We start from the raw sequence: 459,792 nt of genomic DNA, 5'->3' as shown, positions 1-459,792 counted from the left end.
GGACTCGTGCATGCCAATGGACTCGGCAACGTCTGCCAGCACCATGGGGCGCATGGCTTCTGGCCCCTCCTCAAAAAAGCCTTGCTGCTTTTCGACAATACAGTTGGCGACTTTCAGCAGGGTTTCGTGGCGACTCTGCAGGCTCTTCATAAACCAGCGAGCTTCTTGCAGATGGTCCCGCAAAAAGTTGTTATCTCTCGAGTTGTCCGCACGCTTAACCATTGAGGCATAGTGATTATTGATTCGAATCTTGGGAGTGATCTCTCCATTCAATTCTACTTGCCAGCGCAGGGCCTTGCGGGAAACGATGATATCCGGGATCACATAGTCCGGCTCCTGCCCGCCAAAGCTCTCTCCCGGATTCGGGTTTAGCGTCTGGATGAGGCGAATGGCCTCGCCGAGCTGGGCCTCGTTAAGGCGTGTGCGCCGACTCAGCTGGCGAAAATCTCTTTTGCCGAGCAGGTCTAAGTGTTTCTCAATGATGCTTTGCGCTTGGTCGAGCCAGGGGGTGGTTGGCGGTAACTGTTGCAGTTGCAATTGCAGGCATTCTTTTAGGTCCCGAGCCCCACAGCCGGCAGGCTCGAACTGTTGGATGGCCTTTAAGACTGCCAGTACTTCATCTTCATCTACAGCTAATGAGGAGGCAACCTCCTCTATTGAGGTGCCCAGGAGGCCGCTGGGGCTTATGCTGTCAATCAGGTTTTCACCGATCCACTTATCCTGCTCGGATAAAGGGGTCAGGTTCAGTTGCCAGCGCAGGTGGGCTTGTAAGTCGACAGAGGTGGAGTTGCGTTCGTAGCTGGAGGTATCCAGCTCTGGGTTTCCGCTGTGACTGGTGTAGATATCATCCCATCGGGAGTCGACAGGAAGCTCGTCGGGAATTGCCTGGTCCCAGTCCCCCTCAGCAAGCTCTCGTTCCTCAGTCGCTTGTGAAGTATTGTCCTGCACCCGCTCTGACTCGTGCTCAGTCAGAGATTGGCCATTCTCCACCTTTGAGGGTTGTTCCTCGCTATCCGCCTCCAGCATTGGATTGCTATCCAACGCCGCCTGAACCTCCTGCTGAAGGTCGAGGGTAGACAGTTGCAGAAGGCGGATTGCCTGTTGCAACTGGGGAGTCATAGTCAGTTGTGTGCCGAGCTTGAGCTGGAGTGACTGCTTCATAGTGGAGAGCCGCTGGCCGATAAGACAGTGTTTAGATCAATTTGTCCTAAGATGGCGCAGACTACCCCTCCCACTAATTTATTACAAGCAATAAACGTGCCGACCCGGTGATAGATGTTAGACTCGAAGCGGCTGAAGCATGAGGGATTAAGCTCAAATTGAAGAATTTAAGGATAGATATTGCCGTTTCATCTTAAATGGTAAATTCATGTCCTAAATAAACTTCCCGAACCTGCTGGTTGGCAAGAACATCTTCTGGTGTGCCTTCAGCGATGATGTGGCCCTCGCTGACAATGTAGGCGGTCTCGCAAATATCGAGGGTCTCGCGCACATTGTGGTCGGTAATGAGTACTCCGATATCTCGATCCCGCAGGTGGCGGATGATTTCTTTGATATCGTTTACCGATATGGGATCCACGCCGGCAAAAGGTTCATCTAACAGGACAAAGCTGGGGTTGGTGGCCAGGGCGCGGGCAATTTCTACTCTGCGGCGCTCGCCCCCAGAGAGTGCCATGCCCAAGCTCTGCTCAATATGGGTAATGTTAAATTCCTCAAGCAGGGCTTGAGCCTGTTGCTGTCGCTCGGCTCGTGAGAGGTCTTTGCGGGTTTCAAGGATGGCGAGAATATTGTCTTTTACGCTCAGGCGGCGAAATACCGAGGCTTCCTGGGGAAGATAGCCGATGCCTTTGCGTGCGCGCCCGTGCATGGACAGCCGGGTAATATCTTCATCGTCGATCATCACCCTACCTGCATCGGCCTGAACCAGCCCGGCAATCATATAAAAACAGGTGGTTTTACCGGCGCCATTAGGGCCTAGAAGCCCGACAACCTGCCCGCTGGAAACACTGACGGTGACATCCTGGACAACTTTTCTTTTTTTATACTGTTTCGCGAGGTGTAACGCTTTGAGCGTTGGCATAGTGTGTACCGAAATCTATCCATGCCGCGGGCAGAGTGGTGCCCGCCGGTGCAAATAATATCTGTTGCTTAGCGCTTGAGTGAAAGTTAGGGGGCTTGCTGCCCTTGGTTATCACTGGCGCCTTGCGTGTTCTCTTTTTTCTCGGGCTTCCATGTCATTTCTACGCGCCCCTTACCGGTTTGCCCCTTGGCGCTCATTTGTTCGGTAGAGAGATCGTAGTCAATTTTTTCTGCGGCCAGCGTATTGCCCTCACGGTCAACATGGGCCTTGCCTGTGAGCTGCAGTTCCTCAGAGCTCACCTGGTAAACAATACGCTGGGCTCTAGCTTTGACGGGATTTTCACCCTGAAGAATCTTTTGTTGGAAATGCGCGGGCTTGCCTACGGCTATGACGCGACTGATTTCTTTTTCTGGAGTGAAGTAAACCTCGACGCGGTCAGCCTGAATTTTCAGCGAACCCTGAGTGATAACAACATTGTTGCTATATACCACCAAGTTATTGTTGAGGCCGGCATTCATGGCATCAGAACTGATATTGATCCGCTGTTGGCGATCTTCTGGCAGTGCAACAGCCGTTGAAGCTATGAGCGCTAGTGCGGTAATAGCGGAGATTCTTAGCAAGTGGCGGTATTTAGTCAGTGTCATAGATGCTCTTTACGTCGGATAGGATTTCCATCCGGTCTTCATTCAGGTAAGCGCGCATACCCTTACCCGTTGTGCGGTTAGGGCCAGAGCTAATAGTAACAACTTTGTCTGTCTCGGCGAATTCCTTCGCGGGCAGAATTGTAATGCTCGATGTTTCCAGTTTGATACCGCCAGGGGCGGGTAGTTCATCAATTACGACATCGCCATCCAAGACTACTCGTTCACCACGATTGTAAGCGACCCCTTTGCGGGACTCGGTACGCCACTTCGGCTGGTCATCCTGGTAAAAGAGCATGCGGGGTTCCGCCAGGTCTGCCCGGTCACGACGTTTAAACTGGTAGTAGGTAATCTGATCTGCATCTACTCGGTAGGCGAGGTTTCCTTCCTCATTGAAGTGCCGTGTCTTGGCATTTCGGATGATCAGTTCTGCGGCCTTGTCATGCTGCTGGGGGGTCGGTCGTATCCCCAGCAGCTGATCGGGCGGGCTTTCCGAAAGCCACAGGCCAACACTGATTAGCGATACTACTAATAGCAGCGGCAGCCAAGTGCGCATTATTGCTCTCCAATATAGGGGGCGAGAGCCGAGTCAAAGGTTCCCTGCGCCTGCATGATTTGATCACAGGCTTCGCGCACAGCGCCTTCTCCGCCGCGAGCTCGGGTTACCCACAAAGCGCGCTCCTTGACGGGGGCTGCGGCATTGGGAGGAGCTATGGGGCAGCCGATGCGGGTCATCACCAGGAGATCCGGATAGTCATCGCCGATGTAGGCGATATCTTCTAAGCGGCAGGGTTCCCCTGCCAAAAGTTCCTGGAGCGCGGTAAATTTGTCTTCGCGCCCCTGAATCAGTTTATTGATGCCCAAGTCGTGAGCGCGGCGCTCCACCACGGAGCTGCGCCGCCCTGTAATAATGGCTACGCGAACCCCGGAGTTTTGCAGCATCTTAATGCCGTGTCCATCGAGGGTGTTAAAGGTTTTCAGCTCATTGCCATTGTTGTCAAAATAAAGTTTGCCGTCGGTGAGGACGCCATCTACATCCAAAACCAGCCAGCGTACTTTCTGCAGAGCCGCATTTAATTCTTTTTCTGAAACCACCAGAGTTTTCCTTAAAATGTAAATGGGGCACTAACGTGCCCAAAAAATTAATTTAATCTTTTAGATTACGCCGGCGCGCAGTATATCGTGCATATGTAGTACGCCTATTGGGTGGTGGGTTTCATCCTCTACGACGAGTGCGGTGATTTTATAATCTTCCATAATACGCAGTGCTTCCGCAGCCAAAGTCTCGGCGGATACCGTTTTAGGGCGGCGGCTCATCACTTGATCCATAGTGGCCTTATCCAGCTCGATCTTGTGGTCGATCACGCGGCGCAAGTCCCCGTCGGTAAAAACACCGAGTAGTTCTCCCTTTGTGTCGACAATGGTGGTCATACCAAACCCTTTGCTGGTCATCTCCAGTAAGGCTTTGGACAGCAGAGTGTCTGGCTGGACCTGGGGCAGCTCTTCCCCGGCATGCATGACATCTTCTACTTTTAGCAATAGACGTCGGCCAAGGGCTCCGCCTGGGTGGGAGAAGGCAAAGTCTTCGGCGGTGAAGCCCCTGGCTTCAAGTAGGGCTACCGCCAGTGCGTCGCCCATAACCAGAGTGACGGTGGTTGAGGAGGTTGGCGCCAAATTAAGAGGGCAGGCTTCAGTTTGCACTGAAATATCCAGATTGACTTCTGCTGCCTGTGCCAATGGGGAGTCAGTTTTACCTGTCATGCTGATCATGGGGATGCTTAGGCGCTTTAACAGTGGCAGTAAAGTCAGTACCTCTGCGGAAGAGCCCGAGTTTGAGATGGCGATCACCAGATCGTCCCGGGTGATCATTCCCAGGTCTCCATGGCTCGCTTCTCCGGGATGAACGAAAAAGCTAGGAGTACCAGTGCTGGCAAGGGTGGCGGCTATTTTGCGTCCGATGTGCCCCGATTTGCCCATACCCGTTACAATAGTGCGGCCGGGACATTGCAGGATCATCTCACAGGCGCGCTGGAAATTGCCGTTGATCCTTTGTTCTAGTTCGTCGACAGCCTCCGCTTCCATTCGAACGGTGCGCCTCCCAGCTTCCGTTATTAATTCTCGGGTCATTAAGTGCCTCTGCTTGCTCACTTCTAATTTACTAACCTTTTAGCTATTGAAAGTATCTGTGATAACTCTCTTTGCCCTGCTTTCTCTGGGCTTTCACGCATAAGTCGCAGGTGTCACGCTTTGTTATTGTCGAAGCTGACCCTGCGGTTGTCGTTCTAATCTATATTATTATGAACAGCTTAAAAGCGTGTAGGAAGGCCGGTCGATAGGGGGATGCCAAATGACACGCTCGTACACTACCACACCACCGGGCGCGGTCATGGTATAGTCTGCCGCCGCTGCTGTCAGCTATGTCACTCAGCGGATGAACGACAAATCCCCACTTCTGGGGAGAAATGCCAGCAGTCTCGTCATGGCACTTATTTACGCTGTGTGCGTCCAAGGAATGATTTGCTAATTGGAGAGTATTTGTGAATACATCATTTTGGATTGGTCGGTACGGGTTTTCCCGATGGCTAAGATTTGTACTTTGCGCAGCATTGGTGTCTGCTGTGGTCCCCGCTGCGAATGCCGATCAAAACCCTTATGTAATGATTGAGGGGGTTTCCCAAAAGCTGCTGGGTGTCATTCGCTCAAATGCCCAATATGCCAACTCTGACCCGCAGAGGTACTACAACGCCGTTGAGGGCGTGTTGACCCCGGTGGTGGACTTTGACTTTATTGCGCGCGGTGTTATGGGGCGTTACGCCAAGCAGGCTACCGCGACCCAGCGCTCCCGCTTTGCCAGCACTTTCCGTCGGGACCTGGTGGCAACATTTGCCCGCGGTGTGGCGAATTTTGGCGACCTCGATGTGAAAGTGGTAAACCCTGGGACTTTACCTAGCGGTAACCGGGTTAATGTTTTGCAGGAAGTGCGCAGCAAGGAAGGTATCACCAAAGTCTCCTACACCCTGGTGCGCAACCGTGCAGGTGAGTGGAAACTGATCAACGTTATCTTGAATGGCGTTAATTTAGGTAAAACTTTCCGCAGCCAGTTTTCCCAGTCTATGCAGTCCTACGGGGATATCGATAAGGTAATCTCCAACTGGTCCGCCGGGCAGGATGTTGCCGATAAAGTGAGCTAGTCGGCGAACTTCAGGGTGCGCAGCTGCGCACCCTCCTCGATTCAAGTACACTTGCGTGCTGTTTTTCAACTAACGCAAATCCCTCCTATGCAACCAGATGAAATCAAAGCCCTCATTGAGGGTCATATCCCCGAGAGTAATGTCGACGTCGCCTTTGAAGGTAGTCACCTGATGGTAACTGTGGTGAGTAGTGCCTTCGAAGGTCTGAGCCGCTTGAAAAAGCAGCAGCTGGTTTATGCCGCGCTAAACGACAAAATTGCTGACGGCACCTTGCATGCCGTGCAAATGCAGACCCTTACTCCAGAAGAAGCCAGTCGATAACCTGTCGCCTGTATCCAGGCGACCCCCGAAATATGAGACCGAATGGATAAGTTAATAATAGAGGGTGGTAGTCCAATTTCCGGCACCCTGCGAATCTCTGGTGCAAAGAATTCTGCACTGCCAATTTTGGCCGCAGCGCTTTTGGCTGATGGTCCGGTGCATATTCACAACCTGCCACATCTTAATGACATCACTACGATGATTACCCTGCTGCGCTGTATGGGGTGTGATATCACGGTTGATGAGAAGCTGGGTGTAGAAATAGACCCCCGTTCGGTCAACGATCTGACGGCGCCCTACGAGCTGGTAAAAACCATGCGCGCCTCGATTTTGGTGTTGGGCCCGTTGCTGGCCCGCCACGGTGTAGCCAATGTCTCTTTCCCCGGTGGCTGCGCTATCGGCAGTCGCCCGGTGGATATCCACCTGAAAGGGTTAGAGGCGATGGGTGCCGAAATAACCATTGATGGTGGCTTTATCCGGGCCCGCTCTAACGGCCGTCTAAAAGGCGCCAATATCGTTATGGAGAAGGTCACTGTAGGCGGTACGGAAAACCTACTGATGGCCGCGGTCTTAGCCGAAGGCACCACGGTATTACACAACGCAGCGCGCGAACCCGAGATCGTCGATCTGGCGGAATTTCTGATTGCCATGGGTGCTCAGATAGAAGGTGTTGGCACTGACACCATGCGTATTCACGGTGTTCCCAAGCTGGCTCCATGCACCTTCAGTGTTATGCCGGATCGTATCGAAACCGGTACCTTCCTCGCAGCGGCGGCTGCAGCGCGCGGCAAGGTTCGCCTTCTACATACGCGCGCGGATATCCTCGATGCAGTACTGTTAAAGTTTGAAGAGGCGGGAGCGCATCTCAGCTGCGGTGACGATTGGATTGAGTTGGATATGAAGGGCAATCGTCCTAAGGCGGTTAGCTTCCGTACCGCACCTTACCCGGCGTTTCCCACTGATATGCAGTCGCAGTTTACCGCTATGAATGCCGTCGCCGAGGGCAAGGCCGCCGTGGTGGAGACCATTTTTGAGAATCGCCTGATACAAGTACACGAGTTGAATCGTATGGGCGCGGATATCACCCTTGAGGGCAATACGGCGTTTGTCACCGGCGTCGAAAAGCTTAAAGGGGCACCCGTGATGGCTTCGGATTTACGCGCTTCGGCAAGTTTGGTGATTGCGGGAATGGTGGCTGAAGGTACTACCACGGTCGATCGTATTTACCATATCGACCGGGGTTATGAGTGCATCGAGGAAAAATTACAGCAACTGGGGGCGAATATTCGCCGAGTGCCTGGTTAGCAAATTGAGGCGGCCGCCTTTTGCCAAGGGCGGCTCTCGAAAATAAGCCGGCTTTAATAATGACTATGCAAATCACTATCGCCCTGACCAAGGGGCGCATCCTGCAAGAAACCTTACCTTTACTCGCAGCGGCGGGCCTGGAACCACTCGAAGATCTGGGGAAAAGCCGTAAGTTGATTTTCCCTACCAACTGCGAGGGGGTGCGCCTGCTCCTCCTGCGCGGTGTTGATGTTCCCACTTATGTGCAGCATGGCGCCGCGGATATGGGCGTTGCCGGCAAAGATACTCTGCTGGAGCATCGCGCCGATGGCATCTATGAGCCCCTGGATTTGGGTATCGCGCGCTGTCGCTTGATGACTGCGGGAGTGAAGGGGGCTGCTCTGCCAACAGGGCGGATCAAAGTGGCGACGAAATTTGTCGAGAGTGCCAAGCGCCATTATGCAGCTCAAGGAAGGCAGGCAGACATTATTAAGTTGTATGGCGCCATGGAGCTAGCCCCACTGATGGATCTGGCCGATGAGATTGTGGATATTGTCGATAGCGGTAATACCTTAAAGGCCAATGGCCTTGAGGCCCGCGAAATGATCGCACATATCAGTAGTCGCTTGATCGTCAATAAGGCTGCAATGAAGATGAAGTATCAGCCCATTAGTGAGCTGATCGAAAAATTGTCGGCGGCTGTCGCGCAAAACTAGAAGATTTTGAAGTTATGACTCGCAAGGTTATTCGCCGGCTGAATGCCACTGACACAAATTTTGATGTGCAACTAAAGCAACTGCTCGCCTGGGAGGCAGTCGCCAATGAGCAGGTTGAGGCAACGGTTGCTGAGATCCTGCAGCAGGTGCGCACTCGCGGTGATGCTGCGGTTATCGAATACACCAATCGCTTTGACCGTCGTCATCTTACTCAGGCAGAAGACTTTTTGTTAACGTCGCAGGTACTGGGTGAGGCCCTTAGGCGTATCGACTCAGAGGAGCGCGAAGCCCTGGAAATATCCGCCCGGCGCGTGCGCGAGTACCACGAGCATCAGAAGCAGGAGTCCTGGCGTTATACCGAGGCAGATGGCACGGTACTCGGCCAACAGATTACCCCGATGGAACGCGTTGGCATTTACGTACCTGGTGGCAAAGCCAGTTATCCGTCTTCTGTGTTAATGAATGCTATACCGGCCAAGGTAGCTGGTGTGGATTCAGTGACCATGGTGGTTCCAGCTCCTGAGGGTGAGATCAGTGATTTGGTATTGGCCGCAGCGGCTATTGCCGGGGTGGATCGAGTGCTCACCATCGGCGGCGCACAAGCCGTGGCTGCGCTGGCCTATGGTACCGAGACAATTGCCCCGGTAGATAAGATAGTGGGTCCCGGCAATATTTATGTGGCTAGCGCTAAGCGCTCAGTCTTTGGTCATGTGGCAATTGACATGATCGCTGGACCTTCGGAAATTTTGGTCATTTGTGATGGCGCTACCGATCCAGACTGGATCGCAATGGATTTGTTGTCCCAGGCCGAACACGACGAACAGGCACAATCCATCTTGTTGTGCCCCGATGCTGAATTTCTCGATGCGGTGGAGTCATCGCTGCAGCGCCAGCTGGCAGAGCTGCCTCGCGCATCAATAGCGGCCAAGTCTCTTCTCGATCGCGGTGCTCTGATCATGGTGGATTCCCTTGAGCAGGCAATGAAAATCTCCAACCGCATTGCTCCCGAGCATTTGGAAGTTTCTGTAGCCGATCCAGAATCTCTACTACCGAAAATTCGCCATGCCGGTGCGATTTTCCTGGGCCGCTATACTGCAGAAGCTCTGGGGGACTATTGTGCTGGTCCCAACCATGTATTGCCTACCAGTGGTACAGCGCGATTCTCTTCGCCCTTGGGTGTTTACGATTTTCAGAAGCGCAGTTCGATTATTTTTTGTTCCCCGCAAGGTGCCGATCAGCTCGGTCGTGTGGCTGCCACTCTCGCACGGGGTGAGGGGTTGGAAGCCCATGCTCGATCTGCTGCCTTTCGGATCAAGAAGTAAGCGTTCACCTTGTTGCGGTATCTGGCACCAGTAAGGTACACCATGCGTAAACTATTTCTGTGTTTGGCTACCCTGTCATTGTTTGGTTGTGTGACAACTGATGAAAATAACGTGGCAGAGTATGCTAAGACTGAGCAAACTCTTCCCTCTTTATCTCTCTTTGCCAAGATGCCTGAAGAGGATTTTGAACGGCGCTGCAATGACTATTCTGAAAGCTCTTTACTCAAACACTGCCAATACGATGTAGTGGATTACACGGAATTGTTTAGCGAGTTGGAGGCCTCCACCGTCTTCAATTCTGTGCATTTCGGCAATGACGATGTTCCCTATCAGTTATTGGTAAGCTCAGCTGGATATTCCGAAGAGGGTATAGAGGATATCGGTGAGGCGGTGATTGCAGGGGCCACCATGATGCTGGCTCCTGTGCGAACTACCCGGGATATCCATGTAGATGCAATCCTGACTTGGCATGGCCTGCCCTTAAAGCGCTACCAACTGGAATTTCCATTCACAACAACAATCAGTCTGTTGAGCTCTCCTGTCAATGCAGAGCGAGATTTAGCTAAGGTGGTGGCAGCCCAGCTGATTTCGCAGTTGCAGGGCGACAGGGCGATGGAGCCGGAATATCTCTATCAGTCAATTGGGGCGAGTGATTACCACACGACTCTTAATTTGCCTGAGTCGGTCGGCGAGTATGTGAGCAATCCCCTGGTGCTTGCCAGCCATCCTTTATTTGGTGCCCAGACGCGTTACGTGCATCGTCAGTTTCAGTTCGACTCGGTCGATGTGTTTGTCTATCCAATCCCAAATTGGGAATGGGGGGATCTTCAGCTGGCGCAGGTGCGGGAGTTGGATAGGGTTCGCCAGGAGCTGCACTTAGTGGAGAAAGAGGCGCAGTGGCAGGCGCTGGATCTTAACGAGGAAGCCTCTGAAACCTGGCATGTCCAGGGGCAGGATCTGCCTGTAACCAGGCTTTCAGGTTATTTTCTTGCCGCAGATGGGGAGCGCTTTGATACCCACACCTATCTATTTGTGCGTCAGGATAAGTTTATTAAGGTGCGAGCCTCTTTTTCCGGTGAGGGGAGAGGTAGGGAAGAAGTTGAGGCTTTTGCACGGGGATTAATTGCCAAGGCGAGTGTTCCCAGTGAGTCCCGCTTTATGGCCAATGTTCGTGAGAGCTGGCGCGAGAGGCAGGCCGGGAACTAGCCCGGCCTTCGCAGTCCATTAATTTATTGGCTTGCTCCCTTCCTTGGGAATTTGGGTTGCCTGCCAGGCGAGCACATACCAATCTCCTTGGCGCTTCACAAAGGTGCCCGTGTTGAAGTAATAATTTTTCTCCCCTTTATCGCTATCATTGGCTATCAATTTGAATGCCACTACTGCTGTATCTCCCAGCAGGCGGATATCGATATCTTCCGCAGCGTAACTCACCGTCATCGGCTCATCTGTGGCCTTTTCCATGCCCTGCATGATTTGCTCTTTACCAAATCGCTTGCCTGCGGAGCTGGTGTAGATAAGGTCCTCGGCCCAAAAGCGTTGATGGGCTTCAGCGCTGCTAGCGGCATTGTCGATAAAGTGGTGCAGCAGTTTCTGGAGATCCTCTTTGTCATCGGCTCTAGACTGACCCGCTGCGATAATCAGGAGAAGGGATAGCGTGATTGAGCGCATAACTTGGCTTCCTTGCTTCTTAAAGGATTACTCTGCGGGGGTTGTCGTATCTGGTTTGACTGACACTGTCGCCTCCACGGTATGGGATGCCCCCTCACGAGTGAAAGTGATGGAGATGGTGTCTCCAGGTCGCAGGGTGGCCATAGTGGCTTCGCCCTGTTTTCCATCGCCAATTGGCAGTCCATCGATATGGGTGATTACGTCCCCGGGCTTGAGCCCTGCATTGTGGGCAGGGCTTTCGTTGTAGATAGCGGTGATCATGACCCCCCCGGTGGAGGCGAGGTTGAACTCCTTGGCCATCTGCGGACTGATCGCGCTGGCTTCAATGCCTAACCAGCCGGGCACAACCCGGCCGTAGGCGATGATGTCCTGCATCACTTTGAAGGCGATATTGGCGGGAATAGCGAAGCTGATTCCGCCGGAATATCCAGACTGGTTCAGGATTGAGGTGTTGATACCGAGCAGGCGCCCACGAGAATCCACCAGTGCCCCGCCAGAATTGCCGGGATTCACTGCTGCGTCAGTTTGCAGGAAGTTTTGCAGGTGACTGCCGGTACCGGAGTTTTCCAGATGGCGCCCTTTGGCGCTGATTATACCTTGGGTCACAGTTTGACCGACTCCAAAAGGGTTGCCGATTGCCAGTACCACATCACCTACCTGGGCAGCCTCGGGCTCGCCCACCGAGATAGAAGTGAGGCCGTCCAGTTCAATTTTCAAAACCGCAAGGTCAAAGTCAGCATCACTGCCGACCATGCGCGCCTGCGCCTCGCGACCATCGGCCAGCAGAATAACGATCGCGTCTGCCTGGTCGACCACATGGTGGTTGGTGAGAATATAGCCATTGTCACTGACGATAACCCCGGAGCCCAGGTTTGACTGCATGCGCTCTCTTTGTGGGACGTTCATGTTATCGAACAAACGGCGAAAAAGGGGGTCATTAAATAACGGGTGTTGCCGCTGTGGCAGGGCCATGCGGGTATAGATGTTGACTACGGCGGGCCCAGCCATATTCACAGCCTGGGCATAGGATACCGGCCCCTGCCAATCCTCCTGGGAGGGTTTGGGGTTTACGCCACGCAGTTGCGGAAATATAACCAATAGCAGGGCGGCCATTGCCAAGCCGATCAGGGCAGGCAGGGCCCAATCCTGTAAAAAGCGATTTTGGGACACTCGAGACTCCTCTTTGCGCTGATTATACACACGTCTTGTCGGGGATTCGCCGAGAAGGGAGCCTGCTGCTGTTTTGGTGGTGCTGTATAGGAACCGAGGAAGAGTTAATCGGAATGAAAAGTAGGTGCTCCGTCGAGGCTTCTATGAATGGGCCGCTGTAACGATTATTGACTGTCTATTCTTGGGCGCCCTGGTTCTTAAAAGGTGTTATTCATAGAGGGCTAGTATTCAGAGCAGCCCTATCAATATTTACCGTAAATTCTCCAAGCAATCTTACGGATATCTTTAAATCAATCCCCAATCTTTCAAAAGCCTCTTAGCTGTTCTATGGGATTGATTGGGAGCACCTGCGCAAAAGTTTAGCGTTGCTCTTTTGTGCTCCCTCCTTATTTCACGATTATTGTTATTAGCCCTCGATACTTATTGGAGGTTTGTATTTCATTGGCTCTTCTCTGTGGGGCTGAAGTTTAAGCAATGCGTCGCCTTTTGAAATTGCGCCCTTGAAGACGTAAAGGCTTGCTGGAGTATTTGTTGTTGAGGCGAGCCTTTGGTTGCTGGTATTCCCAATGTCCACGGAGTTCCAGTGACCTGGGTCTATACTGCCCTCTCTGTATCGGTTTGACATTGGTCAGTCTGTGCAGATGCGTATAATAGCCAGTCGATAATTGACTAACCGGCAAATTTTGTATTTGGAGACCAAAATGTCCTTAGTTCGCCCCCACGGCAGTGTTGAGCTGCAGCCTCGCTTCGTTTATGACAGCGAGCGGCATCACCAGTTGATGCATGAAGCGGAGTCGTTGCCCTCTATTGTGGTCAGCTCTGCCGCTGCCGCCAACGCAGTCATGCTGGGAGCGGGCTACTTCAACCCCCTGCACGGTTATATGAATCTTGCCGATGCCCTGAGTGTGGCTGCCACCCTGCGCACAGTCGATGGTTTGTTTTGGCCGGTACCAGTACTGAATGTTGTTGAAGACACCAGCGAAATTGAGGGCGCGTCTCGAATTGCCTTGCGTGACCCGAATGTTGAAGGCAATCCTGTATTGGCGGTAATGGACGTGGAAGCGATCGAAACCGTTTCCGATGAGCAGATGGACACCATGGCCGAACAGGTCTTCGGTACCCTGGATGATAAGCACCCCGGTGTAGCCACCTTTAAGTCTGCTGGTCGCAAGCTCATCTCAGGCCCGATTGAGGTGTTGAACTTTAGTTACTTTATTAGTGACTTCCCGGATACTTTCCGTACAGCAGTGGAAATTCGCAACGAATTTGCCGAGCGTGGCTGGAGCAAGGTGGTCGCCTTCCAAACCCGTAACCCTATGCACCGCGCCCACGAAGAGCTGTGCAAGATGGCTCTTGAGGCCGTCGAGGCGGACGGAGTTTTGATTCACATGTTGCTGGGGCAGTTGAAACCCGGTGATATTCCGGCACCGGTACGCGATGCTTCGATTCGCAAGATGGTGGAGCTGTACTTCCCGGCCAATACCGTGATGGTAACCGGTTATGGTTTCGATATGCTCTATGCAGGCCCTCGTGAAGCCGTGCTACATGCGTTATTCCGCCAGAACTGTGGTTGTAGCCACCTGATCGTAGGTCGCGATCACGCTGGTGTTGGAGATTACTACGGCGCTTTTGATGCCCAGACTATTTTCGATGAGAAGGTTCCTGAAGGGGCTTTGGAAATAGAAATCTTCCGTGCCGACCACACCGCTTACTCAAAGAAGCTCAATAAGGTGGTGATGATGCGTGATGTGCCGGATCACACCAAAGAAGACTTTATTCTGCTGTCTGGCACCAAGGTGCGTGAGATGCTTGGGGATGGTATTGCCCCGCCGCCGGAATTCTCCCGTCCGGAAGTGGCGCAGATCCTGATGGATTATTACCAGAGCCTGTAAATCTTCAGGTTCAATGAGAAAAGGCGGGTCACCCCGCCTTTTTCTTTGCCTCTCTCCTGATCTCAATTGAAAAAGTGAGATCAGAAATTTTGAGGATGTAGCGGTTAGCTGCCTACATGCGCCTCTTTTTCAAGGCCGTAGTCCTCGTCGAGGGTGCCTTTGGCACCGGGTTCTTTGGGCGCCCAATCTTTCGGCGGTCCCATCTCTTGGAGTTGCTTGTCATCTTCTTTCAGCTTGCCACTACCCGCTTCCAGCATTTGTCGGCCTATATCCTGATTGGATAGTCTCAAGGCGCTGTTGGACAGGTATTCGTGAACTTCTTTGTAGCTTTCGGTCAGGTTGTGAACTAACTGAGAGGTTTGGTCGAAGTGTTCATTGACCTGCAGCTGAAAATCCTCGAGTTTGTTATTGGCCTCGCGCAGGCGTTGCTCCAGCTCCTGAGTGCGATCGACACTTGTGCGTCCCCGAATCGCCAGGTAGGCCAAGAAAGCACCCAGCGTCATGCCGAGGATGCCAACTAAAATTAATACCGATGTAGAGTGCACTTCCTACCTCCCGAACTTGCTCTTATATGGCACTGGCGATCCCTGGTGCATGGTGATGGATGGTGGTTACCTGGGCAATGTTATTGCTTGGGACCCTGGGTAGCCATCTGCAAGTGGCTGTCGCCCCCTGTTAGCGGGCCCAGTATACGCGATTATTAATCCGACAATTAAGATTGTTGGTTAATTGCGACACGCCAATTTACCGCCAGTTCCGAATCGCCGGTATTGGCTGGCGAATCGGACGGGGATCAGATAATTGGTAGGGTCTAAGGGTACTACCTATATTATTGCAACTTTGCCGCCTAGGCGGCTCGGTGGTGAATTTGTTAGAGTGCGCGCCTGTTACTCGGTTGTTGAAGAAATTTTCATCTATGTTGCCCGCCAAACCTCTCTTACATTCCCCCCTTGAACGCTATGAGAGCGACCTGCAGCGCCCTGATTTTATTGAGGACCTATCCCAGCGGGCGGCGGTTCAGGAACTGCAGGATCTACACCTGCGCCTGGTGGCCAGGGCTAAGCGGGGTTTTCTCGCAAGTCTGGTTTCACGCTTGCGCGGCGCCGATGTCGGTCCTGAGCGGGGCCTCTATTTCTGGGGCGGGGTAGGGCGGGGTAAGACCTATCTGATGGATGCCTTCTATGAGTCTCTGCCGTTTGAGCAGAAGCAGCGTACCCATTTTCACAGGTTTATGCGCCAGGTGCATCAGGATCTGAAAGAGTATGCCGGGGAGAAAAACCCGCTGGAAAAGGTGGCCGACAAGATTGCGCGAAGGGTACGGGTGCTCTGCTTTGATGAGTTCTTTGTGTCCGATATTGCCGATGCCATGATCCTAGCGGGCCTTCTGGAGGCCTTGTTCCGTCGTGGGGTAACGCTGGTGGCGACCTCCAATATTGTGCCGGAGGGGCTCTATAAAGATGGCCTGCAGCGGGCCCGCTTCCTGCCGGCAATCGACCTTTTACAGCGCCACACCAAGGTGGTGAATGTGGATGGTGGCACCGATTACCGGTTGCGTACCCTGGAACTGTTGGAGCTTTATCACGCACCGCTCGACAAGGCGGCAGACGAAAACCTGTCCAACAGTTTCTCCCGGCTAATCGTGGACGGTTGTGAAGTGCGCAGTAATGTGGACTTGCAGGTTGAGGGGCGCCCCATTCGGGCTCTAAAGGTGGCGGATGATGTTGCCTGGTTCAACTTTACCGATCTGTGCGATGGTCCCCGCTCACAAAATGATTACATAGAACTGGCACGGGAATTCCAGACGGTTCTTCTCGCGGCGGTGCCGAAGTTTGACGAGCGTATGGATGCCCAGGCGCGCCGTTTTATCAATCTGGTGGATGAATTTTACGATCGTTGCGTAAAACTGGTGATCTCTGCGGAGGTGCCGGCAGAGACGCTCTATGGCGGGCAGCACCTGCGTTTTGAGTTCGAACGCACGGTCAGTCGCCTACTGGAAATGCAGTCCAGGGAGTACTTGGAAAGGGCGCACCGCCCGGAATAGCCCCATCGTATAAACCGCTTGAAAAGCGAGCACTCCTTTTGTACTATCCGCGCTCTTTTGTGGGACGGCCCCTAATACCAGGGGGTCATATTACAGGTGTTTATAACATGAAGACATACAGTGCCAAGCCAGAAGCGGTAAAACGCGACTGGTACATTGTTGACGCTGCGGACAAGACCCTCGGCCGTATTTCCGCCGAGATCGCCCACCGCCTGCGCGGCAAGCACAAGCCTGAATACACGCCCCACGTGGACACTGGCGATTACATTATTGTGATCAATGCCGAGAAGGTTCGCGTGACCGGCAACAAGGCCAAAGACAAGATCTACCACAGCCACTCCGGCTATCCCGGTGGTCTCAAGTCCATCAGCTTCGAAAAGCTGATCGAAAAAGCGCCCGAGCGCACCATTCAAAGCGCCGTTAAAGGCATGCTGCCGAAAGGTCCTCTGGGTCGCGCCATGTTCAAGAAGCTGAAAGTATACGGCGGTAGTGAACATCCTCACGCGGCGCAACAGCCGATTGAACTGGCGATCTAAACGGGAAGAAATCTGATGGCAACTACTCAATACTACGGTACCGGCCGCCGCAAGACCTCCACTGCTCGTGTATTCATCGTACCCGGTGAAGGCAAGATCAGCGTAAATGGTCGCAGCCTGGACGAATACTTTGGCCGCCAGGTGGCTCGCATGATCGTGCGTCAGCCGCTGGAAAAGGTCGACATGGTCGAGAAATTCGACATCATCGCAACTGTTAAAGGTGGTGGTTCCTTCGGTCAGGCGGGTGCAATCCGTCACGGCCTGACCCGCGCCCTGATGCAGTACGATGAGGAGCTGCGTCAACCGCTGCGCGCCGCTGGTTTTGTTACCCGCGACGCCCGTGAAGTTGAACGTAAGAAAGTGGGTCTGCGCAAAGCGCGTAAGAAGCCGCAATTCTCCAAGCGTTAAGCTTTCTTTTTGGCCCGGCAACTGCCGGGCTTTTTTCTATCCGGTAGTTGTGATTTGGAATTTCCAACCGGGAATTGTTCAATTTCTCGCAATTTCACCGCGCAATTCCAGACGTTCCCCAGGTCTTTGCCTTGTATCAAAATGGCATTTTCTTTAACATTGCGCGGATTTGTATCCGCTTGATTTGTGGGGTTTATTCGCGCGGGCAATCTGCCGGAGCGGGACTTCTTTCAAGACTTTTTGGGTTTGGGCCAGCGCATTTCCGGCTTGTCTGGGATCGCTGTGATGGGAGAACTACGTCATGAGTGATGACGGTGTAAATGTAGGACGGCGCCGTTTCTTAACCGCTGCTACCTCTGTAGTTGGTGGTGCGGGTGCGGTTGGGGTGGCCGTACCTTTCGTCGCTTCCTGGAAGCCGAGTGCCAAGGCGAAAGCTGCGGGTGCTCCGGTTAAGTACAACATTAGCAAACTTGAGCCGGGCCAGATGGTCACCGTTGAGTGGCGCGGCAAGCCGGTATATGTGGTCCGTCGTACCGACGAGATTTTACAAGACCTGGAAAAGGTGGAGCCGCTATTGCGGGACCCTAATTCCGAGGAGTCTATCCAGCCGGCTTATGTAAACCCGGAAAACCGCTCTATCAAGCCGAAGCTGTTGGTTCTGGTTGGCCTGTGTACCCACCTGGGCTGTGCGCCGATGTACCGCCCTGAAGTCGGTGCTGCCGACCTGGGTGGTGACGACTGGATGGGGGGCTTCTTCTGTCCCTGTCACGGTTCCAAGTACGATATGGCTGGCCGTGTATACGCTGGTGTTCCGGCGCCTACCAATCTGGAGGTTCCGCCTTATTCCTATGAGAGCGATGACGTAATCGTGGTTGGTGTAGACCAGGAGGGCGCTGCATGAAATGGCTAGCAAATTTCGGTGACTGGGTTGATCAGCGTCTGCCGATCTACCAGGCCTGGGATAAGCATATGGGCAAGTACTACGCGCCCAAAAACTTTAACCTCTGGTACTTCTTCGGCGTATTCTCCCTGCTGGTGCTGGTCAACCAGCTGCTGACCGGTATCTGGTTGGTAATGAGTTTTAACCCCTCTGCAGAGGGCGCTTTTGCCTCTGTCGAATACATCATGCGTGATGTGGAGTGGGGTTGGTTGATCCGGTACCTCCACTCGACAGGTGCGTCTGCCTTCTTCGTGGTGGTGTATCTACATATGTTCCGCGGTCTGATGTACGGCTCTTATAAGCCGCCCCGCGAGCTGGTGTGGATCTTCGGCATGTGCATCTACCTGGTGCTGATGGCGGAAGCCTTTATGGGCTACGTACTGCCCTGGGGCCAGATGTCCTACTGGGGAGCCCAGGTGATTATTTCCCTGTTTGGCGCTATTCCCGGTATCGGTGAGATGCTGGTTGAGTGGATTCGCGGTGATTACCTTATTTCTGGTATTACCCTGACCCGCTTCTTCTCCCTGCATGTCATTGCCCTGCCTCTGGTATTGGTATTGTTGGTGGTATTGCACATTCTTGCGCTGCACGAAGTGGGCTCCAATAACCCTGACGGTATCGAGATCAAGAAGAACAAGGACGAGAACGGCATCCCCAAAGACGGTGTGCCTTTCCATCCCTATTACTCTGTTCACGACCTGGTTGGTATTGCGGTATTCCTGTTTATCTTCGCAACCGTGGTGTTCTTCTTCCCCGAGATGGGCGGCTTCTTCCTGGAGCACGCTAACTTTGAGGAGGCGAACCCGCTGAAGACGCCGCCGCAAATTGCCCCGGTTTGGTATTTCACACCTTTCTATGCTGTGTTGCGTGCAGTAACGATGGATATTGGCCCTCTGCCGGCTAAATTCCTCGGCACTGTTGCTATGGGCGCGGCGATTGCGGTGCTGTTTGTACTGCCCTGGCTGGATAAGAGCCCGGTGCGCTCCATCCGCTACAAGGGTTGGTTGCCTAAGGCGTTGCTGTTGGTATTTGCTGCAGTATTCATCATCCTCGGTTACCTGGGGGTTAAATCTCCTACTCCGGATCGCAACTTCCTGTCTCAGGTCGCGACTCTGTTCTACTTCGCCTTCTTCCTGACCATGCCGGTCTGGACGAATCCGAAGAGCAAAAAAGGCATTGGTTCCTGGGTTGTAAGCATCGGCTTCGGTGTGCTGTTCCTGTGGATGGCCGTTGCCAATCTCTCTGTGAATACTTTCATGGCTGTGGTAACCCTTCTGCTGGCGGGCTTCTTTGCCGCTCTGCCGTGGATTACTAACCGCGATGACGTATATCCGGAGCCTGAGCGTGTAACCAGCCCGTCTGGTGCCAAGACTTTCGGTATCCTGTTTATTGGTATCGTGGTTGTCGGACTGCTGACCTTTATTCCCATTAAGGCGGTAGGTGCCGAGTCCAGCGTTGAGCTGGACCACATCAATATCGATCTGCAGGACAAGCCGTCCCTGCAGCGCGGTGCCAAGTACTTCGTCAACTACTGCATGGGCTGTCACAGTGCCAACTACTCCCGCTGGGAGCGCGTTGCCACCGATCTGGATATCCCTAATGAGCTGATGATGCAGAACCTGGTTCTGGGCAACGACAAGATCGGTAACCTGATGGAGATCTCCATGCGCCCGGATGACTCCAAAGTATGGTTCGGCGCCACGCCGCCGGACCTGACGCTGGTGGCTCGCTCCCGCTCCCCGGAATGGCTCTACACTTATCTCCGCAGTTTCTACAGGGATGACAGTCGGGCTACCGGTGTGAACAACCTGGTCTTCCCCAGTGTCGCCATGCCCCATGTTTTGATGGAGCTGCAGGGTTTGCCGGAGTGTGCTCCTGGCCCTAAGCGCGACCACGGCAAGATTGTGCGCGATGAGCTGGGCAACCCCATTATGGATGCGGATTGTGGCAGCCTGAAAGTGGGCAGCGTGAAGGGCTCCATGAATCCTGAAGAGTTCGACCAAGCTATGTATGACTTGGTTAACTTTATGGAGTACATTGCCGAGCCTATGGCTGAAGATCGCAAGCGCATTGGTTTCTACGTGCTGGCGTTTATTTTTGTATTCTTTATCTTTGCCTGGCTGTTGAACCGCGAGTACTGGAAAGACATACACCACTAAGTTTCGCCGGTTTCTCTTTGATGGGTGGTGGAGTTGCTCCGCCACCCTTTTATATTTTGAATAAAAGGTTGGCGCCTGCCGACCGACTAGTTTGAGGTAGATTGAACATGGGTGTGCCTACCAACAAGCGCTCCTCAATGACCTTCTTTTCCGATGGTCGCAGCCACTACAGCCACCGTGTGCGCATTGTGCTTGCAGAAAAGGGAGTTTCCGTCGATATCATTGATGTCGATCCCGATGATAAACCAGCCGAGCTCGCTGACCTCAACCCTTACAATTCGTTGCCGACCCTGGTAGACCGTGATTTGGTGTTGTTCGAAACCAAGGTAATGATGGAATACCTGGACGAGCGTTTCCCACACCCGCCGCTACTGCCAGTTTACCCGGTTGCCCGTGCTCAGAGTCGCCAGATCATGCACCGCATTGAGCGCGACTGGTGTCCGTTAGTGGATAAGATTCTGGCCGGTGGAAAGGATGTAGCTTCCGCCCGGAAGGAACTGCGCGATAGTTTCGTGGGCATCGCGCCGATGTTTACCGAGTTGCCGTACTTCTTTAATGAAGAGTTCTCCCTGGTAGATTGCTGCATGGCCCCCCTGTTGTGGCGTCTCGAGCAATTTGAAATCAGCCTGCCCAAAACCAAGCAGGTTAAGCCACTGCTGGATTATATGGATCGCCTGTTCGCTCGCGAGGCTTTCCAGCAGAGCCTGACCGAGTACGAACGGGAAATGCGTTGAGGATACTTCTGTGAGTAAGCCGGCTATGACATCCAATCGTCCCTATATTTTGCGGGCATTCTATGAGTGGATAACCGATAACCGGTGCACTCCCTATATCCTGGTGGACACCCACCTGTCTGGTGTCCTGGTGCCCCAGCAGCATGTCAACGATGACGGACAGATAGTGCTGAATGTCTCGGAGAGCGCTGTGGTTGGCCTGACGATGGATAACTATGCCATCAGGTTCAATGCGCGCTTTGGCGGCGTGCCTACCGATATACAGGTCCCCGTGGGGGCGGTTATTGGTATCTATGCCCGTGAAAATGGGCAGGGCATGGTATTTGAGCCTGAGGAAACCCCAGAGCCACCAGAGCCAACACCTCCCACCAGTTTGGGTAAGAAATCGGTGAAGAAACCCGCCCTGCGGGTAGTGAAGTAAGTTCGCTAAAGAAAGGAGGCATTTTGCCTCCTTTCTTTTTTGGCTTTTTATTCCCTAGCTATCTTTTTATCCATTCCAAATTTTTATCAATCCTCCCTATTGTATTTGCCTCTCTTCGCCAGATCTTTGTAAGGGGTGAGCCAAATGCTCAAGTTGTTACAGGCCTTAGAGAGATCTTTAGGTTTTCCAGCTGAATGATACTCACTGTTTTTTCGTACTTATTTTGGGCTTTATTTTTTACATAATTAGCAATTCCACCGAATCAAAAGCGAGGAATACACTGTTCCAGAGACACACTCTGAATCTTTCCTGTAAGCTCCTAGCCTCGTGCGGTAATTCTTAGATTCCACTCTTTTGATGCGTGTTTACTAAGAAAACTCCTGTGAAATCAGCTGACTCTCTGGGCCAAAATTTGACTATAAAAACACAGACAACATTTATGGGATTTAGGGACGGGAATAAAAAAGCCACGGATATTGGCGGTCCGTGGCGAAAGGGTCGAAGGATGGGCCTTCGAGGCTACCTTGGGGGAGGTAGCGGAGAGGATTAGTTCACGCGTGCAACGGTTGGGGATTCATAGGTTTCATTTTCACTCAGTAGTACGACTTCTACGCGTCGGTTGTGCTGTCGTCCTACAGCGGATTTGTTACTGGCGACTGGATTGGATTCTCCGTAGCCTTTAACCGTAATGCGTTCGTTAGTCACGCCGGCCTTGACGAGGGCCTTTTGGATTGACTGTGCACGCTTAACAGATAAGCCGACATTATATTCTTCACTACCAAGGGAGTCGGTGTACCCTTCAATCACAACTCTGGTGTTCTCGTGGGCGTTTAAGAAGTCAGCCACTTTTCTCACTGTGGGTTTGGCGCCCGGCTGCAACTTGTGGTCATCGAAGGCGAAGAGTACATCGCCAAGAGTGAGGACGTTGCCCTCAGAGTTCTGCTTACTGCCCATTTTTTCGAGCTCTTTCTTCAGCTCTTTCAGTTCCTGATTCTTTTGAGTGAGTTCAGAATTTTTACCCTGCAGCACAAGGCCGGCGCGTACCATGTCTGCGTTCTTGAATTGAGCTTCCATATCGGCAATATCGATTTCGTGCTCAACCACGCCTAGCATTCTTTCGGCAAGATAGACCTGATGCGCCATACTTTTTTCATTGCCATCCTGCCACGCTGTCTTGGCCTCACTCACGCTTTTACCCGCAGCTCTGAGCGGTGTCGCCGCATGGCGATTGGCCATTTCATTGTTACTCATGAGCTGGTATTGATGTTCAACTTCGGCCAAAGGTTTTGGAATATCTGTGCTCGCACAGCCGCTTACTACTGCAGTGGCGAGGCCAAGAGAGATTAACGACTTATTCATGATCAAATCCTATCTGTTGAATGGCAAATAGCAGTGATATTTGCATGTATGGGCTAGATCAAGATCCCTGATCTATTTCACGTTTGAGCTGCAAGAGCGTGGCATTCAGCTCACGGAGTTTCAGCTTGGTTGTCTCAGAGCGCGCTTGGGCACTGGCTAGCTTGGCATCTGCTGTAGCCTTCTCTGCGAACATGCGTGCCTGAACAAATTGATGTTTATCGGCCGCACTCTGCGCACTGCCTAAATGTTCCTTCGCGGTAGCGAGGTGTTGAGCGGCGAATTTCTCACTTTTATCGGCCTCGGCCGTGGAGATATGCACCTTCGCTTCTGCAATCTCATTGCTGGGCATGGTTCCTGTGGCGCAGCCAGAAATTACTGCGACTAATGCCAGGCTGCCGAATAGTTTTGGTGACTTCATGTCTGTCTCCTTCTGTGATGAATTAGGTATTCACTAATAGAGGCACGTCCATGTACCTCTACAGTGAAGTGGATTTCCCGTTTTAAAAGGCGAACTGCAAGGAGGCGGAAGCAATATCAATTTGAGGCTCAATGTCATCATCCAGATCAAAGCGTTCATACTCTAAGCGCAGGTCAAGATTTTCCATTACACCTACTTTTACCCCAGCTCCGTAGAACCAATCACCGCCGTCCAAGTCTTCAGAAACCCGGCCGATGACAGGTAGGTCAGATTTCACTTCAGCTTCCCAGGTAAACCAACCGCCTTTTAGATACACAGAGACACGCTCATGAAGTGGTGCAGATAAAATTCCGGCAAAGGTAAAGCCATCAATTTCTGCGTTATTGTCGAAATCGTTGGCTTCATCAAAGTTCAGGTAACCAATTTCAGCACCGAGATACTCATTGATTTTCATCCCGCCGTAAATTTTGACTACTTCAGCATCTTCATCGAAATCGGTTTCTTCGTTATCCCACTTAATGGAGTATTGGCCGTAACCACCACCTACATAAAATTCAGACTTGGTGCGGTCAAAGCTTTCTTGTGCAACAGCTTGTCCGGCAAGTCCAGTAGTCAGTGTGATTGCAGCTAATAGTTTTCCATAGTTCATAACAATAATCCTCAGATGAAAATATTTGCACTACTTGTCGGTGTGTTCCCTGTAGGGCTAAACCGAAAAAAGTATTTTTGATTCTAAGCTGTGAAGCTTGATGTGATGGTTGCAACCGGTATGCCAACTTTTGTGGAGAGGGAGGTTAATTTTTTCTTGGTTGCCCTGAAACCCGCATGCTTATTGGGTTTCAGGTAAATTCAATTTGTGAAAAGCACTCAGGAAGGTGGATCCTTAGGCTTATTAAATAATTTGAACCCCCGTGGTAGTTGATTCACCTGTGTAAGATTTTCAAAATTATTATTTTCTTGTTTGTAAAAAGTGAAAACTTTCCACGCTATAACCTGCTTTTGTTAAATGATGCGTCTCTATGGTGGTTATAGAGAGGCTATAAAGAGCTTTGGGTGACAGAAATGGAGTTGGCATGCTACCTGCAGGTTCCTCAGTGAACTTTGCAAAATAGGTGATACACATGGCTACAGCAGCTAACTCAAAAAATGCGAATAAAAGTGTAAACGGTAAAGATGTTGCACGAGATGAAGCGCTTCTATCCGAAATGGCGAGAGAACGAGCTCACTCGGCGGTGGATAGCCTCTCTGATAGAGCGGCGGTAGCGGAGGAGAAGATTCGGGAAACCGCAGCAAGCTCCTCTGATTCTCTCGCGCAAAAACGGGACCAATTAAAGGAGACGGCAAGCCAAACCCGTTCAGAAGTAGAGGGATTTGCGAAGAAAAATCCATGGGCAGCCGCAAGTATAGCGTTTGCTACTGGCGCGATTGTCAGCGCCTTAATTCGTCGTCGTTAAAATATGACGGACTTTAAAAACGCACAGCAATGCAGCTCTGGAGTAGAGGACTCTGTTGAGGTGTCTGACTGGCAGCGTCTGAGCGTAACGGCTCAGGCGCTGTTGTCAGCATTAGAGCAAGTGCTCAGAGGGCGTTTGGCGTTAATTGGGGCTCAGTGGAGATTGAGTCTGGCGGCCGTCTCCCTTTCCCTGGTGACCCTCGTAAGCCTTGGTGCTGTTATTGCGCTCAGCTGGTTTGCTCTTTCCCTTAGTGCAGCCTATGCCATATGGCAATTACTGGGTCATTGGGCCTGGGGTTTGCCAGTTATTTTTTGTATGCAATTACTGGCAATAGTACTGTTGTGGCGCCAAAGCAGGCGTCTATTACGCCTGATTACTATTGATCTCAATGTTTTTGAAAGTGAGGCCCCCGATGCTGGATCTCCTACTGAAAAATGAAAAAGCAGCTGTCGAGGCAGCGAGGCTAACTGAAAAAAATGGCTTAATTAACACTAAGAAAGCTTTGTTTGGATTAAAAACTTGTTCGGAAAAAGTTGCGGTGAAGCCAATTAGCTTAGCGGCAGTATGTACCGCAGGTTTTGCTTCGGAGCGAGCATTTACCGGGTTAGGCAAGGAAAGGTTAAAAGTCCTATTTTCTGGATTGAGCTACAGCATCCTGGTGGATTATGGCCTTCAGCTTTGGGATGAGTTTAACGAAGACAGATCAGCTGCTTCTTGAGAAAACAAGCCATAAGAAGTTTATATAGGGTGACAGTTTTGAGGGGAGATCAGTAGACCTTGGTGAGAGATTATATGTTGGGGGCCTGTATATAGGTGGTTCAATGAGGATGGATATCTGAGTGAATGAACAAGATAGTATTAATCGAGAATCTATAGGATCTCCCAATATTTGTGCTGAAACTGGAGGTGGTCGACAGTTCAAAGTTCTTACCACCTGCATCGTTATATTAACTGCTCTGGCGGTCATAGCAGCCCTTTACCTGGGGCGAACAGTCCTTTTGCCATTCACCTTAGCGTGGATGAGCTCTCTTCTGTTGTCCCCTATTGTCCGTTGGACATCGCAAAAAGGGATACCTAACCCTATCTCTGCAGGTGTTTTGGTCCTTATCGCTGTGTTTATGATATTTCTTGCAGGGCGCCTATTGGCTGAACCTGCTAGTGATTGGATAGAGCGGTGGCCACAAAAAACTGCTGAAGTTCGAGAAAAACTCAATATCGTACAAAAACCCTTGCTGGATTTACGTAAGGCAGGGGATGAAGTGGCGAAGCTGGGTAAGTCGGAAGATCAAAGCCATGTAACAGTATCGGTTGAAAAAGAAAGCTGGCTGAAAAGTGTTGTTACCGATGATATTCCAACTCTGTCCAGTCAAGCATTGATCATTATTGTTCTCACTTTTTTTCTGCTCTCCAGTCGCGGCAGTATTGCCCGGCATATTGGTCAGTTTGGTCGTGATTTTCAAGGGCGCCGGCATTTAATGAGTATTGCCACGCAGATTAGAAGACAAATATCAACCTATTTAAATACTATCGCGTTGGTCAATCTGGCGCAGGCAATTATTACATCATTCGTATTGTGGCTATTGAATTTTCCAAATCCCTTATTATGGGGTTGTCTGGCAGGACTTTTGAATTTTGCTCCCTATGTCGGTCCACTAATAACGGTTTGCCTGCTAACAATCGTTGGATTGGTGTCCTATGAAACGCTATGGGCAGGGCTCTTAGCGCCAGCAGCCTTTATGGTGATTACGACGCTTGAGGGGCATTTGATTACCCCCTCAATTGTTGGGCAAAGATTGAAACTCTCCCCAATCTCGGTCTTTATGGCCGTGGTCTTCTGGACTTGGATTTGGGGTGTTGGAGGGGCGCTTATGGCTGCCCCAATTTTGGCATGCTTAAAAATCTTTCATGAAAACTTGTTTCCTGCTCCGTTAAAAGAACAAATGGGAAAAGGATCGCAAAAAGTGTTGGCTATTATAGTTGGGCGAGCTTACTAAGGTCATAGGGCTTACTGAGAACGCCATCAAACCCGGATTCGGCGAGTTTGTCTGAACTCGGGCTTTCGCCGGTAGCGGCCAAGAGCCTACCGGTGTAGGCCATATCACGTATTTTTTTGGCCAGTGTGAAACCATCCATATCTGGTAGGTTTATGTCCATTAAAATGAGACTTGGCTGGTAAGTTTCAAAGAGCTGCAGCGCAGATTCACCATCACCACAAGCTTTCGCTTCCCAACCCAATGCCGAGAGCAGTTGCTGGGTTGCACTGCGCGCATCCTCATCGTCTTCAATAAGAATTAGCTTTTTGTCGACGATTGAATCCGGCAGGTATTTCGCAAGAAGGTCAAATAATTGGTCTGGCTGCACAGGTTTACCCAGGTGTTCACTACAGCCCGCATCCAGACAGCGCTGCCGTTCGCCAAGCATTGTTTGTGCGGTGAGCGCAATAATGGGTATTTCAAATTCCAGTTTTCGTAATTCCTGGGTAGCGGTGAGGCCGTCCATCACCGGCATCTGAACATCCATCACGACCAAATCGAATGGCTTGTTATTATCGCGAGCCATCTGTAATAGGTTTATTGCTTCACGGCCATTCGCAGCCTGTTGAACCTTACAGCCGGCGCCTTCCAATAAGTGGGTGACCAGTTCGCGAATTTCTCTCAGGTCATCGACGACTAATACCTGACCGGATAAACAGGGTGATTCAAAGTGAATGGATGCTGTTGGCTGTTGAAGATCCCAGGTTTGGTAGTGATACTCTGTGGGATGTTTGCACTCTAGTGTGAGGGTGAAACAGCTGCCGGCCCCAATTTCACTTTGCAAGGATATTTCTCCTCCCAGCAGATGGGCTAACTGTTGACTAATAGCAAGCCCCAGGCCTGAACCCAGCTCTGAACGGTAACTTTCACCTTTGGCCTGAACAAATGGGGTGAATAGTTTTTTCTGTTCGCTTGGAGATATACCAATCCCGGTATCGATTACACGAAAGCTTAAACGGCAGCTGTCCTCTAAGCGGGTGGCAAAAATATCGAGACGCACCTCTCCTTCATCTGTGAATTTTACGGCGTTACTGAGAAAATTTAATAGAATTTGCCTCAATCGCGTTGCATCGGTAATGATCTGAGAGGGGAGTTCTGTGAGGGCCTCAATGTGAAAGCGGATGCCTTTATCTTCCGCCTTGATGGTGATTAATTGATAGAGTTCTGTTAGAAAGCTGGGAAGTGCCAGTTCGCTGGATTGTATTTCCAGTCGGCCCGCTTCTATTTTTGATAAATCGAGTACATCGTTTAATAAGCTCAGCAGATGGTAGCCATTGCGCTTGATAATGCTCAGGTGATCTAGCTGTGGTTGCTCTGGTTGATTCTGTAGTAGGAGATCGGTATAGCCCAGGATCGAGGTTAAAGGTGTGCGTAATTCGTGGCTCAGATGGGCCAGGAATTCACTTTTTGACTTATTCTCTGCTTCGGCTTTTAGTCGCTCCAAGCGCTCTCGTTCCATGTCGCGACGGGCCACTGCATAGCGAATAGCCCGGCTCAATCGAGCAGCGGTGAGCTGGGACTTTACCAGATAGTCGACAGCGCCGGCTGATAACGCCTCTGCATCGAGAGCGCTATCGTCGTGGCCTGTGAGCATAATAATCGGGGCATCGAATCCCTGTCGCTGGGCCTCTGCCAGAATCTGCAGGCCGGTAAATGCCCCTAGGGAGTAGTCGAGCAGGCAAACCTCGAAGTCGCTGGAATAAAAATGCTTGTGGGCCTCTTCTGGGGAGCGGGCCCACACAACCTGGTAGCCATCGGGATTGATATCCTGAAGAAGATCCCGTGTAATGATAAAATCGTCTTCGTCATCTTCTACCAGCAGTAACCTGGTGACGCCCATCTCAACAACCTGCCTGACTGATTAATTTATTGATACCCCGCGGGGAAGGGTATTACTGGTAACTCCGTTGCTTCCCGGGAAACTCGACGAATTCGACCCAGTAACGCCCCAAAGAGCGCATCAGGTCGACCAACCCCTCGAAGGTGACCGGCTTTGATAAATAGGAAGCTGCACCAAGATCATAGGATTTGAACATATCTTCTTCGGCTTTGGAGGTTGTGAGGATCACCACCGGGATACGCCGAAAATCCGGGTCTGCTTTGATGGCCGCAAGCGCCTGGCGACCATCCATGCGCGGCATATTTAAATCCAGCAGGATAAGGTCGGGCAGAGATTCACTGGAAAGGTGTTCGTACTCGCCTTCCCGTTTCAAAAATGATAATAACTCAACGCCATCATTTACGATGGAGAGTTCGCTTTTAACGAGGCTTTCTTCGAGCGCTTCGCGAGTGAGTAGCTGATCGTCCTTGTCATCATCCGCGAGGACAATGTTGATGGATTTGGCTGCCTGCATAAATCATTCTCTTAAAGTTTAATGCTCTGATACGACTGCGAACCGGTATCGAGTAAGCGCGGTTCAGAATCATTATATTCTACTTGTACGGGGGGGGTTTCTGGTATTAATAGTTCGAAAGTTGTTCCCACTCCTGGTGTACTGCTAGCGTCAATTTCTCCGCAATGACGCTCCATGATTCTTCTGCAGATGGCGAGGCCTATGCCCGTCCCTTCGTATTCATTGCGACCATGCAGCCGTTGAAACGCTGAAAAAACTTTTTCAACGTATTGCTCATCAAAGCCAATACCATTGTCGCTTACGGTAATACGGTATCCTGGCACGGTGACATCTGCGTGAGAAATTTCCGCTTTCTCGCATTCAACCCGAATGATTGGGGTGTTATCCGGTTTTATAAATTTGAGTGCATTCCCGATTAGATTGAGAAATAGTTGAGACATCTGCATCGGGTCAGCTTGGACCACTGGCAGCGGCTGGATTTCAATCTGTGCATTGGTCTCTTCTCTCTTAATTTGCAGGTCATCGAGCACTTCTTCGACGACCAAGTTGAGGTCTACTGCTTCAAAGGGGGTCGTCCTCGTAGAGGTACGTGAAAAGGCGAGGAGGTCCTCAATTAATTTAGACATACGCTTCGCAGCACTCTGCATACGCATGACATAGTCCTTCCCTTCTCCGAGTTTTTCACTGTAACGATCGGTGAGTCGGTCGCCAAATGCTCGGATCTTGCGCAAGGGCTCCTGTAGATCGTGAGAGGCGACAAAGGCAAAATTTTGCAACTCACGGTTACTGCGGGTTAATTCCTGTGAATACAATTCCAGTTCCTGGGTACGTTCAGCCAGTTCCTGAGTTCGTTCGGCTACACGCTGCTCGAGTTGTTTAGCATATTCACTTTGCTGTCGCATGGAGCGGCTGGTCAGCATGGCGATCACCAGAATCAAACCGATACCCAGGCAATTGGCGAACAGGACCGCGCGGGTAACTTCCTGGCGTCGCAGAGCGGAATCATCCATCAGCGACTGGATATGTTTAAATTCTTCTTCTTCGATAGTGGCGATGAGCTCAGAGAGCATCTCCAGGCTATCGTGGCTGGCTTCCATTGTCTGGGCCAAGCTTCTGGCTTCACGTGTATCCTGGACGGTGTTTAGCTCTATCGTTTCTTGGTTGTCTTGAGCCTTGGAGCTATCAGCTGGGTTTGTGCTAGGGATATGCTGGGTAACCGCAGCACCAATTGCGCTGTAATGGCGGTTAAGCAGCCGCTCGAGCTCTTCAAAACGAATGGCCTGTTCTGGAATTTCGGTTTCTTTGTTGCGCAACTTGGTGACGAGTTCCGAGGCGCGAGCAACCGCGTTCTCGTACTTCTCCAGATTTGAGGGCGTTTTATTTTGCTTGAATTCCCTTAATCGCAGCTCGGCAGTATGCACGGCAAAGTAAGTATCACTCGCCAACTGTAAGATGCTTTGGGTTTGCCCCGAGCGAGCTGCATTTTCCCCGAGTTCATTGAGGTTGAGGTAAGTATGGTAGCTATTAGCAACAAATAAGAAGCAGAGCCCTAAGATAAGGGCTGTCCAGAAGTAGCGTAATTTGGAAGGCTTTTTATCCATTGTTGTGAGGCTCGCTGTCGAGTACTTCGGCGCAGCCTTTGCAACCTTCGGTAACCTTTTCGAGGCTTGCCAGAATCTTTTCAGGGGGGGCTTGCTGGCTTAACTGCAATTTTGCCAGCTCCGCATTCATAGCAATATTGTTCATCAGGTTGCGAAGCTTGTGATGAATATTATTTTCGCTCATTGTCCATCCTGCTTGTACTGGTTAAGGCGGTTGTACAGGGTTTTCAAGCTAATACCGAGTAATTCTGCAGCCTGCTTTTTATTGCCATCGACTGCCTCCAAAGTGTTTGCAATTAATTGTTTTTCCATTGCTTCGATAGTGTTTCCCGCCTCTAGCTGGACGGGAGAGTCAGAAGCCTGGTTTTCTTCAGAATTTGTTGTCGTTGTGCTTGAGCGGCCAAAAGGTGATCCGAGTTGCGGCGGTAGCGTGAGTGTATTTTGGTTGCGATCAGACAAAATAAATGCGCGGTGCAGTGCGTGGCGCAACTCGCGTACATTACCCGGCCAGTCGTAACTGAGCAGAGCATCTAAAACGTGGTTATCGAGGGTGTAGCTGGTCCCGTACTCTTCATTCATCTGGTCGATAAATGACTGTGCCAGTAGCGGGATATCTTCTTTTCTATCACGCAACGGAGGGAGTTGCAGAGGAAATACTGCCAGGCGGAAGTAGATATCCTCGCGCAGATGGCCACCATCGGCAATGTTTTCATTGCTGCGGTTGGTGGCGGAGACCACTCGGCAGGAGACTTCCAGCTCTGAGGTGCCCCCAAGCCGGGTTACCTTACCGGTTTCCAGTACCCTCAAAAGGTTCGGCTGCTGATCGATCGGCATCTCCGTCACTTCATCCAGAAAGAGGGTGCCGTCATTGGCGCGCTCGAATAGCCCGGGTTTTCGCGCTACTGCGCCGGTAAAAGCGCCTTTCTCGTGACCAAATAGTTCACTACCAATCAACTCTGCGGAAATAGCCCCACAGTTGGCGGCTACGAGTGGACCTTGGGCGGCGGAGGCATTGTGAATCGCCTGAGCGACGAGCTCCTTGCCGGTGCCGCTCTCCCCCTGGATCAACACGTTGGCTTGTGTTTGCGCAACTTTTTCGATCATGTCGTACAGTGATTGCATGGCCGGGGACTCTCCGACCAAGACCCCGAAATGCCGTTTGTAGGTGCTGGGCGCTGTCGACTTTTTCCGGAGTAGTAACTCCTGTAACTGCTTGATCTCGATCGGCTTGACCAGATAGGTCATATTGGGGCCGGCGAGGTGATCAACCATGGATCTGATGGCACTGTGACCGGTAACAAAGGCAATTTGGTCGGGTGTTCGGTCCAGGGCGAGAGAGTCCAGTACATCAAATCCGCTGCCCTCGGGCAGCATCAAATCGAGTAGTAAGGTGTGATAGCGATTGCGGGCGAGGTGGCTGCGGGCTTCACTTACGCTGTCGGCTACATCTACAGTAAATCCCATATTTTCAATTAGCGGGGAGACTGCGCTCGTAAAGTTTTCGTCGTCATCTACCAATAATACCCGTTGCAAGATCCCAGCTCCTCTCTAGTAGGGATTAAATAGACAACCTAGTTTGCGGTGATTGCGGAACTTGAAGCAACCAGTTTTCACAAAAAATTGTTATCTCAAAGGGTATTTCTTAATTGGGACGAATTTGCAAAACACAACCTTGGCGCTCAGAACTTTCTGAAAGCCTGCCTGTGGAGGGAGTTTAAATATGTGAAGTTGTGCTTTGCGATTGTTTTAAAGCGCTTGTGCAGGGTTGAATTTTACAGCGATTCAAGGAGTGGAGCGTTTCAATTTAAAGAGCCATTTGCCGAGAACGATTTGAGGGGCGCCGGCATTGGAATCAGCCGGCGAGCGCCACTCTACTTTATTGGATTAGCAATCCTTATCCTTGCTGTTTACGCCCTCTTTCACGTCTTCGCAGGCATCCTCGATACTGTTGCCGATGTCCTCTGCGGTTTGATCAACAGACTCGCCAAATTCCTCAGCGCCACCTTCATCAATGTCACATGCAGTCAGGGTAAAAGCGGTGAACATGATCGAAAAAATTAAAATCAGCTTGTTCATCTTGTAAGTCCTCTTTCTCAGTAGATGTATTGCGATTAGTACGTAGAAAATTGTTCTGTGAAGCATTGATTTTCTAAGTTTCCAATAAGAGTTATTCAAGGAGTATGCCAACTTAAAAAAATGTAGCAATGCCGAGGGATTGGGCTTAGAGAGTTGCAGTTAGTCTGTTTTACGGGAGAGTTTCTGTAAAAATTATCTAATAGGTGGGGCAAGATTTGTAATTGCTACAAAATTATTGGGAAATTTAACGATAATTTAAAGGAATTTGCTGGCACGGAGGTTGCAACCTATCAAGTGTGTTAGGAGGGACCGATTGGTTCTTCTCGCTGAAACTCAAGAAGGCTCGGTTCTCTCGGGCTTTGAGTAAGGCGCTATTCACAAAATTTCATGGTTTGATTTTGAAGAGGATAGAGGTCACCAATGCTCGTTTGGGCAAACATCTTTTTAGCGTTGTCAGTTGTCGCTGGGCTTTTCGGCCTTTCTGGCCCCACCGGTAGCGCTCTTGATCTAGCTAAGGTGCTGTTTGTGGTATTTGCGTTGCTATTTATGGTTTCGTTGGTTGCACACCTTATAACGAAGCGAGAGCCTCCCACTCAATAATCAGTTAATGAGAGATTTTCAAAGAAGGAAGCAAGTATGGATATTCAAGTAGGTGGCATATTAGGTTTTTTGATACTGGTTGCCGATATTTGGGCAATTTTAAATATCGTACAGTCTGGAAGTGGTACGGGGACAAAGTTGATCTGGATATTGCTTGTCCTGTTCTTGCCTGTAATAGGTTTGATACTGTGGTTTTTCCTCGGCCCTAAAAGCGCTACCGCTTAGTAGAGATACTATATGATCAGTTTGGCACACGCTTATCGCTGTGCCGACTGATTTTTGCCTGTATCACAAGGCAGCTGACCTAGGAAGTCAGGGAAAAGGGCACCCAGCCTCGAAAATATATGAATATACATTTTCAGCCCGATCTTTAGCGGTGGGCTACTCTTCGCATCTGACTTACTTCGTATCTGACTCAAAGGTAATGGTAGAAATTCTTAAGTGAACTTTCAGCCAGTTCTCCAAATCAATTCTGTAACGATGCTTATTTGAGGGAATATTTTCTCAACGATGCGTTATGAAGACTGTTGAACACTTCTGTCTGGAAACACTTCTGTCTGGATAAGTGTGCCTATTTGATTGGTTGCATGTTGGTTACATGATTGGTGAGTGCAATTTGACCTGGAAAGCTTGTTAAATATTTCTGAGGTCATTGGCGATTGAACTACTCCTTCTCTTCCAGTGGAGTATTGGAAAAATACTTACAGTCAGCTCTTCCGATTACACTTTTAAATCAAATCGATAAGTAGAAAGCCAGGGCCTGTCGAAACTTGATATAAGTCAACCTAATGTAATAGTGGCGCTTAATTTCTTTTTTGCATTGGTTAATTCCGCGCCAGCCCCCGATACTGCAAAGCAGGGTATTGAACGGAGAATAAGCGTGCGGTTACTCAGTCACACTATTGGTATTCTGATCAATCCAGAGAAAGAGTGGAAAGCCATACGGGCGGACCGCCATTCCTTTTTTCAAGTTTTTATGACCCATGTGCCATTTTTAGCGCTGATACCCACGGTCGCCGGTTATTTCGGTGTGACTCGGGTAGGGTTTGAGATCGGCGGGCACATGGCAAAATTGACTCCAGAGAGCGCGGCGGTTTTATCAATCGTTACCTATTTCGCTCTTCTGGTCGGTGTTTATTGTCTTGGGGAATTTATTAATTGGATGGCCAAGTCTTATGGGGTTGAAGGGGATGAACCCACGAGACACTACGAAGGTACTGCGCTTGCAGTCTTTATCACTACGCCGATATTTCTCGCCAGCATTGTCGTGCTTTTCCCACACCCATGGTTGACCATGGCCGCGGTGGGCATTGCGGGTATGTACTCTATCTACCTGGTGTTTGCTGGTATTCCGATATTGATGAATATGAATAAAGAGCGGGCCTTTCTCTATGCTTGTGCGGTTTTGACCGTGGCTCTGGTAATGATGGTCACGGTGCTGATTGCCTCCGTTATTTTGTGGAGTGTGGGCATTGGCCCAATTTATCAGCACCATATTCATTGAAGCGGGTAATTATAGAGATTTACTGGCTAGTCACCTGAGGTACTAAAGGTGGCATGGGGCAGTCCAAACTGTCTGCTACCGCTCGCAGCAATTCGATCTCTTCCGCCATGATAACGCCATTGTGGTTCAGGGTATGTACCATGGCTTTTAGCAAGGAGGGCTTCTGTAAAGGCTTCATCTGGCTGGCTATCGCGATGGCTTTATCCAGGTGCTGCAGGCCGATATCTTTGCGGCCCGGCAGTGGAGTCACTTCCAGCTGTAAAAACTTGAGCCCCTGCTCGTAGGCGCGCTTTGCCGGTAGGTATTCGCTATTACCCGCATGGGCAATGGCCGCAATTAGGAAGCGAGCGGCATCTTTACTGGCCCCTTTCTTGTTGGAAAGACGCTGCCGATCGGGTGTATCCTCCAAAGCATGCATCAATACCCGGTACAGGGCCCACTCCCAAATTTCAATCTTTCCATCACTGCGCAGCAACTTAATCAGGTTTCGCTTAAATACCTGATACTGCTGTGGGACCAGTGCTTTGAGTGCAGGCACGCAGAGATCCAATAGCGGCAGGCGCGCATTGTCGGGCAGGGCTTTTAGTTGCGGCGTCAGCTTCTGTAGTTCTCTCACTACCGCGGGGTGGGCGATTTTCTTCAGCAGCACCTCTTGGGCTTGCCGCTCGTTCTCATCCTTGTGCAACAACAGGTGGTAAACCAAAGCGCGCGCGACAAAGGGATCGTGAGCGGCTTGCTGGATGGGGGAGGGGATGGATTCTAGTAGCTGACGGCCATATTGCACTTGTTGCTCACTGGGGCAGGCAATACTGTTGTCTACCGCTTCCAGGGCCACTTGAAAGGGTGTGGGTTCTACGACACCTGCCACTGCCACCGGTGCAGGGTTCATTTTTCTCAATTGAGATTGCGCAGTGGAACTGCTGTCGCTGGGGTAGTGGCCATTCCAACTGGGCTCTAGCCGCGCTATGCGTTCGGCCAGGGGAGGGTGGCTGGCGAACAAGTTGAAAAATGAGCGTTTTAGGCCGCTGGCAAAAAACATGTGGCTGAATTCCGCCGCTCTGCCGCTGCTGAGGTTTGAGCCGGCGCTGTAGCCGCCAATTTTCTTGAGGGCGTTGGCAATGCCTGCGTTGTTGCGGGTGAACTGGACCGCAGAGGCATCTGCAAGATATTCCCGTTGGCGGCTTACAGCGGATTTGATCAGGTTGCCGAGTAATGTGCCCGCGTATCCCACCGCCATCAGAGCTAGGCCCAAAGCAAATAGGGGAATACGGCCGCGGTTATTACTACTGCTAGGGTAGACACCGCGCACCAGCCAGTGCCCCAATAGGCCAATAATTAGTATGCCATTTAACAGGCCGACGATGCGGATGTTCAGGCGGGTGTCGCCATTCAGAATATGGCTGAATTCATGGGCCACCACGCCCTGCAGCTCGTCTCGGTTGAGCTGTTCAATGCAGCCACGGGTGAGACCGATCACCGCATCGTTGGGCTTATAGCCGGCGGCGAAGGCGTTGATGGCTGGATCTTCAATCAGGTAGACATCCGGCACTGGGGTGCCGGAGGCGATGGCCATTTCTTCCACTACATTCAGGGCGCGCTGTTCGGCAGGGCCCTGAGGGGCGATATTGAGTTTGCGCCCGCCCAGCGACTCCGCTACCGCTTTGCCGCCGGCTGCCAGCTGCTGCATTTTGTATAGGCTACCCAGGGCCACGATAGCCACAATGGTGAGGGCTATATAGCCCACCGTCTGCCAGCCGAGCAGCTGCTCGATCGCCAGTGGGGAAAAAGCCTGGCCGCGGGAATACGAAACCGCAGCGGCAGCCACCAAGGTGGTCAATCCAACCAGCAGAATTAGCGCCAGCGCGAAGAGTCCGACTAACAAGCCGCTGTTGCGCCTGGCCTTATCCTGGTACTCGAAGAAGTTCATCGCTTAAAACTCGATTCGCGGTGCTACCTGGATGGCTTCGCTGTCGGCAAACTCCAGTAAGTGGCCGTCGGTGCGGTGACCAAAGAATCCTGCCAGTAGAACGGGGGGAAAGCTCTGTTTGTAGATGTTGTAATTGGTGACCGCGTCGTTAAAGGCCTGGCGGGCAAAGGCAACCTTATTTTCGGTGCTGCTCAGTTCCTCGTTGAGCTGCATCATATTCTGGTTGGCCTTGAGGTCTGGATAGGCTTCCATAACCGCATTGAAGCGGCCCAAAGCGCTGTTTAGGGCACTTTCAGCACGCCCGAGGTTGTCGATCGCGTTGGCGTTGGAAGGGCTGGCTGCCGCGGCTTTCAGGTCGCTAATGGCGGTGTTGCGTGCACTGACCACCGCTTCAAGGGTGTCCCTTTCATGCTTTAAATAGCCCTTAGCGGTTTCCACTAGATTGGGGATCAGATCGTGGCGGCGTTTAAGCTGCACCTCGATCTGGGCGAAGGCATTTTCATTGCGATTTTTTAGGGATACCAGCCGGTTGTAGATGCCGATTCCGTAGAACAATAGTGCGGCTAAAACAACCAGAACGACGATGCTTGAAATCTCCATAATTCCCTCGCCACTTTTTCTTGTGATTGGCGTCGATAGTAACATGCCCTCCGTGGCAATCGAGACGTATTGCCGTGGGGTTCTGGCGAAGCGGGGTATGGCTTCGGCTATAATGCCGCGACATTAAAAACAATTGCCGCCACGACAGGGATGGCGGCGCTGAACTGGGAGCAGACAGAATGAGCGATGTAACTTCAGATCCGGTAGTGATCGTTGGGATGGCACGCACCCCAATGGGTGCCATGCAGGGGAGCCTGTCGGCCTTGAGTGCGCCGCAGCTGGGCGCCGCGGCCATTCGTGCGGCCCTGGAAGACGCCGGTGTATCCCCTGCCGATGTCGATGAAGTACTGATGGGCTGTGTGCTTCCGGCCGGTGTCGGGCAGGCGCCTGCCCGCCAAGCCTCCCTGGCGGCGGGTATTCCTGAGGGTACGCCCACCACCACAGTCAACAAGGTCTGCGGTTCCGGTATGAAGACAGTGATGATGGCCCGCGATGCACTGCTTCTGGGTGAGGGGAAAATCATCGTTGCCGGCGGTATGGAGAGCATGAGTAATGCCCCCTACCTGCTGCCCAAGGCCCGTTCCGGCATGCGTCTGGGACACGGTGAGGTCAAGGACTCCATGTTCCTCGACGGCCTGGAGAATGCGGCAGACGGCAAGTTGATGGGCACCTTCGCCGAGAGCACGGCCGAAAAATACGGTTTTACCCGCGAGGAGCAGGATGCTTTCGCACTGGAATCCCTAGCCCGGGCCCAGGCGGCCATCGAGAGTGGCGGCTTCGCTCGCGAGATCGCCCCGGTGACCATCGCTTCCCGTAAGGGAGAAGTAAAGGTCGATACCGATGAAGCCCCCGGCAACGCCCGCCCAGATAAGATTCCCCAGTTGAAGCCGGCCTTCCGCAAGGATGGCACTGTCACCGCCGCCAACTCCAGCTCTATCTCCGACGGCGCCGCCGCCCTGGTGCTGATGCGCAAGAGCGAAGCGGAGAAGCGCGGTCTCAAAGTGTTGGCGGTGATCAAGGCTCAGGCTCAGTTTGCCCGCGAGCCCGAGTGGTTCACCATCGCTCCGGTGGGCGCCATGCACAAGCTGCTGGAAAACTCCGGTTGGTCCGTCAGCGATGTAGACCTGTTTGAAATCAATGAGGCCTTTGCTGTGGTGACCATGTCGGCTATGCGCGAGCTGGATCTGCCCTGGGAGAAGGTCAATGTGAATGGCGGCGCCTGCGCACTGGGGCATCCTTTGGGCGCGAGCGGTGCCCGCATCCTGACTACCCTGTTGGCGGCGATGGAAAAGCGCGATGTGAAAAAAGGGGTGGCGAGCCTCTGCATCGGTGGCGGTGAGGCCACAGCGGTAGCGATTGAGCGGGTATAAGTTCCGCGCGATAGTTTGAAATAAAAAACGGAGGCTTTTGCCTCCGTTTTTTTTACGCTTGTTCTTTTTGACCGATATCACCAGACTCTTATTCTGGCCTAGCTGCAGTAGCGCGCAGTGGGTGTGCTGTTAGTTGATATATTCCACCGCTTTCACCACTTTCTGTACCCCGCCAATCGAGCGGGTGAGGTCTGCCGCGCGCTCGGCTTCGGCCGGGGTGAGCAGGCCCATCAGGTAAACCACTCCATTTTCCGTCACGACTTTAATGCGTGCACCATCAATTTCTTTGTGGGCGAGTAGGTTGGTTTTGACTTTGGTGGTCAGCCAGGCATCGCTGGTAGAGGCGAGAAAGGTAACTTTGCCGCGAACCTGGGTTTCATTGTAAACCTGGCGAACATTTTGTACCTGGCTCGCCGTGCGCCCGGCGAGCAGGCGCAGTTCCTGATCGGGCACTTGGCCTGTGAGCAACACCACTCCATTGAAGGAGGTTACATCGATATTTGAAGTCTTCAGGTCCGGGTGGGCTTTATTGATATTGACCGTCACTATGGTTTCGATTCTCTCGTCATCGATATAAGTGCCCAGTGAGCGCTTGCCGGGGTCCTGTTCGATAGGGCCATCGTGGGTGGCCTCCATAACAGTGCTGCAGCCACCGAGCAGTGCGGTTGCGGCAAGGGCAGAGAGAAGGCGTTTTCCCAAGGAAAGCTGGTTATTTTTCATGGTTCAGTCCTCGTAGCCACCAAAAAGGCTGCTGTCGATAAGATCACACAGGCAGAAAATAGTCAGAAGGTGCACCTGGTGTACCTCAGCTGCGACATCAGAGGGCACGCGCAGTTCAATATCGTGTGTATCGAGCAGGGCTGCGCAATCGCCGCCGTCGCCGCCGGTCAGCGCCAGTATGCCCATATCGCGATCCCGTGCAGCGCGCATAGCTTGCACCAGATTGGAATCGCGACCATCGCTGCTGATAATCACCAAAAGGTCACCGGGTTGCCCAAGGGCGCGCACCGGGTGGGCAAAGGTATCGGCACTGCCGTGATTTTGCGCAACGGTGCCCATAGAGACACCGTCACTGTTGAGAGCCATGGCTGGCAGGCCTGGGCGTTCGCGTTGGAATCCGCCGGTAAGTTGCGAGCAGAAGCTCTGTGCCAGGGCGCCGCTGACCCCATTGCCGCAGAGCAGCACCTTGCTCTCTGCCAGCAGTGTGTGCACCACCATCTCACTGGCTTCCGCAATCAAAGGCGCCAGTATTTCACCGGCGTTCATGGTGGCTTCCAGGCTGTGGTGAAAAAGGGTTACGACTCGCTGTTCCATTGTGTCCTTAATACTGGCGAACTGGGGTTCGCCATACTTGGCAAGGTAAATCTCGGTTTTGCCTCAAGCTTCGAAGGCGTTTTTAATCCACTGAATGTTTTGCGCATCGCCCTCTATAGCAAGGACATCGAAGCGGCAGGGACAGTCCAGTTTGTGTTGTTGCAAATAGCCGTGGGCGGTGGCGAGCAGTTTCTGTTGCTTGCGAATATCCACACTGGCTCCGGCCCCGCCGAAACGGTTGTTGCGGCGAAAGCGCACCTCCACAAACACTACAGTATCGCTTTCACGGGCGATAAGGTCTATCTCTCCGTGACGACTGCGGTAATTTCGCTCGATCAGGGAGAGCCCGGCACGCTGTAAATAACGTGCCGCGGCGTCTTCCATGTGGGCGCCGATACTTCCCGCAGAGCCTTTAAAAAGTTTCACTATTTTCCGGTTGCAGGCTGGTTTGACGGGATGGCAGCTGGGGTTCCATGGTGGTAACCGGCACTGGTACGCCTTTTTCAATTTGTGCCCACATCTGCTCTCGCACTACACGGCCATCCGCGCTCAGGCTCAGGGCGCCGGTGAGACCGTACACTTTCTGCTCGGGGAATTGGCGCAACATGGGTAGGCGGGGATAGAGGCGGAAGGCATCGGCACCCAGGGCGTAAAGGCGGGCAAAAGCCGGCGGTGGGGCCGCCTGCTCTTCGATATCCCGCTTGGTCTCACTGTCTTCAAACAGCCAGGGCAGAGCAGTAAAGCGCACACCGTTGATATCGCGATCGCGATTTGGGTTGGCCTGACCGGCAAACACATGGGACGTGGCATAGACCGGCAGATCGCCGGCATAGTAGTAGGTCAACATCGGGTTGAGTTGCCGCGCCTGTTGCGGCAGGGCGGTAACGAAGACCATATCGACATCACCGCGCCTGCGCGGAGTGAACTCCAATGGGGCGGACAGACGTCCCTGCAGAGCCTTCTTCCGTGCCTTGCTGTCGGGAATCAGCAGGGCATCGCTGACCAGGTCAGCAAATTTACTGTTATTAGTGAAGGTTTTATTGATGCTTACAGAGCCGCCGAGCTGCTGCCATTCCTCCGCAAAGGTTTCGGCACCGCGCTGTCCCCAGCTGCTATCACTACTCAAGACCATTGCCTGGCGGTGTCCCTGGCGGTAGGCGTGGCGAGCGATCTGGCGGGCTTCATCCTCGACGGCGAGGCCGAATTGAACCAGATCACCTGTCAGGCGACCCTGATCGCCGTAGTTAAGGGCGAGGGTGGGAACCGGCAGTTTTTCGGTGGCCAGAAGATTGGCGACCTTGCTTTTATCGAGCGGGCCGATAATGAATTGAGCTCCCGCATCCACCGCACTTTGATAAACCTCTTCGAAAGGTTGTTCGGTGCCGGTGTCGTATACCATGACACGGGGCGTTGCCGAGCCCGCCTTCAGAGCGGTGTAGTGCGCGGCCATAAAACCGTCGCGGATCGCGCGACCGGCACTGCCGAGTGAGCCGCTGAGGGGGAGCAATAGGGCGATGCTGTCGGCGCGTTGCGCCGCCAGGCGTTCCAGTAGTTGCAGCGCCTGGGGTGGATGGGTGTTGGCGCTGTGTGCCGGCCAGCGCTCGCGCCAGCGGCTGAGTGAGGTAAGTTGAGTGCTGATGTCGGCCTGGGTGTCGCGCCCTAGTAGCGCAAGCTGGTACCAGCCGCGCATTTGAGTGTCGCTGCTGTTATTGGCACGTTGTTGCAGTTCGCTGGAGGGCAGCTGGGTGAGAAGCTGCCAAAAGCCGTTATTGTTCTCGGTGATGCTTTCATCAGATTTGGCCAGGTAGGAAATCTCGCGGCGCTCAGAAATAGCGCTATCTAAATCCCCTAAAAGTCCCCATAGGTCAGCGCGCAAGTTGCGCAGCGGCAGGATTGTGTCCTGTGGCAGTCGCGGCCAGACATCATCGAGTCGCGGTGAGGTTGCCAGATCTAAAGCTTCGAAGAAATCGTCATTATCGACTAGGAGATGGCCGTATACCTGGGCATAGCTGGCAAAGAGGGTGTTATCGAGCTGTTCGGGATTTATTTTGGTTACTGCCTCTTTGGCCGTCTCTTTGTCGCCCAGCTCGTATAGAATAGCCGCCGCCTGCAGGCGCTGTTGATCCCTGGCGGGTGTCGGCAGAGTATCTGCACGGCGCAACAAGCGCACGGCGTCGCCGCGGCTGATCTGTTGGTTCGCCGGATAAGTGGGCTGGTAGGCCCCGGGGCGTGAGGCCGGAGTCTGGCAGGCGGCCAGGGCCAATGTCAGGGCGGCGGCAGCCACGCTGGTGATCACAGTAGAGGTGCGCCGGGAAGAGGCGGACATATTCTTCTCCCGCAATATTTATATTTGGAGTGAACAGCTATGGGGCCGGATCAGGCGCTGCTATACATTGTTGCTACGCCCATCGGTAATTTGGCCGATATGGTACCGCGAGCGATTGAAGTTCTACAATGTGCCGATCTGGTTGCGGCAGAGGACACACGTCACAGCCAGAGACTCTTTTCCCATTTCAATATCGAAACGCCCCTGATGGCGTACCACGATCATTCCGATGACAAGCGCACCGGCCAGATACTACATCGCCTGGAGCAGGGGCAAACGGTAGCGCTGATCTCCGATGCCGGCACACCGCTGATATCCGACCCTGGTTACCGCCTGGTGCGCGAGGCGCGCGAGCGGGGCATTCGCGTAGTGCCGATTCCCGGTGCCTGTGCTTTTGTCGCGGCGCTGAGTGCCGCCGGCCTGCCCAGTGATAGGTTTAGCTTTGAGGGCTTCCTGCCTGCCAAAGCGGGCCCTCGTGAGCGTGCACTGCAGGAGCTGGCGGGTGATAATCGCACTCTGGTTTTCTATGAAGCGCCCCACCGGGTCGCCGATACCTTGCAGGCTATGGCGGAGATCTTCGGTGCCGAGCGCGAAGCCGTCATTGCGCGGGAAGTGAGTAAGGCCTTCGAGACGTTCCAGTTGATGCCCTTGGGGGAGTTGGTGGACTGGGTGCGTTCCGACAGCAATCAACAGCGTGGTGAAATTGTATTGCTGGTGCGCGGGGCTGAGCGTCGTCGCGACACTGAGTTGGACGGTGAGGCGCAGCGGGTGATGACTCTGCTGTTGGCAGAGTTACCGCCGAAAAAGGCCGCCGCCATTGCTGCGGAGATCACCGGTGTGAATAAAAAGACCCTGTATAACTGGAGCCTTCAGCAAAAATAAGGCGCGGTCTTTTACTGCTGAGGGAAAATGCCTGTTGCATTCCGGCTGTCGCCTCTTTACTCTTCGCCGCGAGCTGGCCGGGCAATCGCTGTCGCCTTGTGTGATGGAGGAAAGTCCGGGCTCCATAGGGTGGAACGCCAGGTAACGCCTGGGGGGCGCGAGCCTACGGAAAGTGCAGCAGAGAGTAGACCGCCGATGGCCTCCCTTGATTTCGGTCTGGGGAAGCACAGGTAAGGGTGAAAGGGTGCGGTAAGAGCGCACCGCGCGACTGGTAACAGTTCGCGGCACGGTAAACCCCGTTCGGAGCAAGACCAAATAGGCCCTCTATAGGTGTGACCCGCACTGAGGGCGGGTAGGTCGCTTGAGGTGTCTGGTGACAGGCATCCCAGATGAATGGTTGTCCTCGACAGAACCCGGCTTACAGGCCAGCTCACATAATTCTAAAGCCCGGCATCCGCCGGGCTTTTTATTTTGCTCCCTCTAACTCAGCAGAGCTTCCTTGGCGGCGAATAGAACGGATCCGGCTCCATTTTTGACCGTGGCGCGCTTACTGGTGGAATGGCGGCTAGTTTAATATGGTCGATTATTTTGTAAGTGAGCGCTCGCACTATTTTGTTGCTATGTGACAGTGATTTTTGTGCCAATACTCCCATCTGGCCTGCAGACCCCGAATTTACTGGGGTTTGTGCCGACTTTGCGGTCGATTTCCTTGACTTTGTGTCGACCAGTTTTATAGTGTCGAAAGTGGGGAAAAGTGGAAATTCGTGGAACTTTGTGGTTTATTCGTCGCCGGTAAGTGGGTATTTACACAGCGCGGCGTAAATTTGAATTTTTCCCGCTATCGGCCTGTTGGAAAAGGGCTTGTCGCGACTAGCGCACAGCAGAGCGAGTGAACTCACAAAGTGTATTTGGGCAGCCATGCAATCAATATGGACGCCAAGGGGCGTCTGGCGATACCGGCAAGGGTCCGTGACCGCTTGCTGGAAGAGTGCGCCGGTTGCCTGGTGGTCACAGCCCACACTGAAGAGCGCTGCCTGCTGGTTTACCCGGCGCCACAGTGGCAGCAAATTTTGCCAAAAGTGGAAGCGCTTCCCAGCTTCAACAAGGTGGCGCGTCGGGCGCAGCGGCTTTTGATCGGGTATGCCTGTGAGCTGCAGGTGGATGGCAACGGCCGTGTATTGATTCCCCCCACCCTGCGCGAATATGCGGGGCTGGAGAAAAAACTGATGCTCGTGGGGCAGGGCAAGAAATTAGAACTTTGGAGCGAGGAACGCTGGATGTCCTGGCTCGATGATAGTGAAGACGAGGAGGGAATGCCCGAGGAAATGGCTTCCCTCTCTTTATAAGGAGTACACCGGGTGTCTCAAGAATTGCATCGCAGTGTGTTGTTGCGCGAGGCCGTGGACGCTCTGGTAACTGACCCGGAAGGTTTCTATTTAGATGGAACCTTTGGCCGCGGCGGACACAGTGCCGCGATCCTCGAACAGTTGGGCCCCAAAGGGCAATTGTTGGCTGTGGATAAAGACCCCCAGGCGATTGACTATGCGCAGCAGCGCTTTGCCGGTGAATCGCGGTTTTCTATTTGGCACGGCTCCTTTGCCGATATGGATCTCGCCGTTGGCGAGAGGGCGGGAAGTGTCAACGGGATCCTGCTGGACTTAGGGGTTTCATCGCCCCAGTTGGACCAGGCTGAGCGCGGCTTTAGTTTTATGCAGGACGGGCCACTGGATATGCGCATGGACACCAGTCGGGGTATCAGTGCCGCACAGTGGGTGAATAGCGAAGCCGAAGACGAAATGGCTCGGGTATTCAAAGAGTATGGCGAAGAGCGTTTCGCGCGGCGAATGGCTGCTGCCATCGTTCGCCGCCGTGCCGAGAAACCTTTCGAGCGCACCTTGGATTTTGCTGAGGTGGTCAAGGCGGCCAACCCGGCTTGGGAAAAGGGTAAGCACCCGGCGACCCGGGTCTTTCAAGCGATTCGTATTCATGTGAATGGCGAGCTGGATGATCTGCAGAGTACCTTGGAAAAATCTCTACAGTTGCTGGCGCCGGGAGGGCGGCTGGTGATTATCAGCTTCCACTCCCTGGAAGATCGTATGGTCAAGCGCTTTATCCGCGACAAGGAGCGCGGGCCAAAATTGCCCCGCGGGCTTCCGGTGATGGATAGCCAGATTGCTAAGCCCTTGCGCTCACTGGGTAAAGCGATCAAGGCCAACACCGTTGAGGTGGATGAAAACCTGCGTTCGCGCAGTGCGGTAATGCGGGTTGCCGAAAAGTTGGCTGAGAGTTGATCCGGTGCCTATCAGGTCGCTTCTCGGCATAGCTGTGCTCTGGCTGGGAGCAATCGCCTCGGCTTTGGCAGTGGTGTATTCGACCCAGCGCAGCAGGGAGCTGACTGCGGAGCTGGGCCGGGCACAGAAGACACGCGATGAATTGCGCTATGAGCAGGAGCGCCTACTGCTGGAGCGGGGAGCCTGGTCCGCTTATAGCCGAGTGGAAAAAGTGGCGAGGGAAGAATTAAAAATGCATATGCCGAGCCCCTCGGAGCAGGTATTGGTTCCGGCTGAGTAGGGTTAGGGCTAGGGCAAAAGTAGCTCAGTGGCCCTTTTATTTATGCGTTTTTTGTTCGTTTTGTACGGAAACGGTGCGCGCTAAAAGTTGAGTATGGCGACACGAAATAATCATAAGAAATGGTGTGCTGGAACGCTATTGGGGGTGCTGGTCAAGCATCCCCGCTAAGAGGTTGGCCCTCAGGATGACAATATAACGCCAATTGGAAAATTATGGGCGCAGTTAAGAAAAAGCAAGTTCAACCGGGAATCGCTCGCTGGCGCTTTGTGCTGGTGGCGGCCCTGCTGTGCCTGCTCGCCCTGGTATTGGTGTCGCATTTAGCCCGATTACAGGTCGTGCCCGCGGCGGAGCGGGGTTACCGATTCCTGCAGGATCAGGGCCGCGCACGGACTATTCGCACCGAAGAAATTGCCGCGTACCGAGGTTCGATTGTTGATCGCAACGGTGAATTGCTGGCGGTTAGCACCCCGGTGCACAGTCTCTGGGCCAATCCCAAACTGCTGCGTGAAAGTAGTTCTGAACAGATAAGCCAACTCGCTAAAGCGCTGGAGATAAAAGCGGGTAAGTTGGCCGCGCGTCTGGAAAAATATCGCAATAAAGAGTTTATGTATCTGCGCCGCCACCTGACCCCAGAGCAGGCGGAACGGGTGCTGTCCCTCGATCTAGCTGGTGTCTACAGCAAAAAAGAATACCGCCGTTTTTATCCTGCTGGTGAAGTGGTCGCTCAGTTACTGGGCTTTACCAATATCGATGATCGTGGCCAGGAGGGCATTGAACTCGCCTACGACAGTTGGCTGTCCGGTGAGCCCGGAGCGCAGCAGGTGGTTAAGGACTTGAAAGGCCGCACCGTGCAGGAACTGGCTATTCAACGCGAGGCTCAGCCCGGTCAGGAGTTGCGCCTGTCGATTGATATGCGCCTGCAATATCTCGCCTACCGGGAATTAAAGCGTGCTGTAGCAGAAAACGGTGCCGCCTCCGGTTTTATGGTCATTCTGGATACCCACAGTGGGGATGTCCTCGCCATGGCCAACCAGCCTTCTTTTAACCCCAATAACCGCAAGGGGGTCAAAGCTGCGGCTATGCGCAATCGCGCTTTGATAGACCAGTTCGAGCCGGGTTCCACGGTAAAGCCCCTAACAGTATTGGCGGCTTTGGAGAGCGGTCGCTATAAGCCGAACACCCAGATAGATACCAGCCCGGGTTATATCCGTGTGCCGGGTAAAACCCTGGTCGATCCAGTCAACTACGGAAAATTAGATCTAACCAGCATCATTACCAAGTCCAGCCAGGTGGGTATTACAAAAATTGCCCTGGATTTGGAACCAAATACGCTGCGGGAACTCTTTTACCGCTTGGGCCTGGGGGAGGCAGTTGGTAGTGGTTTTCCTGGCGAGACACCGGGAATCCTGCCCAGCCGCAGTCGCTGGCACCCAATCGAGCGGGCCAATTTTGCCTTCGGCTACGGTTTAACAGTGAATGGGGTGCAGCTCGCCCAGGCCTACAGCGTGTTGGCCAATGGGGGACTCAAGCGCCCGGTTTCCTTGATTTTATCGGGTGATCAGCCCGATACGGAAACCCAGCGGGTAGTCGAGGGGCCTCTCGTTAAAGATGTGACTGCAATGCTGGAGACGGTAATTGGCAAGCGTGGTACTGGCCGTCAGGCAGCCGTTGAGGGCTATCGCGTAGCTGGCAAGACCGGCACTGTGCACAAGGTTGGTAGTGGAGGCTATGCCGATAATCGCTACCGCTCAGTATTTGCGGGTTTTATTCCCGCGGACAAGCCGCGCCTTGCTGCGGTTGTAGTAATAGACGATCCCAGTCACGCCAAGTACTACGGCGGTGAAGTGGCAGCGCCGGTGTTTGGCGCTGTGATGTCTGGGGCTATGCGCCTGCTGCAGGTACCGCCAGATCTTAAGGAGTCGGCGGAACGGCAACTGGCCGCGCAGTTAAGCGAAAGGGGTTCAAAATCGTGACTCAGCGCGAACATTCTTTTATTTCCCTGCAGGAATTGGTACCCGGATATGCGGGTATTCCCGATGTGCCTGTGAGTGGTGTGGCTTTGGATAGTCGCAAGGTGAAAGCCGGCGATGCGTTTATGGCATTGCGTGGCTCTGTCGTGGATGGGCGTGAATATATTGATGCCGCAATAGAAGCGGGTGCAGCCGTTGTATTGGCGGATGGGGACAAGCTGGAGTGCAAAACCCATAGGGATATTCTGGTGGTGACTGTGCCCGGACTTGCCAAACGTGTGGGGGAAATCGCCGCACGCTTTCACGGCAATCCCAGTGGAAAAATGCACTTGGTAGGCGTCACCGGCACCAATGGTAAAACTACTTGTGCCTATCTCACTTCGCAGTTATTGGCTCGGCACTTCGGCAGTGCCGCCCTGATTGGCACTATCGGTAATGGCATCTGGAACCAGGGAGCGATTGAGCTTCAAGAGACCGGCCTTACCACTCCCGACCCCGTCCGTTTGCAAGAAGACTTTGCCGGTTTTTGCCAGCGCGGAGTGGGTGCTGCGGCGATGGAAGTTTCTTCCCATGCCCTGTCGCAGGGACGGGTGCACGGCCTTATTTTTGATACTGCAATTTTTACCAATCTTTCCCGCGATCACCTGGATTATCACGGCAACATGGCCGCCTACGGGGCCGCCAAAGAGAAGTTATTTGGTCTGCCAAAATTAAAGCGCGGCATTATTAACCTGGATGATCCCTTCGGAGCGCAACTGGCGGAACGCTGCAGGTTACGCGGCTTGCGTGTATTGACTTATGGTTTGCAGGCGGGCGATTTGCACGTGACAGATTTGCGCCGTCACGAAAAAGGGTTTTCTGTTCAGCTCAACTCCCCATGGGGCAGCGGTGAACTCAATGCGTCCCTGATCGGCGACTTCAATATTTACAATGCCCTCGCAGTCGTGGCCGCCGCTGCTTCGGCGGGCATGCCGTTCGATGAAATCCTTGCGGCTTTTCCCTCCATTCAAGCGGTGCCCGGGCGCATGGAGCGGGTGCAGGTTGAGGATGCGGATGAGGTGGGTGTGCTGGTCGATTATGCCCACACTCCAGATGCCCTGCGCGCGGCACTCGCCGCTGCACGGCCTTATTGCCGCGGCAAATTGTGGTGTGTGTTTGGCTGTGGTGGCGATCGCGATACCGGCAAGCGCGCCTCAATGGGACGTATAGCTTCGGAAATGGCCGACCGCGCTATTGTCACTAGCGATAATCCGCGCAGTGAAGAGCCGCAAAAAATTATTGACGATATCCTCGAAGGTGCCGCCAGCAATATCGAAGTGGAAATTGATAGAGCCAAAGCTATTGGCCAGGCAGTAGCTGCCGCACAACCGGGAGACATAGTGCTGATTGCCGGTAAAGGCCATGAGGATTACCAGATTATTGGCAGTGAAAAAATTCACTTCTGCGATCGCGAGCAGGCCGCTGCTGCGCTGCTCCGGCGTATGGGCAAGTCCCTTAATGTTGAAGGAATAAAGGGGGAAGCCCAGTGATCGGAGCGCTGAGTTTAAAACAATTACAGGAACGCTTCGGTGGCGAGTTGGTCAATGGCTCGGTGGCGTTTTCCGAGGTGTGTACAGACACTCGCAAGTTAAATTCCCAAGCGTTGTTTGTTGCATTGGTGGGTGACAATTTCGATGCCCATGATTTTGTTGGCGAATTGGATGGGCAGGCTCTTGGCTTGGTTGTGGATCGGGAGGTGCCGGGCTGCAGCCTGCCTCAGTGGCGGGTAGAGGATACCACCATGGCACTCGGCCAGATTGGTCTCCTGTGCCGTGAGCAGTTCAGCGGGCCAGTAATTGCGATTACCGGTTCCTGTGGCAAAACCACAGTCAAGGAAATGCTGTCGGCGATATTTTGTCAGCGTCATACACCCTGTGTGACTAAGGGCAACCTAAATAACCAGTATGGCCTGCCGATAACACTTTTTAGTCTCGGTAAAGAACACGATGTACTGATTCTGGAAATGGGCGCTAATGGGCCGGACGATATTGCTTATCTATGCAGTATCGGCAAACCGCAAATCAGTGCCGTCAACAATGTCATGCCCGCGCACGTCGAGGGATTTGGTTCTATTGATGCCATTGCCAAGGCTAAGGGGCAAATCTATACCGGCTTGGATTTTGGCGGTACCGCAATTATCAATGCCGATGACAATTACGCAGACTATTGGCGCGGACGCATGCCCGAAGGCGTGCGCACGCTAGAGGTAGGCCTTGCCAGCCAGTGTGAGATCTATGCGGAAAATATTGCGCTGGATGAGAGTGGTTGTGCTGGATTTGATTTGGTGATCGAAGGGCTTGCCCATCCGCTGCAACTTCAACTTTTGGGTGAGCACAATGTGCACAATGCCCTGGTAGCGGCAGCCTGTGCTTTTGCTGCGGGAATATCGGCAGCAGAAATTGTTCAGGGGCTTTCCAACCTGAGAGTTGTCGACGGTCGCTTGCAGGAACAACGCGGCATTGGTGGGGCTACGATTATTGACGATAGCTACAACGCGAATCCGGGTTCTGTGGGGGCGGCTATCGAGCTATTGGCGCAGCGATCGGGTAAGCGAATCCTGGTGCTCGGGGATATGGCTGAACTGGGTCCTGATGCCGAGGATATGCACCGAGGTGTCGGGGATCTGGCACGGGAGCGCGGCCTCGATGCGCTATTTACTCTGGGCCCATTGGGCACTGCCGCCAGCTTGGCATTTAACCAGGGACATAATGCGCCCCTACAAAATTATCGGGAACGGGAGCCGTTGATTGCGGCCTTGTCCCAGGAATTAGATAACAACACCACCGTTTTGGTGAAGGGTTCTCGTAGTGCCCGTATGGAACTGGTCGCTCAGGCCCTGCTTGGCAACAGCAGAGGGGAGTCGTAATGCTGCTTTGGCTGGCGGAATTATTACAACAACATGTGAGCGCCTTCTCGGTGTTCAACTATTTAACCGTTCGCGCAATTCTTGCGGCCCTAACCGCGCTGGGGATTTCCTTGCTCGTTGGCCCGCGCATGATCAACTGGTTGAACCACTTACAGGTAGGTCAGGCGATCCGCGACGATGGTCCGGAAACCCACTTGAGTAAATCCGGTACGCCCACAATGGGCGGTACCCTGATTCTTGCTTCAATTTTTGCTTCAGCACTACTGTGGTCCGATCTTGGCAATCGCTACGTGTGGGTCACATTACTGGTGACTTTTGTCTTCGGCGCGGTAGGTTTTGTTGATGACTATAAAAAGGTTGTTCACAAAAACCCCCGCGGTCTCATTGCCCGTTGGAAATATTTTTGGCAGTCCATTGCCGGTCTGGGTGCAGCCATTTATTTATTTATGAGTGCGACCAGTCCGGCGGAAACCCAGTTCTTTGTGCCTTTCTTTAAGGATGTCGCTATTAACCTGGGGCCGGTCACTTTTATTTTGCTGACCTACTTCGTGGTGGTGGGTTCCAGTAATGCGGTAAACCTGACCGATGGCCTCGATGGCTTGGCAATTATGCCCACGGTGATGGTAGGCGGAGCATTGGGCATTATCGCTTATTTGTCCGGGCACGCGGAATTCGCCGATTACCTGCATATTCCTGCAATCGCTGGTGCCGGGGAGCTCGCCGTATTTTGTGCCGCTTTGTGTGGCGCCGGCCTTGGTTTCCTGTGGTTTAACACCTATCCGGCCCAGGTATTTATGGGAGATGTGGGTGCTCTGGCACTGGGGGCGGCACTGGGTATTATCGCGGTGATCACCCGCCACGAAATTGTGCTGTTTATTATGGGTGGCGTATTCGTGATGGAGACCGTCTCGGTAATCTTGCAGGTAGCGTCCTTCAAGTTAACTGGCAAGCGTATTTTCCGCATGGCGCCGCTACATCACCATTTTGAATTGAAAGGTTGGCCCGAGCCGCGGGTAATTGTTCGTTTTTGGATTATTACCGTAATTCTGGTTTTGGCTGGACTGGCAACCCTGAAACTCCGATAAAAAACAATGAGTCTGATCGCGACCTCATCGCAGCATAAAGTGGTAATTGGACTGGGTGCTACCGGGCAATCGGTGGTGCGCTACCTGCTGCGTCACGGTCATACCCCGGTAGTGGTGGATAGTCGTGATAACCCACCGGGGCTTGCGGATTTTCAGAGGGAATTTCCCCAGGTTGCTGTGGAAACCGGGCCCCTGCGAGCGAATACCCTGCTTGCGGCCAGTTTGATTATTGCCAGCCCAGGTGTGCCCTTGGCGGAACCGCTTCTGCAGCAGGCGATTGCTGAAGGTATTCCTGTGGTGGGGGATATCGAATTGTTTGCCCAGGCTCTACAGCGTAAACAGTCTAAAGCGAAGCTTGCGGCGATTACCGGCTCCAATGGCAAAAGTACGGTCACCACACTACTTGGCAAAATGGCTGAAGCCGCCGGTGTTTCTGTGCGGGTGGGCGGCAATATCGGCGTGCCGGTGCTCGAATTATTGGATGATCCCCTGCCAGAATTGTTTGTTTTGGAGCTTTCCAGTTTCCAGCTAGAGACGACCAACTCCCTCGCTCCGACAGTGGCCACTGTTTTGAATATGAGCGCGGACCATATGGACCGCTACCCCAGTATGCTGGAGTACCACCGAGCTAAACAGCGGATTTACCGCGGTGCGGAAGTCTTCGTGGTCAATCGTGAGGACCCTCTGAGTCAGGGGCCTTTATCAAGAGAGAGACGAGAGTGGACTTTTGGCCTGGACCGGCCCGATCTCAAGCAGTTTGGTGTGCGCACTTTTGAAGGGCGTGACTGGTTAGCCCAGGGCAATGAGAATTTATTGCCGGTCGATGAGCTGGCGATGGTTGGGAAACACAATATTGCCAACGCCCTGGCTACCTTGGCGATGGGCAGTGTAGTGGGTCTGCCAATGGACGCCATGCTCTCGGTCCTGCGTAGCTTTCCTGGATTGGCTCACCGCTGTGAGCGCGTGGCGGACTTGCACGGTGTTACCTATGTCAATGATTCCAAGGGCACCAATGTCGGCGCGACTCAGGCCGCTCTGAATGGGTTGGCTACCCCAACCCGCAAAATAGTTTTGATTGCTGGTGGGGACGGTAAAGGTGCGGACTTCTCCGCTCTGAAGAAAAGCGCAAGCGCCCTGCGCGCAATGGTTTCAATCGGTGTCGATGGAGACAAAATTGCGCGTGTGTTTGCCGAACACTGTCCAACACTCAGAGCTGATTCCATGGCGGATGCTGTCAGTAAGGCCAGCACCTTGGCTCATAGCGGGGACTATGTATTGCTGTCTCCAGCCTGTGCCAGCTTTGACATGTATCGCAATTTTGAAGCGCGCGGTGAGGACTTTCGCAAAATCGTAGCGATTTTGTGCGAGGGCTCAGGGGAGGAGCAATGAGTGAATTGCCCTCCCAAAATTCCAAACGTGATTTTCTCGATGCTCTTTTGCCATTTAGTGTATTGGCACTGGTAAGCATTGGGGTTGTGATGGTGGCTTCGGCCTCAATTGCATTCGCTACAGATATTTATGGAGATCCCTGGTATTTCCTGAAACGCCATTTGGCATTTTTGTCGATTGGCGCAATGGCGGCACTGCTGGTGAGCCAAATTCCCTTAGCTATTTGGTCGCGGTTGTCCTGGCCACTACTGCTGTTCTCCTGTCTGTTATTGGTGGTGGTGTTGGTGCCGGGTATTGGTCGAGAGGTGAATGGCAGTCGGCGCTGGTTAATGTTTGCGGGAATCACCATCCAGCCTGCAGAGGTAGCCAAGTTCTGTATGCTGGTATTTTTTGCCAGCTTTTTAACTCGGCGTAGCAAGCAGTTGCATCACTGGAGCAGCTTTATGGTGCCGGTGGTCATTCTCGCTGTGGTCGCTTTATTGCTGTTGTTGCAGCCGGATTTTGGCTCAGTGGTAGTGCTATCCGGTACGGTGCTGGCGATGGTGTTTCTAGGGGGGGCGCGTTTGCCACACACCTTTTTACTTGTGGCGGCAGCGGCCTGTGGTTTAGCACTGATGGCATTGATGAGCCCCTATCGCTTGCAACGGCTTTTGACGTTTTTAGACCCCTGGGGAGACCAGTTTGCTAGCGGCTATCAGTTGACCCAGTCACTGATCGCATTTGGTCGCGGTGAATGGTTTGGCGTAGGTCTGGGTAACAGTGTGCAAAAACTGTTTTACCTGCCCGAGGCGCATACCGACTTTATTTTTGCCATCCTCGCCGAGGAGTGGGGCATGTTTGGTGGCTTGGTTGTTGTTGGGCTGTTTGTGATGCTGACTTGCTCATTGCTGCGCTTGGTACGTGAGGCCTTGGCACAGCAGAAATTTTTTGCTGCCTTGCTGGCATTTGGCATGGCGGTGCAGATCGCCGGGCAGGCTTTTGTGAATATGGGCGTGGCTTCAGGTTTGTTGCCTACCAAAGGGTTGACCCTGCCATTTGTTAGCTCCGGCGGTAGTAGTTTAATTATTTGCTGCGCTCTGTTGGGATTGGCCCTGAGAGTCCGCACTGAGCTGCATGGCCCAATTGAAGGCAAAGAGGAAACCCCAGGCCTGTTTGCGCAGTTGCCAATATTTACCCGGCGCCGTGTCAGAGCCGGTGTCGGCGGTGGGGAGGTGCTTTGATGTCCCACAAAGAACAAATATTTGCCGGTAAGAAGTTTCTACTTATGGCCGGTGGCACCGGCGGTCATGTATTCCCGGCACTGGCCGTGGCAAAGGCTTTGCAAGAATATGGCGCTGATGTCGAGTGGCTCGGTACCCAGCGCGGTATTGAAGCGCGTTTAATTCCCGAGGCCAATATTCCTCTGCATTGTATTAGCGTGGAGGGTGTCCGCGGCAAGGGCAAATTGGCCTTGTTCAAGGCGCCTGTGCAGGTTTTACGCGCGGTGGCTCAGGCCCGTGCTGTAGTGAAGGCGGTAGCGCCGGATGCGGTGCTCGGGTTTGGTGGCTTTGCCACCGGTCCCGGTGGTGTAGCAGCGCGGCTCAGTGGAATTCCACTGATTATTCACGAACAGAATGCAGTTGCCGGCACTACTAACCGCTTGCTCGCACGTATCGCCAGTCAGGTGTTGGAAGCTTTTCCCAGTAGCTTGCCCGGCGCCAAGCAGGTTGGTAATCCCGTGCGTACCGAAATTGCGAACCTCTCGGAGCCCCAGTTGCGCATTGGTAGTGAGAAACCTCTGCGCTTGTTGGTGCTCGGCGGCAGTCTCGGCGCTGTGGCAATTAATGAACTAGTACCTAAAGCCATCGCTTTATTACCGCTATCCCTGCGACCGAAAGTGGTCCATCAGGCGGGAGAACGCCATATAGCGCTGGCTCGTGAAGCCTATCAGGCCGCTGGGGTAGAGGCCGAAGTCGTGCCTTTTATCGCAAATATGGCCGATGCTTACAGTGCTGCGGATTTGATTATTTGCCGCTCCGGTGCATTGACGGTTTCGGAAATCGCTGTCGCCGGTGTTGGCGCAATTATGGTGCCTTTTCCGTTTGCCATTGATGATCATCAAACACGCAACGGTGAGTGGCTACAGAGTGCTGGCGGTGCTGTAGTCGTTCAGCAGAGTGACATGGATGCGCAGAGCTTGTCGGAGCTACTGCATAAACTGCTCTCCGATCCGCAAGCGCTATTAAATATGGCGAAAGCTGCGCGCAGTGTGGCAAAGGTCGATGCAACCGAGCAGGTGATAGGTGCCTGCGTTGAACAGCTGGCCCTTGCCAGATAACAAATACAACACGAGTGGATCAAGGTTAGAAAGTATGGCTTCTGAGGGCACCAAGTTGGAAAAAAGTTACGCTGTACCGACGATGCGCCGCATTCGCCGCATCCACTTCATTGGTGTTGGCGGTGCGGGCATGAGTGGTATTGCCGAAGTACTGCAGAACCAGGGGTACGAGGTTTCTGGCTCCGATCTTCGCGAGTCGACCGTTACAGATCGACTGCAAAAGCTGGGAGTGAAAGTTCAAATTGGGCACAGTGCGGAAAATATTCGCGGTGTCGATGTGGTTGTGAATTCCTCCGCAGTGCATGGCGATAACCCCGAGCTGGTCGCAGCCCTTGAAAACCGTATCCCGGTTGTCCGTCGTGCAGAAATGCTTGGCGAGCTGATGCGTTACCGTTATGGCATCGCCGTTGCCGGTACACACGGTAAGACCACAACTACGAGCCTGATCGCCTCAATTTTTGCTGCGGACAAAAAAGATCCCACTTTTGTGATTGGTGGATTGGTTAACTCAGCCGGCGCCAATGCTGCACTAGGGGAGAGCCGTTATCTGATTGCCGAGGCGGATGAGAGTGATGCGTCTTTTATTCACCTTCAACCGATGGTGACGGTGATTACGAATATTGATGCTGACCATATGGAGACCTATGGTGGGGACTTCGAGAAGGTTAAACAAATCTTTATTGATTTTGTTCACAACCTGCCTTTTTATGGTCTCGCCGTGGTCTGTGGTGATGATGCGAATGTGCTGGAAGTGATACCGAAGTTTTCCCGCCCTGTGCTGACCTATGGGTTTGCCGAGGGCAATGATTTTCGCATCGTCGAGGTGAAGCAAGAGCCTTTATGCAGCCACTTCAAGGTGCAGCGCCCAGCGGGTGACCTGCTGGAGGTCTCGGTAAATACGCCAGGTATTCACAATGTGCTGAACGCTACCGCGGCCATTGCTGTCGCCACCGATGAAGGCATTGGCGATGAAGCGATTCAAAAAGGTTTACAAGGTTTTCAGGGCGTGGGTCGTCGTTTCCAAATTTATGGAGATTTCTCTATTAGTGACGACAGTAACGCAGAAAAAGTGATGTTGGTGGATGATTATGGCCACCACCCACGTGAAGTGGCGGCAACTATCAGAACTGTGCGCGATGGCTGGCCTGAGCGGCGCTTGGTGATGGTTTATCAGCCGCATCGCTATACACGAACCCGAGATTTGTTTGAGGATTTCGTTCAGGTTCTGTCCGAAGTGGACAAATTAATTTTGTTGGATGTGTACAGTGCCGGCGAGGCGCCGATAGCTGGGGCTGATGGGCGAACTTTGGCGCGCAGCTTGCGCAATAGAGGCCAAGTCGATCCGATTTTTGTCGAGACTGTTGATCAGGTTCCCCCCATTTTGGCTGATCTTTTGGAGCCAGGTGATGTGGTGCTGACTCAGGGAGCTGGCAATGTTGGTGCTCTTTCACAAAGGCTGGCAGAGTGGCGCCTGGGTGAGAAAGACCTTGAGGCTTGAGTGTAAGTGAGGTCCACACAGAAAAAACATGCGAGAGCTAAGCAGGCCCAGGTTCGTGGAGCCCGCCCCCTCGGGCAAAGGAAGGAGGGCAGAATCCACTGGCGCCCCTGGTTACTTTCAATTGTTTTTCTGATCTTGTCCTTTGGGGTCGTTACAGGTGGTTATTGGCTTTGGCAGCGCCTGCCGGCAATTCAGCTCAGTAGGGTTGATGCGCTGGAGCAGGTGGAGGTCCGCGGAACTTTTAATGCAGTTACTGAAGAGCAGATAAAAAAAATTTTACTGCCGTATTTGCAAGCGGGTTTTTTTTCTGTTGATATCCGCGCGATGCGCACCGCATTGGTGGAGCAGCCGTGGATTACCAGGGTCTCCATAAGTCGGCGCTGGCCTAAAGGTGTTGTTGTTGAAGTCACCGAGGCGCAGCCACTTGCAGTCTGGGGACATGATCGTTTGCTGGTTGCCAGCGGTGCACTGCTGCCGCGACCGGCGCAAATGCAGGTAGGTACGCTACCTGAGCTTGCTGGAGATGAAGAGTTGGTGGGGCAGATCATGTCCCAGTACCAAGCGCTTGCGGGGCTTTTGACCACGCGAGATATGGAAGTAAAACGGTTGTCATTTGATGACCTGAGTGGCTGGCATCTGGAGTTAATGTCGGGAATTGAATTAAAACTCGGTCATGAGGCACTGCTGGAGCGAGTTAACCGCTTTCTCACTTTGAGTCGTGGATTACTCGAACCTTATTTACAAAAAGTAGCCGAGGTAGATACCCGTTACGGCAACGCGGTAGCGGTTCAATGGAAGAACGAGCAAGAGCAAACAGGGAAGCGGCAATAGCCGCAGTTGAAAATAAAGTTTAAAAGCGAAGGCGGTGGTTCGGTTGATAACTAATGAAAAACCGGGACATGGCCCAGCGAGGTTGGAACAAAAATGACACAAGTATCCGATCAGCGCATGATTGTTGGGCTGGATATCGGCACCTCTAAAGTAGTTGCCATCGTGGGTGAGGTATCTGCCAATGGGGATCTCAATATTGTCGGTATTGGCTCCCATCGCTCCACCGGAATGAAAAAAGGTGTGGTGGTAAATATTGAATCCACTGTGCAATCTATTCAGCGTGCCATAGAAGAAGCTGAATTAATGGCGGGATGTGAAATTCATTCTGTCTATGCCGGTATTGCGGGCAGCCATATTCGGAGCCTCAACTCTCACGGTATTGTGGCAATTAAAGATCGCGAGGTAACTCAGCAGGATTTGGACCGGGTAATCGATGCGGCTCGAGCGGTCGCCATTCCCGCAGACCAGAAAATTTTGCATACGCTGCCGCAAGAGTACCTGATCGACAATCAGGAGGGTGTAAAAGAGCCGTTGGGAATGTCCGGCGTGCGCCTGGAAGCGAAAGTGCATTTGGTCAGTGGTGCGGTCAATGCTGCACAAAATATTGAGAAATGCATCCGCCGCTGCGGTCTTGAAGTAGAGGATGTCATTCTCGAACAGCTGGCTTCCAGCTACGCAGTGCTGACTGAAGATGAAAAAGAGCTGGGTGTTTGTATGGTGGATATCGGTGGTGGCACCACCGATATCGCGGTATTTACCGGCGGTTCAATTCGTCACACTGGGGTGATTCCCATAGCTGGGGACCAGGTGACTAACGATATTGCGATGGCTTTGCGGACCCCGACACCGCACGCCGAAGATTTAAAAATAAAATATGCCTGTGCTTTGGCAAAGCTGGCACGGGAAGGTGAAACCATTAAAGTGCCGAGTGTGGGGGATCGGGAGCCCCGGGATTTATCTCGCCAGGCTCTGGCCGAAGTGGTAGAGCCTCGTTACGACGAGCTATTTACCCTGGTACAGGCGGAACTGCGTCGCAGTGGTTTTGAGGACCTGTGCGCAGCCGGTGTGGTTTTAACTGGGGGCTCTTCAAAAATGGAGGGTGCGGTTGAGCTGGCTGAGGAAATTTTCCATATGCCGGTACGTCTCGCAGTACCTCAGGGAATTTCTGGGTTGACCGATATTGTGAGCAACCCAATTTATTCCACCGGAGTTGGATTATTGATGTACGCGATGCAACAGGAAGTGGTTACCGAAGGAAAAACCCAGCCTGCGCGCAACGATAATCAGTGGTGGGACAAAGTAAAGCACTGGTTTCGTGGAAATTTGTAATAGCATGCAACCAGAATTAGCCGTCCCATAAGGGATTTTTTTTAGGCGTGGCTGTAAAATTCGACATGAGCAAGAAAGGGGAACAGCGATGTTCGAGCTAGTTGATAGCGTACAGGATAAACCTGTCATCAAGGTAATAGGAGTCGGCGGCGGCGGTGGCAATGCTGTGAAGCATATGATTGCCAGTGACGTGGAAGGTGTGGATTTTATCTGCGCGAACACTGACGCTCAGGCGCTAAAAGATGTCGAAGCGCAAACAATCCTGCAGCTTGGCAACACCATTACCCGCGGTCTGGGTGCTGGGGCCAACCCTGATATTGGCCGTCAGTCCGCTCTGGAGGACCGCGATCGCATCGCCGAAGTCTTGAACGGTGCTGATATGGTTTTCATCACCGCTGGTATGGGCGGTGGTACTGGCACGGGTGGTGCGCCGATTGTGGCTGAAATTGCCAAAGAGCTCGGCATCCTCACCGTAGCTGTTGTTACCCGTCCATTCAAAATTGAAGGTCGCAAGCGCACTGTGGTAGCCGAAGAGGGAATTCTCGAGCTGCGCGATAAAGTCGACTCTCTGATTACTATTCCCAACGATCGCCTGTTGGAAGTGCTGGGTAGTAAGATCACCATGAAGTCCGCCTATAAAGAGGCTGACAACGTGTTGCTCGGAGCGGTACAGGGTATTGCCGATCTGATGATCCGTCCTGGCATTATGAATGTGGACTTTGCCGATGTGCGCACGGTGATGTCTGAAATGGGTATGGCGATGATGGGCTCCGGCTCTGCTGTTGGTGAGAACCGTGCCCGTGAAGCGGCGGAGAAAGCTGTACGCAGCCCATTGTTGGATAACGTTAACCTTGCCGGTGCCCGCGGCATTCTGGTCAACATTATCACCGGTAGTGAAGAGGCTGGTTGTCAGGAGCTGACCCTGGGCGAATACTCCGAAGTTGGTGAGATCGTACAGGAAATCGCCTCTGATGAAGCCACTGTGGTTATTGGAACCGCAGTGGATGACAAGCTGGGTGATGAGATGCGGGTGACTGTTGTAGCCGCTGGCCTGGGTGAGGGAACCCCTGCGGTTCGACCAGCCAAGGTTGTGGATAACACACGTCGTCCGGAGGCCCGTGAAGTGCGTGAATCCCGCGATGTTCGTGAGAGCCGCGATATGCGCGATATGCGAGAAAGTCACGGAGCTTCGGGGCTGGCTTCTCGCGAGAGTGCTGCCGACACCCGCCCGCGGGTAGATGTCGAGCGTCCCAAGCGCCCAGCTCCGTCTCTGAACCCGGCAGATGCTGATATGGAATACCTGGATATTCCGGCATTCTTACGCCGTCAGGCAGACTGAGTGTAGCCGCCGCAGAGGCAGTACACTGCTCATGTCCACCCAACTTAAGGTTGGGTGTCGCCTCTGCGGTGCGGCTTATTGCCGCATCTTGGCTGGCCTCAGTTTAGCTGGCCTTAGTTTAGCCGGCCTTAGCTTAGAGAGTTGAGCTCTGTGATATTAAAGAGTTTGCCCTAGTCATGCAGTTGTCTTCGGGCATTCGCTGAGGGCAATGAGAGTCAAGCAAAGTGACTGGTAGGTATAATTAACAATTTTTTACAGTGATCCCGGCGCACGTAGTCTTAGAATACTGTATCTGCGACTGAGATGTGGCGCTCCAATCTTTTTTTAAACTATCCTTGGAAGGACGGTGGCGGTGTGTTGAGTTGACCACGCGCCCACAATTGGTATTGGCGTCGCAATTGTGCTAATATCGGCGGCTTGCTGCGCATTATGCGTAGACCACCGACTGGGAAAAGATAGTTTCATGATCAAACAGCGCACGCTTAAAAATGCTATTCGCGCCACTGGCGTAGGTCTGCACACTGGCAAAAAGGTCGTTCTGACCCTTAAGCCGGCTCCCGTAGACACCGGCATCGTGTTCCGTAGAACGGACTTGGATCCGGTGGTCGAAATTGAAGCCCGCGCAGAGAATGTGGGGGATACACTGCTTTCCACTACTCTGGTGAAGGACGATGTCCGCATTGCTACCGTTGAGCACTTGCTTTCGGCAATGGCTGGCCTTGGTATCGACAATGCGATTGTCGAGCTGTCCGCCCAAGAAGTGCCGATCATGGACGGCAGCGCCGGTCCTTTCGTATTCCTGATCCAGTCTGCAGGCATCCAGGAGCAATCCGCGCCGAAGAAATTCCTGCGTATCAAGAAGCCGATTACGGTGGAAGAGGGCGACAAAGTTGCCAGTTTCCTGCCTTTCAATGGTTTTAAGGTCTCCTTTACCATCGACTTTGACCACCCCGTATTCCAGGGGCGCAATCTGACCTCTTCCGTAGACTTCTCCAGTACCTCTTTCGTGAAAGAGGTGAGTCGCGCGCGCACTTTCGGGTTTATGCACGAAATTGAATACCTGCGTTCTAAGGGCTTGGTTCAAGGCGGCTCCGTGGATAACGCTATCGTGATCGACCAGTATCGTATTTTGAACGAAGGTGGATTGCGTTACGAAGACGAATTTGTGAAACACAAGATTCTCGATGCCATTGGTGATCTTTACCTGCTTGGCACCAGCCTGATTGGTGAGTTTAAAGCCTTTAAATCTGGCCATTCTCTGAACAATAAGTCCCTGCGTCATCTGATGACACAGAAAGATGCCTGGGAGATGGTGACTTTCGAGGGGGAGCAAGAGGCTCCGATCTCCTACGTCAAGCCGATTTTGGCTGTTTAAATTCTGCAAGAAGCCGGCATTATACTGCCGGCTTTTTTACGTGACTGAATCACCAGAGAAGGTTGATGCAATTCTGGTAACCTTACTTTCTTCCGGATGTTTAGGTTTACCGCTCCATTAGTGTGAGGTACTGCACTGGAGTCTCGTCTCACTTATAGAGACAACAAAACTACAAAATATCGAATTTCTCCTGCTTGTTATGAAAGTAATACTGGTCAATGAGCGTGGCGCCACCCGCAGCTTCAACTTTGGTGGACTGAGCAAGGCACTACTGAGCTTGTGCCTCTTGGGTCTCCCGGTTGGTGCTTTTTTCCTGGGCGCCAATCTGCCTGTGACCAAAACCGATTTGTTCGATGCTCGCACGGCCAAGGCGTGGGAGCGCGCTCTGCGTAAGCAGCAGCAGGAAATTGATGAGGCCGATCGTGAGGCTCACGAGCAACTCGCCGCGCTTACGGTAAAGCTGGCTGAGTTGCAGGCCCGTCTAACACGTTTGGATGCCGTGGGTGAGCGTCTTACCGCAGCCGCTAACCTCGACGAGGGTGAATTTGAGTTCAGCGCTGCCCCCGCGGTGGGGGGGCCGGAAGATCCCGGTATCGCTGGGGCTTCAGAGCTGCCTTACCAGCCTCCTGAATTTCTTGAAGTGATTGGTGAATTGTCCCACAAGGTGGACGATCGCCAGATGCAGCTGAACACCCTCGAATCCCTGATGGCGAATCTGCAGCTTGAAGATGAGCAGTTTATCGCCGGGCGCCCGATCACTAAAGGCTGGATGTCCTCCCGTTACGGTTATCGCACCGATCCCTTCACCGGACGTCGCACCTGGCATAAAGGTGTCGACTTTGCTGGCAAGATGGGTTCAGACGTAGTATCCGTTGCCGCAGGGGTAGTTACCTGGGCCGATGAGCGCCACGGCTACGGACAACTGGTGGAAATTAACCATGGCAATGGTTATTCCACCCGCTACGGCCACAACAGTGAACTCAATGTTGGCCTCGGTGATGTGGTTAAAAAAGGCCAGGTAATTGCTCAGATGGGCTCCAGTGGACGCTCTACTGGCCCTCATGTGCACTTCGAAATCTTCAAGAATAATCGCACCGTCGACCCGGCCAGCTACATCCGCCGCACAGGCAGATAACAACTATTCTTCCCTTACGCGCAAATGCTGGTAGCTTGGCATAAGAGTTGCCAGCGCTTGCGCCTTCCTGTTTACTTGCACCCCTCGCATAAAGGAGTGTCGGTGCAATATCTGCCCAGCATTAGCGCCGACAGCGCACATAAGATAAGTGGTTTCTAGATAATGATTGGCAAACTGATTAAATCGGTCTTTGGTACAAAAAATGACCGCGAGCTGAAGCGCATGCGACGCATCGTGGAGAAAGTCAACGCGCTGGAAGAGGATTTCCAGAAGCTGGACGATGCAGCTCTTCGCGCCAAAACAGAAGAGTTTAAAAAGCGTATTGCAGATGGTGAGACTCTGGACCAGCTGCTGCCTGAAGCATTCGCGGCAGTGCGTGAAGCTGGTCGCCGTACACTGGGTATGCGCCACTTCGATGTACAGCTGATTGGGGGTATGACGCTGCACGAAGGTCGCATCGCTGAAATGCGTACCGGTGAAGGTAAAACCCTGGTGGCGACATTGCCGGCCTACTTGAACGCCCTGGAAGGTAAGGGTGTGCATATTGTGACGGTCAACGATTACCTGGCATCGCGGGATGCCAACTGGATGCGCCCGGTTTATGAATTCCTCGGTTTGACGGTGGGAGTAATTGTTTCCCAGCAGCATCCGGACGATAAGAAGGCCGCCTATCAGGCTGATATCACCTACGGCACCAACAATGAATTCGGTTTCGACTACCTGCGTGACAATATGGTGTTGCGCAAGGAAGATCGCACCCAGCGCCCGCAAAACTTCGCCATCGTGGATGAGGTGGACTCCATCCTGATCGATGAGGCGCGTACTCCGCTTATTATTTCCGGTGCAGCGGAAGATTCCTCTCACTTGTACCTGGCCATGAACAAGCTGATTCCGCAGCTCGAACGCGCCGAGGAAGGCGGTGAGGGACACTACACGGTTGATGAAAAGACCCGCCAAGTGGAACTGACCGAGCAGGGCCACCAGCTGGTGGAGGAGCTGTTGTCCCGCAGCGGCTTGATGAAGGAAGACCAGTCCCTGTATGCGCCCGGTAACCTGGGTCTGTTACACCATGTACACGCTGCGCTGCGTGCCCAGGTGCTATTTAACCGGGATGTGGACTATATCGTGCAAAATGGCCAGGTCGTGCTGATCGATGAGCACACCGGCCGCACCATGCCTGGCCGCCGCCTCTCAGAAGGTTTGCACCAGGCTTTGGAAGCTAAGGAAAATGTTCAGATCCAGAGTGAGAGCCAGACGCTGGCTTCCACTACTTTCCAAAACCTGTTCCGTTTCTATCCGAAGCTTTCCGGTATGACCGGTACTGCCGATACCGAGGCGTTTGAATTCCAGCAGATTTATGGTCTGGATGTGGTGGTGATCCCCACCAATAAAAATATTCAGCGGGATGACCTCAACGACCTGGTCTACCTGAGCAAAGAAGAGAAGATGGAAGCCATTATCGAGGATATTAAGTTCTGCCGTGAAAAGCAGGCGCCGATCCTCGTGGGTACCGCTTCTATCGAGACTTCCGAAGAAATGTCGCACATGCTGCAGAAGGCGGGTATCCAGCACCAGGTGCTAAACGCCAAGTACCATGAACGCGAAGCGCATATCATTGCTCAGGCTGGTCGCCCCGGTACGGTCACCATCGCAACCAATATGGCTGGTCGTGGTACCGATATTGTGCTGGGTGGTAACTGGGAAGCCGAAGCGGAAGCTCTGGCCCAGGAAAAAGGCAGCGCCTTGAGTGAGGCGGAAGTAGCCAAGGTGAAAGAGGAGTGGAAGAAGCGCCACGAGCAGGTGATCGAAGCTGGCGGCTTGCACATTATCGGCACCGAGCGCCACGAATCCCGTCGTATCGATAATCAGTTGCGTGGCCGTGCCGGGCGTCAGGGTGACCCGGGGGTAACTCGTTTCTATCTGTCTTTAGAAGATAACCTGATGCGTATCTTCGCCTCCGACCGGGTGAAGAATTTTATGCAGATGCTGGGTATGGAACGCGGTGAGGCTATTGAGCACCGCATGGTGTCCAATGCGATTGAAAAAGCCCAGCGCCGCGTGGAAGGGCGCAACTTCGATATCCGCAAACAATTGCTGGAATACGATGATGTGGCCAACGATCAGCGTCAGGTGATTTACAGTCAGCGCAATGAGCTGCTCGAAGCCGATCAGATCAGCGATACCATCAACGCGATTCGCGAAGACGTTGTGAATGAAATTATCTCGGCTTCAGTCCCGCCACAGAGTGTTGAGGAGCAGTGGGATATCCCGGCGCTGGAGCAGCAGCTGGCCGGTGAGCTCGGTATTGAGCTGCCTATCCAAAAATGGCTGGATGAAGACCGCAACCTGCACGAGGAGACACTGCGCGAGAAGGTTGTTGCCGAAGCCCAAGCCGCTTACGCCACCAAGGTGGAGCGTATCAGTGAATCCTCCGGCGACGCCAACCTGATGCCCACCGTGGAGCGTCAGATCATGTTGCAGGTGCTGGATCAGCTGTGGAAGGAGCATCTCTCCAGCATGGATCACCTGAGAGCGGGTATTGGCTTGCGCGCTTACGCCAACAAGAACCCCAAGCAGGAGTTCAAGCGCGAGTCATTCCACCTATTCCAAAGCATGTTGGAAAACCTCAAGCACGAAGTGGTGCGTATTCTCGCCCATGTGGAACCCATGACTCGCGAGCAAATGGACGAACTGGAGCAGCGCCGCTTGGAAGAGCAGCGCAAACAGCAGCTGGAGCTTCAGCACGCCGAGGCCTCGGCTCTCCCAGAGAGTGAACCTCAGCAGCAGGCGGCCCCGACTCCAGAGCGCCGCGGACCCAAGGTTGGCCGCAATGACCCATGCCCCTGTGGTTCCGGCAAGAAGTACAAGCAGTGCCACGGCAAGCTGGCCTCCTCTACCCAGAGCTGATAACTCTCTGATCGGAATTGCTCTATCAAGAAATACCCCGCTTTACGCGGGGTATTTTTTCATTCTGATGAAAAATATTATGCGGATTTGCGTGTTTGAGCTGCATTAAGTGCGGATAATTCTTGCCTCAGCGGGACCAGAATCTAATAATGACGCTTTTCTACCTAAGGCTAGCTTTTATTAAAGCAGCCGAAGCTGGTGCCTAAGTTGAACCGTTATGCCTGAATCACTACTTCCTCCTGTAAAAGGGGTTCGCCTTGCCAGTGTACCCGCCAAGATCAAAAACTGGTCCCGTGATGACCTGTTGTTAATAGAGGTCGCCGAAGGCGCATCGGTGTCGGCCACCTTTACCCAGAACAGCTTTTGCGCCGCACCGGTATTGGTAGCCAAAGAGCATATCGGGCAGGGTAATATCCGTGCCCTGCTGGTGAATGCCGGTAATGCCAACGCGGCCACTGGTGAGCGCGGTCTAAGCGACGCTAGGGCCTGCTGTGCGGCAGTGGCCGAAGCGATGAATGTTCATGCAGAGCAGGTATTGCCTTTTAGTACCGGCGTTATCGGCGAGCATCTCCCCTTGCAGCGATTACTGGATGCCATCCCCACAGCCGCGACTGATCTAATCGAAAGCGGATGGGGGCGGGCGGCAAAAACCATTATGACTACGGATACTCGTCCGAAAACTGCCAAGCGCTTCGTGAATATTGGCGGTGAAAAAATTACGGTCGTGGGGATCGCCAAGGGTTCCGGCATGATTCAGCCAAATATGGCGACCATGCTCGCCTATGTCGCCACCGATGCCAGCATCGCCCAGCCATTGCTGGATCAAATGGTAAGGGAGTCCGTTAATGCTTCCTTTAATCGTGTCAGCGTGGATGGTGATACCTCAACCAATGACGCCTGTGTTCTGATTGCCAGCGGAGTGACGGGCAAGCCTATCAATAGTCCCGCTGATGAGGGTTACAGCGAATTGATGCAAGCCATCACTCAGGTGCATATCGAGCTGGCCAAGGAGGTGGTTAGGGACGGTGAAGGGGCCACTAAATTTGTCACTGTGCAGGTGGAAGGGGCAGAGAGTCGTGATGAGGCTCTTAACGTCGCTTTTGAGGTGGGTAACTCTCCCCTGGTAAAGACTGCGCTCTACGCTTCAGACCCTAACTGGGGGCGCTTAGTGATGGCGATTGGCAATGCATTGCCGAACGGCTTGGATACCGACAAGGTCAATATTTACTTAGACACTGTACAAGTCGTGGAGGCCGGAGGCCGCTCTGCTAACTACCGGGAAGAGCAGGGCGAACAGGTGTTTTCCCAACCTGAGTTTACTATTCGTATAGAACTGGGCCGCGGTAACGCCAGCGAGCATATATGGACCTGTGACTTCTCTCATGAGTATGTCACGATTAACGCCGAATACCGCACCTGAGGAATTGTTGTGAGCCGTGTGATTCATGTTGCTGTTGGTGTTGTTCGACGCAGCGACGGCAAAATTTTAATTGCCCGACGTCCCGATCATTTGCATATGGGGGGGCGCTGGGAGTTCCCTGGTGGCAAGGTGGAGGCTGGGGAAAGCGTACAGCAGGCTCTCACCCGTGAGTTGCATGAAGAGGTTGCGATTGAAGTGCAACAGCTACAGCCTCTGCTGAAAATTCAGCATGACTATGAAGAAAAAACCGTACTTCTCGATACCTGGCAGGTAACGGCATTTACCGGTGAGGCCCAGGGACTCGAAGGGCAGGAGACTGCCTGGGTGGCGGTACAGGAGCTAAAAAATTATCAGTTCCCAGATGCCAACCAGGCGATTATTGAGGCTATCGAGGCTGCAGAAGTTTAAATCGAGCACGCCTATGTAAAGTCTTGGCAGAGTCTTGTGCATAGGCTGCAATCATAGATCTGGACCTAATGGCGCTGCTTGCTCGGGTCCAGGTCTTCACTCAAAACATCATCGTAGATAGGCTCACCCGGTATCTTGTGCCCCTCACTAGCCCATTCGCCAAGGTCGATTAGCTTACAGCGCTCACTGCAAAAAGGCTTAAAGGGAAATTTATCACTCCACTCGATAGGCTTTTTACAGGTGGGGCAATTTAAAGTCGGGGCTTCTTTTGGTTTGGACATAGTGGGTCTGGGTACAACTTTTTCGATGTAATAGTTAGTTTCTGAGCAGGCTACTTTTTAAGCATAGAGTCGCGCTATGGCTTCGCCAATTGCAAATACTTCTGATGTAAAGCTTCTATTTGGCTGCGCAATTCCACCAAGCCTGCGGTATTGTCCAGCACATCATCGGCCTTGGCCAGGCGTTCCTGCCTGCTGAGTTGTGCCGCCATGATTTTGCGGATCTGTTCCGGGTGATTGACATCCCTGGCGCTGGCCCTCTCCAACTGTAAACTTTCCGGTAAGTCCACTACACAGATTCTATCTACCAACTCATGCTGGCCGGACTCGATGAGTAGTGGTGACTCCAGTATTGCGTAGGTGCTGGTGCTTTGTTCCAGGGAGTTGATAATCTCCTCGCGAATTAGTGGGTGTAGTAGCCCCTCTAACCAGGTCCGCTCCTCAGAATTATCAAATACTAAGGCACGCAACTGCGCCCGGTCCAGCTCACCACTTTCAAGCAAAACATTCGCTCCGAAATGCTGAGCAATCTGCTCTAGCGCAGGCCTACCTGGTTGTACGACCACCCGGGCCGCCCAGTCCGCATCCACCACATGAATACCCAGTTCACGGAAGTATCCTGCGGCAGCCGACTTGCCACTGCCGATACCACCAGTTAAGCCTACTCGGAACAATGGATTGTCTCCCTTGAAAATAACTTGGGTCTAAAAACAAGAAACCCGGCTATTTAGTAGCCGGGTTAATGGTAATTCACTTGCTTTATAAAGGGTAATTGGATTGGAAAATAATCAGATAGCTCTGGCTGACTACAGACCGGAAAAGTTCAGGTACCAACCGACGATCTGCTCACCCCACAGCATGGCAATCCAGCCGGCACCTGCCAAATAAGGGCCAAAGGCAATCGGCAGATTGCGATCCCGTCCAACCGCCAGACTCCAGGCTACACCGGCAATAGCGCCCACAGCTGCAGAGAGCAGAATTACCAAAGGCAGCATCTGCCAACCAAACCAGGCACCGATAGCTGCGAGTATCTTGAAGTCTCCAGCTCCCATCCCCTCTTTACCGGTAACCAGCTTAAAGATATGAAATACTAACCAGAGGGAAAGATAACCGGCAATAGCCCCTGTAACGGCATCTTGCAGCGGGACAAAAATACCCCATAGGTTAATAAACAGCCCACCCCAAAGCAGCGGTAGCGTGATACTGTCTGGTAATAATTGCTTACCGAAGTCGATACCGGTTAGTGCCACCAAAGCCCAGGTAAAGACACAGCCCGCCAGCGCCTGCCAGGTAAAGCCTAGTTGCCAAACCACTATCGCGGTGAGAATGCCAGTAGCCAGTTCAACGAAAGGGTAACGCATGGGAATGGGCGTGCCGCAAGAACCACATTTACCACGCAAAAGTAGATAGCTAATTACAGGAATATTTTGCCAGGGTTTAATCTCGGTTTTGCATTTAGGGCAGTGTGAGTTGGGTAGTACCAGGTTAAAGGGTTTATCCAGCTCTTTCTGTTCCAAAAGGTCTGGTTTTGTATTGAAGTAGCTATAAAAATCCCGCTTGTATTCCCGCTCCATCATTACAGGCAGGCGCAGGATAACCACATTGAGGAAGCTACCTATGACTAGGCCTAAAATAAAAGCGCTGCCTATTAGCAGCGCGGGATATGAAAATAAATATTCTGGCATTATTTTTTATACGACTTGGCCCAGCTGGAAGATGGGTAGGTACATTGCAATCATCAGGCCGCCCACCAGGATGCCGAGTACAGCCATAATCATTGGTTCTAATAAGGTGGTGAGGTTGTCCACCATATTGTCTACAGCTTCTTCGTAATAGTCGGCTGCTTTGCCTAGCATCTCGTCTAGAGCGCCAGATTCCTCACCGATGGCAGTCATCTGAATAAGCATAGTGGGATACAATCCAGAGGATCTTAAAGCACTGTTTAAAGGAATACCTGTAGCTACTGAGTCTCTAATTTTGAGTGTGGCGTCTCTATACAAGCTATTACCTGTTGCGCCGGCAACAGATTTCAATGCATCGATTAAGGGAACACCTGCTGCAAAAGTTGTAGAGAGTGTTCGGGCAAAGCGTGCGGAAATGGAATTGTAAGTAATTGAGCCTAAGATAGGGAGCCTTAATATCAATCGATCAAAGAATTCGGCTACTTTTTTATTTCTCTTTTTGGCTTCGATTGTGCCGCCTACAGTAAGAATTATGCAAATGAGGGCAATCAACCAATTTGCTTGCATCCACTCTGATAACTCCACCACGAGCTGAGTAAAAGCTGGTAGGTCAGCGCCAAAGCTGGAAAAGGTTTCTGCAAACTGTGGTACTACTTTGATCAGTAAGATTGAGGTGACAACCAAAGCCACTATGACTACCGCGATTGGGTAGGTCATGGCTTTCTTGATTTTTGCTTTTAAAGATTCCGTTTTTTCTTTATAGGTTGCAATCCTGTCCAGCATCGTTTCCAGGGCGCCCGATTGTTCACCGGAAGCGACAAGGTTGCAGAAAAGTTCGTCAAAATAGAGTGGGTGCTTGCGCAGGGCATCAGCAAAGGCCGTACCAGAGGCAACGTCATCCCGAACTTTGAAGATAAGTTCTTTAACTCCCTGGTTATCCAAACCATCGGCGACGATCTCGAAACTCTGTACCAAGGGCACACCGGCTTTCATCATGGTGGCCATCTGTCGGGTAAAAAGGGCAATATCAGCAGGTTTGACTTTGCTTTTACCGCCACCAAACAGTGGTTTAGGTTTTTTTTGTACACGGTTGGCAATAATGCCCTGCTTACGCAATTGGGCTTTGACCAGTGCCGGACTGGTGCCATTGATTTCACCCTGAACCTTGGCCCCTTTGCTATCTACCCCTTTATAGATATATGCGACTGCTGCGGCATTGGCCATAAGTGCTTTACCTGCTCTATCTCTGAGGCCAGCGATTGTTGAGTGGCGTATTTCGCTGACTTATAAATTTCGTTAAAATTTTAAACTCAATATCCCCGGTAAGTTGCGGACCGTGGTCTGTGCTGGCGGAATTGAGGGAAAATAAAATCACTAATCCTTCGTTACCCTATTTGCCTCCTCAAGACTGGTGATACCCATAATCACCTTGCGGAGAGCGGATGTTCTTAAGTTGTTGAAGCCCTCCTCACGAGCCTTATCAGCAATCTGAATCGAGTTACCGCCTTCCATTATAATTCTCGAAATGCCATCAGTAATGCGAACCACTTCATACACACCTACGCGGCCCTTGTAGCCTTTGGAGCAGTGCTCACAGCCTACGGGCTGAAAGATCGTCCAGTCGCTCTTAGGAATGGTTACAGACCCAAAGCCCTCTGCCTCTAACACCTCCTCGGGCAAATTGATAGGCTTCTTACACTCATTGCATAGTCGCCTTGCCAGGCGCTGGGCAATAATCACGCTCACCGAAGTGGCGATATTAAAAGTCGGAACTCCCATATTCATCAAGCGGGTGAGAGTCTCGGGAGCCGAGTTGGTATGCAGTGTAGAGAGTACCAAGTGCCCAGTTTGGGCAGCCTTAATGGCGATCTCGGCTGTCTCCAAATCTCGTATTTCCCCTACCATTACGATATCCGGGTCTTGTCGCAGGAAGGAGCGTAACGCCTCGGCAAAGTTGAGTCCCACTTTGGTGGACACGTTGACCTGATTAATTCCCTCCAAGTTGATTTCAACCGGGTCTTCTGCGGTGGAGATATTGCGCTCTGGGGTATTGAGGATATTAAGGCCGGTGTAGAGGGAGACAGTTTTACCTGAACCAGTAGGGCCGGTCACCAGTATCATGCCCTGAGGCTGGGCCAGCGCATCCATATAGATCTTTTTTTGCTCATCTTCATAGCCCAGCGCATCAATCCCCAGTTTGGCGGAAGAGGGGTCTAGAATCCGCAATACAATTTTCTCTCCCCATAGAGTGGGAAGGCTGTTTACGCGGAAGTCTATCGCCTTGGTTTTGGATAGTTTCATCTTGATGCGACCATCCTGGGGAACCCGTCGCTCTGAGATATCCATTTTAGACATGACTTTAAGGCGTGCAGATAGTCGAGCCGCAAGCTGAATAGGGGGGCGGGCTATTTCATGCAGAACACCATCCGTCCTAAACCGAACTCGGTAGGACTTTTCATAGGGCTCAAAATGTATATCCGAGGCTCCGGTGCGGATGGCATCAAGGAGTACCTTGTTGACAAAGCGTACCACCGGGGCTTCATCACCACCGGGTTCATTATCGCTATCTGTTTCTACTTCCCCACCGGCGACTTCCAGAGCATCAAGGGCTTCATCGTCCATACCCTCAAGGCTGGTGCTCATATCGCTACTGTCTGAGAGGTAACTCTCAATTGCTTTAGCAAGTTTGTCAGCTTCAACCAATACCGCATCGGTATTAAGACCGGTATTAAAATTAAACTCGTCTAGCCCTGATAGATTGGTTGGGTCAGCTACTGCTACAAATAAGCGGTTGCCACGTTTATAGAGAGGGAGGGCAAAGTGTTTTTTTATGAGCTTTTCGTCAACGACGTTCTTGGGAATTAGCTCAAAATTATAGCTGCTCAGGTCATACAGCGGCGAGCCAAAAGCTAATGAAGCAATGTCCGCAAGTTCACGGCTTTTAACGAGTTTAGCTTCTATCGCATGTTGGGCAAATGTTTGCCCCTCGCGCTTAGCCGCTTTGCTGGCGCTGCTGGCTGTTTTTTCATCAAGTATTTGGTCAGCCACCAGGCGTTTTGCCAGGCCGCTAAGCTGGAGGTTTTCCATGGGTAGCCCATCTTGTTTGCAGCGCTCTGAACCTATGGAGCCTGCTTGTTAACGCTTTAATCTAAAACAATGCTTGCCAGTTTCGAGAAGGTGGGGGCAAATATAACCAAATGCTTCGCGGCAGCCAAATGAAAAGGCTGCGGTTTAGAATCTCCGCTAGTTGTCCATAAGTGACAACTTTTGTCATTCGTTCTAGGCTTGTGTCAATCATGGGTGGAAGAGTATGTAGAGAATACAGTCTCTTGATCCACCTCTCATTTGACATAGCACGATTCAGAAGGAGCTTGTCAAAATTGGCATAAAGCTTGTATCTTGATTGCCGACATCCTCACGGGATTCATCTATTTAAAAAGTCTGTATGGAGACGGTTACAATGAAAAAGCAACAGGGTTTTACTCTTATTGAATTAATGATCGTGGTAGCGATCGTTGGTATTTTGGCGGCAGTGGCACTGCCTGCTTACCAGGATTACACTATCCGCACCAAGATCTCTGAAGGCCTGACCTTGGCCACTTCTGCAAAAAATGCAGTTACTGAAACTTTTGCAACACGTAACACAGGTGCTATTGCACCTTATGTCGGTACAGGTGCGGCTACAGCGGGCGACTATGGTTATGAATATACCGCTGGTTCTAATGTAGCCTCTATAGCTATTGCGGGAGTTGCTAATGTTACTACACCTGCCGCTAACGAAGGTGCTATTACCATTACTTATGCTGGCCAATTAGCAGCTGCACTGGGTACGACTGTTGTTCTGGTCCCAGGTAGCGGCACTATTGTTCCTGCAACAGGCTTGCCTGCGGCCCCACTCGCCGCAGGTGCTCCGGTAGTTTGGGGTTGTCATGTAAATGCAACTGCTGCAGCTTTCAAATATGTACCGGGCAACTGTCGTTTCTAAGTAGTAGTTCTGATGTAATTGCTATAACCATCTTAGATGGAATTGGCAAGTTAAAACGCTCGGTAACGTAAGTGTCGGGCGTTTTTTATATCTTGTTTTTGGGTTGGTGGTATGCTTGAGCGTTTCAAAGCCTTTTCTCTGCACTTGCTATTGTCATCGCTAGTAGCTCTGGTGTCACTCATACTAGTTTTTTATATCTGGTATCCGGGGCCGTTATCTGTAGCGATGGGGGTTACAGAAATATTTCTCCTGATGCTTGCGGTTGATGTAGTTTTGGGGCCACTTTTGACTTTGATCGTTTACAAAGCCGGTAAGAAAACGCTTAAAATCGATTTGGCTGTTATCGGTGTTTTACAGATAGCGGCATTATTATACGGGCTCAACACCGTTGCTGAGGGGCGCCCTGTCTGGCTAGTGTTTAGTGCTGACCGCTTTGATGCCGTTCGGGAAATGGATTTGGATACGCGTTATCCAGAGAAGGTCGCAAATGAATATAGCCATATATCGTTATGGGGGCCTCGCTGGGTTGCTGTGGAGCGTCCAAAAGACCAACAGCAACTGTCAGACATTACAGTGGAGGCAGTTTTTTCCGGGTTGGACCTTCAGCATCGTCCCTATCTGTATCAGCCTTTAAACAATTCATCGAAACAGATTCAGAAGAAGGCTCACTCTCTGTTTGAGCTGAAAAAATTTAATTCTGCTGAAGAAGTGGAGTTAGCTTTAAAGCAGTGGCCGCAAGCGAATGCTTGGTTGCCACTTTGGGCGAATGTTAAGCCTGTAGTTGTTCTGGTTCATCTGTATGATTCGGGTGAGGTGAGTGTGATCGCGGTTGTCGACCTCAACCCTTGGGCGTGAAAGGTTGGTTTTTCAGAGCACATTAACTGGAAAATGAAAGGGCTTGAGATCCTAGGCGTGCTTTTAATTTATCTATAAGTTTTTGGCTGTCATTTGTTTTATGTAGGTTTCTACTTTCGAAACAATTGCAGTTTAGCATTGCTTGCGGTGCAGAATTAATTCGATGGTAAGACAGGTGTAAAACTTGAATTGGCTTCTCTAGATTAACTTGTTCAAAGTGAAGTTTGATTCTTGTAACTAAATCTCGTACTTCTATATGGGAAGAAGAGATTTCCATGGTGATGTTGGTTGCCCGCCCATCTACCCTTATTAGCTGCCATTGCAGCTCCAGAAAATAGGCCTCCTGCCATTCAAGTTGATCGCAAAGTTCCTGCAGCATGCCAGAACAAGTCAATAGTAGTTGTCTTAACGTATCCAATGGTTTTGAGAAAAATAATCCCTTTTGGAAGCGTAGCTCCGGTAGATCGCAAGGAACTGTCTCCTGCCAGTTACTGTTAAGCTGAGCTAGATAATCAATAAATGCACGGCCAAAGTGTGCTTCAAGATCCGATATAGGCGCTGCCAGTAATTGATTTATCCACTTGAAGTCGTGGGTATCAAGCTTTTCTAAGATTTTGTTATCGCACTCCAGTAGTTTGCAGGGAGTATCATTGATCCACTGTTTCCATTGCTGTGGCGTTGGTGGCGAAGAGGCGTGTTGTAGCCATTGGCGATGCATTGGTAGCTGGCTAAGTAGCAACGCTGTGCCGGGCCTATGGCCAAGCCCCAGATAGTGGCTAATACCAATTTGCGAAAGTTCCTGCCGAAGCTGATCCAGCAGAGCTCTCAGCCCGCGATGATTCTTTAAACAGTGATCCAGCTTAAGGTAAAGCCGTGGGTGGTGGTTATCATGTTCTAGTTCCGCAGCCTTTACAGAAACCATAGGTGTAAAGCTGAGTCCCCATTGGGCCAGTTCTTCTAGCTGCCGTTGCTCTCTTTCTCTATCACGGTGCAATATCTGTAAACCTGGACATAGGTTACGAGCACTGGCATTACTCAAGCCGGGGATGACTCCACACTCGAAGGCGGCTTTATTTGTCTCCACTATGATTTGCTTTTCCACTATCGCCAATGGCTGGCTTCTTTCCTCTGGCGTCTGAGCGCGGGTGAGCGCCTCCAGGTGAAGTTTGGGAAATCGTATACAGAGCCAGAGCATGGAGAGTTCCTTAGATGCCGCTTAGTGCAGGGCTAGGTGATGCTGTTTTGATGTACTGTTCTGCAGGAGATTTAGCTGAAGGTGTTGACCACTAGGGCCACCCACTTGCTTCAGTAGCCTGAGGGCAAGCTGTTCTGGCTTGCTATGCAGCTGTAGTCGTAGCGTGGCAGGCGAGGGCTGGGGGACTTCTGACTGGGGACGGAAGTGGAAGTGCAAACAGCTGCTAGCTTCGGCGGATCGCTGCAGGCGTTGTAGCTCTCTATAACTTATTGCCTGCTCGCCCTGCCAGCTCAAAACTGCGCTGCAGCCGCCGGATTGCAGGGATTGCTCTATGGCCCAGAGGCAGTCTCTCTTGTCACGGGGGTGGACTATTAAAAGGTGCCTCAGCTGGACACCATACTTGGTAAGCTCTGTGGCACAAGGGGTAAATGGGGGTTTGATTAGAATCACCATCTTCCCCTCTTGCGTCAGCTCAGCCAGTAGGGGTAGCAAGAGGCTCAGTTCATTGGCGCTTGACTGGCCGACAAGTAATTCAGTAGTAGCCCCGCGCGGCCAGCCGTGGTCTTTGAGTAGGGCGTCCAGGCTAGCAAAACCGGTGGCTGCGCCTGGGCTCTCGGGTTCATTGGCTGCCTGCGAGACTTCCCTGCCTCTAAAGTGTCGCAGTCGGATTGAGGGGCTGGTTTGGCAGTCCAAGTGATTGTTTTGTAAAGAATTTTTAGCTCTATTCACATTGCCACCCCGCATTCTTGTTTCAGTCTTCTATCGGATCTAGCTAGGCAACTGTATGTACATACAGTTGCCTGTTAATTTATACAGTAGTTGCTATCTGTCGACAAGGTCGAAAGGCGTCGATTGGCACTTTTTTGCACAGCACAAACCCGCTATGATTCCGCCTCTTTTATCGAGTACCTATCTCGAGCATCTATCTATTGTTTTCAGGGGGACGGAGTGAGTATCAAGTCCGATAAGTGGATTCGCCGCATGGCAGAGCAGCACGGCATGATTGAGCCTTTTGAGCCGGGCCAGGTGCGCCATGGCAATGATGGCGAGAGACTCATCTCCTACGGTACGTCTAGTTACGGTTACGATGTGCGCTGTGCCGGTGAGTTTAAGATCTTCACCAATGTGCACTCGGCCACGGTGGACCCCAAGACCTTCGATGAGAACAGCTTTGTCGATGTGGAAGGGGAGTACTGTATTATCCCGCCGAACTCCTTCGCCCTGGCGCGCACTGTGGAGTATTTCCGTATCCCGCGTTCGGTGCTGACCATCTGCCTGGGTAAGTCCACCTATGCACGTTGCGGCATTATCGTCAATGTAACGCCGCTGGAGCCGGAGTGGGAAGGGCATGTGACCCTTGAGTTTTCAAACACTACCAATCTGCCGGCGAAGATCTACGCCAATGAAGGTATTGCGCAGATGCTGTTCTTTGAGTCCGATGAAGTTTGCGATGTGTCCTACGCAGATCGCGGTGGTAAGTACCAAGGACAGCGTGGCGTGACCCTTCCTCGTACCTGATATCAGGGTGATTGCGCAGCCCTAACATATGAGTGATGTATCCAATAGCCAGCTGCCCGAATGTGTTGATGTATTGATCATCGGCGCCGGGGCGGCGGGTTTGATGTGCGCGGCCACAGCCGGCCAGCGCGGCCGCAGCGTGCTGGTACTGGATCATGCCAATAAGGTTGGCAAGAAGATCCTGATGTCCGGTGGTGGCCGCTGCAACTTTACCAACCTCTATACCAGTGCGGAAAATTTCTACAGCCGCAATCCCCACTTTTGTAAGTCTGCCCTGGCGCGTTATAGCCAATGGGATTTCATTGCATTGGTGGGAAAGCATGGGGTCCCCTACCACGAGAAAACCCTGGGCCAGTTGTTTTGCGATAACAAGTCCAAGGATATTCTCGATCTGTTACTGGCGGAATGCCGGGCAGCTAAAGCTCAGATCCGTACCCGCTGTGCCATCTCCGCAATAGAGTCAGGACAGGGCGGTTATCGGGTGGAAACCAGTCTGGGGGCGGTGCACTGTGAATCTTTGGTGGTAGCTACGGGTGGGCTGTCGATTCCCACCATGGGAGCCACAGGTTTTGGCTACGAAATCGCTCGTCAGTTTGGACTCAATATCATTCCCACCCGTGCGGCCCTGGTGCCCTTTACCCAGCATAAGCGCCAGTTGGAACGGCAAGATAGTTTGCCCGGTAGTGCCCTGGCCGTAACGGCATCCTGTGGTGAGGGCAGTTTTCACGAACAGATGCTGTTTACGCATCGAGGCTTGAGTGGGCCCTCGGTTTTACAAATATCCAGCCACTGGCGCGAGGGCGAAAAAGTAACTTTTGATCTGGCCCCGGATCGTGATTTGGCGGATTGGCTGCAACAGCGCCGTCGCGAGAGCCCGGAGATTCACTTGCACAGTGTATTGGCCGAGCTTTGGACTAAGAAGCTGGTGCAGTTTTTCTTACAGCGGCGGCACATCGACAGTCGGCCCCTCAAGCAGTTTACTGAAGTAGAGTTGCAGGAACTCGGCGGCAAGTTGCAGGCCTGGACACTGGTTCCTGCTGGCACCGAAGGCTATCGCACTGCGGAAGTGACTCTCGGTGGTGTAGATACAGATCAGGTTTCTTCACGCACTATGGAGTGCAAAACTCAACCGGGACTGTATTTTGTCGGCGAAGTACTCGATGTGACCGGCTGGTTGGGGGGCTTTAATTTCCAGTGGGCTTGGGCTTCTGGGCACGCGGCGGGGGAGGTCGCCTGATATGTGCCGGTACAATAAAGTTTGAACACTGTAGAAAAAGTTTGAACACTGTAGAAAAAGTTTGAACACTGAATAATAAAGTTTGAACACTGAATAATAAAGTTTGAACACTAATTATAAAGTTTGAATATTGCCACATCTGCGAGTGTACTCAGCGGGAGAGGTAGTCGTGCAGCCTATACAGCTGGAATAAATGAGGATGAATATAACAATATATCCTTCGTTACTAGTTCAAAATCGATAACAAACCAAATCTTATATATAGATATTAAGTGCAAACTGTTGACTTGAATGCCACCTTTTAAGGCCTTCCGTATTTTAAGCCAAGCTCAGAAGTTGTGTAAGGCTTTATATGGCTCACAAAATACTCATTAAATGAGTCATAAAGCCTATTTCTATGACTCACAAAATACCCATTAAATGAGTCATAGAGCCTATTTCTATGACTCATAGTAGATTTACTTTGGGTGAAAATTTTATGAGATATTTTCTTTTTATAAGAAATTATCAAGACAATCCTTAAATCATATAACATAAAAAAATCAGATTTATAATAGGTAGAAACACTCTACGGTTTAGGCATAGCGGTCCTACGAATTTGTAAGATCTGCTAAATTTCATAATGTTTGAATAAGGATGAACACAACCACTTAAATATGACCTCAGTATGTATACTATAGATATCGGATTAATAAATCTTACAGACCTAAGATGTTAATGCTTTAGTCATAAATCAGATTGGGGTGAAAAGTTTTGGCGCGACACAGAAGGTTAGAGAGGCTAACTGATTTTCAGAGAGCTCTGAAAAACAAGTATGGGCTGGGAGCTGGAGAAGAATACAAACCCTGGCTGAGAGTTCAGGATGTTAAATCTAAGGGAAATAGTGGAAAAATTCAGGGTATTAAAGTTAATAGAGAGCATCATACCCTCTCAGAAAACGAAAGCTGTCTCTTCTATCTGGTTGAAAACTGTGATTCAGTAATCGATATAAGGGAACAGTTTCCCCTTCTCCCCTTAGACTTTTCTATCAAGATTGCAAAGAATCTAGATATAAATCATCCAAAAGTGCCTGGTTCTGGATCATACAATGTCATGACTACAGACTTTGTTTTGACTTGCACAGATAAAAACGACTTTTGGTATGAGGCTATCTCTGTTAAATCAGCCCAAGAACTATCAATAAAGCGTACAGCTGAAAAATTAGAAATTGAACGTATTTGGTGGGAGCTTCTGGGGGTAAATTTCCATATATATACTATGAATGAAATATCGGTTATTCAATCTAAAAATATTCAGTGGTTTACCTCTGTATATAGACAAGGACGTAGATTTAAGGAAAATATAGAAAAGCAAGCCATAGAGACATTACATGTTGGGATCAATTTAATCGAAGATATATGCAATGGATTTTGTAAAAATTTAGATGTTGAGAACGATGAAGCTTTAGTACTTTTGAAGCATTTAATCGCCATTAAGAAAGTTGAGGTAGACTTAAGTAAACCGATAGTAGAGTCTGGAGTTATAGATATAACAAATATTCTTTCATCAATCGGTAGGTAAAAATGCGAGTTGAACGTAACAGTGTTTGGAGTGTAACTGATATTGATGGGGTTGATAGTGGTGTGTATCGTGTTCTTGAACTTTTTTATGATATAAATATTCTGGTTCTTTTTAATCTTGAAGAATCTGGAGGTTTAAGAAGGCCTATTAAGATTGATAGCTCCAGATTTTTGTGTGCGATTAAAGGAGGAGCTGTGAAAAGAAACTTTAGTCCTCTTCCCTACTATCAGCTAGCTGATGAGGGGTTGATACCTGAAGCTCATATTAAAAAACGTGATAGAAATATTGAGCTGATAAGTGAGCTAATAGAAAATCCAGATTTTCTCCTTGAGATTTCTACTGAAGAAAGAAGCAAAGTTCTGGTAAATCAGGCGAAAAGTAAAGGGGTAAGGGCTCAGAGAATATATAGGTTATTAAATCAATATTGGAGGGGTGGGCAAGAAAGAAATGCCCTCCTGCCTGCTTACAAGAATTCTGGAGGAGCTGGAAGAGTTAGGGTTTCAGGGTGTCTTAAACGTGGAGCTCCAGTAAGAATGCTTACACCGAGCATGGAAATACATCAAGGGGTTAACACTACGGAAAATGATAAGAATAATTTTATTTTCGCGATGAAGAAGTATGGCTTGAAAGGGCGTCGAGTTCCATTTAGTCAAGTTTATGAAAAAATGTTGAAGGAGCTATACTCACAAGAACTAATACTGGCAGAGAGTGAATCTAGGTCGCCGAATGTTCCATCATATCGTACTTTCATATATTGGATTAAAAAATTAATTCCAAAAAATGAAATAATCCGAAAGCAAACTACAGCGGGTGACTTTGAAAGAAACAAGCGTGGATTAAGAGGAGCTGCGACAGATCATACCGAAGTTCCTGGAAGTTGCTTTGAATTGGATTCAACGGTACTGGATGTTCATATTGTCTCTGAATTTAGGCGCTCTCATGTTCTAGGTAGGCCTACTGTTTATTGTGTAGTAGATAAAGAAAGCAGGATGATTGTTGGGCTTCACGTTTCTATGGAATATGCTTCTTGGCGTGCAGGTCGTCAAGCTCTTGTCAATAGCTTTACGGATAAGAAAAATTATTGCTCTAGGTTCGGTATCGAAATCGAAGATCATGAATGGCCTTGCCATCATATCCCCCAGCGTTTGCTTTGCGATCGAGGGGAGTTTATATGTAAGAGCGCTGAAAAATTAGCCGTTCCATTAATCGGTCACCTGAGTATAGCTCCACCTTATCGCGCCGATCTTAAAGGCATTGTGGAACGAAGATTCGAAATATTGAATAAAAATCTAGTCCATGAATTATTAGGGACAACTAGAGGACATCATTATATTCGAGGTGATCGTGATCCACGTCTCGATGCAACATATACACTAGATGAAGTAACAAAATTACTTATTGATGAAGTTATGGAGCATAATAATTCTCTATTTGACGGCTTAGCTGCACAATCCGTCTTGTTAGTGCAAAATGGATTGGCCCCTACACCGCTTAATTATTGGAATATCCATCTAAAAAAGCATCGACATGCTTTAAGTAGATCAGAGGAGTCCGAAGTAAGGGCTAAACTTCTACCTGCGGTAGAAGTATCTATGACGAGTAAAGGTATCCGCTTAAATGAGGATATGTACTATGAATGTGACCGTGAAGAATTTCAAGAATGGAAAGTGCTTGCCCGGTCTACCAAGTGCTGGAAAATGGAAGCTCGTATCGATCAAGATAACTCTTCATTCATATATGTTCGCCTTAAGGAGCGCGAAGGGTTCACTAAATGCAACTTGATGAAGTTTTCTGCAAGCCTTAGTGATAAGCATCAAGCTGATATATTGTATTTTAAAGATTGGAAAAAGAAAGAAAAAAGTAAAAATAAACCAGGTAAAAAGTCTATAGAAAGACATAATAGACGTAAATTAGTTAGCCAAGTAGCAAAAAGTGAAACAAAAAAAGATATACAAGATAAGAGTAAGACTGAGCGAATAAAGGGAATGAGAACACGAAGAAAAGAGGCGGTTCTTGATAGACGAATTGAACACGGTGAATCCATTAGAGAAGAGAAATCAGAACTATATCCCGATGATCAGAACTTAGAGTCAAAAAGGAAAAATGAAGCTGTCTCATTAATAAAAAGGAAGAGGCGGAACCAGTGAGGGGTGTAAATGATGCAGAGTATAACATTGCAATACTCCCGGAGCATCGGGGGAACCCCTTGATCGAAGCATTACCAAAAAAATTGAAAGATGAGGATTTGGTAGAAAAATTAAGTAGCTATCCTCCATTTTCTGAAAGCGAGAGGAAATTGAGTGCTTTCGAGCGTATTGAATACCTTACAAGAATCGATGAGTTAAGGCAGCCTCTTCCAGTATATCTAGAATGCTTTAGAGCAATTGAAATTGCGATTAAGAAAGGTTATTCAAGCAAGAATCCCCTGTCGCCGACAACCATGAACTATTTACACTACCCTGTAGACCAACGATCTAAAGTTGCTCCTAGAACAGGTTATTTCAAATCTAACGGGAGTGGTATAACTTTACTTGGGGAAAGCGGTGTCGGAAAAAGTTGTATGCTAGAGCAGATTTTAAATTGTTTTCCAGAAGTTATTGAGCATCGTAAATACCAAGGTGAGCCTTTATATATTAAGCAAGTAGTATGGGCTAAAGTAGATTGCCCAGAAAATTCAAGTATCAGAGCCCTTTGTCTTAAGATTTTATTGGAAATTGATAGAAAGCTTGGAGGAGAAGAGACTAAGCCAGAAAAAATGAGTGATCTACTTGTTAAGCAAATTGAAGCTAAAATAAAGTCTAGCTTTTTAGGTGTCATAATAATAGATGAAATGCAGCATTTAAATTTGGCAAAAGCTGGAGGCGAAGATAAATTTCTGGGGTTTCTTCATAATCTTATGAATGAATTGGGAGTTCCCATTCTTCTGTGTGCAAACCCTCCCTTTGACAAGTTATTAGGGAAAACTCTAAAGACAGCAAGGCGTGCAGAAAGTCAAGCTTCTTTTACTATGGACTTGATGAAGAATGATGAGGAGTGGAGCATGTTTGTTGAAGAACTTTGGGTGTTGCAATGGACAAAGGAAAAAACTCCTTTAACTAAATCTCTTAGTGACAAATTATATGATCTATCTATTGGTAATATGGATCTGGCTGTAAGAATTTATAGGGAATCTCAGCGTTTAGTAATTGGTTCAGATAACGAGTCTATAACGGAATATGTCCTGGAGTATGCAGCAAAGAAAGCTATAAATTTCTCCAAAAAATCTGTAGATGAAGCAAGGATAAATAGGCTTGAAAAATTTCGGCGTATCAGAAGGGAAAAGAGTAATAATAGGTCTAAGGTCGAAACTAGTGAAATTTCATTTAAATCTATAGATACTTCGACATCAGAAGTTATGATTATCCCTGGAGATTTAAATCGCCCCCAGCACCATGAGTTTCATCAGAAGCTATCTTACTTACAATCTATTGGTGACTTAAATGAACTTATTAAAGATCCAGACTTGATAAGGCGAGCATCTATTGCAGAGAATCCTGAAGCTGAGTTAAAAAAAATGGGAGTTTTATTTAAAAATCCGATCAAGCATCTATCCTCAAAGTAAGTTTCACCCCATATGTGGCAATATGCTCCTGCCCAAAGCTTTTCCTGATGAACTTTTCTTTAGTCGAATTATTCGCTTTGCTACTATTTCTGGATTAAAGGGTAAAGAGTTTAATAAAATATATCTTGCTGAGGAGAGGGCCTCCATACACCCCTTTTTGACATCGAATCTAAAAAAACTTTCAGCCCTGACAGATGATGAACCGTACGAAATTTTATTTGGTCAGACATTGGCTCCAATATATATATTTTATTTGCCTAAGCACTCAAATAACATAATAAAATTTATGTTGAGTAATGATAGCGCGAGATCAATAAGGGAAAGTCAGCTCCCATCATTTGGTGCAGGTTCTTCGCTATGCTTGAAATGGTGTCAAGAGTGCGCCTGTAGCGATATAAATCAATATGGAGTTGCTTATTGGCATAGATCGCATCAAATCCCTGGAGTCTCTTCTTGTGGTATACATCCAGTTCTCTTAGAGAGAATTGACTTACATAATCGTCAACGAATTAGCCTTGGGATGTTACCATCAGTAACCTGCCGTGCTAAAGAAGCATCTAGTGTTGAATATAAAGTAGGTAAGTTTGGATATGATCTTTTAAGAAAGATCAAATGGCCTATTCCGTTAATAGATATTTCTTCAAGATATCGCTATAAATTGCAAAGTATGGGCCTGGTAACGAATAGTGGCCGTATTAGGCGTCTAAAATTAATGCAAAATTTTTATGTATTTTCACAAAACTATCGACCATTTCATAATAGCTCGCTCCCCAAATCGTCTGAAGATTTCAGATATATTTCTCAACTTTTAGTCCCAGGAGAAAACCATAATCCCTTCCAGCATATTTTTTTCTCAAGCTGGCTTTTTTCTACCTTCCAGCAATTATTAGAGGATCATAATAGTGTAGAGTTTGAGTTTAAGACCCGTAAAAAGGAATTTGCCAAGAGGACGAAAAGGAGGGAGAGGAAATGTGTTGAGCTTCTACGAAGCAGGTCGCTTAACGAAACTTCTAAAATTACAGGAAGAAGTAGAACTTATCTGAAAAGACTTGCAGCGCTCCACAATATCCCCTTGAATCTTAAGCCGCGAAAAATATCTAAGGCCTGTATAGATGAAATTATTCGCCTAGGGTATACAAGGATGAACCGGCATCGAATAGCTACAATCTGCAAAATTGGTGTAGGATCAGTAGAGCAAATTATCTCAACTCACCCTGAACTAGTAACTTATCGTAAACGATGCCATATGGAGTCAATGCGACGTCGCTATAGACTAAAAATTCTTAAATATTACAAATTACACCCTAAAGCAATTCGTAAAGATATTAAGTTTCACTGTAATAAAGCCTTTTATTGGTTGTATTTATATGATCGTGAGTGGCTAGAGGTTGCTCTACCTAAACCTCTAAAGGCTAAAGGGAGGTATCCTAAAAAATAGAGGAAATATTTATTCATTGAGAGGTGCAGGGAGGCCTAAGGGATGTTTATAACCATACTTCTTGCGGAACTCATACCTTTGTATATTTAGCCAAGTAATGGTGCACCTTTTTGTAAAATCAATATAGTTATTGCTGTTAATTTCCATTCTTGAATGATCGCTTTCACGAGAACTAGCTATAACGCCTGAAATTGAACAGTCAGTGAAAGAATCTATATTCCATCGGGCACAAGATGCGCAGGTTTCTTTTTTATCTTTAAGTACAGGGAACTCCATTCCCCATTGTCTAACTTTTATAATTTCAAGATCTTCTTTTTCAAAGTTTTTAATGTTTTTGTGGTTTGATTTTAATTCTTTGCTGTACACATCATAAAAGCTTAATAGACAATACCTCTTTAATCTTGCTCTTAAGAGGTTTAGGTCGCCCGTGGGCTCTGCTGGTCTCCTATCAGAAAACCTTTCAATGTAATCTTTCTGATAGGATAAAGTCTGAACAAAATATTTTATGTAGCTTAATTTTGCACAGGGAGAAAAATAAAGTTTCCACTTCTTTATGGGGTCCAGATAATATTTATTACTGTCTACTTCTGAAGTTAAGTGTTTTATTGAGTTGGATACTTTCTCCCAGTTAGCCGATAAAACACTTAAAATCACGGTTTTAATTTTGTTTTTTACTGAAGGGGTTCTTTTGATTTGCCATAACGGAGAGTTATGCTTTTCGCAATATGATATATATAACCACTTGCTTTCGAAAAACGCATGACCCTGATTTGCAAGTTTTTCTTCAATACACTTTTTACAAAACTTAATAGGTATTCGTTTTCCAGTAAATTGCCCATGAGAGTATTTAAGAATTTGTGGGAAGCCTTTAAAATGTGTAAATCTATTTCTGCTAAAAGTGTCCTCTGTTCCGATAGAGTAAGTAGAGTCAAAAATGTCAATCAGTACTTTCTCGGGATAAAAAGTGAAATATTTTTTGGCTGTATCCGGAATTGAAGGGTACTCTCTCCATCCACCCCCGCCAGCTATTAAGCTATTTATATTCCGAAACCCAGCTTTTATAAAAACTCTTAATATAAAGGAGTGGATGGATTCACCCGGCTGTTGCAGTGCTCTAAACATAGTTATACCATATTGTAAATATAGAAATATTGTGTGGATTGTAGTTTCTCTATCTAGCTTGCTGATAAGTTTTTTCTGAGAGCTATAGAGCTTAATAAATATACACACATATATTTTGAAATGCCTATTGTTTTTTATGAATGCCTACTGATATACCAAAAAATCTAATATTTAATAATTAAAAGTACTTAAAGGACATGTTATTGTTTCCATATAGTATATCCCTTGAAAAATTTCCAATACTCTATTGAGTCACGTCAATTGATGTCGGGCTCATTCTCAATATTTCACTCTGTTAATATGTATATTATAATTTTGTATGCTAATGATTTTTTCATTTTTAAAAAATACTATAGGGTTTAGCATGGTTTTTCAGAATTGCTTCAATGGTATTAAGCGCCTGCTAATTGTAGATCTTGAGGCAACTTGTTGGAATGATCGCCCACTATCTGTTGGGGTAATGGAGGTCATTGAATTCGGACTTGTACTGACTACTTTGGATGGTGAAATCTTAGCTAGTCATAGTCAATTTGTTAGACCAGTGATTAATCCGAAACTTAGTAAGTTTTGCAGTGAACTTACAGGTATCAAAAATAGCATGGTGGCTAGTGCGCCTGATTTTAGAGAAAGCACGAGTCTCCTTAACTTATGGTTATCTCATTATGAGTATCAAGCCTGGGCTAGCTGGGGGGAATACGATTGGAAGCAGATCAAAGTAGAGCTGACACGGCACGGTTGCGCGCCAGATTTTTTTGCTAAACCGCATATCAACCTGAAAGCAGTATGGCAAGAAAAGACAGGTAAGAAGCGTCGTTCAGGACTTGGATCTGCTCTACAGTCTCTCGGTATTGTCTTTGAAGGTCAGCAGCATCGCGGTGTGGATGATGCACGTAATATTTCGAGAATACTTCCTTACTTGACTATTTAAAAAATGTATCGTTGGTTTGATTCGAATAGGTGATGTACTTATTATAAATATAATTTTGATTGTATGAGAGGCTTAACCTCTGCCTTTCATGTCATAGAAATTTGTGTCATCTATTCATAGATGGCTATTGTATTTTATGACTCTTAATCTTTTATTGCGGGAAGATCAAGAGTACTCGATTTAATACTATATAGATACTCCACTTTGATTGGTTGTTAATATGAAAGTTAAATTAGTTTATATGATTATGTAACCCTGGGTTTGTTTAAAAAGATTGTTTTATATTTTATGGGACTCATTATAGATATCGTATCTAAAGGAAATGATACCCACCATACCTCCTATAGTGGCAGTTAAGTTACATATTTAGATCTCAGACTGGAGCTAGAGTTGGTATTGGTATACTTTATCAGCTTAATTCTAAGGTATTACATTTGCCTAAGCCCTTTGCTCGAATCCGTTTAACATTGATATTTATTAAATGACGGATCACGAAGCGAAATAGTAATTTCTTAATGCCAGTTAAATTACTTCCATAGAGCAGATAAAAATCATCAGGTTGCGTATAAACTCCGAAATCGTCTGCGATACCTTCTTTCTGTATAAATGTATCTTTATCCTCCCAGTCAATGGGTGGGTTTTGTAGGCATTTTGTGGCAATACCATAGCCTTTAAACTCAGAGCATTGATTACGAAACCCTTCTTGGACTTTGTTCAGGTATGGGCGGTCGATAATATATCCTTCAAGGTTGATCCACCTATCATTTGAATATACTTCAACCCAGCTGTGGATAATTCGTTCAGGTACGATATAGAATAGATAACTAGGTATAGCACCTTTCTGAAGATCTTTAAAAATAGTAAATCCATGAATGCGTGTAGGAATGCCAACAGCGCGAAGCAAAGCCATTAGCAATGTTCCTTTAGTGTTACATTGTCCGTACCCGTCTTTCAGTACCCTGCTAGCTGGAATACGATCATCACTATTGTAACCAAATAAAATATCATCACGAACAAACTTATAGATGGCACCAATGGCGTCATACTGAGATAGCTTACGCCATTTCTTATTTTCAATTAACATCTGAATGGTTTTATTCTCAAAGTCAAGCATAGGGGTTTCTGATAAGTATTCACGAGTAAGTGTCTTCATTCATTTGTTCTCCAAGGTAAGTTATAATGTGGGCATATTTAAACTCTGCCCTCTCGTATAATTGAATAAACTTCCTAAGACTTCACGAAAGCTCTCTTATCAAAATCATTCCTATATGAATGTCGCATAGACTTTTATTTGGGTCGCTTATTCAAAGTTAACCCCCCACTTTCAGGCAAGGTTAACGGTAGCTAAAAGAAATCGAATTTATCCAATGACTTTAACATTAGTATTATGGTCTCGCATCCTGATTAATTGAAGAATATAGCCCTTCTAAAGCTCTACCTTACCAACCAAAATTCCGTAGACTATGGGGCTGATAGACCCCTTACTAGTGTAAGTGTCACTATCTGAAAGTTGAGCCTTCTAGAGGCTGACTCCTCACTTGGATAGAAGGTGTGACCAAATAGACACTTTAGGATTAATGATAACTTTAAGGCAGTGAGCTTAGTTGAGGCATTTGGATTTACTTGCTAAAATCGCAGTCAGTAGATTCTGGTCTCCCTGTAACCTTTATGAATGTAGTTCGACTATCATTTTTGTTGATTGTACTTATGGTCTTTCAGACCGCAGGTGCATTCTATGATAGCCATGAAGAAGTTCAGAAGGTAACGAATCACCTGTCTCTACATCATGATGAAGATCTGCTCGGAAATTTACCGTTTCAACCGGACAGTTCCTTTTCTGATTTAAGTTTACAGGCCCCCTCCAGTGGGGATGAGACTGACCAATCTTCACTTCTTCTGGATTTATGTAATCACTGCTGTCATTGCCATGGAAGTACGTGTACCGTTCTGGTAGGTCAATCACTACACTCTACTCTGAACGGAATCGTGAATTATCGAGAATTCGGCAATACACGTGTTCCCAGTGGTTATTTTACGCCTCTACTCCGCCCGCCTATAACCCAAGTCTGATTTCTCCAATACCGCGCGAGTAAGGAGAGCTACTAGGCCCCCTTGCGCGAATAAAAACTGACTTGGGAGATACCCATGGATTTTTACTGCACGCTCACTGAGAGTGTGATTCGTCGTCGTGCCATATTCCAGTTGATGGTGGCGATAATGTATTTAGCTGCGCAATCAGTATCCGCGCAGGAGGGGGATTTACTGACATTACCGGATGCGATTGAGCTGACGCTCGCACAGAATCCGGAGCTTGCGGTATTCCCATTACAGAGAAGAGGTCTAGATGGTGCTGAAGAGACTGCAGCACTTCGGCCTGCGTTAAGCCTAGGAGGTGAGGCTCAATACAAGAACTTTGGTGATGGTGGCTCCAATAATGCGCCAGATCCCGAGGATGATGCCGACAATGAGCTTGAATTGACGGTAACTTTATCGTCCGTAATTGAGCTAGGGGATAAACGTAGAGCTCGAATAGATGTAGTCAATGCCCAGCGTAATTTACTGATCGCGGATGAGCAAGCTAAGGCGCTAGATCTTCTGGCAGAAGTTATCCGTCGCTATGCTCAGGTTCTTGCTGCCCAGGAATTAGTCGTATTGGCTGGAGAGAAGGTATTACTCGCACGTGAAACGCTAAGCGCTGTTAGCGCCAGAGTCAGCGCTGCTGCTAGCCCGGTTTCTGAACGCCTACGAGCGGAGTCCGCCCTGGAAAAAGCAAACCTCGCTAAGCAGACGGATGAGAGTATGCTAGTGTACTACAGGCATGCCTTATCGGCTTTGTGGGGACAGCCGAGTATAGATTATCGAGTAGACTCCAGTGAGCTCTATCGTTTTGAGCCCGGAGCTAGTTTTGACGAACTTTATGCGCGTGCACAGGAAAACCCAGCTATAGCGCGCTTTGCTTCCGAAGACCGTCTCAGAGCCTCACAGCTTCGCCTCACCCAGTCCAACTCTAAGCCTGATGTCGGGTGGTTTGCAGGTCTTCTCGTGAATCGGGCTGTTGACGAAACTACTGCTTTAGCTGGTTTCGAAGTTCCACTCTTTACTGCAAAACGCAATCGTGGTGCCGAGCTAACAGCAATGACTGAGTTGGATGAGGTTATGCTCCGTCGCGAGGCGGCATTACTAAAACTTTATCCTCAGCTATTTCTTGCCGTTACCAGTCGCGAACTGGCCTTGGCTACTGTCTCCAGTTTGCAGGATTCTGTAATCCCTAAGCTTCGCGAGGCATTGGCTGAAGTAGATCGTGCCTATCGTCGTGGCCGGAGTTCTTATCTTGACTTAATTGTTGCTCGGGAAGAGTTACTTGATGCTGAACGTGCACGAATCGAAGCAGCGCGGTCTGTACTTCTTTTCGGCGCTGAGATTGAGCAGCTTACAGCAGGGCCTTTAGGTTCCGAGAGTGTAGGAAACGGAAAATAATTTTGGATTTAGATATGAGCAGATTAAGTAAAGTAATTCGCCTGGCAATATTATCCATATTCCTCATTTTCTCTGGATTTTGGATTGCAAGCCTGGGTCATGCAAATGGTGGTTATGATGAACATGTTAAGCAAGATGAGGAGCTGGGCTCCAATAATAGCCATGATGAGCATGATGAACGGGAAGAGAAGAAATTCTCTAGTCATGGACATAATGATAACCATGGCGGACATGAAGAGCATCAGGAGGAAAAGGGCCCCAATGGTGGCCGTTTACTGACTGAGGGGGATCTAACGGCTGAGTTGCTTATTTATGAAAGTGGTGTAAAGCCAGAGTTTCGAGCCTGGATTTCTCTGAATGGTAAACCTTTAGAGAATGCTCGTGTTTCCGTAGAGCTTGAAAGACTTGGCGGAAAAGTGGATCAAATACCCTTTGCCTGGGAGGATAGTGTTGGGTATTACCGCGGTGAAGGCGTAGTAAAGGAACCTCACTCCTTTGATGTTGCCGTTTCTGTTTTTTACAACGGGGAGCGCACAAGTTGGGATTATGAGTCCCATGAAGGTCGAGTGCAGATCTCTGAACAAATGGCAAAAAAGGCAGGCATTAAAACTGCAATTGCTGCTCCAGGTATAATTAAAGAAAGCGTTACCTTATATGGTAAAACTGCGATAGATCATCGTAACCTCAGTCATGTGCGTGCACGTTACCCAGGAACCGTAATCACTGTTAATAAAATGCTTGGCGATTTGGTAGCGAAAGGGGAAGAGCTTGCTACTATCGAATCCAATGACAGCTTGCAAATTTATCCACTGGTCGCTCCTATTAGCGGTCAGATAATTGATAAGCAAGCCAGCCAAGGTGAATTCAGTGGCGAACGGGTGCTGTTTACCATAGCTAACTACGACCAGCTGTGGGCTGAGTTGCAAGTATTTCCGATGCGTCGCGATCAGATCAAATTAGGCCAACAGGTTTCAATTACAGCTGGTGACCGTTCTTTTGACTCAACTATCACCAGCCTTGCTCCGAGCAGTAATGGTCAGCCCTTCGCGATTGCAAGAGCGGTGATTGAAAACCCCAATGAACTCTGGACTACCGATCTAATGGTCCAAGGCCAAGTAGTAACCAATGAAAAATCTGTGCCTTTAGTGGTTGAGAATCGTGCGCTACAACCTTTCCGCGATTGGACGGTGGTATTTATCAAAGTGGGAGAAACCTATGAAATTCGTCCACTTAAACTGGGCCGTAGCGACGGCACTGTTACCGAAGTGCTGAGTGGTCTCAATGTGGGTGATCGCTATGTCACCGAGAACAGCTACCTGATCAAAGCGGATATTGAAAAGTCCGGCGCTGAACATAGCCATTAAATGAGGCCAGAAGATGATTGAAAGTATACTGCGCTTTTCAATTGAGCGGCGCTACCTTGTACTGTCCCTGATCTTTGTATTGGTGGGCCTGGGGGTTTGGAGTTATCAGAGACTTCCAATTGATGCGGTTCCAGATATCACCAATGTTCAGGTACAGATTAATACCGAGGCTCCTGGTTATTCACCTTTAGAGGCGGAGCAGCGGATTACTTACATTGTGGAGGCGGCACTCGCCGGCTTGCCTAATTTAGAATATACCCGTTCGCTCTCTCGCTACGGTTTGTCCCAAGTCACTGTTGTTTTTAAAGAGGGTACAGATCTCTATTTTGCTCGGAACTTAATTAATAGCCGTCTCAGTAGTATTAAAAGTCATTTGCCTCCGGAGTTAGAGCCTGAAATGGGTCCTATTGCTACCGGACTCGGTGAGATTTTTATGTATACCGTGGAGGCTCTGCCTGGCGCCACCCAGCCCAATGGGCAGCCTTACGACGCTACTTCACTGAGGGAAATTCAAGATTGGATTATAAAACCGCAATTATCCTTAGTCCCCGGAGTTACTGAAGTTAATACCATCGGTGGCTATAACAAGCAGTATCACGTAACACCTGAACCTCGGCAGATGCTTAACTTTGGCGTATCCATGGAAGATATCGCCCTAGCGCTGCGTCGCAATAACGAAAGTCGCGGCGCTGGTTATTTGGAGGAGAATGGACGGCAACTTCTAGTGCGCTCACCTGGGCAGTTGCGAAATATTGCCGAAATTGAGGATGTGGTAATTACCAGTCGCGCCGGGGTGCCGGTTAAAATTTCGGATGTGGCCGAAGTGGCTATTGGAAAAGAGCTTCGCACCGGTGCAGCCACTCGCGATGGTGAAGAGACCGTATTGGGTACAGCCATGATGCTGGTCGGGGAAAACTCCCGGGAGGTAGCTCGAAGTGTGGCAGAAGCCTTAGAGCGAATAAAATCAACCGTGCCAGAAGGTATTAAGGTAGAGGCGGTTTACGATCGGACCACTCTGGTAGATAAAGCTATCGCTACAGTGCAAAAAAACCTTGTTGAGGGTGCGCTGCTGGTTATCGTGGTATTGTTCTTGTTGCTGGGAAATATTCGAGCTGCCTTTATTACTGCAGCAGTAATCCCGCTTTCCATGCTTGCGACCATTTTCGGCATGGTGCAAACGGGTGTTTCCGCCAACCTGATGAGTCTCGGAGCTCTTGACTTTGGCCTGATTGTCGATGGGGCCGTGATAATTGTGGAGAACGCGATTCGCCGACTTGCAGAAGCCCAGCATCGCAAGGGAGGCAAGCTGCCCCTACAAGAGCGTTTGGAGCTAGTATTCCAAGCTACCAACGAAGTGATTCGCCCAAGTTTGTTTGGTGTTTTGATCATTACCGTGGTGTATATCCCCCTATTTTCGCTTACAGGTGTGGAAGGGAAGATGTTCCACCCCATGGCTGCCACTGTAGTGATGGCATTACTCGCTGCATTGGTGCTTTCTTTGACCGTTGTGCCTGCAGCAGTTGCCGTTTTCCTGACAGGTAAAATCAGTGAAAAAGAAAACAAAGTTATTGTTGCGACCAAATCTTTATATAAACCATTGTTGATTGCTGCAATGAAAGTGCGGTGGTTAGTACTTTCTGGGGCTCTTGCATTAGTACTGTTCTGCAGCTGGCTTGCAACAACACTGGGCTCTGAATTTATTCCACAGCTCAATGAGGGTGATATCGCACTACACGCCCTGCGTATTCCTGGTACTGGTTTAGAGCAATCTGTAGAAATGCAAAGCTTGTTGGAGCAGCGTATTAAGGAGTTTCCCCAGGTAGATAAAGTATTCGCAAAAATTGGTACACCAGAAGTAGCAACAGACCCAATGCCGCCAAATGTAGCCGACAACTTTGTGATTCTGAAACCACGTGACCAATGGCCTGATCCGAAACTGCCCCAGGAACAATTGGTTGCTGAAATCGAAAAAGCTGTGCGTCAGTTACCGGGAAATAACTACGAGTTCACCCAACCAATCCAAATGCGTTTTAATGAACTAATTTCCGGTGTACGTGCAGACCTAGGTATTAAAGTATTCGGTGATGATCTGGATCAGCTGGTGGCTTCTTCAAATGAAATTCTCGGTGTGTTAAATGGAATTGAGGGTGTTGCTGATGCTCGTGTAGAACAAGTGGAAGGTCTACCGATTCTATCAATAGTGCCAAAGAGAGTCGCACTCGCCCGCTATGGAATAGATCTGCAAACCTTGCAAAATTTGGTTTCAACGGCTATTGGAGGGGAAGAGGCTGGATTGATTTACGAAGGCGATCGCCGTTTTCATCTGGTAGTGCGTCTGCCGGAAGGCTTGCGACGAGACTATGAGAACCTTGGGGATTTACCTGTTCCGTTACCCACTGATAGCCAATTAGGTAGCTATGTGCCCTTGTCAGAAGTTGCCAACTTGGAAATGACCCCTGCCCCCAACCAGATTAGCCGGGAAAATGGTAAGCGCCGTGTTGTGGTAACGGCCAACGTCCGTGACCGTGATTTGGGTTCCTTTGTTGAAGAGGCGAAGGGTCGTATTGATCAGCAGGTCTCTTTGCCTGCAGGTTACTGGCTAGTATACGGCGGCACTTTCGAGCAATTGGAGTCCGCCAGTACTCGCCTCTCGATAGTGGTTCCACTGACACTATTGGTAATTCTGGGGCTTCTGGTGATGGCCTTTGGTTCATTCAAGGATGCCTTAATTATTTTCAGTGGAGTACCCCTGGCGCTTACTGGAGGTGTCTTGTTCCTATGGTTGCGCGATATGCCTTTATCTATTTCTGCCGGAGTAGGATTTATTGCACTATCTGGTGTGGCGGTGTTAAACGGTTTGGTAATGCTCTCCTTCATCCGACAACTTCGTCAGCAAGGTGGTGAGTTGCTCACATCTATTATCGATGGCGCTATGATCCGCCTGCGTCCAGTATTGATGACTGCGTTGGTTGCGAGTCTCGGTTTTGTTCCTATGGCTTTGAATGTAGGCACTGGAGCAGAGGTTCAAAGACCACTAGCTACGGTGGTGATTGGAGGCATAATTTCTTCTACTCTCCTAACCTTGTTTGTACTGCCATTGCTTTATCGGATAGTGCATGGAAGAGAGGGGATATTAAAAATGAAAAAATAATTTACGATGCTCACCTTTGCTTATATTTAGGTAGGGGTGGGCAAAATTTTAATAAAAATATTTAAGTGTGCTGGTTCATTTTTGAGCATGAAAGAGATGGATGCGTTTGATATTTATATTAGATAAGTAGAAAATAATAGATGTTTCTGTTGTCTCAATAGAGTGACGGGGTTTTAGTGTGTAGGTTTAGTATGGGTTTACTGCTTGCAGATTTTTATTTTGGTTCAAAGACAACCTTTATAGGTCCTAAATTGAGTGGACAGAAGTGCTGGTGCCCTTGATTTCTGATTTTAGTGAATTGTAATTTTACTTCTCATGAAGTTGACTGATAAATATGATCTGAGTTTTTTAAAAAAGACAGAATCTAGCCTCGAGCGAGACTTTGAAGTAAGTAATTGTTGATGTTTAAAGCATAAATATCCCTAAGTGGAGTTCTGTTTAGAGAGGGCGTAAATATGTCTGAATGTGGTTGCGGTTTAGAGCAAGCAGATAAATTAGAGAGAAGCACTTTAATGGTGCTGCTAGTGATCAACGCAATTATGTTTGTGCTTGAATTAACTCTTGGATGGTTTGCTCAGTCAACAGGATTGATTGCAGACTCTCTGGATATGTTAGCTGATGCTGCTGTGTATGGGATTTCTTTATTTGTTGTAGGTAGAGGGGTTGTATTTCAAGCTAAGGCAGCTAATGTCAGTGGAATAATTCAAATTATATTGGGGTTGTGGGTGTTGTATGAGGTTTGTAGGAGATCGCTTTTTGGCAGTGAGCCAGAAAGTATACTGATGGTATCAATAGGGGCCTCTGCCTTGTTAGCAAATGTTGTTTGCCTCCTAATAATATCTAAGTATAGGGAAGGAGGGGTACATATGAGAGCTGCTTGGATTTTTTCAGCCAATGATGTTGTAGCAAATTTAGGAGTGATTATGTCAGGTCTACTAGTCGCGATAATCGATAGTCGTTTCCCTGATCTTGCTATAGGCTTAATAATTTCAGCTGTTGTTATTCGAGGTGGTTTTTTGATTCTTAAAGAGGCGAGAGAGTCCACTCGAAAAGCCAAAATATCCTAAGTGACCTTAAGGTTTTAATAGTAATGAGTGATATCAGCTTCTTAGTGGCTTGTCTAAAATAGTTTGTAGATCAATGGAAGTCTTACCTGAAGATGCTTGTCACTAATTTATGAGAGCAAAAGATGCAGTGATTCCTTAAGGCTTGAGTTGGCGAACTTATGAGTGCTTTTCTCTCATAGAGCAGTTTTGTGTATCCATTTTAGTGCGTTATGACATGACGCACTTTTTTCACTTTTACCTAGATGGTCTAGGCAGAAATTTTATTATTATATACTGCCGAATATTCCCTTACAGCCTCCAAAGGACCTAGTCAAAGTATTGTTGGGTGTTGAATATCTTTCATTTGGGTATAGAAGCCTAAGAAGTCCTCAAGTGTTTTTTCATAGCTCTAAATTTTTAGTCGACTATAACTAAAAATTGATACGTACCTTCTGTTGAAAAGAATATTGAGCCGCGGCATTAATGTCTACTAGGTGAGCTTCCTCGCAAAGTATGGTGCAATGCTTTAGATCGGTGATTTGATCTATATCTCTTCAGTCTTAAAGCAGTATGACAAATAGTTGTCGAGCAGCTGTTTCATCGAGTTAGATGTTTCAGAAAGTTCTCTGTCGCTCATATTCTATAGGTAATATTGGTAATGATAACGATTTTCAATTAAGTGTGTGGTTCTGTGCCTGTAAAAATTTATACTCTTCATAACTTTCGGCCTAGTGGATACTTTTGGTGGGAAAGTTGAGTTTAATAATTTAACCCTAAGTTAGGGCGAAGTATGGGGCTTAAATGGGGGGCTCGGAGCTGCTAGAAAGGTGCTCTGTTTCTATAGATACTAAATATCGCCATTGTTAGATGAAATAAGAGAATGTTACGTAGGTTGCGTGTGCCGTATGCTCTCTCATTTTGCAAAGTGCTCCTAAAGTTAGCTAGAAATCAGCTCTTATCCTCAGTCATATCTGCGAGATTTGGTATGCGCTTTATAAGTGAAGCCGATTTTGTAGTGCTTCTGTAAACTGGCCAGCAAAGATAATGCTTTTCAGTTCATCTACGAATGTAGATAAATCTATCCCCGGTGCTCAGCTATCAGCATTTTTAGTTTGGTGGATGCTTCTAAAGTGCCAGCTAAATAGCTATTTCCCTACGGTAATAAAATGTGTAAGCACGATTGGGTATTTCTGAGGGATGTCTAAAGCGGTATTCTGGTTTTTTGTGTGTTGAAAATGGCCATTGCTTCTGTGGTTTTAATTGTGCAATAGGGAATCTCGCAATGATAATGCGGATGATTTTTTGTTAATAGTTAAAAAATAAAGAGTAATAAATAGATTATCATGGACGAATTTCATAAATTAGACTGAGTTTTGTATTTTAGTCATGAGAATTAATGGCGTTTAGTTGGTGCAGGTAAAAGAAAAGGAGGTGGAACTACAGTTGCGCCTTACTTGGTACTATTCTCCTTAAAGTGGATTGTTGTAATAAAAAAATATCCAATAAATTACTTTGGGTTGCGGGGCGTATTGTTAATTGTGGTGTGGTTTATGTGAATGTGATGTGTCAATCTTTACTTAAAAATACGAATTTTCTGCTGAAAAATAGCAGGGAGATTGAAGATTGAGGAAAAACGACAGTGTACGCTTGAATGTTTGTGCGAATTTACGCTACCCCTAAGATGGAATTAATTCCAGTAAGCTTGTCATCAAATAGTTTATATTTGTTAATTGGCTGGTCACAATATGTTACCAAAATATAAGCTGTGATTTGCTGTAATTGGCGGCAAGGAGTTTTCTTGGGTTTCCCGTTGGGAGTCGGAGTTAGGTGTGAGTGCAAGCTTCAATAGTAAAAAAAATACGCATAAAACCTGTTCGTTTTGTTGTGAGCTCATGATCGCAGGATGATTTTTATGTGATTGGCGGACCGATTGTTCTGGCTAATTTTTAGAGGTAATTTGAAGGGGTAAGATTGTAAGCGGGTGTAAGTGAGATGGGCTGGTCATGTAGCAAAAAAAACCATACTGCGCGGCAAGAAAAATAAAAAAATAAAGAAAATTACTTTGAAGTGATTGTTAAAATTTCTAATGTGTTTAATATTTCTCTCGGAAAATAATAAATAGAATCGATGAGTAGAGGCTCTTGATGGTGGTCAAAGATTTACCCGGCAGATTTACCCGGCAGATTTACCCGGCAGGTTTACCCGGCAGGTTTACCCGGCAGATTTACCCGGCAGGTTTACCCGGCATGATTCCCGGATGGGTGGTCTTTCAGTCGAGTTCTAAATTCTCTGATGTTTAAACCATTCTTAATTCAAGCTTTGAGGTTTTTGTTAAGTTTTTTGATATATATCAGCTTGATTAAAACAGTAAAAAAATAGCCTAAATGCCTCCGCATAGACGATTGAGGCCGTGTCTTATTTGACTTTAAAAACGGAGATTGAAATGTCGATACAGTTACAAAACATACTCAAGGAAAACGGGTTAGACCCTTTAAAGGTGGCACTGTCATCTGTGGCGGAACTCTATTCGATGACAGAGGATAACTTACTGGATTTCAAGACAGGCTTGATCCATGAGGCATTCGCTTATCACTATGAGAACAATGCTTTTTTCCGCTCCGCTTGCGATAGCAAAGGAGTGACACCGGATATGATCTCAACTCCAGCTGACCTGATCAAAATACCTCTGATTCCCATTGAGCTTTTTAAATCAAACGATAGCCATAAGTTACTTTCAGTCAGCCTACGTGATGTAGAGCTAGAAATGCGAAGCACAGGTACCTCTGGTATTCCCAGCGTTTCGCGCCGCTGCGCAGACACCGTTGACAATGCGGTGCTGGGGATTTACTCGATGTATCGCGAATTCCTAAAGATCTCCAAAGGTGCCGGCCTTTATCTTTGCCCCTCAACCGAGGAAATTCCTGAAATGGGCATGATCAAGGCGCTCAATATGCTCGCAGGTCTACTGGACACTCATAGATTCATGGTTCGGCAAGAATCTTTTAAGCCCGAAGAGGCCTTAGAACAGCTTGAGGATTGGAATGATAAATTCAGTCGCCATTTGATTGGTCCTCCATTCCTGATCAATCGTTTTATCAGCTACCTCAAAGCTACCAACACCCGAATTAAACTCGATAAGAGTAGTTACATCATCACTCTTGGGGGGTGGAAGCGCTTCTCAGGCCAGATGTTGTCACGTGCAGAATTCAACAGTGAATGTATCGAGTACTTGGGCGTTGAAGAGAGCCAGATCCGTGATATCTACGCCTTGGTTGAATCCAATGTCATTGCTATTGACGATGAGTATGGAATCAAGCATGTCTCCCCCTTCGTTCATTTCTCGGTAAGAGACCCCAAACAACTAGATCGAGAGGTCGAACCGGGCCAGACCGGCCAATTGGCAATTCTTGACCCTCTCGCACGTTCGACGCCTGGTTTCATGCTTACTGAGGACTTGGTGCGACTGTTGCCTGAAGCGAGTCGTTCGGGAAGAAGTGGTCAACGCATGCAGTATGTAATGCGCCTACCTGAGTCAAAAGAATTTGGTTGCTGTGCGGTTAATTTAGATAAGCGGCTTGAAGATTTGGACGCAGAGCAGGCTGCTAGCGGCAGTTGTCCAGTCGTCGCCTAATTACAGCTGTCCAAGATGGAGCTACAACATGTACAACGACATCATCATTGACAACTTTTCCGACCCGGCTCATGTCGGTGATATCAACGAACCCAATTACGAATATGAAATTGGCAATCCAGTATGTGGAGATCGGATTCGCGTTCAGATCAACATCACCAATGGACTGATTGACAGTGCTCGCTTTAGAGCTTGGGGTTGCGCTACTTCGGTGGCGACGGCCAACATTTTCTGTGCCTCGCTTGAGGGGTTGGCACCGGAACAGCTTGCCGGGAGAACAAGTAACGAAATAGAAGGCATGCTTGGTGAACTAGAGCCATCACAACACCATTGTGTTGAGATTTTGCAGCAGCTTCATCATAGGTTGCTGAGCTTAGTTGGCAAAGATTGTCGGGAGGTGATGCCATGACAAATGCTCACTCGATTGAGGGTTACTTCGACTACAACGCCACAACCCCGGTGTCGGAGGCTGTAGCTACGGCTATGTCCTCTGCGCTTCGGCTCTTTGCTAATCCATCTGGGCGTACGCTTCCTTCGACCAGTAATCGTGAGCTAATCCAGCGAGCAAAGACCCATGTCGCTAGCCTACTGGGTACCGCGCCGGAAAAAGTTTTCTTTACCTCCGGCGGTTCTGAAGCCAATAACTGGGCTATTAAAGGAAGCCTGATGAACGACCTGGGTAGGGCCGGCCATATCCTAACCACGGCGATTGAGCACCCTTCAGTTCTAGAAACTATCCGATACTGCGCCCACCAATTCGGATTCGAAGTCACCTGCTTGAAGCCGGGACCGAGCGGCGCCGTCAGTTTTGAGGCTGTCGCTGAAGCTATCCGGCCTGACACCAGGTTGATTTCCATGATGTATGCGAACAATGAAACCGGCGTTATTCAACCTGTGGATCAGGTGGCAAGGCTGACCCGCTCCCGAGGCATTCCGTTCCATGTCGACGCAGTGCAAGCAGTAGGTAAGCGGCCTCTTGATGTCGAGGCATTAGGTGCTGATTTTGTTTCTTTTTCCGCACACAAATTCTATGGTCCCAAGGGTATTGGCGGCCTATATATCCAGAATATAGATCGCATATCTCCCTTGATTCATGGTGGTGGACAAGAGATGGCAATGCGCTCTGGTACCGAGAATTTGGTCGCTATCGCCGGACTCGGTGAGGCTGCTGACGAATGTCGCAGGGAGCTTGAGTACTGGGACCATCACTGTCTGAAGTGCAAACAGCACTTGATCGAACAGCTTGGCAAATCCTCTATCGAAACACATATCAATGGTGCTAGTCATTATGAGGGGGCGATTTCCAATACCTTAAACCTATCGATTCCAGGCATTCGGGGTGAGGCGCTTGCTCTGTTAATGGAAAAGAAAGATGGGATTGTGGTGTCGATTGGCTCTGCATGCAGTAACAACAAGACCCGTCAACTATCGCCTGTATTACAAGGAATGGGGCTAAGTGATGAAGAAATACAAAGTGCGATCAGGATTAGCTTCGGCCGCTTTACCAGCCTTGATGATATAGATCGTTTTGTTGATTCATTGCAGCGGTGCGTGGCACAGCTCAAAAGCATGAGCTTTAAAGGGTGAGGAGTTGGGCTCATGACGGATAAGATTTTTCCAGCTCAGCGCTTCATGGATCAGTTCGCCCGACACGTGGTTAATGAGCCTAGCCGTACCGCCTGCGTATTCCAGCCTCATGGGCCTGATAGTGCTCTATCGCTGAGTTACGGTGAACTGAATCAGCAGGTACTTGAACGGGCCCGACTGTTAGTCGAGCGCGGATATAGAGGCCAGCCGCTTGCTCTGCTTTTCCCTGCTGGTCTTGATTTTGTGGTCAACTTCCTCGCCTGCCTCGCGGCTGGCGTCATTGCTGTACCCCTGAACCTGAGTCGCAATGCTCAGCAATTAGAGCGCACTGTTCGTATTCTTGGTGATGCAAAGACCAAAGCCATTCTGACGACCGCTGAGACTCGTGAACAGCTATTTGAGCAATTAGCAGAATTACCGGCGATTAATTTGGGCGACCAGGCCTGGATTGATGAGCAGCAGGTTGGTGCTGCTAAAGATGTAGAGTTACCTCTTCCGGCTCCAGATGAGTTGGCGTTTGTTCAGTACACCTCAGGCTCTACTGATCTACCCAAAGGTGTAATGGTAAGTCACGCCAACATTATCGATAACCAATTGGCTATCCAGCAGGCGTGTGGCCACAGCGAAGGTGTAATTGCTGGCGGCTGGCTGCCACAGTTCCACGATATGGGACTGATAGGCCATATGCTGCAGCCATTGTTCCTTGGTGGTACCTACGTCTTCATGCCACCGATGAAGTTCGTTCAGCGTCCACGCCGGTGGTTAGAATTGATATCTCACTATCGAATTCATAGCTCTGCTGCACCTAATTTTGGCTATGAGCACTGCATCAAGTTCATAGGTGAGCGAGAGGACCTATCGGGATTAGACCTGAGTTGCTGGAAGGTGGCTTTGAATGGCTCTGAGCCTGTCAGCGCCGACACTATGAGGATATTTGCTGAACGTTTCCAGCCTTACGGTTTTTCCTCTACTGCTTTCTTTCCCTGCTACGGCATGGCTGAAACCACTTTGTTTGTCTCTGGAGGACCGAAAGGCGTAGGCATTGAAACCCTGGCTTTCGATCCCGCAGCATTTGACTCTGGTCGACTGCAATCTACTGGTGAGGGGCGTCAAGTGGTTAGCTGCGGTCGTATCACGCCAAGGATGATTTTGAAGGTTGTTGATCCGGAGAGTGGCCGGCTAGCAGATGAGGATTGTATTGGTGAGATATGGATTAGTGGTGCCTCAATAGCACAAGGTTATCTTAACAACCTTGAGATTAGTAAGCAGCAATTCGGTGCTCGTATATCGCCCTGCGACGGTCATTATTACCTCAAAACCGGGGACATGGGCTTCGTCCGTGACAATAAGTTGTATATCACCGGGCGGATCAAGGAAATGTTAATCCTGCGCGGCCGCAACCTTTATCCATACGATATTGAACGTACCTGTAGTGACCATCCTGATGCGGCAGGCAATAACGGAGCCTCGGTTTTCACTGTGGATAGCAATGGCCAAAACCGACTGGCAGCCATTGTTGAGATTCGCCGCCACGCCTTTCTTAACCGAAACCACGATGAACTCCGACAGGAGCTGCGTGAGGCAGTGATGTTGGCACATGATGTCGCCCTCGACCAGCTCTTGCTGGTCAAGCCTGGCGGTATTCCGAAAACCACCAGCGGCAAAGTTCGTAGGACTGCCTGCAGGGATCTGATTGCAGCCGAAGAGGCGCAGCTCGCATGAACCGTTGATAGGAAATATAAGATGACGAATGAATTTAGAATGAAAAACCTGGTGGAACAGATCACAGATTTTATCGCTGCTAAAACACCAGAATTTTCGATTGATAAGCACAGTGACACCTCTTTCTCAAGTCTAGGTCTAGACTCGGCAGACCATGTCCAGCTATCGACTATGGTGGAGGACCACCTCTCTGTTGACGTCGATCCGACGCTAGCCTTCGACTACCCAACGATTAACGCTCTTGTGGCACATCTCGAAAAGAATTTTTCAAGAACAGCTTTGGAGCGCAGTTGATGTCGCGACTTGATTGCATAGTTATCGGTGGAGGCCAGTTCGGTCTTCACACCGCACGAATGCTGCAGCAGGCTGATCTCAACTACCTTCTGCTTGAACGGGATAGTATTGGCGACGTTTGGCGTAACCGGCTCGAAGGTATGAAGCTATTCACTTCACGTCAATTCTGTGCCCTGCCAGGACTAGCCTTTCCGGGCGATCCTGAGGGCTTCCCGACTACAGTAGAAATAGCTGATTATTTGGTCAGCTATGCAGGCCACTTTGATCTTCAGGTTCGAGAAGGCTGTGAAGTTGTTGGTCTCGATCGCCTTTCGAACGGCAGTTTTCAGGTCGACCTTGCCGACGGCACGTCTCTGCTCGCCACCAGTATCGTCAATGCAACTGGTGCTAATCAGATACCCCAGGTGCCGGCGATAAGTTCCCAACTTGCTGGAGAGGTGCAGCAGCTAGACGGTAGTCTCGCCTCAACCGATGTCATTTCTGATGGCCACACTGTTGCCGTTATTGGGGATGGTGCTACTGGGCGTCAGATCGTGGACCGGCTAGCGGGGCGTTGCAATGTGTTTTTGGCCACGGGTTCCCCACGTGGCCTGCCTCCCAACCGTTTGTTCGGACGTGATATTTTTTGGTGGCTTGATCGCTTGCGTATCCTTTCCGCCGATAAGAACAGCCTCATCGCGAAGATATTAAAAAAGCGTAACCCTGTCCCCTGTGGTGAATACAACAATAGACGGCTGAAGGCTAAAGGCGTAAAGATTGTTGGCCGTGCTTTGGAGTGCTCTGGCCGTCAAATCCGTTTCGACTCCGTCGGTTGGCATGACATAGATACAGTGATTTGGGCAACAGGCTATTGCGACCGAACGAGCTGGCTAAAGTTGCCGCACTGTGTCGATGAGAGGGGCTTCATTGAAAACTATGGAAGGACTCCAGAGCCTGGGCTTTTCTTAGTGGGACGTAAATGGCTTAGTTGTCGAGCGTCGGAGCTGGTAATGGGGGTTGAGAAGGATGTAGAGCGAGTAATGGTGCCGCTGCGAGCATTTTTATCCGAAAGGAAAGAAATACCTTGAACAAAAATATAAAGACCGATTGGATCATTCGCTCTGGCGCCAGTAAGTGGCTATTAGCGCTGGTGCTGTTGCTCACATTGATGTCGGCTGTTGGCCTAAAACGGATGGGGCTGGCCAGTGATTATCGCGTTTTCTTCGATGATAACGATCGTGACCTACTGCGCTTGGAGCAGATGCAAGATACTTATAGCACGACTGATAACGTGTTCATCATGATTGAACCGGTGGATGACAACATCTACAACCAGCGTACTCTGAGCCTTATACATGAAATGACACGCGCGTTGTGGCGGACGGCCCATGTCTCTCGAGTAGATTCGCTAACGAACTTCCCCTATAGCTCTGCTGAAGACGATGATATTTTGATTGAGGAGTTCGTCTACGAGCTTGACGAATTGACGCCGCAAAGGATCGCCTTTATTGAAACTGCCGCTAGTAGTGAGAGGGACTTGGTTGGCAATTTGGTTAGTAAGAACGGACGATTTACCGCGATCAATGCGACCATTCGGTTGCCAGGGTTAGACCATAAGGCCGAAGTGCTAGCCGTTACCGGTGCTGTCGATGAATTGATTAAGTCATTCAAGATGGAATATCCGGATCATCGTTTTTTTGTCACCGGTGTGGTGGAGATGAACGGTGCCTTTTTCCAGGCGGCAAAAAAAGACTTCATCACGCTGATACCGTTGATGATCCTTTTTGTGCTGGTCAGCGCTGCTCTGATTCTCGGATCACCTGCTGCAGGTGGCGCTATTTTGACGGTAGTAGTGTTGGCACTGCTAGGGTCTTTGGGTCTAGCTGGTTGGCTCGGTATTCAATTGTCTGCGCCATCAGTATCGGCTCCAATCATCATGTTCACGGTGATAGTAGCGTCGGCCATCCACATCCTCAGCTATATTCAGCGCCAGATACGCAGTGGTGTTTCTCGTGAAGAAGCAGTCTTGCAATCCTACCGGCGCAATCTCAAGCCGATTGCGGTGAGCCATGTCACTACTATTATCGGTTTTCTGGCGATGAATTTCAGTGACTCACCGCCGTTTCGAGATCTTGGCAATATAGTTGCCTTAGGTGTGCTCTTCTCGCTACTTTTGTCGTTGACGGTTCTACCACAGCTTCTGTTGCGTATTCGTTTTTCAACGCGGGAAACAGGTGCCAACCGACTGATTAATCGCATGGCTTTGTTGTCAGGCTGGGTTATCGCTTACCGCCGGCGGATATTGTGGCTAATGCTACCTTTGTCCCTATGCGTCGCTGCACTCAGTCCATTGAATCAATTAAACGATGATTTAATCCGCTATTTTGATGAGTCACAGCCCTTCCGTGCTGATTCTGAACGTATCGATCGCCACTTTTCTGGTATTTATACAATCGATTACTCGCTCTCGGTACCAGAGCAGAACGGTATGTTTCAGCCAGAGTTTTTACAGTTTCTTGATACATTCGATGACTGGCTACATGAGCAGCCAGAAGTTTTTACAACTGCAAGCCCCCTGCACCGAATCAAGGATCTTAACCGTTTGATGAATGGTGGTGATGAGGACTCTTACCGGTTACCTGGCGATACAATTACCGCTGCACAGCAGTTCCTGCTATACGAGATGTCGTTGCCGTTTGGTCGTGATGTGACCCATCAGGTGAATTTGAATAAATCCTCGGTGAAACTGACTGCACGATTAAAGAATCTAAGCTCGGTGGGCTTAATTGCTTTTGAAAAACGGGTCGAAGAGTGGTTGTTGCAAAACCAACCTCGCTCCATTGATATCTATCACAGCAGTCCCGCAGTGATTTTTTCCCACATTGGCCAATCAAATATTGTAAGTCTCCTTGAAGGTGCCTCGCTAGCGTTTGTGGTGATTTCATTGACGTTGATGCTGGTATTCCGCTCACTCGATATTGGTCTATTGAGCTTGGTTCCAAACCTGCTTCCAGTCGCGGCAGCATTTGGATTTTGGTATCTCGTTAATGGTCAAATCTCAATGGGGCTGGCTGGGGTGTCGGCAATGGCGATCGGCATAATCGTCGATGATACAGTTCACTTCCTCTATCAGTATGTCAACGGTCTAAAGCGGGGGCTCAGTCCTGAAGATAGCGTAAGCGAAACCATTAGTAAGACTATGGGTGGGATCGTGATTAGCTCAATGCTGCTAGTGATAGGCTTCCTTCTATTGTCGACCTCGGCGTTCGAGAAAAATGCTCAGATGGGTATGCTCACGGGGATGTCTATTGTGTTGGCATTGGTGTTTGACTTGATATTACTACCGGCCTTGGTTCTAACCTTTATGCGCAGGACACGTACGTCGAACCTGCAATTTCGTACCGACAAGGAACTAAATAATGCGAACTGATTACCGTCTCCTCCTTCCAGTGACAATACTTTGTGGCCTAATCGGTTTGCCGGTTCAAGGCGCTGCTAGCGATGTTAGAAAGGGGCGGGAGGTCGCAGTGGCAGTGGATAACCGTGACCTTGGTTACGGCGACAGTGTTGCCGAATTGACGATGATTCTACGCAACAGGGCCGGAGATGAAACTCGACGTGAACTGCAGATCAGCTCACTTGAGAGTCACGAGGGTGGAGACAAATCGTTAATCCGCTTCAATTTTCCTGCCGATATCCGGGGCACGGCGCTTCTAACGCATCCGCAGTTAGAGGATACCGATAAGCAGTGGTTATATTTGCCTGCCTATTCCCGTATTAAGAGGATCTCATCTCGCAATAAGAGTGGTGCGTTCGTCGGTAGTGAGTTTTCGTTCGAGGACTTGTCTGATAAGGCGGTCGACGATTTCCGCTATACCTACGTGAGAGAGGAATCATGCGAAGATGGTGCCCTGGTTTGTGACGTAATTGACCGAGTGCCGGAAGACTCTCACTCTGCATATAGCCGGCAGCGGGTCTGGGTTGATCAGAGTGCTCGACGTATCTTCCGTATAGACTATTTCGACCGTAAGGAAACGCTGCTCAAGACTTTTTCCGCAAGGGATTTTCGCCTCTACGACGATCGTTATTGGAGGCCCATGGAGGTGGTTATGCATAATCAGCAGAGTGGAAACGTAACGATCTTAAGCTATAGCCGCATCGAGTTTGGTACCGGTCTCTCAGTTGCGAATTTCCATCGCAATACACTCCGGGATTAAGGGTATGGGGGTCTTGCGTTTAGCGTTTTGGGTGCAGCTGTGTCTAAGCCTTACCATTATGCCGGTCCTCGCAGAGGTCAAGGTTGACAAGTATTCTGTTGATATCGCGGCCACGGCTCGTATATTTGCAGAAGAGGAGTCGCTGGCCATTGATGATAGCTACCGCTTCGGACCGGGGCTTGAAATTGAAGCAAATGCTGAGGGGGATATTGGTGATACTGGCTATAAGTTGCGGTTGTTTGGTAGCTGGGATGAGCAGGATGGGGAGCGTCGTTATGCCGATATCCGCCAAGCCAGCCTTCACTGGCGCCGTGATCAGTTATCGCTGAATCTCGGTGTTAGTACTTTCTTTTGGGGCGTTTCTGAATCTCTGAATATAGTCAATGTACTTAATCAGGCTGACTTGCGCCAAGCTATCGACGGAAAGGAAAAGATGGGGCAGACCTTCGCATCTTTAGGTCTGCGTTTTGATAACGGCGAACTATCGATATTCTATCTGCCAACTTTTCGTGAGCGAGAATTTCCAGAGCGCCCGTCATTCGGACTACCGATTTCGGACCGGGCACTTTTTGAAAGCTCGAATAGAGGTGGAGATGTTGCTCTGCGAGGCCATTTTTACGCTGGTGATTTAGAAACAGGGATCGGTTACTTCAGAGGCACTAGGCGGGCGCCACTACTGGTAAGGCCTAGCCCTTCAGCGACGATGTTGACTCCCTTTTACATCGAAACCGAGAATTTTTTACTGGACACACTTTATCTCCTCGGCGACACGACCTTGAAGTTGGAAGCGAAAACTGGTCGCGAACTGGAGCAAGGTTTCTTTGCTGCAAACGTTGGCCTTGAGCACCCGATTTATTCGCTACCGGATAGTATGCAAGATCTGTCCTTGATCGCCGAATATCTAATCGACGATAGGGATGAGCAAGCTGAAACATTAGGTCAGAACGATCTCTTTGTCGGCCTTAGAGCTAGCTTCGGTGATACCGGTGACAGCGAATTTCGAGGAGTCATAAGTTATGACTTCGATAGTCATGGCAACTACCTCGACTTAGGCTTAGAACACCGTCTGAGTGATTATTTTAGAATCGAAACTCGGGCGTTTTTATTCCTCAATGTGGGCCGCAGTGATACTTGGCTGTATCCAGTACGGGATGAGGATTTTATCGAGTTTAAGTTGCATTATTCTTTTTGAGCGGACCCTATGAAGACCGGAGTTAACAGGGATGTAGGTCTTTGGATTGCTACCGTGAAGGAGTTTGAAACTCTAATTAAGCATGATCCGCAAACTGTCTTCACCACAGTTAGCGAGGCTGAGCAGAAAAGATATAGTGGGATTGTTAATCGAGCGGCGGGCCTACATTTTCTGCTTGGTCGTTACCTATTGCGTTATGTTTTATCCACTAAAAGTGGCGTAAGTATTTTGCCGGCAGATTGGGAAATTTTCCCTGATGAGCAAGGCAGGCCTAGAGTTTTAAACCAAAGTGTGGCCCCAATAAAATTTAGTATTTCTCATGCTAGTGGTGTGGTCGCGATTGCGCTTAGCTCTACCGTTGATCCAGGTATAGATCTGGAGCCCCTTGCTCGTGAACTAGGCTCAGGTCTAAATTTCAGGCATTTACTTAGTCCAGAGCAATATGACCAGGTAATGACTATCCCAAGCGCTGCTCATTGTGAATTGTTAACAAGGGTTTGGTGCATTAAAGAGTCTGTGTCCAAAGCGTGTGGTTTGGGGCTTCGACTGCCTTTTTCTACGATCGAGTTTGATCTTGTATCTTTGCTTAACTCGCAACCAGCCACGTGGCTTGAGTGTAAGGTAAGAGAAAGGGGGAGCTTTTGGTTTAACCTTTGCACGTTGGCGCAACGCTATTGGCTTTGTGTAGCGATGGAGTCGCCGGCGTTGTCGCCTTTGGGTCGATTGGAACCAAACCATTTTAACCTACTCAGCCGCAAGGCGTTTTAGAAACTAGACGTGGAGTTGGAAGTAGCTGCCGCACAAAATTAATTTTAGGTCCAGTTACGCTGCTTCAATGTCATTAATACAGGATGAGATGATGGACGTGCTTGAGTACATCAGGGAAAAGGAAAGGTTGCTTAGGGCTCGGATTAACAATTTGGACCTCAAAAGCACCCATGATAATCACCTGCATCAGTTGTCCTATTACATCAGTAACTTGCTTAAAAATTCCTGGACTTCGAAAGCTGGGCCGGTTGTTGATCCTGCTACCAATCGTGAATTACAAGTCATTAAGAACCCTAAGGCCATCGCTTTCTACCAAGACTGGCAAGCACGTATTGGTCAGCAGATATATATTGGGCGCTGGATTGTAGTTGACCAGTCGCGCATTGACAGTTTTGCCGAAGTAACTGGGGACCGCCAGTGGATTCATATTGATCCAGAACGAGCAAGGGCTGAATCGCCGTTTGGAGGCACAATTGCCCACGGCTTTTTGGTCCTATCGCTAATTCCCGAGCTCACCGATGCTGTCAATCCGGAAAAACCGCCTTACCCTGAAGCTAGAATGATTATAAACTGCGGCCTTGAACAGGTGCGTTTTCCTTATCCAGTTAAGACTGGCAATCGTATCCGAGCTCGTACGACTTTAAAGTCCCTGGTGCCATCGAAGCGTAGTGTGGAAATGATCAATCATATTGAGGTAGAGGTTGAAGGTTCAGGTCGCCTGGTTTGTGTTGCGGATAGTGTGCTGAAACTTTACTTCTGAATTCAAAATGCACGCGCACCCTCCCGGCACTTATAATTATCATAGGCAAACTGGGAGGAGAGTAATTCTCGATTGATCGCTCTTGCAAGAGCGCAGAATTAGCCATCTCTGGATAGAGATATGAACCTTGAGTATCTGTGATTATCGAAAGGTGTATTCCTGCTATCTGATAGGGAATTTCAGAGGCTATGGGGGCTGGGGTTTATTAATTTCCCTGGTTAAGTAGGGAAATACAGCTGGGGGCGGCGTTAGACGTGTCTTTACCACCTAGATAACTCTTCTATTTCTGACCTTTCTGACTGAGCGCTCCATTGCCGAGGATTAGTGGCTGCGTTGCTACAAATCTAGATGGATTCCATCAAAGATCGAGTGGTTCACTTGTAATGATGAGGTATGAGCGCTAGATGTGTAACCAACCAATAAGCAAATAAATAGAAAAAATTTTTTGGATAAAGATTTTTTTTGGTATGCTATATCTAATTTTTTCTTTTTTTAGGATAAAATTGTCGGTATGTATGTGTAATTTGAAGCAACTTACCTCTTCATTTATCTCACCTGTTTGATACCCCAAAGGTACAGTTAGGCTCTTGAAGTGATTAGTGTTCAAACTTTATTGTTCCAAAATAAAATTAGTGTTCAAACTTTATTGTGCGAGAACATGATATGGGAGATGTGATTCCTTTTAAAAGAAAAACTGCCTGGCAGAAGCATAAGGGGAGCACTCTTTGCCGGGAAGGTTTCCACAAGTGGAAAGTGGTCACCGAGCGTAAATTTGATGTGAAGCAGGGTAAACTCGTTACCGAATACTCTTGTGAGCGGTGTGGAAAAACCAAGACCAAGTTGCTCTAGTTTGGTTTGTCTGGAAAGGCGCTAACTCCTAGGCAGAGATATTTTGTGGTCAATTCCCAGTTCTTCATGGATATCCCGCGGTGCGGCTAGCCGCACCGCGGGATAAGCCAGGCAACTGCTCCTAGCCTATCTATTCTCCACTAAGAATTAATAACGATAGTAGCGACCGCGATAGCGATAGTAGTCTCTGCGCTTTCTGTCTCTATCATAAAGGTAGCCGGCACCCGCACCAATAACTGCACCTGCCGCGGTACCACCGGGGCGGCCACCACTGATCAGAGCGCCGGTTACGGCACCAACACCGATGCCGGTTCCTATGCGGCGGTCAGTATCACTCATATTGGCGCAGCCCTGGCCGCCAAGGCCCGCAGTCAACACTGCGGTGAGGCAGAGATATTTAATGGCTTTGATACGCATAGTCACCTCTTTCAGTGATGCTTAAGGTATAGAGATTCGGCAAAACTGACCGAATTATTTCGCAGCCAGTGTAGGGTGGGGGTGGGGCAGCAACAAATATCTAAGTTGTTAGCCGCTTATAGTACAAAATAAGGGATTTGAAGGATTTTCCGATGTTTGAAAAGCAGCAGTTGGTTGATATTGCACGAACCCCAATGCCGTTCGGTAAATATGCGGGCAGGCCGTTGATTGATCTCCCCGAGGAGTATCTGCTTTGGTTTGCCAAAGAGGGCTTTCCAGAGGGGAAATTGGGGCAGCTGATGGCCCTGACTTTGGAGATCAAGATCGAAGGCCTTGAGGGATTGATTACGCCGTTAAAATAACTCAGCTGTTCAGTTTATCTTTTCGTTGTATAAACCTCTCTCAACGTTGATTTTTTAGACTGCCAGGCATAGTGTTATGCCAAGGCGTTCACTTTGATCTTCTTTAATGTGAGCCTATTATATAAGTGCCTAGGTGAGCTTTGCGGAGCGAAGCGTTAACAAGAAGCGGTCCGTAATGGAGACTGGACTTACCCGGAAATAGGCCCACAGCGGGTGACCACTGGTTTGAAATGATTTCAGCGAGGTTAGAGCGGGAGTAGAGCCAGTCATGTTAAAGAGGGAGCGGTCGAAATGAATTCGGCCGCTAATTAATTGTGCTTTTCAAATCTTCTCTCCATATCTCCTATAATCTCCAATATTTCTCTTTGCCTTCTTATTTAAGATATTTTCCTGCTTATTTTTCACGAAATTGATATCTAGAGTATTGAAAACTCTTGAGGAGAAGAAGTTGATACTTATTGGGCTGGGAGCTTAGGAGGGCGCTAGAAAAAACCCCGACAAGTTAGTGCCGGGGTTCAGGTTATCTAAGCGATCTCAAGAGATGGATTAGAGTGGTATACGGATAACCACGCCACCCATGGTTTCGCCGAGTTCGAAATTATCGCGTGGGCTGTCGGCGTGGTCGTTGTGGCAGCTGACACAAGCTGGGGAAACGCCCACATCGGCGTAAACCGCGGTGAAGTATTCGGTATCACCCAGTGTCTCACGGCCGTAAAAATTTTCACCTGGGTTGTCGATGACATACTGCAGGCCTTGCTTTTCCATTTCGGTACGAGGCTTGTTTTGTTTGTTCACTGGCCACAGAGATAGCAGTGCATAACTGAAGCCAGAACCTTTTTCTGCAACTCGCTCAGCGCCCATGCGCATCATTTGTGCGGGCAGAGGGAGCAGTTTTTTATCCTGCCAATGCTCATCGGCATCTAAGACTTTTTCTTCATTTTGTAAACGGTTAACTACCTTGTTGGTGTAGTTTGCCCTATCTGCCTCAATAACGGCAAAGATGGCATCCGCCATTCGCTCAGGCGCTACTCCCTGGTTTTTTTCACAGCCAGTAAGTAGAGCCAGTCCGGCGATAAAACAAGCGGCAATACGCATAGTGTTCCCCTCCTATTGGGATTTGGTTTCATTTTTTTTGCTATTGGAAATTCTCGCAATGCGATCGCGAATTAAGTCAAACGTTTCGTGTTTGTCCGCGGGCTTATGCTTGAAATTCTGTGAGATCAGTTTTTTGTCTGCGAGAGCCGCCAGGGAAAACTCCGCCCCATGGCAGTTCAGGCAGACGGGTAACATTTTTTCATTGGGGCGGAGATTGTGATTCTGGTTGTGGTTAACTACGACTTGCTCACCGTGGGTTTCCCTTGGCAAGTGGCAGCTGGCGCAGCTGACGCCGTTATCTGAGTTTGCCTGCCAGGTGTCGAAGTGCGGTGACTCTTTGTAAGCCAAGCTGTGTTCATCGCTGTGACAACTGAGACAGGCTTCCACTGCGGCGAATTGTAAATCGACATCGTGCGGGCTGTGACAGCTGGTACAGCTCAACTCCCCAGAGGCGTCAGACTGCATGGGTATCCAGGCCTGGTTCGGCGTCATAGCGCCGACCTGCTGGACAAACTCTTGCGGTAGCTTGGAAGAAAGTCGCATACCGTGTTTTCCCTGCGTAAAGGATTCCCGCTGGTCGCTATGGCAGCTTGCGCACTGCTCTACCACTTCCGTACTAGTAAATTGCATCTGCCCATCGGCGTGGCAACTGCTGCAGTTCACCTCAGCCTGTGCGTGGGGGCTCTGTGCCCAGGCCGTAGCGATTTCTGCAGTTGCAGTTTCTTCATGGATATCTGCCTGCTGCAACTGTAATGGCTTGCTATTCGGGTGTTCCTGCAACCAGGACTGCATGGCGGTACGCGCTGGTAATTTTGCATCCTCAAGTAGATCCGGTTGCCCTACATGGGCGATTAGGAAATCCTCGTAGAGGGTGCCGTTATCGTGGTAGTTGTGGCAGCCGGCGCTGGCGCAGGTTTCAAATCCCATGCCTTGGTGGCTGCTGCGCTCTTCGGCAATTTCGCTGTGACAGTGAAAGCAGAAGTCTCCGGCCAGGCTGACGCCCATTTCGCGGGTAATTTGTTGCTTGTGTTCCGTATGGCAACTGATGCATTGGCGCGCATCCAGGGTTTCCAGCAATTGAGCATTGCGGGGGTCGAGGAATTTTTTGCGGGGATGGGAGTCATCGGCCAGTTCCAGTTCCTCCGCGTGGCAGTTCAGGCAAGACTGTTGAATAGATTCTTCACCGGCAAAACCATCGGTATGACAGGAGGTGCAAGCGAGCTCTATCTGGTGGTGGCCATGCGTGGGTTCACCGGTGATAAACAGGGACTTGTCATCTGCAGTCAGGTTATACGAAGCATAAGCGCCCACTACCAGGGTCAACAGCAGGCCGTAGTGCCAAAATTTAAATTGATAAGATTTCATTTAGAAGTAATAAACCGCAAGAATGTGATAGGCGAGGAGTACCGGCAGTGCCCAAAGCAAGGCGTAATGAACGTATGACCACCATTTGCGGTGTTCACGCAACCTGAGGTCGGTCCAGTGATGGTTGCGGGCCATAAAGACGCCGACAAGGGAACCGGTAGCGGTAACGCCAAGGAAGACGAGCATGAGTGCAAGATTGAGGTTTTGCCCCATGCGGAAGCCGGTGTGGACAGCAAGGGCAGCCACGGCAATCACTCCGGTGATACTGTGGGCATATCGCCAGTGATCCACATGTCCGTAGGAAAGTTTTTTCCAGCGTTTGCGCAGACTCAGCGCGGCAGTAAACAAGCACAGTGCGAGAATGGTGTAGCCGGTTACCTGTTTCCAGAAATTGTCATACCAGAGTTTTTCCCAAAACTGGCCGCTCTGCACAGAGTCGGATATCGGTGGGGGCGGCATTAGGAATGACAAAGTAATCAAGAGAAGGGAAATGATCGAAGTAATCAGTATGCCCTTGGCATGGCGCATGACCAGGTTGGGCACAGGCGCATCGAGTAGCTCGGCCATTAAGGGGCGACAGCTGCCGCAGACAGAACCTGCGGTGGTGGCCTGCTGCAGTTCGTTTAGTGTGCGTTTGCCCTCGGAAATCGCCTTGCACAACTCGCCTTTGCTGACGGAATTGCACTGGCACACCAGGTAGCTGTCGGGGAAACTCTTAATACTGTTTGAAGTCTGTTGGCCGAAAAGTCGGCCTTCGTCGGCAAACTGTTTCAGTGCTCGCGTACTGACTTTTTCCTCCTGCGCCACGGCTTGGCGCAGGCTGTTTGCCTCGTCCCAACTTCCGATATAAATAGCACCGAGAATGCGTCCATCTTTAACAAATAGTCTGCGATAGATACCCTTGAAGCGGTTGCGGAAAACATGGCTCTGCAAACCTTCCTGCTGCTGAAGGTTGTCTGAGGCAACATCTCCCATAATGGCACAGGGAATATGGGCGATCTTGAGTTGAATATCTGTATAGCTGCCGGAGTAGGGGCGCTCTAAAATCTCGCCGCCATGGTCGCGACGAATATGCGAGCAGCAACTTTCCGCCTGCTCGTAGCCGGGGCGAACCAGCTGATAAACCTTCTGGTCAAATTCGGCGCACTCCCCAATGGCGTAGACATCCGGGTCGGAAGTCTGCATCCATTCGTTGACAACTACCCCTCTGTCAATTTCGAGCCCAGCCTGTTGGGCGAGAGAGACTTCTGGCTGAATGCCAGTGCAGAGAACAATAGCATCGACACTGAGGTTCTCACTATCGGCGAACTGCAGGGTGGATTTTTCCCCTTGCCGCTCAATGGATTTCAGGTTTGAGCCAACTTTCAATTCCACACCAAGGGCGGCAAGGGAGGATTTCAAAAACTCCTCACCTTCTTCACCCAATAGGCCGCTCAGTAATTTGCCGCGAGATTGTAGCGTGACAGTATTTTTCGGTGTTTTTAGTGCGGTTGCCGCTTCCAGTCCCAGGGCGCCGGCGCCGATCACACATATATCGGCGTGTCGTTCCCGCAGGGCAATCAGGTCATTGGTGTTACGCAGGCTGCGAAACGGATAAACGCCGGGTAGATCCGCACCGGGGACTGCGGGAATCTTCGGGTTGGAACCAGTGGCCAGGATCAGCTTGGTATAGGGCTGAATATTGCCGGCAGCATCCGTTACCGTTTTTTTGACGCGATCGATAGAGAGGATTTTTCGATCGATATATTCTGCGAGCCGATGATCACTCTTGCCGAGAATGGGATTATCGAGTTCCTCACGCTCTACATGACGGGATAGGTACTGAGAAAGTTTTACCCGATTGTAGGGCGATTCTGTTTCGGCACCATAGATGACAACTTGCGCTTCGTCACAGAACTCAAGCAGTTTTTGTGCGCAGCGGACGCCGACTGGCCCAGTGCCTACAATCACATATATTGGATAGCCGCTGTCGCTGGTGCGGGCGCCATCTGGTGAACATTGACGAGCAGCTGAACTTTTTAGTTCAGTCATATTTCCCCCGAATCCCCCGGCTTTTAATACTGGCCTGTTTGTCATTCTTTTTTTTAAGCCACAAAGCTTTCAGAATTTTCTAGACCAATATTCCACCGTTGTAAGTTTTTTTAAATTCTAGTTTCCATATGTTTAAACAAAATTAAATAAACGTCTAGTCTTGAATAGAAATGGTGGTAGATAAGGGGGAGTTAAGGGAGGTCTGGCTGGAAAGTTTTGTTAAGCTGTTGTTATCGCTCGCTTTTTTTTGAGCGTTGTCGCTGCACAGTAGCGGTCGGCCCGTTTATGCGTGCTTTATTTTTTATATTGAGAAAACCTTTTTTATTAGGCAGCCTACTGTCAATACCTACTAGGTGGGTAAGTTTGATTAGCCATGGGGTGTAGGCTTCAAGGTGGCTAAAAAAATATGCGCCCCGTCCCTGTGGGTCGCAGATATTTTTACAGAGTGTTTGCCAGATAAGTTGTTACTCACTTATTGGTTTGTGCCCAATTCCTATAAAAGTCGAGTAACGAAATTGGTTCCTCTATTTAAAATAATTTCTTAGGATGGCTGGTAGAGAACGTAAAGTTCCTTTTCTTCCAGCGCGGTGCGGCGAGTCAATGCCTCACCTATTTTTTGGTAATCCATTTTGAAGTCGCGAACCATTTCTGGGGTGAAGGCTTCGTGGTTGTAGCGCTTACAGAATTGCACAACGGCATTGGCGATTTCATTCATATCTGTGCGGAAGTCTTTTACGACCTGCAGAGTGTGCGCATCACCGGCAAGAGCCTGCTCCAGGTAGACATAAAAGCGCACATTTTCCTTGATCAGGTGTGCCTGAAAGCCGGACTTGAATTGAGTCAGTAGCTGAGAGAGCTGGCGATAGTTTTGTTTTTCATAACCCTCAGACCACATGCGTTGGAAAATGCCAATCAGGGTCCGATGGTCATCTTCCAGCGCCTTGATCAGTGTTGGATCGTAAGAAATGGTTCGGCTGCCCTTGGCGCTGGCATAGTTGCTGCGAGTGTATTTTTCTTCCAGGTCGACGCTGTCGGAAGACTTGCTACCTCGGAACATACCGGAGATGAAGCTAAGCATATGCTGTGCCCTTGATAGTTTTAATTTTGTGAATTGTGCGAGTAAGGAAAACCGCGGGCAGGTGGCTGCTGTGGTATGGGAACTACAGTGCAAATTCACCCGGTCCGGGAGGCGCGGATTTTACATTGCATGACAGGGTTTTTACTGTATGGCGGGAGTTGCAACGGGATGATTATTTTAAAATTGTGATGCGTGTCACAACCGGATGCGGTGTTGATTGTTGCACTATCTTAAATTTGTTGGGTATTAACCTGGTTGTGGCTGTTTATTTCAGACAATAAAAAACCCGGCATTGCCGGGTTTTTTATTTTTGGCTCTATTAGCGCTGTTCCAGCGGAAGGTAATCGCGCTGGGTATAGCCGGTATAAAGCTGGCGTGGACGGCCAATTTTATGCGGGTTGGAAATCATCTCATTCCAATGTGCAATCCAGCCGGAGGTGCGGCCGGTGGCAAAGATCACGGTAAACATATCGGTGGGGATGCCGATCGCTTTCATGATAATGCCGGAATAGAAGTCGACGTTCGGGTAGAGTTTCTTCTCGACGAAGTAATCGTCTTCGAGCGCGATTTTTTCCAGGCGCTTGGCAATCTTCAGCAGCGGATCGTTCTCGGCACCCATAGCTCCCAGAACTTCGTCGCAAATGCCCTGCATTACGCGGGAGCGCGGGTCGAAATTCTTGTAAACGCGGTGTCCGAAACCCATCAGGCGGAAGGGGTCGTTTTTGTCTTTAGCGCGCTTCACAAACTCGTCGATGCGGCTCTCGTCGCCGATTTCCTGCAGCATGTTCAGTACCGCTTCGTTAGCACCGCCGTGTGCCGGTCCCCACAGGGCGGCAATACCGGAAGAGATGCAAGCGAAGGGGTTGGCGCCAGAGGAGCCGGCCAGACGCACGGTAGAGGTTGAAGCATTCTGCTCGTGGTCGGCGTGCAGCAGGAAGATGATATCCATTGCCTTGGCGACAATCGGATCGATCTTGCTGGGCTCGCAGGGGTTGCCGAACATCATGTGCAAGAAGTTCTCGGAGTAGCTGCGGCTATTGTCCGGATACATGAAGGGCTGGCCTTTGGAGTGCTTGTAGCACATGGCAGCCAAAGTCGGCATCTTGGCGATCAGGCGGTGTGCGGAGATCTCACGGTGCTCTGGGTTGGTGATATCCAGAGAGTCGTGGTAGAAGGAGGCGAGAGCGCCAACCACGCCGCACAGCATCGCCATCGGGTGAGCGTCGTAATGGAAACCTTTAAAGAAGTTCACCAGGGCTTCATGCACCATGGTGTGGGACATGATGGTGTCCACGTAATCTTTTTTCTGCTCGGCGTTGGGCAGTTCGCCGTTCATTAGCAGGTAGCAGGTCTCGAGATAGTCAGACTTCTCTGCCAGCTGCTCGATGGGGTAGCCGCGGTGCAGAAGTTGACCTTTGGCGCCATCGATAAAAGTGATCTTGGATTCACATGCGGCAGTGGATACGAAGCCCGGGTCGTAGGTGAATAAGCCTTTGCCGGTCAGGTTGCCGACATCGACAACATCGGGGCCGAGGGTGCCGGAGCGTACGGGCATTTCAATAGCACCGTCGATACCGTCGACCGTGAGTTGCGCTTTTTTATCGGACATTGCGGACTCCTAAAAAACTGTTCTTATGGCGGCCTTTTCCCAGTGTTTTCAGGTGCTGGCGGCCTTTTGAGCGGGGCCAAACTTAAGTGCCGCGCCGCAAATTGTCAAACCCAAAGGAGTGGACGACCAGTCTGCTAGCAACAGGATATCCGGCGACAGCGTTGACTGGTAGAGCTTTTGCCTGGTGGTGGACACAAAAATCTGTGGAAATCCCGTTGGCTCAAATCCTGTTCCTGCGAGGCCCGCTGAGCTGGCGTATTACAAGGCGTTCGTTGTGTTTTGACTATTGAATGCCTATAATCCGCGCGGCTTGCGCCATGGTACGGCTACTTTGTACAAGGCTTCATCAGGTCGAGTGCAAAGTGATCAGCAAGCAGCTCGTCCCTCCATTTGAAAAGCTAACGGGCGCCCGGTCGTTCAGGGCAACAAGGTGTTTTTCCTGTGAACAAAAACAGACCTGTCAATTTAGACATTTCCACTATAAAGCTTCCCGCTGCCGCTTTGGTTTCCATTTTGCACCGTGTATCTGGTGTAGTGCTCTTCGCCGTTGTGGCGCTGTTGCTCTGCATGCTCGATGCCAGCCTGGAATCCGAACAGGGCTTCGCCGATATGGCGGCGGCATTTAACAGTATTCCTGCCAAGCTCATTTTGTGGGCCTCCCTGGCAGCTCTTATTTACCATCTGTTGGCCGGTGTGCGTCACCTGTTTATGGATTTGGGTATGGGTGAGAGCTTCGAAGGTGGTCGCCGCAGCGCTATTGCCGTGCTGGTGGTGAGTGTAATCCTTATTCTTTTAGTGGGAGTATGGTTGTGGTAAGAACAGTAACTAGCTTCGGCCGTAGCGGTACTTTCGACTGGCTCTACCAGCGCGTCACCGCAGTGATACTGCTCGCTTACGTCCTCTTTATAGTGGGCTTTATCTTTTTCACCAAAGACTTTGGCTACCAGGCCTGGTCTGAGTTGTTCGCCCAGCGCTGGATGCGTGTATTCAGCTTGGTCGCCCTGCTGTCCACCGTGATTCACGCCTGGATTGGTCTCTGGTCCGTGGTTACCGATTACATCACCAATCGGGTGATGGGCGGTAAGGCCACTGTTCTGCGTCTGTTCGTGGAAGTGATCCTGGCTGCGATTGCCGTGCTTTACACGGTGTGGGGCATTGAAATTCTTTGGGGTGTATAAGCAATGGCGAACATGCGAACTATTTCTTTTGACGGGATTGTGATTGGCGGCGGCGGCGCGGGTATGCGCGCGGCCCTGCAGATGGCCCAGTCCGGCTACAAGACTGCGGTAATCACCAAAGTATTCCCAACCCGTTCTCACACGGTATCTGCCCAGGGTGGTATTACCTGTGCGATTGCCAGCTCCGACCCCAATGATGATTGGCGCTGGCACATGTATGACACCGTTAAAGGCTCCGACTATATCGGTGACCAGGAAGCGATCGAATACATGTGTTCCGTAGGCCCTGAGGCCGTATTTGAACTGGAGCACATGGGTCTGCCTTTCTCTCGTACTGAAGAGGGCCGTATTTACCAGCGTCCTTTCGGTGGTCAGTCCAAAGATTTTGGCCGCGGTGGCCAAGCTGCCCGTACTTGTGCTGCCGCCGACCGTACCGGCCACGCGCTGCTGCACACTCTTTACCAGAACAACGTTAAGCACCAAACCGAATTCCTAAATGAATGGTTTGCCATTGACCTGGTGAAGAACCAGGACGGTGCCGTGGTGGGTGTGATCGCCATGTGCATCGAAGATGGCGAAGTGGTCTTTATCAAGTCCAAGGCGACCGTATTCGCCACCGGTGGTGCCGGCCGTATCTTCGCCTCCACCACCAACGCACACATCAACACCGGTGACGGTGTGGGTATGGCCCTACGTGCAGGCATGCCTGTGCAGGACATTGAGATGTGGCAGTTCCACCCGACGGGTATTTATGGTGCCGGTGTACTCGTGACCGAAGGTTGTCGCGGTGAGGGTGGCTACCTGATCAATAAAGACGGCGAGCGTTTTATGGAGCGCTATGCGCCCAACGCCAAAGACCTCGCTTCCCGCGACGTTGTGGCCCGCTCTATGGTGCTCGAGCTCCTCGACGGCCGCGGTTGCGGCCCGGAAGGCGATCACGTATTCCTGAAGCTCGATCACCTGGGCGAAGAGCTGCTCAACAGCCGCCTGCCCGGTATCTGTGAACTGTCCAAGACCTTTGCACACGTCGACCCGGTTAAAGCACCGATTCCGGTTGTTCCCACCTGTCACTACATGATGGGCGGTATCCCGACCAACGTTCACGGCCAGGCCCTGACCCAGGACGCTGCCGGCAACGATCAGATCATCGACGGCTTCTACGCCTGTGGTGAGGTTGCCTGTGTATCCGTACACGGCGCCAACCGCCTGGGTGGTAATTCACTGCTGGATCTGGTGGTATTCGGCCGTGCTTCCGGTCTGTTTATCGAGAAGGCCTTGCGTGAAGGTATCGAACACCGCGAAGCTTCCGAGTCCGATCTGGAAGCGGCGATGGCGCGTCTGAACCGCCTGGAGAGCAATGAGACCGGCGAGAAGGCGGCAGATCTGCGCAAAGAACTGCAGGGCGTGATGCAGAATCACTTCGGCGTATTCCGCCGCGGCGACTACATGGCAGAAGGTGTGAAGAAGCTGGCCGACCTGCGCGAGCGTATCGAGAACGTACGCTTAGACGACAGAAGCCGCGCCTTTAACACCGCCCGTGTTGAAGCCCTGGAACTGCAAAACCTGCTGGAAGTTGCCGAGGCCACCGCGATTGCCGCGGAGACCCGCACTGAGAGCCGCGGCGCCCATGCCCGCGAAGACTTCCAGGAGCGCGATGATGAAAACTGGCTGTGTCATTCCATGTACTTCCCAGCTGAGAAGCGTGTGGGCAAGCGTGCGGTAAATTTCGCGCCGACCACCATGGAAGCCTTTGAACCGAAAGCTCGGACCTACTGATTCGGGAGCGGAATAGAGTATGTTGAAAGTAAGCATTTACCGTTACAACCCGGAAACCGACAAAGCGCCTTACATGCAGGACTACCAGCTCGACACCCAGGGCAAGGACCTGATGGTGTTGGACGTGTTGGAGTTGCTCAAGGCTCAGGATCCGACCCTGTCCTTCCGCCGCTCCTGCCGTGAAGGTGTGTGTGGTTCCGACGGTATGAACATTTCCGGCCGCAACGGTCTGGCGTGCACTACGCCACTGTCTGAAGCTGCCCCCAAGGGTAAACTGATTCTGCGTCCGCTGCCGGGCCTGCCGGTGATCCGCGACCTGGTTGTGGATATGGAACAGTTCTACGAGCAGTACAAGAAGATCGAGCCGTACCTGCAGAATGATACCCCGGCACCGGCGATTGAGCGCCTGCAATCCCCAGAGGATCGCGAGAAACTCGACGGCCTGTACGAGTGTATCCTGTGCGCCTGCTGCTCCACCGCTTGTCCCTCTTTCTGGTGGAACCCGGATAAGTTTATCGGCCCGGCCGGCCTGCTACAGGCTTACCGTTTCCTGGCGGACAGCCGCGACCTGGCCACTGATGAGCGTCTGTCCAACCTGGACGACCCCTTCAGTGTGTTCCGTTGCCATGGCATTCAAAACTGTGTCAACGTATGTCCGAAGGGTTTGAACCCGACCCGCGCTATTGGCCATATTCGCAATATGCTGCTGACACGCGCGGTATAGGGATTGTTGAAAGTCACGAGATGACTTTCATCAGGGCCCGCCTCGGGTGGGCCCGGTGCCAGGTAAGGCGCTGATCGAATGACATAAACCGGCTCCGGCCGGTATTAAATTAAAAAGGGGAGGTGGCTTTATGCGCCTCCCCTTTTGTGAGTGAAGGAAAGCGCAGTGGCCAGAGCGATGAGAGTCCACTGCAATCGAGGTAGGCATCAAAATGCACGAAAGTACCATGGAGCAGCTGTGGCGTAGCTCCCATATCTCCGGGGGCAATGCCGCCTATGTGGAGGAGCTTTACGAGACCTATCTGCACGACCCCAACGGTGTACCGGAGGAGTGGCGCAATTACTTCGACAGCCTCCCCCGCGTTGAAGGCAGCAGTGATGTCTCACACGCCGCAGTGCGCCAGCACTTCGAGCTGCTCAGCAAACACCGCGCGCGCCCGGTAGTGGCGCCGGGCTCCGGCTCCGTCAATATCGAACACGAGCGCAAGCAGATTAAAGTTCTGCAACTGATCGATTCCTATCGCCATCGCGGTCACAAAAAGGCCACCCTCGACCCGCTCGGCCTGATGGCCCGCGAACAGGTGCCCGACCTGCAGTTGAGCTACCACGGTCTGACTGAAGGCGACTTCGATACCACCTTCAATACCGGTAGCCTGTTCCTGGGCAAAGAAGAAGCCACCCTGCGCGAGATCGTAGAGGGTCTGGAGCGCACCTACTGCGGTAATCTGGGTGCGGAAATCATGCACCTCTCCAACCTGGAAGAGCAGCAGTGGTTCCAGCAGCGCCTGGAGCGCAGCCAGTCCAAGGCCAACTTCGGCACCGATATCCAGATTGAAATCCTGCAGCGCCTGTCTGCAGCAGAGGGCCTGGAGCGTCACCTGGATTCCAAATACCCGGGTACCAAGCGCTTTGGTGTCGAGGGTGGTGAGAGTCTGATCCCGATGATGGATGCTCTGATCCGCCGCTCCGGTACCTACGGGGTGAAGGAGATTGTAATCGGCATGGCCCACCGTGGCCGCCTCAATACCCTGGTGAATATTCTCGGCAAAAACCCATCGGACCTGTTTGAAGAGTTCGAGGGCAAGAAAACCCTGGATACCTCCGGTGACGTAAAATACCACCAAGGCTTCTCCTCCAACGTAATGACCCCCGGTGGTGAAGTGCACCTGGCGCTGGCCTTTAACCCGTCGCACCTGGAAATCAGTGCACCGGTAGTGGTCGGTTCCGTGCGCGCTCGCCAGGATCGCCGTAAAGATGCGACTGGTGAGAAGGTAATGCCGATCAACATCCACGGCGACGCGGCTTTTGCCGGCCAGGGTGTTGTGCAGGAAACCCTGCAGATGTCCCAGACCCGCGGTTACTACACCGGCGGTACTGTGCACATCGTACTAAACAACCAGGTGGGCTTTACCACCAGCAAGCGCGAAGACGCCCGCTCCACCGAGTACTCCACCGATCCGGCCAAAATGATCGATGCGCCGGTGCTGCACGTAAACGGCGACGACCCCGAAATGGTTGTACTGGCCGCACTGCTGGCGGTGGACTACCGCTACGAATTTAAGAAAGACATCGTTATCGACCTGGTGTGCTACCGTCGCCGTGGTCACAACGAAACCGATGACCCCTCTGGTACCCAGCCGCTGATGTACCAGACCATTCGCAAGCATAAAACCACCCGCACTCTCTACTCCGAGAAGCTGGTGAAAGATGGCATCCTCGATAAGGCTGCCGCGGACAAGCTGGCCAACGACTACCGTGACAAACTGGATGCGGGTGAAGACGTGGCTACCGGTTTGGTGAAACAGCCGGACTCCTCCATGTTTGTAGACTGGAGCCCCTACCTGGGCCACGACTGGCAGGTGTCTGCGGATACCGGCTATGCGCTGCCGAAGCTGCAGGATGTGGCTAACCGCATGACCGCTGTGCCCGATGGCGTAGTGATGCAGCGTCAGGTTTCCAAAATTTATGACGACCGCCGCAAGATGGCCGGTGGCGCCTTGCCGCTGAACTGGGGCATGGCGGAAACCCTGGCCTATGGCACCTTGCTGGAAGAGGGTTTTATGATCCGCTTCACCGGTGAGGATGTGGGTCGCGGAACCTTCTCCCACCGCCACGCGGTGATTCACAGCCAGAAAGATGGCCAGAGCTATGTGCCTTTGCAGCACATGTTCGAAGACCAGCCACCGTTCTATATCTACGACTCGCTGCTGTCTGAGGAGGCTGTACTGGCTTTCGAATACGGCTATGCGACCACCACGCCCAAGTCCCTGGTGGTTTGGGAGGCCCAGTTCGGCGACTTCGCCAACGGCGCCCAGGTGGTCATCGACCAGTTCATTACTTCCGGTGAGCACAAATGGGGTCGTATGTGTGGCCTGGTGATGCTGTTGCCGCACGGCTACGAAGGTCAGGGCCCGGAGCACTCCTCCGCGCGCCTCGAACGCTTTATGCAGCTATGTGCCGAGCACAATATCCAGGTATGTAACGCGACCACGCCGGCGCAGATTTTCCACCTGCTGCGCCGTCAGGCCATTCGCCCGATGCGCCGTCCGCTGGTTATTATGAGTCCGAAATGGATTCTGCGTCACAAGCTGGCGACTTCCAGCCTGGAAGAGCTGGCCGAAGGCCGCTTCCACAATGTGATCCAGGACCAGGGCGTGGACCCAGCCAAGGTTAAGCGCCTGATCCTGTGTTCCGGCAAGGTGTACTACCACCTGCTGGAAGCGCGTATGGAGCGCGAGCAGGAAGATGTGGCGTTCGTCCGTATCGAGCAACTGTACCCCTTCCCGGATGAGGAGTTTGTGGAAGCGGTGTCGGCATTTAAAAACATCAAGAGTGTCGCTTGGTGTCAGGAAGAGCCCATGAACCAGGGCGCCTGGTACTCCAGCCAGCATCACCTGCGTCGCCTGCTGTCGGAAACCCATCCGAAGCTGGATCTGGAATACGTGGGCCGTGCGCCATCGGCGGCACCTGCGGCGGGCTATATGTCCACGCACCTAGAAGAACAGAATAAGTTCATCAACGAGGCGCTGACCGTCAAGTAACGGGCGGCAGTAAATAAAGCAGAGTCAATCTCAGGAAACAGGAAAAATGACGATCGAGATTAAAGCGCCAACTTTCCCGGAATCCGTTCAGGACGGTACTGTCGCCACCTGGCACAAGAAACCCGGCGAAGCCGTGTCCCGCGATGAACTGATCGTGGATATCGAAACTGACAAAGTGGTACTGGAAGTGGTTGCGCCGGCAGACGGCGCTCTTTCCGAAATCATCAAGGACGAGGGCGATACCGTTCTCTCCAATGAGGTGATCGCCAAGTTTGAAGAGGGCGCCGGTGCCGCTGCCGCCCCGGCGGAAGAAAAAGCCGAAGCGCCTGCCGCTGAAGCTGCAGCGCCCGCTGCCGGTGACAAAATTGCCATGCCGTCTGCCAAGAAAATGGCGGCGGAAAAAGGCGTTGACCTAGCCGGTGTTGAAGGCACAGGCAAGGGCGGCCGCGTTCTCAAAGAAGACGTGATGAAAGCCGGTACTGCACCCGCAGCTACCGCGCCTGCCGCTGTTGCCGAAGTGGCAGTGGCTCCGGGTGAGCGCGTAGAGAAGCGTGTACCGATGACCCGCATGCGCAAGCGTATCGCTGAGCGCCTGCTGGATGCCTCCCAGTCCACCGCCATGCTCACCACCTTTAACGAGGTGAACATGAAGCCGGTGATGGACCTGCGCAAGAACTACAAAGACCTGTTCGAAAAGACCCACAACGGCACTCGCCTGGGCTTTATGGGCTTCTTTGTAAAGGCCGCGGTAGAAGCACTGAAGCGCTACCCAGCGGTGAACGCGTCTATCGATGGTAACGATATCGTTTACCACGGCTACCAGGACATCGGTGTAGCGGTTTCCTCGCCGAAAGGCCTGGTTGTGCCGATTCTGCGCAATGCCGAGAACATGGGGCTGGCGGATATGGAAAACAATATCCGGGACCTGGGCGTGCGCGCCCGCGATGGCAAGCTGTCTATCGAAGAGATGACTGGCGGTACCTTCACCATCACCAACGGTGGTGTCTTCGGTTCCCTGCTGTCCACCCCGATCCTGAACCCACCGCAAACCGCAATCCTGGGTATGCACAAGATTCAGGAGCGCCCGATGGCGGTAGATGGCAAGGTGGAAATCCTGCCGATGATGTACCTGGCGCTGTCCTATGACCACCGTCTGATCGACGGTAAAGAAGCGGTTGGCTTCCTGGTAGCGATCAAGGAAATGATCGAAGACCCAGCGCGCATCCTGCTCGAAGTTTAAGAAATAAGTCCAGGGGCCTGCGGGCCCCCTCGATCACACTGCATTAGAAATATCTGGAACTGATCATGTCGGAAAAATTTGACGTAATCGTAATTGGCTCTGGTCCTGGTGGTTATGTCGCTGCCATCCGTGCCGCTCAGCTGGGCCTGAAAACCGCTTGTATTGAAAAGTGGAAAAACAAGGAAGGCAAATACGTAAATGGCGGTACCTGCCTGAACGTAGGTTGTATTCCCTCTAAGGCTCTGCTGGACAGCTCCTGGAAGTACCACGAGGCCAAAGACGCGCTCGACGTGCACGGCATTGAAGTCGGCAAGGTCAAGATGGATGTGAGCAAGATGATCGAGCGCAAGGGCGAGATCGTCAACAAACTGACCGGCGGTGTAGCCGGCCTGTTCACCGCCAACAAGGTGACCTCCATTTTCGGTACCGGCAGACTGCTGGCCAACAAGAAAGTGGAAGTGACTGACGACGAAGGCAATAGCACCGTTTACGAAGCCGAAAACGTGATCCTGGCCTCCGGTTCCGTACCGGTAAATATTCCGCCCGCTCCAGTAGATGACAAAATTATTGTCGATTCCACCGGTGCGTTGGAATTCACCAAAGTACCCAAGCGTCTGGGCGTGATCGGTGCCGGTGTTATCGGCCTGGAGCTGGGCTCCGTGTGGAACCGCCTGGGTTCCGAGGTTGTGGTTCTTGAAGCCCTGGACAAGTTCCTGTCGGTGATGGATCAGCAGGTCGCCAAAGAATCCCAAAAAATTCTCAAGAAGCAGGGCTTGGATATCCGCCTTTCCTGCCGTGTAACCGGCTCTGAAGTGAAGGGCGACGAAGTGGTCGTCACTTACCAGGACAAAGATGGTAAGGAGCACCAGGAAACCTTCGACAAATTGATCGTCTGTGTGGGCCGTCGTCCTTACACCGAAGGTCTGCTGTCCGAAGATGCCGGTGTGAAGATGGACGAACGTGGATTTATCTACGTCAACGACCTGTGCATGACTTCCGCACCGGGTGTATGGGCGGTCGGCGACGTAGTGCGCGGCCCGATGCTCGCACACAAGGCCTCTGAAGAAGGTGTTGTGGTTGCCGAGCGCATCGCCGGCCAGAAGCCGATGATGAACTACGATGTGATCCCCAACGTGATCTACACCCATCCGGAGATCGCTGCGGTTGGCCGCACCGAAGAGCAGGTAAAAGCCGACGGCGAGCCCTACAACGTAGGCAGCTTCCCGTTTGCGATCAACGGTCGCGCCATGGCTGCCAACGATACCCAGGGCTTTGTGAAAATCATCGCTCACGCGGAAACTGACCGCGTACTGGGCGCTCACATCGTTGGCCCATCTGCGGCTGACCTGGTTCAGCAGGTGGCGATCGCGATGGAATTCGGCTCCAGCGCCGAAGATATCGGTATGACCGTATTTGCGCACCCGACTCTGTCCGAGACCGTGAAGGAAGCGGCGCTGGGTGTAAACGGCCATGCGATCCACACCGTAAATCGCAAGAAGCGTAAGTAAGAAGTTTTTTCGATGTCGGGGCACTAATTATTCATTAATTAGCTGCCCCGGTTTCATTTGCAGAATTCAAAATTTGCAACGACGGAAATTTTGAATTCTGTGTCTCAGGTGCAGAGTGATCTGCAATTAATAAACACATTTCACATGTGAATTGGTATTGACTATGAACTTGCATGAGTATCAGGGCAAACAACTGTTTGCGGCATACGGATTGCCGGTTTCCAAAGGCATTGCAGCGGAAACCCCGGCAGCGGCAGTAGCAGCGGCTGACGAAATTGGCGGTGATAAGTGGGTAGTAAAAGCCCAGGTACACGCTGGTGGCCGCGGTAAGGCTGGCGGTGTAAAGCTGGTAGATTCCAAGGCAGAAATTGAAGAGTTTGCCAAAAAGTGGCTGGGCGAGCGCCTGGTAACTTATCAAACAGACGAAAATGGTCAGCCGGTTTCCCGTATCCTGGTTGAAAGCTGCACCGATATCGATCAAGAGCTGTACCTAGGTGCCGTTGTTGACCGCTCCACCCGTCGTATCGTTTTCATGGCCTCCACCGAAGGCGGCGTTGAGATCGAGAAAGTAGCGGAAGAGACTCCGGAAAAAATCCTCAAGGCCACCATCGACCCGCTGGTAGGCGCTCAGCCTTACCAAGCGCGCGAGCTGGCTTTCAAACTGGGCCTGAACCCGACCCAGGTTAAGCAGTTCACCAAGATCTTCCTCGGCCTGGCAAAAATGTTCGAGGAAAAAGATCTGGCTCTGCTGGAAATCAACCCGCTGGTAATCACCACCGAAGGCAACCTGCACTGTCTGGATGCCAAAGTAGTTATCGACAGCAACGCCCTGTACCGCCACGCAGACCTGCGCGAAATGCACGATCCTTCTCAGGATGACGCGCGTGAAGCGCACGCTGCCAAGTTCGATCTGAACTACGTAGCATTGGATGGCAACATCGGCTGCATGGTAAACGGCGCTGGTCTGGCCATGGGCACCATGGATATCGTCAACCTGCACGGCGGTAAGCCGGCTAACTTCCTGGACGTTGGTGGCGGCGCGACCAAAGAGCGTGTTGTTGAAGCGTTCAAGATCATCCTGTCTGACGAGAATGTTAAAGCCGTATTGATCAATATCTTCGGTGGTATCGTTCGCTGTGACATGATCGCCGAAGGCGTTGTGGGCGCAGTAAAAGAAGTGGGCGTTAAAGTACCGGTTGTTGTGCGTCTGGAAGGTAACAACGCAGACCTGGGCGCTAAAGTTCTGAGCGACAGCGGCCTGAACATTATCGCGGCTACCAGCCTGACCGATGCTGCTGAGCAAGTGGTTAAAGCTGCGGAGGGTAAATAATCATGTCAGTACTGATTAACAAAGACACCAAAGTCATCTGTCAGGGCTTCACCGGCTCCCAGGGTACTTTCCACTCCGAGCAAGCGATTGCTTACGGCACCAAGATGGTTGGTGGTGTAACTCCGGGTAAAGGCGGCCAGACTCACCTGGGCCTGCCGGTATTCAACACCGTGAAAGAAGCGGTAGAAGAAACCGGTGCAGAAGCTTCCGTAATCTACGTACCTGCGCCTTTCTGTAAGGATTCCATCCTGGAAGCGGCCAACGCTGGTATCAAATTGATCGTTTGTATCACCGAAGGTATCCCGACTCTGGATATGCTCGACGCTAAAGTGAAGTGCGACGAGCTGGGCGTACGCCTGATTGGCCCGAACTGCCCGGGTGTGATCACTCCCGGTGAGTGCAAGATCGGTATTATGCCGGGTCATATCCACAAGCCGGGTAAAGTGGGCATCGTTTCCCGTTCCGGTACCCTGACCTATGAAGCGGTTAAGCAAACTACCGACCACGGCTTCGGCCAGTCCACCTGTGTGGGCATCGGTGGCGACCCCATCCCGGGCTCCAACTTCATCGATATTCTGGAAATGTTCCAGAACGACCCGCAGACCGAAGCGATCGTGATGATCGGTGAGATCGGCGGTACTGCTGAAGAAGAAGCGGCGGCTTACATCAAGGAAAATGTTACCAAGCCGGTCGTTTCCTACATCGCTGGTGTAACTGCTCCTCCCGGCAAGCGTATGGGCCACGCTGGCGCGATCATCTCTGGTGGTAAAGGCACCGCTGACGAGAAATTCGCTGCTCTGGAAGACGCTGGTGTTAAAACCGTGCGCTCCCTGGCTCAGATCGGTGATGCGTTGAAGGAAGTAACTGGCTGGTAAGTTGTCACTAGCTAGTTAATTCTAGAAAAGGCTACCCTCTGGGTGGCCTTTTTTGTTTTGAAGGCTGTTTTTTATTTTTGCCCAGCCAGAGCTTGCCTTAAGTTGCCATTTAATTGCGCTTTTTTCTGTGTAGCTTATTTTTCTTCTTTCTTCTTTCTTCTTTCTTCTTTCTTCTCTCTTCTCTCTTCTCCCTTTCCCCGCTCAAACACGTGGCTTTTATTTTTCTCTATTTTGCTGGTTTTTTTTGGGCTGTTTCACCGATTTAAGGTGTGTTGTTGTAATTCATTTTTGGAAGCTAATATCGAATGATTTCTATTGCTATTTGAGAAGCTATCTCACTGTTTGTTGGTTGTTGGGGGCTTGAAAGGGTTGTTGAAGTTTTTCCTAGGTGTTTGGGAATTGTTAAGGTATAAATTTCATGCTGAGATTGAATTTGGATGTCGATTTTTTTCTGAGCTCGGTTATAAGCTAAATAAAATATTTAATGGCCCTCAAAATAATAACCTGATAATGATGGAGGTCTGCGGCATGGGATTGTCAATAGATAAAAATATTCGAAATGTTTCTTATAAATTGGTTTTTAGTGGTTTTTCTTTAGATAGAAATGAAGATGTTGGTGGTGTCTGGCCCAACGGAATAGTGAAATATTATATGCCGCGCAATTTGGATGCGGGCTATGTGACCGCTGTTAAAAAAGCAATGTCCCGTTGGGAGCTGTGTATATATCGGGCGTTTCGATTTGCGGCAATCAAGTTTATTCAGGTGGGGGCCGCTGGGCAGGGGGTAATTACTATTAGGGACAACGATAGTAGTGCGACTGTGGGATACACCAATAAAACAGACCAGTATTGCGGTGTGAACTGGAGGGGTAATAGAGCCGCTATTGCCTCGCTGCCACATGAAATTGGTCATACCCTGGGTTTGGCCCATGAGCATATGCGCTCGGATGCGCCTCTAGCAGTACAGAACACGCTGGACTCTTTGCAAGTACAAACCCGCACCCAGACCATGGCCCGCTTTATGACACACGGCTCCACATTCGATGCTCAATCTATCATGATGTATGACAATCAGGCGCAGGCCCTGGGTGTCAGGGAAAATACCAGGACCGGTGGTTGTAAAATCACTCCCAATCAGGTGAATAACGCCAGCTGGCATCCCAGCGCGGGTGATCTGGATATGCTTTCCTATTTGTATGATGGCAGGCGCCTGACACTGCCAAGATCTTTTGCAAGGCCAATCATGTAGAACAAGTTCAACGCGGTTAAGATGCCTGAAAAAAGGGAGTCGATGACTCCCTTTTTTTGTCTGCGGCACTAATCTCTTCAATGTGGCTAGGTGCTGTACAGGCCATATTTATGGCCGTGTGCGCGGCTGCGTTGATACAAAATAAACGCCGTTAATGTGAGTAACAATAATTCTGCTATAGGTCCTGCATACCAGATACCCACCTCACCAATAGCCAGGGGCAGAATTATTATCAAAGGCAGCAGAAAAATATACGTTTTTGCCAGCCCGAGTATGGTCGCGCGCTTAGCGTCGCCAATCGCTTGAAAGAAGATATTGACCATCATCAGTGGTCCCGCCAGGAAATAAACCAGAGTCATCATCGGCAGTATACGCGCTACTTCTGCAACAATTTGTGGATCGCTGACAAATAACGCTCCCAGGGTATCCTTAAAAATAATAACGGCAAGCTGAAGCAGTAGGCAGTAGCTGAATGCCACTGTCAGGGCGATACTGATACTGCTGTCCATGCGTGACCAGATTTTCGCGCCGGCATTATTGCCAACTACCGTCTGAAAGGCTTGACTCAGGCCGAGTAGCGGGAGAAAAATAAAAGTCATGATTCGGCTGGTAATACCGTAAGCACTCAAGGTGCTGTTGTAATGTTCGCCTCCCCAGATTTGAATGCTGACAATGATAGTTATGAAAATAAGTGATAGGCCGATGTAGTTTAAACTTGACGGTAGACCCAGGGATAGAAACTCCCACCAGTATTGTTTCTGGCTGGAAAGTCGAATGAACTGGGTATTTATTACAGTTTTTCCGTAATGCCGGTAGCCGGCTACTATCGCAAGGGCGATTGACTGAGCCAATGCTGTTCCGTAAGCGGAACCCGCTATTCCCATTTGCAGGTGGGCAATAAAAATATAGTTGAAGACGATATTGAGAAGTACAGAACCTAGCGAAACTACTGTCATTAACGATAGCTTCCCTTCACAGCGCAAGGTGTCTGAGTTGACGGTGCTTATAAATAATATGGGTGAAAGAAAGAAAAGGATTGTTAAATAGGTGTAGCCCATTTCTGCCAAAGACTGAGAGCCATTGGCCACCAATAGTGCCAGTTGTTTACCACCTACGAAAAATAGCACTATTAGAAGGGAACAAAGCAAGAGCGCTAAAGTAATTGCCTGGGAAAATGCCTGTTTAGATTCATCTGTTTTTCCTGCCCCCAAGAGTCTGGCTAGGACACTTGAGTAGCCTCCTGATATTAAGGAGGAAAGAGCTACTAATAAAGTAACAACAGGAAATGTCAGGGTGACTGCAGCCAATGCGTTGGGGCCTACATACTTCCCCAAGAAGTAGGTATCAAGCAGAGTAAAAGAGCCGTTTACCAGCATTATAAAAATGATAGGTGCTGCAGTTTTAAAGAAAACTGGTAAAAGCGCACCACTGAGAAAGATATTGTCTTGCTGTTGGGTCATACAAAATCCCTTTTACTGATTACCCTTATGCATCTTTGCGATATTGTTAAATTTGGCCAAGACAAAGTGTTTGATGTCATTGGGCCAGTCGCTGACGGCTTTTTCAAAGCTCACTCTACTATTTCGATAGAGGGCGCGACTGGCATCTTCAAATCCTGGAGCATCACCAACAATCTGCAGCATAAATCTATCCAGTTGCTGTTGTTGAATTGAAATATGCTCTTCGACAGAGACTTGTTTTTGTGCCTGCTCCACCAGCTTGCGCAGGGTAACAGAGGCTCCGCCCGGCTGTTGTTTTAGCCATTCCCAATGGCGGGGGAGTAATGTGACCTCCTTGGAGATGACTCCAAGCTTGGGGCGTCCCCGCTTTGCGTTGCTGGGGGCTGTGCAGGGCTTCAACCTGGCAAGTACCGTCTCAAAATCGCCTTGCCAATCAATCTCGATTCGTTGGCAGTTGTCGGTTGAAAAGACCATGGGCTCTCTTTGAGGCTCAAGGGATTTTACCTGTTGGACAACTGCTTCCAGTGTGCCCCGTGCAATCACTCTTTGTCGGTCAATGGCTATGTATTCTGGCGCCATTAGGACCTCCTATAAATTTATCTGGGTAAAATATTATTACCCGGGTAAATATAGATTGTCGCTTGGTTTGTGTACAGAAAATACTTTTGAGGTCGGATCTTGATATGCGCGGGGGAGCTCAGTGGCTCACGATCGATAGCAATGCGCTAGGTGGTTCGGCTTTTATTTTGCCTTCTGGTTTGCTTATCAGGAGTATTTTGTCCTCAAGCTGGCGATATACACGACCTGTTCTCACTCCTATACTGCCAAAAAACTAACTATCCAGGAGAGAACATGGCTAGAGCACTGATCGGCGTAATCGGGGGCAGTGGCCTGTATGAAATGCAAGGGCTGACAGATGTGCAGGAGGTTCAGCTGGAGACCCCGTTTGGACCTACCTCAGACCCTATTGTATGCGGCAAGCTGCAGGGCATTCCGGTTGCCTTTCTCTCCCGCCACGGGCGCGGTCATAGATTGATCCCCTCCGAAGTGCCCTATAGGGCAAATATCCATGGGCTGCGCCAGCTGGGCGTGCGCTATCTCCTGTCTCTCTCTGCGGTTGGCTCTCTACAAGAGGAGGTTAGGCCGCTGGATATGTTGATTCCCGACCAGTTTATCGACATGACGCGCAAACGCGACAGCACCTTTTTTGGTCGTGGCGCGGTCGCCCATGTCTCTATGGCAGACCCAGTCTGTTCCGCAGTGGCGGATTGCCTAGCGCGAGCCTTTGAATCCACCCAGGCTGGACAAGAGGTGCAGCTACACCGGGGCGGCACTTATCTGTGCATTGAGGGCCCACAGTTCTCAACACGGGCGGAATCCCACTGGTATCGCAGTGTGGGTGCATCGGTCATCGGTATGACCAATATGCCGGAAGCCAAATTGGCGCGAGAGGCACAGATTGCCTATGCCACTCTGGCGATGGCCACTGATTACGATTGTTGGCATCCCCGCGAGGAAGCTGTGACGGCAGAAGTGGCTATCGCCAATTTGCAGCAAAATGCTGTGCGCGCCCAACAGGTGGCGGCAGAGGCAATTCGTTTACTGGGAACGGAGAAACCCGACTCCAGCGCCCATACAGCCTTGGCCAGTGGTTTAGTTACCCCCGTGGAAGCCATGTCGGAAGATCAGCTTGCTGTAATAAAACCACTGCTCGAGCCGTCTAATCCAGTGCTAGAAGAAGTGGAGCACTGAGACCTATGCATGAAACACTGCCCTTGCTGGAAATATCCGATTTCCCGGCAATACGCCGCAGCAGCATTGAAACCCTGCAACTCAATATTGGCTACCGTTGTAATCAATCCTGTGTGCACTGTCATGTCAATGCGGGTCCCAACCGTACAGAGATGATGTCGGATGAAAATCTAGCGTTGCTGCTAGAGGTGATCGAGAAGCGCAATATTCGAGTTCTGGATATCACCGGCGGTGCCCCGGAATTACATTGGGGGTTTCGAGACCTGGTTAAGGCTGCAAGAGGATTGGGAGTGCAGGTCATTGACCGCTGTAATCTCACCGTGTTGTTCGAACCCAATCAGGAGGATACAGCAGAATTTCTCGCTCGAAATCATGTGGAAGTGATCGCCTCTCTTCCCTGTTATTCCATGGATAACGTCGATAAACAGCGCGGCAAAGGCGTTTTCGACAAGAGTATTGCCGGGCTGCAAAAGCTCAATGAGCTTGGTTATGGCAGGCCAGAAAGTGGGTTGCGGTTAAATTTAGTGTACAACCCCCAGGGGGCATTCTTACCCCCAGAGCAAACTGCCCTGGAGGCAGACTATCGCCGGGAGTTGAGAAAGCAGTTTAATATCGAGTTCAATCATTTATTTGCGCTCGTCAATATGCCGATAAAACGCTTTGGTTCCATGCTGATCTCCAAGGGGCAGTTTAAAGATTATATGGCTCTGCTGCGGGATAATTATAGCGATGCAAATCTCGATGGTGTTATGTGTCGCACTATGGTGAGTGTGGACTGGCAGGGAAATTTATTTGATTGTGACTTTAATCAGCAACTCAATATTCCTATACCGGGTCGGCCACATTTGCGCGATTTACTCAACCAGGACCTGCAAGGGGGAGTGATTGCGGTAGCGGACCACTGCTATGGCTGTACGGCAGGACAGGGGAGTAGTTGCGGTGGGGCGCTCTAACGGAATCGTGAAAGTATAGGATTAGGCCGATATGAGGAAAAGAATCGCGCTGCTGTTGCTTATTGTACTTTTAATTGCCGCCTTTTATTGGTTTGACCTAAATCAATGGTTAAACCTGGAAAGACTAAAAGAAGGCGGGGATCAATTTCAGCAGTGGAAAATCACCTCGCCAATACTGGTTAGTTTTCTTTTTCTGTTTTTTTATATCCTGATAACGGGGCTTTCATTGCCTGGGGCTGCGATTCTCACATTAGCCGCCGGTGCCATTTTTGGTTTGCTATGGGGAACTCTGATCGTTTCCTTTGCTTCCAGTATTGGTGCGACATTGGCTTTTCTAATGGCTCGCTATTTATTTCGCGATTATGTGCAGGAGCGTTTTTCAACACGTTTGCAAGTGGTGAACAATGGTGTTGATCGGGAGGGGGCGTTTTACTTGTTTGCCTTACGATTAGTGCCTATTTTCCCCTTTTTTCTTATCAATCTATTGATGGGCCTGACGCACTTGCGCGTGTGGACATTTTATTGGGTCAGCCAGCTGGGTATGCTGGCAGGTACAATTGTCTATGTGAATGCGGGCACTCAGCTTGCGCGTATTGAAAATTTAGGGGACATCGCCTCCCCACAATTGTTGCTGTCTTTTGCCTTGTTGGGAATCTTCCCTCTACTTGCTAAATACTTTCTCAGTTGGCTTAAGCGACGCCGCGCGGCTCAGTGAATGACTGCAATGAGTAAACCCAAAAAATTTGACCGTAACATTATTGTGATCGGTGCCGGAGCTGCGGGGCTGGTCAGTGCATATATTTCTGCGGCGATAAAAGCCAGGGTTACCCTGGTGGAGTCGGGAAATATGGGGGGAGACTGCCTGAATACCGGCTGTGTACCCAGTAAGGCACTGATTCAATGTGCCAGGGTTGCGCACTCTGCCCGCGTGGCGAAGAGATTCGGTGTGGTTTTGCCTGAGCCCGAAATTGATTTTCCCGCAGTCATGGCGCATGTGCGCAATTCGATCCAACAGATTGAGCCTCACGACAGTGTCGAGCGCTACAACGATCTGGGTGTGGAAGTTGTTCGCGGGCGGGGGCGTCTTGTCGATCCCTGGACTGTAAATATTTCTAAAGAAAATGGTACAGAACAGACGCTTACAGCACGAGCGATCATCCTCGCTACGGGAGCTGAGCCCGCAGTACCGCAGTTTCCAGGATTGGAAGCGGTCAATTATCTGACTAGTGAAACCCTGTGGGACAGATTCGCTCAGCTAGACAAGGCGCCCTCTCGATTATTGTTACTTGGTGGCGGGGCAATTGGCTGTGAGCTGGCCCAGGCATTTACGCGGCTTGGTTCCGAGGTCACCTTGATCGAACGCGCCGAGCGTCTGTTGCCCCTAGAGGATCATGAAGTCTCCGCTGCTGTAACCCAGGCGCTGGAATCGGAGGGGGTGCGATTGCTTACCGCGCACGAAGCTACTGCATTTGCCGGAAATCAAAGCGGGCAGGGGGGCGCGGTCACCTTGCGGAATGGGCAAGGTGAAATACAGGTGACATTTGATGAGGTTATTCTGGCTCTAGGTAGACGCCCCAGAACCGAGGGGCTAGGTCTAGAAGAGTTAGGTATTGTGCAGGAGGGTAAATGCCAAGTGGATGACTACCTGCGCACCCGATACCCTCATATTCTTGCAGCGGGGGATCTCGCCGGGCCTTATCAATTTACGCATATCGCTGCCCATCAGGCCTGGTATGCCGCGGTCAATGGGCTCTTTGGGGATATAAAAAAATTCGCGGTGGATTATAGCTTGATACCCAGCGCAATTTTTATTGACCCACAAGTGGCCAGTGTTGGGCTCAGTGAACACCAGGCAATTGCGCAAGGGGTGGCTTATGAGGTAACCCGCTATGGTATTGATGACCTGGATCGCGCGATTGTCGATGGTGCCGCAACCGGGTTTGTTAAGGTATTAACGGCACCGGGTAGGGATAAAATCCTGGGGGTTTGTATCGTTGGTGAAAATGCGGCGGAGCTGATTGCTGAGTTTGTGTTTGCGATGAAACAGGGATTTGGGTTGAACAAGATTTTATCCACAATTCATATCTACCCCACTATGGCTGAAGCGAATAAATATGTGGCAGGAAATTGGAAGCGGGCCCATGCGCCCAAGAGCCTGCTGCGATGGTTGGAGAAGTTCCACCGCTGGAGGCGGGGATAAGACGAGCATGAGAAAGGGCGAGACAGAGTTGAGGCAAGACAGTGCAATACAGTGTTATTGTGCCCCTGTTAAATGAGCGGGAGCAGTTACCAAAGTTGGTAGCACAACTGAAAGAGCTGGTCGCCTATAGCAGCTGCGAAGTCATTCTGGTCGATGGCGGCAGTAGTGACGGTAGTGCAGAAATGGCCAGTGCCGCCGGATTGAAGGTCATTCATTCCCAGCGCGGACGCGCTCTCCAAATGAATGCTGGTGCTTCGGTTGCCCGCGGTAATTGGTTATTGTTTTTGCATGCGGATACACGCCTGCCCCAAGGCGCCCTGAGTGCGATTGCCTCTGCCTCGGTTCGGGAAGCGCAATGGGGCCGTTTTAATATACGTATCAGCGGCGACAGCGCCTGGTTTCCCCTGATTTCTACCATGATTAATTGGCGCTCCCGCCTGAGCGGCATCGCTACAGGCGATCAGGCAATTTTTGTCCGCCGTGACCTCTTCAATAATGTAGGGGGCTATGCTCCGCAGCCCTTGATGGAAGACATAGAGCTGAGCCGTCAGCTGCTGAAAACGGCCCGACCGCACTGCCTGCGCCAGAGAGCCACCACCTCCGGACGCCGCTGGCAAAAATTCGGTATTTGGCGCACGGTATTATTGATGTGGCGCTTGCGCTTCGATTATTGGCGTGGCGTCTCTGCGGAGTGCCTGGCAAAACGCTATGAGTAATTCTTCTTTTCCCTCTTTACGCCTGGTGGTGATGGCCAAGGCGCCTTTGCCTGGCTATGCCAAAACCCGCTTGATTCCAGCTCTGGGGGAACAAGGTGCAGCCTTTCTAGCGGAAAAGCTGTTACAGCAAACTTTGCTGGAGGCTGTAATGGCAGAGCTCGGGCCGGTAGAGTTGCATGTTGCACCAGATTGCGAGCATCCTTTTTGGCGAACATTCGCATTACCCGATGGGGTAACTCTTCATAATCAGGCGCAAGGCAACCTCGGTCAGCGTTTGTGGCAGGCTGCTAATACTCACCAGGTAGCGGGTCAGGGTCTTTTTTTGTTGGGCACAGACTGTCCAGCGTTAACTGCTTCGCGCCTCCAAGAGGCGGCTGCGGCGTTAACGAGTGCCGATGCGGTTATGTATCCGGCAAAAGATGGTGGCTACACTTTGTTAGGGCTCAAACGGTTGCACTTTAGGTTGTTTGAAGATATTCGCTGGAGTACAGAAGTGGTTGCCCGGCAAACCCTGGAGCGCTTACAGGAGTGTGGCATGTCCTGCCGGCGCCTGGAAATCTTGCATGATATTGATGAGCCTGAAGACTTGCAGTTTTTGCCCCGAGACTGGGCGCTATCTCAAGAAGAGAATTGAAGGTCTCTACTTATTAATTTTGACGGGTTGAATCAGGGGCGGGTGGCTCCAGAAAAATGATCTCCCGTATAACCTGCCAGCGCCCATCCTCATAAATTAAGTCGACCCCCAGTCTTAATTTTCTTTCCTGTCCAGATAGGTTATTCCTTCGGGAAAAAATCACCAGGGCGCTGTTATTGTTAGCGGCCACATGGTGGATTTTGGTCCAGCCATTAAGCGGTAATTCACCGGCATCCCGCTTATGCTTAAATAGATCGATAAAAGCGGTCTTGTCGGCTACCGTCAGCTGGTCGGAATCATCCAGCATATAAACCTGCATATCCCTGTGATAGACACTTTCCAGCTCATCGACTCGACAGTGGACTCCTGCTTGCACTAGGTAATCGATAAACGCCTCGATTTCTTTGGCAGTGTCTTTTTCTTCCATCTCTCAAGCGTCTCTTGATTTGGGCCAAGTTAAGATAATGGATACAAGATGTTGCTAATGAATCGGTACTGCCAGCCTAGCTTCTAGCTTCAGCTGAGACAGCCTTAGGGCCTATAAAAAACTTAGAGGGCGGGGGCGGCACTGCCCTCGGCTTCTACAGGGCTGTTCTCGACAAGGGCTCCGCCGTTTTCATCGTTGGCTGCCAGGCGCTGCTCTTCGATACGGCTGCTCCAGCTTAGCAGGGCCTGGTAGTGGCGAATATTTTGCACATAGGTGACTGGTTCCCAACCGCGCGCATAGCCGTGCTTGGTGGATTTGTAGTACTGGCGTTTGGCCAGCAGTGGCAGGTGGTCGCGCACATCGGGCCACAAATCCGGGTTGCCGCCCATGCGCTCTGTGAGTACCCGGGCGTCCTCCAGGTGGCCGTAGCCCACATTGTAGGCGGCCAGGGCCATCCAGGTTCTGTCTGGTTCGCGGATACGCTCCGGCAGCTTGTTGCGGATCTGCACAATATAGCGGGCGCCGCCCTCAATACTCTCTTCCGGATTGAGTCGGTTTACACCTAACTCCCTGGCGGTACCCAAGGTGAGCATCATCAGGCCACGCACCCCGGTGCGTGAGCGAGCGCGGGGATTCCAGTGAGACTCCTGGTAGCTGAGTGCCGCTAGCAAATGCCAATCCAGTTCGTATTGGTCGGCCACTTTTTGCATGACCCCGCGCCACTTGGGCAGTCGCTCGCGGCTGCGCTTGGCGAAAGCCTGGGCGCCCCCTGCATTCAGGTCGCTGACGTGGCCAAAGAATTCTTCTCGCAGTTGCGCAATCATGCCGTTGGTATTGGCGCGCAACATAAACAGTCGCGCGCGCTGGTAGAGGCTATCGTCGTCACTCTTGGGAAAAGCCCAGGAAACCGGTTGGAACTGGCTGAGATTAAAAGCCACTCCAGTTTTGGGGTAGAGCCCACGATGCACGGCGTAGGCGTTGGAGTCCACCACCGCATAGCTATATTGGCCCTGATGCACCATCTCCACCAATTCCATGGCGTCGACATCGGAAACTTCCTCCCAGCGCAAATTGGGATAGCGCTGGGAGAGTTTTTTAATTCTTCGGCATGGGCGCTGCCGGCGATAACTGCAATGGTTTCGCCTTCCAGGTCACTGGTTTTGCGCGGGCGTTTTTCCCCAAGGCGATAGATGATTTGTTGGCGGACTTCAAAATAGGAGGGAGAGAAACGCACCTGTTCGCGGCGTTCCGGGGTGACGGTGAGACCCGCGGCGGCGAAGTGAGCACCTTCTTCGGGGTCGCGCAGGCGCGCGAACATGTCGTCCAGGCTGTGCACATCGCGAATGACCAGTTTGACTCCCAGCTCTTCGGCAAAGGCGTGCAACATACCGTACTCAAAGCCGGTGGGATTGCCGGAGGCGTCTTCGTAATAGGTGGTGGGGCCGTTTTGTGAGAGGACAACCAGTTCGCCGGAAGCTTTAATTCGCTCCAGGGTATTCGGTGCCTTGCTGGCAACTAATAGGGAGGCACAGCAGGACAGGGCGATACCTTTGCACACGCGGCGGACATAGCGCAGCGCTCGGCTTCTCATCATCATAGGCTGTCCCCTCTAGCTCGTCCGTTGGTTTTATCGCTGTTATGCCTAAGGCCTGGTACGGGCACCTCCGCCAGGGCTTTTCTCGCCAATGCTGGCACAGTCCGCCAATTTTACATTATTTGACGACAATCTGCCCAATTTGGCTTTTGGGCACTGTGACATGGGCGCTTGAAATGCTGTTGAGACTTTTGTAGGAGATTTTTGGCGTCTAGTGAAATCAGCGAATTTACGATCAGTTTTGTTCGCCTTTTGAACATATTGATTGCTAATTAGTTCATGTGTACTCAAGTGATGGGTAGGTGTGTTGGAGTTGCGGCGCTTCGGGTACAATTGCGCCTCTCAAATTTCCGGGGCCTTGTGCGATCCTTCTTTCGCGCAATCTTTCTCATTTAGACAAGAGGCTATCTCCCGCAATGTTAGTTCTGCGTGGTGCTCCCGCACTGTCGAAATTCCGCCATAAAAAACTACTCAACCAACTGCGCGCGCTGCAACCGACTATCGACGATCTCTACGCCGAGTTCGTACATTTTGCCGACAGCGACGCATTGGATAACAAGGAGATGGCGCTGCTTGAGCGACTACTCCAGTACGGCCCCACTGAAGAGAAGCACCAGCCGAAAGGTGAGCTAATCCTGGTGGTACCGCGCCCGGGCACTATTTCTCCCTGGTCTTCCAAGGCCACCGATATTGCCCACAACGCTGGTCTCACCCAGATACATCGGCTTGAGCGTGGTGTCGCCTACTACCTGAGTGGTGTCGAGTTGAGTGAAGCCGAGCGCGAGGCATTGGCCTCCCAGCTGCACGATCGCATGGTTGAGGTAGCCTTTGCCGAACTCGAACAGGCAGAGCAGTTATTCGTTGAAGAGGAGCCTCGCCCGCTGCGTGGTGTGGATATCCTCGAGGGTGGCCGTGAGGCACTGGAAGTTGCCAATGTGACGCTGGGCCTGGCCCTGGCCGAAGATGAAATTGATTACCTGCTCACCAGCTTCCAGGAATTGGATCGCAATCCCACCGACGTAGAGCTGATGATGTTCGCCCAGGCGAACTCTGAGCACTGTCGCCACAAGATCTTTCATGCCTCCTGGACGATTGATGGCGAAGAAATGCCGCACTCCCTGTTTGGCATGATCAAGAATACCTATCGCAAGGGGGGAGACAATGTACTGTCCGCCTATGCCGACAACGCTGCAGTTGTTGTGGGCAATGTGGCTGGGCGTTTTTACCCCGATCCAGAAAGCAAGGAATATGGCTTTAGCAACGAAGCTATCCATCTGTTGATGAAGGTGGAGACCCATAACCATCCCACGGCAATCGCCCCCTTCTCTGGTGCTGGTACTGGCGCCGGTGGCGAAATTCGCGATGAAGGTGCGGTTGGCCGCGGCTCCAAGCCGAAAGTGGGCCTGACTGGTTTTACTGTCTCTAACCTGCAAATCCCCGGTTGGGAACAGCCCTGGGAATCCAACTACGGCAAGCCTGAGCGTATCGTTACCGCCCTGGATATTATGATCGAGGGGCCTATCGGTGGTGCCGCATTTAATAACGAATTTGGCCGCCCAAATATTTGCGGTTACTTCCGTACCTTTGAAGAAAACTTCGATGGTGAGCGCCGCGGCTATCACAAGCCGATTATGCTGGCCGGCGGCTACGGCAATATTCGCGAAGAGCATGTCGAGAAGCCCGAGTTTTCTCCTGGCGCCAAGCTGATAGTGCTGGGCGGCCCGGCCATGCTGATTGGTCTCGGCGGTGGCGCGGCTTCCAGTATGGCCAGTGGTTCCAGTTCCGAAGATCTGGATTTCGCTTCTGTACAGCGCCAGAACCCGGAAATCGAGCGTCGCTGTCAGGAAGTCATCGATCAGTGTTGGCAGCTGGGCGAGAAAAACCCCATCGCCTTTATCCACGATGTGGGTGCGGGCGGTCTGTCCAACGCTTTCCCCGAACTTGTTAAAGACGGCGGCACCGGCGGTAACTTTGAGTTGCGCAATGTGCCCTGCGATGAGCCGGGTATGAGCCCGCTGGAAATCTGGTGTAACGAATCCCAGGAGCGCTACGTACTGGCAGTCATGCCTGAAGACCTGCAGCGTTTCGAACATATTTGTGAACGCGAGCGTGCGCCTTTCGCCGTTGTCGGTGAGGCCACTGAAGACAAGCACCTACTTCTGAACGACACCAAGTTCGAGTCCAAGCCTGTGGACTTGCCCATGTCTGTGCTGTTCGGCAAACCGCCGCGTATGCACCGTGAGGCGGAAACTCGCCAGGTTGAAACCGAAGCATTTTCCACCGCGGATATCGACCTGAACGAAGCTGCTGAGCGCGTACTGCGACTGCCTACTGTGGCCAGCAAGAGCTTCCTGATTACCATCGGTGACCGCACTGTAACCGGCCAGGTATCTCGCGATCAGATGGTCGGCCCTTGGCAGGTGCCGGTGGCGGACTGCGCCGTGACAACAGTTGCCTATGACAGCTACGCCGGTGAGGCCATGTCCATGGGTGAACGCACTCCGGTGGCCCTGCTGGATGCGCCGGCTTCCGGCCGTTTGGCGGTGGGCGAGGCAATTACCAATATCGCCTGTACCCCGGTGAAACAACTCTCCGATATCAAGCTCTCCGCCAACTGGATGTGCGCTGCGGGCCACCCGGGTGAAGAGGAAAAACTCTATCGCACCGTAGAGGCGGTAGGTATGGAGCTGTGCCCTGAGTTGGGTCTTACCATCCCGGTGGGTAAGGACTCCATGTCTATGCGCACCGCTTGGGAAGAAGAGGGCGAGCAGAAGGCGGTTACCGCACCGCTGTCTTTGGTTATTTCCGCCTTTACTCCCGTCACCGATGTGCGCAAAACCGTTACCCCGCAATTGCGCACCGATAAAGGTGAGAGTGAGCTGCTGTTGATCGACCTGGGTGCCGGCAAAAATCGTCTCGGCGGTTCCTGTCTGGCGCAGGTCTATAACGCGCTGGGTGATAAGCCAGCCGACCTGGACGATGCCAAGAAACTGAAAGGTTTCTTCGAAGTGGTGCAGCAAGCGCTGAATGAAGACCTGATCATGGCCTACCACGACCGCGCCGATGGCGGTCTTTTCACTACCCTCGCGGAAATGGGCTTTGCCGGCCGTGTGGGTATGGATGTGGAAATCTACGAATTGGGTGATGACCCCGTTGCCGCACTGTTCAGTGAAGAGCTGGGTGCAGTACTGCAGGTTCCCGCCTGTGAAGCGGATATGTTGGTACAGCGCTTTGCCGCTGTCGGTGTGCCGGCGCATCAGATCGGCTACCTGAACAACAACGAACACCTGTGCATCACCAATAACGGTGTTGAAATTTTCAAGCGCTCCCGTGCGGAACTGCAGCAGATCTGGTCGGAAACCAGTTTCCGCATCCAGTCTTTGCGCGATAACGCCGAGTGTGCCGAGCAGGAATTTGCCTCGATTGCCCAGGAAGATCCGGGCCTATCGGTGAATCTCACCTTTGATATCAACGAAGATATCAGTGCTCCTTATATCGCCAAAGGTATTCGTCCGAAAGTGGCTGTGCTGCGCGAGCAGGGTGTCAACAGCCAGGTGGAGATGGCGCACTCCTTCCATCGCGCCGGCTTTAACGCTGTCGACGTACATATGAGCGATATCCTTTCCGGTCGTGTGGCCTTGGATGAGTTCAAAGGCCTGGTGGGCTGTGGTGGCTTCTCTTACGGTGACGTACTCGGCGCCGGTGAGGGATGGGCCAAGACCATCCTGTTCAACGAACGTGCCCGCGATCAGTTTGAAGGCTTCTTCAACCGCAAAGACACCTTCGGTCTGGGGGTGTGTAACGGTTGCCAGATGTTCTCTGTGATTAAAGAGCTGATTCCCGGTGCCGACCACTGGCCGCGCTTTGTGCGCAACCTGTCCGAGCAGTATGAAGCGCGCTTTGCCCTGGTGGGTGTCGAGGATTCCCCTTCCGTACTGTTCAAAGGTATGGCGGGCACTTATATGCCGGTTGCGGTTGCCCACGGTGAAGGTCGTGTGGAATTTGCCGACCAGCAGGCACTGGAGAAATGCGAAGCTTCCGGCACCATCGCGATGCGCTACCTGAATAACAAAGGAGAAATTACCCAAACTTATCCGGCCAACCCCAACGGTTCGGTAAATGGTATTACCTCCCTGTGTTCCGAGGATGGTCGTGTCACTATTATGATGCCGCACCCTGAACGTGTAGCCCGTGCGGTCAGCAATAGCTGGCACCCGGATGAGTGGAGTGAGGACTCCGGCTGGATGCGCCTGTTCCGCAACGCGCGAGTGTTTGTCGACTAAATTCACGCACTTCGGCACCCTGGCATTCTGTCGGGGTGCCAATTATTTTTTTGATTGGCAAGGGCTTTATGTGGCACAAAGATGCTGCCTGTCACGGTTGCTAATATCGCTTCTTAAACCGTCTTTGGTTCACCTATTTCATCGACAGGTGTTTTACAGTGGCATCTTTGCCGTTAAAAACATCTTTAAGCGTTTATTGACGCAGATATTTGACGTCTTAATCCTTCCTAGAAAGCAGTATTGATATTTCCTGCTACACTTAAACGATTATTCGAAATAACTTTTCTCGCTATGGTGCAGTTATCTGTATCGATTACCAATATGTTATTTAGCCTTCATGCAGAGAGTTTGGCATGGACTGGCACTCACAAATCCCCTTCGATTGATCTTTCGCTTGTCGCGTTTCCACTGGCGCAGATCCCAGCAGTACCTGAAATTCTTTTCCCCACCTTGCAAAAGTGATTAAGGAGATTGTCATGGCGTACAACGAAACTTTGGCAGAAAAAGTGCGCAACTTGTTACAGGGAAGTCAGGGCCTTTCTGAAAAACAGATGTTTGGCGGCCTGGCATTTATGTTAAATGGCAATATGGCTTGCGGTGTGGTTGGTGAAGAGCTAATGGTGCGGGTAGGGCCGGATAATTACCAGGATGCCCTAGCGGAGCGCTATACCCGACCCATGGATTTCACCGGGCGTCCCCTGAAAGGTATGGTCTATGTGGAGGAGGATGCAGTGGAGCAGGACCTTGATGAGTGGGTAAATCGGGGAGTGGAATTCGCCGGGTCGCTACCGCCCAAATAGCACAAAACTCAAAGACTCGAGAAAAAATAATGGCTGGGATTCACTACATTTTTAGCGAAAGTATGCTCAGCTTTTACTGCAGGGTCGGAAATAAGGAATACTTTGCTCTTGAGATGCGCTGTATATAAATCTCTGTATGCTCTTAATCGATGCCTACATCTCATCGGATTTCGGGTGCAATGTATTCTTTTCTTAAGAATTTTTTGTGATATCCAATCTGATTGAAAATATTCTTCGTGACTAAACCTGTGTCACCTACATTCAACGCCGGGTGGTACTAGAGCAGAAGCCACTGTTCATTACTGAGATTGACAGTTGCGGTATATGGCAAAGGATCGATTATGTACTTTATCGAATTAAATAATGGCGTGGAGATTCCCCAGATCGGAATGGGGATGGCTGCGATAGGAAGTTGGCAGCAGGACAATGGATATGTCACAGAAGTTCTCCTAAAAGCTATGGCCATTGGCTACAGACACTTCGACACCGCCTCTGTCTATGGCAATGAACGGGCTCTGGGTCGGGCGATCAAAGAGTCGGGTATCCCAAGGGAAGAGCTGTTTATTACCAGCAAGGTTTGGGATACCGAGCAGGGTGGCAAGAAAACTCACGATGCCTTTGCGCGAAGTTTGGAGCGTTTGAAGCTGGAGTACCTGGATCTTTATTTAATCCAGTGGCCTGTTCCCGCTTACACGAGAGAAACCTGGGAGGCGATGGAGGCGCTCCATCAACAGAAGAAAGTTCGAGCCTTAGGGGTATCTAACTTCCGCAAATCAGATATTGAGCAAATAGCGTCTTTTGCCGAAATTCGCCCGGTAATTAATCAAATAGAGTTACATCCATATTTTACCCAGCAGCCACTGGTGGACTACTGTCAATTCCATAAAATTGCAATTAGTTGCTGGTCCCCTCTGGGCACAGGGGCCTGGTCTGGGGTGCCTTTGGCTGAGAAGCCAATTGTGGACCCGGTGATTACTGAGATCGCTGAAAAGTATTCGGCTAGGCCGGCACAAGTTATCTTAAAGTGGAATGTTCAGCAGCACCGTATTGTTGTACCTAAGTCGGAGTCTTTAGAGCATATAAGAACTAACTTCTTATTAAGCGACTTTAATCTTAGTAACAAGGATATCCAGTTGATTAATAACTTAAACTGCAATAAACGGCTTGGTGGTGATCCGGATTATGCACACAAGAAAAATATCACGTTAAAAGTGCCCGATTGATTTATGTTAACTAAACTCTTTGCCTGTCTGTTTGAATAGGCTCTGCTGACGCTACAATTTATCCCGCCTGGTCTGAGCCAATTTTCTTGGTGATCTCATAAGTGGCAATGGCGCAGGCGGAGACAACATTCATTGATGAGTTAACCCCCTGCATAGCAATATGTACAGTTGCATCGGCGACCTTTAGCAGTTCCGGGGAAATTCCATCTTTCTCTGATCCCAGAACCAAGCAGACTTTATCGCCCTCAACGATCGGAGCCTGGCTTAGCTCAACGCTGTTAGATGTGATCTCCAGGCAGATTATTCGGTATCCCTTTCTCTTCAAATTCAGGACAGCTTCCAGGGCATCACCCTCGTATTGGTAGGGAACATGCTGCTCTGTTGAGCGGGACACCTTACGGATCTTGGAGTTAGGCGGTAACAGGCTCGTTCCGGCCAGGTAAATTTTCTCTATGCCTAAGGCATCGGCTATGCGAAAGAGTCCACCGATATTACTGGGGGTGCGAATATCAGTGGTTAGATAGCAAAGGGAAAAATTGTGTTTACTTGGGGAGTGATCGCTGTGTTCTTTCTGCATGGTTACCACTGCTGAAATGACGACTAATTTTTTAAGTGGTTCTTAATTATGCCCTATTGGTGATGCCTGTGAGCCTATTTTAGCTTCCTTGAGAGAAGTATTGTGCAAATTCCGCATACGCTCCACTAAAGAGGGCTCCTTGCTGGATTTTTGGCTTTGTATCTGCATGGCCTGACGGTAGACCTTGTCGGAGACAATAAATTCTTCAGCCCGCTGATTGATTTCACTGTAGCGGGTATTCAGTTCGGAGATTTTATTGGATAGGTGCTCAAGATCGAGAATGCGATCGAAGTAGAGGGCGATCAGCCGCTCACACTCCCTGGCAATGGCCAGGTATTCATTGCCTACCTGGCGGTGCCCTTCATAGTTCTTCTTGAAATTGAAGAAAGTTTGTACACCCCCCAGTAAAGCGGCCAATAGTGCGAGAGCGGCGCCGCTCCACTTGGTCCAGTCGGGGAGTTCAGCATTGATCAGGGAAAAGAACAGGGAGCCGAGAAATAGGTTCACCACTACGATTGGCACACCGCAGAGTACGTGCAGATTGCGCCCTTTCATAGAGGCACGGAAGTGGCTGTGCTTGCACAGGTGGGCATTCCAGCGCAGTTTGTCCAGTACCGCCACGGTATTCGGTATTGTACTCATGAATCCCTTCCGCCCCTTTAGTGTTATTTTTGAGGGCGCTAGTTTGCCGGATAAAAATGAGATGTACAGGGTGGAGCAGGGAAGATTGTGCTTGGGGTGATTTATTTGCAGGCGGAGGTTTCAGGGGGCCTTGTGTCGGCGGTTAGTGAGTACCCGCCGCACAAGGTTCAAGCTTAAGGGCTTTAATGAGAAGCTGGACAAGTATCCACTAGAAACTATAAGTCACGCCGACTGAAGACAGGTTGGCCTTCTCGTCTTGAATCTCGTAGATGGTGTGCTCCAGGTTGATACCCCAGTCACCGGTCGTCCAGTTTACTTCAGCACCATAGTATGGGTTGCTGCCGCTGTTCTTGTTACTGCTCCAGCTGTAAGACCTATCGAAGGACTCCGCATCCAAGAGTTCTCGATCTAGGCTATACCAGTTGCGGTTACCGGAATGCTCAGCCCGACCGCTGTCATTTGCACACCATTGGTGGACGCCAAAACGAATGCCGGCATTCAGGTTCTGTTGGATTTGCGAGGAAAGGGCTAATCCCAGGTTATAGGATTTGTATTTGGTTTCTTGCTTACTCTGGTAATCGTAGTTTTCTACAAGGATTTCATCATCGCTATAGTACCATTCGAGGCCGCGAACGCTCCGTTCATGCTCTTTGCGGATGTCACCGAGGTTCGCCATGCCACCTTCGAAGGCAATATAGTCGTTCACTCGATAACCAAAAGTAAACGCGTAGCCGGTTGAGTTGAGATCCTCTTTTACCGCAGTGGAGTCTTCGCTATCAAAGTGCATATAGCCCAGTGAGGCTTTTAGGTAAAAGGGCTTTTCTTCTGCGTAAACGTTGGTACTTACTAATGCGACTAGGGCGGTGAGAGCAATTTGCTTCAAGGGGTACCTCAATTCAATCAGGCGACATGCACTTGGGTAATACCGGGTGCTATGTGTCGTAAAGTCGGGATTGGCGCGTATTGTACATATGTGCCAATTGAGCGGGAAGAAGGTTTCTCTCTCAATGTGAGTGGATTCGCGTACCTCTACTCTATAAAAGAAGGTTTAATCTTTTGGCGACAGTCGCTACATTACTTAACGATGCTTACTAAGCCTGCTCGAGTAAAAACACCCCTTCCGCACTGACTATTTTTTTCAGGTCAAGGCTGCGAAAGCCTTCCGATTTCTTGTATTTTGTGCAGCTCCCAGATGCTGAGTGGTACCTCTGCCAATCAAATTTGCCTGGGGAATAAATCAATAAGAATGTTAACCCTTCTGGTTAGGGGGGAGATTGGGGGCTGGTATGTCGATTGCACGGCAACAATTTATCGTTTTGGGGCCATTACTGGCCGTAGCGTTTTACATTTTTCTGACCTTAACGGGAATGCAGTATCTTCCTGCAGTGACTGCAGCAATCACTCTGCTTACCGTGACCTGGTGGGTAACGGAGGCGCTCCCTATTCCCGCTACCTCCCTGGTACCAATTGTGCTTCTACCCCTATTTGGAGTTGCGGATCACAAGACCGTTGCGGCGTCCCTGGGCAGCCATGTAATTCTGCTTTTGATGGGCGCTTTTATCCTGTCGAAAGCTCTGGAAAAGAGCGGTGCCCACGAACGCCTGGCCCTGTATATGTTGCGTATATTTGGGGTATCCAGTGGTAGGCGTTTAGTGCTCGGTTTTATGCTGGCCGCTGGCTTCCTCAGCATGTGGATTTCCAATACCGCCACAACCCTGATGATGTTACCTATTGCCTTGGCAATTCTTTCTCGAATAGATAATCAGCGTCTCACCGTGGCCCTGGTGCTGGGAATTGCTTATGGCGCAAGTCTTGGAGGGGTGGGAACGCCTCTAGGGACACCGCCCAATGTCATTTTTATGGGGATATATGAAGAAGTAACCGGCCGAGAGTTTAGCTTTCTAGGCTGGATGAAGATTGGGGTACCGGTTGCCCTGGTGACATTGCCGATCATGGCCCTCTGGCTTACCCGCAATGTTCACTTGCAGAATAAGATTGAACCGCCACAAGTGGGTGATTGGCGGGCAGAGGAGAAGCGCACTTTGCTGGTGTTCGCCATTGCTATTTTCTTCTGGGTAACCCGAAACGCTCCATTTGGTGGTTGGAGCGATTGGTTTGGTATAGGAGCGGCGGGGGACAGTACGGTAGCTATTGCCGCAGTGGTGGCAATGTTTCTAGTCCCCAATGGCAAGGGGGGACGTTTGCTGGACTGGCAGACAGCGGAAACCATACCCTGGGGCATGCTGTTGTTATTTGCAGGTGGTATTGCCCTGGCCAAGGGGTTTTCCACTTCCGGCTTGAGCGATATGCTCGGGAATGGATTGTCCTTCCTTACCGCTATGCCACTCTGGTTGATGTTGGTGATTTTATGCCTGGGAGTCACCTTTCTTACAGAGATTACCAGTAATACAGCCACTGCGACTCTACTCATGCCTATCCTCGCTGTAGCGGCGACCTCTGCGGGCTTTGAGCCTATGGTGTTGATGATCCCCGCCGCCATGAGCGCCAGCTGTGCTTTTATGTTGCCTGTTGCCACGGCTCCGAATGCCATTGCTTACGGGACTGGTAAAGTCCGCATGCAGGATATGGTGCGAGAGGGGGCGGTACTCAGTGTGACGGCATCGTTGATTATTGCGGGTATGAGCTGGTTGATATTACCGGGCTAAGTTCACAGGTTTCTCTAGGGCCGGTATCCATTTCTTTAGAGTGGGTAGTAAGTGTTTTAAACTCCGCCCCTTTGAGCCTAATAAGGTTATGTACCGGTTACAGAGTGTGAATGGCGTAACCGGAATAACATGCGGTACAGGAGGTAGATGTGAAGAAAGCTGAGTATAAAATTGCCGTCGGGAAGTCTGGCTTTTCCAGTTTGGAAGGGGAAGTTACCCAGCTGCTGAATGAGGGCTGGAAGCCGATTGGCGGCTTGGCGTTTAATGCGGGTTACCCCTACCAAGCGATGGCGCGAGTGGTGAATGTTGCCAAGCCCTCTGGCCATTCAAAGAGACAGGCCCAAGCGTCATCTGAAGGTGAACCTACCAGAAGGCAATCCTACGGTGCTCAGGATGCGATGCGCTTGATTGATGAGCTCACCTGAGATTATTGATTCGTTGACTGTTATGCGCAGATATCTGGAGGCCACTTTACATCCCTGCGGTGATCAAGCCAATTGTAAGAACTCCCTTACTGATTTACGGCCTTCTAAAGAAGGGGAGAGTAGAGGCTATGATTGGCTCACCCCGATAGCTTGGACACACTGTGATTCTGTCAACTGTGCTCACTGCTAACTTCATCACTCGTACGACATGCTTTAGCTATAAAAGGATATTAAGCATAAATGCGAAATTTTCTCGATATTGAAGCCCCCGTCATTGACCGCTTCGGCGGAAAGAAAGGCCTTACTACCAGACTCACAAAGCCCAAACCCGCTAAAGAAATCTCAGCAATACCGAACAATCAATGGCTGTCAGCGGCATCTCGAGCCGTATTTCAAGCTGGATTTAGCTGGAAAGTGGTGGAGAAAAAATGGCCTGGTATTGAGCAGATTTTTTATGGTTTCGACCTGCCCTTTTGCCGATATCTCTCTGAGGAAGCTCTGGATGATTTGATGCGCCAGGAAGGCATGATTAAGCACTGGACCAAAACTCGCTCAATCCCGCGGAACGCTGACTTCTTCTGGCATTTATCCAATGAAAATGGCAGTTTGGGGGAGTATTTTGCGGGCTGGAATACGGGAAACTATGTAGAGAATCTGCAGTATTTACGTAAGGGCGGTGATAGACTTGGAGGTAAAACGGCTCAGGTTTTTCTACGTCGTATGGGTGTGGATACACTAGTTTTCGCCAGCGATACTATCCGTGCTCTAGTAAGAGAGGGGGTGGTAGATAAGTCTCCCTCTTCAAAAAAAGATTGGGCCGCACTGCAAGCCGCCATTGAAACCTGGCAAGGGCAGTCGAACCGCAGCTTAAATGAGATCAGCCAGATATTATCTTTATCTGTTGGCTAGCCGGTTAGGTCAAGTAGATGGAGCCCACTGCTTAAGCAGCCTAAAGAATGGGCTCCGAAAATGAGAAAGTAATAATACTGGAGCTAGGATTAACTATGGCTGAGGGCGAACACGAAAGTCTACTGAGAGTTCCGCCTCATAGATGACCTCATCAAATGATTTATCCTGGCCAGATTCAAAAAAATCGCTCTCAACACTGGCGCTGGAAATACGTGCAGCGGTGACAACTACTTCCTCTACCGCCATGGCGCCTTCAGTAGCTCGGTAATGGATGTTATCACCGCGAATACCAACAGGTGTCAGCTGGACACCAAGCGCCTTTTCATAATCCTCTTTCTGCCCCAGAATATCTTGCAGAGCCTTGGATTTAACCTTTTTGTTATACAAACGCTTTTCTGAATGCTCAAATGCAGTGTTTGCTATTTCAACTTCTCTGTTTTGGTCTGTGAGCTGCGCAATACTATGTAGTTGGTTTTCCTCGTTGATTGAAATAGTTATGCGGTTAACAACCTTGTAACTCTTGGGCTTCTTGCCCATCCAGCCATATTGGGGTGAGGATGAGAACTTTGAGCTTTTAATATTTGTTCCCTTGATTCCAGCCTCTGTCAGGCTCTGATGCAATTTGGAGCGGAGCCTATGGTTGGCGGAAATCGCATCAGAAAGTAGCTCTTCTTCTGTTGTTACAATCAAGCTGACAATGGCCCTATCCGAATATGCAGTTTCTTCCGCACTGCCATGGATGGTAACGATATTCTCCGCTGGGTGGAGCAGTCCTCGCAAATCCTGGGGGGTTCCCCTGATTTCAGGAGCTGCCAGACAAAGGGTAGAGAATAGTAAGGAGAAGAACAGGAAAAACCACTTCATTTTACAGTATCCTTTTATTGAGGGTTATTGGTAAAGGCACTACTTCTATGATGGATGAACTCCATATTATATATGCATATCTTGCTTTCAGGCCCTAATAGATCAAAGGGTGACAATTTTTGTTATAAGCTACGGTAATTGGTTGTTTTCTGTCTGTAAGTAATAATTTGGGTTATTAATGAGTCGATATGAAGAAATACCCTGCCTTTTATTTTTTTCATTGTTAGTACTTTGTTTAATGTCTTTTTTATAGCTTTATTTTTCATTAATTGATGTTTTACTGATATATCGTTTCATTTTTGACCGTTTTGCTTCGGATTTTTATGTTTATATTGTTTTACTCAATAAATCTTCTTGTACCTTGAATACTCCTTTCTTGATGTAGTCTACAGTTTCTGTTTCGAGTGGGTCACAGACAATCGATTGCAGAACTAATAAGGTCGCCGCTGTTCTTATCTGGGATAACTCAATTGCAGTAAATATCTCCAATTGTATTTATCTTAAAACGACTTACTGAGCGAGCAGGTTTCATGGCAATAATCTTTAATAAAAAGCTCTTGGCACTTTCACTAACAGTGATTTTGGCTTCTTGCAGTGGCGGTGGGGGTTCCTCTTCGGATGGTGAGGGATCTTCGGGGGATACTGGTAGTGGTCAAGGCAGTGGCCAGGATACAGGACAGGGAGATACTCCGATATCTGATAATGTGGGTACTTCCGTTATGGTGGGCGATGTTGAAGTGACGGAATTGGGGTTCGCCACACTGACCTCTGTGGATGTAACGTTGCCTGAGGCAATGAACAATGCCAAGGAAGTTTACCAAATGGCTCACTATATTGCTCGTACCGATGGTGAGGGTAATAAGGAAGATATTGATATTCCTATCCGCAGTTATGTTGCCACCTGTGCAACAGAGACTGAGACTCCACGAATGTTCGTCTCAACAACCCTCTCTGAAGGTGCCAGTACTGATGCCGCTACCTATGGTTCGGTGTATGAGTTGAAGTACAACCCTGAAACCTCTAGTTTCGACCAAGCTGGAAATGCTTCGATATTAAAACAGTGTTACGAATCTCATGGTATCGCTGCAAGCAAGGACTGCTCACGAGTCGCCGTACTATGCAATACGGAATATCAAGCCAATGAGCGCTATGAGGTCCAGGGAGATCTTGTCGATCAATATGGCTCTGGCTGGATGACAATGGAGAACAATATCGACAAAATTGATGCACGTATTACCAATGAAATTGGACTGATGTTGGCAACAAATCATGGTAAATACATCGATTTTTTTACCAAGCATCCAACACTCAAGTTTGATGACTTCCTAGATGGCTTAAAATCTACATTTCCAGATACCGATTTTGGTGATTCACCATCATTTACCACCATTAAAGGTTCTGCAATGCAGGAGGAAATGGAATATATTGTCAATAACCTTTCCTCGACAGATTACAACGATCTTTTACAGCATATTCGTGACAATGGTTATAGGTACAATGATCAAATTTGGTTGCTGGAATGGGACAATAAATCTCTCAATGAAAAGCCCGATGCTTTTGTTGTCAATAAAATGCATGGCGGCTCCCATGTGGGAACAGAAGAGCTGATTTATGTAGATACCGATAGTCTCGGGCGTTCTAGCTATGCATTCTCTGCTTCTGCACGAGTTTTCGATGGGGAAGGGGACTCACACTATTCTGCGGGACTAACCATCGTAAACAGAAATGATTGGTCGCTTAATATGAGTGGTTCTGATAACCGTGGCTGGTATTGGGCTTGTGGCGATGGTCATGTGGTGAATATCCGAGCATTTTATAATTCTGATAGTGAAAATTATGGGGCTCTATGTACAAGTGATTGGAATGATTGGATGGGTAAAGACCGAGGTCAATTGGGTACTATTGCTATTAAAATGGAATCTGGCAGTAATAGTTATGAAGGTTATTTTAATCACTTTGTTCCTTCCACCGCAGCGATGGTCTCTAACGGTGGTGGGCACACCGTTGTTCCATTAAATGAAGATACCAACCTGTCTGTTATTGTCTCACCTAAATATATAGAAGAGACAGAAATGGATCGCTACCTACGTGATGAAGTGGGTATCGATCCCAATACTGAAGGCCCTTTTGATGAAGATTGTGCGGATTATGAATCCACCAATTGCTTCCTCTCCTATATGGCTTATGGTGGCGATGACTACCCTATAATCGAACGTCAAGGCCTTTATTCTGGCGACGCTCTGGATTCTTCTTCCCTAACAAGAATAGGTATTGCTAAGGTAAATGGAAGCGGCAGTATCAGTGGACAAAGTTTTAAGTGGTTGGTTGAGGACCCTGATTGTCAGATCAGTGATCCGCAATTGGTTGACCTGAGAAATGGACGTTATTTATTAGGTTATGCCAAGTTCCAGTGCATTTCCGATAACCTTAGCTATCAGCGTATATACGCCAGTCGGGGCGCTATGCGTATGCTGGTCCCAAAAGCTTTCTACGTGATGGAAATTGATGCGAATCTCAACATCCTTGAAGGACCAGTTCAGCTCCCCAATCATGGCTGGGGAGGCTTGGATGAGCCAATGTATTTAGGTGATGGCAAGGTGGCCTGGAGCTATATCAAGAATCCTACTTTTGAAAACTATGGTGGGGGACAGCAGAATGTGTGGCAGGCGATGATTTATCATTCTAAGAGTGCCAACTAAGATCCTAACTAAAAAAGTGATTGCAAATAGAAAGCCCAGTATTATTGCTGGGCTTTTTATTTGTCTGTGAAGTTACAGCTTTCTATAGCATTTCTGCATAAATTACCTCATGGTTGGAGGCGGTATTTAAATAGAATAAATTTTATACTCCTTTTTCGTATTTTGGGTATCTGCTACTGGTGAATTTATCGCTAATCTGATGTAAGTAGGGCCCCTGAGAATTCCCGAGTGCATCTTGAAAGTAGAGGTATTCCTCCACTTAAGTTTGGCCAAGACTCTCCTTCGGGGAACATTTTGACATTTGGAGCCTGTGGCAAAGGGGTTGTGGGCGATAACTAGAGATTATTCATATTTGGGCTTTAGGGTATTAACTAACCTGCCTTTTAGGCTTTCCCTAAGCTACTTCTTGTACCGCTCAAAATAAGCGTCAATAACTCGTATACTATTTGATCAGTATCGATTAATAAGTCTTTAAAAGTAGCTTTATAAAGTGAATATTCTTTGTAGTGAGTTCATGAATTTGCACGCTTAAGGAAAAAATAGTTACGAATGAAACGAATAGTTTGTTTAAGATATTCAATTTGACTGATTAGTCCGCAAGCCTGTCGCCTTCGGTTCTCGTTTGGCGCCCTAAGTCCTATATCCGTTGAGCATCCCCGGATAACTTTCCCTGTCCAAAAATGACTCCGGCCAATAAAAATAATTTTTTGGGAAGTGTGATCTAGAGCCGGGAAATAAATATAAGGAAACAACAATGACTCTTTGTAAACGACTAGGTGCGAGTCTCTCACTCGCACTGGCTGGCCTATTTGCTTCCGTATCTGCTGCGGCAGATAACTGCTATATCCTGGTTCACGGACATGGTACCGAAGGGCATATAAAACAGCGCACCAACTCCCAGGGTAAGTTAGAGCAACCAGCCCTAGATTATTGGAGTGAAGCTTTCTTTGATAAATATAACGGCAGTAATTTTATTGAGCAGCTGCGAATCAATGGCGGCAACTATGGAGTTGTAGGTTATAACTCCACCGATGAAGGTGAAATGCCTTACTGGCATGATGGCACAGCTGGCGAAATTGCCAGGCAGATTATCGATATTCGCAGCGGTAAGGGAGATGGCTATCAACATGAGAATCAATGTAAAGCCGATGATACTTTTTGGGTGATTGCCCATAGCCAGGGCGCTGCACAAATGATGTACTTATCTGGTAACGCAGTGCCTGGGTCTCCTTATTACAATCGTGCTTATAATCAGTTTGATAGTAATACTATTACTGAGAGCAATAAGGTTTGTACTGGTCGCTGGTTTTGGAAGAGATGTAAAACGGAAACCAAAACCAGAAATGTTGCCGGTTTAGATGATCGCTATGCTGTAGAGGTCGACTTCGACAAAGCTATGAATGGTATTGCTGCGATCTTTACCACTGGAGGGGCTATTACAGGCACCGAGTTCGTCGATCGCCTGTGTAATGGTAGCTGGATCGAAAGCGTGGTTAACGACCTATTTATCGGTCGTGAATGCTCAGCGGTACGTTATCTGCAAACTAATGATGTTTACTCCGTGCGCAACTATGTGGGCACTAACTTGGCATCGCCCGTATATACCATTGGTGGTTATGCTGGTTTCCCTGGTGTTGCAACCGCAAGCTCTATATTGCTTGCTGGTGAGGACGATGGTTATATTAATCTCGCATCCCAGATGAACTGCTCCGGTTCTGCCAAGCGTAATCTCTATTCAGACCTGAAGGAATACAAAACCTTCCTGGGCATTGCCTATGGCAGCGCTATCTTCTCCTGTGACAACGATCACAAGGGCACAGCGCGTTCATATAACCTGGCAAGCCTCTATACTGACCACGATGCACAGCGTAATGGTGGCATTATGTCCCCAGATTATACCGGCATTCCTAATGGTCTGAACTGCGGTATTGGTAAGAACAGCGCTGGTCGTATTGCTGCCTGTACTCAGTAATTTTTAGATTTACTTTTATGCCTTTTTTGGCACATTAGGGGGCTTAATCGCTTCCTGCTTCCTCACAGGATAAAGCCCGCTTATTTATAGCGGGCTTTTTTTAGGGAAAGTTCAAGGTGGGTGGTATCAACCGCTGTTACTTACCAGTGCCATTCGGTCATCTTTTCCTTGGAAATGGTGCGTATTCCAAAACGTTAACTATCTATATTGTTTATTGTATAGGGCTTACCGGAATAGTTCGAAGAACTCATTCCTGGGAAATATATATCTGGCAGTGCCAGTCAGTAATCTCTCCAGATAGTCTCGCTCAGTGCAAATATATCCTTTAAAGAGTATCAAATAGAATAAAACTGATAAGAGTTACTTCATATATTCACCTGTATTTAATATTTGATTTTTTGTCCGATTAGTCATAACTATAGCTTCTATCATTGGAGAGTGGGCGATGTAGTCCTTCTTACAATTGGCTTCTCAAGTCAGTCGTGTTCTAAAGGATTAGTCTTGATAGAGTGTCTTTGGCAGTAGTCTTATGGAGCGGCTTTATGGGCAATTTTAAGTTGGCAGCGGGTGTTGAAATCCCTGCTATTGAAGTGGCCAAGCTGGGTGGTGGGAAAATTCAGCTGGGTAAAACGGAAGGGAGCTTCCCCTGGCAAATGGTAGTGGTTTATCGAGGTAAGCACTGTCCGCTTTGTACCAAATATTTACGGGAATTGAATGTGCTGCTGCCGAGATATCATGAAGAGGGCGTTTATGTGACAGCTGTGTCAGCGGATAGCGCCGAGAAAGCGTCTGAACAAATGAAGGAGGTCAAGCCAGATTTTCCGATAGGTTGCAATTTATCCATCCCTCAGATGCAGCAACTGGGTGTCTATATCTCCAATCCCAGGTCTCCAGAGGAAACTGATAAGCCTTTTGCCGAACCCGGGATTTTTGTTATCAATGAAGCAGGCAAGCTGCAAATTATCGATATTTCTAATGCGCCTTTCGCCAGACCAGACTTGCAGACTTTGTTGATGGGGATCGAGTTTATTCGAAATCCGGAGAATAACTATCCAATTCGGGGAACCTACTAAAGTCCCTAAGCTGGGGCCGAGTTTCCTAGAAAAACGCAATAAAAACCCCATTGGGATGTGAGATTTTTATTGCGAGTTAACGGTTAACTTTGTAGCTATTTATCAATTCTTTTTAGAGTGTCAGAGGTTTGCCATAGAACCCAGTTTGAGGCCAGTGACATTAGAAATTATTCAACTCTTCACGTAGGTCGTGTTCCAGCTCCTCAGTGCCAGTAATCCATACGCTTTTATCTGGTGCGGGGAATACACCAACTTCAATATTATCTTTTCTCAAGCCGGGGAGCCATTTCTTCAGAAACTGTGGGAGGGGAATACTTTTAGGCGTGAGTTCGGTTTCATCTTTAGCATAAGCGCTAGCAAATTCTGACGTAGGCCATACGGGTAAATATTCAAAACCTCCGTCCTCATCGGTATGTATTTTGAGGAAGCAGTTTTGGTTATCGACTAATATCCAAATTTCTCGCTCTTCACCGATTGCACTCAGGAAATATTCGTATCGGTCTTCACAACTCTGGTTAATTACTTCATTTAGATTGGGAGTACTCATATATAAATTCGCAATGGCTGATTGGTAGCAGGCTGATATTTACAGGCCTGCTCGAATAAGTGTGTAACAGTAACACAGTCAATGTGTGGCATTATGCGCGAATACAAGATACTGTCCAGGTGGTTTGATGTGTTGCCCGGTAGTAGATAGGAGCGGGAGGGATTCTATGGAATATAAGTCTATGAATAGTTTGGAGAGTAAATCGAAGTACTCTCAATAAAAATCGGCTTGAAGGCTTATTCCAACAACCCTCTTTATGAGCGACAACTTTTCTTTTTGTGGTAATTCATTGGCCCGAAACCTGTTGCGAACTCTACCATATAATACAGTATAAAACCTCAATAAAATCAAATAGTTACAGATTGGCTTTTATATTAGATAACGCTCAGATTTACTCTACCAAACGACGTTTATATTAGATAGGTACTTTATCTGGTGGCTTAGCCTGTTTTTGGTCTAGAGTCTCTAATTGCTATTAGAGAAGCTCTGTCAATATTGGAGCTTGTTTATGCAAACTTGGGGCAGTTTATCATTGTGCAATTTAAGTCATGAGTCGGTAATGCTTCAGTTTCCACTGTTACTGCTCTTGTCACAAAGCTGTGATCAAGAAAGGTATCGAAAAGGGCTTTTGCCCGTGACTCTGAAATTCGGGGCAGCCATCAGAACATCGAGACCAGTGCCGAGTATTTCCCCGGCAAAGTTCTTGTGATGGCCGGATAACCGCAAAAGCGGTTACCGAAAAGATCGCGCCTACCGGCGATCATTTGGCCATGTTATGTGGCTACTCCTGGTTTCATTAAAGACATGGCGGGCCAGTTTCGCTTGCTGGAGTTTGGCAAAGTTGAATTACTATCGAGGAATTGCAGTTCCTTTAAGCAAGCCGCTCAAACTCTTTCTTCGACATATACTTCGCAGTAGGGTAGTAGGGCCCCATGACCAGGCTGTCCATAGGCGCGGGATTTTCCTCAGTAGGTACCGGAATATTGAGGGGGGAGTTCGGCCAGTCGTAGTTGCTCAGTGACGCCTGGTAGCGTATGTAGACGCAGTTGACCCAGCTGCGAGCGCCGATATAGTGTCCCTCGCCGGCTCCGAACTCTATCCATTTAACGCCGTGCTCGCGGTCTGCATTTTTGGGCCGATCGATCGCCCGGCTCATGACGATAGTGAACTTACGATCCTCAACCAGTGGTATCTCTTCATCGAAGATTGACGACCAGCCCAGACCCGACGGCGCCGTGCCCCCAGTGGTAAGAGACCAGTAGCGTACCTGGGTTTGCTCTTCGGGCCAGTTCACCTGACCATGCTTGGTTTTAGGAAAAGTCGGCATCTTACCTTCGATCACCACGACCTCGCCAAAAGCTAGCGAGAACAGGCCAACCATGTATACAGTGTCGGGGTTGTTCAGCCATGCACCTTCATTGCTTGCAGGGCAACGGATAACCCGCTTGATCGGATCGGGGATGAAGGCGCCTTTGACACTGTAATCCATATTCCAGAATCGCTGGAACATGGGGGCGGGCATGGCAGGCGCATTGACCCGGTCCCAGGAGTCCTCGATCAATTGAAGCCATTCTTTAGTCGGGAATTCCTGCTTCTGCCCCTCCTTAGAAGCCAATAATGCACGGCACATTCTCTCGCCTGTTAGCACCACATCGTCGCTGTTATACAAACCCTCTTCGCCCTGGATCGGGGTCTCCGGAAGGTGCAGCGTGACTGTTGGTAGCCCCAGCTCAACTGGCAATCCACCCTCCTCAAGTGGCGGCATGCGCACGTTGCCTGTGCCATCATAGCCGTTGTCGGGCATATAGTTACGAAACGCGAGGTGGATGCCGGCTCGCTCAGAGTTGGTACCGGTATAAAGTGTATTGGGGCGCGGCTTGCGAGGAGCCTGCCCCGAGCGGATATATACCGTGTAGCGTCGGCGTTCTGTCGGTACATCGCGTCTATTGGGCGACATAAAAGGGTTGATTGAGCCCTCATCGGGCACGATTTGGTCGTCACGCAGGTAACTACCGTTCCCCTGTACTCCGCCCGGCAAATTGTTTGCGATGGTGAGTGAGAAATAACGCAGGTGACCGTAATGTCCCCGCAGCTTCAGGTAAGCGCCTTTTGGCAATTTGAACTGACCGACGAAATAGGTGGAATTTTGATCCGGGTAGGCATTCGCGACTTGAATATCCTGGTGTCCGCGCAATAGACCGTAATCGAGCCCCTTCGGCCCTCCCCAGAAGCAGCTTAAGCGCTGGTATCGCCAATTAGTGACCTCGACAACAGTCATGGGTACCGGCGTGAGTGCAGTCGTGTCGCCAGGCAAGGTAGTCGGCTCAACCCCTTCCGTGCGTTCAGGTGTCACTTCATCGTTCTTCATGGGGAGTCTCCAAGTGATGCTGTGCCTCGGCCAGTAGCCTAGGGCTCCTGGGCAGAGCGTTTGTGTGTGAATTTTATTCGTGTCATTTTGTTATCAGGGGGGACATCAAGTGAATTGGGCTCACTTACAGAGTGAGAACCTATAGCATAGAAATTTAGATTTATGCTTGCTTTACGCGACATTTTTCATGCGATGACATGGCAGGCTTGAGCGCACCTTTTCATCGCCATTTTATTTGCAAGAAACTATGAGATTTTGTCGAAAGCTAGCCCTCCTCTACGAGTACGCTGGATTCCAACAGGATAGAGTCGTACAAGTCATTGCTACTCCCCCAGTTCAAGTAGCTTCACGAAGAGCGCTCCCTGAGGTTTGACCACTAAAACGAAAGCGAATTTAGCTGATTTCGTACTCAGCGACATTGTTCTTTTCTCTAAGGCTGTTAAATCACGAGATAAATTATATATTTAGTAAATAAATGCAGATCTTCGATAGCTGTTTTGTCAGACTGGCCTATGGATAAAGGACGTTTAGGGGGGGGAGCGATGCTGGATAGCTCCCTTGAAATTGCAAAATTCCTTATCCCTTTGATTGGCATTGATTATGTTTAGGAATGTTTACCAAGGTCATTTCTTGCAGAAGATGATGAATATTAAAGATTGTCGTCTCGCTAGAGGTATTTTCAGTAAGTGTCAGCCTAGCAAAATTATTTGAAGAAGAATTTTACAGAGTGTTTTTCCGTTGCTGTATCATTAAGGTTGAAAATTTTTTTAGATGGTGAGTGTACGTTGTTAGATTAAGTGATCGAGGCTTTCTACCATGGTTATATTTTAGCTGTAAAGTGTGTTATGGACGAGAAAATAATCTAGGGTAAGATCTTTTCCATTTTAGCTAGAAACCTTTCATTGTGGCGTTGATAAACTTGTCAAGATATTCGGCCTCGTGAAAAAAACTTTATGCAAGTTTGGATGTATTCTTGATTGGTTGGTTATTTTGCTCAACAGAATTGGAGTTGTTTGGAAAATATTCTGATATTCCGTGTAATATTTTATATTACAAAAGCCACTTAAGCTTCGAGGTTTAAGAGTGTTTTGACAACTTTTCGGCCTGATGCAAAAAATAGGGTCTAACGTTCATTTTAATGCATCACTTCCTGTAGGTGACTTTTTTGCGCAATTCCATTTCTATCGTCTATTGGGGAGGTTCTGTTAGAGTAAACCGCGCTATTAGTAATTATATAATTTCTTTATATATTTCTTTGTGCTTAACTAAGCAAACAAGAAAGACTCTTGAGGTCACCGATGGTGTGATATGAGTCACTTAATGCTGTGACTCATATCTCTTACCACCGCAATGCACCACCGGTTTGATATTCGCTAACACGGGTTTCAAAGCAGTTTTTCTTTTTGTGCTGGTCCGTTAATCAAGGGGCTGGATTCTGTGAACTCTGGAATTGCTATTTCGGGCCCAGCTGGCCGAGGTGGTGGACCATGAGCAGAATCTGAATGAAGTTGTAGAAGGAAAGATACCTTCACCTAAATTTCCCTAAATAAAATCAAGGTGTTTTATGTCAACTCTATCCGCAAAAGCATGTTTTGGGTTGCTGTAATTTTGCCAGTTTTTCGCATCTTCAAGTAGGTTTCCAATTGTAACGCTACCTCCTTTAAGATCCTTAAATATCTTGCTCTTAAATCGTATTGACTCAGAAAGAAAAATTGCCATTTTCCCAAATGAGCTAGCAATAGTCATATGGTCGTTGTTCTTTCCGTCAATGTTTGAGTTCTTGTAAATATGTTCAACAGTGTTATATGCATAATAAATGCTAGTTTCTTCATTGGAGTTGGTTGAAAAACCCATTGACGGATAGCTGCCATCAAAAGGTAATTCCATTTTTTGGGAAGCTGTGACGACACCACTCATACTAGGTAAATGGAAGTAGTTTTTTGCTGGTGTTTCCATTGAGCCGATAGAGTAGCCGGTTAACCAAACATCACTATTTCTAATGTAAAAAGTTACTCCGAGGCCTTCTGATAGATTGATCGGTATAAAGATGCGAGCCGGATCTCCATCAGTTCGGTTGATTCTAAAGCGTTCCTTTAAGTGATTAATTGCTTCGGAATATGCGCCGAGGTGAATCTCATGAAGGTTTAATTTTATCACTTGTGCCTCACAGTAAAAAATATTTTGTGTAATTTATCATTTAGGTAAAGGCTTGTGATTACGTGATATTGCAAGTTAGTACCTTTGTGCACTAAAAAAGGAGAGGGGAAGAATAATCTTTGCTTGGGAGCATATGAGGTATGGGTGTCGATTACGAGCTTATAGGGATGTTCACAGCGTTTTTCGAGTGCAGAGTCTTCTTTTCTTCTGATCCAGTAATATGTGCTGGGTAGGTCTGTGAGTAGTATGGGGTGCCTGAATCTGGTGTCCGATGTTGAAGGTTTTAAAATTAAATATATTCTCTACTATAGTGGATAAATCAGTCGAAAGGTTGATTTAGGTTTTTCTCATGTGGTCTTAAATCTAGATCTGGCAGCAGCGAAAAATTAATTTATCAATAAATCCAATTCACAACGATCTTGGTTTTAAATGATTTGTAAATTTACATGGTCGAATAAAGGAAGCTAAGTTTTTGGGGTGTGTGGCCAAGTGAGAGGGTGATGAGCCCTCGTAGATAGTATGCTACCAAAAACATAAGCTGAAACTCAGTCCCTTTTCCTACTTGCGCGGAAAATAGGGTTAAGCAAGTTCTTAAATTAATTAATGCATAGATAAACCATCGCCTCTGGCGGTGAGGGTGCCGTTCAGGCGTCTAGGGTAGAGAATGTGGACTCTCATGAACAGGCAAGCTCTTTTAAGGAGAATATATTCGAGACGATAGTGCCAGGATTGCGTCAAGTATTATTGTGGATACTATGTAGTATTTGTGCCTAAATATCGAAAGAAGATGCTATTTTGTGTGTTACGTCGAGAAATTAGAGTGATATTCTGAAGTTGTGTATTTAAAGGAAAGTAGAGTTGGTTGAAGTGTATTCAATTGAGGGGCATATCCATATGCAATTGACACTTCTTCTAAAGCTCAGTGTGTCAAATCCGATTGGATTTGTGAAAGAAAAATCAGAAATTTAGATTTTTAGAAATTACAAGTAAGTACAGCAGGGCTTTACCGAAAGATATTTTGAGGCTTGCTGTTACTGTATGAATACGGAGGATTTTTCCTCATGCCTCCGGCTTGGTAGCTGGCTGCTGAGTAGCTCTCAATAAGAGAATAAAAAAAACGGGCTGAAAGCCCGTTTTCAATACTTCTCTTCCTGTGAGCGACTACTTTTTCCTTTTGTAGTAATTCACTGGCCGGAAGCCTCTCTTACCACTGCAGTGCGCCGCCGGTTTGATATTCGATAACGCGGGTTTCAAAGAAGTTTTTCTCTTTGCGCAGGTCCATAATCTCAGACATCCACGGGAATGGGTTCTGTGCGCCAGGGAATTGCTCTTTCAGGCCCAGCTGGCTGAGGCGGCGGTTGGCGATAAACTGGAGGTATTCCTCCATCATATTTGCATTCATGCCGAGTACGCCGCGGGGCATGGTGTCGCGGGCGTAGGCCACTTCGAGTTCCATACCTTCGAGAATCATCTGGGTCACTTCCTGCTGGAATTCCGCCGTCCACAGGTGTGGGTTTTCCAGCTTGATCTGGTTGATCACGTCGATGCCGAAGTTCAGGTGCATAGACTCGTCGCGCAGGATGTACTGGAACTGCTCGGCAACACCGGTCATTTTGTTGCGGCGGCCCATAGACAGAATCTGGCTGAAGCCACAGTAGAAGAAGATACCTTCAGTGACGGCGTAGAAGGCGATCAGGTTGCGCAGCAGTTCCTGGTCGGATTCTACGGTGCCGGTTTTGAAGTTGGGATCACCGATCGCCTGGGTGTGGGACAGGCTCCAGGCGGCCTTCTTGGCAACGGCGGGCACTTCGCGGTACATATTGAAGACTTCGCCTTCATCCATGCCCAGGGATTCTACACAGTACTGGTAGGCGTGGGTGTGGATCGCTTCTTCGAAAGACTGGCGTAGCAGGTACTGGCGGCACTCCGGGTTGGTGATATGACGGTAGATCGCCAGTACCAGGTTGTTGGCAACCAGGGAGTCTGCAGTGGAGAAATAGCCCAGGGAGTATTCCACGATGCGACGCTCGTCCTCGGTCAGACCGTTGGGGTCTTTCCACATGGACACGTCTTTGTTCATGTTGATTTCCTGGGGCATCCAGTGGTTGGCGCAGCCATCCAGGTATTTTTGCCAGGCCCAGTCGTATTTAAAGGGGACCAGCTGGTTGAGGTCTGCGCGGCAGTTGATAATACGCTTTTCATCCACCTGGATGCGGGCTGCACCCATTTCCAGTTCTTCCAGGCCGGGCGCTGGGTCCAGGCTGGCAACGGCTGCACGTGCAGCCTCAACAGCGGCGGAGCCATTTTTTGTGGTGGAGCTCGCTGGAGTTTCCGCAGAGTAAGAAGCGCTGGGCTCTTGTACGGATTTCGCCTGGGGCTCCGCTGCGGTCTGCGCCTTAACGGCTTTTTCGGGTTGTTGGGGCTTTGTCTCGAAATCGTCCCAGCTCAGCATAGTCGGCCCTTTTAATCGGTCTCGTTATCGAAAATTCGATATTAATTTCTGTGTTCTTCCTGGCGCTACATTTGCAGAGCGAGGCCAGGGGTGCTATTCCGGAATTTTCCGGCAGTGGTCAATCGCTGCAGGTATTTTTACCCCAGCGGGGCACAAAGTTTCTGTGCCAGATCAATTATCACTTTGCTTTTAGCCAAAACTTATTTTTGGGTTTTCACCGCACGGCTGTGAGGTTTGTGGCAAAGTTTTTTTCGTGGTTTTCATACGCCGCACAGTTTGTGCGGGTTACTGAAAACGCAGTTGGGAAAAAACGCAGACGATCCCCGGCCCGAAAATTCTTCCCGGTGTTTGCATACCGGGTGGGCCGGGGTCGTTGCGCATGGTCATGCCCGCACTTGCGGTTACGACGCTCTCCCCCGAGAGTGAGTACAGGCCCCAGGAGGGGCCAAATTTTTACTGACAGGCTTCGCAGTCTGGATCGTCCAGAGAGCAAGCCTGCGGCACTGCAGCCGGTGCGGGTGCAGCCTGTTCTACAGGCGCTGCTGCGGCGGCACCATTGCTGCTGCCGTGTGCGCTTACCGCGTTCAGGGTGCCGCTGTTTACCGTAGATTTCTCTGTGGTGGTGGCAGCCAGGGCACGCAGGTAGTAAGTGGTCTTCAGGCCGCGGAACCAAGCCATGCGATAGGTCAGGTCCAGCTTCTTGCCATCAGCGCCGGCAATATACAGGTTCAGGGATTGGGCCTGGTCGATCCACTTCTGGCGACGGCTGGCGGCATCCACAATCCAACGCGGTTCCACTTCAAACGCGGTGCGGTATTTTGCTTTCAGGTCTTCTGGTACGCGATCGATTTTCTGTACAGAACCCTCGTAGTATTTCAGGTCGTTAACCATGACCTGGTCCCACAGGCCGCGATCTTTCAGATCATGTACCAGGTAGGGGTTTACTACGGTGAATTCGCCGGACAGGTTCGATTTCACATACAGGTTTTGATAAGTCGGTTCGATCGACTGGGAAACCCCGGTGATATTGGCAATGGTCGCGGTAGGGGCGATCGCCATCACGTTGGAGTTACGCATACCCTGGGCTTTTACTTTTTCGCGCAGGCCGTCCCAGTCCAGAGTGGAGCTGGTGTCCTGATCGATAAATTGCTGGCCGCGCTGCTCAGCCAGGATCTGGATGGAATCCAGTGGCAGAACACCTTTGCTCCACAGGGAGCCTTCGTAGGTCTGGTACTTGCCGCGCTCGGCAGCCAGGTCGCTGGAAGCGGAGATGGCTTCGAAGCTAATCGCTTCCATGGTGTTGTCGGCGAAGGCTACGGCTTCATCGCTAGCGTAGGCAATGCCGGCCTTGTACAGGGCATCCTGGAAGCCCATCAGGCCCATGCCCACTGGGCGGTGACGCATGTTGGACTGACGTGCACTTTCAACCGCGTAGTAGTTAATGTCGATAACGTTATCGAGCATACGTACCGCAGTTTTTACGGTATTGGCCAGCTTGGTACGATCGAGTTCACCGTTGTCAGTGATGTGTTGAGCCAGGTTGACGGAGCCCAGGTTACATACGGCGATTTCGTCGTCGGCCTTGGTGTTGAGGGTGATCTCGGTGCACAGGTTGGAGCTGTGTACCACACCGGCGTGCTGTTGCGGGCTGCGCAGGTTGCAGCTGTCTTTAAAGGTGATCCAGGGGTGGCCGGTTTCGAACAGCATGCCCAGCATCTTGCGCCATAGGTCGAGCGCGCGGATCTTCTTGAACAGACGCAGCTTGCCTTCGGCAGCCAGTTGCTCGTAGTGGTTGTAGCGCTCTTCAAAGGCGGTGCCGAACAGGTCGTGCAGGTCTGGGCAATCGGCCGGGGAGAAGAGGGTCCACTCTTTGTCTTCGAACACGCGCTTCATAAACAGGTCGGGGACCCAGTTGGCGGTGTTCATATCGTGGGTACGGCGGCGGTCGTCACCGGTGTTTTTGCGCAGCTCGAGGAATTCCTCGATATCCAGGTGCCAGGTTTCCAGGTAGGCACACACAGCGCCTTTGCGCTTACCGCCCTGGTTGACCGCTACAGCGGTGTCATTGGCCACTTTCAGGAAGGGCACAACACCTTGGGACTTGCCGTTGGTGCCTTTGATATAGGAACCGAGGGAGCGTACCGGCGTCCAGTCGTTGCCGAGGCCGCCGGCCCACTTGGACAGCATGGCATTGTCACGGATGGCGCCGTAAATGCCGTGCAGGTCGTCCGGCACCGTGGTCAGGTAGCAGGAGGACAGCTGCGGGCGCAGGGTGCCGGCGTTGAACAGCGTCGGGGTGGAGCTCATGTAGTCGAAAGAGCTCAACAGGTTGTAGAACTCTACCGCGCGCTCATTTTTGTTTTCTTCGTTAATGCTGAGGCCCATGGCGACACGCATAAAGAAGATCTGCGGCAGCTCGAAGCGAATGTCATCGCTGTGCAGGAAATAGCGATCGTACAGGGTCTGCAGGCCCAGGTAGGTAAACTGGTGATCGCGTTCGCCTTTTAAAGCTTTGCCGAGTTTTTCCAGGTCGAAGGTGGCCAGGGCCGGGTCCAGCAGGTCCAGCTCAATGCCTTTTTCCACGTAAGCGGGCAGAGTGGAAGCGTAGAGTTTTTCCATCTCGTGCTGGGTGGCGCGCTCGGCGATGTCGAGGAAGCGCAGGGCTTCGGAGCGCAGCTTGTCCAGCAGTAGGCTGGCAGTGGCGAAGGTGTAGTTTGGTTCTTTCTCAACCAGGGTGCGCGCGGTGATCACCAGCGCGGTGTTGATATCGTTTTCGGAGACGCCGTCGTACAGGTTCTTCAAAGCCTCGCTGAGGATGGCTTCGGCATTGACGTCTTTCAGGCCTTCACAGGCTTCACTGACAACGGTGCGCAGGCGCTCCATATCCAGGGGAACGAGACTGTCGTCGTCGAGTTTGACACGAATGCTGGGGTGCGCATCGATAGCTTGTTCGCTTGGTTTGGCGCTTTTTTCTTTTTCGGCGCGCAGGCGGGCGTGCTCTTCGCGGTAGAGTACATAGTCGCGTGCAACTTTGTGTTCACCGGCACGCATCAGGGCCAGCTCTACCTGGTCCTGGATCTCCTCGATATGGATAGTGCCACCAGAGGGCATACGGCGCTTGAAGGTAGCGCTGATCTGGCCAACGAGCTCTTCGACTTGCTCGTGGACACGGCTGGACGCAGCGGCGGTGCCGCCTTCAACAGCGAGAAAGGCCTTGGTGACGGCAACGGAAATTTTGCCGTCATCATAGGGGACAACGGTGCCATTGCGTTTGATGACACGGATCTGGCCCGGTGCGGTGGCAGCCAGAGTGGTGCCGTCAGTAGCCTGGTCGCTGGAGGTGCCCGATTTTGCCGCAGGCACGGTTTGAGAGCGCCCTGTCTCTGTGTGCATGTAAATCTCCGAAAGGTTTGTAATGTTGTCTGTCCGCGTGTGTTCACTAGAACAGCGCCACTGGACTGCGTGGCATGTGCGGAGCGGGTCCATCGCTTGGCCAGTGATTCCTCCCTCACCGTGGAGGCACTGGAAACAGGCGGCGTGACGACCGGCTCTCAGTTAAGGTCTGCCGGCTGCTGCCTGTGGCGGATAATTCCTTTCCGCCCGCTTACCTCTGATTCTGCTTTGAAAAAAGCAGCGTCTGGCACCGACCGCCAAAAGTGTGGCGGAGTGCCGGGATTCGCCCCCGGATTTGGGGATGCTCCAGGCCCTGTACCCCAATATATAGGGGGTCTGCCTCGAGTGCGCTACAAGATAATGCGGTAGGCGGGTCAGTTCAAGGCGAATAACTTTGTGGTTGTTTGTGGATAAATTGTGGGTAGGCGCGTTGAGTCAGTAGCCACTTCTGCGGCAGGGCCCGCCGCAGCTGGGGTGTGTGGTATTCACCGCTGTGTGGGAGTGGCCAATACAAGCTCTTACAATTTTTTTTAATAGCCGGGACGCTTCAAATTAACAACGGCAATAACCATTTTCGAATGAGCGCATTTTAAGCAAGTTGGTACTAAGTTGATCAATTTTGTGGCGTGAATTTTATGCTGATGCCCGCTTGTTTATTATTTGTCCACCTGTGGGGTTCTGTTCGAATCTGTATTTAAGCGCCATATGAAGCCGAGCAATAAAACTGGATGATTAAGTTTTGTGCAGCTATCGGTAGAGAGGGGTTGGTAGGGTAGAGAAAAGGGCCGGCCGACAAGTAGTTAATGCGCCATCGACCGGCGTGTAATTGGGTTTACTGACTGTGCTCCTGCAAAAATTCCATCAGCGCCTTTTGTGCGTGCAGACGATTTTCCGCTTCATCCCAAACCTTGGAAATATGCTCGTCTTCCAATAGCTCGGCGCTGACTTCCTCGCCGCGGTGCGCTGGCAGGCAGTGCATAAAAATCGCCCCTTCATTGGCGTGACTCATCAATTCGTGATTCACCTGGTAATTATCGAAAGCCTCGCTGCGCGTCTGTTGTTCCGTTTCCTGGCCCATCGAGGCCCATACATCGGTGGTGATCCAATCGGCACCGCGCACGGCCTCCACAGGGTTATGCACAACTTTCACCCGGTCGCCGGCAGCGGCGACGATATCGGCATCGGGTGCGTAGCCCTGGGGACTGGCGATGCGCAGTTCGAAGTCGCACAACCGCGCCGCATTGATATAGGAGTGGCACATATTGTTGCCATCACCCACCCAGGCCACTACTTTGCCCGCGGGGCTGCCGCGGTGCTCGACGAAAGTCTGGATATCGGCGAGCAGCTGGCAGGGGTGGTAACTATCAGATAAAGCGTTGATTACGGGTACCCGAGAGTGAGCCGCGAAGCGTTCCAGTGTCTCGTGACCAAACGTGCGGATCATTACCATGTCGACCATCCGGGAGATGACTCGGGCACTGTCCTCGATGGGTTCGCCGCGCCCCAGCTGGGTATCCCGCGGCGATAGGAATAGGGCGCTGCCGCCCATCTGTGCCATGCCGGCTTCAAAAGAGACACGGGTGCGGGTGGAGGACTTTTCAAAAATCATCCCCAACACTTTTCCGCGAAAAAGGTCGGTGGTAATGCCTTGGTTGCGCAGGGTTTTTAATTCGATAGCGCGCTCGATAATTTGCTTTAGTTCCTCTGCGGAGAGATCCATTAGGGTGAGGAAATGCCTGATCGCCATAAATTGTTCTCCTTTGCGTGCCTCAGACTGCTTGCAGGGTAAATTGTTGAATCAGGGTGCCGATATCAGCGGCCAGCTGCTGGCACTCGCTGTCGGTGAGTGTCAGGGGCGGGAGAAGCCGCACGACATTACCGGCGGTGACATTGATCAGCAACGCCTGCTCCCGCGCCCGCTCCACCAATTCAGCGCAGGGACGGTCGAGTTCGATACCAATCATTAATCCCAGCCCACGGATATCCACTATCCCAGGGCAATCGCTCAGTCGCAGGCGCAGGGAGTGCAGTAGTTGAGCGCCCAATTTTTCCGCGCGCTCGATCAACCATTCAGCTTCCAGAGTTTCCAGTACGGCAAGGCCGGCGCGGCATGCGAGTGGATTGCCACCGAAGGTAGAGCCGTGGCTGCCTGCGGTGAATAAGCGAGCGGCTTTACCGCGGGCGAGGCAGGCGCCGATGGGGACGCCATTGCCGAGCCCCTTGGCGGTGGTGAGTACATCCGGCACTATGCCCGCGTGCTGATAGGCAAACATTTTACCGCTGCGGCCGTTACCGGTCTGAATCTCATCCAGCATCAATAGCCAGTCCTGCCGATCGCAGAGCGCACGCAATTTATGTAGATAATCCAGATCGGGTATTCGAATACCGCCTTCCCCTTGGATTGGTTCCACCAGTATGGCGACGATATTGCAGTGCTGTTGCGCTAAATTTTCAATGGCTTGTACATCATTGAAGGGCACCCGCAAAAAGCCCTCGGGTAGGGGGGCGAAGCCCTGCTGAACCTTTTCGTTGCCGGTTGCCGTGAGGGTGGCCAGGGTTCGCCCGTGGAATGCCCCCTCCATGACTACAATTTGCGGTGCTGCCAGCCCGCGTTCACTGCCCAGTTTGCGGGCTAATTTGATGGCGGCTTCATTGGCCTCGGCTCCCGAGTTGGAGAAAAATACATTGTCCATGCCCGACAGGAATACGAGCCGATCAGCCAGCTGTTGTTGGGGCGGAATGTTGTACAGGTTGGAGACATGGAGCAGGGTGTTAGCCTGCTCCTGCAAGGCTTCAGTGACCTTGGGGTGGCAGTGGCCCAGGCCGCATACGGCGATGCCGGAAATGGCATCCAGGTAGCGGTGGCCGCGATCATCCCACACGTAATTTCCCTCGCCGCGGACCAGGGTCAGGGTTCTTTCGCCATAGTTGTGCATGAGTGTGTGGGGGGACACTGAGGCGCCTCCTTTCTTCTTTAGTGTTCAGTTTGGTTATTCAATATAGGCTGATTTCCGCAGAAAATTTTGTTTGGTGTGTTTTATTCTGCAAAATATCCTGATTCATCAATGCTACCACAGGCTTTGCGTCGTGTGGCCCATCTATTTCACTTCTATGAGAGAGAGGGTATACGCGGCGGAGGTGTGGCGCTTATTTTTTGGTCGCGTTCAGCAGCGGGTACTTATTCCCCCCTGCGCTGGGGTACAATGTTCGGCCGTGCGCAATGGCTGGGTGCCGATGCGATACACGTTAATTAATTTTGCTTCCACCACCTGAGGTTTCTCACGCTTATGGATACACTGGAGAACATCAAACAGCAGATCGCTGACAACGCCATCCTGCTCTATATGAAAGGTAGCCCCAACGCCCCCCAGTGCGGCTTTTCCATGCGCGCTTCCCAGGCGATGATGGCCTGCGGCAAGCGCTTTGCCTATGTGGATATCCTGGCCAATCCAGATATTCGCGCGGAATTACCCAAGTATGCCAACTGGCCGACTTTCCCTCAGTTGTGGGTGAAGGGCGAGTTGATCGGCGGTTGCGACATCATTATGGAAATGTATGAAAATGGTGAGCTGAAAACCCTGATCGAAGAGGCATCAGCGGAGAGCGAAGGCGAAGGTTAATTTTCGTTTTTGTCCCAATGTACCTGCCCGGGGAAAGTGGCAGCGCATTGTTGAGAATAAAAAAACCGCAGTTTCAACTGCGGTTTTTTTATGCCTATTTAAGGCATTTTTAGTTACTTGCCAGAGTTGCCGGCCGCAGTTTCCATTTGGGTTTGTAGGTAGTTTTGAATGCCTACTTTGTCGATCAGTTCGAGCTGAGTCTCCAGCCAGTCGACATGTTCTTCTTCGGAGTCGAGAATTTTTTCCAGTAATTCACGGCTGCCGTAATCGCGTACAGACTCGCAGTAAGCGATGGCTTCGCGCAGATCGGGAATCGCCTTGGATTCAATCTTCAAGTCGCACTTGAGCATTTCCTCGGTATTTTCACCGATCATCAATTTGCCCAGGTGTTGCAGGTTGGGGATGCCTTCCAGGAACAGGATACGCTCGATCAGCCAATCGGCGTGTTTCATTTCATCGATGGATTCGTGGTATTCCTGTTTACCCAGCTCTTTCAGCCCCCAGTTGTCGTACATGCGCGCATGCAGAAAATACTGGTTGATCGCTACCAGCTCATTGCCCAGTACTTTATTTAAATGTTCGATAACCTTGGGATCGCCTTTCATAGCTTTTTGCTCCTGTGGCCCTGCGAGCTAGATAACACCCTCAGAGAATTCCTATTTGTTGATTACTTGAAATAAGTAGCAATAAAAAGTCACTAAATTGTGTTAGTCACTTATGTCTGCGGCTGACCGATTTCCCACAATTTATTTTAGGGTGGCAACTGCAATCCGGGCCGAGTTTGCGTTGCGATTTGCGGCAAGTCAAGGGGAAGTTGTTAGCTGCGGAATGCAGAAAAAACACGGTTTTTAACACGAATTTGGCCGAAAATAGCAACGAAAATGATTCTTGTTTAGGTTGCACCGTCAGGCAGTCAGCTTTTTTTGAATAGCCGATATTATTTCCAGAATTTGATTGGAATCAGTTTCACTCTTAATAAAAATTTCAATGTCGTTGGCCAGGCGTTGCAGATAATTAAATAACGCGACTTTGTCTTTTTGCCGTTGGCATACCTCAGCGAGATGGTCCAAAGCGTTCAGCAAGTGGCGCATAAATACTCCATTGGCTCGGCCGTGTTCGACGATTTCATCGAGGGAAGCATTGAGTAGCTGGGCAAATTCCAGTTTGCAGCTGACTAAGCGCAGAGCCCCGGCGGAACCGGTAAAACAGTTTGCCGGTTCCGGTCTTTGCAGCACCGTACCCAGCCCTTCAATAAGGCGGTCGACACAGGAGTAGGCTGTAAAGGGGTCGTTAATGCCGGGGGAAAGTGCGCGCACCGCGATTTGGGATAGTTGGCGCATGGAAAAAACAATGTCCTGTTCGGCGGTGGGCAGAGCGCCAATCTTTAGGGCGGACTGCACTTGCGGGATTATCTCTTCCGAGTCGGCGTTTTGGTAAATCCTGCCGATTTGCCCCCAGTTGTGTACGTAGGAGCCGGGGTGGCAACTGATCTGTACACAGCAATTGAATTTTTCCGCAATCGCAATAATTTTTTCCCTGTCGATAATCTGTACGTAGCCACCGCGGGGAGTCGGTACTGGGATCCAGCTCGCCCCCAGTTCCAGGCGCTCAGTATCGAAGTGTTCCCCCTTGTCGGACTCTGCAGAGCTTGGGTACTCTCGGTCGATTGCCTGGTGGAACTCCAGATTGATCTGATGGGCGATGTTATCTACCTGAATGGATTGCGCCACATTGTGGATGAAATAAACGAGGTAGCCGATGCTGATCAATGTGAGCAGCAGGGCAATTTGAATGGCGAAGCCATAAGTCGTTATGTCCCCGGTCGTTCCCTCGATACTGCGCATCGTGACCAGCGCATAGACATAGGTGGAGAGAAAAATTCCAAGCGAGCTTTGGGTGCTGCGGTCGCGAATAAAATTTCTGATCAGGTGAGGGCCGAACTGGTTAGAGGCGAGGGTTAGGGCCACCACGGTAATTGAGAACACTGTACCGGCCACTGTAATGGTCGAGCCGGCGATAACGGAGAGCAAGGCGCGTGCGCTGTTGACATCGCGCATATGCAGCCAGTCGAGGGTGGTAATTTGGCCGGTTTCAAATAGTGGCAGAGTGCTTAATAGAGCATCCAGTTGACGCATCATGTAAGCGAGCAGCAGCGCCGACAAAATCATGATGAGAGGCACACTCCAAAAACTGGAGCGAAGTTTTTCGTAGAGGTGCAGAAAATGCTTCTTCATGTTCCAAACTGAGCCATTGATGTGCCCTCAGCTTAGAGCATCACGTGTGCGCATCATAGGGCGGCAGGCAAAGTCTGCAGGGGAGGGTTTTAGGAGGGGAGGGCAGAGGGGAGGATTTGGCCGCCACTCAATTTCAATGTGTGGCGGCCGAAAAGGGGAACTTAACTGGCAGAGTAAAACAGCCCGCTGTTGGCAGCGGTGATCATTCCGGCACCCAGGGTCTCACTGATGATTTCCTTGGTCTGTTCGGCGCAGCGACCACACTGGGAAGAGACACCAAGCTGACGCCTCAGGGCCTTCACAGAGGTGGAGCCATCGTAGACAGCCTCTTTGATTTGGCGGTCGGTGATACCTTTACAGATACATACATACATCGTCGTGGGCTCTGCTCAATTTCTACTCAATACTAGACTGATGTAAATCCTATTGCAATTGAGAATGAGTGTCAATAAGATTTCCATAAGTTTAAATTTTGAACTGATGGTTTCTTTTTTGTGCGATATGGCAGTGGTTATTTCCTATTTTGAGGCTTGGTTCACGCATAGCTTTTCTGCTATCAGGCTCATTTAAAAAATTTATGGGCCTGTAATAAGTGGATGTGTATCATAGCGGCCCACTATCAATTCCTATTCAATTTATAGCTGTTGCGTATAAATTGAACACTTCACTCTCTTTATCAACAACCCATCATTGGATTGAGGAGGTTTTCATGGCAGTACTGGTAGGCAAGCCGGCTCCGGATTTCACCGCTGCAGCGGTATTGGGTAATGGCGAGATCGTCGATACCTTCAACCTGAAAGAAGCAATCAAAGGTAAGAAAGCGGTAGTTTTCTTCTACCCGCTGGACTTCACCTTCGTATGTCCTTCTGAGCTGATCGCTTTCGACCACCGTTTCGCTGAGTTCGAAAAGCGCGGTGTTGAGGTGATCGGTGTTTCCATCGATTCCCAGTTCTCTCACAACGCATGGCGTAACACCCCGGTGAACGAGGGTGGTATCGGCCCGGTTAAATACACCCTGGTTGCTGATGTTAAGCACGAAATTTGCCAAGCATACGACGTAGAAGCCGACGCTGGCGTCGCTTTCCGTGGTTCCTTCCTGATCGACGAGGAAGGCATGGTTCGCCATCAGGTTGTAAACGACCTGCCACTGGGCCGCAACGTTGACGAAATGCTGCGCATGGTTGACGCCCTGGCGTTCCACCAGGAGCACGGCGAAGTTTGTCCTGCCGGTTGGCAGGAAGGCGACAAAGGTATGAGCGCTTCTCCGGAAGGCGTAGCGGCTTACCTGAGCGAGAATGCTGAAAAGCTGTAAGCTCGAAGTCGCTGGGGCTAACCAATAGGCCCCAATGCAGAAAAAACCGCCGAAAGGCGGTTTTTTCGTTTTAATGAGTGCCAATACGCAGATCTAAGCGGGTGGCATGGGGATTCACACAGGGGCAGTGGTAAGAGACTAGAATTCACCAGTCAGTCCTGCGTGGCGCCTAAATAGAGTTTTTGCTCGCTGGCTGCTAGTCTTATCTGCATGTACCGGATTGCTTTGGCGGCTCGATTTGCGTATGAGACCTGCAATTCTTTCGAATATCGTCTACCACCTCCGTGCCGGGAAGGCGCGTGTCATTCTTTCACTACTGCTCCTATGTGCTGTGGCACTGCCTGCGCGCGCGATGGATATAGACGCCAGGGCCAAGGAGTTTGACCGATACTTCCGCAAGATGATGGCCGGTAAGTCCATTCCAGGTGGCGCCTATGTCATTGTTGATGGCAACCGGGTGGTCGCTATGGACACTTACGGTGTGCGCATACGCGGGAAGAAGGGCAAGGTGGATCTCGATACTGTATTTCGCCTGGCTTCGGTCTCAAAGACCTTTGCCGGGAGTATGGCCACCATTCTGGAGCATGAGGAGCGCTTTAACTGGGATGACAAGGTCATCAACTATGTGCCGGACCTCAGCTTCAAGACGCCGTCACTGTCGCGCCAGCTACAGGTAGAGCACCTGCTCAGCCACTCCTCCGGCCTCACGCCCAACGCCTACGACGATTACCTTGAGAGCAATAAGCCACTCAGCAAGATATTGCCAAAGTTTGCCAATATCGATCCGCGCTGCACTCCAGGAAAATGTTATGGCTATCAGAATGTGCTGTTCAGCCTGATTGAGGATGTAATCTTTCAGGCGACGGGAACCACCTTTGCCAAACAACTGAAGTCGCGAATTTTTGTGCCGCTGAAAATGCAGAATGCCTCGGTGGGTTGGGAGAGCTTTATGGCCTCAAACAATCGCGCCGCGCCCCACGTGCAAACCGGCAGCGGTTGGCGCCCGGTGAAGGTCGAGAAAGAATACTATTTCGCCGCCCCCGCTGCGGGTGTCAATGCCAGCATCTCGGATATGGCCCAGTGGCTGAAGGCGCAGATGGGCTATTACCCCAAGGTGCTCTCTCCAGCGGTGATTGAGGATATGACCACCGAGCGGGTGTCCACCCAGCGCCATATGCGCCACCGTATTTGGCGGGATTACCTGACCCACGCCGGCTACGGCCTCGGCTGGCGCCTCTACACCATCGGTGATGACCGTATTATCTATCACGGTGGTTGGGTGGCTGGTTTCCGTGCAGCAGTAGCCTATTCGGAAAAACTGAAAATCGGTATCGCTATCCTGATGAATGCCGAATCGCGGGTGATTTCTGATATGACCGCAAATTTTGTGATCGATGTGACCGGCAGCAAGGGCAAGGCCGCTACCCTCAAGGCTAAGGCCAGTCGCAAGCGTTAGCTGATCACTCAATATCAGCATTGCTATTCCCTTAAAGTCCCGATTGATGGGGCTTTAAGGGAAAATCCCACTCCTGCCAATGCCTCCTCGAAACCCGTGCCCATCCCGCAAAGCTGCACCCTAAAGGCGACTAAAAAGTAAGAGCCGATTGAGCCACAGCCGCAAGTAGAGGTTCCCTATTTCCGACTTCGCCCTTGAAACCTGTCAGCAGGTCCCAATATTTGCTCCCTGTTCCGATTGACGTGTATGGGGAGACCTACAGATGACCGTTGAGGCCCACAAAGAGAGCCACGGGTTCCAGACAGAAGCCAAGCAACTGCTGCACCTGATGATTCACTCGCTCTACTCCAACAAGGAGATTTTCCTGCGCGAGCTGGTATCCAATGCCTCCGATGCCGCCGACAAATTGCGTTTTGAAGCGCTGTCCAAACCAGAATTATTTGCCGATGATGCGGACCTGCGCATTCGTATTGAGTTCGATAAAGACGCGGGCACCCTGACCATTACCGATAACGGTATTGGTATGAGCCGCAATGAAGTGATCGAAAACCTCGGTACTATCGCCCGCTCCGGCACCTCCGCTTTCATGCAACAGCTTACCGGTGACCAGAAAAAAGACGCACACCTGATTGGTCAGTTTGGTGTTGGTTTTTATTCCGCGTTTATTGTTGCCGATAAGGTGGATGTATTTACCCGTCGCGCTGGCCTCGAAGCCGATCAGGGCGTGCACTGGGAGTGTCACGGCGAAGCCGAATACTCCGTAGAGAATGCGGAGCTGCCCCAGCGCGGTACCCGCGTAGTCCTGCACCTGAAAGAAGACGCGAAAGAATTTGCTGATGGCTGGCGACTGCGCTCCATTATCAAAAAGTACTCCGATCACATTGCCATTCCGGTGGAAATGCTGAAAGAGGAAATGCCGGCGGCAGAGGGTGAGGAAAAAGAAGAGAAGGCACCTGAATTTGAAGCGGTCAATGCCGCTCAGGCGCTGTGGACCCGCCCGCGCTCCGAAGTGAAAGCCGAGGAGTACAAGGAATTCTACAAGCACATTTCCCACGACTTCGACGATCCGCTCAGCTGGAGCCACAACCGTGTTGAGGGTAAGCAGGATTACACCAGCTTGCTGTATATCCCCGCGCGCGCACCTTTTGACCTGTACCAACGCGATGCCGCCCGCGGCCTCAAGCTGTATGTACAGCGCACTTTTATCATGGACGATGCCGAGCAGTTCCTGCCGTTGTATCTGCGTTTCGTAAAAGGGGTTCTGGATTCCAACGATCTGCCCCTGAATGTTTCCCGTGAAATCCTGCAAAAAGATCGCAATACCGATGCGATCAAGAATGCGCTGACCAAGCGCGTATTGGATATGCTGGATAAGCTGGCCAAAAAGGACGGTGACGAATACCAGAAATTCTGGGACCTGTTTGGCAATGTCCTGAAAGAGGGCCCGGCCGAGGACTTCTCCAACAAAGAGAAAGTGGCCCAGCTGCTGCGTTTCGCCACTACCCATACCGATACTGACAAGCAGGATCAATCCCTGGAAGACTATGTCAGCCGCATGAAAGATGGCCAGAAGGCGATCTACTACGTGTGCGCAGACAATTTTGCCACCGCGAAATCCAGCCCCTACCTGGAAGTATTCCGCAAGAAAGGTATCGAAGTTCTACTGCTTACCGATCAGGTAGATGAGTGGTTCGTGGGCCATATGAACGAGTTCGATGGCAAGCCGTTCCAGGACGTGGCCAAAGGCGCGTTGGATCTGGGTGAAGCCGAGAGCGAAGAAGATAAGGCCGAGCGCGAGAAGGTCGAGAAAGAATCCGGTGCGCTGGTTGAACGCGTACAGTCTGTCCTGGATAGCCGCGTTGAATCCGTGCGCGCTACGACTCGCCTGGTGGACTCGCCGGCGTGTCTGGTAGTGAGCGAGCAGGATATGGGTCCGCAAATGCGCCGTATCCTCGAGCAGGCCGGTCAAGCGGTACCTGAGGCCAAGCCGATTTTTGAAATCAACCCATCGCACCCGCTGGTACAGCGCCTGGATCAGGAGCAGGATGAGGATCGCTTTGCCGATCTCACCAATATTCTGATGGACCAGGCCAACTTGGCAGCGGGCAACCAGCTAACAGATCCAGCCGACTATGTGCGTCGCCTGAATACTCTGTTGCTGGAAATGCACGGCTAAGTTTTAGTTTGTTGCTACAGGCTTCTACTCCTAGGAGCCTGGCGCGGTGGTTTCTTCCTGAAGCTCCCGCGCCTTATTTCTACGGCCCCAGTGGAACAGCCCGGTTGTGGAACCGGCAGCTTGCCCCGCTGGGGCCGTTTTCCGTTTTTGGCGTGTTATTTTGTAACTTTACGCGCAAGATCCTGAAAGTTGAACCCTTTGGGCTGAGCGGGTCATAGCTCTATAATCCCTGCCCTCGAGAAGCTTTATCGGTATCAATATGCAAAAGGAAACTTCCAACCCTCTCTCCATCGCTGTATTGGGCGGCGGTAGTTTCGGTACGGCTATTGCCAACATTGTCGCGGGTAATGGTCACGATACCCGCCAGTGGATGCGGGATTCGAAGAGTGCGGAAGCCTGTCGGGAAACCCGTGAGAACAGCAAATATTTGCCCGGAGTGGCTCTGCATCCCGAGCTTTGCATCAGCAGTGACCTGCAAGAAGTCGTGCAGGGTTGCAACATTGTCTTTGTCGCTATCCCCAGTAAGTCTTTCCGTGAAGTGGTGCGCCGTGTAGCCCCGCTGTTGAAACCGGGCACCATGTTGATCTCCACCACCAAGGGGATTGAGCATGACAGTTTCCACTTGATGAGCGATATCCTGCGCGAAGAGACCCAGGGGATGCGCGTGGGGGTGCTGAGCGGGCCCAACTTCGCCAAGGAAATCGTCGCTGGGCACTACACCGCAACCGTGGTTGCCAGTGAAGATGAGGCCCTGTGCAAGGATATCCAGTCCGCACTGCACTCTGAAACCTTCCGTGTCTACTCCAGTAACGATGTGTTTGGCGTGGAACTGGCGGGCGCACTGAAAAATATTTATGCCATTGTCACCGGTATGGCGGCGGCCCTGGACCGCGGGCAAAATACCATCAGCCTGCTGATTACCCGTTCTCTCGCAGAGATGATGCGCTTTGCCGAGGCTATGGGGGCAGACCCTATGACGTTTATCGGCCTAGCCGGCGTTGGCGATTTAATCCTGACCTGCTCCTCCGACCTCAGCCGCAATTATCGGGTAGGCTATCTGGTGGGCAAGGGCAAGCCTTTGGATCGTGCTGTCGCGGAAATCGGTCAGGTTGCCGAAGGGGTGAATACGGTTCGTCTGATTAAAAAGAAAGCGGATGAAATGGGCGTCTATATGCCCTTGGTTTCCGCAATTCACGCCATATTATTTGAAGAGCGACCGATTCCAGAGGTAATTCGTAATTTAATGTCGGGCGCACAAACTTTCGATGTGGCCTACTCGGCCAAGCCTTGATGGAAGCCCCTTATGAAAAATGATGACTTAAAACGCAACCTGACTTCTGGCAACCAGTGGGTGCGGCTGATCTACATGGTGCTGTTCGCAATTTGCTTACAGATTGCTAGTTGGGTGCTGCTGGCGGTGGTTGTACTGCAGTTCCTGTTTTCGATTATCGGCGGCAGTGCCAACGACAATTTGCGCCGCTTTGGCGATCAACTCGCCTCCTATATTTATCAGGCGATACAGTTTCTGATTTACAACTCTGAAGAAAAGCCTTTCCCCTTTGCCGAATGGCCGGAATCCGAGGTGGATGATTTGTCCGGTTACGAGGGGGCGCAAGAGGTTAATGCTGAGGTTGTGGCTTCCGAGGATGATAAAGAGCCCGCAAAAAAAACTGAGCCCGAGCCAAAAAAGGAAGAAGAGGCCGAAGAGGCGATTATCCTCGGGAGCGATGATAATAAGCCTGAGCTGGTAGAAGAGAGCGCGGAAGAATCTACCGCACCTCTCAATGATCAGAAGGGCGAGTTTGACAAGCGCGGTGACAAACACTAAAGGGGCTAAGGCAAAATCCATGGAACTGTTTATCCTGCGCCACGGCAAGGCCGAGCCCATGTACGGTAACGATGCCGACCGCGCGCTTACTGAGCGCGGCCGAAAGCAGGTGGCGCAGGTATGCAAAGAGCGCGCTGAGGAGTTGTCTTCGGTGCGCGCCATCTGGGCGAGCCCTTTTGTGCGCACCCAGCAAACCGCCGATATTGTCGCCGCTCACCTGGGGCTACCGGTTGTCACCGAGCCTCTGCTGATTGGCGATACCGACCCACAGCAGCTGCTCGACAGGCTTCAAGAGCAGCAGGCCGATAGCTTTCCCCTTCTTCTGGTGAGTCACCAGCCGCTGGTGGGCAGCTTGCTGAATGACCTCTGTGGCAGTGGCAACCAACACCCCATGGGCACCTCCAGTCTCGCTTGCGTGAGCTCGGAAGTGTGGGCCAATGGTTGTGCCGAACTGCAGTGGTTACAGCACGCTGGCTAACTGTTTTCCGCGCCGGTTTCTCTCTTGGTCGGCCTATTGCACCCAAATCCCCACATGGCTGGCGTTAACTGTCATTGCCCGCAGGCCCCAGGGCCTGCACCATCTGTTTCTTTATTCTTAGTTTTCTCCTGGAATCAGCGCGCATGAAGCAAGCCGCCCCCCGCGAAATCAGCCTGAAATTCGACAGTAAGACCATTGCCGCGAGGCAGTGGGGGGATGGCACAGGGGAGCCGGTATTAGCCCTGCATGGCTGGCTGGATAATTGCGCCAGCTTTGACCGTTTGGCGCCGCTGCTAGAGGGTATTAATTTGGTCGCCATGGATATGGCCGGCCATGGGCGCAGCTATCATCGCTCTCCTCACGCCAATTACAATATTTGGGAGGAGGCCGAGGACATTATTGGTGTCTCCGAAGCCCTGGGCTGGCGCAATTTCTCCTTGTTGGCCCATTCCCGCGGTGCTATTGCCAGTGTGATAACGGCAGGCACTTTCCCCAAGCGCATCAAACGCCTGGCCCTGATCGATGGTCTGGTACCTCCTGCCTCGAAAGATAGCGAGGCACCGGACATTCTCGCTAAGGCCATCGCCCAGCGTGCCCGCTACAGTCAGCGCAGGGCGAAGGTCTACCCCACTTTTGAGGCGGCGGTAGAAGCGCGTATGAACGGCATGTTCCCCCTGTCCGAATGGGCGGCGCGCGCTTTGGCCGAGCGGGGAACCCTGCCGCTCGAGGGCGGCTTTACCTGGAGCAATGACCCGCGCCTGATGGCCGCATCCTCAGCCAAATTGAACGAGGCGCAGGTGCGTGCTTTTCTGTCGCGCCTTAGCATGCCGGTGCACTTGGTACTGGCGGAGGAGGGGATTGCCAATATGATTGAGCGGCTGCGCCCGGTATTGGAGAGTTATAAAAATATCGAGGCCAGGGAAATACCTGGCGGCCACCATTTGCATATGGAGGACGGCGCCGAGGCCATAGCCGAATGGTTTGGGCCTTTCCTGCGTGGTGAGGCTGACTAGTGTCAACAGCTCCTAGTCCCTAGGCCTTAGAAAGGCACACGTTTGGAGTAACAGCTGGGGTCCATTTCACGAACTTCCACCGATACAGCTGGCACTCCATCGGCAAACTGGCACAGGCAGTTAAACACCGCGGAACTCAGTGCTTCCCGCTCCCGCTTATCGCGGCCTGCCAACAGGCGAATTTCAGCGTGGATAAAACTATCGCCATGCTCACCGGCTATAAACTGGTCATAAGCCTTGGCGCGGGTCTTAATGGTGTGCGAGGCGAACAAGCCGGAGCTGTGCATCGCCTCTTGGGCCGAGCTGATCAGGGCAGCGACAGAAATCCGATCTTCCAGGTTTTTAGCGTACTCAATAACCAGGTGGGGCATGGTAATTCACTCCGTGAATACGGGCGACCCCAGTAGGGGCCGCGCTGTTCTGGCTGGCAGCCTTAGGGGCGGCTAATCAGGGAAAGAAATTCGTTGCGTGTGGCCTGGTTCTCGCGGAAGGTGCCCAGCATTGCCGAGGTCTTCATCACGGAGTTTTGCTTTTCCACACCGCGCATCATCATGCACATGTGCTTCGCTTCAATAATGACGCCGACGCCGGCAGCATTAGTGACAGTTTGCAGGGTCTTGGCAACCTGGGTAGTCAGCTGCTCTTGAATCTGCAGGCGGCGTGCGTACATATCGACAATACGCGCTACCTTGGACAGGCCCAGTACTTTGCCCTGGGGGATATAGGCCACATGAGCGCGACCGATAAACGGCAGCATATGGTGCTCACATAGGGAGTAGAGTTCGATATCCTTGACCAATACCATGTCGGTGCAGTCACTGGGGAAGAGGGCGTCGCTGACCACTTCCTTAACGGTCTGCTGATAACCGCGGGTCAAGTATTCCATGGCCTTTGCGGCGCGCTCAGGGGTATCTTTGAGCCCTGGGCGTTGCAGATCTTCGCCGATTGCTTCAATAATTCGTGCGTAGTGTTCGTTCATGCTGCTCTTTCCAACATCTCAGCCCGAGGGGCGGGTGCGCTACCCTAAGCGTTTGTAACCCGAGAGTAAAGATCCGCGCGGACCTAGGGGCTTACTGACACCAATTTGATAGCTTCTGCCAGAGGCCATTGTTAGCTCGGGAAGGCAAAAGGGGTGAAACCTAATCACTCTACATAAACGACCGATAATGCAGTTGGGCGGAAAATGGCCTAGGCCCTTCGGGTTGCAGCTATAAAAGCGCCACTCAGTGTTACTCGTCGCTTATTTGGAACAACCAAACTACACTCCTCGTGCCTTGATTGGCGCTTCTATAGCCACAACAGAGGCTACCCAATTAGTGACAATAGGCCCTGATGAGATACATAGTACTTAAGGATAGATTCAATGATAGAGAGGCGTGAATCCAGCTTGCATGAGCTGACCACGGTTTTGGACTATATCCGCTGGGGAGCCAGCCGTTTTAGCGAAGCAGGCCTCTGGTATGGTCACGGCACAGACAATGCCTGGGATGAGGCGGTATTGCTGGTAACCCACGCGCTGTACTTACCGCCCTATAGCAAGCAGGAAATCCTGCATGCGCGCTTGACCATGGAGGAGCGGCGGGACGTACTCACGCTCCTTGAGCGGCGCTTTACCGAGCGTTTGCCGGCGGCTTATTTAACCAATGAAGCGCACTTCTGCGATATGACTTTTTATGTGGATGAGCGAGTGCTGGTGCCGCGCTCTCCCATAGGCGAAATGATCCGCCACAATTTCGAGCCCTGGCTCAATGTGGAGCCGCTGGCAATCCTCGACCTCTGTTGTGGCAGTGGTTGTATCGGTATCGCCTGTGCAGAGGCTTTCCCTGAGGCCAGAGTGGACCTGAGCGATATTTCAGAAGGTGCCATTGAGGTGGCGCAGATTAATATCAACCGTCACGAACTCAACGAGCGTGTGCGGGCCGTGCAGTCGGATCTTTTCGGTGGTTTGCAGGGTATGAGTTATGAGCTGATCGTTTGCAATCCCCCCTATGTGGACGCCTGCGATTTAGCAGAGATGCCGAAAGAGTACCTGGCTGAGCCGGAAATTGCCCTGGGTTCGGGTGAAGACGGCCTCGATTTCACTCGCCGTCTGTTGTGCGAGGCCGCCAATCACCTACAGCCGGAAGGTCTGCTGGTCTGTGAGGTGGGCAACAGCTGGGAAGCTCTGGAGCAAGCCTTCCCGGAAGTGCCATTTATGTGGCCTGAGTTTGAGGACGGTGGCCACGGGGTATTTGTCATTAGTCGCGAAGAGTTGCTCGCCTACCAAAGCCACTTTGAAAAAGAGTAATTCTTTTTGTGAGCCCGGCAAATAGTATTGTCGGGCTTTCTGTGAGGGACACATACCTGCAGCAATTGTGCTTTTTGCCATGAACTCCGCGCGCGCCAACGAGATCCTTTATAATGTGCGGTTCTTCACAAAGCCAACCGCTGTTAATTCACCAACTGTTATCTGGAAAAGTCGCATATGTCGGGCAATACCTTTGGCAAGCTGTTCTGCGTCACCACCTTTGGCGAAAGCCATGGCCCAGCCTTGGGCTGTATTGTTGATGGCTGCCCTCCAGGGTTGGAAATCAGTGAGGAGGAGATCCAGTTGGAGCTGGACCGCCGAAAGCCAGGGACTTCCCGCTATACCACCCAGCGCCGTGAACCGGACCAGGTGAAAATTCTCTCTGGTGTTTTTGAAGGAAAAACCACCGGTACACCTATCGGCCTGTTGATTGAAAATACCGATCAGCGCTCCAAGGACTATGGCAATATCGCCGAGCAGGTACGCCCGGCGCACGCCGATTACACCTACTGGCAAAAATACGGTATCCGCGACTACCGCGGTGGCGGCCGCTCCTCTGCGCGGGAGACCGCCATGCGTGTTGCGGCCGGGGCTATTGCCAAAAAATGGCTAAAACAGAAATACGGTATCGAAGTGCGCGGTTACCTGTCCCAGTTGGGACCGATTAGGGTACAAAAATTAGATTGGGAGCAAGTCGAGCAGAACCCATTCTTCTGCCCCGATGCCGAAAAAGTACCCGAAATGGAAGCCTATATGCAGGCCTTGATCAAAGAGGGTGACTCCATCGGCGCGCGCATCTCAGTACATGCCAGTGGCGTCCCCGCCGGGCTGGGCGAACCGATTTTTGATCGCCTGGATGCAGACCTGGCTCACGGCCTGATGAGCATCAACGCAGTAAAAGGGGTAGAAATTGGAGCTGGCTTTGACTGTGTGGAGCAAAAGGGGACTGAACATCGCGATGAGATTACTCCTGAAGAGGGTTTTCTCTCCAATAATGCCGGCGGCATCCTCGGCGGTATTTCCAGTGGCCAGGATATCGTTGCCCATATTGCCCTGAAACCCACTTCCAGCTTGCGCATCCCCGGCCGAAGTATCGATCGCTCCGGCAATGCTATTGAGGTGGTTACCAAAGGTCGCCACGACCCCTGTGTAGGTATTCGTGCGACGCCAATTGCTGAAGCAATGATGGCTCTTGTGTTAATGGACCACACTCTACGCCACCGGGGCCAGAATGGAGATGTGACTCCCGGCTGATTTGCCACTAAACAGCAGTCTTTCTAACAAGGTACCGGCGAAAGCCGGTATCCATTATCCTCCAAATTACAGCACGGCCTGAAGACGTTGCTCTTGCAACTCAGTAATCTCAGCCACATATCCAGGGCAAGTTTCCTCAACTTTGTGAATACTACGAAGGCGATCAAAAGGGCTTAAAACCGCTTTATCACCACGATTTACTACATGGGTATAAATCTCAGTAGTGCTGATGTCAGAGTGCCCTAATAATTCCTGGATAGTACGCAGATCGTAACCTGCTTCGAGTAAATGTGTGGCAAAGCTATGCCGAAAGGCATGGCAGCGTGCTGGTTTGTTGATTCCATCCTTACCTACAGCGGTACTTACTTGACGTGTCAATGTGGACGAGTGCATATGGTGTCTTCGGTAGATACCTGATCGAGGGCACTTACTAATAGAGGTTGCAGGAAACAAGTATTGCCAAGCGAGTTGTTTGGCAGCATTAGGGTATTTTCGGTCGAGTGCATCCGGGAGGTAAACCAAACCGTAGCCGGCCAGTAAATCCTGCTGATGAAGAAGAGATACACGCCGAACTTGACGTTCTAGATCTGGGATTACTCCCTGCGGAAGAAGGGTAGTTCGATCCTTATTTCCTTTTCCGCCGCGGACAAAAATATTATTACTGCCAAAGTCCACATCTTTTATTCGTAGAGATAGTAGCTCGGCACTACGGAGCCCAGAGCCATACATCAGCTCTATCTGTAATCTGAAGACTCCCTGTAAATGACTAAGAACCGCGGCTACTTCCTCACGACTATAAACAACAGGCAGCCGTCGTTGCTTCTTGGCAAGCTTAAAATCCAAGTCTGGAATTTCCTTACCTAAAAACTGTTTGTAGAGATAGGCGATAGCGTTCAAAGCCACTCTTTGCGTATTGGATGCGCAAAGTCCCTGAACAGCAAGGTGAGTCAGAAACTCCTCAACCTCAGCCGGGCCCATACCTGCAGGGTGCTTCAATCGATTAAAGTGAATAAATCGCTTTATCCAGTGCGTGTAAGTTTGCTCCGTTCGGTACGGTAGTCCCTGCTTGCGAATGTGCTGACGTAAAATATCCATAAAACGTTCAGGTTTAGAAGGTAGCTTAGGGCGAATATCATCCATGACGCTTTCTTTGCACTGTTTTTATATACAGTATTTATTGTTTTTCTGTGCTGTCAATAACCAAGATCAAAAGCAGCTGCACATATCCACGGTAATATAAGAGTTAACTCCTTGATTTAGAACGATTTACATCTGTGATCAAAAGCAACAAAATAACAAGATATATTGCAGCTGCAATATATCCACTTGAGTATTTCTATGTCAGCGATAGCTAACTATTTGATTTGTGAATATTTTTTAGGTCTTTGGTGGTTTTTTGATCTGGGAATATGTTGCAGGGTGATATAATGCAGCTGCTTTTGAATACACTGTTAATGGTATTCGCATCGTGAAAGTATTCGGATACTCACATAAAACGAAAGATGAATTGCTTGAACTGTACGAATGTACGGTTTCAGCTGACCCTCAGCAATTACGTGAGTTGGCAAGCTTCTTTGAGTCTTGTGCAGCCGCAATCGAAAAATCAGGCAAGGACTGGAACCACGAGCACTTTCTTTCAAGCCAGGAAGGCATCAATAAAACTGGTCCTAGTATTGTGGTGTTCAATTCAGATGCTGAGTAAAACCCGTACCATTAACAAGTACCGGCAGTTCGCCCCTACGGGGCCGGACGGCCAAACCGCTACGCGGTTCGTCCGCCGCTGCGGTAGGCGTTATTGTGGCGGTCAATTTTTAGGTAGTTTGTAGTTGCTGCAAGCACCAATCTCTTCCTGAGCACATTTCCCCAGAGAGTTTTCCTGCAAGTTGGCACCGTAGTTCCGTTCAAGTGCCTTCGTTTTAAGTCAACAAGTTCTGCAAGCTAGTTGCAGCATTGTGGAGTGCCAGTCAGTTAGTTAACTGGTGGGGAAAGTATGGTATTTTTCCCAGTAAATTTTTCGGGCAGTGGCCAGCCAAAGGTGGCTGGCAGAGAGCATGTAGGTCGTTCAGTGCGCGCCAGCTATAACCAGGCCAGGCAAGATCGCCCAGCCGGTGGCTGGGCTGGACAGCCTACGCTCCGCTTCGGCTGCCCTTGCTGGCAACGTTATTGTGGCGGTCATTTTTTAGGTAGTTTGAAGTGGCTGCAAGCACCAATCTCTTCCTGAGCACATTTCTCCAGAGGGTTTCCCTGCAAACTGGCACCGCAGTTTCGTTCAAGTGCCTTCGTTTAAAGCCAACAAGTTCTGCAAGCCAGCTGCCTCATTGTGGAGTGCCAGTCAGGTAGTTAATTGGTGGGGAAAGTATGGTATTTTCTCTTGCAAATTTATCGGGCAGTGGCCAGCCAAAGGTGGCTGGCAAAGAGCAAGTAGGTTGTTCAGTGCGCGCCAGCTATAACCAGGCCAGGCAAGATCGCCCAGCCGGAGGCTGGGCTGGACAGCCTACGCCTTGCTTCGGCTGCCCTTGCTGGCAACGTTATACGCAAGGAGTACCAAATCACCATGGATGACGAGCTATTCTTTAGCAAAGAAAAGAGTGATTTAGACTTAGATTTGGTTTCGAGCTTTTTATCTAACTCATATTGGGCGCTCGGCAGAAATAGAGAAGAGGTAGTTCGCTCTATAGAAAACTCATTTTGCGTAGGATTATTTTTTAAAAAATCGCAAATAGGATTCGCCAGAGTTGTCACTGATTATCAAACATTTGCCTATATTATGGATGTTTTTATCGTTCCTGAGCACCAAGGTAAAGGATTCGGAAAGAAAATAATGCAGTTCATGTTGCAATCTCAGGAGCTTCAATATGTTTCCACGTTTCGGCTTAGGACTGAAGATGCTCATGGTTTCTATGAGGGCTTGGGTTTCAAAGTAAACCACATAGAGATTTTGGAGCTAGCGCGCAGTAACTGCGTATAACCAAGCGCTGCAGGGGACGGATAACTTTGTGCACTTTATTGCGCGGTCGCTTCACTCCCATTATTGCGCAATCAAGCGCCCAAAGTTAGCCGCCCCTGAGCGCGGCGTTAAAGGGTCTTAGCAATGTGGTTGTTCAAATCGAGAGGCAAGCGTAAGGCCATACAGGTCTTTAAAAGAGATTTGAGGCGTAAATTGTCTGATGACTGGGGTAATAAGAGGAAATATTCTGCCACCGAAATATCTAGCAGTGTGCAAAATCACTATCCCGCATTGTCCAAGCATGCAGTGTACGCAATATATATGTGGTCAGAGAAAAAGCAGTTTGATTTATATTGCTCAGAGTCTGATATAAGCCTTAGCCCAATCGAGGCTAGAAAAGAAATTGAGTCTGCTGTTTCCTCGATGAATGGCAGTGATCCTTCTGTATCAGAATCTAGTTATGATAGTAGTTTTTCTGATTCGGGTGGTTCAGATTGAACCGACCTTTAACAAGCGCAGGTTGCCGGACTGGTTTTACACTGCGCGTCAAACCAGCCGCAACTGCGGGCGTTATGCACTCTCAGGGATATAGCTCGTGAAAGTAGAATTAGGACTATTCGAAGAAGATAATCTGCTCATTCAAGGTATGATAAATATCACTGATCAGGAGCAAATCGAATCAAGTGAGGTGCTGGAGCTTAAGCACAAACTTCATGATGAGTTTGCTGAACTGGAGTTAAAAGTCCTTAATGACGGGCAGCAGCTAATTAAGTCGTCATTAACTATGCCTATTCACGAATCAGAAGACTGGGAGTCAATCGAGCTGGGTGGATTTACATTGGCATTTTGGTGTCGTCTAAATGCATAACAAAGCCAAGCACGAACGCCAGCAAAGCTGGCTGGACCTCCATTTCGCGGCTTCGCCGCTACATTGCGGCCCGTGTTGGCGGCGTTATGCATTATGAATAAGAGAGCTTTTGGTGTTAGTGAAATTGTTGTTTTGATAGCGGTGCTTGGCATGCTCGCATTAATAACAATAAGGTTTGTTAGCCCGGATATTCTTGATTTTTCATTTTTGAAGTCTAGGGGGGGAGCTTTTTTATCTGGGTGTATATTTTTCTTTTTATCTTTCAAAGAGTTTGTAATTGCAAGATCTAAAAATGAGTGGGTTCCAAATAGAATTGCGGGGATAATTCGGGTGCCTCTATATTTGGCGGCAACTATATTTTTTTTGTATCTTACAGTGACAGGGGTGGCGAATGCATAACCAGGCCAGGCAAGATCGACCAGCCGGTGGCTGGGCTGGACAGCCTACGCTCCGCTTCGGCTGCCCTTGCTGGCAACGTTAATGGTACTCGCATCGTGAAAGTATTCGGATACTCACATAAAACGAAAGATGAATTGCTTGAACTGTACGAATGTACGGTTTCAGATGACCCTCAGCAATTACGTGAGTTGGCAAGCTTCTTTGAGTCTTGTGCAACCGCAATCGAAAAATCAGGCAAGGACTGGAACCACGAGCACTTTCTTTCAAGCCAGGAAGGCATCAATAAAACTGGTCCTAGTATTGTGGTGTTCAATTCAGATGCTGAGTAAAACCCGTACCATTAACGAGTACCGGCAGTTCGCCCCTACGGGGCCGGACGGCCAAACCGCTATGCGGTTCGTCCGCCGCTGCGGTAGGCGTTAAGTGAGTAATGGAGTACACATGAAGTCATTTCTATTCAATTTGGCTGGCCTACTTGGTTCTTGGCAATTCATAGAGCTTTCTTCGGATAGTGTGTTCAACTCAGTTTTTGCACCGATAATTTTTGTAGTTTTTCTGATTTCTAGCGTTCTTTGGCTCATTGTAAAATTTGGTGTAAATCAGCGTACTGGTGGCGGCACATACTTTAGCGGGGATGGTGGTGGGTGTGGCGGCGGTGGCGGAGATGGCGGGTGCTAGTTCCCCACTTAACAATCACAGGCAGTAAAGCTACGGCCCTACGGGCCTCCGCGGGACAGCTTACCCTGCTGTGGGCGTTAGCTGTACGAGAGAGTCATGCGAAGAAAGCAATTTCTTACAGAATTCCTAGGTGCTCTCGGCGCCAAAGAAATTCAATGGCAGAAGGAGACGGATACAAGTATCTCTGGAGCAGTTATTTACGAAATTGATGACCCAGAAGAGGTTCAAGAGTTCATCTGGCACGTACAAGAGTCAGAAGCACCGCCTGAAAATGTTAGAAAGCTAGTTGAGCTTCTGAATGAGAAGAACCTGTTGAGTATTGATAAAATTAGTATTTCTAGGAAAGAACTAAGAAGTTTATATAGTAAAAAGCAGGGGCGAATTGTATCGGAAGATGAGTTCATATCTATTTTAGAAGCTCTGGTTTCAATTGAGGTTCCAATGGTAGATGAAGGAAGAGAAACAGATGTTTACTTCATCCATGAGTAACACAGCTAACAAGTGGCGGCACAATCGCCACACTTCGTGTGGCTGGACAAAGCACTGCGCGCTTTGCCTGTGCGCCAGGCGTTATGTGTAAATAGATATGGAAGATCATGTATATAGCCCGACAACTTTTTGGCAGCTATTTGGTGGCATTAACGACTTTACCGCTTGGTTTATGCCCTTCTTTCTATTTGCTGCATCATTAGTGTGGTTCTATAGAGAACGCTCCATTTTATCTGGGCTTTCACTTTCCGCAGGAGTATTAGTTGCCGCCTCAAGGGTTGCGCACATATTAATACCTAACGTACATTCAATCGCCCTTGGGCACTCCGAACCAACTATTGAGCAAAACCCAATCATCTGGTTTTTATATGTACAAGCCTTAAATATTGGCAGTTTTATTTTCGTTGTATGCGTTGGTTATCACTTCGCATTCAGCCAAACACATAACAAGCAAAGGCAGCAACGCCCTGTGGGCTGGACGCGCTAACGCGCGCCGCTGCTTTGGGCGTTATAAGGCTTGAGTATGTGGAAGCATGTAATTGCATCTAGTATCCAATCGGCTTTTGTCGGAGCTTTGCTTCTAGTAGCTGTTAGCTTACCTTCTTATGGTGGAGCGGCGACTATTTTTGGACTAATAGCTTTCCCTATAGCTTTTGTTGTTTGTCTATTATTGGCTTACCCATTAATTCGCTTGTGGAAATTCTATTCTTGGTCAAACTGGGTTAGCTTTGCTGTATATATCGTGGCAGGCTTTGTTTTTGGCTTTTTTACTCCGATAATTATTTTTGGTATGTCGGGCACAGAATTCAGCTTTAAGTCCATTGCCTTCCTTAGCATTTATGGTGGGTTAGGTCTTATTTGCTCAGTCTCAGCATGGAACTACGTGCGTAAAAATGTCGCTTTATAACAAGTTGCTCAAGTACGCTCCGGCCGCAAAAGGCGCGGCCTCCGCGGGACAGCCTACACTGCGTTTCGGCTGCCCCTTAGCAAGGCGTTAGGCATCATTAAGAAATGGGCGTTGAAAGGGCGAAGAGAGTATTAACTGAAAATTCGAAGGTGCTTTATGGTATTTTCGGTATTGTAGAGTTGTCCGGATATTTTCCGCCGCACAACTTTTTAAATCAGTTTCTAATGCAGGGAAATGACCCCTGTGATCAGGATGGTAGAATGGATAACTGGCCTCCATTCAAGCTCTCAAGTCGCGAATATAATTTAGTTAAAGACTGGTGGTGCTCTATTAATCCAGGCACTGTCGTAGACGACTTGGGAGAAGAAAGCTGGAGTGATTGGGCAGTGGAAATTATAGAGCGGGAGTAAATTCAATGCCTAACAAGTTGCGGCACAGTCGCCGCTTCGCGGCTGGACAGCCAAACCTGCGGTTCGGCTGCCTGTGCGCAAGGCGTTAAGCAAATATGAAGTCACTACTCGACAATGGACAAAGCTGGGTTCTAAATAGAATTGAATACGCTGGCGGGCTGGATATTTTCCTTCAGGAGTTGAAGCGTGGGCCTAAAGCAGATGCCAATATTGACGGCTCAACTATCGAAAATGTATACCCTCTTCTAGCAGATGAGGGCAGCTTAGTAACAAGAGTGACATTCTCAGATATTTTGGCTTGGCAGTGTCTAAATGAGTCTGCAACCACGGACTTCCCGGGAGAGGTGTACAAAAGTTCTGGATTTTTATCTGTTCTTTCTAGTTCAGCTTACTTGAACTATGTCCTTTCCAGCCATGGATGGTATGTTGAAGTGCAAGAGCGGCCTGTACAGCACTACAGAGTCTGGAGCGAGAATGAAATCCTGGACGTCGTAGCGTTCAGTCCTCCAGTAATCGAGCCCGTAAATGCTTAACAAGCAGCGGCAGGACGACAGCCAACGCTACGCACCTTTTGTGTTACTCGCTGGCGCTCAAACATTAACACAAAATGCACTCCGCGCTGGCTGCGCCTGCGCTGGGCGTTATGCATCAATGGAGATAAATTAAGAGTGACAGGGTTAGTGGCAAAGTCAGTCATAGTCGGCTTGTTGGTCGGCGCAATTTGTACTGTATTTTATGGTTTATTAACGGCGTCATCTGAGGGGCGCAATGTGCTAACTGGCGAGCCAATGCAATTAAAGGGAGTTCAGGTCGCCTATGTACACATAATCGAAAATGGCATTGCATCATATTTATATAGTCTGGTACCTGCGTACTTAATATTTTCAATCATTGTTGCAGTGGTTTGCGGTTACTACTTTGGTTGCAGGCAATAATGCATAACAATCGCAAGCAGTATGCTACGGCCCTTCAGGCCTCCGCGGGACGCCCAACGCTATGCACGCTTTGTGCTGGTCGCCATGCTCCCAGTTTCGTACAAAACGTGCATAGCATTGGTCGCCCCTATTGCGGTCGTTAAAAGTATAAAGTCATGAATATGAAAGGAATAATTTGGGGGATTATCAGCTATGTTGTCCTTTGGCTGAGCTTCTCACTGTTTATAAATGTGTATGGTATGCCCATTAACGCAATGGGGGTTCTACTAGCCCTCTGCTCAATTTTGGCAGGTGTCGTAGCTGCAAAGAATAGTAAAATTAAGCCATTTAAGAGTGCGGCTATTTCTGGTTGTGCTGTGGGTATAGCGTTTTCATTGGCTAACTTAATCTTCGGGGATGGACTAAATATCGGTGTAATTTATATCATAATAGAAATTTCGCTTTATTTTGTAGTTGGTGCTGTAGTTTGGTGGGGCGCATCATTTTTAACAAGGCAATGAACTACGCGCGCAAAAGACGCGCGCCGGACGGCCTACGCTATGCGCTTCGCGCATAAACAGCTCCGGCCTCCGGTTATTGCAACGTTAAGTGTCATTATGGACGATAGAGCATTTACAAAATTAATTGAGTATCTTGAGAAAGTTCCAGCGATACATGGTGCCATCGGAAAAGGTTCAGAAGCAGATGGTTGCTGGTGGGTGAAATTCGATATTGATATTCACCATCAATTTGCGTGGCACATCGTCCAGGAGCTTGGTCATGTTTTGAACTACATGTCAGTCAATGAGCGTCTGCCAACATCTTTTTACCCGGTGTCTCCACCACCTTATATGAATGGTGGCCCTGACGAGTTTCTATCTTGGGTAATAGAGTGCCATAACCCAGAATTTAAGCCTGGCACATGTGCTGAGTGGCTTATTGGCCGTTTGCCAAATTCAGTTGAGGACTTAGGGCAATGGGCTACGGAGTAAAACACTTAACGAGGGTAGGCAACATCGTCAGCGCAAAAAGGGCGCTGACTGGACGTCTTACGCTACGCTTCAGCCGCCGTTGCTACTGGCGTTATACGAGAAGAGTATGAACAAAGAAGAAATACAGGGAAATATCAAAGAATATGGATGGCACTTCCTGTTTGTCTTTGATCCAAATGGAGAGTATCAAGACTTTTCATACACCATAGGTTTAGAGGAAAGCTTCGGGCATCCAGAGATTATGATATTTGGCCTCAAGAAAGATTCCGCTCACGCGATTCTTGCTGATATTGTCGAAGACATTAAGTCCGGTGTCAAAATGGAGCCAAACAAAAAACTAGGTAATGTTATTGGTGGTGATTTTAAAGTTATGTTCAAGCCTATTAGTAGCAACGCGTACAAAGAGTATTTAGGTACGGCTGTTAACTACTACGGCAAGCCTTTTAGAGCACAAGTCATGTTTTGGCCAGACAAAGCTAATATTCTACCCACCGAAGAAGGGTGTGAGCTAACTATTCAAAATGAAGCGCTTGCAATCGTATAACAAGGCGATGAATTTCGTTCCGCCCCAATGGGGCTCCACCGGACTGTCACTGCTTCGCAGCGTCAGCCGATTATCGCGGCGTTAAGTGATACAGGGTTAGTCAATGAAATCATTCATCATTAATTTTGTCGGCTTAGTTGGAACTTGGTATATGATTGATCTTACTTCCGAAAACTCGCTTAATTCAGTAGTTGCTCCGTTATTATTTACAGCCTTTCTAATTTCCAGTGTGTTGTGGTTTGTTGTGAAGTTTGGGGTAACTCAGGGCTCTAGCACTGGCGGTTACTTTGGCAGTGGTGATTCTGGTAATTTTGGTGGTGGAGATGGAGGGGGTAGTGATGGTGGGTGTTAAATCACTTAACAAGCGCATGTTGTTCGCCGCTATCGCGGCCGGACGGCTTACGCTACGCTCCAGCCGCCGCAAATGCGAACGTTAAGCATCAGATGAAGCTATGAGCATCGAAAAGGAAGCGAAAGAGTTTAAAGTAAAAACAGGGATAGAACTCCCTATATCTTTAATTGAACTCTACAAAGAAAAAGGAAATGGCGGCTTTGGCCCGGATTATGGCATGCTCGGAATTGTTACCGGTCACAAAACCGACTTAGATGACTCGATCTTAAGTCTATATCAGAGTTTTCGTTCTGATGACCCAGATGATTCAAACTGGGTTTGGCCAACGGAACTAATCCCATTTATCCATGTTGGGTGTGCAATCCACTATTGTATCGACTTTGCGAGCAGAACTAATAGAGTCATTGAATTCGATCCAACAGACTATGATCCAGGGGTAGGTCCCAAAGATCATTTCAAAGAGGTTTGTCCCTCGTTTAAGGAATGGGTAGCAAGCAATGTGTAAATGCTTAACAAGTCAATCAACTTCGCGCCTACGGCGCCGGACAGCTAAAAGCGTGGCTTCGCCACAACGCTGCCGGTTATTGAGGCGTTATGAGCCATCGGTTAGATAATGAAATTCAATCTTATTCCAGCACTCATTTTTGGTTTATTTATTGCGGTACTTAGCCTATATGTTGCTTGGCAGCATAATCCGCAATGTGAGTTTCATTGTGAGGGTACAATTTATTGGGGGGCGTGGCTACAAATAGGCTTGTCTTGGTTTATTGTCGGCTCGCTTTCGGTATACGGTATTATCTGGTTAATTCGAATATTTTATAGATTGGTGCGGAGATCCGGTGACAACTCATAACAATCACAGGCACGCTGCTACGGCCCTTCGGGCCTACGCGGGACGGCCTACGCTACGCTCCAGCCGTCCGTGCTGTGGGCGTTAAAAACTGAAATGAGCTATCGAGAAAAAGCAGAGAAAAGAGGGTGTTATTGCGATGTCTGGGATAGTAAGGAGGCACCAAAATACCTAATAGAGCAAGGCCTGCCAGAAGGGTTCTGTGGAAAGTGTGAGCGATGTGGTGCTAATGGCCATATGTGCCATTATCCAGGTCCGGTCCCCTACACAGGAGCATGGTGCGACGATTGCTATCGGCTTTTAGGTAAAACATGGTTTTTTCGTTTGCCTATGTTTTGGTTGGTACTTATTGGTGTTTTAATTTATGGATTCTTTAAAATTTCAGCGCAGAGTTTTAACTAGGCCAGTCAAGTTCGCCCAGCCGGAGGCTAGGCTGGACAGCCTACGCTTCGCTTCGGTTGCCCTTGCTGGCAACGTTATACCCTCTAAGGAAAGTATGGATAAGAAAGTAAAGATATTTATAGGCGCTTTAGTCATTGGCGCAATTGGCATGTTAAGCATGGTAGCCAACTATCCAAAAATCTATTCACCATATTCATTTACCGTTGTAATACCAACACTGTTTGCCTCCTCACTTGAGTTGCCTAAAGCTGCTATCTATATAATAGGTATTCTTCCGCTGTTAGCTTTATATCTAGTTTGGTCTCTAATCTTTATAAAACCGCCTTTTTCTGTACCTAAGCCAACAATTTTTTTAGCCGGTTTATTCATCATTCTTTCAATAGCGTTCAATGTCAGCAGCTATACATATGGCATTCAATATCAGGGGCAAACTCATACGTTTTTAATGTATGCTTACAATATTATTTACATTGGGTTGTTAGCTCTTGTCCTCAAACTCAATAAAACTGATGCAAGCTTTAACAATAGCTTAGGATTCAACTTAGTATTATTTTCATGGCTAGGCTGGGTGGCTTTCCCTTGGCTAGGTGAGTTAATCTAATGGGTATAACAAGTGGCAGCAATACGCAGCCTACGGCTGCCGGACTCAGCACTACGTGCTTCGCCGTTGTGCCAGGCGTTATACAGCCTGGAAACAATAATGCTTAAACCCGTAAAGCCGTTGAATCAGCGCGAGTTAGAAGCTCTTTCTACAAAGAGGCTTCTCGCTTACCTACGTCGGTTACAGCGGTGTGAGGAATCGATAGAGCTTTCTGATTGGCAAGAAGACAAAGTCTCCCCGTTAGGCGGTATCGTTTTTAAATCTTCAGATGAGTGGAAAACGCAGTACAATCTAGTAAAAGCGGTGCTAGCAAAGAGACCAAATATTGGTTAGACCAATTCATCGGCGCAGGCCATATAACCAGGCCAGGCAAGATCGCCCAGCCGGAGGCTGGGCTGGACAGCCTACGCTCCGCTTCGGCTGCCCTTGCTGGCAACGTTAAGTGATACAGGGATAGTCAATGAAATCATTCATCATTAATTTTGTCGGCTTAGTTGGAACTTGGTATATGATTGATCTTACTTCCGAAAACTCGCTTAATTCAGTAGTTGCTCCGTTATTATTTACAGCCTTTCTAATTTCCAGTGTGTTGTGGTTTGTTGTGAAGTTTGGGGTAACTCAGGGCTCTAGCACTGGCGGTTACTTTGGCAGTGGTGATTCTGGTAATTTTGGTGGTGGAGATGGAGGGGGTAGTGATGGTGGGTGTTAAATCACTTAACAAGCGCATGTTGTTCGCCGCTATCGCGGCCGGACGGCTTACGCTACGCTCCAGCCGCCGCAAATGCGAACGTTATGGGGCTTGAGGCCTGAGATAAATAATGAAAATAATTTTTCTAACCTGTATCCTTTAATTGGTAGGCTGTGGTAAACAAGCTAAAGAACTTACTCCAGAAATGGAGAGTCAGGCTAGGGAAACAATCGAGATATATTTAAATAAGAATCAATTGCCTCTTGAGGGGTTAAAACCGTTTAATTCCTCAGCATCGTCAAAACCAGATTTTGGCTTTTTATATACAGGTGGTGGCCGTTGCATCGAGTTCGTAGTTACATGTCATGGCAGAAGCTGCACAGATTGGGCAAAGTATCCATATGACGAGCACGGTGAAAAATGCCCATAACAAAGCAAGGCAAAATCGCCCTGCGGGCTGGACGCGCTAACGCGCGCCTTTGCTTGCGGCGTTAGCAGTCTTAAGCCATGAGTAAATGTAAAGTATGTAACTGTGATCTAGCCGAAGTGCCAATGTGTTTTGGCAGCGGTTCACCGGCCGGACTTATTGTGCCTCCCGAAGAGTTTGATGGGCGTGCGGCTGAGAACGCAGACCAATGTATCGTCGACGGAGAGCACTATTTTGTGCGTGGCCATATTGAGCTTCCAGTTACTGATAGTGAAGAGGTATTTATCTGGTCGGTTTGGGTGTCCTTAAGTGAGGCAAGCTTTGCACACATGAGTGAGAACTGAGAATCCGAGGGTAGGGAAAACTGTGAGCCATATTTTGGCTGGCTATCAACATCTCTACCATGCTATCCAGATACTCTGCACCTAAAAACTAGCGTTCAGTCTCAAGCCGTTGGCCAAGTTCCGCTAATATCGCTTGAGCCCACAGAGCACCCACTATCACTAGAGCAGCAGTCAGGCATCACAATGGAGCGTGTTCATGAAATCGTTCATCAAGTTATGGCGCACTGATCAACTGCTAACAAGTAAAGGCAGCATCGCCCTTCGGGCTGGACGCGCTAACGCGCGCCGCTGCTTTGGGCGTTATGTTTTAGGAGTAATCGAAGATCATTACCAAATTTCTTAAAATCGTAAGCACTTTGGTTTTGGTTCTAGTAATAGGAGTTGTGCTCATATTTGGGTATGCGTTTAATCCATGGAAAAATGACGATCATGCTATGCGCCAGCAAGTAGAAAAGTACTGCGGTGGATTTGCCACTTACTACACGCAAGAAATGTGGGACGGTACTATCCAAGTGGTCATTCACTCAAGCAAAGTTGGGCCTGAAGCTATCGAGGCAATAAATGGAGAGCTGCCTGTTACAGTTGGCAATGTTCTGGCTTCCGACTTCAGGCAACCAAACCAAGGGTACGGTAAAGGTCTTGTATTAAACGACAACCAGCTTCAGTTCTGCAGTGCAAGCGGTTGTAAAAACATAACAAGCAAAGGCAGCGGATGCGTAAACGCACCGCTGCTTTGAGCGTTATGTATATCTAGAGAGTACCAGATGAGTATTGACTATATTTTCTTACCATCAAAGAAAGCCGCTGATGAAGTTTTAACTCTTGAAGATATAGAAGTTATTGAGGATTATGGCAAAAGTAAGCTTGAAGTATTAGCAAAAAAATTATTCCCAGATTTCAAATTCGAAAATGAACTAGGTAGGAACAGCAGTCGTGATATTTCCTGTGAACTATATGTCACAGAAGGGTCTATTCACACAGGAATGAGCGGTAAAGGGGATATTTGTAGAGAAATTGCACGCGCTGTTGAAATCGCATCTGTACACTATTTAATAGCTATCGATATCCAAACGACTGAGCTCTTAAAACCAGGGGTATCATTTGGTAGTGCGTATTCTTCCTGGTATAAAAAGGTTCTTGCAAATGAAACACGAGATACATAACAAATTTAGGCACAATCGCCTTCGGCTGGACGCGCTTACAGCGCGCCCGTGCTAAAGGCGTTATGGTGCCGGTCGGTATTTTTTTGTTTTTCGAGGTTGCTGAAAATTCAGTGCCACAAAATAGCTTCCAACATTGAGCCTATTTGGCCGGTTGCTATTCAATCAAGTTCGTTCCTAGAGCGTTCGTTCTGGTTAATTAGAAGAGGGTACTCCTGAGTAATCTTATGGAGTGCCAGTAAAATAAAAAAGAGTTGGGGAAAGCGCGGTATTCTTTCCTCGTAAATTTAGGCAGTGACCAGCCAAGCCGTGGCTGGCAAAGTGCTAGTAGTAGGTTCCGAGTGCGTCAGCCATAACCAGGCTAGGCAGGATCGCCCAAGGCCCCTGCGGGGCCCTGGGCTGGACAGCCTGCGCTCCGGTTGCCCCTGCTAGCGGCGTTATGAATCGTAAGGTTCGCGATGGAATGGCCTACAAATGAACAATGTTATGCAGCAATGAAAGAGCTCGCGGAATACTATATGGAAGGCGGGCAGCTGGAATATTGGGAGGTGTCAATAAAGCAGGGAGAGCTTGAAGGCCATTTTCCACCCGGCAAAGGTTTTTTGCATGATCTCGACCAAGCAATCCGAGTTTCATCTAAGCCTGCAATGAAAGACAAATCTGAGTTGTACCAACTAATCTGCACGGTTTGTATTTAGTGGGTCTAATTCATAACAAGGCGAGGCATTTCGTTCCGGCCCTGCGGGCCTCCACCGGACAGCTTACTTTGTGCACTTTATGCGCAGGTCGCTTCGCTCCCATTTTTGCGCATAAAGCGCCCAAAGCAAGCTGCCGCTGCTCGCGGCGTTATGCATTAGAGCCATGAATAAATTAGTTATTTTCCTTGTTTTGTCAGTGATTTCTTTTTCGGCAGTTTCATCTCCTGTTTTTGAGGCACAGTATGAAATTGGCAGGGAGCTTGAACTAGCTATTTCTCCCTCGTTTGCTGATTCAACGGTTTATACCTTGGTAACCTACGATGGTAAGAAAGTTCTCGCTAAAAGGGTTTTTGAAAGTGGCTTCCAAAAATGGAGCGGTGTAAAAAGTGAATCGCACATTGAGCTAAATGAAGAGACGTATAAAAGGTTAATGACTCTTCTAGATGATGCACTTACATTTAAGGTTAAAGATGATGTTCGGCTAGAAGACGGAATCATTTGGGAGTTAGAAACCTCAAGGTATCAATGGCTAGAAGTTCGAATTAGCTCACCCGAGTATGAAACTGAATCTAGGGGCTACAGCGGGCTTCTCGCGCTCGGTGCGTTCGTCCAAGCGCAGTTCCCTTAAAAATGCATAACAATGCAATGCAGCCGACGTCTTACTCTGTGCACTTTTTGCACGGTCGCTGCGCTCCTATTTTCGTGCAAAAAACACACAAAGTAGCCGCGCCTGATTGCGGCGTTAAGGCTCCCTATGAGATTGCGAGGAAATTGGGATATTGATCGTGTTCCAACTAAAAAGGAGCGTATATTTACGATCGTTGTTTCTCTCATTATCTGCACATTTACTGGAACAGTATCTTACTTCGGGGTGCTTATGTTCCTTAATGGAGAAGCTCCACTTTTAAGCTACTCGTTTTTCTATGTAACTTTCCTAATATCCCTTTGGGCGTTGATTCGTGCATGTGTAAGTCGCGCGTCGAAACCTAGTGGGGTTGCAATTATGGCTGTTGGCTCATTCCTATTCTTAAGTGGTGTAGCACTTCTATTTATCCCTTATGGCAATGCTTTTCAGGCATATTTTGTTTTTGTAGGGCTCTTCGGCGGTACCACCATCTTCCTTCAAGGGTTACGTAAGCTAAATGCGCCTTAACAAAGTTATCAAGCATCGCCCGCGAGCGGGCTGGACCTCCACTTCGTTGCTTCGTTTGCGGTTTAACGCTACGCTACCGCAAACAAACCAACTCTGTTCCGGCCGCTTATAACGGCGTTATTGTGGCGGTAATTTTTTAGATGTTTTGTAGTTGCTGCAAGTAACAACCTCTACCTGAACACACTTCACAAGAGAGTTCTCCTGCTAACTGGTACCGCAGTTTCGTTCAAGTACCTTCGTTTTAAGTCAACAAGTTCTGCAAGTTAGCTGCCGCATTGTAGAGTGCCTGTCAGATAGTTAATTGGTGGGGAAAGTATGGTACTTTTCCCTGTAAATTTATCGGGCAGTGGCCAGCCAAAGTTGGCTGGCAGAGAGCGAGTAGGTTGTTCAGTGCGCGCCAGCTATAACCAGGCCAGGCAAGATCGCCCAGCCGGAGACTGGGCTGGACAGCCTACGCTCTGCTTCGGCTGCCCTTGCTGGCAACGTTAGGCATCGAAATGAAGTATGAGCCAATAGATATAAAGTGCCCCGATTGTGGGGCGCTAGCGAAATTCGAAGAGCCATTCGAGTTTCTATCGAAAAATGATGTTCGCCCTGATGAAACCAAGCCGTCACATCAGTGGGGTGGCTGGACGGTGCTCGAAAGGTTTCCTTCTCAAATAAGTTGGAAGGCCCCTTCTACATCAAGTCAGTATCTCAGAGGTGGAGGTGATACGGGCAAAGGTGGTTATCCTCTACTTACAAATGGTTTAGTTCAATGTTTCCACTGCCATTCTAATAGAAAGCACAAATTAAATTGGCCAGCCGATGCTTATTGGCAGTGGGAAGTTAGGGGGCAGTTATTGTGGGCATGGGATAAAGAGCACGCCCAAATAATACTAAATTTTGTTAAAGAAACTGCTAGGCCATCGCGGCGTTCGTACAGCCTAAAGTACATACCGTCACACTTTCTTTCAGCTAAAGTTCGTGATCTAGCAGTTCAAAAAATGGAGCGGAGTGTAAATGCCTAACAAGCACATGTTGTCGGACTGGTTTTCCGCTGCGCTCCAAACCAACCGCAAATACGGGCGTTAGGCTCTAAAACATGAGAGAAATGATGAAATATTTTACAGCCCTTTTGATCGCTATTATCTCGTCCGTATCGCAAGCATCTCAAGATAGTGCTGAATCATTGGCTCTTCGCAAGTCATATCCAATTCAACTTTATATGGGTGCCTGTGTCGTTACTCGTGCTCAGCCTGCCAAAGTAGAAAGCCAAGCTAAAGAAATGAGGTTCACCGAAGCTAAAAGGGAGCTCGCTAACCAATATCTACAAGGCCACAAAGGAAAAGCTTGGGTTTCCAAAAATGAGCATGGCAATTTCGCTATTGCTGCTCAAGATAGAGGGTTGTGTTCAGTCTTTATTCATCAAGGTAGCCCAGAGAAACTTATGGCCAGCATGGAGGCATGGTTACCGCCTGAAGGGTCAGGCTTCAGCTATAAAAAAGAAATCTTTTCTAAATCTGGCCCATTGGAAACCACTTCATACAAGATATTTCGTGGAGCCAAATTAATGGAGCAATGGGTTATAACTCTTTCTACCCAACCCAACTCTAAACTTGTAGCAATAATGTCTTATGATGCATCGCAAGCCTAACAAGTCGGTCAATGAACGCCTGCGGCTGGACTTCCGCACTGCGTGCTCCGGCCCATTACCGAGGCGTTAGCCATAAGGTCGTCTTAGAATGAAGATATTCATAATATTTTTATTGCTGTTTAAAGCTCAGTTGGTGTTCGGTTGCTACTGCGTAGATGCTCCGCTTGAGGAGAGATATTTGGAGTCTGACTATGTTTATCTCGGTCAGGTTCAGTCTTCAACGCTTGGTGAAAATGGCGTAGTCACAAACGAATTAGTTGTATTAGAAAAAATTAAAGGCGTAGCAGATACCAAAACTGTCAAAAATACATTGTTTTCCGAAGATATGTGTGCGTCTTACATGGTGGTAGGATACAAGTATGTAGTTTTTGGGAAAACTGGTTCGATTCCAGAAATTAGTTCCTGTTCAAACACTCGCTCGCTCGGGGATATCGGTAAAGAGGGACTGGCGCAGCTCCAAGAAATGACTAACAATCGCAAGCAGTAAGCTACGGCCCTGCGGGCCTCGGCGGGACGCCCAACGCTATGCACATTTTGTGCGGTCGCTGCGCTCTCAGTTTCGCACAAAATATGCACAGCACCTAACGCCCCAGTTGCGGGCGTTAGGTGCAACCTTAAATCATGACTAGAAGAATATTCTTACTCTTTATAACGATTGCTCTCATGGCTTGCTCAAATACCCCGTATCATGTTGAGCTTGATTCCATTTCTAAAAAAGAGCGAACGGTTACTAAGCATGGCGAGGGAGCTTACTACTTTGTATACACCCGCCATCGATTCACATCTGCGGATGATGCTGACGGCTTTGAGAAGTACTATGCCGACATCGATAGATATATGAATACAAATATGTCACAGCATGGCGGCTGTAAGTATATTAAAGAAACTCTGTCATATTATGATGAAGGTGGAAATGTCAGTGTATTGGTCATCTGCAAAAGCACCTAACAAAACGTGGCAGCAAGGGCGCTGCGCGCCGGGGCAGCGTTATGTTTCTATGATGACCCGAATATTTTTTGTGTTTGTGACGATCAGTGTTTCAGCGTGTGCCATGCAGCACGCGCATCACAATGTCGTGATCGTAAGTGAAGCCCCGGTGGGGTGCAGAAAAGTCCACTGGTATTCGGTAAGAGCTAATTCGGAAAATTCCATATCTGAGAGAGCAAAATCAGACGCGTATAGACGTGGAGCAAATACAATTTACAGTCCGTCAGGTACTGAGGTTGCGTTGCACTCAAAATATCAAATGGAGCAGTATTTTCAGTCATATGTGTGCCCAAAAACATAACAAAGCCGGGCAGTTGGCTCTGGGCCTACGGCCCTTCGCGGGACAGCTTACCTTGTGCACTTATTGCACAGGTCGCTGTGCTCCCATTGTCGCGCAAAATGTGCACAAGGTAAGCTGCCCCTGCCGGCTGCGTTAGGGCAATTGGTGGATAAACGTACTTAAGAGGTTAGAAGAGCTCAGTAATGATGGTAGCTTCTACCTGAAGGCGCTTAATGTGAGCTTTCAACCATCTGAAGTAGAAAGTGATCTTTCTATCTTTAGCTCTCTAGCTAATGAGCTTGAAAGCGAGCATGCAGGTTATGAAAATTTACTATTTGATGTGAATTGGCGTTCGCATTTGATCGCATGTATGTGCCTTATTGTCTCGGAGAATAAGTCGCACCTGGAAGAGCTAAAGAACTGCTTCACAAATGGTAGTATGGTTAGCCCCCAAATTGCTGTTGCAATGGCTCGCCTTCATTTCAGGGAAATGATGGATTTTTTCCCAAGCTATATAAATGGCAGGCATGGGCCGGAATCTTCTGCCCAGATAGGGGCAGCACTAGTACTCTTGCAATCGATGTTCGTACGTGAAATCACGTTCTCAAAATCACAGCTGAACATCGAGCGTTTCTGCTTAGGGCTGTCGGTTGCGCAGCATCATTCTGGGTTTTGGCTTGAGCATAGAGGCAGTGCCCGGGGTTAGCCCTAACAAGTGACTATGGCCCTTTGTCAAATATTTAAACCATTTTCTCATCCCAGTAGGTGTTGTTTTTTACCATCGTATTGAGGATGGTAAGTTGCTTCCTCATACATGCGATAAGGGCTACTTTCTTTGGTTTACCAGCAGCGACCAGGCGCTCATACATTGGCTTTAATTTAGGGTGGCATTGTATTGCTGACATCATAGAAACAAACAAAACCGTGCGTACACGATGTCGCCCACCTCGAATATAACGTTTACCCTGGAAGCTACCGCTATCACGATTCATGGGGGCGATACCCACAAGTGCCGCAATCTCTTTGCGGTTCAACTTGCCCAGCTCAGGAAGTTCGCTCATTAGCTTGCAAGCCAGTACATTACCGACTCCTTTAGCACTTAATAAGAGATCGCGTTTTTGTCGCCACTCGGCAACACTGTTAACAAGTTTATCAAGTTGCTTATCGATCCCTTCTAGCTCTTTCTTGATGGCTTTTAAGATAGCCTGAATGGGCTTGTGAACAGACTTAGGCATTCTCTTGAGACGATTCTTTTGCATTGTGCTCATTTCTAAGCACTGGTTCCTGACCGTCAGCAAATCACTGATATTTCTGAGTTTTTCTGGTTTGATTGATGACAATCTTGGCTTCATTGCTTCACCAAAATGTGCGATATCAATTGCATCCAGCTTATCTGTTTTGGCGAGCCGCCCCGCTGACTTTGCAAAGTTTCTTACTTGCGAAGGATTGCAAACAACTATCGGCAGTCCCGCTTTATTAGCAGCGCAGACGAATTCTAATTCTAGTCTTCCTGTAGACTCGATTAATACTCTTTGAGGTTTAAGCGTTTGTAGTCGTTTGATGGCGTCTTTAATACCTTCTTTGTTATTGGTAACACTAAAGAACTGGCCAGTAGGTCTCACATAAATATCGAGTTGTTTACTGCTGGTATCAATACCGACATTGATCTCTTGAGGTTCCATAAGATAAGCTATCTCCGCCTTGCTATTCGGGCTCGAGGCCCACATGACTATTCGAGTTATGCCTAGTGAGCGTCTGTCACGTTCATACTTGTTATCGGTCGGCGCAGCAGTGAACTGTGACAAACAAGGCCTTCGGTGGCCGCCGAAGGTGGTTCTCAATTTACCCGTTAGCGAAAAGGATTTTCAACATCAGAATCGGACAAAAACAACCATACAAACACTGGCAGGCTGCTCCGACCCATCGGGTTTGCGCGGGACAGTCTACGCTCCGCTTCTGCCAATCCTGCTGTGTGAGTCATGTGTCAATAGCGTCCAGAACATAGAAGAGGCCTCAGAGTTGTCTGAATCCTATAAACTAAGCGAAAAGGAATTCACCGATATGCTGAAAGCTCTGAAGAAGCATGTTGAAACTGATATGGATCAGTGGGAAATATGGAAGCTCGATACCGCTCGAGGGAAAATCTTCATAAACATTTCCCTGGCTTCCGAAGGCGAAGAAGATACCTATATCGATCTAAATCGCCTTTTAAAGTAGTAAGTCATGCTGCTAACCAACAAACACATAACAAATGCAGGCGACATCGTCCCTATGGGGCAGGATCTCCATTTCACAGCTCTGCTGCTACATTGCGGCCGTTACTGCAGGCTTTATAGTTTATGTGGTTGAAAAATATATTTTATGACTACGAACCATAAATTTAAAAAATTGAGTGCTGGCAGGGATTATATTGCTGACAATTATCAAGCACCGCTCAGCTTATCTGGTATAGCAAAGTACTCTAATATGTCCCCTTATCATTTTTTGCGCGCATTCAAAGATACTTTTGGAGAAACACCTAACGAATTCTTGATTCGGCTTAGAGTCGAAAAAGCTAAGAAGATGCTTATTATGGAAAATTTGAGTGTCTCAGAAATTTGCGAGAGAGTGGGTTACATAAGCCTTGGCAGCTTTTCTTCATTGTTTTTAAAACAAACTGGCATGGCACCTACTTTATATCGTCGTAAGCTTTGGGCTTTGTCTACTGAGGCATATTGTTTTCCCTCGCAGGCTATACCGGCATGCTATGCCTATCATTTTTTAGGAAAATTGGCTAGTTGAGCAATATTGGAGAAATATCATCTTGATTGTTTTTATAAAATATAGATGAATTAATAACTGGGAATATATAGATGATTACATCCATAGCGCATGCAACAATATATGTACTTAATCAGGACGAAGCTCTTGATTTTTACAAAAACAAGCTTGGTTTCGAGGTCGGTGATGACATGAAAATGGAAGGAAGTTTCCGATGGCTGACTGTATATCCTAAATCTAATTCACAACTTCAGCTGGTATTGGCAGAGCCAAAAGAGGGGCCGATGTTCACTAAAGACTCTGCCGAAAAAATACGAAGCTTAATCAAAGAAGGTGCATTTGGAGCGGGCGTTTTCGAAACTGAAAATTGCCAAAAAACGTACGAAGAGCTTGTGGCTAAAGGAGTGGAATTTATCCAGCCACCTACAAAGCAGCTTTATGGTGTCGAAGCTATGGGTATAGACAACTCTGGGAACTGGTTTAGTTTGGTTCAACGGAAAAATAAAATATAACGTAAAGTAAGTCAGGGGCACTGCAAGCGGTGCCCTGCTTAAAAAGGGTTTACCACAAAAAGCTTACTCTAGCAATATTTTCGTACTTTTCACTATTTCGTACGCATATGCGAATGCCAATTGACTTAGAGACTATTACGTGACATCAGATAATCTTAATGTGCGCTTGGCTCTAAACAAAAAATAGAAAAGCCACAAATACAATATATAGACGTCAAAAAGTCGAAGTCTTTGAGGTCAAAGATCGCTGGTCAAGAATGTCCAGGTACTATGATGGTGGCGTTGAAGGGTTGTCGGGTGATGTGGCTCGTTGGGTATTTACTAAATATCTCTCTACCAATCGACCTGTGGAAGAAAAATTGGCTAACGTAAATTCGCTCCCTTCGGTCGCCGGATCTCACTATCGCTCGGCCGTTCATGGAGGGTGTTAAATGCCAAAAATGAAGCTTCGTATCGAATACATTACTAGCATAATTTCTATTTTTCTGATTCTTTCTTATCTACTTGGTTACTATGTTTTTTATTACACAGAAATAGGTCTAGTAGATGTTCTTATAATCCCAAGTATGTTTTGGTTCATAGGCTGCATTGCCATTGCACCTATACACTTCATAATATCGGCTTATAGATATTTTCGTAACCTTCCAAATTATAAATATCATGCTTTTTCTGGTACTTTAGTGGTAATTTCTTTTATGGTTTATTGGGGGCTTGTGCAACTTGGTTTTGTTATTACAGTCTAAGCATTTAGCTGGTCAAGGTTACACCACTTCTTTGGGTAAGTCTTACTTGGTCTTGCCCACAAAAAGAGGATGCTCTTATTGTGGGCAAGACCTTTGTCACAATGATAAAGAAACTCAAAGCGTGGCTTAAAGCTAGAGAAGAAGGTAAAAAACTCGAAAGTTGGATCTTTGTTACTTGTGGTAGCGAGTCTATTTGTAGACACATCGCTGCTCCTAGAAAAGAACAGTGGAATGACAAATTTCGATGGTCAGAAATTGAGCGTATTTGTTTTGAAGCCACGGATTACATGTTTTCGGATGATATTCACTTTTTTACCACTGAGAGCCCAGCAAGCTACGTAATACCGACTGAGGCTAAAGGTGGCCAAGCGCTTTGGAATTTGGCTATGCAAAAAGGTCTTTTTGATGCTGGGCTTGCAACTGAAGCCGCTACTTCATTGGGTGGTATGTATTGTTGGCCGGCCCCAAAAAGTTAACAAGTATAGGCACTCGACACCTACGGCGAAGGTGATAAAAGCGTTAACTACAATACTTACCCTGAGGCTCGTTTAATGAAAGTAAAGAGAATAGTTTTAAATATCGAAGCTGCAAATCCAGATAATGCCAAAATATTCTATGAATCTATCTTTGACCTTGATCTTGTTATGGACCATGGCTGGATCAAAACATATAGCTCAGGGGAAGAAATGACCACCCAAATAAGTGTGGCATCTGAAGGTGGCTCGGGGACTGCTGTTCCTGATGTGTCAATTGAGGTTGATGATCTTGATTTGGTGTTAAAGAAAGTAATGGCTGAAAATATTCAAATTGAATACGGGCCAGTATCAGAGCCGTGGGGTGTTCGAAGGTTCTATGTTCGTGACCCGTTTGGAAAGCTTGTTAATGTACTTCAACACATATAACCAATAGTTGCGCGATAACGGATGATTATGGTCTTTATTTGGTTGTCCTACTTCTTCTTTGAACTTGATTTGTCTTTTGACCGGCGCAGTGTTTAATATTGGTTATTCAGTTTCTTGATTGGTAATTAGAAGTTATGTTGCAGAAGTTAAAAGCCTCTTTGGGGATTGGCGCGGCTAAGGTCGATACTGTTCTGGATAGCACTAGCGTATTTCAGGGGGAGCTGATCAGAGGAAGTATCCACATCCGGGGAGGTGATATCGAGCAGGAAGTTGATGCAATCAATTTAAAGCTTTGTACCGAGGTAAAAGTAGAAGATGATAATGGCATTAGCTATATCCATTTTACTTTGGATGACATAAGAATTGTAGAACCATTTACAATTGATGCCGGCAAAAGTATAGAAATTCCCTTTGAGTTCAAGTTAAACGATGAGGCACCAATTACTGCACTTAGGGCCCGCAAGAATGAATGTCGTGTTTGGTTGGAAACGACACTTGATATAGATTTCGCCATTGATCCCAAGGATAGGGACTACCTGGAAGTTAAGCCCCTGCCGGTAGTCCAGTCAATTGTCGCTCTGATTGAAGGCGAGGGTTTTGATCTGGTGAAGGCAGATGTTGAAAAAGGCTATTTGAATGGCGGTTCCTTTTCTTCAAAGTCTGGCTGTTATCAGGAAATAGAATTTAAAGGTGGAGGCTTTTTCGGGGCTAAGGAAGTCGAGCTTTCATTTGTTTTAGATGGAGAAGTGATTCACTGCCTGGCCGAGATTGACCGTAGGTTTGGGGGGTGGGGCGATGAATATCTGTCTTTTTCTCTTGGTATTGATGCCAGTGATAATGAAGTTCAAACTGCGGTTGAGGCAATTCTCTCCCGATGACCTCGCTAGTTATGTCACTTTGGGCGATAGCCTCAGATGATAAATCATGAACAGAATATTGCCGGGTAATAGCCCGGCTATATTTTGGCTCGCTGCTCCTAAAAAAATATCTTACGTCAATTACCCTAAACAGGAGTGATTGTAGTGATTTTACATGTCTCTCTTGGTACGAATAACCTGGAGCAGGCTCGCAGTTTTTATGGCCAGTTAATTAGCTTGCTTGGGGTAAGGAAATTTATGCGTTTGGTAGAGTGGTCTTTGGGGAATTTCCCAACTCCTCTACTAAGTTCGCGCTAACAGTGCCGTTTAATAATGAGTCAGCCAGCTTTGGTAATGACACAATGGTTGTTCTTAAAGCCGAGAATGAAAAGGAATTTGATTTGTGGCTCTGAGCTTGGGTGCTGTGAGCGAAGGTGAGCCCGGTCATAGAGACCCTGGAGCCTTCTATGGTGCTTATTTCCGCGATCTGGATGGGAATAAGGTAGCGATTTTTGCTCAGTGATTTTCCCCGAGTCAAAATATTCTCGGGGAAAAGTACATTTGGTCAATAATTACTGTGTGGCTTCCAGTTCTGCGGCCAAGGTGGTAATTAATTCTGCTGCTGGTAGGGCCCTGCATAGGGGGGAACCCTGGCCAGCCCATTGCACCGCAAAACTATCGCTGCCAGCTGCAGCCGAGGCGTTGGCGAGAGCCTTGCCGGCACTGTAGCAAATGGGGTAATCAGGCCTTGCTGGTGCATTGCGGTTTAGATCCCGGAAAAAACGATTGGCAATACCGCGAGCGGGACGCCCGGAGATATTGGCGGTGATCGCGGTGTTATGAGCTCGCTCACTTTTAAGAGCTGCCCGGAAGTTATCGTCAGCGGCGGATTCTGGGCAAAGAATAAAGGCGGTTCCCATCTGCACAGCGCTGGCGCCGAGGGAGAGGGCTGCGTGTATACCGGCTCCATCCATAATGCCCCCGGCGGCAATAATGGGCAGATTGCTTTGGCTGCAAAGTAGACGGACTAGAGCGAGCGTTCCTATTTCCCGATCTTCTTCTGGATCAAATACCCCTCTATGGCCGCCGGCCTCTATGCCTTGAGCGATCAAGACATCCATTCCTGCGTCTTCAGCAAGCTTCGCTTCTTCGGGGGTAGTGGCAGTGGCGAGCAGGATTATTCCAGAGTCTTTGAGCGCGTTGATGGCGGCTTGCGCGGGCAATCCGAAATGAAAGCTCACCACAGCGGGCTTTTCTTGTACGAGCACTTCCAGGAGTTCGCTGTTCCCAATAAAGCTTGGGTAGGGCTCATGTAACGCTTGAGGTGGCGTTGCATCCAGCTCCGAGAAATAAGGTGCCAGGTGATTGAGCCAGGCGGCTTCACGCTGGGGATCTGCAACTGCCGGTTGATGACAGAAAACATTGACGTTGAAGGGGTGCTCAGTGAGTTCTCGAGTCTGCTGGATTTTTTCAGCGGCTTTCTGCGGGGAGTAGGGGCCGAGGCCGATGGCGCCGAGCCCGCCGGCATTGGAGACTGCGGCGGCAAGCTCTGGGGTGGAAACGCCGGCCATTGGCGCTTGAAAAATGGGGTGGGAAATTCCCAATGTTTGCAGAAAAGATTGCACTGCCCGTTCGCCTCGCTGTTCTTGCTTTAAGGAAACTCTGAAAAAGAGTTTATTGTGTTTCTGCGGCCCTCAAGAATATATTCAGTGGGATTTTAGCCGGCGGCATCTGGGGAGGTTCCCGCGCCGCCTAGTGGTTTCTCAAGGGGCAAGGTATGGGCTCACCATAGGGGAATTCCGGCGCGCTAGCTATAGCGGGCCGGAAGTAATTTTTGGATTGGTGGATATGAATTAGGCCTGAGGCTTAGCTGGGTAATTTTAGAGGTGCAGGTTTAGGCCAATATAGGGGCCTTTAATCTCAACATCGCTCTGCAAGTCATCCAATTCATCCAGGTCCAGGTTCATTACTCGATAGCCGGCCTCAATAGCCAGATCCACAGCGGGTACGAAATCCCAGCGCACTTTTGCAGTGAAATCGGTGAGGGTATCGCCGCGATAAGCGGTGCCATTGCCCTGTGCAATAACAGACCAGCCGCTAAATGGCAGGTCAAAACGCGCCATTCCATAGGCCATTGGCAGGTAGCCTGTTAGCTGGATGGTTTCTGTGCGATCTTCACTGATAGCGGTAAATTCACCGTCGTATCTGCGCGCGGTAATGCCCAGGTCCAGGTTTACCCAGTTGTCCAAAATTTCGTAGTAGAAAGTTGCGTCGGTGTGGGTGAGGTCGAGGTCGGTGTTGATGGTTGAGCCAGTCTGGAAAGTTACATCGTCGAAAGTGACGGTGCTTTGCAGTTCGGCGCTGCCATCGGTATCAATGTTGCTGTGTGCCAGCATGACATTGGGGACCAGCGGAATTGGGTGTTCCAATGCGACTTGAATAAAGGTGATGTGGTCTTCGCTGAGGGAGAGTTTGTCCAGATTATAATCGTCCTTACCAATATTACCGTCGTAATTTGGCAGCCATGCACCGAGGCTGGCATCAAGGCCGAGAATCGTATCAGCGCTGGCGGCACCGCTGCTGAGAAGGGCGCACAGGGCAATAGCAGATTTCTTCATGAGTTTCTCTCCGTGATAAATTTGCCGCGGAGTGTACAGGGTTATTTTTAATGTGTTGCTGTAAGTTGCACATTTTCACAAATTTGTCGGCCGATTAAGCAAGAGTGGCGCTTGCAGTGGAATTTTAATGTCGCAGAAAGAATGGGGCGTTGTGCTATTTAGGGCGGGCGAAGGTGGGCGGAATTTATACGAGACTATGTCTTATTTCCCGCCTCCTGGCAGTTTAGGGGTTCGCATCAAAGAGCATTCGTTGTAGTGCGTTGGCGGCATTACTCAGCGTACGGCCGCGATGGCTGATCACACCGAGGTTGCGCAAGACCTGTAATTTTCTCACCGGCAGTACTGCCAGGCTCTCATCCACCAGAGTTTGGGGCAAAACACTCCAGCCCAGTCCGACACAGGCCATCATCTTGATTGTTTCCAGAAAATTAGTGGCCAGCTTGGAGGTGAGCTTCAAGCCCTGGGCGTCGAATTCCCTTTTGATCAGGCGCCCGGTATAGGTATTGAGGTCTGGCAGTATGGCGGGGTAATTGGCTAGGTCAGCCAGTTCCAGCTCCGGGATTCTGGTGAGTGGGTGGTTCGGTGCCGCCACTACTACGCAGGGGTCCGGCCAGATCACTTGTGCGTTCAGGTGTGGGTAATCCTTGAGAGCCAGGGTGACCACCGCGAGTTCGTATTTTGCAGCCATCAGGGCTTCGTAGGCTTGCTCGGAGTCCACGAAGTCGATATCCAGGGCTACTTTCGGGTAGCGATTACTGAATTCCTTAAGTACTGGCGGGAGGTGATGTAGGCCCACATGGTGACTGGTGGCGATGCGCAGGCTACCGCTAACGGTATCGCCAAGGGCGCGCAACTCTTGTTCGGTGTCGGAGATTTCATTGAGGATATGGCGGGCGCGGGGCAGCAGGGCGCGCCCGGCATCGGTGAGCTGTAGCTTGCGGCCTATACGATCAAACAGCGGCGCCTGAAGCTGCTGCTCAAGTGCCGCGAGGCGCTTGCTGGCGGCGGGCTGGGTCAGGTGCAGTTGCTCTGCAGCCCCCGATACAGAACCCTGTTCGGCAATTGCCAGGAAAGCCTTCAACCACTGAATTTCCAATTGCTATGTCTCTCACTGATGGAACTCTGGGCACAATAGTACCTCAAATTCCTTTTTGGAATGCATTCGATAATAAATATAAATTGGTGTTATTTTTGAGTCCTGGTTAGACTCAGGCGCTTAACTATTGAGAGGAACGGCTGTGGCAGGGCAAACACTCTACGACAAACTCTGGCAGGACCACCTGATCAAGACCCGTGACGATGGGTCCGCGTTGATCTATATCGACCGCCATCTGATTCACGAGGTGACCTCCCCCCAAGCTTTTGAAGGGCTGCGCCTGGCTGGCCGGCAGCCCTGGCGTAAAGACTCCCTGGTCGCGACTCCCGATCACAATGTGCCTTCCGAAAGCGCTGAACGTGCGGCCGGTGTTAGCGGTATCCGCGACGATATTTCCCGCATACAGGTGCAGACCCTGGATGAGAACTGCCGGGATTTCGACGTGGTGCAGTTCGGTATCAACGAGCCGGGGCAGGGCATTGTGCATGTGATTGGCCCGGAAACCGGCGCCACCCTGCCGGGTATGACGGTAGTGTGTGGCGATTCTCACACCTCCACCCACGGTGCGCTGGGGGCTCTGGCCCACGGCATTGGTACCTCCGAGGTGGAGCATGTGATGGCCACCCAGTGCCTGATCCAACGCAAAATGAAGAATATGTTGGTGCGTGTGGATGGCGAGCTGCTCCCAGGTGTTACCGCCAAGGACGTGGTGCTGGCGATTATCGGCAAGATCGGCACTGCCGGTGGTACCGGCTATGCCATCGAGTTCGGTGGTGAAGTCATCCGAAAAATCTCTATGGAAGGTCGCATGACCGTGTGCAATATGGCGATCGAAGCCGGTGCTCGCGCGGGCATGGTGGCAGTGGACCAGATCACCCTCGATTATGTGAAAGATAAAGCCTACGCACCAAAAGGTGAGCATTGGGATAGAGCGGTTGAGGCCTGGAGCCACCTGCATTCCGATGACGATGCGGACTTTGATCAGGTTGTAGTACTGCAGGGTGAGGAGATTGAGCCCCAGGTGAGCTGGGGGACCTCGCCGGAAATGGTTGTTCCTATTAGTGCCAATGTACCAGACCCCGCCGCCGAAGGCGACGCGACCAAACGCACTGGTATGCAGCGTGCTCTGGAATATATGGGACTGAGCGCTGGGCAGAAGATCAGCGATATCAAACTCGATCGCGTCTTTATCGGCTCCTGCACCAACTCCCGTATTGAGGACTTGCGTGCCGCAGCCGCTGTAGCCAAGGGCCGCAGCAAGGCCGGCAGTGTTAAGCAGGTATTGATTGTTCCGGGTTCCCAGGCGGTTAAGGCCCAGGCGGAGCGCGAGGGGTTGCACGAAATTTTTGTCGAGGCAGGTTTCGAGTGGCGCGAGCCCTCCTGCTCTATGTGCCTGGCAATGAATGCGGACAAGTTAGGGGCTGGTGAGCACTGCGCCTCCACTTCCAATCGCAACTTTGAAGGGCGCCAGGGTTACGGTGGCCGCACACACCTGGTCAGCCCCGCTATGGCGGCGGCAGCGGCGATTGCCGGACACTTTGTTGATGTGCGCGAGATGGCACCAGTGCAAGCGCAAGAGGAGATGGCCTGATGAGAGCATTTACCCAGCACCAGGGCATCGTGGTGCCTATGGATCGCGCCAATGTGGATACGGATCTGATTATTCCCAAGCAGTTTTTGAAGTCCATCAAGCGCACTGGCTTCGGCCCCAATCTCTTTGATGAGCTGCGCTACCTGGATGAAGGTTTTCCCGGCCAGGATTGCTCGAACCGCCCAATCAACCCGGATTTCCCCCTGAACTTCCCCCGTTATGAGGGTGGCTCGGTGCTGCTGGCGCGGGAAAATTTTGGCTGTGGTTCCAGCCGTGAGCACGCCCCTTGGGCGCTGGAAGATCACGGTTTTCGCGCAATCATTGCGCCCAGTTTTGCCGATATCTTCTTTAATAACTGCTTTAAAAATGGGTTGCTGCCAATTGTCTTGCCCGCAGCCGTGGTACACCGCTTGTTCGAGGAAACGCACGCGCAGGAAGGTTACACGCTCACGGTCGATCTTGAGCAGCAGCGTATACATAAGCCCTGTGGCGAGACGATTGCTTTCGAGGTGGATGCCTTCCACAAGCACTGTTTAATTAACGGTCTTGATCATATTGGCCTGACCCTGGAGCACGCCGATGATATCCGTGCTTATGAAGCGGCGCGACGTGAAAAAGCGCCCTGGCTTTTCGATGCGGTTCAATAATTAAAGGAAATTCCTGTGACAAAAAAAGTAATGATTTTGCCGGGTGACGGCATTGGCCCTGAAATTGTTGAACAGGCCATGGCAGTGCTGGAGGTCGTATCCGGTAAATACCATTTGGGTCTTAGCTTTGAGCAGGGCCTGATCGGCGGTTCCTCCATCGATGCGCACGGTGAGCCCCTCACCGACGAAACGCTCAAGGCCGCAGGCGAGTGTGATGCGGTTTTACTCGGCGCTGTCGGTGGCCCCCAGTGGGATACCCTGGCACGGGAAATTCGTCCGGAAAAGGGGTTACTGAAAATTCGCAGCGGGCTAGGCCTTTATGCCAATCTGCGCCCGGCCATTCTCTATCCACAGTTGGCCGACGCCTCTTCGCTTAAGCCGGAAGTGGTTGCCGGACTGGACATTCTGATTGTGCGCGAACTTACCGGCGGGATTTATTTCGGTGAGCCCCGCGGCATTCGCACCCTGGAAAATGGCGAGCGCCAGGGCTTCAACACCTATGTGTACAGCGAATCGGAAATTGAGCGCATCGCCCGCTCGGCTTTTGAGGCGGCGCAAAAGCGCAATGGCAAGCTCTGCTCTGTAGATAAAGCGAATGTACTGGAAGTCACCGTGCTTTGGCGCGAAGTGCTGGATCGCCTGGCGCTGGAGTACCCGGATGTGGAACTGTCACACATGTATGTGGACAATGCTGCGATGCAGTTGGTGCGTGCACCCAAGCAGTTCGATGTAATGGTGACTGGCAATATGTTCGGCGACATTCTCTCCGATGCCGCCGCTATGCTCACCGGTTCCATCGGCATGCTGCCATCCGCGTCCCTAAACGAAAACGGTTTCGGTTTGTATGAGCCTTGCCACGGTTCCGCTCCGGATATCGCCGGGCAGGGCATCGCCAACCCGCTCGCCACTATCCTGTCTGCGGCGATGATGCTGCGTTACTCCCTGGATATGGGCGAAGCGGCGGATGCCATCGAGGCAGCAGTCAGTAAGGTGCTGGAGCAGGGGCTGCGCACTGCCGATATTTACACAGAGGGTTGCCGCAAAGTTTCCACGGCGGAGATGGGCGCCGCTGTCGTCGCCGCGCTTTGAGGCGCTGGTGACTGTAAAAATTTGCCCATTTCACTATCGCGCCGCTTTCTCGGTGGCGCACTCTGATCACTTCACAAACAGGACAAAGCAATGCAGAAAATAGGTTTTATCGGCTGGCGCGGTATGGTTGGCTCGGTATTACTGGAACGCATGGGCGCCGAGGATGACTTTGCGCATATCGCTGAACCGATCTTCTTCTCTACCTCCAATGCTGGCGGCAAAGCGCCGGATATCGGCCGCGAGTTGCCGCCGCTCGGCGATGCCTACGATCTCGATGCACTCGCGGCGCTGGATGCCATTGTCAGCTGCCAGGGCGGCGATTACACCAAAGAGGTTTTCCCCCGCCTGCGCGAGGCCGGCTGGCAGGGTTATTGGATCGATGCGGCATCCAGCCTGCGTATGCAGGAGGACGCGGTAATCGTACTGGACCCGGTCAACCGCGATGTGATCGACCGTGCCATCGATGCGGGGCAGAAGAATTTTATCGGCGGCAACTGCACTGTGAGCCTGATGCTGATGGCTTTGGGTGGCCTGTTTAAAGCGGATCTGGTGGAGTGGGTGAGTGCCATGACCTACCAGGCCGCCAGCGGTGCCGGCGCCAAGAATATGCGCGAGCTGATTGCGCAAATGGGCGCGATCCGAGACGGCGTGGCGCCAGAGCTGGAAAATCCCGCCAGCGCCATTTTGGATATCGATCGCAAGGTGGTTGCGGACATGCGCTCGGCAGATTTCCCCACTGCGCAGTTTGGTGCCCCTCTGGCCGGCAGCCTGCTGCCCTGGATCGACACTCAGTTGGACAGTGGCCAGAGCCGTGAAGAGTGGAAGGCCCAGGTGGAAGCCAACAAAATTCTGCAAACCCAGAGTCCAATTCCGGTGGATGGCACCTGTGTGCGTATCGGCGCAATGCGCTGCCACAGCCAGGCTTTTACCGTGAAGCTGAAAAAAGATTTGCCGCTAGCAGAAATAGAGCAGTTGCTGGACAGTGCTAATGATTGGGTCAATGTGGTACCCAATGAGCGCGAAGCCACTCTGCAGCAGCTAACGCCCACAGCGGTGACCGGCAAGCTGGATATTCCGGTGGGGCGCCTGCGCAAGTTAAGCATGGGTCCAGAGTACCTGAACGCCTTTACCGTGGGCGACCAATTACTCTGGGGGGCAGCCGAACCGTTGCGCCGTATCCTGCTGATTTTGCTGGGTAAGCTGTAACTGGTACAGCTTGGTGTAAGTGCTTCAGCAGCGCATGTTACAGCGTTTGTTAATAGAGGACATTTTGCCAAGCTGTGAACCCCATCAAGTAAAAAGCCGCTACTAGTTGTCATAGCGGCTTTTTCGATTTTCCCCCGCGGGTATAATCGCCCCCTCATTTTTTCCTTTCCAACCCAACGAAGTGAATAGCCATGTCCGAAGCCGCCCGCGAACTGGTCATCGTCGGTGTCGATAACGCCGCCTTTGCCCCTCTGCTGGAAATCCTGGAGGAGCGGGAAATTATTACCGCCGAGCAGCTGTGTTTGCTGGAGAGCGAGGAGCGCGAAGTCGACCCGCAGGTATTTGCCAATCGCAGTATCTCCGTGCAAGCCCTGGAAAAATTCGCTTTTGCTGAGGGGCAGGTGGTCATTTTACTGGACTCCAGCGAAGCCATTAATGTGGCTATAACCAGCGCCGAAAATAGCGGTGCCTGGGTAGTGGATGCGGCGAACAACACCCGCGGCGACGAGAGTGTTGCCCTGATCCATCCCGCTTTCAACGCCGCAGAGCTGGCCAGCGCAGAGCGCCGCGTGGTGGCAGTGCCCAGTGCCGGTGCCGCCATGGTGGCTGAAGCACTATTTCCCCTGGCAGAAAATCTGCAGGGTGTGCAGGTGCAACTCAATCAACCGGTATCCGCCTTAGGCAAAGCTGCCATCGATGCCACTGCGGCGCAGACAGCGCGTATGTTCAGTGGCCAGGATGCGGAAGTCGATCCCGCCATTGGACACCGCCTTGCATTTAATCAGCTCAGCGCCAGTGAAGCCCTGCTCGCCAGTGGCCATACCCTCGGCGAACTGACTTTGATTCACGACTTGCGTCGTTTGCTTGGCGATGACGTCGCTATTGATGCCAGCATTAACACCGTTTCTGTATTTCACGGCCAGCTGGCCAATTTGGGCATTGTTTTGCGCGAAGAGGCGGATCTGGAAAAAATACGCGCACTGTTAGCCAATGGTGTGCGCCTTCAGTTGGCGGAGCAACCCTCGGCGGAAAATGCCGTGGGTAGTGACGTGACAATCATCGGTCGCTTGCGCCAAAGCCTACTTGGCAAGCGGCAGATAAACCTTTGTGCGGTGTCGGATAATCTGCGCAAAGACGTTGCAATGAACTGTGCACAAATTGCCCACTTGTTGCTAAAAAACTACTGATATTTAATACTTAGCCGCCATAGTGAAGGTGTAATCTTAACTTTGGTCCGGCTGCGAATGGCGAATGATTCGCCCTGGTTGGTGGCCGCCCGTATGGCGGTCAATTAGTCGAACGATTACTGTTCAGTAATGGGGATTTTCTGAAGGCGCGCTTTTCGGAAGCCCTGGGAAGATTCTAACAATAAAGGGAATCGGATATGCGTGTGCGTAAGTTGGCACTTGCAGTTGGTCTAGTCGGTGCACTGGGAAGCAACGCGACTCTGGCGCTCGGACTGGGGGAGATCAAACTCAACTCCACCCTTAATCAACCGCTCAATGCGGAGATTGGCCTGCTGCAAACCCGCGGCCTGGATGATGCTGAGATCAAAGTGCGTCTGGCGGGGCCGGATGAATTTGACCGCGCTGGAGTAGAGCGTTCCTACCTACTCACTTCACTGCGTTTTGACGTGGATTATTCGGGCAGCAAGCCGGTGGTCCGTATTACCAGCCGCGAACCTATCCGTGAACCCTTTCTGAATTTCCTGGTTGAAACCCGCTGGCCCAGTGGGCGCCTGCTGCGGGAATACACCCTGTTGATGGATCTGCCGGCGTTTTCACCGAACAGCGCTCAGCAGCCGGTGCGCGCGGCCGAGCGCGAGCGCCAGCAGGTGCGCCGCGACACCCAAGTTCAGAGACCCGCTCCGCGTCCTGCGCAACCCGCACCGCAGCCGGTTGTCGAGCCAGAAGTGGAGCAGCCCACTGAAACACCTGCCGCACAGCAACCCGAGCCTGTGCGTCGTCAGCCGCAGCGCGCCTCTACAAATAGTGGCGATAGCAGCCAGGTTTACGGCCCGGTTTCCTCCGCCGATACCCTGTGGGAAATCGCCCTGGAAAATCGTGTTAGCCGCGAATTTTCCGTGCAGCAAACCATGTTGGCGATCCAGCGCCTGAATCCGGAAGCTTTTATCAACGGCAATATCAACCTGTTGAAAAAGGGTGCGGTGCTGCGTCTGCCCAACAACGAAGATTTGCGCAGTCTGAGCCTCACCGAGGCAATTTCCGAGGTGGCACAGCAGAATGACTCCTGGCGTCAGCGTAACCGCTCCGAGGAAGTCGCTACAGGAGCGCCGTTGGATGCGCGCCCTGTAGAGGAAGAGCGCCTCGCCAGCACCGAGATTGAAGGTCGCGTAAGCCTGACCGCCCCCGGCGACAACGAATCTGTTATCTCTGGCTCCGGTAGTGGTTCCGAGGATAGCGAGGCCCTGGAAGGCGACCTGACAGTAGCCGAAGAAGAGCTGGATAAATCCCAGCTGGAAAATACTGAGTTGCGCGAGCGTATCGCCGAACTCGATGAACAGATCGATACCATGGAGGCCTTGGTCGAGGTTTCCAATGATGAAATGCTCGCTGTTCAGGCCGCCGCCGAATTGTCTGATCCGCTTCTCGATACCAGCGAAATTGAAAGCGACGAGCTGGCCGACAATGATGAGTTGGACAGCGCGGAAGGTCAGTCGGAAGAAGCCTTTGCAGGCGAGTCCCTCGATGATTCTGTCGAGCAGAATACTGCGCAAGCGACTGCCGCCGAGCCGGAATCGCGCAATCGCGTAGTGTCCGTTCAAACCCAGCCCGAGCCCGGCCTGATGGAGAAGCTCGGCGGTAATATGCAATTGGTCGGCATCGGTGCCGCGGGTTTGCTGGCGGGCTTGTTCGGTTTCTTTACCTGGCGCCGCCGCAAGGCTGAGCAGGAGGCCGAGCAGCAACTGGAGCAACAGCTGGCTGCAGAGGAATCCTCCCTGGACTTGCCTGAAGAGGCCACCACAGCGGATGAAACCCTGGCCGCAGTGGAGAGTATGGAGGCCGACGATGCTTTCGACCTCAGCGACCTGGGTGATGTGGGTACCGATGACCCCATTTCTGAGGCGGAAATTCACCTGTCGCTGGGGCAGTACGAAGAAGCCGAGAGCAAACTGCTGCTGGGCTTGGAGAAAGACCCCCAGGTAGTGGATGCGCGCCTGATGCTGATGGAGGTTTACGCCCACAATCAGGATATTGAGAAGTTCGACGACCACTATATCCAGCTGCTCGCTATCAGCGATGGCCCTGCGGCCGACCGTGCCGCACGCCTGCGTGAAACGATTGCCGGTGCCCCTGACTTTGAAGCCCCGGCGATGGATTTCTCCAGCGAGTCGCTGGAAGCGGCACAATTGGACGATATTGGTGCCGCTCTGGACCAGGATTTCTCCGGGGCCGAGCCAGCCCATTCTAATGAGGAGGGCTTTAATGGCGATAACTCGCTGCTCGACGACCTCACCATGGATTTGTCCCTGGACCATGAGAAAGCGGATGGCGAACTATCTACAGAGGAACTGTCCCTCGACTTGGATGACACCTTTGCGGAGCCGCCCCTGGACACGGGTGACTCCCTTGATCTGGATAGCGAGTTCAACCTCGATGATTTGGATCTCGATGACGCTCTGGATACCGATCAGGCCAACTCCCAGTTGGCGTCTAATAGTGATGAAGAGTTAAACCTCGACGATCTCGATTTAGGCGACTTGGATCTCGGTGACCTGAATGCCGCAGGGTCCGATGAACTGGCGTTGCAAGATTCCCTGGCTGGTGAAGCTGCCGCAGAGAGCGAGGCAGACCTTGCCCCAATCGATTTTGATACCTCTGAATTGGATCTCGACTCCCTGGCGCTCGACACCGCCGAGAGCCCTGAGGCTGGCGTTGATGAGTTGGCTGCTGAGCTGGAAGAGGCCGGTGTAGAGACTGAAAAGACCAAGTCTGGTGGCTCCATTGGCGGTTTGGATTTTGAATTAGACCTCTCCATGATGGAAGGGGACGCTAAGGAACTGCACACCGAAGAGGTCACGGCGACAGAAGATAGTCTGGAAGCCCAGGAGTTGGAGGCTGTTGTTGATGCAGCACCAAGCGCGGGTAGCGAGGATGAGTTCTCGCTGGAGGCTTTCTCCGAGGACGACCTGGATATGATTGGCTCAGAGTTGGATGGTGAGCTGGATCTCGATAGCATTGATCTCGACGATCTTGCCGGGGATCTCGCTTCGACAGAATCTCTGGAGGTCGCAACCAGCGCCGCAGTTGCCGATAATGCCGAACCCAATGGTTTGCCGCAGGAAGAGGATCTCAACTTCGATATGGCTTCCCTAGAGGCTACCGGTGAAGAGTTGTCTATTGGCGAAGGCGCTGTTGAAGAGGAGTTCTCCCTCGAAGAAGAGCTGGCCCTGATTGACGAATCTACCGACGGGGACCTGGCTTTGGGGTTGGGCACCGAGAATGATCTCGATCTGGAGTCTGCACTAGCTCAGGAGCCACTTGGTCAGGAGCAGGCTGGCAATAAGCAGAGTAGTGAAGTGGCTGCCACACAACAGCAAGATGCCGAGTCCGAATTTGCCGGTTTGGATTTCAATTTGGAGAGCGATCTCAATTCCGAGCTCAGCCTGCTAGAAGGTGGCGACGAGATGGGTACCAAGTTGGAGTTGGCCCAGGCTTATATGGACATGGGTGACAAAGAGGGTGCCAAGGATATCCTCAAGGAAGTGGCCCAAGATGGCGGTGGCGAGCATAAGAACCGCGCAGAGGAGATGTTGGAGCGCATGGTTTAACCGCTTCACGACTCCGCCCCAAAAAAACCTCGCACAAGCTGCGAGGTTTTTTTATGTTGCCGGCGACTCCCTGGCGAATTTTTCGCGCTCTATTCTAGCTGTCGGATTTTTTTACTAAACACTGCCCTCTGCTTTGGGGGTGGCACATTTTCAGAGTAGTTTTGCCGTTATGACGCAGGCGACAAATCGCGAATACATCTACAAAGCCAATGGAGAGGTTCCCCCCGGTGAACAGCTGCCCGAAGGGCTGCGTCGAATCGCACTGGGTGTTGAGTATTGTGGCGCGCGGCTGCACGGCTTTCAAAAACAGAAGTCTGCCGCGGAAACTGTACAGGCCCATCTGGAGCGGGCCCTCTCCAATATCGCTGCGGAACCTATCACCCTGGTTTGCGCTGGGCGTACCGACGCTGGAGTGCATGCCACGAATCAGGTGATTCACTTTGATACCTGCGCTCAGCGCCCGGAGCGCGCCTGGGTTCAAGGCGTGAATACCAAACTGCCGGACTCTGTGCGAGTGCGCTGGGTTCGTGAGATGCCGGCACAATTTCATGCGCGCTTTTCTGCCCATGCGCGTAGCTATCGCTATTTAATTCACAGTGCGCCGACCCGCTCAGCACACAGTGCGGCCGAGGTGACCTGGACTCAGCACCCACTGGACATGGATGCCATGCGCGAGGGGGCGAAGCACTTGATTGGTCGCCAGGATTTCACCAGTTTCCGCGCCTCCCAGTGTCAGGCCAAGAGCCCAGTGCGGGAAATCACCCGCCTGGATATCGCTCGTGTGGGGCAGCTGATCGTGTTGGAAGTGAGCGCCAACGCCTTCTTACACCATATGGTGCGCAATATTACCGGTGTTTTGATGGCTGTGGGGCGAGGAGAGCGCAGCCCCGACTGGGTACGGGAGGTGCTGGAGAAGCGCGATCGCTCCGCCGGCGGAGTCACTGCGCCGCCATTCGGTTTATATTTGGTGGATGTGCAATACCCGCGGGAATTTCAATTGCCTGTCTGCGAGCCGGGGCCTTTGCTGGTGCCCCTGGCACTTGGTACGCTCCCGCAGCTTTAAATAATAGGCGGATTTTATCGCGTATCCCTTCAGTCGGGCTCTCAGGGTGCAGTTTCGGCGAAATAGCACGCGTTTCGCCCTCCGTGTCAATCTGCTAGTATCCTGAGTTCCCTCATTTTTGTTGGCCGCTCGGCCGGCTCCAGGTTAAGCGATGCAAGTGAAGATTTGCGGCATCACCCGTGTAGAAGATGCCCTGATGGCTGTTGACGCCGGCGCGGATGCGCTGGGATTGGTCTTCTATAAGGCCAGTCCTCGCTATATCGACCCCAAGGCTGCCGCAGTAATTGCCGCAGCAGTTCCTCCCTTCGTGACCCTGACAGGCTTATTCGTGGATGCCGCTCAGAGTGAAGTAGACCAGGCACTGGAGTTGGTTCCCCTCAACCTATTGCAATTTCACGGTGAGGAAAGGGCCCGCTACTGCGAGCAGTTTCGCCGGCCCTTTATTAAGGCTTTGCGCATGAAAGAGGGCTTGAATGTCGCCGCTGCAATGCAGGAACACCCCAAAGCGCGCGGTTTTTTACTGGATGCCTATCGCCCAGGTGTTCCCGGTGGCACAGGTGAGACCTTCGACTGGGACAGAGTGCCGCAGGAAAGTGGCCGGTCCATAGTACTTGCCGGCGGACTGACTGCGGACAATGTTTCCAAGGCGATATCAGCAGCACGCCCCCAAGGAGTGGATGTCAGCGGCGGCGTAGAACAGGAGCCGGGTATTAAAGATCGGCAAAAAGTGATTGCTTTTATTCGCGCAGCTAAGAGCAACTAGCTGGCGAGACAGAATATTTTAGCGCCACAAAAATGTGTCGCTGCCGGTAAAGCCGGTACCAACCAGAAAATACAAGCAGCTCTTTATATCTGTACCGGTATTTTCTGGTGATGTTTGAATGGTTCAGAGGGAACTATTGTTGCATAAGATGAAAGCGGCACAGGGAAGTGCCGCCGCCGGCAGTGCCGGCGCGAGCCAGAAAATACCAGCAGATCCACGCATCTGCGCCAGTATTTTCTGGCGATGCTTGAATAGTTCAGGAGGAACTATTCAAGCATTAATAAATAGGCAAACAGTTTAAAAACCACGTGACCCACGGAGTATGAGTGTGAGTAAGCCAGGTGCTATTGATTTTTCCACCTTCCCGGATGCGAGCGGACATTTTGGTCCCTACGGCGGTCGCTTTGTATCGGAGACGCTGATCAGCGCATTGGATGAGCTTCAGGCGATGTATAGCCGCCTGAAAGATGATCCGGATTTTGTCGCTGCCTTTGATCACGATCTGGCGCACTATGTAGGCAGACCATCACCGCTGTATCTCGCTGAGCGATTGACTGAGCAAGCGGGCGGTGCGCGAATCTGGCTTAAGCGGGAAGACCTCAACCATACCGGTGCGCACAAAGTAAACAATACCGTTGGCCAGGCACTGTTGGCTAAGCACAGCGGTAAGAGTCGTGTGATTGCTGAAACCGGTGCTGGCCAACACGGTGTGGCCACCGCTACTGTGGCTGCGCGTTTGGGGTTGCAGTGCACCGTTTATATGGGGGCTGAGGACGTCAAGCGCCAATCCCCCAATGTCTATCGTATGAAGCTGTTGGGTGCCGAAGTGGTGCCGGTGGAGTCTGGTTCCAAGACGCTGAAAGACGCGATGAATGAGGCCATGCGCGATTGGGTGACCAATGTCGATAACACTTTCTACATTATCGGCACCGTGGCTGGCCCCCACCCCTATCCGCAGTTGGTGCGGGACTTTAACTCTATTATTGGCCGCGAAGCGCGTCGCCAGAGTCTGGAACAGTTTGGCCAGTTGCCCGATGCCCTGGTGGCCTGTGTCGGTGGTGGCTCCAATGCGATTGGCCTGTTCCACCCCTTCCTTAATGATTCTGAAGTGAAAATGTTTGGCGTTGAGGCCGGCGGTGAAGGCCTGGCTTCCGGCAAGCATGCGGCGCCGCTCAACGATGGTATTCCCGGTGTCCTGCACGGCAACCGCACCTATTTGATGGAAGACGAAGACGGCCAGATTATTGAGACCCACTCGGTTTCTGCGGGCCTCGACTACCCAGGTGTCGGTCCCGAACACGCCTGGCTCAAAGATATCGGTCGTGTTGAGTATGTCACCGCCGATGATAAAGAGGCGCTCGACGCCTTCCGTCGTCTCACCCGCACCGAGGGTATTCTGCCGGCATTGGAGTCCAGCCATGCAGTTGCCTACGCGATGAAACTTGCGGCTGAAATGGCGCCTGAACAAAACATCGTGGTGAACCTCTCCGGTCGTGGTGACAAAGATATTTTCACCGTTGCCGCGATTGACGGTATTGAGGTTTAACGGCGTTTTGCCCACCACCTCGGGTGGGCCTATCAAAAAAATCGTGACCAAGTGAGCTGGCGCTAGGCCAGGAGTAGCTCAGGGAATACATAGTGACAGAACAAAATAGAATTGATCGCCGCTTTGCCAGACTGCGCGGCGAGGGCCGAAAGGCCCTGGTAACTTATATCGTCGCCGGTGATGGCGGCCTGGAAAATACCGTACCCTTGATGCATCAGCTGGTGGCCAGTGGTGCGGATATTATCGAGTTGGGGGTGCCTTTCTCCGATCCCATGGCCGAGGGGCCGGTAATCCAGAAGGGGCATGAGCGCGCCCTGGCCAGTGGTGCCTCTTTGCGTAAGTGCCTGGCGTTGGTGAAAGAATTCCGTCAGGTAGACGAGGAGACCCCGGTTATCTTGATGGGGTATGCCAACCCGATCCAGCGTATGGGTGAGCGAGAGTTCGCCGATGCCGCGCTCGATGCCGGAGTTGATGGTGCCCTCACGGTGGACCTGCCAGCGGAGGAAGCGGGGCCGCTCAACAAGCTCTTGGCGGAGCGCAACCTGCGCAATATTTTCCTGCTGACGCCCACCACCACCGAAGAGCGTATTCGCGAGATTACCGGCCTGGCCAGTGGTTTTGTGTACTACGTCTCGCTGAAGGGCGTTACCGGTGCCGGCCATCTCGACCTGGACTCTGTGCGCGATAATCTCGAACATATTCGCCGCTTTACCGATTTGCCCCTGTGTGTGGGTTTTGGTATCAAAGACGGTAGCTCGGCACGATCCGTCAGTGCCCATGGCGACGGTGCGGTAGTGGGTAGTGTGCTGGTCTCAGCGGTAGATAACGCTGCGGATCCGGCTGACGCCAAGACGAAGTTGGGAGACATCGTCAGCGAGATGCGCCGGGCGCTGGACCTCTAGGCTTGCCCCGGCTAAGGCAGGAAGCTGGCCAGATCACCAAAAATAGCGGCTGATCTGGCTGGGTTTGATGTTCAGCTTAGTGTTTTAATTCGTAGCCTGAAACTCACCGGTCGGTAAAATGCGCCGGCCTACAGAAAGCATCCGGATTTGGAAACGAGATGAGCTGGTTAGAAAAAATTGTTCCCGCGGTAATTCGCACCGAGCGACGTGCCGGCAGCAGCAAGGTCCCAGAGGGGGTATGGAAGAAGTGCGTCAAGTGTGACGCCATGCTTTACCGCCCGGAGCTGGAGCGCAACCTGGATGTGTGCCCCAAGTGCGATCACCATTTGCGTATCGGCGCCCGCCGCCGCTTGGATATCTTCCTCGATGAGGACGGGCGTGAAGAGCTGGCCACGGATGTGCTGCCAGTGGATCGCCTGAAATTTAAAGACGTCAAAAAATACAAAGATCGCCTGCTGCAGGCGCAAAAGTCCACAGGTGAAAAAGACGCATTGATTGCCATGCAGGGCACCTTGAATGGGGAGCCCTTGGTAGCGGTGGCCTTCGAATTTGCCTTCCACGGCGGTTCCATGGGCTATGTGGTGGGAGAGCGCTTTACCCGCGCGGCCCAGCGCGCCTTGGAACAGCGCATTCCACTGGTGTGCTTCTCAGCCACTGGCGGGGCGCGCATGCAGGAGGCTTTGATCTCCCTGATGCAGATGGCCAAGACCTCGGCGGTGCTGGAAAAAATGAAGATGGCGGGCGTGCCCTATATCTCCATTATGACCGACCCCGTGTATGGCGGCGTTTCGGCCTCCCTGGCCCTGTTGGGGGATATCAATGCGGCCGAACCGGGCGCACGTGCCGGGTTTGCCGGTCCCAATATTATTGAGCAGACCATCCGCCAGAAATTGCCCAAGGGTTTCCAGCGCAGTGAATTCCTGCTGGAGCACGGCGCTATCGATATGATTATTCCGCGCAAGGATATGCGCACCACCGTCTCGCGCCTATTGGGTAAACTGAGCGGTAATTAATGATTTCCCCATTCCCCGGAGGTGCTTAAGAGCAGCCAGGAAGAAAACCTGGCTGCTGCCTCCCACCAGCGATCTATCCGATTATGTCCTCATTACAAGATTGGCTCGCCCGCCTGGAGCGGCTGCACCCTACTGAAATCGAACTGGGGCTCGAGCGTGTCTCCTCTGTCGCCGCTACCCTGGGGGTGCAAAAACCCGCCCCCAAGGTGATTACCGTGGCGGGCACCAATGGCAAGGGCTCCTGCGTGGCGACTATGGAGGCACTCTTGTGTCATGCCGGTCACTCTGTTGGGGCTTACAGCTCCCCACACCTGCTGCGTTTTAATGAGCGGATACGTATCAATGGCGAGGAGGTATCCGATCAGCAGTTGGTGGAGTCTTTTGTCGCGGTGGAGGCCGCTCGAGGGGAAACCAGTCTGACCTATTTTGAGTTCACCACCCTGGCCGCACTCTGGTTATACCAGCGTGCGGGAGTGGAATATGCCCTGCTGGAGGTCGGCCTCGGTGGCCGATTGGATGCGGTCAACCTGGTGGATGCCGACCTGGCGATTATCACCAGTGTGGCGGTCGATCACGAGGATTGGCTGGGCAGTGATCGAGAGGTTATCGGCCGCGAGAAGGCGGGCATTTTGCGCCCCGGTGCCCCCTTCATCTGTGCAGATAGCGCACCGCCTCAATCGGTGCTGTCTGCGTCCGAAAAGCAGGCCAGTTCCAGTTATTTTATTGGCCAGGATTTCAGTATCACTTCGAGCGGGGACAGTGAGATCTACCACTTTGGTGATCTGGTACTGTCAATACCGGATATCAGCTTGCCGCGTCCCAGTATCGCTGCCGCGCTCACCGCTCTGGCAATACTGGATGCTCTACCTCAAGAGGGTAGCGAGACAGCCCTGGCCCAAATAACGCTGCCCGGGCGCTGTCAGCAAGTCTATTGGCATGAACGAAATCTGCTGTTGGATGTGGGGCACAACCCGGCTGCGGCGGAACACCTGGCAAGCTGGCTTGCCGCCAACCCGGTAGAGGGGAAGACCCATGCTTTGGTAGCAGCTATGAAAGACAAGGACCTGCCAGGCCTGTTTGCCCCTCTCCGTGAACTGGTGGATCGCTGGCACCCGGCCCTGCTGCCAGAAAATAACCGTGCTGCCGAAGGTGAGGCGCTGTGCGCGGGTCTTCAAGAAGCCGGGGTGGATGAGACGAATATGGATCGGCGCTGTCCAACTGTAGCCGAAGGGTTGCCACAACTGCTGCCGACCCTCGGTCCACAGGACAGGTTGCTTGTCTATGGATCCTTCTTTACTGTGGCGGAAGTTCTGCAGCAGATACGAGACGAGGGTAATGGAGAATTGCGAGGATAAGTCCCCCCTCAGAGGGCGGCTGAACGACGGCTTTAAACAGCGCATTGTCGGTGCGCTGGTGCTGATTGCGCTCGCGGTAATTTTCCTGCCGAGTCTTCTGGACCGGGAGTCCAAGGGGCATATCAGCGAAGCGAGCCAGATCCCGGCGGAGCCCGATATTCGCCCGGTTGAGATTGGCAAACCCGAGCCTGTTGCCGGTGTGGCACCGGCTCCTGCGGCTGGAGAGATTTTTCAACCGGAAGTGCCGGAGAAGTTTTCCAACCCTGCGGAGGGGGCGGCCAAGTTTGCCGCTTCCGACTCTAACTCCGATTCTCAGTCCGGCTCGCAGTCCAAGCAAGATGTGAGCGATTCCGTGCCGGAAGCGGAGAGCGATGCTGCCAAAACTACCAAAAAGGCCGCTTCGCCACTGGTGGACGAACAGGGGCAGCCGATGGCCTGGGTGGTACAGGTGGCCTCCTACAAGGATGACTCCCGCGCGCAGCAGCTGCGCATGCGCCTAATGGATAAGGGTTATCGCGCCTATACCCGCGCGGTGCAAACGGACAAAGGGCGCTTTGTGCGCGTCTTTGTGGGGCCCAAGGTCAATAAGGCCGATGCCGAGGGTATCAAGCGGGAGCTGGATTCCCTGTTGCAAGCACAAACCCTGGTACTCCGCTTTAAAGCCTGATGGCTATTGACCGGCAAGTAGGTAATTACAGCGATGCTAGAGGGCGAGCCTGACGAGCCGCTCTCGCTCTTGACCGTGCTCACTCTCCATTCGGTTCACTCTTACTCTAAAGAAGCGGCAATTTTTCCAGCCTGTGCCAGTATTTCGCGGGTGGCTGTGAAACTGGCTGGGCGTCATTCATTTCTTACTAGGATCGTTACCCGCTTGTGTATGGTCTTCCCCGGAGGGTGACGCGCTGAAAGCGGCTACACACCTGTACTTTTTTCGGCATAAATCCATTGCGGTAAGGCGATTCGCCCACGAAATTTTACAGTTGGGGTAGGAAATTCCAATCGATTCGTCTACGGCTTCACGCGCTTAGTCCCTTAAGTTAGAATGCGCGCTCTTCGCGGCAGCAGCCGCCACGCAGGTAGGTTTGAATGAATTGGGCTGACTGGACCATCGTGGCTATTGTGGGTGTTTCCACACTTATCGGCCTTAGTCGAGGTTTCGTGCGTGAAACCCTGTCACTGCTCACCTGGGTCGCCGCTTTTTTGGTCGCGATGATGTTTCGCGAACAGCTGGCACCACTGCTTTCAAACCTTGTCGATACCCCATCTCTCCAGGCGATCGCCGCCTTCGCCATTCTGTTCTTCGGTACGCTCCTGGCTGGGGCCCTGTTGAATATGATGCTCTCTGCTTTTGTCGAGGCCACGGGTTTGTCCGGTACCGATCGGGTGCTGGGTATGGTGTTTGGTCTGGCGCGGGGAGCCATTGTGGTGATGGCATTGCTGATTCTGGCGCCGGCATTGGCTCCGGTGGATCAGGACAGCTGGTGGAGTGAGTCGGTGTTGATTCCCCACTTCCTCGAATTCGAGGGCAGTGCACGGGAGCTGGCCAAGTCTGTGAAGGACTATTTCGTAGAGTTATTTTAATCGGGCGCTAGCGCCGCTTTTTCGATCAATAGGGTCAAATATATGTGTGGTATCGTCGGTATCGTCGGTAAGAGTGATGTCAATCTGCAGCTCTATGATGCGCTCACTCTGTTGCAACACAGGGGACAGGATGCTGCGGGCATCGTTACCTGTGACGATGATCGCCTGAACCAGCAAAAAGCCAATGGCCTGGTGCGCGATGTATTCCGCGCGCGCCACATGGAGCGCCTGAAAGGTAACTTTGGTATCGGTCATGTACGCTATCCCACCGCGGGTAGCTCCGGCCCCGCCCTGGCGCAGCCGTTCTATGTGAACTCTCCCTACGGTATCGCCATGGCACACAATGGCAATCTCACCAATGTGGGGGATGTGGTGGAGGAGATCTTCCAGCAGGATCTACGCCATATCAACACCGATTCCGATTCAGAAGTGCTGCTCAACGTATTTGCCCATGAGCTGCACAAGCTGCGCAAGCTGCACCCCAAGGCTGAGGATATCTTCACCGCTATGCGCGGTGTGCATAAACGCGTGCGCGGCGCCTACGCCTGTGTGGCCCTGATTGTGGGTTACGGCATCGTCGCCTTCCGCGACCCCAACGGTATTCGCCCGCTGGTCTACGGCAAGCGCGAGACGGAGAAAGGCACCGAGTATATGGTGGCCTCTGAGTCTGTTGCCCTGGATGTGCTGGGCTACACCCTGGTACGCGATGTGGCCCCCGGTGAAGCCCTGTATATCGAACTGGATGGCACAGTGCACTCCGAGCAGTGCGCAGAGAACCCGACCCTCACCCCCTGCATTTTCGAGCATGTGTATTTCGCCCGCCCGGACTCCATTATGGATGGCGTTTCCGTACACAAGGCGCGTCTGCGCCAGGGTGAGCACCTGGCAGACAAGATTCTGCGCTTACGCCCGGACCACGATATCGATGTGGTGATTCCCATCCCCGATTCCGCCCGCACCGCTGGCCAGACCGTGGCACACCGCCTGGGAGTGAAATTCCGTGAGGGCATGGTGAAGAACCGCTATATCGGCCGTACCTTCATCATGCCGGGGCAGAAGCAGCGCAAGAAATCTGTGCGCCAGAAGCTGAATGCCATCGAACTGGAATTCCGTGGCAAGAATGTCTTGTTAGTGGATGACTCCATTGTGCGCGGTACCACTTGTAAGCAGATCATCCAGATGGCCCGCGATGCGGGTGCTGCAAAAGTGTATTTCGCCAGCGCGGCACCAGCGGTGAAGTACCCGAACGTGTATGGCATTGATATGCCGTCTGCCAGTGAGCTAGTGGCGCACAACCGCACTACTGAAGAGATCTGTAAAGAGATCGGTGCAGACTGGTTGATCTACCAGGACCTGGAAGACTTGGTGGTGAGTTCCAGCGGCGGCAAGCAGAAAATCGATCAGTTCGACTGCTCCGTTTTCGACGGTAACTATATTACCGGCGATGTGGATGAAGATTACCTCGATAGCCTTCACGCGGCGCGCAACGACGAAGCCAAGCACAAGAAGACCGATACCAGCGCTCTGTAAGTTATCTCCGGCGGCGCTCTCTTCACGGCAGAAGAGGGCGCCACGCACGGCCGTTTCGGTTAATATGACCGCTTCCAAAAATACTGACCAGGAAGCGGTATATGTTTGAAGACGACGGTTACGCTCTGGAAACCCTGGCCGTTCGCGCCGGGCAGGTCCGCTCGGAAGAGGGCGAGCACTCCGAAGCCCTCTATCTCACCTCCAGTTACGTATTTCCCTCTGCCGCGGAAGCCGCCGCGCGCTTTACCGGCGAGAGTGCCGGCAACGTCTATTCCCGCTATACCAACCCCACCGTTCGAATGTTCGAACAGCGCATCGCCGCGCTCGAAGGTGGTGAGGCTGCGGTAGCCACGGCCAGCGGTATGGCCGCGATCCTCAGTATTTGTATGTCCTTGTTGAAAAGTGGCGACCGGGTGATCTGTTCCCGCAGCGTGTTCGGCACCACCACTGCGCTGTTCGGACGCTATATGGAAAAGTTCGGCGTGCGTGTGAGCTATGTGGATCTCACCGATATGGATGCCTGGAAGCAGGCGGTGGACGGCTCCACCAAACTGCTGTTTATGGAAACTCCCTCCAACCCTCTGTGTGAAGTGGCGGACATCCGTGCCTTGGCGGAAATTGCCCACAGTGCCGGTGCCCTGCTGGTGGTGGATAACTGTTTCTGCACTCCGGCGCTACAGCGCCCGCTGGCACTCGGCGCTGATATTGTGGTGCACTCCGCCACTAAATTTCTCGATGGCCAGGGTCGCGCCCTGGGCGGTGTCGCCGTGGGTCGCAAGGAGATCATGGATGAGCTGGTGGTATTCCTGCGTACCGCTGGCCCCAGCATGAGTCCGTTTAATGCCTGGGTATTCCTCAAGGGTTTGGAGACGCTGAAACTGCGGATGCAGGCCCACTGCACCAACGCCCTGGATCTGGCCTGGTGGCTCGATGAGCAGGAAATGGTGGAGAAGGTCAACTACACCGGCTTGCCCAAACACCCCCAGCATCGCTTGGCCCGAGAACAACAGGACGCCTTCGGGGCGGTGTTGAGTTTTACCGTGCGCGGTGGCCGCGAGGAAGCCTGGAAGGTGATCGACAACTGTAAAATTCTGTCTTGTACCGCCAACCTCGGCGATGCCAAGAGCACCATCGTGCACCCGGCCACCACCACCCATGGACGCCTCAGCGATGAGGACAAGGCCCGCGCCGGTATCACCGAAAACCTGATTCGTATTTCTGTGGGCCTGGAAAATGCCGAGGATCTGAAGCGCGATCTGATGCGGGGCCTGTCCCTGTTATAAGCGTGTCGCGGGGCCTTGATTGGGCCGGATCGGTCCCTGACTTCCTATGATTAATAGCGGGTACCAAATCCGCTTTTATCCGGACTTGGCACCATGGCGCCTGCCGCACAGCGTTGGCGGGCGCTTACACCGGGCCTCTGTTGGCCTGAGAAAAAATGAGCAGTAATGGATTTGCCGTGCAAAAAATAGTTTCCGCCATCGTTTCCGATATTGGCAGTGTTTTGCTGGGAAAAGAGCGCCAGGTGAAGCTGGCCTTGGCCTGCCTTTTGTCTAAAGGCCACCTGTTGATTGAAGACCTGCCCGGAATGGGCAAGACCACCCTGGCCCATGCTTTGGCCCAGGTGTTCGGCCTCTCCTATAAACGGGTGCAATTTACCAGCGATATGCTGCCGGCGGATATTCTCGGCGTATCGATTTTTGAGCGAGAATCCGGCCAGTTTCATTTTCATGAGGGACCGGTTTTTAGCCAGGTATTACTGGCCGATGAGATTAACCGCTCCTCCCCCAAAACTCAGAGTGCCCTGTTAGAGGCAATGGAGGAGCGCCAGGTCAGTGTGGACGGCGAAACCCGCGCGCTGCCACAGCCTTTCTTTGTGATTGCCACCCAGAACCCGTTGCAGCAGTCCGGTACTTTTGCCCTGCCAGAGTCGCAACTGGACCGATTCCTGATGCGCATCAGCCTAGGCTATCCCACTCGCGAAGCCGAGCGGGCGCTGTTTTTAGGGGCTGACCCCCGCCAACAGCTGGCCAAGCTAAAGCCGCGTATTGACCTCGCCACCCTGAAAAAAATGCAAAGCCTGGTGGGACAGGTGAAGGCCTCAGACAGCCTGCTCGATTATTTAGAGCGCCTGGTGCTGCACACCCGCCAGAGCCCGGATTGTGCCGTGGGTTTATCGCCCCGAGGGGCCCTAGCGTTACTGCGTGCCGCCAAGGCCTGGGCGCTGATTCACAATCGCGGCCATGTCCTGCCGGAGGATATCCAGGCGGTGCTGCCCTCGGTTGCTGGGCACCGCTTGCAGAGTGATGGCGGCAATGGCGATCAGTTAGTGGAGCGCCTTATGCGCCAGGTGGATATTATCGCGGCCTAAGCAGATGAGTGTGAACCGCGATTTTCCCCGGCAGGCTTCCATTACAGGATCGACATCCTCGAAAAGCTCGCGCAATTTTTTTCGCGGGCTGGGTGAGCGCTGGCTCAGCCGGCGCGCGCCCCGCTCACGGGACATCACCCTAAATCACAGCCGTTTATTTATTCTGCCCACTCACGCGGGGCTCGGTTATTTATTGGTAACCGCTTTACTGTGGTTGCTGGCTACCAATTACGAGAACAATCTGGTTTTTGCCCTGACCTTTCTGCTGATCAGTGTCTTCGTGATCTTGCCGGTGCATACCTTCGCCAACCTGAGCGGCCTGCGCCTGCAATTACTGGGCACTGAAGTGGCTTTTGCCGGCGACTTTGCCGAGGCACAAATCAATCTGAGTCGAGCGGACAAGCGCCAACGGGAGTGGATACAAATTTGTTGGCCACCGGAGGAGGGCGCCTATGTGGATCTCTGTGAGGAGTCCTCGGCGGACTTCCGCATTGCGCTGCCAGCCCTGCAGCGGGGGCGAATTCAGGCGCCGCGATTAAGAATTGAGAGCCGCTTTCCGCTGGGACTGTTTCGCTGCTGGAGCCGCATCGATCTGGATGTGGAATTTCTTGTATATCCGCGACCGCTCGCCGCCGGGCCCCTGCCGTTGGGAGAGGCCTTGGTAGAGGGTACATCCGGCCAGGTACGTCGCGGCGGGGATGATTATGCTTCTCTCAAACCCTACCAGCCCGGTGACTCTCTGCGCCATCTGGCCTGGAAACAATATGCCGCCGGGCGCGATCTCTATAGCAAGGAGTATGAGAGTCGTACGGATACTCGATTGTGGCTCGATTGGGAGTTGTTGGATGGGCGCGATGTAGAGACCCGCCTGAGCAACCTGTGTGATTGGGTCCTACAGGCGGAGAAGCAGGGCGTTGCCTATGGCCTGCGCATCCCCGGTACTACTTTGCCGCCCTCTCTCGGCACCGAGCACCAGCAGCGAGTGTTGTCGGCGCTGGCCCTCTTTCCAAAGTGGGGTGGCTGATGGCGAGCAATCGGGATCTATTGCCTCGAGAAAGCCTGTTGTGGATTTTCGCCGCACAATTTGTCGCCCTGCTGCCACAGCTGAGCCAGTTGCCACTGTGGATTGGTTTTGCCTGGGCGTTTGCAGTCTATTGGCGCTTGGAGGTCTTTCGCGGGCGCCGTGACCTTCCCGGGCGCGCCCTCAAACTTTTGGTGATCGCACTAACGGTGGCGGGTTTAGCGCAATCCTACCAGCGCTGGTTTGCGCTGGAGCCGATGGTGGCTCTATTAGCGCTGTCCTTTACCCTGAAAAACCTGGAGCTGGTGAGCCGCCGAGATGCCTTTGTCAGTTTGTTGCTGGCCTATTTTGTTGCTGCGACCTTGTTCGTGCGCGAACAATCGATTCCCTATGCTCTCTACGGTTTGATCGCTACCCTGGTGATTACCGCTGCACTGGCGGCACAGCTGGGAAGCTTTAGTGCGCGGCCGCGCCGGGCCCTGGGGCTCTCCCTGCGATTAATGGCGCAAGCCACACCGCTGATGCTGCTGCTGTTTGTGGTGATGCCGCGCCTGGGCCCTTTGTGGAATGTGCCCCAGGATATCTCCGCCGGCCGCACCGGCGTGAGTGACTCCATGGCGCCGGGCGATTTCACTCGCCTGTCCAAATCCGCCAAGCCGGCACTGCGCATTTCCTTCGATGGCCCCATACCGCCGCCAGAGCAGCGTTACTGGCGAGGGCTGGTGTACTCCGAGTTCGATGGGCGTACCTGGCGTCAGGGGTTGGGTGTGGACCCGCGCAATGGTGGCCAAGTGTACTGGAATAGTGGCGAGCGCCCGCTGCCACAAATCGGCCCACGTTACCGCTACCAGGTGATTCAGGAGGCGAGCCGCAGCCCCTGGTTATTTGCCCTGGCAAGGCCGGCTTCGGATAGTCCCGGTGTCGGGGAAACTGTGGATGATCGCCTGGTAAAGCGCACACCGGTTTACAGCCGTTTTGCCTATGAGGTGCGTTCCTGGCCTCGAGACCCCCAGGCTATTCCCTCACCGCTAGATAGCGCTGAGCGCCGCCGCAATCTGCAGCTGCCGGCCAATGGGAACCAGCGCACCCGCGAGTGGGTGGAACGCCTGCGCCGCCGGGGACTGGGGGCTGAAGAGATTTCGTCACAGCTACTGGCGTTCTACAACCGTGAATTTACCTATACCTTGCGTCCACCGGCACTGGGCAATGACAGCGTGGACGAGTTCCTATTCGACAGCCAGAAGGGTTTCTGTGAACACTTTGCCGGCAGCTATGTGTTTGCCATGCGTGCCGCCGGAGTGCCCGCGCGGGTGGTAGCGGGCTACCAGGGTGGCGAGTGGGTGAGTGGTGAGAAGTACCTGTTGGTGCGCGAGTACGATGCCCATGCCTGGGCCGAGATCTGGCTCGATGGCCGCGGCTGGCAGCGGGTGGACCCCACGGCTGCCGTCTCTCCGGAGCGGGTTCGGGATGGTCTTGAAAGTGCTGCCGGCGAGGAGTTTATGCAGGACTCGCTGTTGCCGGTGCACCGCTTTGATGTCTTGGTGAAGCTGCGCCTGCAGTGGGACATGATCAATTACCGCTGGTATCAGACGGTAGTGCGCTTTGATAGTGAAAAGCAGCGGGATACTTTGCAAAGATTGCTCGGTGATCTTTCTCCCATGCGTATGGCACTGTTTTTTGCTACTCCGGTGGCTGTCGTATTATTTGGCATTCTCCTGTGGACTCGCCTGACCGGCCGGGGGCGCAAGCGGCCTGCGGTGGAGCGCCTCTACGCAGTCTTCTGCAAACGTATGGCCAGAGCCGGTATCACTCGCCGCCCCGGTGAGGCGCCCCGGGATTTCGCCGGGCGCATCGCCGAGCAGAAACCCCAGCTGGCAGAGTTTGCCGGACAGGTGACGGACGCCTTTGAGCGCGCAGCCTATGGTGGGGATAAAGAGGCTTTAATGGAGCTGCGTCGTCTGCTGCGTTGGCGCTTGAGTCTCCCTTTAAGAGTTCCGACAAATAAAAGCCAGCAGGCTGGTCACTAACCCTTGGAAGGTCTATCGCGAAAGATGCCTCACAGGCTGCAAAAATTTCTGCTGGGCTACAGCGGCACTTCCCTGGCTACCGGGCTGCAGGTGATCCTCTTGCCCTGGATTGCGCTCACCGTGGTGGATTTGCCGGCTCTACAACTGGGCTGGGTGCAGGCTTCGGTGCTTTTGCCCAACCTGGTGTTCCTGCTGTTCGGCGGTGCCCTGGCAGATCGCCGTGATCCGGCAGCGGTCTCCGCACTGGCCTGCATTGGTCTGGCCCTTTGCCACACAAGTCTGCTGCTAGTTTACCTCCTGTCCGTGATCTCCCTGCCGGTATTGATGCTCTACGGGATTTGCCTGGGGATTTGCAGCGCTTTCCTGCAACCGGCGCGGGACAACCTGGTGCAGCGCAGTGCACGCCAAGGCGGTAGGCAAACCTCCGAGCGGCGGGTGCAGAAGACGGTGACCTGGATGATGTTGGCCCAATACGGTGGTCAGGCTGTGGGGATGTTGCTGGCGAGCCGCTTTGAACACTGGGGGCTGCAAGCCTTGCTGTTAGTACAGATAGGGGTATTGCTGTTGGCGGCTTCGGCCTTGATTAGTCTGCGCGCGGGTGGGGCCAGCCGTACGACTAAGGAAAAAATTACTCACAGCCTGATTCTCGATGGCTTATCCCAGGCCTGGCGGCACCCGGTACTGCGCGAGTTGACTGCGTTGATGGCCTTTAACGGGTTTGTGCACATCGGTGTCTTTTTGGTGGTGCTGCCGCTGCTGGCGGAGGATTACGGTCGCGGTGCCGGTTATTACGCCACGCTGCAACTGGCCTTTGTAGCTGGTACCGTCATCGCCACGGTGACTATGCTCCGCCGTGGCCAGGGTGCTGAACCTGGGCGCGGTATTCTTATGTGCCTGCTCTACAGTGCGGCGCTGTTAATTGCCATCAGTCTCGGTCCCACCAAGCTGGGCCTGATCCTGCTGTGTCTTTGCTGGGGGGCGGTGGCGGCGGCTTCCGCTGGCCTCGGTCGCGGCATAGTACAGTTGCTCGCCCCGGCGGAATACCGCAGCCGTATTATCTCCATTTACCAGTTTGCCCTGTTTGGCTCCGCTGCCCTTGGAGCACTGGCCGCTGGCGTCTTGAGTGAATACGCCGCCCCCCTGACCACCTTGCTGTGGGCGGGAATTTTAAGTCTGCTTGCCTTTGCTCTGGTGGCTTTAAGTGGTGCCCTGCGCCGGGTCAAAATCACTGACAGCGAGGTCTGAATTGCTTCGTGCGACCAACCCAGACACCGCCACCATATAGTTAGGTGGGTCAGCCAATGAGTGGAGGTGTCGGTGAGTCCCGTGAAAAAGGCCAATTGGTCGGAAGAGGTCACGCGCCACAGTCATGCCCTGGATTTGAGTGAGGGCCTCTTTAGCCTGGAGGACCCGAAAGCGATCGCACGGGGATTGAAAGCGGCTGCGGAATCCAGCCAGCGGCGCAAGTCCGATCCCTATCGCTCCGCCATGTCTATGCTGACGTTCTATATCAACCGGGCGGGACAGCGGCTGCCGGCGAAAAGGCGGCGTCTACTGGAAATGGCCAAGGAGGAGCTGCGCGGCCTTTACGGGCGTCCGCGCCGGCATTGAGCCGGCGGCGGAGTTGTGGTGAAAGCGTGAGACGTTTTAAGGCGCTTGGCAGGGCAGGCAGCGCACGTAAAGGGCGCGGGGGTCGCGATAGCTCTGCAGCTCGCCGATTGGTGCCAACACCGGCTGTACGCTGTTTAACCAGGCGCCGAGTGGCAGGTTGGCTTCAAGGCTCGCGGCAATTTTCGCGTCTACATTATCGCTCAAAGCGCGCAGGAATTTTTCGCCGGGGCTCAGTTCACGCTGGATCTCTACTACGTCGTATTCTTCGATTTCAGCAAGCTGCGCGGCGTCGGCGATGGCATCGCTGAGGTTGCCGAGATCATCCACCAGTCCCAACTTTTTAGCGGCGCGGCCGGTCCACACCTGCCCCTGGGCTATTTTGTGTATCTCTTTGGGGGTGCTGCCGCGAGCTTCGGAAACGATGCGCAGGAAGCGCGCATAAGTGTTATCCACCCCCTGCTGCAGAATACTGGCCGCAGCTGGCGGCAGGGCGCGATCGAGGCGCATACTGCCGGCCAGGTCAGAAGTGCCTACACCATCGGTGTAGATACCAATATGCTCGAGGGAATTCTCAAAGGTCGGGAAGGCACCAAAAACACCAATAGAACCGGTGAGTGTCGCCGGCGAGGCCCAGATGCGGTCACCAGCCGTGGCGATCCAGTAGCCACCGGAAGCGGCGACGCTGCCCATGGAAATCACCACCGGGATTTTTGCTTCGCGAGTGGCCAGCAGCTCCTGGCGAATAGCTTCGGAGGCAAAGGCGGAGCCGCCACCGCTGTCGATGCGCAGTACCAGGGCATCCACTTCTTTCTCGCGCGCACGCTGAATTAATTTGCCGAGACTCTCACTGCCGATACGCCCAGCGGGAGCTTCGCCGTCGACTATGGAACCACTGGCGGTGATCAGGCCGATTTTCTTGGACTCCCGGATGGGTTTGGCGGCTTCGGCGAGCTTGTGACTGCGCAGGTAGGCGAGGGCGTCGATAAATTTGTAATCGCGCTCTTTGCTGTCATCTTCACCGATGTCCTTTTTCAGCTCATTCATCGCCTCGATGCGACTGGCGAGCTGATCTACCAGCTTGTTGGCCAGGGCGGCTTCGGCCCAACTGCCCTGATGCTGTTGCAGCTTCTGTGGCAGTTCGTTGATAAACAGGTCGATACTCTCAGCGGGCAGATTGCGCAACCCGGTGACTTGCTCGCTGTATTCACCCCAGAGTTCATTCAACCAGCGCTGGTTATTTTCCCGCGAGGCGGGAGACATATCGTCACGAGTGTAGGGCTCGATAAAGTCCTTGTAATCCCCCACACGGAACACGTGGAAGTTCACCTTGAGTTTATCCAGGGCGCTCTTGTAATAGTTGCGATAAACGCCGAAGCCGGTGAGCATGACCGAGCCCATGGGATTCAGGTATACCTTGTCGGCGTGGCTGGCGAGGAAGTACTGGGGCTGGGTGAAGTTGTCGCCCACCGCGTAGATGGGTTTATCGGCGGCTTTAAAGCGCTGCAGTGCCGCACCTATTTCATCCAGCTTGCTGAGGCTGCCACCCACCATATGGTCCAGTTCCAGCACTAGCGAGGAAATGCGTTTGTCAGTGGCGGCGTTGTCGATAGCGTCAACCAGATCTTTGACGCGCACCTCTGCTGGGCCGCGGTTGCCACCCAGGAAAATCGGCAGGGTGGCGGGCTGGGTCAGCTCATCCACAAGAAAACCGCTGGGGGCTACGCGCAGCGCCGCGCCCTGGGGCACCACCAAGCGCTCGTCCTTGCTGAAAATGGCAATACCGAGAAACAGCAGGATCAGCAGGAAGATGATGTTGGTGAATACTCGCCTCAGCCAGGTGATGGAGCCGCCAATCGCAGCTAAAAAGCCTCGGGCAAATCCTTTTTTCTGGGGTGAATCAGTCAAACCTCAAAACTCCTTAGCGTGTGGAAGTCTTATATTTCCACGCTTTGTGTCGGGAACCATTGGCGGAAATTCCGCCAATGGAGTTACTGCATACGATGCCAGCGACTGCTCATCATTGCAGAAAAGAATAGGATAAGGCTCAAAACCATCATTGCGCCATCCTGCCAACCGCGTGTAGGCATCATTACATCGACAATACTGGTGGTGATGTACAGCAGCAGAATAAAACAGAGCCAAAGGTAGCTGCGATAACGCTGCTTGATCAGGCCTGGCAACACCAGCAAGAGCGGTACCGTCTGAATCAGCCAAAGCGCGAGGGAGCCGCCCTCGATAAACAGGTTTCGAACTGCAATTAGCACCAATAGGGCGATATAGCAGAACCAATTGATACGGAGCGCAATTTGTAATTTGCGCTGAATAGTGTCGTTCACGCTGAATCCTCTATTTGGCAGCTTGAGTCGCCGGGCTCAGGGTTTGGGCCAGTTGACCGATGCGAGCACCAAGCGCTCGGCACAGGGTGATCTCATCTTCACTCAAGTCGCTGGTATGCCCTTTATTCCAATGGGAGGCGCCGTAAGGAGTACCGCCGGTGCTGGTACGCATTAGGGCGGCTTCTGAGTAGGGAATACCGGCGATCAACATACCGTGGTGCAGAAGCGGCAGCATCATCGAGGTGAGCGTGGTCTCCTGGCCGCCGTGCAGGCTGCCGGTGGCGGTAAATACCGCGGCGGGTTTACCGGTGAGGCTCCCTTCCAGCCAAATATCGCTGGTTTGATCGAGAAAATAGCGCAGTGGCGATGCCATATTGCCAAAGCGGGTGGGGCTGCCCATGAGCAGTCCGGCGCACTGGCGCAGGTCTTCGAGGGTGCAATAGGGTGCGCCCTCGTTGGGCACCGGCGCCAGGCTGGCTTGGGTATCGGGTGAGACTGTGGGAACGGTGCGCAGGCGTGCGGCGATGCCGCTGGCCTCAACGCCCCGTGCGAGCTCAGCGGCCATACGCGCCGTGGCGCCGCCGCGGCTGTAATAGAGAATCAGCACATAGGCTTCGCTATCGGGTGCCATTTAAAGCAGCTCCAGCGCATTTTCCGGTGGGCGGCCAATGGTGGCTTTGTCGCCTTTTACCACGATCGGTCGCTGGATAAGGATGGGGTTTTCTACCATGGCCTCAATCAATTGCGCTTCGCTCAGCGCCTCGTCTTTTAGGTTGAGTTGCTTGTAGGGTTCCTCACCGGTGCGCAACAGGTCCCGTGCGGGCATACCGAGTTTCTGCAGGATTTGTTTGAGAGCACCAGCCGAAGGCGGGTTTTGCAGGTAGAGAATCATTTCCGGCTCCACGCCGTTGTCCTGCAAGAGTTGCAGAGTTTGGCGGGATTTTGAGCAGCGCGGGTTGTGGTAGATCGTCCACATTATGTCGGTATCCTGTTACTGTTTGGCGTATTCTAACCGAATACCGTAATGGAATTCTAAGGCGTAAGTCGAGTGTTCACCGCATTTGCTGGAGGTCGCACACAGGGAATGAAATTGAAATCAAGTGTGAAAGATAGGCTCGTTCAATGGCGGCGTTTTGCCACCTCCTTGTGGACTCTGTTTGTCGAGAAAGACTGTCAGAAAAGTGCGGCTGCGCTCACTTATATGACTCTGTTCGCCATAGTGCCATTGGTGACCGTGAGCTATGCGATGCTGTCGCTGTTCCCGGACTTCGCCGGCTTGCAGACCCGTTTGCAGGAGCAGTTGTTCTCCCACTTTGTGCCGCAGAGTGGGCGTGAAGTACAGGAATATATCAGCAGTTTTTCAGCCCAGGCGCAGCGACTCACCGGCTTGGGTATCGCCATGCTGGCGGTGACTGCGGGGCTCACACTACGCAGTATTGAAGGTACCTTTAACGCCATATGGGATGTGTCCCGTGGGCGTAGCGGAGTTTCGAGTTTTCTATTGTACTGGGCCATTTTAAGCCTCGGGCCTATCCTGCTGGGGGCCGGGCTCGCCGCCAGTACCTTCCTACTCTCGCAAAAATTATTTTTAGGTGGAGAGGAGGGCATTGGCATGATGGCGGTCGTGCTGCGAGTGCTGCCTTTTATTTTCACCAGCATCGTTTTTACCCTGCTATTTATCGCCGTGCCCAATTGCTATGTGCCCCTGCGCCATGGCATCGAAGGCGGGGTGGTGACCTCCATCGCCTTTGAAATTATGAAATACCTGTTCGGGGCCATTGTCGCGCGTAGTTCGGTACAGGCGATCTATGGTGCCTTTGCTTTTGTGCCCTTGTTTCTGTTGTGGATTTATATGATGTGGATGCTGGTGCTGGCGGGGTGTGTGCTGGTGCGCACCCTGTCGGTATATCGAGCAGCAACCCAGGGGCACAGACACTCCGATTTAGTGGCGATCCTGATTGTCCTCTGGCAAATGTTTAAAAGGGGGCGGTGTGGCAAACCCCTGCGTGAGCGGGATATCTCTTTATTGGGAATAAAATTTGGCCAGTGGCGGCGGCTGCGTGATGTCTTACAGGGGCACCGGGTGATCGCCCAGACCGACGGGAATGATTATGTCTTGCTGCGGGATCTAAACGCGGTATCACTGATGGAGCTGACCGGTTGGTTGAGCCCCCAGTGGATTCCCAGCGGTAATCCGGGCAATTTAAAGGGGTTTGAATGGTACAGCGAGGTAGAGAGTCGCTTTGCCAATACCCGTGGTTCCGCCAGAGAGCAGCTTGATATTACGATTGGATCTCTCTTTAGCGACGCTCTGGAAAAAGAGGAGGCCGAAAGTCGCGGGGCGGGGCAAGAGGCGGGAACTTCAAAAAATATGGAAAATGAAATTGTTGAAGCGGAGGGGGAAGACGATGCTGCAGTTGCTGATAAGAAAAAGAATGAAGAAGGTACTGGGGGCAATCTCTCTGTCCTTGGCAAGCGCAATCAGCGGCTGTGACAGCGATAGCCGTCTGCATACCACCGGTGGCGAACCGGTTAATACTGAGGGAAAAACAATATTGGTTAACTACTGGGCCGAGTGGTGTAAGCCCTGTCGTGAAGAAGTGCCTGTGCTCAATGAATTGGCACAGACCAACAGCGACATCGTCGTGTTGGGGGTTAACTTTGATGGTTTGCCATCCCCCGCAGCTATCGAACAGGCGCAGAAGCTGGGTATAGAATTTCCCCTGTTGACCGAAGAGCCCGAAGGACGCTGGGGCCAACCCTGGCCAGAAGTGCTGCCTACTACCTTCATAATTGGCCGGGATGGCCGCTGGCAAAAAACACTGGTGGGGCCTCAGACCGCAGAGGATCTTAGAGCGGCCCTACAGTAAGGGCGCTTTTAAATAATAATTTAAAAAAACAAATCAATATAACTATAAACAAAGTATCTATAACCAAGGTAACTATAGGGCACTAGCCTATCGCTGATAGCATGCCGCCACTTTTTAGTTTGCCCAGGGTGGGATTTTCATACCATGCATATCGGCGCTTTTGTTCTGCTTTTTGGCTTCGTGGTTCTCTTGTTCGGATTGCATCGTTGGCAACGCGGCAGGGATACCCTGGCGCCGGGCGTATTTGTCGGGTTGCTTCTAGGCGTGGTTTTTGGGGCGTTATTGCAATTAGCGCGCAGTTGGGGGAATACCACTGATGAGGTTCTGCCCTGGATCGAAATGCTGGGCGAGAGCTACGTAAATCTGCTGTATATGCTGGTGATGCCACTGGTGCTTACTTCTATTCTGGTGGCCGTGGTAAAAGTGAGTGACACCCAGGCGCTGGGTAAGATCAGTGTGTCCGTATTGGGTGTATTACTCGGGACAACGGCAATTGCCGCCCTGATCGGTGTGTTTATGGCCGATTTGTTTGGGCTCTCAGCTGCGGGGCTGGTCGAGGGCTCCCGCGAAGCAGCGCGGGTGGAAGTGCTTAATGAGCGCATCGGGCGAGTCAGTGATCTCTCAATTCCTGAAATAATTACCTCCTTTATTCCGCGCAATATTTTCCTGGATTTGACTGGAGCCCGCTCCACCTCTGTGATTTCGGTGGTTATTTTTGCGGTGTTACTGGGGCTGGCGGCCCTGGCGGTAAGGCGTGAATTTCCCGAGGAGGGTGCTGCGATTGAGCGGTTTGTACATGTCGCTCAAGTCTGGATTATGAAGCTGGTGCGCCTGGTGATGGCCTTCACGCCCTACGGTGTGATGGCACTGGTTGCGGGGTTAATTGCTAAATCCAGTTGGGCAGACATTGCTAACCTGTTCGGTTTTGTCGTGGCCTCTTTTTGTGCGATTGGCCTGATGTTTTTAGTGCATGGTCTTTTGCTGCTAGTGAATGGCGTGAATCCGCTGCATTACTTCATCAAAGTCTGGCCCGTGTTGGTATTTGCCTTTAGTTCCCGCTCCAGCGCGGCCACTATCCCCCTCAATGTGGAAACACAGGTGGATGAGCTGCGAAATTCACCAGCCATCGCCAACTTTTCCGCATCCTTCGGTGCCACCATCGGTCAAAATGGCTGCGCGGGAATCTATCCTGCAATGCTCGCCACGATGGTAGCGGTGCCTTTGGGGATCAACGTGTGGGACCCCATGTGGTTAGGCACTCTGCTGGCTGTGGTAGTCATCAGTTCTTTTGGTATTGCCGGCGTGGGTGGTGGGGCAACTTTTGCCGCACTGGTGGTGCTACCGGCAATGGGACTACCGGTTACCATTGCGGCCCTGTTAATTTCTGTAGAGCCGCTGATCGATATGGCGCGTACCGCGCTCAATGTAAACGGCGCTATGACCGCGGGAACCCTGACCCAGCGTTGGCTCGGGGATGAAGTGCCCGGTCCCGAGATCGTAGAGGGATAACCAGTAGAGGGGTTAGTAAGAGTTGTCGGCCGGTGGAAAAAATTTGAAAAAAATAAATGAATCCTGTCAACCGCTGGCCCAACAGAGCGTTTTAATCAGTGCAATTTAAATCTTATTCGATCTCCTCGAATGGAACCGGGGCGATTTATGAAGGAGCAATTTATGAAAAAGCTGATTGGACTCTCACTACTGACTATTGGCTTGGCTTTTCCTTATTCTATTTATGCACAGAGCGATGAGAGCGAGCCGCACGATCACGGTGATCATGTCGAGGATCGCTTAGATCAGAAGGGCGATCGTATAGAGGCGAGATTGGATCAAAAGGGAGACCGCATTGAGGAGCGCCTCGATAACAAGGGTGATCGTATCAATGAGCGCCTTGATCAGAGGTCTGAACAGGCGGCTGCCAATGGCAATGACAAGCTGGCCGAGCGACTGGACCGCAAAGGGGATCGTATCGATAACCGCCTCGACCAAAAAGGGGAACGTGTCAACGAAAGGCTGGATAACAAGGGTGCAAAAATTAATGATCGACTGGACAAAAAGGGAGAGCGTGTAGATCGCCGCATGGACCGGCGCGCTAAAACCCGCAAGCGTAAAGAGGGCTGACCTTGCGAACTGGTCATTCAGATAAAACCAAGAGTGCGAGTGGAGTCTTTTAGGTGGGCTCCATAAACCATAAAAAGAATCTGGAAGAGCATTCCGTGCGCAAGGACTTCAGCCGGCTTCTATGAATCAGTTCCTGGCCCAGGTGGAGAAGCGGGCCTTTACCATGGCGAATTACGCCGTAGGCAATCGGGATGATGCGCTGGATATTGTGCAGGATTCCATGTTGGCGCTGGTCAGGAAATACAGCGGTCGCGATCGCAGCGAATGGCGACCGCTGTTTTTTACCATTCTCAACAATCGAATTACCGATTGGCATAGGCGCAACAATAAGTTATCCCGCTGGCAGTTGTTACGAGAAAAACTACCTGCAAATACCGATGAAACAGACCCAGCTCCGTTGGAGTGGGTCGATAGTTACAATCCCACCCCAGATAAGGCTTTGGTTGGTGAGCGCCTGCTGGAAGCTATCGACAGCGCTGTAACCAGGTTGCCTTTGCGCCAACAGCAGGCCTTCCTACTGCGTTGTGTCGAGGAGTTCGATGTTGCCGAAACTGCCCGCGCAATGTCATGCAGCCAGGGCAGTGTCAAGACCCATTTATCAAGAGCCATGCGCAGTTTGCGTACCCATCTAGAGGCCTATGAACTAGAGGCATTCGAACTAGAGGCAATCCAATGAATCGACAGCAAGAAGATTTAGCGGCGCAGAGCGATGCATTACAGAGAGCCGCTCGGGATGCGGTTGCACGCCGGGATAGCAAAATCGATGCGGACACCCTAGTGCAGCTTGCCAGTGCCAGACAGCGCGCATTAGCACAAAAGAAAACGTATTATCGAGACTGGACTGGCTGGGTCGGATTCACTGGCACCTGTGCAACATTATTGTTATTGCTGCTCTGGCCGGCGCCCAATGAACAGGCCACCACCGAGTTACTGAGCGCTTCTGATTGGCTTTTGTATGAAGAAATGGATGTTGAGATGGTTGAGGATATGGAGTTCTACCAGTGGTTGGCGGAAGAATTGAATGGTCACTCCTCTTAATAATGATGGGAGCGGTTTTTTCCTCAAGAGAAAAGCCGGTAGGGGTCTCTGCCTCATTCTGCTCTTTTGCGGCGCCCCGCTACCGGCGGAAGAGTTGGAGCCGCTGGATGAGGACTTCCTGATGTTTGTCGGGGAATGGGCAGATGAGCAGGGAGATATACAGGCATCAGAAGCACTGGAGATGTTGTTACCCAAGCTGGAGAGTGAGGCGGTGACAGATCGGCAGGGTGCTGGAGATAGAGAAACCCGCGAGGAGCTGCGCGATGAGTGACCGAAAGCATTTGCTGTGTGGCTGGTTGGGCGCGGTGTATTTGTCCCTCTTCGCGGGCGTTTCTTTGGCTCAAGAGTGGCAAAGCCTCAGTGACAGCGAACGGCAGCTGCTGCACAACTTTGAGGATCGCTGGTCACAGCTGAGTGATGACCGCCGCGAGCAGCTGTTGCGAGGTGCCAGGCGCTGGAGCGAAATGAACCCCGAGCAGCGTCAAGAAGCGCGTCAGCAGTATCAGCGCTGGCAGGATATGCCCAGGGAGAGGCGTGCCCAATTGCGGGATTCCTATCGCCGTTTTATGGATTTGCCCGAGGAGGAGCGACAGCGTATCCGGGAGGCACGCAAGCGCTTTCGACAGATGACGCCACAGCAGCGCAGGGAGCTGCGGGAAAAGTGGAAGCTGGATAAGCGCGATAGGGCCGACAGGCGGGAGAGGCGGAGCCGCCGGGAGGGCCGGAGTCATCGGGAAGGACAGCGCAGGGAGCGAAGAGAGCATCGGCGGAGGCGTGAAAGCGAAGATCGGGCCTGATATTTTTCGCCAGCTCAGGTGTAATTCAGCGTCTATTCAGATCGATTTGACTAATCTGGCCCCCGTTGATGAATAACGGGAGATCGATTGTGCAACTCTTCAAGCAGTTTATCGCCGGCGCGGCAGTCGCCGCGCTGGTGGCCTTGAGTGCTACCGCCAAAGCGGGCCCTCGGGGCTACTCAGACCCCTATGGTGCGGACAGCTACGATTTTGCCCGTGTCACCGAGGTTACCCCCGTCTACACCGATGTCGAGGTGCGGACCCCACGTACCTACTGTCGGGATGAGCAGGTAGCTTACCGCGAGCCGGCCTCCCCGGCGGGTACCCTGGTCGGTGGGCTGATCGGCGCCGCTGTTGGCAACAGCCTGGGACGTGGTGGTCATCACGGTCGTTATCATCACCACCATGGCGGCCAGCGGGCCGGGGCCACTGTCGCGGGGGCTCTGGTAGGTGCCTTGGTTGGCAACCAGATCAGTCGTTCCAACGCTCCGACCTATTACGCCACAGAATCCCGTTGCCAGGTTGTCGACGAGTTCAGCTCACAGCGGGAATTAGTCGGATACGATGTGCGCTATCGGTATAATGGTCAGGTTTATCTGACTCGTACAGATTACCATCCGGGCGATAGAATCCGGGTTCGTGTCGCAGTCTCGCCGGCGCCATAAGTCGGCGGGAGGCGGTCGAAGATAGTTGAAGGTGGAAAACCAGGACATCCACAGGAGCCGCACCGTGAAATCGAGCCGCACTTTTAAACGGCATTTTCTTCTCCTAATCGCTCTGCTTCCGAGCCTTTGTGCCGCCTCATGGCAGGGAGGGCCGGCGCCGCAGAGGGAAAACTACCGGCATGAATTCCGCTGGGTGCAGGACTCGGGTATTTCCCGGGAGAAGGCCGCTTCGCTGGTGAAGCGGCGCTACGGCGGCAAAATATTGTCGGTCTCTGAAACCCGTAAGCAGGGCCAGGTGGTCTACCGGGTGAAGGGGCTTTCCGATAAAAGTCAGGTCTATGTAGTTTTTGTGGACAAAAAGAGCGGCAGGATCTCCCGTTAATTCCCCGCTACCACAGACACGCAGTACAAGGGAAAGAATATGCGCGCACTATTAGTCGAAGATGAAGTTTTACTGCGCCAGCAGCTGGCGGAGTCACTGCGCGGTGCAGGCTATACCGTCGATGAGGCGCCGGATGGAGAGGAAGCGCTCTATTTGGGGCGGGAATACCCTTACGATATTGCGGTTATGGATCTGGGGCTGCCAAAAATAGATGGTATCCAGGTGATTCAGACCCTGCGCGGCGAGGACAAGCACTTTCCTATTCTGATTCTCACCGCCCGCGGCCACTGGCAGGAGCGCGTGGCCGGATTGGAGGCCGGTGGAGACGACTACCTGGTAAAACCTTTTCACACTGAGGAATTGCTGGCGCGCCTGAATGCGTTGGTGCGCCGTTCCGCCGGGTTCTCCTCCCCCACGATCAAAGCGGGCCCGATACTGTTGGACACCAGTTCCCAGCGTGTCACCGTCAACGATACCGAACTGGAGCTGACTTCCTTCGAGTACAAGGTACTCGAATACCTGATGCTGCACCCGGATGAGGTGGTCTCCAAAACCACTCTAACCGAACATATCTATGAGCAGGACTGCGATCGCGACAGCAATGTAATTGAGGTATTTATTGGCCGTCTGCGCAAGAAGTTTGATGCGGCGGCTCAGCTAAAGCCCATTGAAACCTTGCGTGGCCGGGGTTATCGCTTTATTGCCCCCCGCTAATTTCGACTGTAATGCACCTGTTTTCCTTCTGGCTGAACTCCCTTAAAGGCCGCTTAGCACTGGTAACCAGTCTGGTGCTGGTAGCTTTTATGCTGATGATTTCTGGGGTGTTGGAGCACGCTTACCGCACTTCTCTAAATGAGGCCAAACAGCGCGAGCTGCAGTTGTATATCTATACCTTGTTGGCGCTGGCAGAACCGGAAGGTGGAAGCTTGGTGTTGCCGCCTGAACTGCCTGAGCAGCGCTTTAATCAGCCGGACTCGGGTCTGATTGGTGCGGTTTTGGATGGGGAGGGCCGGGTTATCTGGCGCTCTGAATCGGCCCTGGCAATGCCTGAAATGGAGTTTTCCCCTCTACCTCAAGGGCAACAGTCCTATATGCGGATCTCCCTCCCCGGTGGCGACGCCAACTACAGTAGCTTTCGCCAGGGTGTGGCCTGGGGGCTCGATAACGAGAACCCTTTTACCTTTGTAGTAATGGAAGATGCGGCACCGCTGCAGTCTCAGGTAGGACAGTTTCGCTCAACCATCTGGAATTGGCTTGGCGTAGCGGCGCTGTTACTGATTCTGGCCCAGTGGCTGGTGTTGCGCTGGGGGTTTGCGCCTCTGCGCGCACTGGCACAGGCCCTGCGGGATATGCAGCAGGGTGGCAGCGATCACTTGGAGGGGAATTTCCCGCTGGAATTGCGTCCGCTCACCGATAACCTGAACCTGCTGATCGAAAATGAGCGGCGCCAGCGCGAGAAGACCCGCCACACCTTGGCGGATCTGGCCCACAGCTTGAAAACGCCATTGGCGGTGCTCAAGGGGTTGAGCCTGGAGAAGGACCCAGGGGCTGCTGGTAAAACTCTGACCGATCAGGTCCAGCGTATGGACAGCATTATCAGCTACCAATTACAGCGCGCGGTTGCCAGTTCACCCAAGTCTATCTTGAGAGGCATACCGGTGGCGCCACTCCTTGAAAAAATCCTGGATGCCCTGGAGAAGGTCTATCGCAGCAAGCCCTGTGAAGTTCACAGAGATTGCAACGAGGATGCCCTGTTCTATGGAGATGAGGGAGATCTCATGGAGCTGCTCGGCAATCTACTCGACAATGCCTACAAATACGGTGCTGGCCAGGTGCATGTCACTATTGAGAATCCCGAGGAGGGACGCAAGCTCTCAATTCGTGTTGCCGATAATGGGCCCGGTCTAGACAGGGATAAATGGCGCGAAGTCACCCAGCGCGGTGTGCGTGCCGATCAGCAACAGCCAGGTCAGGGTATTGGCCTGGCTGTTGTGATGGATATTGTCGAGAGCTACCAGGGGCAAATCAGCGCTGAACCCCTGCCCCAGGGGGGCACGGAAATTACCGTGTTGCTGTAATTTCCATTGGCCAACCTAATTGTTACTGGTTAGAACCAGTCTTCTTGCATATCGAACGGTAGATTGTTGCCATTTTGCAGCAGGGTGATCTGCGGCTGGACATTGGGTAGCTCCCATTCGAAATAAAAGCGGGCGGTGTGTAACTTGCCACGGTAGAAGTTGGCATCTTCCGTGCTGGCAGATGCCTCCAGGGCATTCGTCGCAACAATCGCCTGGCGCAGCCAGATCCAGGCTACCAGGATACAGCCGAAAACATCCAGGTAGAGCGTGGCATTACTGAGGCCTCGATCGACGTCCTTCTGTAACTGTGCAAACAGCGCCATGCCGGTTTCGTCGAGTTTTTGCAGGGATTCCTCCAGGGCATCGGCCATGCTAACCAGACTCTCCTTGTCCTGAGCCTCCTTAACCGTATTGCGAATCTCTGTCTGCAACAGCTGGTAGGCCTGAAAATTTTTGCCGGGCACTTTGCGCGCGAGTAGGTCGAGGGCGTGGATACCCTCGGTGCCCTCGTGGATGGCATTCAGGCGGTTATCCCGGTACAGCTGCTCCAGGGGAAACTCACGAATATAACCGGCACCGCCGAGCACCTGGATAGCCAGTTCATTGGCTTTGAGGCAGTATTTTGAGGGCCAGGATTTCACTACTGGGGTGATCAGGTCCAGCAGGGTGGCTGCGAACTGCCGTTGCTCCTCTGTGTGTGCACTGTGTTGGTCTTCGTAGAGGGAAGTGGCATACATGCTTAAACCCAGGCCGCCCTCGGCATAAGCTTTTTGCATCAGTAGCATCCGGCGTATATCGGCGTGCTGGATAATGGGTATCTGCTTGGAATTGGCGTCGTGCTTGGAGGGCAGGCGTCCCTGCGGACGCTCTTTGGCGTACTGCAGAGAGTGGATATAACCCTGGTAGCCCAGCACCGAGGCGCCGGCGCCGACACTGATGCGAGCCTCATTCATCATCTGGAACATATATTTGAGCCCCTGGTGTGGCTCGCCAATCAGGTAGCCCACCGCACCCTGATTTTCACCGAAACTCAGTACCGTAGAGGTCGTGTTGCGAAACCCCATTTTATGCAGCAATCCGGCCAGCTTGACATCGTTGTGCTCGGTAACTTGGCCATTTTCGTCGAGGAGGAGTTTAGGGACTAAAAATAAGGATATTCCTTTGACTCCGGCGGGGGCGCCTTTGATTTTTGCCAATACCAGGTGAACGATATTTTCGGTCAGCGACTGGTCTCCGCCGGAGATATACATCTTCTGCCCACGAATGCGATAGCTGCCGTCATCAGCGGGTTCGGCACTGGTGCGGATATCGGCGAGGGCTGAACCCTGGTCTGGCTCGGTCAACGCCATGGTGCCGGCAAAGCGACCATCCAGCATTTGCGGTAAAAATTGTGCCTTGAGGCTGTCACTGGCAAAAGAACGCAACAGGTTGGCGGCGGCGATAGTCAAAAATGGGTAGCAGGCACTGGCAATATTGGCGGCACTCATGTAGCCGAGTGCGGTGCGCATTATGGTTTTGGGCAACTGCATGCCGCCCTCTTCAAAGTCGCAGTGACCCGCGAGAAAACCTGCCTCTGCGAAAGCATCCCAGGATTGCTTGGTTTCTGCAATCATCTGTATTTTTTCGCCATCGAAACTGGGTTCATTGGCGTCGCCTTTGGCATTGTGATTGGCGAAAAATTTTTCAGCAATAGTGCGTGCGGTTTTCAGGGTTGCATCAAAAATCTCTCGGGAGTGTTCCTTATAGCGTGGACGCTGCAGCAGTTCTTCGGTATTGAGAAATTCATAGAGATAAAATTCAGTATTGCGTTCGTTGAGCAATGGAGAAGACATGCCTACCTCGTTATTTTTATTGAGTTACAAAATTTATTATCCCGGCAAAGAAAAATCCAGACCAATCACATTGTTTTGGATGGATGATTGGTACAAGTTCTTATTAAGTAAATTTATGGGATCGTGCTCGCCACTGGATTAATCAAGTAGTAAAAGCTTAGGCGCTAAATCGGGCAATGACTTTTTGTGTGAATGCACTTGGCGATATTGTAGGAGGGGATATTGTATGGGCGCGGAGCCATTCGCTATTAATCCCGCTAAATGAGTTATAGACGATGAACTTGGCACCTAATCAGCGACACTTTGGTAAGCTGGCGTCGGTCCTTTGGTAGGGCGTGGGACTACTTTTTGCCAGAGGTCGCGGGCAAGCTCTGCGGGATCTCTTTTACAACCTTCGGCTATCCAGGCGGCCACGGCCTGCGCCACGTCCGGCCATTGGATTCGTTTCGGCACAGGCAGCTCTTTGAGCCAGGAATGAATATTTTTAGCGTTGATGGAACTGACGATCCTCGCCAGGTTTAGTTGCTCTAACGCTTTGGCATTGGCCTCTTGCTCGAACTGATAGGCTAGGGGCCGGCTCAGTATGGGCTTGCCCTGAGCTAGGGTCTCAGCCAGTAATTCAAAGCCACTATTACAGATTACCGCCTGGGCATTGACCAGGTCCCGCTGAAATCCTTCCGTTGAAGGCGCTTTTATCTGGATATTGTCTGCGGTGGGCAGATTTACCGGAACACCGTAAACAATAAATTGCCGTTGTACCTTCGACAATTCCTCCAACATAGGAATAGGGTGCTCAAACGGTAAGTAGACAAGGACATAATCATTCGCACTGTTATCTGGTTTTGGTTGTACGGGGACTATGGGCGGCAGTATGGGGTTGCCAAAGTGATGCCAGTGCAGCCCCAGGCTTTTTTCTGTGGGCGCAAATGTGCGCAGAACTGTGTGAAAAAGCCAGTTAAATCTGGGCATTGGGATCGAATATAAAAAAGCGTACTGGTGGCCAATACCCACACTGGGCTTCTTGCGGATTTTGGCCGCCCAAGCGGTGACTGGTTCGTAGTCGCTGATAATCAGGTCGAAGTCGTTAACTGGTAGTTCTCGGATATCCTGGATTAACCGACGTAATTTTACCTGCGCAATAGTGGCAAAGCTCCTGAGGCGCCCCTCGCTGTGGACAATGGTCATTCCCTCGCGCCACCAATAGTCGCCAAATAACTCCATCTCAAACAGGTTTTCCTTTGGACGTCCGGAAAACAACCATTGAATCTCAAGTTGTGGGTATTGGTTTAATGCTTTGGCCAGTGTGCGTGATCGGGCGATATGTCCATTGCCGGTTGCCTGCACACCATAAAGAATTTTCATAAAAGGGTGGCGCTCGTTGCCAGTGCCACACAAGTACCGAGCATGGCGCCTGCAAAAACATCCGAAGGGAAGTGTACTCCCAGGCTCACGCGGGCAGCGCCCACTCCAGTAGCCCAGATGTATCCAAGTCCCCATAAGGGACTCACCTGCTGGGTCATAAATGTAATAAAAAGGAAGGCTGCGGAGGTATGTCCCGAGGGTAGGCTGAAGCGGTCATGGGCGATAATAATCGGCTGCATACCGGGTATGGCTTGGGGTGGACGTCTGCGCCGCGTCGTATTTTTAATGGTCCAATAGAGAGAGCGCTCCACCGCCAATCCAGAGCAGGCGGCAATAAAAAGCTGAGTGGCTGCATTGGAAATTATGTAGCTGAAGAGTACGGCGACAGTGAGCCAGCCATCCCCGGACTTAGATAGCCACAGGTATCGTCTGCGTGAAGTGGGACGTGACGCCCGCTCCGTGAGATACAGGACCAGGGACACATCGATACTCTTCAGGTTCATGGATAAGTCTCGCATGCGGCCAACTTAAGAATTGATTATTGCACGGAGTTGACCAAATGATGTCGCAATAATGAAATCTCAAAATAGATAATAATTACGTCGTTCAGCTGCTTGTTTTTAGTTTTGGCAGAAAAATGAACTTGTTGGGGTTTGCAAGATGAGACGGGGCAGGATTGGTTGGAGTGGCAGTTGAAGAAAAAGTGTGAGATTGCGCAAGGAGCGACAGCTCTTAGCTACTTGCATCAAAGAAAGCCGCAGAAAATAGCAGCTTTCACTAATAAAATTTTTTAGAAATAGAAGGTGTCGAAATAGAAGATATCTGTGACAGAGGTTAGGCGATCTTAATTTCGATCTCCCCGGAACCAGGCAATTTTTCTATCAGCTCATGGCCACAGAGTTTTGAGGGGGTGAAATATCCACCCTCACCCCGATAGTCGAGCAGATATTGCATGATTGCCAGAGAGCCGGACACGGTGACATCGTAGCCATTGGCAGTCGTGACCCGGCCCACTTTGCGTTCTCCGCGGCGGTCATTGCGTACCTCTCCCCAGACCCAGGTCTTTTGGCCTGCCCGACGCTCTTCACTGGGCCCTTGAACAGACTTGCTAACTTTTCCTTTCAACCAGCTCTGTACCCAGTTGGTGCGCAGCAGCCAACGAAATCCATTCAGGCGTTTTAACCTTTTTGCCCTTGTGGGGCTCATGGGAATATACGCTTCGATGTTCTGGATGCCAGTTGAATGGTAGGCCGTGGAAATATCCCCCCAGGGAATCGCGACAGCAAATTTTTCGCCTCGGCCATAATCTATGTGGCGGGTTAGTTGCCCATGGCCAATAGTTTCAATATTGCCATTGCGCCGAATGGCTCCCCCCATCCCGAGGCTTTCGATAGAAGTCTTGGCAGTGCCGGGGCTCAAGCTCGATTCGGAGTCAAACCCCAGTGCTAAGTGTGTGGCCGAAGGCATGGCTTTGTGCAGTGCGGCTGCCAGACAGTCGGTGGGAATAACATCGAAGCCCGCTCCTGGGCAGAGTACTATCCCGGCGGCTTTTGCTTCTGCATCCAACTTGTAGGCGGCCTCATAGACAGAAATTTCGCCGGTGATGTCCTGATAGTGGGTGCGGCTGTTAAGGCAGGCCCTCATCATGGGGGCGGCGGTTGTGGAGAATGGGCCGGCGCAGTGAATGACCAAATAGACGTCTCGTAAGCTGCGTTCCAGCACTTCCGTATTTTCCAGATTGATGGCCATAGCCGGGAGATCCAGAGCATCTGCCAGAGGCTGTAATTTTTGCGCATTGCGGCCGGCTAGGATGGGACGAAAACCCTGTGCTACAGCCTGACGGGCAATCAATTCGCCCGTGTAGCCGTAGGCGCCATAGATCATAATATTTTTGTTGTTCACCGGTGGTCCTTGTGGGTTCTAAAGCAGATTGACCGAGAGGGCCGTGCCTGTTTATCAGGCGTCATATTGTATTAACTTGCATTTGTTTCGGTCTGGTGGGGAAAGGTTATCCCCGAGAGGTGAAATGGCGCAAGATAGGGTTTGATAATCGAAAGGGTTTGTTATTCAGGCTTCTTTTTTTGACCTATGACCTATGACCTATGACCTATGACCTATGGCGCCTTTCTAGGGCTCCTTTTTTATGTGGCTGTTATCCATCATTTCGAAGGCTTTTTCTAGCTGGAAGCGGCGAAAGGTCTTCCCATTCTCGGAGAGCGTTTCGTTGAACATGTTGTATGGTCTAGCCGAAACAATACAGTTTCCATAGAGAGCGCGATAGATCACCAAAAGCTCTTCTGTCTCGCTGTGAATAGCTGTGTACAGGACTTCGTAAAGATTCCCTTTGTAGTGGCGGTAAAGGCCGGGCTTCATCAATAAATACCAAGTTAACTCAAATGGTGAGGTGACAGCTGCAGCTGCTCGATACGACGGCCATGGAGAACTGCCACACCGGAATAGCGGTGCTCTCCAGTGGAGGTGAATTCAAATTCATAGCTGCGTTGCAGGCTGATGTGGCCCCGCCGGTCACGCTTCAAGCGAGTGCGTGCCAACACCACGGTATCGTCGAGAAGCTGTACGCCCAATTGTTTACAGTGATTGGCTGCCGCGCGTCTCACTTGCTCTTTTGCCGCCATATTGGCCCAGATATACCAAGCCACAGCAGCCAATAACAGGAACCAGAGGAGATCGTCAGGTGAGTAGTACATTGTTCTACAGTTGCTATGATCGCGAAGCGCAAGAATAACACCGAAGGAGCAGCGATGTCTGGCACCATAATGATCACCGGCTGTAATCGTGGCATTGGACTTGAACTGACCACACAGTTTGCCCGAGATGGATGGAATGTGTTGGCCTGTTGCAGGAATCTTGAGAAGGCCACCGAGCTCAAATCACTGCAAGCTAAATACCCCCAAATCCAGCCCATTGAGCTGGATGTCACCGACTACGAACAAATGATTTCTCTTGGTAAGGCCTTGGAAGGAGAGCCTATCGATATCCTGTTCAACAATGCGGGATATTACGGCCCAAAAGGTATGGCATTTGGCAAAGTGGACCGCAACGAGTGGCGCAGGGTGCTGGAGTCCAACACGATCGCGCCCTATATGATGGCGGAGACCTTTTGCGATAATGTGGCGGCCAGCGATCATAAATTGATCGTCATGATGAGCAGCAAGGTGGGCAGTATCGCCGACAATCGCTCGGGTGGTGGCTATGTCTATCGAAGTTCCAAAACAGCCCTCAATCAAGTTGTAAAAAGCCTGTCAATTGATCTTCAAGACCGGGGAATCACCGTGATTGCCCTGCATCCGGGTTGGGTTAAAACCGCAATGGGCGGTCCTGGTGCTCTGATTTCAGCGGAGCAAAGTGTCACGGCCCTGAGAGAAATCCTCCTTCATGCGGGTCAGGACAAGAGTGGCCGGTTTTATAATTACGATGGCAGTGAAATCCCCTGGTAGCCTCTCTTTACCTCAGTCAACCACTGCTGATGACACATCGATGAATAACTGCGCTCTAGGCGCAGATATCCCTGAATTCACTCGCCTGCAGCATGCTTTGCAAGATTGGGCAAGGATGCGGAAGAAGTCTTCTACCCCGTGATTTAAAAGACGCGAGAAAATGCGCCTACTGGAGGGATGACCATAGCTTCTAACCCTTTTAGTGAGCCAACTTTCGCGTGGCGCAAAAGCAATTAGGCAAGGAACTGCAGGTTCCCTTTGAGTGCAGTTAAGAGAGAATGAAATCAATGAGCAGCGTAACTGAAAGCCTCAGAAACAGTAATGGGCCATCTCAGGAGCGTCTTTTTACTGGTTTGCGTATCTTGCTGAGCGGCTCCCTAGTGATTATTGCGGCCAACCTTACTGGTGTACCCACCTGGGTGGCAGCTTTGGGTTCTGTTACCTATTTTGCCAGGGGCGGTAACCTACGCGCCGGCAGCTATAACCTGGCTTGTGCGGTTACAGGGCTGGGGCTCGGTTTGGTCGCCACTGTGGCAACGACAGGCTGGCAATTAGAGCAGTCCTGGTTGGCTCTTCCAATGGCCTTATTACTGGCGGCTATAGGAGCCTGGGCGATGGGGCTGGTCACCGGAGTTGGCAACATTATCAGCTACGCAATGGGTATCTTAATTGCCTTTACAGCTGAGCTGCCAGCTTCTCTCGATAGTTATTTCCTGCTGATTACAGCTACTGCGCTCGGTGCCATGGTAGCGGGCTTGGTCGATTATTTCTGGCCAGGTAGGCTTTTTATCTCCGGCTCGACAGCCAGTGAATAGTTGGTTATAGCTCGTGAATGTTTTAGGACTCAGACTCCATTTTAAAAGTTTGTAAAAGAGATTCCTCAGAGGTAACGGTGATGTTCAAGTGCATTCTATTTACAGGCGCTTTTGCTTTTATAACTGCACTGGCGTTTACCGGTCCTGAGGTCTCTGTAGCAGAAGTAGATTCAGAATTGGAATACCTTTTATATTAGGACTAATTGATCTCTCAATGGTTTATCTGGTTAATCGGTAATAGCCTTAAGAATGCACATGGGGGTGCAACATGGAAGCGACATATTGGCATGATAAGTGGAAGAAAAATGATATAGGCTTTCATGAAGCCTCTGGAAACTCTTTGCTGTCTGAATTTTTTTCACAGCTTTGCCTGTCCAAAGGGGATAGAGTTTTTATTCCTCTCTGTGGCAAAACCCGTGATATCGGTTGGTTACTTTCCGAGGGCTATCGTGTTGCCGGGGCTGAATTGAGTGAAATGGCGGTACAACAGCTTTTTGAGGAAATGGAACTCACCCCCGAAATCGATCAGCTTGACAGCATTAAACACTACAAGGCAAAAAATATCGACATTTTTGTCGGGGATATTTTTGATCTGAGTGAGGAAATACTGCAGGAAGTCGATGGCATTTATGATCGTGCTGCCCTGGTGGCGTTACCGCAAGATATTCGCCCTGGATATACCCAGCATCTAATGGCCATTACAAAAGTGGCCCCTCAGTTATTAATTTCCTTTGAGTATGAACAGTCTGAGTTAGCCGGTCCTCCTTTTTCTATCAGCTCCCAGGAAATTTTTGATCGCTACGATGAGGAATATCAAGTGAAGATGTTGGCCTCTAGGGATGTACCCGGTGGCTTGAAAGGCCTTGTGCCTGCAAGAGAAGTGGCTTGGCTGCTCAGTAAACGCTAGCAACCCACAGCCTGGCAAAACCTTAGTGATTGATTAGTCGAGTAATATTGGTAATTCCAGGGCCCCGGCAATGAGCGCTTCTTTTTTTTGCTTGGGCCATTTCTTGATGGCGATTTCCAATTTTAGCGCCGAGGACTTGTCTCGAGTTTTTACCTGGTATTCGAGTGTGAGAGGTCCTTTGCCGCGAAGGGCCTTGGCTGCCTTGGTACCGCCGTTACTGTGCTCGGCAAATCGCCGTTGAATATCTTTAGTGATTCCCGTGTAAAGCGTACCACTGGAAGTGCGGATTAAATAAACAAACCAGGATTCCATCAAAAATATTGCCCGCTTAGAGGGATTTCCCTCGGTTCCTCTTTAGTTAATAGGCTTTTTTGTTAAAACCACGGCCTTTTCAAAAGAGACTCTGCTGCTCACCGGCTAGAGGAGGCGGCTTAAATTGGCTGCTATCTAGTGATAGACGCCGGTGATTTAACCCCAATTTCCTGATGGCGACAATAAACCGTTGACGGAGTAACTGGGCGAAAACTCCTGTACCCGTTCGGCGCTGGGAAAAGTCACTTTGATAATCCCGCCCACCGCGGCTTTGTTGTACCAGGCTCATCACATGGTCGGCTCTTTGTGGGTAATGTAGCGCTAACCACTCGCGGAAAAGTGGTGCCACTTCATGGGGGAGTCGCAGGAGGATATAGGCTGCCCTCTCGGCACCTGAGCCCCGCCCAGCTTTTAAAATCGCTTCCAGTTCATAGTCGTTGAGTGCCGGAATCATTGGAGCGGCAAGTACGGCAGCTGGTATCCCAGCCTTGCTCAATTGTTCAATTGTGCGCAGGCGGGCAGAAGGTCCCGCGGTACGTGGCTCCAGTTTCCTTTTGAGGTCCCTATCCAAGGTAGTCACACTAATTGCCACCTGGGCGAGGTTGTCCTGTGCCATTTCCGCCAGGATGGGGAGGTCCCGTAAAATCAGCTGGCTCTTAGTGACAATGGTGACCGGTTGTCGAAACTGCTGCATAACTTCAAGCAGTGCCTGGGTTATCCCCTTTTCCTTCTCCAGTGGTTGATAGGGGTCGGTATTTGCGCCCAGGGCTATGGGGCTGCATACATAGCTGGGCTTGCGTAGTGTCTGTTCCAACAATCTGGGAGCGTTCGCCTTAAAAAAGATCTTGCTTTCGAAGTCGAGCCCAGGGGAAAGATCCATATAGGCGTGAGCTGGTCTCGCGTAGCAATAGACACAGCCATGCTCACAGCCACGGTAAGGGTTGATAGACTGGGTAAAGGGGATATCAGGCGACTGATTGGTGGCGATAATCGACTTGGCCTTCTCTTCAATGGCGGTAGTCAGCAGCCGCTCAAGGGGCTCAGCCTCTGTTTGCCAACCATCGCTCTCCCGCGAACTGGTGTACTCGGCAAAACGACCAGTGATATTACTGGCGGCTCCGCGCCCTTTATGAAAGGGCTGTGGCTTGTCTGGTTCTATTTTTTTCATTGGAACTAATGGGCTGTATGTTTGTACAGTTTACGATTGCGATTTGGTACAAAGCAATGCCCAATCATATTTTGTGATTATCTATCAGCGGCTACTCAGTCATTATTTTTAAGGAAGATATCGACGAATGGCGCAAGTCAAACCTTTCAGTATTGATATACAGGAATCGCAATTGGCAGATATGCATCGGCGGATGAGGGAAGCCCGCTGGCCTGAGGCGCAAACCGTAGATGGTTGGGGCCAAGGTGTCCCTCTGGATTACCTCAGGGATTTATGCGACTACTGGTTAAATGAGTATGACTGGTTTGCCACCCAGCAGAGGCTGAATCAATATGACCAGTTTACCACGACTATTCACGATTTAGATATTCATTTCATCCATGTAAAGAGCAGCCATAGCAGTGCCACGCCAATTGTGATCACCCATGGTTGGCCCAGCTCCTTTGTTGAATTTCTTAAAGTAATAGGGCCTCTGACGGAGCCAACCCAATTTGCTGGAAATGCCGAGGATGCCTTCCATGTGGTATGCCCATCTCTGCCCGGTTTCGCCTTCTCCGGTAAGCCCGTAAAAACGGGGTGGGGTGTGCCCAGAATTGCCACAGCCTGGGATACTTTGATGAATCGACTGGGGTATCAATCCTACTTGGCCCAGGGAGGAGATTGGGGGCGGTCGGTGACTACTGAGATTGGCATTCAGAACCGGGGCGCATGCAAAGCTATACATATCAACAATCCCAAAGAGGAGCCAACCGCTGACGCCCTGATAAAGCCCAGTGAGGAGGAGAGAGAGGCTCTGGCCGGAATACGATTTTTCAATCGGTGGGATTCAGGTTTTGCCAAGGAGCAGAGTACTCGCCCTCAAACATTGGCATATAGCCTTGCGGATTCGCCTATAGGTCAGGCTGCCTGGATATTGGAGAAATTCCATCTGTGGACCGATTGCCAGGGCACTTTGGAGAGCATTTTTACCAGAAATGAATTGTTGGACAATATCATGCTCTATTGGCTGACAAACACAGCGGCTTCTTCTTCTCGATTATACTGGGAAAGCTTCGATATCCCTTACGGTCCTGATCAGGATAAGGTAGTGCAATTGCCAACCGGGGTCAGTATTTACCCGGGAGAGATAGTGAGAATTCCCCGCTCATGGGCTGAAGGTCGTTATAACAATATTTGCTATTGGAATCACTTGAAGCAGGGAGGGCACTTTTCCGCTTTTGAACAGCCAGATCTCTACGTCGAGGAAATTAGAGCTTGGAAGAGAAGCCTATTATAGGGCTCAAAAGCCCCTTCTCACCTTCTCAAAGAACCTAATAATCCCCTAGTGAGATATTTCCTTTAAAGTCCTCATTTGCAACCTCCTTGATAATAGCTTGACCCGCAAGAGTGCTCTCTCCATTAGAGGTGAACGTTGGGTTTCCATAAAGTTCCCACCCATTGTTAAGCGCCTCGGTAACACGTAAACAGAAATTGGAATCATCTGGTCCGGTAAGCAATCGGTAAAGTTTCATAGGTAATACTCTTTAGAGAGGTTGCTTGCATCCGAAAATATTTAAACAAGCAGAGTCTTTTAGCTAGGAAATCCTTGGTTCAGACTATTGGATGGCTACTGGGTATACTTTGAGTTTTAGTTGAAGGATTGTATTTGGCGGGCATGATTAACCCTGGTCGCTCATCATCCCAGATCATATTGACTATTTTCCATCTGTGGCCATCGTTGTAGAGTTGAATGCTGTTGATCCCTCGCTTGATAAACTGAGTTTTTTTACTATCTCTCCAGGCTTCATAGGTACTGAAAGCGTGGGCAATGTTGCCAAATGACTCGATAATATTGTGAGTTTCTACCTCATAAAAAGCTGCGTTTCCAACTAACCGCTGAAAGTTTTCAGGATAATCCTGAATGCTTAAAACCAGTGCCTGGGGATTGCCTTGACTGTCTATAGAGGTACGAATCACTTTGGCGTAGGGCGCAAATAGTTCCTGCTGTCTTTTCCAGTCACGAGTAAACCCTTCGGGGCCAGAGATAACTTGGTACAGCTGTGTAAGAATTGCTTGTATTTCACTGTTTGCCATTACTTTAAACGCCTTTTAATTGGCCTGTATGGATCGGTATTACCAATTAGCCTAGGTATTAGCTTTCACTAGCAAAGCATCGTGTATTATCTTTAGGTTCTGAGGGAAGCCATGATAGGATTTTCCAGCCTTCTGAAGTGTCTGCCAATGTATAAGTGCTGCACTGGTAACCCAAAAGCAGTCCTTCTGAGGTGTAGCGTTTAAGTAATATCGTAGTAACTGACATGTTCCCACCCTGAAAATGTGCTCAAAATTAAGAATTTCTGAATTCATATAGCCTTTCTTTGCCAGGGCATCGTGTATCTCAGAGAGTACTTTCTCCACTTGCTCAGAATCTTTCGGGGTGAGGATACGAGGGCCAAAAATAAAATGGGGAGATTCTGTGAAGAATCGAGAGGCTGTTCCTTTTATGTTATTCGAAGAGAGTTCTTTAATGAATCCTGTAATATGCTCTTCTGTCGAGGTTTTCGCATAGACATGAAAGTTGGTACATATCAACAAAATTGCCAGTAAAATGAATTTTTTCAACTTGAAACCCTTGGTGTGAATTGCCCGGAGTCATCTTTAGAGCCGATAATGGCTTAAGCTGGCCGATTGTGATTTTTTGATTGACAGCCTCAATAGCGACTTACTTTGAAATAATAATTTAATTACTACTGTGGAGTAAACATGTCCTTGTTCCTGGCTATGTTTGGATTTTCATTGACCATGTCGATTACACCAGGCCCTGTCAATATGGTGATCGTTTCATCTGGAGTGCAACATGGTTTCGCTCGCACCATCCCATTTGTGTCGGGAGCAACAATCGGTTTTACACTACTACTTGCCGCAATTGGTTTTGGGTTTTACCAAATACTGGAGAGCTATCCACAGCTATTACACTACCTAGCCATAGCTGGATCGCTATACGTAATCTATATGGGGTATAAAATTGCCAGTGCCCCTGCTGAGGAAATAGCGATTGATGAAAGATCTCTGCCGCGTTTTCACGAGGGTTTTCTTCTGCAATGGTTAAATCCAAAAGCATGGATTGCTTGTGTATCCGGTGTTGCTTTGTTTTCCAGTCCTCACAGTCAGTTAAGCCTGGTTTACTTTGTGTTTGTTTACTTTTGGGTTTGTTATACGTCGCTGACTCTATGGGCTTTTGCTGGAGATAAAATTCGACATCTGCTGGGCGGAACCTCTAGAATAAAACGGTTTAATCTGGTCATGGGTGGGCTGTTAATTTTATGTGCGGTATATTTACTGTATTCACATTTCTTACCTGGCCAGCAAGCCCTCTGACTGATTCAGTCTGGATATCCCCCTTTTTTCGCGGAGCCCCTTTTGTTCGCTTAGATAGATGTGAAGGATCACGTCCCCAAATTTTTGGTGATTCCTGTCGAAAAAGAAAGGGGGGGCAACTATCAGGAGGTGCGCCGTGTATCACCGTGCTTATTTTTTGTTATTTTATTGGGCGCTTCGGTTAGAAGGTCCGTTATTTGATCGGTTGCAAGATAGGTTGTATAGGCTATTTTTTGATAATGTTTATATCTTGCTAGACAAATAAGTTTTTATAATCTACAGCTATTGTTGATCTCCTACACCGCCGTGTAAATCCTCCTCGTTTCCTATACTAATCGGGTATCTATTTGCCATTACTGATTAGGGTTGTGGGAACCAAAATATGTTCGAAATTTACTACTGGGTACGGAGAAAGGATAGCTGGCGGCAATGACTGATTGGTCGATAGGTGTCATCCAGGTAGCCAGTTATATTGGTGTCTGTGGGCTTCCATATAGTGATGCCTTTCAGCCAGTCCTCTCTTGCCAACAACTATTGCACCCCCTAGCAGATTGTGTACAAACCACCACCCTTTTTAGTGAGCGTTCTAATTGTGAAGCAGTCTCGAAGTTGGTTTCATTATTTGATCAAGTCATATTCTTTTGAGAGTTATGCTGGAAGAAAGGCTGTTGGAGTGAAAATATCTTTAACTCAATAGATTTAAATTCTTAGGCGGTAGTAATACCCGGGCGCAGGCTGGGAGTATTTGTGTGAACGAGGTAGTCACTATTGTAGGGCAGGCGCTCTTCCTGGCGGTAGTAGCTGTGGTGGGGTTGGGTTTTTCTAGAATTCTAAAAATTGACAACACTTTGGGTTGTCTCTTGGCAGGTGTTCTGGCGGCCTTTTTATTGCCGGTGATTGATTATGATACTGGGCTAAGGGCAACCAGTTTAAGGGAGCTGGTTTTCTTTGTAATTCTTCCAGTCTTAATTTTTGAATCTGCTTGGCAGTTGGACCCATGGGTCTTAAAGCGTTGGATTGGTCCGATTCTATTATTCTCAACTTTGGGTTTGATCATTTGTGCTTTCTTGATTGCTGCAATTACTTACTATGGTATTGGTCACCCAGAGGGCTTTCCCTGGATAGCAGCCCTGTTGACCGGTTCAATTCTGGCAGCGACTGACCCAATATCGGTAGTGAACAAACTTCGTCAGGAAAAAACAGGGGAAGATTTACTTGCCCTTGTTGAGGGGGAAAGCTTATTTAATGATGCGGCGGCGGTGGTGTTCTACTCTTTAGTGCTTGGCCTGGCTACCTATTCCATTGTGCAATCCACTGGTGCTGGAGCTGAAGCTCCGTCATTAAGTGTTGGTTCAGTCACCTTATATTTCTGTATGATATTCTTTGGCGGAATTATTGTGGGTTTAATTTTAGGCTTGCTAACCACCTTGGTTATTTTGTTTCTGCGAACACCGAGTGCGGCATTAATGACTCTGGTGATTGTCGCTTTTGGTAGTTTTTACCTGGCTGAGAATATTCTGCATGTATCCGGTATTATTTCTGTAATGACCTGTGCCATAGTGGCGCGAGCCTGTCTGCGAAAACAAAGAAAAACTTATTTGGTTGATGCTGAGCCAACCTGGGAGTGGCTTGGGTTGCTGTTTACCTCCATTATCTTTGTGATTATGGGGTTGGTCATCACCTTTGAAATGTTTACTCATCAGTGGTTGGCAATGCTAATCGCCACAGCTGCAGCGCTTGGTGCACGAGCTCTTTCCGTTGTCTTGGTGGCTCCTTTAACCCGCTTTGTTGGCCCCCCAATTTCTAAACCCTGGAGGTTGTTGATGAGCTGGGGAGGTTTGCGCGGAGTGATTGCTGTGGCCCTGGTGCTTTCTCTTCCCGTTGAACTACCTTATTGGTGGACGATTCAATCTATGGTGTTCGGTGTGGTGTTGTTCTCCTTGTTAGTGCAGGGAACTACCAGTGGGCGCTTGATAAGAAAGCTGGAGATATAAGCTATAACCGCTTGAACTATATTCTTGGAAATGAGGTAGAGGGTAAATTGGGGGTAAATCTCCGATTTTTTGACACCGATACCTAAATAACTATAAGGATTGTGCTTTTTCTCTATACTTGTTTGATGTCCATAATTTATCTATTTTTCCTTCATTGGCCAATTTTATGAGTGTAATTCCTGCAGGAGGGAGGATTCGAATGAGATAAATTGGTTGGCTGTCATTTTTGGAGATTCGATCATAGGTAAGTGTCCGATATTCTCCATTAATTTCAGTTTGGAGCCGGTTATTTTTCTTGATAGGTTGATACCTGCTTCCGGATGGAGGATTCTATCTTTCTCGCCCCAGGTGATTAAAGTGGGTTTGGGGAATCCTTTTAGCCGGGTGTCTAGTGGAGATGAAAATTCAATGTTTCCTGCTTTGATTTTATGAATATCTTTAAATATCTTGTGGTGTAGTGAAAAATTTTCCTTGGCCGATTTTGATAGCTCTGAAACTGCAAAGCCAGGTATAAAGGGTCTTTTGTGAAACACATGATCTAAGAGTACTTCGTAATCCTCTCGTCTTTTTGTCAGGATCACAGGCAACTCATTGCGCAAAATCTGTTCGAACATTTCACTATTGGGAGAATCTTGCACTCCAAGAGGGTTCAGAAGCCATAAGCTTATTGTTTTTTCTGGATAGGTTGCAGCATAGTTTCCTGCTATGTATCCACCCATTGAATTGCCGGCAAGGTGAAATTGTTTTAAGCCGATTGCGTTAACAAAGCTGTTCAGGCGCTGAACTTGGGACTGTACATCATAGTCCAGTCCCGGGTTCTTAAAACTCTCGCCAAATCCAGGTAAATCGAGCGCAATGATTTGAAAGTGACGAGTTAAATATCTGGCTAAACGTACCCAATTATCTTTGTCGGCCCCGAATCCATGTAAGAAAATTAGGGGGGTTCCAGATCCACCTTGCAAGTAACTAATCCTACCTTCTTCAATGTCGATTGTTCGAAAATTCAGGCCTGATATTTTTCTTTCTGCAAAAGCTCCAAGCCGAAAAAGAATAGAAGTAAAGGAAGCTGGCTTCATTGTGTTTCTTAAATTTGACGTGCTTTTATTGGGAAATCGGTGTGTGCCCCCTCAGCTATTATGCTTAGCATTGACTGCAATTAGTAGTGTGAAGTCAATAGCTGATTAGTCTGACGGCTGTAATGTTTTTCAATGTTAACAGGGATATAAATATCATCAACCAGAAATGGATGATGTTGCCCTGCTTTGGCGCGTAATTCTTCATTAAGGGCGGCAATAAATCTCTACCAGCTTGTGAATGCAGGGGCTGTAGCTTATGGAATATAACATAACCTATATCTATAAGCTTATAATGAGCTCACATGCTTCCTATATTTCAACTTTAAGGCAGTTGATTAATACTTTTCTTATTTAATCGATCATTAAGGTTGGGTTGTCTAATGCGAGCCAAATTGCCACCGAGAGCAAGCTCAAAGAAAATAGCATACCCTGTATTCTTTGGGCTCTGGCATTTGTAGCAAGTTTTGCCAGTGCATTTCCGAATACGATCCAGCATAGGTGAGTTGATAAATTGAGAATAGTCATTAATGCAATTAGCGTTAGAATGCTTTTTGTGGATTCATTTTCAAGATTGGGTGCAAAGATAGAAAACATAGTAAATGTAATGATCCAGCCTTTAACGTTCAAGGTTTGAATCAATATCCCATTCCAGATGGAAACCTCAGGCGCTTTAGTTTGACTTTTTACTGATTTAGGTTTTGCAAAATGATAGGCAAGATAGATTAGATAAGTCACTCCTCCAGCCTGAAGTAACTTCAAGGCGATTGGGTAATGTATCAACCAAGCCATTAGGCCAAAGCCGACAAGAAAGCCTTTGACAATAAAAATCAAGTCGATGCCGGCTAGTAATGGCAGTGATCTGCGTATACCCAGGCTGGCACCGGCTGCGGCGAAGGTGATATTGGCAGGGCCCGGGCTAAAGATAAGTGGAAACATAACAGCTAGCCACGCAAGAAAAAATTCCATGCTCATAAGAGGCACCTTTGTCAAACATTTAGCAGTCGCCAGCTGGGGGTTTTGTAAACTACTTTGCTGGCGGTGAGGAGCGAGTCTAAAGAATGCGGCTATTACCTTCTTGTACAAAATTGCACTAAGGAGCCTCTGAATAATTCCAAGTAGATCGGGCAGAATAGCTTATCTACCAAGTCTATCTGCAAAGAAGGTACTCTCTATGAAATAGAGCTCAAGCACAGTTTTACTGGGTTGGCACTGGTTGTAAATATCCTTGGCGAGACAGCGACTATCAAATTTTGCTACTTTCTCGAAAATAATTATCTTAACTCGAACCTCCGCAAAGCAATCAGTACCTGCCTATGAATTAAAAGCATGATGTTAATTTGAATAAACTTCACTGATACCACAATTATCTCAATACCAAGTTCAACAAAAGCGAAAGCCCGATATTCTGAAATGCATCAGATGAAAAAGTAATCAGTGGCACTTTGGAATGAAGATGTACACCGGTATCGATGACATACTAGAACTTGTCCACAACATTCATACCATAGAAATCAGAACCCATGATGTTGCAGCGATAAAAAATTTTCTGCACAGTGAAAGAAGAGTCGATTCTGATTACACAGATGTGGAGAATCGCGAACAGCCGCGAGATATTGATGTGGAATGGTAAATTACAATGAAGCCCGGCAGACAGAAAGCTCTTCCAGCGAAAGATACAATTAGAAAAGCATAAAAGATCAAGGTACAGACTCGTGAATGTGGAGACGGATTTCGCCGTATCAAGTGATTACTTGGGCAGAGCTAGATGCGTTATAAAGAGCTAGCCAATGAAAATTTGATTTGGGTCAAAATCTGCTCAATTTTTATAAATAGGATACTGAACAGCGAAAGCTAGATGTATTTTTCAAGGCTTCCCATATTTTTTTGAGGAAAACTTTAACAGGAGCGAGAGTTTCACTACAAAGTATCGGTATAAATGTGGAAGAAATGTGCACGCACTTCACGAAACAAGCATCACAAAGGGGCAGAACCAAAAAGATAAAAATAGTCACCACTATAAGCAGTAATTATTCTATTGCCGAACTCAGAAATTCAGGTATACAATGATTTTCTCTTATGGATAGATAGTCTGATAATTTCTCTCAAAAAGATATTTTTTGCAGTTTAATTTAAGCCCCACAAACGGATGATAGATTAGAGGAAGCAATGGAAACTATTGAATACGGAAAAATAACAATCTACAAGAAAGATAAATCCCCGAGCAATGAAGCGATTCTCTATGCTCACGGCTCCTTCGACCAGGGTTCTTTCGGCAAGGCAGAGCTGCCTGACAATCTGGCCATTTATTTTTACTCATTCCATGGCTCAGCCTCTTCGGACCATGCTGTGAAAAGCTTGACTAAAGATGGCACACCCGCCAAGGAAGCCAATAGCATTGCCGACTTTAGCAAAACCCTGAAATTCCTTAACATGGGTTCAGGAAAAGTGCATTCGATCGCTGGTGGCGGCGCCTCGGTATATAATTATAATCTTTCACACAATGAAAAAAGTCCCGCACATTTAGATAATATTCAAAAAGCCTGGCAAAGTGGTATTCACCATCACGACTTAATTTTGGTTAACAAAGATGCAAGTGTACACCTTGCGGATGTCCTTAAGGTCATACAAGACAATAAACTAAGCTATACCAAACTGCATTTTACTGCCTGCCGTTCCCCTAGCTCTGGTAACGATCTAAGCTCTCAAGCAAAATGGGTCGGCTAATCATTTGAGCATAAAGTAGGCATTACTCTTAATGCCTACTTAGATAGAAAAAGTGATTTGGGTGATTCAGGTTACACAGGGGCAGCCAAAAATACTCAGTATTTTTAGAGTTTCTCTAAATAGACTTGAGATAACGCCCTGGTGTAATACCAAAAGTCTTCTTGAAGTTCCTACTCATATGGCTTTGGTCAAAAAAACCACAGTCAGTTGCTACCGTGGCAGCATTCAGCCCTTGCTGAAGTAAAAGGCGAGCCTGATGGGTTTTGTAAAGAACCAAAAACTGATGGGGGGCTATACCGTAGTGCTTGCTAAAACAGCGGATTAATTGATATTGGCTCATCTCAGTGAGTTGGCAAAGTTGCTCAAGCGTTACGTTGTATTGCCAGTGATCACACAGATAGTTATAAATTTTTCTTGCGGCCGATTTATCTTTTTGACTTCGAGGGTAGATGTTCTGGTCGCCATGATTGGTGAATAGCTTGGTAAGTGCCAGGGTTAACAGGCTATCTGTGGCAAGAGATAAATAAGTACCGCTCAAACTGCAGTGAAGTTGAAAGAGTAACTGGAAAAGCTCTGGGTCATGAATAATAGGCCCCTTAAGAAAAGGCATGGGGGTTTTGCCAAAGCTGCTATGTTGTCGCAACACTTGTTCAATCAGTTTTGTATCAAAATAAAACATGCGGTAATGCCAGCCTTGTTCGCTACCGGTATAGCCAGTATGAATTTCGCTGGGATTAATGGCGACGATATCTCCCTGGGGGATGATGTTAGTTTGCCCGCGATAGTCTAATTTCTCGGCGCCTGCCTGGATAATGCCAATGGCTAATTCATCGTGCCAATGCTTGTTAAAGGCAAAACTGCGAAAATGCGCATGAAATAGTTCTATGCCACTGTGTTTTGGGCTACGCCAAAATGTAGAAAATTCCTTTTGCATCTATAGGTCTTATCCATCAGTTCTTAGCCATCAATACCGCTGCTTGAGCAGTGCGTATTAGAAGATACAAAAAGTGGTGGAGCTGGGCAAAAAATCTTTTCAGAAGAGGGGAGCGCTGGAGGGGCTGGCCGTGGAGTTATCCACGGCCAAAAGCAATAGTTATTGCCAGTTGAGGATCACCTTGCCGGATTCTCCAGAGCCCATAGTGTCGAAGCCTTTCTGGAAGTCGTCGATAGGGAACTGGTGGGTAATAATTGGGGTTAGGTCCAGGCCGGATTGAATCAGGCTGGCCATCTTGTACCAGGTTTCGAACATCTCACGGCCATAGATACCTTTAATGGTCAGGCCTTTGAATATGACCTGACTCCAATCGATAGCCATTTCGCCGGCGGGAATGCCGAGCATGGCGATCTTGCCACCGTGGTTCATTGCCGCGAGCATATCGCGGAAGGCAACGGGAACACCGGACATTTCCAGGCCTACGTCGAAGCCCTCGCTCATGCCCAGCTCCGCCATCACATCTTTAAGGTTTTCCTTGGACACATTCACAGCACGGGTGGCCCCCATCTTGCGGGCCAGATCCAGGCGATATTCGTTGATATCGGTGATGACCACGTGGCGAGCACCCACATGCTTGGCAACTGCTGCGGCCATAATGCCGATAGGACCGGCACCCGTGATCAATACATCTTCGCCCACCAGATCGAATGAGAGTGCAGTGTGTACGGCGTTGCCGAAAGGATCAAAAATGGAAGCCAGCTCATCGGAGATGTTGTCTGGAATTTTAAAAGCGTTTAGTGCCGGAATAACCAGGTATTCGGCAAAAGCGCCCTGGCGGTCCACACCAACACCGTAAGTGTTGCGGCAGAGGTGGCGGCGGCCTGCGCGGCAGTTGCGGCAGTGGCCACAGGTGATATGGCCTTCGCCGGAAACGCGGTCGCCAACTTCAAAACCGGCAACTTCCTGGCCCATACCGACGACTTCGCCCACATATTCGTGCCCAACTACCATGGGCACCGGGATGGTTTTTTGCGACCACTCATCCCAGTTATAAATATGCATGTCCGTACCGCAGATAGCGGTTTTATGGATTTTGATCAGCAGGTCGTTGTGGCCCGGCTCGGGGATTTCCACATCGGTGAGCCAGATGCCCACTTCGGACTTCAGTTTAGAAAGTGCTTTCATTGTCATTCTAACTACAAAAAGAAAGGCGCGGCGCTACCTGGCAAGGGGAATATCCTCTGCTCAAATAATGCCGCGGTTATTTCGGAATTAAATAATTTCTAGCTCGCGGCCCACTTCAATAAAGGCATCAATGCACTGGTCGAGCTGCTCGCGAGTGTGTGCCGCAGACATCTGCGTACGAATACGAGCTTGGCCTTTAGGTACTACCGGGTAGAAGAAGCCCACTACGTAGATACCGCGCTCTAGCATTTTGTCTGCCATTTTCTGAGCGAGGGCGGCATCGCCAATCATGACCGGAATAATTGGGTGGTCGGCTCCGGCCAGGGTGAAGCCAGCTTCGGTCATACGCTCGCGGAAGTAGGCGGAGTTGTCGCGCAGCTTCTGCCGTAACTCGGCGCCATCCATCAGCATATCTAGCACTCTTAATGAGGCGGTGACGATAGCGGGAGCCACGGAGTTGGAAAACAGGTAAGGGCGTGAGCGTTGGCGCAGCAGATCGATAATTTCCTTGCGCCCGGAAGTGAAGCCGCCAGAGGCGCCGCCCAGGGCTTTGCCCAGGGTGCCGGTAATAATATCAATGCGATCGACAACATCGCAGTATTCGTGAGTGCCGCGGCCATTTTGGCCGAGGAAGCCCACAGCATGTGAGTCGTCTACCATCACCAGGGCGTTATAGCGGTCCGCCAGGTCGCACAAGGCTTTCAAGTTGGCGATCACACCATCCATGGAGAAGACGCCATCGGTGGCGATCAGCTTAGTCTTCGCGCCTGCGGCATCGGCTGCCTGCAGTTGTTTCTCCAGGTCCGCCATATCGTTGTTGGCGTAGCGGAAGCGCTTGGCTTTACACAGGCGCACACCGTCGATAATGGAGGCGTGATTGAGGGCGTCGGAGATAATCGCGTCTTCAGGGCCCAGTAGAGTCTCGAATAGGCCACCGTTGGCGTCGAAACAGGAGGTGTAGAGGATGGTATCTTCGGTGCGCAGGAATTCCGAGAGGCGCGATTCCAGGGCCTTGTGAATGTCCTGGGTACCACAAATAAAGCGTACCGATGCCATGCCGAAGCCGTATTGATCCAGTCCTTCTTTGGCTGCTTTGATCAGGTCCGGGTGGTTGGCCAGGCCCAGGTAGTTGTTGGCGCAGAAGTTCAGTACCTGGGTGTCGTTGTTCACCTGTATCTCGGCGGCTTGCTGAGAGGTAATGATCCGCTCGCGCTTGTAGAGGCCGTCGGCATCGATTTGTTTTAGCTCGTTGCGCAGGTGCTCAAAGAATTGTTCTGGCTTGGACATGATATTGTTTTTAGCTCCTGTCGGGTGCTCGTGGCACTGGGTATCTGGCGCGAACTAAAGTGGCGCCAATGTATTCTTGTTTATCCCGCCAGCTCGCAGGCCTTATGGGCCGTGATCGGCTGCTCACTGGCGCGGCAGCTGGTGGCGAATTTTAAAGCCTCTTCCGCGGTGTCGAATAGTAGTTGCCACAACAATTGCCGATCGGCGCGTCGCACGGCTCTCACCGCGGTGCGGCTGCGTTGGTTGGCAATTTGAATTTCTATAACGTCTTTACTGGATAACGGTGATTCGGACATGGTCCCTCCAAGGGTAAAACTTTGGAGGACTGACGTGGAAGCGGCGAAAGGATATTCGCTAATCCGGTTGGATTGCTCTTGTAGAGCCCCATCCTCCCCGCAGGCTTTGGTGTGCCAGCAGAGAGAGAACCACCTTGCCCCGGTCGGCAGGTTGGCGTTGGCGTCAGCCACTCTCGTGATGTGCGAGCAAAGATAGCGGGGAGGGGATTGGCAGTCAACTGCACCGCCCACGATTACAGGCGGTGCAGAAGTTTATGCCGGCAGTTGCACGGATTTCAGTTCGATAAACTCGCCGAGACCGGCCTCACCAAATTCGCGCCCGTTGCCAGAGCGCTTGTAGCCGCCAAAGGGTGCGTCGTAATTGAATTCGCCGCCGTTGACGAAACACAGGCCAGCTTCAATACGGCGCACCAGGGGCATGGCACTTTCCGCATCTTTTGCCCAAACGCCGCTGGACAGGCCGTATTCGGTGTCATTGGCGATGGCAATTGCCTCATCCATATCCTTGTAAGGGATCAGGCAGGTCACCGGGCCGAAGATCTCCTCGCGGGCGATGCTCATGTTGTTGTGCACATCGGCAAATACCGTGGGCTTCACATAAAAGCCCTTATCCAGCCCGGTGGGTACCTCGGCGCCGCCAGTGACCAAGCGTGCACCCTCGTCGATACCCTTCTGGATATAACCGCGCACTATCTCGCGCTGGCGTGCGGAAGAGAGTGGGCCCATAAAGGCATTTTCACCGGTGCCCATGGCGATGTCTTCGGCCACCTGGCGAGCGATTTCTACCGCTTCGTCATAGAGTTCGGCAGGTACCAGCATGCGGGTGAGGGCAGTACAGGTCTGGCCGCTGTTGATAAACACATCCTCGCAGCCCCAACGCACGGCGGCTTCCAGATCTGCATCGGGGGTGATAATCAGCGGGGACTTGCCACCTAGCTCCTGGGTTACGCGCTTCACAGTGGGCGCCGCGGCCTTGGCCACTTCCACGCCGGCGCGAGTGGAACCGGTGAAGGAGACCATATCGATACCGGGATGGGCAGAGAGCGCCGCACCCACTTCGGAGCCGGCTCCGGGCACCAGATTGAAGACACCGGCGGGGACTCCGGCCTCTTCAATAATTTCCGCCATCACAAAATCCTGCAGCGGCGTGATTTCGGCGGGCTTGGTGATCATGGTGCAGCCGGCGGCCAGGGCCGGGGCCACTTTGCCCACAAATTGGTGCAGCGGGTAGTTCCAGGGGGTGATAAAACCACACACGCCCACGGGCTCGCGGAACAATACGGAATGGCCGGCTTTCTCCGTTTTCTCCATTTCCGCGGTGCGCTCGGCGTAGTAGCGCATGGCATAGATAGGGCCATCCACGTGCAACCAGCGGGTGATGTGTTCGGGGCAGCCGAGTGCCTGGGATACGGCTTGTACCAGATCTTCCTTGCGCTTTTCCATACCGTCGGCGATGGCGTTAAGCAGTTCGCGGCGCATCTGTGCGGTGCTGTTGCGCCAGCTGTGGAAGGCTTGGCGCGCGGCTTCCACGGCGAGATCCACATCTTCGGCCGAGCCTTCGGCCACTTGGCAGATTAATTCTTCGGTGGCCGGGTTGATCACCGGGTGAGTCCCGGTACCCAGGGGCTCGCGCCATTCGCCGTTAATAAACAACTTGCCTGTGGGCAGTTTGCTGAGATCTGTCATGTCACGCTTCCATTTATTCTGCGCCTGAAGGCGCGCTGATTTCGATCAGGGTTGGGGTCTGGCGGCCCAGGGCATCGGCTACTGCGTGTGCCAATTGGCCGGGCTGGTCGATACGACAGCCCTCGGCACCAAAGGCCTTGGCCAGGGCGACAAAATCCGGGGTGCTCAGGTTTACACCTTCCTGCGGTACTTCCGCCGCATCCATAAAGTCGCGGATTTCGCCGTAGCCGGCGTTGTTCCATACCAGGATGGGCAGAGGTAAGCGTTGCTCAACGGCCACAGCCAATTCACCCAGGGTAAACATCAAGCCGCCATCGCCAATCAGGGCGATCACATCTCGCTCGCTAGAGAGCTTGGCGCCAACTGCCGCAGGCAGGGCGAATCCCAGGGTGCCATAACCGGTAGTGCAGGTCACATGGCTGTGCGGATGATACAGGGGCAGGGCGTGGTTAGTGTTATAGGCCAGCTGGGTGGAGTCTGTCACCAGGATACCGTTTTCCGGCAGGGCTTCGCGCAGGGCCTCAACCCAAGGGAAGCGTTGTTCGGAGCCATCCCACCACTCTTTGCGGCAGTCCTTCAGTAACTGGGCAACCTCTTTCACAGACTGTTCGCCTGCTGTTGTATCGCGTAGGGCCAGCGCGGCCTCCAATTGCTGCAGGCTCTCTTTGGCGTCTGCACAGATGGCCAAGTCTGGTTGGGCGTTGCATACCAGCTGTGCAGCATCTATATCGATACGAATCAGTTTGCCGGAGAAGGCGTAATTATCCCGCACCAGGTTGCGATCGGTTTCGGATAATTCGGTGCCTACGGCCAGCACTACATCCGCACTCTCCACGCGGTTGCGCACACAATCGAAACTCAGGTTGGCACCGCCACACAGTGGATGGCGTTCATCTACAACGCCCTTGGCGGCGAGTGACAGAAACACCGGAGCAGCGATTTTCTCGGCGATTTGGGTGGCCGCCTCTCCGGCGCTCTGGGCGCCGCCACCGAGGAGGATGACCGGGCGCTGGGCGCATTGCAGCCAGTCCGCGGCAGTGGCGATAGCGGTAGTATTTGCCGCTGGGGCCATAGCGGCTGGTGCGGCTTTGTAATCTTCCAGCTGGCCGGGCATGGGAGCCGGGAACAGGTCGATGGGGATTTCGATATGCACTGGGCCCGGGCGGCTGGATAGCAACAGCTGGAATGCCCGTGCCATCACCTCTGGTAATTGCTCTGCCTGGGTGAGCGTGTGCTGCCAGATACAGAAGCCGCGGCTGGCATCACTCTGTTGCGGCAGTTCGTGCAGGCGGCCGCGGCCCATGCCCAGGTCTTCGCGGCGATTGATCGCGGAGATCACCAGCATGGGAATTGAGTCGGAATAGGCCTGTGCCATGGCGGTGGCGGCGTTGGTGAGGCCGGGGCCGGTGATCAGGAAGCAGACACCGATTTTGCCACTGGCGCGGGCGTAGCCATCCGCCATAAAGGCGGCACCTTGTTCGTGGCGGGGAGTGATATGCATCAGGTCACTGCCGGGCAGACCGCGGTACAGTTCGATGGTGTGGACACCGGGAATGCCGAAGACTTTTTCCACCTGGTAGTCGCGCAGCAGGCGCATGAGCACCTGGGCGCATGTGGGCGCAGAGGACATAGCCACCATTTTCCTTATTTGTGTAAAAATGCCGTGAGCCTAGCGGCACGCCAAAAAGCACGCAAGCGCCCGCAGAGTCTGCATCTGCGAGGGGAAAATCGCAGGAATATTGAGATTCGCCCCGTATCGCGACAGGAAACTTGGCCCTTGGGTCGTAAAATTTCCTACGCAAGGGGAGTTGCGGTTGGGGAAATTCGCTTTGCTCCAACTGGCTGGATATATTTTGAGTATGAATAACTTAGGAAGTAGCACCATGGAAATCGATCAATGGCGTCGCGAATATCTGCTTGGCGGCCTGCGCCGCTCGGAGTTAAAAGCAACCCCGGTGGAACAGTTTCGCGAGTGGCTTGAGGAGGCTCTGGAGGCCAAACTTTCTGACCCCAATGCCATGTGTTTGGCCACAGCTGATGGCAGCGGCCAGCCCTCCCAGCGCATTGTATTGCTGAAAGGTTTTGACGAGCGCGGCTTTGTTTTCTACACCAACCTGCAGAGTAAAAAAGCGCAGGATATGGAGAAGAATCCGCAGGTATCCCTGCTGTTTCCCTGGCACAGCCTGGAGCGCCAGATCATTGTTTACGGCAAAGTGGAGTCGGTCGCGCGGGAGGATGCCGAGCAGTATTTCCAGTCCCGCCCCCTGGACAGCCAGCTGGCTTCCTGGGCTTCCCATCAGAGCCAGCCACTGTCATCCCGTGAGGAGCTGCAAAAACAGTTTGACCAGGAAAAGGCGCGCTTTGCAGATGGGCAGGTGCCGTTGCCTGATTTTTGGGGCGGTTACCGGGTAGTGCCACATGCGGTGGAATTTTGGCAGGGTGGTGCCAATCGCCTGCACGACCGTTTTATTTACCGCGCCGATGATAGTGGTCTGTGGACGCTGGATCGTTTGTCTCCTTAGTGGCTGTCGCTGTTTAGAAAAACAGGATATGGAAAAGTGGAGCGGGGGTAGTTAATTATCCCCGCTTTTTGATTTGGTTTTTAATATTTTTCCTTCAGGCAGAACAGAAGTAAGTAAAGAGTATTTGCAGAATTTAAAAGAACCTGTTCATTAAAAATAATACTGCTGCGATTTAAAGGGCCTCAGCTCGAATATATGCTTTTCTATTGAAGCCCTGAATTTATTGGTGAAAAGGGTCAGTAAGATCAGGTCTTTTTTTCACATTCGTGATTGAGGTAATCCAAACCTTTGATGAGTGCCTCAACCCGGCTTTCGACAAAACAATCCTCGTCCATCCAATCCCGGATATGCAGCTTCTCCAATCTATCCAGTGTTGGTTCATTGGGGCAGTAAAGATAGACTTTGCAGCCCAAACTAACGGCATCCCGCATGGTATTTTCTAGTGCCAATGCCGCAGTGGTATCAATCATGGGTACTGTGCTCAAATCCATGATGATGACTTTAAAGTTACCCACTGCGGCCTGCTGGCGAGTAATGGCCTTGGATACCCCAAACAACATTGGGCCCGACAAAAAGAAAAACAGGATCTGTCCTTTGGACTGCCGCAGCATCTCCCGTTCCCGCCGGCTGAGCGGGTCGCCTTCCTCGACACCGGAAATCGTTTTAACACTTTTTTCCTGAATACGGCTGAGCCGCTCAATGGTGATGATATTGACAAGGAATACACCAATGGCCACGGCGTAAATCAAGCCCACAAATACGGTCATCAGCAGAACGCTGTACATAATAAAGGTTGGGAATATCGCCACCTGGTGATGGTGAACGCGTCGGATATAACTCCAGTCGAGAATATTAATGCCGACGAACACCGCGATACCGGCTAATACCGCCAGAGGAATCGGTTGCGTCAGGGGGGCAAACCAGAGCACCACCAGTAGTAGGATCAGCGCACGTACTATACCGGCCAGAGGAGAGCGCGCCCCTACCTGAATATTCACCACGGTCCCCATAGTGGAACCCGCGCCGGGCAGCCCGCCAAACAAACCGGATACGGTGTTAGCGATGCCCTGGCCGATCAATTCCCGGCTGGGGTTGTGCTCCCTGCGCGTTAGGCTGTCCGCTATCACCGCAGTTAACAGGGTATCGAGACAGCCCAGAGTGCCGAGCACCAACGCTTCAATCAGCATGGTGGACAACATATCAAAAGTGATATTGGGTAAAACCAGGGAGGGCAGGCCGCTGGGAATTTCGCCGATTCGCCGGATCTCTTCGTTGTCGAACAACAGCATGGAAAGCAAGGTAATGGCGACTAGTGCCACCAGTTGGGGGGGAACCAGCTGTTTGAGTTTCTTTGGTAAAAAAAACAGTATTCCGAGGGTGAGCAGACCGAGGAAGAGTTCCCCATAGTGGGTAATTCTGACTAGCTCCGGCAATTCCTGTACGGTTTCCATCGGCCCGCCAGCGGGCGTGGGTTGGCCGAGTAACGGACCAATCTGTAAAATTACCAGAATAATACCGACACCGGACATAAATCCTGAGACCACGCTGTAGGGCATCAAAACAATATATTTACCGAGCTTTAATGCCCCCAAAGCAATTTGAAAAATGCCCGCCATGATGACCACGGTAAAGGCCATTGCCAGTCCCTGGTCGGGATACTCTGCCATCATGGTGGTGATCACCGCGGCCATTACTACGGTCATGGCACCGGTCGGCTCAGAGATTAAGGTACGGGTACCACCAAACAGGGAGGCAAATAACCCGACCAGAATGGCCCCCCACAGCCCCGCACTGGCGCCTGCCCCAGAAGCAACCCCAAACGCCAGTGCCATGGGCAGCGAAACCACGGCTGTGGTGACTCCACCAAAGAGGTCCCCTTTGAGCTTCACTCCCTCAAATCTACCCGTCAACAAGGCCGCGCCTCTCAATGAATTTCGAATGACTCTAAGGATATGGCAGTTATGTGGAACCGCCAGAAGCAGGGTTGTTCTACGGCCAGTCTATTCGTGTGGTTTTTCTGCACCTGCCTTTCGTGCGCTTGCACTCTCTGGCTATTTTTGTGCAGGGACGCTTAGAATATCGCGCCAACCAGATTGCGGGAAATACCGTATAAAAACCCGCTGGTACAACTGTGCTTGATCAAGTTTTAAGAAAAATAGGTAGGGGGAAATATGGCCATTATTGGTATTGACCTGGGTACCACCAATAGCGCCTGTGGGGTTTTAACGGAAGATGGCGTGAAGCTGGTTCCCAATCGTCTGGGAGAGGCCTTGACCCCATCGGTGGTTGGTTTGGATGACACTGGCAAGCTAGTGGTGGGGAAAACCGCAAAAGAGCGCCTGATCAATCACAGTGATACCACCGTTGCCGCCTTTAAGCGCCTGATGGGCACTGATCATCAAGTCAAACTGGGTCGCCAGCAATTTACCGCTACCGAACTTTCCGCCTTGGTACTGCGCTCTCTCAAAGAGGATGCAGAGGCCTTTCTGGGGGAAGAGGTCAGCGAAGCGGTAATCAGTGTGCCCGCCTACTTTAACGATAACCAGCGCCAGGCGACAAAATTGGCTGGAGAGCTGGCAGGCCTCAAGGTAGAGCGCCTGATCAATGAGCCTACCGCTGCGGCAATTGCCTACGGCCTGCACGACAAGCGGGAGGGGAATTTCCTGGTGCTCGATTTGGGCGGTGGTACCTTCGATGTCTCCATCCTGGAATTCTTCGATGGCATTATGGAAGTACATGCCAGTGCCGGGGATAACTATCTGGGCGGTGAGGATTTTGTCGAGGCAATGATCGACAGCGTTCTGGAAGAATTGCAGCTGAAAAAAACTTCTCTGAAACCGCGCGAACTGCAGAACCTATATATGCAGATGGAAACGGCCAAGCGCCGTATCAGCCAGCAGGCAGAGCAGTTACTTAAATTAAACCTCGGTGGACGTGAACTCGAATGGAAAGCGACTCCCGAATGGTTTGAGAAACTCAGTACACCGTTGCTACTGCGAGCCAAGCGCCCGATTGAGCGCGCCATGCGCGATGCCGATTTGCCACCCACTAAAATTGACGAAGTGGTATTGGTGGGTGGCTCCACCCGCCTGGCCCTGTTCCGCTCTATGGTGGGACGTATGTTTGGCCGCTTGCCTTCCTGCCACCTGGACCCGGATACCGTTGTCGCTATGGGAGCGGCTATTCAAGCCGGGCTCAAGGAAAAAAATTCCGCGTTGGATGATATCGTCCTCACCGATGTGTGCCCCTACACCCTGGGTACCGGCATTGTGAACGAAGACAGCCCGCAGTTGGGCAATTACTTCCTGCCGATTATTGAGCGCAACACCGTGGTGCCGGTGAGCATTGTGCGCAGTGTCTGTACCGCCCGCGACGACCAGAGTGAAGTCTGTATCGATATTTACCAGGGAGAAAATCGCCTGGTAAAGAAAAATGTTTATCTGGGCGAACTTACTGTGCCTGTGCCCAAGAAACCCAGGGGTGAGGAAGTAGTGGAAGTGCGCTATAGCTACGACATGAACGGTTTGCTGGAAGTGGATGTCACCGTCGTTTCCACTGGCAAAACATTTAATAAGTTAGTGGAATTTACGCCGGGCGCCCTGAATGAACAGGATAAAGTTCAAGCCCTGGAAAAACTGGCCAAGCTCAAATTCCACCCCCGCGAAGATGAGGAAAACCGGGCGCTGCTCGCCCGTGGCGAACGCTTGTACGAAGCGAGCCTCGGCGAGCAGCGCGATTATATTGCTAAATTGCTCGCAAGCTTCGATCGGGTTTTGGATAAACAAAACCTGGTGGAGATTGGCAAAGCGCGTGCCGAACTCACTGAAATCTTCGATAAGCTCGACGGTGAGGACTGGATTTAATGAGTCCTTGGGAGATACTCGAACTAGAGCCCTGTGATGATGCGCGAGCTATCAAGCGCGCCTACGCAAAAAAACTGAAGCAAACTCGCCCGGATGAAAAGCCCGAAGAGTTTCAGCAGTTACACAGCGCCTATAAATGGGCGCTGAAAGCCGCCGAGGAGCTTAAAGAAGAGAAAAAGGAAAGTGAGGAACCGCAAAATAACGAGGTGCTTGCGGAAGTTGCTAGTGCTGAGCGGGTTGCACTTTCCCCTGAGACTGGTCCATTTCAGGGACAAGCAGAGCCGCAGGTGCAACAAGGTAGTGAGCTAATTCATCAAGACCACTCCCCAGTCTCATCAGAAGCTGTTGAGCAAGCTCCATCAAAAGTCTCTCTTGACCTGAACAAAGCTCAGGGCCAGGAAGCTGGGGGTGAGAGACAGCAGGGGACCTCGACAGAGAAAAATGCTGAAGAGCAGCATCCTGAAGGTAAGAATGCACAAGAAGATAATGCGCAAGAAAATCCTATTGAAGAGGATGACACTGAACAAGACCCACAGCGAACACTGCGAATTGCCGAGTACCATCGAGTGTTGGAGCAAGTGGATAGGCTGCTGCAAGTGCCACGTAAATTCAATGCAAAAGAGAATTGGCGTTTTCTCACCGATACACCCTATATGCTCGATGAGGAATATAATTGGAATCTGGGTCTCTCAATCTTCGAACGTTTTGCCAGAATAAATTTGCAGGCTAGTAAATCTACCTCTAAAGGTAAAAAACAAGCTCAGATTTCTAACAATATTCTTCAGTACTGCAATAGCTTGTTCGACTGGAATGGTAATGCCTCCTATTTATACGGCGCCTTGGATGAGTCCCTTTGTGATTGCATATTTAATTCGCTGCAAAGCGAAGAAGTTACTGTAGACCCCGCTCAAGGGCTCCGAGGTGGGCGCAAGCTGATCCGGCAGAAAATCACCGAGCCGGAAGAAACCTATGATCAATACTACTTTGGCCACTTACTGGCCCGAGGCGTAGCAGTGTTACTGGATGTATTGTTGTTGTACGTCGCGGTTGGCTTTATCGCCTCTATTGTGATGATGAAGGTTTACGATATGCCAGAAGGTGCCGCCACTACTATGGCGTTGGGAATCTGTTGCCTGGCCTATTTGCTGATGGCCTGGATTGCAGAGAGCTCCCGCTTTCAGGCGACGCCGGGTAAATATCTGATGGGTTATAAGGTCACCAACAAAAAATTTGAGCGAATAGGCTATGGCCACGGCCTCTGGCGCCTACTGAGCTTCACTCTCACCCTACCGCTGGGCAAGATCGGTTGGTTGATTAACTGCTTCTTAGGTGGAAACCTGATGCACGACCGCCTCAGCTCAAGTCATGTTATCAATATGCGTAAATCCCGCGAGGAGTATTTGCGGAGATTGCGGGGGGAGGAGTGATGCCAGTCGTCTCAAAAGAGAATGCTGAGCACTACTCCTGGGGGGGAGGGCTGCGATGGCTGGCACTTGGTAAGAACCGATTCTCTCAGTGTGATTCAGGAGAGAGTGCCTCCTGGTTGCTCAGAAGTTCGACACCTGCACCGGCAATCTGAACAGTTTTTCTTTGTACTAAAGGGCACGGCCACGATTGAATGTGGTGGCGAAGAGTATTCCCTCTCTCCCGGCCAGGGTTTGCATATAGCCGCTGGGATTCCTCATCAGTTGTTTAATAAGGCCTCTATAGATTTGGTTTTTATCGTTACTTCAACGCCGCCTAGCCATGGAGATCGGGTGGATTTGTAGGGCCAATGTATTAGTGCAATAAAGATTCGATTGCTGCTTGCCTATTTCTAAGCAGTTTTGTTTTTTTAGAGGTGATATGACATTTAAAGCAGATGTTCTTGCGGCTGCCAAGCTGAAGGCGGAAGAACTTGAAGATTGGAAGCTTGCATCTAAACGGTATCGATATCGCCCAGCGAAATTTTGTGATCTATTAATAGATCCTTCGTGGAATTTTTGTGGTTCTCCTGCTTGGGTAACAACCGTGCCTGATGCAGGTGTTTATATTAAAGAGGTGGAAGATATTTTATCTCATCTTTCAGGTTTTTCACTGAGTCGAACTCCTACTTTTTCAAGGAGAATTAGAATGGATGACCTAAAGAGTCCTTTTAATCGAACAGTTTATGCTGAAGACTTCGAAAGTCGGGAGAAAGCTGTAGCGCAAGTTATGCGTGATCTGGATAATATAATCGAGTTCGGGCAGGCGTACTTAAGAAAGCAATATTGTCTAGACAGCAAAGAGTCATTTTACCTAAGTGTCCCTGAAGAGACGCGTGGTATCTGGGCTACATACTATTGTGTTGTGCGTGGATTGCTTGGGGATACGGATTATATAAAACGCGTGCTTCGCAGGGAAATTGATCCTGAGGGTCATCAAGAGCTAGAGCTTATTGGCAAGGTTTTGGATTATTTTTCCTGAAAATTAGTTGTAAGTCTGGGGGAGTTCACTTTTTGTTGTGGGTTGTTATTTTTTTGATATGTAATTTTTGGTGAATTTTCTTTCCAAGGCTTTTGTTGTGTGGCTGTAGATAACAAAATTGAGGTTTAATATGAATGTTTTGTTAATGGTTGGGGCTGTTGCTATATTAGTTGCTCTTTGTCGCGCAGCAACCAGTAAGAATATACCGCAAAGTCCGGCGGCATGTGGTATAGCATTCTTTATCGTTACTGCCGGTTTGGCCTCTTGGTTGTATCTATTATCTGCTATTCCTTTCTATTCCCTGTACTTACTGGTGAGTATTATCTCATTACCCCTGATATTGTTATTGGGTGGCGTTATGGCTGCGCGAACAAGTGAGGATACTGCCTCAATGAACGCCAAAATTGTATTGGCTGTTGCGGCGGCCCCCTATTTGCTGGTTACTTTTATTGCTTTTATGAATTCTTCTGGGTGGGCCATTATTTATGCATTAGCAATATATATTCCCTGTATTATTGGTGGGCGATATATTGGCAGTAAATATTTGCAAGTAAAATGATGTAGAGATGGGTGGCTTTGTCGCTGCTATTGTGATAGCAGGCTGGTAAGTGTAGCCATCCACGGTATTAGTAATCCGTTACCGGGCTTATCTATGATGGCCTGGATCGCAGAAAGCTCCCCTTTTCAGGTGGCCTCTGATAAATGCTTGATGGATTGTAAGATTACCAACAACAAATTTAAGTGAATAAACAATGACCACGGCTTCTGGTATCTACAAAGCCTCTCCCTTTCGTTGGGAAAAATTGGCTGGTTGAGCAGTGAGCAGCTTTTCTCGAGATTTATAGTCGATAGGTTCAAGTACAATAGTTGGTACGCAGCTCTAAGCGGAAAGTTTTTCAAAGGAGGCAAGAAGTTGGATGTTCAAGAAAATGTTAACTATAAAGAATGTGAATAAAGGTTATTGCATATCAAGCAGTCAGCTAACTTTTCAGTCTGGTAAAGAAGTTGTTCAATACGATATGGTGGGTAAAAAAGAGAGTCATTCTTCTACATTAATGTATGATTTTAAGAAGTTTGAAATGAAAGGTAATGTGCTTGTTGGTGTTTCAACTTCAGAGTGCGTTTTCTTTGACACTCAGCTCATTAGTGTAGAAGCGATCGCCATTGAAGCTCCAGTTTGTGATTTTAGTTTATATAATGATAGATTGATTGTGGTGAGAACTGACTATGACTATTCTTTTTTTCTCTCAAAGCAAGGCATCAAAGATATTTTTCTAGGTGATATTATCTGGGAGGCCGGTTTTGGAGAGAATATTAAAGTTGAGTCAAATATAGCCTTTACTGTTTCGCTTAAAGGAGTGGCTAGGCGAGATCTTGAGCATGGTGAGGTTAAGTGGTCTGTAGACGTTGCCAGTGAAAGTTTTCTTCCTGAGTTAATTGGAGTTAGTAATGGCATTGTTATTTTTTCTTTTGCAGGTATTAATAAGGCGATTGCCTTTGATGTTGAAACAGGGAAGATTAAATGGGAAATCAAAACATTAGGTGGGGGGCTATCTATTGATGAAAAGAAAGGTCTTCTTCATAAGTTCATGGTTAATTACGCTGTCTATGATGTGCTCAATGGAGGCTTGAAGGATAGATATCAAGATGATGCTTATTTTAAAGAGGTTGGTATTGAGTCTCTACGGAGTAATTATGCGATCGCCGGTGGGCATATTATAACGACAGATCGGAAAGAAGGGGTAGTTGGGGCATTTAATACTGCTACCCACAAATTTGACGGGGTGCACTAAGAGGAAGGTGTCAGCTTTCCACCTCCAGCGCCTATTATTTATAGAGATCCTTATTTGCTAGTTTATGATTGCTCGGGGACGTTGTATATCTTTGAAAGGGTGGTCGAGTAAGGTTTTAAAGAGTGGGGCATTATTTTTTGTGTTTCTGGCAAAGGGTGGTTTTGTATTTCTGGGGGTTGGTGGTTATATGAATATATTTGCTATGCGAAGTGCTGATTTCTTATGGATTAGTTTGAAAGTGGGCGGAGATGCATGATCATAAGACAAGCTGCTCAGTGACCACTTAGAAATTAAGAGCGATTTTTTAAGTGTGTCTGAAATAGCCCTTACTTGAGGTTAAGTAATGTTAAGTGCTGTTGTTTGATCCCGTCTTCTTTTCTCCTTGTCTCAAAATTAGTGTTCTACTCATTTGTTTGTAATAAAAGAGTAAGGTTCTTTGTTGCTGCCCTCAAGGTTGTTAGCCCTGTGGTGAGGGTTTGGAACCCTATAATAATTGTAAATTGGTGAGAATATGTTTAATGCGGGGTGGTTAAAATTTCCCCTTTTGAGTTTTGCACTGGTTTTCTTTTCAGGTGATGCCTTTGCGGGGCTGTTTAAGTATAAGGGCTGGGTAGATAGTAATGGCGCAGAACTATACTTAGAGGTCTTTGGTCACGACTCATCTAAACCATTAATCCTGTTTCTACATGGCGGCCCGGGAGATGTGGAGTTGGGGTTGGTTCCATTTCAGGTAACTGTTGGGCGGGCGCTCGAAGAAAGGTATTTATTAGCTTATCTTCATCAAAGAGGTGCTGGCAAGTCTCTTGAGGTGCGCGAAGACACATTAACGATAAAGAATAATATTCAAGATGTGCACAATGTGATTTCTTTTTTAAAAACGCACTATAAGAAAGATAAGGTTACCTTGGTTGGTCACTCTTGGGGCGGGGGGCTTGCAGCTCTCTATGCGAGTGAGCATCCTGAGACATTAGAGAGGTTGGTGTTTATCTCTTCCTTTCAGAATGCGCAGAAGCAGGCAGAAACCAGCTTAGAAGCAACTCTGCAATGGGCGAAGAAGGAAGGTAATCAGTTAGCCATACAGGAGTTACAAAAATATCAAGAGTCCCCCTCTGAGCATTATCTGCTGCTATCCAAGTGGGCGAGTCGAGCGAATGGTGGTATCGCAAATGGGGTTGATATACGAGGTTTTCTAGCCGCTGAAAAGATTAGTGAGAGATTTCCTGGGTGGCAGGAGCGGCGTGGAAGCCTGGCTGACAAGATGAATGATGAGCTTCAGACGATGAGCGCTAATGGAGTTATCGATCATTTACAGATACCAGCGCTATTCGTTGTCGGTGAGAATGATTCCATTACCACGCCTTTACAGGTAAAGGCAGATTATAAAAGGTATAAAGGGAGTAAATGTTTCACGGTACTAAAAGATAGCCATCACTTGCCTTTTATGGACTCAGCAGAAAGTCTGGAGAAGACTTTGTTAGTCTTTTTAGAGGACGAGGAGTGTATTAGTGAAGCGTATGAATAATGGATCGCAAGCCAGGCGAGTAGTGTCAGGGCCCTGTAGCGTTTCTCTGCTCTAGGGCCGGCAGGTTCGATTAAAACGAATACTTTCGTGGTAGCACTTTACTTTTGAAAACCTGTTCTATCCCCTTATCGTAACCTGGATTAACTACGGTATCGTGGTTTTCACCCTTAATGACTCGTTTGCGTAGAGTCAAACTTTCGTAATTTCGGGACTTGAGCTGCTGGGCTAGGTCCCTAAAGTCTTGAACACCGCAAACCTCTCCTTCTTCTAAGCAGACCTCCTCTCCGCCGATAAACATATACACGCTCTTGGGTAAATCGGTTTGGCGTTCAGCGTAGGCGAGTTCGCTTTCTAGAATTTGCTTATCGGCCCACCAGATGCTGGGGCTGCCGATCACATAGCGGTCGAAGTTATCGGTGTGATTGAAGAGGGCGTGCAGGGCTAAGAGCCCGCCGAGGGAGTGGCCGGCCAGTGTTTCGTCACTTTCATCTCCCTTGAAAGAATTATTGATAAAAGGCTTGAGCTCGTTCTCCAAAAACGCCAGAAATTGGTTGGCGCCACCACCCAGAGTATTTCCCCTAATCTCTCCAGGTACTGGAGTAAAATCCGTTAAACGCAAGGTGAAGTTGGAACTGTCTAGAGGGTGTGAGATGCCCACCAAAATCACTGGCGGTAGCTTGGTATTGCCTTGCTCATCGGGTACCTGTTCGTGGATCAGATTCGGTGCCACCATAGGGAAATTCATATACCCGTCGGTCATATAAATGACCGGATACCGGGTATTATCTTCCGGGTTAAAGGAGAGCGGCAGTAGCACATCAATTACAAATCCACGCCCCAGTAAGTCGGAATGAAAGTTGTAAGAGAGAATGCCCTGGCGGGTAAATGTTGTGGGTTCAGCGGTGCCGGCTTGCACACACTGAGTGGCCAAAACCATTAAGCCTATAAACAATATTTTAATTATTTTCATCTTTATCCCTTAATGAGCCACGCTTAAGTGTGCTCAGCCGCGTCCTAAGGCGGTCAAGACTGACAAGCCTATCAGATCGGTTATGAGACTAGCTACCTTGCGCTGTGCCAACAATCGCAAAGATGAGTATATAAGTTGGAAAGGGAGTTGTGGGGCGCAGTTTGGTGGGTGGAGTGGCGCCAGGAATATTCCCCTGGCGCTTCCACATCCTGTGAGGGAGGATTCGGTTGTCTAACAGCTGGAGCAAAGTGCCTGGGCCATACGCAGAGAGCCCACCTCTCCAGAGCGGCCGGCGAGTTTTGGTGGGACTATAAAAGAGCGGATATTGCCTTGAGATACCTGGGGGAAATAACCACCCGCCAGGTCGAGAAACTTGTCGTGAATACGTGTAAACAGGTGCGCTTGTTCCATAACGCCGCCACCGAGGATGATTCGTTCCGGTGAGTAGCAGCTGGTCAGGTTTATACACATGGTGGCTAGGTATTCCGCCTGTAGATCCCAGGCTGGATGGTCACTGTCCATACTCTGGCCGCGCAAGCCCCAGCGGTCTTCAATGGCGGGGCCGCAGGCGAGGCCTTCCAGACAATTGCCATGGAATGGGCAGTGGCCTGGGTAGGGGTCTCTTCGTCGATCCTGTGGCATCAACATATGGCCGATTTCCGGGTGCATGGCACCGTTAATCAGCTTGCTGTCTACCATGACCCCGGCGCCGATACCGGTGCCGATGGTGACGTAGACAAAATTTTTTATACCCACAGCGGCGCCGCACAGGTGCTCTCCCAGTGCCGCACCATTAACATCAGTGTCGAAGACCACAGGGATAGAGAGGGCCACCCGCAACTGGCCGGCCAGGTTGGTATTGGACCATCCGCTTTTTGGGGTGTTAGTGATATACCCGTACTGGCTAGATTGAGGATTCAAATCTACCGGGCCGAAGCTTGCGATACCCAGTGCGGAAATGGGGCCATGGCGTTGGGCGCCAGCCTGGAAAAATTCAATGACCTGACCGAGGGTTTCTTCCGGGGTGGTGGTTGGGAAGCTGGCCCTCTCCCAGACATCATTGGGACCTGCGGCGATTGCACAATTAAATTTTGTGCCGCCGGCTTCTATGCCTCCAAGCAAGGTATTTACTGCTTTGCCTTGCATTTCCATCCTAATTTGCTCCACTGGCTGGGTATTCAGTTTATAGAGATACTTGGTCGGTTTATTTTAACAGGCTACTCCATAGGAGGAGTGACTACAGTAAGTTTTTCGTTGAAGAAAAAGACCGGGTGCCAACGGGGAGGCTGGACACCCGGTGTTTGCAAGAAGCCTAAACGGGCTGCAAACGACTTACTGGAGTAGGGAAGACAATTATTAAAAAGCGTAATTGAAGCTGACACTGGTGGAGCGGCCGCTGATCGCCCTGCCGCGAACAATATCTCCAGCTTCTGCGTAAGACTCTTCAACCTCAGTTACAACAAATTCATCAGTAAGGTTGTTTACGTTAAAGGAAACGGTGAGATCCTCAGTAACATAATAAGAGCCGAACAGATTTACCAAGACATAACCATCTTGTTTCAGCTGGTTGGAATCGGAAACGTAGTACTCGGTGGTGCCCTGCAGGCTGGCGCCGAAGGTTAGGCTGTCACCAAAATTATACTGAGGGGTAATGGTGTAAATAATATCTGCCTGACGGCGGGGAGTATTGCCGACTACCGATGGATTGTTGGCATCTTTGTTGATTTCGGCATCGGTCCAGGTCAGGTTGCCGTTAACCGAGAAATCGCCATAAATATAGGAGCCTTCCAGCTCTATACCCTGGGCTTCATACTCGCGTAAGAAAGTTAGGCCGCTGGTGATTTCCGCATTGGTTTCTTCAGTGACGGTATTGAAGTAGGTGGCAAAAATATCGAAATCGCCAGTAGTAAATTTGTAACCAATTTCCAGCTGGTCGACAGAGTCAAAGCCATCAGTGGTGTTGCTGAGACTGCCATCGCTATTCAAGGCGCCGTTAATTTGCAACAGGCGATCGGCAATTGCGCGGCCACCTTCACTGTAACGAGCAAAAACCGCCATGCTGTCATTGATTGCATAGTTACCGCCAAGGGAGAAGGAGGTGTTATCTGCATCATAGTCGACCAGCTGAGTATTACCGTTGGCCATGGTGATAACGCCACCGGTAAACCCGAAGGCATCCGATGCACTGGCATCCTCCACATCGCTGATAATGCCATCACCATTGATATCGTAATCGGTATCACCACCACAGCAACTGGAAACCAGGGAGCCTTTTGCATTGACCATATCGTGACGTGCGCTGATGTCGAAGGTGAAGTCCCCAACATCGAAAGACACGTTCATATAAGGAGCGTAGGTTTCATATTCCAGGTCCCAGGCCCAAGACAGGAAGCTTGCTGACCAGAGGCCGTCGTCTACCAATACATCCCCATTGGCATTCGCTGTGATAGTTAGGTTTTGTGAGTTACTGCCATCTACGGTTTGGATTAAGGAATTCCAACTATTCCAGCTGGTTTTGATATTTTGTTTGGAATAGTAAAAGCCTGCGGAAACAACAATATTGTCATTAATGAGCTTATCGACTTTGAAATCGTTGACGATCAAGCCCAGGTCATGGATTTTTGTATCAAACAGCAGGTTCAAATAGGCAAGTTCATTGACCTCTCCACCATTGGCGTAGGTCACGGAAGTTCCTGCGCTGCAGTCAACGGCGGAGCCATTCCCGCTAATGGCGTTAACACAGATCTGGTCTGTCATGCTCTGTGCGGATTGTGGCCCGTAATCGCCAAAAGTGTCAGTAAAGGGGGAGATAAAGCTGCCACTTACATCGGAAATCCTAAATTTGTCAGTAACAGTCCAGCCGTTATCAAATTCAAATTGACTCTCAAATCCATAGGCTTCTACCAGGGATTCGATACCGTCGCTCAGGTCTCGATTTACTGGATTGCCATAGGCATCAAAAGTGGAGAGATTGCGGTAGTTATCGGAGTGAAGTGTTTGGCTGCTAGCATCAAAATTAGCTACGGTACCGAACTCGCCATTCCCCTTATAAGTTACCGGGCCGGGAAGGTAAGTGGTTACACGATCGTCCAGGTGTTTGTAGTAAAGGCGCACATAACCATTATCAAAATCTTTGGTGAGGTTTGCCTTGAATTGGCCTCCGGAATCGCCATCAAAGCCGGTTTCACGAACACCTTCCCCCTCGCGCAGGAAGCCGCCTACATAAAAACGAAGGGTATCGCTGAGGTGGTGCCCGTAGCCGAAGTTCAGGCGGGTTTCATCGTAATCTGCACCAAAGGAGAGGCCTATATTCCCGCCTTCCTCTTCTCCGGTCTTGCTGATCATATTGATCACACCGCCGGGGGAGTTGCTGGCAAAGGTGGAAGCGGAGCCGCCGCGCACACTTTCAATGCGGGAGAGGGATGCGTCTGCACGGATAAAGTTATCGGCGTTGCCGAAATTGATATCGCCATATTCGAGCACCGGCAGCCCATCTTCGTGGATCTGCATATATTTTGAGCCACCAGTGGCTAGTGGGATTCCCCTTACCGTGATATTGGCATTGCCACCACCACCAGAAGATTCGGCGCGTATACCTGGCAGGCTGCGGAAAACTTCTGCGGTTGAGCGGGGAGCGAAGTTAGACAGTTCTTCGGTATCTAGGGCGCTGACGGAGATGCTGGATTCCATTTTCGTTACGGGGCGTGCCGTAGCGGTAATGATGACTTCTTCAATCTCCGGCTGTTCTTGGGCAATTGTCGGAGCACTGATACTGGATGCCACTGCTACCGCCAGGGCGATTGAACTCGGTTTAAAGCCCCCGGCCTGCTTGCATTCGGTTTGAAAGTCCTCTGCCTTCACGACGCTCTCCTCAATCATCTCTTATGGTTATTAGTTTTCTCTGGCGGCCCATTGGCTTGGGCTCTACTGTCTGCTTGTTAGACTTGGCTGCACGGCCATTTTTTATTTATTAAACCACTGTGATTTAATATGGGCAACAATATTGTGAGTAAAAGAAGGTTTTACAAGAAAGAAAAATAACTAAATCAATCAGTGAGAGTTAATTTTCACTGAAGGGGAGGTGAGTCAGGGGAGTCTATAAGTAAGCTTTGCTTGTAGATGTCGACGGGATTGAAGGGGGCTGAATCTGTGCTCTAGGGGGACAGCTATCTATTAAATCGCGAAGCTATGGGAAATTCTCATTTTTGAAGTTCCCATAGCGCAAAAGTTAGTCTTCAGGCCTAATAGATATTTTAGGGGCGGCATCAATGTTTCCATGCCAATACTCCCTGAATACTGTGAACAACCTTACGGCTGTTATGCCAGTTTTAACTGTCCGTCCTCAAGGAATTCGATCTTTTTGGGATCGCAAACCCCGCCGATGAAATTGCCCTTTGCATCGTCGCGATTAAAGGCGAGTAGGTACCAGTGTTGGTCTGGCCCCTGTATTACCCGGCCGGAATACAGGCTGCCCTGTTCGTCAGCGCCGAGGAAGCCATCGCCAATAACTTTGTAGGGGCCATTTAGGGAGTCGGAGACAAAGTATTTGGTGCCGGTAAGAGGTGTTCCACTCATAGAATCACGATGGGCTTGGCTGTGGAATTTGCTGGAGATCGAGCAGAAAAGATAGTAGCGCCCATGGATTTTCTCAATTTGAGGGACTTCCATTTCACCATACCAGCCCGGCGCCAGTATAGGTTCGTCGACCTTCCAATGAATGAGGTCGGTGGAGCTGGCATAACCCACTGCGCCGCGCCCATCGGGACTGCCTTGATTACAGCGGGCGGTGACATACATATGATAAACAGGCTTACTGGGATCTTTAATAATCCAGGGGTCGCGCCAAGAGGCATCATGCCAGTAATCGAGATTCAGGCCGTCATAATACCTGGGGTCCAATTCTACCAGCGGATTTTCCGGGTGTTTTTGCCAGTTTAAAAGATCCTTGGAGGTGGCCAGGCAGACCCGCTGAATAAGCCCTTTTTCCGAACGTTTGGTGCCTGTATAAAACATATACCAGGTGTCGCCTTCCTTGTGTACACAACCGGTCCAGGTGGTATAGGAATCTGCAGCCTCGTTGGGATCACCCTCCTGATAAGGGGAGGGTGTTATGGCGTCTTGCACTGGGTTCCAATGAATCAGATCTATGGAAATAGCGTGGCCGATTGAGACATTCCAATGGCGCAACTCTGGATCACCAAGGGATTTATCCGCTTGTAGATAAAACATATGGTATTGATTGCCATCGACCGCGAACCAAAAATCCCAAACCCATTTTTCTGCTAAGTTGAATGCCATTCGCGGGCCACCTCGCTATTTTTATTATGTAAAAACGAACCAATACGGATCTTAAATCCAATTGACTGACTGCAAAATTTCTGCCGTATTACCCGGCTAAACTGGGACTCTTTCAGGCACGCCACCCTTCAGTAACACCGTTTTGTCTGGTGCAAAATTGGAATAAAAGGGCAGGATGGCGCCACCAATCGCGATGGCATCAATGCCGATCCTACCGCTCATTATTTGAGGTTTGAAAACACCGGGTGGAGCAACTTGCTGCATTCGCCTGGAGATTGTTTCCACCAGTTCCTCTAGCAGGAAGCGCGGCAGATGCGCATCGATAATAACGGCCTCAAGGTCCAGCACACTGACTGCAGAGAGAATGGCGTAAACCAGTGCATCTGCGCAGTCATCCAACCATTCCTGTATCAGCGGGCGCGCTTCATCCATAACAGACAATAAATCGGAGGAGTCGTTGATATTGATTTTGTTAGTGCGCAGGTGTCGGCGCAGGCCAAATAGAGAGGCTCGATTGAGTAGGATCTCGAAAGCCCCTTCGGCTTTTGGGGTACTGCTGAGCTTGGAGGCGGGGACTGGCATAGTGGCCAGGTTGCCGGAGTTACCATGAACGCCAGCCTCCAAACTGCTATTGAGCACCAGGCCACCGCCGATAAAAGTGCCGACAAAAATATAGAGAAAATCGGAAACTTCAGCTCCATTGCCGAACTGCAGCTCGGCGACTGCTGCTGCCGAGCAGTCATTCTCGAAAAAGACAGGCAGATGAGTGACCTTGGAGACCTCTTCTGCGAAGTTTATTTCTCGCCATTTTTCCGCCAGGACTTCGCTCATCTCCAGCTCTTTGGTCCAGGCACCGATAAACCAGGGCATGGCGATGCCAATGCCAACAAGTTTGGATTGGTCTTTCCTGGCTAGTTCAGCACTTAAGCTTTTGATGCCCGCTTCGATGTTTTTGAGTAGAAAATCGGGTTCGGGGCAATCAAATTCCTGGCATATCTTCTTGAGAACATTGCCGCCGAAATCTGTTAAAAGTAATTCAACATTGCGCCGCCCAACTTTAATGCCTATGGAGTAGGCGCCGGTAGGATTGATGGTGTACATGATGGAGGGCTGACCTTTGCCGCCGAGCCTGCGCCCCTCCCGCATAACCATGCCGGTGCTTTCCAGCTCATCCACAATGCGTGTAACGGCCTGGGGGGTGAGGTTGGTGAGGCGGGCCAAGTCGGATTTCGAGGCGCTTCCTGATTTGCGCAAGGCCGTCAGTAGCACCCGTTCGTTGTAACGGCGCAAGCCACTAGAGTTACTTCCTTTGCCCATCCGAACTCCCCTTTAGTAAAAACGTCAACCCGCAAGTCGATCATTAGCGGTGTTGTGACAAATAGATCATTTCGGATTTTAGAACCTTTACTTATCGTTATCAATGAAAGTGAAACGATATGAAATAAGTCTAACTAGTTGATTTTTAAGTATTTTGTACGTTTTTCCAGGTTTTCTTTACTTAATTAAACCACTGTGATTTAATTTTTTGCAAGTTTCAGCAAATCATTCTAAAAATACGCTGCTTGCGGTGAACGAGGGAGTTATGTCGGTCGATTTTGGTCTCCACCCCATCGATGCGATCATTGTGGTCGTATATTTCGTTTTCACCATCGGTTTGGGGCTTTACCTCAGCCGCCGACACGATACCGCAGAGGATTATTTCCTCGCTGGACGTAAAATGGTTTGGCCCTTGATAGGCCTTTCCCTATTTGCTTCCAATATATCTAGCACCACCCTGATTGGTTTGGCAGGTGATGCCTACAGCACGGGCATTGCGGTCTTCAACTATGAATGGATGGCAGCGGTCATCCTGGTGTTTTTCGCTATTTTTTATCTTCCTACAATTCTTCGCTCCCGCATCTATACCATGCCTGAGATGTTGGAGCGGCGTTTTAATCGCACGGCCAGAACTTATTTTTCCGGTTTGACCATTTTTCTGAATATCGTGGTGGATACTGCCGGCAGTCTCTATGCCGGTGGGTTGGTAATGAAGTTGATTTTTCCTGAGATGCCGATGTCGGTGACGATCTCCATACTGGCAGTAATTGCCGGTATATATACGATTGCCGGCGGCTTGGCCGCAGTAATCTACACCGATACTATCCAGGCGCTGTTGCTGATTGTCGGTTCAATTTTAATCAGTATTTTCGCTTTGGATCGCGCCGGTGGCTGGGAGAATGTAGTTTCCCAGGTTTCCGCCCATCAACTGAGCCTGATACGCCCAATTGGGGATGCCAGTGTACCTTGGCTGGGGTTGGTCACTGGAGTGGCCCTACTGGGTTTCTACTTCTGGTGCACTAATCAATTTATGGTGCAGCGGGTGTTGAGTGCCAAGGATATTAATCATGGACGCTGGGGGGCGCTGTTTGCCGGTCTTCTTAAACTGCCAGTCCTTTTTATTATGGTCTTGCCCGGTACTATGGCTATTGTTTTGTTCCCAGAATTGGAGCGAGCTGACATGGTGTATCCCACCTTGTTATTTGAGCTGTTACCTGTGGGCATTCTTGGATTGGTTTTAGCTGGCTTTGTTGCAGCGCTTATGTCTCAGATTGACTCTACGCTGAACTCAGCATCCACTCTGGTAACCATGGATTTTGTGCGGGAGAGGTTCCCTTCTTTGAATCAACACCAACTGATGCGAGTGGGGCAGTTGGTTACCTTTATCTTTATGATCTTGGCTGTGCTGTGGGCACCGCAGATAGAAAATTTTGGTTCTTTATTTCAGTACCTGCAAAAAGTACTTTCTTATGCAGTTCCCCCAGTTTTGGCTCTCTTCTTGATTGGTTTCTTTTGGCCTGGTGCGACTTCCAAGGGCGCTATTACAACCTTGGCTCTGGGTACTTCTGGCGGTGCAGGTCTCTTTTTAGCGAATGAAGTGCTGGACTGGACCGATCTTCACTTTCTCTATATTGCGCCAATTCTCTTTGTTTTTTGTGCTTTGGTTTTAGTGGTTTCCAGCTTGATTTCACCGGAAAGGATCAGCGAAGAAGCAAAAGAATTTGTTTGGTCTCGCAAAGACTTTGATGCGGAGACTGAAACATTGCGCAAAGAGCCCCTATGGCGTAACTACCGCGTGCTTTCAGTGTTGCTTTTGATTGCTACAGCTTTGGTAGTAGGAAGCTTCTGGTGATTGTTGAGTTTTTCAGAGGCTACAAGCCGAGCCATTAAAAAATATGTATAGGTCATGACAGAATCTCACACAGGATGGAGTTCCATTAGGCAACCATAGGAGGTGAGCAAAGGGAAAATAACTTTTTTGATTGAGGTATTGAGGTATTGAGGTAACAAAGAATGATCGATTGATAATGCAAAAAAAGGGTGAATACCATGAAGCATATTCTTACGATGATGATCACGCTTGTACTTGCCGGCCCAGCTGCGGCAACAACCAACATATTGGACCTTTATTTTAATACCGCGGATAACGGCGGTACCTTAAGATACGATGATATATTTTCATATGGTAAGAGTAGTAATGGCAGTGATTTTGATATGTGCGATAGCTACTCCTCCAAGCGTGTACCGGGGGATAAAATAGCCGCTATTACTAGCTATAGTGGAGACGAACGTATTAAGGGTCTCAAGCTCGAATACCTATATGCCGATGATGATGAAGTAGGGAAAACTACTGGTTCAGGGTTCCGAAAACTTCTTGGTGATATGGAATATATCCAAGGTTGGCGCTTTTATAAGAAGCGTGATGGCAACATTTCCCGGGTCCGTGTTTACTTGAAAGATATGTCCAATAACGCTACCAGGGAAATAACCTTTGGCAGTAGTAATGGCTGGCATAAGTGGCAGGAGTATCAATTAAGCATTGATACCCGTTCGGTGGTGGGTTTTGCTGGTACCGCGGGTGACAGTAAAATTTGGAGCATTTATCCCTGCGTGGCCGACCGTTTTGATTTGATTGAGAGTGGAGTGGAAATACACTGGGATCAAATCGTGGAGACTCCTGAGAACACTAAAACGTTCTTTGGTGAAAGGCTGCTGGAAAACATTTCTGATGTGACTCAGAGTGATAGCACCGAGGTCTGGTATACCGATGGCAAGAGCGAAACTGATACCTGGACTAATACACTCGGCATCTCGGTGACTGCCGGCGTGAGCTTGACTGAGGGTTATAAGGTTGGAGTGCCGGGTACCGTTGAAAACAGTGGCTCGATCACGTTCAATTTTTCTGAAACTTTTTCAGCCTCAACTACGGTTGGAGAAACTTCGACGGTCAGTAACCAGAGGACAGTTAAAGAAGCTATGCCTGCAAATGTGCCTGCCTATAGCCTATTGGTGGCACGTATGATGGTGGAAAATAGCGAAGTTGAAATCCCTTATACCAGCACCGTAACCAACCCTCATAACGGTGATGAATTCAGGTTGACTGGTGTTATCAAAGGCTCCAGCTACTCTAAATCCCGTAAGCGCTGGGACGTTGTGGGTAATGCTTACCCCAGTCGATACGAAATTTTCGAAAGTTATTCCTGGGTTGGGGCATATTATGGGTTGGAAAATGTTACCATCATCGCTGATCCAGTGATTGAATCTGCGGCAATCGAAGAGGTTGTAATTCCTTGATAATTGCTAACGATTGATTGTTTAAGGTCCGCTTAACTTCTAAGCGGATCTGCTATAAAAAATTTGAATGGATTCAACTTCCCTCAACTTTTCTATGGTGTAGTGGATACTTCCTTGTATCCTCCGAACATGTCTAGCTCTTTCCCTTGTACCTTATGGCGTAGGTCAATCCTTGATCATAACGGAACTCAACCGTATCTTATCCTCATGGCACCCGTAATAACTAAAATTCACCGGCGTTTTGGACATATAGGCAGAGAGTAAGAAAGAGACTTTAGTGTCATAGATTTGTGAATCGTCGCTGACTAGTACAAAAGTACTAGTGTCGAGACATACCACCTCAGCACTGTCGTTTTTAAATCCTTTTAACTGAATATCTACGCCTTGGCTATGTACTTTGAGGTAATCAATGCGTGCTTGTTGCGTCCAAGCGGCACTTGCAAATGGTGATTGTGATAGAGCGATACCCAGAACGATTGATACAACTGTTTTCATCCGCTACTCCCTGGTATATGTATCGCCAACATGAGAGGGTTGGCAAATTCCTGAATGTAACCAGTGAAATAATAGCAAAAACGGGGCGGCTTATTGCATTGGGCTATCTGGAAGGTTTCTACGTCGCCAGGGCTCATTGGATGAAGTGGATGCCCTGGCGCAGGTTTTTAGGTGGCCGATTAATGCAGGTTTATTCTTCGCGAAGAATCCTCTGGGTTTCCTTTATTTGAATCCGACGGTTCTCTTGCTTTTCTCCATGTATTCTTACCCGCTCACCGGACTTCATGCCCTTCTTCTTTATTTCTTTCGCATCTACAAAATAATATTTTCCGGTAGTTTCATCTTTGATAGAAAATCTATGATCGATCTTTCCGGTCTTGAAGTTCTCAGAAATTTCCTCTTCTAATACCCCTGTTATAGTTTCTTCCCCGTAGGCATATGAGATAAGTGAAAAAGTGGTGATAAAGGCGAGAAAAAGTCGCATTGCATTATCCTCTCAATTTAATTGGAATAGCTCACTGTAATGGTGGCGGTATTTGTGTCGTCATTTCTGGATTTGAGCTGGATAGTTACTCCTGCAGAGGCATCGGTAAAGTTACTGCCCGGTTCGTCCAGCGTTGCCACTTGGTTAGCAGTACCATCCTTAAGGTAATGTACTGTGACAGCCTGCTCTTGTTGTGAGCGGGGGTTCAGGATGGGGTGTGAAATATGATATTCCACAAAATAGTAATCCTCCCCATTGCTGCTGCCATTCGCCTCCACTTTTACAAGTTGTGGCAAGGTATTTTCAAGCTCCCCAGCGGTAAGTTCGATAGCTTGTAGCTGTATTTCTGAAGTGTTACCAGGGTTTCTGGCAATGGATTTTGAATAATTGGGGAAGCTGTTGTACCACCCCATAAATTCCCTGTGGGCGCTGCCAAATAAACGGGATTGCCAGCTGTTACCCATAAATACGGCCGCCGAGCCATATTCACTTTCCCCTCGGTCGTTGGTGTCTCCATCATTGTTGGTGTCATTGCCTGCATGCCCTAAGCCAATATTATGGCCAAGCTCGTGCCCCATAATCAGTTGGTCACTGTCTGCTGTGACGATACTCCAACGTCCATTAACTGCTGCCACCCCGGTACCAACCAACCCGGCGTTGTATGCGGCGTTTGGAAATATAAACACACGGTGGCGCCATTCGTTAAGATCTACGGGGCGATTATTGGCATCCATATAGCTGCTTTCGATCCAGCGGGTTGCATTGTCTCGCCAGGTGTAACCGCCATCAGAGTATTGGCTGTCCTGTGAGCTTCTGGCGCGAGCCTGAGCATTTTCCACGCTCAAAACACCACCGTTTTGGCTATCTGGAATACTATATATAAAGCAATCAATAGAGCTTTCTTCGTTGTTTTCCTCTCCATAACAATATTGAGCGAGAGAGTTGTTATCGCTGAGATGGCGTTTGAATTTTAGCTGTCCCAACGAATTTTCTTTATAGGTGTTATCGAGGGAGTCGGTATCGTTGAATGTCATATCCGCAAGCTGGGATATACTGACATCGTCAGTAACTAACGCATCTGAAAAATTTACCAGTACAAAAACGATACTATTTTGTGTGGCTTCAATCGTCTGAATTGAAAAGGTAACGCTGAGTTGGTCGTCATTGCTCAGTGGAAAAGTAATGGTGTCTTCGACAGTAGCGCCGTTATTCAAGCTATTAGTATTGCTATTCAGCTGGTATTCCCAATTGCCACTGTCATAGAGTTTAAAGTCACCATACTCTCCAGAAAAATTGCCCGCCTGGAATGTGGGGCTTTTACTATCGGTATTTTCTAGCTTAAGCGAGCCTTGGGCATACTCACTACTGCCTACCACTAATGTACTTAGAGGAGTGGCAGGGTTAAATGTGTAGTCACCGGTATCGGTAGTATCGTCATCATTCCCTTCATTCCCTTCATTCCCCTCGTCGTCATCGGAGCTCGTTCCGGTATTAGATCCGCTGTTAGTTTCACCATTTGGCTGATTGTTGTCGGAATTGCCTCCTCCAGAGCCCCCACTGCAGGCTGCCAGAAATAGGGTTAAGGTGAGCGCATTAAAAATTTTAAGTAAACCAGGCATTCTTCCCCCGAATTATCGCTATTAGGTAATGGCCGGTGTTAAATGAGATAAAGGATGGACTCTTGCCAATTGGTACGGTTCCACCAATTGTGGTTTTTAAGGTATTTTTAGTTAATTTCGTCGCGGCAGGCTAAAAATCTTCACTGTTCCGAAGTTGTTTGGTGATTTAGCGATAGTGACGAGTGTTTGCTTTGTCCTTATGAGGCATTCGTGGGGGATTTACGCTTTTTTGCCTTGGGTGACAGGGGGCTTAATTCGGGCTATGTATGGACCGCCAGTCACTTTGTCTGCAGATCTCAGTTGGCTAAAGGGTACTTATTTGAAGGCATAGATCTTTAGAGGGTCGGATTCATTATTTTATTCCCCACAAGCATATTTAATCCCACACGAGTTATTGCTTGCCATCTATCCAATCCAGTTACTGTTTGTCTTATATAAATACCACTGATCAGTTGGGCTGGAGTCGACAAACAGCATTGCTAAATTGCCTCTATCAAACAGGAGGTGATGATGAGAAGGAATGCTTTTTGGCTGTTATTGATGTTGTTTTCGGCGAGTGAGCTCAAGGCTGCATCGCTTGCACAGCAGTGGGAGTTGGCCGTGGCTGTTAATGCCAAGAGCCGTTCGGAAAGTGCCATTTTCGATATCGAGTCAGGGTATGAGCGCCAGGCAAAATTACAAGGTGCCCTACAGTTAGCAGGTTGGGAGGGGCAGGTATCTGTGCTGCATGATGCGGATAATGGCGCTGGCGAGGAATCTGAGCTGATTGTGGAAGAGTTCTTCTGGCAGGGGGGCTGGTTTGACTGGGATTTGTTAGCGGGTAAGCGACGCCTGGATTATGGCGTGAGCTATGCCCATAGACCGTTGGATTTATTCCTGCCTATGGAACGCAATCCCGTATCTCTGCGCACGAATGAAGGGGTTGCTGTAGTGTCTGCCAGTCGCTTCACTGCCAGCGGAGAGCTAAGCCTGATGCTGGTTGATGCCAATGCAAGTCAGCTTATTGATGAGGCACTTCCGAAAGGAATAGCTGCACGTTGGTATCAGTTGGAGGGGGAGAGCGAGTGGCAATTACTTGGCTACCTAGATGATCAGCGCGGCCTGAATATCGGCGCTAGCTGGGTTGCGACCTATGGTGAGTCTTGGGAGTTACACAGCGAGGGCCGTTACCAGCAGCATTATCGTCAGTGGCTAAAGCCCGACGGACCGGAAGCTAGCGTTTCACCTCGTGAGGGAGAGCAGAGCGATGGCTGGCAGGCCCTATTGGGCATGACCTGGGCCCACAGGGCAGGACACACAGTGATTGCGGAATACTGGTTTGATAGTCGGGCGTGGCATACGCGTGACTGGAAAAAACTGTCAGAGAATGCCCGCTGGTACCGGGAGCAGGGAGTGCGCTGGGATGGCATTAGGTATGCCTCTGCGGCAGCCTTTTTGAGTGAGGGTCGCAATCGCCATAATGTGATGTTGCATTGGAGGTTGTCGAATCACAATTACAACCCGAAGCTAGATCTTTTATATTCTCCTGATGATGGTGGCTTGGTTGTGACAACCGGTATTCACCGCGAAATGAATAGTAATTGGACTCTCGGTGCATCAATAAGGTATTTTGGCGGCGCTAAACAATCGTACTTTGCGCAACTGCCAAGTGATACCCACGTTACTTTGACTGCGAATATGAATTTTTAAAAGGAATCATGGTGTCTTTACTCAGTGAATTCTTACGTATCCTGATTCTTTGCGTTGTTGTGGCCTTCATTACTAGGGAGGTATGGGGAGGGAGTTATTTTTTCCACTTTTGCATCTCTCTGGCCTATGGTTTTGTTGCATTTTCCACACGCAAGTTGATCCTGCATTTAAAACCAAACTGGCCACATGCACTCAAATATGCAATAACTATTTCAGCAACGGTAGTGTTGGGTACTGTTAATGTCTGGTGGTGGGTTTCCGGCTTTGGTGCCTTCCCGGCGTTTGATGGCCTGATCAATTCACTGATCATTGCCACCTTCTTAACAACTCTGCTTTACCAGTTTTACCTTAATCGTGAGCAATCCCATCAGTTAGAGGCAGAGCGCCGAGAGGCAGAATTACTACAGTCCCAGCAACAAAAAACTTTGGTACAAAGTCAGTTGAAAGTATTACAGAGTCAAATAGAACCCCATTTTCTATTTAATACACTGGCTAATTTGAAGATGTTAATCCGGCACGATCCGCAGAAAGCAGAATTACTGTTGGACAATTTTAGTGATCTCCTGCGCTTTAGCCTGAATAAATCGCGTTCTGATTATGTCTCCCTGAAAGATGAACTCCGTAGCCTGGAGAGCTATCTGGCTATTCAGCAAATCCGTTTGGGAGAACGCCTTCAATATAAGGTTGAACTGGCGGAAACTGTTAACCCCTCCACAGCAGTGCCACCACTGTTAATCCAGCCTCTGGTAGAAAATGCCATTTTTCATGGTATTGAACCCTCCTCCAGGGGAGGTTTGGTCTGCCTTAAGGTGGCGACAGAAGCTAACCAGTGGGTAATAGAGGTGGAGGACAATGGCGTTGGACTGCAGGCCGCTTCCAATACGTCTGAGCCGAATAAGCACAATGGTTTGGCTTTGAATAATATCAAGGAGCGTCTTGCCACCCTGTTCCAGGAAAAGGGCAAGCTGCAGATAAGTAGTAATAAGCAGGGCGGAGTTACCGCTCGATTGGAGTTTCCATGCGCGCAATAATTGCCGACGATGAACCCTTGTTGCGTCACCATCTGGACAAAATGCTGGCCGATGTTTTCCCTGAGCTCGAAGTGGTTGGCAAGGCTGCCGATGGCCAGGAGGCGTTATTGCTCTGCCAGCAAGAGCAACCCGATGTCATTTTTTTGGATATCCGTATGCCGGGCCTGGATGGTATTGCAGTCGCCACCGCGCTTAACAAGCTGGAAGCCAAGCCTGTTGTGGTGTTTATTACTGCCTATGATGAATACGCAGTTAATGCTTTTGAGCAGGAAGCCGTAGATTATTTGCTAAAGCCTATTGATGAGAAGCGCTTGCAGCTTGCATGTGATCGCATTAAAAATCGGCTGGATAGCAGGGCAGATGAACAGGCACAAGCGAGTCCAAACATTGCCGCTTTGCTGCAAAAACTCAATGCTGGCAAACCGGAATATTTACGTTGGATCAGGGCCAGCAGGGGAGAGGATGTACATTTAATCTCCTGTGATGAGATATCGGCATTTGTTGCTGAAGACAAGTACACCACTGTCCACTCTGATCAGGGGCAGCATATTATTCGTACGCCACTCAAAGAGCTGATGACGCAACTGGAGCCGGACCTTTTTTGGCAGATACACCGCTCAACGATTGTCTGTGTGAAACGAATCGACAAAATAAGCCGAGGTCTAACTGGTTCAGCCACAGTTATTATGGAGGATGGGCAAAAGTTTGCGGTTAGCCGCAGAGCTGCTGCCATGTTTAAATCTATGTGAAGCTATGTGCTGTAAACTGCAAATAGACGGAGATAGATCGCTCTATAGTAAGTCAATTTTTTTCAGTTTATAGCGCACGTCGGATGCCACTAAATTCACTGTGATTAATACGGAGTCACTATGTCTAGTTGCTACCCAGCCGCAGAACTACGGAAATTTGCTAGCGCCTTGTTTCAGCGGGTGGGGCTCTCCAAGGATCGTGCGGATGTAATGGCTAATGTTTTCCTGCAGGCAGATTTGCTTGGCTTTACCACCCATGGCCTGCAGCGGGTGGTGAGTAATCTAGCGTGGTTACAGAGTGGTGAATCCCGGCTCAGTGGCGATCCTCAGGTGTTGTCTGATCGTGGTAATTGCTTTAATTGGGATGCTCAATTTTTACCTGGCCCCTGGGTATTAACCAAGGCCATCGAGCAGGCTTTATCTCGAGTACCTGAACAGGGTGTGGTCACGGCAACCATTCGTCGCAGTCAGCATATTGCGTGTCTGGCTGCTTACTTGCCTCAAATTATTGAAGCAGGATATGTTGCGATTCTTACCTGCTCAACACCTGGCGAAAATACGGTTTCCCCACAGGGAGGGATCGATCCCCTGTTTTCGGCAAATCCTTTGGCTTTTGCTGCTCCTGCGGGTGAATATCCTTTGTTATTCGACATCAGTATGTCGGTCACGGCTGGCGCCTATGTATCCCGTGCTAAGCGAGAAAATACCAAAATGCCTACGCCATGCCTAAAGGATAAGCATGGAAATTTATCCGATGACCCTCTGGCTTTTGATGATGGCGGCAGTATTCTGCCGGTAGGTGGGGCTGATCACGGTTACAAGGGGGCGGCACTCAGTGCAATGTTAGAGGTCTTGTCGATGGCATTGGGAGGCTACGGTCGCGGTGATGAGTCGGCCACTCAAGACAAAGAAGCCAATTCGGTTTTTTTACAGGTGATTGATCCCCAAGCCTTTGGGACCCAGGCGGATTTTCTGCGCCAAACAATTGCCTTGAGTCATCTTTGGGAGCAAAACCGAAGCGATAGTGGCAAGCCTGTACGGGTGCCGGGCCAGCGTGCCTGGGCCACGAGAACGCGGCAGTTGCGCGATGGAGTCGAGTTATACCCTTCTATCATGCGGGATCTGCAGCCTTGGGCCGAAAAACTACAGGTCCCACTTCCTAGCGCGCTGGTAACAAGCTGATTTTTAGCCGTATGCGACTACGCCTGAAACTCCACGCCCTTAACCACTGCCTCAACTGCACTCTCAAGTATGCGCTACAGTTACGCCCCATTTTCTTGTGTGAGCTAATGGGGCGCTAATTTCTTCTCTCCAGATTTTAATCGTCAGTGTTGGGCTTGGCCTCACTGCATTTCCCTTACTCTAAAAGCTCATTGATACCCTGTTAATTCAATAGGCCTTTAAGCCCGACTTAATTGACTTGATCACCAGTCATTGCTCGCCTGTGATATTCCTTATCTGGAGCATTGTCGGTTTGGTTATATCTCATATTTGAAAATCGGGGCGGTTTAGTCCACATGAATATGGCGGGAGCTGTGTAGGCTGGTACTACGATAGGGGGCATAAACCAAAATAAAAGGAGGGAGTATGAATGATTTTGCCCATATGACGGCCTTAGAGCTGTTAAAAGGATATAAAGATAAGTCATTTTCTCCGGTGGAAGTGACAGAAGCGCTGTTGAGGCAGATAGACTCCTGTAACCCTGCTGTTAATGCCTACTGCCTTGTAGACAAAGAGACCACTCTGGCCTCAGCTCAAGCCTCAACTCAGCGCTACTATCGCGATGAAACTCAAGGTGTGCTGGATGGCGTACCGGTGGCGATTAAAGATGTTTTCCTTACCCCGATGTGGCCCACAATCAAGGGCTCTAAAACCATCGATCCTAAGTCCACCCTGGGTAAGGAAGCGCCAAGTGTTGCGGCTTTGAACCGCAATGGCTATGTCCCTCTGGGCAAGACCACGACACCGGAGTTCGGCTGGAAAGGGGTGACGGATAACCCGGTCGATGGTGTTACTCGTAATCCATGGGATACCGATAAAACTGCCGGTGGCTCTAGCGGCGGCAGTGCAGCGGCTGTTGTGCTCGGTATGGGACCTCTGGCCTTGGGTACCGATGCAGGTGGCTCTATTCGCATTCCCGCGGGCTTTTGTGGTCTTGTTGGGCTCAAGCCGAGTTTTGGCGAAGTACCACATTGGCCGGCGAGTCCTTTTGGAACCCTGGCGCATGCGGGCCCTATGGCCTGGACGGTATACGACTGCGCTCTGTTGATGAATGTATTGAGTGAAGCCGATCCGCGAGATAGCAATGCTATTCCCCGTCGCAACATTGATTATCTTAAGGCGATTTCCGGTGAGCCACGCGAACTGCTCAAGGGAATGAAAATTGCCTACAGCGCGACTTTGGGATATGTACAAAATGAGCGTGATGTAGAGCGGGCTGTTTACAATGCCGCGCAACTCCTGCAGTCACTTGGCGCTGAAGTGACTGAGGTTACACCGGGTTTTGAAGATCCTCTCGCAGCGTTCGGCCACCTGTTTTATGGCGGTGCAGCCAATGCCCTGCGCACTATCGGCAAGCGCCAGCGCACGTTAATGGATTCCCAGCTGGTTGCTGTTGCCGACAAGGCCTCGCAGCTCTCAATGTTGGATTACCTCGCCGCGGTGAATGAGCGAACAGCCCTGTGTGAGCATATGGCTCAGTTCCACAGTAAATACGATCTGCTGATGACGCCGACCCTGCCGATTACAGCCTTTAAAGCTGGCCGTGAGGTACCAGAGGGCTGGCCCAGTACCCGCTGGCCCTCGTGGACACCGTTTACCTACCCCTTCAATATGACAGGCCAACCGGCACTCTCTGTGCCCTGTGGTTTCTCCTCTAACGGTTTACCTATTGGTATGCAGCTTGTAGGCAGGCGTTTTGAGGATGCTACGGTGCTGCGGGCCGGGCAGGCTTACCAGCTTGCCGCTCCATTGACGGATAAACGCCCAAAGCTTTTTTATAACAATATTGCCGAGGGAGAAAAGGTGTGAGCCGGTTGGAATTTGATTTCTACGAATCGGAGGATCCGGTCTGGAACCCGGCGCTTTTAACGATTCCGGTACCCGGTATCCGCAAGATGGTTAATCTGGCGGCCACCATGGATGACGTGATTCATTTGTCCATCGGACAACCTGACTCACCGGCTCCACCTCATGTTATCCAGGCCACAGTTGATGCGGTGCAAGCAGGGCAAACCGGCTACACCATGGATGCGGGGCTGCCAGAGCTGTTAGAGGCGCTCGCCGAATATAATGGTGAACGCTATGGCCGTAAGATCACTCCAGAAAATATACTTGTCACTACCGGTGCAACAGAAGCCATCTATTTAGCACTTACGGCTATGTCGGCGCCGGGGCGCGAGTTTATTATGGCCGACCCTTCTTTTTTATTGTACGCCCCGTTAATTCGCATGAATGGTGGGGAGGTGCGTTATATTCCCACCCGTGCGGAAAATAATCATCAGCTAGACCCACAAGAGGTCATTGATGCAATAGACAATAATACCCATGCTATTGTCTTGAACTCGCCTAGTAATCCCACTGGAACAGTCTATCCACGTGAGACCGTGGAAACTATTGTGCAAGAGGCTGCGTATCGCGGTATTTTTGTGATTAGCGATGAGGTTTATGATCATCTAATTTACGATGACCGTGATTATGCCGGTGTGCTCTCTTGCTGCTCTGATCTCGATCATGTAATTATTATCAGCAGTTTTTCCAAAACTTTTAGTATGGCTGGTATGCGCGTTGGTTGGATGATTTCAAGTCAGGGAGTTATCCGTAAATTACGCCGATATCATATGTTCACCACTACCGTTGCAAATACCCCTTGTCAGTGGGCTGGTGTAGCAGCATTAAAAGGAGATCGTAGTTTTATTGCGGATATTACTGAAAATTATAAAAAAAGGAGAGATCGTCTGGTCCAGTTAATTGAGCAAACACCATACCTTGAAGGTTATACCCCTGAGGGAGCTTTCTATATGTTTCCATCGTTACCCGAGGGGATAAATGGTAATAATGTCGCCTTGCGTATGTTGAGGGAGACCGGAGTGTGCACCATTGCTGGAGATACCTTTGGTGAATCTTGCCGTAACGCCTTGCGTTTCAGCTACGCGACCTCAATTGAAAACATTGAATTAGCTTTTGAACGTATTATTCCATGGATGGAGAGGCAAAATTTTTCCTAGAGAGTCCCCCGGCTTATTTTCTCAAGATTGTTTCAGAATGGATAATCTGTGATTCCTCTTATTTAGAAGTTAATGTAAATCTAATTTTCATTTGGTCGATATGGGTGTGCATTTATTATGATTTGTATAAGGTCGCTATCCATTTTAGTTGTTTGTCCTCTGTAGAAGTCTCAATTCATTAGGTTTCTCTCTTTTTTCTCATCGTTTATTTCTATTTTTAGTTTCAAAAGGATCTCTCTTTTAATGGGGGGATCTGTTGTCGAATTTCATGCAGCTGTAACGATAATTTGTTTTACTGAGAAGGCAGTAATTAAACCTTTCAAATGAAAAGTATTTCGTTATGACAAAAATAAATCGACGCACATTGTTGAAGTGGGGCGGCCTGCTAACTGTTTCTGCCATGGCGCCAGCCGTTTGGTCTAGCAGCGGGGTGAAACAATATGAATATACTGGTGCTGCCAGCACTTCCAGCCACTTTTTGCACGGAGTGGCTTCTGGAGATCCTACCGTCAATTCAGCCATTATCTGGACAAGGGTCACCACCGAAGAGGCGATGCCACTGGTTTATTGGGAGGTAGCCCTAGATGACTCCTTTGAACAAATTGTATCAACAGGCTATACGCAAACCGATGAGTCAAAGGATTTCACAGTCAAGTTGGATGTGACCGAATTGAATTTTGGCCGTGACTATGTTTATCGATTTAAATACCGCGATCAGTCTTCACCGGTTGGTCGTTTGAGGCTGGTGCCCCAGAGCAATACCGATATCCCCTTTCTAAAATTTATAGTGACATCCTGCTCGCATTTTGAGCATGGTGAATTCGTTGGGTATCGGGATATGGTGGAAAGAGAGCAGAATATTGATGCGGTAATTCATCTTGGTGACTATTCCTATGCGTCCTCCAATTCTGGTGACTACCGCAAGTTTAGTCATTCCGACTTCAAGTTCGATCGGGAAAGTTTTAGGGCTCGCTACTCTGAGATAAGAAAGGATGCCTTCCTGCAGCAGGCACATCAGATGCATACCTGGATGGTGATTTGGGATGATGGCGATTTAAGAAACGGTGTATGGCGAGAAGGGCCGGCCATTAATGGTGCTGACTTCAATAAAGCGATGGATATCGCCATGGAAACTTTCTTTTTGTGGATGCCCATCCGCTATATTGCCCCCAAGCGTGTTTGGCGATCTATTCCCTATGGCAATCTGGCCGATATCTTCTTTATGGATATGTGCTTTTATGATCGCGATGAGCCGATCAATGATATGCCGGATAACCTGAGCAAGCGTCAGCCAGTATTTAAGCAGTACGATTTCCCCGGCCGCAGTATCATCGGCCAGGAGCAAGCGTCCTGGTTTGAGCAGGCACTTCGGACATCCACTGCCCGCTGGCGGATTGTCTGCTCCGGCGCTCCGGTGTTTGAGTGGTGGGATAACTACTCTCCCAGTGCCTGGCGGGCTTACCCCCAGTCTCATAAGTGGCTACTAGAGCTGTTCTCAGAGCTAGATAACAATATTGTTGTTTTGTCCGGTGGCCTGCATAAAGCGATGGCAGCCGGTCTGGCCTTGGACCCCTTTGCCAGTGATTACAGTGCTGGTCGCGATAACGTAGCTGTTGAAATTACTGCACCCTCCCTGACTCGGGGCGATGGCGGTGCTCTCTGGTACGAGATTGCTGATAATCGCAGTACCGAGAAAGCCCTCAAGAAGAACCCCCATATGAAGTTCCGCAAGGGTAATCGCGCTGGCTATCTAATTACCAAATTTGATACTGATCAGTTTGTCGGCCGTTGGAGGCTCTACGAGGATGTAAGAAAGGTGAACGGTCCCAAGGCGGATACCTATGGGGACATTGTGAGTGAGTATGGAAAATCTAAAATTAAAATCATGGATTGATCGTTAGGTTAAGATTAGACAAAAGGAAAATCATTTCTCTATTCTGACAGTTGATGAACTCTGTAAAGAATAAAAAATAGAAGAGGGAGGCGTATAGTGTTTCCGCCTCTCTCTAATGCAAAAAAAACTCTTATATCGATTAGGTATCGCTTGGTACTCTCCCAAATAAGCTCCATTTGGAACTTGGTTATCTAGTTTAGAATACCCTCATTTATTGTAATAAAGAATTTCTTACATAATCAATCTGAATGGATTGTGCGTTGAATATACATTGTCAGCCTAGTGTGGGACGCATTGCTAGACTTTCCTTTGTGTATAAATATGATTGGCGTCAATAACTATTACGGTTGGTAAAGGTTTGTCAGATTGATTTCTTTAAAGATATTTAGTCGCAGTATTGATGTGTAGGTGTTGTGAAAGAGTGCTGTCTTATTTATTTTCGGAGCTTAAAGTTAGCTTGTGAGAAACGTATTGATTTTGGCTGTGAATTTTTTGCTTTTACAAAGTTAGGGCAGAATAGAGCAGTATTGCAATCCGCCTCCAGGTTAGACTGCTCAATACTCTGGAAGCGCTATTCTCTACGTTACTGAATGGCGCGATTATTGTCAAAAATCGCGTGAATTAATCAAGAAACATAATATACCATTTATGAAAATGATATTGAGAAATCCCAGGAGGGCAGATCTCAGTATGATCGCCTAGATGGAAGAAGTGTTACTGTCTTGCTTATTAATGGAGAGGCGGTTCGTGGATATAATGCTAGTAAGATATTCAATGCTTCTTCGAGAATTCAAAACCCCAGTTTATTGAAATTAGTTTTTAAGATGATTGTCGAGACAACGCTTCGGATAGTTTACTGAATTCGCTATATTCAGGTGCAGACTCGGATTTCAGTCGAAAGATTCATAGTTACCTTAGGCGTTATTGGATCTTCAGGCAGTAATCTATAGCGCCGCAGTTAGCATGCGGAGCACAGCCCCACAAGAGCGATAAAAAATGGCTCAAAACCAGTTTAAGCTGCTCGGTACACGACGTTTCCTACCGCTGTTTATCACTCAGGTTCTAGCAGTTTTCAGTCGGAATATGTACAAAAATGGGCTAATAGTGCTGCTGGCATTCCGTATGGCTGAAGAGGAATCTAATACGCTGATCAATATTGCCACTGGTCTGATTATTCTGCCTTATTTTCTCTTTTCCTCCTTGGCAGGCCAAATCTCCGATAAGTTCGACAAAAGCAAGCTCATCACAATCTACAAACTGGCCGAAATTGGTATAGGTATCGTGGGTATTATTGCGATGTTTACCCAGCATTATGCCTTGAGTCTGGTGGTCTTTTTCTGCTATGGCACTTCCTCCACACTTTTTAGTGCGGCAAAATTTTCCCTGATACCCCAGCAATTAAATAGAAGTGAGCTACTTGCTGGCAATGCGTTGATCCAAATGGGAGCCTTTATTGGTACCCTGACTGGAACAATTGTAGGCACTATATTGGTCGGATTCACTCATCCCGGTCAGCACGGATTAACATTTATCGCGGTCATATTGATATTAACGGCCGTCATTGGTTTTCTGGCAAGTTGCGCAATTCCCAAGGCCCCGCCTTCATCTCCAAAACTGCGTATTAATTGGAATCCCGTGGCACATGCCATGCGAGTCATGTACTTGGCATGGCAAACACCTCCTGTGTTTTACTCCATTTTCGCCATTTCCTGGTTCTGGCTGACAACCACGGCATTTCTTGCGCAGATTCCCAACTTTACCCGCGACACCCTTGGGGGAAACGAAGATATTATCACTTTGCTGTTGTGCAGCCTCACCGTGGGCACAGCCTTGGGATCACTGCTGTGTAACTGGCTATCCCGAGGGCGTATCGAATCGGGATTGGTGCCACTGGGTGCTATTGGTATCACTTGCGCGGGATTGGCGCTCGGTTTCCAATCCAGTAGCTTTCAAACACTTTCCAACGCAAACCTAACCCAATTTTTTAACCATCATGGTTCCTATTTGATCCTTCTTTATATGACGCTCTTTGGGATTTTTGGCGGTATTTTTACTGTTCCCTTGTACGCAATGATCCAGGACCGCTCAAGTGCAGAGATTCGCGCGCAGATTATTGCGATCAGCAATATGCTCAACGCGCTGTTTATGGTGACAGCCGCTTTCGTGAGCATTACTTTCCTGGATATCCTAAAGATCTCTATCCCTAAATATTTTGTCATTATCGCTTTACTAAACCTGATTGTGGTCACTCTGATTTTTGCCAAGTTGCCAGAGTTCATCATGCGCGGGCTGCTATTGCTGCCTGCACGAATCCTCTATCGGGCCAGCCAAAAAGGATTGGATCAAATTCCCAGAGAGGGGCCCGCTCTCATTATCAGTAACCACATCAGCTTTCTTGATCCGGTGATATTGGCGGATACCGTCGAGCGTTATGTGCGCTTTATCGCACACCCTAAAATCTATAAATCCCGTCTGCTGCGCTGTATTTTGCATATGAGCGATGCTATCCCTATAGGTTTGGATCTCGATGATCCAAATAGCCGTGAGCGCACTTACAAAGCTATAGAGGAGAGCTTGGACAACGGGGAATTACTCTGTATTTTCCCCGAGGGGAAAATCAGTGAAGACGGTGAGCTGCAGCCATTTCTGAAAGACATTGAGGAGATTTTACGGCGCAAATCTGTTCCGGTTATCCCTATTGCCTTACATAGTGCCGATGCCCAGGACGAAAACTCAGCGCAGCAGTCTAAAAGGAAAAGTAAACGCCGCTTATTTCCCGAAGTTCTGGTAATCGCAGGACAACCGGTAGAGAGTATCAATACCGATTCGGAAAGCCTGCAAAAAAAAATTCGAGATCTCAAGAAAAAAGAATAGGAATAAACGATAGAAAGGAGATTGCGCACAGCGCCCACGCCTTCACTGATGTCACCAGCTTTGGCCTGCTCGGTCACGTAATGGAAATACTGAAATCCGACGGACCTGATGCCACACTGATCGCCGAGCCACTGTCGATGATTCCCTGTGCCCGCCAATGCATCGAGCTCGGCTGTCTATTCAACATGCAGCCGCAAAACGCCTACGTATATGTGGAAAATCTGCCGGAATGACAATACCTGGCACATAGGGATTCCTCAGACCTGTGGCGGTCTGCTCGCCGAAGTGCTTGCAGAGACAAAACGGAGCCCTGCGCGCGCAACTACTGCAGAGTGGTTCCAGCCAGGCCTCTATCATCGATGTGATCAGCAGAAACGAGAATCTACAACTAAAGGTATAAAGGTAAGCCTGCGAGAGATGGCCACTGGAGGCAGTTACTTACCCGCGATAGCGTAGTCGAATACAACCAAGTCGTTAACCCCGTACTAGCCTACATTACTTAATAGCCGTTAATTCGGAGAGTTTTGGCTTCAAAATAGATGTTGGCAAGCACCTATATACAGCGAGAGTTACACAGATTAGTGAGTCAACTTTTTAAGTAATAAACGGGACGACCAGCCTCCATGAAAAAGATTGTGATCATCGGTGGCGGAGCCAGTGGCCTTCATTTGGCAACTCGGCTTGGACGTTATTTCAACTCTACCCGGATGCTTGGGCTTAAGCATGAGGCGCCATCCGCTCAGATCACCTTAGTCGATAAGAATCGCACCCATATCTGGAAACCCCTAATCTACCAGGTGGCCGTTGGCACATTAGACACCAGTATGGATGCTCTTAACTACCAAGTTCACGCCAGCTCTAATGGCTATGAATTCCAGCTCGGCTCACTGCAATCCCTCGACAGGAAGCGCCAGATTTTGACCCTAGGGGCAGTGCTGAATGACAAAGGCTGCGAACTAATACCTCCGCGCGAGCTGGAGTACGATTATTTAGTGCTCTGTGTTGGCAGCATGAGCGATGACTCCAATATAAAAGGGGTGCGCGAGCACTGTATTCCTCTCGACAGCATTGAGCAGGCACACAACTTTCACAAGCACTTGCTTGATCACCTTCTATGCCTAGAAGCCCATCCCGATAAAACATTACAAATAGCCATTATCGGTGGTGGCTGTACCGGAGTGGAGCTTGCTGCGGAGCTGGTGATGGCTAGTCGACAGGTTGGCCAATATGGGCGTATCTGTACCGGTGCCATTGACATTACCTTAGTCGAGGCCGAGCCTCAGCTGCTACCGGGTCTACCGACAAGATTGGGCAACAGCGCCGAGCGCGAACTATGTAAGATGGGGGTTCGTGTACTTACCAACAGCCATATTACCAGTGTCAATACCAACGGCCTCACTACAGATGATGGCAGAGAGATCCCCGCAGCAATTCGAGCCTGGGTCACCAGGGTTAAGGCACCGGAGTTCCTCACTCAGTTGGATGGTCTCGTCACCAACCAACTCAACCAGATAGAGGTGAAAACCACCCTGCAAAGCAAAAATGATCCCCATGTCTTTGCTATGGGGGATTGTGCCAGCTGTATCGACGGTAACAAGCAGCGTGTACCATTGCGCGCACTAGCTGCGCAACAGATGGCCAAGCTTTGTTCCACCAACCTGATCGCCCTGATAGAGAACAAATCCCTGGGGCACTTCTATTACCGGGATCGTGGTTCGCTGGTTTCCCTTAGTACAAACACTGCTGTAGGGAACTTAAGGACCGCTTTTGTAAGAAGAAACCTTACCCTTGAGGGACGTATCGCCAGTTTGGCCTACCACTCCCTCTATCAAATGCACTTGGCGACAATCCACGGCTGGCCCAAGGCCATACTGCTCTATTTACTTAGTCAGGCCAACCGTGCAGTGAACCCCCGCCTTAAATTGCACTGATAAGGATAAAGTGGAAACTATCGCGACAATCAAAGATTTACTGGCCTTTGTCATTGGGCACCCTTGTCGCGTAGTTTATCGCTTAAGTGAGTGTCCGGCGTTGGTGGTTGGATCAAACCTTATTTTCTCAGGATCTATCCATGGAGTGGACCTGTTTTGCTGACTAAAACTGTGCGAAGTGTTTAGGAGGTGGCAAGCTATTCAAAATAGATCAGACAGAAAGTTATATTCAGGATAAGCCAACTCCAATATATCGTTTAAGGCGAGTCGTGTGATGCCCCCACAAAATACAATACCTTGTGGTCAGTGATATAACCATAACCATCTTTAAATATTGAAAGCGCATACTTAGCAAGCTCACAATTGGCACTCCAAACAGAATCTTTCAAAATATAGGTCTTGAAGAGAAATGAAGCACTTTGCGCAGTAGCCAGGACACAAATATGTGTTTCCACACCAACAATAAAAACTGTATCAACCCCTAAACCTAGTAATTTCTCCTCCAGGGAGGTATCAACAAAGCCGTTATAAACATGCTTTTCAACTATAACTACCTCCTCTTCTGCCAACTGCCAAATAGGCTCTATTATTTCCGCCCCCCAAGTGTCTGACTTGCAAGGGTAGTAACACCTTCCTCTATTTTCCTCGCCACGAAGAAATGAATTACGATATTTATGATCTGGCTTAATAATTGTCTGCAACAGAAGAACAGGAATCCCTCTCTCTTTGGCAATCCTCATACATAAAGAAATATTGTTAACTACCTTTTTTAGATCATCACCTTTGCGGATGATCCGCGGACTCCAATCTCTAGATGGCGACGGATTTTTAAGCTCCATATTACTGGAACCATGCTGCCTGCGATCGTAATACCCCCCCGCGCAACAAAAATCATTTTGCATGTCGACAACAACCAGAGCCGCGTTGATATTTGTTGGCAGTTCATTTGCCACATTGTCTCCTCCATCATCAGCCCTATTCAAATCTTTTTCCTCACATTCAGTTCTGTGTCTGTTGAATACAGCAGTGCATGACCGTCTTTGTCGCCACTATTAGACTTTAGCATCGCAACGTAAATAATTCTTTTTCAAAAAGTTGGCATTGGCTGCCTTTGCGTAAACCTTAGTGGTATCATTCAAAGCCCCAACATGCTCTAAACGATTCAAGTCAACCTTTCCATCGTGATTTGGGTCCGTTCTGTGCCGCTGTAAACGCCTTCCTATAACCATCGCATCTTGCCAATGAGTTGTAACCCCGTTGGAATGATGGTTGGAACAAATTTCACCTTGGCGTAGTAGGTATCTGCAGCAAGTTATTTAATACCGAGATCAAGTGGCGTTGATACAAGTTTGACGGTATGGTGAGCATATAGCTCAATTCGAGATCGGCCTTCTTCGTCTATTGTCTGTTGGGCATCCATGGCATAGGCAGTATTCGACTTCAGGTCAGTGATGCTGATTATAGAGATTGCAAGGCCACGTTGTGAGGCTCCGCCACTACCATTGTAATACCAGCCCAGATCCTCCGTCTTTTTCCCTGACTTATTGATATAACAGGCATCTATAGCAGCTATGTATTTATTATCGCTTGGGAACGTCTGCATGAACACTTCTGCATTGAACTTAACGAAGTCAAAATTGCGATGAGACCATAGACGATTACGCCTCTCACTGGCAAACTCTATGTTCATAAAAGTCGTCTTCCCCTGAGAAACCACCAGTACAATAAACAGCGTGAGCATGAACTTTTTTTTCGGTTTTTGATATTGGGTGTTCGAGCAAAAATTGCTTTTGTTACGTTTTCCATGGGCAGGTACTGCGTTAATTAGATCTGAGAACCTTATTTTCTGCTTCTCAGTCCATGGTTTCTGCCCATTCCATCTCTTAAACCTGTCCGAAGTGTTGTTATTTAGTTATCATTCGAAAATTCAGGGCAATAGCTGCTGTAATTAAGGTTGATCATGATAATGAACGCGTTGTTTTTTGTAAGGATGTTGTCTCTTAAAAAATCCTTTGTAGTTGCTGTGGCTATACTGTGGTTTTTTTTAGGGTTTAGTTCTATAGCTGGTGCAAATAATATAAGTGCCAAGCTGGAAAAGAAGGAAAATGATAACTGGTTTGTAACCTTTGTGTCAGAAAAGCCAATAAAGCGGCTTGCTTTTAAAAGCTCCCCCGATAACTCAAGAAGTAAACGCTGGATTCCTACTGCTACAGGGTATCAGTTTGAGTTTAATGACGGAAGAGAAAGTGTATTGCGTGAAGATGGTGGTGAGTTTACAGAAGTTACCTTTCACCTAACCCCAACTTATACTGTTCTCCCCAAAGAATACGCTCCTTTCTCGCCGTTTTCTGATGGAGGTTATCTTTTGCATGCAGGGAGGTTTTTTGCTTGTGCAGAATCCTGTCAACCCAGTCTAAATCATTGGCATTTAACAATAGCTACGCCCGAGTCTGACAATATTATCTTGCATGGCAAGATCTATCAGAAAAGTATTCAGTGGGAGGCCTTAGATGAGGGCAGTAAGATCTATATTGGTCATAGAAAGCCGATACAGAGTGACCACTTTGTTAGTGTGATTGATGAGCTTCTACCAGAGAAGCTCCAATATCAAATGAGCATACAGTTGCCTAAGCTGATGGTTTTCTTCGCGGATAAAATGGGGGCACTTGGCTATAGACCTGCGTTGTTTGCTTCTTATAGCTCGACAGATGATGGTCGAGTTGGCCATCAAGGTGGAACTTTGCCCGGTCAGATATTTATGCATTGGTATGGTCAGGAGTCTGTTATTGAGGCCATTGATGTCGATGAACTATTCTGGCTCTTTTCCCATGAAGTTGCCCACCTCTATCAGAGAGAGGGTGCCGATGTTATAGATACTGCTGATTCCTGGGTACATGAAGGGGCGGCCGACTATTTTGCTGGTCTAGCGTTCGGGAGTATCATTTCTAAGGGTTTTTTGTTGCAGAAGATAAAGCAAGCAGAGCAAGGTTGCCTTGCCAGCCTGGAGGATAATCCGGTTTACCTGGATGCATCACGTAAGAATCCACGTGTACACTATGACTGTGGTTTGCTGATTATAAATGCGATAGATAAACAGTTAAAAGAGCAGGGCTCTATTTCTATTTATGAATTGTGGAGTCTTTATTCTTCAAAAATTTCATCAGGAGCGCTGGCTGGGGCGGATCAGTTTGTGCTTGCGGCCAAGCCATATCTGTCATCAGAAATGATCAAGAACTTGGAAAAACTAAAAACCTCTGAATTCTCTGCTTTAAAATTTATTAGCAAATTGACAGGGGATAATACCTAGAATACTGATTCCTAATTTTACTACTTAATCCGAGATGGGTAAGTGTTAGCTTACCCTCTAAATGGTTTTAACTCGTACTAATACTTGTAGCTGTTTGAATGGGTTGTATATTGACTATGAGACAATATTTACAGATCGGTTCTACTGTACTACTTTCTGGGGCTATCCCCTCGTCGCTACCGTTTGTCTCTCGTTTTTGAACGCTTATCTACCACTTCTGACCCCACTCAGCCACAACAGCTCCCGTTCATCCCTCTCCTGATCCCTTTATCGCACCATCAAGATCCCCTCCATAACCAGCGCTAATCTGCTCTCAACCTAAACGCAAGGAGAGAAATCATGAAGAAGATTATCGCAGCGGTACTGATTCATCTGGGTATGACAACTTCCACTTTTGCCGCAGTGGATGCGCAGCTGGAAGGACTATACAACAAGGCGGCGCAGCAGGGTGGGGATGCCATTGAAGCTTCTTATGAGGCTTTTAAAGTGGCCCAGCAGCAAGATCCCGCAGATCCGGCTGCTTTGTTTTACCTGGGGGCCAGCGAGACGCTGATGGCCAAGGAGAGCTGGCTGCCGTGGAAGAAGGTGAGCTATGCGGAAAATGGTATTGCCCGTATGGACAAAGCCTTGCTGATGATTGAGGAGCTAGAGAATCCCGGCCGCTCGGCTAGGGGAATGCCCCGGGATTTACTTTTTAAAGGGATTGCGGCAACCACTTTTACCAAGGTACCTGCCTTCTTTAATGCTTTCGATCGGGGTTTTGAGCTCTATGGTGAGTTGATGGGAGATCCGCGACTGTCGCATATGCCGGTACAGGCAGTGAGCTGGATTTACTGTGGCGCTCTGGAGGCTGCAGATTTGGTGGAGAAGTCTGAGCTGAAAAGTGAGTGGCTGACAGTGGCCACCACAAGAGGGGCGCTGGCTCTTTGTAAGCCGGATACTGAGCAGTAGTTGGAATTGGAGCAGAATCGATGTTGCAGCTGACACATATAGAAAAGACCTATAAGACTGGTGAAATAGAACACCAGGCTTTACGGGACGTCAACCTAGCCATTCATCCCGGCAACATGGTGGCCCTGTGTGGGCCCTCTGGCTCCGGCAAAAGTACCCTGCTGAACATCTGTGGTTTGCTGGATCAGGATTACTCAGGAGCGGTGCACTTTGCAGGTGAGTTAATGACCAGAGACTACCAGCAGGCGATGAAGATACGTCGCACTCAGATGGGGTTTATTTTTCAAAAATTTAACCTGGTACCTGTGATGAGTGCCTTTGAAAATGTCGCCTACCCATTACAGCTCAATGGAGTGGATTCTGCAGAGGTAAAACAGCGGGTAATGCAGATGTTGGATCATGTGGGTTTGGCAGAATTTGCCCGATACCGACCCGATCGTCTCTCCGGTGGTCAGCAACAACGGGTGGCAATAGCCCGGGCACTGGTACACAGGCCCAAATTGGTAATTGCCGATGAGCCCACCGCAAGTTTGGATAGTGTAACGGCCCAGCAGATTATTGAACTAATGAAACATCTGGGCAGGGAACAGAAAACGGCTTTTATTGTGGCCAGCCATGATGATCGTATGACTCAGCACTGTGACAGAGTAATCAATTTACAAGACGGTGTGGTTTTGCAGGAGGAAATCCCATGCGTCGCTTAAAACTGGCAGTGTTGAATTTATTGCGCAACCGCCGCCGCAGTCTTTTGACCGTCGCAATTGTCGCTATTGTGGTGATGGCTCTGATGACTTCCGGGGGCTTTGGACTCTATACCTATAAATCCCTGAAAGAAAGCGCGGCACGCAGCCAGGGACATCTGGTGTTTACCCAGCCAGGTTATTTCAGCAGTGATGAAGAGTACCCATTACAAAACGGCTTGGAAAATGCGGATGAATTGAGAAAGCGCTTATTGACCGACAGCCAGGTGAAGGCGGTACAGCCGCGTATTTATTTGAATGGATTAATCTCCAATGGCGAGAAATCGACCATATTTTTGGGGCAGGGGATTTTACCGAGCGAGTTTCGGGTTAAAGGGCCTTTTTTAAATATGACCGAAGGTGGCATTCTCAGTAAAAATGAAGATCCTACCGACCCACAGATTATGCTGGGCAAGGATCTGGCCAGAAATCTGAATGTAAAAACCGGGGACTATGTCACCCTGATGTCCACTACCGTAGATGGGGCTCTTAACGCACTGGATTTTAAAGTACAGGGAATTTTTGGAACTGGTGTTCCTGATATGGATAAGCGCCAGGTATATCTGTCGATAAATTCTACCCAGTTTATTCTGGACAGTAAAAAGGTCAGTACTATGCACCTGTATGGTTACGAGCTGGAGGATACCGAAGTATTAAAGGCGCGCCTGGCTGATCTGGCACCAGAGTTGGAAATTACCACCTGGGAGGATCGTGCATTCTTTTACCAAGGGGTGAAGAGTCTATACGACCGAATTTTTGGCCTGATGGGCGTAATCATGGCGATGGTAATTTTTGTTTCCCTCTTCAATACCTTGGCGATGTCGGTTACAGAAAGAACCCGCGAGATTGGCACTCTCTCCGCACTGGGAACATCCCGCGCCGAATTACTGCTGGGCTTTGTGTTGGAGGCGTTGGTGTTGTCTCTGGTAGGAGCGATCGTGGGCATCTTGCTGGCAGCTGCGGTGAGTATGGGTTTGATGGTGTTTGAAGTCACCATGCCGCCCCCTCCCGGTAAAACGGAGAGCTACCCCCTGGTGGTGTATTTCTCCATGAACCTGGCTTGGATGATCACATTAGCAGTAGCCGCAATCTGTGTTCTGTCTTCCTTTATGGCGGCACGCAAGGGTGTAAACAAACCGATTACAGAGGCATTGGTACATGTATAAGTTAGCGAAAATAAAAAATGCTTGGAAACTATTGGGTAGAGCTCTGGTATTAGCCGTAGCACCCATGGCACTGGCTAATCCTCAAATTACCAACAGCGGGGCCAGCAGTGAGATTAACTACACCGCACAGCAGGTGGAGGCCATGCTTGCCAAAGCCGACTTTTATCGTCTTCAAGAGAATTCCGCTCGGGTAGTGACAAAAGTGCAGGTCTACAAAAATGGTGAGCTAGACAGTATGGATAAATACCATGTGTACACCCGTCCACAGCGCAAATCTCTGGTGGTATTCAAAGGCAAGGGGGAGGAGGGCACCAAAATGTTAATGTTGCAAGATAACTATTGGATGCTGATGCCGCGCAGCCGCCGTCCCATACGGATTACACCCATGCAAAAACTGCTGGGGGGCGCATCGGTGGGGGATGTGGCCACACTCACCTGGAGTGGGGATTATCAGGGCGTTTATGCAGGGCAGGAGACATTACAAGATCGGCTGGCCAATCGCCTGAATCTTACCGCCAAAACCAAAGGGGCCAGCTACCAGCGTATTAACTTGTGGCTGGATAACGAAAGTCATTTTCCGGTAAAAGCCGAGCTTTATTTGAAATCCGGTAAGTTGGCCAAGATGGCACACTTTACCTCGGGGCAAAGAGAGGGGCGGCAGGTGGTGGCGGAAATGCTGCTGCAGGATACGATCAATACCGGCACCGAGACACGGGTTATTTATGAGAGTGCCCAGGCCCATGATTTGCCGGAAAAGTATTACAACCCGGCCTACCTGAGCCGCCAGTCAACGGCCGAACTCTAACGCACTTTGCAGCCGCTATTAAGCGGCTGCAATGGTTTTCTGCTTAGTGATTTCCTGCGGGGACTTCAATTCCTGGAAAAAAATAGCCTCAATGGCATCCGCTTCCCGCAGGCGTTTGAGCTTCTCAAAAAATACCTGGGCTTCTGGAAAAGCGAGCTTGAGATAGGCCAGCCACTGCTTGATCCGGTTGCCCAGATACTTGGCCGGGTAAACTTCCCGGGTAATTTGATAATAACCCCAGAGTAATTCGACAATCTGCGGCCATGCCATTGGCTGATATTCTACCCCGGCGCAGAAGGCCTTGATTTGCAGTCCCAAGTCAGGCCTTGCCAGTAGGCTGCGGCCAAACATAAAGGCCTGGCAATCGGTTTGCTCGCGGCAGCGCTGAAATTCCGCCAAAGTCCAGATATCGCCATTGGCGACTACTGGAATCTGCAGTTTTTCCCGAATCTCACCGATATATTCCCAGTAGGCCGGAGGCTTGTAGCCATCGACTTTTGAGCGCGCGTGAACCGCCAACTCGTTGGCCCCACCGGCGGCTGCGGCCAGGGCGTTATCCATATAGGTAGAGCGGTCGTTGAACCCCAGGCGGATTTTCGCGGTGACAGGGATGTGATCCGGCACGGCTCGGCGCACAGCGCCGACAATCGCCTCTACCCGATGCGGGCTTTGCAATAGGCAGGCGCCCCCATCGCTGTTATTGACCGACTTGGCCGGGCAACCAAAATTCAGATCGATCGCCTTTGCCCCCACGGCAACCGCTTTGGCGGCATTGATGGCCATGGCTTCGGGATTGCCACCCAGAAGTTGCAAGCGCACCGGGACATCATTGGCCGTTTTGGCGCCCTCCAAGAGCTCCGGGCACAAGCGAGTAAAAACCCGGCGGGGAAGACGGGTATCGGTAACACGCACAAATTCGGTTACACAGATATCGACTCCGCCAATCGTTGAAAGCAGCCTGCGCACATGGTGATCGATAACACCTTCCATAGGGGCCTGGTAAATCTTCGGCTGCAGGGAAATAGTCTTATCGGTCATAAAGCTGGAAATCGGCAAAATTGGTGTGATGGTTGGCGCATATTCTATCAGCTAGTGGGCGCTATTTCGTAACAATGATCATTTCGGGGGTACTTTTCATAGGAGATGTAAACTCAAACTCGAGTGTGTTTGCACCAATAAAGTGCGTAATGAACCATGCGCCACCGTTGCCACTGAAACCATTAAGTGTTTGATTTTAAAAGCAACTTGTATTGATAATAGAAAATTGACTGCACTTCCATGCTGCAGAAAAACTTTCTGGCAGCAGATAGTTTTGTTGCTTGTCGGGGTGGGGCCGCCAACACAGTTGTATTTGCTCTGCTTGACGACTAGATTGCCGGGCGTGATAGGGATTGCCAGCCGTGTTCATCGCCAGGTCGCGCTGATTGCCAATTAGATCACTGCGTTCAGTCGCAGGGTACTTTGGGGATTGTCGTCGGTGCGGCCTGGTGTTCGGCAAGTTGGAACAAGCTGGGAATTGTGCAGAAGTTTTGCGGTGGTTTTTGGGAGTTTTTATAGGCGCCCAAGCATAGCGGCTGCTTAACATGAAACGGCCACGGGCCGAAGAATAATCACCCGGATATTAACCTTGTATTATCCGAAGGCTTAGGGGGATACAGAGTGCAAGATACGCTACTTCAACAGGGATTGGACATCACCCTGTTCGGTATGGGAATTGTTTTTACCTTCCTGCTGTTACTGGTGGTAGGCACCGGCATCATGTCCCGAATTATTACCCGCCACTTTCCTGAAGCGGAGCCAGTCGCCTCACCGCCCGCTAGCGGCAGCGATGACGATGCCCGCTTGCACGCCATTATCAAGGCGGCCATCGAACAACACCGAAAAAAACGTTAATCGTTAAATTTCGCTTCACGACAACATCCAATAATTTCTGCCGAGAGAGATAACCCATGACTGAGGTTAAAAAGCCATTGGGGATTACCGACGTAGTCCTGCGTGACGCCCACCAGTCACTGTTCGCCACCCGCATGCGACTGGACGATATGCTGCCGATTGCAGAAAAGCTCGATAAAGTCGGCTTTTGGTCGCTGGAATCCTGGGGCGGCGCCACCTTCGATGCCTGTATTCGCTATCTCGGCGAAGACCCCTGGGAGCGGATTCGCGAATTAAAGAAAGTCATGCCCAATACCCCGCAGCAAATGTTGTTCCGTGGGCAGAATATTCTGGGTTATCGCCACTACGCCGATGATGTCGTGGAAAAATTTGTCGAGCGCGCCGCAGTGAATGGGGTGGATGTCTTCCGCGTGTTCGATGCCATGAACGATATGCGCAACCTGAAGACCGCCCTGGCCGCAGTAAAAAAACAAGACAAGCACGCTCAGGGCACTATCTCCTATACCGTGAGCCCGGTGCATACCATGGACTTGTGGGTGGACCTGGGGCGCCAGATTGAGGATATGGGGGCGGACTCCATTGCCATTAAGGATATGGCCGGCCTACTGCGCCCCTACGAAGGCTATGATCTGGTAAAGCGTCTTAAAGCGGCGGTGGATATTCCCATCCACCTACATTGCCACGCGACCACGGGCCTTTCTATTGCCACCGCGCTCAAATGTATTGAGGCGGGTGTCGACAATGTGGACACCGCCATCAGCTCCATGTCCATGACCTATGGCCACAGCCCCACGGAAACACTGGTTGCCATGCTTGAAGGCACTGAGCGGGATACCGGTCTGGATATTAACCTGCTCGAAGAAATTGCCGCGTATTTCCGCGAGGTGCGCAAGAAGTACGCGAAATTTGAAGGTTCCCTCAAAGGTGTGGACTCGCGCATTTTGGTAGCCCAAGTGCCTGGTGGCATGTTGACCAATATGGAAAACCAGTTGCGCGAGCAGGGCGCGGGCGAGCGCCTGGATGAGGTACTCGAAGAGATCCCCCGCGTGCGCCAGGACCTGGGCTATATCCCCCTGGTAACGCCCACCTCGCAAATTGTAGGCACCCAAGCGGTGTTAAATGTGCTGACCGGCGAGCGCTATAAATCTGTCTCTAAAGAAACCGCAGCCGTTTTGAAAGGGGAATACGGTGCGACCCCTGCCGAAGTGAATCAGGAACTGCAGGTGAAAGTATTGGAAGGCGCAGCACCAGTGACCTGTCGCCCTGCGGATCTGATCGCTCCAGAGTTGGACAAGCTCACCCTGGAGCTACAGGAAAAAGCCGGGGAAGAGGATATCGCCCTAACCAATGGTGAAGGTGAGATTGACGATGTCCTGACCTATTCACTCTTCCCACAAATCGGTCTTAAGTTCCTGAAGAATCGCGGCAACGCTGAGGCTTTTGAGCCAGTGCCAACCGGTAATGAAAATGCCGCAGTGAAAAATGACAAAGGGGAAGAGGTTTACACGGTCACCGTGGAAGGCCAGAGCTACACCGTAACGGTGGCCGATGGTGGCGACCTGACCAATATTGCCCCGGTGGGTGCGGCCGCCCCTACTGCCAGTCAAACCAATTCAGCTCCAGCTACCGGCGGTGAGCCGGTTAATGCGCCCCTCGCGGGCAATATCTTCAAGGTCATGGTAAAGCCCGGTGACAAGGTCACCGAGGGCCAGGCCATTATTGTGCTCGAAGCCATGAAGATGGAGACCGTTGTGAGTGCGCCGCGCGGTGGCAGTGTTGCCAGCGTAGCGATTAAAGAGGGCGATTCCGTGGCGGTGGGTGATGCCCTGCTGTCCATCGCATAGATTGGGGTAGGAGTCGCAAGTGGATAATTTACTCACGCTTTGGCAATCCTCCGGCATCGCACAGATGATGCCGGGGCAGCTGGTCATGATCTTTGTTGGATTGGGGCTGCTGTTTCTGGCTATTCGCAAAAACTTTGAGCCACTGTTGCTGGTGCCAATTGGCTTCGGCGGTATCCTGGCCAATATTCCTGGAGCAGATCTGGCGCTCTCTGCGGCAGAGACCGCATTGGCCCAGGGGAATACGGCAATTCTTGCCCAAATGGCCCAGATCCTGGGGCTGGATACCGGCGCCAGCCTCAGTGACTTAAAAGCGGCCTTGGGTGCTGCCCCGTCTGCGGTACAGCTACAGGCTGCGGAGTTTGCCAGTGATGCCGGTTTTAGCAACGGCATGCTGTACAACTTTTATTCCGTGGCTATTGCCTCGGGTGTAGCCCCGCTGGTGATTTTTATGGGGGTGGGGGCCATGACCGATTTCGGCCCGCTGCTCGCTAACCCGCGCACCCTGTTCCTGGGGGCGGCCGCACAGTTCGGTATCTTTGCCACCGTGCTGGGTGCCGTCGGTCTCTCGGTTGCGGGGATTATGGACTTCTCCATCGCCGATGCTGCGGCTATCGGTATTATCGGCGGTGCGGATGGCCCCACGGCAATCTACGTTTCCAGCATTTTGGCTCCCGATTTGCTCGGTGCGATTGCGGTAGCAGCCTACTCCTATATGGCATTGGTACCCATGATTCAGCCACCGATTATGCGCGCACTCACCACCGAGCAGGAGCGCAAAATTGAGATGGTGCAGCTGCGCCATGTGAGCAAGCGCGAGAAAATTACCTTTCCACTGTTGCTGTTGATTCTGGTTGCCTTGTTCCTCCCCGCTGCAGCGCCGCTGTTGGGAATGTTCTGTTTCGGTAATCTGATGCGGGAATGCGGTGTGGTGTCTCGCCTTTCGGATACTGCTCAGAATGCGCTGATCAATATCACCACGATTTTCCTGGGCCTCTCGGTTGGTTCGAAACTGGCCGCAGATAAATTCCTCGACCCAAAAACCCTGGGAATCCTCGCCTTGGGTATCGTAGCCTTTGCGATTGGTACCGCCGCAGGGGTATTGATGGCGAAACTGCTCAATGTCTTCAGCAAGCACAAGGTAAACCCGCTTATTGGTTCTGCCGGTGTATCTGCCGTGCCCATGGCTGCGCGGGTATCCAACAAAGTAGGGCTTGAATCCAATCCGCACAACTTCCTGCTGATGCACGCCATGGGTCCGAATGTGGCCGGGGTGATTGGCTCTGCGGTTGCGGCGGGAGTCATGATCAGTATGGTGCGCAGCTTAACAGGCGGTTGATTGAGTCAATCAAAAGTTACTATCGAAAAGGCGAGCTTCGGTTCGCCTTTTTTCTTACAGGGCTTAATGCCTTGAGATTAGCTGACACCCTCCCTCGATAAGATTCATTTTGAGTTAAGGTTATCTGCGCTATATTCCTCCCAGCATATTGACTTGTGATAAGAAATTTTACTGGAAGTAAGACCATGCGTAGTTTGCCCCTTTTGATTTCCCTCGCTCTTTTCTCCACCCCGCTACTGGCCCACGACAATCATCGCACCGCTGAAGACATCCACGAGATAAAAAGAGAGGTGGTAAAACTTCGCAAAGAAGTCCATGCCCTGAAGGATGAAAATGAAGAAGCGGCTGAAATGCGCAAGCTCAAAAAAGAGGTTGTCAGGTTGCGCAAGGATATCCGCTCTATGCAGGATCTGATTCTGGATCTGCAAGCTTTGGTTGAAGCACAGTCTAAAAATCCTCATCCTGATGTGGTTCTCCAGCCAGTGAAGGAGCGCCCCCGATGGGCTTGCTATATGAAAGATGTACGCGCTGGTGGGATGCACTCTAAAGGCTTTTCAGAAGTAGAGGCAAAAGGCAAGTTGCTTGAAACCTGCTCCACACGGGGTGGTGTTTGTTTTGAGAATAGAATTACTTGTTCAGCGGAATAACTCGTGCTTCTTTAAGTATTAGGCGGAGGGGCTTTTGGGCATAGTCTTCCATTTGTCCCAGTGCCTCTTCAATATCTTTAACTAGATATTCTTGCTCACCTCCCAATGCATCAGGAAGTTGCGGTGGGAGGCCTTTCTGCTTTCAGGCTTAATAGAGCTGTCAATAAAACCAGCAATACAGGCAATAAGAGAGAGGGGAACCCCCACATCTTGTAGCCCACAGTGCCGAGCGTCACACCAAGGATAAAGCAAAAAATTACCCCAAAATAATATTTAGCCTTGGTAGATGCCTGTGGATAGGGCGCTTCCCCAGTACTTTTGTATGCTCGATAGTTGTCCAACATTTCAAGGGCGGCGGCGAAGAGGTTGGTGGAGTTGCCTGTCATAAAGTGAGTGGGCGCTTTCTTATTAAGCACCCTGAAAAAGATGGTGCTGTGTAGAGACATGGCGGCAACTGCGAAGAAAGAAACCAAAAAAGTGTTTGCAGCATAGGGTGACGTGAGCGTTCCCACGTAGCTGCCCAAAATGAAAAATAAAAACATCAAACAACTCTCTATAAACAGCATGACAGTTGCTGTATTCCTTTTTTGCAGGTTCAAAATCTTAATGAGATAGATCCAAAAAATCTGCAGGAAGATAAAGGCGGAGAGAATAAATAGCTTGATAATGTAGTTTGGATTGTTACTGGCAAAGTCGGTAATTGAGAGCACAATGGTGCCGGTGATAAATGTGGTAAAGCTGGTAAACAAGCCCAAAACACAGACAGCCTCAGCAAAACCAGCTACAAATGCGAGAATATATTCAATGTTCATTGTGGCATGAGGCGTTTCATTCATGCTCTAGCACCCTCTCATTATATGAGAAGCATCTGCTGATATTGTCTGCTTCAAGAAATTCCTGGGTACAGGCGCTAGGAAAACCGCACCACAGGTTTTAAAGTTAACCCCTTCTCGCTGTCTTCAGCGGCTTGGTTAATCTGAGAAAAATCGTAGAACTTAATAAGCTTATCGAATGGGAAGCGGCCGGCCATATAAAGGTCGATCATAGTGGGAATAAACTGATCCGGTAGGCTGTCTCCTTCAACCACACCTCGCAGAGTTTTGCATTGGTTGAGCAGGTCCATGAGGTCCAGAGTGAGCTTCTCGCCAGGTTTCGACAGTCCTATAATCGCTCCCTCGCCACGGCTGCGCAAACAGTCGATCATGGTATTAATCACTGCGGGGATTCCCGTGGCGTCAAGGGCAAATTCCACACCCTTGCCGGTAATTGTCCTGATTTTTTCTGCAACCTTGCCCTGAGTGCTGTCGATTGTGTGGGTGGCGCCAACTTCCATTGCCAGTTTCAGCCTTGAGGGAAGAATATCCACAGCGATAATCGTGGTGGCCCCCGCCGCCGATGCGGCCATCGCTGCAGCCAAGCCCACGGCGCCTGCCCCAAAGGCAGCAAAACTGGAACCGGGGCCCACCTTGAGTGAATTTAAAACGGTGCCGGCGCCCGTTTGAATGCCACACCCTAAAGGGCCTAATAATTCCAGGGGAGCATCTTTGCGCACCTTAACCACGTTTTGCTCATTGGCTACAGCGTACTCACCAAAGGAAGACTGACCAAAGAAGCGGTCGTTAAGCGTCCCTCCCTGCTGATCGGCAAGGGCGTGGCTGCCATCTATGCGATGCCCGGAGAAGTTTCGATCGCGAAAGTTTTCACAGCAGGCCGGGTGGCCGGAAATACATTCCCTGCAACTACTGCATGAGAGGAAAGTTAAGACAACATGATCTCCAGGGGTCACTTTAAGTACGCTATCACCTACTGCTTCCACCACTCCTGCGCCCTCATGCCCCAATACAATAGGGTGTGGAACTAAATAATCCTGGTCACGGGCAATCATATCGGTGTGGCAGATGCCGGTGGCGACGATTTTAACCAGCACTTCATTTTCCAGTAGTTCGGTCTGCCTCACTTGTTCTAATACGAAAGGGCTGCCCGCTTTCCTGACTACTGCCGCAGTGAATTCGTTGCCAACTCTATGAGTGCTTGTCATTTATTCTCTCGCTTAGCGGTATTTCTTGAACAGTGCAAAGATTTGGGCGCTGCTTCCATGCCGCTTTTATCGGGTTAAGTGTTTTAAGATTAGATGGGGGGGAGGGGGTCGCCAAGTTAGATTATTCACAGTGTGAAAACAACTATACAGACTGAGGGCGGATTAATTTTTCTTTAAAACCTACGCCGGATGTTAATGCCGACGTAGGTAAGTATTTGGTGCATACCTACTCAATTTATTTGTAGCCGGTGGCTGGTATACATGTTTAAAATTATTCAGAGGCAACCAAAATAGAAAGGTTACCAATAAAAGGTCCCTGGTTTTGCACAGGTTGCCATTCTGATGCAGGGATGGAGACTTCAAAGGCAGCATTATCAGCTGTGCAATCGCTATTCAGAATCATCTGTCCTGGAATAGCTACACCGGCAAATGCCTGAGTTATTGTGCCACTCAGGCCGTTGTCAAAGAAGACGTCATAATTAATCGTATCTGCATTGGCGTTGGAAAGTTCAAAAGGCATAGATGCGCTACCAAATGTAATACTAAACGTCGGGAATCCACTACCGGCGACACAAAATAGATCTAGCCCTGTAGCGGGCGAGTTAGCGCCTGTTGGGGTTATATTGAGGTCGTTGACATTGTCGATCACAATGGACTCAACAAACGACAGGGTGATCATGCTTTGCGCGCTATCTGTGACTTGGGAAAGCGCAGGGATGGATGAGCCAAGGGTTACGCTCAGTGAAATTGCAGATATCAGTGTCTTTGGGGTGGGAAACTTCATCAGATACTTCCTTGCATTAAAACTCAAAAACGCTTCTGTTGAAAAATCCAAGGCGAAAAAAATCATTTTGAAGGTGCCTTGGTATAAAAAGAATAGTCAGTAATCTGAGGTTGGGTCTTTGGTAGATATTATTTGGAGGTTTAAAGTGAAGTTTTATCGCTTATGGGAAAGTTTTTCCTATTTTCGATGAGGTTTTTTGTGAGCTTAGATGACAGCTAGGCGGCCTAATGAGGGGGGAGAACTGAAAGCTTGATTGGGCTCTCATTCGTTTTCAGGGGTGATTATGCCAAAAGTAGCATTATCATCAGCGCAATTGTTTGCTTGAAGCCTCTCGTTAGGAGTATGCATGCCCGCCAACGCGTTATCGGGAACACTTTCATCATTCTTTTAGAGTGTGTCAGGAGTCTATTCTGACGTAGCTTGTGGTAAATGACTCGACAGTGAGAGTAAATTAATAATATTAAATCTTTATATTTTAATTGGGTAAGTCTATCTGTTTTTTAGTTGATTTTAAGGTGCTAGGCCAGAGATGTACTCAGGCCTAGCGATATTATTAATTTGTCTGGGGGAAGAGTTTATTGGCCTTCTACCGTGAGTTCTAGCATTCCAGTAAATGGACCATCGTTCTGCCTGCCATCCCATACAGTAGAGGGAATATCAACCACAAATCTTGAGTTGACCACGGTGGCATCGCACAGGGTATCCAGAACAGGATTATTAGGAATCGGGTTGCCAGGGGTTACTGACTGTCCAGGTCCCCCTATCATGTTGAAAAAGTTTACGTTATATGGAAGATCCGGCGATCCATTGCTACTCATCAATGTAAAATCTGGTCCCATAGGGTTGGTAAATGTAATAATGTAGGCTCCAAAAGTTCCACCAACACAAAAGTCATCAGATCCAGTTGCATCAGTACCAACGGTGGGATCTATGATATCAACGTTACCAACATTGGCTATATCAATGAATGGGGCTTGATTGAAGATGAGTTGGATCACACTGGTTTCCGTATCCATATTTTGGGATAGTGCAGATGTGGAAGAGCCGAGTGCCAAACTAAAAAGAGCTGCCGATAATACTGACTTGGGGATAAAATGATTCATCAGATACTTCCTTGCGCAAAAAACTACAGCGCTTCTGTTGAAAAAACAAAGCAAAAATTCAAATTGCCTTGGTTTAAAAATAATAGCTAGTAATCTGAGGTTGGGTCTTTGGTAGGTCTATTTTTAGGTGGCTTTAAGTGAGTGTCTGAGGATTATGAGAAAGCTTTCCTACTTTTAGTAACTTTATTTTTTAGTGAGCCTATATGGTGGCAGAGCAGCTTTGCTAAAAGGTTAAACTGCTGCACCAGAGTTAATGTCTGGTGCAGCATGGTCGAATGCTATTTAGAGCAATGTGTTGAATTATTCGGATTCAACAGTGATCATTAGCGTGCCCATAAATGGAGCCATTCCGGCTACAGGTTCCCATTGAAAAGAGGGGATTAAAATGTTAAAGAGGGCGTTATTATCTGCGCAGTTGCTTGCCTGAAGTGTATTGTTGGTTATAGGGATGCCGGGCATTGCCGCTGTAGGAGCTGGTCCTGAGGTAGCATTTAAGAAATTGACCTGGTAGCCCAGTGTAGTGCTACCCATGCCCTGTAAAAGAAATGGTGATCCTGTGCCTGTGCCGACTCCTTCAAAAGTAATGCTAAACGTCGAAAAACCACTGCCGGCAACACAGAAAAAATCAGTCTGTTGAGCATCCTGTCCTGGACTTGGGTTCAGGTTTATATTATCAACGTCTTCTATCACAATAAACTCATTGACAGTCAAAGTAATCATACTTTGCGCGCTATCTGAGACTTGGGATAGTGCAGTTGTTGCAAAGCCAAATGCTAGGCCGGCAGCGGCAAGAGATGCCAGTAATTTTGGTGCGATAATCTTCATAAGTAAATTCCTTTTACATAAGCGTCCACAATACCTGTACTTGAAACAGCACCAAAGCCACAAACTGCAAGAGGGTGTTTGGTGCGAAAGTCCGGGTATAAAAAGGTTAGTTGTTAAATTGGGAGGGGGATGTCTATGGTTTTTGCTCTAAGTAAAAATCAGGAAATAGGTACTAGTGATTGAGAAGAATTTCCTATTTTTTAGTTGGGCTCACTGTCAAGGGTTCTCTTCTGTCATGGTTGTGATTTTTTTAGGGTGGTTTTGTGGGGGATATATGGGTTGGTTTGGGGCTGCGTTTGACAATTTATTTGTATGCTGAGGTTACTTTCAATTTAACAGTTTTTGTCTGCGGTTAAGGTTTTCATTGGGTGTGTCTGGAGGCGCCTTTTGAATCTTCTATTTTTTACCTTGAGTTCTGCGCCAGAATGCATTTCTGGCGCAGTTTTTAATTGGTAAAAAATTTTAAAGGATCATTAAGAGAGCTTTAATCGGCCTCTACCGTAATCAATAGCTGCCCTACAAATGGTGAGTCATTCTCTCTGTTATCCCATTCAGGAAAGGGGATTTGAATGGTAAATTTGGCATTCTCATCCGTAAGGTTATTACAGGCGGATGCTTCGATCGAATTTCCTGGGATGGGGTCATTGGGCGTAGCCATTATTGTTCCGGGTCCTGGGCCGTTATTGTTTTTAAAGAATACCTCATAGTTAATGACCGGGGAGCCAGGGTTTGATTGTGACATTAACTCAAACTGTGGTCCTGTGGTGGCAGGATTGGTAAAAGTAATACTGTAGTTATTAACGCTGCCTGTTCCGGCTACACAGAATGATTCATCAGCCGTTGCAGCCATTCCAGGGACAGGGTTGTCAATATTTACAGGATCAACAAATGCTATATCAATACTATCCATTTGCATCAACATGAGTGTTATGGTGGTAGTCTCACTGTCGGTTTGAGCTAGTGCCGATGTAGCTGAACCGAACGCAAGGCCAGCAGCGGCTATGGTTGTCAGTAGTTTAGGGGCGAAATACTTCATAAAAATCTCCCTGTTACATAAGATCAGTCAATGACTGTGTTAAAAAACTCCGAAGGTAAGAAGTAAGGTTGCGTGGTAAGTTGGTCACGGTATAAAAAGACTAGTTGTTGATCTGGGAGGGGGGAGTATATGAATTCTTATCTAAGTGATTTTGGTAGGAATTTACTACGGATTGAGAATATCTTCTTATTTCTAGTGCAGAGGTTGTGACAGATAAGTTTCTTTTTGGTCTCCGTAAATATGAAAGCTTTTACCAAGTGGATTTTTGTGGTGTAAGTACTATGAATGCTTTTTACGATAGCGTCTATTGAGGTGTATGCTTCTGTAAGATGAGATTTGGTAACCAAGTGTATGGCGGTGTTTAAGGTCTTTCTTTATGGAACGTATGAACAGGCATTTTTTTCAGTTTGTTTTTTTAAGATGCTACGCCAGAAGCTTTTTCTGGCGTAGCTAATGTTAATAAATCCTATGCAGGATCTTATTCAGCCTCCACTGTGATTTCTAACAAGCCAGTAAATGGGGCGTCGGGCGCTCTGCCAGCCCATTGTGGTTCTTGAATTTCAATATTAAATTTTGCGTTATCCATCGTTGGGTCCATGCACATAGGTGTCTGTATCATGTTTCCAGGGATAATAGCATCGGGTGCAACAGGCATGCCTGGCCCTGGGAGGGTGTCGTTCTTAAAGAAAACTTCATACATTATTGGTACGGCGCCAGGTACGGCAGACTCTAGCTCAAATGGTCCTCCCACAGGGTTCGCTGGATTACTAAAAGTGATGCCAAAATTCGGAAAGCCTATTCCAGCAACACAGAAGGTATCTTCAGCGAGAATGGGGCCCGGGGTACCATCTGGTGGCGCCAGAAGGTTAAGATCATTCACAAAAGCGATATCAATAGTTTGCATACTCATGTAATTCAGCGTGATAACGCTAGTTTCGCTGTCCGTTTGGGATAATGCAGATGTGGCTGAGCCAAGTGCCAGGCCGGTTGCAGCTATGGATGCCAGAACCTTTTTACTTAAAATCTTCATGTGAACTTCCTTGTACAAAAACAATAACCTTCATGTTACAGACAAAGCCAAGACCAATCCTTGGTGAGCATGCCAGGAGTGAATGCCTTGGCTAAAAAATGATAGACTTTAAACGTAAAAAGAAAGATTGTTTGTCTGTGTTCTCTATAAATTCAGGAAGTATTTACTAATTTATGATAGTAATTTCCTACTTTGAATTGCGTGTTTTTGGTTTTCTTTGTTTGAGGGTGAAGTCGGGTGGGAGCTAATATGGATGGCTTTGCGTCTACATGTGGCAGTTCGTTTGTGATTTCTTTAACTTTTTTTTAATCCAGTTTTCTTTATTGCTTAATAAAATGATTGTTTAGGGTTTCAAACAATGCTTTACGGCTGGCTGTGTGTTTCTTTTCTGGCGACCCGTATTTTTGCATATGCTCTGGAAAGAGTTGCGCGACTTTCTGTTGTGACCACTCCAGGTGAAACTGCAAGCCGAGGATATTATCTCTATATAGAAATGCCTGGTTAGGGCAAAGTTTAGAGCGCGCCAGGCGCTTGGCCCCCTCAGGGATTTCAAAATAATATCTATGCGCCTGAAAGACTTTTTCTATGGTGGAGGGTTTTTCAGCTATCCAGTCAATAGAGTGCCAGCCCATTTCTTCCTGCTTCATCGGCTTAACATCAGCGCCTAGTGCGTGGGCGAGTATTTGTGATCCCAGGCAAATGCCTAAAAAGGGGACTTGCTGATGAATAGTACTTTTTACCCATTGAATTTCGTCTGCGAGCCATGGTAGTAACTTGTGGTCTTTGACATTCATCATTCCACCCAAAAGGATGACGCCACTAAAACCATTTTCTGGCAATACAGACTTTTGCGGGTTAATAATGGTTGTTGGTATCTGGTGTTGGCTTGCCCAGTCGGCAATATATCCCGGACCTTCATTGTCTTCATGCTGAATAATAAGAATCGGTTTCTGCATCTTATTGAAAGTCCTGCTTTTCCAGGTAGAGCTGCCGACGAAATACAATCCCCGCTTCTTTAAGCCTTTCAGGCCAGTGGGTTTCAGAAATAGGGTGTTTACTGTCCGTGTTGATAGTGTTGGGAGCAGATGGGTCGGCAGTAACTTCCAGAATCTGGTCAAAACTGGGAGGGGATGCTATTTCGTGGATAAGCAGGCTTGTTGAATTTAAACGCACCAATCGGTAGTGACCATTCTCTTTGCGAGTGAGGGGTAGGTCGAGTAACTTTTTGGTAACCCTGAATGGAATAGACTTCAGCTGAACTTTTCCTTCGCGCTCAAAGTGGCCGTTAAAGATTTCACCAATAAAAAAGCCTAAATCGCCGTTGCGCAGACGGTTTAAGGAGAATTCTTCGGGCTTGAGTGAAATGAACGGTGTCTTCTGAGCCAGCTCAATAATGGCTTTTTCGTTATCTGATTCCAGCACGAGAATAATCTGGTGTCCATGGCGCTTGCCGTGAAGCGGCATATGGGAGGCAATGAGTTGGCCTTTTATAGAAAATAGCGCCATACCATGAGTGCCGTTTGAATCGTCTGCAAACGTTAATGCTGCTGCCATGGCTAAGGCTGCCGAAATACTTAATCCCCAGAGTCGAGAAAGTTTGCCCATCAGTCTGTGTGTTCCTAGTGGCGGTGCCGCTAGATAGGAAGCTACTTGCTATTTAGCGGACCCAAAGGCTTGGTGTTTTGCGATTCTAAACGTACATTAGTTACCAATCGATTCACTGTTGGTAGCTTTTGATTCCAAAATGGAAATAGAAGATCTAGAGAAGTTTCTTGTTATTGCCGCAACAGAAAACCTGCAGCGCTCGGCGGATCGCTTGGATACTACCCCTGGGGGTTTGAGTAAGGTTTTACGCCGTTTGGAAAAGGCGCTGAACACACGTTTATTCGACCGGGTGGGCAAACAAATCCGGCTCAATGATGCGGGGCGTCGATTACAAGGGCGAGCTGCTGAGATCACAGCCATCGCGCGGCAGGTCCAGGCGGAACTCAACGGGTTGGGCAATTTGCCCGAGTGTCGGGTGGCAGCTCCTGCCGTCATACAATTGACTTGGGCCACGTCTATTCAACGTGAGTTGACAGAAAGACACCCAAATGCCCGCCTTTCATTCACTTCTGCCTATGAATCCCTGGCGCTGAGTATGCTGGTCAGAGGGGAGGTGGACTTGGCCATAATCACCGGTGCGATATTGGGCCAGGTACCAACCCAAATAACTACCTGCATGCTGGGAGTAGAAACCCTGTGTATCGTTGCGGGCCCAGGTCACCCGTTAGCATCTGGTCAATGGTCAAAATCAGGGGTGTCAATAGAGGTTCTTCAACAATACCCCTTTGCCGCACCGAGAATCTCTCCATTTTGTGGTGAGGAGAGAGGCATTGGCAGTGATGGTTGGGGAGAAAACCTACCAGCCAGAAAGCTTCAGGTCATAGTGAATGACTATGGGGTGCTTAGCCGCCTGATTAAAACGGGTCAGTTTCTCGCTTTGCTGCCAGAGGCTCTTGTTGAGGATGTCGGTGGGGCAAAAATAAAGGTTGTCGGTGAATTTGTAGAGCCTCAAGAAGAGCTTTTTATCGCTTGGAGGGGAGGTCACAAGGGATGGCTGGATGACTTGGCCCTCGCATTATCAGGGGAAGAAGGGCTTAAATAGAGAGGACTTGAATAGAGGGGTTTATAAATAGTGCCCCTCTAACCCTTACTTCATCAGCCTTCTTCCCGCTGGGAGTTAATCTGAAGGAGCCGGTGGTGGACAAGGTGTTCCTGCGGCTATCCAGCCTTTTAATGCTTCCACCAGTTTTTCGTGGGGAATGTTGACGGGTTCTCTCTTGCCACCAGGGTTCCAGCCCCAAAGCGCGAGGGGATTCTCACTCATAAATTGCATTAATTGCTCCGGGGAGCGGCCGCCATTATCTTGGGGGGTAGTCAGCAGCTTGCAGATTTGGGCCGATGACATACCAGACCAGTTAAGGCTGATGGGTGCCATAGCCCAACCCGGTGCTCCGGGCGCACCAGTCACTGGATTGTTTTGGTTGGAGTGGCAGTTACTGCAGCGCATTGTACCCAGACCCATGTTATCGGGCCCCCGCTCTACGCGGGGTACATGGGGGGAGCCTTGGTTGATAAGGGGCAATTCCAGCTGGTGACAATTCAAACAGCGGGGGTGAAGGAGTACTTCAACAATGGTTTCCCAGTCCTGGTGACCAGTGGTATCAACCTTACTAGATTGTGACCCGTTAGCCTGACCATCTGTATCCTGCCGGTTTCCGCACCCTGTGAAAACCAGCAATATAAGAAGGCTGATTGTTAAATGGCGCAATAAGCCTGCCACTCGCCGCAGTTTCATTTAGCCTTTCCTCATTTCCTATGAGAATGCCCTGTACATCATTGTGGCAGATAGGGGGAGACTGTTAGGAAACTAAATGTACCTGACAGGGATCAAGGTGACGCCTTGAGGAAAAGTGCGCTTGACTTTTTAGTCACGTCTTTCGGCTGACGTTCTCTTACACGTGGTAAGATAGCCGGGATTTAACAGTTTGATTTAGATGATATTGGAGTGCTGTTTGGCGCTCGGAGGAGAGAGTATGTCCTGGTTAGGGGCGGGAATTGGTGCCGGATTCGGTTTTATGTTTGGAGGCCCTATTGGTGCGGCCTTGGGTGCCTGGATTGGTAGCTCCTTTGGATCTGGCCTAAAGCGTTTGGGTGGTGCAGCTGCGGTCCTAAATAGAGAGGGCGCCCAGAAAGTTTTTATTGTGACCTTATTTTCCATGCTGGCCAAGATGGCTAAAGCAGATGGACAGGTGTCTAAGGCGGAAGTGCAGCTGATCGAAGATTTTATCCAGAATAATCTTCGCTTAGGCGCCGAGGATCGCAAGCATGCAATCCGAATTTTTGAGAATGCGAAGACGGATAAGTACAGTATTTACGATTATGCAAAACAATATCGTGTGTTGGTCCAAAACCAGGCGATGCGGGAGATGGTTTATCGCCTTTTATTTGCCGTTGCTTACGCCGATGGTGAGTTGCATTCCTCTGAGGAAGTGATTCTCAGAAAAATTACTGCGGATTTGGGCTTGCATGAATCACTCTTTGAGGCCATGCAAAATCAATTTGGGCACGGTAGGGGAAGCAGTGCTTCTGAGCTTCAACAACATTACGCAGTGCTTGGCTGCTCTGAGGAAACCAGCGATAAGGATTTGAAGTTGGCTTATCGCCGTAAGGCCGCTGAGTATCACCCCGATAAAATGGCGTCCAAGGGGCTTCCTGAGGAATTTATGCGTCACGCTGAAGATCAGATGAAGAGCATTACCGTTGCGTATGAAGCAATTGTTGAAGCCCGGAAGAGCAAGGCCAAAGTGGCCAGTTAATCGCCTTGCTTAGGCGGTTCGACTTGGAATGCTCAGCAGGCGGAAAAAACCTGCTAGCCTTCCGGCTGTTTATCCCAGCTAGCTGGTAGTAGTACATAAATGTTTTGTTTCAACTTATTGTCGAAATAAAAAATATTGAGAATTAACCAGAAGAAAGTTTTTAAAGAGAATTTATGAGTCTTGCAAAGCAGATCGAAGAAAAATTAACTACGAGCTTTCACCCTCAATTTATTGATGTCCAATGTGAAAGCCATTTGCATAATGTCCCAGCGGGATCTGAAATGCACTTCCGGGTGGTACTGGTGAGCGAGGCCTTCGCATCAATTCGAAAGGTCCAGCGTCATCAAAAAGTGTATGCTGTTCTTGCTGATGAAATGGCTGGCCCCATTCATGCCTTGGCGCTCCATACCTATGCACCGGATGAATGGGAGGGCGATGCTCCAGAGAGCCCTGAGTGTCAGGGTGGTAGTAAGAAAGGGTAAGTGGCAGCAGGCTATATCAAGAAGCTATTTCCGCATGTCCGTATGTAGATTGCTTGAAGTTTGTAGGGTTCAGTGACACCCACCTCTGAGAAGAGTGTTTTGTAGAGGGAAGAGGTTTCTAAAAACTAGGCTGCTCTGACCCAATTTAGGGCAGTCTGATTATGTGTTAGCAAGTTTAAATTTCCCCAAGTGTATTCATACTTTTTTTATTGTCACGCTTTTAGTCCCTTGGTGAAGAAAAATTCAACTCCGATTTCAAGGGTGTATTTTCTGATGATGTTGAACCTGCTTAATTTTTCTGAAAGATTATTTTTTTCCAGCTAAAAGTAAGATGTGGGATTTTCTGTCAATTCTATTTGGGGTCTTTTGATTCATTCCATTTTTAATTTTTAGGCACTCTATTGTGTCAGTGCCCAATTGGAATTTGGATCAATACTCGTTGTCCAACTTTCACCTGAATAAATGCTGTGGGCGTTAAACTCCTTATGAGATTAAGATCTGATTGTTAAATTTCGCGTCAAAAGATCTTATCAGTGCCATAAAAACGTAGAATTATATTTGGGCGCCAACATTTGTTTGTTTTTTCAACATCTGTGATTTCGTGCGACTAGACTGACCATTGATTGGGCTGATTGCTGTTTGATCTGCTGAATTTCAATGGAGTTACCACAAATGAAGATGACGCGTATTCTGATCCCCGTTATGACGCCCCTCGCCTTAGCAATCTCTAGTGTCGCTTCGGCAGGACCTGCTGGCTATGCCCCACCACCCCCTCCTACCCAGGAGTTCAAGATCCGGATTGGCGGGGCTTATTGGTCACCAAACTCAGACAATGTAACCTTTGCAGATCGCTGGTTACGTTTTTATGACGATGATGATGACTATGAGCGTTTCCGTGATTGGGGTGCTTTCAGAACCAACCTTGACCCAGATGGTGAGTGGGGCTGGTTTATTAATGCTGAATGGAAACCGACAGATCACTGGGGTGTCTCCCTGAGTTACCAACAAGGTGATCGCCATACCGGTGGTAGCCGTGACCCTTGGTTGTGGCGTTTCTGGGATGATGACTGGGATGACGATCTATTTGATCGCCGCCGCGGTGATTTTGCCCGCTGGAAGCCCCAAACCACGGCCGCGTACCTGAACTGGTATCCACTGGATCCCAGCTGCCTGGTACAGCCCTACATGGGTATCGGTATTAACTATACCGACTTCAGTGATGAGCGCCTCAGACATTGGGGTTTCTGGCATGAGGATGATGATAACAACTTAGTTTGGCGCGAATGGGATGGCCGCGTGAACTTTGGCGATAGCTGGGGTTATACATGGCAAATTGGTGTTGATTTCACCTTTGGCCATGATAGTAGCTGGCTGATTAATGTGGCTGCTATTTACTATGATGTAACCACAGACGTTGAAGTGGATACCTTTAATCGCCGCTTCTTTGATGATGATGACGATTTTAACCGCTGGTGGGAGCACAGATTCGGAGGTGACTACGAGTTTGATCCCTGGGTATTCAACATCGGTGTAGGCTATAAGTTTGATTTCAATTGGTAATCAATCTTATCCTTTAAAAAGGGGCGCGTTGCGCCCTTTTTTTGTTGGTTTTATAAATTATTTGACATGCTGGGCGAATTTTTTTGAGCTGAACTACTTTAGCCTAATTTTCTACCGTACCTGCTGCATTTATTCTTCCTGAATTTATCTCTGTACTGCCGAATCTTTCCCTTCCATTCATCCATCTTTTTACCAGAGCCTCCCTTTTTTCTTTTGTCCTGATAGTGCTCAATCTTATTGTTCCAACTTTGGCACTGTTTCAGAGTGGCACTTTGCGCTATGGATATTGAGGGTATGGCGGTGGTAAGCAAGAAAAATAGGATGGCAGTAAATGCTTTAATTATTGTTTTTTTGCTAGGTCTCTTAGACATTTCTATCTCCTTAGATTTTAGGCTTTCGTTATTGCCGGTACATCAAGGGAGGCAGGTTTAGTTTGGGTGGGGCTAGTTTGATATTTTTTTGCTGGTGGAAGGGGCGGATATCCGCCCCTAATTTTATCTCTAATTATCCATTACTAGGGAAACTGTATTGCGCTCCTTCTCTTACCCCGCTCGCGGGCCAACGCTGGGTGATAGTCTTACGCTTGGTATAAAATCGCACAGAATCTGGCCCATAAGCGTGCAGGTCCCCAAATAGGGAGCGCTTCCATCCGCCGAAACTATGATGTGCGACAGGTACAGGCAGAGGCACATTAATGCCCACCATGCCCACTTTAATATTGTCACTAAAGTAACGGGCAGCTTCCCCATCTCGAGTAAATAGGCAAGTACCATTGCCGTACTCGTGAGCATCAATGATATCCATCGCTTCCTGCATGGTATCTACACGCATTACACAGAGCACTGGGCCAAAAATTTCATTGCGATGTATGGCCATTTCTTGGGTAACACGATCAAACAGGCAGGCCCCCAGGTAATTGCCACTTTCGTAGCCTGGAACCTTCATATTGCGGCCATCCGCTACCAGTTCCGCGCCCTCTTCGATTCCGGCAGTGATTAAGCCCTCCACCTTGTTTAGGTGCGTTTGGGTAACCAAAGGCCCCATATCGTTTTGGTTGTTCATGCCATCGCCAATCTTTAGTTGGGCAATTTGTTCTTTAAGCTTTGCTACTAAAGTGTTGGCTGTTTCATCGCCTACTGCAACGGCTACAGAAATAGCCATACAGCGCTCACCGCAGGAGCCGAAGGCAGCACCCATTAATGCGGCTACCGCGTTGTCCAGGTCGGCATCCGGCATCACGATGGCATGATTCTTTGCGCCGCCAAAGGCTTGAACTCTTTTACCGTGGGCAGTGCCTGTGGTGTAGACATATTCTGCAATGGGCGTTGAGCCTACAAAGCTTACCGCCTGAATACGCTTGTCGGTTAGCAATGTGTCCACGGCCTCTTTATCGCCGTTAACAACATTTAAAACCCCGGCCGGGATGCCGGCCTCGATACCTAGTTCTGCGATAAATAGGGCAGAGGAGGGGGTGCGTTCAGAGGGTTTTAAGATAAAGGTGTTGCCGCAGGCAATTGCCATTGGCCACATCCATAGAGGTACCATGGCGGGAAAGTTAAATGGGGTAATTCCTGCACAGACGCCCAGAGGTTGGAACTCACTCCAAGAGTCAATGGCTGGGCCAACGTTCTTACTGTGCTCGCCTTTGAGCATCTCTGGTGCAGAGCAGACATATTCAATATTCTCGATGCCCCGCTGTAGCTCACCCATAGCATCATTGAGCACTTTACCGTGCTCCAGAGTGATCAGTTCACAGATCTTTTCTGCATTTTCTTCCAGCAGATCTCGTAAACGGTACATGATACGCACGCGCTTTGCTGTGGGCAGGTTACGCCAGGCGGGGTAGGCGGCTTCTGCCGCAGAGATTGCCTCTTCAACGGTGTCTTTGCTGGCCAGCGCGACTTTACCGATTATTTCATTCGTTGAGGGGTTAGTTACATTTTGTAGGCGAGGGTGCTGGGACGAATCGTCGCTGGTAGATAGCTTGCCATTAATCAGGTGACCAATAACTTTCATGGTTTCCTCTCACTGGGGGGGGTATACGTTATTTTTTTACCTCTTTGTGCCTTTGTAACACAGGTCACCCCAGCTGGGAAAATCCACCAGATGTTGGAGCTTGGAATAAAATGCGCCATCTGAGCCGTTTTTATTTTTTTATAATTTTATTGATTAGTAGTCCTTAATTGTGTTTGGGGAAGTCCCTAAGGACGGCGAGAAAAGCATCGCCAAAACGTTCCAGTTTACTATCGCCAACACCGGAGACTGCTAGGAGTTCACTGCGGGTTTGGGGGTGTGCTTTTACCATCCCACGCAAGGTGGCATCGTGAAAGACGACATAAGGCGGTACCCCGCGCTCTTCGGCCAGTTGTTTGCGGCAGCTGCGAAGCGCCAGCCAGAGAGGTTCCTCTTCCGGGTCAAGATCTTCCAGAATTGCCGCATTTCGGGTTTGGGCACGAGGGGCTTTCTTGGGGAGTTTACGCAGTTGCAGCTTTTCCTCTCCGCGCAGTAATGGGCGGCAGTTTTCGGTGAGCCTGAGTCCTTGGAATTCACCTTCAACGTCCAAATAGCCTCTCACAATCAGTTGCCGTACCACGGCTCTCCACTCACTGCTGCTGAGATCTTTGCCAATACCATGGGTAGTGAGCTGGTCGTGATTGAATTTTCGCACCTTTTCATTATCGGAACCGCGCAGTACGTCAATCACATGGCTGGCTCCAAAGCGTTGACCGGTTCGGTACACACAGGAGATCAGTTTGATGGCGGCTTCGCTGCCATCCCAGGTGGCGGGTGGTTCCAGGCAGATATCACAGTTGCCACAGGGGTGCTCGAGAGTTTCAGCAAAATAGTGCAGTAGTGCCTGACGTCTACAGCTGGTCATTTCACATAGGCCCAACATGGCGTTGAGTCTTGTGCGCTCAAGGCGTTTGTGTTCCTCGCTACCTTCTGAGGATTCCACCATTTGCCCGAGTTTGACCACATCTTCCAGGCCATAGAGCAGTAATGCTACAGAGGCTTCTCCATCGCGCCCAGCCCGACCGGTTTCCTGATAGTAGGCTTCAACGCTTTTGGGCAGGTCGAGATGCACCACAAAACGCACATCGGGCTTGTCGATACCCATACCGAAGGCAATGGTGGCGACAACGATCACCCCTTCTTCGCGCAAAAAACGGCGTTGATGTTCTGCGCGGGTTTCTGCCGGTAAGCCCGCATGGTAGGGAAGGGCGGTAAAGCCTTGCTGGCTGAGCCACTCGGCGGTGTTTTCCACTTTGGCGCGTGACAGGCAGTAAACGACTCCAGCCTGGCCCTCCTGCCCGTTTTTCAGAAATTGCAGGAGTTGTTTACGTTGATTGTCCTTGGGCTCGATTCGGTATTGGATATTCGGACGGTCGAAACTGCTGACAAAATGCCGGGCGCTCTCCAGATCGAGGCGCTGGGCTATCTCCACACGGGTGCGTTTGTCCGCCGTGGCAGTCAGCGCAATGCGCGGCACCCTGGGAAACTGCTCGTGCAAACAGCTGAGTTGTAGGTAATCCGCACGGAAGTCATGACCCCACTGGGAGACACAGTGAGCCTCATCAATGGCAAACAATGAGAGCTCGACACGCTGTAAAAGCGCCAGTGTTCTAGGTTGTAACAGGCGCTCCGGGGCTAAATAGAGTAAGTCGAGCTCGCCGTGTAGCAACTGGCTTTCTATGGCCTGGGCTTCGTCGTAGGAAATGGAAGAATTCAGGTAGGCGGCTCGAATACCAGCCTCTTGTAATGCCTCAACCTGATCCTGCATCAAAGCGATTAATGGCGATATCACCACACCGCATCCGTGTCGAGCTAGGGCTGGAATCTGGTAGCACAGGGATTTGCCGCCACCGGTGGGCATAAGTACCAGGGCGTCATCGCCGGCCATGAGTGTCTCAATGACTTCTTCCTGAGGGGCGCGGAAGTGGGTATAGCCGAAGACGTGTTCGAGAATATGTTGTGGGGAATTCATGGCGGCGGAGTATACCCCGCGTAGCGACTTTGTGCGGTGGGTTTATAGGGTGGGTTGCCTTGAAATACAATGCAATGGCAGCTTATAAGTTGTGACAGAATTCACGGGTTATAATCACATTTCACCTCGCATCTCATCACAGCGGTCGCCTAAGGATAGGTCTATGCGCACTTTGATCGTGCTTTTTGTGTTGTGGTTGACAGTTCTGGCCGGGCTTTTCGGCTGTTCCTCTAGTACTAGTACTCCGCGTACACTTGTGCAGTCTGTTGTGGCGGACACTCATCTGGGCTGGCGTCCGGCTCCGGAGAATCAGTTGGCATTTTCTCTGGCTACCGCCTCTGGTGTTGCTCAGATTGAGCTACAGCCGCTGCCTGACCAGTTTACCCTGGTATCGCTAGAGCTTCTCGGTATGCGCAATGTCGAGGGAATTCAGTGGCAGGATGAAAAGGGTGAGTCCACCATGCTTTACGATGGACAGGCAGGGCTTGATGGTGTCAGCTTGCAAAGTCGGGACCACGGCTTTCACCTGCAGTTGCAGCTCTCCTCAATGGATTATTTGCGTAACGGTGGAGTTCTGACGGTTATTGATCGCAGGCAATGAGCTCAATGGTCTGTGCTTTTAGTAAAGCCCAGGCCCTGAGGCCGGATCAGGTAGAGTTGTTTCCAGAATTTTCCCGTTACCCAGAGACCATTTCGGCTTTTATCCCAAGCGATGCCATTGGCCACAGTGTCCGGGTGTTGGAGTACATCGGGATTAAGCCGACCTAGATCGATCGCGCCACGTACTTCACCGCTCTTGGGATCTATGGCGATGATGCGACTGTCCTGCCAGATATTGGCCCAGATCAAGCCCTCGGCAAATTCGAGCTCATTCAGATTCGACCAGATTTCTCCCGCTCCATGTACTTTGAGCTGACGCTTGACCTCAAAGGTGTCGGGATCGCGAAAGATCAGTTTATCGCTGCCATTACTCATAATCAGGGATTCGCCATCGCTGGTAAGCCCCCAGCCCTCGCCACTGTATTGCTTAACCCCTAAATGCTGCAGATCACTGGCGCTGTAGATATGTAATTCACCGGCTTTATAGGTAAGTAGGTAGAGCTTATCGCCCAGCACGGTAAGCCCTTCGGCAAACAGCCTGCCCGGTAGCCATTTGCGCCTTACAGGTTTTTTGCTTGGGTCGGTATACTCGGCGAGCCAAGAACGGCGGTAGAGGCCACTGCTTTCCCACCAGCGTTGGCCGTCGAAATAGAGTCCCTGGGTGAAATGATTCCCACCCCGTTGGCGCTCCTCCAGAATGGAAAAGGGGGTTGCCTTTAGCTGTGCTTGTGCTGCTATTGGCAGCAGGCAAGATAAGAGCAGCGGTATCCAGCTGCGGAGAGTAAGTCGGTACATCAATTATCTATGACCAGAGTAAAAACCTTTATTACCTTGACCCTTTTGGGTGGTTTGGCGGTGGTGCTGCCCATCGCAATCTTAGTACTTTTATTCCAGTGGTTGTTAGGCCAGGTCAGTGAAATTGTCGCCCCCGCCGTTACTTGGCTGGAAGCGAATACAGAATTCAAGGATACCCTTGCCAAGCTTGTGGTGATAGCGCTGATTCTGGGGGGCTGCTTCTTGATTGGCCTGCTGGTGAAAACCAGTATCGGCAACTGGCTGCACCGCCATGTTGATCATTGGCTCGGTCGCCTGGCACCAGGGTATAGCACCATTAAAGATTTGGTTGTGCAATTTATCGGTGGTGGCGGTGAGGGGGTTCTTTCCGGGCCTGTGGCACGAGTGCGCATCCACGGTGCGGATAATCCGCTCACGGTGACGGCGATTGTGACCTCTCAGCACGTCAATGGCGAGATGACGGTTTACGTACCAACGGCTCCAGTGCCCACATCGGGATTTGTTTTCCATGTGCCGGCGGAGTGTGTGGAAATACTGCCTGGCGTAAGCGTTGAAGCGGCCATGAAAACCATCGTGGCCTGTGGGGCCGGCAGTGCCAGAATGTTGGCTCCGCCGGGGAAAACGAAAGCAGAGAAAGCTTAAAGCAGGGGATGTCTCAAATATGGGAGTCAAGAAAAGTCTCAGCTCCCAACTCGATTAGCGATTTTTGCCCAGGTCGCGGATGGCAAAGCGCGCTGGGTGTAAAGCCTTGGCCAGGCCTGCACTGACCGGCAAGGGCCCGCCCATTATCCAGCTGGCGAGTAATTCGGCCGTTAGCGGCGCGTAGGTAAAACCACGGGAGCCAAGGCCGCCCATCACGTAGAGCCCCGCCTGATAGTCCGACTGCTCAGTGATCAATAATTTGCGGTTTTTGCGCAAGTTTGCATAGGTGCTGTCCAGGGATTCCCAGTCGGGAATTGGCCCGGCAACTGGCAGGTAGTCCGGTGTAGCAGCGCGCAGTGCGGCGCGGCCACAAAAATCCTGGTTGGAAAATTCCTCGGCAAACTGCGGCAGCAGTTCTGCCAGTGTCTGCAGGTTTTCCCAATGCTCACTTTCACGTAACTCTGTGGCGGTTTCCTTGAGCTTGAAGGTGGCGCCGAAGCTCTGGCGCCCCTCGTGGGCCGGAGTGATATAGCCCTCGCCACAGAGGGCAATTTTTAATTTTGCGGAGGTCTCTGTGGCGCGCACTCGGGAGACCTGGCCGCGTATTGGCCGCAGAGGCAGGGCTTCAGCCGGTGCAAAGCTGCGAATATCATTGGCTCCACAGAGAATCAGCGCCTCCGTTTCTATCTCTTTGCCTTCTGTACGCAGCAGCCACTTGTCATGTTGACGAGTCAGAGCATCCACTGCTGTGCCCTGGTCTCGGGTGATATTTTGGTGCTCCAGGAGCGCAGCGCACACTTTTTGGGGTTCCAGCCAGCCCGCCTCGGGAAAGTAAAGCCCGCCAAAATGAAGATCTACGCCGGCTAGCTGACTAGCCTCCTCACAAGAAGCCATTCGGGCCAGGTTTTGCCCTTGGTGCTCTGCCAGGCTAGTGGCGATCTGCTCCTGTAGCAGCTTCTCCTTATCACTCTGAGCCAGTTGTAAGAGGCCATTAAAATGTGCGAGCTGCGGACAGTGTTGCTGGTAATATCGCTGGGCGAACATCAGGGCATGGAGATTAAAGTCTCCATTTGGGCCCGGTTTGGGGGAGAGCTTGCCGTAGAGTATGCCCTGGTCGTTGCCGGAACCGCCGCTGCCTGGGGCTGGTCCGCGCTCAATAATTTGTACTTGTACACCGCGCTCTGCGAGTGCCCTGGCAATGGTGGCACCGGAAATTCCGCCACCGATTACTGTGGCAGTTTTCGGCTGCTGTGGCTCGCTGCGGGGCAGGTGCCAAGGAGTGTTATGGTGCTGAGAGCCGTGTAACTGTTCCAGAGTGCCGCACAGCATTTCCCGCTTGCTGCCAAATCCCGGCACTTTACGCAGGGCGAAGCCCGCCTCGCGTAGGCCACGCTTGACCAGCCCCGCACAGGTGAAGGTGGCAAAAGTTGCGCCGGGTCGACTCAGGCGGGCCATGTTTGCGAACAACTCTTCAGTCCACATGTCCGGATTCTTGGCCGGCGCAAAACCATCCAGAAACCAGGCATCGACATATCGATCGCGGTTCTCTTGTTGTATGCACAGGCTATCTAAAGCCTGGCTGGCCTCCCCAATAATCAGAGTTAGCTTTACTGGACCGAACTGCAGGCGGTGAACGCCTTCGGCCAATAATGGGGGGTAGGCTTCAATCAAAGCTTGGCAGTAGGGCTGCAGTTGTGGCCACAGTGCCAGGGCGCGCTGCAGATCCTGGGGGTGCAGGGGGAATTTCTCCACACTAACAAAGTGCAGCTGCGCATTTATCGGAGCGGTTTTCTGCCATAGCTCCCAGGCGGCGAGAAAGTTTAAGCCGGTACCAAAGCCGGTTTCGCCAATAGTAAAAATGGCATTCTCGGCCAGGGTAGCCCAGCGTTCCGCCAGCGCATTTTGTTGCAGGAATACGTAGCGGGTTTCTTCCAATCCGGAGGCGGTGGAGAAATAGATATCGTCATAGGCACGGGACAGGGGTTGGCCATCTTCACGCCACTGGATATCCGCTTGTTTGCCGGATTTGCTCACTTCAATTCTACCCTCAGGCTCCGTCCTTAAGGCCGAATTCGCGCATGACCTGGTCGCACCAGCGGCTAATACGTTCCTCGCTGAGGTCAAATTCATTCTCTTCATCGAGGGCGAGGCCGACAAATTGGCTGCCATCTTCGGTCAGTCCTTTGGACTCCTCAAATTCATAGCCTTCGGCAGGCCAGTAGCCTACGGCACGGGCGCCGCAGGCGAGCAGTTGGGCGTGCAGATAACCCAAGGCGTCCTGGAACCACTGTGGGTAGCCCTCCTGGTCGCCGAGCCCAAATAGGGCGAAGGTCTTACCGTGCAGGTCCAGCCCTGCCAGGTCGTCCCAGATATTCTCCCAATCTTCCTGCAGCTCCCCGTAATCCCAGGTGGGAATACCAAACAGTAAGAAATCGTAGTCCTCGGCCAGGTTGATATCCGCCTCGGCCACGTTGTGCAGGTCGATCCACTGGGGGCCAATATATTGGCGGATTTTTTCTGCGGCCATTTCGGTGTAGCAGGTGCTGGAGCCGTAAAACAGGCCTATTGGAGCTTGGGAGCTTGGCATAACAAAAAAATTCTTACTGCTGGTCTATGGCGCCGTTGAAGTCGAGCTGTCGCCAGGCTTCATAAATCACAATGGCGGCGGCGTTGGACAGGTTGATACTGCGGCTCTCGGCGCGCATGGGGATGCGCAGGGTGTTTTCCGGGCCCACCATTTGTAGAAACTCCGCCGGTAGACCACGGGTCTCGGGGCCAAACACAATGGCATCGCCGTCTTGGTATTCCACCGAGGTATGACTGTGGCTGCCTTTGGTGGAGAGGGCCAACACCCGCGCAGGTTTTTCGTTTTCGATAAAAGCTTGCCAGTCAGGGTGGCGGACCACGCGGCTATATTCACTGTAATCGAGCCCGGCACGGCGCAGGCGTTTGTCGTCCATGTCGAAACCCAGGGGTTCGATCAGGTGCAGCTCGGCGCCGGTGTTGGCGCAAAGTCGAATAATATTGCCGGTGTTCGGGGCAATTTCCGGTTGGTATAGGACAATTTTGAACATTGCTTGGCGGACGCCCTGGTGCGGTACTTTCTAGCTAGGGTGATTTGAGCCGGGCGGCGGGCCCGGCTTTGTATGGCAGCGGATTATTCCACAATTAGAGAGGAGTGGCGATCTCCTCACAGTCGATCTCGACCCCCAGTTCATTGGCAATCTGGTCGAGTTCATCACGCAGGCCGTCGAGATCCATATCTTCGTCCACATTGATAATGCATTCGGCAGTAAACAGAGGTTCACCGCTCCACGGAGTGCTGCCGTAGGTGGTTTCCAGCTGATCCATATTGATATGGTGAGCGCTGAGTGCACGGGAGATCTCCCGCACAATGCCGGGGCGGTCGTTGCCTACCAGCTTCAATGTCAGGGTCTGTTGGGGCTTGGTGCTAACGGCGATTGCGTCTTCAACAATCAGGTTGTAACCAGCCTGGGCGAGACTAGCGAGGGCATCCTTCAAGCCTTGGGTTTTATCTCCAGGGACGGCAACGCGCAATATACCGGCAAATTTTCCGGCGAAATGCGCCATATGGCTGTCTTCCCAGTTGCCTCCGTTATCCGCAATGACTGCAGAAAGCTTTTCTACAACACCGGGCTTATCGTTGCAGATCATGGAGATAACGAGATGCTGTTGCATATTTAGTTCCCTTTTTGGTTCCTTTGCTTCAGTAAAGACGTGTCACTTGCATTGTAATAGGATCTCGTCGGATAACTCTATCGTCCAATCTCAAAGCCATTTTTCTTTTCCGAATAACCGGTAACTTAGCGAGGGACTGTCAATGAAAGTCATTGCCGATTTGTGCGTGATACCCATGGGTGTGGGGGTGTCTGTCAGTAAGTATGTTGCGGAGTGTGAAAAGGTGCTGGCGGAAGCCGGGCTCACTCACCACCTACATGCCTATGGCACCAACATAGAGGGGGACTGGGATACGGTGATGGCAGCGGTAAAAGCTTGTCATGAGCGAGTCCACGCGATGGGCGCGGATCGCATCACCACCAGCCTGAAATTGGGAACTCGTACGGACCGGAACCAGTCATTACAGGATAAGATCGACAGCGTGCGATCGAAGCTGGATTAACGATAACAACACAGGAACGATTATGACGATCAATATCAAGAAATCCCTGCTGGCTCTGGCCGGTGCCCTGGCCCTGGCTGGCGGCGCCCAGGCCGCCGACCTGAATTCTGTCATCAAGGGGGATCACCGCAGCAAGGAGTACGCCGCACGCGACCAATACCGTAACCCGGCGGAAACCCTGGAATTTTTGGGTATTAAGCCAGATATGACGGTGGTGGAAATCACTCCCGGCGGTGGCTGGTACACCGAAATCCTCGGGCCCTACCTGGGCGAGAAGGGCAAGCTTTACGCAGCGCACTTCCCGGAGGATAGCGAGTCTTCTTACTACCAGCGCTCTTTGAAGGGCTTCAAAGACAAGCTGGCCGCCAATAAGAAAGCCTACAAGAATGTCGTAGTCACCGAATTCTCACCGCAAACCGGTCGTGAGATAGCCCCCGCAGGCAGCGCCGATGCGGTAGTGACTTTCCGTAACGTACACAACTGGATGTACCGTGGTTATGAAGACAAGGCTTTTGCCAGCTTTTATAACGCGCTGAAACCCGGTGGCGTTCTCGGTGTAGTGGAGCACCGCGCCAAGCCTGGTACCAGTAAAGAGGACATGGTCCAGAGCGGCTATGTGACCCAGGAATATGTTATTGAAGTGGCTAAGAAGGCCGGCTTTGAGTTGGAAGAGGCTAGTGAAGTTAACGCCAACCCGAAGGATACCGCCAAGCACCCGAAAGGCGTTTGGACCCTGCCGCCCTCTTTGCGCCTGGGTGATGAAGATAAAGAGAAGTACCTGGCCATCGGCGAGAGCGATCGTATGACCCTGCGCTTCCGCAAACCGAAATCCTGAGTTTTAATGCCCTTCTACCAATACTGGTAAATACCGGGAGTGGCGCTCGCCGCTCCCGTCTCACCTCTGGATATGAAAGTTGTATGATCATTCCCTTTACGCAGTTGGACCCCAACACCTTACAAAACCTATTGGAAGAGTATGCCACCCGTGAGGGCACCGAATATGGTGAGCGCGAGGTGGAACTGCCGGAGAAGGTGGCGAGCTTGCGCCGCCAGATGCAGTCGGGCGAAGTGGTAATTTGGTTCGATCCCGGCGAGGAGACAGTCAATCTGGTGCTGGCAGAGGATCTGCCCGCCGATGTCTGAATACATCATCGATAGGCCCCAAGCCTCTCAAGCGCTTAAGTCCCCTAAAGCGCGCTTTCTGTTTGCCCATGGTGCCGGCGCGCCTATGGACAGCGACTTTATGCAGGCGCTCGCTGTTGGGTTGTGTAAACAGGGCATCGAAGTGGTGCGTTTCGAGTTTCCCTACATGGCTCAGCGCCGCAGTGGTGGCAGCAAGCGGCCGCCAAACACCATGCCGCAGTTACAGGAGTGTTTTGAAGCGCAGATTGAGCGTTTTGCGGGGGATCTACCCCTGTTTATTGGGGGTAAGTCTATGGGGGGGCGAATAGCGAGCCTTTTGGCGGACAAAAGCTTCGAGCAGGGTTTGATTGCCGGGCTGATTTGCTTGGGCTATCCATTCCACCCCCAGGGCAAGCCAGACAAGCTGCGTACTGAGCATCTGTTGGATAGTGTTTGCCCCACTCTGATTGTGCAGGGAGACCGGGATCCTCTTGGCAGTCGCGAGGAGGTGTTGACCTATGGGTTGTCGGATTCCATTGAGATTGAGTGGCTGGTTGATGGTGACCACGATTTCAAACCCCGTCGTGCCAGCGGCTATACCCAGGCTCAACACTGGGATTCGGCGATAGATAAGGCGGCGGGCTTTATGCAGCGGTCTCCAGGATCGTGATGCGCTCCTGACCCACCAATAATGGGGCCAGCTGGGCCATTTGGGCGCGCCGATCCTCGCTTGTGTACCAGTGTTGCCAGTGCAGTTCGGACTGCCACTTGGACAGAGTAAAGCGGCGCAGTGGATTGCCCCTTTCGATATACGTTTGCCCCTCGATAAAGCCCACGGTGCGGTAGGCGCTGGTGAGGATTCTGCGCGCGGCCTCCTCGTAGCTGCTTTGCATCTCGGCGGCGATTTCCCGTTCAATCAATACATAGATCATCATGTCCCCAAAACGCGATAGGGTCTTAGTGGATTCTAGTGCGCCAGTCTGCGGAAGAGTCGACAGCCAGTTTCCTGATGACGAAGTGCGCTAAATTGCGCACAATAAATACCATGAAGTTTGATCACACCCTCGATGCCCGCGGCCTGTTGTGCCCGGAACCTGTAATGATGCTGCACTCAGCGGTGCGAAATGTCGCCGATGGGGAAGTATTGAAGATGATGGCCACCGATCCCTCGACTCAGCGGGATGTACCCAAGTTCTGCCAGTTTCTCGGCTATGAACTGGTGCAGCACGCGGAGGAGAACGACGAGTTCGTCTTTTGGATTAAGAAGGCGGAATAGCGGGTCAGCGAATGCCCCGGCCCTGTCTCGACAGGACCGGGGGTACACACTCCCGGTGAAACCTCTAATCGACTCTTGGGTCGCTTGGTACTTATGGCGTCGTTACCAGAGCGGCAATGGCGGCCAGTGCCTCAGGGTCCTCGGATTTGATCTTGTTGGCGATGTGGTGTTGGAAGAAGTAGCGAAAGCCCTCACTCTCCTGCGCCGGGTATAAACAGTGGTCCCCCGGTAGCACCGGGGTGGTCTCGACCACGTCGTGGTCGATCAGCATACCGTGAATAGCGCCGTCGGCGTGGAGTCTCCAGCTGATGACCTCGATCAGTGTCAGGTTCTCCCGGTCCTCATCCATAAACACTGCGTGAGTGCCAATGGTGTCGGGAATCTCCTGCAGCACCTCCTCGGCCTTGCTGCTCTCATACTCAAAGTATTCCGCCGCAGTCTCCAACTCGACGACTTTATGGATGGGGGGATGGTGAAAGATGTCCTCAATGCCGGGGTCATAGTAGCCCTCGAAACGTCCGTCCAAAGGGTCCTTGATATCTGGACAGGCCACTATGGAGTTTAACCAGGGAACGAGGCCTACGACCTCGCCATTCGCTTTGAGTCCCCAGCAGAGTATTTTCAAGCTGTATAGATCTGTTCCACTGGAGTTGTTGGAGTAGAGCATTTCCAAGCCGTCTAGCTCCGGCGAAAGGCGGATAAAGCGCCTGTCCGCAGAAGTTTCGATCGGCTCGCCGGTGAAGAGGTCAACCACATTGTTGATGCTGTGGTCTGTCATGGAACACCTCCTGGCAGGGCCGGTTATTTACCGTCTCCGATCAGAGCTAAGGTGCGACTGCCAAGGCCCTATCTCTGAAGGAAGACCGGGGCAGGAGGGTAATTGACTGCTTTAGACCCCTCCTCGGGGAATACGCTGAAAGGCGGGTACTCACGGGTGCTCAGCGGCCTCCCTGTGAATAAAGGTATATGTTGATTTGCAGAAATACAACCGGGCCTGGGAGCACCTGTTAAGGCAGCACGACTTTGATCGAAGCGCCCCCGTTGATATAGTCCCCCGCCTTTGCGGTACCCCGGAGAACATCTTGCCTGCCCCTAACCCAGAAATGGCTCCAGTTTCTAAAACACCCCTTGAAGCCAGATCCACTGCCGAAGGGATTGTGGCGGTCTTCAACCGTTGTTTTGCCGCACCAGAGGGGCTAAATACCCGACTTTGCGGCGGCTTTTCCGAGCCTTACTATCGGCCCGCCGGGGACCAGCAGGGCTACCACCAAGTGGAGTTCACCCTGGATTATGCCGCCAGTGCTTTACATGAGGTGGCTCACTGGTGCGTGGCCGGCGTGGCCCGCCGGCAATTGCCGGACTACGGCTACTGGTACGCGCCGGATGGGCGCAGTGCCGAGCAACAGGCCGAATTCGAGCAGGTGGAGGTCAAGCCCCAGGCATTGGAGTGGATTTTTGCCCGAGCCTGTGGCCTTCGTTTCCGGGTCAGCGCAGACAACCTGGAGAGCGGCCTTGGCCCCAGTAACAGTTTCAAAGAAGCGATTTGGCGCCAAGTCCAACGCTACTGTGCCGAGGGACCCAACCAGCGTGCATGGACTTTTGCTGCGGCTCTCGCGGAGGCGTTTACCCAGCCAGATCCATTGAATGGCGACGCCTATCATCTGTCGGAGCTATCGTGAGTAGTTACCTGATCGACTCCTCGGTCTATATCTTTCGCTACTACTTCGCTTTGCCACCCAACTGGCAGAGCCGCAGTGGCTATGACACAGAGGCGGTTTACGGCTTCACTAACTTCCTGCTGGATCTATTGGCGAGAAGCCCGCGCCATATCGCCTGTGCTTTCGATGAATCTCTGGGCAGTTGCTTTCGCAATACGCTTTACCCGGACTATAAATGCAGTCGCGCACTGCCAGACGAGGCCCTGGCCTTCCAGTTGGCGGCCTGCCGGGAGATGGCGGAAGTCCTGGGTATCGCCAGCTTCTCCAGTGAGCGCTATGAGGCGGACGACATCCTCGCCACACTGACGCGAAAACTGCGCAATCACGCTCCGATCATTGTGAGTCGTGATAAAGACCTGGGGCAGTTGCTGGCTCGCGGAGCCTCCAGTCTGTGGGACTTCGCCGCAAACCAGCATATGGACAGCGCGGCTCTTGAGCAGAAGTTTGGTGTAAGACCTGCGCAGATTGCCGACTACCTGGCACTGGTGGGGGATACCAGTGACGATATTCCCGGAGTGCCCGGCATTGGCGCCAAGACCGCGGCGCGGTTGTTGGAAGAGTTTGATGATGTCGAAGCGCTGCTGGCACAGCGAGAGCGAGTGGCAACACTGCCTATTAGAGGAGCAAAAGGGCTTGCCCGGCGGCTGGAAGAGTATGCCGATCAGTTGCGCCTAGCAAAACGCCTGACAAGCCTGGTGGAGGATATTCCCCTTGGTATCAAGGTAATGGATTTGCGTCCCCAGCCGGTGGATCTGGAGCTGGCTATGGCTCTGGCGAAGGAATTTGGGATCGGTGGGCTGGTGGGAAAAATGGAGCGCACTCTGATGAGCGCTGAAGGAGAATCTACATGAGTGAAAGCCATGCACAGGGCGTTGGCCTCAAGATTGTTGCCGATGAGAATATACCGGCACTGGAGCAGTATTTCGGCGACCTGGGCACGCTGGTGCGCTATCCGGGCCGTACACTGACCCGCGAGCAATTGATCGATGCGGACATACTGCTGGTGCGCTCTGTCACCCGGGTGAATCAGAGCCTGTTGGAGGGCACCCCGGTGCGTTTCGTGGGCAGCTGTACCATTGGCACCGATCACCTGGATACCGACTGGATGGAGCGCAACGGCATTTACTGGAGTGCCGCGCCCGGCTGCAATGCCAATTCGGTGGTTGAATATGTATTTTGTGCGTTAGCCGCCCTGAAGGTCGACTGGCGCGGGCGCAGCTTTGGCATCGTCGGGTGTGGCAATGTAGGGGGGCTGCTGCAAAAGCGTCTGCACACATTGGGCGCCAGCTGCGCTATCTATGACCCTTGGTTACCAGATAACCCCGACTTTGCTCCTCTGGAGCAAGTACTGGGTCAGGACATTGTGTGCCTGCACGCGCCTCTAGTAAAAAGTGGGCCATTTCCCAGCTTGCATATGATCGGTGAGGAGCAACTCGCTCAGATCCGCGATGATGCTGTTTTGATTAGCGCTGGCCGCGGAGCGGTAGTCGATAATCGAGCGCTATTGCAGGAATTACAGCGGGAAAAACGTTTTAAAACGGTGCTGGATGTCTGGGAGGGAGAGCCAGGTATCAATACCGAGTTGCTGGAGCTGGTGGACTTGGGTAGCCCGCATATCGCCGGATACAGTTTAGATGGCAAGCTCGCCGGCACTCGTATGATTCGCGAGGCGCTCTCTAATGCGCTGGATCTGGCTCTGCCAGAAAATATCGGCGATGCCGATAATACGCAAGCTGAGGCCGGGCGCACTCCAATTGAACCCGTGAAGGAGAGTGCGGCGCCGATAGTGGATTTGCTATTGCAAATGTACGACCCACGCGAAGATGACGCGCGCCTGCGTGAAGCGGCTCGAGGCACAGAACCTATGGCCAAGGCTTTCGATCGCCTGCGCCGTGAATACCCTGAGCGTTTGGAGTTTTCCCATTACCGCACTGCAGCGCAAACCCTGGGTGAAAAAGATAGAGAAGAATTGGCAGTACTGGGGCTCAAGTGCGATTAGAGAAGCAAGTTAAGACGCTCGGTTTGATTATCAATCCCTGGGCCGGTGTTGGCGGCCCAGCGGGGCTAAAAGGCAGCGACGGTGCCGAGACGGTGGCACAGGCCTTGGCGGCCGGTATCGAACCCCAATCCCATAAGCGCGCCGCAATTGCCCTGGAGGCCTTGGCACCGTTTCGGCAGCAGCTGGAGTTCTTGTGTTTTGCCGGCGATATGGGCGCGGAGACGGCTCGTGAACTGGGCTTTGCCGTGCGCGAAGTGGGTGCAGCCGAGTCCACTCCATCAACACCGCAAGATACCGAGAGAGCGGCGGCGGCGATCCGCGATGCCGGTGCCGACCTGATTGTATTTATTGGCGGTGATGGCACTGCGCGCAATATGACCAATGCCCTGGGGGATCACTTCCCGGTGTTGGGTATTCCCGCCGGTGTCAAAATGCACTCCGCCTGTTTCGCCATTTCCCCCAAAGCCGGTGGCGAGGTGTTGCGAAAATTGTTGGCTGGTGAGCTGGTGGATTTGTGCGAGCGCGAAGTGCGCGATATTGATGAGAACAGTTTTCGCCAGGGGCGGGTGAGCACTCGTCATTACGGTGAGTTGCTGGTGCCTCAGGAGGGCCATTTCCTGCAAGCGGTAAAGAATGCCGGGCGCGAGGTGGAGGAACTGGCCGTAGCGGATATCGCCGCGGAGGTCGTTGAGGAGTTGGAGTCGGATACCTTGTATATCGTTGGCCCCGGCTCAACCACGCTGGCCATCCTGAACGAGTTGGGGTGCGACGGCACTCTGCTGGGGGTGGACCTGCTGTGTAATGGTGCCTTGGTGCAAAAAGATGTCAGCGCTCCGCAAATTGAGGCGGCGATCGCCGAGTACAGAAATTCGGAAGATAATGGTCAAGTGAAGATTGTGCTCACTGCTATCGGTGGCCAGGGGCATCTGTTCGGCCGCGGTAACCAGCAGTTCTCCCCCAAGGTTCTGCGCCAAGTTGGTCGCGAAAACCTGATAGTTGTTGCCACCAAAACCAAAATCACTGAGCTCGGCGGGCGTCCTCTGTTGGTGGACAGCGGCGACCCCGAGCTGGATCGGCAGTGGAGCGGTTTTATCCGTGTGGTTACCGGCTACCGCGATGCGATCCTCTACCCCCTGAGTAATGGAGAAGTTTGAGTGTCTACCGATTGGCAAGTGCTACTGCAGCAGGTTGAGCCCAAGTTAGTACCGGGTGGCGGTGACAGCCGGCGTTTGTTTCACGGACGCGGTCGTTGTTTTGCAGGCCTGGAGCAGGTTTGTGTCGATAGTTTTTTTCCCGCGTTGCTGGTTACTTTTTTTGAGGAGTACGAGGGGGAGGGGGAGCTGTGCGAGAAGCTCTGGCAAATGGCCGAGGGTTTCGGTTACCAAGGCGTGGCCGCACAGCGACGTTACCTGCACGGTGCGCCACTGGAGTGGCAGTGTGGCGAGCCAGTAGCTGCACCCAAGGCGCTGCGCAACGGCCTGCAGTTTCCACTGACCTTTGATCGACAGAATGTCGGTTTCTTTCTGGATATCGAACCCGGCCGCGCCTGGCTTGAGGCGCAGGTGCGGGAGCACTCGGGGCGGGAATCGGTAAAGATGCTGAACCTCTTCGCATTTACCTGTGCATTTTCTGCCGTGGCCCGTGCGGCCGGGGATATTGAAATAGTCAATGTGGATGTGAATCGGGGCGTATTGAATCGCGGCCGTGAAAACCACGAGGTGAATGGCCTGTCCCTGCGGGGCATTCAATTTTTGCAATTCGACGCGCTGCGCCAGTTCAAGCGCTTCGACCGCCGGGGACCCTTTGAGCTGGCTATTGTAGACCCGCCCACGCGCCAGAAAGGCCGCTTCGATGTGAGCCATAACTACGAAAAGCTATTGCAACAGCTACCTGCCTGCCTCGCCGATGAGGCGGACCTGCTGATGGTGATTAACTCTCCGCGCCACAGTGAAGCGCATTTTCGCGAATTGATTCTCGGTGCCGATAGCGGCTATGAAGTGGTAGAGCGGCTGGCGCAAAACCCGGATTTCCCGGACCGGGACCCGGATGCCGCCCTAAAAATGCTGCATGTTAAATATCGCCGCCAGAAATAGCGGCACCATTTAACGACAATAGCTCCTAACTAAACCAGCCCCTAGCGACTGCGGCCTCGGCCGCCTAAATTACAGTTCTGCAAACTCTCGCATCAGGCGCTCCACCAGCGCCTGTAACTTTGCAGAGGAACCATCGCGCACGGCGCTGTTGAGCAGCTGCGCGTTGCTCTGGCCAGAATTTTCTTCCTTGTTGATTAACAGCAAAAATCCCCGGTGGCTCAGTACCACTTCCTCCGCAGCTTCCTGGCGCACCAGCTGGGAGAAGTGAATGTAGCCACTCTGTTTTAACCAGCTGATAGCCCCCAGGCAGGCCAGATGCCGGGGCGAGTGCAGGCCGAATTCGTCCGGGGTATCTGGTCCGGCAATGTCCTCCACGTAAAGGGTGGAGGGCAGGGGGAACTGGCCAAACAGTGCCAGTAAAATCCTGCCGGCATCGCGGTAAAAATCGTGGATATGTAAATCGTCCAACATCAGCGGGTATATCGCTCCAAAAAGTAACCCAGTCGTTCAATCGCGTGGGAGAGGTCGTCGGCGCGGGGCAGAAAGACAATGCGCAGGTGGTCGGGTGCGTCCCAATGGAAAGCGCTGCCCTGTACCAAGAGGATTTTCTCCTGGCGCAGGAATTCCAATACCAGTTGCTCGTCATTCTCGATTTTATGGTGGTCCAAATGCAACTTGGGAAACAGGTAAATGGCACCACTGGGTTTGACACAGCTGACACCGGGGATGTCGTTGAGCATGCGGTGGGCCAGGTCTCGCTGCTGGCGCAAGCGGCCGCCGGGTAGTACCAGGTCATTAATGCTCTGATAACCTCCCAGTGCCGTTTGCACCGCAAACATGGCTGGCACGTTGCCGCACAGGCGCATGGAGGCAAGCATATCCATGCCTTCGATAAATCCTTTTGCGCGATGTTTGATGCCGCTGATAATCATCCAGCCGGAGCGGAAGCCTGCCAGGCGATAAGACTTGGACAGCCCATTAAAGCTGAGGCAGAGCACATCCGGTGCCAATTTGGCCATGGGAGTGAACTCCGCGTCGTCGTAGAGGATTTTGCTATAAATTTCATCGGCAAAAATCACCAGGTGATGACTGCGCGCCACCTCTACAATTTCTTCTAACAGGGCCTTTGGATAAATAGCCCCGGTTGGATTGTTGGGGTTGATCACGACAATACCGCGGGTACGGGGTGTGATTTTTGCCTTGATATCCTCAATGTCGGGTAGCCAGTCAGACTCCTCGTCGCAGCGGTAGAGTACCGGATTGGCTCCGGCGAGATTAGTGGCGGCCATCCAAAGTGGGTAATTGGGCATGGGCAGCAATAGCTCATCGCCATTGTTGAGCAGTGCCTGGGTGGCCATGGAAATCAGCTCGGAGACGCCGTTTCCCAGATAAATGTCGTCAATTTCTACGTCCTGGATACCCAGGGTCTGGCACTCCTGCATAATGGCTTTGCGTGCGGCGAACAATCCCTTGGATTCCACATAGCCCTGTGCCTGGGAGAGGTTGTGGATGACATCCTGGATGATTTCATCCGGTGCATTAAAGCCGAAGGGCGCGGGGTTGCCGATATTTAGCTTGAGGATACGGTGCCCTTCTTCCTCCATGCGATGGGCCTGCTCCATCACCGGGCCGCGAATCTCATAGCAGACGCCGTGCAGTTTTTCAGATTTATGGATGTCCTTCATGATGGTGCGGCAGCCCTGTAACTTGGCAGGAGCAGCCTGGACCGCGAGCGAGCTGCGCGACAGGCGGGACGTTCACTGGCGGCGACTGCCGCTCCTGCGGGAACGGTTAAAACGGAACGAGAGAGTATGGCAAAACCAAAAGACGATAACTACTGGCGTGATCAGCTGACAGATGAGGAGTTTGAGGTCTGTCGCAAGGGTGGGACAGAAGCTCCGTTTAGTGGCGAATATTGGGATGTTTTTGACGACGGTGTCTACCGCTGTCGCTGCTGTGGCGAGGTTTTGTTTGAATCCGAGGCAAAATTTCAGAGTCACTGTGGCTGGCCCAGCTTCGATGCGGAGTTCACTGTGGGAGTTATTCGGGAGCTGGCCGATAGTAGTTTTGGCATGGAGCGTGTCGAGATTCGCTGCAGTCAGTGCGACAGTCACCTGGGGCATGTGTTCGATGATGGTCCCACCGAAACCGGTCTGCGCTACTGCGTGAACTCCCTGTCGGTGAAATTAGATCAGGAGCCCGGCGGGGAAGAGGGAGGAGAGGGCAAATGAGCAGGGTGCACTGGAGTCGCTGGTTGTTATGGATACAGTGGGCGCTACTTGGGATTATCGTGCTCGCTGGTTTGGCGCTGAGGTTTGGGCTGTTGCGCTTCGGTGTGGTTTTCAAGGTATTTACCTATGCCGGAGGGGCGGCCCTCGCCATCGCTCTGGCCAGCCTGCTCGTATTTGTTTGGGGTTCGCGCAACCACAGGCCACAGGTGCGCAGCAACGCCCTCTGGGCGGCCCTGCTAGGACTGCTACCGGTGGCAGTACCCTTGATCACTGTGGGTAAAGACAACTTCAACGTGCCCAAAATCCACGATATCACTACCGATACCCGCAACCCTCCAAAGTATCAGGCGGTCCTGTCTCTTCGAAAGGCCAGCGACAATAGTGCCGAGTATGCTGGAGAGCCTGTGGCAAAACTGCAGCGTGAGACCGATATCTACTCCGACATCTATCCATTGCATGTACATATGTCCGTAGCCAGTACCACCGAGCTGGCGGCGGAGGTGGCAAAGAAACTGGGTTGGAAGATTGTCTCTTACGAGCCTGAGAAAGGGCACCTAGAGGCAACCGACCGGACCCTGCTGTTAGGCTTTACCGATGACATAGTGGTGAGAGTGCGGCCGGAAGACGATGGGGGCTCAAGAGTGGATGTGCGTTCCAGCTCCCGTGTAGGGGTGAGTGACCTGGGCGCCAATGCAAAGCGTATCCGTGAATTTATCGAAGAGTTGCACCTGCGCGTACTCAGTGTGCGCTACGGTGGGGCTTCTGACACTTAAATTATCCTTCCGCAAACGGTGGGGTTAGGTAAGTGTCTGACAATAAAAGAAAAAAATTTCATTTCGGGTGTTGACAGCATCCCGAACGGTACATAGAATGCGCCCCACTTCTGACGCAGAGCTACACTTAAAAACGCAGCGAAACGACAGAAGGTTTCTGGGTCCCCATCGTCTAGAGGCCTAGGACACCGCCCTTTCACGGCGGTAACAGGGGTTCGACTCCCCTTGGGGATGCCACGCGGGAATAGCTCAGTTGGTAGAGCGCAACCTTGCCAAGGTTGAGGTCGCCGGTTCGAACCCGGTTTCCCGCTCCAAGTTTCCGCTTTGCGAGATGATCTCTAGTCAGCTCACAAAGCACGTCACCGAGAAATCAGTGACATTGCCATGGACAGCATGGCAGCACCGGACCATAAGGCCGCAGTGCAAGTTTCTGTCCCCATCGTCTAGAGGCCTAGGACACCGCCCTTTCACGGCGGTAACAGGGGTTCGACTCCCCTTGGGGATGCCAATACGACCCGGTAGCAATGCTACCGGGTCAAATTGCGGGAATAGCTCAGTTGGTAGAGCGCAACCTTGCCAAGGTTGAGGTCGCCGGTTCGAACCCGGTTTCCCGCTCCAATTTTGCTTTTGAATAGATCTTTGGCCCTATTCAAAGGTGAAGTCACCGCGAGGTGGCAATGCCATGGACAGCGTGGCAGCACGGGACCGAAGTGGTTGTAGTGCAAAGTTTCTGTCCCCATCGTCTAGAGGCCTAGGACACCGCCCTTTCACGGCGGTAACAGGGGTTCGACTCCCCTTGGGGATGCCAATACGGCCCGGCAGCAATGCTGCCGGGCCAACGCAAAATGCGGGAATAGCTCAGTTGGTAGAGCGCAACCTTGCCAAGGTTGAGGTCGCCGGTTCGAACCCGGTTTCCCGCTCCAAGATAAAAAAGCCGCTCAATCGAGCGGCTTTTTTATTTTCCGATATATTGCTTCTAAGTTTATTACTTGCACTGGTATTGCCGGGGAGCGACTGTGCGCCTGGAATTCCGCCCTCCGCGGCTAGGGACTTCCCCGATGTTTCCACCGGTTGAAATTATTCGGGTAAGTGCGTTGAATGGCGCATTCAGTGATAGGAATTCGCAATGACTGCCGCACTATCTATTCATGATCTGCAAAAAACCTACGATGGCGGCTTCCAGGCCCTGAAAGGGATCAGCTTTGAAGTACAGCCCGGGGATTTCTTTGCCCTGCTGGGGCCAAACGGTGCGGGCAAATCCACCACTATTGGCATTATCTGCTCGCTGGTGCGCAAAACTGCCGGCAGCGTGTCAATTTTTGGTGTCGATATCGATAGTGATTTTGCCGCTGCCAAGCGCCTGCTGGGGGTAGTACCGCAGGAATTCAATTTCAGCCAGTTTGAAAAGGTCTTCGATATTGTCGCCACCCAGGGCGGTTTCTATGGGATGCCGCGCAAGTTGGCGGAGGAGCGTACAGAGCAGTACCTGAAGCAACTGGGGCTTTGGGACAAGCGAAATACCCAGGCGCGGATGTTGTCTGGGGGAATGAAACGACGCCTGATGATCGCACGGGCACTGATTCACGAGCCGAAGCTGTTGATTCTGGATGAACCCACTGCCGGCGTGGATATCGAGCTGCGCCGCTCCATGTGGGCCTTTCTGGAAGAAATTAACGCTCGGGGTACCACGATTATTCTCACCACCCATTACCTGGAAGAGGCGGAGAGCCTATGTCGTAATATCGCCATCATTGATAAGGGCGTTATTGTTGAGAATACCTCGATCAAATCCCTGTTGAAAACCCTGAACCGCGAGACATTTATTCTCGACAGTAGTGAGCTGCTTAGTAAGACGCCGGAACTTGCAGGCTTCGAATGCCGCCTGCTGGACAGCCATTCCCTGGAGATTACGGTGGAGAAAGGGCAGTCGCTGACAGAGGCTTTTGTCGAGCTCAAAGCCCAGGGGATTACCGTAACCAGCATGCGTAACCGCGCCAACCGCCTGGAGGAGCTTTTTATTTCCATGTTGTCCGAGGAAAAAGAAGAGGGGTTGGAGTCGTGAGCGGTAAGTTGACCTGGATATCCTTCAGCACCATTTTGCGCCGGGAGGTGCGCCGTTTTATGCGTATCTGGCCGCAGACACTGGTGCCGCCGGTGATCACCATGACATTGTACTTTGTGATCTTCGGCTCTCTGATTGGCAGTCGTATCGGGGAAATGGGTGGATACCCTTATATGGAGTTTGTGGTGCCGGGCCTGATTATGATGTCGGTGATTACCAACTCCTATGGCAATGTGGTGTCCTCTTTTTATAGTGCCAAGTTTCAGCGCAGCGTTGAGGAGCTGTTGGTGTCACCTACACCAAACTGGGCGGTAATGGCTGGTTATGTGCTGGGCGGTGTGGCGCGCGGTTTGATCGTAGGCCTGATTGTCACTTTAGTAGCGATGTTTTTTACCTCCCTCAGTGTTGAACACCTGGGAGTCACCATCGCAATTGTGTTTCTCACATCGACATTGTTTTCCCTGGCGGGCTTTATCAACGCGATTTATGCCAACAGCTTTGATGCCATATCGATAATTCCCACTTTCGTTTTGACTCCGCTCACCTATTTGGGTGGTGTTTTTTACTCCATTGACCTGTTGTCACCCTTTTGGCAGGGATTGTCGAAACTGAACCCGATTCTCTATATGGTGAATTCCTTTCGCTATGGAATATTGGGGGTTTCCGATATCAATGTGGCCTGGGCATTTGTTGGGGTCTTGGTATTTATTGCACTTCTCGCCAGCTGGGGACTCTACCTGATGAGTCACGGCAAGCGATTGAGGCACTGAGGTTAAGTATGAGCAGAGAAGATTGGCAGAACCTCCCGCTGGGCCGGGAGACCGTTTACGAATCCAGTTATAACCCGGAGCTGTTGCACCCGATTCAGCGCTCTATCTCTCGAGGCCAGCTGGGGCTGTCCGTCGGTGCCCTGCCATTTTTCGGAGAGGATGAGTGGTGGGGCTTTGAACTCTCCTGGCTCAACGCCAGAGGCAAGCCCCAGGTAGCCGTGGCGCGCTTCAGCTTTCCAGCGGAAAGCCCCTGTATGGTGGAGTCCAAGTCTTTTAAATTGTATTTGAATTCCTTTAACCAAAGCCGCTTTGAATCCTGGCGCCTGGTGCAGGATACCTTGTTACGGGATTTGAGTGCAGCGGTGGGTACTGCCGTGAGTGTTACTCTGCTGGAGGTGGAAGATATCTCCCTGGATGTGCAGAGGCCACAAGGATTTTGTCTCGACCAGCTGGATATTGCCGTAGAGCAGTACCAGCCGGATTCGGCACTGCTGGCGCTGGATGAGAGTGGTGTGGAGGTTACAGAAACCCTCTACAGCCATCTACTGCGCAGCAATTGCCCGGTTACCGGCCAGCCGGACTGGGCCACGGTGATGGTGGAGTACAAGGGGCCGATGCTACGGCGCGAGGCGCTACTCGCTTACTTTATTTCCTTCCGTGAACACCAGGATTTCCATGAACACTGTGTGGAGCGGATTTTTTGCGATCTGCAAAACCTTGCAGACTTTTCCGAGCTAACAGTCTGTGCCCGCTATACCCGCCGGGGAGGCTTGGATATCAATCCCATACGCTCCACTCGCATTGAAAAGCCGCTACCGCCGCGCTTCGCCCGCCAGTAAATTCTCAAAACCTCTGGTGATATTGGCCACAGGAATTCCGAGCAGGGAATTGGGTGGCCAATATCGCCTAAAACATTAGCAGTAAATTGGGCCGCTGGTTTTTGGTGTGCTTGCCTTGCGCCTTTTGCTGTAAATGGCGTTATCTCCTCTTGAACTAAGCTTTTCTGGATGGGGTTTGTTGAAAGCAAATATATAGAAAGTTGCTTCCTTCTGAGCCTGTTCCGCTGCATCAATGGTGATGCACTTTTTATTGTTCCGACACAAAAGTAAACGGACTGTTATAACAGATAGCAACTGAGATATCGCTAGCGGTTGAAGCTGGCCTAGAAAGAATATTCGCAGCCCTTATTGATGCCGGAATGTTGCACCGGTGACAGTGAAATAGTCGGGATTCATGTATTTCACCATTTGGCGAATGGCAGCCTCGAACTGCAGGAGATAGGGTCGAGACCTAGATATGGAAATCCAAACACAGTCTCCTGCGCTGCCTGCTGTGCTTGTGGTTTTTATCCAGTTTATTTCCTCCTCGCCTGCCAGTGCCCAAGTCTATGTCGAAGCCGATCAATTGATGAAGGTGATTGAGGCGCAGCAACGTCAACTTGAAGCGCAGGAAGCGCAAATTAAGCGGCAAAAAGCCGACCTGGAAGCTCTCAGGCAACAAGTGGAAGAGTTGCGCAGGGCAAGACCTCCTCAGAGCCCCCCAACTGCACCAGCACCGCCAGCTCCATTACCCAGGGGAAATAGCGTGTCCGTGGAGCCCGTGGAAAAAGTGGAGCTCGATGGCTTGCAGGATCAGATTGAAGCCATTCATAAAGCTATACCTCCGGGTTCTCTACCGCCTCCACGGGCCAGGGGGGACCCAAAACTGGTTGAACAAACCGATATTGAAGAAATTATCTCCAGTGTTCCGACGGATTGGCCGGGGTCTATCCCTGTGCTTGGTAGTCGCATGCGACTAAAAATCAGCGGCTTTGCCGAGCTGGATGCAAACTACGATACCGGCGCCATTGTGAGCCCGGCAGAGTTTACTACCAGCGCCATTGTGACCAGCGATCGAACTGCGGCAGAGGGGGAAGACGGCCAGACCAATGTCTCTGTTCAGGTATCGAGGTTAGTGCTTAAGACACGAACCCCCTGGGGTGGACGTTTGATCGAAAATGATCTTTCCGTCGATTTCCTTCAAGACCCCAGTATTAGCGAGCCATTACTACGTCTGCGCAAGGCTTACGGTCAAGTGAACGATATTTTACTGGGCGGGGATTTACGGCTAGGTCTGGATTGGTCCACCTTCAGTAACTTAACTGCCGCGCCAAATACGCTGGATTATGAGGGGCCCAATTCACTGTTGGCTTTGATGCGCCCGGTTGCGCGCTGGAGCCGCGCTTTTCATGAAACGCTGACCTTACAGGTTTCCCTGGATGCACCTACTGATCGGGTTTTTCAGAATGCGGAGGAGGTTTCACGCTGGCCGGATTTCGTTGTTGCTGTGATTTCCCAGACGGATCGGGTGAATTTTCAGGGCAGTTTTATCCTGCGGGATTTGCGTGGTAGTGGAGACCCACAGTCAGCCGTTTCGGATACCGGTTGGGGTATCAATCTGAGCGGTGTTATCGATATGCCCGATAGGCTTGCGCCGGATTTTGCCTCCTACTCATTGAGTTATGGTTATGGTTATGGGGGGCTTTTGGACGATGAGCCATTCGATGCGACCTATGATTTTGTCAACAATCGCTTGGAAGCGATCCCAACTCTGGGCTGGTATCTGGCTTACCAACATTGGTGGAGCCCCTGCCTGTATTCCGTGGCAAGTTATGGACTTGTGCAGCAGGACAACCTGGACTTTCAGCCGGGCTCCTCATTTAAACAAACTCAATACAGCAGTATTAACCTGACCTGGACGCCGACGCCGCATTGGTTGTTTGGCGTTGAGGCCCTTTATGGAACCCGGGAGGACAGGGATGGAGCCTATGGTTCGGTCTGGCGAACTCAGTTCACCAGTCGCATCTCGTTTTAGCCGAGCGGGGAGGGTAGTAAATAGGAACCTGGGCGTTATTTTGCTGTGTTGTTTTTGTCTCTCCTGTAATTCACCACGAACGATAGTAACCGATACCTGGCATTCACCCTTGATTACTGCGCGCCCCTTGGGAAACACCTTGGTTTTGGCCTATACACTATTCCCCCGGCCGATCGTTGGGCTTCATGTCGAAGATGTATGGGTTGAGCAGTTGGGCCGGTACGGCGTGAATGCTCTCTCATGGAGTTATTTTTCAGTGGATGGCAAGGTGCCCACCATGGGAGAACTGGCTGATATCCTGACCGAATATCAATTTGATACGCTATTGGTAACGCAGCTGATTAGCTTTAAACGCCTGAACAGAAATGTCCCAAATTCGCAAGTGGCCATTGTTGAAACTCGCTTATATTTAGCGCCAACTGAAGAAGTGTACTGGTCTCTGCAGTCTGAGAGTTTCCTGGCGAACTATATAATGGGTGAAATTCGCCGTCCCAGGGAGGGGGATGCCTTGGAGTATGTGGAAACGGTTATTCAGGAAATGATGAAAGATGGCGTTTTCTAGGCGCATCTACCTTCTGCGTATGTAAATGAGCGCCACTAACTCCTTTCCGCTGTTCGATGAGTGAAGTTAAAGCATTATTTATTCAGCTATTCTGGTGAGAAGAGCTGTACACCAGTGTGTAGTAAACACTTGGCATATTTCATTGTGTATGGTGAATTTGTTGTAGCGGGTAGTCTGATGCGAGTGCCTGCGGAATCCGAAGGTCGGAAGGCTTTGCAATGGATTGGAATACCGGGGCCCCTGTCAGGCGATTGCAATATTGGACACAGCTGTGGGGGTATATTGGTTACCGCTCTTTCTGTCTGATATTTTCCCTTTCCCTACTATTTTTTCTGCTCCCTCACTCCAGTTATGCCACCGAAACCTTTTTAGTGCCCCTGGGGCCTGTTGCCCATGAACAGAAAACACATTTTTTCTGGGCGACGGCGCTCACTATGGTGGCGATATTGCCGGTGTTTGTTTTAGTGCCGGTTATCCTGATTAAATACCGACGCAAAAAGGGTAAAGGTATTTATGCGCCCAAGTGGGAATCCTACGGTCCGTTGGAACTGATTATGTGGGGCGTCCCCTTTCTGGTGATCTTTATTCTCTCCTTTATGCTTTGGCGCGCTACCAGCATGCTGGACCCCTATAAGGAAATAGAGGGCGTGGTGCCGCCAGTTAAGGTGCAAGTGGTGGGGTTGGATTGGAAATGGTTGTTTATTTATCCCGAGCTAAAAATTGCCACAGTGGGTGAGCTGGTTGTTCCTGTTCACACTCCGGTTTCTATGATCCTCACCAGCGATACGGTGATGCAGTCTTTCTGGATTGCGGCATTGGCTGGGCAAATCTATGTCATGCCAGGCATGACCACCAGGCTCAATTTTATCGCGACGAAAAATGGAAAAACCCAGGGTGAAAATACCCAATATACCGGTAAGGGATTTACTGAACAGAAATTTGATGTATTGATTAAAAGTGAAGAGGACTTTCAGGCCTGGGTGGCGCAGGTTCGTACCGATGGCATTACTCTGGATCCTCAGACCTATAAGCGCCTGGCCATGAGAAGCACTCGTAAGGAGATGCAAAAGCAGTTGGCGACACCGCAAATGCCGAGCAATGCCCTCTACTTTACCCTTTCCGACCCTCAGCTCTTCCAGAGCATTGTTATGCGATACCACTCTGGTAAACCTCTTAGCATGGAAGAGCAACCCGGTACTGTGAAGTTTGGTCAGGGTGAAGAGAAAACCGAGGGAGCGCAGCCATGAATATTACCGATTACGGTTGGCTGGGAAAGTTGAGCTGGGACTCCATCGTTTTCAGCGACTTGATTAACAATTTCTCGGTAAGTGCAGCGGTAGGGAGCACCGCTGGCGCTATCGTTATTTTTGCGACAATCGCTACTCTCGCATTACTGACCTGGTTCAAGGTGTGGGGCACTCTCTGGTCTGAATGGCTGACCAGCACGGACCATAAAAAAATCGGCATCATGTACATAGTGTTCGCACTGGTGATGATGACGAGAGGGCTGCTGGAAGGCATGGTGATGAGAGCGCAGCAGGCCGCCGCACCGGATGGCTTTCTCTACGCAGACCACTTCGCACAGTTGTTTAGTACCCATGGCACGATAATGATATTTTTTGTCGCTGTGCCTTTTGTGGTGGGGCTGGTCAACTTAGTGATGCCGCTGCAGATTGGCGCCCGCGATGTGGCATTCCCGGTGCTAAACCAAATTAGCCTGGCGGTGACAGTTTCAGCGGGGATGCTGCTGATGGTTTCCCTGGTGGTGGGGAAATTCTCCACCGGTGGCTGGTCTGCGTATCCGCCCTATACAGGTGGGGATTTTAACCCTGGTGTGGGGCCGGATTATTGGATCTGGGCTATTGTCTTTTCCGGGGCTGGTACCACCCTTACGGGAATTAACTTCACCGTTACAATTCTCAAATGTCGCGCTGCGGGCATGAATTTTTTTCGTATGCCCATGTTCTGCTGGACAGTACTCTGTTCCTCTATCCTAATGATTTTTGCCATGCCGCCGCTCAGTGTGGCCGCGTTAATGCTCGGTATGGATCGGTATTTGGACTTCCATTTTTTTACCAACGACCTTGGCGGAAATATGATGAACTACGCCAATTTATTTTGGTTGTTTGGTCATCCTGAGGTCTATCTACTGGTGTTGCCGGCATACGGAATTTTTTCCGAGGTTTTTTCCACCTATTCTGCCAAGCGCCTTTATGGCTACAAGTCGCTGGTATTTGCCACCATGAGCATTGCCGTGTTGAGCTTTACCGTATGGCTCCACCATTTCTTTACCATGGGACAGAGTCCTACGATCAATATTGTGTTTGGTATTGCCACCATGCTGATTGCGGTTCCAACCGGGGTTAAGGTCTACGATTGGATGGCAACCATGTATCGGGGCCGGATTCGTTTTACCACACCGATGATTTATGCCATCGGCTTTTTGATTTTATTTGTGATTGGTGGCCTGTCAGGGGTGATCCTGGCAAACCCCACGGTAGATTTCCAAGTGCATAACACCTTATTCCTGGTGGCGCACTTCCACAATGTACTGATTCCTGGGGTATTGTTTGGGGTATTGGCTGGATATAACTACTGGTTCCCCAAAGCATTTGGTTTTCGCCTCGATGAGCGGTTGGGGAAATGGTCAGCGTATTTGTGGATAGTCGGTTTTATGCTGACTTTCTTTCCCCTTTATGGTGCCGGCTTATTGGGAATGCCAAGGCGCTCCTTCAGCTATATGGATCTGACTTTCAAGCCCTATATGGTGGTGGCCTTCATTGGCGCCATGGTGGTGCTGTGCGCATTGATTAGCCTGGTATTGCAGTTACTGGTCAGCTTGCGGGATCGTAAAAAGAACCGTGTTCCTGTGGGTGATCCATGGGATGGCCGGTCTCTTGAGTGGTCGATTCCGGCCCCAGCGCCCTCTTACAATTTTGCCGAGCTGCCCAGGGTAACGGACAGGGATGAATTTACCGAGGCCAAGGAGCAGGGGCGTGCCTATCAGCCACCAAAAGTCTATCGGGATATTGAGATGCCCAAGAATAATCCCTTGGGATTTTTGCTCTGTGTGCTGAGCGGCATCCTGATGTTTGCGCTGGTTTGGTATATGTGGTGGCTGGCCCTACTTTCTGCACTGGCCATCATCATTGTGGTTATTGCCTCTACATTCCGTTGGGATAGTGAACAAATTATTCCCGCAAGCCAGGTACAGCAGGATACAGAGAGATGGTTAGCGCTGGTAAATAACACAGAACCGGTAGGCCGGGATCTGGAAAACACCCCGCAGAACAATGGCTATGCAAAGTTGGAGCATTAGTTGCCAATGGATGGAAACTCATCTGCGCTAAATAAGGGTTTGAGAGAGAGCCCTGGAGCCGTTCACAAAGACCCGGATATGGTGATCTTTGGTTTTTGGGTTTTTATGATGAGCGACCTGATTTTTTTCGGGGTCGTTTTTGCTATTTATATCACCATGATCGGTGCCACTGCGGGTGGACCAGGCCCCAGGGAGCTGTTTGATTTCGGCAGCCTCTTTGCGCAGACCATGTTGCTGCTTACCAGCAGCCTGACGGTGGGGATCGCCACCATTACCATGAAGCACCAGCGCAGCCAGGGTAGTTTTTTGTTTTGGGTGGTGGTGACCTTGTTACTTGGTCTCGGCTTTCTCACCTTGGAGTTACTCGATTTCTCCGAGATGGCGGCAAAGGGGGGCACACCACAGCGCAGTGGCTATCTTTCGGCTTTCTTTGGTTTAGTGCCTTTGCATGGATTGCATGTCAGCTTTGGCTGCCTGTGGATGCTGGTCATGATTGCACAGGTACTAACAGTGGGTATGACTGATCTGGTGAAGTTGCGCTTTTTACGATTGGCGCTGTTTTGGCATTTCCTGGATTTGATTTGGATTGGGATTTTCTCAGTGGTTTATTTTGGTGGCTGGGTCTATGGCTGAAAAATCCGGTTTTTCCGCACATTTGCGCACCTATCTGACCGGGTATGTGCTGTCAGTTGTGTTTACGTTGGCTGCATTCTGGGCGGTACTGGCTCTGGGTAAGGAATACAAGAGTGTTCTATTGCTGGTAGGGGTGCTGGGAGTGGCCCAGCTGATAGTACAGCTTAAATGTTTCTTAAATGTGACCACGCAAAAGGAAGGGCGGGATAACCTGGCTCTGATCCTTTTTTCAACGCTGATTTTACTGATTATTGTCCTGGGTACCGCCTGGATTATGGGGAACCTGGCAATGCGTATGCATACGACAATGTGATGGCGGAGTCAGGCTGCCGCTTAATTTACGCATTGAGAGAATTGCTTTTTTAAATAATCACTTTGCTCTTAAGGCTGGATGTGGCTTTCTCCAGGGATTGCAGAACCTTGACCTTGTCGTAGTTACGGATTTTATCCAGGTCCAAGTGCATGGAAAAGCCGGGGGCATGTTCCTCCAGGTAGCTCTGCTGGCCACCAAGATTCTTGCGCAAGTCGGTGACTTGATAGACTTTGACCGGGGTGCTAATTCCCTTCACGGTAATATGGCCTTTGTCACGGCACATAACGGTGTGTTTGATCATTGCCCAGGTTTCATGGCTGATCAGAATCTCCCCCGGCTGTGCCGCACCTTCCAGGCGTGAAGCCAAGTTTACATGGGTGCCCATAACGGTATAAGCCTGGTAGTTGGCTGTACCGAAGATACCCACGGTGCAGTAGCCCGTGTTGATGCCCATGCGCACCTGCAACGGACGTGAGATACCCTTGTTGTACCATTCCTGCTTCATTTCCCGCACACGCTTGCGCATCGCCAGGGCCATAGCCACACAGCGCAACGCATCGGATTTCGGGCCCTTACTTTCATCGTCACCAAAGACCACCATCACTGCATCGCCAATAAATTTGTCGATAGTGCCACCGTACTGTCCTGCGATTCGGGCCATCTCCGAAAGATAGTTGTTGAGCAGGAGAGTAAAAGTCTCCGCCTCAAGTTCCTCGGTAAGTTGGCTGAAATCTTTGATATCCGAGAAGAACACTGTCAGTAGTTTTCGCTGAGTGGTCAGCGCCTCTTCATCGCCGGTAGTTACCGAACGCCACAAGCGTTGAGGTAGGTATTTGGAGAGCTTATAAGAGCGCATCTTACTGACACGTTGCTCTGTTGCCAGAGACTGGTTGGCCTCCTTCAGTTTACCGATCTGGCGATGGGTAAAAAAAGCATAGGCACAGAGATAAATTAGGATGCCCATTAGGCTCACGGTGCTAATGGTGAGATCGGCATTAATTAATAATGCTGGCCGGTGCATCAAATAACCCAGCACCACTCCAACTAAAAGGCCCGTATTGTGTTCAAACCACTGGCGGCCACCGCCCTGGGTAAGGGCATTGAGCTGCACCATCGTAATAAACAAAAGAGAGGGCAGCATACTGAAATTGGCTAGTGCGACGGTAATGCCCACTAGCACAGTATCGACAAATGCCAGGGTACGGCGGGTTTTGAAAGCCTTTTTATCGCGAGCCTTATAAAGCAGGAACTGGGCAAAAGCGCAGTAAATCAGCAGGAAGACAGCGGTGCCCAGATTGAGCAATTTGTCCAGATGCCAGGGGGACGACCACTCGACCGCAGTTGCCAGAGTGCCGGCAGCCGCAAAAAGAATTAGGGTGCGAAAATAGGTCGAGTAATGAGGGCTGATACTTTGCCCCTTGTTTCCCTCAAGCTGGTCCTGCATTTGTGGTTATCTTTTTGTCCGTTAAGCAGTAATAAACAAACTGCGCGCAGGCCACAGGCCGGGCCCGTAAAGCTATGGGCCCGTGTGGTCGCGCAGTGATTTACTGGGCGAAGTGTACTCCTACAAAAGCCAGATTGCTAAAAAACCGATGCCTGTACTTGGTTTTTATGCAGTTCGTACGTATGCGCTGCACGGACGGGTTAGGGTACACTCAGCGCTCAGACAATTACCGGAGAGAACGATGGATGCCCTGAGCGCCCTGCACAACCGAGTATCAACGGGTAAGCTGACCGAGCCCGCGCCTAATAATCAGCAGCGGCAAAATATCTTTCGCGCGGCATTACGTGCTGCAGACCACGCCTGCCTGCGCCCCTGGCGTTTTCTTATAGTGGAAGGGCAAGAGCGCGAACGTCTCGGGGAAATTTTCCTAAAAGCGGCCGACCAGTCAGGTGGGGCGTCCCTGAGTGAAGCTCAGCGTCAGCGCACCCGGGCAATGCCCTTGCGCGCTCCCCTGATTATTGTGGCCATAACCCGCCTGCAAGATCATCCCAAGGTCCCCCATTTGGAGCAGCACATGTCCACCGCTGCGGCGGTACAGGCAATGCTCACCGCCGCCTATGCAGAGGGTGTGGGCGTCTATTGGCGAACCGGGCCCCTGGCGAGTGATCCACTGGTAGCTCAAGGCCTGGGCCTGGCTGAAAATGAGCGAATCGATGGATTTATCTACTGCGGAACCCCCGGTAAAGCCCCTCGGCAGGCTCCGGAATTACCGGTAGAAGAATTTTTTTCACAATGGAATGCAGATTAGTGCTTGCACATCGAGAAACATTTGGGTAAAGTGCGCGCTCTCTCGACGAGACAGCAGCTATCTCTCTGATTTACTTGAAGATTTAGCCAACGAGAGAGTTCCGCTGAGAAGTGGGATGCCCCAAGCGGGGTGACAATTTGGTGAGGTGTCCGAGTGGTCGAAGGAGCACGCCTGGAAAGTGTGTATGTCGAAAGGCATCGAGGGTTCGAATCCCTCCCTCACCGCCATATTTCTTAAAGAAAGCCCTGATTTTTCAGGGCTTTTTTATTTCTGAATTTCTCAGTCCCCCACCTAGCCCCCTAATTTTTTGATGGGCAACTACCTAATTGTGGCTGCATGAGAAGTCTTCTTGGCTACCTTCTAGCATTATGTTGCGCCATCAAGCCTTTCATCTTTTCCAAGCCTCGACCTCCTGGCTATCCCAGCTCACGGCTCCTGGGTCTATTTGTCGCTGATGAGGAAAGCCTTTTTCTTTAATTATTCGATAAATGCTACTGCGTTTAAGTCTGTGAATCTTTCGACTTTATGTCAGCGAGGTATGCTAAGAAATTTTCTAGATATTAAGGCTGATGCCATTACACATCTCTCACTATATTAATTTGTATTATTCACGGCATAGATAAATTTAATTCACTCTACATATTGCAAATCGGGGCAGCAGGCGACAGCTCCAAGTGTTTTGTAGGTGGGTAACTGTTGTTCTCGTGGCATACCAATCGCTGACATGCTGGGTATGCCGCCTTCTACTTTGTGTGGTGCAACAGGGAGACGAATTAATCTTCGTCAGGAGCGGCATTTGCTAAGGTGTAATAAAGGGCAGTGGGGTCGAGAGTGTCGTAGGATTTGGGGTTGGCAAGATAGGTTGCTTGACCCTTAATTGTGTCGAGCACTTGCCCATTTTTAGCTGCTTCCTTAAAAGCGGCGTCAAATCTAATTTTGTATCTAATGTGGATGTTTAATTTCGAGTGTAACTTTGTTGCTGTCATTCTTGATGTGAGACTGTTGGCAGAAAAATCAATTAAGCTAAACGGAAGTATGTATTAGTAAAGTAAAAGATAACACTAGGGTGCTATTGTGAAAATTTTTATTCTTTTTCAGGTTGCGGTCTTTTGGGTGTTTTTTAGTTTCCCTTTGATTGGTTTTTCAAAGATTATTTACATGGCGACGGATGGGGATGATGAAAATTCAGGGCTTTCTCTTTCTGAGCCCGTCAAAACCTTGAGTAGGGTGCATTATCTAGTCGATTTTAGTGGCGGAGATACTACTGTTTTCATTAGGGGGGGAGTCTATTATGGTGAGACTATTTCTTGGACTAAAACATCGCGTGAATTTAAGTTGAAATTAACTGCTTACGGTGATGAAAAGCCTGTTTTTGAAGGGGAGGGGAATACTGTATTTTTTAGGCTGGAAGTGGGAGTTGGAGAGTGTACTAATGTAGAGATAAGCCGTCTAACCATAAGTCACTACGCTAGCTATGCAATTCTTCTCAATGGTGGGAGGGATAATAGATCAACAACTTGGAATGGGTGTAACCATATACATGATAACCGTTTTATAGAGATTGGGACTCTTTTTGATGTGTCTAATTGTCCTGGTGACTGCAAAGGGTATGGCGTAGTCGATTTTGTGAATTCAGATAATAATTCAATATATAACAATGTATTTTATAGGGCGGAAAATATATCTTCTCAGGACTTCTTGCTTCATGGGGTCTATCTCGCCCATGATAGTGTGGGCAATAAAGTTTATGACAACTATTTTCACTTGGTTTCTGGTGATCCGATCAGAGTTAGAGATCGGAGTAGTGATAATCGTATATATAATAATTACGCAGATAGAGCTGGGCAGAGGGCATTTTTATCTAGCTGGCACAATTCTGTTAATGGTGAGCAGGCCTCATATAACAATGTTGTTGAAAATAACATTGTAACCTTTCCATATACAACATCTGAAAATATCGATCTGACAGCAAATCTGGTTGGGAGCGGGGATGAAAGTACTTTTGTTGATGAAGGGCAAAAATACTTTCATGGGGCCCAGATTGATAGCGAGGAGGTTGTCGCTACTGCCGCGGGCGACTTTGATGGAGATGGGGTAGATGAATTGCTGGTTGCCTTTAATTATGGCACTTTTAGTAAGGTTGTAAGAGCAATAGGCGGGCAGGGTAAGTATCTAAAAGACGTCCTTTACATATCGCCTTACCTGAATGTTACCGATTTTGCTGTTGGGAATTTTTCGGAAAGAGGTAAGGATGAGGTCATAACTGCATTTGAGCTTGACGGCTCTAAGTACACGATTGTTTTTCGTGGAGATGGTGAATCTAGCTTGCTGAACTATGGTCTCATTTACTCGAGTGAGCGAGTGAAAGTATCCGCGATGACCTCTGGTGATTTTGATGGTGATGGTGTTTCAGAGGTTGTAACTGCTTTGAAGGTGAACTCTGATGAAACTAAGGTTTTTCGAGGCGATGGGGTTAGAAGTATATTAAATTTAGGTAGTCTCTACAGTCTCAATAACTGGGATGTAACTGCAATGACTTCCGGTGATTTTTCTGGTGTTGGTAGAGATCAGGTTATTACGGCTTATAAGTCTTCATTTGGGACAAGGATCTACCGAGGTGAAGGTACAAGCTCCGTTGTTAATTATGGGTATTTCTACTCAAGTTTCCAGTGGGCTGTTAGTGATATGGAAGCTAATCGTTACAATAATTCGGTGGTGCCATCCTTGGTTACGGCATTTAGGCATGAGTCGAGTGGGGACGTTAAGATTTATAATGCGGATGGAATAAATTCTGCGACTACTCATTCTTTTTACGATAGTACGATTTGGGATATTTCAGTACTAACCTCAGGCGTTTTTGATAAAAACGGAGAAGTGAGTTTGGTAACCTCTTTCACGACTTCATTCCTTACTCATACTCAGATTTGGGCCGGTAATGGGACAACAAGTGCTTTAAACAATGGCATTTTTCATAGGCTGGATCTAAGGTAGCATGTAATTCTTCTGAGATTGATTAAGGATTTTTTCAAAATGAGGGGTGAATAAGGTTGATCCCCTCTATATCAGAAATCTATAAAAATCCCATGCCGGTTATCCTTCTTCAATAGTGATCTTGCCCCATAAAATGGATATAGCACTTTTCATACTAAAATTTGCTCATCTGTAGTAGTTCAGGCTTAACCTGACAAAGCACCTCCTGAAAAGCCGGTAACTATCAGATCACGTCTGAACTAATCCAGCTAATACTTATGTTTTCTGTACAATGAATTGTTTATTATAAGAGTCTGGTTCTCCATTTTCTGGTTTGATTCTTGAATCAATAGTATGCATTATCATTCCTGCTGCCATTTCAGTGAACCAGTTGGCAATCCAGTATGAGTTGGATTTGTTTAAGTTTTCAGATTTATGCCAGTTATTTTCTTTCATTTTGCAGTTATAGTGATAATAAGTAGTTTACCTTTAGCGCCAAGTTTTGAGCGATACCCTGACAATACGAACTCAGAATTTTTGGGGTCTAATACCATGTTGTAGTTCGCGTTAGCTGCCCTGATGGTTACGTTAAGAAAACTTGGATTACTCCGAGATTTTTCTGTGATCAATGTTGCTGATTTACCATTAACAGATAAAATTGCTTGTATGGATACGCTAGATTTTATTACTTTAAACTGTACTCTTTTTGTGAGTTGAACTATGTCTGAGTGAAAAATGCTTTCGTTGGCTATTGAACATTCGGATACGGATTTTAGCGAATTATAGTTCGAACCCTCTAATGCATTGTTCATGCTTTCATTGACGGGTGTCGTTTAAAGAAAACAAATTAATAATTGACGCTAAAATTATCGAATGGGCGGTCCTTACCATTTTTTGAGTAAATGATGTTGTAGAGATTGGCAGGGTTTTCGTTAAGCATGTCAAGTGATAAACCTAAACTGGCAGGCTAATAATCGGAAAAATTAATGCAGCGCTATGCCAATAAGGAGGGGTGGAAAGTCTTGACTTTCTCTGTCTCAGAACCACATAAAACCCCATGCTGGGATAAGTGCGCAGTTCCTTAGCTAAATGCCCTGAAGCTCACTCAAAGCAGGCTTTTTTATACCAGTTTGGTAAGCTGGAGCTTAAATTAACATAGCAACATACATTCACAGGCTATATACATTGATAGTATTCGTGACCAAGGATTATTATGGCTGCAGCTGCTCTGGTTTTCATGCAGCGACTGTTCATTTTTTCTTAAGTCCCCCAGCCGGTTTTTTTGTACCTGAAATTTGAGACTCCCATATTCCAAATCGACTACTTCACAGAGTCGGAACTGGCCTGTCGTTGCTGTGGTAAAAACCATTCCAAAGATGAAACGCTCAACCGCCTGATTAAAGTTAGGGGGCGTTATGGAAAGCCGATGGTCATCAATTCCAGTTACCGCTGCCCAGCACACAATGCCCGACTGAATGCCACTATAACTCATATCACCGGGCAGGCTGTTGATATTCGGGAGGGCCTAACGGTTAATCCAAATCGCCCAGGTGGAAGGACTTACCTGTACAGGGGTAAAGCAGAAGGGGCCGTTTAAAAGGCGATTCCTTCACCTGGATGACCTTGAATCGATACCTGGCAAACACACTCGCCCTACAGTTTGGAGATACTAATCGCTATCAACCCACTAACAGCACTCTTTAAAACCGACAAAATGGCTATAGAGCGCATATGGCCTGATCGGGTTAAATGTGCTAAGGAAGTACGGAAACTGGAGGAGCTCAAGTAAAAGGGCAGCACGGCAGAGCAAAATGCTCAGGTTCAATTGCTTCTCGGGTAATTGGAGGTCAACAAAGCCAAAGTCCAGCACAAAAGCATATTTGTCGCTGACTGGCTCCCCTGGATTGGCTGGGGACTTGGCTCTCGCTTATCAGTTTGTTTTATATCCATTGCTGTGTTGGGTCTGGGCTATCTACAGCGCTAAAGGCTTAATATTTACAGGGGTGACTCCACCGCCAGTACTAGAAACTGGTGCGCTGTTCTTAATGATAACGGCCATGCTCGGTATAGGTGCCATGCGTTCATATGACAAAACGCATGGTACTCAGACGGACAAACTATAAATAGTGATTTTTAATGGTTGTCAACTAATCAAGCTTCACTTTTTGGGTTATAGTCTTTCCAGATTTCAGGGTATCTTTCCCAGGGAGGGGCTTCAGGACTGAACGCGCTATCAGAGTTAGCGGCATCTTGAAACCAAAACTGTATTCGTTTCATGAAATCTGTATCATTCCTGTTTCTATAGATGAATCTTATTTCTGCATATGTAATGACACGGTTTTTTAACCCTTCACCGAAGTCGTACTGATACATTGTTTTTCTTTTAAATGGAAATTTTGCTTCTACCATACCGTCGCCTTGTCCGGGTTTGGTAATTACAGCATTCCAGTCCATATCATAGTCTATCGCAAAATGTATAAAGTGATGGTGTTTTACTAAAAACTCGATTCCAGCTTTACTCTTTCTTCTGAACCTTTTGTTATCTACAGATTCCTCCCCTGTTTGGGGTGGCTCTATATTTGAATCATCCGATACAACACATTTATATTTCTCTTTACTGCGACAGAAATTATTAAAGTCTTCATTTAAGTAATGACAATCGTGCACAGCAGTACCGGTTAACAATTGATCAAGCCATGCGACCGTATTTTTGCTGGCAAAATCCTGCATGGTTCTTTGCGTTAGCTGTTGAATTAGCCTCGCTCTACTTCCAGAAAATCCATAAAAAAAGTCTCCGGAACAGTATCTTCTCCATGGTTCAACGAATGGCATAGTAACTCTCTTTGTAAAGCACAACTAGGTGGCAAGAATTGACTTTCACTTTAACTGTAAAAACCTTGCTCTAACATGAATAGTCTACTTGGATATTGCTTCGCTGATTTTAAGTTTTGGGTATAAATTTATAGATTTTGGTCTTTTTTTAAGTGAGAGCTGTCGAAATGTGGGCACTTAAGGTCCTGTAATAGAAGCCTCTTTTGTTTTCAAAGCAACCCCTTTATCAATCAAGTTTCGTAGAAAATTGATTCTACTTGGTAAAGCTTATGGCCCTAGTGGCAGAGCATTAACATCCTGGCAAAAGCATATCGATTAGCCAGATAGTCAAAATTATTTTATTGGTGGCTGGCTTGTTCATACGGGGTTATGATGTCGAGAAAGGAATAACCTCCAACACCCAGGCAATAAAGTATGAATCTGCTATGTGCGCCTTGAAGCAACAATACATAGCCGAATGCAAAGATGATATTCGAATCAGCCTCCAGTGCTTTGATAGCAAATTAGAGCGGTTGATTGAGAGAGGGGGTTAGTGGAAAGGCGAACCAGTTATAGGGGTAAATTCGCTAAGCAGGCTGAAAGCTCTGCAAGCTGAGTCTGGCTAAAGATGGGTTAGGTGAATTCTTTGAGGCAACACAGAAAATAATCAACAATTGGAAGACTAAGCAACCATAATTATAAAAAAGCAAAACTTTGGTTGGTGCGGATGTGGTCTAGAGCCTTTTCCGAAGGACCTGCGGCTACAGCCATTAGGCTATAGGGATCATGTGTCACAAGGACAACCCTATCGATCAGGAATACACAGAGTACTACCCTCCAGACACTATAATTTGTTTAGCTTGGTGTCACAGTCATTCAATGGGTGGCTCAGTTCCAGATTGAGCAGGCTGGCACAAAATACAAGCCAATTCCCTGTGAGTGTGAAACTCCCAATAGGTGTAGAGGCTACAACAGGTTTATTACCTAACCTGCTTACACCAGTAGAGATGTTTGTCTTGGTTGGTGGCTTAAGAGATTAAAGAAATAAACCTTGGCGTAACATTGAGTGGCAGAAAATATTTTACTTTGAATCTTGCTTACCACAATATTCTTCAAAGTTATCTGGTGTGTTCAGAAAATCAACCTTCTCTGCCAGCTCCCATGGGCGTTCACACGATTTTGTTTTTGCGCACCAAAGGTAGCCAGCTGAAGCTATACATCCATGTTTATTCTTATCTGAGCCTACGTCAGGGTTAGGGTCTCCAGAGTTTTCTGAAGAGCATCCCATTAAAAGTAGCATCAGGGCAAAGCTAGTAAGCTGCAAAAATTCAATATAATAATCCTCGTTAAGTTAAAAATTGAGACTCTGATTAAATGTGTGTGGAAATCTAGGGTAAAAAAAATTTCTTAAAATCTCAAATGATAGTTGTGCACTATTTCAGCCAATAGTAGCAGAAGTGTATCCAGGTACCATTAAGCGGCTGGCGAAACGGCAATTCACTTCTGTTGGTGGGATATCTTCAGTATGACTTAATATGCATTAGTGATTGTATATTCGATAAGAATGTAGGGGGGTGCTCTTAGCTCTTGGTTTAGATACCGAGCTTGTGTTGGATTCTTTCATTTTTTGTCATTTGCTAGTTGGCTGATCAGCCTACCTAAAGATTTTTTTTATAACATTGATTTTTAGGCTCTTTCAAGTTCATTGTGCGCCAGCAGTTGAACGCTTGTTCTTCTTGGGGTTGGATTATTTATAACTATTCTTATTAAGGTTAAGTGGAATAATGATCCTTTTTCTTAAGTTGAGAAGTGGAAGTTTATTGAGGCTTTTTATAGGTTTAAGGGTTTAAGGGTTTAAGGGTTTAAGGGTTTAAGGGTTTAAGGGTTTAAGGGCGGCGTTGTAATGGTTTTCTATTTTTGATCCCGTTCATGAATGCTGGTGGTTTTAATTGAATGAAGCTGTATATTGGTTTTGTGCTTACAATGCCTATTTGTTGGATTTTGGTTCTAGATGATAGCTTTCAAGTGGGTTGTTATATTCGTAATTTTAGTTTGAAAGTTTCAAATGGTTCATATTTTTAATATTATTAAAAATTCTCATTTTTCTTGGTTTTTCTAAAACTGCTAATTTCTATTTAAGCAGATTAATATCAAATTAGAGTGCTTTTGTTAATTCCAATTAGTCTTCTCTAAAGCGGGTGGTGGTTTGAGCAGGTTAAATCTTGCTGAAAAGTTGATTGAGAGTCATTTGATTAGTGGAAAAATTTTTCCAGGGGAGGTTTTGCAGCTCAAAATTGATCAGGTTCTCAGTGAGGATGCCACGGGTACATTAGTCATGCTAGAGCTTGAGGCTTTGGGGGCTAGATCTGTAAAAGCTGAGCTTTGTGCGCAGTATGTAGATCACAACATTTTGAAGGCAGACCACAGAAATGGGGATGATCACGTTTTCCTGGAGAGCGCCTGTCGAAAATTTGGACTTTGGTATTCGCGCCCCGGAAACGGAATTAGTCACCCTGTACATATGTCTTGTTTTGGTATTCCTGGCAAAACAATGCTTGGAGCTGATAGTCATACCTGTGCTGCAGGTTCACTTTCCATGCTGGCAATGGGCGCAGGGGGAATTGAGATTGCTTTGGCGATGATAGGGTGTCCACTCACCTTGGTCATGCCGAAAGTTTTAGGGGTGTATTTGGAGGGTAATCTGCAGTCATGGGTAAGTGCAAAAGATATTATCTTGGAGCTTTTACGTAGATACACCGTAAGTGGCTGTTGGAATAAGATTGTTGAATATCACGGACCCGGATTAAAAAATCTGACTGCTATGGATCGGCATGTTATTGCCAATATGGGGCATGAGATGGGGGCTATAACCAGTGTTTTCCCGGCTGATGATCAGGTTAGATTTTTTCTTCGCCAGCAGTCTAGAGAGGAAGATTTTACGGAGCTGAGCGCTGATGAAGGTGCTACTTATGATGAAGAGGCCTTTATTGATCTGTCCGAGCTTGAGCCAATGATTGCTTGCCCTTCGCGACCAGATAAGGTGGTGAAAGTTAAAGAAGTTAGCGGCAGACCAGTCTCCCAGAGCTATATAGGGTCTTCTGCAAACCCCGGATTACGTGACTTCTCTATACCGGCATTAATAGTGAGTGGTCGTCATGTGCCAGATAATATGTCTTTCGATATAAACCCCTCCTCGCGCCAAGTGTTACATGGTCTGATCCAGAGCGGTGATCTCGAGAGGTTAATAGGGGCGGGTGCTAGCTTACATGATACCGGTTGTGGTGGTTGTATTGGGATGGGGCAGGCCCCGGCGAGTGGTCATAATAGCCTCAGAACGGTACCGCGCAACTTCCCTGGCCGCTCAGGAACCAAAGAGGACCAGGTTTATTTGTGCAGCCCAGAAACCGCTACTGTAAGTGCGCTCACTGGGAAAATTACAGACCCAAGAGAAATGGATATGGAATATCCCGTTTATGAAGAGCCGGAAACCTTGTTGGATATGCGGCCGCTGATGGGGGCCCCGCAAGAAATTCCTGTAAAAGTGGAGTTAAAAAAAGGGCCCAACATTAAAAAGCTGCCAGTTATGGAGAAGATGCTTAGCGTGATTGATGGGCCGGTTATTTTGAAAGTAGAGGATAATGTCACTACGGATGACATTATTCCCGCTGGTGCTGAGGTATTGCCAATGTGGTCAAATATCCCAGAATTGAGTCGCCATACCTTTTCCAGAATTGATAATTCCTTTTATGAGCGAGCGAGAGAAATTGAAGAGGACCTATTTCTTGTAGCGGGGCACAATTTGGGGTACGGATCTGGACGAGAACATGCGGCAATTACTTTGCGCTATTTAGGTGTTCGTTGCGTTATCGCTAAAAGTGTTACTTTGCCCTATAGGAAAAACCTTATTGATCACGGAGTATTGATATTGACCATGGGGAATGAGAGTGATTATCAGTTTTTTTGTGAGGGGGATAGGCTTCAGTTTTTTGATCTTGCGAGTCTCACTGGTGACAATACGTATTTGGAGCTTAAGAACCTTAGCCGGAATAAAACGATATGGTTAAGGAATGACTTATCTGAGAGGGAAGTTGAGGTAATTAAGTTTGGTGGAAGGATTAACTACATCAAGGGTGTTTTGGGTGGGGTAATGGAGGGTGGTGGAATATTTTAACTGCAACTTTAGGTTTTGATGGAGGGTTGGCTTATCAGAAACTTGTATACATATTAGAATAAACGTTTAGAAGTGTTGTTGCTTTTTCGGGTTTTTTTTGATGTTTTTACGTCTTATATGCATGGTATTGATATTTGTAATTGTTGGTTGCAATGAGGGTACATTGCAATCGCCATCCGATTTGGTGGGGCCTAAAGAAGGGGAGGCCTCAGAGGATTGTGAAAGCAATCGGCATAAGTTGTTAGTCCGCCTTTCCCTGGCTCCAGTCAGACTGGGCGGAGGAGATGGCTGCAAGGTGGTCTCTGGTTTGTGGATGGATCCCTATAGCGGCAAGTTTATCCAACAGGCTTCCGATCTGGATGTTGAGCCAGTTATTCCTGAGTCGTGGGCTCTTCGTCATGGCGGTAGGGGCTGGAGTAGTAATCAACGTAGGGTCTTTGCTGAAGACCCGGCCAACACCTGGTTGGTTGGCAAAGGGCATGGCCTGAGCCGGAATGGCCGAGGGCCTGATGAGTGGTTACCTCCTTATCAGCCCGCTCGAACCATTTATATGCAGCAGTTCAGGGCTATTGCTAGAAAGTACAGGCTCGCTCAGTAAAAATTGAGAGGTACACTTCATAGCAAGCCACTGTTTGCTGGCTTGCTATGAAATAATTTCTTATGTTGCGTGTGATAACTTGTAATCAAATTATCTTGCTTCAAGATTGCTGGTTTTGCTATAGAACCCCTTTCTTCTTTTTTAAATTTCCAATGTTCCACTTACTTTCTCGGTTGGCTATTTTTTTGCTAGTAGCTGGTTGCTGTATCCGAGTGGTATTGCGGCTATCAATAAAAGCCCCTTTGTGGTTCTCCAAGAATTCTGACATTAATGTCAGTCTAGTGATAAGGGACACCTTCTACCTTTGGCTAAAAGGCTAGGTTCTGCGATCACTTGAACTTCTAGTGCGCTGGTGATTGTGGTAGTGGTTATTGAAGGCTGCATAATTGAAGATATTCTTGGTCCGTTAGACATCATAAATTGGTAAAGTAATTCCTTAAATCAGTTTTTAGTTAGAGGAGGAGGCATGAATAGAATTGCAGGAGTTTCGGCCATAGGTATGGGGCTAATCTATATCGCTGCTTTTATATTTTTTGGTTTATTTTGGGCTTTCCCGTCCGCCGGAAGCCCTGTTGAAAAGATGAGGTTTTTGGAGGAAAACCAATTACTTTTTAATATTGTGTACACATTGATGTATTTAGTCTTTGCTGTCTTGTTGGGGTGTTTGGTAGTAGGTTTATATGAAGAGTTAAAAAATAAAAATGCTGGACTCACCATTTTGGCGTCGCTGTTTGGGGCAATCTGGGTGGGATTGGTGATTGCTAGCGGCATGATCGCAAATATTGGGCTCGCTTATGTGATCGGTCTAATGGATGCCAATCCGGAGAAGGCCTTTGATGCCTGGGGAATTATTTATCTGATGGTTGAAAGCCTGGGTGGGGGTAATGAATTGGTCGGTGGGCTCTGGGTGCTGCTGGTTAGTATCGTAGCTTTACAGTCGGGGGTATTCTCAAGGTACCTGAATTGTCTTGGCATCTTCGTGGGTATTGCAGGAATTGCCACTATTTATCCCAGTGAAACCTTTACGGAAATATTCGGGATTAGCCAGATAGTCTGGTTTGTTTGGATCGGTACTTCTTTACTTGGGCGTGAAAATGAGAGCAAGGATTGGGGGGGAGCAGTGGTGGCCAAGCGGTAGTAAAGCCATCGTCGATGGGCTGAGGGCTGGTGATACCAGTATTTCGAAAAATACGCTAAAAATGAAAAATGCGTCTATTCTTTCATTGGGTCAGGTAGTCTTTTGAATGGACCGCTGGCTAGCGTTTCCGCTGTCAGGGAGCTGTATAGAGGCCGGTTTAAGCATTGGCCAGTTAATAGAGTTGGGCCCAGCTGAGAGATTACTTTCGGTGACCAATTGGTCTTGTTTCGCTAGCTCCTGGGAAGCGAGCGGATTGCATATTACCTGGAGTCAATTCGTGGGGTAATGCCCCTGAAAACCTTGGAGATTTTACTGTGAAAAGCACGCATTACATCCTTCCTTTGGTAATTGCCAGTCTTGCTGCTTCTGCTGCCTTGGCGGATAAACACCCCAAGAAGCCGGCAAAGGACTGGACCTGTGCAGATTTCCTGGCCATCGACGATGAGTTCAAGCCAAAAGCGGTGTACTGGGCTGCGGCTTATTCAAAGCGCGGTAAGGAAGAGGGGGATATGTTGGATATCGATGGCACTGAAAAGGTGACGCCGATGATTATTACGGCTTGCACCAAAGCGCCCAAAGAGTCCTTCTGGACCAAATTTAAGGATGAGTGGCACAAAATGGGGCGTCATCACGGCAAGGACAAGTCCGATAAGATGATGAATATGCAGGGTGGTAGTGGTACTAATAATACAGGTACCAGCCCGAACGGCACGACTAATCCAGGCACAACCCCCAATGGCACTAATGACGGCAGCGGCAACAATAATATGCAGAAGCAACAACAGAACCAGTAGCTGCTTCGGATCAAATAAAACAAACAAAGCCCGGCTCTACTCGGGCTTTGTTTGTTTTGAGCGAAGCTCAGGCTAGCTTCTATGTATAGTGTTGATTTTTTATGCTGCTTGGGAGTGAAACTGCTATTGTTGCCCGATAGCGCGGAATAAAGGGAGTTGAGTTATGGCGAAAGTGGCGAGGGATCATGCGAAGCGGGGTAGGAATATAAACCGCTCGGCCAGAATGATTTGGGGCCTTCTTCTTCTGGCGGGACTTTTTCTAGCGCTGTTTATGCATTCGGCTAAAGCGTTTGCTTTATAAACTGGTAGAAGCACGTAAGGACTTGGTTGAGATAGAAGGAGTTATCAATGGCGCCCCCGGGTGGACTCGAACCACCAGTCCGGACTTAGGAGGTCCGTGGTTTATCCTGTTAACCGACGGGGGCGGGTTGCAGCTAGCTGCGAAGGGCGGCCATTCTATCCCTTACAGCAACAAATGTCATGTCGTGTTTTAGCTTCTGGCAATTTCTAGGGACTCCCTCATTTTTCTCTAAGCCTCCTTAGGCATTGTTTCTTGTCACCTGAAGTAACATGCCATCGGCAGAGTTACTGCATTTCCCGCTCTTCTTCTATGCATTCATTTTGATAACTCTTCCTAATCTTTTCCTTGAATATTGTTAGGTTCGTAACCTTGAGCTGGGTAATTCAGGGATGGTTTTGCTTGGCGGAATTTTCTAAGAGCCTGCAGCAAATCTGTCATAGTTCCCTTGTAAATTTCTGCTTGACCAGGATTGTTCGGCATCGCTAATCTGCCACTGCACCGTAAAGTGCGATAAGGATGTTTCTGCTTTCACGGATCAAGATTATGGAGTTTCGTATGGGCGTTAACGTAAACGAAAAGCACATGGTTTTTGATAATGTGGATATTCCACAAATTGCAACAGAAGTACTAAGGCAAGCCACATCCCAGCCACCTCGCGATGCGCGTCGCATGGTGGAGGATAAACTGGAGGAAAGACGCTTAAGTCGCGAATTAATGGATTACGACTTTGATGCCTAATTTTAAAATAAATAACCAATAGTTTTAGAATAGTGCGGTGTTTGTCAGGTTGATGCAGATGGTTTACAGATATCAGCTGGCGCACACCGCACACCGCACACCGCACACCTAAATCAGAAGCTTCTTTTTCTCTTGTTAGCAGCGCTCGATTTACTCTTTTTAGAGTGGGGTTACAAGGGTAAGGCCAGCGTTGTAAATATTTCTTTGAGTCCCTCTTAGTAAGTCTGCCAATTACTTTTTTGAGCGAAGAAAATTCATCAATAGAAATTTTAGAAACTCTAGGTTCCCCAAATCCTCTCTTGTGTTCGTTTTTTAAAACTGGCAAAGAATAAGTGTTCGACGGGATTGGAGGAGGTGCACCAGCCAGTGGCCGGTGCGGCGTGTGATTTACAAGCAGCCTGAATATCTAGGCCAATATTCAATAGTCTGCAAAATTCACATTTGGGTAATGGTATCTTCCTTATCTTCTTTCTGCTTACCGCCAAGCCAGCCCATTAATTGCTTGAGTTTGTAAGAGAACTTTCCTCGTTTAGCCTTACGCTCCTTGTCGGCAGCGCTCACCAGCCAGGCAACCTGGATAACCAGACGCTGGCCTTCAAAGGGGAGGTGGCCGTGGAAGGAGTTGTCCGCGCGCTTAAAGGCGGCGAGTGTTCCATAAGATGGGGGGATTTCTGGTGCGACGGTATCCTCAAAGTCATCGATGCGCCTTAGAAAACGTAGGCAGCCGTTGCCATCAAGCGTCCACTCTGGATTGAGGTAGAGCAGGGCAGTGGCTATTTTCGATTTTCCATCGGTATGAATTCTGCCGTGACGTTTTTTCAAGGAGCGACTGATGGAGACATAAGTTGGGTATTGGGAGAGTTTTTCTATGCCCAGGTTCTCCCCAATGGCATCGGCGAATTCTGGATGGGTAAACTCTTCGATCAGAGTGTTGATGGAATCGCCACACTCGTGCTTTTCATAGGGTAGGTAGCCGGCTCCTTTGAGGTGGGGAAAGTCCTTCAGAAATGAGGGCATCATCTCGGTGGTTAAAACGTCGCGGGCAACAAAAAATGGGAAAGGTTGGCGATTGATCAGGGTATCTTCACCGCTTATGGCGCTGGCATCGAGCCAGCGACGGGCGTCCACAGCAAGGCTAGTCATTATTGTGCGTCCTTACAGGCAGGTTCGGTGTTTTCGTTCAACACCGAGTCACATCAAAAGTTTCTGTTGATGTCGACTACTGAGTTCCCCCGAATCCATACGGGGTTAGGTACTGGGTACCAACTCACAACCCCCACGAAAATATCAGAGCTTGAGCATGGCGCCAATACTGGCGTACAAAAACCAGCTGAATTCCCTAGGATTTCTGTTTGAGATCAAATTAGAGGAGATCGTGGGTGTTGAATATCATGCAATTAGCACAAGTGCCGGTATAATGCCGTTCAGATTTTCGTCAGAGCGGTTTTATCCAAGCAATGTCTGTGACTACCAAGTCCCCAGTTGTATTGCAAGTGCGCGACCTCGCCTGTGAGCGAGATGGCCGCCGCTTGTTTGAGGGCCTTGATTTCTCACTGAATGCCGGCGGGGCAATCCAGGTTAAAGGAAGCAATGGTGCGGGCAAGACCACACTGCTGCGCACTTTGATTGGCAGTACCAGTGACTTCAGTGGAGAGATCCTCTGGCGCGATAATCCCTTTCCTAAAGGTTTACGCGCTATGCGCGAATCCCTGGTGTATATCGGTCATCGCGGCGGGGTACGGGGAGGGCTTACCCCTCTGGAGAACCTCGCCTGGTATGGGGCTTCAGAGGCCTCGGCGATGGAGGCCCTAGATAAGGTAGATCTTTTCGGTTTCGAAGGGTCTCTGTGCAGCAGTTTATCGGCGGGCCAGAACCGTCGTGTGGCGCTGGCGCGTCTATTTCTTCCCCAGTCGCCCTGTTTGTGGATTCTCGATGAGCCCCTGACCGCTTTGGATGTCACCGGTGTTGCGGCACTGGAAAAACAAATGGCTAACCACCTCGAGAGCGGTGGATCTCTCCTTCTAACCTCCCACCAGCCTTTGAATCTACCTGGGCTGAATTTCGTCGACCTGTCTGACTTTTTGGTCGAGGAATCTTTTAGCGATATTGGGGGAGAGCATGTCTTTAACTGATGTCCAACCACCAGTTGTTGGAGCCCGCGCAACCCCTGGTTTCGCGGCGCTCTTTAAAATTGAAATGCTCCTTGCACTGCGCAAGCGAGCAGATATTGCCAACCCACTATTATTTTTTGTAACGGTCCTCGCTCTTTTGCCTTTAGGTGTGGGACCAGAGCCCGAACTGTTGGCGAAAATGGCGCCAGGCATGATCTGGGTAATGGCGCTGCTAGCCACCATGCTCTCCCAGGAGAGCTTGTTCCGTGGGGATTTTGAAGATGGCACTTTGGAGCAGTTGGCACTGTTGCCCCAGCCCCTGTATTTCGCCGTATTGGCGAAATCCCTGGTGCACTGGATTGCAACTGGCTTACCGCTGGCACTGTTATCGCCGCTATTGGCGTTGATGCTGAATTTGCCCACTGAGGGCTATCTGTGTCTATTTGTGTCGCTATTTCTGGGGACTGCGAGCCTCAGTTTGATCGGCGCCATCGGTGCGGCGCTCACTGTGGCCCTGCGTCGCCCGGGGCTGTTGCTGGCGCTAATTGTTATGCCCCTGTATGTGCCCGTGCTAATCTTCGGCACCGGCGCGGTGCAGGCGGCAATTGATGGCTATGCCTATAGTGCGCAGCTGGCGATTCTGGCTGCTCTGCTGGCCGCTGCCGCAGCCCTGGCACCACTGGCTGCTGCGGGGGCAATACGTATCAGCCTGGATAATTGATTCGGAGGTCTTCTTGGCTTGGCAATGGTTTCACCGTTTGGGCTCACCCCGTTGGTTCTATCAAAAAACCAGTGGTTGGTTACCCTGGCTGGCACTGGCCAGCGTTGTTTTGCTGGTGACGGGGTCGGTATGGGGCTTGGGGTTTGCACCCGAGGATGCCAAGCAGGGCAATAGTTACCGCATCATCTTTATCCATGTGCCGGCGGCCTTTTTGGCGCTGGCTGGCTACTACATTATGGCGATCAGCGGCGCCATAGGCCTTATCTGGAAGATGAAACTCTCCTTCGCGGTGATGCGCGCAGCAGCTCCAATCGGCGCGGTACTCACCTTTATATCCCTCTTTACTGGCGCGGTCTGGGGCAAGCCCACTTGGGGTACCTACTGGGTTTGGGATGCCAGGATTACCTCAATGCTGATCCTGCTGTTTTTATATATCGGTGTGATGGCCTTGTCGCAGGCGGTCAGTCGCGAGCAGGTGGCCGATAAGGCCAGCGCGCTCTTGGCCCTGGTGGGCACGGTGAATATTCCGATTATCTACAAGTCGGTGGATTGGTGGTTTACCTTGCATCAGCCGGCGACTATCCGCCTGACGGAATCCAGTAGTATTGACCCCAGTATGTTCTATCCGCTGCTGGTAATGATTGCCGGTTTTTATTGTACCTATGCCTGGACCCTGCTTACGCATACTCGCGCCTTGATACTACGCCGCGAGATGAAAACCCAATGGGTGCAGCAGGAATTAGTTGGGGAGAAGTAAAGTGCAGTTTCAATTCGCCAACTTTGCAGAATTTTTAGCGATGGATGGCCACGGTATTTATGTGTGGGTTTCCTACGCTGTCACTTTTGCCGCCCTGGCAGCCCTGGCTCTCTACCCGCGTTTGGCGCGACGTCGCCTGCAGCGGGAACTACACAACCAACAGCGTATTGAGCAGCGCCGCCGCAGGGCCAGAGCGCAACAAGCGGATATGGAAGAGCCTGCATAGGCTCGGGCCTTGCAGTAATCGATAGGGTTTTTCGCCCGGTGGCTACTGCGACTGGGCAGATAAGATCAAAAACTTATGGAGTTCACTAAACAATGCATCCCGTACGCAAGCAACGTCTGATCCTGGTACTTGTTCTGGTCGCTCTGTCCAGTGCCGCAGTGGGTTTTGTCACCTATGCGATGCGAGAAAATATGGATTATTTCTATGCTCCCAGCGCCTTTGCCGCTGGAGAAGTGCCGTTTGAGAAACGCATTCGCGCCGGTGGTTGTGTCGTGCCGGGTAGTGTACAGCGCACGGAAGACAGCCTGGATGTACAGTTTGTTATTACCGATGGTGAGGCAGAGCTGGCGGTGGTGTTCGATAAAATACTGCCGGACCTGTTTGCTGAGGGTGAGGCCGCGGTGATTAGCGGGCAGCTGATGCCCAGTGGTGTCTTGCGTGCCGATCAGGTATTGGCCAAGCACGATGAAAACTATACGCCTCCTGAAGTTGCGGAAAGTATGGTTTCCCACGAAGGCTGCACCGATGGAGCGAAAATATGATCCCTGAACTGGGCCATTTTGCGCTGATAGTCGGCCTGCTGCTGGCTTTTGCGCTTTCGATATTGCCAATAGCAGGCAGTTATAGTGCGCGCCCCCTGTGGATGGAGGCCGCCAGGCCATTGGCCTTGGGCGTTTTTGGGTTTGTCTTTATCGCTTATGTCTGCCTGACAGTTGCTTTTATCCAGAGCGACTTCACCGTTAACTATGTAGCGCAGAACTCCAACAGTATTCTCCCGATTTACTATAAGGTCACCGCGGTGTGGGGTGGTCACGAGGGCTCTATTCTGCTGTGGCTGTTGATCCAGGCAGGCTGGGCTGCGGCTGTGGCGCTATTTGGCCGCCAGTTGCCGCCGGAGCTGTTAGCGCGGGTGCTTTCAGTGCTGGGCATAGTACTGATCGGCTTTTTCCTCTTTATTATATTGACGTCTAATCCCTTCGATCGCACTTTGCCATTCCCGCCGATGGAGGGTTCCGACCTGAATCCGTTACTGCAGGATCCAGGGATGATTTTCCACCCGCCTCTATTGTATATGGGCTACGTGGGATTCTCTGTCGCCTTCGCTTTCGCCATAGCTGCGTTGTTGGGCGGGCATTTGGATGCGGTTTGGGCCCGTTGGGCCAGACCCTGGACGGTAGTCGCCTGGGCTTTTCTCACCCTCGGTATCGCTCTGGGCAGTTGGTGGGCCTATTACGAGCTGGGCTGGGGCGGCTGGTGGTTCTGGGACCCGGTTGAAAATGCCTCGCTCATGCCTTGGTTGGTTGGCACGGCACTGATGCACTCATTGGCGGTTACGGAAAAGCGCGGCTTGTTTAAGAGCTGGACTATTTTGTTGGCGATTTTCGCCTTTAGCTTAAGCCTATTGGGTACCTTCCTGGTGCGTTCCGGGGTGATTACTTCGGTGCATGCCTTCGCTACCGACCCACTGAGGGGTAGCTTTATCCTTGGGTTCTTAGCGGTGATTGTGGGCTTCTCCCTCTTATTGTTTGCCCTGCGCGCGCCATCGGTCAGCGCCCGCAGCGTGTTCTCTTTCCGTTCATTGGAGACCTTCCTGCTCGGCAACAATGTATTGCTCATCCTGATTATGGCGATGGTGTTGACCGGCACTTTATATCCGTTGGTGGCAGATGCCTTGAATATGGGCAAAATCAGTGTTGGTCCTCCCTTCTTCAACCTCTTCTTTGTACCCTTGATGGTGGTGCTTTGCCTGCTGCTGGGGATGGGGGTGCATGCGAACTGGAAAGACAGCCGCTGGGACAAGCTCCTCAGTACTTGGCGTTTGCCATTCCTGGCTGCTCTGGTGGTGGCATTGGTCTGGCCTCTGGCATTTGATCACTATCACTGGGGTGCGGTGCTCGGTATTTTTATCGGCGCCTGGGTTTTTTGTGCGAGCCTTGCGGATATTGTTTCCAAAACTCGCAATGCCAAATCTTTTTTCGCCGGCCTCAAGCGTCAACGCGCCAGTTACTACGGTATGCATCTCGCCCATATAGGCTTGGCGGTGGCAGTGCTGGGGGTTGTATTAACGACCGTGTACAGCGTGGAAGAAGATCTGCGTATGGGGGCTGGTGACAGCTATCAGGTAGCTGGCTATGACTTTGACTTCGGAGGGGTGCGGCTGGCACAGGGGCCAAATTACCGCGCTTTCGAGGGAGTGGTCCACGTTAGCAAGAACGGCAAGCCGGTTGCAGAGTTGTTACCGCAGAAGCGCAATTATTTCTCTGGCGGAAATACCATGACCGAAGCGGCTATCGACACCGGCTTGTTCCGCGATATCTATGTTGCTCTGGGTGAGCCGATAGATCGCAGCAATCCCAGTGGTGATTGGGCAGTGCGCCTGCAGTACAAGGCCTTTGTGGTATGGATCTGGCTGGGTGCCCTGTTAATGGCCATCGGTGGCAGCATTGCCGTAGCGGATAAGCGTTATCGTAAAGCCAAGGCGGCGCGCCAAGTACCGCTCAGTGGTAATTTGGCAACGGGTTAATTTTCGGGAAGGATAAAATGTCGAGATTAAAACTCTTTTTGCCTCTGATTATTTTTGTCGCCCTGGCGTTGCTGTTCTGGCGTGGCTTGTTCTTGAACCCGCAGGAAATGCCTTCGGCACTGCTAAACAAGCCGGTGCCAGAGTTTTCCCTGGAAAAGGTTGCCGATAACAATCAGGTGGTGCAAAAGGGAGACCTGCCCAAGGGGCCGCACCTGCTTAATGTATGGGCCACCTGGTGTGTGGCTTGCCGGGTTGAGCATCCCTACCTAAATGCTCTGGCAGAGCAGGGCGTGCCAATTGTTGGTGTGAACCTCAAAGATGATGATTCGGCGGCTCTCAAATGGTTGGATAAATTCCACAATCCCTACCTCTTTAGTGTTGCCGACAGGGATGGGCGCTTGGCGCTGGATTTGGGTGTGTTCGGTGCTCCTGAAACCTTCCTGGTGGATGCAGAGGGCACTATCCGCTGTAAACATGTTGGTGTGGTGGACGACAAAGTGTGGCAGACCAAATTACAGCCCCTATTTGAAAAATTAAAAAACCAGCCTTGGGATGCCTTTGCCGGTGACCTATCAGATTCCCTCGTCTCCCGTTGTCAGTGAGACCGAAGAAAAGAAAAGCCGTTTTATTTGTTGGCTTGGGCCAGTAACAGATAAGGCGGCTTTTCAATTTCAGCTCAGCCAGATTCGCAAACAATACCCGGATGCCAGCCATCACTGCACGGCGCTTGTTATCGGCAATCCGGCCAATCCCGACACGATGCAAGCCGATGATGATGGTGAGCCCGGAGGCAGTGCGGGGCGCCCGATGCTGGAATTGCTCCTCAAGCAGGGGATTGGCAATGTAGGGGCTATTGTGACTCGCTATTTTGGTGGGACCAAGTTAGGTGTTGGTGGTCTGATGCGTGCCTATCGGGGATCGGTGGGTGCCGCTTTGCAGGCAGCGAACCTGGAGGCTTTTGTACCGTTACAGGAAGTTTCCGTGAGCTGTGATTTTGCCCAGGAATCCCGCCTTCGCTATTTGGTGGCTCGTTACCAGGGGAATTGTGGGCAGGCGGGTTATGCCAGCAAGGTGACGATGTCCATTTCACTGCCACAAGATCAGTGGAATCCCTTGAGGGAGTTACTATTGTCAGAAGGGTTTGAGCTTCAAGGGTAGCTTACGTACTTACCATATTTTTCTGCATTACAGCGCATCCAAAATTTTTACTCTTCAATAGCTGCCTGCTGAACTAGTCGGCCTATTTCCGTTACAAAGTAATTCATTTCTTTGGGGTGTATTGATTATCCTTGCCCAGAAGTGGGCCCGCCTGAATTTCACTATCTCATCATTGCAGTGTATCGCCTACGCTAAGATACTTATCTCGCGTCCGCTATCTATGGATACAAAAGGAATCCGTCAGGTATCAGTGGTAAAAGGAGTTTTAATACCTGCTTTACATTATAGCTAGGTCAGTAGGAGCTTGTTGAGTAGGTATCTTGGGCCAATCTTTTAATTTTTTAGTGTTTTTTGAAGTCTACAAGATTGCTGGACAACTCCTCTGGCAATATTTCTTCCATTGGGAATATCTTCCACCTTAATGATTTCTGCACTTAAATTGGTCGGGTAACGAGTGCCAGTTGCGTCTGTCTCAGGTTTTCCTACAGTAACTACCAGTACCTCGTTAGAGGGAAGCATACAGTGACATTCTAATTATTTTTGCTATTGATGGGTGGAATCTTAGGGTGGCTAAGCGCGAAGTCTTTTGAATAAAGTGCCTCATGCGTATGCATTTTCAGTCTCTGAAAGTTAACTTCTATGCTTTTGGGGGCATTAATAGCATTTTTAATTCAATCCCTTTATTTAGGGGTGTAACTGGCTGCTACTATGCCTGGATATGGAAGTGGTAAGGGAGTAAAAGCCCGACAGTTGAAGATTAATGCCATGCACTTAAAGAATAAATTTCATTGTCGCAGTATTTTATTTGTGCCTGCCGCTCGCCCCAGTTGGTATCGGAAAGCAGTTGCTGGTGGCGCGGATATAGCTTGTGTGGATTTGGAAGATGCCATCACACCGGGGATCAAAGAAGCTGCCTGGCAGAATGTAAGGAATCTTTTCACGTCCTCTGACGGTCTGCGGGTATTGAAGATTAATCCACTGAGCTCTGAATCGGGGCTCAGGGATGTGTTGTTGGTACTGGAGCAGGTATCAAAGCCCGATATTATTCTGCTCCCTAAGGTGGAGTCTGCTGAGGAAATAGCTTGGTTAAATCAATTAATAAAGCCAGTCGAACAATCAATTGGTTTGTTACCCCTAATTGAAACGGCTAAAGGTTTGCAAAATAGTAGAGAAATAGCCACTTCTAAGAATGTGTTGGCTATTGTTTTTGGTTCTGAAGGTTTCTGTACAGAAATTGGTGCTGATATGAGCTGGGACTCTTTGTTCTATGCCAGGAGCCGTATTCTACAGGCGACAATCTACGCAAATATCGGCGCGATAGATGGTCCACGTCTTGATTTGGAAGACACTGAGGGATTGTTGCTTGAGGCTCAACGTGTAGCCGCTTTGGGCTTTAGCGGAAAAGTGGCTTTAAACCCAAGGCAGATTGCTCCAATTCATCAAGGGTTTTCCCCTACAGAAGACTCTTTGCAGAGTGCTCATGAAATAGTTCAGGCCTTTAAAGCAAATCCCAGTAGGGTATTGGTGGTTGATGGGCGTATGGTGGATTGGCCAGTGATAGAGCGAGCCCTAAAATTAGTCTCTCTCCCCGAAAGGTAGCAGTTTTTGAGCATTTGATTGTATAAAAACCTCAAGAGGGTTCTATGGATCGGTTTTGTTTTCCCGCTTATATTCAGCTTGGCAATAATCGCTACCGTGAGCGTTACGGACTGGATTTTGAAGATTTCAAAGTGGGTCAGGTTTTTCGCCATCGACCAGGTGTAACAATTAGTCAGCAGGATAATGTGGAAGAGTGTATTAATACGTTTAATCAGGCGATGATCCATTTCGATGCGCATTACGCCAAACAGACAGAATTTAAGCGCCCTCTTGTCGATACCACCTTGATTATTCAACGCTTAATGGGGCTGACCTGGAAAACTTATTATCGTCGCAAACGTATAGTGGAGTGGAGCAGTATAGATATGTTGGCCCCTGTGTTTGGTGGGGACACTTTGTATGTAGAGACTGAAGTGCTGTTTGTTGGTGCAAATTTGAAGGATTCAGAATCCGGTTTGATTGAGGTTGCACTTCGTAGCACTAATCAAGATCAACAAATAACTTGTGAGATGCGATGTAGTATGCTGATTTACAAGCGAGATCATCTGCCATTTTCGGCAAAAAACTATTAGCTTCTGTTGCAAATGGGAGAGGTCTGTGAAGGATTCCTTACATTTCCTAAGGGAAGTTGAGCCAAATACCTATATCGAAACCTGTGGTGTCGACTATGAGGACTTTGAAGTAGGCCAGATATTTGAGCACCGTCCGGGTCATACTTTCTCTGAGGCCAGCTGTTTAAATTATGCGCGCCACTCTTTCGACTTAAGTCCTGGATATGCGGACCAACGCTATGCGCGTAGAGTTTATGGTGATCGGGTAAGAGTGCCAGAGACTTTTGTGTTGAGCGTAATGGCATTAACAACCCGTACTTTCGGTAAGGTCGTGGCCAACCTGAGTATGACAGAATGTAAAGTTAAAGCTGTTTACGCGGGAGATACCCTGTATTTGGAATCAGAAATTCTGGGTAAGCGAAAGTCCAAGTCGCGCCCGGATCAGGGGCTTTTACATATTAGTTCCAGGGCTCTCAACCAAGACGGGGTCTGTGTCTGCTCCTTTGAGCGGAAGCTCTTGGTTTATCGTCGAAACCTTGGGCCTTATGAGAAAGCCGGATATTAACTTTCACAGGCAGGAGTAGCTTCAGGAATTTTTAACATTCAAGCAGTGTAATAAAACCTTCTCTGTAGGAATTGTAGGCCCCCAAAAATCGCTGGCCTTTTATGGCCTCGGGGCATAAATCACGATTTAATGTTAATGCTATTTTTTTGTTTTTGCAGTCGATATCTTGAATTTCTGCATCGAGAAAATCGAAGTATTGTTTGACTGTGGGATAGAGGGCCTTAAATAAACTCTCTTTGAGGGAGAAAGCAATAGTCAGCCATTGCTCAAGTGGTAAACCTGTTTGAGAGAGGCGAGTTTCTTCTGCTTGATTAACGATAAGGTTTTTTATTTCTCTCGCAGTTTCTGTGGATATTGTGGGCTCGTAATCAATACCAATAGCTTTGGGCTTATCGTTGAGTGCACAAATGGCAAGGTCATGGGTGTGAGTAATAGAGCCTGGTGTATCTGTTGGCCATTGGGGGCTTCGATTGGGGCCAATGGGTACATGTGTCTCAATATGTCCAAATTGCTGGAGCGCAAGATGTGCACAATATCTGCCCGCTAGAAACTCGGCCTTACGCTTTTGGCAAGCCTTAGCGATTTCATCTGGGAAATGGATGGCGAGTGTGGTGAACAGGCTGTCTTGATAGCTTTCCTGGCTGAATTGGCATTCTAGTATCAGGCCTGAAAATTCGAAGAATTTTATAGGTTGGGTGCCTGTTATAAATCCAGGTGTACTGTTTAACGGTGCATCTTGCTTTGTTTGTAACATTATGGTCTTAAGTGCTAGCAGTTACTGTCTTTATTTGTTTTAAGGGAGAAATTCTTAAGGGGAAGCTCCAAAGGGCTATTTTTTCTAGAAGATATTCTGCCATAGAGTAATTGCCGGCGCAGCTTTACTTTGCTGCACCGGGGTTGTCATGCTGGGTATCGAATTGTAGTGCTAAATACAGATGGCTTCGTATCAAGGAAAAGGTTTCTTATATAGTAAGCCGTTATCATTTATTGTTGGCGCAAATCCGTTATTATTGTTCCAGAGTTCCGTGCCTCTTCCTCATGGGCTGACTCTCTCCATGGTTCGTTAATGGCATCGGCTATCCATTTTTGCATTGAGGGAAGGCTGTGAATCAATTTAATATATTGCTTTGCGTCTTCACTGAAGGGCAAGTTGTAATTTTCTGCCCTTATTGTAACTGGAGCGAAGAAGGCGTCGACTGCAGTGAATTCTTTCCCTGCGAGAAATGGGCCTCCAAATTTCTGAAGTCCTTCAGTCCAGAGCTCGTCAATCCGATGAATATCTTTTTGTAGGGGAGCTGAGACTTCATACAATTCTACTTTCAGGCCGCAATTCATTGGGCAGATATTTCTCAGGGCGGAAAAACCAGAGTGCATTTCTGCCGAAGCACTACGAGACCAGGCTCGGGTTATTCGATCGCTAGCCCAGACTTGAGGGAAGTCTTCAGCGATATATTCGGTGATCGCCAGAGAGTCCCAAATCGTGGTTTCTTCCGTTTTCAGGCAGGGCACCTGTCCGCTTGGTGAGAAACTGTGAAACTTTTCCCAGCTGCCGCCTTCCTCAAAAGTAACCAGTTTTTCGTTAAATGGTATTTCCAGGTGGTGCATTAATAACCAGGGCCTTAGAGACCAGGAAGAATAGTTTTTATTTCCAATAAATAATTGATACATAGGCTTTCTCTATAGGTATTTTCCGGTGCTGAGTGCTTATGAGTACTTAAAAGATCAGTGAGTTTAGGTTAGATACCTATCTAGAGAATATCCTCCCAATTTCACTGCCTGAACAATAGTTTGCTCGCAATTGCTTTCTATAGCGATTGGCTTGAAAGCCAATAAACGCTAACTTTACGCCATTCACAATTTTCTTTGCCGTTTGCTGGATGCGGTACGAATTGGATAACCCTATGACAATAAAGCAGGAAGCTATGCGTGTAGCTATATTGGCGCACAACCAAGTTGCACTGTTTGAATTGGGGTGTGCTACAGAGCTGTTCTGCCTAAGCCGCCCTGAGACAGAAGAGCTCTATAGTGGTGAGGTGGTTACTTTTGCTGAGGCTGCCCCTGCAACGAGTGGAGGGCTTGCACTGCAGTGCCGTCAGGTAAATAGTTTGATGGAATTTGATCTGCTTGTGATCCCCAACTGGCCTACAGTGTTGCTCCCAAGAGATACCTATGTGGCGCGCGTTCACCGAGCGGTTACTGAGTTTGCCGCGGCTGGGCGCCAAATCCTGACCTTTTGCTCCGGTGCTTTTCTTCCCGCGGAACTCGGCCTGCTGGCGGGTAGGGAGGCCACAACACACTGGCGCTATGCGGAGTCTTTTCGGCAGCGTTTCCCGAGCGTGGAGTATGTGGGCGATGTGCTCTACGTTTGGCATGATCAATTGGCTTGCGCCGCCGGCAGTTCTGCGGCTATTGATCTGGGTATCGAGTTTCTGCGGCGCACCTATGGTTTTGAATTGGCTAACGCAATAGCCAGGCGCTTGGTAATGGCCCCTCACCGGCAGGGGGGACAGGCTCAATTTATTGAGGCTCCGGTGGCCAAGCGACCGGATTACTTTGCCAGTGCGCTAGATTGGGCTCTGGCCAATCTGCAGGAGTCATTTACGGTGGATGTTTGGGCCAACCAGGCGCATCTTTCCCGTCGCAGTTTTGATAGAAAGTTTCGCCAATCAATGGGGACCTCACCAAAGGAGTGGCTGATCCAGCAGCGTTTGCGGGTGGTACAGAAATCACTGGAATCTGGCGAGCTGACAGTCGATGGTGCTGCCCACATGGCGGGTTTTGAGAGTAGTACCACTCTGCGCCACCACTTTCGCAGAACCTTTGGGATCTCTCCCAGTCAGTATCGCAGGCAGTTCTCTGGTGGAGCTGGCCCCTCTGTGGATAGCAACTGAGCCACGCGGACCACAGGTGGAGCACTAGAGAGGCGGGCAAAGGTCTGGAAGCGGATGCCCTCGGCTGATACAACCCCAGGCGCGAACAGGTTATGATTCTTCCTTTATTGCCTGAACTCAGTACGGAAAACGAAGGATTTATGAGCAAACAGCGCGTATTGACCGGTATCACGACCACCGGTACTCCCCACCTGGGTAACTATGTTGGTGCGATCCGCCCGGCTATCGCGGCAAGCCAGGATGAGAACAACCAGTCTTTTTATTTCCTGGCGGATTACCACGCGTTGATCAAGTGCCAGGACCCGGAACAGGTACATCAATCCACCCTGGAAATTGCTGCGACCTGGTTGGCCCTGGGCCTCAACACCGACAATGTGGTTTTCTATCGTCAATCCGATATTCATGAGATCCCCGAGCTGACCTGGCTACTCACCTGCATGACCGGCAAAGGCTTGATGAATCGTGCCCATGCCTATAAGGCCGCCGTGGATGCCAACCGTGCTGATGGTGAGGATTCTGATTTTGGCGTCACCATGGGTCTCTATAGCTACCCGATCCTAATGGCTGCAGACATATTGATGTTCAATGCCAACAAGGTGCCAGTGGGTAAGGACCAAGTGCAGCATATTGAGATGGCCCGCGATATCGCACAGCGCTTCAACCACCACTATGGTGAGCATTTTTCCCTGCCAGAGGCGGTAGTGGACGACCATGTGGCGGTGCTGCAGGGGCTGGATGGTCGCAAAATGAGCAAGAGCTATGGCAATACCATCCCCTTATTCCTGCCAGAGAAAAAGCTGAAAAAGCATATTAATAAGATCAAGACCAACCTTCTGGAGCCGGGCGAGCCCAAAGACCCAGATACTTCTACGGTTTTCCAAATTTGGCAGGCCTTTGCTACCCAGGAGCAGACCGCGGAAATGCGTAAGGCGTTCGAAGAGGGTATCGCCTGGGGAGAGGCCAAGAAGCAGCTATTCGAGCTGGTCAATGGCCAGATTGGCGAGGCGCGTGAACGCTATAACTCTCTGCTAGAGAATCCCTCCCAAATTGAAGAAGAGTTGGAGAAGGGCGCAGCCAAGGCCCGTGCCTACTCGGCACCGTTTATCGAGAAGTTGCGTCACGCTGTGGGTATTCGCAAGATTGGCCAGTAGCCTTTTTTACAACGTGGGAAGTTACTGTTAAAAGGTTCTTCCCACGCCTTTCACTCTAATAACAAATAACGAAAGTACAGGTTTCGATATGGAAAACGTTCAGGCAAGCCCCGCTGGGGGCGATAATGCCAATAACAAAAATGGCTGGATCAACCGGGCCTTGAATTTTATTGAGGTAGTAGGTAACAAGCTACCCGACCCCGCCGTACTCTTCCTGGTATTGATGGTGGCCATCTGGGTGCTGTCCTGGCTGCTATCTGGTGTGAGCTTCGATACCTTGCATCCAGCCACGGGGGAAGCAATTCAGGTAACCAACCTTCTTTCCAGTAGTGAGTTGGCCCGCTTCCTCTCCAGTATGGTGACCACCTTTACCGGCTTTGCGCCTCTCGGCGTAGTGTTGGTGGCGATGTTGGGTGTGGGTGTCGCGGAACAGAGTGGCTTTATCAATGCAGTGCTGAAAAAACTGTTGGCGGTAACGCCACAGATGCTGCTTACCCCCATGTTGATTCTGGTGGCGATTGTCAGTCACACCGCAGTAGATGCCGGTTATGTACTGGTGATCCCCTTGGGTGGTGTGATTTTCTATGCGGCCGGTCGTCACCCGCTGGCGGGTATTGCCGCCGCCTTTGCCGGTGTTTCGGGCGGTTTCTCGGCGAACTTTGTACCCTCGGCAATTGATCCCTTGCTTCAGGGATTTACCCAAACTGCGGCGCAGATTGTTGATCCGGATATTCAGGTCAATCCACTGAACAATTGGTTCTTCACCTCGGCGTCCTGCCTGGTGGTCACCATGTTGGGCTGGTGGCTGACCGATAAGGTGATTGAGCCCCGCCTGAAGAATGTTGCCATCGATGGCGATAAAGAAGATATGCCGGTAATGCAGGAGCTGGGAGCCCGCGAGAAGAAGGCCATGTACCTTGCGGTTACCGTAATGGTCGCCGGTATCGTCGGCCTTATCGCCTGGATGTTGCCGGAGACCTCCGCACTGCGCGATTCCCAGGGACAGCTTGCCTCCTTTGCTGCACCGGTGATGAAGTCTATTGTGCCGCTGATCTTCCTGCTGTTTATTATTCCTGGTGTGGTATTTGGCTTTGCGGCAGGGACCTTTAAAAAGAGTAAGGACGTAATTGATGCGATGTCCAAGACCATGGGTTCCATGGCGTATTACATCGTGATGGCCTTTTTCTGCGCGCTGTTTATTTCCGAGTTTGCCCGCTCCGGTCTTGGCACCCTGTTATCGATAGAGGGGGGTGGTTTGCTAGCGGCTATGAACCTACCGGGCCCGATCACCCTGATGGGGATCATTGTACTGGTGGCGTTCATCAACCTGTTTGTGGGGTCTGCCTCGGCCAAGTGGGCGCTGCTCTCTCCGATTTTTGTGCCTATGTTGATGCAGATTGGCTTCTCCCCAGACCTGACCCAGGCGGCCTACCGAGTCGGTGATTCCTCTACCAACATCATTACCCCATTGATGCCTTACTTCCCATTGGTGGTTGTCTACTGTCAGCGATATGTGAAGAGTACGGGTATAGGTACTCTGGTATCTATCATGCTGCCTTACTCGGTGGTATTCCTGATTTGCTGGACCCTGTTCCTCGTCCTTTACTGGAACTTGGGTATGCCTTTGGGTCTGCAGGCGAGCTATACCTATCCGACGCCTTAGCAGTTGGCTCCAGTGAGGTTTAATCCGCGCTGGAGCATAAAATTATTTTACCTTCAGAGGTGCCCGAAACTCGGGGCGCCTCACCTTCCCTTAAGAGCCGGTTAAAAATTGACCGGGTCCTTCAAGCTTGCGTTATAAGTCTTCGCCTAAGTATAAAAATATTGGCTAATTTCAGCTTTTTACTGGCTGCCTGTATTAATCACCTCCATCGGGCCTAGGGCCCTCTGCATATCTCTTTTACTGCGCCAGTCCTGTTTGTACCCCTGGTTTGGGTCTGATTGTTTACATGCCCTTGGCTATTTGGTGAGTTGCATTAGTAAAAAAATGTTCTAATAATGTTGTAAGTGATAACGATTCCTATTAAGATCCGCGTCATTAAATGTTGGCAGCGGCTGCTGCGACAACAAAACTTCCAATGATTGTTGAGGGATCCCCATGGGCACCGCTCGTTTCCAAGGTTCACGTCAAAACACCTCTCCTGTTATCTCCGGCCTTAGCCGTTCCCTGCTGGCGCTGGCTGTTGCCGCAGGCAGCTCTGCAGCTTTTGCTGCCGAAGATAAAAATGAAGTTCTCGAAGAGGTTAACGTAACCGGCGAGCTTAACCTGGATCGCCAGACCTCTATTGGTAAGTTGGATATCCCGGTGGATGAAACGCCTTACTCTATTTCTCTTCGTGACAAAGACTTCTTTGATGTTACAGGCTCCAAGTCTGTGCAAGATATCTTGCAGTACTCTGCCGGCGTAAATGGTGGTTTATTTGGTGTTGATGCTCGCGGTGATTGGTCCACGGTACGTGCAGTAGAGCCGATCATGTTTGTAGATGGTCTTCAGTCAATTTTTGGAAGCTACTCAAGTTCGAGGGCAAACCTCTTTGCCTTTGAACGTGTAGAGATCCTCAAAGGGCCTTCTTCTGTTCTATACGGACAAAGTTCTACAGGTGGCATCATCAACTTGGTTTCCAAGCGTCCCAAAGAGGAGTTTGGTGGCGAACTGATGGTGCAGGGCGGTGACTATGATCGTAAGGTAATTGCTGGCGACGTTACCGGGGCCTTGGATAGCGATGGAGAGTGGCTCTATCGCGTAGTGGGTTACGCCCGTGATGCTGATGCCCAGGTTGATCATGTCGATGACAACAGCACCCTGTTTATGCCTTCTATATCCTGGCGTCCCAATGCGGATACTGAAATTACTTTCCTTGTAAATCATCAAGATGACGAAACAGGTACCACCGCAGCCTTCTTACCCTGGGGCGGTACTATTGTCGATAACGTAAACGGTGAGATCCCAACCGATGTCTTTTTGAGTGAACCAGGTTGGGATAAATACGATACAGAGCAAACAGCTTATAGTCTGTGGGTTGATCACCGCTTTAGCGATAACTGGGGAGTAAACGCTGGTCTTCGTTATTCTGAGGGTAAAGTTGATTACAACACCATGTATGCAGACTTTACTTCTGAGCTTCGTTTACAGAAAGATATCCGTGAAGTGTCGCGGACGGTCTATATGAAAGATGCGAAAAGCGATCTTTTGATTTTTGATCTACGCCTTTCTGGCGAAATTACAACAGGCCCATTTGAACACCAGATTTCCTTTGGTTTAGACAGTCAGGATGCTCGAATTGAAGATAGCATTATTAGGGTTAGGGGTCTCGGTGGAAAAATTGATATTTTCGATCCGGTCTATGGCTACGTGCCAGAAGGGTTGGAAGATCTAGATAGAACAAAAACTATTACGGATACTGAACAACTTGGCTTTTATTTTCAGGATCAAATAACTCTAGGTAACTTTATTTTTAATACAGGAATTCGCAAAGATAAAACTCGTAGTGAAGCCGACAGCAATGCAATTTGGGTTGATCAACGCCCCCATAAAGAAGATGCCATCACCAAGCGTTTTGGTTTGATGTATGCATTTGAGAGCGGTATTTCACCTTATATTAGCTATTCAGAATCGTTTGAGCCCGTCGTGTCAGATCCTGATGGATTGGGGCGCTCATTTAAGCCTGTTGAGGGTGAGCAAGTTGAAGTCGGAGTTAAGTACCAGCCAGAAGGCACAAATATTCTAATGACGGCTTCTGTCTTTGATATCGAGCAGAAGAATCGCTTAACATATGGTGATGATGGTCTATTCACCCAAGTTGGTGAAGTAGAGATTCAAGGTTTAGAGCTTGAAGCTAGTGGGAAGTGGGGTAACCTTACTTTAGTCGCTAACTACAGTCAGATAGGCAGTGATAATTCAGAGAGCAGTAATCCGTTTGAGTCGGGCACTGATATCGAAGGTGTACCAGAGAGGCAGTTTTCTGTATGGGGCGACTATGATTTTGGGGAGTGGATTCCGGGGCTTACGTTTGGTGTAGGTGCACGCTATGTAGGTGAAAGCTATACCGGAATAGATAAGGTTCATGCAATGACAGTGGCACATCCACTCATAGCTAGTAATCCCGCTCTAGTTGCTTATTACGATAGTATTTTCGCGGATTTCCCTACAGAGAATCCATCTTACACCTTATATGACGCAACCATCGGTTACACCCTGGAAAGCTGGAAATTCCAGCTGAATGTGAAAAACCTGACCGATGAGGTTCACACCACCTCTTGTTTGAGCCGTGGTGATTGCTTCTACGGCGAGCGTCGTTACGTGACTGCTGAGGCACGTTACACTTTCTAAGTTAGAGTAGACTGGGAGTTTGTCCGCAGGGGGAGTCTGTGGGCAAACTCCCTTTTTTGCGTTTTACCATCGGGCGGGAGCCTAAATCTCCCGGTGTGATATTTATGCCAAGTTCCTTCTACCTCATCGCCGGACTGGCCACTGTTTTTGCCATTGCCGGTATTTTTGGTCTCTATTCTGCCTGGCTACATAGCGGCTCTCAGCCGTTGCGTCGTTGGATGGGGTGGGGCCTGTTGTTGTTATCGGCATTCGCCTGGAGTGCAGTGGTGGGGGTGGAATACGGTGTGAGTATTGCCACACTCCTGGCCATGCTGGCCGCCCTGGGCTTGCTTGCCTTAAAAGGCGATTGGCCAAGTGGTCCCCCCAGGCAGGAAAAACAGAGGTCGGGTGGAGCGGCACCGAAGGAGGCCTTGTGGCAATTATGGCTGCGAGGCGTTTTACGTTTCCTGGCTATCTCATTATTACCAACAGCCAGTGGTCTATTGGCTGCACTTCTTTATTTTGATTTTACCGATTTTGGTGAGAGTGCCCGTCTTGTGGGGGCGGCCTTTGTTGCCGTTGTTGTTTGGACCCTGGCAATGGTTTGGTGTAGTGCGGATAAGAAGCTGCTGCGCCCCAGCGCGGCGCTAGTGGTTTTTTCGCTGGCGAGTGGCTTTGCCGTAATGCCAGCGGCGTAAGCTAATAATGATTTTGAGATCAAAGAGACCTCACTAGGAATTCAACGTGAAATTTTCCCTAAAGCCAACTCCCGCCTTTGTGCGCGATATGACGGATGGACATTCGGTTCTCGGTTTGGCCATCTCCACTCTGCTCTATATCGTTTGTGTCAGTGGAACGCTTGCTGTTTTCTACAATGAATTTGAGCGCTGGGAACAGGCTTCAGAGCTGGAAAACCTCGATGTCAGCCCTGCTGTATACCAGCTTGCCACTGAGCAGGCAGTTGCACTGGCGAAAGAGCAGAACGAAGAATTTGAATCGGTAAAATTTACCATTCCCAATACAGATATGCCCAGGTTGACAGTGGAAGTTGGGGATATCGAGCGCTATGTCGCCGAGGACGGTTCTCTACTGGGTGAGGTAGCGCACGAATGGACGCACTTCCTTGCTTATTTGCATTTTGCATTAAATCTGCCCTTAGGGTTTGGGGTTCCTCTTGTAGGCTTGATCGGTGTATTGATGACCGCACTGATTATTTCTGGATTATTGGCACACCCGAAGATCATTAAGGATGCTTTCTCTCTGCGCCTGGCGGGCTCCAAGCGTTTGCAGCAGGTGGACTTGCACAACCGGCTGGGTGTCTGGGCAGCACCTTTTCACTTGGCGATCGCTATTACCGGTGCTTTTATCGGTCTTTCTCAGGTGGCGGCCTTTGCAATTGCCGGTGTTTTCTTTGCTGGGGATACCGAGAGGGTTGAGCATATTCTGTATCGTGAGCATCCGGTAATGGAAGAGAATGCCGCCCAGGTACCTCTCCCGGATTTTGCCGCGATTCTTGCTCAAATGGAGCAGATCGCACCGGGTGAGGAGCGCACTAAGCTTGAGGTTGCCTTCCCTGGGCGTGAGGGGCAGGTAGTGGAGGTATGGACGCGGGTTCCCGAAAAGCTGGTTTGGGGGGAGCGTTACCACTTTAATGGGGATGGCAGCCTGATAGAAAAAGAGGGTTGGTCTGAAGGGGATGCCGCCAAGCAGGTGTACCTCTCCACATTCCGCCTGCACTTTGGGCATTTTTCGGGTTTTCCAGTAAAAATTGCTTATTTCTTGCTGGGGATTGGCATGTGTGTGCTGGTGGTTTCGGGAATTAATATCTGGTTGGTGCGCAAGCGCCAGCGGGGGCAGCCGGCAGTGCGCCTTGAGCGTATTTGGATGGCTCAGGTCTGGGGGATTCCTTTTGCCATTGCATTGAGTGCTGTGACTTACCTGGCCTTTGCCATACCTGCTGCCCAGGTATTCTGGCTGACCACAGTTGTTTTGAGTGTGATAGCTGCTTTTGTGGGGACTGTTGCCGGTTGGTCTATGTTGCTCCGTGGAGCAACCATTGCAGCCTGTATTCTGGCAGTAGTGGTTCACACTTCCCTGTATGGGGCGGATTCCTTTGTGAGAGCCTCACTGGTTGCCAATGCGGTGTGGCTGTTGATTGCTGCGGGTATCGCGGCCTCCTGCCTGTATACTTGGGTGCGCCACCGGGATGGCGCTTTTGCTTCCACCGTTGGTAGGCCAGTTGGAAGTAACTAAGCTGGCATTGTCCGGTATCTATTCCGATACCGGGCGCAACATCTCTATATGGGGTATACCGTCTTCGTCGTAGGGGGCGGATACCTGCTCAAATCCAAACTCTCCATAAAACCTGCGCAGGTGCTCCTGGGCGGAAATGCGAATCCCCGAACCTGGATACTCCGCCTGGGTTTGCTCAACCGCGCGGCGGATCAGTTCTCTGCCCAATCCCGTACCTCGGCTAGACTCTGCGGTAAGCACGCGACCTATTGAGGGCTCGGAATATTTTTTGCCTGGAAATACTACGCGTAGGTAAGCCATCAATTGGGGCGATTGGTTCTCCTTGTCCCAGCAGATTAGGTGCCAAGCGTGTTGATCTTTTCCATCGGCATCTTGATAAGGGCAATCCTGCTCTACCGTAAAAACCTCCTGGCGTACCCGCAAGATTTCATAAAGTTGATGGATAGAGAGTTGTTGAAAGCTACACCACTGCCACTGCACTGTATATTACCTCTGTTTTTATAGGTGATTTTGTAAGGGGTAGCCTGGATGTTAAACCGACTTGAGGGGTAAAAAAAGCTGGAATGGAGTGGGCCCTCGATCTTTAATAAAAGCCCAGTGGTTGGTGTGCGTTGTTCAGTTGGCAGGAGCTACCTGGGTGCCTCTTTCAAAGGAGCCGTGCTCGAGATAATGCAGTACCTGGGCGATGACTTTTTTATCCTTCATCATAAAGACATGGGTTACCGGCATTTCCAAGTGATCATTCATCCCTTCCAACTTGGTACTGGAAACCGAGACCTTGCCGTCATCGGTTTCTGGAATCAGTCGTGACAGTATCAGGTTGATACTACGAGTGCCCGCGATGATACCCACATCAAAATTCGCCTTGCCTAATTTATTGGGGATGCTCAGCTCCCCGGTACCCAGTTGCAGGCCGGCATCTCCAAAGGCAAATTCAAACCCAGGGAAATTGCCGAGCTTGTCCACCACTTCACTACCTTTATTGGGTGGGCCCAACATAACCACGCGATTGAGGTTCTCAACCTCCACCCGGCTCAAATATTGGCGAACCAATATGCCCCCCATGGAGTGGGTGACGAAATTGATTTCTCCGTGGCCAGCGCATCTGTCTAGTGCCGGAGCTATGGCCCTACCGGCCAGTTCCTCAATGGGAAAGCGGGTGGAGGGATAATCCACATTGACGGTTTTGTAGCCGGCGGCGCTGATGGCTTGCTCCAACTTGGCCATGGAGCTATCTGACTTGGCGAGGCCATGCAGCAATATCACGCAGCCAGAGTGGGCATTTACTGACAAGGCGGCCAGGAATATTGGCCCAAGGTATAGCGACAGGGTGAAAACAAGTTTCTTCATTGATGCTCTTTCAATAGTGACTCTGGCGACCGCAGTATGCGGCTAGGTTTGTAAAAAACCAAGGCGTCAGCTGAGGAGGAGGATGGTCATGATAGAGAGTTTACCGCCGCTTATTATCTGATGTGTTGGCGCAGCATTTCAGCCATGCGCTCGGGTTTATCCGGGGTGATTACCAGGGTCTTGCCGGGGAAATACAAAACCAGAGCCTTCTCTTGGTCTGTAACGAAGGCCCGGTAACGGCCTAGTTGTTGGTTTTGAAAAAGGCCGATGTAGCCAAAGAGACCTGAGTTGCCAAAGATGCGGACCGATCCTTGCATGGCTTTAGGATCAACTTTGACCTCTTTCAGTCCTTCCAGGGAGATAGAGGTTTTCCAGCCGGGCCTCAGTATTTGCAGGTTGTTGTTTGCCAAGCTGTAGCCGCGGATAGCAAATGCGGCGCCCAGCAGCAAAATGATCGGCGGTAGGGCAATGGCAATGCTATAGAGGAGAGAGGGGCTCTGCTGGGACTTTCCTATCAGGATAAAAGGTATCGCCAGAAGCAGCGCAGCGCTCAACAAGCTGATAATTTTTAGTTGGCGGCTCCAGGGGGCTTGAAAAACAACAAGAGGCATAAATTACTCAATAGGCAATGAACAGTCTGAATGGCTCAATCATAGTGCTGATGGAATCAGCTTGGCAAAACCACTGTCTAATTTATCGGTGATTAGCCTAAAGGAAAGCTGATCAAGTCGAACAAGGCATAGTTTTTTGAAAGCAGCCTTTGAACAATATTGATTTCAATAACGGATTAACGATGACGAGCGGGATTGAAGAGCTAAACCGGAAATCTGCCCTGGTTGTGGAGGGCGGCGCTATGCGTGGCATTTTCGCAGCGGGCGTCTTGGACGCCTTTATCGAGAAGGATTTCTGCCCCTTTGACTTTGCTATTGGCGTTTCAGCAGGGTCCACTAACCTGATTGGTTACCTGGCGGGTGACCATGGTCGCAGCCGCCAGATTTTGCTAGATCATGCAACGCGAGCAGACTTCATTGATTGGCGGCGCTATCTAAGAGGAGGGCATTTTTGCGATATCAACTGGCTGTGGCACGCCTCCTATAATGATGTGCCCTTAAGCATTGAGCGCTATACGAAAAATGGCGTTCCCCTCTATGCGGTGACAACCAGCATCACCAGCGGGCAGCCCCACTATGTGTGCGTGACTCCCGAGAATATGCATGAGGTATTCCCTGCATCCTGTGCAATCCCCATGGCTTACCGAGAGTTTCCGCCAGTGGCCGGAGAGCCTATGACCGATGGTGGGCTGGCGGACTCAATTCCGGTCATTCGGGCTTATGAACAGGGGGCGCGGGATATTACTGTGATTCTTTCGCGTCCTCTGGGCTATAGGAAGCCCGTGGGTTCCGCACCAAGGTTTATCAAGCAGTTTTTCCACGACCACGCCCGCTTGTTTGAGGCGGTCCTGGAGCGTGGAGAGCGCTATAACCGTGCCTTGGACTTTATCACGGCGCCACCCTCGGACTGTCGGGTATCGGTGATTGCACCTCCGGCAGACTTCCCGGTAAAGCGCTTTACCCAGGAGATTGGGTTGCTTGAGAGGGGCTATGAGATTGGGGGCGAGCTTGGCAGGCGGTTTCTGAGTGATCCGGTGGATGAGGCGGCTTCAACAAAGCCCGGGAGCTCGTAGGGAGTTGGTGACTCACCGGGTAACATTCCACTGGAAGATGGAGCTTATGAAATCGGAAGCGTGGTCGGCCCATGGGTGTAGGGAAAATCCCGATAATTGGCATTTACTTCCTCCCTAGCCTGTAGGAGGCTTGTGTGGGGGACGGATAATGTTGCTACCCTAAGGAACCTTTAAAAATTCCATAATGCCCATTCTTACCGCCAAACCTGCCAGGTGGGATTGTTAGAGCTCACACACTCTTGTTGTGAGCCTTTGAGTTGCAGGATTGCGAAGGGGTTGGGTTTCAATCCAATTTCACACAAATTTTTGAATAACAAAGATAAGGGAAGGAGGACAGTATGAATGGAAAGTGCCTTTGTGGCGCTGTTGAGTTTCAGTTGGATGAGCCACTACCCGGCCTATATCAATGCCACTGTTCACTCTGCCGTAAGCTGAGTGGTTCCGCATCTGATGCCGCCATGTTTATTGGTCGCGATCAGTTTCGCTGGGTAAGGGGGCTGGACAAAATCTCCTCCTATCGAAAACCTAGCGGCTACCGCTCCGATTTCTGCAGCCACTGTGGCAGCTCTGTTCCTCACTTGATGAGTAATACCACGCATTTCTGGGTTCCTGCGGGCCTGCTCGATAGTGATTTTCGCGGTAAGGTGATGGCTCACTTGTATGTTGATTCCAAGGCGCATTGGGATGAGATTGGTGGTCAGGCCGAACACTTTTCGGAGATGCCGGAACTGGAAGAGCTGAACAGACTGCTGCACGAAGAAATTGAAAAAGAAGAGAGTGAGCTTCTGGAAACTTGAGTCAGAGCGGACTACAAAAAATTATTTAACCGCTTCTGGTCGGCTGATTATTGGCGCATACAAAGGCATATACAAAAAAGCCCCGCTCTTTCGAGCAGGGCTTTTTTGTATATGGCGGACCGGACGGGACTCGAACCCGCGACCTCCGGCGTGACAGGCCGGCATTCTAACCAACTGAACTACCGGTCCGCATTCCTGCTTCTCTTTGTTGCTCTTGCCGGGCAAGAGTAAGAGAAGTGGTGGGTGGTACAGGGGTCGAACCTGTGACCTACGGCTTGTAAGGCCGTCGCTCTCCCAACTGAGCTAACCACCCCTCGTCAGGAGCTGCGTATCATAATGATATTTTCAGCTAGGTCAATAACTTAGGAAATTTTAAAGAAAATTCTTGGGTAGTATAAATAGACTACGATTTGACGAAGTAATCTAAAGAAATCAAGCTTTCAATACTTTTGAGGGTGAAGTTTGAGAATAAGCCTGTAACAAACCGTGCCTAAGCAGCTACACAGAGAGTCTGAGAGTAGCAGGGGGCGCATTGGGCGTAGAAGACAAGAGATAGGTCGGAGTAATTATTCTTTAAATCTATATACAAAAAAGCCCCGTTCTTTCGAACGGGGCTTTTTTGTATATGGCGGACCGGACGGGACTCGAACCCGCGACCTCCGGCGTGACAGGCCGGCATTCTAACCAACTGAACTACCGGTCCGCATTCCTGCTTCTCTTTGTTGCTCTTGCCGGGCAAGAGTAAGAGAAGTGGTGGGTGGTACAGGGGTCGAACCTGTGACCTACGGCTTGTAAGGCCGTCGCTCTCCCAACTGAGCTAACCACCCCTCGTCAGGAGCTGCGTATCATAATGATAATCTTTATGGCGTCAACACTTTTTAAGAAAATTCAAAAGGAATGTTTCAATGAATGGTAATGATGGTGTTTTTGATCAGGGTGCAAAAAGCAATTGCAGCTGATCGCTTTTTGATCGATTTTGGTTTGGGCTTGGCTAAAAGCTGCCAGCTGAGATGCCTATTTTCACCAGTTATTTCTGGGGGAGGTAAACTTATAAGATTGGATTGTCCTCAAAAAATAATTAGCCGTACAACACCTCTACATAGGCGTAGATCAGCATATAACTATAGATTTGTAGCGGGTCAGTTGGTTGTTGAAGTGTAAAACTTCTTCATTTGCGCTGTCTATTCACTTTTAGTTTGCGCACTACTTGGTTCATTCGTTCCTATAATATTGCTCAGGTAAACTTCAATAATATCCATTTGTGACATTCTGTGACCTCCTTGTGGGCCTCAGTGGCCATACCTGGCTTGATAAATAAATTCTAGAAAAAGAAGAAAAGCACCTTCAACTATTTTATCCGAGAAGAAGTTTTCACTGATTAATAGGTTTTTCTTATTTGATCTTTCTGTTGATCAGAGGCTTATCTTTGGGTGCACCTAGGGTGCTAATTTCTAAAATTCGTATAGAGGTTGTAAAAGAAGAGCTTGGTTTCAAGTAATAACTGCAATAATTTCATGCTGCAAGAAGATTATCTTGCAGCCCCATAAATAGCTCCTTTGGTGGCCTTCCAGCCCGACTCAATCTTGGCCTACTGTTTAGGCGATCCATTACAAATGGAACCTGCTGGTCTGTTACTTTATTGGAGTCTGTATCCTTTGGGAAATACTGCCGAATGAGGCCGTTAGTATTTTCATTAATCCCTCTCTCCCAAGATGATTATGGGTGCATAAAATAAATATCAGCACCCAAGCTTTCCGCAATCGTTTCATGCCCAGCGAATTCAAGACCATTGTCGAAGGTAATTTTTGTGATTTTATTTTTTAAGCGCACCATATGGCTAACTGTTGCTTCAGTCAGTAAGTCTGATCGTTTGCCAGTCAATCTAACAATAACGGTAAATAACGTTTTGCTCTCAACCATAGTCAGCAAAGCCTCGCCACGCCTTTTGCCTATAACAGTATCACCTTCCCAGTCGCCAATCCGATTCATTCGGTCTACAACAGCTGGTCGATCATACTCGCCATATCGTTTGCGATAGGGTTTTGATGCAATCCTAAGGTGCTTGTATAAGTCTCCACTATTTACCTAATCTAAATAAAGTAGTTGGTAGATCGTCTCATGGTGTAACGATACACCTACATGTCTCTTTAAATAGCTTGCAGTTTGCTGGGGGCTTAGTTCTTTCCGGGTTAGGGCGACTATTTGTTGCCACACACAATTAGTTGCTTCCTGTGTCTTGTACGCTTGCCGGCGTCTTAGTTCTGCAAGCTTATGTGCTTGCCCAGGACGATATCCTCGCAAGCCTATATTGTGTCGTAGCTCTCGGCTGATCTTCGATGGGTAATTTTGCTATTGCTTTCTGAGAGTGTTCGGCTTTTCTTAGGCTGTAAATCTGGTATCGTTCGTTCTCGCTCAGTTAGTAGTAGTTCATCAGTGCCTTTCTCTTGGTCGGGAGAGGTGCGGACTCTACCAGCTGAGCTCTCCTTTGCCAATTTCACTTATTATCCGAAACCAAGTTTCTTTTCAAGGGGTGAGTTGCCTATAAAAAAGTTCAATCGCTAAGTTTGGTGGAAAATCAACTTTTGGACAGGGTGACCGATAAGAGCGATGTCAACGGGTGGGGTAAGATATCTGTTAGGGGTTTGAGGTATAGTTATGAGGAATCCAGTGATCTAAGCTTTTCAATTGGCCCGGTAGATTTTGAGATCTCAGAAGGGGAGGTAGTTTTTATTGGGGGTGGAAATGGAAGTGGTAAGTCAACTTTTGCGAAAGTACTAGTCGGCTTATATTTTCATTGCTCAGGCAGTATTCACTTTGGTGATATTGAGGTCTCAGAAAAAACATTCAGTGGTATAGAAATCATTTTTCTACTATTTTTCAGACTTTTATTTATTTGAGCATATCCTTAACTCTAAGGGGGAATTGGTTTCAAAGGTGGATGTCTGGTCTCATGTCGAGCGCTTAGGGTTGGCAGACAAAGTAGATATTGTTGATGGAAAGCTATCGACAATTGATTTATCACAAGGTCAACGGAAAAGGCTAGCCAAGCTACTAGCTTGTGCTGAAGGTGCCCCTATTTATCTTTTCGATGAGTGGGCAGCTGATCAGGATCCAATTTTTAGGAACTATTTCTACCGAGAATTACTTCCAGTATTTAAAGCAGATGGTAAAACTGTGATAGTTATTTCTCATGACGATAAGTACTTTGATGTGGTGGATAGAATGTACAATTTTGAGCTCGGTAAGGCGTATCAGGAGGAGTCGGTCACTGAAGAGTTGGAGATGTCTTCGCAATGACCTATTCGGGAAGAGTGCATACGAGCTCAATTGGAAATGTAGACGAATGGTTTCAACGAGATGAAATTACCTGTGCAAGCTCGGCGCCAATTAGATTGTGCTGTTTCCCTTACGCGGGGGGGAGTGCGCAAGTGTTTCAAGGCTGGCAAAGTGAGTTAGGTCCAGATGTTGAGGTGTTCGGAGTCGAATTACCTGGGCGTGGCCGGCGGTTCGGCCAGCCTTTGCTTCACTCGCTAGATGAATTGTCAAATTCTATTGCTAAAGCGATTTCCAGGCTTAACACAAAGCCTACAGCTTTTTTTGGGCATAGTAATGGAGCACTTATTGCTTTTGAGGTTGCCAGGAAGTTGTCCTTACTAGGCCTTGATGAACCAAAGCTTCTAATCTTGTCAGCCAAGAAGGCTCCCCACTTGATTCAGGAAAAGAAGCTTCACACTCTGCCAGATGAGGCTTTGTTGGCCGAGCTTAGGAAATATAACGGCACACCAGAGGAAGTTTTAGCAAGCCCTGAACTGATGGGGGTTTTTCTCCCAATTCTCCGTGCCGATTTTTCGCTAAGTGAAACTTACTCTTGTGGTGTGGGTTGGAAGTACAAGGGTACAGTAGCGCTATTTGGAGGTGCTTCAGATCAAACCGTGTTGGAGTCGGAGCTTCTCGCTTGGAGGCAGCACATGGAGGGGGAAGTCTCTCTAGAAATGTTTAATGATGGCCACTTTTTTATTAACACTCTGCGGTCAGAGGTTGTGCGGGCGGTTGCTCGGGAGCTGAGTGAAATTACATTAGCCGCTTAAGGTGGTTGCAGGCTGGTTTTGTGTGAAAGCATTAACGGGCCTTTAGGTGGGGTCTTAGGTGTTGCTAAGGTCTCATATATTGCCATATACAAAAAAGCCCCGCTCTTGCGAGCAGGGCTTTTTTGTATATGGCGGACCGGACGGGACTCGAACCCGCGACCTCCGGCGTGACAGGCCGGCATTCTAACCAACTGAACTACCGGTCCGCATTCCTGCTTCTCTTTGTTGCTCTTGCCGGACAAGAGTAAGAGAAGTGGTGGGTGGTACAGGGGTCGAACCTGTGACCTACGGCTTGTAAGGCCGTCGCTCTCCCAACTGAGCTAACCACCCCTCGTCAGGAGCTGCGTATCTTAATGATATTCCCCGCGGCGTCAACGCCTTTTTTGAATTTTTTTTTGTCTTTCAATGAGTTAAGGCATTTAACAGTGAGATGGTGGGCGTGTCCGGCAAGTGGCGACACTGTTATAATCGCATAAATTTCCAGGGTATGAGCGTGAGACAAACCGTGAAACAGAAAAGCTGGCTAGGGCAATTTCTACTTGCGTTTGGTGTGCTGTGCCTTTCGCTTGTGGCGCAGGCGGTGGTGGAGACGGAGAAATTGTCCTCTCCGGAATTGGAGGCACGCTACCGGGTGCTGATCGAAGAAATGCGTTGTCCAAAATGCCAGAACCAAAATCTGGCCGACTCGGATGCGTCGATTTCTGCCGATTTGCGCCGGGAAATTCGCCGGCTACTGGAGGAAGGGTTCACGGATAAAGAAATTGTTGACTATATGGTGGCCCGTTATGGGGACTTTGTTCTCTATAGGCCTCCGGTGCAGCGCAATACCCTGGCGCTTTGGTTGGCTCCTGGCATCTTTGCCCTGGTGGGCCTGTTGGCTTTGATTGTGATTGTGGTGCGTTCTCGCAGTGGTACCGGTGCCAGTCAGGAAGATGGCTCTGGTGAGTTGACCGCTGAAGAGAGGCACCGTTTGAAGAAACTGCTGGGTGATGACCTGGAAGATTTGACTGACCCTGGGAAGAAGAGCAAATGACTGATATTTGGTTTGGTTTGGCGATCTTGCTATTGCTGTTAGCTTTTGTCTTCCTTTTGCCTGGGCTTCGTGGGGCTGGAGCCCGACGCTCGGGTGGCGATAAGCGTGAAGCCCTGGCGCAGTTGTACCGAGAGCGCACACGAGAGCTTCGCGCCGCAGTGGAAAGTGGCGCTATGGATGAGCAGCAATTTACCCAGCTTGAAGCGGAGATGGCCCGGGAGCTGTTGAGCGCCAAAGAGGGTGCAGATGCAGTCACCCCCTCACGGCGTGGTTACGGATTGCTGATTGGCTTGGCGGTTCTGGTGCCTGTGGTTGCAGTGGGGGCCTATGTCCTGTCTGAACGCCCGCAGGAAGTAGCCCTGTACCGTGAGATGTTGGCCAGTCAGCAGGGGCAAACCGACCCCTCGGCTGAAGAGCGAATCACCAACCAGTTGAAGCAGCGGGCCGAGACACATCCAGAGGATTTGAGCAGTCGCTTCGTCTTGGCTCAGAGGCTTCTGGTTAGTGGTGATATCGACGGTGCGGTGAGTGCCTATCGCTATGTGCTGTCGCGGGAACCCGAGGCGGTTATGGTCAAGGCTGAGTTGGCGCAAGCGTTGTTTTTTGCTGGCGGCTCTCAGATAACCGATGAAATCCGCACTCTGGTTGGTCAAGTGCTGCAGGCTCAGCCGAGTAATGGTACGGCGCTGGGTTTGGCGGGAATTGCCGCTTATGAGGATAAGGATTACCGCAAGGCACGGGATCACTGGCAGGGTGCGCTGGCACAGTTGGCGCCTGGGTCTGCCGCGGCAGAGGCGCTGGCGGCGGGTGTGGCCCGCGCAGAAAAGGCCCTGGCTGAAGATGGTAAAGATGGTGCGGTCGAGATTGTTCAGGCCGCTGTAGAGGAAAATTCCGCAGCTGAGGGCAAGGCCGCAGCGGAAATCCGTGTGCAGGTGAGCTTGAGTGATCAAGTCAATGCAGATCCATCGACCCCGGTGTTTATTTACGCTCGCAGCACTGATAGTCCCATGCCCCTGGCGATTGTGCGCCTGACCGCGGGTCAGCTGCCTGCCGAAGTGGTGTTGGATGAATCCCGGGCAATGATGCCGGGGCGCTCCATCTCTACCGTGGATACGGTGCAGCTGATCGCGCGCCTGGCTTTACGTGGCGATGCGCGCCCTGCAGCGGGCGACTGGCAGGGCTCAATTAAGACCCTGCCGAAATCCGATTGGGGTGAGTCACAGTCTATCGTGATCGACCGAGAGCTGTAGATTTATTCGGTATTCAAGCATTCCGTCGGCAGGCCACGATGCTCTTTTGAGTGTCATGGCCTGAGAACTATTTGACGCCTGAGCGGTCACAGCCGCGCCGGTAGTAAATAAGATTTTATCCTGCCGTTTCTGCTGATTTTGTATTGCTTGAAATGTTGGCGTTGGGTACCAGTTAAAGTCGATGCGCGATCATGACTTGACCACTGGCCATTCAGGCCGATAATCCGCGTGAAAAGATACTGTGAAAAGCCGCGCTGAAAGCCCCGGTGGCGCCATGTACAATTGAGTGTTTGGTGATCGGGCCGGCAAAGATAAAAATACCGAGTTTAAGAATACATGCGTCTGAAGTGCATCAAGCTTGCGGGTTTCAAATCCTTTGTTGACCCCACCACTGTTTATTTCCCAACAAACCTCAACTCGGTGGTTGGCCCTAACGGCTGCGGCAAGTCGAATACGATCGATGCTGTGCGTTGGGTAATGGGGGAATCGTCCGCGAAAAACCTGCGCGGCGATTCTATGACAGACGTTATCTTCAATGGCTCCAGTGGCCGCAAGCCTGTTGGCCAAGCCTCTATTGAGCTGGTATTCGATAACTCCGCTGGCAAATTGACCGGCGCCTACGCCGCTTTCTCCGAAGTCTCTGTAAAGCGCAAAGTTACCCGAGAAGGGCAGAATAACTACTACCTGAACGGGGAGAAGTGCCGCCGCCGCGATGTAACTGATCTGTTCCTGGGGACCGGTCTCGGTCCGCGCAGCTACGCGATTATCGAGCAGGGCATGATTTCCAAGTTGATCGAGGCCAAGCCTGAGGAGCTCAGGGTTTATATCGAAGAGGCCGCCGGTATTTCCAAATACAAGGAGCGTCGCCGCGATACGGAAAACCGCATGCGCCGCACCTCGGAAAACCTGGAGCGCCTCACCGATATCCGCGATGAACTGGATCGGCAATTGTCGCGCTTGGAGCGCCAATCCGCCGCGGCAGAAAAATACAGCCGCTTTAAAGAGGAAGAGCGCAGTCACAAGGCAAATTTACAGGCCCTGAAATACCGCGAACTCAATGAACAGGCCGTGGCCAAACAGCAACAAATTGGCGAACTGGAACTCACCGTTGAGGAGTTGGTAACCCGGCAGGTGAACTGCGATACCGGCATCGAGCAAAAGCGCGTTGGCTATCACGAGTTATCCGATGGTTTTAATGAGGTACAGGGGCGCTTCTATGCGGTGGGCGCGGACATTGCCCGCCTGGAACAGAGTATTGCCCATGCCCGCGAGCGCTCCACGCGCCTGCACTCTGATTTAGCCCAGACCGAGCAGGAATTCCGCGAAGCGGAGACCAACCTGGAAGTGGATCGCGAGAAGGCAGCCCAGTTCGAAGAAGAGCTGGAAGTGATCGTTCCAGATCTGGAGATGGTGCTCGCCGCGGAGGAAGATTCCGCCACCGGCCTGCTCGAAGCCGAAGAGCAGATGCGCAACTGGCAAAATGAGTGGGACCAGTTTAATCAGGGGGCTTCCGGCTCTCGCCAGAAAGCCGAGGTGCAGCAGTCCCGCATCCAGCATCTGGAGACTTCCGGGCAGCGACTGCTGGAGCGTATTAACAAGCTCATTGCAGAGCAGGCTGGCCTACAAGTTTCCGAGGATGACGAGGAAACCCTGCAGTTGAATGAACAGCTCGCCGAGCTGGAGTTGCAGGTACAGGAGCGTCGCGAGGAAACTGCCGAGCGCACAGAATCCCTGCAGGAACTGCGCAATCGCGAGCGGGAGCTGGCGACAGAACTGGACCAGCTGCGTCTGCAGTTGCAAACCAGCCGAGGCCGCCAGGCTTCCCTTGAGGCGCTGCAACAGGCTGCGCTGGGGCAGGGTAAGGCGGTGGAAAATTGGCTGCAGCAGCAATCCCTGAGCGATCGCCCGCGTCTCGCCGACCAAATCCAGGCGCAAGCGGGCTGGGAAACTGCGGTGGAAACCGTACTCGGACAGCAGTTACAGGCGGTCTGTGTTGAGCAGTTGGAAAGTTTGACCGAGGGCCTGGAGCAACTGCAAAGTGGTCAGGCCGTCTTTATCGATGGCACTGCGGTGGGGGCAGCCGCCACTGGGCAGCTGCCCACTTTGGCGAGCGTTGTACAGGGGCCGTCGTCTCTCACCGGTTTGCTGGCCGGAATCTATACCGCGGACACTCTTAATGAAGCGCTGACACAGCGCACTGGCCTGCAACCCCATGAATCTATAGTGACTCGCGATGGGCTCTGGCTCGGCCCGAACTGGTTGCGAGTGAGCCGTGCCAGCGATGCCGAAACCGGGGTGCTCGCCCGCAAGCAGGATCTGGAAGCGCTGTCCGCAGAGATATCTCTGTGCGAAGAGCAGATAGAGCAGTGCAGTGAGCAGCGTGAATCTTTGCGCGAGCAAGTTACCGGCGTTGAGCGGGCGATTGAACAGGCCCGCAACGATTCCGAGCAGCTCGGGCGTCGTGAGGCCGAATTGCGCAGTCAGCTCTCTGCCCGCCGCGCCCGCGCGGAACAGATGAGCGAACGTCGCCATCGTATCGAGCAGGAAATCGCCGAGGTGCGCGAGCAGCAGGAGATTGAGGGCGAGTCACTTTCCGAGGCGCGCCTGATGCTGCAGGAAGCCGTGGAGGCCATGAGCGATGACACCGATCGTCGTGAAATGCTCATGGAGCGCCGCGAAGCCCTGCGCGAAGCTCTGGATGCCGCCAGACAGCGTGCCCGCGAAGACAAGGATCGCGCTCACGAGTTGGCGATGCGCGAGCAATCGGTGCGCACCCAGATGGTTTCTCTGGAGCGCACATTGCAGGTGATGAGCGAGCAATTGGAGCGCTTACGCAGCCGCCGCGCCCAGCTGCAGGAGCAGATGGCTGAAACCCAGGACCCCTCCCAGGATTTCCAGATGGAGCTGGAGGAGAAGCTGGGTGAGCGTATCGAGGTGGAAGCTGAGCTGGCAGAAGCGCGTAAAAAACTCGAAGAGGTGGAGACCGGCCTGCGTGAGCAGGAGCAGGAGCGGCATAAAGTTGAGGCGGCTTTACAGGGTGTGCGCGCCCAGTTGGAGCAGGAGCGCCTCTCCGCACAAACTCTCGAAGTACAGCGCAATGGCCTGGTAGAACAGCTGCGCGAAGACGAACAGGATTTGGATCAGCTGCTCGAGCTACTGCCTGGGGATTTGACGATTGCCCAGGTGCAGGAAGATCTGGAGTTGGTGGCCGCGCGTATCTCACGCCTGGGTCCGATCAACCTCGCTGCTATTGATGAATACAAACAGGAGTCCGAGCGTAAACATTATTTGGATCGCCAGTATGGTGACCTAATGGATGCGCTGGAGACTCTGGAAAATGCAATTAAGAAAATCGACAAAGAGACGAGAAGCCGCTTTAAGGAGACCTTCGATCAGGTCAATGCGGGTTTGCAGGAACTCTTCCCGAAAGTTTTCGGAGGCGGTAACGCTTATCTGGAGCTGACCGGCGAGGACCTCCTCGATACCGGGATCGCGATCATGGCGCGCCCACCGGGCAAGCGCAACAGCACGATTCACCTGCTCTCCGGTGGGGAGAAGGCGTTGACGGCAATCGCCCTGGTATTCTCTATTTTCCGCTTGAATCCAGCACCTTTCTGTATGTTGGACGAAGTGGACGCTCCTCTCGATGACGCTAACGTAGGTCGCTACGCACGAATGGTTAAAGAAATGTCAGAACACGTTCAGTTCATCTATATTACCCACAACAAGATTGCGATGGAGATGGCAGATCAGCTGTTGGGTGTGACCATGCATGAGCCGGGTGTATCTCGCCTGGTGTCGGTGAATGTGGAAGAAGCTGCTGAGCTGGCTTCTGCATAAGGCGTAAAAGGAGGGGCGTTAAAATGGATAACTGGCTGGTTACGATCCTCGTTATTGTGCTGCTTGTCGTGGTGCTGGATGGTGTACGCCGCGCAATTTTGCGACAAAAAGCCGCGGTGAAGGTATCGCGGAATCTGTCCAAAGCGATGCAATCCGAAGTGGGGGGCCATGTGGACCCGCTTGTGCAGGAGCAGGCTCGCCCACCGGAAGTGGGTGAGTTTTCCGATGAATCCCAGGAAGAGGCAAAGCCGCGACCGGCAACCAGTGAGTTGCCCGGCCAGGTGCGTGTCGTGCAGAGACGCGCTATGGAAGACGCTCTGCATGTGAACCGACAGGTGCAGGAGAGTTTTATTTCCTCACGCAAACCTCTGGCTGGCAGTACGCCGCAGCGCAGTGCCCATGAGCAAGGGGTGCTGGATCTGGAGGAGCAGGTTCCCACGTTGATGGACTCTGTGGGCGAGGAGCAGCGCTTTGAACCGGCGCTGGACGAGTCCGAGAGTTTCAGTGCACTCACCGAAGAGCGCGTAGAGCCCACGTCCCAAAGGGCAGAGCCCCAATCCCGCGAAACCGATACGCGTGTGTCGGCCAGCAAAGACGCCTCAGCAGAGAAATGCTCGGCCCGCGATGAGGTGTTGGTGATTAATGTGATGGCCCCTGAGGGGGATTACTTTGAGGGTAACGATCTTCTGCGGGTAATGGTGGCCTCGGGTATGCGTTTTGGTGAGATGAATATCTTCCATTACCACGAGGATGGCGGTGCCGATGGCGCTGTGATTTTCAGTCTGGCCAATATTGTTGTACCGGGCGTTTTTGACCTGGCGCAAATGGAGGAGTTTGCCACTCCGGGAGTCAGTATGTTCCTGGCGCTGCCGGTTGAAGGAGAGGCGATAAAGGCTTTCAATCAGATGCTTTCGACCGCCCATAAAATTGCCGAACTACTCGGTGGTGAGCTGAAGGATGAAAATCGTAGTGTTTTCACTGCCCAGACCGCTGAGCACTATCGCCAGCGCGTAGTGGAATACCAGCGCCGTCGCGCCCTGAATAAGGCGCAGGGCTGATAGCCTGCAGCGCTATTAGTTCGCATAGTTTTTATTCGTATAGTTTTTACAATTCTTACTTTCTTTGTAACAGCGCGGCCCCAGCTCGCGGAAAAGCCCTCGGGCTCAACCGCGGCCTGGGGCCGTTGTTGCATTGGAATTCCATTTTTCTGATTTATTTTCACTCGAATAGTCGATGACCAATCAAACCATTCCCCAGTCGATGCGCGAGCGGGTGCAGGCCCTGCACGAGCTGCTCCTCAAGGCCAACTATCAATATTATGTGTTGGATAACCCCGAATTGCCCGATGCGGAGTACGACCGCCGCCTGAGAGAGCTGCAGGATATAGAGCGGCAATACCCGGAGTTACTGAGCCCGGACTCACCTACTCAGCGGGTCGGCGCAGAGCCACTGTCTTCTTTTACTGAAGTGCGCCATGAAGTGCCCATGCTTTCTCTGGACAATGCCTTCAGTGATGAGGAGTTGCTGGAGTTTGATCGCCGGGTGAGAGACCGCCTGAATAGCAAGGGCGCAATCGAATATGCCTGCGAACCCAAGCTGGATGGTATCGCTATCAGTCTGCTCTACCGCGATGGCATTTTAGAGCGTGCGGCGACCCGTGGCGATGGCACCACCGGTGAAGATATTACCCAGAATGTACGCACCGTGGGCTCGGTGCCGCTGCGTTTGCGTGCAGGGGAAGGGATCGTAAACTTCCCGGCTGTGCTGGAAGTGCGTGGTGAAATCTATATGCCCAAGGCGGGTTTCGCCGAGTTAAACCGCAAGGCTGCGGCCGCAGGGGAGAAGCTGTTCGTCAACCCCCGCAACGCGGCGGCGGGCAGTCTTAGGCAGCTCGATTCCCGCATTACCGCGCGGCGCCCGCTTGAGCTTTGTGTCTATGGCACTGGGCTGGTCGAGGGGGCCTCTCTGCCGGAAGAGCATCTGGCAACGCTCGAGCTGCTGGGGCAGTGGGGGTTTCGGGTGAATAGCGAAATGCGTGTGGCAGCGGATATCCAGGCCTGCATCGAATACCACCGCGAACTCGGTGAGAAGCGCGAGGGCTTGCCCTACGATATCGATGGCATTGTGTTTAAGGTGAATAGCATTCCCCTACAGCGCCGTTTGGGCTTTGTCGCCAGGGCGCCGCGCTGGGCCATGGCCTACAAATTTCCCGCACAGGAAGAAATGACCGAGCTTCTGGATGTGGAGTTTCAGGTAGGGCGCACCGGTGCCGTGACCCCGGTGGCCCGTCTCAAACCGGTGTTTGTCGGCGGGGTGACTGTCTCCAATGCCACTTTGCACAATCGCGATGAAATCCAGCGCCTCGGCGTGATGATCGGCGATACCGTGGTGATTCGCCGCGCTGGGGATGTGATTCCACAGGTGGTTTCGGTTGTGGAGAACAAGCGTCCGAAAGATGCCCGTGTCATTGAGTTTCCAACGCACTGCCCGGTGTGTGATTCGCCGGTGGAGTCCACTCCCGGAGAGGCGGTTGCACGCTGCAGTGGTGGTTTGATTTGCAGCGCCCAGCGCAAGCAGGCGATCAAACACTTCGCATCGCGCAAGGCGATGGATATCGATGGCCTGGGGGACAAATTGGTGGAGCAGTTGGTGGATGAGGGGCTGCTGCACTCGGTTTCCGGCCTCTATCACCTGGATCTCGAACAGGTTGCCGGGCTCGAGCGCATGGGACAAAAGTCCGCACAAAACCTACTCGATGCCCTGGAGCGCAGCAAAGATACCACCCTGCCTAAATTCCTTTACGCCCTGGGTATTCGCGAAGTGGGGGAGGCGACTGCGCGTAACCTGGCACGTCACTTCGGCTCCCTTGAATCGTTAATGGCGGCCAGTGAAGAGGCGCTGCAAGAAGTGGAAGATGTGGGGCCTGTTGTTGCTCATTTTGTTGCCGAGTTCTTCCAGCAATCCCACGCTCAGGAGGAGATAGAAGCCCTGCGCCAGGCCGGTGTGCACTGGGCGGTAGAAGAAACTGGTGTTGAAGAGCAACCCCTGGCGGGTCAGACCTGGGTGCTGACCGGAAAGCTGGAAACTCTTTCCCGCAGCGAGGCCAAAGACTACCTGCAGCGTCTCGGTGCCAAGGTGGCCGGTAGCGTCTCGGCAAAAACCCATCATGTCGTCGCGGGCCCCGGTGCCGGTTCGAAATTGAACAAGGCGCGGGAGTTGGATATTCCGGTGATGGATGAACAGGGGTTGATGGAAATGTTGCGTCAGCGGGGCTTTGAAATTTAACGTTAAGTGCGCGGGCACTGTGAAGCAGTGCTCGTACTTCCCGTTAAACCGCACAAACCCTGAATAAATAAATCAGCGAAGCTTAGGGCAACGCTAATGAACGCCTGTGGAGTTATGGCTTTCTGGTCGCTTCGCCGTTAAAGTGCATCTCCTAGATCTTTTTTGCCCTGGGTACCTGATGTCCGGCGGCGCTGTGGTAAGGAATGGAATTAATGCTTCAGGGCGATCAGGAATCCATAGTCTACGGTTGTATCAAGGACAGTAATAGCCTTGCCGGCGGCAGTGAACGCCGTCGTATCAATCGCAATGCAGTATTGGCGCTACCCAGTGCAGACGAGTGGCCTTTTCTCTGTCGCGACATGTTCTCTATTCCCACCATTAAGATGAAGCAGTCCCAATACCAAACGGATGTCATCCATTTTGGCGCCTCCTACCGAGCTGTAGAGTATGAATGGGATATGTGGATTCAGAAGTTTGAGGAATTGCTGAGGAGCATGTATTGGGTTTCCGCCACGGTACATTTGGAGACCGAACTCTCCGGGGTGCATTCCTTTAGTTGGGAGGCCGCGGGTCTCTACCACGAGCCCGGCAGCGGTGATATGCAAGTGCGCTGCGAGTGGACTCAGGAGGGGCGGGTGAGTGTCTAGCAGGGCTCCCTCTTGGGGGTTCCAGGCCCCTGCATACTAATCCTCTCCCACAATTCTTCCCGCACTCTCTAAGGCTTCTTTATAGTTTTCTTCTCTTCGTCTTTTCCTGTGCGACAGCCTTTTCGCGAGGCATCAGTCACAGATTTCGGGCCCTTGTTCCAGTTCGACAACTATATTCCCTGAAACCCCCTTTCAGTGGGACTTTGGTCTGGTAAAGTGCTGTTTGCCATCCCACCGCAGAATGTGGGTTTGGCGGGCTGTTCAGCCAGATGATAAGAATTGGCGCTGCAGGCGCCTTATCAGGAAGGAAATATTATGTTCAAAGCGAACTCTCTACTTTTCGCCAGTGCCTTGATGTTGTCGCCGCTGCTGCAGGCTGCAGAACATGGCAGCAAGAACGAAGCTGCGGAAAAGGCTCCACAAGAAGCCAAGCTCTATATTATCTCCCCGAAAGATGGTGAGAAGGTGCCGCAAACATTCACTGTGAGGTTTGGCCTGTCTGGTATGGGCGTCGCTCCGGCGGGCGTGCAGCGCGATAACACCGGCCATCACCATCTGCTGATCGATGTGGATGATATGCCTGATCTGAGTAAGCCCCTGCCGGCGACTGATAAAATTATCCACTTCGGTGGCGGGCAGACAGAAACTCAGGTGACCCTGCCGCCCGGCAAGCATACGCTACAACTGGTGTTGGGTAACTACATGCACGTGCCGCATGAAAACCCGATAGTGTCGAAGAAAATTACTGTAGTGGTCGAGTAATCACCGGCAAATTCCACTTTTCTGAATGGTGCACAGGAGTGCACCCTGAGAGATATAAATGGGCGACAAATACCGCATCGAAAAGGACAGTCTCGGCGAAATCCAAGTGCCACAGGAGGCGCTTTATGGGGCTCAGACTCAGCGCGCCGTAGAGAATTTCCCTGTCAGTGGCAAGCCCCTGCCCACTGAATTTCTCCGGGCCATAGTGCTGATTAAAAAGTCTGCGGCTGAGGCCAACAGGGATCTGGGTTTGCTCGATAAAGCGCGGGCAACCGCGATAATCGCTGCCTGTGACCGTCTTGGCGATGAGGAATATGCGCACCATTTTCCTGTGGACATTTACCAAACCGGTTCCGGCACCAGTTCCAATATGAATGTGAACGAGGTGCTGGCGCACCTTGCCGCAGAGGGGAATGACCTGTCCATCAGTCCCAATGATCATGTCAATATGAGCCAGAGCAGTAATGACGTGGTTCCCACGGCGATACATGTATCGGCTCTGCTCGCAGTGCGCGACAAGCTGCTGCCGGCACTGCGCAATCTTCATACCAGAATATGCGATAAGAGCGCCGAACTGGAAAACGTGGTCAAAACGGGGCGAACCCACTTGATGGACGCCGTTCCCATCACTATGGCCCAAGAGCTCAGTGGTTGGGCTGCTCAAGTGGAAGCCTGTCGCGAACGCATTCGCGGTTGTATGCCTCGCTTGGTCCAGTTGGCCCAGGGGGGCACGGCGGTGGGCACTGGTCTCAATGCCCACGCCGACTTTGCCGAGCTTTTCGCGCAAAAGTTGAGTGCGCACACCTCCCAGCAATTCCGCCCTGCGGATAATTTTTTTGAAGCGATTTCCAGCCAGGATACTTCCGTGGAGCTGTCTGGGCAGCTCAAGGTCTTAGCTGTGGCGACGATGAAAATCGCCAATGACCTGCGCTGGATGAACAGCGGTCCCCTGGCCGGTCTCAAGGAGATTGAGCTCAAGGCGCTGCAGCCGGGTAGCAGCATAATGCCCGGCAAGGTGAATCCGGTAACTGCCGAGTCGGCCGCAATGGTGGCAGCCAGGGTGATGGGCAATGACGCAACAATCACAGTGGCGGGACAGAGTGGCAACTTCCAGCTGAATGTCATGTTGCCTCTAGTAGCCAGTACATTGCTGGAGAGTATCCACTTGCTCGCCAACGCCGCACAGCTGCTGGCGGATCGGGCGATCGCAAGTTTCACTGTAAACCGCCCTCATATTGAGGAAACCCTGGGGCGTAATCCCATCCTGGTTACCGCCCTGAATCCGGTCATCGGCTATCTGAAAGCCGCAGAAATTGCCAAGGCGGCCTATAAAAGTGGTCGACCAGTGATGGATGTGGCGCTGGAAATGACCGATCTGGACCGTAAGGCTTTAGAGGAGCTGCTGGACCCAGCACACTTGGCCAAGGGAGGGATAGTGGGCGAATAGCCCCTCTTTAGATCAGGAAAATCAGGCAAAGATGCCGATGCCCAACAGTATCAGGGTAATAATCAATGTCATGAGCATCATCCAGCGAAAGAGGCGCAGCAGGGTGGCCTGATCTTCAGGTTCCAGCATTCTTCTGGGCATTCGCGCCTCCTGCGGCGTTGACAGATACCTGTCGATCCCTCACGATTCGACGCCGCGTCGGTACCTAGGGAACATTTGATTAATTTTGTAATGTTTCTGAGAGGCTTTCAGAGTCTCCAAGGTACTGACAATATAATGGTAGCGCCACAAGACGTGGCTATCTCACCTGTTTTGAAATCAATGTATCCAGATCACCATGGCCAATAAAAGTCGCCGCTCCTTTATTACCAGTGTGCTCGCCTGTGTCGCATTTATTGCGGCGGCGATCTATAGCTGGGACCTGCCTGTCAAGGATGTTCTTTATTACCTGGTCCTATTGCTGGCAGCGCTGTTTGTCATTATTGCAGCTGCGATGGGTTTTGGGGCCGTATTGAGCTGGTTGCGCAGGCGAAAGTAGACAGATGGCGGCATCAGAAGAGGACATTCGTATACCCATTGCCTACCTGGAGCGACTGCTGGAGGAGGCGACTCGCCACGGCTGTGATCGTGCGGAGTTGCTTGAGTCGGTCGGTATCGATGAGCAGGAGCTGGAGGGCGTGGCCGCATTTTCGGCCATCAAATACGGCCGTCTTTACCAACGGGTTATGTGGCTGGCTCAAAATGAGTGGTTTGGCATGCTCAGCGGGGGGCGGGTGCGCTCGGGCTCCTTCCGCTTGTTGTGTATGGCGGTGGTCAATTGCGCAACTTTGCGCCAGGCCATTACGCTCTGTGCCGAGTTTATGGAAATCTGCCGTGGTTTTAAGGTAAAGCCGGAATTACAGAGCGATGAAGCCGGCCGCGTTCGGGTGGAAATCCACGGTATCAGCTCCCTGGAAGCGGGGGAGTTTGACCGGCTGCTGGCCTCCACAAGCCCCAGCGTGGTACGTACCACCTTGGCAGTTTGGCACCGTTTTTACTGCTGGCTGGCGGGGCGTGAAATCCCGCTGGCACGTTTACATTTCTCTTTTCCCTGCCCGGAAGAGTTCCGCAGCCTCGCTCAGAGTGAAGCGGACGAGCTGTCTTTTGAGCAGCCCTTCAACGCACTTGAATACGACGCGCGCTATCTCGACTATCCGGTGGTGCAGAGCCCCCAGATGGTGGAGGATTTTATTCGCACAGCGCCCTATCACCTGGTGATCAGTGACGGCAGCGCCAACAGTATCAAAACCAAGGTTAAAACCATCCTCAATCGGGATGTGAGTGAATCCATGCCCGCCGCCGAAGCTGTGGCGGATCGGCTCAATATGTCGGTGACAACTTTGCGCCGCCGCCTGCAGCAAGAGGGCACTTCCTACCAGAAGTTGAAAGATGAGTGCCGCATGGAAGCCGCCTTCCATTATCTGAGCTGCCCGGATCTGTCTAATGGGCAGATTGCCGAGATGCTTGGATTTGATGAATCCAGCGCCTTTTTCCGCGCTTTTAAAAAGTGGACTGGGATTACGCCAGGCGAGTATCGCCGTGGCGGCCGCGCCGCTGCCGGCCTGGATATTTGACTACTCTGGTCACATTTTTTCGAATTCCCGCCTCGATTTGTCACCGCTTTGGACGGATTTCGCCATAGAGGGGGCCGCAGCCTTACTACTATGATGAACCAATCTTAGTAATTAGTCACAACTATGACCGGTCAGTTTCTGGCTGGTCTTAACATAACCGAATTGAGGGTATCAGGATGACCGATATCAAAGTGCCACTGCGCGAGATGCGTTTCGTAATGCGCGAGATGCTGGACTCAGATAAGCATTACGAGTCTCTGGGTTTTGAGGAGGCAACTCCTGATGTCGTGGATGCCATCCTGGAAGAGGGTGCCAAGTTCTGTGAAAACGTACTGGCTCCGCTGAATCAGATCGGCGACCAGCAGGGCTGCACCTGGAAAGATGGCGAAGTCACCACTCCAGAAGGCTTTAAAGAAGCTTATCAGCAGTTTGTAGAGGCCGGTTGGCCGGCGCTTCCCCATGACCCCGAATACGGCGGTCAGGGCCTGCCGCCCTCTCTGGGCACCATCATGAGTGAGATGGTGGGTATCGCTAACTGGTCCTGGGGTATGTACCCCGGCCTGTCCCACGGTGCCATGAACACCCTGGAAGAGCACGGTACCGAAGAGCAGAAGAGCGTTTACCTAACCAAGCTGGTTGAAGGTAGCTGGACTGGCACTATGTGTCTGACCGAGCCGCACTGTGGTACCGACCTGGGTATCCTGCGCACCAAGGCTGAGCCCAATGCGGATGGCTCCTACGCGATTACCGGCACCAAAATCTTTATCTCCGCCGGCGAGCACGACATGACTGAGAACATCGTGCATATCGTTCTGGCGCGCCTCCCGGATGCCCCTGCTGGCACCAAGGGCATTTCCCTGTTTATCGTACCCAAGTTTGTACCCAATGCCGATGGCTCCCTGGGTGAGCGCAATGGTGTTGTGTGTGGCTCCCTCGAGCACAAAATGGGTATTCATGGTAATGCCACTGCAGTGTTGAACTTTGACGGCGCTAAAGGCTTCCTGATTGGCGAGCCGAACAAAGGCCTGAACTATATGTTCACCTTTATGAATACTGCGCGCCTGGGTACCGCTCTGCAGGGTCTGGCCCACTCTGAAATTGGCTTCCAGAAATCCCTGGCATACGCCAAGGACCGCCTGCAAATGCGCTCCCTGTCCGGTGCCAAGAATCCTGAGGGTCCCGCTGACCCGATTATCGTGCACCCCGATGTACGTCGCATGCTGATGACCCAGAAGGCTATATCTGAAGGCAGCCGCATGCTGGTTGTTACCTGTGCGCAGCTGGTAGATATCACTCATAAAGGTGACGACGAAGCGAAGAAAGAAGCGAATGACCTGCTGGCTTTCCTGACTCCAATCGCCAAGGCATTTATCACCGAAGCCGGCCTTGAATCCGCTAACCTGGGCCTGCAGTGCTTCGGTGGCCACGGCTACATCGCCGAGTGGGGCATGGAGCAGAATGTTCGCGATGCGCGCATCTCCACCATTTACGAAGGCACGACAGGCGTTCAGGCTCTCGACCTGTTGGGCCGCAAGGTATTGATGAGCCAGGGCGAACTGCTGCGTCGCTTCACCAAGAAAGTGCACAAGTTCTGCCAGGCGGAAATCGACAACGAAGCGCTTGCGCCTTTCGTTACCAAGCTGCAGGAGCTGAACAAGCAGTGGGGCGACCTGACCCTGCATGTAGGCGGTAAAGCGATGGAAAATCCGGACGAAGTCGGTGCGGCTTCCGTGGATTACCTGATGTTCTCCGGTTACACCGTGCTGGGTTACCTGTGGGCGCGTGCGGCTAAAGTCGCCAACGACAAGCTGGCTGAAGGCACTGCGGAAGCAGATTTCTATAATGCCAAGCTGAAGACTGCCCGCTTCTATTTCGAGCGCATCCTTCCGCGTACCGCTAGCCATGCTGAAACTATGCAGAGTGGCGCGGCCAACCTGATGGATCTGGACGCAGAGCATTTCGCGTTCTAAATCCAGCCTCAGCAAAAAACCGCCGGTTTTCACCGGCGGTTTTTTTTACCGGCGCCGAAGTGGCCAATGACGGAGAGATTCCGATGCAATTGCCGGATTCAGTTCAGGAGCGCCTGCGGCGCATAGCTTGTTCGTACCCACTTGCTCGGGTACAGTTCAGCCTGCCGGATGCCTGTGACTTTTATGTTTACGTAAAAGGAGCTCCGAATGATCTCGAAGTGGTTTCCGAGTTCGGGCAAACGGAAGAACCGGCACTAATATTGGTAATGGCTAATCATACTTTGAATGCAATTTTGGATGGCCATTTGAACGCTAGGCACGCCTTTCTGTTGGGAGATGTCCAATATTCTGGAAATACAGAGTTGGCCGCTGCGCTGGCAGGTTTGTTTCCTGCGCAGAGCAAAGAGGTAAGCGGGCTTTGAGAGGCATGAATCAGCCTCTTTTTTATTGTCTCGCAACATACTACAAACAATAAATAATTTCTCGCTGGCTCCGAAAGATGGCAGGTTTCGTCTATAAGGACGGGAGAAGTGAGCAAGCGATAACAACAATCAGGAATGGGAGAAGAGAGTTGGACATTGATCGCAGCATTCTCGATGTATTTAAAGGCGCATGCGCCAAATTTAGTGACCGACCGGCTTTCACCTGCCTGGGGCGAACCCTGACCGTTGGTGATATCGATACCCTGAGCGCAAAGTTTGCCTCCTATTTACAAAACCAAACTAATTTAAAGCCCGGCGATCGCATTGCTATCCAGCTGCCCAATGTACTGCAGTATCCTGTGGTGGTTTTCGGCGCTCTACGTGCCGGACTCGTGGTCGTCAACACCAACCCGCTGTATACACCGCGTGAATTAAAGCATCAGTTGAATGATTCCGGCGCCAAGGCGCTGGTAGTACTGGCCAATATCGCCGATACCGCTTCTGCCGTTGTAGACGAAACCAGTGTTGAGAAAGTGATTGTTACCGAGATCGCCGATCTGCATAGCCCTCTAAAGCGGGTTCTGATTAACGGCGTAGCCAAGCACATCAAAAAAATGGTGCCGGAATTCTCCTTTTCCCAGCAGGTGAATTTCCGTGAGGCTCTCTCCCTCGGTGCACAGCAGGCCAGCGAAGATATTGAACGCGCACCAGAAGATATTGCGGTGTTGCAATACACTGGCGGCACCACCGGCGTTGCCAAGGGTGCAATGCTGACCAATCGCAACCTGGTTGCCAATATGCAGCAGGTGCTCGAAGCGTTTGGCAGCGGTATGAAAGAAGGTGAGGAGTTCTATATTGCTCCGTTGCCGCTCTATCATATTTACGCTTTTACCATTCATTGCATGTGTCTGTTCTCCACCGGCAACCACTCCCTGCTGATTCCCAATCCGCGCGATATTCCCGGCTTTGTGAAAACCCTGAAAGGGCAGCGTTTCACTGGCTTTGTGGGTCTGAATACCCTGTTTAATGGCCTGATGCTGAATAAAGATTTTGCAGAGCTGGATTTCAGTAAACTGCACTCAACGGCTTCCGGCGGTATGGCGTTGACGAGAGATACCGCCAAGCGTTGGGAAGAGCTGACCGGCTGTGTGGTGATGGAAGGTTACGGGATGACTGAAACTTCTCCCGTTGTGTCTTTCAACCCCACCGATGGCGTGCAGCTAGGTACCGTGGGTATCCCGGTTCCGGGAACCGAAGTCAAAGTCGTGGATGAGAACGGCAACGACTTGCCGAATAATTCTCCCGGTGAACTCTGTGTACGTGGTCCTCAGGTAATGAAAGGCTACTGGCAGCGCCCAGAGGCCACGGCTGACACCCTCGATAGCGAAGGCTGGTTGAATACCGGTGATATGGCGGTGATCCAGGACGATGGTTACATCAAAATTGTGGATCGCAAGAAGGACATGATTATTGTGTCTGGCTTCAATGTGTATCCCAATGAGATTGAGGATATCGTCAGCGCCCATCCAAAGGTGACCGAAGCCGCGGCTATTGGTATTCCCGATGATAAGAGCGGTGAGCAGGTGAAGCTTTTTGTGATTAAGGCGGACCCCTCTCTGACTGAGAAAGAGGTCATCGCTTTCTGTCGCGAAAATATGACGGCTTACAAGGTGCCGAGATCGGTTGAATTCCGCGATGATCTGCCGAAGACGAATGTTGGCAAGATTCTGCGCCGTGAATTGCGCGAAGAAGAATTGAAGAAGAAGGATGCAGTCGGCGCTTGATCGATAGTTAGCCTGTAAATATTTGGCAGGTTATTGCGACACAAGGATGTGTTGCTGTCGGTCGATTGAGCGGCTCTGGTCCACTAAAATCCCCTCAAACTCCCCCCCCCTTGTCTGCGTCAGTAATTCCTCGGCGACTATCTAATCGAAAAAAATCTATTCACTGATTGCCGGGTGAACGATTCCCCTGTGCATGTATGAGGGTCTCCCAAAAGCTCCGCTGAAAATAGTGGGCTTTTTTGTCGGCTTGTTTTACTCGCAATCGAGATATTCGTTTACCGGCGGAGGGGAGATAAAAAGATTAATAGGGATGTTTAGGGCAAGAAGCGATATCGATAAAAAGAGATTGGGCTTCTACTGCGGCGATGCTGGGGTTATCACCGCAGTAGAAGATTCGACGGGGTATTTATTTGCGGGCTTCGGAACTCGCGTCGCGAATCGCGCGGAACTCGTTGCCCTCGTACCAGTTGGGCCAGTCGCGGCTATTGGCTAGCTGCAGACCTAATTTGAGGCCAAGCTGCAGATCCATGGCTGAGCCTTTCAGGTTCCAGGAGGGATCATACTCGTCGCCGGGTTTATGGTAATGCTGGCTGACATACTCTGCCCCTTTTGCCTGGGCCCATTCGCGGCCATGCTCAAAATCGTCTGTGCCGGAGTCAAAGTACAGCATGGGTACGCCTTTTTTCGCCAGGCTGAAGTGATCTGAGCGATAGAAGTAGCCGCGCTCAGGGTGCTCTTCCGCAGCCAGGTAGCGGCCCTGTCCCTTGGCTGATACTTCCAGCAGTTGTTCCAGCTCACTGCTGCCGTAACCGATGACGGTAATGTCACGGGTCGGGCCCAATACGTTCATGGCGTCAAAATTGATGCCCGCGACGGTTTTCTCTAAGGGGGCAACGGGCTTTTCTGCGTAGTATTTGGAGCCGAGCAAGCCGGACTCTTCAGCGGTTACGGCAACAAACAGCAGTGAGCGCTCTGGGCGATCCAGCTTTACTGCCTCAGCGGCCATAGCCAGCAGGCCGGCAGTGCCAGTGGCGTTATCTACGGCACCGTTAAAGATCTGGTCTTCACCTTCCGCATTTTTGTTCACGCCCAGGTGATCCCAGTGCGCGGTGTAGACAACCACCTCATCGGGATGCTTTTTGCCTGGCAGTTTGGCGACCACATTGCGGGAATTGGATTTCTGCAGGCTGTTTTTCAGCTCTACGCTAGCAGTAACCCCGAGAGCCTTTGGTTTGAAGCCCTGGGTTTTGGCTGCGTCCATTTCCTTTTGTAGATCCAGACCCGCTGAACGGAATAGTGCGTTGGCGGCTTGGTTGGTCATCCAGGCTTCAATGGCAACCCGGTCAGCGTTTTTGTTCTCGGCTTCGAGGCTGACTTGTGCCCCAGACCAGGAGCCACTGACCACTTCCCAGGGATAACCGGCAGCACCAGTTTCGTGAATGATAATCGCACCATCGGCACCTTGGCGGGCGGCTTCCTCGAACTTGTAGCTCCAGCGACCGTAATAGGTCATGGCATTGCCATTGAACAGAGCTTCGTCTTTGGTCGCGTAACCGGGGTCATTCACCAAAATGACTGCGGTTTTGCCTTTCATATCCAGGCCGGCGTAGTCATTCCAGTTATTCTCTGGAGCGACAATGCCGTAACCGACAAATACCAGCTCGCTGCTCTCCAGGGAGGAGCCCGCGGTTTGTCTCTGGGTGAAGGCCACCATATCGTCGATCGGTTGCAGCAATTGCTCAAAACCATCTCCCTTGAATGTTAGGGGGGTAGTTTCTATTTCCATTTCCACGATAGGGACTTGTTGGAACCAGCTGGGTTTGCCGGCAGCGTCCATAGCCCCAGGCTCCAGCCCAAGGGCCTTGAACTGATCCGCCAGGTAATTCACAGTGAGTTCTTCACCTTTGGTGGCAGGCGCGCGCCCTTCGAACTTGTCGGAGGCGAGGATCGCAACATGTTTGTGTAGGTCTGCGGCAATCGCATCAACCTGAGCCTGTTCGGCTTCGCTGAGAGACAGCTTGGCGTCAGGTGTCTGTTGGTGATCAGTGTGGGCTGCGTCGTGATCAGCGTGCGGCTTGGTTGCTTCGGTGGTGCCTTTGCCACAAGCGGTCAGAGCGCTGCCGACGGCAATGGCCAAGCCGAGGCGGCGCCAGAGGGTAGGGATTTGCATAATTATGTCCTGTGAGTCTTGCTCAGATGGGGATTATGCACGATATAAAGCAAACTAACGACAGTTCTCAAAGAACCCAAGGGGGTATTGAAAGGTTGGGGTAGTTGGCAGGAGAGAAGAGCCCGCGTGACTCACACGGGCCCGAGTAAGCATTTATTTGGGAGTGGTTGGAGTGGGGTTTACTCGCTGCGCAGCCACTGACCTTCATTCGATTGGTCTTGATAGTTAATCCAGACCTTGTCGTAGCCGGTGGCTTCCTTCGCCGCCTTCAAGGCTTGATTGTCTTTACTGTTGGTGGGTACCTCAAAGACATATTGGCTGCCAAGGGCTTGACAGCTGGCGCTTCCGTAAGCCCAGGGGCCGATAGAGGCGGTAGCCACCCAGCTGCCATCACTTATATTTTTGCAGGCGAAGCTGTATTGATTGCTGCAGTTGGAGTCGTTCCAGCGGCCATTGCCCCACTGCATTGCACAATCTTCATTATTGAGGTTATTGGGTTCGTTTTGATCCCAGGACCAGATGGCAGCGGCGATACGGCCGTCACTGGTGTTCATATTATCCAGGTTGATAATGTTGTGACCCAGGGCGAAGCCATTGCGCACATCGTTAGTGGTAATTCTCTCGATGCCACCACTGAAGATTTCGCCAATAGTGCCAATAGTAGTGCTGTCCTCCCATACGCGTCCGATTTCGCCGAGTCCGGTAAAGGCCATATTCTGCATGCTGGTGTTTCCAGAGCAGCCACCATCCTTCCAGAGCACTACCTGTTTACCGGCAGCGAGCACCTGGTTCTTGGTGAGTGTGCTGGGGATGCTTTGGCAGCCGCCGCTGTAATAGATTTTGTCACCGAATCTGCTGGTTAACTGATCGTAGAGATCCTGGTGGTGGCCATCGGAGTGGTCTTCGATATACAGGATAATCACCTCATCCTGGTTGGCGCTGTCATTTAGCCAGTCCCTCACCTCGTTGAAGCCTTCGGTAGCGTACTTGTCATTCAGACTGCAGAACCCGTGACAGAGCAGCAGGCGTTTGGGGTAGGAGAAAAGACTCTCCATCTTTGCTGTCCAGTGAACGTCCAGCTCAATAAATCTTGCCCCCAATCGCAACTGATCTTTGATGGAATATTCCTGTTGGGGATCGAGATAGCGACAACCTACAGAAAAGTTACAAGCCCGATAGACTTCTGAATTGTAAGAGTTGTGTGTGCCGAGAATATTGTTCTCACTCATAGGGGTGTGGTTGTCGATTTTCCGTTGCAGATCCAGGGCTCTGCCGGTCCAACTATTTTGAAAATCGGAAATGTTATCCGCCCAAAGTGGAGTGCTGACAAATAGAATGATAGAGATTACCGCCTGAATAAACTGCCTGATAGTATGCTTCATTATTATTTTCCGCAGGTTTTTTTTTGAATGTAAGTAACCTTTCCCTTCAGTTTGGTGACTTGAAGTGAGGGAAAAGCTTTATTGATTTTTATTGATTTAATTATTATTGGTGGTGCATTGTTAGGTGGGGCTTTTATTGTTTTTTATTTTTTACTATGGATCGGTTCTTCTGTCTATAGAGAGTGGAGCATGTTATTTGTTTTTGCGATTGTTTTTGGCCTAAAGGTCGGTCTGGATGGATAGAAAGTTCAAATATTGAGTTGGGAATGTTTTGTGTGGAGATTTACTCTCTTTTTTATGTTTCTGCTAAAGCAAAAAATATTCTCCTTCTTGTGAGTTTGGGAGTAGAAGGTTTCGATTTTTGTCTGCGCCACTTTATTCCTCTGATTGTATTACTTCCTTTATTTTCCATGGGGCGTATTGCGCCGCAGAATAATCGTTTTTGGCGTGATTTATCCTGTTCGAGGATTGATTGAGGTGGCTTTAGCTTGAAAGCTTTGTTGAAAGCGATGAGGTTCTTATAAAAAAATAAGCTCTACACTTATTCAAACACCAGTAGATATTTTAGGGGTTGGTTGGTCAGTGCTCCCTTTTTTTGGGGGGTAAGTGATAGGATTCGCGAACCATGCAAAGACTCAATAAGTGGACCATTTTACTGGGTTCCTTTCCCGCCACCTTTATCCTGGGTCTGGATTACACCATTGTCAGTATCGCCCTTCCTACAATCCAGCAGAGCCTTGCGGCTACGTTTATCCAGACCCAATGGATTATCAACATTTTCATGCTAATGCTGTGTATCCTGATGGCGAGTATGGGGCGCCTTGGAGATATTGTTGGCTCATTGAAGATGCTTAATATTGGCTGGCTACTACTCGCGCTTGGTTCCCTACTCGCGGGACTGTCAAATGATCCTCTGTGGTTGATCGTTTGGCGAGGCCTTCAAGGCGTAGCGATTGCAATCATTGTGCCGAATAATATTGCCCTGTTATCCCACAGCTTTGTAGAAAAAGAAGCCGGCTTTGCCATGGGGTGGTGGATGTCTATTTTGGCAATTGGCTTCGCCCTTGGCCCGGTAATTGGTGGCTTCATGTGCCATTTCTTTTCTTGGCGCTCGATTTTTTATATCAACATCCCCTTTGTATTGGCTAGTGCCGCAATAGGGCTCTTTGTCATGAAGAGTCCTCAGAGCCTGGATAGGGAAAAGAGCTATATCGATTGGCGTGGTATGATTTTACTCGCACTCAGCGTGGGATCTCTGGTTTTACTAGTGATAGAGGGGCCACAAATTGGATGGTTGAGTTGGCCTATTCTGGTTCTGTTAGGGGTCTCAGTGCTTAGCTTTTGGTTACTTTACCGGATTGAAGTCAAGCTGGAACAGCCACTCATCCATTTCTCCTATTTTAAAAATCCGCTTTTTTCTGCCTGTGTACTCACTAATTTCAGCCTGCTGGTTTTCCTGATTTCCGCTTTCTTTCTACTACCTTTCTACCTGCATGTTGTGCGTCAGGATACCACGGTAATGTCTGGCCTGATTTTGCTGCCGATCACTCTGGTGATGGCACTAGTTTCTCCTGTAGCGGGGCGAATGGCGACAAGCTACAGACCGGCGGTACCCATCTTGATTGGTGTGATATGTATTTTGATCGCCGCTATTGTGATGACTCAATTTTCCACTGATACAAATCTTGTTACGTTGTTATTAGCTTTTGTCCCTTTTGGTATTGCTTGGGGATTTGTCTTTAGTGCCACTGCGCCCATTGCTATTGGTGCCCTGCCGGCGAATAGTGCTGGTATTGCCACGGGAATGTTGTGGGGTATTCAGAATATTGGCGCTGCCTTAGGGTTGGCTGTAACCGGTACGGTTTTTAGACTATTGGAAAAGCACAATCTATTGTTGCAGATTAAACAGGCGGGCCTGGAAACCACAAAGTTATTTGAAAAATATATCAACTCTCTGTTAATGAACCCTGAGCGAGTGGATTACAGTGCGGCGGGCGTATCTGTTCAGTTGCATACTCAAGTAGTCGAAATGTTCGATCGTTCTTTTGCTCTAGCATTCCAATCGGTCATGTGGGGCTTGGTGGTATTTACCTTTCTTTTATTAGTGGCAGTAGCGTTGTTGTTACTAAAAGCACAGCGATCTCACGCTTTTTAGTTTTACCTTTGGCGTCTCTAAATATAGTTGTCGTGTACGAATAATAGAATTAAATGAATATACTAATAAAAGAGGGCTGGTTTAATAGCGAGCTTCTTAGGGTGGGTATATTTGTTTAGATTGAATTAAGTCATCGGGCAACTTGTACACCCGTTAAATAGACTTGGTACATCGAAAGGCCAGCGCAGTCACCTAACAATTTTACCTGTCTCTTTGCTGTTGGTTGCTCTAAAAACATCCCGGCAAAACTTGCCGGGATGTTTCGAGTGAGGTTGAGGCTATTTCAGAGTTTCCAGTACCTCGCGGATAGGGAAGAGAATATCGCGAGCCAATTGCTGGCTTCGTGCTGGAGACCAACCTTCCACTGGGTCCGGTAGGTTGTCGTTATCCTTGAACGGCATTTCCAAGGTCAACGCTAGGGTGCGGAACTGGTGGCCGGCCCATGCGGTGCCAATAGTGAGATTGGCCTCGCCGGGTTTATCCAGCTCATAACCGTGCTCGGTTTGGAAGTCAGGGCTGATTGCCTCGTAGGCCTGTTTAAAGGTCTCTTCCAGTTTCGCATGGCGCTCGTCATAGCCGGGAATACCTTCACAAGCGGCGACAAAGTTGTAGGGGAGCGCCTCGTCACCGTGAATATCCAGGAAGATATCCCCGCCGAGTTCCAGCATTTTTTCTCTAACCAGGAACACTTCTGGGCTGCGCTCCATGGTTGGATTGAGCCACTCACGGTTCAGGTTGGCCCCAGCGGCGTTGGTGCGCAGGTGACCGCGAACGCTGCCGTCGGGGTTCATGTTGGGAACCACGTAGAAAACAGTATCCGCGAGGAGTTTCTGGGCCTGGGGGTTGGCATCATCCAGCAGTGCTTCGAGGAAGCCTTCCACAAACCACTCCGCCATGGTTTCCCCGGGGTGTTGGCGTGCGATCATCCATACACGGTGTTTGGCACTCTCGGCATCTCCGATAGTGAGCATGGTCATATCGCGTTGATCGAGAGTTTTACCGAGGGTTTGGATCTTCACCCGCTCATTACTCTGGGCCCAGGCCAGCAGGTCAAGGTGGCGCTCCCAGGAGTAGGGCGCGAAGTAAGCCAAATAGATGCTGGGCTCATCCAGGGTTACGGTAAAGTCGAGGGTTTTGCCATCGTAGTTGGCGCCGATACGGAACCAGTTCTGGCGGTCATAGGAGGCGCATACCCGGTAGTTCTCCCAACCTTCCGGGTAGGCGGATTTGCCTGCATTGACAATACTCAGTGGATAGCTGGCGCCCACCTCACCTTCTAGCCGAAAGTGAAACCACTGGTAGAAATCGGAGTTGTTATCCTGGCGTATAGCCAGCTCAATCGGGCTGCTTTCAGCGTTGATCACTTCGATATTACCGCTGTCAAAGGCACTGGTTATGTACATGTAGTGAGCTCCACTCTTGTTGTTGGGCGCAGGATACAGCTCTGGAGGGATTTTTTCAGGGGGAGAGTGGGGGATTTCGCCACTTGAGGGTGCAATTTGCGCTCTCTGAAATTAAAAAAGCACGGTACCGCATTCGATACCGTGCTTTAGCCATTCCATGGCGGCACCCGCTACGACTACTGCTCCCTGAAATTTCCGGTGTCGGACCCCTGGCGACTGCTCACTGCCCGGCCTGATCACAAGTGCGTCACTCCACACTGTCAGAAATCGACTACATCTCCTTAACATCCCGCAACAAGTGCTGGTTAAAGTTTAGGCAGTACCATTGAGCAATTGTTGTACGTTGGTGCAGATAGGCGTAAATTTGCTTATCTTTCGCCCCGCCGATAATGGGTTGATTGAGGTGTACTGGGGGAAGCTCAAAGGCTTGGCGGAACTCATTTCAGGGGGATATACCCGCCTGGATACTATTTTCAAAGTCAATAATAGAGGTAGGCCATGAATAGAAATCTCAAGCGTGGCATCGTATTCAGCGGTCTGTTGACCGTGGTGATCAATATGAGTGCTTGTGGTTATTTTTTATACCCTGAGCGCAAAGGGCAGAGTGGTGGGAGAGTTGACCCCGCCATATTGATACTGGATGGGGCGGCACTACTGTTTGGCATTATTCCCGGAGTGGTAGCTTTTGCGGTGGATATCACAAATGGCACCATTTATTTACCGCCGGGCAGTAGCTCCGTAATCGACCGTCACGTCAGTAGCCTGGACGGAGGCGAAGTGCGTCAGGTAACCGACGAAGAGGGGCAGGCCTGGGTTGAGATGCCGATAGAAACTTTCACCTCGGAAGAGAAGACCCTACAGAGCCTCGGAGAAACTTTATCCGATGTCACCGAAAGCCAGATTGACGCTAGTGATATCGTTTGGCTTGAGGACTCTGCGGCCTTGCGGGCTGCGACTACTACCCAGACCGCATCGCGCTAAATTTTTCGACTTCTTTTCCTAGAATGATGGGGACTCCAAGTTGGCACTTGTAGTCCCTTGTTCCTGCGTTGTTTTCTCTCCCAGTGAGCGCTGGCTCAATATAGACCTTCTAGCCCCAAAGGAACCACGCTGGCCGCCAGTAATAGGCCCATGAGGATATTAAACAGCCGTAGGTGATTGGACTCTGTTAGGAATCGCTTTAGCCCTATCCCAAAGAACAGCCAAATAGCGACACAGGGACCGCCAATGGCAATAAAAGACAAAGCGATCCGCACAATGTCTTTCCATACCTCTCCATTTGGGCTGGTAAATGCTGCGAGTGCGCCTATAGCCATAATCCAGCCCTTGGGGTTGACCCATTGAAAGGCGATGGCTTGAAAAAAAGATAACGGCTGGCGATCACTGGTGGAGTCTATCTCACGAGTGGAGGCGATAAGCCATGCTAGATAAAGTAGGTAGCTTATGCCAATCCATCGGATAATTTCATGAAGAATGGGAAACTGGCTGAATAGCGAACCGAGCCCTAGCCCCACTGCAACGATCATCGCCGGAAATCCGAGCCAGATCCCTAGGAGGTGCGGCAATGAGCGGCTGGCTCCGTGATTAAGCCCTGATGACATAATCATCAGGTTGTTGGGGCCGGGGGTGATGCTGGTGGAAAAGACAAAAAGAGCGATGGGTAACAGCGTTTCTAACAAGGGAGCCTCGGGTTCCATTTTGGGCGTCATGCTAAGATGCAGGCAAAGCTAGGGAAGCACAAGTGAAATTGATCGACAGCCACTGTCATTTTGATTTTGATATTTTTGAGCCGGACCGGGCCCAGGTTTGGCAGCGCTGTACTGATGTAGGAATTAATCAATTGATCATTCCCGGTGTTTGCATATCGCAATGGCAAAGGCTTGCACATTTGGTCGACAATCAGCCGCAATGGCATGCAGCTGCAGGTGTCCATCCATGGTGGGTCTCAAAAAATTGTGAGGAAGAGCGAGATTATAGGGGCGAGGCCGAACTGGGCAGGATGCTGGCTGAGCACCTAAAGCAAAACCAGTGTGTTGCCGTCGGGGAGTGCGGCCTGGATGCGGCTATAGCGACTCCCCTGGAAAGTCAGATGGCTGTATTTAAAATTCAGTTGGAAGTTGCCAGCGATTTACAATTACCACTTATTCTACATGTGCATCGAGCGCACAACGAAGTGCTCAAGCTATTGAAGCAATACCACCTCCCTCGGGGAGGAGTGGTGCATGCTTTTAGCGGTAGTGAACAGATGGCCATGGAGTATTGGAAGATGGGCTTTTATCTAGGCGTTGGTGGCACTATCACTTATAGCCGCGCGGCGAAAACCCGTCGAACGGTTGCACGAGTACCATTGGAGAGTTTGATACTAGAATCCGATGCGCCGGATATGCCGTTGTCAGGCCGGCAAGGACAGCGAAACAGCCCGGAAAATCTACCATTAATAGCTGCTGAGCTAGCAGCTTTGCGCGATGTTTCCCTGCAGGAAGTGGCCACTGCAACCCGAAAAAATACTGAGATGTTATTTTCCCTATGAGTTTTTCCGCAGAACAATTCAAAAAGCAGTTTCCACTTTTTGCCCAGGAGGAAAATGCGGGTCTTGTCTATCTGGATAATGCGGCCACCACGCAAAAACCGCTATCGGTCATTAATGCGATGCGGGATTACTATATTCATAGTAGTGCCAATACTCATAGGTCCAGCCATCGACTTGCGCGCAAGTCTACTGAAATGGTTGAGCAGGTGCGTGATAAAGCCAGGCAGTTTGTGAATGCCGCGAGTGCAAAAGAAATCATTTTCTGTCGCGGTGCAACTGAGGCCCTGAACCTACTCGCTCACTGTCTTTGCAGTGAATTAGAGCCCGGCGATGAAATCGTGATTTCCACGGCTGAGCACCACGCCAATATCGTACCCTGGCAGATGGCGGCGAAGCGGCATAATCTGATCCTGCGTTATGTACCACATACTGCTGGAGTTCCCCAGTTTGATCGATTGGGGGAAGTGTTAAATGAACGTACCCGAGTGGTATCTCTGACAGGGGGTTCCAACTCAATAGGCTTGCGTCCTGATCTCTCGTTAATACGCCAATTACTGCGTCGCATGCACATAATGTGGGTCGTGGATGGAGCACAGTTAGCCGCTCATGAAGAAATTGATGTGCAGAAAATTGGCTGTGACTTCTTTGTTTGTTCTGCGCATAAATTTTACGGCCCCAGCGGGATAGGTTTTCTTTATGGTCGGGAAACCCTTTTGGAGTCGATGCCACCCTGGCTCGGTGGGGGTGAGATGATAGCCGAGGTAGAGTTTCAGCAGAGCCGCTACGCCGAATTACCGCATAAGTTTGAAGCGGGCACATCACCACTCGCTGCTATTGCCGGACTGGGTGCCGCACTAGATTTTCTCTCCCGCCAGGATCGTGTCGCCATGGCCGAACATGAACAACGGCTAACACGCATGCTGCACCGGGAGCTAAGTGCCTCTCCAAACTTTCGCCTGATAAGTCAAGCTCACCATAACCTGGGAATCATTGCATTTGTACCGGTCCATGGTAGTGCTACAGATTTAATGCACTGGCTGGACGAACGGGATATTGCTGTGCGAGTAGGGCATCATTGCGCACAAATACTGGGGCGAACCAGTGGTAATCAGGTTACGGTGCGCGCTTCTGTGGCTGCCTACAACACGGACAGTGACGTCAGGGATTTTTTGCAGGCGCTGGATGACTACTGCGAAGTTCAGCAGTTGGCCACATCAGATCAAGAAGTAGAACCCACTAGCTGGACCAGAGATGATTTCTCCCTGCTGCAACTCGAGCGCCTGGCTTCCCATCGAAATTGGCAGGGGCGTTATCGAGAGCTATTACTGTGGAGCAAAGTGGTTTCCCGCAAGCCGGAAATCCGTAATCCCGAGAATCTCGTGCGCGGCTGTGAATCGGAAGCCTGGTTGGTACACAGGGAAATTGATGGGCGTCATTTCTTTGGGCTCGATAGCGATAGCCGGGTGGTAAAAGGGCTCGGAGCACTACTGCTCTCGCAGATAGATGGTTGCACTGCGGAGGAAATTGAAGCGCTGGATCTGCCCCTGCTATTTAAAGAGCTGGGGCTTAGTAAGCACTTGAGTCAGTCTCGCAGCAATGGATTTTACGCCTTAATGCGCCGAGCTTTTCACCAGGTAGAGAGCGGTGAAAATCGATTGTGATAGGGTCATTAGTTTTGGTTAATCGGGCTCAGGATCGGGGGCTTACCAAGGGTTTTGGCTTTTAGGCCGAACAGTAAGCGTAACAAAGACACCCGACGAATTATAAATTCGTGAATAGTGAGACAACCTATCACCGTTATAAAAAAGACCAGTAGTGGCTCAATAACGGGCCCCAAGGATAACCCTTTGAGCTCAAAGAGCGCGGTAACAGTAATGGTCTGATGCAGGATATACCAGGGGTAAACTGCCTCTGTGGCATAGGGCAACCATGTAAAGGGGCGGTTCAGGTAATAGTGCCCCCATGCCAATACTGCCAGCAACCAAAACCAGCGGTTTGCATAAATAACAATCAACTGAATTAAAGATTGTCCAGGAAACATATCCCCTTCCAATCCCCGGTCGAACAGCAGGAACAGGCAAAAACAAAGCGGAGCCGCAACCAGCAGGAAGAAGCGCAGGCGCACGAGCAGCTTCCATGGGGCTTTATTACTTACCAGCAGATAGCCAAGTAAAAAGAAGGTAAAAAACTGTGCATGGGTATACCAATCACCAACAACGGCGTAGTTAATCCCACCAAAAAGTGGGAAGAGGTAGAGACCGTATAAGGTGAGGGGCAGTAGTGGTATGAATAGAAGCTGCCATACCTTGAGACCAGCTATCCAGTTGTCCATTTTCGCCTGGTAGGCTCGCAGAAAATAAGACACTGGGATAATGACTAGCGTGTAGCAGAGCAGGTAGGGTAAATACCACAGGTGATTCCAGGTGAAGCCGATATGGCTGCCTGCAAAGCTATCCGCCGGCCAGGGTTGAAACGTAAAGTATTGCCAGAGGAAGCTCAGGTATCCTGGCTCTATAACGCCGTTGGAGAGCGCTTCATAGTAGGCTTGTGGTGGCACTACAACTAAGATGCCGAAGAGAAGTGGGATAAGAAGTTGGCGCAACCGCTGGAGGAAAAACCGAGCGCTCCCCAGTCTACCAAGCAGGAAGTAAGTTGCTGCCCCAGAAATGAGAAACAACAGTGGCATTCGCCACTGGTTGACTGCCAGCATCAGGATCTGAAGAGACTCACTCTGATGAGTGCTCTTCACATGCCAGCCCCATTCGGCCACATAGGCCATACCCAGGTGATACAGAATCAACAGGCCAAAGGCCAACACGCGGAGGGCATCGATGTCATGGCGACGTTGGGTGATTTTTTGCATAGCTTCCTTCATTTGGATTTGAAACGAGTTCCGCTATGCTCCATGGAGAAATGCTCTGTCTACCAGCCAAAAAACGTGAGATGCACTGCTATAGGTGTGAGTGGTGGTTTTCAGGGGTGAGTTGTGGCTATGCTACTGGCGAAATTTCATGGGGATTGGGATAAATGTCGGTACAGCTGTACCTGGCGCGCAGACGGCAGATTGAAATAGTGCTCTGGATTCTGTTTTTAATTGTGCTTTGGCTGGTGCAATTCACAGTGGTGTATCTGGAGCATCTCGGAGGGGAGTCCAGGTTTCAGCCCTGGGAGTTTCTGGTTTGGGAAGGGACCAGCATTTTTGTGGTGGGGTTATTATTCCCGTTGATTTTATTCTGGGATCGTCGCTTTCCCCTAAATAAGGAAACACTCGCTCGCCATTTAATTATTCACCTACTATTGACTCTGCCTTGGTCGCTTTTACATGTTGTTGCCATGGTGGCACTGCGTACGGTGATCTACTCTCTCGAAGGTGGTTCCTACAATTTTGGTCATTGGGGAATCGAGTTTTTCTATGAGTACCTGAAAGATTTCCGTACTTATGGCTTTCTGCTGGGTTCTGTCTATTTCTATCGTTTTCTCCTGCGTCGTATGCAAAGTGAGCCGGTTCCACGCTCGCATGACGGGCGGCTAACAGACTCGGTTGAGCGCCCCGAACGCCTTTTAATAAAGAAGCTGGGTAAAGAATTTCTGGTGAATGTGCGAGATATTGAGTGGGTGGAAGCTGCGGGGAATTATGTAAATTTACATTTGGGAGACAGAATTTATCCCCTTCGCGATACCATGGCAAAGTTACTGGAACGTTTGGACCCAGATGACTTTGTGCGAGTGCATCGCTCCTTTATTGTGCGTTTGGATTCAATTGCCGAGATAACTCCCCTTGAAAGTGGGGATGCACGTATTTGCCTGAAAGGTGGTCAGCAAATCCCTGTGAGTCGACGTTATAGGGATTTGCTCAAGGCTCAGCTTAAGCCGAATTAGCTCGTACCTTTTGCCTGTAAAAGTCGCTCTATGGCTCGGGAGGCTGCCACAAAGCCAAAGGTGCCGGTAACCATGGTGGCTGCACCAAAACCACCACTGCAGTCTAATTTGACCCCGTCTTGCATGGCACTTTTCTGATGGCAAACTTCACCATCGGGTTTTGGATAAACCATCGCTTCACGAGAGAAAATGGCGTCCACGCCGAATTGACGTTTGCTGCTTTTTTGAAAGTTGTGAAAGCGGTAGAGGTGCTGGCGCACTTTGGCCAGCATAGGGTCGTTGATGGTGCGGCCGAGATCTGCACACTCAATAGCCTGTGGAGAGCGCTTTCCGCCGGCGGAGCCAACGGTAATCAGGCGCAACTTGCGCGCCTTGCAATAGGCTACCAGGGCGGCCTTCACTCGTGCATTGTCGATGGCGTCTATCACACTATCAATCTGAGCTTTATCCGGGTTTATCAACTCGGCCAGATTGTCTGTGGCGATAAAGTCGTCGATAGAAGAGACGTTAATTTCGGGGTTGATCTGCCTGAGTCGGTCGGCCATCACCTCGACTTTCATCTGCCCAACGGTAGAGGATAGGGCATGGCACTGGCGGTTTGTGTTGGTGATACAAACATCGTCGAGGTCGATTATAGTCAGGGCACCTACACCACTGCGGGCTAGTGCCTCTGCGACCCAGGTACCCACTCCGCCGATACCGATGACTACCATATGGGCCTGGTTCAGTATCTCCAGGGCATGATTACCGTACAGGCGGCCGATACCGCCAAAGCGTTGCAGGTATTGTTCAGACAGACTCATTGGGATTCTTTTCCGATACTTCTTCCAGAAAACGGTGTTTTTGTGCTGCAGAGGGCAACAGGCAGCTAGCGCGCCGACCAAACCAGCGGTAGCGATTGCGCGCTACAAGATCGTACAGCCAGTCCCGCACTGGGCGCGGAATGTAGCGTAAAAATGCAAGGTAGCGCCAGTAGCCATCGAGGCCGGCGGAGATACGCAGGGCCGCCTCGCTCTTATGGTATTGCAAGAAGGCGCTCCCCTGGCGCTCCAACAGGATCACACTCTCATAGGTTTGCAGGGGTAAACCTAGCTTCCTCAAGTAATACTGACCTGCTTGAGACTGCACACGGCAGAGAGTGAAGCGACAATGCGGATCATACTTAAGGAGTAGGCGACTCCAGCCGTTGCAGAGATTGCACTGGCTATCGAAAAGAACGATTTTCTCTGGTGTAGAAGGGGGTATAGGGGCCATCGGGGAGGAGCTGGCGACCCAGAGGGCCGCCGAACGGCTTAGTGCACGTGGCCGTGGTCGATCTCTTCTGCAGTCGCTTCGCGTACGGAGATGACTTCGATCTCAAAGTGCAGCTCTACTCCGGCAAGAGGGTGGTTGCCATTAATGGTGACTTCATCGCCATCAATATCGATAATTTCGACTTCGATAGGGTGGCCATCGGTACTTTGGGCATGGAAAGCCATACCGACCTCCAGCTCTTCTACGCCGCCAAAGGCACTGCGTGGCATGGTTTGGATCAGCTCAGGGTTTTGTTGACCGTAGCCCTCTTCAGGAGAGATCACGGCAGTGAACTTGTCTCCAGGTGCCTTTTCCAGCATTTCCCGCTCGAGGCCAGGAATAATGTTGCCCACGCCCTGCAGGTACTTGAGTGGCTCCCCATTGGCGGAGGAGTCGATGACTGTTCCGTCTGCATCTTTCAGGGTGTAGTTGATTTCCACAACTGTGTGGTTGGCAATCTTCATGGATAGTCTCTGATTGAAGAGTGAGTGAAGTAGCGCTTACCGCTGCGCTGGAAAACGGTAGGTAAAGGCTGTGAGGAAGTAATTGTATTGAGAGGTTACACACGCCGCAACTCGTGCGGCGCAAGGAGTATCAACAGGCGATGGAGAGGTCTTGTTCGCAGCCGCCATAAAGACTGCTCGCTGCCTGTATAAGATTTGTACTAAGCTGCCATGGAAACTCCAGCTCTTCAAAGCGGGCCTCGAGGTATTCGAGCAGGGCATCAAACAGGGCTGGATTCAGGCCGCGGGCTAGAAAACTGGCGCGACTACTGCGGTCGGGCTCGGGTTGTTCAGAGAAGGCGTGGTTTAGAAATTGTGCCTGGCGACTTTGTTGTTTGCGGTGATCACAGGTTTCGTAACTGGAAAGGTGGCGGCCTATGGTTTCGTAAAATTCATTGACTGTTTGACAGACAAATTTAGCACCACCGACCTGTTCTAACAGGCTGTTCATATCTCTCCCCCCGGTGAGCAGTTGGTACTGAAATATAAAATTCCGCAGAGCCGAAAAAAATATTGTGATAGAAAAAATGCACAGAATGCATTGGCTCAAATACGGTACAACATTAATTGCTGTGCAGCGTAAGTCATATTCTCTTGGACTGCCAACGTACCTTAAGAAAATTGTCATTCTGTTCGACAGGTAGTTACCCATCGTGCTTTTAACTACGCCAAATAAAAAAACGCTATTTATGTTAGTGTTTTTTATCTCTTTATTCTGAGTTTTTCAGGGCAGGTGTTAGACTGCACGATTGAACCAAATAAAAAATTGCAACTGATTGGATTGAATTATGGCAAGCATTTTTACACAAATTTTGAATGGGGACTTACCGGGACACTTTATTTGGAGGGATGAAAAAGCGATTGCAATTATGACCATTTCCCCCATCAAACCGGGGCATTGTCTGGTAATCCCGGTTGAAGAAATTAATCATTGGGACGAAGTGCCTGCAGAGCTTGCGGCGCACCTGATGTTGGTTGCACAAAAAGTCGCCAAAGGACTGAAGGCAGTGTATTCCCCTAAGCGCGTTGGAGTAATGATTGCCGGTTTGGAAGTACCACATACTCATATTCATCTGATTCCCGTCAATGAGCTGACTGACTTCGACTTCTCCTTGCAAAGGAGTGCAACGCCCGAGCAGCTAGCGGCCGAAGCAGAGAAGATCCGTAGCGCCCTAAAGCAGCAGGGTTGTCCGGAGGCGGAGTGCGCTTGATGAGTTTCCTGGATTCATAAGCTGACTAGCTAGTCCCCTTTGTGCCTGCAGATTTTTTCTGGAGGCACTGCATCCAATTCGTATACTCGGGTAGTCAAGTAATACGTGACAGTGATAAAGATGAGAATTTGACAATGGCAACCACTAGAAAAGCTTTTTTAGCCCCGATGTTTGCACTGCTGGCCTTCTTTGCCCTTAGTAGTGCCATCGCTGAGGCTGAAAAAACGGAAAATAAAAACTTCGATGTCAGTGGATTTACCCGAGTTTCCCTGCGGGGTAGCTCCCATGTTGAAGTGATTCAGGGGGACCATTTTGCCGTACATGCGACTGGCCCAACTGATGTAATGCCTCACGCTAAAGCGGAGGTGAGAGGCAGTACGTTGGAGTTGTCTGTGGATGACAACACTCAGAACTGGTTTGGTGTGATCACCATTACCCGGGACCTGGATCAGAAGGTACAGTTTACGGTTACCATGCCAAAGGTTGAGGGAATCGAGGTGACAGGTTCCGGCCAGGCTGTGGCGGAAACCCTCGAAAGTGAAACGCTTGACCTAAAAGTCACAGGCTCTGGCACCGTGCGCGTTGCCAAAGCGGCAGCAGAGAATCTCAGCGCTTATGTTACGGGCTCTGGGGATCTGATCCTGGATAAGGCATTATCCGTCAGCAGTGAAATTGGCATCAGTGGCTCGGGGGATATTTTCCTTGGTGGAATCACTGGTGAGAAGCTCACAGCAGAGATCAAAGGCTCGGGGGATATGCGAGTTGGCGGTCGTGTAGCCGACGTTAACATTCGAATCATGGGCTCTGGTGACTTTGTCGGCCGTAGCTTGCGCGCAGATAACGCCAGTGGTTCTGTGATGGGGTCCGGGGATATCGTCCTCAAGCGCCCGCAGAAAGATTCTTTTTCCGTAATGGGATCGGGCGACGTTGCACTGGTAGACTAACCCCCGCTGTCAAACTTCATTGCTGGCACTGTCTATGAGACAGTGCCCACCTTTTCAGGGCCTCATTTTCTTTGGCCTAATTTTCTATTTTGGAAGTGAACTCCCCATGGAATCGCAGGTGACAGGGATTGGGCAGGTGAGCCTGGAAGACCCTTCAGATCAAAGAGATAAACGCAGTCGACGCCTCAAAGAAAAACTGCGCCACTGGGGACGGGGGGCACAGGAAAAATCACATTGGGTCGCCGAGCGCCTCATGGATCGCCGTGTCTGCGTGGGGGTGACGGGCTTGAGTGGTGCGGGTAAGTCGACCCTGCTCACCAGTCTCATTTATCAGCTGAGCCACCCACAGAAAGCACAGTTACCTGGCTTTGCCCCCGCGTTAAACGGAGACTTACTGGGCGCGGAGTTAAAGCCTGCCCTCGATTCCGGCCTGCCAGTATTTGATTATGAAAGCTGCCTGGATGCCTTGATGTCAAACCCGCCCAGGTGGCCGCAGAGTACCCGCGATGTTTCGGCAATGGAATTGCATATTCATCTTAGACGCCACCGCCGTTTTCGTGGCAGTGGGCACAAGACCCTGATTCTGGAGCTGCGGGACTACCCGGGTGAGTGGTTGATGGACCTGCCGATGATGCGAATGGATTTTCGCGATTGGTGTCGGCATCAGGCCCATGTCATTGGAGGCGACACGCGCGCAGGGTTGGCGCCGGAGCTTCTGCAGCGTTTGGCTGCGCTTTCTCCTCAGGCTGAGGCAAAGGAGTCCGAGCTGACAGCGCTGTGGCGTGACTATCGCCAGTTTCTCTTGAATTGTCGTGGTGAGCGCAAACTCAGCTATTTGCAGCCAGGGCGCGCGCTATTGGATGATGAAGAATACCGTGTATTACCCCTGCTGGACCTTAGGGGCTTTAGTGCCGATGAGTTGAGGCAGTTGCCTGAGAGCAGTAATTACCAGGTTCTGCGTCGCCATTATGAAACCTATGTACATGACAGGGTAGCCCCTTTTTTGGAGAGTCACTTCAAGCATCTCGACCGTCAATTGGTACTGGTGGATATGATCGGTACCCTGTTTGCCGGCGAGCAGGCCCTGGAGGATATGCGCTTGGCGTTTACCCATATTGCCGATACCTTTCGCTACGGAGAGTCCGGCCTGCTCAGCAAATTATGGCGACCAAAGGTGAATCGTCTGTTATTTGCCGCTACCAAGGTTGATCAGGTGCTTGCTGCCGATCACGACGCCCTGCGTCAGCTACTGGGGCAGCAATTGCAGCAGACATTTACCGGAGCGCGTCACCGCGGTTTACCAATTTTTAGTGAAGCGATTGCCGCCGTACGTTGCTCCCGCGAGGATCAGCGCAATGGTCGGCGCATGTTGGTGGGGCATGATCTAAATGGGCGTTATCTGGGCTTTGAGAATGCCGAGATATCTTCGCATCTTCCCAGTGAAGAGGGTGGCTGGAGTCATTACACCGGTGCCGCTCCGCCCCAGTTGCGCCCTCCGCAGGGGATGGATGCCGGCTCCATTCCACATATCCGTGTCGATGCGCTTTTGAATTTGCTGCTTGGAGATAAGGTTTGATGGGCGATGAGAATAAAGAGGCGCCACGCCGAGTTACCCGAATAGAGTCTTTACAGGAGCCAGAGAGAGACACTCCTCACAGGGATACAACCCGTGTGGAAAGCCTACACGAAGAAGAGGGGGACATTCCAAGATCTATCACTACAGGAGAATCTCTACCCGATAGGATTGCCTTCTCGGAACTGCGCTTGCCTGTTTTTCGCCTTAAATGGTTAAAGCCGGCACTGCTCTCATCTGTTGCATTAATAGTGGCTGTCCTCGCTTGGGAGTTGCGCCAGTTATATACCTGGGCCGCGGATAAACATTGGGGGCTCGGTATTCTTGCCGGTGTAGTGATTGCAAGCTTCGCCGCTGCAATTATCAGCTCTCTGTGGGAGTTTTTCCGTGCTGGGCAGCCGCTGCGCAAGTTGCAAAAAACACAGGCCATGGCGGCTGAAATGCGGGAATGCCGCAGTCATGAGGAGGCGGAATCTTTCCGTCGGCAGTTGCAAGAGCATTTCTCGGCGAAGCCTCAAGGGGTGCTGCTCAACCGAGTATTGGACGACGCACCGGATTACTATGATAGCAGTGAGTTACTGCAGCACCTTGAAGTCACCTTCCTCGATGCTCTCGACCAGGAAGCGCAGCGCCGTGTGGTTCGCCATGCAACGACAACAGGTGCATTGGTGGGCCTCAGTCCTTTTGCCAGTATCGATATTCTGGTAGCTCTGCGCCAGTCGTTACGAATGATTGACGATGTAGCTCAAATTTATGGTGTGCAGCCATCGATTGTGGTGCGTTGGCGCCTTTTCAAGAAGG

The 459,792-nt window shown here is 50.4% G+C and carries 429 protein-coding genes, 14 tRNA genes, 1 other RNA gene, 3 pseudogenes and 1 riboswitch (2 of these 448 cut by a window edge); of the genes and pseudogenes, 298 read left to right on the top strand and 149 right to left on the bottom strand.

Annotated features, from left to right (window positions below; translation table 11 throughout):
* The 6 genes from ACJJID_RS12445 to ACJJID_RS12420 form a co-directional block, all read right to left on the bottom strand.
* On the bottom strand, positions 1-1,161 hold the 5' portion of the coding sequence (locus ACJJID_RS12445; protein WP_444919758.1) for an RNA polymerase factor sigma-54. The gene continues 297 nt to the left of window position 1, outside the view; 1,161 of the gene's 1,458 nt are visible here — the first part of the coding sequence; its start codon is at positions 1,159-1,161; its stop codon lies off the left edge, out of view.
* Positions 1,162-1,354: 193 nt separating this feature from the next.
* On the bottom strand, positions 1,355-2,080 hold the full coding sequence (gene lptB / locus ACJJID_RS12440) for an LPS export ABC transporter ATP-binding protein (protein WP_444919757.1): 726 nt from the start codon (positions 2,078-2,080) through the stop codon (positions 1,355-1,357).
* 86 nt (positions 2,081-2,166) lie between these two features.
* The gene (lptA, locus tag ACJJID_RS12435; protein ID WP_444919756.1) at positions 2,167-2,724 is read right to left on the bottom strand and encodes a lipopolysaccharide transport periplasmic protein LptA; all 558 of its coding nucleotides are present in this window, start codon (positions 2,722-2,724) and stop codon (positions 2,167-2,169) included.
* On the bottom strand, positions 2,711-3,277 hold the full coding sequence (gene lptC, locus ACJJID_RS12430) for an LPS export ABC transporter periplasmic protein LptC (protein WP_152454565.1): 567 nt from the start codon (positions 3,275-3,277) through the stop codon (positions 2,711-2,713). Before lptC ends, lptA begins: the two co-directional genes overlap by 14 nt.
* Complete coding sequence (locus ACJJID_RS12425) at positions 3,277-3,816, bottom strand: KdsC family phosphatase (RefSeq protein WP_444919755.1); 540 nt, start codon at positions 3,814-3,816, stop codon at positions 3,277-3,279. The genes lptC and ACJJID_RS12425 overlap by 1 nt, the downstream gene beginning before the upstream one ends.
* A gap of 60 nt (positions 3,817-3,876) precedes the next feature.
* Positions 3,877-4,848: a KpsF/GutQ family sugar-phosphate isomerase gene (locus tag ACJJID_RS12420; RefSeq protein WP_444919754.1), complete on the bottom strand. Its 972-nt coding sequence runs from the start codon at positions 4,846-4,848 to the stop codon at positions 3,877-3,879.
* A gap of 410 nt (positions 4,849-5,258) precedes the next feature.
* Here ACJJID_RS12420 and ACJJID_RS12415 point away from each other — a divergent pair, with 410 nt between their 5' ends.
* From ACJJID_RS12415 to ACJJID_RS12390, 6 genes are all read left to right on the top strand, one after another.
* The gene (locus tag ACJJID_RS12415; RefSeq protein ID WP_152454562.1) at positions 5,259-5,912 is read left to right on the top strand and encodes an MlaC/ttg2D family ABC transporter substrate-binding protein; all 654 of its coding nucleotides are present in this window, start codon (positions 5,259-5,261) and stop codon (positions 5,910-5,912) included.
* A gap of 87 nt (positions 5,913-5,999) precedes the next feature.
* Positions 6,000-6,233, top strand: coding sequence for a BolA family protein (locus tag ACJJID_RS12410; protein ID WP_152454561.1), 234 nt, complete (start codon positions 6,000-6,002; stop codon positions 6,231-6,233).
* A gap of 42 nt (positions 6,234-6,275) precedes the next feature.
* A complete protein-coding gene (gene murA / locus ACJJID_RS12405) occupies positions 6,276-7,538 on the top strand; it encodes a UDP-N-acetylglucosamine 1-carboxyvinyltransferase (RefSeq protein ID WP_152454560.1) in 1,263 nt (420 codons plus the stop codon).
* Positions 7,539-7,597: 59 nt separating this feature from the next.
* Positions 7,598-8,233, top strand: coding sequence for an ATP phosphoribosyltransferase (gene hisG / locus ACJJID_RS12400; protein WP_444919753.1), 636 nt, complete (start codon positions 7,598-7,600; stop codon positions 8,231-8,233).
* Between the two features lie 14 nt (positions 8,234-8,247).
* Positions 8,248-9,555: a histidinol dehydrogenase gene (gene hisD, locus ACJJID_RS12395; protein WP_444919752.1), complete on the top strand. Its 1,308-nt coding sequence runs from the start codon at positions 8,248-8,250 to the stop codon at positions 9,553-9,555.
* Positions 9,556-9,597: 42 nt separating this feature from the next.
* Positions 9,598-10,761: a hypothetical protein gene (locus ACJJID_RS12390; protein ID WP_444919751.1), complete on the top strand. Its 1,164-nt coding sequence runs from the start codon at positions 9,598-9,600 to the stop codon at positions 10,759-10,761.
* Between the two features lie 18 nt (positions 10,762-10,779).
* Here ACJJID_RS12390 and ACJJID_RS12385 read toward each other — a convergent pair whose 3' ends face one another.
* A complete protein-coding gene (locus ACJJID_RS12385; protein ID WP_444919750.1) occupies positions 10,780-11,223 on the bottom strand; it encodes a nuclear transport factor 2 family protein in 444 nt (147 codons plus the stop codon).
* Positions 11,224-11,250: 27 nt separating this feature from the next.
* On the bottom strand, positions 11,251-12,393 hold the full coding sequence (locus tag ACJJID_RS12380) for a trypsin-like peptidase domain-containing protein (RefSeq protein ID WP_444919749.1): 1,143 nt from the start codon (positions 12,391-12,393) through the stop codon (positions 11,251-11,253).
* A 701-nt stretch (positions 12,394-13,094) separates the two neighbouring features.
* On the opposite strand from ACJJID_RS12380, the gene sat reads away from it, so the two are divergent.
* Entirely contained in the window at positions 13,095-14,285 is a 1,191-nt protein-coding gene (gene sat, locus ACJJID_RS12375) for a sulfate adenylyltransferase (protein WP_444919748.1), read from the top strand.
* Positions 14,286-14,389: 104 nt separating this feature from the next.
* On the opposite strand, the gene ACJJID_RS12370 is transcribed toward sat, so the two are convergent.
* Positions 14,390-14,830, bottom strand: coding sequence for a YhcB family protein (locus ACJJID_RS12370; protein WP_444919747.1), 441 nt, complete (start codon positions 14,828-14,830; stop codon positions 14,390-14,392).
* 371 nt (positions 14,831-15,201) lie between these two features.
* Here ACJJID_RS12370 and zapE point away from each other — a divergent pair, with 371 nt between their 5' ends.
* The 7 genes from zapE to ACJJID_RS12335 all read left to right on the top strand — a co-directional run bounded on the left by zapE (position 15,202) and on the right by ACJJID_RS12335 (position 21,524).
* A complete protein-coding gene (gene zapE, locus ACJJID_RS12365) occupies positions 15,202-16,326 on the top strand; it encodes a cell division protein ZapE (RefSeq protein ID WP_444919746.1) in 1,125 nt (374 codons plus the stop codon).
* A gap of 107 nt (positions 16,327-16,433) precedes the next feature.
* On the top strand, positions 16,434-16,862 hold the full coding sequence (gene rplM, locus ACJJID_RS12360) for a 50S ribosomal protein L13 (protein WP_152454552.1): 429 nt from the start codon (positions 16,434-16,436) through the stop codon (positions 16,860-16,862).
* 15 nt (positions 16,863-16,877) lie between these two features.
* The gene (gene rpsI, locus ACJJID_RS12355) at positions 16,878-17,270 is read left to right on the top strand and encodes a 30S ribosomal protein S9 (RefSeq protein WP_152454551.1); all 393 of its coding nucleotides are present in this window, start codon (positions 16,878-16,880) and stop codon (positions 17,268-17,270) included.
* Between the two features lie 301 nt (positions 17,271-17,571).
* Positions 17,572-18,171, top strand: a complete 600-nt coding sequence (petA, locus tag ACJJID_RS12350; protein ID WP_444919745.1) for a ubiquinol-cytochrome c reductase iron-sulfur subunit — start codon at positions 17,572-17,574, stop codon at positions 18,169-18,171.
* Complete coding sequence (locus tag ACJJID_RS12345) at positions 18,168-20,369, top strand: ubiquinol-cytochrome c reductase (protein ID WP_444919744.1); 2,202 nt, start codon at positions 18,168-18,170, stop codon at positions 20,367-20,369. Before petA ends, ACJJID_RS12345 begins: the two co-directional genes overlap by 4 nt.
* Positions 20,370-20,476: 107 nt before the next feature.
* Positions 20,477-21,103, top strand: a complete 627-nt coding sequence (locus ACJJID_RS12340) for a glutathione S-transferase N-terminal domain-containing protein (RefSeq protein ID WP_444919743.1) — start codon at positions 20,477-20,479, stop codon at positions 21,101-21,103.
* A 25-nt stretch (positions 21,104-21,128) separates the two neighbouring features.
* Positions 21,129-21,524, top strand: a complete 396-nt coding sequence (locus tag ACJJID_RS12335; protein WP_152456408.1) for a ClpXP protease specificity-enhancing factor — start codon at positions 21,129-21,131, stop codon at positions 21,522-21,524.
* 546 nt (positions 21,525-22,070) lie between these two features.
* On the opposite strand, the gene ACJJID_RS12330 is transcribed toward ACJJID_RS12335, so the two are convergent.
* From ACJJID_RS12330 to ACJJID_RS12320, 3 genes are all read right to left on the bottom strand, one after another.
* Positions 22,071-22,883 carry an OmpA family protein gene (locus ACJJID_RS12330; RefSeq protein ID WP_444919742.1) on the bottom strand — a complete coding sequence of 271 codons (813 nt, stop codon included), beginning with the start codon at positions 22,881-22,883 and terminating at the stop codon, positions 22,071-22,073.
* A 58-nt stretch (positions 22,884-22,941) separates the two neighbouring features.
* The gene (locus ACJJID_RS12325) at positions 22,942-23,301 is read right to left on the bottom strand and encodes a DUF4398 domain-containing protein (RefSeq protein WP_444919741.1); all 360 of its coding nucleotides are present in this window, start codon (positions 23,299-23,301) and stop codon (positions 22,942-22,944) included.
* 82 nt (positions 23,302-23,383) lie between these two features.
* Positions 23,384-23,950 carry an outer membrane beta-barrel protein gene (locus ACJJID_RS12320; protein WP_444919740.1) on the bottom strand — a complete coding sequence of 189 codons (567 nt, stop codon included), beginning with the start codon at positions 23,948-23,950 and terminating at the stop codon, positions 23,384-23,386.
* Positions 23,951-24,422: 472 nt separating this feature from the next.
* Here ACJJID_RS12320 and ACJJID_RS12315 point away from each other — a divergent pair, with 472 nt between their 5' ends.
* The 4 genes from ACJJID_RS12315 to ACJJID_RS12300 all read left to right on the top strand — a co-directional run bounded on the left by ACJJID_RS12315 (position 24,423) and on the right by ACJJID_RS12300 (position 26,749).
* Entirely contained in the window at positions 24,423-24,755 is a 333-nt protein-coding gene (locus ACJJID_RS12315; RefSeq protein ID WP_444919739.1) for a hypothetical protein, read from the top strand.
* Positions 24,756-24,758: 3 nt separating this feature from the next.
* The gene (locus ACJJID_RS12310) at positions 24,759-25,193 is read left to right on the top strand and encodes a hypothetical protein (protein ID WP_444919738.1); all 435 of its coding nucleotides are present in this window, start codon (positions 24,759-24,761) and stop codon (positions 25,191-25,193) included.
* Positions 25,168-25,473: a hypothetical protein gene (locus ACJJID_RS12305; RefSeq protein WP_444919737.1), complete on the top strand. Its 306-nt coding sequence runs from the start codon at positions 25,168-25,170 to the stop codon at positions 25,471-25,473. The genes ACJJID_RS12310 and ACJJID_RS12305 overlap by 26 nt, the downstream gene beginning before the upstream one ends.
* A gap of 121 nt (positions 25,474-25,594) precedes the next feature.
* Positions 25,595-26,749 (top strand): AI-2E family transporter, encoded by a 1,155-nt coding sequence (locus ACJJID_RS12300; protein WP_444919736.1) that lies wholly within the window; start codon positions 25,595-25,597, stop codon positions 26,747-26,749.
* Here ACJJID_RS12300 and ACJJID_RS12295 read toward each other — a convergent pair.
* The 6 genes from ACJJID_RS12295 to ACJJID_RS12270 all read right to left on the bottom strand — a co-directional run bounded on the left by ACJJID_RS12295 (position 26,727) and on the right by ACJJID_RS12270 (position 32,819).
* Positions 26,727-28,628, bottom strand: coding sequence for a response regulator (locus ACJJID_RS12295; protein WP_444919735.1), 1,902 nt, complete (start codon positions 28,626-28,628; stop codon positions 26,727-26,729). The two genes, ACJJID_RS12300 and ACJJID_RS12295, sit on opposite strands and share 23 nt — an antisense overlap.
* Positions 28,629-28,680: 52 nt before the next feature.
* On the bottom strand, positions 28,681-29,142 hold the full coding sequence (locus ACJJID_RS12290; RefSeq protein WP_444919734.1) for a response regulator: 462 nt from the start codon (positions 29,140-29,142) through the stop codon (positions 28,681-28,683).
* An 11-nt stretch (positions 29,143-29,153) separates the two neighbouring features.
* Positions 29,154-30,743, bottom strand: a complete 1,590-nt coding sequence (locus tag ACJJID_RS12285; RefSeq protein ID WP_444919733.1) for a sensor histidine kinase — start codon at positions 30,741-30,743, stop codon at positions 29,154-29,156.
* On the bottom strand, positions 30,736-30,927 hold the full coding sequence (locus tag ACJJID_RS12280) for a hypothetical protein (protein ID WP_444919732.1): 192 nt from the start codon (positions 30,925-30,927) through the stop codon (positions 30,736-30,738). The genes ACJJID_RS12285 and ACJJID_RS12280 overlap by 8 nt, the downstream gene beginning before the upstream one ends.
* Positions 30,924-32,276 (bottom strand): sigma-54-dependent transcriptional regulator, encoded by a 1,353-nt coding sequence (locus ACJJID_RS12275; RefSeq protein ID WP_444919731.1) that lies wholly within the window; start codon positions 32,274-32,276, stop codon positions 30,924-30,926. Before ACJJID_RS12275 ends, ACJJID_RS12280 begins: the two co-directional genes overlap by 4 nt.
* A 351-nt stretch (positions 32,277-32,627) precedes the next feature.
* Positions 32,628-32,819: a hypothetical protein gene (locus ACJJID_RS12270; RefSeq protein WP_444919730.1), complete on the bottom strand. Its 192-nt coding sequence runs from the start codon at positions 32,817-32,819 to the stop codon at positions 32,628-32,630.
* A 420-nt stretch (positions 32,820-33,239) separates the two neighbouring features.
* Here ACJJID_RS12270 and ACJJID_RS12265 point away from each other — a divergent pair, with 420 nt between their 5' ends.
* The 3 genes from ACJJID_RS12265 (at position 33,240) to ACJJID_RS12255 (ending at position 34,923) form a co-directional block, all read left to right on the top strand.
* Positions 33,240-33,419, top strand: coding sequence for a DUF1328 domain-containing protein (locus ACJJID_RS12265; RefSeq protein WP_152454534.1), 180 nt, complete (start codon positions 33,240-33,242; stop codon positions 33,417-33,419).
* Positions 33,420-33,455: 36 nt separating this feature from the next.
* A complete protein-coding gene (locus ACJJID_RS12260) occupies positions 33,456-33,644 on the top strand; it encodes a PLDc N-terminal domain-containing protein (protein WP_152454533.1) in 189 nt (62 codons plus the stop codon).
* A 655-nt stretch (positions 33,645-34,299) separates the two neighbouring features.
* Positions 34,300-34,923: a Yip1 family protein gene (locus ACJJID_RS12255; RefSeq protein ID WP_444919729.1), complete on the top strand. Its 624-nt coding sequence runs from the start codon at positions 34,300-34,302 to the stop codon at positions 34,921-34,923.
* Positions 34,924-34,942: 19 nt separating this feature from the next.
* On the opposite strand, the gene ACJJID_RS12250 is transcribed toward ACJJID_RS12255, so the two are convergent.
* Positions 34,943-36,850 (bottom strand): M48 family metallopeptidase, encoded by a 1,908-nt coding sequence (locus tag ACJJID_RS12250; RefSeq protein WP_444919728.1) that lies wholly within the window; start codon positions 36,848-36,850, stop codon positions 34,943-34,945.
* A gap of 3 nt (positions 36,851-36,853) precedes the next feature.
* Entirely contained in the window at positions 36,854-37,450 is a 597-nt protein-coding gene (locus ACJJID_RS12245; protein ID WP_444919727.1) for a LemA family protein, read from the bottom strand.
* A 179-nt stretch (positions 37,451-37,629) separates the two neighbouring features.
* Here ACJJID_RS12245 and ACJJID_RS12240 point away from each other — a divergent pair, with 179 nt between their 5' ends.
* On the top strand, positions 37,630-38,820 hold the full coding sequence (locus ACJJID_RS12240; RefSeq protein WP_444919726.1) for a thiolase family protein: 1,191 nt from the start codon (positions 37,630-37,632) through the stop codon (positions 38,818-38,820).
* A 129-nt stretch (positions 38,821-38,949) separates the two neighbouring features.
* On the opposite strand, the gene ACJJID_RS12235 is transcribed toward ACJJID_RS12240, so the two are convergent.
* The 4 genes from ACJJID_RS12235 to ACJJID_RS12220 all read right to left on the bottom strand — a co-directional run bounded on the left by ACJJID_RS12235 (position 38,950) and on the right by ACJJID_RS12220 (position 42,460).
* Complete coding sequence (locus ACJJID_RS12235; RefSeq protein WP_444919725.1) at positions 38,950-39,540, bottom strand: BON domain-containing protein; 591 nt, start codon at positions 39,538-39,540, stop codon at positions 38,950-38,952.
* Between the two features lie 3 nt (positions 39,541-39,543).
* Positions 39,544-40,134 (bottom strand): SIS domain-containing protein, encoded by a 591-nt coding sequence (locus ACJJID_RS12230; RefSeq protein WP_226645585.1) that lies wholly within the window; start codon positions 40,132-40,134, stop codon positions 39,544-39,546.
* Positions 40,135-40,197: 63 nt separating this feature from the next.
* Positions 40,198-40,560: a YraN family protein gene (locus tag ACJJID_RS12225; RefSeq protein ID WP_444919724.1), complete on the bottom strand. Its 363-nt coding sequence runs from the start codon at positions 40,558-40,560 to the stop codon at positions 40,198-40,200.
* Positions 40,547-42,460, bottom strand: a complete 1,914-nt coding sequence (locus tag ACJJID_RS12220) for a penicillin-binding protein activator (protein WP_444919723.1) — start codon at positions 42,458-42,460, stop codon at positions 40,547-40,549. Before ACJJID_RS12220 ends, ACJJID_RS12225 begins: the two co-directional genes overlap by 14 nt.
* A gap of 39 nt (positions 42,461-42,499) precedes the next feature.
* Here ACJJID_RS12220 and rsmI point away from each other — a divergent pair, with 39 nt between their 5' ends.
* The 21 genes from rsmI (at position 42,500) to mutT (ending at position 67,821) form a co-directional block, all read left to right on the top strand.
* Positions 42,500-43,342: a 16S rRNA (cytidine(1402)-2'-O)-methyltransferase gene (rsmI, locus tag ACJJID_RS12215; RefSeq protein WP_444919722.1), complete on the top strand. Its 843-nt coding sequence runs from the start codon at positions 42,500-42,502 to the stop codon at positions 43,340-43,342.
* A gap of 69 nt (positions 43,343-43,411) precedes the next feature.
* An RNA gene (gene rnpB / locus ACJJID_RS12210) (RNase P RNA component class A) lies at positions 43,412-43,779 on the top strand.
* 465 nt (positions 43,780-44,244) lie between these two features.
* On the top strand, positions 44,245-44,688 hold the full coding sequence (gene mraZ, locus ACJJID_RS12205; protein ID WP_152454525.1) for a division/cell wall cluster transcriptional repressor MraZ: 444 nt from the start codon (positions 44,245-44,247) through the stop codon (positions 44,686-44,688).
* A gap of 12 nt (positions 44,689-44,700) precedes the next feature.
* Positions 44,701-45,633: a 16S rRNA (cytosine(1402)-N(4))-methyltransferase RsmH gene (gene rsmH, locus ACJJID_RS12200; protein ID WP_444919721.1), complete on the top strand. Its 933-nt coding sequence runs from the start codon at positions 44,701-44,703 to the stop codon at positions 45,631-45,633.
* A gap of 4 nt (positions 45,634-45,637) precedes the next feature.
* Complete coding sequence (gene ftsL, locus ACJJID_RS12195) at positions 45,638-45,913, top strand: cell division protein FtsL (RefSeq protein WP_152454523.1); 276 nt, start codon at positions 45,638-45,640, stop codon at positions 45,911-45,913.
* A gap of 212 nt (positions 45,914-46,125) precedes the next feature.
* Positions 46,126-47,886 carry a peptidoglycan D,D-transpeptidase FtsI family protein gene (locus ACJJID_RS12190; RefSeq protein WP_444919720.1) on the top strand — a complete coding sequence of 587 codons (1,761 nt, stop codon included), beginning with the start codon at positions 46,126-46,128 and terminating at the stop codon, positions 47,884-47,886.
* A complete protein-coding gene (locus tag ACJJID_RS12185; protein ID WP_444919719.1) occupies positions 47,883-49,412 on the top strand; it encodes a UDP-N-acetylmuramoyl-L-alanyl-D-glutamate--2,6-diaminopimelate ligase in 1,530 nt (509 codons plus the stop codon). Before ACJJID_RS12190 ends, ACJJID_RS12185 begins: the two co-directional genes overlap by 4 nt.
* On the top strand, positions 49,409-50,788 hold the full coding sequence (locus ACJJID_RS12180) for a UDP-N-acetylmuramoyl-tripeptide--D-alanyl-D-alanine ligase (protein WP_444919718.1): 1,380 nt from the start codon (positions 49,409-49,411) through the stop codon (positions 50,786-50,788). Before ACJJID_RS12185 ends, ACJJID_RS12180 begins: the two co-directional genes overlap by 4 nt.
* Positions 50,788-51,873 (top strand): phospho-N-acetylmuramoyl-pentapeptide-transferase, encoded by a 1,086-nt coding sequence (mraY, locus tag ACJJID_RS12175; protein ID WP_444919717.1) that lies wholly within the window; start codon positions 50,788-50,790, stop codon positions 51,871-51,873. The genes ACJJID_RS12180 and mraY overlap by 1 nt, the downstream gene beginning before the upstream one ends.
* 6 nt (positions 51,874-51,879) lie before the next feature.
* Positions 51,880-53,262, top strand: coding sequence for a UDP-N-acetylmuramoyl-L-alanine--D-glutamate ligase (gene murD / locus ACJJID_RS12170; protein ID WP_444919716.1), 1,383 nt, complete (start codon positions 51,880-51,882; stop codon positions 53,260-53,262).
* Positions 53,259-54,482, top strand: coding sequence for a putative lipid II flippase FtsW (gene ftsW, locus ACJJID_RS12165; RefSeq protein WP_444919715.1), 1,224 nt, complete (start codon positions 53,259-53,261; stop codon positions 54,480-54,482). Before murD ends, ftsW begins: the two co-directional genes overlap by 4 nt.
* The gene (murG, locus tag ACJJID_RS12160) at positions 54,482-55,579 is read left to right on the top strand and encodes an undecaprenyldiphospho-muramoylpentapeptide beta-N-acetylglucosaminyltransferase (protein ID WP_444919714.1); all 1,098 of its coding nucleotides are present in this window, start codon (positions 54,482-54,484) and stop codon (positions 55,577-55,579) included. The genes ftsW and murG overlap by 1 nt, the downstream gene beginning before the upstream one ends.
* Before the next feature lie 34 nt (positions 55,580-55,613).
* Complete coding sequence (gene murC, locus ACJJID_RS12155; RefSeq protein ID WP_444919713.1) at positions 55,614-57,077, top strand: UDP-N-acetylmuramate--L-alanine ligase; 1,464 nt, start codon at positions 55,614-55,616, stop codon at positions 57,075-57,077.
* A 6-nt stretch (positions 57,078-57,083) separates the two neighbouring features.
* Positions 57,084-57,908 (top strand): cell division protein FtsQ/DivIB, encoded by an 825-nt coding sequence (locus ACJJID_RS12150; protein WP_444919712.1) that lies wholly within the window; start codon positions 57,084-57,086, stop codon positions 57,906-57,908.
* Positions 57,909-58,001: 93 nt separating this feature from the next.
* Positions 58,002-59,237 (top strand): cell division protein FtsA, encoded by a 1,236-nt coding sequence (gene ftsA, locus ACJJID_RS12145; protein ID WP_152454513.1) that lies wholly within the window; start codon positions 58,002-58,004, stop codon positions 59,235-59,237.
* Positions 59,238-59,325: 88 nt separating this feature from the next.
* Positions 59,326-60,576, top strand: a complete 1,251-nt coding sequence (gene ftsZ, locus ACJJID_RS12140) for a cell division protein FtsZ (RefSeq protein WP_152454512.1) — start codon at positions 59,326-59,328, stop codon at positions 60,574-60,576.
* Between the two features lie 463 nt (positions 60,577-61,039).
* A complete protein-coding gene (gene lpxC, locus ACJJID_RS12135; protein ID WP_152454511.1) occupies positions 61,040-61,951 on the top strand; it encodes a UDP-3-O-acyl-N-acetylglucosamine deacetylase in 912 nt (303 codons plus the stop codon).
* A gap of 199 nt (positions 61,952-62,150) precedes the next feature.
* Positions 62,151-63,086, top strand: coding sequence for a M23 family metallopeptidase (locus ACJJID_RS12130; protein WP_152454510.1), 936 nt, complete (start codon positions 62,151-62,153; stop codon positions 63,084-63,086).
* Between the two features lie 162 nt (positions 63,087-63,248).
* Complete coding sequence (gene secA, locus ACJJID_RS12125; protein ID WP_444919711.1) at positions 63,249-65,993, top strand: preprotein translocase subunit SecA; 2,745 nt, start codon at positions 63,249-63,251, stop codon at positions 65,991-65,993.
* A gap of 217 nt (positions 65,994-66,210) precedes the next feature.
* Positions 66,211-67,413, top strand: coding sequence for a bifunctional glutamate N-acetyltransferase/amino-acid acetyltransferase ArgJ (gene argJ, locus ACJJID_RS12120; protein ID WP_444919710.1), 1,203 nt, complete (start codon positions 66,211-66,213; stop codon positions 67,411-67,413).
* 9 nt (positions 67,414-67,422) lie between these two features.
* On the top strand, positions 67,423-67,821 hold the full coding sequence (gene mutT / locus ACJJID_RS12115; protein ID WP_444919709.1) for an 8-oxo-dGTP diphosphatase MutT: 399 nt from the start codon (positions 67,423-67,425) through the stop codon (positions 67,819-67,821).
* A 65-nt stretch (positions 67,822-67,886) separates the two neighbouring features.
* On the opposite strand, the gene yacG is transcribed toward mutT, so the two are convergent.
* The 5 genes from yacG to pilB form a co-directional block, all read right to left on the bottom strand.
* Positions 67,887-68,102: a DNA gyrase inhibitor YacG gene (gene yacG, locus ACJJID_RS12110; protein WP_226645527.1), complete on the bottom strand. Its 216-nt coding sequence runs from the start codon at positions 68,100-68,102 to the stop codon at positions 67,887-67,889.
* Between the two features lie 74 nt (positions 68,103-68,176).
* Entirely contained in the window at positions 68,177-68,773 is a 597-nt protein-coding gene (gene coaE / locus ACJJID_RS12105; RefSeq protein ID WP_444919708.1) for a dephospho-CoA kinase, read from the bottom strand.
* Positions 68,774-68,905: 132 nt separating this feature from the next.
* Positions 68,906-69,784 carry a prepilin peptidase gene (locus ACJJID_RS12100; protein WP_444919707.1) on the bottom strand — a complete coding sequence of 293 codons (879 nt, stop codon included), beginning with the start codon at positions 69,782-69,784 and terminating at the stop codon, positions 68,906-68,908.
* Between the two features lie 6 nt (positions 69,785-69,790).
* Positions 69,791-71,005 carry a type II secretion system F family protein gene (locus tag ACJJID_RS12095; protein WP_444919706.1) on the bottom strand — a complete coding sequence of 405 codons (1,215 nt, stop codon included), beginning with the start codon at positions 71,003-71,005 and terminating at the stop codon, positions 69,791-69,793.
* 150 nt (positions 71,006-71,155) lie between these two features.
* Positions 71,156-72,868 (bottom strand): type IV-A pilus assembly ATPase PilB, encoded by a 1,713-nt coding sequence (pilB, locus tag ACJJID_RS12090; RefSeq protein WP_444919705.1) that lies wholly within the window; start codon positions 72,866-72,868, stop codon positions 71,156-71,158.
* 373 nt (positions 72,869-73,241) lie between these two features.
* Here pilB and ACJJID_RS12085 point away from each other — a divergent pair, with 373 nt between their 5' ends.
* Complete coding sequence (locus ACJJID_RS12085; protein WP_444919704.1) at positions 73,242-73,766, top strand: pilin; 525 nt, start codon at positions 73,242-73,244, stop codon at positions 73,764-73,766.
* 111 nt (positions 73,767-73,877) lie between these two features.
* Entirely contained in the window at positions 73,878-74,621 is a 744-nt protein-coding gene (tfpZ, locus tag ACJJID_RS12080; RefSeq protein WP_444919703.1) for a TfpX/TfpZ family type IV pilin accessory protein, read from the top strand.
* 22 nt (positions 74,622-74,643) lie between these two features.
* Here the strand turns inward: tfpZ and ACJJID_RS12075 are convergent, their stop codons facing one another.
* The gene (locus ACJJID_RS12075; protein WP_444919702.1) at positions 74,644-75,816 is read right to left on the bottom strand and encodes a Y-family DNA polymerase; all 1,173 of its coding nucleotides are present in this window, start codon (positions 75,814-75,816) and stop codon (positions 74,644-74,646) included.
* Between the two features lie 21 nt (positions 75,817-75,837).
* Positions 75,838-76,545, bottom strand: a complete 708-nt coding sequence (imuA, locus tag ACJJID_RS12070; protein ID WP_444919701.1) for a translesion DNA synthesis-associated protein ImuA — start codon at positions 76,543-76,545, stop codon at positions 75,838-75,840.
* A gap of 219 nt (positions 76,546-76,764) precedes the next feature.
* Here imuA and dcd point away from each other — a divergent pair, with 219 nt between their 5' ends.
* The 6 genes from dcd (at position 76,765) to ACJJID_RS12040 (ending at position 85,170) form a co-directional block, all read left to right on the top strand.
* Complete coding sequence (dcd, locus tag ACJJID_RS12065; protein ID WP_152454498.1) at positions 76,765-77,334, top strand: dCTP deaminase; 570 nt, start codon at positions 76,765-76,767, stop codon at positions 77,332-77,334.
* A 28-nt stretch (positions 77,335-77,362) separates the two neighbouring features.
* Complete coding sequence (locus ACJJID_RS12060) at positions 77,363-78,571, top strand: NAD(P)/FAD-dependent oxidoreductase (RefSeq protein WP_444919700.1); 1,209 nt, start codon at positions 77,363-77,365, stop codon at positions 78,569-78,571.
* Between the two features lie 753 nt (positions 78,572-79,324).
* Positions 79,325-80,131, top strand: a complete 807-nt coding sequence (locus ACJJID_RS12055; RefSeq protein WP_444919699.1) for a TnsA endonuclease N-terminal domain-containing protein — start codon at positions 79,325-79,327, stop codon at positions 80,129-80,131.
* Between the two features lie 2 nt (positions 80,132-80,133).
* Entirely contained in the window at positions 80,134-82,278 is a 2,145-nt protein-coding gene (locus tag ACJJID_RS12050; protein ID WP_444919698.1) for a hypothetical protein, read from the top strand.
* Between the two features lie 59 nt (positions 82,279-82,337).
* Positions 82,338-83,732 (top strand): ATP-binding protein, encoded by a 1,395-nt coding sequence (locus ACJJID_RS12045; RefSeq protein WP_444919697.1) that lies wholly within the window; start codon positions 82,338-82,340, stop codon positions 83,730-83,732.
* A gap of 22 nt (positions 83,733-83,754) precedes the next feature.
* Positions 83,755-85,170, top strand: a complete 1,416-nt coding sequence (locus ACJJID_RS12040) for a TnsD family Tn7-like transposition protein (RefSeq protein WP_444919696.1) — start codon at positions 83,755-83,757, stop codon at positions 85,168-85,170.
* Positions 85,171-85,179: 9 nt separating this feature from the next.
* Here ACJJID_RS12040 and ACJJID_RS12035 read toward each other — a convergent pair whose 3' ends face one another.
* A complete protein-coding gene (locus ACJJID_RS12035) occupies positions 85,180-86,292 on the bottom strand; it encodes a hypothetical protein (RefSeq protein WP_444919695.1) in 1,113 nt (370 codons plus the stop codon).
* 325 nt (positions 86,293-86,617) lie between these two features.
* On the opposite strand from ACJJID_RS12035, the gene ACJJID_RS12030 reads away from it, so the two are divergent.
* Positions 86,618-87,220, top strand: a complete 603-nt coding sequence (locus ACJJID_RS12030) for an exonuclease domain-containing protein (RefSeq protein WP_444919694.1) — start codon at positions 86,618-86,620, stop codon at positions 87,218-87,220.
* Between the two features lie 409 nt (positions 87,221-87,629).
* Here ACJJID_RS12030 and ACJJID_RS12025 read toward each other — a convergent pair whose 3' ends face one another.
* Positions 87,630-88,373: a transglutaminase-like domain-containing protein gene (locus ACJJID_RS12025; protein WP_152454492.1), complete on the bottom strand. Its 744-nt coding sequence runs from the start codon at positions 88,371-88,373 to the stop codon at positions 87,630-87,632.
* A gap of 992 nt (positions 88,374-89,365) precedes the next feature.
* Here ACJJID_RS12025 and ACJJID_RS12020 point away from each other — a divergent pair.
* From ACJJID_RS12020 to ACJJID_RS11945, 16 genes are all read left to right on the top strand, one after another.
* Positions 89,366-90,697, top strand: coding sequence for a TolC family protein (locus tag ACJJID_RS12020; protein ID WP_444919693.1), 1,332 nt, complete (start codon positions 89,366-89,368; stop codon positions 90,695-90,697).
* 14 nt (positions 90,698-90,711) lie between these two features.
* Positions 90,712-92,061, top strand: a complete 1,350-nt coding sequence (locus tag ACJJID_RS12015; RefSeq protein ID WP_444919692.1) for an efflux RND transporter periplasmic adaptor subunit — start codon at positions 90,712-90,714, stop codon at positions 92,059-92,061.
* Positions 92,062-92,074: 13 nt separating this feature from the next.
* Positions 92,075-95,212 (top strand): efflux RND transporter permease subunit, encoded by a 3,138-nt coding sequence (locus ACJJID_RS12010; protein WP_444919691.1) that lies wholly within the window; start codon positions 92,075-92,077, stop codon positions 95,210-95,212.
* A 455-nt stretch (positions 95,213-95,667) separates the two neighbouring features.
* Positions 95,668-96,279 carry a cation transporter gene (locus tag ACJJID_RS12005; RefSeq protein WP_444919690.1) on the top strand — a complete coding sequence of 204 codons (612 nt, stop codon included), beginning with the start codon at positions 95,668-95,670 and terminating at the stop codon, positions 96,277-96,279.
* A 2,422-nt stretch (positions 96,280-98,701) separates the two neighbouring features.
* Complete coding sequence (locus ACJJID_RS12000; protein WP_152454489.1) at positions 98,702-99,889, top strand: LuxE/PaaK family acyltransferase; 1,188 nt, start codon at positions 98,702-98,704, stop codon at positions 99,887-99,889.
* Between the two features lie 28 nt (positions 99,890-99,917).
* Positions 99,918-100,298: an iron-sulfur cluster assembly scaffold protein gene (locus ACJJID_RS11995; RefSeq protein WP_444919689.1), complete on the top strand. Its 381-nt coding sequence runs from the start codon at positions 99,918-99,920 to the stop codon at positions 100,296-100,298.
* Positions 100,295-101,476 (top strand): cysteine desulfurase family protein, encoded by a 1,182-nt coding sequence (locus ACJJID_RS11990; protein ID WP_152454487.1) that lies wholly within the window; start codon positions 100,295-100,297, stop codon positions 101,474-101,476. Before ACJJID_RS11995 ends, ACJJID_RS11990 begins: the two co-directional genes overlap by 4 nt.
* 12 nt (positions 101,477-101,488) lie before the next feature.
* Complete coding sequence (locus ACJJID_RS11985; protein WP_444901110.1) at positions 101,489-103,198, top strand: fatty acyl-AMP ligase; 1,710 nt, start codon at positions 101,489-101,491, stop codon at positions 103,196-103,198.
* Positions 103,199-103,219: 21 nt separating this feature from the next.
* Complete coding sequence (locus ACJJID_RS11980) at positions 103,220-103,492, top strand: acyl carrier protein (RefSeq protein WP_444901111.1); 273 nt, start codon at positions 103,220-103,222, stop codon at positions 103,490-103,492.
* Positions 103,492-104,559, top strand: coding sequence for a flavin-containing monooxygenase (locus ACJJID_RS11975; protein WP_152454485.1), 1,068 nt, complete (start codon positions 103,492-103,494; stop codon positions 104,557-104,559). The genes ACJJID_RS11980 and ACJJID_RS11975 overlap by 1 nt, the downstream gene beginning before the upstream one ends.
* Complete coding sequence (locus ACJJID_RS11970; RefSeq protein WP_444901112.1) at positions 104,556-106,901, top strand: efflux RND transporter permease subunit; 2,346 nt, start codon at positions 104,556-104,558, stop codon at positions 106,899-106,901. Before ACJJID_RS11975 ends, ACJJID_RS11970 begins: the two co-directional genes overlap by 4 nt.
* A gap of 19 nt (positions 106,902-106,920) precedes the next feature.
* Complete coding sequence (locus ACJJID_RS11965) at positions 106,921-107,688, top strand: outer membrane lipoprotein-sorting protein (protein WP_444919688.1); 768 nt, start codon at positions 106,921-106,923, stop codon at positions 107,686-107,688.
* Positions 107,689-107,692: 4 nt separating this feature from the next.
* On the top strand, positions 107,693-108,880 hold the full coding sequence (locus tag ACJJID_RS11960) for a hypothetical protein (protein ID WP_444919687.1): 1,188 nt from the start codon (positions 107,693-107,695) through the stop codon (positions 108,878-108,880).
* A 9-nt stretch (positions 108,881-108,889) separates the two neighbouring features.
* Complete coding sequence (locus tag ACJJID_RS11955) at positions 108,890-109,648, top strand: 4'-phosphopantetheinyl transferase family protein (RefSeq protein ID WP_444919686.1); 759 nt, start codon at positions 108,890-108,892, stop codon at positions 109,646-109,648.
* Positions 109,649-109,715: 67 nt separating this feature from the next.
* Complete coding sequence (locus ACJJID_RS11950) at positions 109,716-110,408, top strand: MaoC family dehydratase (RefSeq protein ID WP_282933835.1); 693 nt, start codon at positions 109,716-109,718, stop codon at positions 110,406-110,408.
* Positions 110,409-111,071: 663 nt separating this feature from the next.
* Positions 111,072-111,257: a hypothetical protein gene (locus ACJJID_RS11945; RefSeq protein WP_152454480.1), complete on the top strand. Its 186-nt coding sequence runs from the start codon at positions 111,072-111,074 to the stop codon at positions 111,255-111,257.
* A gap of 147 nt (positions 111,258-111,404) precedes the next feature.
* On the opposite strand, the gene ACJJID_RS11940 is transcribed toward ACJJID_RS11945, so the two are convergent.
* Positions 111,405-111,674: a hypothetical protein gene (locus ACJJID_RS11940; RefSeq protein WP_444919685.1), complete on the bottom strand. Its 270-nt coding sequence runs from the start codon at positions 111,672-111,674 to the stop codon at positions 111,405-111,407.
* A gap of 152 nt (positions 111,675-111,826) precedes the next feature.
* Here ACJJID_RS11940 and ACJJID_RS11935 point away from each other — a divergent pair, with 152 nt between their 5' ends.
* Positions 111,827-112,036, top strand: coding sequence for a DUF3820 family protein (locus ACJJID_RS11935; RefSeq protein ID WP_152454478.1), 210 nt, complete (start codon positions 111,827-111,829; stop codon positions 112,034-112,036).
* Positions 112,037-112,582: 546 nt separating this feature from the next.
* Here ACJJID_RS11935 and ACJJID_RS11930 read toward each other — a convergent pair.
* From ACJJID_RS11930 to gltA, 5 genes are all read right to left on the bottom strand, one after another.
* Entirely contained in the window at positions 112,583-113,131 is a 549-nt protein-coding gene (locus tag ACJJID_RS11930) for a Tll0287-like domain-containing protein (protein WP_444919684.1), read from the bottom strand.
* A gap of 12 nt (positions 113,132-113,143) precedes the next feature.
* A complete protein-coding gene (locus ACJJID_RS11925; RefSeq protein WP_444919683.1) occupies positions 113,144-114,496 on the bottom strand; it encodes a cytochrome c3 family protein in 1,353 nt (450 codons plus the stop codon).
* Entirely contained in the window at positions 114,497-116,527 is a 2,031-nt protein-coding gene (locus ACJJID_RS11920) for an FAD-dependent oxidoreductase (RefSeq protein WP_444919682.1), read from the bottom strand.
* A 541-nt stretch (positions 116,528-117,068) separates the two neighbouring features.
* Positions 117,069-117,605 carry a hemerythrin domain-containing protein gene (locus tag ACJJID_RS11915; protein WP_152454474.1) on the bottom strand — a complete coding sequence of 179 codons (537 nt, stop codon included), beginning with the start codon at positions 117,603-117,605 and terminating at the stop codon, positions 117,069-117,071.
* 319 nt (positions 117,606-117,924) lie between these two features.
* On the bottom strand, positions 117,925-119,214 hold the full coding sequence (gltA, locus tag ACJJID_RS11910; RefSeq protein ID WP_444919681.1) for a citrate synthase: 1,290 nt from the start codon (positions 119,212-119,214) through the stop codon (positions 117,925-117,927).
* A gap of 441 nt (positions 119,215-119,655) precedes the next feature.
* On the opposite strand from gltA, the gene sdhC reads away from it, so the two are divergent.
* The 10 genes from sdhC to ACJJID_RS11860 all read left to right on the top strand — a co-directional run bounded on the left by sdhC (position 119,656) and on the right by ACJJID_RS11860 (position 132,133).
* Entirely contained in the window at positions 119,656-120,030 is a 375-nt protein-coding gene (gene sdhC / locus ACJJID_RS11905; protein ID WP_444919680.1) for a succinate dehydrogenase, cytochrome b556 subunit, read from the top strand.
* Positions 120,024-120,392 (top strand): succinate dehydrogenase, hydrophobic membrane anchor protein, encoded by a 369-nt coding sequence (gene sdhD / locus ACJJID_RS11900; RefSeq protein WP_152454471.1) that lies wholly within the window; start codon positions 120,024-120,026, stop codon positions 120,390-120,392. The genes sdhC and sdhD overlap by 7 nt, the downstream gene beginning before the upstream one ends.
* Positions 120,393-120,395: 3 nt before the next feature.
* Positions 120,396-122,168, top strand: a complete 1,773-nt coding sequence (sdhA, locus tag ACJJID_RS11895) for a succinate dehydrogenase flavoprotein subunit (RefSeq protein WP_444919679.1) — start codon at positions 120,396-120,398, stop codon at positions 122,166-122,168.
* Positions 122,169-122,187: 19 nt separating this feature from the next.
* Positions 122,188-122,892, top strand: coding sequence for a succinate dehydrogenase iron-sulfur subunit (locus ACJJID_RS11890; protein ID WP_252082928.1), 705 nt, complete (start codon positions 122,188-122,190; stop codon positions 122,890-122,892).
* Positions 122,893-123,103: 211 nt separating this feature from the next.
* Positions 123,104-125,932 carry a 2-oxoglutarate dehydrogenase E1 component gene (locus tag ACJJID_RS11885; RefSeq protein WP_444919678.1) on the top strand — a complete coding sequence of 943 codons (2,829 nt, stop codon included), beginning with the start codon at positions 123,104-123,106 and terminating at the stop codon, positions 125,930-125,932.
* A 46-nt stretch (positions 125,933-125,978) separates the two neighbouring features.
* Positions 125,979-127,172 (top strand): 2-oxoglutarate dehydrogenase complex dihydrolipoyllysine-residue succinyltransferase, encoded by a 1,194-nt coding sequence (odhB, locus tag ACJJID_RS11880; protein WP_444919677.1) that lies wholly within the window; start codon positions 125,979-125,981, stop codon positions 127,170-127,172.
* 65 nt (positions 127,173-127,237) lie between these two features.
* On the top strand, positions 127,238-128,680 hold the full coding sequence (lpdA, locus tag ACJJID_RS11875) for a dihydrolipoyl dehydrogenase (RefSeq protein WP_152454466.1): 1,443 nt from the start codon (positions 127,238-127,240) through the stop codon (positions 128,678-128,680).
* Positions 128,681-128,843: 163 nt separating this feature from the next.
* Entirely contained in the window at positions 128,844-130,010 is a 1,167-nt protein-coding gene (sucC, locus tag ACJJID_RS11870) for an ADP-forming succinate--CoA ligase subunit beta (RefSeq protein ID WP_152454465.1), read from the top strand.
* 2 nt (positions 130,011-130,012) lie between these two features.
* Entirely contained in the window at positions 130,013-130,885 is an 873-nt protein-coding gene (gene sucD / locus ACJJID_RS11865) for a succinate--CoA ligase subunit alpha (RefSeq protein WP_152454464.1), read from the top strand.
* A gap of 528 nt (positions 130,886-131,413) precedes the next feature.
* Positions 131,414-132,133 carry a M12 family metallopeptidase gene (locus tag ACJJID_RS11860; RefSeq protein WP_444919676.1) on the top strand — a complete coding sequence of 240 codons (720 nt, stop codon included), beginning with the start codon at positions 131,414-131,416 and terminating at the stop codon, positions 132,131-132,133.
* Positions 132,134-132,219: 86 nt separating this feature from the next.
* Here ACJJID_RS11860 and ACJJID_RS11855 read toward each other — a convergent pair whose 3' ends face one another.
* Complete coding sequence (locus ACJJID_RS11855) at positions 132,220-133,593, bottom strand: MATE family efflux transporter (RefSeq protein ID WP_444919675.1); 1,374 nt, start codon at positions 133,591-133,593, stop codon at positions 132,220-132,222.
* A 12-nt stretch (positions 133,594-133,605) separates the two neighbouring features.
* Positions 133,606-134,172 (bottom strand): DUF2239 family protein, encoded by a 567-nt coding sequence (locus ACJJID_RS11850; RefSeq protein ID WP_444919674.1) that lies wholly within the window; start codon positions 134,170-134,172, stop codon positions 133,606-133,608.
* 273 nt (positions 134,173-134,445) lie between these two features.
* Here ACJJID_RS11850 and mtnP point away from each other — a divergent pair, with 273 nt between their 5' ends.
* From mtnP to ACJJID_RS11820, 6 genes are read left to right on the top strand one after another with little or no spacing between them, the layout of a single operon-like run.
* A complete protein-coding gene (gene mtnP / locus ACJJID_RS11845; RefSeq protein ID WP_444919673.1) occupies positions 134,446-135,345 on the top strand; it encodes an S-methyl-5'-thioadenosine phosphorylase in 900 nt (299 codons plus the stop codon).
* Positions 135,346-135,350: 5 nt separating this feature from the next.
* On the top strand, positions 135,351-136,298 hold the full coding sequence (gene arsS / locus ACJJID_RS11840; RefSeq protein ID WP_444919672.1) for an arsenosugar biosynthesis radical SAM (seleno)protein ArsS: 948 nt from the start codon (positions 135,351-135,353) through the stop codon (positions 136,296-136,298).
* A gap of 31 nt (positions 136,299-136,329) precedes the next feature.
* Positions 136,330-137,013: a TVP38/TMEM64 family protein gene (locus tag ACJJID_RS11835; protein ID WP_444919671.1), complete on the top strand. Its 684-nt coding sequence runs from the start codon at positions 136,330-136,332 to the stop codon at positions 137,011-137,013.
* 9 nt (positions 137,014-137,022) lie between these two features.
* Positions 137,023-138,498, top strand: a complete 1,476-nt coding sequence (locus ACJJID_RS11830) for a dihydrolipoyl dehydrogenase family protein (protein WP_444919670.1) — start codon at positions 137,023-137,025, stop codon at positions 138,496-138,498.
* A gap of 41 nt (positions 138,499-138,539) precedes the next feature.
* Positions 138,540-139,214 carry a TIGR04283 family arsenosugar biosynthesis glycosyltransferase gene (locus ACJJID_RS11825; RefSeq protein ID WP_444919669.1) on the top strand — a complete coding sequence of 225 codons (675 nt, stop codon included), beginning with the start codon at positions 138,540-138,542 and terminating at the stop codon, positions 139,212-139,214.
* Positions 139,207-139,848, top strand: coding sequence for a TIGR04282 family arsenosugar biosynthesis glycosyltransferase (locus ACJJID_RS11820; RefSeq protein WP_444919668.1), 642 nt, complete (start codon positions 139,207-139,209; stop codon positions 139,846-139,848). Before ACJJID_RS11825 ends, ACJJID_RS11820 begins: the two co-directional genes overlap by 8 nt.
* Positions 139,849-139,861: 13 nt before the next feature.
* Here ACJJID_RS11820 and ACJJID_RS11815 read toward each other — a convergent pair whose 3' ends face one another.
* From ACJJID_RS11815 to ACJJID_RS11805, 3 genes and pseudogenes are all read right to left on the bottom strand, one after another.
* On the bottom strand, positions 139,862-140,275 hold the full coding sequence (locus ACJJID_RS11815) for a hypothetical protein (protein ID WP_444919667.1): 414 nt from the start codon (positions 140,273-140,275) through the stop codon (positions 139,862-139,864).
* Positions 140,276-140,397: 122 nt separating this feature from the next.
* Positions 140,398-141,345: a membrane-bound lytic murein transglycosylase MltF gene (mltF, locus tag ACJJID_RS11810; RefSeq protein WP_444919666.1), complete on the bottom strand. Its 948-nt coding sequence runs from the start codon at positions 141,343-141,345 to the stop codon at positions 140,398-140,400.
* 161 nt (positions 141,346-141,506) lie between these two features.
* Positions 141,507-141,866, bottom strand: a pseudogene (locus ACJJID_RS11805) (transporter substrate-binding domain-containing protein); the annotation flags it as partial.
* A 419-nt stretch (positions 141,867-142,285) separates the two neighbouring features.
* Here ACJJID_RS11805 and purL point away from each other — a divergent pair.
* The 3 genes from purL (at position 142,286) to ACJJID_RS11790 (ending at position 148,175) form a co-directional block, all read left to right on the top strand.
* The gene (purL, locus tag ACJJID_RS11800) at positions 142,286-146,152 is read left to right on the top strand and encodes a phosphoribosylformylglycinamidine synthase (protein ID WP_444919665.1); all 3,867 of its coding nucleotides are present in this window, start codon (positions 142,286-142,288) and stop codon (positions 146,150-146,152) included.
* A gap of 476 nt (positions 146,153-146,628) precedes the next feature.
* Positions 146,629-146,952, top strand: a complete 324-nt coding sequence (locus ACJJID_RS11795) for a TfoX/Sxy family protein (RefSeq protein ID WP_152454453.1) — start codon at positions 146,629-146,631, stop codon at positions 146,950-146,952.
* A gap of 341 nt (positions 146,953-147,293) precedes the next feature.
* A complete protein-coding gene (locus ACJJID_RS11790) occupies positions 147,294-148,175 on the top strand; it encodes an aldo/keto reductase (protein ID WP_444919664.1) in 882 nt (293 codons plus the stop codon).
* A gap of 58 nt (positions 148,176-148,233) precedes the next feature.
* Here ACJJID_RS11790 and ACJJID_RS11785 read toward each other — a convergent pair whose 3' ends face one another.
* The 3 genes from ACJJID_RS11785 to ACJJID_RS11775 all read right to left on the bottom strand — a co-directional run bounded on the left by ACJJID_RS11785 (position 148,234) and on the right by ACJJID_RS11775 (position 150,277).
* A complete protein-coding gene (locus tag ACJJID_RS11785) occupies positions 148,234-148,752 on the bottom strand; it encodes a TrmH family RNA methyltransferase (RefSeq protein WP_444919663.1) in 519 nt (172 codons plus the stop codon).
* Between the two features lie 42 nt (positions 148,753-148,794).
* Complete coding sequence (locus tag ACJJID_RS11780; RefSeq protein WP_444919662.1) at positions 148,795-149,394, bottom strand: SLATT domain-containing protein; 600 nt, start codon at positions 149,392-149,394, stop codon at positions 148,795-148,797.
* 208 nt (positions 149,395-149,602) lie between these two features.
* Positions 149,603-150,277, bottom strand: a complete 675-nt coding sequence (locus tag ACJJID_RS11775; RefSeq protein ID WP_444919661.1) for an outer membrane beta-barrel protein — start codon at positions 150,275-150,277, stop codon at positions 149,603-149,605.
* 403 nt (positions 150,278-150,680) lie between these two features.
* Here ACJJID_RS11775 and ACJJID_RS11770 point away from each other — a divergent pair, with 403 nt between their 5' ends.
* From ACJJID_RS11770 to ACJJID_RS11760, 3 genes are all read left to right on the top strand, one after another.
* Entirely contained in the window at positions 150,681-152,060 is a 1,380-nt protein-coding gene (locus ACJJID_RS11770) for an SLC13 family permease (protein ID WP_444919660.1), read from the top strand.
* A 149-nt stretch (positions 152,061-152,209) separates the two neighbouring features.
* Positions 152,210-152,485, top strand: coding sequence for a hypothetical protein (locus ACJJID_RS11765; protein ID WP_444919659.1), 276 nt, complete (start codon positions 152,210-152,212; stop codon positions 152,483-152,485).
* A gap of 240 nt (positions 152,486-152,725) precedes the next feature.
* Entirely contained in the window at positions 152,726-153,394 is a 669-nt protein-coding gene (locus tag ACJJID_RS11760) for a DNA-3-methyladenine glycosylase I (RefSeq protein ID WP_444919658.1), read from the top strand.
* A 93-nt stretch (positions 153,395-153,487) separates the two neighbouring features.
* On the opposite strand, the gene ACJJID_RS11755 is transcribed toward ACJJID_RS11760, so the two are convergent.
* Positions 153,488-154,258 carry an SIMPL domain-containing protein gene (locus tag ACJJID_RS11755; RefSeq protein ID WP_444919657.1) on the bottom strand — a complete coding sequence of 257 codons (771 nt, stop codon included), beginning with the start codon at positions 154,256-154,258 and terminating at the stop codon, positions 153,488-153,490.
* Positions 154,259-154,788: 530 nt separating this feature from the next.
* Between ACJJID_RS11755 and ACJJID_RS11750 the strand changes: the two genes are divergently transcribed.
* The 3 genes from ACJJID_RS11750 to ACJJID_RS11740 all read left to right on the top strand — a co-directional run bounded on the left by ACJJID_RS11750 (position 154,789) and on the right by ACJJID_RS11740 (position 160,002).
* Complete coding sequence (locus ACJJID_RS11750) at positions 154,789-156,957, top strand: hypothetical protein (protein WP_444919656.1); 2,169 nt, start codon at positions 154,789-154,791, stop codon at positions 156,955-156,957.
* Between the two features lie 754 nt (positions 156,958-157,711).
* Positions 157,712-158,929, top strand: coding sequence for a hypothetical protein (locus ACJJID_RS11745; protein WP_252082881.1), 1,218 nt, complete (start codon positions 157,712-157,714; stop codon positions 158,927-158,929).
* 542 nt (positions 158,930-159,471) lie between these two features.
* Positions 159,472-160,002: a redoxin domain-containing protein gene (locus ACJJID_RS11740; protein ID WP_444919655.1), complete on the top strand. Its 531-nt coding sequence runs from the start codon at positions 159,472-159,474 to the stop codon at positions 160,000-160,002.
* A 160-nt stretch (positions 160,003-160,162) separates the two neighbouring features.
* Here the strand turns inward: ACJJID_RS11740 and ACJJID_RS11735 are convergent, their stop codons facing one another.
* The 7 genes from ACJJID_RS11735 to ACJJID_RS11705 all read right to left on the bottom strand — a co-directional run bounded on the left by ACJJID_RS11735 (position 160,163) and on the right by ACJJID_RS11705 (position 173,873).
* Positions 160,163-160,549, bottom strand: a complete 387-nt coding sequence (locus tag ACJJID_RS11735) for a DUF2750 domain-containing protein (protein WP_252082877.1) — start codon at positions 160,547-160,549, stop codon at positions 160,163-160,165.
* An 871-nt stretch (positions 160,550-161,420) separates the two neighbouring features.
* Positions 161,421-162,917: a hypothetical protein gene (locus tag ACJJID_RS11730; protein ID WP_444919654.1), complete on the bottom strand. Its 1,497-nt coding sequence runs from the start codon at positions 162,915-162,917 to the stop codon at positions 161,421-161,423.
* A gap of 1,542 nt (positions 162,918-164,459) precedes the next feature.
* Positions 164,460-165,074 carry a ribosome-inactivating family protein gene (locus ACJJID_RS11725; protein ID WP_444919653.1) on the bottom strand — a complete coding sequence of 205 codons (615 nt, stop codon included), beginning with the start codon at positions 165,072-165,074 and terminating at the stop codon, positions 164,460-164,462.
* Positions 165,075-166,278: 1,204 nt separating this feature from the next.
* Entirely contained in the window at positions 166,279-167,526 is a 1,248-nt protein-coding gene (locus ACJJID_RS11720; protein WP_252082869.1) for a ribonucleotide-diphosphate reductase subunit beta, read from the bottom strand.
* A 453-nt stretch (positions 167,527-167,979) separates the two neighbouring features.
* Entirely contained in the window at positions 167,980-170,919 is a 2,940-nt protein-coding gene (locus ACJJID_RS11715; RefSeq protein ID WP_444919652.1) for a ribonucleoside-diphosphate reductase subunit alpha, read from the bottom strand.
* Between the two features lie 832 nt (positions 170,920-171,751).
* Positions 171,752-172,666 carry an ornithine carbamoyltransferase gene (gene argF, locus ACJJID_RS11710; RefSeq protein WP_444919651.1) on the bottom strand — a complete coding sequence of 305 codons (915 nt, stop codon included), beginning with the start codon at positions 172,664-172,666 and terminating at the stop codon, positions 171,752-171,754.
* A gap of 22 nt (positions 172,667-172,688) precedes the next feature.
* On the bottom strand, positions 172,689-173,873 hold the full coding sequence (locus ACJJID_RS11705; RefSeq protein WP_444919650.1) for an aspartate aminotransferase family protein: 1,185 nt from the start codon (positions 173,871-173,873) through the stop codon (positions 172,689-172,691).
* Positions 173,874-173,984: 111 nt separating this feature from the next.
* On the opposite strand from ACJJID_RS11705, the gene ACJJID_RS11700 reads away from it, so the two are divergent.
* Positions 173,985-174,173: a hypothetical protein gene (locus tag ACJJID_RS11700; RefSeq protein ID WP_444919649.1), complete on the top strand. Its 189-nt coding sequence runs from the start codon at positions 173,985-173,987 to the stop codon at positions 174,171-174,173.
* Positions 174,174-174,206: 33 nt separating this feature from the next.
* A complete protein-coding gene (gene grxD / locus ACJJID_RS11695) occupies positions 174,207-174,539 on the top strand; it encodes a Grx4 family monothiol glutaredoxin (protein WP_152454435.1) in 333 nt (110 codons plus the stop codon).
* A gap of 113 nt (positions 174,540-174,652) precedes the next feature.
* On the opposite strand, the gene bfr is transcribed toward grxD, so the two are convergent.
* The 3 genes from bfr to ACJJID_RS11680 form a co-directional block, all read right to left on the bottom strand.
* Complete coding sequence (gene bfr, locus ACJJID_RS11690) at positions 174,653-175,144, bottom strand: bacterioferritin (protein WP_152454434.1); 492 nt, start codon at positions 175,142-175,144, stop codon at positions 174,653-174,655.
* A 300-nt stretch (positions 175,145-175,444) separates the two neighbouring features.
* Complete coding sequence (locus ACJJID_RS11685; protein WP_444919648.1) at positions 175,445-176,773, bottom strand: DUF2254 domain-containing protein; 1,329 nt, start codon at positions 176,771-176,773, stop codon at positions 175,445-175,447.
* A 161-nt stretch (positions 176,774-176,934) separates the two neighbouring features.
* On the bottom strand, positions 176,935-177,147 hold the full coding sequence (locus ACJJID_RS11680) for a bacterioferritin-associated ferredoxin (RefSeq protein WP_152456387.1): 213 nt from the start codon (positions 177,145-177,147) through the stop codon (positions 176,935-176,937).
* 335 nt (positions 177,148-177,482) lie between these two features.
* On the opposite strand from ACJJID_RS11680, the gene ACJJID_RS11675 reads away from it, so the two are divergent.
* The 7 genes from ACJJID_RS11675 to ACJJID_RS11645 all read left to right on the top strand — a co-directional run bounded on the left by ACJJID_RS11675 (position 177,483) and on the right by ACJJID_RS11645 (position 185,036).
* Positions 177,483-178,085: a peroxiredoxin gene (locus tag ACJJID_RS11675; RefSeq protein ID WP_444919647.1), complete on the top strand. Its 603-nt coding sequence runs from the start codon at positions 177,483-177,485 to the stop codon at positions 178,083-178,085.
* Between the two features lie 244 nt (positions 178,086-178,329).
* Positions 178,330-179,541 carry a serine hydrolase domain-containing protein gene (locus ACJJID_RS11670; RefSeq protein ID WP_444919646.1) on the top strand — a complete coding sequence of 404 codons (1,212 nt, stop codon included), beginning with the start codon at positions 178,330-178,332 and terminating at the stop codon, positions 179,539-179,541.
* Between the two features lie 262 nt (positions 179,542-179,803).
* Positions 179,804-181,717, top strand: coding sequence for a molecular chaperone HtpG (gene htpG / locus ACJJID_RS11665; RefSeq protein ID WP_444919645.1), 1,914 nt, complete (start codon positions 179,804-179,806; stop codon positions 181,715-181,717).
* Positions 181,718-181,976: 259 nt separating this feature from the next.
* Positions 181,977-183,008: an NAD(P)H-dependent glycerol-3-phosphate dehydrogenase gene (locus ACJJID_RS11660; RefSeq protein WP_152454429.1), complete on the top strand. Its 1,032-nt coding sequence runs from the start codon at positions 181,977-181,979 to the stop codon at positions 183,006-183,008.
* Between the two features lie 12 nt (positions 183,009-183,020).
* Positions 183,021-183,545, top strand: coding sequence for a DUF4389 domain-containing protein (locus ACJJID_RS11655; RefSeq protein WP_444919644.1), 525 nt, complete (start codon positions 183,021-183,023; stop codon positions 183,543-183,545).
* Positions 183,546-183,564: 19 nt separating this feature from the next.
* A complete protein-coding gene (gene sixA, locus ACJJID_RS11650) occupies positions 183,565-184,023 on the top strand; it encodes a phosphohistidine phosphatase SixA (protein WP_444919643.1) in 459 nt (152 codons plus the stop codon).
* A 143-nt stretch (positions 184,024-184,166) separates the two neighbouring features.
* Positions 184,167-185,036 carry an alpha/beta fold hydrolase gene (locus ACJJID_RS11645; RefSeq protein ID WP_444919642.1) on the top strand — a complete coding sequence of 290 codons (870 nt, stop codon included), beginning with the start codon at positions 184,167-184,169 and terminating at the stop codon, positions 185,034-185,036.
* Positions 185,037-185,062: 26 nt separating this feature from the next.
* On the opposite strand, the gene ACJJID_RS11640 is transcribed toward ACJJID_RS11645, so the two are convergent.
* Both ACJJID_RS11640 and folE read right to left on the bottom strand, forming a co-directional pair.
* Positions 185,063-185,407 (bottom strand): 5-carboxymethyl-2-hydroxymuconate Delta-isomerase, encoded by a 345-nt coding sequence (locus tag ACJJID_RS11640; RefSeq protein ID WP_152454425.1) that lies wholly within the window; start codon positions 185,405-185,407, stop codon positions 185,063-185,065.
* Between the two features lie 62 nt (positions 185,408-185,469).
* The gene (gene folE / locus ACJJID_RS11635; RefSeq protein WP_444919641.1) at positions 185,470-186,015 is read right to left on the bottom strand and encodes a GTP cyclohydrolase I FolE; all 546 of its coding nucleotides are present in this window, start codon (positions 186,013-186,015) and stop codon (positions 185,470-185,472) included.
* Positions 186,016-186,399: 384 nt separating this feature from the next.
* Here folE and prmB point away from each other — a divergent pair, with 384 nt between their 5' ends.
* Positions 186,400-187,323, top strand: a complete 924-nt coding sequence (prmB, locus tag ACJJID_RS11630; protein ID WP_444919640.1) for a 50S ribosomal protein L3 N(5)-glutamine methyltransferase — start codon at positions 186,400-186,402, stop codon at positions 187,321-187,323.
* A gap of 177 nt (positions 187,324-187,500) precedes the next feature.
* Positions 187,501-188,577 carry a chorismate synthase gene (aroC, locus tag ACJJID_RS11625; protein ID WP_444919639.1) on the top strand — a complete coding sequence of 359 codons (1,077 nt, stop codon included), beginning with the start codon at positions 187,501-187,503 and terminating at the stop codon, positions 188,575-188,577.
* A 66-nt stretch (positions 188,578-188,643) separates the two neighbouring features.
* Here the strand turns inward: aroC and ACJJID_RS11620 are convergent, their stop codons facing one another.
* On the bottom strand, positions 188,644-189,717 hold the full coding sequence (locus ACJJID_RS11620) for an integron integrase (protein ID WP_444919638.1): 1,074 nt from the start codon (positions 189,715-189,717) through the stop codon (positions 188,644-188,646).
* Between the two features lie 328 nt (positions 189,718-190,045).
* Here ACJJID_RS11620 and ACJJID_RS11615 point away from each other — a divergent pair, with 328 nt between their 5' ends.
* The 29 genes and pseudogenes from ACJJID_RS11615 to ACJJID_RS11475 all read left to right on the top strand — a co-directional run bounded on the left by ACJJID_RS11615 (position 190,046) and on the right by ACJJID_RS11475 (position 208,009).
* Positions 190,046-190,279, top strand: coding sequence for a hypothetical protein (locus tag ACJJID_RS11615; RefSeq protein WP_444919637.1), 234 nt, complete (start codon positions 190,046-190,048; stop codon positions 190,277-190,279).
* 852 nt (positions 190,280-191,131) lie between these two features.
* Positions 191,132-191,545: a GNAT family N-acetyltransferase gene (locus ACJJID_RS11610; protein WP_444919636.1), complete on the top strand. Its 414-nt coding sequence runs from the start codon at positions 191,132-191,134 to the stop codon at positions 191,543-191,545.
* A gap of 123 nt (positions 191,546-191,668) precedes the next feature.
* Positions 191,669-192,022 carry a hypothetical protein gene (locus tag ACJJID_RS11605; RefSeq protein ID WP_444919635.1) on the top strand — a complete coding sequence of 118 codons (354 nt, stop codon included), beginning with the start codon at positions 191,669-191,671 and terminating at the stop codon, positions 192,020-192,022.
* 97 nt (positions 192,023-192,119) lie between these two features.
* On the top strand, positions 192,120-192,392 hold the full coding sequence (locus tag ACJJID_RS11600; RefSeq protein ID WP_444919634.1) for a hypothetical protein: 273 nt from the start codon (positions 192,120-192,122) through the stop codon (positions 192,390-192,392).
* Between the two features lie 93 nt (positions 192,393-192,485).
* Positions 192,486-192,791, top strand: coding sequence for a hypothetical protein (locus ACJJID_RS11595; RefSeq protein ID WP_444919633.1), 306 nt, complete (start codon positions 192,486-192,488; stop codon positions 192,789-192,791).
* Positions 192,792-192,817: 26 nt separating this feature from the next.
* A complete protein-coding gene (locus tag ACJJID_RS11590) occupies positions 192,818-193,120 on the top strand; it encodes a hypothetical protein (RefSeq protein WP_444919632.1) in 303 nt (100 codons plus the stop codon).
* Positions 193,121-193,232: 112 nt separating this feature from the next.
* Positions 193,233-193,469, top strand: a complete 237-nt coding sequence (locus ACJJID_RS11585) for a hypothetical protein (protein ID WP_444919631.1) — start codon at positions 193,233-193,235, stop codon at positions 193,467-193,469.
* Between the two features lie 96 nt (positions 193,470-193,565).
* The gene (locus ACJJID_RS11580; RefSeq protein ID WP_444919630.1) at positions 193,566-193,958 is read left to right on the top strand and encodes a hypothetical protein; all 393 of its coding nucleotides are present in this window, start codon (positions 193,566-193,568) and stop codon (positions 193,956-193,958) included.
* Between the two features lie 97 nt (positions 193,959-194,055).
* Positions 194,056-194,445, top strand: a complete 390-nt coding sequence (locus ACJJID_RS11575) for a hypothetical protein (protein ID WP_444919629.1) — start codon at positions 194,056-194,058, stop codon at positions 194,443-194,445.
* A 36-nt stretch (positions 194,446-194,481) separates the two neighbouring features.
* Complete coding sequence (locus ACJJID_RS11570; RefSeq protein ID WP_444919628.1) at positions 194,482-194,865, top strand: hypothetical protein; 384 nt, start codon at positions 194,482-194,484, stop codon at positions 194,863-194,865.
* Between the two features lie 104 nt (positions 194,866-194,969).
* Positions 194,970-195,275: a hypothetical protein gene (locus ACJJID_RS11565; RefSeq protein ID WP_444919627.1), complete on the top strand. Its 306-nt coding sequence runs from the start codon at positions 194,970-194,972 to the stop codon at positions 195,273-195,275.
* Between the two features lie 95 nt (positions 195,276-195,370).
* A complete protein-coding gene (locus tag ACJJID_RS11560) occupies positions 195,371-195,808 on the top strand; it encodes a hypothetical protein (protein ID WP_444919626.1) in 438 nt (145 codons plus the stop codon).
* A gap of 557 nt (positions 195,809-196,365) precedes the next feature.
* Positions 196,366-196,710 (top strand): hypothetical protein, encoded by a 345-nt coding sequence (locus ACJJID_RS11555; RefSeq protein ID WP_444919625.1) that lies wholly within the window; start codon positions 196,366-196,368, stop codon positions 196,708-196,710.
* 96 nt (positions 196,711-196,806) lie between these two features.
* Positions 196,807-197,181 carry a hypothetical protein gene (locus ACJJID_RS11550; RefSeq protein WP_444919624.1) on the top strand — a complete coding sequence of 125 codons (375 nt, stop codon included), beginning with the start codon at positions 196,807-196,809 and terminating at the stop codon, positions 197,179-197,181.
* Positions 197,182-197,287: 106 nt separating this feature from the next.
* Positions 197,288-197,725, top strand: a complete 438-nt coding sequence (locus tag ACJJID_RS11545; protein ID WP_444919623.1) for a DUF4262 domain-containing protein — start codon at positions 197,288-197,290, stop codon at positions 197,723-197,725.
* Between the two features lie 103 nt (positions 197,726-197,828).
* Positions 197,829-198,077: a hypothetical protein gene (locus ACJJID_RS11540; protein ID WP_444919620.1), complete on the top strand. Its 249-nt coding sequence runs from the start codon at positions 197,829-197,831 to the stop codon at positions 198,075-198,077.
* Positions 198,078-198,177: 100 nt separating this feature from the next.
* Positions 198,178-198,582, top strand: a complete 405-nt coding sequence (locus ACJJID_RS11535) for an SMI1/KNR4 family protein (RefSeq protein WP_444919622.1) — start codon at positions 198,178-198,180, stop codon at positions 198,580-198,582.
* Positions 198,583-199,291: 709 nt separating this feature from the next.
* Complete coding sequence (locus ACJJID_RS11530) at positions 199,292-199,930, top strand: hypothetical protein (protein WP_444919621.1); 639 nt, start codon at positions 199,292-199,294, stop codon at positions 199,928-199,930.
* A 99-nt stretch (positions 199,931-200,029) separates the two neighbouring features.
* Positions 200,030-200,263: a hypothetical protein gene (locus ACJJID_RS11525; protein WP_226649562.1), complete on the top strand. Its 234-nt coding sequence runs from the start codon at positions 200,030-200,032 to the stop codon at positions 200,261-200,263.
* Between the two features lie 127 nt (positions 200,264-200,390).
* On the top strand, positions 200,391-200,639 hold the full coding sequence (locus ACJJID_RS11520; protein ID WP_444919620.1) for a hypothetical protein: 249 nt from the start codon (positions 200,391-200,393) through the stop codon (positions 200,637-200,639).
* A gap of 486 nt (positions 200,640-201,125) precedes the next feature.
* A pseudogene (locus tag ACJJID_RS11515) lies at positions 201,126-201,617 on the top strand (DUF2199 domain-containing protein).
* Between the two features lie 206 nt (positions 201,618-201,823).
* Positions 201,824-202,126, top strand: a complete 303-nt coding sequence (locus ACJJID_RS11510) for a hypothetical protein (RefSeq protein ID WP_444919619.1) — start codon at positions 201,824-201,826, stop codon at positions 202,124-202,126.
* Between the two features lie 27 nt (positions 202,127-202,153).
* Entirely contained in the window at positions 202,154-202,552 is a 399-nt protein-coding gene (locus ACJJID_RS11505) for a hypothetical protein (RefSeq protein WP_444919618.1), read from the top strand.
* An 858-nt stretch (positions 202,553-203,410) separates the two neighbouring features.
* Positions 203,411-203,875, top strand: a complete 465-nt coding sequence (locus ACJJID_RS11500; RefSeq protein WP_444919617.1) for a hypothetical protein — start codon at positions 203,411-203,413, stop codon at positions 203,873-203,875.
* A 126-nt stretch (positions 203,876-204,001) separates the two neighbouring features.
* The gene (locus tag ACJJID_RS11495) at positions 204,002-204,400 is read left to right on the top strand and encodes a hypothetical protein (protein WP_444919616.1); all 399 of its coding nucleotides are present in this window, start codon (positions 204,002-204,004) and stop codon (positions 204,398-204,400) included.
* A gap of 1,084 nt (positions 204,401-205,484) precedes the next feature.
* Complete coding sequence (locus ACJJID_RS11490; protein ID WP_444919615.1) at positions 205,485-206,036, top strand: NMCC_0638 family (lipo)protein; 552 nt, start codon at positions 205,485-205,487, stop codon at positions 206,034-206,036.
* An 88-nt stretch (positions 206,037-206,124) separates the two neighbouring features.
* A complete protein-coding gene (locus ACJJID_RS11485; RefSeq protein WP_444919614.1) occupies positions 206,125-206,523 on the top strand; it encodes a hypothetical protein in 399 nt (132 codons plus the stop codon).
* 134 nt (positions 206,524-206,657) lie between these two features.
* The gene (locus tag ACJJID_RS11480) at positions 206,658-206,984 is read left to right on the top strand and encodes a hypothetical protein (RefSeq protein ID WP_444919613.1); all 327 of its coding nucleotides are present in this window, start codon (positions 206,658-206,660) and stop codon (positions 206,982-206,984) included.
* Positions 206,985-207,538: 554 nt separating this feature from the next.
* A complete protein-coding gene (locus ACJJID_RS11475) occupies positions 207,539-208,009 on the top strand; it encodes a hypothetical protein (protein ID WP_444919612.1) in 471 nt (156 codons plus the stop codon).
* 34 nt (positions 208,010-208,043) lie between these two features.
* Here the strand turns inward: ACJJID_RS11475 and ACJJID_RS11470 are convergent, their stop codons facing one another.
* Positions 208,044-208,985 (bottom strand): IS110 family transposase, encoded by a 942-nt coding sequence (locus tag ACJJID_RS11470; RefSeq protein WP_444919611.1) that lies wholly within the window; start codon positions 208,983-208,985, stop codon positions 208,044-208,046.
* Between the two features lie 43 nt (positions 208,986-209,028).
* Between ACJJID_RS11470 and ACJJID_RS11465 the strand changes: the two genes are divergently transcribed.
* The 6 genes from ACJJID_RS11465 to ACJJID_RS11440 all read left to right on the top strand — a co-directional run bounded on the left by ACJJID_RS11465 (position 209,029) and on the right by ACJJID_RS11440 (position 213,098).
* Positions 209,029-209,520, top strand: a complete 492-nt coding sequence (locus ACJJID_RS11465; protein ID WP_444919610.1) for a hypothetical protein — start codon at positions 209,029-209,031, stop codon at positions 209,518-209,520.
* Positions 209,521-209,664: 144 nt separating this feature from the next.
* Positions 209,665-210,084 carry a helix-turn-helix domain-containing protein gene (locus ACJJID_RS11460; RefSeq protein ID WP_444919609.1) on the top strand — a complete coding sequence of 140 codons (420 nt, stop codon included), beginning with the start codon at positions 209,665-209,667 and terminating at the stop codon, positions 210,082-210,084.
* 71 nt (positions 210,085-210,155) lie between these two features.
* Entirely contained in the window at positions 210,156-210,575 is a 420-nt protein-coding gene (locus ACJJID_RS11455) for a VOC family protein (RefSeq protein ID WP_444919608.1), read from the top strand.
* An 823-nt stretch (positions 210,576-211,398) separates the two neighbouring features.
* Positions 211,399-211,794 (top strand): hypothetical protein, encoded by a 396-nt coding sequence (locus tag ACJJID_RS11450; RefSeq protein ID WP_444919607.1) that lies wholly within the window; start codon positions 211,399-211,401, stop codon positions 211,792-211,794.
* A 75-nt stretch (positions 211,795-211,869) separates the two neighbouring features.
* On the top strand, positions 211,870-212,220 hold the full coding sequence (locus tag ACJJID_RS11445) for a VOC family protein (RefSeq protein ID WP_444919606.1): 351 nt from the start codon (positions 211,870-211,872) through the stop codon (positions 212,218-212,220).
* Positions 212,221-212,354: 134 nt separating this feature from the next.
* Positions 212,355-213,098, top strand: a complete 744-nt coding sequence (locus tag ACJJID_RS11440; RefSeq protein ID WP_444919605.1) for a sporulation protein — start codon at positions 212,355-212,357, stop codon at positions 213,096-213,098.
* A 551-nt stretch (positions 213,099-213,649) separates the two neighbouring features.
* Here the strand turns inward: ACJJID_RS11440 and ACJJID_RS11435 are convergent.
* The 3 genes from ACJJID_RS11435 to ACJJID_RS11425 all read right to left on the bottom strand — a co-directional run bounded on the left by ACJJID_RS11435 (position 213,650) and on the right by ACJJID_RS11425 (position 216,791).
* Complete coding sequence (locus ACJJID_RS11435; protein WP_444919604.1) at positions 213,650-214,702, bottom strand: NAD(P)H-dependent flavin oxidoreductase; 1,053 nt, start codon at positions 214,700-214,702, stop codon at positions 213,650-213,652.
* A gap of 255 nt (positions 214,703-214,957) precedes the next feature.
* Entirely contained in the window at positions 214,958-215,695 is a 738-nt protein-coding gene (locus tag ACJJID_RS11430) for a TIGR04219 family outer membrane beta-barrel protein (RefSeq protein ID WP_152454358.1), read from the bottom strand.
* Between the two features lie 223 nt (positions 215,696-215,918).
* Entirely contained in the window at positions 215,919-216,791 is an 873-nt protein-coding gene (locus ACJJID_RS11425; RefSeq protein WP_444919603.1) for a LysR family transcriptional regulator, read from the bottom strand.
* A 142-nt stretch (positions 216,792-216,933) separates the two neighbouring features.
* On the opposite strand from ACJJID_RS11425, the gene leuC reads away from it, so the two are divergent.
* From leuC to ACJJID_RS11320, 21 genes are all read left to right on the top strand, one after another.
* Complete coding sequence (leuC, locus tag ACJJID_RS11420; RefSeq protein WP_444919602.1) at positions 216,934-218,382, top strand: 3-isopropylmalate dehydratase large subunit; 1,449 nt, start codon at positions 216,934-216,936, stop codon at positions 218,380-218,382.
* Entirely contained in the window at positions 218,382-219,029 is a 648-nt protein-coding gene (gene leuD, locus ACJJID_RS11415; RefSeq protein WP_444919601.1) for a 3-isopropylmalate dehydratase small subunit, read from the top strand. The genes leuC and leuD overlap by 1 nt, the downstream gene beginning before the upstream one ends.
* Before the next feature lie 30 nt (positions 219,030-219,059).
* Positions 219,060-220,118 (top strand): 3-isopropylmalate dehydrogenase, encoded by a 1,059-nt coding sequence (leuB, locus tag ACJJID_RS11410; protein ID WP_444922629.1) that lies wholly within the window; start codon positions 219,060-219,062, stop codon positions 220,116-220,118.
* Between the two features lie 90 nt (positions 220,119-220,208).
* Positions 220,209-221,324, top strand: a complete 1,116-nt coding sequence (gene asd, locus ACJJID_RS11405) for an aspartate-semialdehyde dehydrogenase (RefSeq protein WP_444919600.1) — start codon at positions 220,209-220,211, stop codon at positions 221,322-221,324.
* A 191-nt stretch (positions 221,325-221,515) separates the two neighbouring features.
* Positions 221,516-222,511 carry an Asd/ArgC dimerization domain-containing protein gene (locus ACJJID_RS11400; protein WP_444919599.1) on the top strand — a complete coding sequence of 332 codons (996 nt, stop codon included), beginning with the start codon at positions 221,516-221,518 and terminating at the stop codon, positions 222,509-222,511.
* Positions 222,512-222,708: 197 nt separating this feature from the next.
* Entirely contained in the window at positions 222,709-226,116 is a 3,408-nt protein-coding gene (locus ACJJID_RS11395; protein ID WP_444919598.1) for a FimV/HubP family polar landmark protein, read from the top strand.
* A 169-nt stretch (positions 226,117-226,285) separates the two neighbouring features.
* The gene (truA, locus tag ACJJID_RS11390; protein WP_444919597.1) at positions 226,286-227,179 is read left to right on the top strand and encodes a tRNA pseudouridine(38-40) synthase TruA; all 894 of its coding nucleotides are present in this window, start codon (positions 226,286-226,288) and stop codon (positions 227,177-227,179) included.
* A 151-nt stretch (positions 227,180-227,330) separates the two neighbouring features.
* A complete protein-coding gene (locus tag ACJJID_RS11385) occupies positions 227,331-227,942 on the top strand; it encodes a phosphoribosylanthranilate isomerase (protein ID WP_444919596.1) in 612 nt (203 codons plus the stop codon).
* Positions 227,943-228,264: 322 nt separating this feature from the next.
* Complete coding sequence (gene trpB, locus ACJJID_RS11380; protein WP_444919595.1) at positions 228,265-229,488, top strand: tryptophan synthase subunit beta; 1,224 nt, start codon at positions 228,265-228,267, stop codon at positions 229,486-229,488.
* 92 nt (positions 229,489-229,580) lie between these two features.
* Entirely contained in the window at positions 229,581-230,390 is an 810-nt protein-coding gene (gene trpA, locus ACJJID_RS11375) for a tryptophan synthase subunit alpha (RefSeq protein ID WP_444919594.1), read from the top strand.
* Positions 230,391-230,548: 158 nt separating this feature from the next.
* The gene (gene accD / locus ACJJID_RS11370; RefSeq protein ID WP_252085167.1) at positions 230,549-231,403 is read left to right on the top strand and encodes an acetyl-CoA carboxylase, carboxyltransferase subunit beta; all 855 of its coding nucleotides are present in this window, start codon (positions 230,549-230,551) and stop codon (positions 231,401-231,403) included.
* Between the two features lie 83 nt (positions 231,404-231,486).
* Complete coding sequence (gene folC / locus ACJJID_RS11365; RefSeq protein WP_444919593.1) at positions 231,487-232,758, top strand: bifunctional tetrahydrofolate synthase/dihydrofolate synthase; 1,272 nt, start codon at positions 231,487-231,489, stop codon at positions 232,756-232,758.
* Entirely contained in the window at positions 232,739-233,425 is a 687-nt protein-coding gene (locus ACJJID_RS11360; protein ID WP_444919592.1) for an SPOR domain-containing protein, read from the top strand. The genes folC and ACJJID_RS11360 overlap by 20 nt, the downstream gene beginning before the upstream one ends.
* Positions 233,426-233,844: 419 nt before the next feature.
* Positions 233,845-234,339, top strand: coding sequence for a CvpA family protein (locus ACJJID_RS11355; RefSeq protein WP_152454343.1), 495 nt, complete (start codon positions 233,845-233,847; stop codon positions 234,337-234,339).
* A 42-nt stretch (positions 234,340-234,381) separates the two neighbouring features.
* Positions 234,382-235,869, top strand: coding sequence for an amidophosphoribosyltransferase (gene purF / locus ACJJID_RS11350; protein ID WP_444919591.1), 1,488 nt, complete (start codon positions 234,382-234,384; stop codon positions 235,867-235,869).
* 101 nt (positions 235,870-235,970) lie between these two features.
* A complete protein-coding gene (locus tag ACJJID_RS11345) occupies positions 235,971-237,152 on the top strand; it encodes an O-succinylhomoserine sulfhydrylase (RefSeq protein ID WP_444919590.1) in 1,182 nt (393 codons plus the stop codon).
* 176 nt (positions 237,153-237,328) lie between these two features.
* Positions 237,329-238,240, top strand: coding sequence for an AAA family ATPase (locus tag ACJJID_RS11340; RefSeq protein WP_444922628.1), 912 nt, complete (start codon positions 237,329-237,331; stop codon positions 238,238-238,240).
* A gap of 10 nt (positions 238,241-238,250) precedes the next feature.
* Positions 238,251-239,264: a DUF58 domain-containing protein gene (locus ACJJID_RS11335; RefSeq protein ID WP_444919589.1), complete on the top strand. Its 1,014-nt coding sequence runs from the start codon at positions 238,251-238,253 to the stop codon at positions 239,262-239,264.
* Positions 239,264-241,288 carry a transglutaminase TgpA family protein gene (locus tag ACJJID_RS11330; protein ID WP_444919588.1) on the top strand — a complete coding sequence of 675 codons (2,025 nt, stop codon included), beginning with the start codon at positions 239,264-239,266 and terminating at the stop codon, positions 241,286-241,288. Before ACJJID_RS11335 ends, ACJJID_RS11330 begins: the two co-directional genes overlap by 1 nt.
* Before the next feature lie 24 nt (positions 241,289-241,312).
* Positions 241,313-242,533 (top strand): MFS transporter, encoded by a 1,221-nt coding sequence (locus ACJJID_RS11325; RefSeq protein ID WP_444919587.1) that lies wholly within the window; start codon positions 241,313-241,315, stop codon positions 242,531-242,533.
* Between the two features lie 72 nt (positions 242,534-242,605).
* Positions 242,606-242,899, top strand: coding sequence for a DUF3175 domain-containing protein (locus ACJJID_RS11320; RefSeq protein WP_444919586.1), 294 nt, complete (start codon positions 242,606-242,608; stop codon positions 242,897-242,899).
* Positions 242,900-242,935: 36 nt separating this feature from the next.
* Here ACJJID_RS11320 and sppA read toward each other — a convergent pair whose 3' ends face one another.
* The 4 genes from sppA to arsC form a co-directional block, all read right to left on the bottom strand.
* Positions 242,936-244,804 carry a signal peptide peptidase SppA gene (gene sppA, locus ACJJID_RS11315; protein WP_444919585.1) on the bottom strand — a complete coding sequence of 623 codons (1,869 nt, stop codon included), beginning with the start codon at positions 244,802-244,804 and terminating at the stop codon, positions 242,936-242,938.
* A gap of 83 nt (positions 244,805-244,887) precedes the next feature.
* A complete protein-coding gene (locus tag ACJJID_RS11310) occupies positions 244,888-245,235 on the bottom strand; it encodes a DUF2069 domain-containing protein (RefSeq protein WP_444919584.1) in 348 nt (115 codons plus the stop codon).
* A 10-nt stretch (positions 245,236-245,245) separates the two neighbouring features.
* Positions 245,246-245,866 carry an NAD(P)H:quinone oxidoreductase gene (gene wrbA / locus ACJJID_RS11305; protein ID WP_444919583.1) on the bottom strand — a complete coding sequence of 207 codons (621 nt, stop codon included), beginning with the start codon at positions 245,864-245,866 and terminating at the stop codon, positions 245,246-245,248.
* Positions 245,867-246,211: an arsenate reductase (glutaredoxin) gene (arsC, locus tag ACJJID_RS11300; RefSeq protein WP_444919582.1), complete on the bottom strand. Its 345-nt coding sequence runs from the start codon at positions 246,209-246,211 to the stop codon at positions 245,867-245,869. It lies immediately after the preceding gene.
* 108 nt (positions 246,212-246,319) lie between these two features.
* Here arsC and ACJJID_RS11295 point away from each other — a divergent pair, with 108 nt between their 5' ends.
* The 12 genes from ACJJID_RS11295 (at position 246,320) to ACJJID_RS11240 (ending at position 255,183) form a co-directional block, all read left to right on the top strand.
* A complete protein-coding gene (locus ACJJID_RS11295; RefSeq protein ID WP_444919581.1) occupies positions 246,320-247,729 on the top strand; it encodes a YihY family inner membrane protein in 1,410 nt (469 codons plus the stop codon).
* A complete protein-coding gene (locus ACJJID_RS11290) occupies positions 247,671-248,105 on the top strand; it encodes a TlpA family protein disulfide reductase (protein ID WP_444919580.1) in 435 nt (144 codons plus the stop codon). Before ACJJID_RS11295 ends, ACJJID_RS11290 begins: the two co-directional genes overlap by 59 nt.
* Positions 248,106-248,249: 144 nt before the next feature.
* Positions 248,250-249,614, top strand: coding sequence for an L-cystine transporter (locus ACJJID_RS11285; RefSeq protein WP_444919579.1), 1,365 nt, complete (start codon positions 248,250-248,252; stop codon positions 249,612-249,614).
* Between the two features lie 162 nt (positions 249,615-249,776).
* On the top strand, positions 249,777-250,223 hold the full coding sequence (locus ACJJID_RS11280) for a hypothetical protein (protein ID WP_444919578.1): 447 nt from the start codon (positions 249,777-249,779) through the stop codon (positions 250,221-250,223).
* 121 nt (positions 250,224-250,344) lie between these two features.
* Positions 250,345-250,899, top strand: coding sequence for an RNA polymerase sigma factor (locus ACJJID_RS11275; RefSeq protein ID WP_444919577.1), 555 nt, complete (start codon positions 250,345-250,347; stop codon positions 250,897-250,899).
* Positions 250,896-251,261 (top strand): hypothetical protein, encoded by a 366-nt coding sequence (locus ACJJID_RS11270; RefSeq protein ID WP_444919576.1) that lies wholly within the window; start codon positions 250,896-250,898, stop codon positions 251,259-251,261. Before ACJJID_RS11275 ends, ACJJID_RS11270 begins: the two co-directional genes overlap by 4 nt.
* Complete coding sequence (locus ACJJID_RS11265; protein ID WP_444919575.1) at positions 251,245-251,532, top strand: hypothetical protein; 288 nt, start codon at positions 251,245-251,247, stop codon at positions 251,530-251,532. Before ACJJID_RS11270 ends, ACJJID_RS11265 begins: the two co-directional genes overlap by 17 nt.
* Positions 251,525-252,058: a DUF3106 domain-containing protein gene (locus tag ACJJID_RS11260; protein WP_444919574.1), complete on the top strand. Its 534-nt coding sequence runs from the start codon at positions 251,525-251,527 to the stop codon at positions 252,056-252,058. Before ACJJID_RS11265 ends, ACJJID_RS11260 begins: the two co-directional genes overlap by 8 nt.
* 89 nt (positions 252,059-252,147) lie before the next feature.
* Complete coding sequence (locus tag ACJJID_RS11255; RefSeq protein WP_444919573.1) at positions 252,148-252,723, top strand: glycine zipper 2TM domain-containing protein; 576 nt, start codon at positions 252,148-252,150, stop codon at positions 252,721-252,723.
* A gap of 64 nt (positions 252,724-252,787) precedes the next feature.
* The gene (locus tag ACJJID_RS11250; RefSeq protein ID WP_444919572.1) at positions 252,788-253,105 is read left to right on the top strand and encodes a PepSY domain-containing protein; all 318 of its coding nucleotides are present in this window, start codon (positions 252,788-252,790) and stop codon (positions 253,103-253,105) included.
* 39 nt (positions 253,106-253,144) lie between these two features.
* On the top strand, positions 253,145-253,819 hold the full coding sequence (locus tag ACJJID_RS11245) for a response regulator transcription factor (RefSeq protein ID WP_444919571.1): 675 nt from the start codon (positions 253,145-253,147) through the stop codon (positions 253,817-253,819).
* Positions 253,820-253,830: 11 nt separating this feature from the next.
* Complete coding sequence (locus ACJJID_RS11240) at positions 253,831-255,183, top strand: ATP-binding protein (protein ID WP_444919570.1); 1,353 nt, start codon at positions 253,831-253,833, stop codon at positions 255,181-255,183.
* Between the two features lie 29 nt (positions 255,184-255,212).
* Here ACJJID_RS11240 and ACJJID_RS11235 read toward each other — a convergent pair whose 3' ends face one another.
* The 6 genes from ACJJID_RS11235 to ACJJID_RS11210 all read right to left on the bottom strand — a co-directional run bounded on the left by ACJJID_RS11235 (position 255,213) and on the right by ACJJID_RS11210 (position 261,085).
* On the bottom strand, positions 255,213-257,015 hold the full coding sequence (locus ACJJID_RS11235) for an acyl-CoA dehydrogenase (protein ID WP_444919569.1): 1,803 nt from the start codon (positions 257,013-257,015) through the stop codon (positions 255,213-255,215).
* Between the two features lie 288 nt (positions 257,016-257,303).
* Positions 257,304-258,377, bottom strand: coding sequence for an MJ1255/VC2487 family glycosyltransferase (locus ACJJID_RS11230; RefSeq protein ID WP_444919568.1), 1,074 nt, complete (start codon positions 258,375-258,377; stop codon positions 257,304-257,306).
* Entirely contained in the window at positions 258,374-258,880 is a 507-nt protein-coding gene (locus ACJJID_RS11225; RefSeq protein ID WP_444919567.1) for a phosphatase PAP2 family protein, read from the bottom strand. The genes ACJJID_RS11230 and ACJJID_RS11225 overlap by 4 nt, the downstream gene beginning before the upstream one ends.
* Positions 258,881-259,211: 331 nt before the next feature.
* A complete protein-coding gene (locus ACJJID_RS11220; protein WP_444919566.1) occupies positions 259,212-260,279 on the bottom strand; it encodes a saccharopine dehydrogenase family protein in 1,068 nt (355 codons plus the stop codon).
* A 225-nt stretch (positions 260,280-260,504) separates the two neighbouring features.
* Positions 260,505-260,750 (bottom strand): DUF1653 domain-containing protein, encoded by a 246-nt coding sequence (locus tag ACJJID_RS11215; RefSeq protein WP_444919565.1) that lies wholly within the window; start codon positions 260,748-260,750, stop codon positions 260,505-260,507.
* A 14-nt stretch (positions 260,751-260,764) separates the two neighbouring features.
* Positions 260,765-261,085: a DUF3301 domain-containing protein gene (locus ACJJID_RS11210; protein ID WP_152454316.1), complete on the bottom strand. Its 321-nt coding sequence runs from the start codon at positions 261,083-261,085 to the stop codon at positions 260,765-260,767.
* A gap of 54 nt (positions 261,086-261,139) precedes the next feature.
* On the opposite strand from ACJJID_RS11210, the gene ACJJID_RS11205 reads away from it, so the two are divergent.
* The 3 genes from ACJJID_RS11205 (at position 261,140) to tmpT (ending at position 263,557) form a co-directional block, all read left to right on the top strand.
* Positions 261,140-261,835 (top strand): SDR family oxidoreductase, encoded by a 696-nt coding sequence (locus ACJJID_RS11205; RefSeq protein ID WP_172975406.1) that lies wholly within the window; start codon positions 261,140-261,142, stop codon positions 261,833-261,835.
* Positions 261,836-262,122: 287 nt separating this feature from the next.
* On the top strand, positions 262,123-262,650 hold the full coding sequence (locus tag ACJJID_RS11200; protein ID WP_444919564.1) for a DUF1097 family protein: 528 nt from the start codon (positions 262,123-262,125) through the stop codon (positions 262,648-262,650).
* 268 nt (positions 262,651-262,918) lie between these two features.
* Positions 262,919-263,557 carry a thiopurine S-methyltransferase gene (gene tmpT, locus ACJJID_RS11195; RefSeq protein ID WP_444919563.1) on the top strand — a complete coding sequence of 213 codons (639 nt, stop codon included), beginning with the start codon at positions 262,919-262,921 and terminating at the stop codon, positions 263,555-263,557.
* Positions 263,558-263,590: 33 nt separating this feature from the next.
* Here tmpT and ACJJID_RS11190 read toward each other — a convergent pair whose 3' ends face one another.
* Positions 263,591-263,869, bottom strand: coding sequence for a GIY-YIG nuclease family protein (locus ACJJID_RS11190; protein WP_444919562.1), 279 nt, complete (start codon positions 263,867-263,869; stop codon positions 263,591-263,593).
* A gap of 79 nt (positions 263,870-263,948) precedes the next feature.
* Positions 263,949-265,037, bottom strand: a complete 1,089-nt coding sequence (locus ACJJID_RS11185) for a PA0069 family radical SAM protein (protein WP_444919561.1) — start codon at positions 265,035-265,037, stop codon at positions 263,949-263,951.
* Positions 265,038-265,164: 127 nt separating this feature from the next.
* Between ACJJID_RS11185 and ACJJID_RS11180 the strand changes: the two genes are divergently transcribed.
* Positions 265,165-266,313, top strand: coding sequence for an epoxide hydrolase family protein (locus ACJJID_RS11180; RefSeq protein WP_444919560.1), 1,149 nt, complete (start codon positions 265,165-265,167; stop codon positions 266,311-266,313).
* A 34-nt stretch (positions 266,314-266,347) separates the two neighbouring features.
* On the opposite strand, the gene ACJJID_RS11175 is transcribed toward ACJJID_RS11180, so the two are convergent.
* The 3 genes from ACJJID_RS11175 to ACJJID_RS11165 all read right to left on the bottom strand — a co-directional run bounded on the left by ACJJID_RS11175 (position 266,348) and on the right by ACJJID_RS11165 (position 267,638).
* A complete protein-coding gene (locus tag ACJJID_RS11175) occupies positions 266,348-266,548 on the bottom strand; it encodes a DUF1737 domain-containing protein (RefSeq protein WP_444919559.1) in 201 nt (66 codons plus the stop codon).
* 79 nt (positions 266,549-266,627) lie between these two features.
* Positions 266,628-267,110, bottom strand: a complete 483-nt coding sequence (locus ACJJID_RS11170) for a hypothetical protein (protein ID WP_444919558.1) — start codon at positions 267,108-267,110, stop codon at positions 266,628-266,630.
* A 51-nt stretch (positions 267,111-267,161) separates the two neighbouring features.
* On the bottom strand, positions 267,162-267,638 hold the full coding sequence (locus ACJJID_RS11165) for a hypothetical protein (protein WP_444919557.1): 477 nt from the start codon (positions 267,636-267,638) through the stop codon (positions 267,162-267,164).
* Between the two features lie 141 nt (positions 267,639-267,779).
* Between ACJJID_RS11165 and ACJJID_RS11160 the strand changes: the two genes are divergently transcribed.
* On the top strand, positions 267,780-268,394 hold the full coding sequence (locus ACJJID_RS11160) for a LysE family translocator (RefSeq protein WP_444919556.1): 615 nt from the start codon (positions 267,780-267,782) through the stop codon (positions 268,392-268,394).
* A gap of 749 nt (positions 268,395-269,143) precedes the next feature.
* Positions 269,144-270,388 (top strand): cation:proton antiporter, encoded by a 1,245-nt coding sequence (locus tag ACJJID_RS11155; protein ID WP_444919555.1) that lies wholly within the window; start codon positions 269,144-269,146, stop codon positions 270,386-270,388.
* 164 nt (positions 270,389-270,552) lie between these two features.
* Here the strand turns inward: ACJJID_RS11155 and ACJJID_RS11150 are convergent, their stop codons facing one another.
* Together ACJJID_RS11150 and ACJJID_RS11145 are read right to left on the bottom strand one after the other, a co-directional pair.
* The gene (locus tag ACJJID_RS11150) at positions 270,553-271,464 is read right to left on the bottom strand and encodes an alpha/beta fold hydrolase (protein ID WP_444919554.1); all 912 of its coding nucleotides are present in this window, start codon (positions 271,462-271,464) and stop codon (positions 270,553-270,555) included.
* 351 nt (positions 271,465-271,815) lie between these two features.
* Positions 271,816-272,436, bottom strand: a complete 621-nt coding sequence (locus ACJJID_RS11145) for a LysE family translocator (protein WP_444919553.1) — start codon at positions 272,434-272,436, stop codon at positions 271,816-271,818.
* A gap of 1,194 nt (positions 272,437-273,630) precedes the next feature.
* Between ACJJID_RS11145 and ACJJID_RS11140 the strand changes: the two genes are divergently transcribed.
* Positions 273,631-274,188, top strand: coding sequence for a putative adhesin (locus tag ACJJID_RS11140; RefSeq protein ID WP_152454302.1), 558 nt, complete (start codon positions 273,631-273,633; stop codon positions 274,186-274,188).
* Between the two features lie 115 nt (positions 274,189-274,303).
* Here ACJJID_RS11140 and ACJJID_RS11135 read toward each other — a convergent pair whose 3' ends face one another.
* The 6 genes from ACJJID_RS11135 to ACJJID_RS11110 all read right to left on the bottom strand — a co-directional run bounded on the left by ACJJID_RS11135 (position 274,304) and on the right by ACJJID_RS11110 (position 281,206).
* Complete coding sequence (locus tag ACJJID_RS11135) at positions 274,304-275,122, bottom strand: AraC family transcriptional regulator (protein WP_444919552.1); 819 nt, start codon at positions 275,120-275,122, stop codon at positions 274,304-274,306.
* A 159-nt stretch (positions 275,123-275,281) separates the two neighbouring features.
* The gene (gene tdh, locus ACJJID_RS11130) at positions 275,282-276,307 is read right to left on the bottom strand and encodes an L-threonine 3-dehydrogenase (protein WP_152454300.1); all 1,026 of its coding nucleotides are present in this window, start codon (positions 276,305-276,307) and stop codon (positions 275,282-275,284) included.
* Positions 276,308-276,394: 87 nt separating this feature from the next.
* Positions 276,395-277,594, bottom strand: a complete 1,200-nt coding sequence (locus ACJJID_RS11125) for a glycine C-acetyltransferase (RefSeq protein ID WP_444919551.1) — start codon at positions 277,592-277,594, stop codon at positions 276,395-276,397.
* A gap of 80 nt (positions 277,595-277,674) precedes the next feature.
* Positions 277,675-277,890 (bottom strand): hypothetical protein, encoded by a 216-nt coding sequence (locus ACJJID_RS11120; RefSeq protein WP_152454298.1) that lies wholly within the window; start codon positions 277,888-277,890, stop codon positions 277,675-277,677.
* A 58-nt stretch (positions 277,891-277,948) separates the two neighbouring features.
* Positions 277,949-278,077: riboswitch (SAM-I-IV-variant riboswitch) on the bottom strand.
* Between the two features lie 65 nt (positions 278,078-278,142).
* Positions 278,143-279,576 (bottom strand): aldehyde dehydrogenase family protein, encoded by a 1,434-nt coding sequence (locus ACJJID_RS11115; protein ID WP_444919550.1) that lies wholly within the window; start codon positions 279,574-279,576, stop codon positions 278,143-278,145.
* Between the two features lie 13 nt (positions 279,577-279,589).
* Positions 279,590-281,206: a 5-guanidino-2-oxopentanoate decarboxylase gene (locus tag ACJJID_RS11110; RefSeq protein ID WP_444919549.1), complete on the bottom strand. Its 1,617-nt coding sequence runs from the start codon at positions 281,204-281,206 to the stop codon at positions 279,590-279,592.
* Positions 281,207-281,459: 253 nt separating this feature from the next.
* Here ACJJID_RS11110 and pdxH point away from each other — a divergent pair, with 253 nt between their 5' ends.
* Positions 281,460-282,098 (top strand): pyridoxamine 5'-phosphate oxidase, encoded by a 639-nt coding sequence (gene pdxH / locus ACJJID_RS11105; RefSeq protein WP_444919548.1) that lies wholly within the window; start codon positions 281,460-281,462, stop codon positions 282,096-282,098.
* A gap of 245 nt (positions 282,099-282,343) precedes the next feature.
* Here the strand turns inward: pdxH and ACJJID_RS11100 are convergent, their stop codons facing one another.
* Positions 282,344-284,008 carry a SulP family inorganic anion transporter gene (locus tag ACJJID_RS11100; RefSeq protein WP_444919547.1) on the bottom strand — a complete coding sequence of 555 codons (1,665 nt, stop codon included), beginning with the start codon at positions 284,006-284,008 and terminating at the stop codon, positions 282,344-282,346.
* Positions 284,009-284,061: 53 nt separating this feature from the next.
* Between ACJJID_RS11100 and ACJJID_RS11095 the strand changes: the two genes are divergently transcribed.
* From ACJJID_RS11095 to ACJJID_RS11060, 8 genes are all read left to right on the top strand, one after another.
* Positions 284,062-284,211 (top strand): hypothetical protein, encoded by a 150-nt coding sequence (locus tag ACJJID_RS11095; RefSeq protein WP_444919546.1) that lies wholly within the window; start codon positions 284,062-284,064, stop codon positions 284,209-284,211.
* Between the two features lie 58 nt (positions 284,212-284,269).
* Positions 284,270-285,961, top strand: a complete 1,692-nt coding sequence (locus ACJJID_RS11090; protein ID WP_444919545.1) for an Hsp70 family protein — start codon at positions 284,270-284,272, stop codon at positions 285,959-285,961.
* Positions 285,961-287,388, top strand: coding sequence for an RDD family protein (locus tag ACJJID_RS11085; protein ID WP_444919544.1), 1,428 nt, complete (start codon positions 285,961-285,963; stop codon positions 287,386-287,388). The genes ACJJID_RS11090 and ACJJID_RS11085 overlap by 1 nt, the downstream gene beginning before the upstream one ends.
* A gap of 21 nt (positions 287,389-287,409) precedes the next feature.
* Entirely contained in the window at positions 287,410-287,730 is a 321-nt protein-coding gene (locus ACJJID_RS11080; RefSeq protein WP_444919543.1) for a cupin domain-containing protein, read from the top strand.
* Positions 287,731-287,806: 76 nt separating this feature from the next.
* Positions 287,807-288,406 carry a hypothetical protein gene (locus ACJJID_RS11075; protein ID WP_444919542.1) on the top strand — a complete coding sequence of 200 codons (600 nt, stop codon included), beginning with the start codon at positions 287,807-287,809 and terminating at the stop codon, positions 288,404-288,406.
* Between the two features lie 130 nt (positions 288,407-288,536).
* Positions 288,537-288,965, top strand: coding sequence for a hypothetical protein (locus ACJJID_RS11070; RefSeq protein ID WP_444919541.1), 429 nt, complete (start codon positions 288,537-288,539; stop codon positions 288,963-288,965).
* A 358-nt stretch (positions 288,966-289,323) separates the two neighbouring features.
* Positions 289,324-290,199 (top strand): hypothetical protein, encoded by an 876-nt coding sequence (locus ACJJID_RS11065; RefSeq protein WP_444919540.1) that lies wholly within the window; start codon positions 289,324-289,326, stop codon positions 290,197-290,199.
* Between the two features lie 511 nt (positions 290,200-290,710).
* On the top strand, positions 290,711-291,721 hold the full coding sequence (locus ACJJID_RS11060) for an alpha/beta fold hydrolase (RefSeq protein WP_444919539.1): 1,011 nt from the start codon (positions 290,711-290,713) through the stop codon (positions 291,719-291,721).
* A gap of 70 nt (positions 291,722-291,791) precedes the next feature.
* Here ACJJID_RS11060 and ACJJID_RS11055 read toward each other — a convergent pair whose 3' ends face one another.
* From ACJJID_RS11055 to ACJJID_RS11035, 5 genes are all read right to left on the bottom strand, one after another.
* Positions 291,792-292,691 carry an alpha/beta hydrolase gene (locus ACJJID_RS11055; protein ID WP_444919538.1) on the bottom strand — a complete coding sequence of 300 codons (900 nt, stop codon included), beginning with the start codon at positions 292,689-292,691 and terminating at the stop codon, positions 291,792-291,794.
* A gap of 231 nt (positions 292,692-292,922) precedes the next feature.
* The gene (locus ACJJID_RS11050) at positions 292,923-293,837 is read right to left on the bottom strand and encodes an ROK family protein (RefSeq protein WP_444919537.1); all 915 of its coding nucleotides are present in this window, start codon (positions 293,835-293,837) and stop codon (positions 292,923-292,925) included.
* Positions 293,838-294,047: 210 nt separating this feature from the next.
* Positions 294,048-296,552, bottom strand: coding sequence for a TonB-dependent siderophore receptor (locus ACJJID_RS11045; RefSeq protein ID WP_444919536.1), 2,505 nt, complete (start codon positions 296,550-296,552; stop codon positions 294,048-294,050).
* Between the two features lie 456 nt (positions 296,553-297,008).
* Positions 297,009-297,989 (bottom strand): hypothetical protein, encoded by a 981-nt coding sequence (locus ACJJID_RS11040; RefSeq protein ID WP_444919535.1) that lies wholly within the window; start codon positions 297,987-297,989, stop codon positions 297,009-297,011.
* 96 nt (positions 297,990-298,085) lie between these two features.
* A complete protein-coding gene (locus tag ACJJID_RS11035) occupies positions 298,086-299,306 on the bottom strand; it encodes an ROK family transcriptional regulator (RefSeq protein ID WP_444919534.1) in 1,221 nt (406 codons plus the stop codon).
* 265 nt (positions 299,307-299,571) lie between these two features.
* On the opposite strand from ACJJID_RS11035, the gene ACJJID_RS11030 reads away from it, so the two are divergent.
* Both ACJJID_RS11030 and ACJJID_RS11025 read left to right on the top strand, forming a co-directional pair.
* On the top strand, positions 299,572-301,158 hold the full coding sequence (locus ACJJID_RS11030; RefSeq protein ID WP_444919533.1) for a sodium:solute symporter: 1,587 nt from the start codon (positions 299,572-299,574) through the stop codon (positions 301,156-301,158).
* 197 nt (positions 301,159-301,355) lie between these two features.
* On the top strand, positions 301,356-302,600 hold the full coding sequence (locus ACJJID_RS11025; protein WP_444919532.1) for an aerolysin family beta-barrel pore-forming toxin: 1,245 nt from the start codon (positions 301,356-301,358) through the stop codon (positions 302,598-302,600).
* 165 nt (positions 302,601-302,765) lie between these two features.
* On the opposite strand, the gene ACJJID_RS11020 is transcribed toward ACJJID_RS11025, so the two are convergent.
* The 3 genes from ACJJID_RS11020 to ACJJID_RS11010 all read right to left on the bottom strand — a co-directional run bounded on the left by ACJJID_RS11020 (position 302,766) and on the right by ACJJID_RS11010 (position 305,198).
* The gene (locus tag ACJJID_RS11020; RefSeq protein WP_444919531.1) at positions 302,766-303,095 is read right to left on the bottom strand and encodes a hypothetical protein; all 330 of its coding nucleotides are present in this window, start codon (positions 303,093-303,095) and stop codon (positions 302,766-302,768) included.
* 190 nt (positions 303,096-303,285) lie between these two features.
* Positions 303,286-303,579, bottom strand: a complete 294-nt coding sequence (locus ACJJID_RS11015; protein WP_444919530.1) for a hypothetical protein — start codon at positions 303,577-303,579, stop codon at positions 303,286-303,288.
* A 17-nt stretch (positions 303,580-303,596) separates the two neighbouring features.
* The gene (locus ACJJID_RS11010) at positions 303,597-305,198 is read right to left on the bottom strand and encodes a VCBS domain-containing protein (RefSeq protein WP_444919529.1); all 1,602 of its coding nucleotides are present in this window, start codon (positions 305,196-305,198) and stop codon (positions 303,597-303,599) included.
* 510 nt (positions 305,199-305,708) lie between these two features.
* Between ACJJID_RS11010 and ACJJID_RS11005 the strand changes: the two genes are divergently transcribed.
* From ACJJID_RS11005 to ACJJID_RS10960, 10 genes are all read left to right on the top strand, one after another.
* Positions 305,709-306,887 carry a hypothetical protein gene (locus ACJJID_RS11005; protein WP_444919528.1) on the top strand — a complete coding sequence of 393 codons (1,179 nt, stop codon included), beginning with the start codon at positions 305,709-305,711 and terminating at the stop codon, positions 306,885-306,887.
* A 224-nt stretch (positions 306,888-307,111) separates the two neighbouring features.
* Positions 307,112-307,918, top strand: a complete 807-nt coding sequence (locus ACJJID_RS11000; RefSeq protein WP_444919527.1) for a sensor histidine kinase — start codon at positions 307,112-307,114, stop codon at positions 307,916-307,918.
* A complete protein-coding gene (locus ACJJID_RS10995) occupies positions 307,906-308,667 on the top strand; it encodes a LytR/AlgR family response regulator transcription factor (protein ID WP_444919526.1) in 762 nt (253 codons plus the stop codon). Before ACJJID_RS11000 ends, ACJJID_RS10995 begins: the two co-directional genes overlap by 13 nt.
* A gap of 120 nt (positions 308,668-308,787) precedes the next feature.
* The gene (locus tag ACJJID_RS10990) at positions 308,788-309,849 is read left to right on the top strand and encodes an Ldh family oxidoreductase (protein WP_444919525.1); all 1,062 of its coding nucleotides are present in this window, start codon (positions 308,788-308,790) and stop codon (positions 309,847-309,849) included.
* A gap of 405 nt (positions 309,850-310,254) precedes the next feature.
* The gene (locus tag ACJJID_RS10985; protein WP_444919524.1) at positions 310,255-311,697 is read left to right on the top strand and encodes an amidase; all 1,443 of its coding nucleotides are present in this window, start codon (positions 310,255-310,257) and stop codon (positions 311,695-311,697) included.
* The gene (locus ACJJID_RS10980; protein WP_444919523.1) at positions 311,694-312,893 is read left to right on the top strand and encodes a pyridoxal phosphate-dependent aminotransferase; all 1,200 of its coding nucleotides are present in this window, start codon (positions 311,694-311,696) and stop codon (positions 312,891-312,893) included. The genes ACJJID_RS10985 and ACJJID_RS10980 overlap by 4 nt, the downstream gene beginning before the upstream one ends.
* A gap of 340 nt (positions 312,894-313,233) precedes the next feature.
* A complete protein-coding gene (locus ACJJID_RS10975; protein WP_444919522.1) occupies positions 313,234-314,787 on the top strand; it encodes an alkaline phosphatase D family protein in 1,554 nt (517 codons plus the stop codon).
* 996 nt (positions 314,788-315,783) lie between these two features.
* Positions 315,784-317,661, top strand: a complete 1,878-nt coding sequence (locus ACJJID_RS10970) for an MFS transporter (protein ID WP_444919521.1) — start codon at positions 315,784-315,786, stop codon at positions 317,659-317,661.
* 80 nt (positions 317,662-317,741) lie between these two features.
* A complete protein-coding gene (locus tag ACJJID_RS10965) occupies positions 317,742-317,894 on the top strand; it encodes a hypothetical protein (RefSeq protein WP_444919520.1) in 153 nt (50 codons plus the stop codon).
* A 390-nt stretch (positions 317,895-318,284) separates the two neighbouring features.
* On the top strand, positions 318,285-319,592 hold the full coding sequence (locus ACJJID_RS10960) for an NAD(P)/FAD-dependent oxidoreductase (protein ID WP_444919519.1): 1,308 nt from the start codon (positions 318,285-318,287) through the stop codon (positions 319,590-319,592).
* A 257-nt stretch (positions 319,593-319,849) separates the two neighbouring features.
* Here the strand turns inward: ACJJID_RS10960 and ACJJID_RS10955 are convergent, their stop codons facing one another.
* Positions 319,850-320,545, bottom strand: a complete 696-nt coding sequence (locus tag ACJJID_RS10955; RefSeq protein ID WP_444919518.1) for a cysteine hydrolase family protein — start codon at positions 320,543-320,545, stop codon at positions 319,850-319,852.
* 359 nt (positions 320,546-320,904) lie between these two features.
* A complete protein-coding gene (locus ACJJID_RS10950; RefSeq protein WP_444919517.1) occupies positions 320,905-321,333 on the bottom strand; it encodes a hypothetical protein in 429 nt (142 codons plus the stop codon).
* A 225-nt stretch (positions 321,334-321,558) separates the two neighbouring features.
* Between ACJJID_RS10950 and ACJJID_RS10945 the strand changes: the two genes are divergently transcribed.
* From ACJJID_RS10945 to ACJJID_RS10925, 5 genes are all read left to right on the top strand, one after another.
* Positions 321,559-322,899: a hypothetical protein gene (locus tag ACJJID_RS10945; protein WP_444919516.1), complete on the top strand. Its 1,341-nt coding sequence runs from the start codon at positions 321,559-321,561 to the stop codon at positions 322,897-322,899.
* A 339-nt stretch (positions 322,900-323,238) separates the two neighbouring features.
* A complete protein-coding gene (locus ACJJID_RS10940) occupies positions 323,239-323,850 on the top strand; it encodes a hypothetical protein (RefSeq protein WP_444919515.1) in 612 nt (203 codons plus the stop codon).
* Between the two features lie 20 nt (positions 323,851-323,870).
* On the top strand, positions 323,871-324,554 hold the full coding sequence (locus tag ACJJID_RS10935) for an ABC transporter ATP-binding protein (protein ID WP_444919514.1): 684 nt from the start codon (positions 323,871-323,873) through the stop codon (positions 324,552-324,554).
* On the top strand, positions 324,542-325,756 hold the full coding sequence (locus ACJJID_RS10930) for an ABC transporter permease (protein ID WP_444919513.1): 1,215 nt from the start codon (positions 324,542-324,544) through the stop codon (positions 325,754-325,756). Before ACJJID_RS10935 ends, ACJJID_RS10930 begins: the two co-directional genes overlap by 13 nt.
* The gene (locus ACJJID_RS10925) at positions 325,749-326,561 is read left to right on the top strand and encodes an outer membrane lipoprotein-sorting protein (RefSeq protein WP_444919512.1); all 813 of its coding nucleotides are present in this window, start codon (positions 325,749-325,751) and stop codon (positions 326,559-326,561) included. Before ACJJID_RS10930 ends, ACJJID_RS10925 begins: the two co-directional genes overlap by 8 nt.
* Before the next feature lie 18 nt (positions 326,562-326,579).
* On the opposite strand, the gene ACJJID_RS10920 is transcribed toward ACJJID_RS10925, so the two are convergent.
* The gene (locus tag ACJJID_RS10920; protein WP_444919511.1) at positions 326,580-327,599 is read right to left on the bottom strand and encodes a tRNA dihydrouridine synthase; all 1,020 of its coding nucleotides are present in this window, start codon (positions 327,597-327,599) and stop codon (positions 326,580-326,582) included.
* Positions 327,600-328,220: 621 nt separating this feature from the next.
* On the opposite strand from ACJJID_RS10920, the gene ACJJID_RS10915 reads away from it, so the two are divergent.
* From ACJJID_RS10915 to ACJJID_RS10900, 4 genes are all read left to right on the top strand, one after another.
* Complete coding sequence (locus ACJJID_RS10915; RefSeq protein ID WP_444919510.1) at positions 328,221-328,454, top strand: OadG family protein; 234 nt, start codon at positions 328,221-328,223, stop codon at positions 328,452-328,454.
* Between the two features lie 56 nt (positions 328,455-328,510).
* Positions 328,511-330,298 (top strand): sodium-extruding oxaloacetate decarboxylase subunit alpha, encoded by a 1,788-nt coding sequence (gene oadA / locus ACJJID_RS10910; RefSeq protein WP_444919509.1) that lies wholly within the window; start codon positions 328,511-328,513, stop codon positions 330,296-330,298.
* A gap of 19 nt (positions 330,299-330,317) precedes the next feature.
* Entirely contained in the window at positions 330,318-331,634 is a 1,317-nt protein-coding gene (locus tag ACJJID_RS10905; protein ID WP_444919508.1) for a sodium ion-translocating decarboxylase subunit beta, read from the top strand.
* Between the two features lie 185 nt (positions 331,635-331,819).
* Complete coding sequence (locus ACJJID_RS10900) at positions 331,820-332,281, top strand: hypothetical protein (protein ID WP_444919507.1); 462 nt, start codon at positions 331,820-331,822, stop codon at positions 332,279-332,281.
* Between the two features lie 110 nt (positions 332,282-332,391).
* On the opposite strand, the gene ACJJID_RS10895 is transcribed toward ACJJID_RS10900, so the two are convergent.
* The 9 genes from ACJJID_RS10895 to ACJJID_RS10855 all read right to left on the bottom strand — a co-directional run bounded on the left by ACJJID_RS10895 (position 332,392) and on the right by ACJJID_RS10855 (position 340,702).
* Complete coding sequence (locus tag ACJJID_RS10895; RefSeq protein WP_444922627.1) at positions 332,392-333,093, bottom strand: YoaK family protein; 702 nt, start codon at positions 333,091-333,093, stop codon at positions 332,392-332,394.
* Between the two features lie 98 nt (positions 333,094-333,191).
* Positions 333,192-334,319: an NAD(P)-dependent alcohol dehydrogenase gene (locus ACJJID_RS10890; RefSeq protein WP_444919506.1), complete on the bottom strand. Its 1,128-nt coding sequence runs from the start codon at positions 334,317-334,319 to the stop codon at positions 333,192-333,194.
* Between the two features lie 271 nt (positions 334,320-334,590).
* The gene (locus ACJJID_RS10885; protein WP_444919505.1) at positions 334,591-335,169 is read right to left on the bottom strand and encodes a hypothetical protein; all 579 of its coding nucleotides are present in this window, start codon (positions 335,167-335,169) and stop codon (positions 334,591-334,593) included.
* A 509-nt stretch (positions 335,170-335,678) separates the two neighbouring features.
* The gene (locus ACJJID_RS10880; protein ID WP_444919504.1) at positions 335,679-336,206 is read right to left on the bottom strand and encodes a hypothetical protein; all 528 of its coding nucleotides are present in this window, start codon (positions 336,204-336,206) and stop codon (positions 335,679-335,681) included.
* A gap of 300 nt (positions 336,207-336,506) precedes the next feature.
* Positions 336,507-337,031, bottom strand: a complete 525-nt coding sequence (locus tag ACJJID_RS10875) for a hypothetical protein (RefSeq protein ID WP_444919503.1) — start codon at positions 337,029-337,031, stop codon at positions 336,507-336,509.
* 484 nt (positions 337,032-337,515) lie between these two features.
* Complete coding sequence (locus ACJJID_RS10870) at positions 337,516-338,067, bottom strand: hypothetical protein (protein ID WP_444919502.1); 552 nt, start codon at positions 338,065-338,067, stop codon at positions 337,516-337,518.
* A 478-nt stretch (positions 338,068-338,545) separates the two neighbouring features.
* Positions 338,546-339,097, bottom strand: coding sequence for a hypothetical protein (locus tag ACJJID_RS10865; RefSeq protein WP_444919501.1), 552 nt, complete (start codon positions 339,095-339,097; stop codon positions 338,546-338,548).
* Positions 339,098-339,417: 320 nt separating this feature from the next.
* Complete coding sequence (locus ACJJID_RS10860; protein ID WP_444919500.1) at positions 339,418-340,053, bottom strand: type 1 glutamine amidotransferase; 636 nt, start codon at positions 340,051-340,053, stop codon at positions 339,418-339,420.
* A gap of 1 nt (position 340,054) precedes the next feature.
* The gene (locus ACJJID_RS10855) at positions 340,055-340,702 is read right to left on the bottom strand and encodes a hypothetical protein (RefSeq protein ID WP_444919499.1); all 648 of its coding nucleotides are present in this window, start codon (positions 340,700-340,702) and stop codon (positions 340,055-340,057) included.
* Positions 340,703-340,841: 139 nt separating this feature from the next.
* Between ACJJID_RS10855 and ACJJID_RS10850 the strand changes: the two genes are divergently transcribed.
* Positions 340,842-341,744, top strand: coding sequence for a LysR family transcriptional regulator (locus ACJJID_RS10850; protein WP_444919498.1), 903 nt, complete (start codon positions 340,842-340,844; stop codon positions 341,742-341,744).
* Between the two features lie 75 nt (positions 341,745-341,819).
* On the opposite strand, the gene ACJJID_RS10845 is transcribed toward ACJJID_RS10850, so the two are convergent.
* On the bottom strand, positions 341,820-342,437 hold the full coding sequence (locus tag ACJJID_RS10845; RefSeq protein WP_444919497.1) for a hypothetical protein: 618 nt from the start codon (positions 342,435-342,437) through the stop codon (positions 341,820-341,822).
* Positions 342,438-342,675: 238 nt separating this feature from the next.
* On the opposite strand from ACJJID_RS10845, the gene djlA reads away from it, so the two are divergent.
* The 3 genes from djlA (at position 342,676) to ACJJID_RS10830 (ending at position 345,500) form a co-directional block, all read left to right on the top strand.
* A complete protein-coding gene (gene djlA, locus ACJJID_RS10840; protein ID WP_444919496.1) occupies positions 342,676-343,458 on the top strand; it encodes a co-chaperone DjlA in 783 nt (260 codons plus the stop codon).
* A gap of 173 nt (positions 343,459-343,631) precedes the next feature.
* A complete protein-coding gene (locus ACJJID_RS10835; RefSeq protein ID WP_444919495.1) occupies positions 343,632-343,940 on the top strand; it encodes a BolA family protein in 309 nt (102 codons plus the stop codon).
* Positions 343,941-344,612: 672 nt separating this feature from the next.
* Positions 344,613-345,500 carry an OmpW/AlkL family protein gene (locus ACJJID_RS10830; RefSeq protein ID WP_444919494.1) on the top strand — a complete coding sequence of 296 codons (888 nt, stop codon included), beginning with the start codon at positions 344,613-344,615 and terminating at the stop codon, positions 345,498-345,500.
* A gap of 98 nt (positions 345,501-345,598) precedes the next feature.
* Here ACJJID_RS10830 and ACJJID_RS10825 read toward each other — a convergent pair whose 3' ends face one another.
* The 3 genes from ACJJID_RS10825 to recQ form a co-directional block, all read right to left on the bottom strand.
* Positions 345,599-345,871, bottom strand: coding sequence for a hypothetical protein (locus ACJJID_RS10825; protein WP_444919493.1), 273 nt, complete (start codon positions 345,869-345,871; stop codon positions 345,599-345,601).
* Between the two features lie 133 nt (positions 345,872-346,004).
* A complete protein-coding gene (locus ACJJID_RS10820) occupies positions 346,005-347,516 on the bottom strand; it encodes a CoA-acylating methylmalonate-semialdehyde dehydrogenase (RefSeq protein ID WP_444919492.1) in 1,512 nt (503 codons plus the stop codon).
* Positions 347,517-347,679: 163 nt separating this feature from the next.
* Positions 347,680-349,485: a DNA helicase RecQ gene (gene recQ / locus ACJJID_RS10815; protein ID WP_444919491.1), complete on the bottom strand. Its 1,806-nt coding sequence runs from the start codon at positions 349,483-349,485 to the stop codon at positions 347,680-347,682.
* A 163-nt stretch (positions 349,486-349,648) separates the two neighbouring features.
* Here recQ and ACJJID_RS10810 point away from each other — a divergent pair, with 163 nt between their 5' ends.
* Positions 349,649-350,086 carry a hypothetical protein gene (locus ACJJID_RS10810; RefSeq protein ID WP_444919490.1) on the top strand — a complete coding sequence of 146 codons (438 nt, stop codon included), beginning with the start codon at positions 349,649-349,651 and terminating at the stop codon, positions 350,084-350,086.
* 2 nt (positions 350,087-350,088) lie between these two features.
* Here the strand turns inward: ACJJID_RS10810 and ACJJID_RS10805 are convergent, their stop codons facing one another.
* Positions 350,089-350,880 carry a glutaminyl-peptide cyclotransferase gene (locus tag ACJJID_RS10805; RefSeq protein ID WP_444919489.1) on the bottom strand — a complete coding sequence of 264 codons (792 nt, stop codon included), beginning with the start codon at positions 350,878-350,880 and terminating at the stop codon, positions 350,089-350,091.
* A gap of 9 nt (positions 350,881-350,889) precedes the next feature.
* Between ACJJID_RS10805 and ACJJID_RS10800 the strand changes: the two genes are divergently transcribed.
* Complete coding sequence (locus ACJJID_RS10800) at positions 350,890-351,522, top strand: DUF502 domain-containing protein (RefSeq protein WP_444919488.1); 633 nt, start codon at positions 350,890-350,892, stop codon at positions 351,520-351,522.
* 54 nt (positions 351,523-351,576) lie between these two features.
* On the opposite strand, the gene mnmC is transcribed toward ACJJID_RS10800, so the two are convergent.
* From mnmC to ACJJID_RS10780, 4 genes are all read right to left on the bottom strand, one after another.
* Positions 351,577-353,556, bottom strand: a complete 1,980-nt coding sequence (gene mnmC / locus ACJJID_RS10795; protein ID WP_444919487.1) for a bifunctional tRNA (5-methylaminomethyl-2-thiouridine)(34)-methyltransferase MnmD/FAD-dependent 5-carboxymethylaminomethyl-2-thiouridine(34) oxidoreductase MnmC — start codon at positions 353,554-353,556, stop codon at positions 351,577-351,579.
* Between the two features lie 13 nt (positions 353,557-353,569).
* A complete protein-coding gene (fldB, locus tag ACJJID_RS10790) occupies positions 353,570-354,109 on the bottom strand; it encodes a flavodoxin FldB (RefSeq protein ID WP_444919486.1) in 540 nt (179 codons plus the stop codon).
* A 13-nt stretch (positions 354,110-354,122) separates the two neighbouring features.
* Entirely contained in the window at positions 354,123-354,596 is a 474-nt protein-coding gene (gene trmL, locus ACJJID_RS10785) for a tRNA (uridine(34)/cytosine(34)/5-carboxymethylaminomethyluridine(34)-2'-O)-methyltransferase TrmL (protein ID WP_444919485.1), read from the bottom strand.
* A gap of 94 nt (positions 354,597-354,690) precedes the next feature.
* The gene (locus tag ACJJID_RS10780; protein ID WP_444919484.1) at positions 354,691-355,221 is read right to left on the bottom strand and encodes a glycine cleavage system protein R; all 531 of its coding nucleotides are present in this window, start codon (positions 355,219-355,221) and stop codon (positions 354,691-354,693) included.
* A 142-nt stretch (positions 355,222-355,363) separates the two neighbouring features.
* Here ACJJID_RS10780 and ACJJID_RS10775 point away from each other — a divergent pair, with 142 nt between their 5' ends.
* The 4 genes from ACJJID_RS10775 (at position 355,364) to ACJJID_RS10760 (ending at position 357,455) form a co-directional block, all read left to right on the top strand.
* Positions 355,364-355,663 carry an MTH1187 family thiamine-binding protein gene (locus tag ACJJID_RS10775; protein ID WP_152454230.1) on the top strand — a complete coding sequence of 100 codons (300 nt, stop codon included), beginning with the start codon at positions 355,364-355,366 and terminating at the stop codon, positions 355,661-355,663.
* Between the two features lie 22 nt (positions 355,664-355,685).
* Positions 355,686-356,498: a class I SAM-dependent methyltransferase gene (locus ACJJID_RS10770; RefSeq protein WP_152454229.1), complete on the top strand. Its 813-nt coding sequence runs from the start codon at positions 355,686-355,688 to the stop codon at positions 356,496-356,498.
* Between the two features lie 83 nt (positions 356,499-356,581).
* On the top strand, positions 356,582-356,806 hold the full coding sequence (locus tag ACJJID_RS10765; RefSeq protein WP_444919483.1) for a YheU family protein: 225 nt from the start codon (positions 356,582-356,584) through the stop codon (positions 356,804-356,806).
* Positions 356,799-357,455 (top strand): alpha/beta fold hydrolase, encoded by a 657-nt coding sequence (locus tag ACJJID_RS10760; protein ID WP_444919482.1) that lies wholly within the window; start codon positions 356,799-356,801, stop codon positions 357,453-357,455. Before ACJJID_RS10765 ends, ACJJID_RS10760 begins: the two co-directional genes overlap by 8 nt.
* Here the strand turns inward: ACJJID_RS10760 and ACJJID_RS10755 are convergent.
* Positions 357,430-357,717 (bottom strand): antibiotic biosynthesis monooxygenase family protein, encoded by a 288-nt coding sequence (locus tag ACJJID_RS10755; RefSeq protein ID WP_152456367.1) that lies wholly within the window; start codon positions 357,715-357,717, stop codon positions 357,430-357,432. The two genes, ACJJID_RS10760 and ACJJID_RS10755, sit on opposite strands and share 26 nt — an antisense overlap.
* Before the next feature lie 113 nt (positions 357,718-357,830).
* Between ACJJID_RS10755 and tusA the strand changes: the two genes are divergently transcribed.
* The gene (gene tusA, locus ACJJID_RS10750; RefSeq protein WP_152456365.1) at positions 357,831-358,061 is read left to right on the top strand and encodes a sulfurtransferase TusA; all 231 of its coding nucleotides are present in this window, start codon (positions 357,831-357,833) and stop codon (positions 358,059-358,061) included.
* Between the two features lie 91 nt (positions 358,062-358,152).
* Here tusA and ACJJID_RS10745 read toward each other — a convergent pair whose 3' ends face one another.
* On the bottom strand, positions 358,153-358,839 hold the full coding sequence (locus ACJJID_RS10745) for a hypothetical protein (protein ID WP_152454226.1): 687 nt from the start codon (positions 358,837-358,839) through the stop codon (positions 358,153-358,155).
* Positions 358,840-359,035: 196 nt separating this feature from the next.
* Between ACJJID_RS10745 and ACJJID_RS10740 the strand changes: the two genes are divergently transcribed.
* Genes ACJJID_RS10740 through ACJJID_RS10720 form a run of 5 tightly spaced genes read left to right on the top strand, consistent with a single transcriptional unit; the run spans position 359,036 to position 363,871 of the window.
* The gene (locus ACJJID_RS10740) at positions 359,036-359,740 is read left to right on the top strand and encodes an elongation factor P hydroxylase (RefSeq protein ID WP_444919481.1); all 705 of its coding nucleotides are present in this window, start codon (positions 359,036-359,038) and stop codon (positions 359,738-359,740) included.
* Complete coding sequence (locus ACJJID_RS10735; protein ID WP_444919480.1) at positions 359,737-360,630, top strand: 5'-3' exonuclease; 894 nt, start codon at positions 359,737-359,739, stop codon at positions 360,628-360,630. The genes ACJJID_RS10740 and ACJJID_RS10735 overlap by 4 nt, the downstream gene beginning before the upstream one ends.
* The gene (locus ACJJID_RS10730) at positions 360,627-361,778 is read left to right on the top strand and encodes a 4-phosphoerythronate dehydrogenase (protein WP_444919479.1); all 1,152 of its coding nucleotides are present in this window, start codon (positions 360,627-360,629) and stop codon (positions 361,776-361,778) included. The genes ACJJID_RS10735 and ACJJID_RS10730 overlap by 4 nt, the downstream gene beginning before the upstream one ends.
* Positions 361,769-362,932, top strand: coding sequence for an ATP-NAD kinase family protein (locus ACJJID_RS10725; protein ID WP_444919478.1), 1,164 nt, complete (start codon positions 361,769-361,771; stop codon positions 362,930-362,932). The genes ACJJID_RS10730 and ACJJID_RS10725 overlap by 10 nt, the downstream gene beginning before the upstream one ends.
* Complete coding sequence (locus ACJJID_RS10720) at positions 362,933-363,871, top strand: class I SAM-dependent methyltransferase (protein ID WP_444919477.1); 939 nt, start codon at positions 362,933-362,935, stop codon at positions 363,869-363,871.
* Between the two features lie 69 nt (positions 363,872-363,940).
* Here ACJJID_RS10720 and ACJJID_RS10715 read toward each other — a convergent pair whose 3' ends face one another.
* On the bottom strand, positions 363,941-364,342 hold the full coding sequence (locus ACJJID_RS10715; RefSeq protein WP_444919476.1) for a hypothetical protein: 402 nt from the start codon (positions 364,340-364,342) through the stop codon (positions 363,941-363,943).
* Positions 364,342-365,556, bottom strand: coding sequence for a pyridoxal phosphate-dependent aminotransferase (locus tag ACJJID_RS10710; RefSeq protein WP_444919475.1), 1,215 nt, complete (start codon positions 365,554-365,556; stop codon positions 364,342-364,344). Before ACJJID_RS10710 ends, ACJJID_RS10715 begins: the two co-directional genes overlap by 1 nt.
* Before the next feature lie 126 nt (positions 365,557-365,682).
* Between ACJJID_RS10710 and msrB the strand changes: the two genes are divergently transcribed.
* From msrB to cyoD, 17 genes are all read left to right on the top strand, one after another.
* Entirely contained in the window at positions 365,683-366,102 is a 420-nt protein-coding gene (gene msrB / locus ACJJID_RS10705) for a peptide-methionine (R)-S-oxide reductase MsrB (protein WP_444919474.1), read from the top strand.
* The gene (locus ACJJID_RS10700) at positions 366,099-366,875 is read left to right on the top strand and encodes a DUF1499 domain-containing protein (RefSeq protein WP_444919473.1); all 777 of its coding nucleotides are present in this window, start codon (positions 366,099-366,101) and stop codon (positions 366,873-366,875) included. The genes msrB and ACJJID_RS10700 overlap by 4 nt, the downstream gene beginning before the upstream one ends.
* Before the next feature lie 161 nt (positions 366,876-367,036).
* Positions 367,037-367,112 (top strand) — tRNA-Glu (locus tag ACJJID_RS10695).
* Position 367,113: 1 nt separating this feature from the next.
* Positions 367,114-367,189, top strand: a tRNA-Gly gene (locus tag ACJJID_RS10690).
* A 118-nt stretch (positions 367,190-367,307) separates the two neighbouring features.
* Positions 367,308-367,383, top strand: a tRNA-Glu gene (locus ACJJID_RS10685).
* Positions 367,384-367,417: 34 nt separating this feature from the next.
* Positions 367,418-367,493 (top strand) — tRNA-Gly (locus ACJJID_RS10680).
* Between the two features lie 114 nt (positions 367,494-367,607).
* A tRNA-Glu gene (locus ACJJID_RS10675) sits at positions 367,608-367,683 on the top strand.
* 39 nt (positions 367,684-367,722) lie between these two features.
* A tRNA-Gly gene (locus ACJJID_RS10670) sits at positions 367,723-367,798 on the top strand.
* 203 nt (positions 367,799-368,001) lie between these two features.
* The gene (locus ACJJID_RS10665) at positions 368,002-368,937 is read left to right on the top strand and encodes an ABC transporter ATP-binding protein (protein WP_152454217.1); all 936 of its coding nucleotides are present in this window, start codon (positions 368,002-368,004) and stop codon (positions 368,935-368,937) included.
* On the top strand, positions 368,934-369,707 hold the full coding sequence (locus ACJJID_RS10660; RefSeq protein ID WP_444919472.1) for an ABC transporter permease: 774 nt from the start codon (positions 368,934-368,936) through the stop codon (positions 369,705-369,707). The genes ACJJID_RS10665 and ACJJID_RS10660 overlap by 4 nt, the downstream gene beginning before the upstream one ends.
* An 8-nt stretch (positions 369,708-369,715) precedes the next feature.
* Positions 369,716-370,546 carry an NADPH-dependent 7-cyano-7-deazaguanine reductase QueF gene (gene queF / locus ACJJID_RS10655; RefSeq protein WP_444919471.1) on the top strand — a complete coding sequence of 277 codons (831 nt, stop codon included), beginning with the start codon at positions 369,716-369,718 and terminating at the stop codon, positions 370,544-370,546.
* 457 nt (positions 370,547-371,003) lie between these two features.
* Positions 371,004-372,560 (top strand): DcaP family trimeric outer membrane transporter, encoded by a 1,557-nt coding sequence (locus tag ACJJID_RS10650; RefSeq protein ID WP_444919470.1) that lies wholly within the window; start codon positions 371,004-371,006, stop codon positions 372,558-372,560.
* A 145-nt stretch (positions 372,561-372,705) separates the two neighbouring features.
* Positions 372,706-373,122 (top strand): hypothetical protein, encoded by a 417-nt coding sequence (locus ACJJID_RS10645; RefSeq protein ID WP_444919469.1) that lies wholly within the window; start codon positions 372,706-372,708, stop codon positions 373,120-373,122.
* Between the two features lie 218 nt (positions 373,123-373,340).
* A complete protein-coding gene (locus ACJJID_RS10640) occupies positions 373,341-374,369 on the top strand; it encodes a ubiquinol oxidase subunit II (protein ID WP_444919468.1) in 1,029 nt (342 codons plus the stop codon).
* Positions 374,366-376,441, top strand: a complete 2,076-nt coding sequence (locus ACJJID_RS10635) for a cbb3-type cytochrome c oxidase subunit I (protein ID WP_444919467.1) — start codon at positions 374,366-374,368, stop codon at positions 376,439-376,441. The genes ACJJID_RS10640 and ACJJID_RS10635 overlap by 4 nt, the downstream gene beginning before the upstream one ends.
* A gap of 6 nt (positions 376,442-376,447) precedes the next feature.
* Positions 376,448-377,074, top strand: a complete 627-nt coding sequence (locus ACJJID_RS10630; protein WP_444919466.1) for a cytochrome c oxidase subunit 3 — start codon at positions 376,448-376,450, stop codon at positions 377,072-377,074.
* On the top strand, positions 377,067-377,387 hold the full coding sequence (gene cyoD / locus ACJJID_RS10625; RefSeq protein WP_444919465.1) for a cytochrome o ubiquinol oxidase subunit IV: 321 nt from the start codon (positions 377,067-377,069) through the stop codon (positions 377,385-377,387). The genes ACJJID_RS10630 and cyoD overlap by 8 nt, the downstream gene beginning before the upstream one ends.
* Positions 377,388-377,436: 49 nt before the next feature.
* On the opposite strand, the gene ACJJID_RS10620 is transcribed toward cyoD, so the two are convergent.
* Entirely contained in the window at positions 377,437-378,831 is a 1,395-nt protein-coding gene (locus ACJJID_RS10620; protein ID WP_444919464.1) for an adenylate/guanylate cyclase domain-containing protein, read from the bottom strand.
* 241 nt (positions 378,832-379,072) lie between these two features.
* Between ACJJID_RS10620 and ACJJID_RS10615 the strand changes: the two genes are divergently transcribed.
* Complete coding sequence (locus ACJJID_RS10615; RefSeq protein ID WP_444919463.1) at positions 379,073-379,639, top strand: nitroreductase family protein; 567 nt, start codon at positions 379,073-379,075, stop codon at positions 379,637-379,639.
* Positions 379,640-379,778: 139 nt separating this feature from the next.
* Positions 379,779-379,866: transfer RNA gene (locus ACJJID_RS10610), tRNA-Ser, on the top strand.
* Positions 379,867-380,027: 161 nt separating this feature from the next.
* Here ACJJID_RS10610 and ACJJID_RS10605 read toward each other — a convergent pair.
* On the bottom strand, positions 380,028-380,153 hold the full coding sequence (locus ACJJID_RS10605) for an AlpA family phage regulatory protein (RefSeq protein ID WP_444922626.1): 126 nt from the start codon (positions 380,151-380,153) through the stop codon (positions 380,028-380,030).
* Between the two features lie 560 nt (positions 380,154-380,713).
* Here ACJJID_RS10605 and ACJJID_RS10600 point away from each other — a divergent pair.
* The gene (locus ACJJID_RS10600; protein WP_444919462.1) at positions 380,714-382,630 is read left to right on the top strand and encodes a right-handed parallel beta-helix repeat-containing protein; all 1,917 of its coding nucleotides are present in this window, start codon (positions 380,714-380,716) and stop codon (positions 382,628-382,630) included.
* 1,261 nt (positions 382,631-383,891) lie between these two features.
* Positions 383,892-384,206: a D-Ala-D-Ala carboxypeptidase family metallohydrolase gene (locus ACJJID_RS10595; RefSeq protein WP_444919461.1), complete on the top strand. Its 315-nt coding sequence runs from the start codon at positions 383,892-383,894 to the stop codon at positions 384,204-384,206.
* 554 nt (positions 384,207-384,760) lie between these two features.
* Here ACJJID_RS10595 and ACJJID_RS10590 read toward each other — a convergent pair.
* The gene (locus tag ACJJID_RS10590; protein ID WP_444919460.1) at positions 384,761-385,441 is read right to left on the bottom strand and encodes a hypothetical protein; all 681 of its coding nucleotides are present in this window, start codon (positions 385,439-385,441) and stop codon (positions 384,761-384,763) included.
* Positions 385,442-387,626: 2,185 nt separating this feature from the next.
* Here ACJJID_RS10590 and ACJJID_RS10585 point away from each other — a divergent pair.
* The 4 genes from ACJJID_RS10585 to hdeA all read left to right on the top strand — a co-directional run bounded on the left by ACJJID_RS10585 (position 387,627) and on the right by hdeA (position 392,121).
* Entirely contained in the window at positions 387,627-389,591 is a 1,965-nt protein-coding gene (locus ACJJID_RS10585; RefSeq protein ID WP_444919459.1) for an aconitate hydratase, read from the top strand.
* Between the two features lie 163 nt (positions 389,592-389,754).
* The gene (locus ACJJID_RS10580; RefSeq protein WP_444919458.1) at positions 389,755-390,189 is read left to right on the top strand and encodes an HNH endonuclease; all 435 of its coding nucleotides are present in this window, start codon (positions 389,755-389,757) and stop codon (positions 390,187-390,189) included.
* 466 nt (positions 390,190-390,655) lie between these two features.
* Positions 390,656-391,327: a hypothetical protein gene (locus ACJJID_RS10575; protein ID WP_444919457.1), complete on the top strand. Its 672-nt coding sequence runs from the start codon at positions 390,656-390,658 to the stop codon at positions 391,325-391,327.
* Positions 391,328-391,641: 314 nt separating this feature from the next.
* Complete coding sequence (gene hdeA, locus ACJJID_RS10570) at positions 391,642-392,121, top strand: acid-activated periplasmic chaperone HdeA (protein WP_444919456.1); 480 nt, start codon at positions 391,642-391,644, stop codon at positions 392,119-392,121.
* A gap of 349 nt (positions 392,122-392,470) precedes the next feature.
* On the opposite strand, the gene ACJJID_RS10565 is transcribed toward hdeA, so the two are convergent.
* Both ACJJID_RS10565 and ACJJID_RS10560 read right to left on the bottom strand, forming a co-directional pair.
* Positions 392,471-392,546, bottom strand: a tRNA-Arg gene (locus ACJJID_RS10565).
* A 209-nt stretch (positions 392,547-392,755) separates the two neighbouring features.
* Complete coding sequence (locus ACJJID_RS10560) at positions 392,756-392,902, bottom strand: hypothetical protein (protein ID WP_444919455.1); 147 nt, start codon at positions 392,900-392,902, stop codon at positions 392,756-392,758.
* A gap of 75 nt (positions 392,903-392,977) precedes the next feature.
* On the opposite strand from ACJJID_RS10560, the gene ACJJID_RS10555 reads away from it, so the two are divergent.
* Positions 392,978-393,160 (top strand): PA3496 family putative envelope integrity protein, encoded by a 183-nt coding sequence (locus ACJJID_RS10555; protein ID WP_152454156.1) that lies wholly within the window; start codon positions 392,978-392,980, stop codon positions 393,158-393,160.
* A 435-nt stretch (positions 393,161-393,595) separates the two neighbouring features.
* On the opposite strand, the gene ACJJID_RS10550 is transcribed toward ACJJID_RS10555, so the two are convergent.
* A complete protein-coding gene (locus ACJJID_RS10550; protein ID WP_444919454.1) occupies positions 393,596-394,303 on the bottom strand; it encodes a 2OG-Fe(II) oxygenase in 708 nt (235 codons plus the stop codon).
* A 320-nt stretch (positions 394,304-394,623) separates the two neighbouring features.
* Between ACJJID_RS10550 and ccmA the strand changes: the two genes are divergently transcribed.
* The 11 genes from ccmA (at position 394,624) to ACJJID_RS10495 (ending at position 403,372) form a co-directional block, all read left to right on the top strand.
* Positions 394,624-395,292: a cytochrome c biogenesis heme-transporting ATPase CcmA gene (gene ccmA / locus ACJJID_RS10545; RefSeq protein WP_444919453.1), complete on the top strand. Its 669-nt coding sequence runs from the start codon at positions 394,624-394,626 to the stop codon at positions 395,290-395,292.
* Positions 395,279-395,992 carry a heme exporter protein CcmB gene (ccmB, locus tag ACJJID_RS10540; RefSeq protein WP_444919452.1) on the top strand — a complete coding sequence of 238 codons (714 nt, stop codon included), beginning with the start codon at positions 395,279-395,281 and terminating at the stop codon, positions 395,990-395,992. Before ccmA ends, ccmB begins: the two co-directional genes overlap by 14 nt.
* A gap of 13 nt (positions 395,993-396,005) precedes the next feature.
* The gene (locus tag ACJJID_RS10535) at positions 396,006-396,749 is read left to right on the top strand and encodes a heme ABC transporter permease (protein WP_444919451.1); all 744 of its coding nucleotides are present in this window, start codon (positions 396,006-396,008) and stop codon (positions 396,747-396,749) included.
* A gap of 1 nt (position 396,750) precedes the next feature.
* Entirely contained in the window at positions 396,751-396,975 is a 225-nt protein-coding gene (gene ccmD / locus ACJJID_RS10530) for a heme exporter protein CcmD (protein ID WP_444919450.1), read from the top strand.
* Between the two features lie 92 nt (positions 396,976-397,067).
* Positions 397,068-397,517, top strand: a complete 450-nt coding sequence (gene ccmE, locus ACJJID_RS10525; RefSeq protein WP_152454150.1) for a cytochrome c maturation protein CcmE — start codon at positions 397,068-397,070, stop codon at positions 397,515-397,517.
* On the top strand, positions 397,514-399,499 hold the full coding sequence (locus ACJJID_RS10520) for a heme lyase CcmF/NrfE family subunit (RefSeq protein ID WP_444919449.1): 1,986 nt from the start codon (positions 397,514-397,516) through the stop codon (positions 399,497-399,499). Before ccmE ends, ACJJID_RS10520 begins: the two co-directional genes overlap by 4 nt.
* A 17-nt stretch (positions 399,500-399,516) precedes the next feature.
* On the top strand, positions 399,517-400,101 hold the full coding sequence (locus ACJJID_RS10515) for a DsbE family thiol:disulfide interchange protein (RefSeq protein WP_152454148.1): 585 nt from the start codon (positions 399,517-399,519) through the stop codon (positions 400,099-400,101).
* Entirely contained in the window at positions 400,064-400,657 is a 594-nt protein-coding gene (locus tag ACJJID_RS10510) for a YigZ family protein (protein ID WP_444919448.1), read from the top strand. Before ACJJID_RS10515 ends, ACJJID_RS10510 begins: the two co-directional genes overlap by 38 nt.
* 750 nt (positions 400,658-401,407) lie before the next feature.
* Complete coding sequence (locus ACJJID_RS10505; protein ID WP_444919447.1) at positions 401,408-402,256, top strand: HpcH/HpaI aldolase/citrate lyase family protein; 849 nt, start codon at positions 401,408-401,410, stop codon at positions 402,254-402,256.
* Between the two features lie 44 nt (positions 402,257-402,300).
* Positions 402,301-402,828: a MaoC family dehydratase gene (locus ACJJID_RS10500; protein ID WP_444919446.1), complete on the top strand. Its 528-nt coding sequence runs from the start codon at positions 402,301-402,303 to the stop codon at positions 402,826-402,828.
* A 25-nt stretch (positions 402,829-402,853) separates the two neighbouring features.
* Positions 402,854-403,372, top strand: a complete 519-nt coding sequence (locus ACJJID_RS10495) for a MaoC family dehydratase (RefSeq protein ID WP_444919445.1) — start codon at positions 402,854-402,856, stop codon at positions 403,370-403,372.
* A gap of 31 nt (positions 403,373-403,403) precedes the next feature.
* Here the strand turns inward: ACJJID_RS10495 and ACJJID_RS10490 are convergent, their stop codons facing one another.
* Together ACJJID_RS10490 and ACJJID_RS10485 are read right to left on the bottom strand one after the other, a co-directional pair.
* The gene (locus ACJJID_RS10490; protein WP_444919444.1) at positions 403,404-404,126 is read right to left on the bottom strand and encodes a 4'-phosphopantetheinyl transferase family protein; all 723 of its coding nucleotides are present in this window, start codon (positions 404,124-404,126) and stop codon (positions 403,404-403,406) included.
* Positions 404,127-404,356: 230 nt separating this feature from the next.
* Complete coding sequence (locus ACJJID_RS10485; protein ID WP_444919443.1) at positions 404,357-405,040, bottom strand: glutathione S-transferase family protein; 684 nt, start codon at positions 405,038-405,040, stop codon at positions 404,357-404,359.
* A gap of 233 nt (positions 405,041-405,273) precedes the next feature.
* On the opposite strand from ACJJID_RS10485, the gene ACJJID_RS10480 reads away from it, so the two are divergent.
* The 6 genes from ACJJID_RS10480 (at position 405,274) to ACJJID_RS10455 (ending at position 413,976) form a co-directional block, all read left to right on the top strand.
* The gene (locus tag ACJJID_RS10480) at positions 405,274-406,263 is read left to right on the top strand and encodes a helix-turn-helix domain-containing protein (RefSeq protein ID WP_444919442.1); all 990 of its coding nucleotides are present in this window, start codon (positions 405,274-405,276) and stop codon (positions 406,261-406,263) included.
* A 140-nt stretch (positions 406,264-406,403) separates the two neighbouring features.
* A complete protein-coding gene (locus ACJJID_RS10475; RefSeq protein WP_444919441.1) occupies positions 406,404-407,414 on the top strand; it encodes a tryptophan--tRNA ligase in 1,011 nt (336 codons plus the stop codon).
* 88 nt (positions 407,415-407,502) lie between these two features.
* Complete coding sequence (locus tag ACJJID_RS10470; RefSeq protein ID WP_444919440.1) at positions 407,503-409,077, top strand: AbgT family transporter; 1,575 nt, start codon at positions 407,503-407,505, stop codon at positions 409,075-409,077.
* A gap of 435 nt (positions 409,078-409,512) precedes the next feature.
* Positions 409,513-411,744 (top strand): TonB-dependent siderophore receptor, encoded by a 2,232-nt coding sequence (locus tag ACJJID_RS10465; RefSeq protein WP_444919439.1) that lies wholly within the window; start codon positions 409,513-409,515, stop codon positions 411,742-411,744.
* 38 nt (positions 411,745-411,782) lie between these two features.
* Positions 411,783-412,421 carry a hypothetical protein gene (locus tag ACJJID_RS10460; RefSeq protein ID WP_444919438.1) on the top strand — a complete coding sequence of 213 codons (639 nt, stop codon included), beginning with the start codon at positions 411,783-411,785 and terminating at the stop codon, positions 412,419-412,421.
* Positions 412,422-412,467: 46 nt separating this feature from the next.
* Complete coding sequence (locus tag ACJJID_RS10455; RefSeq protein ID WP_444919437.1) at positions 412,468-413,976, top strand: PepSY-associated TM helix domain-containing protein; 1,509 nt, start codon at positions 412,468-412,470, stop codon at positions 413,974-413,976.
* Positions 413,977-413,994: 18 nt separating this feature from the next.
* On the opposite strand, the gene ACJJID_RS10450 is transcribed toward ACJJID_RS10455, so the two are convergent.
* The 3 genes from ACJJID_RS10450 to ACJJID_RS10440 form a co-directional block, all read right to left on the bottom strand.
* Entirely contained in the window at positions 413,995-414,456 is a 462-nt protein-coding gene (locus tag ACJJID_RS10450) for a GNAT family N-acetyltransferase (RefSeq protein WP_444919436.1), read from the bottom strand.
* Between the two features lie 135 nt (positions 414,457-414,591).
* The gene (locus ACJJID_RS10445) at positions 414,592-415,326 is read right to left on the bottom strand and encodes an esterase/lipase family protein (RefSeq protein ID WP_444919435.1); all 735 of its coding nucleotides are present in this window, start codon (positions 415,324-415,326) and stop codon (positions 414,592-414,594) included.
* 113 nt (positions 415,327-415,439) lie between these two features.
* Positions 415,440-415,937 carry a PH domain-containing protein gene (locus ACJJID_RS10440; protein ID WP_444919434.1) on the bottom strand — a complete coding sequence of 166 codons (498 nt, stop codon included), beginning with the start codon at positions 415,935-415,937 and terminating at the stop codon, positions 415,440-415,442.
* A 182-nt stretch (positions 415,938-416,119) separates the two neighbouring features.
* On the opposite strand from ACJJID_RS10440, the gene ACJJID_RS10435 reads away from it, so the two are divergent.
* Positions 416,120-417,010 carry a patatin-like phospholipase family protein gene (locus tag ACJJID_RS10435; RefSeq protein WP_444919433.1) on the top strand — a complete coding sequence of 297 codons (891 nt, stop codon included), beginning with the start codon at positions 416,120-416,122 and terminating at the stop codon, positions 417,008-417,010.
* A gap of 338 nt (positions 417,011-417,348) precedes the next feature.
* A complete protein-coding gene (locus tag ACJJID_RS10430) occupies positions 417,349-417,807 on the top strand; it encodes a GFA family protein (protein WP_444919432.1) in 459 nt (152 codons plus the stop codon).
* Between the two features lie 112 nt (positions 417,808-417,919).
* On the opposite strand, the gene ACJJID_RS10425 is transcribed toward ACJJID_RS10430, so the two are convergent.
* From ACJJID_RS10425 to ACJJID_RS10405, 5 genes and pseudogenes are all read right to left on the bottom strand, one after another.
* A tRNA-Asp gene (locus ACJJID_RS10425) sits at positions 417,920-417,996 on the bottom strand.
* A 48-nt stretch (positions 417,997-418,044) separates the two neighbouring features.
* Positions 418,045-418,120: transfer RNA gene (locus ACJJID_RS10420), tRNA-Val, on the bottom strand.
* A gap of 313 nt (positions 418,121-418,433) precedes the next feature.
* Positions 418,434-418,510 (bottom strand) — tRNA-Asp (locus ACJJID_RS10415).
* A gap of 48 nt (positions 418,511-418,558) precedes the next feature.
* A tRNA-Val gene (locus ACJJID_RS10410) sits at positions 418,559-418,634 on the bottom strand.
* 685 nt (positions 418,635-419,319) lie between these two features.
* Positions 419,320-420,223: pseudogene (locus tag ACJJID_RS10405) on the bottom strand (IS30 family transposase).
* 151 nt (positions 420,224-420,374) lie between these two features.
* Between ACJJID_RS10405 and ACJJID_RS10400 the strand changes: the two are divergent.
* Genes ACJJID_RS10400 through ACJJID_RS10390 form a run of 3 tightly spaced genes read left to right on the top strand, consistent with a single transcriptional unit; the run spans position 420,375 to position 421,895 of the window.
* Positions 420,375-420,704 (top strand): ATP-binding cassette domain-containing protein, encoded by a 330-nt coding sequence (locus ACJJID_RS10400; protein WP_444919431.1) that lies wholly within the window; start codon positions 420,375-420,377, stop codon positions 420,702-420,704.
* A gap of 37 nt (positions 420,705-420,741) precedes the next feature.
* Positions 420,742-421,104 (top strand): hypothetical protein, encoded by a 363-nt coding sequence (locus ACJJID_RS10395; protein WP_444919430.1) that lies wholly within the window; start codon positions 420,742-420,744, stop codon positions 421,102-421,104.
* Positions 421,101-421,895 carry a thioesterase II family protein gene (locus tag ACJJID_RS10390; protein ID WP_444919429.1) on the top strand — a complete coding sequence of 265 codons (795 nt, stop codon included), beginning with the start codon at positions 421,101-421,103 and terminating at the stop codon, positions 421,893-421,895. The genes ACJJID_RS10395 and ACJJID_RS10390 overlap by 4 nt, the downstream gene beginning before the upstream one ends.
* 129 nt (positions 421,896-422,024) lie before the next feature.
* Here ACJJID_RS10390 and ACJJID_RS10385 read toward each other — a convergent pair.
* Positions 422,025-422,101: transfer RNA gene (locus ACJJID_RS10385), tRNA-Asp, on the bottom strand.
* A gap of 48 nt (positions 422,102-422,149) precedes the next feature.
* A tRNA-Val gene (locus ACJJID_RS10380) sits at positions 422,150-422,225 on the bottom strand.
* A gap of 175 nt (positions 422,226-422,400) precedes the next feature.
* On the opposite strand from ACJJID_RS10380, the gene ACJJID_RS10375 reads away from it, so the two are divergent.
* The 13 genes from ACJJID_RS10375 (at position 422,401) to ACJJID_RS10315 (ending at position 439,948) form a co-directional block, all read left to right on the top strand.
* Positions 422,401-422,928 (top strand): cytochrome c-type biogenesis protein, encoded by a 528-nt coding sequence (locus tag ACJJID_RS10375; protein ID WP_253868615.1) that lies wholly within the window; start codon positions 422,401-422,403, stop codon positions 422,926-422,928.
* A complete protein-coding gene (gene ccmI / locus ACJJID_RS10370) occupies positions 422,925-424,178 on the top strand; it encodes a c-type cytochrome biogenesis protein CcmI (protein ID WP_444919428.1) in 1,254 nt (417 codons plus the stop codon). Before ACJJID_RS10375 ends, ccmI begins: the two co-directional genes overlap by 4 nt.
* 336 nt (positions 424,179-424,514) lie before the next feature.
* Complete coding sequence (smc, locus tag ACJJID_RS10365) at positions 424,515-428,018, top strand: chromosome segregation protein SMC (protein WP_444919427.1); 3,504 nt, start codon at positions 424,515-424,517, stop codon at positions 428,016-428,018.
* A 23-nt stretch (positions 428,019-428,041) separates the two neighbouring features.
* Positions 428,042-429,076, top strand: a complete 1,035-nt coding sequence (gene zipA, locus ACJJID_RS10360) for a cell division protein ZipA (protein WP_444919426.1) — start codon at positions 428,042-428,044, stop codon at positions 429,074-429,076.
* 175 nt (positions 429,077-429,251) lie between these two features.
* Positions 429,252-431,303, top strand: a complete 2,052-nt coding sequence (gene ligA, locus ACJJID_RS10355; protein WP_444919425.1) for an NAD-dependent DNA ligase LigA — start codon at positions 429,252-429,254, stop codon at positions 431,301-431,303.
* A 212-nt stretch (positions 431,304-431,515) separates the two neighbouring features.
* The gene (locus tag ACJJID_RS10350; protein WP_152456343.1) at positions 431,516-431,950 is read left to right on the top strand and encodes a hypothetical protein; all 435 of its coding nucleotides are present in this window, start codon (positions 431,516-431,518) and stop codon (positions 431,948-431,950) included.
* A 315-nt stretch (positions 431,951-432,265) separates the two neighbouring features.
* The gene (locus ACJJID_RS10345; protein WP_444919424.1) at positions 432,266-432,712 is read left to right on the top strand and encodes a DUF4399 domain-containing protein; all 447 of its coding nucleotides are present in this window, start codon (positions 432,266-432,268) and stop codon (positions 432,710-432,712) included.
* Between the two features lie 58 nt (positions 432,713-432,770).
* Positions 432,771-434,159 carry a class II fumarate hydratase gene (locus ACJJID_RS10340; RefSeq protein WP_444919423.1) on the top strand — a complete coding sequence of 463 codons (1,389 nt, stop codon included), beginning with the start codon at positions 432,771-432,773 and terminating at the stop codon, positions 434,157-434,159.
* A gap of 337 nt (positions 434,160-434,496) precedes the next feature.
* On the top strand, positions 434,497-434,697 hold the full coding sequence (locus ACJJID_RS10335; RefSeq protein ID WP_152454125.1) for a hypothetical protein: 201 nt from the start codon (positions 434,497-434,499) through the stop codon (positions 434,695-434,697).
* A 4-nt stretch (positions 434,698-434,701) separates the two neighbouring features.
* The gene (locus ACJJID_RS10330; RefSeq protein ID WP_444919422.1) at positions 434,702-435,772 is read left to right on the top strand and encodes an AraC family transcriptional regulator ligand-binding domain-containing protein; all 1,071 of its coding nucleotides are present in this window, start codon (positions 434,702-434,704) and stop codon (positions 435,770-435,772) included.
* A gap of 176 nt (positions 435,773-435,948) precedes the next feature.
* Positions 435,949-437,742, top strand: coding sequence for an acyl-CoA dehydrogenase C-terminal domain-containing protein (locus tag ACJJID_RS10325; RefSeq protein WP_444919421.1), 1,794 nt, complete (start codon positions 435,949-435,951; stop codon positions 437,740-437,742).
* Positions 437,743-437,825: 83 nt separating this feature from the next.
* The gene (locus ACJJID_RS10320; protein ID WP_444919420.1) at positions 437,826-438,164 is read left to right on the top strand and encodes an SCP2 sterol-binding domain-containing protein; all 339 of its coding nucleotides are present in this window, start codon (positions 437,826-437,828) and stop codon (positions 438,162-438,164) included.
* Positions 438,165-438,313: 149 nt separating this feature from the next.
* Positions 438,314-439,948 (top strand): AMP-binding protein, encoded by a 1,635-nt coding sequence (locus ACJJID_RS10315; protein ID WP_444919419.1) that lies wholly within the window; start codon positions 438,314-438,316, stop codon positions 439,946-439,948.
* Positions 439,949-440,354: 406 nt separating this feature from the next.
* Here ACJJID_RS10315 and ACJJID_RS10310 read toward each other — a convergent pair whose 3' ends face one another.
* A complete protein-coding gene (locus ACJJID_RS10310; RefSeq protein ID WP_444919418.1) occupies positions 440,355-442,118 on the bottom strand; it encodes a M28 family metallopeptidase in 1,764 nt (587 codons plus the stop codon).
* 179 nt (positions 442,119-442,297) lie between these two features.
* The gene (locus ACJJID_RS10305) at positions 442,298-443,500 is read right to left on the bottom strand and encodes a phosphatidylinositol-specific phospholipase C domain-containing protein (RefSeq protein ID WP_444919417.1); all 1,203 of its coding nucleotides are present in this window, start codon (positions 443,498-443,500) and stop codon (positions 442,298-442,300) included.
* An 81-nt stretch (positions 443,501-443,581) separates the two neighbouring features.
* Between ACJJID_RS10305 and ACJJID_RS10300 the strand changes: the two genes are divergently transcribed.
* The 3 genes from ACJJID_RS10300 to ACJJID_RS10290 all read left to right on the top strand — a co-directional run bounded on the left by ACJJID_RS10300 (position 443,582) and on the right by ACJJID_RS10290 (position 445,655).
* On the top strand, positions 443,582-443,743 hold the full coding sequence (locus ACJJID_RS10300; protein WP_444919416.1) for a hypothetical protein: 162 nt from the start codon (positions 443,582-443,584) through the stop codon (positions 443,741-443,743).
* Between the two features lie 32 nt (positions 443,744-443,775).
* The gene (locus ACJJID_RS10295; RefSeq protein ID WP_444919415.1) at positions 443,776-443,976 is read left to right on the top strand and encodes a hypothetical protein; all 201 of its coding nucleotides are present in this window, start codon (positions 443,776-443,778) and stop codon (positions 443,974-443,976) included.
* Positions 443,977-444,125: 149 nt separating this feature from the next.
* Positions 444,126-445,655, top strand: a complete 1,530-nt coding sequence (locus tag ACJJID_RS10290) for an MFS transporter (RefSeq protein WP_444919414.1) — start codon at positions 444,126-444,128, stop codon at positions 445,653-445,655.
* Positions 445,656-445,933: 278 nt separating this feature from the next.
* Here the strand turns inward: ACJJID_RS10290 and ACJJID_RS10285 are convergent, their stop codons facing one another.
* Positions 445,934-447,058, bottom strand: a complete 1,125-nt coding sequence (locus tag ACJJID_RS10285) for a M14 family metallopeptidase (protein ID WP_444919413.1) — start codon at positions 447,056-447,058, stop codon at positions 445,934-445,936.
* Between the two features lie 498 nt (positions 447,059-447,556).
* Between ACJJID_RS10285 and ACJJID_RS10280 the strand changes: the two genes are divergently transcribed.
* Positions 447,557-448,039 (top strand): hypothetical protein, encoded by a 483-nt coding sequence (locus tag ACJJID_RS10280; protein WP_444919412.1) that lies wholly within the window; start codon positions 447,557-447,559, stop codon positions 448,037-448,039.
* A 95-nt stretch (positions 448,040-448,134) separates the two neighbouring features.
* Here ACJJID_RS10280 and ACJJID_RS10275 read toward each other — a convergent pair whose 3' ends face one another.
* On the bottom strand, positions 448,135-448,767 hold the full coding sequence (locus tag ACJJID_RS10275) for a LysE family translocator (RefSeq protein WP_444919411.1): 633 nt from the start codon (positions 448,765-448,767) through the stop codon (positions 448,135-448,137).
* A gap of 32 nt (positions 448,768-448,799) precedes the next feature.
* Here ACJJID_RS10275 and ACJJID_RS10270 point away from each other — a divergent pair, with 32 nt between their 5' ends.
* On the top strand, positions 448,800-449,588 hold the full coding sequence (locus ACJJID_RS10270; RefSeq protein WP_444919410.1) for a TatD family hydrolase: 789 nt from the start codon (positions 448,800-448,802) through the stop codon (positions 449,586-449,588).
* Positions 449,585-451,249 (top strand): aminotransferase class V-fold PLP-dependent enzyme, encoded by a 1,665-nt coding sequence (locus ACJJID_RS10265; RefSeq protein WP_444919409.1) that lies wholly within the window; start codon positions 449,585-449,587, stop codon positions 451,247-451,249. The genes ACJJID_RS10270 and ACJJID_RS10265 overlap by 4 nt, the downstream gene beginning before the upstream one ends.
* Before the next feature lie 8 nt (positions 451,250-451,257).
* Here ACJJID_RS10265 and ACJJID_RS10260 read toward each other — a convergent pair whose 3' ends face one another.
* Positions 451,258-452,451 (bottom strand): acyltransferase family protein, encoded by a 1,194-nt coding sequence (locus ACJJID_RS10260; RefSeq protein WP_444919408.1) that lies wholly within the window; start codon positions 452,449-452,451, stop codon positions 451,258-451,260.
* A 164-nt stretch (positions 452,452-452,615) separates the two neighbouring features.
* Here ACJJID_RS10260 and ACJJID_RS10255 point away from each other — a divergent pair, with 164 nt between their 5' ends.
* Positions 452,616-453,467 carry a LytR/AlgR family response regulator transcription factor gene (locus ACJJID_RS10255; RefSeq protein ID WP_444919407.1) on the top strand — a complete coding sequence of 284 codons (852 nt, stop codon included), beginning with the start codon at positions 452,616-452,618 and terminating at the stop codon, positions 453,465-453,467.
* On the opposite strand, the gene tcdA is transcribed toward ACJJID_RS10255, so the two are convergent.
* The 4 genes from tcdA to ACJJID_RS10235 all read right to left on the bottom strand — a co-directional run bounded on the left by tcdA (position 453,464) and on the right by ACJJID_RS10235 (position 455,714).
* Entirely contained in the window at positions 453,464-454,270 is an 807-nt protein-coding gene (tcdA, locus tag ACJJID_RS10250; RefSeq protein WP_444919406.1) for a tRNA cyclic N6-threonylcarbamoyladenosine(37) synthase TcdA, read from the bottom strand. The two genes, ACJJID_RS10255 and tcdA, sit on opposite strands and share 4 nt — an antisense overlap.
* Positions 454,257-454,721 carry a thiol-disulfide oxidoreductase DCC family protein gene (locus ACJJID_RS10245; RefSeq protein WP_444919405.1) on the bottom strand — a complete coding sequence of 155 codons (465 nt, stop codon included), beginning with the start codon at positions 454,719-454,721 and terminating at the stop codon, positions 454,257-454,259. The genes tcdA and ACJJID_RS10245 overlap by 14 nt, the downstream gene beginning before the upstream one ends.
* Positions 454,722-454,759: 38 nt before the next feature.
* On the bottom strand, positions 454,760-455,224 hold the full coding sequence (locus ACJJID_RS10240; protein WP_152454109.1) for an FKBP-type peptidyl-prolyl cis-trans isomerase: 465 nt from the start codon (positions 455,222-455,224) through the stop codon (positions 454,760-454,762).
* A 130-nt stretch (positions 455,225-455,354) separates the two neighbouring features.
* On the bottom strand, positions 455,355-455,714 hold the full coding sequence (locus ACJJID_RS10235) for a hypothetical protein (protein ID WP_152454108.1): 360 nt from the start codon (positions 455,712-455,714) through the stop codon (positions 455,355-455,357).
* A gap of 337 nt (positions 455,715-456,051) precedes the next feature.
* On the opposite strand from ACJJID_RS10235, the gene ACJJID_RS10230 reads away from it, so the two are divergent.
* The 4 genes from ACJJID_RS10230 to ACJJID_RS10215 all read left to right on the top strand — a co-directional run.
* The gene (locus ACJJID_RS10230) at positions 456,052-456,474 is read left to right on the top strand and encodes an HIT family protein (RefSeq protein WP_152454107.1); all 423 of its coding nucleotides are present in this window, start codon (positions 456,052-456,054) and stop codon (positions 456,472-456,474) included.
* Positions 456,475-456,608: 134 nt separating this feature from the next.
* On the top strand, positions 456,609-457,418 hold the full coding sequence (locus tag ACJJID_RS10225) for a GIN domain-containing protein (protein ID WP_444919404.1): 810 nt from the start codon (positions 456,609-456,611) through the stop codon (positions 457,416-457,418).
* 106 nt (positions 457,419-457,524) lie between these two features.
* The gene (locus ACJJID_RS10220) at positions 457,525-458,994 is read left to right on the top strand and encodes a YcjX family protein (RefSeq protein ID WP_444919403.1); all 1,470 of its coding nucleotides are present in this window, start codon (positions 457,525-457,527) and stop codon (positions 458,992-458,994) included.
* Positions 458,994-459,792, top strand: partial view of a TIGR01620 family protein gene (locus ACJJID_RS10215; RefSeq protein ID WP_444919402.1) — the 5' portion only. The gene runs 338 nt beyond the window's last position; the window shows 799 of its 1,137 coding nt (coding positions 1-799); it begins with the start codon at positions 458,994-458,996; the stop codon falls past the right edge of the window. Before ACJJID_RS10220 ends, ACJJID_RS10215 begins: the two co-directional genes overlap by 1 nt.

The sequence above is a fragment of the Microbulbifer sp. CnH-101-G genome, from assembly GCF_052466775.1.
This window is presented reverse-complemented; position numbering and strand designations above follow the sequence as displayed.

Bases quoted from the DNA above. Each gene is read 5' to 3' on its own strand.
- lptB (WP_444919757.1), bottom strand. From the start codon at position 2,080: ATGCCAACGCTCAAAGCGTTACACCTCGCGAAACAGTATAAAAAAAGA.
- lptA (WP_444919756.1), bottom strand. From the start codon at position 2,724: ATGACACTGACTAAATACCGCCACTTGCTAAGAATCTCCGCTATTACC.
- lptC (WP_152454565.1), bottom strand. From the start codon at position 3,277: ATGCGCACTTGGCTGCCGCTGCTATTAGTAGTATCGCTAATCAGTGTT.
- ACJJID_RS12420 (WP_444919754.1), bottom strand. From the start codon at position 4,848: ATGACCCGAGAATTAATAACGGAAGCTGGGAGGCGCACCGTTCGAATG.
- ACJJID_RS12410 (WP_152454561.1), top strand. From the start codon at position 6,000: ATGCAACCAGATGAAATCAAAGCCCTCATTGAGGGTCATATCCCCGAG.
- murA (WP_152454560.1), top strand. From the start codon at position 6,276: ATGGATAAGTTAATAATAGAGGGTGGTAGTCCAATTTCCGGCACCCTG.
- hisG (WP_444919753.1), top strand. From the start codon at position 7,598: ATGACTATGCAAATCACTATCGCCCTGACCAAGGGGCGCATCCTGCAA.
- hisD (WP_444919752.1), top strand. From the start codon at position 8,248: ATGACTCGCAAGGTTATTCGCCGGCTGAATGCCACTGACACAAATTTT.
- ACJJID_RS12390 (WP_444919751.1), top strand. From the start codon at position 9,598: ATGCGTAAACTATTTCTGTGTTTGGCTACCCTGTCATTGTTTGGTTGT.
- ACJJID_RS12385 (WP_444919750.1), bottom strand. From the start codon at position 11,223: ATGCGCTCAATCACGCTATCCCTTCTCCTGATTATCGCAGCGGGTCAG.
- sat (WP_444919748.1), top strand. From the start codon at position 13,095: ATGTCCTTAGTTCGCCCCCACGGCAGTGTTGAGCTGCAGCCTCGCTTC.
- zapE (WP_444919746.1), top strand. From the start codon at position 15,202: ATGTTGCCCGCCAAACCTCTCTTACATTCCCCCCTTGAACGCTATGAG.
- rplM (WP_152454552.1), top strand. From the start codon at position 16,434: ATGAAGACATACAGTGCCAAGCCAGAAGCGGTAAAACGCGACTGGTAC.
- rpsI (WP_152454551.1), top strand. From the start codon at position 16,878: ATGGCAACTACTCAATACTACGGTACCGGCCGCCGCAAGACCTCCACT.
- petA (WP_444919745.1), top strand. From the start codon at position 17,572: ATGAGTGATGACGGTGTAAATGTAGGACGGCGCCGTTTCTTAACCGCT.
- ACJJID_RS12345 (WP_444919744.1), top strand. From the start codon at position 18,168: ATGAAATGGCTAGCAAATTTCGGTGACTGGGTTGATCAGCGTCTGCCG.
- ACJJID_RS12340 (WP_444919743.1), top strand. From the start codon at position 20,477: ATGGGTGTGCCTACCAACAAGCGCTCCTCAATGACCTTCTTTTCCGAT.
- ACJJID_RS12335 (WP_152456408.1), top strand. From the start codon at position 21,129: ATGACATCCAATCGTCCCTATATTTTGCGGGCATTCTATGAGTGGATA.
- ACJJID_RS12330 (WP_444919742.1), bottom strand. From the start codon at position 22,883: ATGAATAAGTCGTTAATCTCTCTTGGCCTCGCCACTGCAGTAGTAAGC.
- ACJJID_RS12325 (WP_444919741.1), bottom strand. From the start codon at position 23,301: ATGAAGTCACCAAAACTATTCGGCAGCCTGGCATTAGTCGCAGTAATT.
- ACJJID_RS12320 (WP_444919740.1), bottom strand. From the start codon at position 23,950: ATGAACTATGGAAAACTATTAGCTGCAATCACACTGACTACTGGACTT.
- ACJJID_RS12315 (WP_444919739.1), top strand. From the start codon at position 24,423: ATGGCTACAGCAGCTAACTCAAAAAATGCGAATAAAAGTGTAAACGGT.
- ACJJID_RS12310 (WP_444919738.1), top strand. From the start codon at position 24,759: ATGACGGACTTTAAAAACGCACAGCAATGCAGCTCTGGAGTAGAGGAC.
- ACJJID_RS12305 (WP_444919737.1), top strand. From the start codon at position 25,168: ATGCTGGATCTCCTACTGAAAAATGAAAAAGCAGCTGTCGAGGCAGCG.
- ACJJID_RS12295 (WP_444919735.1), bottom strand. From the start codon at position 28,628: ATGGGCGTCACCAGGTTACTGCTGGTAGAAGATGACGAAGACGATTTT.
- ACJJID_RS12290 (WP_444919734.1), bottom strand. From the start codon at position 29,142: ATGCAGGCAGCCAAATCCATCAACATTGTCCTCGCGGATGATGACAAG.
- ACJJID_RS12285 (WP_444919733.1), bottom strand. From the start codon at position 30,743: ATGGATAAAAAGCCTTCCAAATTACGCTACTTCTGGACAGCCCTTATC.
- ACJJID_RS12280 (WP_444919732.1), bottom strand. From the start codon at position 30,927: ATGAGCGAAAATAATATTCATCACAAGCTTCGCAACCTGATGAACAAT.
- ACJJID_RS12270 (WP_444919730.1), bottom strand. From the start codon at position 32,819: ATGAACAAGCTGATTTTAATTTTTTCGATCATGTTCACCGCTTTTACC.
- ACJJID_RS12265 (WP_152454534.1), top strand. From the start codon at position 33,240: ATGCTCGTTTGGGCAAACATCTTTTTAGCGTTGTCAGTTGTCGCTGGG.
- ACJJID_RS12260 (WP_152454533.1), top strand. From the start codon at position 33,456: ATGGATATTCAAGTAGGTGGCATATTAGGTTTTTTGATACTGGTTGCC.
- ACJJID_RS12250 (WP_444919728.1), bottom strand. From the start codon at position 36,850: ATGAACTTCTTCGAGTACCAGGATAAGGCCAGGCGCAACAGCGGCTTG.
- ACJJID_RS12245 (WP_444919727.1), bottom strand. From the start codon at position 37,450: ATGGAGATTTCAAGCATCGTCGTTCTGGTTGTTTTAGCCGCACTATTG.
- ACJJID_RS12240 (WP_444919726.1), top strand. From the start codon at position 37,630: ATGAGCGATGTAACTTCAGATCCGGTAGTGATCGTTGGGATGGCACGC.
- ACJJID_RS12235 (WP_444919725.1), bottom strand. From the start codon at position 39,540: ATGAAAAATAACCAGCTTTCCTTGGGAAAACGCCTTCTCTCTGCCCTT.
- ACJJID_RS12230 (WP_226645585.1), bottom strand. From the start codon at position 40,134: ATGGAACAGCGAGTCGTAACCCTTTTTCACCACAGCCTGGAAGCCACC.
- ACJJID_RS12220 (WP_444919723.1), bottom strand. From the start codon at position 42,460: ATGTCCGCCTCTTCCCGGCGCACCTCTACTGTGATCACCAGCGTGGCT.
- rsmI (WP_444919722.1), top strand. From the start codon at position 42,500: ATGGGGCCGGATCAGGCGCTGCTATACATTGTTGCTACGCCCATCGGT.
- ACJJID_RS12190 (WP_444919720.1), top strand. From the start codon at position 46,126: ATGGGCGCAGTTAAGAAAAAGCAAGTTCAACCGGGAATCGCTCGCTGG.
- mraY (WP_444919717.1), top strand. From the start codon at position 50,788: ATGCTGCTTTGGCTGGCGGAATTATTACAACAACATGTGAGCGCCTTC.
- murD (WP_444919716.1), top strand. From the start codon at position 51,880: ATGAGTCTGATCGCGACCTCATCGCAGCATAAAGTGGTAATTGGACTG.
- ftsW (WP_444919715.1), top strand. From the start codon at position 53,259: ATGAGTGAATTGCCCTCCCAAAATTCCAAACGTGATTTTCTCGATGCT.
- murG (WP_444919714.1), top strand. From the start codon at position 54,482: ATGTCCCACAAAGAACAAATATTTGCCGGTAAGAAGTTTCTACTTATG.
- murC (WP_444919713.1), top strand. From the start codon at position 55,614: ATGGCTTCTGAGGGCACCAAGTTGGAAAAAAGTTACGCTGTACCGACG.
- ftsA (WP_152454513.1), top strand. From the start codon at position 58,002: ATGACACAAGTATCCGATCAGCGCATGATTGTTGGGCTGGATATCGGC.
- ftsZ (WP_152454512.1), top strand. From the start codon at position 59,326: ATGTTCGAGCTAGTTGATAGCGTACAGGATAAACCTGTCATCAAGGTA.
- lpxC (WP_152454511.1), top strand. From the start codon at position 61,040: ATGATCAAACAGCGCACGCTTAAAAATGCTATTCGCGCCACTGGCGTA.
- ACJJID_RS12130 (WP_152454510.1), top strand. From the start codon at position 62,151: ATGAAAGTAATACTGGTCAATGAGCGTGGCGCCACCCGCAGCTTCAAC.
- secA (WP_444919711.1), top strand. From the start codon at position 63,249: ATGATTGGCAAACTGATTAAATCGGTCTTTGGTACAAAAAATGACCGC.
- argJ (WP_444919710.1), top strand. From the start codon at position 66,211: ATGCCTGAATCACTACTTCCTCCTGTAAAAGGGGTTCGCCTTGCCAGT.
- yacG (WP_226645527.1), bottom strand. From the start codon at position 68,102: ATGTCCAAACCAAAAGAAGCCCCGACTTTAAATTGCCCCACCTGTAAA.
- ACJJID_RS12100 (WP_444919707.1), bottom strand. From the start codon at position 69,784: ATGCCAGAATATTTATTTTCATATCCCGCGCTGCTAATAGGCAGCGCT.
- ACJJID_RS12095 (WP_444919706.1), bottom strand. From the start codon at position 71,005: ATGGCCAATGCCGCAGCAGTCGCATATATCTATAAAGGGGTAGATAGC.
- pilB (WP_444919705.1), bottom strand. From the start codon at position 72,868: ATGGAAAACCTCCAGCTTAGCGGCCTGGCAAAACGCCTGGTGGCTGAC.
- ACJJID_RS12085 (WP_444919704.1), top strand. From the start codon at position 73,242: ATGAAAAAGCAACAGGGTTTTACTCTTATTGAATTAATGATCGTGGTA.
- tfpZ (WP_444919703.1), top strand. From the start codon at position 73,878: ATGCTTGAGCGTTTCAAAGCCTTTTCTCTGCACTTGCTATTGTCATCG.
- ACJJID_RS12075 (WP_444919702.1), bottom strand. From the start codon at position 75,816: ATGCTCTGGCTCTGTATACGATTTCCCAAACTTCACCTGGAGGCGCTC.
- ACJJID_RS12060 (WP_444919700.1), top strand. From the start codon at position 77,363: ATGAGTGATGTATCCAATAGCCAGCTGCCCGAATGTGTTGATGTATTG.
- ACJJID_RS12050 (WP_444919698.1), top strand. From the start codon at position 80,134: ATGCGAGTTGAACGTAACAGTGTTTGGAGTGTAACTGATATTGATGGG.
- ACJJID_RS12040 (WP_444919696.1), top strand. From the start codon at position 83,755: ATGCTCCTGCCCAAAGCTTTTCCTGATGAACTTTTCTTTAGTCGAATT.
- ACJJID_RS12035 (WP_444919695.1), bottom strand. From the start codon at position 86,292: ATGTTTAGAGCACTGCAACAGCCGGGTGAATCCATCCACTCCTTTATA.
- ACJJID_RS12030 (WP_444919694.1), top strand. From the start codon at position 86,618: ATGATTTTTTCATTTTTAAAAAATACTATAGGGTTTAGCATGGTTTTT.
- ACJJID_RS12025 (WP_152454492.1), bottom strand. From the start codon at position 88,373: ATGAAGACACTTACTCGTGAATACTTATCAGAAACCCCTATGCTTGAC.
- ACJJID_RS12020 (WP_444919693.1), top strand. From the start codon at position 89,366: ATGGATTTTTACTGCACGCTCACTGAGAGTGTGATTCGTCGTCGTGCC.
- ACJJID_RS12015 (WP_444919692.1), top strand. From the start codon at position 90,712: ATGAGCAGATTAAGTAAAGTAATTCGCCTGGCAATATTATCCATATTC.
- ACJJID_RS12010 (WP_444919691.1), top strand. From the start codon at position 92,075: ATGATTGAAAGTATACTGCGCTTTTCAATTGAGCGGCGCTACCTTGTA.
- ACJJID_RS12005 (WP_444919690.1), top strand. From the start codon at position 95,668: ATGTCTGAATGTGGTTGCGGTTTAGAGCAAGCAGATAAATTAGAGAGA.
- ACJJID_RS12000 (WP_152454489.1), top strand. From the start codon at position 98,702: ATGTCGATACAGTTACAAAACATACTCAAGGAAAACGGGTTAGACCCT.
- ACJJID_RS11995 (WP_444919689.1), top strand. From the start codon at position 99,918: ATGTACAACGACATCATCATTGACAACTTTTCCGACCCGGCTCATGTC.
- ACJJID_RS11990 (WP_152454487.1), top strand. From the start codon at position 100,295: ATGACAAATGCTCACTCGATTGAGGGTTACTTCGACTACAACGCCACA.
- ACJJID_RS11985 (WP_444901110.1), top strand. From the start codon at position 101,489: ATGACGGATAAGATTTTTCCAGCTCAGCGCTTCATGGATCAGTTCGCC.
- ACJJID_RS11980 (WP_444901111.1), top strand. From the start codon at position 103,220: ATGACGAATGAATTTAGAATGAAAAACCTGGTGGAACAGATCACAGAT.
- ACJJID_RS11975 (WP_152454485.1), top strand. From the start codon at position 103,492: ATGTCGCGACTTGATTGCATAGTTATCGGTGGAGGCCAGTTCGGTCTT.
- ACJJID_RS11960 (WP_444919687.1), top strand. From the start codon at position 107,693: ATGGGGGTCTTGCGTTTAGCGTTTTGGGTGCAGCTGTGTCTAAGCCTT.
- ACJJID_RS11955 (WP_444919686.1), top strand. From the start codon at position 108,890: ATGAAGACCGGAGTTAACAGGGATGTAGGTCTTTGGATTGCTACCGTG.
- ACJJID_RS11950 (WP_282933835.1), top strand. From the start codon at position 109,716: ATGTCATTAATACAGGATGAGATGATGGACGTGCTTGAGTACATCAGG.
- ACJJID_RS11945 (WP_152454480.1), top strand. From the start codon at position 111,072: ATGGGAGATGTGATTCCTTTTAAAAGAAAAACTGCCTGGCAGAAGCAT.
- ACJJID_RS11940 (WP_444919685.1), bottom strand. From the start codon at position 111,674: ATGCGTATCAAAGCCATTAAATATCTCTGCCTCACCGCAGTGTTGACT.
- ACJJID_RS11935 (WP_152454478.1), top strand. From the start codon at position 111,827: ATGTTTGAAAAGCAGCAGTTGGTTGATATTGCACGAACCCCAATGCCG.
- ACJJID_RS11930 (WP_444919684.1), bottom strand. From the start codon at position 113,131: ATGCGTATTGCCGCTTGTTTTATCGCCGGACTGGCTCTACTTACTGGC.
- ACJJID_RS11925 (WP_444919683.1), bottom strand. From the start codon at position 114,496: ATGAAATCTTATCAATTTAAATTTTGGCACTACGGCCTGCTGTTGACC.
- ACJJID_RS11920 (WP_444919682.1), bottom strand. From the start codon at position 116,527: ATGACTGAACTAAAAAGTTCAGCTGCTCGTCAATGTTCACCAGATGGC.
- ACJJID_RS11915 (WP_152454474.1), bottom strand. From the start codon at position 117,605: ATGCTTAGCTTCATCTCCGGTATGTTCCGAGGTAGCAAGTCTTCCGAC.
- gltA (WP_444919681.1), bottom strand. From the start codon at position 119,214: ATGTCCGATAAAAAAGCGCAACTCACGGTCGACGGTATCGACGGTGCT.
- sdhA (WP_444919679.1), top strand. From the start codon at position 120,396: ATGGCGAACATGCGAACTATTTCTTTTGACGGGATTGTGATTGGCGGC.
- ACJJID_RS11890 (WP_252082928.1), top strand. From the start codon at position 122,188: ATGTTGAAAGTAAGCATTTACCGTTACAACCCGGAAACCGACAAAGCG.
- ACJJID_RS11885 (WP_444919678.1), top strand. From the start codon at position 123,104: ATGCACGAAAGTACCATGGAGCAGCTGTGGCGTAGCTCCCATATCTCC.
- odhB (WP_444919677.1), top strand. From the start codon at position 125,979: ATGACGATCGAGATTAAAGCGCCAACTTTCCCGGAATCCGTTCAGGAC.
- lpdA (WP_152454466.1), top strand. From the start codon at position 127,238: ATGTCGGAAAAATTTGACGTAATCGTAATTGGCTCTGGTCCTGGTGGT.
- sucC (WP_152454465.1), top strand. From the start codon at position 128,844: ATGAACTTGCATGAGTATCAGGGCAAACAACTGTTTGCGGCATACGGA.
- sucD (WP_152454464.1), top strand. From the start codon at position 130,013: ATGTCAGTACTGATTAACAAAGACACCAAAGTCATCTGTCAGGGCTTC.
- ACJJID_RS11860 (WP_444919676.1), top strand. From the start codon at position 131,414: ATGGGATTGTCAATAGATAAAAATATTCGAAATGTTTCTTATAAATTG.
- ACJJID_RS11855 (WP_444919675.1), bottom strand. From the start codon at position 133,593: ATGACCCAACAGCAAGACAATATCTTTCTCAGTGGTGCGCTTTTACCA.
- ACJJID_RS11850 (WP_444919674.1), bottom strand. From the start codon at position 134,172: ATGGCGCCAGAATACATAGCCATTGACCGACAAAGAGTGATTGCACGG.
- mtnP (WP_444919673.1), top strand. From the start codon at position 134,446: ATGGCTAGAGCACTGATCGGCGTAATCGGGGGCAGTGGCCTGTATGAA.
- arsS (WP_444919672.1), top strand. From the start codon at position 135,351: ATGCATGAAACACTGCCCTTGCTGGAAATATCCGATTTCCCGGCAATA.
- ACJJID_RS11835 (WP_444919671.1), top strand. From the start codon at position 136,330: ATGAGGAAAAGAATCGCGCTGCTGTTGCTTATTGTACTTTTAATTGCC.
- ACJJID_RS11830 (WP_444919670.1), top strand. From the start codon at position 137,023: ATGAGTAAACCCAAAAAATTTGACCGTAACATTATTGTGATCGGTGCC.
- ACJJID_RS11820 (WP_444919668.1), top strand. From the start codon at position 139,207: ATGAGTAATTCTTCTTTTCCCTCTTTACGCCTGGTGGTGATGGCCAAG.
- ACJJID_RS11815 (WP_444919667.1), bottom strand. From the start codon at position 140,275: ATGGAAGAAAAAGACACTGCCAAAGAAATCGAGGCGTTTATCGATTAC.
- purL (WP_444919665.1), top strand. From the start codon at position 142,286: ATGTTAGTTCTGCGTGGTGCTCCCGCACTGTCGAAATTCCGCCATAAA.
- ACJJID_RS11795 (WP_152454453.1), top strand. From the start codon at position 146,629: ATGGCGTACAACGAAACTTTGGCAGAAAAAGTGCGCAACTTGTTACAG.
- ACJJID_RS11790 (WP_444919664.1), top strand. From the start codon at position 147,294: ATGTACTTTATCGAATTAAATAATGGCGTGGAGATTCCCCAGATCGGA.
- ACJJID_RS11785 (WP_444919663.1), bottom strand. From the start codon at position 148,752: ATGCAGAAAGAACACAGCGATCACTCCCCAAGTAAACACAATTTTTCC.
- ACJJID_RS11780 (WP_444919662.1), bottom strand. From the start codon at position 149,394: ATGAGTACAATACCGAATACCGTGGCGGTACTGGACAAACTGCGCTGG.
- ACJJID_RS11770 (WP_444919660.1), top strand. From the start codon at position 150,681: ATGTCGATTGCACGGCAACAATTTATCGTTTTGGGGCCATTACTGGCC.
- ACJJID_RS11760 (WP_444919658.1), top strand. From the start codon at position 152,726: ATGCGAAATTTTCTCGATATTGAAGCCCCCGTCATTGACCGCTTCGGC.
- ACJJID_RS11755 (WP_444919657.1), bottom strand. From the start codon at position 154,258: ATGAAGTGGTTTTTCCTGTTCTTCTCCTTACTATTCTCTACCCTTTGT.
- ACJJID_RS11750 (WP_444919656.1), top strand. From the start codon at position 154,789: ATGGCAATAATCTTTAATAAAAAGCTCTTGGCACTTTCACTAACAGTG.
- ACJJID_RS11745 (WP_252082881.1), top strand. From the start codon at position 157,712: ATGACTCTTTGTAAACGACTAGGTGCGAGTCTCTCACTCGCACTGGCT.
- ACJJID_RS11740 (WP_444919655.1), top strand. From the start codon at position 159,472: ATGGGCAATTTTAAGTTGGCAGCGGGTGTTGAAATCCCTGCTATTGAA.
- ACJJID_RS11735 (WP_252082877.1), bottom strand. From the start codon at position 160,549: ATGAGTACTCCCAATCTAAATGAAGTAATTAACCAGAGTTGTGAAGAC.
- ACJJID_RS11730 (WP_444919654.1), bottom strand. From the start codon at position 162,917: ATGAAGAACGATGAAGTGACACCTGAACGCACGGAAGGGGTTGAGCCG.
- ACJJID_RS11720 (WP_252082869.1), bottom strand. From the start codon at position 167,526: ATGCTGAGCTGGGACGATTTCGAGACAAAGCCCCAACAACCCGAAAAA.
- ACJJID_RS11715 (WP_444919652.1), bottom strand. From the start codon at position 170,919: ATGCACACAGAGACAGGGCGCTCTCAAACCGTGCCTGCGGCAAAATCG.
- argF (WP_444919651.1), bottom strand. From the start codon at position 172,666: ATGGCGATCAGGCATTTCCTCACCCTAATGGATCTCTCCGCAGAGGAA.
- ACJJID_RS11700 (WP_444919649.1), top strand. From the start codon at position 173,985: ATGCTACCACAGGCTTTGCGTCGTGTGGCCCATCTATTTCACTTCTAT.
- grxD (WP_152454435.1), top strand. From the start codon at position 174,207: ATGGATACACTGGAGAACATCAAACAGCAGATCGCTGACAACGCCATC.
- bfr (WP_152454434.1), bottom strand. From the start codon at position 175,144: ATGAAAGGCGATCCCAAGGTTATCGAACATTTAAATAAAGTACTGGGC.
- ACJJID_RS11685 (WP_444919648.1), bottom strand. From the start codon at position 176,773: ATGAAGAAGCATTTTCTGCACCTCTACGAAAAACTTCGCTCCAGTTTT.
- ACJJID_RS11680 (WP_152456387.1), bottom strand. From the start codon at position 177,147: ATGTATGTATGTATCTGTAAAGGTATCACCGACCGCCAAATCAAAGAG.
- ACJJID_RS11675 (WP_444919647.1), top strand. From the start codon at position 177,483: ATGGCAGTACTGGTAGGCAAGCCGGCTCCGGATTTCACCGCTGCAGCG.
- ACJJID_RS11670 (WP_444919646.1), top strand. From the start codon at position 178,330: ATGAGACCTGCAATTCTTTCGAATATCGTCTACCACCTCCGTGCCGGG.
- htpG (WP_444919645.1), top strand. From the start codon at position 179,804: ATGACCGTTGAGGCCCACAAAGAGAGCCACGGGTTCCAGACAGAAGCC.
- ACJJID_RS11660 (WP_152454429.1), top strand. From the start codon at position 181,977: ATGCAAAAGGAAACTTCCAACCCTCTCTCCATCGCTGTATTGGGCGGC.
- ACJJID_RS11655 (WP_444919644.1), top strand. From the start codon at position 183,021: ATGAAAAATGATGACTTAAAACGCAACCTGACTTCTGGCAACCAGTGG.
- sixA (WP_444919643.1), top strand. From the start codon at position 183,565: ATGGAACTGTTTATCCTGCGCCACGGCAAGGCCGAGCCCATGTACGGT.
- ACJJID_RS11645 (WP_444919642.1), top strand. From the start codon at position 184,167: ATGAAGCAAGCCGCCCCCCGCGAAATCAGCCTGAAATTCGACAGTAAG.
- ACJJID_RS11640 (WP_152454425.1), bottom strand. From the start codon at position 185,407: ATGCCCCACCTGGTTATTGAGTACGCTAAAAACCTGGAAGATCGGATT.
- folE (WP_444919641.1), bottom strand. From the start codon at position 186,015: ATGAACGAACACTACGCACGAATTATTGAAGCAATCGGCGAAGATCTG.
- prmB (WP_444919640.1), top strand. From the start codon at position 186,400: ATGATAGAGAGGCGTGAATCCAGCTTGCATGAGCTGACCACGGTTTTG.
- aroC (WP_444919639.1), top strand. From the start codon at position 187,501: ATGTCGGGCAATACCTTTGGCAAGCTGTTCTGCGTCACCACCTTTGGC.
- ACJJID_RS11620 (WP_444919638.1), bottom strand. From the start codon at position 189,717: ATGGATGATATTCGCCCTAAGCTACCTTCTAAACCTGAACGTTTTATG.
- ACJJID_RS11610 (WP_444919636.1), top strand. From the start codon at position 191,132: ATGGATGACGAGCTATTCTTTAGCAAAGAAAAGAGTGATTTAGACTTA.
- ACJJID_RS11605 (WP_444919635.1), top strand. From the start codon at position 191,669: ATGTGGTTGTTCAAATCGAGAGGCAAGCGTAAGGCCATACAGGTCTTT.
- ACJJID_RS11595 (WP_444919633.1), top strand. From the start codon at position 192,486: ATGAATAAGAGAGCTTTTGGTGTTAGTGAAATTGTTGTTTTGATAGCG.
- ACJJID_RS11585 (WP_444919631.1), top strand. From the start codon at position 193,233: ATGAAGTCATTTCTATTCAATTTGGCTGGCCTACTTGGTTCTTGGCAA.
- ACJJID_RS11580 (WP_444919630.1), top strand. From the start codon at position 193,566: ATGCGAAGAAAGCAATTTCTTACAGAATTCCTAGGTGCTCTCGGCGCC.
- ACJJID_RS11575 (WP_444919629.1), top strand. From the start codon at position 194,056: ATGGAAGATCATGTATATAGCCCGACAACTTTTTGGCAGCTATTTGGT.
- ACJJID_RS11570 (WP_444919628.1), top strand. From the start codon at position 194,482: ATGTGGAAGCATGTAATTGCATCTAGTATCCAATCGGCTTTTGTCGGA.
- ACJJID_RS11565 (WP_444919627.1), top strand. From the start codon at position 194,970: ATGGGCGTTGAAAGGGCGAAGAGAGTATTAACTGAAAATTCGAAGGTG.
- ACJJID_RS11560 (WP_444919626.1), top strand. From the start codon at position 195,371: ATGAAGTCACTACTCGACAATGGACAAAGCTGGGTTCTAAATAGAATT.
- ACJJID_RS11555 (WP_444919625.1), top strand. From the start codon at position 196,366: ATGAATATGAAAGGAATAATTTGGGGGATTATCAGCTATGTTGTCCTT.
- ACJJID_RS11550 (WP_444919624.1), top strand. From the start codon at position 196,807: ATGGACGATAGAGCATTTACAAAATTAATTGAGTATCTTGAGAAAGTT.
- ACJJID_RS11545 (WP_444919623.1), top strand. From the start codon at position 197,288: ATGAACAAAGAAGAAATACAGGGAAATATCAAAGAATATGGATGGCAC.
- ACJJID_RS11540 (WP_444919620.1), top strand. From the start codon at position 197,829: ATGAAATCATTCATCATTAATTTTGTCGGCTTAGTTGGAACTTGGTAT.
- ACJJID_RS11535 (WP_444919622.1), top strand. From the start codon at position 198,178: ATGAGCATCGAAAAGGAAGCGAAAGAGTTTAAAGTAAAAACAGGGATA.
- ACJJID_RS11530 (WP_444919621.1), top strand. From the start codon at position 199,292: ATGGATTCTTTAAAATTTCAGCGCAGAGTTTTAACTAGGCCAGTCAAG.
- ACJJID_RS11525 (WP_226649562.1), top strand. From the start codon at position 200,030: ATGCTTAAACCCGTAAAGCCGTTGAATCAGCGCGAGTTAGAAGCTCTT.
- ACJJID_RS11520 (WP_444919620.1), top strand. From the start codon at position 200,391: ATGAAATCATTCATCATTAATTTTGTCGGCTTAGTTGGAACTTGGTAT.
- ACJJID_RS11510 (WP_444919619.1), top strand. From the start codon at position 201,824: ATGCGCCAGCAAGTAGAAAAGTACTGCGGTGGATTTGCCACTTACTAC.
- ACJJID_RS11505 (WP_444919618.1), top strand. From the start codon at position 202,154: ATGAGTATTGACTATATTTTCTTACCATCAAAGAAAGCCGCTGATGAA.
- ACJJID_RS11500 (WP_444919617.1), top strand. From the start codon at position 203,411: ATGAATAAATTAGTTATTTTCCTTGTTTTGTCAGTGATTTCTTTTTCG.
- ACJJID_RS11495 (WP_444919616.1), top strand. From the start codon at position 204,002: ATGAGATTGCGAGGAAATTGGGATATTGATCGTGTTCCAACTAAAAAG.
- ACJJID_RS11490 (WP_444919615.1), top strand. From the start codon at position 205,485: ATGAGAGAAATGATGAAATATTTTACAGCCCTTTTGATCGCTATTATC.
- ACJJID_RS11485 (WP_444919614.1), top strand. From the start codon at position 206,125: ATGAAGATATTCATAATATTTTTATTGCTGTTTAAAGCTCAGTTGGTG.
- ACJJID_RS11480 (WP_444919613.1), top strand. From the start codon at position 206,658: ATGACTAGAAGAATATTCTTACTCTTTATAACGATTGCTCTCATGGCT.
- ACJJID_RS11470 (WP_444919611.1), bottom strand. From the start codon at position 208,985: ATGGAACCTCAAGAGATCAATGTCGGTATTGATACCAGCAGTAAACAA.
- ACJJID_RS11465 (WP_444919610.1), top strand. From the start codon at position 209,029: ATGACTATTCGAGTTATGCCTAGTGAGCGTCTGTCACGTTCATACTTG.
- ACJJID_RS11460 (WP_444919609.1), top strand. From the start codon at position 209,665: ATGACTACGAACCATAAATTTAAAAAATTGAGTGCTGGCAGGGATTAT.
- ACJJID_RS11455 (WP_444919608.1), top strand. From the start codon at position 210,156: ATGATTACATCCATAGCGCATGCAACAATATATGTACTTAATCAGGAC.
- ACJJID_RS11445 (WP_444919606.1), top strand. From the start codon at position 211,870: ATGAAAGTAAAGAGAATAGTTTTAAATATCGAAGCTGCAAATCCAGAT.
- ACJJID_RS11440 (WP_444919605.1), top strand. From the start codon at position 212,355: ATGTTGCAGAAGTTAAAAGCCTCTTTGGGGATTGGCGCGGCTAAGGTC.
- ACJJID_RS11430 (WP_152454358.1), bottom strand. From the start codon at position 215,695: ATGAAGAAATCTGCTATTGCCCTGTGCGCCCTTCTCAGCAGCGGTGCC.
- leuD (WP_444919601.1), top strand. From the start codon at position 218,382: ATGAGAGCATTTACCCAGCACCAGGGCATCGTGGTGCCTATGGATCGC.
- leuB (WP_444922629.1), top strand. From the start codon at position 219,060: ATGATTTTGCCGGGTGACGGCATTGGCCCTGAAATTGTTGAACAGGCC.
- asd (WP_444919600.1), top strand. From the start codon at position 220,209: ATGCAGAAAATAGGTTTTATCGGCTGGCGCGGTATGGTTGGCTCGGTA.
- ACJJID_RS11400 (WP_444919599.1), top strand. From the start codon at position 221,516: ATGTCCGAAGCCGCCCGCGAACTGGTCATCGTCGGTGTCGATAACGCC.
- ACJJID_RS11395 (WP_444919598.1), top strand. From the start codon at position 222,709: ATGCGTGTGCGTAAGTTGGCACTTGCAGTTGGTCTAGTCGGTGCACTG.
- truA (WP_444919597.1), top strand. From the start codon at position 226,286: ATGACGCAGGCGACAAATCGCGAATACATCTACAAAGCCAATGGAGAG.
- ACJJID_RS11385 (WP_444919596.1), top strand. From the start codon at position 227,331: ATGCAAGTGAAGATTTGCGGCATCACCCGTGTAGAAGATGCCCTGATG.
- trpB (WP_444919595.1), top strand. From the start codon at position 228,265: ATGAGTGTGAGTAAGCCAGGTGCTATTGATTTTTCCACCTTCCCGGAT.
- accD (WP_252085167.1), top strand. From the start codon at position 230,549: ATGAGCTGGTTAGAAAAAATTGTTCCCGCGGTAATTCGCACCGAGCGA.
- folC (WP_444919593.1), top strand. From the start codon at position 231,487: ATGTCCTCATTACAAGATTGGCTCGCCCGCCTGGAGCGGCTGCACCCT.
- ACJJID_RS11360 (WP_444919592.1), top strand. From the start codon at position 232,739: ATGGAGAATTGCGAGGATAAGTCCCCCCTCAGAGGGCGGCTGAACGAC.
- ACJJID_RS11355 (WP_152454343.1), top strand. From the start codon at position 233,845: ATGAATTGGGCTGACTGGACCATCGTGGCTATTGTGGGTGTTTCCACA.
- purF (WP_444919591.1), top strand. From the start codon at position 234,382: ATGTGTGGTATCGTCGGTATCGTCGGTAAGAGTGATGTCAATCTGCAG.
- ACJJID_RS11345 (WP_444919590.1), top strand. From the start codon at position 235,971: ATGTTTGAAGACGACGGTTACGCTCTGGAAACCCTGGCCGTTCGCGCC.
- ACJJID_RS11330 (WP_444919588.1), top strand. From the start codon at position 239,264: ATGGCGAGCAATCGGGATCTATTGCCTCGAGAAAGCCTGTTGTGGATT.
- ACJJID_RS11325 (WP_444919587.1), top strand. From the start codon at position 241,313: ATGCCTCACAGGCTGCAAAAATTTCTGCTGGGCTACAGCGGCACTTCC.
- wrbA (WP_444919583.1), bottom strand. From the start codon at position 245,866: ATGGCACCCGATAGCGAAGCCTATGTGCTGATTCTCTATTACAGCCGC.
- arsC (WP_444919582.1), bottom strand. From the start codon at position 246,211: ATGTGGACGATCTACCACAACCCGCGCTGCTCAAAATCCCGCCAAACT.
- ACJJID_RS11295 (WP_444919581.1), top strand. From the start codon at position 246,320: ATGAAATTGAAATCAAGTGTGAAAGATAGGCTCGTTCAATGGCGGCGT.
- ACJJID_RS11290 (WP_444919580.1), top strand. From the start codon at position 247,671: ATGAAGAAGGTACTGGGGGCAATCTCTCTGTCCTTGGCAAGCGCAATC.
- ACJJID_RS11285 (WP_444919579.1), top strand. From the start codon at position 248,250: ATGCATATCGGCGCTTTTGTTCTGCTTTTTGGCTTCGTGGTTCTCTTG.
- ACJJID_RS11280 (WP_444919578.1), top strand. From the start codon at position 249,777: ATGAAAAAGCTGATTGGACTCTCACTACTGACTATTGGCTTGGCTTTT.
- ACJJID_RS11275 (WP_444919577.1), top strand. From the start codon at position 250,345: ATGAATCAGTTCCTGGCCCAGGTGGAGAAGCGGGCCTTTACCATGGCG.
- ACJJID_RS11270 (WP_444919576.1), top strand. From the start codon at position 250,896: ATGAATCGACAGCAAGAAGATTTAGCGGCGCAGAGCGATGCATTACAG.
- ACJJID_RS11265 (WP_444919575.1), top strand. From the start codon at position 251,245: ATGGTCACTCCTCTTAATAATGATGGGAGCGGTTTTTTCCTCAAGAGA.
- ACJJID_RS11260 (WP_444919574.1), top strand. From the start codon at position 251,525: ATGAGTGACCGAAAGCATTTGCTGTGTGGCTGGTTGGGCGCGGTGTAT.
- ACJJID_RS11245 (WP_444919571.1), top strand. From the start codon at position 253,145: ATGCGCGCACTATTAGTCGAAGATGAAGTTTTACTGCGCCAGCAGCTG.
- ACJJID_RS11240 (WP_444919570.1), top strand. From the start codon at position 253,831: ATGCACCTGTTTTCCTTCTGGCTGAACTCCCTTAAAGGCCGCTTAGCA.
- ACJJID_RS11235 (WP_444919569.1), bottom strand. From the start codon at position 257,015: ATGTCTTCTCCATTGCTCAACGAACGCAATACTGAATTTTATCTCTAT.
- ACJJID_RS11230 (WP_444919568.1), bottom strand. From the start codon at position 258,377: ATGAAAATTCTTTATGGTGTGCAGGCAACCGGCAATGGACATATCGCC.
- ACJJID_RS11225 (WP_444919567.1), bottom strand. From the start codon at position 258,880: ATGAACCTGAAGAGTATCGATGTGTCCCTGGTCCTGTATCTCACGGAG.
- ACJJID_RS11215 (WP_444919565.1), bottom strand. From the start codon at position 260,750: ATGAAGCCCGGCCTTTACCGCCACTACAAAGGGAATCTTTACGAAGTC.
- ACJJID_RS11210 (WP_152454316.1), bottom strand. From the start codon at position 261,085: ATGTACTACTCACCTGACGATCTCCTCTGGTTCCTGTTATTGGCTGCT.
- ACJJID_RS11205 (WP_172975406.1), top strand. From the start codon at position 261,140: ATGTCTGGCACCATAATGATCACCGGCTGTAATCGTGGCATTGGACTT.
- ACJJID_RS11200 (WP_444919564.1), top strand. From the start codon at position 262,123: ATGAGCAGCGTAACTGAAAGCCTCAGAAACAGTAATGGGCCATCTCAG.
- tmpT (WP_444919563.1), top strand. From the start codon at position 262,919: ATGGAAGCGACATATTGGCATGATAAGTGGAAGAAAAATGATATAGGC.
- ACJJID_RS11190 (WP_444919562.1), bottom strand. From the start codon at position 263,869: ATGGAATCCTGGTTTGTTTATTTAATCCGCACTTCCAGTGGTACGCTT.
- ACJJID_RS11185 (WP_444919561.1), bottom strand. From the start codon at position 265,037: ATGAAAAAAATAGAACCAGACAAGCCACAGCCCTTTCATAAAGGGCGC.
- ACJJID_RS11180 (WP_444919560.1), top strand. From the start codon at position 265,165: ATGGCGCAAGTCAAACCTTTCAGTATTGATATACAGGAATCGCAATTG.
- ACJJID_RS11175 (WP_444919559.1), bottom strand. From the start codon at position 266,548: ATGAAACTTTACCGATTGCTTACCGGACCAGATGATTCCAATTTCTGT.
- ACJJID_RS11170 (WP_444919558.1), bottom strand. From the start codon at position 267,110: ATGGCAAACAGTGAAATACAAGCAATTCTTACACAGCTGTACCAAGTT.
- ACJJID_RS11160 (WP_444919556.1), top strand. From the start codon at position 267,780: ATGTCCTTGTTCCTGGCTATGTTTGGATTTTCATTGACCATGTCGATT.
- ACJJID_RS11150 (WP_444919554.1), bottom strand. From the start codon at position 271,464: ATGAAGCCAGCTTCCTTTACTTCTATTCTTTTTCGGCTTGGAGCTTTT.
- ACJJID_RS11145 (WP_444919553.1), bottom strand. From the start codon at position 272,436: ATGAGCATGGAATTTTTTCTTGCGTGGCTAGCTGTTATGTTTCCACTT.
- ACJJID_RS11140 (WP_152454302.1), top strand. From the start codon at position 273,631: ATGGAAACTATTGAATACGGAAAAATAACAATCTACAAGAAAGATAAA.
- ACJJID_RS11135 (WP_444919552.1), bottom strand. From the start codon at position 275,122: ATGCAAAAGGAATTTTCTACATTTTGGCGTAGCCCAAAACACAGTGGC.
- tdh (WP_152454300.1), bottom strand. From the start codon at position 276,307: ATGAAAGCACTTTCTAAACTGAAGTCCGAAGTGGGCATCTGGCTCACC.
- ACJJID_RS11125 (WP_444919551.1), bottom strand. From the start codon at position 277,594: ATGTCCAAGCCAGAACAATTCTTTGAGCACCTGCGCAACGAGCTAAAA.
- ACJJID_RS11120 (WP_152454298.1), bottom strand. From the start codon at position 277,890: ATGTCCGAATCACCGTTATCCAGTAAAGACGTTATAGAAATTCAAATT.
- ACJJID_RS11115 (WP_444919550.1), bottom strand. From the start codon at position 279,576: ATGACAGATCTCAGCAAACTGCCCACAGGCAAGTTGTTTATTAACGGC.
- ACJJID_RS11110 (WP_444919549.1), bottom strand. From the start codon at position 281,206: ATGTCCTCTGCGCCCACATGCGCCCAGGTGCTCATGCGCCTGCTGCGC.
- pdxH (WP_444919548.1), top strand. From the start codon at position 281,460: ATGGAAATCGATCAATGGCGTCGCGAATATCTGCTTGGCGGCCTGCGC.
- ACJJID_RS11090 (WP_444919545.1), top strand. From the start codon at position 284,270: ATGGCCATTATTGGTATTGACCTGGGTACCACCAATAGCGCCTGTGGG.
- ACJJID_RS11085 (WP_444919544.1), top strand. From the start codon at position 285,961: ATGAGTCCTTGGGAGATACTCGAACTAGAGCCCTGTGATGATGCGCGA.
- ACJJID_RS11080 (WP_444919543.1), top strand. From the start codon at position 287,410: ATGCTGAGCACTACTCCTGGGGGGGAGGGCTGCGATGGCTGGCACTTG.
- ACJJID_RS11075 (WP_444919542.1), top strand. From the start codon at position 287,807: ATGACATTTAAAGCAGATGTTCTTGCGGCTGCCAAGCTGAAGGCGGAA.
- ACJJID_RS11070 (WP_444919541.1), top strand. From the start codon at position 288,537: ATGAATGTTTTGTTAATGGTTGGGGCTGTTGCTATATTAGTTGCTCTT.
- ACJJID_RS11065 (WP_444919540.1), top strand. From the start codon at position 289,324: ATGTTCAAGAAAATGTTAACTATAAAGAATGTGAATAAAGGTTATTGC.
- ACJJID_RS11060 (WP_444919539.1), top strand. From the start codon at position 290,711: ATGTTTAATGCGGGGTGGTTAAAATTTCCCCTTTTGAGTTTTGCACTG.
- ACJJID_RS11055 (WP_444919538.1), bottom strand. From the start codon at position 292,691: ATGAAAATAATTAAAATATTGTTTATAGGCTTAATGGTTTTGGCCACT.
- ACJJID_RS11050 (WP_444919537.1), bottom strand. From the start codon at position 293,837: ATGCAAGGCAAAGCAGTAAATACCTTGCTTGGAGGCATAGAAGCCGGC.
- ACJJID_RS11040 (WP_444919535.1), bottom strand. From the start codon at position 297,989: ATGGCATTCAACTTAGCAGAAAAATGGGTTTGGGATTTTTGGTTCGCG.
- ACJJID_RS11035 (WP_444919534.1), bottom strand. From the start codon at position 299,306: ATGGGCAAAGGAAGTAACTCTAGTGGCTTGCGCCGTTACAACGAACGG.
- ACJJID_RS11030 (WP_444919533.1), top strand. From the start codon at position 299,572: ATGTCGGTCGATTTTGGTCTCCACCCCATCGATGCGATCATTGTGGTC.
- ACJJID_RS11025 (WP_444919532.1), top strand. From the start codon at position 301,356: ATGAAGCATATTCTTACGATGATGATCACGCTTGTACTTGCCGGCCCA.
- ACJJID_RS11020 (WP_444919531.1), bottom strand. From the start codon at position 303,095: ATGAAAACAGTTGTATCAATCGTTCTGGGTATCGCTCTATCACAATCA.
- ACJJID_RS11015 (WP_444919530.1), bottom strand. From the start codon at position 303,579: ATGCGACTTTTTCTCGCCTTTATCACCACTTTTTCACTTATCTCATAT.
- ACJJID_RS11010 (WP_444919529.1), bottom strand. From the start codon at position 305,198: ATGCCTGGTTTACTTAAAATTTTTAATGCGCTCACCTTAACCCTATTT.
- ACJJID_RS11005 (WP_444919528.1), top strand. From the start codon at position 305,709: ATGAGAAGGAATGCTTTTTGGCTGTTATTGATGTTGTTTTCGGCGAGT.
- ACJJID_RS10995 (WP_444919526.1), top strand. From the start codon at position 307,906: ATGCGCGCAATAATTGCCGACGATGAACCCTTGTTGCGTCACCATCTG.
- ACJJID_RS10990 (WP_444919525.1), top strand. From the start codon at position 308,788: ATGTCTAGTTGCTACCCAGCCGCAGAACTACGGAAATTTGCTAGCGCC.
- ACJJID_RS10985 (WP_444919524.1), top strand. From the start codon at position 310,255: ATGAATGATTTTGCCCATATGACGGCCTTAGAGCTGTTAAAAGGATAT.
- ACJJID_RS10975 (WP_444919522.1), top strand. From the start codon at position 313,234: ATGACAAAAATAAATCGACGCACATTGTTGAAGTGGGGCGGCCTGCTA.
- ACJJID_RS10970 (WP_444919521.1), top strand. From the start codon at position 315,784: ATGGCTCAAAACCAGTTTAAGCTGCTCGGTACACGACGTTTCCTACCG.
- ACJJID_RS10965 (WP_444919520.1), top strand. From the start codon at position 317,742: ATGGAAATACTGAAATCCGACGGACCTGATGCCACACTGATCGCCGAG.
- ACJJID_RS10960 (WP_444919519.1), top strand. From the start codon at position 318,285: ATGAAAAAGATTGTGATCATCGGTGGCGGAGCCAGTGGCCTTCATTTG.
- ACJJID_RS10950 (WP_444919517.1), bottom strand. From the start codon at position 321,333: ATGCTCACGCTGTTTATTGTACTGGTGGTTTCTCAGGGGAAGACGACT.
- ACJJID_RS10945 (WP_444919516.1), top strand. From the start codon at position 321,559: ATGAACGCGTTGTTTTTTGTAAGGATGTTGTCTCTTAAAAAATCCTTT.
- ACJJID_RS10940 (WP_444919515.1), top strand. From the start codon at position 323,239: ATGAAGAAGATTATCGCAGCGGTACTGATTCATCTGGGTATGACAACT.
- ACJJID_RS10935 (WP_444919514.1), top strand. From the start codon at position 323,871: ATGTTGCAGCTGACACATATAGAAAAGACCTATAAGACTGGTGAAATA.
- ACJJID_RS10930 (WP_444919513.1), top strand. From the start codon at position 324,542: ATGCGTCGCTTAAAACTGGCAGTGTTGAATTTATTGCGCAACCGCCGC.
- ACJJID_RS10925 (WP_444919512.1), top strand. From the start codon at position 325,749: ATGTATAAGTTAGCGAAAATAAAAAATGCTTGGAAACTATTGGGTAGA.
- ACJJID_RS10920 (WP_444919511.1), bottom strand. From the start codon at position 327,599: ATGACCGATAAGACTATTTCCCTGCAGCCGAAGATTTACCAGGCCCCT.
- oadA (WP_444919509.1), top strand. From the start codon at position 328,511: ATGACTGAGGTTAAAAAGCCATTGGGGATTACCGACGTAGTCCTGCGT.
- ACJJID_RS10900 (WP_444919507.1), top strand. From the start codon at position 331,820: ATGCGTAGTTTGCCCCTTTTGATTTCCCTCGCTCTTTTCTCCACCCCG.
- ACJJID_RS10895 (WP_444922627.1), bottom strand. From the start codon at position 333,093: ATGAACATTGAATATATTCTCGCATTTGTAGCTGGTTTTGCTGAGGCT.
- ACJJID_RS10890 (WP_444919506.1), bottom strand. From the start codon at position 334,319: ATGACAAGCACTCATAGAGTTGGCAACGAATTCACTGCGGCAGTAGTC.
- ACJJID_RS10885 (WP_444919505.1), bottom strand. From the start codon at position 335,169: ATGATTTTTTTCGCCTTGGATTTTTCAACAGAAGCGTTTTTGAGTTTT.
- ACJJID_RS10880 (WP_444919504.1), bottom strand. From the start codon at position 336,206: ATGAATCATTTTATCCCCAAGTCAGTATTATCGGCAGCTCTTTTTAGT.
- ACJJID_RS10875 (WP_444919503.1), bottom strand. From the start codon at position 337,031: ATGAAGATTATCGCACCAAAATTACTGGCATCTCTTGCCGCTGCCGGC.
- ACJJID_RS10870 (WP_444919502.1), bottom strand. From the start codon at position 338,067: ATGAAGTATTTCGCCCCTAAACTACTGACAACCATAGCCGCTGCTGGC.
- ACJJID_RS10865 (WP_444919501.1), bottom strand. From the start codon at position 339,097: ATGAAGATTTTAAGTAAAAAGGTTCTGGCATCCATAGCTGCAACCGGC.
- ACJJID_RS10860 (WP_444919500.1), bottom strand. From the start codon at position 340,053: ATGCAGAAACCGATTCTTATTATTCAGCATGAAGACAATGAAGGTCCG.
- ACJJID_RS10855 (WP_444919499.1), bottom strand. From the start codon at position 340,702: ATGGGCAAACTTTCTCGACTCTGGGGATTAAGTATTTCGGCAGCCTTA.
- ACJJID_RS10850 (WP_444919498.1), top strand. From the start codon at position 340,842: ATGGAAATAGAAGATCTAGAGAAGTTTCTTGTTATTGCCGCAACAGAA.
- ACJJID_RS10845 (WP_444919497.1), bottom strand. From the start codon at position 342,437: ATGAAACTGCGGCGAGTGGCAGGCTTATTGCGCCATTTAACAATCAGC.
- djlA (WP_444919496.1), top strand. From the start codon at position 342,676: ATGTCCTGGTTAGGGGCGGGAATTGGTGCCGGATTCGGTTTTATGTTT.
- ACJJID_RS10835 (WP_444919495.1), top strand. From the start codon at position 343,632: ATGAGTCTTGCAAAGCAGATCGAAGAAAAATTAACTACGAGCTTTCAC.
- ACJJID_RS10830 (WP_444919494.1), top strand. From the start codon at position 344,613: ATGAAGATGACGCGTATTCTGATCCCCGTTATGACGCCCCTCGCCTTA.
- ACJJID_RS10825 (WP_444919493.1), bottom strand. From the start codon at position 345,871: ATGTCTAAGAGACCTAGCAAAAAAACAATAATTAAAGCATTTACTGCC.
- ACJJID_RS10820 (WP_444919492.1), bottom strand. From the start codon at position 347,516: ATGAAAGTTATTGGTCACCTGATTAATGGCAAGCTATCTACCAGCGAC.
- recQ (WP_444919491.1), bottom strand. From the start codon at position 349,485: ATGAATTCCCCACAACATATTCTCGAACACGTCTTCGGCTATACCCAC.
- ACJJID_RS10810 (WP_444919490.1), top strand. From the start codon at position 349,649: ATGCGCACTTTGATCGTGCTTTTTGTGTTGTGGTTGACAGTTCTGGCC.
- ACJJID_RS10805 (WP_444919489.1), bottom strand. From the start codon at position 350,880: ATGTACCGACTTACTCTCCGCAGCTGGATACCGCTGCTCTTATCTTGC.
- ACJJID_RS10800 (WP_444919488.1), top strand. From the start codon at position 350,890: ATGACCAGAGTAAAAACCTTTATTACCTTGACCCTTTTGGGTGGTTTG.
- fldB (WP_444919486.1), bottom strand. From the start codon at position 354,109: ATGCCAAGCTCCCAAGCTCCAATAGGCCTGTTTTACGGCTCCAGCACC.
- trmL (WP_444919485.1), bottom strand. From the start codon at position 354,596: ATGTTCAAAATTGTCCTATACCAACCGGAAATTGCCCCGAACACCGGC.
- ACJJID_RS10780 (WP_444919484.1), bottom strand. From the start codon at position 355,221: ATGCAACAGCATCTCGTTATCTCCATGATCTGCAACGATAAGCCCGGT.
- ACJJID_RS10775 (WP_152454230.1), top strand. From the start codon at position 355,364: ATGAAAGTCATTGCCGATTTGTGCGTGATACCCATGGGTGTGGGGGTG.
- ACJJID_RS10770 (WP_152454229.1), top strand. From the start codon at position 355,686: ATGACGATCAATATCAAGAAATCCCTGCTGGCTCTGGCCGGTGCCCTG.
- ACJJID_RS10765 (WP_444919483.1), top strand. From the start codon at position 356,582: ATGATCATTCCCTTTACGCAGTTGGACCCCAACACCTTACAAAACCTA.
- ACJJID_RS10760 (WP_444919482.1), top strand. From the start codon at position 356,799: ATGTCTGAATACATCATCGATAGGCCCCAAGCCTCTCAAGCGCTTAAG.
- ACJJID_RS10755 (WP_152456367.1), bottom strand. From the start codon at position 357,717: ATGATCTATGTATTGATTGAACGGGAAATCGCCGCCGAGATGCAAAGC.
- tusA (WP_152456365.1), top strand. From the start codon at position 357,831: ATGAAGTTTGATCACACCCTCGATGCCCGCGGCCTGTTGTGCCCGGAA.
- ACJJID_RS10745 (WP_152454226.1), bottom strand. From the start codon at position 358,839: ATGACAGACCACAGCATCAACAATGTGGTTGACCTCTTCACCGGCGAG.
- ACJJID_RS10730 (WP_444919479.1), top strand. From the start codon at position 360,627: ATGAGTGAAAGCCATGCACAGGGCGTTGGCCTCAAGATTGTTGCCGAT.
- ACJJID_RS10715 (WP_444919476.1), bottom strand. From the start codon at position 364,342: ATGTTGGACGATTTACATATCCACGATTTTTACCGCGATGCCGGCAGG.
- ACJJID_RS10710 (WP_444919475.1), bottom strand. From the start codon at position 365,556: ATGAAGGACATCCATAAATCTGAAAAACTGCACGGCGTCTGCTATGAG.
- msrB (WP_444919474.1), top strand. From the start codon at position 365,683: ATGGCAAAACCAAAAGACGATAACTACTGGCGTGATCAGCTGACAGAT.
- ACJJID_RS10700 (WP_444919473.1), top strand. From the start codon at position 366,099: ATGAGCAGGGTGCACTGGAGTCGCTGGTTGTTATGGATACAGTGGGCG.
- ACJJID_RS10665 (WP_152454217.1), top strand. From the start codon at position 368,002: ATGACTGCCGCACTATCTATTCATGATCTGCAAAAAACCTACGATGGC.
- queF (WP_444919471.1), top strand. From the start codon at position 369,716: ATGAGCAGAGAAGATTGGCAGAACCTCCCGCTGGGCCGGGAGACCGTT.
- ACJJID_RS10650 (WP_444919470.1), top strand. From the start codon at position 371,004: ATGGAAATCCAAACACAGTCTCCTGCGCTGCCTGCTGTGCTTGTGGTT.
- ACJJID_RS10640 (WP_444919468.1), top strand. From the start codon at position 373,341: ATGGATTGGAATACCGGGGCCCCTGTCAGGCGATTGCAATATTGGACA.
- ACJJID_RS10635 (WP_444919467.1), top strand. From the start codon at position 374,366: ATGAATATTACCGATTACGGTTGGCTGGGAAAGTTGAGCTGGGACTCC.
- ACJJID_RS10630 (WP_444919466.1), top strand. From the start codon at position 376,448: ATGGATGGAAACTCATCTGCGCTAAATAAGGGTTTGAGAGAGAGCCCT.
- cyoD (WP_444919465.1), top strand. From the start codon at position 377,067: ATGGCTGAAAAATCCGGTTTTTCCGCACATTTGCGCACCTATCTGACC.
- ACJJID_RS10620 (WP_444919464.1), bottom strand. From the start codon at position 378,831: ATGCAGGACCAGCTTGAGGGAAACAAGGGGCAAAGTATCAGCCCTCAT.
- ACJJID_RS10615 (WP_444919463.1), top strand. From the start codon at position 379,073: ATGGATGCCCTGAGCGCCCTGCACAACCGAGTATCAACGGGTAAGCTG.
- ACJJID_RS10590 (WP_444919460.1), bottom strand. From the start codon at position 385,441: ATGCCATTCGTTGAACCATGGAGAAGATACTGTTCCGGAGACTTTTTT.
- ACJJID_RS10575 (WP_444919457.1), top strand. From the start codon at position 390,656: ATGAATAGAATTGCAGGAGTTTCGGCCATAGGTATGGGGCTAATCTAT.
- ACJJID_RS10560 (WP_444919455.1), bottom strand. From the start codon at position 392,902: ATGCCGAACAATCCTGGTCAAGCAGAAATTTACAAGGGAACTATGACA.
- ACJJID_RS10555 (WP_152454156.1), top strand. From the start codon at position 392,978: ATGGGCGTTAACGTAAACGAAAAGCACATGGTTTTTGATAATGTGGAT.
- ACJJID_RS10550 (WP_444919454.1), bottom strand. From the start codon at position 394,303: ATGACTAGCCTTGCTGTGGACGCCCGTCGCTGGCTCGATGCCAGCGCC.
- ccmB (WP_444919452.1), top strand. From the start codon at position 395,279: ATGTCTTTAACTGATGTCCAACCACCAGTTGTTGGAGCCCGCGCAACC.
- ccmE (WP_152454150.1), top strand. From the start codon at position 397,068: ATGCATCCCGTACGCAAGCAACGTCTGATCCTGGTACTTGTTCTGGTC.
- ACJJID_RS10520 (WP_444919449.1), top strand. From the start codon at position 397,514: ATGATCCCTGAACTGGGCCATTTTGCGCTGATAGTCGGCCTGCTGCTG.
- ACJJID_RS10515 (WP_152454148.1), top strand. From the start codon at position 399,517: ATGTCGAGATTAAAACTCTTTTTGCCTCTGATTATTTTTGTCGCCCTG.
- ACJJID_RS10500 (WP_444919446.1), top strand. From the start codon at position 402,301: ATGGATCGGTTTTGTTTTCCCGCTTATATTCAGCTTGGCAATAATCGC.
- ACJJID_RS10490 (WP_444919444.1), bottom strand. From the start codon at position 404,126: ATGTTACAAACAAAGCAAGATGCACCGTTAAACAGTACACCTGGATTT.
- ACJJID_RS10485 (WP_444919443.1), bottom strand. From the start codon at position 405,040: ATGTATCAATTATTTATTGGAAATAAAAACTATTCTTCCTGGTCTCTA.
- ACJJID_RS10480 (WP_444919442.1), top strand. From the start codon at position 405,274: ATGACAATAAAGCAGGAAGCTATGCGTGTAGCTATATTGGCGCACAAC.
- ACJJID_RS10475 (WP_444919441.1), top strand. From the start codon at position 406,404: ATGAGCAAACAGCGCGTATTGACCGGTATCACGACCACCGGTACTCCC.
- ACJJID_RS10470 (WP_444919440.1), top strand. From the start codon at position 407,503: ATGGAAAACGTTCAGGCAAGCCCCGCTGGGGGCGATAATGCCAATAAC.
- ACJJID_RS10465 (WP_444919439.1), top strand. From the start codon at position 409,513: ATGGGCACCGCTCGTTTCCAAGGTTCACGTCAAAACACCTCTCCTGTT.
- ACJJID_RS10445 (WP_444919435.1), bottom strand. From the start codon at position 415,326: ATGAAGAAACTTGTTTTCACCCTGTCGCTATACCTTGGGCCAATATTC.
- ACJJID_RS10440 (WP_444919434.1), bottom strand. From the start codon at position 415,937: ATGCCTCTTGTTGTTTTTCAAGCCCCCTGGAGCCGCCAACTAAAAATT.
- ACJJID_RS10435 (WP_444919433.1), top strand. From the start codon at position 416,120: ATGACGAGCGGGATTGAAGAGCTAAACCGGAAATCTGCCCTGGTTGTG.
- ACJJID_RS10430 (WP_444919432.1), top strand. From the start codon at position 417,349: ATGAATGGAAAGTGCCTTTGTGGCGCTGTTGAGTTTCAGTTGGATGAG.
- ACJJID_RS10390 (WP_444919429.1), top strand. From the start codon at position 421,101: ATGACCTATTCGGGAAGAGTGCATACGAGCTCAATTGGAAATGTAGAC.
- ccmI (WP_444919428.1), top strand. From the start codon at position 422,925: ATGACTGATATTTGGTTTGGTTTGGCGATCTTGCTATTGCTGTTAGCT.
- smc (WP_444919427.1), top strand. From the start codon at position 424,515: ATGCGTCTGAAGTGCATCAAGCTTGCGGGTTTCAAATCCTTTGTTGAC.
- zipA (WP_444919426.1), top strand. From the start codon at position 428,042: ATGGATAACTGGCTGGTTACGATCCTCGTTATTGTGCTGCTTGTCGTG.
- ligA (WP_444919425.1), top strand. From the start codon at position 429,252: ATGACCAATCAAACCATTCCCCAGTCGATGCGCGAGCGGGTGCAGGCC.
- ACJJID_RS10350 (WP_152456343.1), top strand. From the start codon at position 431,516: ATGCTTCAGGGCGATCAGGAATCCATAGTCTACGGTTGTATCAAGGAC.
- ACJJID_RS10345 (WP_444919424.1), top strand. From the start codon at position 432,266: ATGTTCAAAGCGAACTCTCTACTTTTCGCCAGTGCCTTGATGTTGTCG.
- ACJJID_RS10340 (WP_444919423.1), top strand. From the start codon at position 432,771: ATGGGCGACAAATACCGCATCGAAAAGGACAGTCTCGGCGAAATCCAA.
- ACJJID_RS10335 (WP_152454125.1), top strand. From the start codon at position 434,497: ATGGCCAATAAAAGTCGCCGCTCCTTTATTACCAGTGTGCTCGCCTGT.
- ACJJID_RS10330 (WP_444919422.1), top strand. From the start codon at position 434,702: ATGGCGGCATCAGAAGAGGACATTCGTATACCCATTGCCTACCTGGAG.
- ACJJID_RS10325 (WP_444919421.1), top strand. From the start codon at position 435,949: ATGACCGATATCAAAGTGCCACTGCGCGAGATGCGTTTCGTAATGCGC.
- ACJJID_RS10320 (WP_444919420.1), top strand. From the start codon at position 437,826: ATGCAATTGCCGGATTCAGTTCAGGAGCGCCTGCGGCGCATAGCTTGT.
- ACJJID_RS10310 (WP_444919418.1), bottom strand. From the start codon at position 442,118: ATGCAAATCCCTACCCTCTGGCGCCGCCTCGGCTTGGCCATTGCCGTC.
- ACJJID_RS10305 (WP_444919417.1), bottom strand. From the start codon at position 443,500: ATGAAGCATACTATCAGGCAGTTTATTCAGGCGGTAATCTCTATCATT.
- ACJJID_RS10290 (WP_444919414.1), top strand. From the start codon at position 444,126: ATGCAAAGACTCAATAAGTGGACCATTTTACTGGGTTCCTTTCCCGCC.
- ACJJID_RS10285 (WP_444919413.1), bottom strand. From the start codon at position 447,058: ATGTACATAACCAGTGCCTTTGACAGCGGTAATATCGAAGTGATCAAC.
- ACJJID_RS10280 (WP_444919412.1), top strand. From the start codon at position 447,557: ATGAATAGAAATCTCAAGCGTGGCATCGTATTCAGCGGTCTGTTGACC.
- ACJJID_RS10275 (WP_444919411.1), bottom strand. From the start codon at position 448,767: ATGACGCCCAAAATGGAACCCGAGGCTCCCTTGTTAGAAACGCTGTTA.
- ACJJID_RS10265 (WP_444919409.1), top strand. From the start codon at position 449,585: ATGAGTTTTTCCGCAGAACAATTCAAAAAGCAGTTTCCACTTTTTGCC.
- ACJJID_RS10260 (WP_444919408.1), bottom strand. From the start codon at position 452,451: ATGCAAAAAATCACCCAACGTCGCCATGACATCGATGCCCTCCGCGTG.
- ACJJID_RS10255 (WP_444919407.1), top strand. From the start codon at position 452,616: ATGTCGGTACAGCTGTACCTGGCGCGCAGACGGCAGATTGAAATAGTG.
- tcdA (WP_444919406.1), bottom strand. From the start codon at position 454,270: ATGAGTCTGTCTGAACAATACCTGCAACGCTTTGGCGGTATCGGCCGC.
- ACJJID_RS10245 (WP_444919405.1), bottom strand. From the start codon at position 454,721: ATGGCCCCTATACCCCCTTCTACACCAGAGAAAATCGTTCTTTTCGAT.
- ACJJID_RS10240 (WP_152454109.1), bottom strand. From the start codon at position 455,224: ATGAAGATTGCCAACCACACAGTTGTGGAAATCAACTACACCCTGAAA.
- ACJJID_RS10235 (WP_152454108.1), bottom strand. From the start codon at position 455,714: ATGAACAGCCTGTTAGAACAGGTCGGTGGTGCTAAATTTGTCTGTCAA.
- ACJJID_RS10230 (WP_152454107.1), top strand. From the start codon at position 456,052: ATGGCAAGCATTTTTACACAAATTTTGAATGGGGACTTACCGGGACAC.
- ACJJID_RS10225 (WP_444919404.1), top strand. From the start codon at position 456,609: ATGGCAACCACTAGAAAAGCTTTTTTAGCCCCGATGTTTGCACTGCTG.
- ACJJID_RS10220 (WP_444919403.1), top strand. From the start codon at position 457,525: ATGGAATCGCAGGTGACAGGGATTGGGCAGGTGAGCCTGGAAGACCCT.